Annotated in this window: 403 protein-coding genes, 4 tRNA genes and 5 pseudogenes (2 of these 412 cut by a window edge); 208 read left to right on the top strand and 204 right to left on the bottom strand. The window is 56.7% G+C overall.

Translation table 11 applies throughout. The annotated features are described in order from the left end of the window. The 4 genes in view from ACUZ9Q_RS04185 to ACUZ9Q_RS04170 are tightly spaced (at most 49 nt apart) and all read left to right on the top strand, a layout consistent with a single transcriptional unit that may run on beyond the window. A protein-coding gene (locus ACUZ9Q_RS04185; RefSeq protein WP_449247386.1) for a hypothetical protein crosses the window boundary here: on the top strand, positions 1 to 1,288 show its 3' portion. 1,706 nt of this gene lie to the left of the window's left edge; the window shows 1,288 of its 2,994 coding nt (coding positions 1,707-2,994); its start codon lies off the left edge, out of view; it ends in the stop codon at positions 1,286 to 1,288. Continuing rightward, positions 1,285 to 2,385: a hypothetical protein gene (locus ACUZ9Q_RS04180; protein WP_449247385.1), complete on the top strand. Its 1,101-nt coding sequence runs from the start codon at positions 1,285 to 1,287 to the stop codon at positions 2,383 to 2,385. The genes ACUZ9Q_RS04185 and ACUZ9Q_RS04180 overlap by 4 nt, the downstream gene beginning before the upstream one ends. A gap of 49 nt (positions 2,386 to 2,434) precedes the next feature. Then, positions 2,435 to 4,501: a DotA/TraY family protein gene (locus tag ACUZ9Q_RS04175; RefSeq protein WP_449247384.1), complete on the top strand. Its 2,067-nt coding sequence runs from the start codon at positions 2,435 to 2,437 to the stop codon at positions 4,499 to 4,501. 2 nt (positions 4,502 to 4,503) lie between these two features. Beyond that, positions 4,504 to 4,944, top strand: a complete 441-nt coding sequence (locus ACUZ9Q_RS04170; protein WP_449247383.1) for a hypothetical protein — start codon at positions 4,504 to 4,506, stop codon at positions 4,942 to 4,944. On the opposite strand, the gene ACUZ9Q_RS04165 is transcribed toward ACUZ9Q_RS04170, so the two are convergent. Both ACUZ9Q_RS04165 and ACUZ9Q_RS04160 read right to left on the bottom strand, forming a co-directional pair. Further along, positions 4,912 to 5,220 (bottom strand): hypothetical protein, encoded by a 309-nt coding sequence (locus ACUZ9Q_RS04165; protein ID WP_449247382.1) that lies wholly within the window; start codon positions 5,218 to 5,220, stop codon positions 4,912 to 4,914. The genes ACUZ9Q_RS04170 and ACUZ9Q_RS04165 overlap by 33 nt on opposite strands. Beyond that, entirely contained in the window at positions 5,210 to 5,986 is a 777-nt protein-coding gene (locus ACUZ9Q_RS04160) for a ParA family protein (RefSeq protein ID WP_449247381.1), read from the bottom strand. The genes ACUZ9Q_RS04165 and ACUZ9Q_RS04160 overlap by 11 nt, the downstream gene beginning before the upstream one ends. Positions 5,987 to 6,116: 130 nt before the next feature. Between ACUZ9Q_RS04160 and ACUZ9Q_RS04155 the strand changes: the two genes are divergently transcribed. The 16 genes from ACUZ9Q_RS04155 (at position 6,117) to ACUZ9Q_RS04080 (ending at position 24,162) form a co-directional block, all read left to right on the top strand. After that, positions 6,117 to 6,590, top strand: coding sequence for a DotD/TraH family lipoprotein (locus ACUZ9Q_RS04155; protein WP_449247380.1), 474 nt, complete (start codon positions 6,117 to 6,119; stop codon positions 6,588 to 6,590). After that, the gene (locus ACUZ9Q_RS04150) at positions 6,587 to 7,552 is read left to right on the top strand and encodes a type IV secretory system conjugative DNA transfer family protein (RefSeq protein WP_449247379.1); all 966 of its coding nucleotides are present in this window, start codon (positions 6,587 to 6,589) and stop codon (positions 7,550 to 7,552) included. The genes ACUZ9Q_RS04155 and ACUZ9Q_RS04150 overlap by 4 nt, the downstream gene beginning before the upstream one ends. 3 nt (positions 7,553 to 7,555) lie before the next feature. Continuing rightward, positions 7,556 to 8,710, top strand: coding sequence for a type IV pilus twitching motility protein PilT (locus ACUZ9Q_RS04145; RefSeq protein WP_449247378.1), 1,155 nt, complete (start codon positions 7,556 to 7,558; stop codon positions 8,708 to 8,710). Continuing rightward, positions 8,707 to 8,979, top strand: a complete 273-nt coding sequence (gene icmT, locus ACUZ9Q_RS04140; RefSeq protein ID WP_449247377.1) for an IcmT/TraK family protein — start codon at positions 8,707 to 8,709, stop codon at positions 8,977 to 8,979. The genes ACUZ9Q_RS04145 and icmT overlap by 4 nt, the downstream gene beginning before the upstream one ends. A gap of 58 nt (positions 8,980 to 9,037) precedes the next feature. Then, complete coding sequence (locus ACUZ9Q_RS04135) at positions 9,038 to 9,250, top strand: hypothetical protein (protein ID WP_449247376.1); 213 nt, start codon at positions 9,038 to 9,040, stop codon at positions 9,248 to 9,250. Then, positions 9,247 to 10,656 (top strand): zincin-like metallopeptidase domain-containing protein, encoded by a 1,410-nt coding sequence (locus tag ACUZ9Q_RS04130; RefSeq protein WP_449247375.1) that lies wholly within the window; start codon positions 9,247 to 9,249, stop codon positions 10,654 to 10,656. The genes ACUZ9Q_RS04135 and ACUZ9Q_RS04130 overlap by 4 nt, the downstream gene beginning before the upstream one ends. 2 nt (positions 10,657 to 10,658) lie before the next feature. Next, positions 10,659 to 12,668, top strand: coding sequence for a type I DNA topoisomerase (topA, locus tag ACUZ9Q_RS04125; RefSeq protein WP_449247374.1), 2,010 nt, complete (start codon positions 10,659 to 10,661; stop codon positions 12,666 to 12,668). Beyond that, positions 12,665 to 13,081, top strand: coding sequence for a hypothetical protein (locus ACUZ9Q_RS04120; RefSeq protein ID WP_449247373.1), 417 nt, complete (start codon positions 12,665 to 12,667; stop codon positions 13,079 to 13,081). Before topA ends, ACUZ9Q_RS04120 begins: the two co-directional genes overlap by 4 nt. 152 nt (positions 13,082 to 13,233) lie before the next feature. After that, positions 13,234 to 13,629 (top strand): lytic transglycosylase domain-containing protein, encoded by a 396-nt coding sequence (locus tag ACUZ9Q_RS04115; RefSeq protein ID WP_449247372.1) that lies wholly within the window; start codon positions 13,234 to 13,236, stop codon positions 13,627 to 13,629. Next, positions 13,626 to 14,921: a secretion/conjugation apparatus DotM-related subunit gene (locus tag ACUZ9Q_RS04110; protein ID WP_449247371.1), complete on the top strand. Its 1,296-nt coding sequence runs from the start codon at positions 13,626 to 13,628 to the stop codon at positions 14,919 to 14,921. The genes ACUZ9Q_RS04115 and ACUZ9Q_RS04110 overlap by 4 nt, the downstream gene beginning before the upstream one ends. A gap of 9 nt (positions 14,922 to 14,930) precedes the next feature. Further along, entirely contained in the window at positions 14,931 to 16,706 is a 1,776-nt protein-coding gene (locus ACUZ9Q_RS04105) for a type IV secretory system conjugative DNA transfer family protein (protein WP_449247370.1), read from the top strand. Then, positions 16,690 to 17,454 carry a DsbA family protein gene (locus ACUZ9Q_RS04100; protein ID WP_449247369.1) on the top strand — a complete coding sequence of 255 codons (765 nt, stop codon included), beginning with the start codon at positions 16,690 to 16,692 and terminating at the stop codon, positions 17,452 to 17,454. The genes ACUZ9Q_RS04105 and ACUZ9Q_RS04100 overlap by 17 nt, the downstream gene beginning before the upstream one ends. 85 nt (positions 17,455 to 17,539) lie before the next feature. After that, positions 17,540 to 17,737, top strand: a complete 198-nt coding sequence (locus ACUZ9Q_RS04095) for an AbrB/MazE/SpoVT family DNA-binding domain-containing protein (RefSeq protein ID WP_449247368.1) — start codon at positions 17,540 to 17,542, stop codon at positions 17,735 to 17,737. 129 nt (positions 17,738 to 17,866) lie between these two features. Further along, positions 17,867 to 18,187 (top strand): hypothetical protein, encoded by a 321-nt coding sequence (locus ACUZ9Q_RS04090; protein WP_449247367.1) that lies wholly within the window; start codon positions 17,867 to 17,869, stop codon positions 18,185 to 18,187. After that, positions 18,133 to 23,454, top strand: coding sequence for an SNF2-related protein (locus ACUZ9Q_RS04085; RefSeq protein ID WP_449247366.1), 5,322 nt, complete (start codon positions 18,133 to 18,135; stop codon positions 23,452 to 23,454). Before ACUZ9Q_RS04090 ends, ACUZ9Q_RS04085 begins: the two co-directional genes overlap by 55 nt. A 141-nt stretch (positions 23,455 to 23,595) precedes the next feature. Then, positions 23,596 to 24,162, top strand: coding sequence for a hypothetical protein (locus ACUZ9Q_RS04080; protein WP_449248149.1), 567 nt, complete (start codon positions 23,596 to 23,598; stop codon positions 24,160 to 24,162). Here the strand turns inward: ACUZ9Q_RS04080 and ACUZ9Q_RS04075 are convergent. From ACUZ9Q_RS04075 to ACUZ9Q_RS04050, 6 genes and pseudogenes are all read right to left on the bottom strand, one after another. Beyond that, positions 24,087 to 24,431: pseudogene (locus ACUZ9Q_RS04075) on the bottom strand (transposase family protein); the annotation flags it as partial. The gene ACUZ9Q_RS04080 and the pseudogene ACUZ9Q_RS04075 sit on opposite strands and share 76 nt — an antisense overlap. A 398-nt stretch (positions 24,432 to 24,829) precedes the next feature. Beyond that, the gene (locus ACUZ9Q_RS04070) at positions 24,830 to 25,144 is read right to left on the bottom strand and encodes a helix-turn-helix domain-containing protein (RefSeq protein WP_449247365.1); all 315 of its coding nucleotides are present in this window, start codon (positions 25,142 to 25,144) and stop codon (positions 24,830 to 24,832) included. Then, complete coding sequence (locus ACUZ9Q_RS04065; RefSeq protein ID WP_449247364.1) at positions 25,131 to 25,511, bottom strand: type II toxin-antitoxin system RelE/ParE family toxin; 381 nt, start codon at positions 25,509 to 25,511, stop codon at positions 25,131 to 25,133. Before ACUZ9Q_RS04065 ends, ACUZ9Q_RS04070 begins: the two co-directional genes overlap by 14 nt. 58 nt (positions 25,512 to 25,569) lie before the next feature. Then, positions 25,570 to 25,776 (bottom strand): hypothetical protein, encoded by a 207-nt coding sequence (locus tag ACUZ9Q_RS04060; RefSeq protein WP_449247363.1) that lies wholly within the window; start codon positions 25,774 to 25,776, stop codon positions 25,570 to 25,572. Positions 25,777 to 25,881: 105 nt separating this feature from the next. Continuing rightward, complete coding sequence (locus ACUZ9Q_RS04055; protein ID WP_449248129.1) at positions 25,882 to 28,119, bottom strand: DNA-primase RepB domain-containing protein; 2,238 nt, start codon at positions 28,117 to 28,119, stop codon at positions 25,882 to 25,884. Positions 28,120 to 28,145: 26 nt separating this feature from the next. Next, positions 28,146 to 28,478, bottom strand: coding sequence for a plasmid mobilization protein (locus ACUZ9Q_RS04050; protein WP_449247362.1), 333 nt, complete (start codon positions 28,476 to 28,478; stop codon positions 28,146 to 28,148). A 155-nt stretch (positions 28,479 to 28,633) separates the two neighbouring features. Here ACUZ9Q_RS04050 and ACUZ9Q_RS04045 point away from each other — a divergent pair, with 155 nt between their 5' ends. From ACUZ9Q_RS04045 to brxC, 7 genes are all read left to right on the top strand, one after another. Beyond that, positions 28,634 to 28,918 (top strand): hypothetical protein, encoded by a 285-nt coding sequence (locus ACUZ9Q_RS04045; RefSeq protein ID WP_449247361.1) that lies wholly within the window; start codon positions 28,634 to 28,636, stop codon positions 28,916 to 28,918. 175 nt (positions 28,919 to 29,093) lie between these two features. Beyond that, positions 29,094 to 29,297, top strand: a complete 204-nt coding sequence (locus tag ACUZ9Q_RS04040; RefSeq protein WP_449247360.1) for a helix-turn-helix domain-containing protein — start codon at positions 29,094 to 29,096, stop codon at positions 29,295 to 29,297. Further along, positions 29,284 to 29,610 carry a hypothetical protein gene (locus ACUZ9Q_RS04035; RefSeq protein WP_449247359.1) on the top strand — a complete coding sequence of 109 codons (327 nt, stop codon included), beginning with the start codon at positions 29,284 to 29,286 and terminating at the stop codon, positions 29,608 to 29,610. The genes ACUZ9Q_RS04040 and ACUZ9Q_RS04035 overlap by 14 nt, the downstream gene beginning before the upstream one ends. Then, positions 29,576 to 30,256 carry an IS1595 family transposase gene (locus ACUZ9Q_RS04030; RefSeq protein ID WP_449247358.1) on the top strand — a complete coding sequence of 227 codons (681 nt, stop codon included), beginning with the start codon at positions 29,576 to 29,578 and terminating at the stop codon, positions 30,254 to 30,256. The genes ACUZ9Q_RS04035 and ACUZ9Q_RS04030 overlap by 35 nt, the downstream gene beginning before the upstream one ends. Positions 30,257 to 30,365: 109 nt before the next feature. Then, complete coding sequence (locus tag ACUZ9Q_RS04025) at positions 30,366 to 30,815, top strand: hypothetical protein (protein ID WP_449247357.1); 450 nt, start codon at positions 30,366 to 30,368, stop codon at positions 30,813 to 30,815. Beyond that, the gene (locus tag ACUZ9Q_RS04020) at positions 30,802 to 31,353 is read left to right on the top strand and encodes a BREX protein BrxB domain-containing protein (protein WP_449247356.1); all 552 of its coding nucleotides are present in this window, start codon (positions 30,802 to 30,804) and stop codon (positions 31,351 to 31,353) included. Before ACUZ9Q_RS04025 ends, ACUZ9Q_RS04020 begins: the two co-directional genes overlap by 14 nt. A 14-nt stretch (positions 31,354 to 31,367) precedes the next feature. Next, on the top strand, positions 31,368 to 34,148 hold the full coding sequence (gene brxC, locus ACUZ9Q_RS04015; RefSeq protein ID WP_449247355.1) for a BREX system P-loop protein BrxC: 2,781 nt from the start codon (positions 31,368 to 31,370) through the stop codon (positions 34,146 to 34,148). Here the strand turns inward: brxC and ACUZ9Q_RS04010 are convergent. Beyond that, positions 34,145 to 35,272 (bottom strand): annotated as a pseudogene (locus ACUZ9Q_RS04010) (IS3 family transposase). The gene brxC and the pseudogene ACUZ9Q_RS04010 overlap by 4 nt on opposite strands. Before the next feature lie 114 nt (positions 35,273 to 35,386). Here ACUZ9Q_RS04010 and ACUZ9Q_RS04005 point away from each other — a divergent pair. From ACUZ9Q_RS04005 to ACUZ9Q_RS03985, 5 genes are all read left to right on the top strand, one after another. Continuing rightward, positions 35,387 to 37,168 carry an autotransporter outer membrane beta-barrel domain-containing protein gene (locus ACUZ9Q_RS04005; RefSeq protein ID WP_449247354.1) on the top strand — a complete coding sequence of 594 codons (1,782 nt, stop codon included), beginning with the start codon at positions 35,387 to 35,389 and terminating at the stop codon, positions 37,166 to 37,168. A 208-nt stretch (positions 37,169 to 37,376) separates the two neighbouring features. Further along, a complete protein-coding gene (locus ACUZ9Q_RS04000; RefSeq protein WP_227117789.1) occupies positions 37,377 to 38,042 on the top strand; it encodes a hypothetical protein in 666 nt (221 codons plus the stop codon). Between the two features lie 11 nt (positions 38,043 to 38,053). Then, complete coding sequence (locus ACUZ9Q_RS03995) at positions 38,054 to 39,712, top strand: hypothetical protein (protein ID WP_449247353.1); 1,659 nt, start codon at positions 38,054 to 38,056, stop codon at positions 39,710 to 39,712. 395 nt (positions 39,713 to 40,107) lie between these two features. Then, on the top strand, positions 40,108 to 40,383 hold the full coding sequence (locus ACUZ9Q_RS03990) for a type II toxin-antitoxin system Phd/YefM family antitoxin (protein ID WP_227117793.1): 276 nt from the start codon (positions 40,108 to 40,110) through the stop codon (positions 40,381 to 40,383). After that, positions 40,380 to 40,724 carry a type II toxin-antitoxin system RelE/ParE family toxin gene (locus ACUZ9Q_RS03985; RefSeq protein WP_227117795.1) on the top strand — a complete coding sequence of 115 codons (345 nt, stop codon included), beginning with the start codon at positions 40,380 to 40,382 and terminating at the stop codon, positions 40,722 to 40,724. Before ACUZ9Q_RS03990 ends, ACUZ9Q_RS03985 begins: the two co-directional genes overlap by 4 nt. A gap of 10 nt (positions 40,725 to 40,734) precedes the next feature. Here the strand turns inward: ACUZ9Q_RS03985 and ACUZ9Q_RS03980 are convergent, their stop codons facing one another. Next, on the bottom strand, positions 40,735 to 40,965 hold the full coding sequence (locus ACUZ9Q_RS03980; RefSeq protein ID WP_227117797.1) for a hypothetical protein: 231 nt from the start codon (positions 40,963 to 40,965) through the stop codon (positions 40,735 to 40,737). A 378-nt stretch (positions 40,966 to 41,343) separates the two neighbouring features. On the opposite strand from ACUZ9Q_RS03980, the gene ACUZ9Q_RS03975 reads away from it, so the two are divergent. Together ACUZ9Q_RS03975 and ACUZ9Q_RS03970 are read left to right on the top strand one after the other, a co-directional pair. Then, positions 41,344 to 42,531 (top strand): hypothetical protein, encoded by a 1,188-nt coding sequence (locus ACUZ9Q_RS03975; RefSeq protein WP_227117799.1) that lies wholly within the window; start codon positions 41,344 to 41,346, stop codon positions 42,529 to 42,531. A gap of 13 nt (positions 42,532 to 42,544) precedes the next feature. Further along, complete coding sequence (locus ACUZ9Q_RS03970) at positions 42,545 to 43,066, top strand: hypothetical protein (protein ID WP_449247352.1); 522 nt, start codon at positions 42,545 to 42,547, stop codon at positions 43,064 to 43,066. 16 nt (positions 43,067 to 43,082) lie between these two features. Here ACUZ9Q_RS03970 and ACUZ9Q_RS03965 read toward each other — a convergent pair. Beyond that, positions 43,083 to 44,211, bottom strand: a pseudogene (locus tag ACUZ9Q_RS03965) (IS3 family transposase). A 102-nt stretch (positions 44,212 to 44,313) separates the two neighbouring features. Here ACUZ9Q_RS03965 and ACUZ9Q_RS03960 point away from each other — a divergent pair. The 15 genes and pseudogenes from ACUZ9Q_RS03960 (at position 44,314) to ACUZ9Q_RS03890 (ending at position 58,615) form a co-directional block, all read left to right on the top strand. Beyond that, a complete protein-coding gene (locus ACUZ9Q_RS03960) occupies positions 44,314 to 45,504 on the top strand; it encodes an ATP-binding protein (RefSeq protein ID WP_449247351.1) in 1,191 nt (396 codons plus the stop codon). Continuing rightward, positions 45,497 to 47,056: an ATP-binding protein gene (locus ACUZ9Q_RS03955; protein WP_227117803.1), complete on the top strand. Its 1,560-nt coding sequence runs from the start codon at positions 45,497 to 45,499 to the stop codon at positions 47,054 to 47,056. The genes ACUZ9Q_RS03960 and ACUZ9Q_RS03955 overlap by 8 nt, the downstream gene beginning before the upstream one ends. Continuing rightward, a complete protein-coding gene (locus ACUZ9Q_RS03950; protein ID WP_227117806.1) occupies positions 47,053 to 48,954 on the top strand; it encodes a hypothetical protein in 1,902 nt (633 codons plus the stop codon). The genes ACUZ9Q_RS03955 and ACUZ9Q_RS03950 overlap by 4 nt, the downstream gene beginning before the upstream one ends. A gap of 339 nt (positions 48,955 to 49,293) precedes the next feature. After that, a complete protein-coding gene (locus ACUZ9Q_RS03945) occupies positions 49,294 to 49,995 on the top strand; it encodes an ERF family protein (protein WP_449247350.1) in 702 nt (233 codons plus the stop codon). Between the two features lie 68 nt (positions 49,996 to 50,063). Then, positions 50,064 to 51,227: a hypothetical protein gene (locus ACUZ9Q_RS03940; RefSeq protein ID WP_449247349.1), complete on the top strand. Its 1,164-nt coding sequence runs from the start codon at positions 50,064 to 50,066 to the stop codon at positions 51,225 to 51,227. Between the two features lie 15 nt (positions 51,228 to 51,242). Further along, on the top strand, positions 51,243 to 51,605 hold the full coding sequence (locus ACUZ9Q_RS03935; protein WP_449247348.1) for a hypothetical protein: 363 nt from the start codon (positions 51,243 to 51,245) through the stop codon (positions 51,603 to 51,605). 67 nt (positions 51,606 to 51,672) lie between these two features. Further along, on the top strand, positions 51,673 to 51,918 hold the full coding sequence (locus ACUZ9Q_RS03930) for a type II toxin-antitoxin system Phd/YefM family antitoxin (RefSeq protein ID WP_072311503.1): 246 nt from the start codon (positions 51,673 to 51,675) through the stop codon (positions 51,916 to 51,918). Beyond that, positions 51,908 to 52,204: a type II toxin-antitoxin system RelE family toxin gene (locus ACUZ9Q_RS03925; protein WP_072311502.1), complete on the top strand. Its 297-nt coding sequence runs from the start codon at positions 51,908 to 51,910 to the stop codon at positions 52,202 to 52,204. The genes ACUZ9Q_RS03930 and ACUZ9Q_RS03925 overlap by 11 nt, the downstream gene beginning before the upstream one ends. Positions 52,205 to 52,264: 60 nt before the next feature. Then, the gene (locus ACUZ9Q_RS03920; protein WP_227117812.1) at positions 52,265 to 52,465 is read left to right on the top strand and encodes a hypothetical protein; all 201 of its coding nucleotides are present in this window, start codon (positions 52,265 to 52,267) and stop codon (positions 52,463 to 52,465) included. A 99-nt stretch (positions 52,466 to 52,564) separates the two neighbouring features. Next, positions 52,565 to 53,554, top strand: a pseudogene (locus ACUZ9Q_RS03915) (AAA family ATPase); the annotation flags it as partial. A 354-nt stretch (positions 53,555 to 53,908) separates the two neighbouring features. Continuing rightward, positions 53,909 to 54,946: a DUF3150 domain-containing protein gene (locus ACUZ9Q_RS03910; RefSeq protein WP_449247347.1), complete on the top strand. Its 1,038-nt coding sequence runs from the start codon at positions 53,909 to 53,911 to the stop codon at positions 54,944 to 54,946. A 59-nt stretch (positions 54,947 to 55,005) separates the two neighbouring features. Beyond that, on the top strand, positions 55,006 to 55,242 hold the full coding sequence (locus ACUZ9Q_RS03905) for a hypothetical protein (protein WP_227117817.1): 237 nt from the start codon (positions 55,006 to 55,008) through the stop codon (positions 55,240 to 55,242). A gap of 130 nt (positions 55,243 to 55,372) precedes the next feature. Beyond that, entirely contained in the window at positions 55,373 to 56,968 is a 1,596-nt protein-coding gene (locus ACUZ9Q_RS03900) for a cobaltochelatase CobT-related protein (RefSeq protein ID WP_449247346.1), read from the top strand. A 252-nt stretch (positions 56,969 to 57,220) separates the two neighbouring features. Then, positions 57,221 to 57,373, top strand: coding sequence for a hypothetical protein (locus ACUZ9Q_RS03895; protein WP_227117820.1), 153 nt, complete (start codon positions 57,221 to 57,223; stop codon positions 57,371 to 57,373). 231 nt (positions 57,374 to 57,604) lie between these two features. Then, on the top strand, positions 57,605 to 58,615 hold the full coding sequence (locus tag ACUZ9Q_RS03890) for a WYL domain-containing protein (RefSeq protein ID WP_227117822.1): 1,011 nt from the start codon (positions 57,605 to 57,607) through the stop codon (positions 58,613 to 58,615). On the opposite strand, the gene ACUZ9Q_RS03885 is transcribed toward ACUZ9Q_RS03890, so the two are convergent. The 4 genes from ACUZ9Q_RS03885 to ACUZ9Q_RS03870 form a co-directional block, all read right to left on the bottom strand. Next, positions 58,612 to 59,274, bottom strand: a complete 663-nt coding sequence (locus ACUZ9Q_RS03885; RefSeq protein WP_227117824.1) for a hypothetical protein — start codon at positions 59,272 to 59,274, stop codon at positions 58,612 to 58,614. The two genes, ACUZ9Q_RS03890 and ACUZ9Q_RS03885, sit on opposite strands and share 4 nt — an antisense overlap. After that, positions 59,274 to 60,170 (bottom strand): PD-(D/E)XK nuclease family protein, encoded by an 897-nt coding sequence (locus ACUZ9Q_RS03880; protein ID WP_227117826.1) that lies wholly within the window; start codon positions 60,168 to 60,170, stop codon positions 59,274 to 59,276. Before ACUZ9Q_RS03880 ends, ACUZ9Q_RS03885 begins: the two co-directional genes overlap by 1 nt. A 124-nt stretch (positions 60,171 to 60,294) precedes the next feature. Continuing rightward, the gene (locus ACUZ9Q_RS03875; protein WP_227117828.1) at positions 60,295 to 60,819 is read right to left on the bottom strand and encodes a zinc ribbon domain-containing protein; all 525 of its coding nucleotides are present in this window, start codon (positions 60,817 to 60,819) and stop codon (positions 60,295 to 60,297) included. A 1,356-nt stretch (positions 60,820 to 62,175) separates the two neighbouring features. Continuing rightward, positions 62,176 to 63,081: a sulfurtransferase gene (locus ACUZ9Q_RS03870; RefSeq protein ID WP_308585165.1), complete on the bottom strand. Its 906-nt coding sequence runs from the start codon at positions 63,079 to 63,081 to the stop codon at positions 62,176 to 62,178. Between the two features lie 142 nt (positions 63,082 to 63,223). Between ACUZ9Q_RS03870 and ACUZ9Q_RS03865 the strand changes: the two genes are divergently transcribed. Then, a complete protein-coding gene (locus ACUZ9Q_RS03865) occupies positions 63,224 to 64,111 on the top strand; it encodes a LysR family transcriptional regulator (protein WP_192111275.1) in 888 nt (295 codons plus the stop codon). A 494-nt stretch (positions 64,112 to 64,605) separates the two neighbouring features. Here the strand turns inward: ACUZ9Q_RS03865 and ACUZ9Q_RS03860 are convergent, their stop codons facing one another. Beyond that, positions 64,606 to 65,010 carry a winged helix-turn-helix transcriptional regulator gene (locus ACUZ9Q_RS03860; protein ID WP_215647128.1) on the bottom strand — a complete coding sequence of 135 codons (405 nt, stop codon included), beginning with the start codon at positions 65,008 to 65,010 and terminating at the stop codon, positions 64,606 to 64,608. A gap of 371 nt (positions 65,011 to 65,381) precedes the next feature. On the opposite strand from ACUZ9Q_RS03860, the gene ACUZ9Q_RS03855 reads away from it, so the two are divergent. Further along, positions 65,382 to 66,329, top strand: coding sequence for an aromatic alcohol reductase (locus ACUZ9Q_RS03855; protein WP_449247345.1), 948 nt, complete (start codon positions 65,382 to 65,384; stop codon positions 66,327 to 66,329). Positions 66,330 to 67,619: 1,290 nt separating this feature from the next. Next, positions 67,620 to 68,498: a hypothetical protein gene (locus ACUZ9Q_RS03850; RefSeq protein ID WP_215647130.1), complete on the top strand. Its 879-nt coding sequence runs from the start codon at positions 67,620 to 67,622 to the stop codon at positions 68,496 to 68,498. A 37-nt stretch (positions 68,499 to 68,535) separates the two neighbouring features. On the opposite strand, the gene ACUZ9Q_RS03845 is transcribed toward ACUZ9Q_RS03850, so the two are convergent. From ACUZ9Q_RS03845 to ACUZ9Q_RS03825, 5 genes are all read right to left on the bottom strand, one after another. Next, a complete protein-coding gene (locus ACUZ9Q_RS03845; protein WP_215647131.1) occupies positions 68,536 to 69,411 on the bottom strand; it encodes a helix-turn-helix domain-containing protein in 876 nt (291 codons plus the stop codon). A gap of 874 nt (positions 69,412 to 70,285) precedes the next feature. Then, positions 70,286 to 77,887 (bottom strand): beta strand repeat-containing protein, encoded by a 7,602-nt coding sequence (locus ACUZ9Q_RS03840; RefSeq protein WP_449247344.1) that lies wholly within the window; start codon positions 77,885 to 77,887, stop codon positions 70,286 to 70,288. Between the two features lie 851 nt (positions 77,888 to 78,738). Next, positions 78,739 to 80,481: a HAMP domain-containing methyl-accepting chemotaxis protein gene (locus tag ACUZ9Q_RS03835; protein ID WP_192113598.1), complete on the bottom strand. Its 1,743-nt coding sequence runs from the start codon at positions 80,479 to 80,481 to the stop codon at positions 78,739 to 78,741. Between the two features lie 138 nt (positions 80,482 to 80,619). Next, the gene (locus ACUZ9Q_RS03830; RefSeq protein ID WP_225530073.1) at positions 80,620 to 81,690 is read right to left on the bottom strand and encodes an HD domain-containing phosphohydrolase; all 1,071 of its coding nucleotides are present in this window, start codon (positions 81,688 to 81,690) and stop codon (positions 80,620 to 80,622) included. A gap of 13 nt (positions 81,691 to 81,703) precedes the next feature. After that, positions 81,704 to 86,128: a response regulator gene (locus ACUZ9Q_RS03825; RefSeq protein ID WP_449247343.1), complete on the bottom strand. Its 4,425-nt coding sequence runs from the start codon at positions 86,126 to 86,128 to the stop codon at positions 81,704 to 81,706. Between the two features lie 349 nt (positions 86,129 to 86,477). On the opposite strand from ACUZ9Q_RS03825, the gene ACUZ9Q_RS03820 reads away from it, so the two are divergent. Together ACUZ9Q_RS03820 and ACUZ9Q_RS03815 are read left to right on the top strand one after the other, a co-directional pair. After that, positions 86,478 to 87,017: a V4R domain-containing protein gene (locus ACUZ9Q_RS03820; protein ID WP_192113600.1), complete on the top strand. Its 540-nt coding sequence runs from the start codon at positions 86,478 to 86,480 to the stop codon at positions 87,015 to 87,017. Beyond that, positions 87,017 to 88,039 carry a sensor domain-containing diguanylate cyclase gene (locus ACUZ9Q_RS03815; RefSeq protein WP_323390655.1) on the top strand — a complete coding sequence of 341 codons (1,023 nt, stop codon included), beginning with the start codon at positions 87,017 to 87,019 and terminating at the stop codon, positions 88,037 to 88,039. Before ACUZ9Q_RS03820 ends, ACUZ9Q_RS03815 begins: the two co-directional genes overlap by 1 nt. 774 nt (positions 88,040 to 88,813) lie before the next feature. On the opposite strand, the gene ACUZ9Q_RS03810 is transcribed toward ACUZ9Q_RS03815, so the two are convergent. The 44 genes from ACUZ9Q_RS03810 to rpsJ form a co-directional block, all read right to left on the bottom strand. Continuing rightward, positions 88,814 to 90,253, bottom strand: a complete 1,440-nt coding sequence (locus ACUZ9Q_RS03810) for a sigma-54 interaction domain-containing protein (RefSeq protein ID WP_449247342.1) — start codon at positions 90,251 to 90,253, stop codon at positions 88,814 to 88,816. A 102-nt stretch (positions 90,254 to 90,355) separates the two neighbouring features. Then, positions 90,356 to 91,129 (bottom strand): ABC transporter ATP-binding protein, encoded by a 774-nt coding sequence (locus tag ACUZ9Q_RS03805; protein WP_192113602.1) that lies wholly within the window; start codon positions 91,127 to 91,129, stop codon positions 90,356 to 90,358. 9 nt (positions 91,130 to 91,138) lie between these two features. Beyond that, entirely contained in the window at positions 91,139 to 91,909 is a 771-nt protein-coding gene (locus tag ACUZ9Q_RS03800) for an ABC transporter ATP-binding protein (protein ID WP_192113603.1), read from the bottom strand. Beyond that, positions 91,906 to 92,685, bottom strand: a complete 780-nt coding sequence (locus ACUZ9Q_RS03795) for an ABC transporter permease (protein ID WP_192113604.1) — start codon at positions 92,683 to 92,685, stop codon at positions 91,906 to 91,908. Before ACUZ9Q_RS03795 ends, ACUZ9Q_RS03800 begins: the two co-directional genes overlap by 4 nt. Next, complete coding sequence (locus tag ACUZ9Q_RS03790; protein WP_192113605.1) at positions 92,682 to 93,530, bottom strand: ABC transporter permease; 849 nt, start codon at positions 93,528 to 93,530, stop codon at positions 92,682 to 92,684. Before ACUZ9Q_RS03790 ends, ACUZ9Q_RS03795 begins: the two co-directional genes overlap by 4 nt. A gap of 92 nt (positions 93,531 to 93,622) precedes the next feature. Further along, positions 93,623 to 94,687, bottom strand: coding sequence for an ABC transporter substrate-binding protein (locus tag ACUZ9Q_RS03785; RefSeq protein WP_192113606.1), 1,065 nt, complete (start codon positions 94,685 to 94,687; stop codon positions 93,623 to 93,625). A gap of 57 nt (positions 94,688 to 94,744) precedes the next feature. Then, positions 94,745 to 95,512 (bottom strand): SDR family NAD(P)-dependent oxidoreductase, encoded by a 768-nt coding sequence (locus ACUZ9Q_RS03780; RefSeq protein WP_227118756.1) that lies wholly within the window; start codon positions 95,510 to 95,512, stop codon positions 94,745 to 94,747. Between the two features lie 1,220 nt (positions 95,513 to 96,732). Then, a complete protein-coding gene (locus ACUZ9Q_RS03775) occupies positions 96,733 to 97,293 on the bottom strand; it encodes a Fe-S-containing hydro-lyase (RefSeq protein WP_323390653.1) in 561 nt (186 codons plus the stop codon). Beyond that, positions 97,293 to 98,132: a fumarate hydratase gene (locus tag ACUZ9Q_RS03770; protein WP_192113609.1), complete on the bottom strand. Its 840-nt coding sequence runs from the start codon at positions 98,130 to 98,132 to the stop codon at positions 97,293 to 97,295. The genes ACUZ9Q_RS03775 and ACUZ9Q_RS03770 overlap by 1 nt, the downstream gene beginning before the upstream one ends. A 454-nt stretch (positions 98,133 to 98,586) precedes the next feature. Next, positions 98,587 to 100,008 (bottom strand): sigma-54-dependent transcriptional regulator, encoded by a 1,422-nt coding sequence (locus ACUZ9Q_RS03765; RefSeq protein ID WP_192113611.1) that lies wholly within the window; start codon positions 100,006 to 100,008, stop codon positions 98,587 to 98,589. Beyond that, entirely contained in the window at positions 100,005 to 101,744 is a 1,740-nt protein-coding gene (locus tag ACUZ9Q_RS03760) for a transporter substrate-binding domain-containing protein (RefSeq protein ID WP_215647138.1), read from the bottom strand. Before ACUZ9Q_RS03760 ends, ACUZ9Q_RS03765 begins: the two co-directional genes overlap by 4 nt. A 251-nt stretch (positions 101,745 to 101,995) precedes the next feature. Then, positions 101,996 to 102,778, bottom strand: a complete 783-nt coding sequence (locus ACUZ9Q_RS03755) for a fumarate reductase iron-sulfur subunit (RefSeq protein WP_215647139.1) — start codon at positions 102,776 to 102,778, stop codon at positions 101,996 to 101,998. Between the two features lie 2 nt (positions 102,779 to 102,780). Further along, a complete protein-coding gene (locus ACUZ9Q_RS03750) occupies positions 102,781 to 104,631 on the bottom strand; it encodes a fumarate reductase flavoprotein subunit (RefSeq protein WP_449247341.1) in 1,851 nt (616 codons plus the stop codon). 10 nt (positions 104,632 to 104,641) lie between these two features. Further along, a complete protein-coding gene (locus ACUZ9Q_RS03745) occupies positions 104,642 to 105,292 on the bottom strand; it encodes a succinate dehydrogenase/fumarate reductase cytochrome b subunit (protein ID WP_215647140.1) in 651 nt (216 codons plus the stop codon). A gap of 33 nt (positions 105,293 to 105,325) precedes the next feature. Next, on the bottom strand, positions 105,326 to 106,669 hold the full coding sequence (locus tag ACUZ9Q_RS03740) for an anaerobic C4-dicarboxylate transporter (protein ID WP_215647141.1): 1,344 nt from the start codon (positions 106,667 to 106,669) through the stop codon (positions 105,326 to 105,328). 958 nt (positions 106,670 to 107,627) lie between these two features. Next, a complete protein-coding gene (gene rplQ, locus ACUZ9Q_RS03735; RefSeq protein ID WP_192113617.1) occupies positions 107,628 to 108,083 on the bottom strand; it encodes a 50S ribosomal protein L17 in 456 nt (151 codons plus the stop codon). After that, complete coding sequence (locus tag ACUZ9Q_RS03730) at positions 108,073 to 109,116, bottom strand: DNA-directed RNA polymerase subunit alpha (RefSeq protein WP_022658172.1); 1,044 nt, start codon at positions 109,114 to 109,116, stop codon at positions 108,073 to 108,075. The genes rplQ and ACUZ9Q_RS03730 overlap by 11 nt, the downstream gene beginning before the upstream one ends. 12 nt (positions 109,117 to 109,128) lie before the next feature. Further along, positions 109,129 to 109,755: a 30S ribosomal protein S4 gene (gene rpsD, locus ACUZ9Q_RS03725; protein WP_022658171.1), complete on the bottom strand. Its 627-nt coding sequence runs from the start codon at positions 109,753 to 109,755 to the stop codon at positions 109,129 to 109,131. Between the two features lie 47 nt (positions 109,756 to 109,802). After that, positions 109,803 to 110,192: a 30S ribosomal protein S11 gene (gene rpsK / locus ACUZ9Q_RS03720; RefSeq protein WP_136399285.1), complete on the bottom strand. Its 390-nt coding sequence runs from the start codon at positions 110,190 to 110,192 to the stop codon at positions 109,803 to 109,805. A 123-nt stretch (positions 110,193 to 110,315) separates the two neighbouring features. Continuing rightward, on the bottom strand, positions 110,316 to 110,684 hold the full coding sequence (gene rpsM, locus ACUZ9Q_RS03715; protein ID WP_022658169.1) for a 30S ribosomal protein S13: 369 nt from the start codon (positions 110,682 to 110,684) through the stop codon (positions 110,316 to 110,318). Positions 110,685 to 110,699: 15 nt separating this feature from the next. Then, on the bottom strand, positions 110,700 to 110,813 hold the full coding sequence (gene rpmJ / locus ACUZ9Q_RS03710; RefSeq protein WP_005027799.1) for a 50S ribosomal protein L36: 114 nt from the start codon (positions 110,811 to 110,813) through the stop codon (positions 110,700 to 110,702). 137 nt (positions 110,814 to 110,950) lie between these two features. Continuing rightward, positions 110,951 to 111,745 carry a type I methionyl aminopeptidase gene (gene map / locus ACUZ9Q_RS03705; protein ID WP_192113618.1) on the bottom strand — a complete coding sequence of 265 codons (795 nt, stop codon included), beginning with the start codon at positions 111,743 to 111,745 and terminating at the stop codon, positions 110,951 to 110,953. A 61-nt stretch (positions 111,746 to 111,806) separates the two neighbouring features. Next, complete coding sequence (gene secY, locus ACUZ9Q_RS03700) at positions 111,807 to 113,120, bottom strand: preprotein translocase subunit SecY (RefSeq protein WP_192113619.1); 1,314 nt, start codon at positions 113,118 to 113,120, stop codon at positions 111,807 to 111,809. A gap of 121 nt (positions 113,121 to 113,241) precedes the next feature. Beyond that, positions 113,242 to 113,706, bottom strand: coding sequence for a 50S ribosomal protein L15 (rplO, locus tag ACUZ9Q_RS03695; protein ID WP_449247340.1), 465 nt, complete (start codon positions 113,704 to 113,706; stop codon positions 113,242 to 113,244). A 17-nt stretch (positions 113,707 to 113,723) separates the two neighbouring features. Further along, entirely contained in the window at positions 113,724 to 113,900 is a 177-nt protein-coding gene (gene rpmD, locus ACUZ9Q_RS03690; protein WP_022658164.1) for a 50S ribosomal protein L30, read from the bottom strand. Positions 113,901 to 113,902: 2 nt separating this feature from the next. After that, complete coding sequence (gene rpsE / locus ACUZ9Q_RS03685; RefSeq protein ID WP_022658163.1) at positions 113,903 to 114,415, bottom strand: 30S ribosomal protein S5; 513 nt, start codon at positions 114,413 to 114,415, stop codon at positions 113,903 to 113,905. Position 114,416: 1 nt separating this feature from the next. Then, entirely contained in the window at positions 114,417 to 114,776 is a 360-nt protein-coding gene (rplR, locus tag ACUZ9Q_RS03680; protein ID WP_192113620.1) for a 50S ribosomal protein L18, read from the bottom strand. An 11-nt stretch (positions 114,777 to 114,787) separates the two neighbouring features. After that, on the bottom strand, positions 114,788 to 115,327 hold the full coding sequence (gene rplF, locus ACUZ9Q_RS03675; RefSeq protein WP_022658161.1) for a 50S ribosomal protein L6: 540 nt from the start codon (positions 115,325 to 115,327) through the stop codon (positions 114,788 to 114,790). A gap of 10 nt (positions 115,328 to 115,337) precedes the next feature. Next, the gene (rpsH, locus tag ACUZ9Q_RS03670) at positions 115,338 to 115,718 is read right to left on the bottom strand and encodes a 30S ribosomal protein S8 (protein ID WP_022658160.1); all 381 of its coding nucleotides are present in this window, start codon (positions 115,716 to 115,718) and stop codon (positions 115,338 to 115,340) included. Between the two features lie 102 nt (positions 115,719 to 115,820). Continuing rightward, positions 115,821 to 116,006 carry a type Z 30S ribosomal protein S14 gene (locus tag ACUZ9Q_RS03665; RefSeq protein ID WP_012624307.1) on the bottom strand — a complete coding sequence of 62 codons (186 nt, stop codon included), beginning with the start codon at positions 116,004 to 116,006 and terminating at the stop codon, positions 115,821 to 115,823. A 10-nt stretch (positions 116,007 to 116,016) separates the two neighbouring features. Further along, the gene (rplE, locus tag ACUZ9Q_RS03660) at positions 116,017 to 116,556 is read right to left on the bottom strand and encodes a 50S ribosomal protein L5 (RefSeq protein ID WP_022658159.1); all 540 of its coding nucleotides are present in this window, start codon (positions 116,554 to 116,556) and stop codon (positions 116,017 to 116,019) included. A gap of 9 nt (positions 116,557 to 116,565) precedes the next feature. Beyond that, positions 116,566 to 116,898 carry a 50S ribosomal protein L24 gene (gene rplX, locus ACUZ9Q_RS03655; protein ID WP_022658158.1) on the bottom strand — a complete coding sequence of 111 codons (333 nt, stop codon included), beginning with the start codon at positions 116,896 to 116,898 and terminating at the stop codon, positions 116,566 to 116,568. A 9-nt stretch (positions 116,899 to 116,907) separates the two neighbouring features. Further along, complete coding sequence (gene rplN, locus ACUZ9Q_RS03650) at positions 116,908 to 117,276, bottom strand: 50S ribosomal protein L14 (RefSeq protein WP_022658157.1); 369 nt, start codon at positions 117,274 to 117,276, stop codon at positions 116,908 to 116,910. 9 nt (positions 117,277 to 117,285) lie between these two features. Further along, positions 117,286 to 117,549 carry a 30S ribosomal protein S17 gene (rpsQ, locus tag ACUZ9Q_RS03645; RefSeq protein ID WP_022658156.1) on the bottom strand — a complete coding sequence of 88 codons (264 nt, stop codon included), beginning with the start codon at positions 117,547 to 117,549 and terminating at the stop codon, positions 117,286 to 117,288. Positions 117,550 to 117,551: 2 nt separating this feature from the next. Next, complete coding sequence (gene rpmC / locus ACUZ9Q_RS03640) at positions 117,552 to 117,782, bottom strand: 50S ribosomal protein L29 (RefSeq protein ID WP_192113621.1); 231 nt, start codon at positions 117,780 to 117,782, stop codon at positions 117,552 to 117,554. Continuing rightward, on the bottom strand, positions 117,783 to 118,196 hold the full coding sequence (gene rplP, locus ACUZ9Q_RS03635; RefSeq protein WP_022658154.1) for a 50S ribosomal protein L16: 414 nt from the start codon (positions 118,194 to 118,196) through the stop codon (positions 117,783 to 117,785). Further along, on the bottom strand, positions 118,196 to 118,837 hold the full coding sequence (gene rpsC / locus ACUZ9Q_RS03630; protein WP_192113622.1) for a 30S ribosomal protein S3: 642 nt from the start codon (positions 118,835 to 118,837) through the stop codon (positions 118,196 to 118,198). Before rpsC ends, rplP begins: the two co-directional genes overlap by 1 nt. A 3-nt stretch (positions 118,838 to 118,840) precedes the next feature. Further along, positions 118,841 to 119,179 (bottom strand): 50S ribosomal protein L22, encoded by a 339-nt coding sequence (gene rplV / locus ACUZ9Q_RS03625; RefSeq protein ID WP_022658152.1) that lies wholly within the window; start codon positions 119,177 to 119,179, stop codon positions 118,841 to 118,843. Positions 119,180 to 119,188: 9 nt separating this feature from the next. Continuing rightward, positions 119,189 to 119,473 carry a 30S ribosomal protein S19 gene (gene rpsS / locus ACUZ9Q_RS03620; protein WP_022658151.1) on the bottom strand — a complete coding sequence of 95 codons (285 nt, stop codon included), beginning with the start codon at positions 119,471 to 119,473 and terminating at the stop codon, positions 119,189 to 119,191. 9 nt (positions 119,474 to 119,482) lie between these two features. Next, on the bottom strand, positions 119,483 to 120,331 hold the full coding sequence (gene rplB / locus ACUZ9Q_RS03615) for a 50S ribosomal protein L2 (RefSeq protein WP_192113623.1): 849 nt from the start codon (positions 120,329 to 120,331) through the stop codon (positions 119,483 to 119,485). Between the two features lie 2 nt (positions 120,332 to 120,333). Beyond that, positions 120,334 to 120,624, bottom strand: coding sequence for a 50S ribosomal protein L23 (rplW, locus tag ACUZ9Q_RS03610; protein WP_192113624.1), 291 nt, complete (start codon positions 120,622 to 120,624; stop codon positions 120,334 to 120,336). Between the two features lies 1 nt (position 120,625). Next, entirely contained in the window at positions 120,626 to 121,258 is a 633-nt protein-coding gene (rplD, locus tag ACUZ9Q_RS03605) for a 50S ribosomal protein L4 (RefSeq protein WP_192113625.1), read from the bottom strand. A gap of 11 nt (positions 121,259 to 121,269) precedes the next feature. Further along, a complete protein-coding gene (gene rplC / locus ACUZ9Q_RS03600; protein WP_192113626.1) occupies positions 121,270 to 121,899 on the bottom strand; it encodes a 50S ribosomal protein L3 in 630 nt (209 codons plus the stop codon). A gap of 12 nt (positions 121,900 to 121,911) precedes the next feature. Next, complete coding sequence (gene rpsJ, locus ACUZ9Q_RS03595) at positions 121,912 to 122,229, bottom strand: 30S ribosomal protein S10 (protein WP_022658146.1); 318 nt, start codon at positions 122,227 to 122,229, stop codon at positions 121,912 to 121,914. 766 nt (positions 122,230 to 122,995) lie between these two features. Here rpsJ and ACUZ9Q_RS03590 point away from each other — a divergent pair. Together ACUZ9Q_RS03590 and secA are read left to right on the top strand one after the other, a co-directional pair. Next, entirely contained in the window at positions 122,996 to 124,360 is a 1,365-nt protein-coding gene (locus tag ACUZ9Q_RS03590; protein WP_323390646.1) for a tetratricopeptide repeat protein, read from the top strand. 376 nt (positions 124,361 to 124,736) lie between these two features. Continuing rightward, entirely contained in the window at positions 124,737 to 127,316 is a 2,580-nt protein-coding gene (gene secA / locus ACUZ9Q_RS03585) for a preprotein translocase subunit SecA (RefSeq protein ID WP_192113627.1), read from the top strand. 140 nt (positions 127,317 to 127,456) lie between these two features. Here secA and ACUZ9Q_RS03580 read toward each other — a convergent pair whose 3' ends face one another. The 3 genes from ACUZ9Q_RS03580 to ACUZ9Q_RS03570 all read right to left on the bottom strand — a co-directional run bounded on the left by ACUZ9Q_RS03580 (position 127,457) and on the right by ACUZ9Q_RS03570 (position 130,294). Next, positions 127,457 to 127,780, bottom strand: a complete 324-nt coding sequence (locus ACUZ9Q_RS03580; RefSeq protein WP_192113628.1) for a DMT family transporter — start codon at positions 127,778 to 127,780, stop codon at positions 127,457 to 127,459. Positions 127,781 to 127,921: 141 nt separating this feature from the next. Beyond that, on the bottom strand, positions 127,922 to 129,331 hold the full coding sequence (locus ACUZ9Q_RS03575; RefSeq protein ID WP_225530076.1) for a GNAT family N-acetyltransferase: 1,410 nt from the start codon (positions 129,329 to 129,331) through the stop codon (positions 127,922 to 127,924). 102 nt (positions 129,332 to 129,433) lie between these two features. After that, entirely contained in the window at positions 129,434 to 130,294 is an 861-nt protein-coding gene (locus ACUZ9Q_RS03570; RefSeq protein ID WP_192113629.1) for a PHP domain-containing protein, read from the bottom strand. Positions 130,295 to 130,407: 113 nt separating this feature from the next. Between ACUZ9Q_RS03570 and ACUZ9Q_RS03565 the strand changes: the two genes are divergently transcribed. From ACUZ9Q_RS03565 to acs, 4 genes are all read left to right on the top strand, one after another. Continuing rightward, complete coding sequence (locus tag ACUZ9Q_RS03565) at positions 130,408 to 130,629, top strand: Trm112 family protein (RefSeq protein ID WP_022658140.1); 222 nt, start codon at positions 130,408 to 130,410, stop codon at positions 130,627 to 130,629. After that, positions 130,629 to 131,189, top strand: a complete 561-nt coding sequence (gene yfcE / locus ACUZ9Q_RS03560) for a phosphodiesterase (protein WP_449247339.1) — start codon at positions 130,629 to 130,631, stop codon at positions 131,187 to 131,189. Before ACUZ9Q_RS03565 ends, yfcE begins: the two co-directional genes overlap by 1 nt. 12 nt (positions 131,190 to 131,201) lie before the next feature. Beyond that, positions 131,202 to 131,975, top strand: a complete 774-nt coding sequence (locus ACUZ9Q_RS03555; protein WP_449247338.1) for a Maf family protein — start codon at positions 131,202 to 131,204, stop codon at positions 131,973 to 131,975. 565 nt (positions 131,976 to 132,540) lie between these two features. After that, positions 132,541 to 134,586, top strand: a complete 2,046-nt coding sequence (acs, locus tag ACUZ9Q_RS03550) for an acetate--CoA ligase (protein ID WP_449247337.1) — start codon at positions 132,541 to 132,543, stop codon at positions 134,584 to 134,586. Between the two features lie 288 nt (positions 134,587 to 134,874). On the opposite strand, the gene ACUZ9Q_RS03545 is transcribed toward acs, so the two are convergent. After that, positions 134,875 to 135,267 carry a hypothetical protein gene (locus ACUZ9Q_RS03545; protein WP_449247336.1) on the bottom strand — a complete coding sequence of 131 codons (393 nt, stop codon included), beginning with the start codon at positions 135,265 to 135,267 and terminating at the stop codon, positions 134,875 to 134,877. Beyond that, on the bottom strand, positions 135,267 to 135,797 hold the full coding sequence (locus ACUZ9Q_RS03540; RefSeq protein WP_227118746.1) for a hypothetical protein: 531 nt from the start codon (positions 135,795 to 135,797) through the stop codon (positions 135,267 to 135,269). Before ACUZ9Q_RS03540 ends, ACUZ9Q_RS03545 begins: the two co-directional genes overlap by 1 nt. Positions 135,798 to 135,999: 202 nt before the next feature. Between ACUZ9Q_RS03540 and ACUZ9Q_RS03535 the strand changes: the two genes are divergently transcribed. The 4 genes from ACUZ9Q_RS03535 (at position 136,000) to ACUZ9Q_RS03520 (ending at position 139,211) form a co-directional block, all read left to right on the top strand. After that, positions 136,000 to 136,248: a FeoA family protein gene (locus ACUZ9Q_RS03535; protein ID WP_022658134.1), complete on the top strand. Its 249-nt coding sequence runs from the start codon at positions 136,000 to 136,002 to the stop codon at positions 136,246 to 136,248. 158 nt (positions 136,249 to 136,406) lie between these two features. Then, positions 136,407 to 136,661: a hypothetical protein gene (locus ACUZ9Q_RS03530; protein ID WP_192113635.1), complete on the top strand. Its 255-nt coding sequence runs from the start codon at positions 136,407 to 136,409 to the stop codon at positions 136,659 to 136,661. Between the two features lie 149 nt (positions 136,662 to 136,810). Next, positions 136,811 to 138,946, top strand: a complete 2,136-nt coding sequence (locus tag ACUZ9Q_RS03525) for a heavy metal translocating P-type ATPase (RefSeq protein WP_215647148.1) — start codon at positions 136,811 to 136,813, stop codon at positions 138,944 to 138,946. Continuing rightward, complete coding sequence (locus ACUZ9Q_RS03520) at positions 138,924 to 139,211, top strand: HMA2 domain-containing protein (RefSeq protein ID WP_449247335.1); 288 nt, start codon at positions 138,924 to 138,926, stop codon at positions 139,209 to 139,211. The genes ACUZ9Q_RS03525 and ACUZ9Q_RS03520 overlap by 23 nt, the downstream gene beginning before the upstream one ends. A 77-nt stretch (positions 139,212 to 139,288) precedes the next feature. Here ACUZ9Q_RS03520 and ACUZ9Q_RS03515 read toward each other — a convergent pair whose 3' ends face one another. The 9 genes from ACUZ9Q_RS03515 to ACUZ9Q_RS03475 all read right to left on the bottom strand — a co-directional run bounded on the left by ACUZ9Q_RS03515 (position 139,289) and on the right by ACUZ9Q_RS03475 (position 153,304). Continuing rightward, the gene (locus tag ACUZ9Q_RS03515) at positions 139,289 to 140,464 is read right to left on the bottom strand and encodes an aminotransferase class I/II-fold pyridoxal phosphate-dependent enzyme (RefSeq protein ID WP_449247334.1); all 1,176 of its coding nucleotides are present in this window, start codon (positions 140,462 to 140,464) and stop codon (positions 139,289 to 139,291) included. An 81-nt stretch (positions 140,465 to 140,545) separates the two neighbouring features. Next, positions 140,546 to 142,171 carry a diguanylate cyclase gene (locus ACUZ9Q_RS03510; RefSeq protein ID WP_192113639.1) on the bottom strand — a complete coding sequence of 542 codons (1,626 nt, stop codon included), beginning with the start codon at positions 142,169 to 142,171 and terminating at the stop codon, positions 140,546 to 140,548. Positions 142,172 to 142,218: 47 nt separating this feature from the next. Continuing rightward, the gene (locus ACUZ9Q_RS03505) at positions 142,219 to 145,569 is read right to left on the bottom strand and encodes an efflux RND transporter permease subunit (protein WP_227118744.1); all 3,351 of its coding nucleotides are present in this window, start codon (positions 145,567 to 145,569) and stop codon (positions 142,219 to 142,221) included. Then, the gene (locus ACUZ9Q_RS03500) at positions 145,566 to 148,718 is read right to left on the bottom strand and encodes an MdtB/MuxB family multidrug efflux RND transporter permease subunit (protein WP_227118743.1); all 3,153 of its coding nucleotides are present in this window, start codon (positions 148,716 to 148,718) and stop codon (positions 145,566 to 145,568) included. Before ACUZ9Q_RS03500 ends, ACUZ9Q_RS03505 begins: the two co-directional genes overlap by 4 nt. 67 nt (positions 148,719 to 148,785) lie before the next feature. Beyond that, a complete protein-coding gene (locus ACUZ9Q_RS03495) occupies positions 148,786 to 150,012 on the bottom strand; it encodes an MdtA/MuxA family multidrug efflux RND transporter periplasmic adaptor subunit (protein WP_275161611.1) in 1,227 nt (408 codons plus the stop codon). Next, on the bottom strand, positions 150,012 to 151,595 hold the full coding sequence (locus ACUZ9Q_RS03490; protein ID WP_449247333.1) for a sensor histidine kinase: 1,584 nt from the start codon (positions 151,593 to 151,595) through the stop codon (positions 150,012 to 150,014). The genes ACUZ9Q_RS03495 and ACUZ9Q_RS03490 overlap by 1 nt, the downstream gene beginning before the upstream one ends. After that, positions 151,595 to 152,305, bottom strand: coding sequence for a response regulator transcription factor (locus ACUZ9Q_RS03485; protein ID WP_449247332.1), 711 nt, complete (start codon positions 152,303 to 152,305; stop codon positions 151,595 to 151,597). The genes ACUZ9Q_RS03490 and ACUZ9Q_RS03485 overlap by 1 nt, the downstream gene beginning before the upstream one ends. A gap of 2 nt (positions 152,306 to 152,307) precedes the next feature. Beyond that, entirely contained in the window at positions 152,308 to 152,757 is a 450-nt protein-coding gene (locus ACUZ9Q_RS03480; RefSeq protein ID WP_215647152.1) for a NirD/YgiW/YdeI family stress tolerance protein, read from the bottom strand. A 154-nt stretch (positions 152,758 to 152,911) separates the two neighbouring features. Further along, the gene (locus ACUZ9Q_RS03475) at positions 152,912 to 153,304 is read right to left on the bottom strand and encodes a NirD/YgiW/YdeI family stress tolerance protein (RefSeq protein ID WP_192113644.1); all 393 of its coding nucleotides are present in this window, start codon (positions 153,302 to 153,304) and stop codon (positions 152,912 to 152,914) included. Positions 153,305 to 153,510: 206 nt separating this feature from the next. On the opposite strand from ACUZ9Q_RS03475, the gene ACUZ9Q_RS03470 reads away from it, so the two are divergent. Continuing rightward, positions 153,511 to 153,756 carry a hypothetical protein gene (locus ACUZ9Q_RS03470; RefSeq protein WP_192113645.1) on the top strand — a complete coding sequence of 82 codons (246 nt, stop codon included), beginning with the start codon at positions 153,511 to 153,513 and terminating at the stop codon, positions 153,754 to 153,756. Between the two features lie 161 nt (positions 153,757 to 153,917). Here the strand turns inward: ACUZ9Q_RS03470 and ACUZ9Q_RS03465 are convergent, their stop codons facing one another. Next, a complete protein-coding gene (locus ACUZ9Q_RS03465; protein ID WP_192113646.1) occupies positions 153,918 to 154,592 on the bottom strand; it encodes a S24 family peptidase in 675 nt (224 codons plus the stop codon). 330 nt (positions 154,593 to 154,922) lie between these two features. Between ACUZ9Q_RS03465 and ACUZ9Q_RS03460 the strand changes: the two genes are divergently transcribed. The 22 genes from ACUZ9Q_RS03460 to clpB all read left to right on the top strand — a co-directional run bounded on the left by ACUZ9Q_RS03460 (position 154,923) and on the right by clpB (position 174,696). After that, the gene (locus ACUZ9Q_RS03460) at positions 154,923 to 155,177 is read left to right on the top strand and encodes a hypothetical protein (protein ID WP_215647153.1); all 255 of its coding nucleotides are present in this window, start codon (positions 154,923 to 154,925) and stop codon (positions 155,175 to 155,177) included. Beyond that, on the top strand, positions 155,167 to 155,799 hold the full coding sequence (locus ACUZ9Q_RS03455) for a Mor transcription activator family protein (RefSeq protein ID WP_449247331.1): 633 nt from the start codon (positions 155,167 to 155,169) through the stop codon (positions 155,797 to 155,799). Before ACUZ9Q_RS03460 ends, ACUZ9Q_RS03455 begins: the two co-directional genes overlap by 11 nt. Before the next feature lie 224 nt (positions 155,800 to 156,023). Further along, complete coding sequence (locus tag ACUZ9Q_RS03450; RefSeq protein WP_449247330.1) at positions 156,024 to 156,707, top strand: glycoside hydrolase family 108 protein; 684 nt, start codon at positions 156,024 to 156,026, stop codon at positions 156,705 to 156,707. 1 nt (position 156,708) lies between these two features. Continuing rightward, positions 156,709 to 157,020, top strand: coding sequence for a hypothetical protein (locus tag ACUZ9Q_RS03445; protein WP_192113650.1), 312 nt, complete (start codon positions 156,709 to 156,711; stop codon positions 157,018 to 157,020). Between the two features lie 82 nt (positions 157,021 to 157,102). Continuing rightward, complete coding sequence (locus tag ACUZ9Q_RS03440; protein ID WP_192113651.1) at positions 157,103 to 157,516, top strand: DUF2730 family protein; 414 nt, start codon at positions 157,103 to 157,105, stop codon at positions 157,514 to 157,516. Further along, complete coding sequence (locus ACUZ9Q_RS03435) at positions 157,516 to 157,872, top strand: hypothetical protein (protein ID WP_233483841.1); 357 nt, start codon at positions 157,516 to 157,518, stop codon at positions 157,870 to 157,872. The genes ACUZ9Q_RS03440 and ACUZ9Q_RS03435 overlap by 1 nt, the downstream gene beginning before the upstream one ends. 29 nt (positions 157,873 to 157,901) lie before the next feature. Beyond that, positions 157,902 to 159,278, top strand: a complete 1,377-nt coding sequence (locus ACUZ9Q_RS03430; RefSeq protein WP_449247329.1) for a terminase large subunit domain-containing protein — start codon at positions 157,902 to 157,904, stop codon at positions 159,276 to 159,278. Beyond that, positions 159,278 to 160,060 (top strand): GNAT family N-acetyltransferase, encoded by a 783-nt coding sequence (locus ACUZ9Q_RS03425; protein ID WP_192113654.1) that lies wholly within the window; start codon positions 159,278 to 159,280, stop codon positions 160,058 to 160,060. Before ACUZ9Q_RS03430 ends, ACUZ9Q_RS03425 begins: the two co-directional genes overlap by 1 nt. A 1-nt stretch (position 160,061) precedes the next feature. Further along, complete coding sequence (locus ACUZ9Q_RS03420; protein ID WP_323390635.1) at positions 160,062 to 161,912, top strand: portal protein; 1,851 nt, start codon at positions 160,062 to 160,064, stop codon at positions 161,910 to 161,912. Next, the gene (locus ACUZ9Q_RS03415; RefSeq protein WP_215647159.1) at positions 161,912 to 162,277 is read left to right on the top strand and encodes a hypothetical protein; all 366 of its coding nucleotides are present in this window, start codon (positions 161,912 to 161,914) and stop codon (positions 162,275 to 162,277) included. Before ACUZ9Q_RS03420 ends, ACUZ9Q_RS03415 begins: the two co-directional genes overlap by 1 nt. Further along, positions 162,258 to 162,812, top strand: a complete 555-nt coding sequence (locus ACUZ9Q_RS03410; protein WP_215647160.1) for a hypothetical protein — start codon at positions 162,258 to 162,260, stop codon at positions 162,810 to 162,812. Before ACUZ9Q_RS03415 ends, ACUZ9Q_RS03410 begins: the two co-directional genes overlap by 20 nt. Positions 162,813 to 162,883: 71 nt before the next feature. Then, on the top strand, positions 162,884 to 163,876 hold the full coding sequence (locus tag ACUZ9Q_RS03405; protein WP_215647161.1) for a major capsid protein: 993 nt from the start codon (positions 162,884 to 162,886) through the stop codon (positions 163,874 to 163,876). Between the two features lie 102 nt (positions 163,877 to 163,978). Further along, the gene (locus ACUZ9Q_RS03400) at positions 163,979 to 164,422 is read left to right on the top strand and encodes a hypothetical protein (RefSeq protein ID WP_215647162.1); all 444 of its coding nucleotides are present in this window, start codon (positions 163,979 to 163,981) and stop codon (positions 164,420 to 164,422) included. Positions 164,423 to 164,504: 82 nt separating this feature from the next. Next, positions 164,505 to 165,095 carry a hypothetical protein gene (locus ACUZ9Q_RS03395; protein ID WP_227118732.1) on the top strand — a complete coding sequence of 197 codons (591 nt, stop codon included), beginning with the start codon at positions 164,505 to 164,507 and terminating at the stop codon, positions 165,093 to 165,095. Between the two features lie 40 nt (positions 165,096 to 165,135). Then, on the top strand, positions 165,136 to 166,815 hold the full coding sequence (locus ACUZ9Q_RS03390; RefSeq protein ID WP_449247328.1) for a hypothetical protein: 1,680 nt from the start codon (positions 165,136 to 165,138) through the stop codon (positions 166,813 to 166,815). After that, positions 166,815 to 167,198, top strand: a complete 384-nt coding sequence (locus ACUZ9Q_RS03385) for a phage tail assembly chaperone (protein WP_215647165.1) — start codon at positions 166,815 to 166,817, stop codon at positions 167,196 to 167,198. The genes ACUZ9Q_RS03390 and ACUZ9Q_RS03385 overlap by 1 nt, the downstream gene beginning before the upstream one ends. After that, on the top strand, positions 167,189 to 169,231 hold the full coding sequence (locus ACUZ9Q_RS03380; protein WP_215647166.1) for a hypothetical protein: 2,043 nt from the start codon (positions 167,189 to 167,191) through the stop codon (positions 169,229 to 169,231). Before ACUZ9Q_RS03385 ends, ACUZ9Q_RS03380 begins: the two co-directional genes overlap by 10 nt. Before the next feature lie 20 nt (positions 169,232 to 169,251). Beyond that, the gene (locus ACUZ9Q_RS03375; protein ID WP_449247327.1) at positions 169,252 to 169,788 is read left to right on the top strand and encodes a GNAT family N-acetyltransferase; all 537 of its coding nucleotides are present in this window, start codon (positions 169,252 to 169,254) and stop codon (positions 169,786 to 169,788) included. After that, the gene (locus ACUZ9Q_RS03370; protein ID WP_297893083.1) at positions 169,788 to 170,363 is read left to right on the top strand and encodes a hypothetical protein; all 576 of its coding nucleotides are present in this window, start codon (positions 169,788 to 169,790) and stop codon (positions 170,361 to 170,363) included. Before ACUZ9Q_RS03375 ends, ACUZ9Q_RS03370 begins: the two co-directional genes overlap by 1 nt. Positions 170,364 to 170,585: 222 nt before the next feature. Then, positions 170,586 to 171,578, top strand: coding sequence for a DnaJ C-terminal domain-containing protein (locus ACUZ9Q_RS03365; RefSeq protein ID WP_449247326.1), 993 nt, complete (start codon positions 170,586 to 170,588; stop codon positions 171,576 to 171,578). A gap of 115 nt (positions 171,579 to 171,693) precedes the next feature. Further along, entirely contained in the window at positions 171,694 to 172,011 is a 318-nt protein-coding gene (locus ACUZ9Q_RS03360; protein WP_449247325.1) for a chaperone modulator CbpM, read from the top strand. A gap of 81 nt (positions 172,012 to 172,092) precedes the next feature. After that, on the top strand, positions 172,093 to 174,696 hold the full coding sequence (gene clpB / locus ACUZ9Q_RS03355; protein ID WP_192113667.1) for an ATP-dependent chaperone ClpB: 2,604 nt from the start codon (positions 172,093 to 172,095) through the stop codon (positions 174,694 to 174,696). 105 nt (positions 174,697 to 174,801) lie between these two features. Here the strand turns inward: clpB and ACUZ9Q_RS03350 are convergent, their stop codons facing one another. From ACUZ9Q_RS03350 to queF, 5 genes are all read right to left on the bottom strand, one after another. After that, positions 174,802 to 175,926 (bottom strand): glycerol dehydrogenase, encoded by a 1,125-nt coding sequence (locus tag ACUZ9Q_RS03350; RefSeq protein WP_449247324.1) that lies wholly within the window; start codon positions 175,924 to 175,926, stop codon positions 174,802 to 174,804. A gap of 57 nt (positions 175,927 to 175,983) precedes the next feature. Beyond that, complete coding sequence (ftsY, locus tag ACUZ9Q_RS03345; RefSeq protein WP_449247323.1) at positions 175,984 to 177,357, bottom strand: signal recognition particle-docking protein FtsY; 1,374 nt, start codon at positions 177,355 to 177,357, stop codon at positions 175,984 to 175,986. 9 nt (positions 177,358 to 177,366) lie between these two features. After that, on the bottom strand, positions 177,367 to 178,509 hold the full coding sequence (locus ACUZ9Q_RS03340) for a hypothetical protein (RefSeq protein WP_323390624.1): 1,143 nt from the start codon (positions 178,507 to 178,509) through the stop codon (positions 177,367 to 177,369). A gap of 40 nt (positions 178,510 to 178,549) precedes the next feature. Further along, positions 178,550 to 180,307, bottom strand: coding sequence for a lipid II flippase MurJ (locus ACUZ9Q_RS03335; RefSeq protein ID WP_449247322.1), 1,758 nt, complete (start codon positions 180,305 to 180,307; stop codon positions 178,550 to 178,552). Between the two features lie 170 nt (positions 180,308 to 180,477). Continuing rightward, positions 180,478 to 180,981 (bottom strand): preQ(1) synthase, encoded by a 504-nt coding sequence (gene queF, locus ACUZ9Q_RS03330; protein WP_192113672.1) that lies wholly within the window; start codon positions 180,979 to 180,981, stop codon positions 180,478 to 180,480. Between the two features lie 213 nt (positions 180,982 to 181,194). On the opposite strand from queF, the gene ACUZ9Q_RS03325 reads away from it, so the two are divergent. The 4 genes from ACUZ9Q_RS03325 (at position 181,195) to ACUZ9Q_RS03310 (ending at position 183,721) form a co-directional block, all read left to right on the top strand. Beyond that, positions 181,195 to 182,028, top strand: coding sequence for a MogA/MoaB family molybdenum cofactor biosynthesis protein (locus tag ACUZ9Q_RS03325; RefSeq protein WP_449247321.1), 834 nt, complete (start codon positions 181,195 to 181,197; stop codon positions 182,026 to 182,028). A gap of 9 nt (positions 182,029 to 182,037) precedes the next feature. Next, positions 182,038 to 182,931 carry a 4-hydroxybenzoate octaprenyltransferase gene (locus ACUZ9Q_RS03320; protein WP_449247320.1) on the top strand — a complete coding sequence of 298 codons (894 nt, stop codon included), beginning with the start codon at positions 182,038 to 182,040 and terminating at the stop codon, positions 182,929 to 182,931. A 10-nt stretch (positions 182,932 to 182,941) separates the two neighbouring features. Next, positions 182,942 to 183,535, top strand: coding sequence for a ribosome biogenesis factor YjgA (gene yjgA / locus ACUZ9Q_RS03315; RefSeq protein WP_449247319.1), 594 nt, complete (start codon positions 182,942 to 182,944; stop codon positions 183,533 to 183,535). A 110-nt stretch (positions 183,536 to 183,645) separates the two neighbouring features. Beyond that, a tRNA-Thr gene (locus tag ACUZ9Q_RS03310) sits at positions 183,646 to 183,721 on the top strand. Positions 183,722 to 183,841: 120 nt separating this feature from the next. Here the strand turns inward: ACUZ9Q_RS03310 and ACUZ9Q_RS03305 are convergent. Beyond that, a complete protein-coding gene (locus tag ACUZ9Q_RS03305; RefSeq protein WP_252209408.1) occupies positions 183,842 to 184,333 on the bottom strand; it encodes a hypothetical protein in 492 nt (163 codons plus the stop codon). 161 nt (positions 184,334 to 184,494) lie between these two features. Here ACUZ9Q_RS03305 and ACUZ9Q_RS03300 point away from each other — a divergent pair, with 161 nt between their 5' ends. After that, on the top strand, positions 184,495 to 185,238 hold the full coding sequence (locus tag ACUZ9Q_RS03300) for a potassium channel family protein (RefSeq protein WP_227118658.1): 744 nt from the start codon (positions 184,495 to 184,497) through the stop codon (positions 185,236 to 185,238). 94 nt (positions 185,239 to 185,332) lie between these two features. On the opposite strand, the gene ACUZ9Q_RS03295 is transcribed toward ACUZ9Q_RS03300, so the two are convergent. The 4 genes from ACUZ9Q_RS03295 to hlyD form a co-directional block, all read right to left on the bottom strand. Next, positions 185,333 to 186,490, bottom strand: coding sequence for an ABC transporter permease (locus ACUZ9Q_RS03295; protein WP_192113913.1), 1,158 nt, complete (start codon positions 186,488 to 186,490; stop codon positions 185,333 to 185,335). After that, positions 186,490 to 187,617 (bottom strand): ABC transporter permease, encoded by a 1,128-nt coding sequence (locus ACUZ9Q_RS03290; protein WP_449247318.1) that lies wholly within the window; start codon positions 187,615 to 187,617, stop codon positions 186,490 to 186,492. Before ACUZ9Q_RS03290 ends, ACUZ9Q_RS03295 begins: the two co-directional genes overlap by 1 nt. A 63-nt stretch (positions 187,618 to 187,680) precedes the next feature. Beyond that, complete coding sequence (locus ACUZ9Q_RS03285; protein ID WP_449247317.1) at positions 187,681 to 189,522, bottom strand: ATP-binding cassette domain-containing protein; 1,842 nt, start codon at positions 189,520 to 189,522, stop codon at positions 187,681 to 187,683. Then, positions 189,519 to 190,514, bottom strand: coding sequence for a secretion protein HlyD (hlyD, locus tag ACUZ9Q_RS03280; RefSeq protein ID WP_192113910.1), 996 nt, complete (start codon positions 190,512 to 190,514; stop codon positions 189,519 to 189,521). The genes ACUZ9Q_RS03285 and hlyD overlap by 4 nt, the downstream gene beginning before the upstream one ends. A gap of 220 nt (positions 190,515 to 190,734) precedes the next feature. On the opposite strand from hlyD, the gene ACUZ9Q_RS03275 reads away from it, so the two are divergent. Continuing rightward, entirely contained in the window at positions 190,735 to 192,192 is a 1,458-nt protein-coding gene (locus ACUZ9Q_RS03275) for a DUF1254 domain-containing protein (RefSeq protein ID WP_449247316.1), read from the top strand. Positions 192,193 to 192,214: 22 nt separating this feature from the next. After that, complete coding sequence (locus ACUZ9Q_RS03270; RefSeq protein ID WP_215647181.1) at positions 192,215 to 192,757, top strand: hypothetical protein; 543 nt, start codon at positions 192,215 to 192,217, stop codon at positions 192,755 to 192,757. A 34-nt stretch (positions 192,758 to 192,791) separates the two neighbouring features. Here ACUZ9Q_RS03270 and ACUZ9Q_RS03265 read toward each other — a convergent pair whose 3' ends face one another. Beyond that, positions 192,792 to 193,559 carry an SPOR domain-containing protein gene (locus ACUZ9Q_RS03265; protein ID WP_215647182.1) on the bottom strand — a complete coding sequence of 256 codons (768 nt, stop codon included), beginning with the start codon at positions 193,557 to 193,559 and terminating at the stop codon, positions 192,792 to 192,794. A 242-nt stretch (positions 193,560 to 193,801) separates the two neighbouring features. Here ACUZ9Q_RS03265 and ACUZ9Q_RS03260 point away from each other — a divergent pair, with 242 nt between their 5' ends. After that, positions 193,802 to 194,797, top strand: coding sequence for a peptidoglycan glycosyltransferase (locus ACUZ9Q_RS03260; RefSeq protein WP_215647183.1), 996 nt, complete (start codon positions 193,802 to 193,804; stop codon positions 194,795 to 194,797). 112 nt (positions 194,798 to 194,909) lie between these two features. On the opposite strand, the gene hypB is transcribed toward ACUZ9Q_RS03260, so the two are convergent. Together hypB and ACUZ9Q_RS03250 are read right to left on the bottom strand one after the other, a co-directional pair. Continuing rightward, on the bottom strand, positions 194,910 to 195,575 hold the full coding sequence (hypB, locus tag ACUZ9Q_RS03255) for a hydrogenase nickel incorporation protein HypB (protein ID WP_192113905.1): 666 nt from the start codon (positions 195,573 to 195,575) through the stop codon (positions 194,910 to 194,912). Between the two features lie 120 nt (positions 195,576 to 195,695). Beyond that, complete coding sequence (locus ACUZ9Q_RS03250; RefSeq protein WP_192113904.1) at positions 195,696 to 196,049, bottom strand: hydrogenase maturation nickel metallochaperone HypA/HybF; 354 nt, start codon at positions 196,047 to 196,049, stop codon at positions 195,696 to 195,698. Positions 196,050 to 196,118: 69 nt separating this feature from the next. Between ACUZ9Q_RS03250 and ACUZ9Q_RS03245 the strand changes: the two genes are divergently transcribed. Together ACUZ9Q_RS03245 and ACUZ9Q_RS03240 are read left to right on the top strand one after the other, a co-directional pair. After that, a complete protein-coding gene (locus tag ACUZ9Q_RS03245) occupies positions 196,119 to 197,102 on the top strand; it encodes a tetratricopeptide repeat protein (protein ID WP_297891646.1) in 984 nt (327 codons plus the stop codon). Between the two features lie 41 nt (positions 197,103 to 197,143). After that, a complete protein-coding gene (locus ACUZ9Q_RS03240; protein WP_227118651.1) occupies positions 197,144 to 197,884 on the top strand; it encodes an AMIN domain-containing protein in 741 nt (246 codons plus the stop codon). A gap of 147 nt (positions 197,885 to 198,031) precedes the next feature. On the opposite strand, the gene proC is transcribed toward ACUZ9Q_RS03240, so the two are convergent. The 5 genes from proC to ACUZ9Q_RS03215 all read right to left on the bottom strand — a co-directional run bounded on the left by proC (position 198,032) and on the right by ACUZ9Q_RS03215 (position 202,943). Next, positions 198,032 to 198,829, bottom strand: a complete 798-nt coding sequence (gene proC, locus ACUZ9Q_RS03235) for a pyrroline-5-carboxylate reductase (protein WP_227118650.1) — start codon at positions 198,827 to 198,829, stop codon at positions 198,032 to 198,034. A gap of 4 nt (positions 198,830 to 198,833) precedes the next feature. Next, on the bottom strand, positions 198,834 to 199,250 hold the full coding sequence (ndk, locus tag ACUZ9Q_RS03230) for a nucleoside-diphosphate kinase (protein ID WP_192112524.1): 417 nt from the start codon (positions 199,248 to 199,250) through the stop codon (positions 198,834 to 198,836). A 2-nt stretch (positions 199,251 to 199,252) separates the two neighbouring features. Then, positions 199,253 to 200,479 carry a divergent polysaccharide deacetylase family protein gene (locus ACUZ9Q_RS03225; RefSeq protein WP_449247315.1) on the bottom strand — a complete coding sequence of 409 codons (1,227 nt, stop codon included), beginning with the start codon at positions 200,477 to 200,479 and terminating at the stop codon, positions 199,253 to 199,255. 238 nt (positions 200,480 to 200,717) lie between these two features. After that, entirely contained in the window at positions 200,718 to 202,046 is a 1,329-nt protein-coding gene (locus ACUZ9Q_RS03220; protein ID WP_192112522.1) for a S41 family peptidase, read from the bottom strand. Between the two features lie 402 nt (positions 202,047 to 202,448). Then, positions 202,449 to 202,943, bottom strand: coding sequence for a rubrerythrin family protein (locus ACUZ9Q_RS03215; RefSeq protein WP_192112521.1), 495 nt, complete (start codon positions 202,941 to 202,943; stop codon positions 202,449 to 202,451). 165 nt (positions 202,944 to 203,108) lie between these two features. Here ACUZ9Q_RS03215 and ACUZ9Q_RS03210 point away from each other — a divergent pair, with 165 nt between their 5' ends. Further along, complete coding sequence (locus ACUZ9Q_RS03210; protein ID WP_192112520.1) at positions 203,109 to 203,657, top strand: cupin domain-containing protein; 549 nt, start codon at positions 203,109 to 203,111, stop codon at positions 203,655 to 203,657. After that, positions 203,654 to 204,292 (top strand): YigZ family protein, encoded by a 639-nt coding sequence (locus tag ACUZ9Q_RS03205; protein WP_449247314.1) that lies wholly within the window; start codon positions 203,654 to 203,656, stop codon positions 204,290 to 204,292. The genes ACUZ9Q_RS03210 and ACUZ9Q_RS03205 overlap by 4 nt, the downstream gene beginning before the upstream one ends. Before the next feature lie 163 nt (positions 204,293 to 204,455). On the opposite strand, the gene ACUZ9Q_RS03200 is transcribed toward ACUZ9Q_RS03205, so the two are convergent. From ACUZ9Q_RS03200 to ACUZ9Q_RS03180, 5 genes are all read right to left on the bottom strand, one after another. After that, the gene (locus tag ACUZ9Q_RS03200) at positions 204,456 to 205,082 is read right to left on the bottom strand and encodes a tetratricopeptide repeat protein (protein ID WP_192112518.1); all 627 of its coding nucleotides are present in this window, start codon (positions 205,080 to 205,082) and stop codon (positions 204,456 to 204,458) included. Continuing rightward, positions 205,079 to 205,471, bottom strand: coding sequence for a hypothetical protein (locus tag ACUZ9Q_RS03195; RefSeq protein WP_192112517.1), 393 nt, complete (start codon positions 205,469 to 205,471; stop codon positions 205,079 to 205,081). The genes ACUZ9Q_RS03200 and ACUZ9Q_RS03195 overlap by 4 nt, the downstream gene beginning before the upstream one ends. Positions 205,472 to 205,493: 22 nt before the next feature. Further along, on the bottom strand, positions 205,494 to 206,165 hold the full coding sequence (locus ACUZ9Q_RS03190) for a YkgJ family cysteine cluster protein (protein WP_192112516.1): 672 nt from the start codon (positions 206,163 to 206,165) through the stop codon (positions 205,494 to 205,496). Positions 206,166 to 206,466: 301 nt separating this feature from the next. Next, positions 206,467 to 206,655 (bottom strand): ferredoxin, encoded by a 189-nt coding sequence (locus tag ACUZ9Q_RS03185; RefSeq protein ID WP_022658065.1) that lies wholly within the window; start codon positions 206,653 to 206,655, stop codon positions 206,467 to 206,469. Positions 206,656 to 206,872: 217 nt separating this feature from the next. Continuing rightward, positions 206,873 to 208,312 (bottom strand): trypsin-like peptidase domain-containing protein, encoded by a 1,440-nt coding sequence (locus ACUZ9Q_RS03180; protein ID WP_227118646.1) that lies wholly within the window; start codon positions 208,310 to 208,312, stop codon positions 206,873 to 206,875. A gap of 130 nt (positions 208,313 to 208,442) precedes the next feature. Between ACUZ9Q_RS03180 and cobT the strand changes: the two genes are divergently transcribed. Next, a complete protein-coding gene (cobT, locus tag ACUZ9Q_RS03175; protein ID WP_449247313.1) occupies positions 208,443 to 209,549 on the top strand; it encodes a nicotinate-nucleotide--dimethylbenzimidazole phosphoribosyltransferase in 1,107 nt (368 codons plus the stop codon). Next, the gene (locus ACUZ9Q_RS03170) at positions 209,543 to 210,520 is read left to right on the top strand and encodes an ABC transporter ATP-binding protein (protein WP_192112514.1); all 978 of its coding nucleotides are present in this window, start codon (positions 209,543 to 209,545) and stop codon (positions 210,518 to 210,520) included. Before cobT ends, ACUZ9Q_RS03170 begins: the two co-directional genes overlap by 7 nt. A gap of 890 nt (positions 210,521 to 211,410) precedes the next feature. Here ACUZ9Q_RS03170 and speA read toward each other — a convergent pair. Beyond that, the gene (gene speA, locus ACUZ9Q_RS03165) at positions 211,411 to 213,327 is read right to left on the bottom strand and encodes a biosynthetic arginine decarboxylase (protein ID WP_215647192.1); all 1,917 of its coding nucleotides are present in this window, start codon (positions 213,325 to 213,327) and stop codon (positions 211,411 to 211,413) included. Between the two features lie 287 nt (positions 213,328 to 213,614). On the opposite strand from speA, the gene ACUZ9Q_RS03160 reads away from it, so the two are divergent. After that, positions 213,615 to 214,709, top strand: a complete 1,095-nt coding sequence (locus ACUZ9Q_RS03160; RefSeq protein ID WP_215647193.1) for an efflux RND transporter periplasmic adaptor subunit — start codon at positions 213,615 to 213,617, stop codon at positions 214,707 to 214,709. Between the two features lie 155 nt (positions 214,710 to 214,864). Then, positions 214,865 to 215,194 (top strand): hypothetical protein, encoded by a 330-nt coding sequence (locus ACUZ9Q_RS03155; protein WP_022658059.1) that lies wholly within the window; start codon positions 214,865 to 214,867, stop codon positions 215,192 to 215,194. Between the two features lie 160 nt (positions 215,195 to 215,354). Here ACUZ9Q_RS03155 and ACUZ9Q_RS03150 read toward each other — a convergent pair whose 3' ends face one another. The 5 genes from ACUZ9Q_RS03150 to ACUZ9Q_RS03130 all read right to left on the bottom strand — a co-directional run bounded on the left by ACUZ9Q_RS03150 (position 215,355) and on the right by ACUZ9Q_RS03130 (position 221,421). After that, positions 215,355 to 216,038, bottom strand: coding sequence for a TorD/DmsD family molecular chaperone (locus tag ACUZ9Q_RS03150; protein ID WP_227118640.1), 684 nt, complete (start codon positions 216,036 to 216,038; stop codon positions 215,355 to 215,357). A gap of 46 nt (positions 216,039 to 216,084) precedes the next feature. Further along, entirely contained in the window at positions 216,085 to 216,936 is an 852-nt protein-coding gene (locus ACUZ9Q_RS03145; RefSeq protein ID WP_192112511.1) for a dimethyl sulfoxide reductase anchor subunit family protein, read from the bottom strand. Position 216,937: 1 nt separating this feature from the next. Beyond that, a complete protein-coding gene (locus ACUZ9Q_RS03140) occupies positions 216,938 to 217,555 on the bottom strand; it encodes a DMSO/selenate family reductase complex B subunit (RefSeq protein ID WP_227118638.1) in 618 nt (205 codons plus the stop codon). 38 nt (positions 217,556 to 217,593) lie between these two features. Then, positions 217,594 to 220,050: a DMSO/selenate family reductase complex A subunit gene (locus tag ACUZ9Q_RS03135; RefSeq protein ID WP_449247311.1), complete on the bottom strand. Its 2,457-nt coding sequence runs from the start codon at positions 220,048 to 220,050 to the stop codon at positions 217,594 to 217,596. A 564-nt stretch (positions 220,051 to 220,614) separates the two neighbouring features. Then, a complete protein-coding gene (locus ACUZ9Q_RS03130; RefSeq protein ID WP_449247310.1) occupies positions 220,615 to 221,421 on the bottom strand; it encodes an exodeoxyribonuclease III in 807 nt (268 codons plus the stop codon). A gap of 164 nt (positions 221,422 to 221,585) precedes the next feature. Between ACUZ9Q_RS03130 and ACUZ9Q_RS03125 the strand changes: the two genes are divergently transcribed. Both ACUZ9Q_RS03125 and hflX read left to right on the top strand, forming a co-directional pair. Continuing rightward, positions 221,586 to 222,173 carry an IMP cyclohydrolase gene (locus ACUZ9Q_RS03125; protein ID WP_449247309.1) on the top strand — a complete coding sequence of 196 codons (588 nt, stop codon included), beginning with the start codon at positions 221,586 to 221,588 and terminating at the stop codon, positions 222,171 to 222,173. 131 nt (positions 222,174 to 222,304) lie between these two features. After that, positions 222,305 to 223,954 (top strand): GTPase HflX, encoded by a 1,650-nt coding sequence (gene hflX / locus ACUZ9Q_RS03120; protein ID WP_215648745.1) that lies wholly within the window; start codon positions 222,305 to 222,307, stop codon positions 223,952 to 223,954. 810 nt (positions 223,955 to 224,764) lie between these two features. Here hflX and ACUZ9Q_RS03115 read toward each other — a convergent pair. Next, positions 224,765 to 225,439, bottom strand: a complete 675-nt coding sequence (locus ACUZ9Q_RS03115) for a hypothetical protein (protein ID WP_215648743.1) — start codon at positions 225,437 to 225,439, stop codon at positions 224,765 to 224,767. A 198-nt stretch (positions 225,440 to 225,637) separates the two neighbouring features. On the opposite strand from ACUZ9Q_RS03115, the gene rfbF reads away from it, so the two are divergent. The 4 genes from rfbF (at position 225,638) to ACUZ9Q_RS03095 (ending at position 229,118) form a co-directional block, all read left to right on the top strand. Beyond that, the gene (gene rfbF, locus ACUZ9Q_RS03110) at positions 225,638 to 226,402 is read left to right on the top strand and encodes a glucose-1-phosphate cytidylyltransferase (protein ID WP_192112505.1); all 765 of its coding nucleotides are present in this window, start codon (positions 225,638 to 225,640) and stop codon (positions 226,400 to 226,402) included. Between the two features lie 124 nt (positions 226,403 to 226,526). Then, entirely contained in the window at positions 226,527 to 227,642 is a 1,116-nt protein-coding gene (gene rfbG, locus ACUZ9Q_RS03105; protein WP_227118590.1) for a CDP-glucose 4,6-dehydratase, read from the top strand. After that, the gene (locus ACUZ9Q_RS03100) at positions 227,642 to 228,139 is read left to right on the top strand and encodes a dTDP-4-dehydrorhamnose 3,5-epimerase family protein (RefSeq protein WP_227118589.1); all 498 of its coding nucleotides are present in this window, start codon (positions 227,642 to 227,644) and stop codon (positions 228,137 to 228,139) included. The genes rfbG and ACUZ9Q_RS03100 overlap by 1 nt, the downstream gene beginning before the upstream one ends. A gap of 1 nt (position 228,140) precedes the next feature. Beyond that, entirely contained in the window at positions 228,141 to 229,118 is a 978-nt protein-coding gene (locus ACUZ9Q_RS03095; protein ID WP_449247308.1) for a prenyltransferase, read from the top strand. A 155-nt stretch (positions 229,119 to 229,273) separates the two neighbouring features. On the opposite strand, the gene ACUZ9Q_RS03090 is transcribed toward ACUZ9Q_RS03095, so the two are convergent. From ACUZ9Q_RS03090 to ACUZ9Q_RS03035, 12 genes are all read right to left on the bottom strand, one after another. After that, positions 229,274 to 230,623, bottom strand: coding sequence for an alanine/glycine:cation symporter family protein (locus ACUZ9Q_RS03090; protein ID WP_291445764.1), 1,350 nt, complete (start codon positions 230,621 to 230,623; stop codon positions 229,274 to 229,276). A 440-nt stretch (positions 230,624 to 231,063) separates the two neighbouring features. After that, positions 231,064 to 231,981, bottom strand: a complete 918-nt coding sequence (locus tag ACUZ9Q_RS03085; protein ID WP_449247307.1) for a DMT family transporter — start codon at positions 231,979 to 231,981, stop codon at positions 231,064 to 231,066. 106 nt (positions 231,982 to 232,087) lie between these two features. Next, positions 232,088 to 232,909: a CatA-like O-acetyltransferase gene (locus tag ACUZ9Q_RS03080; RefSeq protein WP_449247306.1), complete on the bottom strand. Its 822-nt coding sequence runs from the start codon at positions 232,907 to 232,909 to the stop codon at positions 232,088 to 232,090. Between the two features lie 39 nt (positions 232,910 to 232,948). After that, positions 232,949 to 233,863 carry a D-alanine--D-alanine ligase family protein gene (locus ACUZ9Q_RS03075; RefSeq protein WP_449247305.1) on the bottom strand — a complete coding sequence of 305 codons (915 nt, stop codon included), beginning with the start codon at positions 233,861 to 233,863 and terminating at the stop codon, positions 232,949 to 232,951. Beyond that, positions 233,826 to 234,488, bottom strand: coding sequence for an HDIG domain-containing metalloprotein (locus tag ACUZ9Q_RS03070; protein ID WP_449247304.1), 663 nt, complete (start codon positions 234,486 to 234,488; stop codon positions 233,826 to 233,828). The genes ACUZ9Q_RS03075 and ACUZ9Q_RS03070 overlap by 38 nt, the downstream gene beginning before the upstream one ends. A 209-nt stretch (positions 234,489 to 234,697) precedes the next feature. After that, positions 234,698 to 236,107 (bottom strand): lytic murein transglycosylase, encoded by a 1,410-nt coding sequence (locus ACUZ9Q_RS03065; RefSeq protein ID WP_227118583.1) that lies wholly within the window; start codon positions 236,105 to 236,107, stop codon positions 234,698 to 234,700. 4 nt (positions 236,108 to 236,111) lie between these two features. Next, the gene (locus ACUZ9Q_RS03060) at positions 236,112 to 236,804 is read right to left on the bottom strand and encodes a LexA family transcriptional regulator (RefSeq protein WP_192112498.1); all 693 of its coding nucleotides are present in this window, start codon (positions 236,802 to 236,804) and stop codon (positions 236,112 to 236,114) included. Between the two features lie 33 nt (positions 236,805 to 236,837). Continuing rightward, a complete protein-coding gene (gene hflC / locus ACUZ9Q_RS03055) occupies positions 236,838 to 237,686 on the bottom strand; it encodes a protease modulator HflC (protein ID WP_192112497.1) in 849 nt (282 codons plus the stop codon). Continuing rightward, positions 237,686 to 238,846, bottom strand: a complete 1,161-nt coding sequence (gene hflK / locus ACUZ9Q_RS03050) for an FtsH protease activity modulator HflK (RefSeq protein WP_192112496.1) — start codon at positions 238,844 to 238,846, stop codon at positions 237,686 to 237,688. The genes hflC and hflK overlap by 1 nt, the downstream gene beginning before the upstream one ends. A 481-nt stretch (positions 238,847 to 239,327) precedes the next feature. Next, a complete protein-coding gene (locus tag ACUZ9Q_RS03045; RefSeq protein ID WP_192112495.1) occupies positions 239,328 to 239,585 on the bottom strand; it encodes a hypothetical protein in 258 nt (85 codons plus the stop codon). A gap of 72 nt (positions 239,586 to 239,657) precedes the next feature. Beyond that, entirely contained in the window at positions 239,658 to 240,236 is a 579-nt protein-coding gene (locus ACUZ9Q_RS03040; RefSeq protein ID WP_192112494.1) for a tetratricopeptide repeat protein, read from the bottom strand. Continuing rightward, complete coding sequence (locus ACUZ9Q_RS03035) at positions 240,236 to 241,258, bottom strand: glycosyltransferase family 2 protein (protein ID WP_449247303.1); 1,023 nt, start codon at positions 241,256 to 241,258, stop codon at positions 240,236 to 240,238. The genes ACUZ9Q_RS03040 and ACUZ9Q_RS03035 overlap by 1 nt, the downstream gene beginning before the upstream one ends. 178 nt (positions 241,259 to 241,436) lie before the next feature. Here ACUZ9Q_RS03035 and ACUZ9Q_RS03030 point away from each other — a divergent pair, with 178 nt between their 5' ends. The 5 genes from ACUZ9Q_RS03030 to ACUZ9Q_RS03010 all read left to right on the top strand — a co-directional run bounded on the left by ACUZ9Q_RS03030 (position 241,437) and on the right by ACUZ9Q_RS03010 (position 250,527). Then, the gene (locus tag ACUZ9Q_RS03030) at positions 241,437 to 242,519 is read left to right on the top strand and encodes a glycosyltransferase family protein (RefSeq protein WP_449247302.1); all 1,083 of its coding nucleotides are present in this window, start codon (positions 241,437 to 241,439) and stop codon (positions 242,517 to 242,519) included. A 262-nt stretch (positions 242,520 to 242,781) separates the two neighbouring features. After that, entirely contained in the window at positions 242,782 to 244,065 is a 1,284-nt protein-coding gene (locus ACUZ9Q_RS03025; protein ID WP_192112491.1) for a metallophosphoesterase family protein, read from the top strand. After that, positions 244,065 to 248,042 (top strand): AAA family ATPase, encoded by a 3,978-nt coding sequence (locus ACUZ9Q_RS03020; protein ID WP_449247301.1) that lies wholly within the window; start codon positions 244,065 to 244,067, stop codon positions 248,040 to 248,042. Before ACUZ9Q_RS03025 ends, ACUZ9Q_RS03020 begins: the two co-directional genes overlap by 1 nt. Positions 248,043 to 248,342: 300 nt before the next feature. After that, complete coding sequence (locus tag ACUZ9Q_RS03015) at positions 248,343 to 248,735, top strand: squalene cyclase (RefSeq protein ID WP_192112489.1); 393 nt, start codon at positions 248,343 to 248,345, stop codon at positions 248,733 to 248,735. A 169-nt stretch (positions 248,736 to 248,904) separates the two neighbouring features. After that, positions 248,905 to 250,527 carry an outer membrane homotrimeric porin gene (locus ACUZ9Q_RS03010; RefSeq protein ID WP_192112488.1) on the top strand — a complete coding sequence of 541 codons (1,623 nt, stop codon included), beginning with the start codon at positions 248,905 to 248,907 and terminating at the stop codon, positions 250,525 to 250,527. Between the two features lie 145 nt (positions 250,528 to 250,672). Here the strand turns inward: ACUZ9Q_RS03010 and ACUZ9Q_RS03005 are convergent, their stop codons facing one another. The 5 genes from ACUZ9Q_RS03005 to ACUZ9Q_RS02985 all read right to left on the bottom strand — a co-directional run bounded on the left by ACUZ9Q_RS03005 (position 250,673) and on the right by ACUZ9Q_RS02985 (position 259,081). Beyond that, positions 250,673 to 251,041, bottom strand: a complete 369-nt coding sequence (locus ACUZ9Q_RS03005; protein WP_449247300.1) for a thiosulfate sulfurtransferase GlpE — start codon at positions 251,039 to 251,041, stop codon at positions 250,673 to 250,675. Positions 251,042 to 251,096: 55 nt separating this feature from the next. Continuing rightward, complete coding sequence (gene chrA / locus ACUZ9Q_RS03000) at positions 251,097 to 252,386, bottom strand: chromate efflux transporter (RefSeq protein ID WP_449247299.1); 1,290 nt, start codon at positions 252,384 to 252,386, stop codon at positions 251,097 to 251,099. A 285-nt stretch (positions 252,387 to 252,671) separates the two neighbouring features. Then, entirely contained in the window at positions 252,672 to 254,441 is a 1,770-nt protein-coding gene (locus ACUZ9Q_RS02995) for a methyl-accepting chemotaxis protein (protein ID WP_449247298.1), read from the bottom strand. Between the two features lie 524 nt (positions 254,442 to 254,965). Next, the gene (locus ACUZ9Q_RS02990; RefSeq protein ID WP_192112485.1) at positions 254,966 to 257,131 is read right to left on the bottom strand and encodes a RelA/SpoT family protein; all 2,166 of its coding nucleotides are present in this window, start codon (positions 257,129 to 257,131) and stop codon (positions 254,966 to 254,968) included. Positions 257,132 to 257,365: 234 nt separating this feature from the next. Continuing rightward, on the bottom strand, positions 257,366 to 259,081 hold the full coding sequence (locus ACUZ9Q_RS02985) for a peptide-binding protein (RefSeq protein ID WP_227118577.1): 1,716 nt from the start codon (positions 259,079 to 259,081) through the stop codon (positions 257,366 to 257,368). Positions 259,082 to 259,233: 152 nt separating this feature from the next. Here ACUZ9Q_RS02985 and ACUZ9Q_RS02980 point away from each other — a divergent pair, with 152 nt between their 5' ends. Next, a complete protein-coding gene (locus ACUZ9Q_RS02980) occupies positions 259,234 to 262,497 on the top strand; it encodes a DEAD/DEAH box helicase (protein ID WP_296935164.1) in 3,264 nt (1,087 codons plus the stop codon). A 250-nt stretch (positions 262,498 to 262,747) separates the two neighbouring features. On the opposite strand, the gene ACUZ9Q_RS02975 is transcribed toward ACUZ9Q_RS02980, so the two are convergent. Further along, the gene (locus tag ACUZ9Q_RS02975) at positions 262,748 to 265,297 is read right to left on the bottom strand and encodes a tetratricopeptide repeat protein (protein ID WP_449247297.1); all 2,550 of its coding nucleotides are present in this window, start codon (positions 265,295 to 265,297) and stop codon (positions 262,748 to 262,750) included. A 337-nt stretch (positions 265,298 to 265,634) separates the two neighbouring features. Between ACUZ9Q_RS02975 and ACUZ9Q_RS02970 the strand changes: the two genes are divergently transcribed. The 4 genes from ACUZ9Q_RS02970 to ACUZ9Q_RS02955 all read left to right on the top strand — a co-directional run bounded on the left by ACUZ9Q_RS02970 (position 265,635) and on the right by ACUZ9Q_RS02955 (position 269,081). Beyond that, positions 265,635 to 266,261, top strand: coding sequence for an MBL fold metallo-hydrolase (locus ACUZ9Q_RS02970; protein WP_192112481.1), 627 nt, complete (start codon positions 265,635 to 265,637; stop codon positions 266,259 to 266,261). Continuing rightward, positions 266,258 to 266,944, top strand: coding sequence for a flavodoxin family protein (locus ACUZ9Q_RS02965; RefSeq protein WP_192112480.1), 687 nt, complete (start codon positions 266,258 to 266,260; stop codon positions 266,942 to 266,944). Before ACUZ9Q_RS02970 ends, ACUZ9Q_RS02965 begins: the two co-directional genes overlap by 4 nt. 488 nt (positions 266,945 to 267,432) lie before the next feature. Then, positions 267,433 to 267,813 carry a ComF family protein gene (locus tag ACUZ9Q_RS02960; protein WP_233483789.1) on the top strand — a complete coding sequence of 127 codons (381 nt, stop codon included), beginning with the start codon at positions 267,433 to 267,435 and terminating at the stop codon, positions 267,811 to 267,813. Between the two features lie 134 nt (positions 267,814 to 267,947). Next, complete coding sequence (locus tag ACUZ9Q_RS02955; protein ID WP_449247296.1) at positions 267,948 to 269,081, top strand: DUF4198 domain-containing protein; 1,134 nt, start codon at positions 267,948 to 267,950, stop codon at positions 269,079 to 269,081. Between the two features lie 976 nt (positions 269,082 to 270,057). Here the strand turns inward: ACUZ9Q_RS02955 and ACUZ9Q_RS02950 are convergent. Both ACUZ9Q_RS02950 and ACUZ9Q_RS02945 read right to left on the bottom strand, forming a co-directional pair. After that, positions 270,058 to 271,419: a sigma-54-dependent transcriptional regulator gene (locus ACUZ9Q_RS02950; protein WP_192112476.1), complete on the bottom strand. Its 1,362-nt coding sequence runs from the start codon at positions 271,417 to 271,419 to the stop codon at positions 270,058 to 270,060. A 72-nt stretch (positions 271,420 to 271,491) separates the two neighbouring features. Then, complete coding sequence (locus ACUZ9Q_RS02945) at positions 271,492 to 273,483, bottom strand: two-component system sensor histidine kinase NtrB (protein WP_449247295.1); 1,992 nt, start codon at positions 273,481 to 273,483, stop codon at positions 271,492 to 271,494. 429 nt (positions 273,484 to 273,912) lie between these two features. Between ACUZ9Q_RS02945 and ACUZ9Q_RS02940 the strand changes: the two genes are divergently transcribed. The 3 genes from ACUZ9Q_RS02940 (at position 273,913) to ACUZ9Q_RS02930 (ending at position 274,902) form a co-directional block, all read left to right on the top strand. Next, the gene (locus ACUZ9Q_RS02940; protein ID WP_159060426.1) at positions 273,913 to 274,008 is read left to right on the top strand and encodes an SHOCT domain-containing protein; all 96 of its coding nucleotides are present in this window, start codon (positions 273,913 to 273,915) and stop codon (positions 274,006 to 274,008) included. A 41-nt stretch (positions 274,009 to 274,049) separates the two neighbouring features. Then, a complete protein-coding gene (locus ACUZ9Q_RS02935) occupies positions 274,050 to 274,223 on the top strand; it encodes a hypothetical protein (protein ID WP_227119370.1) in 174 nt (57 codons plus the stop codon). A 73-nt stretch (positions 274,224 to 274,296) separates the two neighbouring features. Beyond that, positions 274,297 to 274,902, top strand: coding sequence for a periplasmic heavy metal sensor (locus ACUZ9Q_RS02930; RefSeq protein WP_449247294.1), 606 nt, complete (start codon positions 274,297 to 274,299; stop codon positions 274,900 to 274,902). Between the two features lie 223 nt (positions 274,903 to 275,125). On the opposite strand, the gene ACUZ9Q_RS02925 is transcribed toward ACUZ9Q_RS02930, so the two are convergent. After that, entirely contained in the window at positions 275,126 to 275,638 is a 513-nt protein-coding gene (locus tag ACUZ9Q_RS02925) for a hypothetical protein (protein ID WP_192112472.1), read from the bottom strand. A 298-nt stretch (positions 275,639 to 275,936) separates the two neighbouring features. Between ACUZ9Q_RS02925 and ACUZ9Q_RS02920 the strand changes: the two genes are divergently transcribed. The 4 genes from ACUZ9Q_RS02920 to ACUZ9Q_RS02905 all read left to right on the top strand — a co-directional run bounded on the left by ACUZ9Q_RS02920 (position 275,937) and on the right by ACUZ9Q_RS02905 (position 279,330). Next, entirely contained in the window at positions 275,937 to 276,389 is a 453-nt protein-coding gene (locus ACUZ9Q_RS02920; RefSeq protein WP_022658008.1) for a universal stress protein, read from the top strand. 213 nt (positions 276,390 to 276,602) lie between these two features. After that, positions 276,603 to 277,736, top strand: a complete 1,134-nt coding sequence (gene hisC / locus ACUZ9Q_RS02915) for a histidinol-phosphate transaminase (protein WP_449247293.1) — start codon at positions 276,603 to 276,605, stop codon at positions 277,734 to 277,736. Next, positions 277,733 to 278,428, top strand: coding sequence for a (d)CMP kinase (gene cmk, locus ACUZ9Q_RS02910; RefSeq protein ID WP_022658006.1), 696 nt, complete (start codon positions 277,733 to 277,735; stop codon positions 278,426 to 278,428). Before hisC ends, cmk begins: the two co-directional genes overlap by 4 nt. 338 nt (positions 278,429 to 278,766) lie before the next feature. After that, a complete protein-coding gene (locus ACUZ9Q_RS02905; RefSeq protein WP_192112470.1) occupies positions 278,767 to 279,330 on the top strand; it encodes a tetratricopeptide repeat protein in 564 nt (187 codons plus the stop codon). Positions 279,331 to 279,566: 236 nt separating this feature from the next. On the opposite strand, the gene ACUZ9Q_RS02900 is transcribed toward ACUZ9Q_RS02905, so the two are convergent. Continuing rightward, the gene (locus tag ACUZ9Q_RS02900; protein WP_192112469.1) at positions 279,567 to 280,358 is read right to left on the bottom strand and encodes a hypothetical protein; all 792 of its coding nucleotides are present in this window, start codon (positions 280,356 to 280,358) and stop codon (positions 279,567 to 279,569) included. A 264-nt stretch (positions 280,359 to 280,622) separates the two neighbouring features. On the opposite strand from ACUZ9Q_RS02900, the gene ACUZ9Q_RS02895 reads away from it, so the two are divergent. Further along, the gene (locus tag ACUZ9Q_RS02895) at positions 280,623 to 280,970 is read left to right on the top strand and encodes a DMT family protein (protein WP_022658003.1); all 348 of its coding nucleotides are present in this window, start codon (positions 280,623 to 280,625) and stop codon (positions 280,968 to 280,970) included. Then, positions 280,946 to 281,758: a sulfite exporter TauE/SafE family protein gene (locus ACUZ9Q_RS02890; protein ID WP_449247292.1), complete on the top strand. Its 813-nt coding sequence runs from the start codon at positions 280,946 to 280,948 to the stop codon at positions 281,756 to 281,758. Before ACUZ9Q_RS02895 ends, ACUZ9Q_RS02890 begins: the two co-directional genes overlap by 25 nt. 82 nt (positions 281,759 to 281,840) lie before the next feature. On the opposite strand, the gene ACUZ9Q_RS02885 is transcribed toward ACUZ9Q_RS02890, so the two are convergent. The 4 genes from ACUZ9Q_RS02885 to ACUZ9Q_RS02870 all read right to left on the bottom strand — a co-directional run bounded on the left by ACUZ9Q_RS02885 (position 281,841) and on the right by ACUZ9Q_RS02870 (position 287,235). Beyond that, the gene (locus ACUZ9Q_RS02885) at positions 281,841 to 283,931 is read right to left on the bottom strand and encodes a methyl-accepting chemotaxis protein (protein WP_449247291.1); all 2,091 of its coding nucleotides are present in this window, start codon (positions 283,929 to 283,931) and stop codon (positions 281,841 to 281,843) included. A gap of 351 nt (positions 283,932 to 284,282) precedes the next feature. Continuing rightward, on the bottom strand, positions 284,283 to 284,927 hold the full coding sequence (locus ACUZ9Q_RS02880; protein ID WP_215647284.1) for a DNA-3-methyladenine glycosylase family protein: 645 nt from the start codon (positions 284,925 to 284,927) through the stop codon (positions 284,283 to 284,285). A 184-nt stretch (positions 284,928 to 285,111) separates the two neighbouring features. After that, positions 285,112 to 286,497: a PFL family protein gene (locus tag ACUZ9Q_RS02875; RefSeq protein WP_192112466.1), complete on the bottom strand. Its 1,386-nt coding sequence runs from the start codon at positions 286,495 to 286,497 to the stop codon at positions 285,112 to 285,114. A 177-nt stretch (positions 286,498 to 286,674) separates the two neighbouring features. Beyond that, on the bottom strand, positions 286,675 to 287,235 hold the full coding sequence (locus ACUZ9Q_RS02870; protein ID WP_449247290.1) for a glycine cleavage system protein R: 561 nt from the start codon (positions 287,233 to 287,235) through the stop codon (positions 286,675 to 286,677). A 381-nt stretch (positions 287,236 to 287,616) separates the two neighbouring features. On the opposite strand from ACUZ9Q_RS02870, the gene lysS reads away from it, so the two are divergent. The 8 genes from lysS to fabZ all read left to right on the top strand — a co-directional run bounded on the left by lysS (position 287,617) and on the right by fabZ (position 300,612). Then, complete coding sequence (lysS, locus tag ACUZ9Q_RS02865) at positions 287,617 to 289,122, top strand: lysine--tRNA ligase (RefSeq protein WP_192112551.1); 1,506 nt, start codon at positions 287,617 to 287,619, stop codon at positions 289,120 to 289,122. Positions 289,123 to 289,412: 290 nt separating this feature from the next. Continuing rightward, positions 289,413 to 291,506, top strand: a complete 2,094-nt coding sequence (locus ACUZ9Q_RS02860) for a methyl-accepting chemotaxis protein (protein ID WP_192112464.1) — start codon at positions 289,413 to 289,415, stop codon at positions 291,504 to 291,506. A 432-nt stretch (positions 291,507 to 291,938) separates the two neighbouring features. Further along, positions 291,939 to 293,165: a lipoprotein-releasing ABC transporter permease subunit gene (locus tag ACUZ9Q_RS02855; RefSeq protein WP_192112550.1), complete on the top strand. Its 1,227-nt coding sequence runs from the start codon at positions 291,939 to 291,941 to the stop codon at positions 293,163 to 293,165. A gap of 2 nt (positions 293,166 to 293,167) precedes the next feature. Next, positions 293,168 to 293,854: an ABC transporter ATP-binding protein gene (locus tag ACUZ9Q_RS02850; protein WP_022657995.1), complete on the top strand. Its 687-nt coding sequence runs from the start codon at positions 293,168 to 293,170 to the stop codon at positions 293,852 to 293,854. Beyond that, complete coding sequence (bamA, locus tag ACUZ9Q_RS02845; protein ID WP_215647282.1) at positions 293,835 to 296,600, top strand: outer membrane protein assembly factor BamA; 2,766 nt, start codon at positions 293,835 to 293,837, stop codon at positions 296,598 to 296,600. Before ACUZ9Q_RS02850 ends, bamA begins: the two co-directional genes overlap by 20 nt. Positions 296,601 to 296,823: 223 nt before the next feature. Continuing rightward, a complete protein-coding gene (locus tag ACUZ9Q_RS02840) occupies positions 296,824 to 299,295 on the top strand; it encodes an N-acetylmuramoyl-L-alanine amidase (RefSeq protein WP_449247289.1) in 2,472 nt (823 codons plus the stop codon). A gap of 200 nt (positions 299,296 to 299,495) precedes the next feature. Next, positions 299,496 to 300,041, top strand: coding sequence for an OmpH family outer membrane protein (locus tag ACUZ9Q_RS02835; RefSeq protein WP_192112461.1), 546 nt, complete (start codon positions 299,496 to 299,498; stop codon positions 300,039 to 300,041). Between the two features lie 103 nt (positions 300,042 to 300,144). Then, positions 300,145 to 300,612 carry a 3-hydroxyacyl-ACP dehydratase FabZ gene (fabZ, locus tag ACUZ9Q_RS02830; RefSeq protein WP_192112460.1) on the top strand — a complete coding sequence of 156 codons (468 nt, stop codon included), beginning with the start codon at positions 300,145 to 300,147 and terminating at the stop codon, positions 300,610 to 300,612. A gap of 134 nt (positions 300,613 to 300,746) precedes the next feature. Here fabZ and ACUZ9Q_RS02825 read toward each other — a convergent pair whose 3' ends face one another. Both ACUZ9Q_RS02825 and wbaP read right to left on the bottom strand, forming a co-directional pair. Next, positions 300,747 to 301,886 carry a glycosyltransferase family 9 protein gene (locus ACUZ9Q_RS02825; protein WP_227119361.1) on the bottom strand — a complete coding sequence of 380 codons (1,140 nt, stop codon included), beginning with the start codon at positions 301,884 to 301,886 and terminating at the stop codon, positions 300,747 to 300,749. Continuing rightward, the gene (gene wbaP, locus ACUZ9Q_RS02820; RefSeq protein WP_449247288.1) at positions 301,886 to 303,358 is read right to left on the bottom strand and encodes an undecaprenyl-phosphate galactose phosphotransferase WbaP; all 1,473 of its coding nucleotides are present in this window, start codon (positions 303,356 to 303,358) and stop codon (positions 301,886 to 301,888) included. Before wbaP ends, ACUZ9Q_RS02825 begins: the two co-directional genes overlap by 1 nt. A gap of 379 nt (positions 303,359 to 303,737) precedes the next feature. On the opposite strand from wbaP, the gene ACUZ9Q_RS02815 reads away from it, so the two are divergent. The 4 genes from ACUZ9Q_RS02815 (at position 303,738) to ACUZ9Q_RS02800 (ending at position 306,689) form a co-directional block, all read left to right on the top strand. Further along, positions 303,738 to 304,481, top strand: a complete 744-nt coding sequence (locus ACUZ9Q_RS02815) for an ABC transporter substrate-binding protein (protein WP_192112458.1) — start codon at positions 303,738 to 303,740, stop codon at positions 304,479 to 304,481. Between the two features lie 85 nt (positions 304,482 to 304,566). After that, complete coding sequence (locus ACUZ9Q_RS02810; RefSeq protein ID WP_192112457.1) at positions 304,567 to 305,259, top strand: amino acid ABC transporter permease; 693 nt, start codon at positions 304,567 to 304,569, stop codon at positions 305,257 to 305,259. Positions 305,260 to 305,261: 2 nt separating this feature from the next. Then, entirely contained in the window at positions 305,262 to 306,020 is a 759-nt protein-coding gene (locus tag ACUZ9Q_RS02805) for an amino acid ABC transporter ATP-binding protein (RefSeq protein ID WP_227118569.1), read from the top strand. Beyond that, on the top strand, positions 306,021 to 306,689 hold the full coding sequence (locus ACUZ9Q_RS02800) for an amino acid ABC transporter permease (protein WP_192112456.1): 669 nt from the start codon (positions 306,021 to 306,023) through the stop codon (positions 306,687 to 306,689). Between the two features lie 106 nt (positions 306,690 to 306,795). On the opposite strand, the gene ACUZ9Q_RS02795 is transcribed toward ACUZ9Q_RS02800, so the two are convergent. Both ACUZ9Q_RS02795 and ACUZ9Q_RS02790 read right to left on the bottom strand, forming a co-directional pair. Next, positions 306,796 to 307,143, bottom strand: coding sequence for a DVU0772 family protein (locus ACUZ9Q_RS02795; protein WP_192112455.1), 348 nt, complete (start codon positions 307,141 to 307,143; stop codon positions 306,796 to 306,798). A gap of 74 nt (positions 307,144 to 307,217) precedes the next feature. Then, positions 307,218 to 309,941 carry a tetratricopeptide repeat protein gene (locus ACUZ9Q_RS02790; protein ID WP_297895271.1) on the bottom strand — a complete coding sequence of 908 codons (2,724 nt, stop codon included), beginning with the start codon at positions 309,939 to 309,941 and terminating at the stop codon, positions 307,218 to 307,220. An 85-nt stretch (positions 309,942 to 310,026) separates the two neighbouring features. On the opposite strand from ACUZ9Q_RS02790, the gene ACUZ9Q_RS02785 reads away from it, so the two are divergent. Then, positions 310,027 to 310,392, top strand: a complete 366-nt coding sequence (locus tag ACUZ9Q_RS02785; RefSeq protein WP_297147060.1) for a molybdenum cofactor biosynthesis protein MoaE — start codon at positions 310,027 to 310,029, stop codon at positions 310,390 to 310,392. A gap of 184 nt (positions 310,393 to 310,576) precedes the next feature. On the opposite strand, the gene secF is transcribed toward ACUZ9Q_RS02785, so the two are convergent. The 4 genes from secF to ACUZ9Q_RS02765 form a co-directional block, all read right to left on the bottom strand. Then, on the bottom strand, positions 310,577 to 311,680 hold the full coding sequence (secF, locus tag ACUZ9Q_RS02780; RefSeq protein WP_192112453.1) for a protein translocase subunit SecF: 1,104 nt from the start codon (positions 311,678 to 311,680) through the stop codon (positions 310,577 to 310,579). Positions 311,681 to 311,697: 17 nt separating this feature from the next. Then, complete coding sequence (gene secD, locus ACUZ9Q_RS02775) at positions 311,698 to 313,278, bottom strand: protein translocase subunit SecD (RefSeq protein WP_192112452.1); 1,581 nt, start codon at positions 313,276 to 313,278, stop codon at positions 311,698 to 311,700. Between the two features lie 225 nt (positions 313,279 to 313,503). Beyond that, positions 313,504 to 313,854, bottom strand: a complete 351-nt coding sequence (gene yajC / locus ACUZ9Q_RS02770; protein ID WP_225529899.1) for a preprotein translocase subunit YajC — start codon at positions 313,852 to 313,854, stop codon at positions 313,504 to 313,506. A gap of 106 nt (positions 313,855 to 313,960) precedes the next feature. Then, positions 313,961 to 314,746, bottom strand: a complete 786-nt coding sequence (locus tag ACUZ9Q_RS02765) for an alpha/beta hydrolase (protein WP_449247287.1) — start codon at positions 314,744 to 314,746, stop codon at positions 313,961 to 313,963. A 121-nt stretch (positions 314,747 to 314,867) separates the two neighbouring features. Between ACUZ9Q_RS02765 and ACUZ9Q_RS02760 the strand changes: the two genes are divergently transcribed. Beyond that, positions 314,868 to 316,187 carry an amidohydrolase family protein gene (locus ACUZ9Q_RS02760; protein ID WP_449247286.1) on the top strand — a complete coding sequence of 440 codons (1,320 nt, stop codon included), beginning with the start codon at positions 314,868 to 314,870 and terminating at the stop codon, positions 316,185 to 316,187. Positions 316,188 to 316,268: 81 nt separating this feature from the next. On the opposite strand, the gene ACUZ9Q_RS02755 is transcribed toward ACUZ9Q_RS02760, so the two are convergent. The 3 genes from ACUZ9Q_RS02755 to ACUZ9Q_RS02745 form a co-directional block, all read right to left on the bottom strand. After that, positions 316,269 to 318,239 (bottom strand): YjhG/YagF family D-xylonate dehydratase, encoded by a 1,971-nt coding sequence (locus tag ACUZ9Q_RS02755; RefSeq protein WP_192112449.1) that lies wholly within the window; start codon positions 318,237 to 318,239, stop codon positions 316,269 to 316,271. A gap of 150 nt (positions 318,240 to 318,389) precedes the next feature. Then, positions 318,390 to 319,268, bottom strand: a complete 879-nt coding sequence (locus tag ACUZ9Q_RS02750; protein WP_323389958.1) for a dihydrodipicolinate synthase family protein — start codon at positions 319,266 to 319,268, stop codon at positions 318,390 to 318,392. Between the two features lie 21 nt (positions 319,269 to 319,289). Beyond that, positions 319,290 to 320,624, bottom strand: coding sequence for a GntT/GntP/DsdX family permease (locus ACUZ9Q_RS02745; RefSeq protein WP_449247285.1), 1,335 nt, complete (start codon positions 320,622 to 320,624; stop codon positions 319,290 to 319,292). A gap of 148 nt (positions 320,625 to 320,772) precedes the next feature. Between ACUZ9Q_RS02745 and ACUZ9Q_RS02740 the strand changes: the two genes are divergently transcribed. Then, entirely contained in the window at positions 320,773 to 321,546 is a 774-nt protein-coding gene (locus tag ACUZ9Q_RS02740; protein ID WP_192112446.1) for an IclR family transcriptional regulator, read from the top strand. Positions 321,547 to 321,749: 203 nt separating this feature from the next. Here the strand turns inward: ACUZ9Q_RS02740 and ACUZ9Q_RS02735 are convergent, their stop codons facing one another. From ACUZ9Q_RS02735 to ACUZ9Q_RS02720, 4 genes are all read right to left on the bottom strand, one after another. After that, positions 321,750 to 322,088, bottom strand: a complete 339-nt coding sequence (locus tag ACUZ9Q_RS02735) for an Hpt domain-containing protein (protein WP_192112445.1) — start codon at positions 322,086 to 322,088, stop codon at positions 321,750 to 321,752. Between the two features lie 306 nt (positions 322,089 to 322,394). Beyond that, positions 322,395 to 323,639, bottom strand: a complete 1,245-nt coding sequence (locus tag ACUZ9Q_RS02730) for an amidohydrolase family protein (RefSeq protein ID WP_192112444.1) — start codon at positions 323,637 to 323,639, stop codon at positions 322,395 to 322,397. A gap of 13 nt (positions 323,640 to 323,652) precedes the next feature. Then, on the bottom strand, positions 323,653 to 324,519 hold the full coding sequence (locus ACUZ9Q_RS02725; RefSeq protein WP_227118565.1) for a YitT family protein: 867 nt from the start codon (positions 324,517 to 324,519) through the stop codon (positions 323,653 to 323,655). 9 nt (positions 324,520 to 324,528) lie between these two features. After that, the gene (locus tag ACUZ9Q_RS02720) at positions 324,529 to 325,326 is read right to left on the bottom strand and encodes a sulfite exporter TauE/SafE family protein (protein WP_192112442.1); all 798 of its coding nucleotides are present in this window, start codon (positions 325,324 to 325,326) and stop codon (positions 324,529 to 324,531) included. Positions 325,327 to 325,627: 301 nt separating this feature from the next. Between ACUZ9Q_RS02720 and ACUZ9Q_RS02715 the strand changes: the two genes are divergently transcribed. From ACUZ9Q_RS02715 to ACUZ9Q_RS02650, 14 genes are all read left to right on the top strand, one after another. Next, positions 325,628 to 326,584, top strand: a complete 957-nt coding sequence (locus ACUZ9Q_RS02715) for an aspartate carbamoyltransferase catalytic subunit (protein WP_022657966.1) — start codon at positions 325,628 to 325,630, stop codon at positions 326,582 to 326,584. Further along, positions 326,581 to 327,840 carry a dihydroorotase gene (locus ACUZ9Q_RS02710; protein WP_449247284.1) on the top strand — a complete coding sequence of 420 codons (1,260 nt, stop codon included), beginning with the start codon at positions 326,581 to 326,583 and terminating at the stop codon, positions 327,838 to 327,840. Before ACUZ9Q_RS02715 ends, ACUZ9Q_RS02710 begins: the two co-directional genes overlap by 4 nt. A gap of 30 nt (positions 327,841 to 327,870) precedes the next feature. Beyond that, positions 327,871 to 329,331 (top strand): NAD-dependent succinate-semialdehyde dehydrogenase, encoded by a 1,461-nt coding sequence (locus ACUZ9Q_RS02705; protein ID WP_215647270.1) that lies wholly within the window; start codon positions 327,871 to 327,873, stop codon positions 329,329 to 329,331. A gap of 20 nt (positions 329,332 to 329,351) precedes the next feature. Continuing rightward, on the top strand, positions 329,352 to 330,251 hold the full coding sequence (amrB, locus tag ACUZ9Q_RS02700; protein ID WP_449247283.1) for an AmmeMemoRadiSam system protein B: 900 nt from the start codon (positions 329,352 to 329,354) through the stop codon (positions 330,249 to 330,251). A gap of 285 nt (positions 330,252 to 330,536) precedes the next feature. After that, a complete protein-coding gene (locus ACUZ9Q_RS02695) occupies positions 330,537 to 330,863 on the top strand; it encodes a hypothetical protein (RefSeq protein ID WP_022657962.1) in 327 nt (108 codons plus the stop codon). After that, positions 330,856 to 331,650 (top strand): ABC transporter ATP-binding protein, encoded by a 795-nt coding sequence (locus ACUZ9Q_RS02690; protein ID WP_192112438.1) that lies wholly within the window; start codon positions 330,856 to 330,858, stop codon positions 331,648 to 331,650. The genes ACUZ9Q_RS02695 and ACUZ9Q_RS02690 overlap by 8 nt, the downstream gene beginning before the upstream one ends. Continuing rightward, positions 331,647 to 332,810: a SufB/SufD family protein gene (locus tag ACUZ9Q_RS02685; RefSeq protein ID WP_192112437.1), complete on the top strand. Its 1,164-nt coding sequence runs from the start codon at positions 331,647 to 331,649 to the stop codon at positions 332,808 to 332,810. Before ACUZ9Q_RS02690 ends, ACUZ9Q_RS02685 begins: the two co-directional genes overlap by 4 nt. 86 nt (positions 332,811 to 332,896) lie before the next feature. Continuing rightward, a tRNA-Ile gene (locus ACUZ9Q_RS02680) sits at positions 332,897 to 332,972 on the top strand. A gap of 437 nt (positions 332,973 to 333,409) precedes the next feature. After that, positions 333,410 to 334,339 carry a restriction endonuclease gene (locus ACUZ9Q_RS02675; RefSeq protein WP_449247282.1) on the top strand — a complete coding sequence of 310 codons (930 nt, stop codon included), beginning with the start codon at positions 333,410 to 333,412 and terminating at the stop codon, positions 334,337 to 334,339. Positions 334,340 to 334,416: 77 nt separating this feature from the next. Further along, positions 334,417 to 337,023, top strand: a complete 2,607-nt coding sequence (locus ACUZ9Q_RS02670) for a type I restriction-modification system subunit M (RefSeq protein ID WP_449247281.1) — start codon at positions 334,417 to 334,419, stop codon at positions 337,021 to 337,023. Beyond that, a complete protein-coding gene (locus ACUZ9Q_RS02665) occupies positions 337,016 to 338,248 on the top strand; it encodes a restriction endonuclease subunit S (protein ID WP_449247280.1) in 1,233 nt (410 codons plus the stop codon). Before ACUZ9Q_RS02670 ends, ACUZ9Q_RS02665 begins: the two co-directional genes overlap by 8 nt. Positions 338,249 to 338,259: 11 nt before the next feature. Continuing rightward, positions 338,260 to 341,388, top strand: a complete 3,129-nt coding sequence (locus ACUZ9Q_RS02660; protein ID WP_449247279.1) for a type I restriction endonuclease subunit R, EcoR124 family — start codon at positions 338,260 to 338,262, stop codon at positions 341,386 to 341,388. Positions 341,389 to 341,618: 230 nt separating this feature from the next. Then, positions 341,619 to 342,902, top strand: coding sequence for a molybdopterin molybdotransferase MoeA (locus ACUZ9Q_RS02655; protein ID WP_449247278.1), 1,284 nt, complete (start codon positions 341,619 to 341,621; stop codon positions 342,900 to 342,902). 38 nt (positions 342,903 to 342,940) lie between these two features. After that, positions 342,941 to 344,899: a molybdopterin biosynthesis protein gene (locus ACUZ9Q_RS02650; protein WP_449247277.1), complete on the top strand. Its 1,959-nt coding sequence runs from the start codon at positions 342,941 to 342,943 to the stop codon at positions 344,897 to 344,899. A gap of 16 nt (positions 344,900 to 344,915) precedes the next feature. Here ACUZ9Q_RS02650 and ACUZ9Q_RS02645 read toward each other — a convergent pair whose 3' ends face one another. The 9 genes from ACUZ9Q_RS02645 to sqr form a co-directional block, all read right to left on the bottom strand. Continuing rightward, positions 344,916 to 345,791 (bottom strand): HesA/MoeB/ThiF family protein, encoded by an 876-nt coding sequence (locus ACUZ9Q_RS02645; protein ID WP_449247276.1) that lies wholly within the window; start codon positions 345,789 to 345,791, stop codon positions 344,916 to 344,918. A gap of 11 nt (positions 345,792 to 345,802) precedes the next feature. Next, positions 345,803 to 346,042, bottom strand: a complete 240-nt coding sequence (locus ACUZ9Q_RS02640; protein ID WP_192112428.1) for a MoaD/ThiS family protein — start codon at positions 346,040 to 346,042, stop codon at positions 345,803 to 345,805. A 153-nt stretch (positions 346,043 to 346,195) separates the two neighbouring features. Continuing rightward, entirely contained in the window at positions 346,196 to 347,944 is a 1,749-nt protein-coding gene (locus ACUZ9Q_RS02635; protein WP_449247275.1) for an aldehyde ferredoxin oxidoreductase C-terminal domain-containing protein, read from the bottom strand. 206 nt (positions 347,945 to 348,150) lie between these two features. Further along, the gene (locus tag ACUZ9Q_RS02630) at positions 348,151 to 348,804 is read right to left on the bottom strand and encodes an ABC transporter ATP-binding protein (protein WP_449247274.1); all 654 of its coding nucleotides are present in this window, start codon (positions 348,802 to 348,804) and stop codon (positions 348,151 to 348,153) included. Then, positions 348,801 to 349,496, bottom strand: a complete 696-nt coding sequence (locus ACUZ9Q_RS02625; protein ID WP_192112425.1) for an ABC transporter permease — start codon at positions 349,494 to 349,496, stop codon at positions 348,801 to 348,803. Before ACUZ9Q_RS02625 ends, ACUZ9Q_RS02630 begins: the two co-directional genes overlap by 4 nt. 101 nt (positions 349,497 to 349,597) lie before the next feature. Further along, entirely contained in the window at positions 349,598 to 350,425 is an 828-nt protein-coding gene (locus tag ACUZ9Q_RS02620; RefSeq protein ID WP_227118553.1) for a substrate-binding domain-containing protein, read from the bottom strand. 168 nt (positions 350,426 to 350,593) lie between these two features. Further along, complete coding sequence (locus ACUZ9Q_RS02615; protein WP_449247273.1) at positions 350,594 to 351,601, bottom strand: TOBE domain-containing protein; 1,008 nt, start codon at positions 351,599 to 351,601, stop codon at positions 350,594 to 350,596. A gap of 228 nt (positions 351,602 to 351,829) precedes the next feature. Further along, a complete protein-coding gene (locus ACUZ9Q_RS02610; RefSeq protein ID WP_449247272.1) occupies positions 351,830 to 352,495 on the bottom strand; it encodes a DUF1641 domain-containing protein in 666 nt (221 codons plus the stop codon). 14 nt (positions 352,496 to 352,509) lie between these two features. Beyond that, the gene (gene sqr / locus ACUZ9Q_RS02605) at positions 352,510 to 353,751 is read right to left on the bottom strand and encodes a type III sulfide quinone reductase, selenoprotein subtype (protein WP_449247271.1); all 1,242 of its coding nucleotides are present in this window, start codon (positions 353,749 to 353,751) and stop codon (positions 352,510 to 352,512) included. Between the two features lie 354 nt (positions 353,752 to 354,105). Between sqr and ACUZ9Q_RS02600 the strand changes: the two genes are divergently transcribed. After that, entirely contained in the window at positions 354,106 to 354,579 is a 474-nt protein-coding gene (locus ACUZ9Q_RS02600) for an energy transducer TonB (RefSeq protein WP_449247270.1), read from the top strand. 177 nt (positions 354,580 to 354,756) lie between these two features. On the opposite strand, the gene arsB is transcribed toward ACUZ9Q_RS02600, so the two are convergent. The 3 genes from arsB to ACUZ9Q_RS02585 all read right to left on the bottom strand — a co-directional run bounded on the left by arsB (position 354,757) and on the right by ACUZ9Q_RS02585 (position 356,794). Further along, entirely contained in the window at positions 354,757 to 355,815 is a 1,059-nt protein-coding gene (gene arsB / locus ACUZ9Q_RS02595; RefSeq protein WP_449247269.1) for an ACR3 family arsenite efflux transporter, read from the bottom strand. A 12-nt stretch (positions 355,816 to 355,827) separates the two neighbouring features. Next, the gene (locus tag ACUZ9Q_RS02590; RefSeq protein ID WP_449247268.1) at positions 355,828 to 356,301 is read right to left on the bottom strand and encodes an arsenate reductase ArsC; all 474 of its coding nucleotides are present in this window, start codon (positions 356,299 to 356,301) and stop codon (positions 355,828 to 355,830) included. 103 nt (positions 356,302 to 356,404) lie between these two features. After that, positions 356,405 to 356,794, bottom strand: a complete 390-nt coding sequence (locus ACUZ9Q_RS02585; RefSeq protein WP_449247267.1) for an ArsR/SmtB family transcription factor — start codon at positions 356,792 to 356,794, stop codon at positions 356,405 to 356,407. A 168-nt stretch (positions 356,795 to 356,962) separates the two neighbouring features. Here ACUZ9Q_RS02585 and kdpA point away from each other — a divergent pair, with 168 nt between their 5' ends. From kdpA to ACUZ9Q_RS02560, 5 genes are read left to right on the top strand one after another with little or no spacing between them, the layout of a single operon-like run. Beyond that, on the top strand, positions 356,963 to 358,756 hold the full coding sequence (gene kdpA / locus ACUZ9Q_RS02580; RefSeq protein ID WP_449247266.1) for a potassium-transporting ATPase subunit KdpA: 1,794 nt from the start codon (positions 356,963 to 356,965) through the stop codon (positions 358,754 to 358,756). 30 nt (positions 358,757 to 358,786) lie between these two features. Continuing rightward, positions 358,787 to 360,865 carry a potassium-transporting ATPase subunit KdpB gene (kdpB, locus tag ACUZ9Q_RS02575; protein ID WP_449247265.1) on the top strand — a complete coding sequence of 693 codons (2,079 nt, stop codon included), beginning with the start codon at positions 358,787 to 358,789 and terminating at the stop codon, positions 360,863 to 360,865. A gap of 11 nt (positions 360,866 to 360,876) precedes the next feature. After that, complete coding sequence (locus ACUZ9Q_RS02570; RefSeq protein WP_449247264.1) at positions 360,877 to 361,512, top strand: potassium-transporting ATPase subunit C; 636 nt, start codon at positions 360,877 to 360,879, stop codon at positions 361,510 to 361,512. A gap of 32 nt (positions 361,513 to 361,544) precedes the next feature. Continuing rightward, on the top strand, positions 361,545 to 364,364 hold the full coding sequence (locus ACUZ9Q_RS02565; RefSeq protein WP_449247263.1) for an ATP-binding protein: 2,820 nt from the start codon (positions 361,545 to 361,547) through the stop codon (positions 364,362 to 364,364). A gap of 14 nt (positions 364,365 to 364,378) precedes the next feature. Then, positions 364,379 to 365,131, top strand: a complete 753-nt coding sequence (locus ACUZ9Q_RS02560) for a response regulator (protein WP_192112411.1) — start codon at positions 364,379 to 364,381, stop codon at positions 365,129 to 365,131. Between the two features lie 148 nt (positions 365,132 to 365,279). Here ACUZ9Q_RS02560 and ACUZ9Q_RS02555 read toward each other — a convergent pair whose 3' ends face one another. The 6 genes from ACUZ9Q_RS02555 to ACUZ9Q_RS02530 form a co-directional block, all read right to left on the bottom strand. Next, a complete protein-coding gene (locus tag ACUZ9Q_RS02555; RefSeq protein ID WP_192112410.1) occupies positions 365,280 to 365,546 on the bottom strand; it encodes an RNA recognition motif domain-containing protein in 267 nt (88 codons plus the stop codon). Positions 365,547 to 366,372: 826 nt separating this feature from the next. Next, positions 366,373 to 366,654, bottom strand: coding sequence for a hypothetical protein (locus tag ACUZ9Q_RS02550; protein WP_449247262.1), 282 nt, complete (start codon positions 366,652 to 366,654; stop codon positions 366,373 to 366,375). 117 nt (positions 366,655 to 366,771) lie between these two features. Continuing rightward, positions 366,772 to 367,002, bottom strand: coding sequence for a hypothetical protein (locus ACUZ9Q_RS02545; protein WP_192112409.1), 231 nt, complete (start codon positions 367,000 to 367,002; stop codon positions 366,772 to 366,774). A 73-nt stretch (positions 367,003 to 367,075) separates the two neighbouring features. Beyond that, positions 367,076 to 368,620: a fused MFS/spermidine synthase gene (locus tag ACUZ9Q_RS02540; protein WP_449247261.1), complete on the bottom strand. Its 1,545-nt coding sequence runs from the start codon at positions 368,618 to 368,620 to the stop codon at positions 367,076 to 367,078. Positions 368,621 to 368,693: 73 nt separating this feature from the next. Further along, entirely contained in the window at positions 368,694 to 369,215 is a 522-nt protein-coding gene (tadA, locus tag ACUZ9Q_RS02535) for a tRNA adenosine(34) deaminase TadA (RefSeq protein WP_428993647.1), read from the bottom strand. A 7-nt stretch (positions 369,216 to 369,222) separates the two neighbouring features. Beyond that, positions 369,223 to 369,888: an LOG family protein gene (locus ACUZ9Q_RS02530; protein WP_192112407.1), complete on the bottom strand. Its 666-nt coding sequence runs from the start codon at positions 369,886 to 369,888 to the stop codon at positions 369,223 to 369,225. Positions 369,889 to 370,140: 252 nt separating this feature from the next. Here ACUZ9Q_RS02530 and ACUZ9Q_RS02525 point away from each other — a divergent pair, with 252 nt between their 5' ends. The 17 genes from ACUZ9Q_RS02525 to ACUZ9Q_RS02445 all read left to right on the top strand — a co-directional run bounded on the left by ACUZ9Q_RS02525 (position 370,141) and on the right by ACUZ9Q_RS02445 (position 386,528). Then, positions 370,141 to 371,751: an MBL fold metallo-hydrolase RNA specificity domain-containing protein gene (locus ACUZ9Q_RS02525; RefSeq protein ID WP_192112406.1), complete on the top strand. Its 1,611-nt coding sequence runs from the start codon at positions 370,141 to 370,143 to the stop codon at positions 371,749 to 371,751. Positions 371,752 to 371,757: 6 nt separating this feature from the next. Continuing rightward, positions 371,758 to 372,309: a 16S rRNA (guanine(966)-N(2))-methyltransferase RsmD gene (rsmD, locus tag ACUZ9Q_RS02520; protein WP_449247260.1), complete on the top strand. Its 552-nt coding sequence runs from the start codon at positions 371,758 to 371,760 to the stop codon at positions 372,307 to 372,309. Further along, positions 372,288 to 372,845, top strand: a complete 558-nt coding sequence (coaD, locus tag ACUZ9Q_RS02515; RefSeq protein ID WP_371740836.1) for a pantetheine-phosphate adenylyltransferase — start codon at positions 372,288 to 372,290, stop codon at positions 372,843 to 372,845. The genes rsmD and coaD overlap by 22 nt, the downstream gene beginning before the upstream one ends. Positions 372,846 to 372,847: 2 nt before the next feature. Next, positions 372,848 to 373,801, top strand: a complete 954-nt coding sequence (gene miaA, locus ACUZ9Q_RS02510; RefSeq protein ID WP_449247259.1) for a tRNA (adenosine(37)-N6)-dimethylallyltransferase MiaA — start codon at positions 372,848 to 372,850, stop codon at positions 373,799 to 373,801. Positions 373,802 to 373,847: 46 nt separating this feature from the next. Further along, entirely contained in the window at positions 373,848 to 374,537 is a 690-nt protein-coding gene (locus tag ACUZ9Q_RS02505; protein WP_192112402.1) for a B3/B4 domain-containing protein, read from the top strand. 299 nt (positions 374,538 to 374,836) lie between these two features. Further along, a complete protein-coding gene (locus ACUZ9Q_RS02500) occupies positions 374,837 to 375,808 on the top strand; it encodes a nine-heme cytochrome c (RefSeq protein ID WP_209818767.1) in 972 nt (323 codons plus the stop codon). 26 nt (positions 375,809 to 375,834) lie between these two features. Further along, positions 375,835 to 376,947: a sulfate respiration complex iron-sulfur protein HmcB gene (gene hmcB / locus ACUZ9Q_RS02495; protein WP_215647247.1), complete on the top strand. Its 1,113-nt coding sequence runs from the start codon at positions 375,835 to 375,837 to the stop codon at positions 376,945 to 376,947. Beyond that, positions 376,948 to 378,162, top strand: coding sequence for a sulfate respiration complex protein HmcC (gene hmcC, locus ACUZ9Q_RS02490; protein ID WP_215647246.1), 1,215 nt, complete (start codon positions 376,948 to 376,950; stop codon positions 378,160 to 378,162). 23 nt (positions 378,163 to 378,185) lie between these two features. Continuing rightward, positions 378,186 to 378,335, top strand: coding sequence for a sulfate respiration complex protein HmcD (gene hmcD, locus ACUZ9Q_RS02485; protein ID WP_192112398.1), 150 nt, complete (start codon positions 378,186 to 378,188; stop codon positions 378,333 to 378,335). A gap of 456 nt (positions 378,336 to 378,791) precedes the next feature. Next, positions 378,792 to 379,205, top strand: coding sequence for a nucleoside diphosphate kinase regulator (rnk, locus tag ACUZ9Q_RS02480; protein ID WP_215647245.1), 414 nt, complete (start codon positions 378,792 to 378,794; stop codon positions 379,203 to 379,205). Between the two features lie 74 nt (positions 379,206 to 379,279). Then, positions 379,280 to 380,344 carry a lipid II:glycine glycyltransferase FemX gene (locus tag ACUZ9Q_RS02475; RefSeq protein ID WP_449247258.1) on the top strand — a complete coding sequence of 355 codons (1,065 nt, stop codon included), beginning with the start codon at positions 379,280 to 379,282 and terminating at the stop codon, positions 380,342 to 380,344. A gap of 253 nt (positions 380,345 to 380,597) precedes the next feature. Then, complete coding sequence (locus ACUZ9Q_RS02470) at positions 380,598 to 380,849, top strand: HypC/HybG/HupF family hydrogenase formation chaperone (protein ID WP_022657919.1); 252 nt, start codon at positions 380,598 to 380,600, stop codon at positions 380,847 to 380,849. Between the two features lie 355 nt (positions 380,850 to 381,204). Then, positions 381,205 to 384,021 carry an isoleucine--tRNA ligase gene (gene ileS / locus ACUZ9Q_RS02465; RefSeq protein ID WP_308583654.1) on the top strand — a complete coding sequence of 939 codons (2,817 nt, stop codon included), beginning with the start codon at positions 381,205 to 381,207 and terminating at the stop codon, positions 384,019 to 384,021. Between the two features lie 5 nt (positions 384,022 to 384,026). Next, positions 384,027 to 384,554, top strand: a complete 528-nt coding sequence (gene lspA, locus ACUZ9Q_RS02460; protein WP_192112394.1) for a signal peptidase II — start codon at positions 384,027 to 384,029, stop codon at positions 384,552 to 384,554. Further along, positions 384,551 to 384,757, top strand: a complete 207-nt coding sequence (locus ACUZ9Q_RS02455; protein ID WP_022657916.1) for a PLDc N-terminal domain-containing protein — start codon at positions 384,551 to 384,553, stop codon at positions 384,755 to 384,757. Before lspA ends, ACUZ9Q_RS02455 begins: the two co-directional genes overlap by 4 nt. Positions 384,758 to 384,768: 11 nt before the next feature. Continuing rightward, complete coding sequence (gene ybgF, locus ACUZ9Q_RS02450; protein WP_192112393.1) at positions 384,769 to 385,776, top strand: tol-pal system protein YbgF; 1,008 nt, start codon at positions 384,769 to 384,771, stop codon at positions 385,774 to 385,776. 122 nt (positions 385,777 to 385,898) lie between these two features. Then, a complete protein-coding gene (locus tag ACUZ9Q_RS02445) occupies positions 385,899 to 386,528 on the top strand; it encodes a protein phosphatase CheZ (protein ID WP_192112392.1) in 630 nt (209 codons plus the stop codon). A 293-nt stretch (positions 386,529 to 386,821) separates the two neighbouring features. Here the strand turns inward: ACUZ9Q_RS02445 and ACUZ9Q_RS02440 are convergent, their stop codons facing one another. From ACUZ9Q_RS02440 to mobA, 8 genes are all read right to left on the bottom strand, one after another. After that, entirely contained in the window at positions 386,822 to 387,253 is a 432-nt protein-coding gene (locus ACUZ9Q_RS02440; RefSeq protein ID WP_192112391.1) for a cytochrome c3 family protein, read from the bottom strand. A gap of 270 nt (positions 387,254 to 387,523) precedes the next feature. Next, positions 387,524 to 388,474, bottom strand: a complete 951-nt coding sequence (locus ACUZ9Q_RS02435; protein WP_449247257.1) for a formate dehydrogenase accessory protein FdhE — start codon at positions 388,472 to 388,474, stop codon at positions 387,524 to 387,526. Between the two features lie 405 nt (positions 388,475 to 388,879). Further along, complete coding sequence (locus ACUZ9Q_RS02430) at positions 388,880 to 389,539, bottom strand: 4Fe-4S dicluster domain-containing protein (RefSeq protein WP_192112389.1); 660 nt, start codon at positions 389,537 to 389,539, stop codon at positions 388,880 to 388,882. Positions 389,540 to 389,588: 49 nt separating this feature from the next. Beyond that, complete coding sequence (gene fdnG, locus ACUZ9Q_RS02425) at positions 389,589 to 392,627, bottom strand: formate dehydrogenase-N subunit alpha (RefSeq protein WP_215647241.1); 3,039 nt, start codon at positions 392,625 to 392,627, stop codon at positions 389,589 to 389,591. Positions 392,628 to 393,058: 431 nt separating this feature from the next. Further along, the gene (locus tag ACUZ9Q_RS02420) at positions 393,059 to 393,733 is read right to left on the bottom strand and encodes a nucleotidyltransferase domain-containing protein (protein WP_449247256.1); all 675 of its coding nucleotides are present in this window, start codon (positions 393,731 to 393,733) and stop codon (positions 393,059 to 393,061) included. Then, positions 393,720 to 394,370 (bottom strand): TetR/AcrR family transcriptional regulator, encoded by a 651-nt coding sequence (locus ACUZ9Q_RS02415; protein WP_449247255.1) that lies wholly within the window; start codon positions 394,368 to 394,370, stop codon positions 393,720 to 393,722. Before ACUZ9Q_RS02415 ends, ACUZ9Q_RS02420 begins: the two co-directional genes overlap by 14 nt. A 195-nt stretch (positions 394,371 to 394,565) precedes the next feature. Then, entirely contained in the window at positions 394,566 to 396,260 is a 1,695-nt protein-coding gene (locus ACUZ9Q_RS02410) for an FmdE family protein (protein WP_449247254.1), read from the bottom strand. Between the two features lie 186 nt (positions 396,261 to 396,446). Beyond that, entirely contained in the window at positions 396,447 to 397,070 is a 624-nt protein-coding gene (mobA, locus tag ACUZ9Q_RS02405) for a molybdenum cofactor guanylyltransferase (RefSeq protein WP_449247253.1), read from the bottom strand. Between the two features lie 171 nt (positions 397,071 to 397,241). Between mobA and ACUZ9Q_RS02400 the strand changes: the two genes are divergently transcribed. From ACUZ9Q_RS02400 to ACUZ9Q_RS02380, 5 genes are all read left to right on the top strand, one after another. Then, the gene (locus tag ACUZ9Q_RS02400; RefSeq protein ID WP_192112383.1) at positions 397,242 to 397,823 is read left to right on the top strand and encodes a transglutaminase domain-containing protein; all 582 of its coding nucleotides are present in this window, start codon (positions 397,242 to 397,244) and stop codon (positions 397,821 to 397,823) included. Between the two features lie 227 nt (positions 397,824 to 398,050). Then, complete coding sequence (locus ACUZ9Q_RS02395; RefSeq protein ID WP_027180666.1) at positions 398,051 to 398,539, top strand: CvpA family protein; 489 nt, start codon at positions 398,051 to 398,053, stop codon at positions 398,537 to 398,539. Between the two features lie 30 nt (positions 398,540 to 398,569). Then, positions 398,570 to 399,370, top strand: a complete 801-nt coding sequence (gene mazG, locus ACUZ9Q_RS02390) for a nucleoside triphosphate pyrophosphohydrolase (protein ID WP_192112382.1) — start codon at positions 398,570 to 398,572, stop codon at positions 399,368 to 399,370. A 50-nt stretch (positions 399,371 to 399,420) separates the two neighbouring features. Continuing rightward, the gene (locus ACUZ9Q_RS02385) at positions 399,421 to 401,541 is read left to right on the top strand and encodes a hypothetical protein (protein ID WP_449247251.1); all 2,121 of its coding nucleotides are present in this window, start codon (positions 399,421 to 399,423) and stop codon (positions 401,539 to 401,541) included. Beyond that, complete coding sequence (locus ACUZ9Q_RS02380) at positions 401,538 to 403,703, top strand: ArnT family glycosyltransferase (RefSeq protein WP_449247250.1); 2,166 nt, start codon at positions 401,538 to 401,540, stop codon at positions 403,701 to 403,703. The genes ACUZ9Q_RS02385 and ACUZ9Q_RS02380 overlap by 4 nt, the downstream gene beginning before the upstream one ends. Positions 403,704 to 403,978: 275 nt before the next feature. On the opposite strand, the gene ACUZ9Q_RS02375 is transcribed toward ACUZ9Q_RS02380, so the two are convergent. The 5 genes from ACUZ9Q_RS02375 to ACUZ9Q_RS02355 all read right to left on the bottom strand — a co-directional run bounded on the left by ACUZ9Q_RS02375 (position 403,979) and on the right by ACUZ9Q_RS02355 (position 409,741). Further along, the gene (locus tag ACUZ9Q_RS02375; RefSeq protein WP_449247249.1) at positions 403,979 to 404,506 is read right to left on the bottom strand and encodes a serine/threonine protein phosphatase; all 528 of its coding nucleotides are present in this window, start codon (positions 404,504 to 404,506) and stop codon (positions 403,979 to 403,981) included. Further along, positions 404,507 to 405,490 carry a class II fructose-bisphosphatase gene (gene glpX / locus ACUZ9Q_RS02370; protein ID WP_022657899.1) on the bottom strand — a complete coding sequence of 328 codons (984 nt, stop codon included), beginning with the start codon at positions 405,488 to 405,490 and terminating at the stop codon, positions 404,507 to 404,509. Between the two features lie 151 nt (positions 405,491 to 405,641). Continuing rightward, a complete protein-coding gene (locus ACUZ9Q_RS02365; RefSeq protein WP_215647235.1) occupies positions 405,642 to 407,321 on the bottom strand; it encodes an NAD+ synthase in 1,680 nt (559 codons plus the stop codon). Positions 407,322 to 407,339: 18 nt separating this feature from the next. Next, positions 407,340 to 409,214, bottom strand: a complete 1,875-nt coding sequence (locus ACUZ9Q_RS02360; protein ID WP_449247248.1) for a UbiD family decarboxylase — start codon at positions 409,212 to 409,214, stop codon at positions 407,340 to 407,342. Beyond that, complete coding sequence (locus tag ACUZ9Q_RS02355; protein WP_215647233.1) at positions 409,211 to 409,741, bottom strand: NUDIX domain-containing protein; 531 nt, start codon at positions 409,739 to 409,741, stop codon at positions 409,211 to 409,213. The genes ACUZ9Q_RS02360 and ACUZ9Q_RS02355 overlap by 4 nt, the downstream gene beginning before the upstream one ends. A gap of 156 nt (positions 409,742 to 409,897) precedes the next feature. On the opposite strand from ACUZ9Q_RS02355, the gene ACUZ9Q_RS02350 reads away from it, so the two are divergent. Next, a complete protein-coding gene (locus ACUZ9Q_RS02350) occupies positions 409,898 to 410,437 on the top strand; it encodes a MarR family winged helix-turn-helix transcriptional regulator (RefSeq protein ID WP_449247247.1) in 540 nt (179 codons plus the stop codon). Between the two features lie 75 nt (positions 410,438 to 410,512). Next, positions 410,513 to 411,160 (top strand): class I SAM-dependent methyltransferase, encoded by a 648-nt coding sequence (locus tag ACUZ9Q_RS02345; protein ID WP_449247246.1) that lies wholly within the window; start codon positions 410,513 to 410,515, stop codon positions 411,158 to 411,160. Positions 411,161 to 411,172: 12 nt separating this feature from the next. On the opposite strand, the gene ACUZ9Q_RS02340 is transcribed toward ACUZ9Q_RS02345, so the two are convergent. Beyond that, positions 411,173 to 411,925, bottom strand: coding sequence for an L-threonylcarbamoyladenylate synthase (locus ACUZ9Q_RS02340; RefSeq protein WP_449247245.1), 753 nt, complete (start codon positions 411,923 to 411,925; stop codon positions 411,173 to 411,175). Here ACUZ9Q_RS02340 and ACUZ9Q_RS02335 point away from each other — a divergent pair. Continuing rightward, positions 411,924 to 412,397 carry a 23S rRNA (pseudouridine(1915)-N(3))-methyltransferase RlmH gene (locus ACUZ9Q_RS02335; protein ID WP_192112374.1) on the top strand — a complete coding sequence of 158 codons (474 nt, stop codon included), beginning with the start codon at positions 411,924 to 411,926 and terminating at the stop codon, positions 412,395 to 412,397. The two genes, ACUZ9Q_RS02340 and ACUZ9Q_RS02335, sit on opposite strands and share 2 nt — an antisense overlap. Before the next feature lie 182 nt (positions 412,398 to 412,579). Here the strand turns inward: ACUZ9Q_RS02335 and ACUZ9Q_RS02330 are convergent, their stop codons facing one another. Together ACUZ9Q_RS02330 and ACUZ9Q_RS02325 are read right to left on the bottom strand one after the other, a co-directional pair. Continuing rightward, positions 412,580 to 415,069: an STT3 domain-containing protein gene (locus ACUZ9Q_RS02330; protein ID WP_449247244.1), complete on the bottom strand. Its 2,490-nt coding sequence runs from the start codon at positions 415,067 to 415,069 to the stop codon at positions 412,580 to 412,582. Positions 415,070 to 415,211: 142 nt separating this feature from the next. Continuing rightward, complete coding sequence (locus ACUZ9Q_RS02325; protein ID WP_371740871.1) at positions 415,212 to 415,907, bottom strand: 16S rRNA (guanine(527)-N(7))-methyltransferase RsmG; 696 nt, start codon at positions 415,905 to 415,907, stop codon at positions 415,212 to 415,214. A 205-nt stretch (positions 415,908 to 416,112) separates the two neighbouring features. On the opposite strand from ACUZ9Q_RS02325, the gene ACUZ9Q_RS02320 reads away from it, so the two are divergent. The 5 genes from ACUZ9Q_RS02320 to ruvC all read left to right on the top strand — a co-directional run bounded on the left by ACUZ9Q_RS02320 (position 416,113) and on the right by ruvC (position 421,354). Next, the gene (locus tag ACUZ9Q_RS02320) at positions 416,113 to 417,054 is read left to right on the top strand and encodes an ACP S-malonyltransferase (RefSeq protein WP_449247243.1); all 942 of its coding nucleotides are present in this window, start codon (positions 416,113 to 416,115) and stop codon (positions 417,052 to 417,054) included. 191 nt (positions 417,055 to 417,245) lie between these two features. After that, entirely contained in the window at positions 417,246 to 418,901 is a 1,656-nt protein-coding gene (gene argS, locus ACUZ9Q_RS02315; RefSeq protein WP_209818737.1) for an arginine--tRNA ligase, read from the top strand. A gap of 255 nt (positions 418,902 to 419,156) precedes the next feature. After that, positions 419,157 to 420,032 carry an SPOR domain-containing protein gene (locus ACUZ9Q_RS02310; protein ID WP_227118525.1) on the top strand — a complete coding sequence of 292 codons (876 nt, stop codon included), beginning with the start codon at positions 419,157 to 419,159 and terminating at the stop codon, positions 420,030 to 420,032. Positions 420,033 to 420,040: 8 nt separating this feature from the next. Continuing rightward, positions 420,041 to 420,844 (top strand): MlaE family ABC transporter permease, encoded by an 804-nt coding sequence (locus ACUZ9Q_RS02305; protein WP_192112369.1) that lies wholly within the window; start codon positions 420,041 to 420,043, stop codon positions 420,842 to 420,844. A gap of 6 nt (positions 420,845 to 420,850) precedes the next feature. After that, on the top strand, positions 420,851 to 421,354 hold the full coding sequence (gene ruvC, locus ACUZ9Q_RS02300; protein ID WP_022657884.1) for a crossover junction endodeoxyribonuclease RuvC: 504 nt from the start codon (positions 420,851 to 420,853) through the stop codon (positions 421,352 to 421,354). Positions 421,355 to 421,430: 76 nt separating this feature from the next. On the opposite strand, the gene ACUZ9Q_RS02295 is transcribed toward ruvC, so the two are convergent. Continuing rightward, positions 421,431 to 422,030 carry a flavodoxin family protein gene (locus ACUZ9Q_RS02295; RefSeq protein WP_192112368.1) on the bottom strand — a complete coding sequence of 200 codons (600 nt, stop codon included), beginning with the start codon at positions 422,028 to 422,030 and terminating at the stop codon, positions 421,431 to 421,433. A gap of 134 nt (positions 422,031 to 422,164) precedes the next feature. Between ACUZ9Q_RS02295 and ACUZ9Q_RS02290 the strand changes: the two genes are divergently transcribed. After that, positions 422,165 to 422,560, top strand: coding sequence for a winged helix-turn-helix transcriptional regulator (locus tag ACUZ9Q_RS02290; RefSeq protein WP_449247242.1), 396 nt, complete (start codon positions 422,165 to 422,167; stop codon positions 422,558 to 422,560). Positions 422,561 to 422,633: 73 nt separating this feature from the next. Here the strand turns inward: ACUZ9Q_RS02290 and ACUZ9Q_RS02285 are convergent, their stop codons facing one another. Then, positions 422,634 to 423,230, bottom strand: a complete 597-nt coding sequence (locus ACUZ9Q_RS02285; RefSeq protein WP_449247241.1) for a peptidylprolyl isomerase — start codon at positions 423,228 to 423,230, stop codon at positions 422,634 to 422,636. A gap of 349 nt (positions 423,231 to 423,579) precedes the next feature. Here ACUZ9Q_RS02285 and ACUZ9Q_RS02280 point away from each other — a divergent pair, with 349 nt between their 5' ends. The 3 genes from ACUZ9Q_RS02280 to murJ all read left to right on the top strand — a co-directional run bounded on the left by ACUZ9Q_RS02280 (position 423,580) and on the right by murJ (position 428,537). Beyond that, positions 423,580 to 424,284 carry a Bax inhibitor-1/YccA family protein gene (locus ACUZ9Q_RS02280; protein WP_215647224.1) on the top strand — a complete coding sequence of 235 codons (705 nt, stop codon included), beginning with the start codon at positions 423,580 to 423,582 and terminating at the stop codon, positions 424,282 to 424,284. A 90-nt stretch (positions 424,285 to 424,374) separates the two neighbouring features. Then, complete coding sequence (rnr, locus tag ACUZ9Q_RS02275; RefSeq protein WP_449247240.1) at positions 424,375 to 426,921, top strand: ribonuclease R; 2,547 nt, start codon at positions 424,375 to 424,377, stop codon at positions 426,919 to 426,921. Next, positions 426,921 to 428,537, top strand: coding sequence for a murein biosynthesis integral membrane protein MurJ (gene murJ, locus ACUZ9Q_RS02270; protein WP_449247239.1), 1,617 nt, complete (start codon positions 426,921 to 426,923; stop codon positions 428,535 to 428,537). Before rnr ends, murJ begins: the two co-directional genes overlap by 1 nt. 170 nt (positions 428,538 to 428,707) lie before the next feature. Here murJ and ACUZ9Q_RS02265 read toward each other — a convergent pair whose 3' ends face one another. The 5 genes from ACUZ9Q_RS02265 to ACUZ9Q_RS02245 form a co-directional block, all read right to left on the bottom strand. Further along, positions 428,708 to 429,505 carry a hypothetical protein gene (locus ACUZ9Q_RS02265; protein ID WP_449247238.1) on the bottom strand — a complete coding sequence of 266 codons (798 nt, stop codon included), beginning with the start codon at positions 429,503 to 429,505 and terminating at the stop codon, positions 428,708 to 428,710. 50 nt (positions 429,506 to 429,555) lie between these two features. After that, positions 429,556 to 430,062, bottom strand: a complete 507-nt coding sequence (locus ACUZ9Q_RS02260) for a metal-dependent hydrolase (protein WP_192112360.1) — start codon at positions 430,060 to 430,062, stop codon at positions 429,556 to 429,558. A gap of 201 nt (positions 430,063 to 430,263) precedes the next feature. Further along, on the bottom strand, positions 430,264 to 432,549 hold the full coding sequence (locus tag ACUZ9Q_RS02255; protein WP_192112359.1) for a vitamin B12-dependent ribonucleotide reductase: 2,286 nt from the start codon (positions 432,547 to 432,549) through the stop codon (positions 430,264 to 430,266). 518 nt (positions 432,550 to 433,067) lie between these two features. Next, on the bottom strand, positions 433,068 to 435,482 hold the full coding sequence (locus tag ACUZ9Q_RS02250) for a small ribosomal subunit Rsm22 family protein (RefSeq protein ID WP_449247237.1): 2,415 nt from the start codon (positions 435,480 to 435,482) through the stop codon (positions 433,068 to 433,070). Further along, positions 435,483 to 437,447 carry an ASKHA domain-containing protein gene (locus tag ACUZ9Q_RS02245; RefSeq protein ID WP_449247236.1) on the bottom strand — a complete coding sequence of 655 codons (1,965 nt, stop codon included), beginning with the start codon at positions 437,445 to 437,447 and terminating at the stop codon, positions 435,483 to 435,485. It lies immediately after the preceding gene. 71 nt (positions 437,448 to 437,518) lie between these two features. Between ACUZ9Q_RS02245 and fliM the strand changes: the two genes are divergently transcribed. Beyond that, on the top strand, positions 437,519 to 438,499 hold the full coding sequence (gene fliM / locus ACUZ9Q_RS02240) for a flagellar motor switch protein FliM (RefSeq protein ID WP_192112357.1): 981 nt from the start codon (positions 437,519 to 437,521) through the stop codon (positions 438,497 to 438,499). A 191-nt stretch (positions 438,500 to 438,690) separates the two neighbouring features. On the opposite strand, the gene gmhB is transcribed toward fliM, so the two are convergent. Then, positions 438,691 to 439,380 carry a D-glycero-beta-D-manno-heptose 1,7-bisphosphate 7-phosphatase gene (gmhB, locus tag ACUZ9Q_RS02235; protein WP_215647219.1) on the bottom strand — a complete coding sequence of 230 codons (690 nt, stop codon included), beginning with the start codon at positions 439,378 to 439,380 and terminating at the stop codon, positions 438,691 to 438,693. A gap of 212 nt (positions 439,381 to 439,592) precedes the next feature. Next, positions 439,593 to 439,994 (bottom strand): MucR family transcriptional regulator, encoded by a 402-nt coding sequence (locus ACUZ9Q_RS02230; protein ID WP_192112355.1) that lies wholly within the window; start codon positions 439,992 to 439,994, stop codon positions 439,593 to 439,595. 1,038 nt (positions 439,995 to 441,032) lie between these two features. On the opposite strand from ACUZ9Q_RS02230, the pseudogene ACUZ9Q_RS02225 reads away from it, so the two are divergent. Both ACUZ9Q_RS02225 and ACUZ9Q_RS02220 read left to right on the top strand, forming a co-directional pair. Next, positions 441,033 to 441,275, top strand: a pseudogene (locus tag ACUZ9Q_RS02225) (potassium channel family protein); the annotation flags it as partial. 51 nt (positions 441,276 to 441,326) lie between these two features. After that, positions 441,327 to 442,019: a potassium channel family protein gene (locus ACUZ9Q_RS02220; protein WP_227119490.1), complete on the top strand. Its 693-nt coding sequence runs from the start codon at positions 441,327 to 441,329 to the stop codon at positions 442,017 to 442,019. A 66-nt stretch (positions 442,020 to 442,085) separates the two neighbouring features. On the opposite strand, the gene ACUZ9Q_RS02215 is transcribed toward ACUZ9Q_RS02220, so the two are convergent. Then, positions 442,086 to 443,837 (bottom strand): methyl-accepting chemotaxis protein, encoded by a 1,752-nt coding sequence (locus ACUZ9Q_RS02215; protein WP_449248128.1) that lies wholly within the window; start codon positions 443,835 to 443,837, stop codon positions 442,086 to 442,088. 725 nt (positions 443,838 to 444,562) lie between these two features. Between ACUZ9Q_RS02215 and ACUZ9Q_RS02210 the strand changes: the two genes are divergently transcribed. The 3 genes from ACUZ9Q_RS02210 (at position 444,563) to ACUZ9Q_RS02200 (ending at position 447,680) form a co-directional block, all read left to right on the top strand. After that, entirely contained in the window at positions 444,563 to 445,177 is a 615-nt protein-coding gene (locus tag ACUZ9Q_RS02210; protein ID WP_215648788.1) for an RICIN domain-containing protein, read from the top strand. After that, positions 445,140 to 446,207, top strand: coding sequence for an SPL family radical SAM protein (locus ACUZ9Q_RS02205; RefSeq protein WP_227119488.1), 1,068 nt, complete (start codon positions 445,140 to 445,142; stop codon positions 446,205 to 446,207). Before ACUZ9Q_RS02210 ends, ACUZ9Q_RS02205 begins: the two co-directional genes overlap by 38 nt. 543 nt (positions 446,208 to 446,750) lie before the next feature. Beyond that, positions 446,751 to 447,680, top strand: coding sequence for a class I SAM-dependent methyltransferase (locus tag ACUZ9Q_RS02200; protein ID WP_449247235.1), 930 nt, complete (start codon positions 446,751 to 446,753; stop codon positions 447,678 to 447,680). A gap of 404 nt (positions 447,681 to 448,084) precedes the next feature. On the opposite strand, the gene ACUZ9Q_RS02195 is transcribed toward ACUZ9Q_RS02200, so the two are convergent. Beyond that, positions 448,085 to 448,161: transfer RNA gene (locus ACUZ9Q_RS02195), tRNA-Pro, on the bottom strand. Between the two features lie 36 nt (positions 448,162 to 448,197). Further along, positions 448,198 to 448,273: transfer RNA gene (locus tag ACUZ9Q_RS02190), tRNA-His, on the bottom strand. A 230-nt stretch (positions 448,274 to 448,503) separates the two neighbouring features. On the opposite strand from ACUZ9Q_RS02190, the gene murA reads away from it, so the two are divergent. Together murA and ACUZ9Q_RS02180 are read left to right on the top strand one after the other, a co-directional pair. Further along, positions 448,504 to 449,754, top strand: coding sequence for a UDP-N-acetylglucosamine 1-carboxyvinyltransferase (murA, locus tag ACUZ9Q_RS02185; RefSeq protein WP_192112350.1), 1,251 nt, complete (start codon positions 448,504 to 448,506; stop codon positions 449,752 to 449,754). Positions 449,755 to 449,862: 108 nt separating this feature from the next. Continuing rightward, positions 449,863 to 450,555 (top strand): BON domain-containing protein, encoded by a 693-nt coding sequence (locus ACUZ9Q_RS02180; protein WP_308583715.1) that lies wholly within the window; start codon positions 449,863 to 449,865, stop codon positions 450,553 to 450,555. Between the two features lie 146 nt (positions 450,556 to 450,701). Here ACUZ9Q_RS02180 and ACUZ9Q_RS02175 read toward each other — a convergent pair whose 3' ends face one another. The 3 genes from ACUZ9Q_RS02175 to ACUZ9Q_RS02165 all read right to left on the bottom strand — a co-directional run bounded on the left by ACUZ9Q_RS02175 (position 450,702) and on the right by ACUZ9Q_RS02165 (position 453,963). After that, positions 450,702 to 451,940: an HD domain-containing phosphohydrolase gene (locus ACUZ9Q_RS02175; protein ID WP_449247234.1), complete on the bottom strand. Its 1,239-nt coding sequence runs from the start codon at positions 451,938 to 451,940 to the stop codon at positions 450,702 to 450,704. A gap of 9 nt (positions 451,941 to 451,949) precedes the next feature. Beyond that, the gene (locus tag ACUZ9Q_RS02170) at positions 451,950 to 452,135 is read right to left on the bottom strand and encodes a hypothetical protein (protein ID WP_227119484.1); all 186 of its coding nucleotides are present in this window, start codon (positions 452,133 to 452,135) and stop codon (positions 451,950 to 451,952) included. A gap of 70 nt (positions 452,136 to 452,205) precedes the next feature. Then, positions 452,206 to 453,963, bottom strand: a complete 1,758-nt coding sequence (locus ACUZ9Q_RS02165) for a methyl-accepting chemotaxis protein (RefSeq protein ID WP_449247233.1) — start codon at positions 453,961 to 453,963, stop codon at positions 452,206 to 452,208. 492 nt (positions 453,964 to 454,455) lie between these two features. Here ACUZ9Q_RS02165 and ACUZ9Q_RS02160 point away from each other — a divergent pair, with 492 nt between their 5' ends. Continuing rightward, on the top strand, positions 454,456 to 455,352 hold the full coding sequence (locus ACUZ9Q_RS02160) for a LysR family transcriptional regulator (RefSeq protein ID WP_215648775.1): 897 nt from the start codon (positions 454,456 to 454,458) through the stop codon (positions 455,350 to 455,352). 234 nt (positions 455,353 to 455,586) lie between these two features. Beyond that, positions 455,587 to 455,916 (top strand): GNAT family N-acetyltransferase, encoded by a 330-nt coding sequence (locus ACUZ9Q_RS02155; RefSeq protein WP_449247232.1) that lies wholly within the window; start codon positions 455,587 to 455,589, stop codon positions 455,914 to 455,916. A gap of 14 nt (positions 455,917 to 455,930) precedes the next feature. Here ACUZ9Q_RS02155 and ACUZ9Q_RS02150 read toward each other — a convergent pair whose 3' ends face one another. Genes ACUZ9Q_RS02150 through ACUZ9Q_RS02135 form a run of 4 tightly spaced genes read right to left on the bottom strand, consistent with a single transcriptional unit; the run spans position 455,931 to position 458,816 of the window. Then, positions 455,931 to 456,443, bottom strand: a complete 513-nt coding sequence (locus ACUZ9Q_RS02150; protein WP_297144642.1) for a translation initiation factor 2 — start codon at positions 456,441 to 456,443, stop codon at positions 455,931 to 455,933. 59 nt (positions 456,444 to 456,502) lie between these two features. After that, complete coding sequence (locus tag ACUZ9Q_RS02145; RefSeq protein WP_192112342.1) at positions 456,503 to 457,006, bottom strand: cob(I)yrinic acid a,c-diamide adenosyltransferase; 504 nt, start codon at positions 457,004 to 457,006, stop codon at positions 456,503 to 456,505. Next, on the bottom strand, positions 457,006 to 458,010 hold the full coding sequence (gene amrS, locus ACUZ9Q_RS02140) for an AmmeMemoRadiSam system radical SAM enzyme (protein ID WP_215648768.1): 1,005 nt from the start codon (positions 458,008 to 458,010) through the stop codon (positions 457,006 to 457,008). The genes ACUZ9Q_RS02145 and amrS overlap by 1 nt, the downstream gene beginning before the upstream one ends. A gap of 2 nt (positions 458,011 to 458,012) precedes the next feature. After that, the gene (locus ACUZ9Q_RS02135) at positions 458,013 to 458,816 is read right to left on the bottom strand and encodes a hypothetical protein (protein WP_215648766.1); all 804 of its coding nucleotides are present in this window, start codon (positions 458,814 to 458,816) and stop codon (positions 458,013 to 458,015) included. A gap of 464 nt (positions 458,817 to 459,280) precedes the next feature. Between ACUZ9Q_RS02135 and purM the strand changes: the two genes are divergently transcribed. Further along, a protein-coding gene (gene purM / locus ACUZ9Q_RS02130) for a phosphoribosylformylglycinamidine cyclo-ligase (RefSeq protein ID WP_192112339.1) crosses the window boundary here: on the top strand, positions 459,281 to 459,572 show its start. Its footprint extends 767 nt past the window's final position; the window shows 292 of its 1,059 coding nt (coding positions 1-292); the start codon lies at positions 459,281 to 459,283; its stop codon lies beyond the right edge, outside the window.

Genomic DNA, 459,572 nt, shown 5'->3' with positions numbered 1-459,572 from the left:
GCTGGGCTGCCGCCAACCGCTGCCATCGCACATGGCCTTTCTGGTCAACCTGCTGACCCTGCTGTGTACCCCGCTGGAAAATACGCCACCGGACAAGGATGTGCCGGGGCTGGTACGCAGGGCCATTGAACTGGCCTATGAGGAGCTGTCGGACAAACATCAGCCAAGACTGTACCAGTCCAATGTGCTGCCGGAACTCCATGAATTGCTGATGCGCGAAAACATCGTGCTGAACGCCATGCCCTCCTGGTGGGAGGTGGTAGACGCTCTCTTTGAACGCGGTTTTGTGCATGAAGCCATTCAGGCACAACGCTATGCCGTACCGCTGCTGGGCGACCTCACCACACAGATCAACCAGAATCAGGGCATCCTCAATACCTATGAAGAAAAAACCCGGCGTGAGGCTTGGCGTTCGATTCTCGACGCCATCACCGCCTATGCCGTGCTGAAAGAACCCACGCGCTTTGATTTGGGTGACGCGCAGATCGTCAGCCTTGATCTGGATGAAGTGGCCACACGCGGCGGGCCTGCTGCGGAGCGGCAATCTGCCGTCATGTACATGCTGGCGCGGCATGTGCTGGGGGCGCGGTTCTTCCTTATGCCTGATGACGTGAAGCTCATGCCGGAACGCTATCAAGACTACCACGCCGAACGCATTGAAGCCATTCGGGAAGATCCAAAAAGGCTTTGCTACGACGAAGCACATCGCGTGACCAAAAACACCTCCGTCTCAGGCCAGCTTGAAGCGGATATGACCACAATGGCGCGGGAATCGCGCAAATGGAACCTTTCCATCGGTCTGTATACGCAGTCCATCGACGATATTCCGAAAATCATCATTGAACTGGCTACTACCATCGTCATTCTTGGAGCTGGAACGGATGACAGCATCAAGGACATGGCCGAACGCTTTGGCTTGAACGGTTCTTGCCGTCATGCGCTTGGGCACTTGGGCAAACCCGGCCCGGCTGGTGCCAATCTGGTAGCACTTTTTCGCACGGGTGCCGGTAAATCACAACTGGTGCTTAGCCTGACCATCGGCGGACAAGCCCTGTGGGCCTTCTCCACCACCACGGAAGACGTGGCTATCCGCAATCATCTCTACAAACGCATGGAACCTGCTGAAGCCTTGCGGCGTCTGGCGGCCCGTTTTCCGGGTGGCTCGGCAAAGTCCGAGGTGGAACGCCGCCGCCGTCAGGTCACTGACCAGTCCGGTGCCGACGATGCCGTGGTCAACGTGATTCAGGAAATAGTCCACGAAATCGCCAACTCTGTGAGGACATCATGAAAAAACTGCTCCTGACCTTATTGCTGTCTGCACTTCCTGCGCAGGCTTTGGCGGCAGGGTGCGACTGCGGTTCCATCAACGCCATGATCACAATGGCGAAGATGGAGACCATCCAGACGGTCAACCTGAACACTACAGCAGAAGCTACGGCCATTCGCTCGGAAATCCTCCTTGCGGCGCAAAGCATCATTGGCACCATCAAGACGGAAAGTGCCACCATTGTACGGGCAATCATCAGCTTAAAAGAAAGCAATGCCGCCATGATTAAGGGGCAGGCTACGGCGGGCGAAGCCACGCGTACTGAGGACTTGTATGGCAAGGCCGCGCAGCCCACTGGGCTGTGCGGGGCAACGTCCCTTGGTGCCGGAGTGCAGCTTGGTGCGCAGGCTTCCCGTCAGGTGCATCAGGCTATGCGTAGCAAACAGTTGGAGTATTCCAACAAGGCGGATGCACGGCCCGTGGAATACTTGGGGCGTGTGCTGGATGAAGGCCATCCCTCGGAACAAGAAATGGTGGATTCACTCTTTCCTCTGGAAAACACCATCACCGACGAACAGCTCTCGCAGGCCCACGAATCCATCAAAAGTCTGGCGAATCCCCGGCCTTTGCCCGTGGTCACGGAAGCCCAAAAAGAAACCCCCTCCGGCCAGACGTATACCGCTGCCCGCAAAATCCATGAAGGGCGGCTGGCTGTGGCTATGGATGTCCTCAATAGTCATGTGGCCACACACGCGCCCACGCTGCCCGATGACGTAACAGCCTGGGCGAAGAGCCAGTGGCAGGAAGCGGGCGGCAGCGGTACGCCTCCCGGCCTTGTAAATGGCAAAATTTCTGAGGCCGGGCTGTTCAAGCTGCTCAGTCAAATGCGCCTCGGCAATCCCAACTGGTTTAATCAGGTGACGACCGCCACGGAAGCTGGGCTGCTACGGGAAATGGTCATGATGCAGGCCATGCAGCTTGAACTCACCCGCAAGAACAACGAGCTGCTTGATCGCATGAGCTTCATCACCGCGCTGGACTATCTGACTCGCATGGACGGCACCACAGGCCGTGAACTCAATGATCTGTATGCCCGCATGGTTGGGGCACAACAATAGAAATATATAAAAATATATTTCTATCAAAAATATAACGCAAGGATACCCTATGGCCGCTTCACCCGACATCCCCGCAACCTCTGAAGTGTTGCTCAAAAGTGACGCCAGCAAACAGTTTTTGGACACCTTGCTGGGGCAAGGCTGGGACGCCTGGGGCCAGGGGCTTGGCGGTTCGCAAGCTGCGGAACTCATGCTGCAACTGTTCAGTGCTTTCAACATAGTGGCGTTGGCAACCATTTCGGCTCTGTTTATCTGGGTGCTGGCTATGGCTGTGGCAGGCACGGCCCACGAGGGAACGCCCTTTGGCAAACGCTACAGTTCGCTGTGGATGCCGCTGCGTTTTGTGGGGGCAATGGGGGCACTGGCTCCTATCTTCAAAGGGCTGAGTTTCTTTCAGGTAGCTATTCTGGCCTGCATCGGCTTTTCCATCAACTTGGGCAATTTCGTCTGGGAGTTGGGCACAGACTACTTTGTCGAGCACGGCGGGCAGATCACTATACAGGCTCCTGACCAGAATGTGACCCATTATGCCGCCATTGCCAATGGTTCGCTGGAATCCTTGACCTTGCAATACTACCTTAACGAGCGACGAGGCCTCGGCATTTCTCCTGGGGGAAAATGGAACTACAGCGGTAATTGGATTCGATCAGGCGGCGAATATCGTTTTTCGTTCAACGGTAATTCCGGCACCATCATGGTGGAATGCGTGGACGAGGGTGACGCACTGTGCCGGGGCAAGGTCAATGCCGTGGGCACGGCGGTGTCGTCGCTCTCTTCGGTGGCTAGCCAGCTTGCCAATCCTGATACTCCTGCTGACGCCATTGACCCGCTGGCTTTGCACTCGGCTGCCAACAGCATAAACGCGACCATCCTTTCTTCTCTGCAAAGCTATGCCAAGCAGGGCCAGCTCAAAAGCAAGCTGCATGACTTTCAGGACATTTCCAAACAGTACGGCTGGTTTATTACTGGTTCATCCTACTGGTCTATCGCCTGGATCAATCAGGAAGTGCGCGAAGCTATGTATTCCGGCATTTCGTATGCGCCGCGTGAATACACGGCATCCGAACTCTACGCCATGAACTTTGGCTTGCAGGACTATGAAGCGATCAAAGAACGGGTGGCCAATTACATTAAGACGGCCTATGCCACGCGGCGCGGCATTTCCGACACCACGGCGCACCCTGCGGTGACTGACGAAACGCGGGCACTCGGTGATGTGGGTAACTGGCTGCGTTCTACGTTGAACAGCCTGGTAAGTGCCAACATTCTGCCCATTGCAGTGGAAAAGCTCTCCAGCAAAGATCCCATTATGGCTGTCTCCAACGTGGGGGATTATCTCATCGGCACGGCCTGGGGCCTGGCTGCTGCGTTGGGTGTTCTTGATGTCACACACGCAATGGGCAAAGCCATTCCCTTCATTGGCAGTGCTATTCCCAATCTGGACAAATATATCGCCTTTGTCCTGTTTTCCGTCTTTCTGCCCCTGCTGCTCTACGGCCTAGCCCTGGCCTACTACCTTCCGGCCATTCCTTTTATTCGCTGGGTTTCCGCGCTCACCGGCTGGGTAATCCTCATTGTGGAATCGCTTGTGGCCGCTCCGCTGTGGCTGTGCGCCCATGCCCTGCCCGAAGGGGATGGGGCAGCCGGGCAGCACGGCAGGCGCGGCTATCTGCTCTTGCTCGGCATTGTTATACGCCCGCCGCTCATGGTGGCCGGGTTCTTCTGCGCGGTCATCCTCATGAATGTGCTGGGGCGACTCATCGGGGCCAGCTTTGAAATGTTCATTGCCGGAACCTCGCAAGCCAAGGTGATTGGTCTTACCGGCACCATATCCATGCTCGTGATTCTGGGCATCGTGGTGATTATGACGGCCAACAAGTTCTTCAGCCTCATTCACTACCTGCCGGAGCATGTGACCAACTGGATCGGCCAACAATTCCATTCTCTTGGGGAAAAGGAAGACCAAAGCGGCGTCAAAGGCGTGTTTGTGGGGTCTACCAATGCGGTTTCGGCAGGGGCTGAAGGCGCGAAGGGTCTGCGTAGCACCATCCGAGGCGGCAATGCCGGGGCGGCAGGCCCAAAAGACAACCTGTCTGAGCATAATTTCAGGAGTTAGCCATGCTTGAAAAAACAAAAGAAACTCTCAGGGCACGGATACAGCCCACAAGCACCCATTTGGCAGCATTGCGCGGAGATTTGCGGAACCGCCTGCAACACTTCAAGGCCAACCGCGCCCCAGAGGAACAAGACGCGATGGAAAAAGACTTTGCACGGGTGCTTCAGGCCTGGGGCATTGAAGACGCCACGCACATTCCCTATGTGCTGGCGGAACTGCGCTTGCGGCTTCCGATCTTTGCGCTGCCATTGCTGGGTTGTTCCGCTGCACTGATGGTGAGCCATAGCACAATCGTATGGCTCGCCGTGGTGCTGATAGTAGTGCCCTGTTGCCTTGGGCTGTGTACCACCTACTGGCGTCTATCCGTGCTTTCCCGCCGCCGCTTTCAGTCCTTCACTAGCTGGCTGTGCTCAGTTGTCGGCCTTGCCCAAAAAGGCGCGTAGGGAGGCTTCAATGACAGCGATTTCTTTCATGTCATTCTGTACGGCAAAGAGCTTCATGGCCTTGGCCAGGTCGCGGTCGATGAGAAAATATTTGCCCACGCGGTTTTCCTTGCCTTTGGGGGCATCATTGTTTTTGCCCGCTGCGGCGGGCGGGGGTGTGTCTGTCTTTAGTGTGGATTTCTGCTCAGACTTTGGCGCACCGAACACAGTGTCGAGCAAATCTTCCTGCGGTTCCACGGGGGCAGCTTGCCCCAATCCGCCTTTCTTACGCGCCATAACGGGCCTCCAGTCTGGTTACTATTTCTGCTCCAAGGGCGGCATAGTCTTGCGCCCCATACGACTTAGCATCATAGGCAAAGATGCTCTGGCCGTGGCTTGGGGCTTCGGCCAAGGTCACGTTGTCACGGATGACGCTCTGGGTGAGGTCAGTCGCGTGTTTTTCGGTGAGCACATCCAGCACGTCACGGCACAGCCGCTTTCTGCGGTCAACGAAAGTGGGGACGATGCCAAGCACCGCCAGATTAGGATTGAGGCGGCGGCGCACCCGCTCCAGGTCGTCTTGCATGAGGGCGAGGCCTTCCAGGGAATGGAACTCCGTCTGCACCGGAATGACCACGGCGTCTGCCGCCGCATAGGTGTTGATAGCCAGCAAGTCCAGCGAGGGCGGGCTGTCAATGATGATCACGTCAAAGGTGCCTTGCACCGCCTCCAACGCTTCTTTCAGCAAGAGTTCCTTACCGATCTCCTGAGCAAAAACCTCCGGCATAGCCGCAAGCTGACGGCTGGCTGGCGCAAGCAAGACACAGCCCGCCCCCTTTTCCACCGGCACGGCAATGTCCTGCCATGTGGCCTTGCTCCTGAGCACGTCCAGAACGCTTTTGCCGTCATGGGGCACTCCCCAGGCGCGGGTCAGATTGGCCTGAGCGTCCATATCCACGGCCAGCACTTTTTTGCCGTGGGCGGCAAGGGCTGCTGCCAGATTCTGCGCCGTGGTGGTTTTGCCCACGCCGCCCTTTTTGTTGGCGATAACGATGCTGCGCATGAAAAACCTCCTGATATGCAGGCTTATTCGATGTGGCATCATAGGAATATATGAAAATATTTTCAATAGCAAAATAGAAATATATAAAAATATATTTTTATACACCTGTAACCACAAAAGGAGTTTTCTCATGCTGCGAAGATGCGCATTTATCCTCTGTTGTTTTGTCCTGACGGGCTGTGCGGGAAAGAAGCCCACACAAGACCCCACAAATCCGGCTGACTTTGTGACCGTCACTCTCGGTGATGCGGCCCAGATTGCCCACGGCGAACTTGCCATGCTGGCAAAACTGCGCGGGCAGGGCTTACAGCCACTTTTGCCGCCCGCTGATCCCAGCCTCAGCCAGCCGGTGTCCATCTCGTGGACTGGCCCGGCTGAACGCGCTGTCAAAGAAATCTGCCTGCAACTTGGCTATCGCTATCAAGAAGCGGGCAAGCCCTCGGCGCAAATACTAACTGTGGTGGTGCGCGGCTTGAATCGTCCGGCCCATGTGCTGCTGGAAGACATTGCCTGGCAGGTGCAGCCGCAGGCTGTGCTGCGCGTTGACCCCATTGGCCGAGTCATAACCCTGGCCCGCACAGTCAGCACCGGGGGGCAATCATGAACCGTTCACTCTGTACGCTGGCAGTGCTCCTGATGTGTCTTGGCGGATGCGCCGTCAAAAATGATGTTCAGGAACCAGCGCCCCTGGTGCCCATGCCGCCGCTGACGAATGTGGCTGCAACCACTGAAAAACCTGCACCGCCAGTCGCTCCCGTGAAAAGTGAGGAGGGCCAGCCCCTCACAGTCCATCTGCCTGACGATGCTGCCGGCAGTCCTCGCCGTGGTGAACCGGAAGAGCTGGCCGCACTTCTTGAAATGAAGGGGGCAGCGAAGAACGAAACCGCCGTCAGCCTCATGCGGCCTGCGGCCATTAAGGAAGCGGCCCAACTTGTCACCTTCCAGACGGCGATGACGTATCGCTACAAGCAACTTGTGGCAGCCACCGAACTGCACAGTTCGATTATGGACACTGCCTTCAACTTTGGCCCACTCCTGATGACGCAGGGGGATGCCCTGATTTTGCCGCCTGTGCTCACGCGGGCCGGGGCTTCCATGCGCATTGAATCAGACGAGACCGCCACCGCCGCGCTTACCTCGTATGAGCTGCTTGCGCCTGCCCGTTATGTGGCTACCGCGCCTACCTGGCGCGAGTTCCTGATGACGGACGGCTTCCCTGAGCCAGAAAAGCCCAATCCCGCCGTCATGCCCAAGAACGATAAAGAGCGTCTCATCTGGCGGGCTGCTGTGCGCGAAGCCTGGGCACAGGGGCTGACGGAGGCGGATCACCTCTATGCCGATAACGTGTCCCGCATGGTGCGCACCTATCGCGGTGTCATGCTCTACCACTTGCTCACGGCGCAGCATCTCTTGAGCCGGGTCACCACGGCCTCCGCAGAGCTTGGCAGCAAGACCACGGACGGCGGCAATAAGCTGCACATAGGGCAGAAGGTCTACCGCATCACTGCGCCTTCAGCTTTTATCCCAGCACAAACTATTCCCGCACATACCGACAAGAGGAAGTGATCCGTGTTTGAAGCCGTTGAAATGTACCCGCGTGAACCGCGCATTCGCTGGGAGACGGACAATCTCAACGACATGCTGCTTTGGGCGACCGGCAGTGGCATGTCGGACATACAGCTTTGCTCCGGCCAGCCCGTGTGGGTGCGTAAAGACGGAGTATGGCAGCGTATCACCACGCGCCCCATCACCACGGACGAGCTGCTGGCCGGGCTGGAGCGGCTTACGCGCAATAATTCCGTGGCGGCCTACATCAAATCCAGCCAGGACGATTACGACTTCGCCCACCAGATAGAAGAAACAAGAGGGGTACGCCGCCGCTTTCGTGGCAATGCGGGCGCGGTGGCGGACGGATATTCCACCGGCGTCAAAATCGTTTTTCGCACCATTCCTTCCATGCCCCCTCAGCTGGAAGATTTGGGTGTTGAACAAAACATTCTGGATCACGCTACCCCGGAAAACGGCCTCGTGCTGGTCACGGGCGTCATGGGGTCAGGCAAGACCACGCTGCTTGCCGCCATTTTGCGGCACATCATTGAAAAAGGAGGCCGCAACGTGGCTACCTATGAATCCCCCATTGAATTTGACCTTTTAAGCATCCCCAACCAGGGCGGGCCAGTCTCGCAAAGCACTATTCCTGAGCATCTGCAATCCTTCATCCGGGCTGTGCGTAATTCTACCCGCACAGCACCCAACGTAGTGCTTATCGGTGAGAGCCGTGACGCAGAAACCCTACGCGGCATGATCGAAAGTGCGGAAACAGGCGTTGCCGCATATTCCACCGTGCATACCCGCTCTGTGCCCGAAACCCTTTCACGCATCATCAATGTGTTCCCTGTGGAAGAGCGCCTGCAAGTCACGGTGACGCTGCTCTCCAGCCTGCGGCTGGTGGTCAATCAACGCCTTGTGCCCATGCTCGGCGGTAAAGGGCGTGTTGCCCTGCGCGAGTTTTTGGCCTTTACGCCAGAAATTCGGGAAGTGCTTCTGGATACCCCGCAAGAGCGATTGATCCAGACATGCGAAACCCTGCTCATCAAATACGGCCAACGGATGCAGGACGCGGCTCAAGCGGCCTATGACGCTGGAAAAATTACCAAAGAAAACACTCAAGCAATCATGGCGGAGCGCAAAACATCACAGCCAATAACTAAGGAGGAACAATGATACAGGACGTACTCTGGCGGGATACCGCCATTACCCCAAAAATATTCATTCTGGATGCCCGTGCGGTGTTTCCGCTGGGCCTGTGGCTATTCCATTGGGCTTGGTGGACGGCTGCCGTTGCCGGGGTGGCCATTGTTGCCCTGTATCTGGTGCAACGCACGGGTATGACGCCGCTGGCCTGCTTTCGCGCTTTGCGTGTGGCCTTCATGGGCAGGCGGCGGGAGACCACGCAGAACGAGGTGCAATGGCGGCAACGCTGCCGCTGGTAGCGCATGAGTGCATAGTTTTCTATGCAATATATAAAAATATATTTCTATGGAGGTTTGCATGAATACCGAAAACCGCAACAGCTACGGCCTTTTTGATGCACCGGTACGCAGTCAGGAGAAAGAACATATCATGCTTTCGCCTGATGACATCGAGCGGCAGTTGGACGCCGGAGCTTTTGTCATGAGCCGTGAGGATGCCATCACGGCGGGCTTTCTTTCTCCCCATGAAGAACCGGATACCGTCATCGTGTCTGTGCAGGAGGCTGTATGAGTCAGGAACGATCTGCGGAAAAGAAAAACCGCTTCCAGATCAGCCGTGAGGTACAGGAAGAGTTCGTCAACTCTGTTGCCGAAAACATGCTGGCCCTCGCCGAAACGGCAGGCAAGTGGCAAAAGCCCTGGACGGCTGACAGCCCAATGGGAATGCCCTTTTGCGCCACCACGGGGCGCGAGTACGGCGGGGCAAACATGGTCAAGCTCATGCTGACCAGCATCGTCAACGGCTTTTCGGACGACAGGTGGATGACGTTCAAGCAATTCCAGCAGTTTCAGGGGGATCATCCTGCCCGCGACATGAAGATCAAAAAAGGAGCGAAGGGCGTCAAGCTCCTGCGGCCCGAAGAAATTGCCTTCATCGTGGGCGAGGACGGCAAGTGGCAATACCTCACCGACAAGCAGCTCAAAGAGTTTGCTACCCAAAAGGAACAAGGGTTGGAAATACCAGATGTGCAGCGCATGACGCTGTTTTATCCGTTCACAGTCTTTAATGCCGCCCAAATAGAGGGATTTCCGCAGAAAGAGCAGCAAGCCCACGCCATGACAACGGTTGAGCGCAACGATTTTGTGGAACGCTTCATCGCCTGCACAGGTATTCCGGTGGAACATCACGGCGGTGATGCCCTCTATGAACCCGCAGCCGACACAGTGAAGATGCCTTTCCCTGAGCGCTTCACCATACCCGAAGAATATTACGCCACCAAGCTGCATGAAACCTATCATGCCACCGGCCACGCTAAGCGGGAGAACCGCAAGGAAAAGCAGACCCACAACATCAAGAATTTCGCCTTTGAGGAAATGCGGGCGGAAATGTTCTCCATGCTGGCGGGGGCGCGGTTCGACCTGCCCATGCCTGCGAGCAATTCCGCCGCCTACATCAATCATTGGAACCAGAAGTTTTCCGGGGGAGACGCCAAGGCCGTGTTTCAGGCGGCGGCGGAAGCGGCCAAGGTGCTGACCATCATGCACCAGTTTGAAATGGGTGAGCAGCCGAGGGCGGCATGGTTCCCGCGCAGCGAAACCTGGCCCGCACTGATTGAAGAGCAAGCCCAGCGTGATGCCGTAACTGGGGCGCACATGGCCACGCCTGTAGAGGCTTTGGCGGAAGCTGCGGCAGCCAGAAGCACGGACGATCCCATGCCCAGACCCGCGCCGATGTCCTCTTCGGCATCAGCTCAGGCATTTCAGGATACGGACGCGGATGTGGTCAAGGCCCGCATTCTACTCCAAAACCCCGACTTTCTCAGCAAGGTGCTCAAACAGGACAGTGACGCTGCCCGCTCTCTGGCGGATGTGTGTGCCTCCTTTTCCAGCACTTTGAGCATGGAACTTGACGAAAAGAATCAGGCCGCTCTGGCTCCCACCGGGACGGAAGCACACGCAACACGCATGAGGATGTGACTATGAATCTGCTCATTTTGGAATCACCCGGCAAGGTCAAAAAAGTACAGTCCATTTTGGGAGTCGATTGGAAAGTGGCCGCGTCCGTTGGCCATGTGCGCGATTTGCCGGAGCGCGAGTTGGGCATTGCCCTGCCGGACTTCACCCCTGCGTATACTCCCACGGAGCGTGGCAAAGACGTGCTCAAAAGGCTGGCAGCTCTGGTCAAGGATGCGGGTGCGGTGTACCTCGCTACCGACCCTGACCGCGAAGGCGAGGCCATTGCCTGGCATGTTGCCGATGCCCTGCGCCTAAAAAATCCCAAGCGTGTCACCTACAGCGAAATCACGGCCTCAGCCATACAGGCGGCACTGAAAGCCCCACGCCCTCTGGACATGGCACTGGTAGCGGCACAGGAAGCCCGGCGCGTTCTCGACCGCTTCTGCGGGTATTTGGTCAGTGGGCCGCTTTCCCGTGCCGCTGGCACACGCCTGTCTGCCGGGCGGGTGCAAAGCCCGGCTGTGCGGCTGGTGGTAGAGCGCGAACGAGCTATCAAGGGCTTTGTGTCCGTGACCCACTACGGCGCGGAACTGGCGTTTGCCGGAGGCTGGAATGCCATTTGGCTTACCAAGCCCTGGTTGCAGGCTGGGCAAGAATATCTGCTGGATACTGCTTTGGCTGACCGTGTTGCGGCCTTGCCTGCTCTTACTGTGAAAGATTGCATGGAATCCGAAAGCCATACGGCCCCACCCGCGCCCTTCACCACATCGAGCTTGCAGCAGGCGGCTTCCAACGCCTTAAAGTTCACCCCCAAGCAGACCATGCAGTTTGCACAAGAACTCTATGAAAGCGGGCACATAACCTACATGCGCACGGATTCGCCCAATCTGTCGGCAGAAGCTGTGGCGGAGATTCGTGCTTTTTGCCAGGCACACGGCTGGCCCCTAGTGGACAAGCCCCGTATCTGGAAATCCAAGGAAGGCGCTCAGGAAGCACATGAAGCGGTTCGCCCGACCCACATCGGCGTTGAAGAAGCCGGAGATACCCCGGACGAACAGGCCCTGTACCGCCTCATCCGCCTGCGGACTCTGGCCTCGCAACTGGCGGATGCCGTGTATGACGTGCGCACTCTTCGTCTTGCTGCGGCCCTGGATGGCAAAGAAGCCGTCATTGAGGCCAGGGGTCGGGTATTGCGTGACCCCGGCTGGAAGGTCTTGCTCGCGACCGACGCGGCAACATTGGATGAACGGGACGATGAAGGTGACGAACCGGAAAACCCTGTGCCCATGTTGAGCCAGGGCACAAGCGTTTCTCCCGCCAGCGGCAGGGTGTTGACCAAAAAGACCAAACCGCCCACGCGCTTTTCGGAAGCGAGCCTGGTTCGTGAACTGGAAAACCGAGGCATAGGTCGCCCGGCAACCTTCGCGGCCATTGTGGATACCATTCTCAAGCGTGAATATGTCCGCGTCGAAAAAAGACAGCTCGTGCCCACGCCCGTGGGGGAACAGGTGGTGGACTTGCTCACTGGGGCATTCTCCTTTCTGGATTACGAGTTCACCAGAGTGATGGAGGACAATCTGGACGCCATTGCCGGAGGCGCGGCTTCCTACAGGGAAGTCATGGAAATGGCCTATGAGCAGCTTCAACAGGAAGTTGGCGACTTCACGGCCAAGTATCCCCAGCAGGAGCGCAAGGCCCCAGAAGTTACAGAATTTGTCTGCGATGCCTGCGGCAAGCCTCTTGTGCGCATGAAGGGACAGCGCCGCGACGGCTCCGGCGAATATGACTTCTTTTCATGTTCCGACCGTGCCTGCAACGCCAGCTACCCCAATGTGGACGGCAAACCCGGCGAAGCCCGCAAAAAGCCCGAACCCACCAAGTTCAAATGCACCTGCGGCAAGCCTTTGGTGCGCCGTGAGAGTGCCAAAGGCCCGTTCTTCGGCTGCTCCGGCTATCCCGTCTGCAAGAAGCTCTATCAGGTAGGGGAAGACGGCAGGCCCAACTTCGATGCCCCAAAAGGGGGTAAGAAATGAAAACTCTGCTGTTAACCCTCATGCTCATGTTTATAGCGGCTCCCTGCCTCGCATCCCCGTGCGACGATACCCAGAACGCGGCCACTGGTGCCATCAAGGAACGCAATGCCCGCGTAAAGGAAACCCATAACACCACAATGCCCGACCCTGAAGAAGATCGGGGGCCGCTTTCCAACTGCCTGGGCAGTATCGCCAGCATTGGAGACGCTTTTTCCCTTGGTGTGACTATTCCCAGTATGGATTCCATCATCAACGGCATGTGCCGTCAGGTGGATTCCATGATTCAGAGCAAGATGAACGAGGTTTTGAGCGAAGCCCGTTCCAGCGTGACTGCCATTGGCAAAAACAATCCCTTTCAGGTCTCCGGCAGCGGCAGCGATGTGGCTGGTTCGCTGATTCGCAAGCTGAAATGATAGCGAGCTATAAACATATGTTTCATAGAAAAATATATTTATATATCGCTATGTGGCTCTGCCTTCTGCCCGCTACGGCCCTTGCCGCCTCTTCCGTTAATCGGGACAGGATCGCGGTTCCACCCACCCGCGCTCTCTCCTGGGAGTGCGTGGTGGAAGCGGCTGATGTTTACAGTCTACCCCTGGCCGCGCTGGTGGGCATTTTGGCTACAGAAGGTGGCAAGACTGGCGAAGCCCTCAGCAATACCAACGGAACGTGGGATTTAGGCGGCTTCCAAGTGAACACCTGCCACGTCAACGAACTTCTGCGGGCGGGCTTTTCGCCTGAAGCGGTACTGAGTGACGGCTGCGTCAATGCCCATGCAGCGGCATGGATTCTGCGTAAGGAGTATGACCGTGCCCGCAATATTTGGGATGCCGTTGGCGCGTACCATTCCCGTACCCCGCACTTCCGTGACGCCTACCTGGGCCGGGTCAGAAAACACCTGGCCCGGATGGAGCGCACCGGGCTGGCTGACCTGTTGGCAAAAGCGGGAGGTGCCCGATGAAAAACCAACACGAAGACAGCGGCAACACCATGTTTTTGCTGGTCTGTCTGATGATCGCCATTCTGTTGTTGGTGCCTGCTTGGTATGTGGCACGGGCGGGGAAAATCAACGGTGGATTGCTGGAACTGGCAAAGGCGCAAATCGTGGCCTTCACGCCGTTTTCTGAAGAAGCAGACAAGGCTTGGGAATTGATTACGCAGGCTGACCCCGCCGCGCTCTCCTGGGATCAGGTCATGAACGTGGTGCGGTACAGCGGCAAATGGGTTCGGTGGCCCTATGCCCTGATACTGATGGCACTCGGCGGGATGTGTCTCTTCATGAGCAGAACGTCTGGGCTGATACGGCGTTTGAACATGGACAGTTTGCTCAGGCACAATGCCGAATCCTTTGCCTGCCTGCGGCCTGTGGTGGGGCGCGGCAATGCCCTGCTTTCGCCGGAATCGTATGACTCCGGCCCCTGGCGCATTGCCCGCAGCCCTGTGCAGTTCGCCCTGGAGCACGGGCTTTTGCTGAACAAGGACGGGCAACCCTTCAGTGTGGATGAAGCTCTGCGGCGAGGCCTCGCGCATGTCGAACTGCCAGCATACGGCAATGCCTATCTGGATGAGGCAAAGGCTGCTGCCGTGTTGCGCGAGCAACTTGGCGGGGCATTTTCCTGCATCCTAGGCCTTGCCGCCGAACGCAAGGCGCTGGCCTGCGCCTTTCTGGCTTACGCTGCGGGAAGGAAAAAAGACTGCCTGAATATTCTGGATACCGTGGCCACCTCCTATCGAGAAGTCGAAAAACCCATCTGCCCAGTGCTGGAAAAGCGCAGATTTCAGCATTCCCTGGATACAATCGCGCAAAAACACCAAGGGCTGTTGGTTGAGCCGCTTTTGATACGCCATGCGGCCTTTGAACTGCCTTGGTTTATGGCTTTGCTGACCCTGGCCCGGCGCAAGGGGGTGCTGGCCTCCTCACAGTTCCTCTGGCTGCGGCCTTTGGATCGCCCACTCTGGTACGCACTCAATCAATGCGGGGGCCGCGCTGCCTGGGCTGAAGGCTTTGCTGCCTGGGCGCATTATGCAGCGGAAGAGCGAGCTGGCAAAACGCTTTTTGAACCTCGCCTTGACCATGCGGTGTCACGTTTACGCGACAATTTGGCCGCACAGGGCTGGCTTTCAGATATGCCGCGCCTGTTCGAGTCGTCGGGCCTGAACCTGGACGACAGCATGACGTTTGCTCCGGCAGAAGTGCTTCTGGAAGAGTATGACGCCAATGAAGATGATTCTTTGAAAAATGAACTTTGCTGAGGTGTTGCCATGAGCGACCGAAAAATTCGCGGCCTGGAAGACAGAGAGGCACAAGAGCGCAAAGCTCTGCTGCGGGATGTACGCTCACCAGTGCATCAGTTGGTGGACGCTCTTAAAAACGGCACGGTGCAGACCAGCGGCACGTTCGGGGCGGGGGTGTGTCTGTTTGCCTTCCCCGTGGCGGCAACGCCACTCTTTGTGCTGGGCCTGTTCTTTTTTGTACTACGCTGTGTATGCGTGAGCAGTGAGCGACTTCCCTTCCGAATGCCTCTGGGCCTCTGCGGCAAGGACAAGGGCGACCCCCTGCCAGGCAGGCGCGGTTACGCTAAACCAGAAGGACTGTTCTTTTTGGGAAACGCCCTGAATGGCAAAGAATTGTGGCTGAAAGCCAAAGATATTCTGACCCACATGCTGCTTTTCGGCACCACCGGCTCCGGCAAGACGGAGACCTTGGTATCTCTTGCCTACAACTCCCTCGCCACTGGCAGCGGCCTTTTCTACATCGACCCCAAGGCTTCACCTAAGTTGGCCGTGCAGATTTGGCAGATGGCAAGGTTTTTAGGGCGCGATGACGATTTCCGCGTGCTCAACTACGGAACATCCGGCAAGGTGAAGGGCAAATCTCCGCGCCGCCTTTCCAATACCAACAATCCCTTTACCTTCGGCAGTGCCGAAGCCCTCACGCAGCTCTTGGTGTCGCTCATGCCCGCGTCTGATGGAGCCAACAGCATCTTTGCAGACAAGGCACAGGCTCTCATTTCCGGAGTCATGTACGCCCTGGTGGATTTACGAGACAAGGGCTTTCTGAAGCTCTCCACTAGCGTGATCCGTGATGCCTTGGCTTTGGAAAAATGTGTGGAGCTGGCCCTGCACCCGGAGTTGGATGAGGAATCCAGTGCCTCCATCAAGGCGGCTCTGGGCACCTCCGGCTGGATTGCCGAGCGGGAGTTGAAGGATCAGCCCCCGTCCTTTGCGGAGCAGTTCGGCTACGCACAATCCTACTTCGGCAAGGCACTGTCCAGCCTGACAGATACCTACAGCCACATCTACGGTGCGGAAGACGGCGAAGTGGATTTCGCTGACGCCATTCTTCAAAGGAGAATCCTCGTAGTATTGTTGCCCTCTCTGGAAAAAGCCCCTCAAGAGCTTGCGAGTCTCGGTAAGATCAGCTTGTCGGCCATACGCAATGCCTGTGCCGTGGGCCTCGGCGCACAGATTGAAGGCGATGCCGCCGACACACTGGAAGCCTTGCCCACGGACACCGTAGGTATTGGGCCGTACTTGTGCATTGTAGACGAATACGCAGCCATCGTAACGCCAGGCTTTGAGGTAGTGCTCACTCAAGGCCGTGGGCTTGGGATTGCCGCCATTGTGGCCAGTCAAGATTACGCGGGCATTCTGGAAGCGGATAAGAAAGGCGCACAGCAAATGGTAGCTAATACAAGTATTAAAGCCTTCATGAAGCTGCAAGATGCCGAAAAGACATGGGAACTTATACGCGGCCAGGCCGGGCAAAACACCGTGGTGCGCAGTTCCGGCTTTTCGGTCAATGACAAGTCTGGTTCCACCTACGCAGACACCATGAACACCACTGTAGAAAAAGAAGATCGCGTGGACTTGCGCGACCTTCAGGAACAAATCGAGGGCGAAGCCCATTTCATCTTTTCCGGCCAGATTGTCCGGGGAGATATGTTCTACGCCAATCCTTCACTCAAAATGGCACAGCTTCGTGTGCCGCAGTTGCTCCAGTTGGGGCAGGAGGTTTCGTATGCAGATGCAGCGTAATGCTATGATAGTGGCTCTGGCAATGTTGGCCATTCTGATGGCCAATGCCCCGGCCCATGCCGGAACACCCATGTCAGACAGGGTGTCTGTGGCAGCCAAAGTTCGGGCTGAAGTGAATAAAGACATGGCTCTGCCCTATAATCCCGTTGAAACTCTAGCCGACCGGCAATGTCTGGACGGGCGGCCTGTTAAAGACTTCCAGGGCGACCTGGTGGAGTATTGGGTTAACCTCGAATGTTCCTACTGTGGCGTCCGTGAACCGCTGCAAGCCCAGCGAGCCAACAGCGACATGTGCATTGTGGTGCGCCACATTCCGACCGATCAATACGGCGAATCCCTCAAAAAGGCCTTGAGCTACGAAGCCCTGAAACAATTCTCGGCCAACGCCGCCAATTTGTTTTGGGATAAGGTGCTGCCGCAAACATCGCTGGGCATTCCCACCCCCTATGAAGCCTCACTGCTGCTAGCCTTTCAGGAAGCGGCCATTCCCGCCGAAACCTTTGGTGAAGCTCTGAGCGGCAGCGCAACCACAATAGTCAATGGAGACATTCTGGCGGGGTACGGGCGCATCACCTCCACGCCGACCTACATCCTCGCCGGGATTCGCTTTCCGTCTTGTGATTTCACGGCCATGCAACTACGCGAAGCCCTCGCCATAGCCAAGCAGGCCCGTGCAGGTGATCACGCGGCGGTTGAGAGAGTCATCACCATCATCACCAACGGGCAGCTCAGCGAAAAAATGCTTTGAGTGGGTGGAGCGCCCTTGCTTTTCTACTTGCTTTTTTCTTGGTAAGGGATACAAGGAAAGTAAGGAAAGAGAAAAGGAGCACCACATGAAAATGGAAGTATCCACCATGACCTCCAAGGGGCAGATTACCATCCCTGTGGCGGTTCGTAAGAAACTAGATTTGCAACAGGGTGACAAGGTTGTCTTTATTGAAGACGACTCCCCAAACGGGGGCATCCGTATACTGAACGCGGCCACACTATCCTTTGGCAAAAATGGGGAGGCAGTGACCGTACCAAGGTAGGATTCATGGCACGGCCACGCAAACAGAAGTATGACCCCAGGCAGTTGAGCTTTACGTTTGACGTAACAGCAGATCAAATAGAACAACTTCGGCGCGAGAACGCCCAAGCCGATACCAAGGAGGAATATCATGCTCGACAGACCAACCAATCCACTGGACATCGCCCGCACAGTGCTGCACCCACAGACCATCCGCGAAGTGCAGAGCGCGGCGTTCACCAACTCCGCTTATTTGATTTTGGACAGGTGGGCACTGAACCAGCCCGACGACCTGCGCCGTCTGGAAGCGAGGGGGGAAATCTCTTTCATGGTGACGCTGGATCAGCAGGCCACGAGGGAAGCGAACGTGCTGAACTCGGATTCAGCCTGGGAAGCGAGTCGCCAGGGGATGAGCGATTGGGAGATTTTGCAGAACGCCGGGATAGATACGAGCCTGAAAATTACCATATAGGTTCGGACGACCGGCTCGGCCACGGCGGCGCAAAGACCAAGTTTGCAGACAATATTGCCGCTATTCGCCTGCTCAAGGATTTGCAAGAGCGTAAGGTGGAGGTAGCCGGGCCGGATGATAAAAAAGTGCTGGTGCGCTATGTGGGCTGGGGCGGTCTGCCCCAAGCCTTTGACGCCCGCAACGAAAAGTGGGCTGCGGAATATCAGGAATTGCAAAGCCTGCTTGCGCCAGACGAATACGCCAAAGCCCGACGTTCCACCCAGGACGCGCATTTTACCTCTGAAACCGTTATCAAGGGTATTTATCAGGGCCTCAATGTCATGGGCCTGCAAGGCAGCGGCCCGCTACGAGTGCTGGAGCCTTCGGCTGGCATCGGTAACTTCATGGGCCTGCTGCCACAAGGCTATGATGCTGACTTTCTGACTGTAGAGCTTGACCCGACCACAGCGGCCATTTCCAAGTATCTTTACCCGAAAGCTCGTCACCTCAACAACGGCTTTCAGAATGTAGAACTTCAAGGGGCAAGGTTTGACCTGGTTGTCGGCAACCCGCCTTTTGGCAAGCAGACCCTCTACGATCCCAACTTTCCAGAACTGCGCAATTTCTCCATTCATAACTACTTTTTGGCAAAGTCTCTGAGCCTGCTGCGCCCTGGCGGCATAGGGGCTTTTGTGGTCAGCCGCTTCTTTATGGATGCGGCAGACCCTGCTGCCCGTGAGCATATTGCAGAATATGCCGACCTTCTGGGGGCTGTGCGCCTGCCAGAAACGGCTTTTCGCCAGAACGCGCTAACCGATGTCACCACGGACATTCTCTTCTTCCGCAAGCATGACGGCCCACGCATCCGCAGTACCGATTGGACACAAACCGCCACTATAGAAGCCCTCGATACAAAGGAAGGCGGCACCCGGCCTGCGGTCATCAACAAGTATTTTGCCGAATTGCCCGGCCAGATCATCGGCAACATGGTGTATTCCGGCGGCATGTTTCAGGACGCGCTCAACTGTGTGGCTCCTTCTGATATTGACCTGGGCGCGGAAATATCCAAGCGGGTGCAAGTGTTGCCGCCCATGCAATATGTGCCCCGCACGGAAAGCGCAGAGGAAGCAACCAGCGAAAAGCGTAATGAAGGATTCATTGCGTCCGACTACTTCCAGTCCCTCAAAATGGGCGCGTTTTGTGTTGAACCGCAGAGCCGCAAAATCGTCTTCAAGACTGCTGGTGGCTTTGGTGACGCTTCATATACTGAGGTGCCGGTTAAAAGTGACTCGGCCCGGCAGCGCCTTGTGGCCATGATTCAAGTGCGGGACAGCTTGCGTGACCTCCTTAACCTGGAAAAAAATGACGCTGAAGAAAAAATGATTGAAGGCGCACGGCGGCAGCTCAATGTGCAGTATGACAATTTTGTGCGCCGCCACGGGCATCTCAATTCCCAAACCAACCGCTCCCTCATGCGCGAAGACCCAGAGCATTCGCTGCTGGAATCGCTGGAGCAGGAATACGACAAGGGCTTGTCCAAAGACCTGGCCAAGCGTCAAAGTAGCTCCGGCCAGTTGCGAGTGGCGCGTCCGGCATCTGCTCGCAAGGCAGCAATCTTTCGGCAGCGGGTGCTAAAACCCACGCAGATTGTGGATCGGGCCGATACGGCCAAGGACGCCCTGGTCATCAGCTTACGCGAAACAGGCAAGGTGGACTTTGCCCGCATGAATCAGCTTCTACACCGGTCAGCGGAGGTCATTCAGCAGGAATTACAGGATGAAGGCCTGATTTTCCGCAATCCGGCCAGTACAGAATGGGAGATTCGGGACAAGTACCTCACCGGCAATGTGCGCGAAAAGCTGCACAGGGCGCAAGCGGCTGCACAGGACAACCCGCAGTATCAGCCCAATGTAGAGGCTCTCACCGCCGCCATGCCTCCGGAGATCGAGGCCGTAGACATCGGTATCAAGTTCGGCTCCACCTGGGTGCCCGGCGAAGTGCTCTCCGATTTCATTGAAGAGCGTATTCATGGGGGGCGGGGCCATCAGAGCATCAACTATGTGCCCATTCTGGGCCGCTGGGAGGCTAAAGTCAGCGTCTATGATCAAGCCGCCAACACGGAAGTGTGGGGCATTCCCGAATATCCGGCCTCCAAAATTATTGAATCATTGCTCACCAATCGCCCCATCAAGGTGGAGAAAGAAAGCGGTCAGTACGACGATCAAGATCGTCCCATCATGGTGGTTGACCAAGAACTCACCGCCGCTGCCATGCAAAAGGCCGACGAGGTGCGCCAGGCCTTTCTGGATTGGGTGTGGACGGATGATGAACGCCGCACGAGCCTTGCCAGCTTGTACAATGAGCGGTTCAATACCCATGTGCCGCCACGCTATGATGGTTCCCATGTGCAGCTCATAGGAGCGTCTGCGGAGGTTGCCTTGCGGCCGCATCAGAAGGATGTGGTCTGGCGCAGCATTCAGGAAGGCACGGTACTTTTTGACCACGTTGTTGGCGCGGGTAAGACAATGGCCTGCATCGCCACCATCATGGAATCCAAGCGCATGGGTTTTACCAGCAAGCCTATGGTGGTAGTGCCCAATCACCTGCTCTACCAGTGGCGCGATGAATTTTACCGGCTTTACCCGGGGGCCAATATTCTGGTGGCCGACAAGACAGATTTTACCAAGCAGAATCGTGAACGATTATTCAGCCGGGTGGCCACCGGCGATTGGGACGCCGTTGTGGTCGCCCATTCCAGCTTTAAAAAAATTGAGACCCCCCGCGACATGCAGGAAGAAATTCTGCAAGAACAGATTGATGCGGTCATTGCCGCCATAGCGGAATCCAAAGAAAATAACGGCAGCCGGGCCACGGTCAAACAACTTGAAAAACAGCGCGAAAAAATGGAAACCCGCTATGAAAAGCTCATGGCCGGAACCGGGGCCAAGGATCGTTCGGTGGACTTTGGCGACCTGGGCGTGGACGCGCTTTTTGTGGACGAGAGCCACGAGTTCAAAAATCTCAGCTATACCACAACCATGAATGTGTCGGGTCTCGGCAATATCACGGGTTCCGCAAAAGCTCTTGATATGTTCATTAAGTGCCGGTATCTGCAAAAAAAGCACGAAGGCCGGGGCGTGTATTTCATGACCGGCACCCCCATTAGCAATACCATTGCCGAGGTCTACACCCTGCAACGCTATTTGCAGTCTGATGAGCTGAAAAGCAAGGGCATTGAGTATTTTGACGCATGGGCTTCCACCTTCGGGCAGATTACCAATGGCTGGGAATTGGACGCCACCGGCGTGAATTATCGCCTTAAATCGCGCTTTTCTAGCTTCCAGAACGTGCCGGAATTGCTTTCTATGTACCGCTCCTTTGCGGACGTGGTGACGAAAGGCGATTTGGACGAGCAGGCAAAACAGGCCGGGCTGCGGCCTTTGACGCCCCCTGTAACTGATGGCAAGCCTTTCAATCATGTGGTGGAGCGTTCAGAGGTGCAGGCCAGCTATATGACGGAAATCATCGACCGCATGGAGCACCTGCCCAAAGACCCGCGCATCGACAATCCCCTGAAAATCACCAATGACGCCCGAAAGGCTGGGCTGGATTATCGTCTTATTGACCCGGAGGCTGGGGACTATGACGGTTCCAAGGCCAATGCCGCCGTGGATCGCATCTATCAGATTTGGCAGGACACGGCGGCAGACAAGGGAACACAGCTCGTGTTCTGCGATTTGTCTACACCCAAGGGAGGCTCGGCAGCACCTGCCCCTGCGACTTCACACACTCAAAAGTTGGAATTTGTGGAAGAAGACTTTACCGCGCAGGTTGATGTGGAGTCAGGCACGAAGTCTGGTGTGGACTTTGGCACGGAGTCAGGCATGGAAGATGGCCTGACAGACGCAGAGCCAGGCGATTCGGTTGAACCGGGCGACGATGACGGCGAATCCACGTTAGTGGATACCGGTGAAGACACATCCGTGGCCGCAGACATGGACGCTTGCGTTGCCGCTGGCTCCCGCTTCTCTGTCTACGACGACATGCGGCGCAAACTCATAGAGCGTGGTATTCCCGCTGATGAGATTGCCTTCATCCACGATGCCAATACCGACATGCGCAAGGGCAAGCTCTTTTCCGACATGCAGGCTGGACGGGTGCGGGTTCTGCTGGGTTCCACGGCCAAAATGGGCGCAGGCATGAATGTGCAGAAACGCCTTGTGGCCGCGCATCACCTGGACGCGCCCTGGAGGCCCAGCGATCTGGAGCAGCGCAACGGGCGCATCATTCGCCAAGGCAATAGCCTGTATGAGCGCGACCCCGATAAATTTTCCGTAGGCATCTATTATTATGCTACAAAGCAAACATACGACAGCCGAATGTGGCAAGTAATAGAGCAAAAAGCCGCTGCCATTGAGCAATTCCGCAAGGGTGACTTGCTTCAGCGCAATATTGACGATGTGCAGTCCGAAGCCGCCAATGCGGCGGATATGAAGGCTGCGGCCTCTGGCAACCCGCTCATCCTTATGCAGGTGAAGCTGGCCAGTGACCTCCGCAAACTGGAAGCCTTGTATTCACAGCATCAACGGTCGCAACACCGCCTGCGGGATCGTCTGAAGTGGCTTGGAGCTGCCGAAGGTCGCCTTGCCAAGGCGCAAGCGGACTATACGGCCAACTGCGGCCTGCGTGACGGTAACACCCATACCTTCACCGAAAAGGGCAAGGAGCGCATCCGACTGGAGTGGTTCAAAGACGGTAAGCTGCTGACCGAAAAAAATAGTGAGCAGATCCAAAACATTCTGCGAGACGGAGTGAAGGACATTACGCGGGAAGCACGGGCAAAGCCCAACTTGGGCAAGTACCGGGGCTTTGAGGTGTCTATGTTGCGCTCGTCACTCGGTGCGGGCGGTGACGGCTTCCGCCTTGCTCTCAAGGGCATAGGCGAACAGGAATTTCAACCGGATAACTTGGTCTACGGCTTTGATGAAAAATTCAGCCTGTCTGGCATGTTCCAGCGGCTGGATAACTTCCTCGAAAAGGGCCTTGAACAAGCCTTCCAGACCTACCAGACCAATGTGCGCCAGGAAATAGCCGAAATGGATACGGTCAAGGCCGCTCTGGGGCAGGAGTTTCCGCAACAGGATGAACTGGCCCTGGTGCGCGAGAACCACGGTGCCGTCATGCGTGAGCTGAAGCGTATGCAGGACGAACCGGGCTATGTAAGTGAGTGGGAGCCGAAAAAAGAGATGTTCCATGCACCACTTCTATGCTATTGCAAAAACAACTGAAATTGGATAACTTTACCTACTTAGAAAAGATATATTAATAATAAACATTCATGAAGAATATGCTCATTTCCATCGTATTTAGATTTAAAAAATGAGAAGAAGCTAATTGCTTAGCAAGCTAAAATAATCAAAGGGGTATACATGGAAAAGCAAAACCTATTCTGGCCTATTTATAAGAATATCGAAAGAGAGACTTTAGCGATTGCTGATTATATACACTTTTCTGACGATCAAAGCAAAGTGTATTCTATTAGAATTGCTGATTTGATAATAAGATGTGCTGTTGAAATAGAATCTATATCGAAATTTTTATATACTTCAAATGGTGGCAATCAAAATGTAATAGATAGTAATGGCAACAGAAGAGAACTGTATTTTGATACAGACTGCATTGATTTTTTAAACAATCTTTGGAAATTAAGTGTTAAAGAAATACAAATTTGCGCAAAAAACTTTTACTTTACAAAAGAATCTAATTTGACACTTACACCATTACACAAAGCAAATAAAAGAGGTGACAGCGGGAGCAGTTGGAAAAAGGCATATCAAAGTATCAAGCATAATCGTGTAAAGTGTATCCGGGAGGCAACTATTAAAAATTTGCTTAATGCCCTTGGGGCTCTGCTTATACTCAACACGTCGATGATCAATCGCTCCATCAATATGGTGAAACGTGCCTTGGACTCGGCCCAAGGCACGTTGACCTGAAGGACGCCATGCTCGGGGCAGTCCACTCGGGGAATCCGAGCATGCAGGAACGTCTTGAACTGGCACGTGTCCAGATGGCGCCAGACACGAGGCTCGGCATGGTCGCGGCAAGCCAGCTCTCGACCACAAGTAGGGCAAAACCAGCGAACACCAGGACCATGCTCCACGCGGATGTCTACCCGACCTTCCGCCGTGTCCAGTTCAACAGCCTCAACAAACCAGGGCTCGGTCAGCCCGAGAATCCGAAAATATAGGTCCGTATCCTTCATTGGTGCCCTCCGGGAAGGACATTAGCAGATCAGCTACCCACGGAAAACCCGGAAGAGCCAAAAAATTATTCAAAATCCAGCTTACGCAGATGAAGTTGAAGCGTTTTTATCAAGTAATCCTCAGTATTTATATGTAAAAAGTGGAGAAGTGCGTTGGTCTGGCATGGAGCCAAAAAATCCACTGTTTATGCAAGAAATAATGCGCAATGGACAAGGTCACGGAAGCTCTCACCGGGCGTCTGAGATTGTAATAAACAAAGGACAAGCCGCGTATTCTGAATTTACTTCAAGCTTTTTTAAACTTTAAAGATTATAACTTTCCACTAACATTAATCTAAAAGATGATTCTTAATCTATTCTAAAATTAGCTATATATTTTGATGCTACGAGTTAAATGCTTACAACAATGCCTCCAGTCCCTTCCTGTCCAAAATCTCCAGTAGCTTGCATGAAGGCCCGCCGGGGTTCTTTGTTCCGGCTTCCCAGGCACGAACAGTGGCGGCGCTGGTATTGATGATGATGGCCAACGCAGCCTGGCTGACATTGAGGCGTGTGCGAAGAGCCTTTACGTTGTCCGCATTAAACTTGGGCACCTGGTTGGCTCGATAAAGTGCCTCAAATTCGCGCATACGCCGCTCGTCTATCAGGCCGCCAGAATGCAAGCCCTGCACGGTTTCGTGCAGCTCTTCAATTATACGGCTATGCTTTGTCATAATACACCTCCAAGAACTCCCCTTTGGCTATGGCTAGCTGCAATTCATCACTGGAATAGCCAAGAAAAATTTGGGCAACCTCTTGCAAATAGGCAAGCTCTGCCTGCGTGATGTTCTCTTTGTCATTCTTCTCAAAGCCGAACATAAAAAACCAGCGGTCTTGGCGATTCGTCGCAATCAGCGTCCGGGTGCTCCCGCTTTTTCCGCGCCCCGGCAATGCCACCCGTTTTTTGTAGACATTGCCGCCCAAGTCGGCATCCACAAGGCCACGCTCCATCTCGTCAATAGCCTTGAGCAGTACAGTGTCGGTCAAAAGCGTTTTACGTAACCAGCGGCAAAATGTGCGCGTTTTTAAAATACGCTTCATAGGGCATCCTTTCGCAAAGCTATACTACCTAGTGGCATAATGTCAACGGAATCATACCTTAGTCCACATTACAATCATTAGGGGAGATTGCTATATTTTCAAGAGCTTCTATACCCCGTTCAGTGAGAACAATATCTGGAATTCTGCCAAGCCCTATGTCTATGCGGCGAACGAAATTTTTACGAATAAGTGCATCTATTGTTCTTTTTTCATGCCCTCCACAGGAGGTTTGTCGATATTTGCGTACATTGTCTTTTGCAGCCATGTAGATTCTTATACATTGTAATGCCGCAATCATGGTTGGTGACAACTTCATAACTTCCCTCTCATGGTGTTGTTTTTTCACTAAAAAATTAGGATGTATGTGTTTTCAACTCATTCCCATACGAGTTGCGCCCTGCTTTTGCTCCATGTTCGCTCCCTCAATCTTCCGCCAGTGCTCCAGATACCGCTCGTTCTTTGCCAGCGCCACGTCTCCGGCCACGCTGAAAGCATAGGCAGCAGTGCGTTCGGCATAGCGTTGCCAGTCGCGGCCTTCGTTTTTCTCTCTGATGGTAGGGGCGCATTGGCGCACGGCTTCGGCCACGGCCTGCTGGCTGTGGCCGGTGGCCCGCAGACGCAAGGCAATCATGGCATCCACCCGTGACAAATCTTCCAGGGCAAGGTGCTGGCGGATATTCTCATAGTGCGCGTAGTAGGCAGCGACTGAATTGCCAGGATGAGCGTGTGTGGGCACGGGGCGCGGGCGTGTCTGTGGCTGCCGGGCCTTTTCTGCTGCGGCATATTCACGGTCTATCTGCCTGGCCAGTTCCAAAGCCTTGGAGCATTCGCGCTTTTCGGCCTTGAGCAGCTTCACCTTGGGAAAGGAGCCATCCTCGCGCCTGTGTTTGGGCTTTAAGTTGCCGAAGCCTGGTGCTCGGTGCGGATGGATGCAGCCGGAGAGCTTTGGATCGCCATACTGCTTGTTGAGGCGCTCCGTGATCCGGTTGCCTACATCCCGATTGTGCGGGCTTTGCAGCTTGGGAATGGTGAGCACACATTGATAATTGCCCGGTGAACTTTCCAGCACTACAGCGGGCCGGAAGCCTTCAGCATAGAGCTTTTCCAGGCTCTCCCGCGTCATATCGTCAATAAGGATGTGATGTCTGTTCTCGGAAAGCGGTGTGTAATAGATGTTTTCGCCGCGCTGCTGAAGCCGGAGCATTTCGGGCAGGTGTGCGGCCAACTCCTCTGGAGTGAAGCCTTGGGATGCTCCGTTCCTCTTGTCCAGAATGAAGACCTTTTTATCGCCATCCGGTTTCATGCGGATACAGGTCACACGGATGCGATCCGCATTCACAGCGGAAACATAGTGCTGGAGCTGTTCATGCACAGGTGTGGATGGAGCCGTGGTGGCCATATGCACGGGCAGCTCCGGGCGTTGGGATTGGATACGGAACCTGTGCCGCCAGCGGTCGGCCTGCGTGTGCAGACCACGCCCGCGCAGCCAGGTTTCAAAGTGGGGTTTACCTTTGCCGGGCTTCTGCCTGCGTCCTGTTTGCTGCCTAAACTGACGCAACTCATCACGCTGTCGCATTTTCAGACGGTGCCTTTCGGCGTTGAGCACGGGCAGCCCGCGTTTGCCAAGGCCGCTCAAAATCTGCTTCCGTTCGCTGCTGTGGCGGGATTTCATGGCATCAAGTTGTTGCTGTTTTTTTGCCTCGTTTTGGTCCAAAGCAGGCATAGAAATGTCTTTCTGATACTGCCGCCATTCTTCCAAATTTACCTCGCTTACTGGTTCGGGCTGCATTTTTTCCAGAGGCGGTGGGATTTCTGCTGGCATAAATTCCCCAAGCCTTTTGCACAATTTGCTCATGCCAAAATCACGATCTATGGACGAAACCTTAACTGCTTTTTCACCCACAAAAACGATGGCCCCGGAGCCTTTCTTTTCAAAACGCAGACCTTTTTCAGCAAGTTTCTGATGCAATTCCGGCCAGGAAGTTGCGTTTTTAATGATGTCATGCCCTCGTTCCTGGGCAATTCGTTGGGCGGATTTCTCGCCGGTGGCGTGTTCAACGGCCATTGCTTCCTGTCGGGGCTGAATTTTTTTTGGCCTTATGTTACGGGCAAGTTCGCCGCTTTCCAACACCGAGTAGCGGGAATTTGCTTCGCTTGCCCAGCCCTGCTTGTGTTCCACCAGAGCAACGATCTTATGGGCCTCTTCTTTGTCGAAACCCTTGTGCGGTTGCACCGCTTTTCCGGTCACGGGATGCATCCGATTGACCGCAATATGGACGTGATAATTTTCGGTATTGTAATGCAAACCATATACGGCCTGGTGCCCGACAAGGCCCATGCGCTCCAGAAAAATATCCACCAGCTCATCCACCTGAGCGCGAGTTGGTTGTTCATGCTCCTGCCACGAAAACACCCAATGACTCACTGGCATTTTGCTGTGGACGCTCTCTTGGGCCAGCGCAATCATTTCCACTTTCTGACCATTGTGCGTGGCGGCGAAAAAGTTTCTGCTCCCGGCGTGGGCGATTTTTTCCTGCGCATTGGTGTTGTGCGGATAGCGGATATAATCCACCAGGTCGCCAATTTGCCAGACCTTGGGCTTGTCCATGTCTGTGTACTTCACCTTCTTGACGATCACTGTTTTGCGCTCCCCAATCTTTCAATGGCGCGTCCCAAAATCCGCAGAGTTTCTTCTTGCTGCTCCAGATGTTCACGGCTGGCTCCGGCCTGCCGCAGTGTTTCAAAATGATGCTTGAGCAGGCCCCCGATACGGCGCAATTCACGGACTGTGGTCATGTCCGTTTGCGCGACTATGTGAGTGGGTGGCCTGCCGCCAAAGCCGCGACGCCGGAGGCATTCGGAAACCGAAAGCCCGGCCAAGCTGGCTTGTTCCTCAAGCTGTTTTGCTTCGCCTTCGGACACCCAGAGGGTGTATCGCTTATGGAATTTGCGCTTTGGCTTTGCCATGCCTTCTCCCTGCCTTTTGTCTTGAGAGCGTGAGAAGCCTGCGCCGAATGCGTTGCCTTTGGGAGTCCAGAGGGCGCAAGCCCTTTGGCAGGATAGTAGTTGGCGTCAGACAACTACCATCCTGCCACGAAGAACCCACAACAGGGAGTGGCGTAATGACAGGGATTGAATATTTGTGCTATGCTGTCGGGAAATTCCAAGAATGGAGGCAAACATCAATGGCAGTGAAGACCAGAATACCAATGGAAAAGATTATGGCGGTCAAAAAAAAGCTCCAGAAACTTCCTGCAAAAGAGACGGGTAAAACCCGCGAGGAAGCTCTGGAGATACTGGCCGGGGATTTTCAGGAGGCTTTGAAAAAGGGCTATTCCGTGAAGGAAATACGTGAAATTTTAGGCGAGGAAGGGGTGAGGCTGGCGCTGTCGAAAGTGGCAAAGTAGGCCTTTTAGAGCATTCCACCAACTTGGGCGTACACGGCTAGTATCTGTCATATCATGCTAAACACGGTTAAAATGGTATGGTGGTCTTGACTTTTTGCCTTGTCTTCAATAAAATTAGCGGAATACATTACAAACCACAGATGTCTACGAGTTAAGAAAGGGTGGAGTAAAAATCATGGAAGACAGATGGTTGTCTGTAGATGAAATCGGTGAATATTTAGGTGTTAAACGCGATACAATTTACAGATGGATCAGTGAAAAGAATATGCCTGCCCACAAAATAGGTCGTCTCTGGAAGTTCAAAAAAGGCGAAACCGATGAATGGGTGCGAACAGGTGGCGCAAACGATGCTAGTGCAGGACATGATGAAAAAAAATAACTATCTTTCCGCCTTGGGCTTCAATATGGGATTGGGGGGAGCCCATATTTCGCGCACGATGATGCTCGAAGAATTAAGCATCTTGCTTGCTCATACAAGTCGGATAGATGCAGAAAAAAAAGAATACCTCCACGCGATCATTGCTGAAAACTGCCTTGGAAAACGTTCGGCAAAAACCCGCACTCTCACTGGCAGATATCTTGTCGATTTGTACTCTCTTGACTATAAAAATAGGGCCATGACTAGGACAGAGGCCAATAAAAGGCTAATGTCTAGTTATGGCAATAAAAAACAAGTACATCATTCGTTCTAAAATTTCTGAGGCTAAATTCCGTCAACTTCTCAGGCTTTTTTGCGTTGATTTAAATGCTACTCAAATCGCCCAGGTAACAGATTTAAACAGGAATACCGTGAATAGATTATTACAGGGGATAAGAGAGAGAATTGCCTTTGCCTGTGAAGTAGAATCGCCTGTTTCCGGCGAGGTTGAGGTTGATGAAAGTTACTTTGGCGCTCGCCGAGTCCGAGGGCTCAGAGGTCGTGGCGCTAGAGGAAAAACAATAGTTTTTGGCCTCTTCAAAAGGCAAGGGAAGGTTTATACAGAGATTGTCCCTAATTGCTCCAAGGTCACTCTGCAAGGCATCATCCGTGGCCGCGTGGATCCCGAAAGTATTATTCATTCTGACGGTTGGAGAGGGTATAACGGTTTGGTAGATCTCGGTTACCAGAAACATTATCGAGTCCACCATGGTGACAATGAATTTGCCAATGAATATAGCCATATCAATGGCATAGAGAGTTTTTGGGCTTATGCCAAAACTCGTTTGGTACGCTTCCGGGGCATACAAAGACAGACTTTTTATTTTCATTTGAAAGAATGTGAGTTTCGGTTTAATCATAGAGGTGAGGATTTGTATAAAATCATCCTCAAAATGTGCAGAGAAAAACCTCTGTCCTAGTCATGACCCTAAAAATATTCTTTTTAGATCCCTGTTATATTTTTGGAATCGTGACACAGCTTCCAGACCATTACTGGCTTTGCTCTGTGCCTATGCTCGTGATCCTGTTTTGCGCGTTACCGCTCATCATATTTTGAATATTTCTGAAGGAACTGTGCTTGCTCGCGAATCACTAGAAGAGTTTATTGACGCACAAAAGCCAGGACGCTTTAGCAAGGCCACCTTGAAGTCCACAGCTCAGAACATCAATGCAACTTGGACTAAATCGGGGCACCTGAATGGCCGTGCCAAAAAGGTGCGGGGGCGGGCTACTCCAACTGCCGCAAGCGTTTCGTATGCCATGTTTCTTGGCTACCTTACTGGTCTTCGGGGGCAAACCCTTATCCAATCCGAATATGGCAAACTTCTTGATTGCCCGCCTGGTAAAATTATTGAGCTGGCTGAAGAAGCTTCGCGCAAGGGCTGGATCGATCTCAAACGGGTTGGTGAGATCATCGAAATCGGATTCCCCAAATTGATCAGCCAACATGAATTGGAGCTGCTCCATGAACAGGATTAAACGGCTGACACAATCCTACAGCAAATTTATCTCGATTCCGTGGCGAAACGATGCCGCCGCCGCACAGCGTGTGATTTTTTGTGTCTACAATGAAACTGAAGAACGCTGGCTTAGGGCCAAGATAGATGAATTTGAAATTGCCACCCGGCAGGCAGGTCATGAGTGGGGTATTTTTGACCTGACCGATACTTTTGCTGCCTGGTTGACTTCCCAGCGCTATGCCACCAGCTATTTTCAAAAGCCACACCTCTTACCGACTTTGTTACCCAAGTACCTCAGTTATATTGTTGCAGAATTTGATAGCTTCCTGCAAAAAAAAGCATTCGGCGCAGAATCTGTTATAGCACTGAAAGGTGTTGGTTCATTATTTGGATTTTTGAAAGTAAAAGATGTGGTAGATGCCTTGGCCCCATTGGTTTCAGGGCGTCTGCTGGTCTTCTTCCCCGGTAGTTTTGAAAACAACAACTACCGGCTGCTGGATGGCTATGACGGGTGGAATTATCTTGCGGTGCCCATAACTGCTGATAAGGAATTTTGAATAAAGGATAGCTGATGTACAATCACGACATTTACCAAAAAGACCCCGCCACCCGCAAGCTTGTTAATGAAGGTGTGGCCAGCGTTAATGATGAAACAACCAGTCATGCGCTTGCAGTGCTTCGTTATGAGCTGGAAACGTTTGTTTGCGATGGTCAGTATGAAAAAGGGATGTCGCATATCCTTGAAACCTATCTGAAAAATACCGACCAAGCGCAACAGCCCGGAGTATGGGTAAGCGGCTTTTTTGGGTCGGGTAAGTCCCACCTTGTAAAGATGCTTCGGGCTCTTTGGGTAGACACCACCTTTGCAGACGGGGCCACGGCTCGTGGCATTGCCAACCTGCCGCCGGGAATCAGCGATTTATTAAAAGAGCTTAGCACGCAAGCCAAACGGCATGGGGGCCTGCACGCCGCATCTGGAACCCTTGGTTCAGGAGCCAGCGGTAGTGTGCGGCTGGCACTTTTGCGTATCATTTTCAAATCTGCGGGGCTGCCAGAGCAATACTCTGTGGCGCGTTTTGTCATGTGGTTGCGTCAGGATGGTATTTATGAACAAGTGCGCAACCATGTAGAGCAAAATGGCTTTAACTGGCAAGAAGAGCTGGATAACTTCTATGTAGCAGAAGGACTTCACGCCGCTTTAATGCAGGCCAAGCCCAAACTTTTTGCTACGCCAGAATCTTGTGTGGAAACGCTGAACAACCTCTATCCCTATGTTCAGGATGTTTCGAGTGACGACATGCTCAAAGCAGTTCGCCAAGCCCTGACAAAGGATGGCAAATTTCCCTTGACCCTGATTGTGCTTGATGAAGTGCAACAGTTTATTGGGGGCAGTGCAGAACGCTCCATTGAAGTGCAGGAAATGGTTGAAGCCATTTGCCAGAATGTTGGTGGTAAAATTTTGTTTGTGGGCACGGGGCAAACAGCCCTTACCGGTGTTGCGCTTCTGGCTCGGTTACAGGGTCGTTTCACTGTACGAGTTGAGCTTTCAGACGCAGATGTGGATGCAGTTATCCGTCAGGTAATTCTGGCTAAGAAGCCAGAAGCCAAGCCGCAAATCGAACAGATTATGCAGACGAATCTGGGAGAAGTTTCACGGCATCTTGCAGGCACTACCATCGGGCACATGCAAGACGATATTCAGCACTTCTCACAAGACTATCCCATTTTGCCTGTGCGTCGCCGTTTTTGGGAAAACACACTTCGGGTTTTGGATCAGACTGGCACCGAAAGCCAGCTCCGCAACCAGCTCAGCATGATCCACAAGGTTATTCAAACCAACCTGAATGAACCCTTGGGGCATGTTGTCCCGGCTGACTATCTTTATTTTGACTCTGCCTACAAATTGCTCCAGTCGCGTATATTGCCTCGCAAAGTGCATGAAAAAACCATCACCTGGAGTAAAGGCACAGACGACGAAAAACTTATGGCCCGTGCCTGTGGCCTAGTTTTTTTGATCAACAAACTCGGCAGCCAGAACCAGGAGCTTGGCATTAAAGCCACCATTGATACCCTGGCCGACCTGTTGGTAGAAAATCTTTCGCAAGGCAGTGGCGCGTTGCGCAGCAAGCTGCAAAGCCTGTTGGCACACTGTGAACTGCTTATGCGTGTGGGCGATGAATATCGCATACAAACTGAAGAAAGCACGGCGTGGAACGACGAGTTTCTCAGCCAGCAAGCCGCGTTATCCAACGAAGCCCACCGAATTGACGCAGAACGTGAAGATCGTATCCGTAAAAAATTTGGCGATGTTGTGCGCAAGCTATCCTTGATGCACGGTAGTTCAAATGTTCCTCGCGACATTCACCCAGTCTTTGATACTCAGCTCCCAGCAGATGCCCATCAGCGTCTGTGTGTTTGGGTGCGTGATGGGTGGAGTACGGATGAAAACTCTGTGCGAGCAGATGCACGGCAGGCAGGCAATCAATCCCCCACAGTGTTTGTATTTATACCAAAACGCTCTGCTGATGACCTGCGCACCCATCTTATCAACTACAAAGCCGCCACAGCTACCCTAGACAAGCGCGGCGTACCAAACACCCCCGAAGGCACAGAAGCGCGGGCGGCAATGGAAACCACCAAGCAAGGCGGGGAAGGTAAAATTCGTGAATTGCTTGATGAGGCATTCTCTGGTGCTCGCATCTTTCAGGCGGGCGGTAATGAGATGCTGGGTAACGACCTTCAGGAAATGGTGTTGGAGGCTGCCAGCAATTCGCTCCAAAGGCTGTACCCGCAGTTTCAAATTGCTGACCACCCACAATGGGCAAAGGTATACGAAAAAGCCCAAAGGGGCGCACCCGATGCCCTGAAAATCGTGGGTGATGAAGGCGAACCGGCCAGAAATCCTGTATGCAAAGCTATTCTTGGCTTTCTTGCGGCAGGAAAAAAGGGTGTTGATATCCGTACCTGCTTTGAATCCTCGCCATACGGTTGGTCGCGTGATGCGGTGGATGGCGGCCTACAAGTGCTGCTGATTGCAGGGCTCATTCGGGCACAGGACGAGCGTGGGCAAACCCTTGACCCTAAAGAGCTGGAACGCAAGGCCGTGGGCAAGGCCTTCTTTAAGGTGGAGTCTGCCACTATTACCACAGCGCAGCGCATACAACTTCGCAAACTGTTCCAAAAGCTTGGCTTATCCGTGCCATCGGGAGCGAAAGAGTTGGAGGTGGATGCTGACGAAGAGCCGACTGCTGCCAAGGAGCAGAGGTTGATTCATCTGCCCGTTGAGGGAAGAGGTGGCCCCCTTGTTCGGACAGGAAACAGCGGTTCCTTAGCTTGTCTTTTTCCTCATTAGGCTGCCTTTACTAGTCCCTGATGGTAGCAGCGCTCTGGAGTTGTCCCGTCCAGGCTGCTGTGCGGACGAGTCTGATTGTAAAAGCTGATCCATCTGCCGATACCCTCGCGGGCTTCCGAGCCAGTTTCGTAAGCGTTCAGATACACATTTTCGTATTTGAGCGAGCGCCAGAGACGTTCAATAAACACGTTGTCCAGCCAACGGCCTCGGCCGTCCATGGAGATGCGGATTCCATTGTTCCGCAGGACGTTTGTAAAGGCAACGCTGGTAAACTGACTACCCTGATCCGTGTTGAAGATATCTGGTGTGCCGTATTTTTCCAAGGCTTCTTCCAGGGCCACAATGCAAAAATCCGCTTCCATAGTGTTTGAGAGCCGCCAGGACAATACTTTGCGGCTGTGCCAGTCCATGATGGCGACCAGGTATAGAAACCCCTTACGCATTGGAATGTACGTTATATCCGAGCACCAGACCTGGTTGCTCCGGGCTATGGTCAGGTCGCGCAACAGGTAGGGGTACCGTTTATGCTCCGGGTTCGGCACGCTGGTTTTCGGTTTCTGGTATATTGCCATGAACCCCATCAGCCGCATCAGGCGGCGGACGCGCTTTCTGCCGACGCAGTACCCCAGTGACACAAGATAGCGGCACATTTGCCGCACTCAAAAACGGCCATTCGGTGAAAGCCCGGTCGATTTCCTGCATCAATGTGCGGTTTATGGCCGATTCTCCGGCTTTTTCGTAATACAAGCTGGAACGAACGACTTTGAGCAGGCGACACTGCCGGACGACGCTGAGCTGCGCATGGCCCGGATTGACCATGCTTTGCCTGCGGGAGACGCTCACCGCTTCCCCCAGGCCTCGGCTAAAAAATCTCGTTCCACAGTAAGCTGACCGATTTTGGCATGAAGTACCTGGAGTTGTTTTTCCTTTCTGGCCTCTTCGGTCTTGATTTCACCGGCAAAGATGCCCGCGGCCGACTCCTTGAGCTGCTTCACCCATTTGTGGATGAGTGTCTGATGAACGCCGAATTCTGAACTGAGTTCAGCGATGGTCTTATCGCCGGAAAGAGCAGTCAGGGCCACTCGGGCCTTGAAAGCCGGGGCATGATTCTTTCGCTTGGACATGTGTGTTCTCCTCGTCTGGTTGAGTAGCTATCACACCTGTCCGATTTTTGGGGAGCACCTCTGCTCAACTTTGACCCGCCTTTCGCTGCCGCTGGTGACACTTCAAACGCTTCCATGGGTGGTTTGACCTTCACCGCCAATACCGTGGATGCCCTGATGACCGTGGGCCAGAACAGCATGGTTTCGCTGGGCAGCACAGATGCCGAATGGCTGCGCACAGAAGTGCTGCGTTACCAGAGTGACGGAAAGGGCCTGTGGGGGCAGGATATAACAGCGGCTCTCGCCCTGCGCACGCCGCAGACGCTGAGCACCACTGGTGGCATTAATGTGGATGGAACATGGGTCACGGGCGGCGCGGCCGCCACGGCCAACACCGCTCATTTTGCCGATAAATCTCTGCTTGTGGTGGACGCTACGGGCATCGGCAGTGGCGTGGCCCTTTCAGGTGAATCCGGGGGCACCAGCACCCTTACTGTGGATTCCGGAGCAAAACTGCACATCGTGGGCGGTCAGGACGGAGAAACGCTGAACGTCACTGGCGGCTTTGGCGCTTCCACAAAGGATGCTGCCAGCTGGACAGGCAGCAACCTGACCACAAGCACCGCTCTGCTTTCTGCCACCGGCGGCACGTTTGATACAGCCAATGGCGCATACAGCGTGAGCCTTAAGGCCAATGCGGCGTCTTCGTCCTTCCCCATGATGTCGAGCAGCATGGGGGCACTGGTAGATCGCATGGTGGTTCAGACCGGGGTAAATCCGAATTCGCCCAACGCAGGCGTGCGATTCGTATCCCGTGCCATGAGCGACAATTATATTGGCACGACAGACCGCAACAAAGCCGCCGCAACTGTTGAAGGTGCGGCCCAGATGGCTGCTGTAGGTGCCGTGCAGGGTAGCACTCTGAGTGCTGCGACAGCTGCTTCTGGTGCGGTGCTCAACCGCACATCAATGACGTTGCCGCGTACGGATATGAGCCAAGCCGTGGCCGTGCGCCAAGATACGGATGGCAGCCTTAGCCTCGATTCTGGCCTCAGTGCCGGGGACGGCCTTAAAAACGGCCTTGGGGTGTGGATCATGCCGCTCTACCAGTCCAACAATGTTTGGGGCATGCAGGCAGAGAACTTCAAGACTGGCTACAACAGCAACCTGGGCGGCATTGCCCTGGGTGCGGATTACACCATCAACGACATGTTCCGCTTCGGTGCCGCGTTCAACGTCGGTGCCGGGTATGCCAAATCCACCGGAGATTTCAACAGCACGGACAACCGCTTCAACTTCTGGGGCGTGAGCCTCTACGGTGGGTGGGTCTACAACAACTTCGGCCTCTCTGCCGATGTGGGCTATACTGGCAACTACAGCAAGGTGGAGCAGGATATGCCCGCCTCCATGCAGATGAGCGACCTCAAGGCCGACGTAACCAGCCATGCTTGGAATACGGGCCTCAAGGCGGAATACAAATTCAACGCCGGTGCGCTGGATATTATTCCGCGTGTGGGGGTGCGCTACCTCGGGCTTGTGACCGATGGTTATGACGTGAAGAGCGGCGGTACGGTCTTTGAGGTGGACGAGAGCACGCAGTCCATCTGGACATTCCCCGTGGGCGTGAGCTTTGCCAAAGCCTTTGAAACCGAGAGCGGCTGGCAATTCAAGCCACAGCTTGATCTGGGAGTTATTCCGGCGGCGGGAGACGTTAAGGCCAAGAGCAAGGCCCGCGCTCCCGGTGTGGACAGCCAGGCCGAAATGAAAATGCAGGTGGTGGACTACGCCACCTTTGACGGCGGCTTGGGCTTTGAGCTTGGCAAGGGCGACTTTACCCTTGGGCTGACCTACAACCTTCAGGCTTCGGAACACAGCACGGGGCACGGCGTGTTTGGCACGCTGCGGTATGAGTTTTAGATAGACGAACGTGGGCCGGGGAAATCCTTGGCCCACGTTATTTTAAAAACAATATTGCCAACCTAATGTTATTAATTTAGTTTTCTTGAAAAAAAATATTAACTGATTTTTTGTAAGGAGAGGCTGAATCTCTAGCAAGTCGGCCTATAAAAGTATTTTTTTATCTCATGGGCAGTTGCTCATAACTCTAAACACTGAGGAGACTACGGTGGGAGTTTTTAAAATTTTAGCATGTGCGGTAGTTGGTGTCGGCGCTGTTGCAGCTGCCCCGTTTACTGGTGGTGGTTCTGTTCTTGCTGGTGCGACATTGTTGGGGTCTTTGGCTGGTGCAGGGACCATTGCTGCAGCGGCGGGGGCAGCCGCTGTTGGCGCAACAGTTGGAGGCGCTCTCAGTGAAATGGATAACGAACAACAGAGAACTCATGCGAGCAATGCCTGGGAAGAAGGGTTTGAGGCTGGCAAAGCCCTGACCACAGTGGAATATAAAAAATTATTCACAGAATTTCAAAATAAACTATCCAGATATCATAATTTTGAACGACAGGTTGTCGGTTTGTATGCAGTTGGCATTGCCGCCGCTTATGCCGATAAAGATTTTTCAGAAGAAGAACGAAGGGATCTTGAAGAATTCGTATCAGGAGCAGCTTCAAAAGTATTACCGCAGCATATAAAAGGCACGCTTGAGGAATTGCGCAATAGACCTCCTTCATTGGAAGAGGCCATTGAAAAAGCAAAAAATTATGGATGTTGTGCAGAAGACATTACTGATGTCATTCTGTTAATTATCAATGCTGATGGTGTTGTGCTTCCCGAAGAAGTGCAATTCATGGAACGTTGGGAAGCGTTGAAGCCTTCCTACTCAACCGTTCAGTAGGGGAGGCGATAATGTCCAAGTTAGAACGCTTTCAACGGCGCAAGGATTTACTGCAACGAACGCGCGCTGAAGAAAGCCCCCTCAATAGTGTCGAGTCCTTGGAACCGCCTGCGGGAAGTTCAGTCTTAGATGAATTTGAAGCATCCCAGAAAGCTGAATGGGATGCTTTAGCAGCCCCTGTTGATGTAACCGTTGAACAAGTTGAGGGCATTTTATACCGTTTCAGTAAAGAATGGGAACAAACCAAATTCGACGATTGTTTTGATAACGTCCAAAAAAATATTCTTTCCAGCATTATCAATCCGTTGGGCTTGGGGAGTATTGTTGCAGCCTATGATAAAGTGGGAGGGAATGTAGATACTATCCACAATGTCCGCCAAGGTATTTATGCAACAAAGGAAGAGCAGGAAAAATACGACCAGAGGGGAAGCTATGATTCCTATAAATATCATAGTGACAAGCAATTTATTGATGTAAACAGAGAGCTTTCAGCTCAAAAAAAAGCTGGAAAGCTTGATGATGGATACAGAGGGGAACGATTTCAGTCAAACGCCAAAACAGATTTGGATCATGTCGTGTCCGCTAAAGAAGTACATGACGATGCGGGAAGGGTGCTGGCTGAAATGGACGGGACGTCTCTTGCCAATGACAAATCAAACCTAACAATGACATCACCGTCTGTTAATCGTTCCAAAAAAGATTCTTCGGTTGATGATTTCATCAACCGGAACGATCAAAAAGCAGAAAATCGTAAACTCCGCATACAGCAGCTGGAAGGCGAATCTGTCCTAAATGACAAGGAACGCAAAGAACTTCACAAGCTTAAACAGCTTGATGAAGTTAACGTTGATAAAATGCAAGAGGCTGATGCAACGTCGCGAAAAGCGATGGATAAAAAAATTAATACAGAATACTACACAAGTAGTAAATTTCTATGCAACACAGCCATTACTGGCGCTATTGAGTCTGGAAAAATGGGAATGCAGCAGGCTATGGGGTTGCTGTTTATAGATCTTTTTGAGGGCCTCTTTGCAGAAATAAAAGATGCATACGCTCACGGCATTCAAGCTGGCACTGACGCGGATTCCAATACCAAGGCGGTCTTGGTTCGTGGTGAAAGGATCACAAAAAAGATCATAGCGGATTGGCAGAACATTGTGACAGCCTTCAGGGATGGGGCTGTCAGTGGCTTTATCAGCAATTTGGCGACAACGTTAATCAATATCTTTGCGACAACAGGGAAGAATCTCGTTCGTATTATTCGAGAAGGCATGTTCTCCCTGTTCAAGGCAATTAAGCTGCTTGTTTTTCGCCCTGAAGGCATGAGCTTGCGTCAAGCTGCTGATGCGGCCCTCAAGGTACTCGCCGCAGGGGCGGTGTCGCTGGGGGGCATTACTCTTGACCTGTATCTTCAGGAAACCTTGGGGCCTGTCCTTGCCTCCATCCCCGTACTTGGGACGATTTCGTCAACGTTGATTACCATTCTAGCTGGCGGAGTAACAGGCATTGCCATGGCGCTTGCCATGTATTTCATCGATAAGATGGATGTCTTTGGCGTTAATGACCAGGAGCGCCATCGTTTTGTCTGCGAAAAATTGATTGCTCTGCAGGAAGAGGCAGACCAAGAAATCACAGCAATATCCGACGCAGCTTTCGCCCCACTCTACTGAAGCCATAGAGTGTTAAATTTAGCAATGTTGCCCGCTCGTTGACAAATTTTCCACAATAACTGTGGAATTACTGGACGATCCCATTTTTTCGAAGGGAAATATATGAGGTTGCCTAAAGCGGCGCAAACTCGAGATATGCCCCGAGTTTATGGATTATGGAGCCAGCAGCACAGGCAATAAGCGGGGCCGATTGCGCGCGGGGCATGGCGTGTACTGAGAGACTATGCAGAGAGGGCCGGGGATTTCCCCGGCCCTCTTTATTATGGCAGGCTATTTTCTGATAAATAAGAACAAGCTTTCACAGATTGGCAAGCACAATCCAGAGCACGATGCCGCGAAGCCAGCTTGACCCAAAGAACTATATTCGGTATTTATTTAGTCAAAGGAGCGTCAATATGCAACTCAGCACCGCAGTACGACCAATTAGTGAGGTCAAGGCACAGGCCGCAGAAATCATTCGCACTTTCAGTGAAGAAGCTGCGCCGCCCGTTGTGATCACCCAGAATGGCGAGGCCAAGGCCGTGCTCATGGGCATCCATGAATATGAGCGCATGCAGGAAACGCTTGCCATGCTCAAGGCTCTCAGCCTTTCCGGCAAGAGCTTTGAGGTGGGCAAGGGACGCCCCGCTCGGGAAGTTTTCGCAGGCCTGCGCACAAAGGGTAAACGATGACCCTTTCCGCTGGGACGCCATTTTTGCAAGTCTTGCTCTCTCCAGAGGCAGAACAAGACTTGCTGGAGATATACACCTATACAGCAGCCAATGCGGGGCAGGAGCAAGCGGATACGATCCTGGGCAAGTTAGAGCAGGCCATTCTCTCTCTGGAAAACCTGCCTCTGCGTGGCAATGTCCCCCCTGAGCTAGAAATAGTGGGCATCACCCGCTACCGTGAAATACATGTCCACCCATGGCGCATAATCTACGAGGCGCTTGAGGCCGTGGTGCATGTCCATTGGGTATTCGATTCTCGACGCGATGTGGCGGGGCAGTTTGCGCAAAAGATGTTGCGCTGACCGCTGCTAATTAATGTGCAGCACAAAACAACACGGTACTGCCCGCCCCCGTTTCACTGAAAATCCTCCGCACCGGACAGGAACCGCCGCGAAATGAGGGTTTTTCATAGTGAATGCGAACTGCTTCCTTGAAAATTTCAATATCGAGCGTTTCTTTGCAGAAAACGCCTTCCAATTGGTGGATTCGCTTTTTGAAGCCTTTACTTTGGGCTTCAATGGCGGATTTTCCGCCCTCACGCATCTGTTTTCTCACGGTAAAGCAGATTCGGAGATACACCCTACGTTCGCGTCACCAGGGAAACTGACTGATAGGGTCCATGCTACTTTTTCGCCAACTGACCAGCACTGACGGGCGTTATGCTTACTATCTTCACCGTTGGACTTGTTTTAGCACTAGTTCCAGACATAGTTCCAGCACCTCCTCAGTAGTTAGAGGAGGGTCCGGTCGAAATGGGGACTACTCCAGGGCTCTTTTGTTTAAAAAACTTTTTTCGATCAGAGCGGTGTTATTGGATAGACTTTCTCCTCAGGCACATCTTGCAAATTAAGGATTCAAAGGATAGTTTATATCCTACAACATCATGTAACAACTTAAAATTACTGAAAGGTTGTCAGTATTATGCAAAAGAACTCTGCCAAGCTGAAACCAATAGTTCGTTTTCTTGCAGACGAGACTAATGGCAGAGCATATTCATCTTATAAATATTGCCATGACAGCATAAGCATTCCACAGTTCGACTATGATGACGACCCCAGAGAGCTATCTGCAGATTTTTTTGCAGAGACAGACTACCGTTCAAATACACCAATAGAATTATCTAAACGACTTTTCCAACACTCGCCAATATTACGTTATTTTCTAGATGGTTCACGCAAAACATATAAAGTAGACGATATCGAATATGATGGTGTAGTCTATCCTATTGTTGCAGGACAAATATGTGTGGCTTGTTGTCAACGCGAATCCTTTTCGCAGTTCAAAAAGAAAGAGATTCTTTCAGCCCGCACATTAGTTATTCCATCTAAAGCCAATGCTGATGGCGATGGCGTTCCTTCTTTTTATAAATCCACCTGCAAATGTATAAATACCGCATGCGCTTTAAATGGGGCTAATAAATTTGGCATAGATATATCCTTATCAGAGGTGCTGCCTTACGAAACTGGCCGCAAAATGGCAGATAGCAAATACGAAAATCGTGCAATTGCGAGAATTCAAGATAAAATGATTGAAATGGAGAAGGAACTCGTTGCCGATCTGGCGCAAAAACGCCTCCTCTCCTCTGAGTCATACCTAGTTAAGGATGGCTCCCTTCAGTATAAAGTACCCAAAGGTAAAGACTCTCACATATCTGCTATTACACGCGATAACTACAGATTTGTAGTTGGAGCTTCAAAAATGTTTAATCCCGAGCTTCTTGCTGGACGAAAAAAAATATTAACTGCAAAAAACATTGCTGAGCTTCCAACATACTACAGGACACCAGCCTTTAGATATCACAATAGAGATTTCTCTGGTGATACTCAATATGCTATTTGGTATGTCCGCATCAGAGATATGAAATACTCCAATTCCCCTTTTGCTGGAGTACTGAAGCTCGAAAAGATATTGGTTACTGAAGATGAGCGCGAAAACGGTCTACCTACTGACGAAATCGATATGATTACTGCCAATATTATCAATGAAAGGAGTCCGGTCTGTTATGGCTCAGACGAGCGCTGGGCAAATCATCTATACCCAATCTATCTGACAGAATCTTTTTTAAAGAGTCAGTTTCTTGGCGATCATTTTTTTATAAGCCTCTTTTAATTGCGAGGTTACGATGCCTTCAAAGTTAATTGGTAAAATATCTGCAACGGAAAAAAACCCAACTACAATAGATTATTTTTTATTTTGGACGGATAAATCCTGCATTCTTAAAACATTTGACATTGTCAAAGTTGACCACCTTCACGGCTCTGTCACCTATGGTGTAATTGAAGAAATTTCTCATATGACAGATGCTCCTAGTGCGATGACAAGCTATATCTCAAGTGATTTTGGAGAAGTTTCACACCAAGGAAACATGCATCGTCTAGGGATGAATCTTGTCAAGGCTAAAGTCATCGGCAACACTATGGGGATATATAATCCAACACTTGACGGACATAGTGTATCACTCGCATCGAAAGATGAAATCATGGATGCACTTGGCCTTAACAACGTAAAAAACCCACTCCCCTGTGGCCTTATCGAAATGTATGATGGCGATGACAAAGTAATAATTCCTGTCGATATAAACGCACATTTCTTAATTGGGCCAGAGGTGGCCCCCTTGTTCGGACAGGAAACAGCGGTTCCTTAGCTTGTCTTTTTCCTCATTAGGCTGCCTTTACTAGTCCCTGATGGTAGCAGCGCTCTGGAGTTGTCCCGTCCAGGCTGCTGTGCGGACGAGTCTGATTGTAAAAGCTGATCCATCTGCCGATACCCTCGCGGGCTTCCGAGCCAGTTTCGTAAGCGTTCAGATACACATTTTCGTATTTGAGCGAGCGCCAGAGACGTTCAATAAACACGTTGTCCAGCCAACGGCCTCGGCCGTCCATGGAGATGCGGATTCCATTGTTCCGCAGGACGTTTGTAAAGGCAACGCTGGTAAACTGACTACCCTGATCCGTGTTGAAGATATCTGGTGTGCCGTATTTTTCCAAGGCTTCTTCCAGGGCCACAATGCAAAAATCCGCTTCCATAGTGTTTGAGAGCCGCCAGGACAATACTTTGCGGCTGTGCCAGTCCATGATGGCGACCAGGTATAGAAACCCCTTACGCATTGGAATGTACGTTATATCCGAGCACCAGACCTGGTTGCTCCGGGCTATGGTCAGGTCGCGCAACAGGTAGGGGTACCGTTTATGCTCCGGGTTCGGCACGCTGGTTTTCGGTTTCTGGTATATTGCCATGAACCCCATCAGCCGCATCAGGCGGCGGACGCGCTTTCTGCCGACGCAGTACCCCAGTGACACAAGATAGCGGCACATTTGCCGCACTCAAAAAACGGCCATTCGGTGAAAGCCCGGTCGATTTCCTGCATCAATGTGCGGTTTATGGCCGATTCTCCGGCTTTTTCGTAATACAAGCTGGAACGAACGACTTTGAGCAGGCGACACTGCCGGACGACGCTGAGCTGCGCATGGCCCGGATTGACCATGCTTTGCCTGCGGGAGACGCTCACCGCTTCCCCCAGGCCTCGGCTAAAAAATCTCGTTCCACAGTAAGCTGACCGATTTTGGCATGAAGTACCTGGAGTTGTTTTTCCTTTCTGGCCTCTTCGGTCTTGATTTCACCGGCAAAGATGCCCGCGGCCGACTCCTTGAGCTGCTTCACCCATTTGTGGATGAGTGTCTGATGAACGCCGAATTCTGAACTGAGTTCAGCGATGGTCTTATCGCCGGAAAGAGCAGTCAGGGCCACTCGGGCCTTGAAAGCCGGGGCATGATTCTTTCGCTTGGACATGTGTGTTCTCCTCGTCTGGTTGAGTAGCTATCACACCTGTCCGATTTTTGGGGAGCACCTCTGCCTGAAGGTGCTCACTTCAATATTTCGGGCATTTCTGGTTTGGCATCAAAGACATCATATGCAATGTTTTTAATTAAAGCGATTCAGGACTTTTATTATGAAAAAGAGGAAGAAACAATTGCTTTTGTGATGCTTAATGTTAAGGGCAGAGATTTACTTGCGATTGATGAACTAACAGAAAATCAAAATGAATTGGAAAAAGAAATTTTTCCTATGTATCAGATGTTTAATGAGGGAAAAGAACGCCTACAAAGAACGCCATTCAGAAATGTTAAGTATTTTTTTCCTTATGCAAAAGACATGGCCGCCGGAACTTATGCGCATAAGGAAGATGTAGAAAAAGCTTTGTCAGAAAAAAAAGCCAAATTTTACAAATATATTTGTGATGAAACAGAAGGTGGCGACCAGAACAAAATTGACCTCTTGTTTTCAAATATAGACGATCCCCAGGGAACAATGGATGCAATAATTACTTACATTGTGAACGGTGAAGGACAATTTACAGGTATTTCGGAATGGAACAAGCTTCTTGAATCGATGGGACATTATACAAAATCTGGCAGAAAAGATGATCAGTCTATCCCAGTTGCAAGCTGGCGAAAATTTTATCGTATATTTAAAAAAGTTTACGATAAAAACGCTGGTTTATTCGCAGCTCGCGTAGATTCAAAAAAATCCGAAACGCGCCTGTGTGAATCATTGATGAATATCCAGCCCAATGATTGCTTTGTCATTGACATCGCTAAACTTGATGAGGAGATGCAAGCTTTTGTTTTTGGTGATGTTATGCGCTCGATTTATGACCTTAAGTTGGGTGCTGCAGAAGGACTTGGACGAAAAGCGAAAGAAAAAATTCCATCGAAGATAATTATCTTTATCGATGAGCTAAACAAATATGCTTCGGATGACTCTCCCAAAAATTCACCAATCTTACGACAAATATTAGATATCACGGAACGAGGACGATCATTAGGCGTTGTTCTCTTTTCAGCAGAGCAATTTAGAAGCGATATTCATCGGCGTGTTAAAGGAAACTGCGCAACCCACGCATATGGCAGGACGAATGCCATCGAAACATCCAAGGCCGACTATCAATATATACCCAGTACGATCAAGTCCATGCTCACACGACTTAAGCAAGGGGAGTACGTCATCCAAAATCCAACCTTTAGGTCGTTGCTGAGTATCAAATTCCCTAAACCTATTTACAAGCAGTATAAACATGGCTAAGCAGCGTACGCCGGTCATTGGCAAAAATATTATTGAATCTCTCACTTTAGGGATGTATGAAAACCCTCTCTGTATTTATCGGGAATACATACAGAACGCAGCTGACGCTATTGATAAATTTAAGTCACTTGAAATCCCCCCTTCTGACGCTTCATTTTCAATAAGTATACACATTGATGACAAAAACAATGAGATCCTCATTGAAGATGATGGGATTGGCGTTCCTCAAGCCAATGTATATGAAACGCTTACTGATATCGCCGCGTCTACAAAAGAAGCAGGAAAAGACAAAGGTTTTCGCGGAATTGGGCGGCTTGCGGGTTTAGCATATTGTGAAAAGCTTATTTTTGAAACGAGTTATGCGGGCGAGCCTTTTCGAAGTGTTCTTGAATGGGATGCCAATAGAATGCGTGCCCTAATTGCTGATCGCAAGACACCAGAACATGCGGCCGAGGTAATCCAGAAAATTACGCATTTAAGCACTGAAAAAGAATCTGAAGCAGCTCATTACTTTAAAGTGCACCTTGTCAAGGCTACTGAAGAAAAGCTCTTAGATACAGATATAGTCAAGGAATATTTAAGTTTTGTAGCACCTGTTAGATATCGTTCTGGATTTAATTATCATTCAAAGATCAAGCAATATATGACCAACAATGGGCACACGATTGATGAATATGCAATGCTCATTGATGGGCAAATTGTAGAAAAAATATATCAAACATATCTTTACATCGAAAAAAATGGGAAAAAAGAGCGATACGATGATGTCAGGGACGTAGTTTTTATTTCTGACACAACCCCTGATGGCGATACTTTGTATTGGGGTTGGTATAGTCTCACAGCTTTAGAAAAGCAGATCCCTTCCTGTAATCCTGGTAGGGGAATTAGGTTGCGCAAAGAAAACATACAGATTGGTGATGAGCTTGCCTTGGCAAAACTGTTTAAGGAGCCACGAGGGACTAGGTATTTCTTGGGTGAAATTTTTGCTGTACACCCCGAGCTGATTCCCAACTCACAGAGAGATTACTTTAGTGTAAATGAAACCGTCGTATTATTCGAAGAATCGCTTAGAAAAAAATTCTCTGAATTGGACTCGTTGTACCACCTATCATCAACAACAAGAAATCACTATAAGAAAATCAACTCTCTTATCACAGCACAAACTGAATTTTCACAAAAGTCACAAGAAGGTTTTACAGGAAAGGATGAAGCCAAAAAGTTACAAGCAGACCTAGAAGCAAAAGCTAAAGAGGCCGAATCTGCAAAGAGTTCTTTGTCCGCTCTATACAGCAGACATCAGGATGATACAACAACGGCAAAGATGCTAAATATCATCAAAGAAAAATTGGAAGTCAAGAGCACGCCTTGCAAGTCTAAGGCAGTAGCGCCCCGTGCCGAAGAAAAAATAAAGCTCAAGGTTGACAAATATAGTCATCTAAAGAAACAAGAACGCAAGTTGGTTTCCACAATTTATGAGGTTATCAACAATGTTTTGCCTAAAGACCTAGCAGCCAATTTAATAGAAAAAATTGACGAGACACTTTCTAAATGATCAGAAATATTCTTTTAATTGAGCCAAATTACAAAAATAAATATCCGCCTCTTGGCTTAATGAAAATAGCTTCATATCACCGAATTTTGGGAGATAATGTCGTCTTTTTTAAAGGTGAATTAAAAGACTTATTCAAAATAAGCCTTACCTACTCCTGTATCCGGAAGCTTGCGAACATCTCGCAAGTTATCGATTGGGAAAGCTATTTTACAGTTCTCATGAGTTTCATTTCGACTGGTTGTGCAGACTCAAAAGTGAGCATTCTTGAACTCGACCCCAACAATAGAGTTCTTATTGATGTTACTATCTCTGCATATAGGAAGTCAGCAATATCCGGAAAAATAACTGAAGATTTTTATTGGGACAGAATATATATCTCTACATTATTTACTTTTTTTTGGAAAATAACGATCGAAACAATTAATTTTACTAAAAAACTGATACAAAATTCTACGGATATAAAGGTAGGCGGCGTTGCTGCTACAGTTTTGGCGGAAGATATTGAGTCGGAGACAGGCGTAAAACCCATCTGTGGGCTTCTGGATAAGCCTGGCGTCTTCGATGACAACAATATTATAATTGATACTCTCACTCCTGACTACTCAATTCTAGAAGAAATTGACTATAAATATCCAGCAGGAGATGCCTTCTTTTCATATACTACCCGAGGATGCATCCGTAACTGTTCTTTTTGTGCAGTAAAAAAGATAGAACCAAAATTCAATCCTTATGTCTCAATATCAAATAGCATTAAAGAAATTCGTGAGCGATATGGAGATAAACAACACCTTTTACTGTTGGATAATAATGTTTTAGCCTCTAACAATCTCAAGGATATCGTAGCAGAACTTGTTAGCCTTGGGTTTTACTCTGGAGCGACATATGTTGATGACAATAAACTTGAAATAGCAATCAAAAATATAAAGTCTGGGTTTAATAAAAAAGTATACATCAATACTTCTCTTGAAATATATAAAAAACTTCTTCATAAACTGACAGGCGAACAGCAAGACATAGTTTATGAAGCATTAAAGACTAACACATTACTGCAGAATGTTTTCCCATCCCAAGAGCAAATTCTAGCAGCTTACGAAATTATTGGACCCATATATGAAAAGAAGCGCTATAAAGGCAAAAGGGCTCGATATATAGATTTTAACCAAGGCCTTGATGCTCGACTAATGACGGATGAAAAGGTTGCATTGCTTGCACAACTTTCAATCAGACCCCTCAGGATTGCTTTTGACAGCATGGAATATGAAGAAATTTACACTAAAGCTGTAAGGCTTGCCGCAAAACATGGTCTGAAACATTTTTCAAACTACCTACTATACAATGAAAAAGATAAGCCGGTGGAGTTATACCAACGGCTGAAGATTAATGTTGACCTATGCTCAGAACTGGGGGTCAATATTTACTCTTTCCCTATGAAGTACCACCCTATTACAGGGAAAGATCGATTCAACCGTGACTATCTTGGTGAACATTGGAACCGGAAATACGTCAGGGCAATTCAAACTATTCTTAACGCCACAAAGGGTAAGATAGGCGTTGGGAAAAGTTTTTTTGAGAAAGCTTTTGGTAGCAATGAAGAAGAGTTCCACCGTTTGTTAATAATGCCTGAGCTCTACATTCTGTTACGATTTTTCTTTGAGAAGACCGGACTAACTCAAGAATGGGAAAATGACCTCAAGGCACTGAACAGCGAAGAGAAAGAACTGGTTCTCCAGAAGGTTTATACCAATCATATCAGCCCGTCTGACATTTTCACTCTACCATTGCCATTGAAAAAAGTGTTACGCCACTACACCTTAAACCGTGACCACGTCTTAATGGATAAGAATAAAAATTACTATTTACTGGAAGCGGCAAAGCGTATTTTGAATTTACAATTCTAATGGATTTTTCATTGAGGGCCGAACGCCTTATCTTTTTTGTTAATTAATGCTTAGAGCGCATTTTTTCTGGCATATTGCTCATGTTACACAATATTTTAATAACAAATTTCTATGTATCTCCCCCAATATGACTTTTGAAGTTAACTCTCCCAACACCTTCAGAGGATGAGTCAGCGTGGATTTATTTAACAGTCCAGGAGTATAAGAGAAATAGTGTTATTCATGAATATTTGAAAACATATAATTACTACAAGAACACTAAAACAACGTTTCAAATCAACCAGAAAGCCCTGCCAAGCACCATGCTTGGCAGGGCTTTCTCATTCTTGGAGGAATGTTATGGCTATATACCAATCCGACAATATCACGGAACTAGCCAAGGCCCTTCTTAACGTGCAGCGAACCGTGCAACCTGTTACAAAAGATGCTGAGAACCCCTTCACCAAGAGTTGGTACGCCAGCCTCAACAGTGTCATGGACGCCTGCCGCAACGCGCTCATCGAAAACGGCATCTGGCTGTGCCAGTACCCTGTGCCTGTGGAGCAGCCCAACTCCTTAGGACTGGTTACCAAGTTGACGCATGCAGAGTCTGGTCAGTGGCAAAGCTCCCTTGCGGTAGTTCCTTTGCCCAAGGCCGATCCCCAGGGCATGGGATCGGCAATGACATATGCCCGTCGCTACGCTCTAACCGCCATGTTGGGCATGGTAACTGAAGATGACGATGGTGAAGGTGCAAAAAATGGCAAAAAATCACCTGTGCGGCCTAAATTGCCCGTAATTCCCCCTGAATCGCAAAAAGCTCGTCAACGCGACCCATCCACTACAAACGAATCTTCAGCGCCCTCAAATCGACCGCCAGCAAGCCTTGAAAACCTTCCACCGCTGGAAGGCGTCACCTACCAGCAGGTTACTGCCCAGGACGGGCGTCCTTGCATCATTGCCACCGGCAACACGCAGACCAAAAAGGAATTGCTGACTGGCTCAGGCTTCCGCTGGAACCCGCAGAGAAAATTGTGGTGGAAGTATGTCGATGCCGCATAACAAAAATCAAAATACCGAGCGAAAGGGCCGCCTAATGGCGGCCCTTTCGCTTTTATGGAGACTACCCCATGGAACAGATGGACCGCACGGAGGGATTGAGGGCGTTAATCAGACAAGGTCTGCAAGCCGTTGCCCATAACGACACACTTGCACACCTAGGCGACCGCTCCAGATATGTGGGAATGAGCGACATTGGCCAGCACTGGGAATGCCCACGGGCGGCGTTGGCCAGAAAGGTGCGGCCCACCACAAACAGCCTGGAACGTCTGCTTACGCTGCAGCGCGGGCACTGGTTTGAATCCGGGGTTGGGCAGGCACTGGCATCGTTGGGTCTGCATATTTTGCCCCAGCTTGAGATTAACTGGCAGCATCAGGGCGTGCCCATCAAAGCTCATCTTGATTTTGTGCTGGTCTGGGGCGCGCCTGTTAACGCCATTCGCATTCTGGAAGTAAAAAGCACCGACAAGCTTCCCGGCACCCCGCACGATTCCCATCTGCTGCAACTGCACGGACAGATCGGCCTGCTAACAAAAGCATGGAGCAAGCCCATCTTCAGCCTCCGTGCTGAGGACGGCACGCTTCTGCATGACAAAATGACCTTCCCGCAACTTTGCCTTGCCCAACTTGGCCTTCATTTGCCCGCAACGGCTGCCGAGGCAAGCGTGGAAGCGTGGTTGCTCTGCCTTTCCATGAAAGAGGTTAAAGCATTCGGCCCCTACGGTTTCAATCAAGCCATGCTCGATACGGCCCTTGACCATGCGGCACAACTTTGGGGCGAACTAGCAGATTTCCGCGCCGGACACATAACCCTGGCACAGGTTGATTGCGCTCAGGGCTTTTACCCGTTGTGCTCGTACTGCGAACACAACGGTGACTGCCCCAAATTCCCGCAGTGCGTGCAAATGCCCCAATGGGAACCAGCTCTGGAAAAGCTGGCTGCCCTCAAGGAGCACCGCACCGCTTTAGATAGCGAAATCAGAGAGATGGAAACTGTGCTCAAACTTGTTCACCGCCAGGCTGGCACTCGGGACTGGGTAGACACGGGAAACTATCGCTTCCGCATGTCAGTGGCAGCTGGTCGCACCAATTTGGACAAGGATGCTCTGCGGGAGGAGTTGACCGAGATTTTTCATACGGGGCATCTGGGCGACATCGACGTGGATACCTTGCTGGCCCGCTGTGAGCGTACGGGCTCACCTTTCGAAAAATTGAGCATTTCGCCCATAAACTGAACTTCGGGAGATCTCATGGGATATTATTCTGACGTGGCCCTGTGCCTGACAAAAAATGGCATGGATCAGTTAAAAACAGCTCTTGCAGAGGCAGAAAAGCCCCCCCCCGACAACTTTGCAGCAATCAAAATGCTCATCGGTGGCGAACCCAACAAAATCGATGAAGGCTCAGGCTCAGTTGTCTTTCTGTGGGAAGGAGAAAAGTGGTACGATGAATTTGCTGAAATAGCCTTTGTTGGTGAGCTGATGGACAATTTGCCCCACGAAGAATTCCTGTTCATCCGTATTGGCGAAGATTATGACGACATTGAAGCTCGCGGTAGTTATCAGTGCAATCCGCATCGGGTGCGAATTGCCCGGGAAATTGCAGCGGACTAAGTTTCATTGACTGATGTCAAATTTGATGTCATAAAAGATATCGAATTTATCCAACTTGGAGGATTTCATGGATTCCATACTCTCCAATATCACCGTTAGCGTCACAGAACTCAAACGGAACTTTGCGAATGTCCTGGCAACTGCCAAGGATGCGCCGGTGGCAGTTTTGAACCATAACAAGCCAGAGGCCTACCTGTTGTCCGCAAAGCACTACGAAGAAATCCTCGGAATTCTTGAAGATCTTGAAGACAGAAAGATTGTTGAAAAACGCGAAGATGGCCCTTTTGTCAAGGTAACGCTTGATGAGCTATAGCCTGCAGTTTCATGAGCTAGCACTGAAAGAATGGAAAAGGCTTGATTCCAGCATCAGAGAACAGTTTAAAAAGAAACTGGCAGAACGGTTACAACAGCCGAGAGTTCCCTCATCTGCCCTGTCTGGCATGCGCGATTGCTACAAAATCAAATTGCGCTCCATTGGGTATCGCCTGGTGTACAAGGTGAATGATGACATTCTCTTTGTAACGGTCATCTCCATTGGCAAGCGTGAACGCCTTGAGGCATATCGACAAGCCCTACGACGTATGCCCTCTGAAGAATAGTGCCATAAGGAGAACACTGCTTCCTGATAGGCAAATTGTAAGCAGTGCAGCGGAGGCATTATGCCACTTCCCCTTGAAGAGCTGGTTGCAACTGCCATTGAAAATCAGCATGTTATTCTTGAATTTGAGCTTAAAAAAGGCATTCCGTTGAACTATCTGGATGAAAAAGGGCAATACACCCTGCGTTACCCTGATGGTCATACGGAAACCGTCCCGCTGCCTGAGACCGCAGAAGTTCACCTGCCAGTCAATTCCGTATAATTCACAAAAAAACATCCTAGCCAGACTGATACCATATTTCGAAGAGCCCGGTTCCCTTAAAAGGAGCCGGGCTTTTTCTGCATCTAAGGAGCAGCAATCATGAACACAAATTTGATCGAAGGACTTAGTAACCTTAAACCCACTGACCTTGATGCCGGGCAGGTTTTCAGCGGCAAACCATCCGGCACCACGGTAAAAGGATACGCCGTTCCTTCGGCCTACACCCCGGCCATTGACCACGACTATATTTTCCATGAGTCCAGCTGCGATGTTGTGGTTTGGTTTCTCAACCCACAGGAACCGTTGTACGTTTTCGGCCCCACAGGCTGCGGTAAAACGACAGGCATCAAGCAGCTGGCAGCCAGGCTTAACTATTCTGTCCTTGAGGTCACCGGACATGGGCGGCTGGAGTTTGCCGACCTGGTTGGTCACCTGACAGTAAAAAATGGCAGCATGACCTTTGAATACGGCCCGCTTGCACTTGCCATGCGCTACGGCGCACTTCTGCTGATCAATGAAATCGATCTGACCTCACCAGAAATCGCCGCAGGCTTGAACAGCGTGTTAGATGGCTCCCCCCTGTGCATAGCGGAAAACGGCGGCGAACTGATTGTGCCGCACCCCATGTTCCGTCTGGTTGCCACGGCCAATACCAATGGCGGTGGCGATGATACCGGCCTCTACCAGGGCACCCAGCGGCAGAACCTTGCATGGCTGGACCGCTTCACCATCTGCGAAGTGGGCTATCCCTCTGCCGACGTGGAAAAAAGCCTGCTTGCCCGGCGCTTCCCATCGCTGCCCGAATCGTTACGCGCCACCATGGTGGACTACGCCAATGAGGTTCGCAAACTGTTCATGGGCGAGGCTTCCACCAGCAATCTGACCAATACCATTGAAGTTACATTTTCCACACGCAGTTTGCTGCGCTGGGGAGATCTGACCGTACGCTTTCAGCCTCTGGCCCATCAGGGCGTACAGCCTGTCACCTACGCCCTCGACCGGGCTCTGGCCTTCCGTGCAAGCTGTGAAACCCGCGCCATGTTGCATGAACTGGCTCAGCGCCTGTTTCCACAACAGGTGGAACCAGGATCCCCCAAACCCGAGGCTTCTGAAGCCGTCCCCCTGCAAGGTGAGCAAGCCCTACGCTTCATGCGCGGGCATCTGCACCGCACACCCACGGTGGCCAAGCCCCGCGTTCATCTTCAGGTAGTCCACAACCTTTCTGGCAAAAAACAGGACGGCAAATACTGGATCGGCGAAGCCAGCCCTGTGGGGCTCACGCTGGAGTGGGGTAAACCGGACACTGTCGGGCAACAACACTTTATCTCCGCTGAAAATTGTGCTGGCAACAATTCCGTGCTGGAACTTGAAGCTCGCGCGACAAAAAAGATCACGCAAGGCTACGCTCTCAATCCTGCAAAAAGCTCTTTCTAGGAGAAAACCATGACAAAACTTGTTTCAGACATCCGTATTTTAGACAATTTATTGGCACTCAACCTTAACGTCAGCTTGTGGTCAGCCCGACGCAAAATGAGTCAGGAAGACCTGGGCGGCGCAGAGCTGCCCCCTGAAGATTTGGCATCGCTTGGTTCCAAACGCATTGCTGACCCGGAAAACCTCAAGGTGTTCGGCACACTCAAGGCTCGCGCCTTTAACTATCTTGACCGGCATGGGGTGCGGTTCATGTCCGGCTGGGCCATCCCCGAGGAAAAAGCCGGCGAAATCGTGCAGGAGCTGCTTAACATCCGCACCGAATTCGAAAAAGAAAAGGAGGCATTTCTGGCGGACTATGACCAAAATGTGCAGGCATGGATTGAGAAGCACCATCAGTGGGGCGAAATTATCCGTAACTCTCTTGTAGGGCCTGACTATGTTCGCGCCCGTATGGATTTCCGCTGGCAGCTGTACAAGGTGGCCCCGCTTGAACAGCACACAGACAACACCGCTGTGCTGGAAGCCGGGCTGGCGGAAGAGGTGCAGGGCCTCGGCGGCACCCTGTTTGATGAGGTGGCCAAGTCTGCTGACGATATATGGCGCAGGGTTTATCATGGCAAAACGGAGGTAACCCACAAGGCGCTTTCACCGCTGCGCACCCTGCATGCCAAGCTCACGGGCTTGTCTTTCGTAGAGCCACATGTGGCCCCGGTGGCTGACATCGTGCAGGCTGCACTGCTGCGCATGCCCAAGAAGGGCAACATCACCGGCACAGATCTGCTGCTGTTGCAAGGGCTGGTCTGCCTGCTCAAGGACAGTACGGCTCTTGTGGGCCACGCCCAAAAAGTTGTTGAAGGCTACGGCCCGGCCTTTGTGCTGGATGCCCTGCTGACTGGTCCGGGCGTTATCCACGAGCCGGACGGCCCTGCTGTACTGATGGATGGCACCATGAATGGGAATATGGACGATGAGCCCATCCTGCCTGAGATTCCCGTGGCAGATAGCGCTTTGCCGCATCCTGCCATACCCAGCCTGGGTCTGTGGTAATATCAAAAATTCATTGAATAAGGCTAACGCTATGGCTAGCCTCAAGGAAAGGGAGCCCCATGCAACAAGTATCAACCAGACGGACAAGGTTCGCCAGCCAGATGGATGCGGACCTCTATGAATGCCTCAAAACAATCGCTCGACAGGAAGGCCGTCCAATTGGGGCAGTCCTAGAAGATGCTGCACGTGCATTCATTGAAAATCGCAAGGAAATAGTTGTACAGAGGAATGTACTTGAAGCCCTTGATAACAGCATGCTTGAACACGATACGCTATATAAAAAGTTGGCAAAATGAATCCAGCTTACCTCCCGCCCGCAGGGCGACATACTACGCTGGCAAACGATCCGCCATGCTTTGTAGCGTTGCCTGACAAACCCGAACAGTAGCCCGGCAGAAATGTCGGGCTTTCTTATTGTGGGGTACCATGATTCGAACAAAAGATGTTCTCAACTGCCTGCCCCTTTTGGCATCCATTCTGGGTGACCGCTATGGCGTGCAGGTGCGTATTGGCGGCAAGGAAGCCTGTACCAACGGTAAGGTTATCCACTTGCCATCATTGCCCATTGATTGTGAGCCGGAATTATTGGCGCTGGCCAAAGGGTTCACAGACCATGAGGCTGCCCATATACGACACACTGATTTTAGCGTGCTGAAAGCTGCAAACCTTAATCCTGTGACCTTCAATCTGTTCAACTGCCTTGAGGACTGGCGTGTTGAAAAGAAGCTGTCGGGCATTTTCCCCGGCTGCCGGAGGAACCTGAACTGGCTGATACGACGATTCTTTGTAGAACAAGCACAGCCAAGGGCCGGGGACGATTCCCCGGCCCTTGCTGTTTTGGACTATGTGCTGTTGACGGTGCGAGCCTGGGATGTGGATGAGGTGACCCCGACACGCCAAAACGCGGCAAGCATCATTGAGCAGCACTTCCCCGGATTAAAAGAGGCCCTGGATGCCACATTGGTCAAGGTCTACATCCATTGCCCGGATACAAAGGCAACGGTTGAATACGCAAGGCAGATCGCCCTGTGCATCCGGCAGTGGGAGCCATCACAACAACTACGCAATCCCCACGAAAACACTACGCAAATTGAGCACCAGGGGCATCCCGCCCTTTCGCCTGAAGCAGGAGCCCCCTTGCGGGCTTTGAGCGCGTTACCACTCAAGGCGCTCTTTCATGCTGAGGCCCAGGATCTCCCCCAGAACCTAGGGGAAATCATGGCGATTGAGCTTACCAGTTGCAGCACAGAATCCGCTGGTGACGCGCTGACCATCGCTGTGGCAGGCACCCGACAAGCAGCCCCCTTGTCAGCAGAGCAGAAGCTGCAAGCGCTTCAGGCCAGCATTGCCCTGCGCACTCGCCTTCAGGGCTTTCTGCAAGCGCAAACGCAAAGGCGATGCGGTATTGGGCGCAGAGGCACACTGCACGCCAATTCGCTATACCGTCTGCAGGTTGGCAATGCTCGTGTTTTCCAAAAAGAGTCGGTGCAACTGGGCCTCAATACGGCTGTCCATATCCTGCTGGACGTAAGCGGCAGCATGGCTGGCGCACCAATTAACCTTGCCAAACGAGCCTGCTTTGCCGTGTCAACGGCACTGAGTCGTATCCGTGGCGTGAACCCGGCGGTTACGGCCTTCCCTGCTGCCACGGCGACCAATTCCGTATTCCCCATCATGCGACATGGGCAGGCGGTGCCAGACCAGTTTGATATTCTAGCTTCTGGCGGGACACCCTTGCCTGGGGCTTTGTGGTGGGTGCTGCAAACCATGCTGCCTCTCAAAGAACAACGCAAGATGATCTTGGTTATCACTGACGGCATGCCGGACAACCCGCTGGCCGCAAACAATGCCATAGGGGTGGCCCAAAAGCTCGGCTTTGAAGTTTATGGCCTTGGCATTCGGGATGAACACATCACGCATCTGCTGCCACACACAAGCCGGGTGGTCAACGACTTGCCGGATCTGGTGCCTGCCATGTTTGCCCTGCTGCAGGTTGCCTTGCTCAAAGGTGGTGCAGCATGATGGTGCCCCTAGATTTTAGACCTTGGTACCGAACGGGGTTATTCCGTTTCTTTACGCCTAACAAAAAGCGGCGCATCCCGCGCTGCTAAAAACAATGGAGGTCATATGAATCCACTGGCTTGGATACCAGTAGCCATCGCCGTATTGCAGGTTATCAAGGACAACTGGGACGACTAGCCCTATAAGGCTGGCATGCAGAAGGCGGGTAATTCCCGCCTTCCGCAATTTTATAAGAATAGAAGGAGCAAGAACATGAGCAAAACGTGGATATTTATCGGCGGTATGGTGGCGGGAATTGCAGGGGTATTTGCTGCGGCTTTTGCGGCCACAGAGCTAGAGGCCAAAGGCAAAACTACATTTGTGAGCAACGACAAGTTGGCTTTGCCGGAAGGGAACAAAACTTAATTCACCTACCATATTGATGGGGCAGGCAGGTATTCCAAAATCGCCTGCTCCATCTAGGTGTAAATCAAGACCATGGCTTTGCCCACCCAGCGCAACGAGAAAGAGTACTACCAATCACCTTGATTCCTCCCTGGTTGATCATGGGTGCACCATAGATTAACTTTATTGCATAATTTGCAATAAATCGGCTGCAAAGTTTATTCTGAACACCGTAAGCAGCAAGGGAAAGCCATGCCCTCTAAGACAAATGACCGAACATCTGCGGAAAAAATGCTTGATTTGTATTCATTGCTTGCACTTTCTTCGCGAGAATGGTCATTGACGGAACTTGCTAATCACTTGCGGTGCTCCAAGTCGACCACCCTTCGACTTCTGACTAAGATTGAGCGTTTTGAAGGGATCCGTCTTATAAGCCGCTCCCGCAGCACTGCTGGCAGGCCAGAACGATGCTACATATTTGAAAGAATACTGCGCGATGGAGAAAAATCCCAGTACAATGTAAGTGCAGAAGAAATGCGACTCCTACACCTGTGCCGCGATATTGCACTGCCCTTGCTACCTGAGAATGTACAGAAAACGATGGATGCGACCCTACGACGCACTTCTGTGCTCGTGCCATCTGAGGATACCTGGCAGGAGCCGCAATATCCGCAACTGCGTATGGCCATGCTGGGTACTATTGATTACGACCCATTCCAGATTATTTTGCAAACACTGCTAAAGGCAATAAGCAAAAAACAAATTTGCCAAATAGCCTATAAGGCACAAGACAAGCCTTCACGTATTCATGAAATGGCAGTTGTGGGTCTTTATGGCAGTCGACAGGCTTTGTATGCAAAAGGATGGAGCGTACAGGACAAAGGCAAGGCAGAGCCATTGCATCCACTTTTTTTGGCTGTGCATCGGATGGAAGAAATCCTCCTAACACGTCGAACGCACCAAATACCGTTAACCCACGATGATACGCAGCACTTTGGGCTTATCGAAGACACCCCTTTTACTGTAAAGGTATTCTTTGCCCGTGAACTGGAAACATATATTCGTGAGCGCCGCTTCAGCACAGAGCAGCTGATTGAGAAGATAGAAGACGGCATCGAGCTTACCTTCACGGCGCGCAGCGACATGGAGGTGATGGCCTGGATATTGGGCTTCGGGAGCAAGGCCAGAACAATAGAGCCCGCATGGCTGGTGCAGCGCATGCGGGCGGAACTGGCTATGATGGCTGGTCTTTATAACGATTAAGATTTGTCTCTATGGCTTTCAAGATACTCTCTGATAGCCTGCACAGCCTGACCAGCCTTTTCTACAAGCACGGAAATATCTAGGGGGTCTTTCCCTCCCAAGGAGGGGCATAATGTTTTGTCCAGAGAATACTCAGTCTTGTCTGCGTCGTTTTGAACCCAGAATTCATCCAATTTTAAATCCTCGACCCCTTCTAGCCCACCCCCTTCGACAACGTTGTATAAGTAAACACAAATGCAAATTTTGAAAACACCATCAATATTAGCAAGATAGCAGCCTACACATAATTGCACATTTCCAAAGGTATTTGAAGTAAAGTACCAATACAAAGCGTGATATTTGCTACCCCAAACGGAATCAGGATTGAAGAGTTCTCCCACTCCTTCAAGGCCTAAATCTTTAACTTTTTGTGGGGAAAAGGCCCCTTCCAATGCTGGCAACCATACCTTCTGAAAAACATCGCCCATGAATTGGAACAAATCCATTTTACAAAATGTAACATTCCGTTTTGCCTGATAGAATTGCAACACTTCAGCAAATTCAAACGGTGGAGGAGGAACACTGCTTTTGTCAAACTCCAGAAGCCTGGTTCGATTGTTGTCAGAAAAAAAGAATCGCACGCTCCCAGGAATTTCAATTATTTTCTCGACGGCACACATTAGACGCCTCCATACACTTTATTAAATATACTGCACCGTACTGATGCGCCCGCGCTATCAGGAATATTTGTGACATGCTCTTTTTGCAAATGCTCTTCCCACCGCCGCAGCAAATCTTGCCAATACACGACACGCCAAGCGTTGCAGTCCCGTGTAAAACAACTTTTTTTTCTGACCTCACGTTCACTAGATGCGTGCTGTATGACAAAAAAGTAGCCAATGGCACTAGAGAAATCGTCACCGTTTCTCTTGTCGGGATGAATTCTTTTTCTTAGGCGAATTTTGGCTTGCTCCTCATACACATCAAATGGGTTCTCGGCGCTAGCTCCAAATTTTACTTCTAACACTACTACTCTTGCAGCGCCGCCCTTTCCCCATTCAAAAAGAATATCAATTCTTTTTTTGCCTTTCGCCAAATCTTCTGCCCTTACTGCAACATCATCATGTTTGGGCAAAAATCTTTCCACGTTCTCTACGTCGTTCAAAGAGCCGCTTGACTCACAGAGTGCACGCAAAAATGCACGAATGCTCAATCTGTCATCTTGCAATGTCGCTACAATCAACTTTGTAATATCAGCTTCTCGCAACGGCCTATGCCAAAAAATTGGTGGATTGCGCAGGGCATGTCCGGGCCAATCTTGTCCCCAGATAAAATTTAGATCACTGCTGTTCAAGCTTGCACCATGGCCATACGAATCAAAACAGCTTTCTTTGCATATAAGGCTCGTAATATTACGAGTTTCTTCTACAAAAGCTGCAGCAAATGGCCCATCAATGAAACTCAGAAGAGATTTATCATAGAAAAAATTCCTGGGTTCTAGCTGCAAACCACCTATAACATGCTGTATTTGATCTTTTAGTGCATTACAATAAGATTGCTCAGTATAATTTCGCATTACATACTCCAGCACAACTCGACTCTATAAAAGTCAGGTATTAACTAGCTGAAACTATCACGCTATTAGCCTCAATAGGCTTTCTTGACTAGACCCTATCTTGCTATTGAAATCAGCTCTGAATTCATCTGGGGATTACATGAACCTGCACCACTGTGCGTGATTTTGTGTCGTAGAGGCAGGAATATTCCATGGGAACCATAACGCCAAAAGCATTTTTGAACAATAAGGCCTTTATATTCGTGCTGCCTTTCAGCAACACGGTGTTTTCATCATTCGCCATATGTTCGGCGTATGGGAAACGAGGGATAAATTCCAACGCTAGGGTCTCCCATTCAAAGCCATAGATAGCTTGGCCTTCAATTGCGCTCGAACATTTTGGCACGGCATCCCGTCGCAAAGAAATTGCCTGATCCTGAGCGGTCGGCTCCTGAAAATAGCTCCAACCCATCCCCAGAATAAATATGGCCAACAGAGCCCAGCGATTTCTCTTTGCTTCATGCCGTGCTTTTTCGGCTTCGACACGCTGGCTTTCCCGAACCTGTGTGCGGAGTGCATCATCAATGGGCAGCCCGCAATGTGGGCAATTATAAGCTTCAATTGCTATTTTTTTATGGCACGCCGGACATGCCATGAGATTCTGTTGCATTTTTTGCTCCCAACGTAAAAGTAAAGTTTTCTCCTGTCGTTGGGATTAATGTAGCGGTAGTTTGTTGCAAAAGATGAAATTAATAATCAACTTTTGATCTCGCCGTGCCACACGGCTTGCCTACGCGAATCTCACCTAAGTGGGGTCAAACCATGGGGTCAAAGTGCGGGGGCATAGACAAAAATCTCAAAAAATTTTATCAACAATATCAGGTTGTTTTGGACTCGATGGTGTCGCGGTGCCTATTCTCCCCTTCGGCACCATAAGAAGATAAGGGATTACAACAGCTTGTTGTAATCCCTTTTTCGTTTTCCCACGGCTTGAAATGTGCCTTTCCGGCCTTTTGCCCCCCCAAATCAGACCTCCCTCCAAAGAGGGTCACAAATGGGGTCACAAACGAGTCAATTTACGGCGCAGTCATCTTTCGTCCATCCTCTCCGTTCCGGCAAGCTCCCAGCTTTGTTTACCTAACGAATGGAATTTTCTACTTTCTCTACAGATTCCCTGGTTGGCTGATTGCCCACATGGGGCGCACAAAAATTCGCGTCAGCCTGCGCTGGCCGTCGGCCACAAGCCCTGCTGCTACTCCAACAGGCACTGGATGGGGCTCTCAATGAACCCCCAAAAGCCTGGTGACGCCGAATGAAATTCGCAGGCGTTTGAATGGCTACCTCCGATTCATGCTGGACAAGGACGCGGCATCTGTCACTCGCGAAGAGATACGTAACGTTCGCGACACCCTACGCAAATTGCCGCCATCAAGAAAGAAAAGCCCAAGTTCCGCGACAAAAGCATTGCAGAACTTCTTGCAATGCCCCACGCTCAAACCATTTCCGTAAGACTGTAAACGCAATTGTTCAAGCCATCTTAGGCATGTATGAATGGGCGATTCGTGAGCAGGTGTTGGGGATCCCCCCTGCAAAAGGGTGGTACCGATCCGACCTTGCTGGGCATAATCTTTCGTTAGGCGGGCTAACCTTGGCAAGCGCCAAAGGGACAGAATCGGAATCCCAACGGAAAGCTCTAATTGAAAATGGTATAATGCCCTGCAATTGCTCTAGTCTCGTGAGTTTATCCGTTCATTGCACAATTGGGAGTGCCCGGTTTAGTGGCGGGCAGACTGATAAGAGCACACGGACAAAATTTCCACCCTGCAACAAAATTAGAGTTGGTGAGCTGACGGGTTTGAGATTGCCTGCGACAACGGTGCGCGGGTACGCGTCATTTTTTGCCCTGTATAGTCGATAACTCCTACCAATTTTGACTAATTGGTTAATCTGGGCTGCAAGGTCCGATATCTACTTGGAGGCAAATCTACCAGATGGCGTTTTTTCTTCAAACCGCCACAGCCCACTGTTACCTCTCAACTTTCCCTGTCTCAAGAGGCAACTTCGGGTCTGCGGCCCATTCGAACAATGACGCGTCGTAAACAGTTATATTATCAGCACCCAGCAGGTGTAATGCAAAGGCAACGCTACAGGCGGCCAGCCCTCCTCCACAATATGAAATAGTAGGCCTAAACACGCTCAACCCCGCCTCCGAGAATATTTTCCTGAGGGCCACTGCGGGCAGAAAAGCCATGGTCTTTGAATCCACCAACGCTTTTGCGGGAACATTAATGCTGCCAGGAATATGCCCTGGTCTCGCATACCTTTGCAACGATCCGTCAAATATCTCCGGGGCCAACGCGTCGATAAGCAGGGCCCGGTTGGTTTGCAAGTTTTTCAGTACCGCCTGTTTGTCAACAAAAACTGTAGGAGCCGGTTGCAGGGGGAATTCGGCCTTACACCAACCGGGCTGCTCCCGTGTGACCCGGCGGTGCTCCATGCTCCATTTCCGCCAACCACCGTTAAGAACCACGGCGTCGTTAAAGCCGTTGGCATGGAGCATCCACCACAGTCTGGCGGCACAAATGTTGTCCGTGTCATCGTAAAGAACGGCTGTTGTTCCACGGCCCAATCCCAATCCCCCCATCACCTGAGAAAACCGTTCTGGCGTTGGCATCATCAGGGGCAGGTCACTATCCGGATCCGAGAGGTCCTCCAGCAAATCCACGTAGGCGCTTCCAGGAATATGCCCGTTCCGCCAGTTGTTTATTCCTGTTCCCGGATCAGCGTGGAAGTATGCGCTGCAATCGAAAATTCTTAACGTCGGATTATCAATGTTCGCTTCAAGCCAGTCTGTTTCGACAAGGCTGCCCGATCTGGGATAGCCACCGACGTTTGAGCTGCCAACCGTTATTTGCGAGCACATTTTATGCATCGCTTGCCTCACATGTGGCTGATTGTTTATTACCCGGCCATTTCACTAGCCGAACTGATTAATTAAATGTATTTCACATCTATGAAATCGTTTCCAATGATAATTTTCTATTACAACAATCGGCCTGAATGAAGAGTATAAAATGGAACTGCGCGACTTGCGAACATTCGTCACCCTAGCGTCACTGCTCAATTTCAACCAAACAGGAAAGGTCCTGAATGCAGCGCAATCCACTGTATCCATGCGTATTAAGGCGCTTGAAGACGAACTTGATGTTCGCCTGTTCGAGCGGCTGGGGCGCAAGGTTGTTTTGACGGAATCTGGACTCAAGCTGTTACAGTACGCCAGAAAAATGCTCGAAATAGAGGAGGAAGCCAGGGCTTCTGTCAGTGACAATGCCGCATCCGGCAACGTGACCATAAAGGTTCCGGAATCTCTGGAATGTCACCGGATGCCCGGCGTTCTGCTTGCGTTTCGGCGCAAGATCCCAACAGGCAGAGTTCGCATTCTTCCTTGTATCGCGGGTAACGTGGCCGAAGATTTGCGCCGGGGGGTGACGGATTTGGCCTTTGTGTTTGCCTACGAGCCGTCTGCACGGGATATTAATGCGGCATTTTTGGGCACGGATGAGCTGGTGGCCGTGGCTGCACCGGAGCACCCGTTGGCGGGCATGAAGATGGTAGGACCGGCTGACATCCTGAAGCATAGCCTCCTGCTGGCGGCTTCGGATTGCAGCTATCGCCGAACATTTGAAATTTTTTTGTCGGAAACAGCCAACCTGCCCCAACCCTCAGTGGAATGTGACTGCGTCGCCGCAGCCATCAGTATGGTTCGCGCTGGCCTTGGCTTGACCATACTTCCGGAAATGGCTGTGCGTGACCAAATCGCAGCGGGTGCGTTGCACCGGCTGCCGTTGATTGGCGGACCTTTTGAAACTGGCGTATTTATGCTGTGGCACAAAGATAAATGGCTTTCCCCATGCTTGCGGGATTTTATGGCCGTGTGCCGCGAACACCTGATGCGGGAGTAGATCAAGTCCCTGTAGAATCCATTTGGTCGGCTGCACGGGGAGGCAAACGGTACTGCCGCTGGGGGAGCATTAAAAAGCATAGGATTCCACGGCATCAAAAATTTTCAGCCACGGTGGGCGTGGAAGGCACCGACAAGTTGGTGCCTTATCTGAACAATGAAGCTGCAAACACTTCAGGCAAGTACCGCCCTGCGCACACGCCTTCAGGCTTTTTTGCAGGCGCAAATCCAAAGGGGTTGAAGCATCGGGTGCCGGAGGCCCCTGCCTAATAGCTCGCAACACCGTCCGCAGATTCGCAATTTTCACTTCTTTCAGAAAGAATCTGAGCCACAAGGGGCTAACACAGATGTCCATATCCTCCTGGATGCAAGCAGCAGGCAGGAGTGCGATTCAACTTGCCAACCGGGCCTGTTTTGCTGTGGTAACCGCTTAGTTTTGTTAATATCACCATCTTCTTAATGGAACCGTCTGGCATCTGGTTTTGAAGGAAACCATCAACCTCGCTGGCTTTCATATCGGGATCTTGCCTCGCGAAAACGGTCAGATGATGTAATAATCCAGTGCCATACCGGCATTATCTGAATAAGCATTTCTTTGCCCAGGCTTGTAATTTCGTAAACAACTCGGAGCGGCTTCTCATGGTAATCGTGACGGGCGATAAGGCCGTCCCGCTCCAGTTGACGTAGCGTGCGCGTCAACATTCTCTGTGTGATTTCGCCAAAATGGCGACGGATTTCTCCATGCCGCAGGGGGCCAGAGGTTCCCAAGATGTGCACCACCCCCAATGACCATCGGTTCCCCGCGTGTGTAAGTATTTCTCGTTTCAGACCATCATCGTCATTGGTTAGCCCTTCACACAACTCTTTTGAAAGTTTCAACATAGCGTCCCAGTCTTCCACTTTGCCTCCTGTAGTAATCCTGCCCTGTTCGCCAAAAACCATTTTCAGGTGCGCATCCTCTTCCACCTGCCGCAGACGCTTTCCGTCAGTGATATCCGCCTCGCAAAATTTGCTGCGCCATTTGTAAAGGTCCTACCCGAGATAGCGTTTGGCGACACAGGTCAACAACGCGAACTTCGGCCTTATCTGCCGCAGCATTCCAATAATCTGTTCATCGGCAAATCTACTTTTCTTCATTCTTGTACTCCTATACTGGGAACACTAACTTTTCAATGCCATATTTTTCAGAGATGTCACAGTATCATTCGTGTGCCTAGTTGAGTTTTCATTTTTTTCTATGTTAACCTAAAGCAAAATTAAAGGAGATATATATGATGTTGTTAACAGAACAACCCACAAATACAGTCCTCGTGCTTGGTGCAGGACAACTTGGAATGCCAGTATTGCGCGCTATGAGTAAAAAAACTCACAAAAATCCATCGACAAAAATCAGCGTATTACTCAAAGAGGAAGCCAGTCACGCAGTTTCTGGTTCACGAAAAGCGAGGCTTGATGAACTCAGAGCGTTAGGAATATCTGTGGTAGAAGGGGATCTGCAAAGACAAAGCATTGATGAATTGAGCACCATTTTTCGACAGTTTGGCGCGGTAATCAACTGTAGTGGCTTTGTTGGTGGACCAGGAACGCAGATCAAAATTACCACGGCTGTGCTCAATGCAGGTGTAACTCGCTATTTTCCATGGCAATTTGGTGTGGACTACGACATAGTGGGGAAAGGAAGCGGGCAAGAGGTATGGGACGAACAACTTGAGGTGCGTCATCTTTTACGTGGGCAAAGCGAGACCGATTGGACCATTGTCTCCACTGGCATTTTTACTAGCTACCTCTTTGAACCAAGTTTTGGTGTGGTCGATGAAAAGAAACATACTGTATATGGCCTAGGCGACTGGCAACACTCTATAACGCTAACAACCCCCGAAGATATTGGCATGTTAACGGCTGAAATATTCTTTTATCAGCCTGAGATTCGCAATAAAATTGTTTATATTGCTGGAGATACTTTAAAATACAGTGAAATTGCAGAACTAATGGAGAGTCGATGGGGGGATATAACTGAGAGAAAATTACTGACCAAGGAAATGCTGGTCGAGGATGTGCGCAATTCCCCAAATGACACAGCAGCGAAATATCGACTCGCCTTCGCACGTCCTGACGGCGTGGCATGGAGTATGGCAAATACTTTTAATTTTCAGCAGGGGATTAAGACCACAACAGCCGTGCAGTGGCTTGCAATCCATGACAACATTTACAGCGACTGACGCGAAAGGCCAAGAGTGAAACCCGCGTTTCCAGCATAGCTAGCTAGGCCTAAATGAAAATACAGGTGGTAGACTATGCAACGTTGGGCGGAGACTTGGACGTTGAGCTTGGCAAGGAAACCTTTGCTTGGACTCGGCTATGGCCGCAAGCTTTAGAGCACCGCACTGACCCAAGTTTCTGATCCGGTGTGGTATGAGCCATAGTGATAGTTTTGCTAAAGCCTGCAAAGGCTATTGGGGATGAATGAAGAATTGCAATGTGTCCGGCCTCATTTTGCGGATGTTTTTTCATGCAAGCCATTGCTACATGGTTCATAAACGGGGTTACAAGCCTTCGAGGACAAATAAATTTCAATAATTTCAAATTATTGAAATTCAACATATCAAATGGTGCCGAGGTCCCCTCTTGGCGCTATCTTGAACTCCAGGAGAGTTCGAAGAAGCCCGCTAAGCTAACAGCTTGGCGGGCTTTCTGTTTTTCTAAGCATACAGCCAAGCCTAGCTACGCATGGCTCCCCAGCATTGGGGCCAGCTCTGGAGATACGAAGACTAAAGAGACAGTTGGGAGCTATTTCAATGTCCTCAGAACGTAACACATTGCTGGACGCGTGTTTTCCAACATTTTCGTCTTCCACATCGCACCATAGCAAAGGCAACAGGACCGTGAAGGATTTTTTTGAAGGACCGCAAGTGCCGGAGCCGATTTTCCGGCTCTTGCGGCTTTGGACTATGCGTTACAATAGCCAGCATCAGAGTGATTCACGTCACCCGGCATACTGCGCTGTTCGAGAACGTCACACATCTAAACATATCCACAACTCACACTCCGGCCCAGGCTTTCCGCAATATCCAAGCAATCTACTCAATTTTATTTTTGGTGCTCGCATATACCTGGAGCAGGTATTTTTTGACAGCACAATACGTTTATGGATCGAGTTATTGTAAATTTGATTCACACAGTGTTGTTAAAAATACAATTCAATATCTTCTTCACATGGCATCATAAATTACGAGATATAGCAATTTAGCTTATTAAATATATCTAGCATTAATAAAATATGCTCCTAACATAATTTATCCATATTATATCATAGTACTAAGCTTATAATTAAATTTTAGTATATAATATAATCTTGCATATTAATTAATTGTCATACGAATATTAATCACAAGAGTATTTATAAATAAAATTTCACCAGAAAAATACAAAATAAAAATTTCTTAACACAAAAATGAACACGGCCAATCACTTAAAATTCCACAACAATACATAACAGTCAAAGGAAATTAATGATAATATCAGCAGAACACAGTGGATTCACTGCACAATCAAAGAACTCCAACATCTTTTACACAGCCCAGGACATTAAAACTATTGTAAAGGTCACATGCAGTATCAAACTGCATGGAGCCATCAGAGATGTCTTGTGCCACGGGTACCTTAGCGAGACAATCGGACGAGAAGCAAAACTGAAGGTTGTTGACCAAACAATCATTGAAAGGCCCTGCAAAATTTATCCTAATGAATTTGAATACTTTTTCTGCCTTAATAAAAACTATCCGCAGAGAATGCGACTGGGCTATATGGGATGCGGTAAAATACTTGGCGTAAAAAAGAATGCGGATCATAGCATACAGGCCCTGCTCTTGCGATTTGCTGCTCAAAATGTTGTTCGCCGCATGCGGAGAGACCGAAGAATTGACTGGTATCCCGAATATTCCAAGGCGTCCGGGGTGATGCGTATTGACCAGATTCCTGCAACCAGGCACGACTTAAGGGAGTTGATTCAAAACCATTACCATCTCGCAGCCCTCAGATCGCAAATAATAAACATTTCTGCGGCTGGCGCGTGCGCCTTATTGCCAGATGCCCCGGAACTGAAGAGCCTGTCTGCTGATCACGGGTTGATGCTTTACATAATTTCTGATGGAATCAACCTGGCCGATGCCACCTATGTCTTTTTATGCAAAAAAATTGGCATAACAAGCAGTGATGCAGTCGATACCTTAAAATTGAGAATGCAGTTTACCCACGAGCTGAATTTGAGAAACAGTAATTCCAGCTTAAGCTGGAGTGAAATAGCTAATACAGGCTCATCACGCTTAAACAGATTTATTCAGGATATCTGCTGCGACGAAAAAGAAAGCAGTTATCCTGAGCAAATCTGATACGATACGGAGACATTACCGACAATTGGATACCACGCTACTCCTTGTTAAACTGTTGTGGAGATACTCCATGACATCGCTTAAACACATGGCAAAAGTGGGCAAGATCAGAAAATCCGCAAATTGCGCTTATTTCCGTAATTGTATGTTTTGAATTACGCAACAAATCTTCTGCTCTTGCTATCCGCCTCTGAATGATAAATTTGTGCGGCGTCATTCCCACAGTATTTTTAAATTTTGTCGAAAATGCGGTTCTATTCTGGCGCGCTACCTGAGCGAGATCTTCAACAGTAAGCTTTTCCGAAATATTCTCGTCAATATATTCGCATACGCGCTGCAACTGCGGCTTGCTCATCCTCGCCCCATAGAAGCAGCTTTTTATATCATACATATCACATATATACCGTAATGCTCCCTGCATTGTTTCATCAAGACGCAAACTTTGCATATCCGGAGCAAATAACGGCATCAAAATGCTTTTTGCTACAGCTGAAAACTGCTGATTATGTATACCGTGAATAGGGTACACTTTGCTTGCATCAATCTTGCATCCCATTTCTTCTGCAAATTCGTTCAAAAAGCTGGGGTCAAAAAACACATGTATGGACATGCAATCCTCAAGATAGGATGCCTTGAGCGCTCGTCCTTGCGGATTTATTGATGCATTGAAGGCCGCTATTTTCATTTTTTCCAGATGCCAGTTTTCCACCTTCCGATCTATCTTGGTATCCAGAAGTGCAATGGAGAACCAAAGCTTGTCCACGGGAGGTTGCACGATAACACTCCCCGCCTTTTCAAGTGACAAAACAATACTGCCAAAATGCGCTTCAATTTGCTTTATTGTTGTCACGCCTTCATGGCTTTTCCAGTTTTTGAAAAATGAATTTATTTTGTTCATTGCTTCGTGTTCCATAAGAGATTTCAAACAGTAAAGTATACCCATGCATTAGCCTGCATAACACAGTCTGAATAATTTTATTAAAGCTCGCTTCCGGCTTTTTTATAAATTAACTGTGCAATCAGCATCATTTTTCATCAAATACCTGCACATCAAGCTCATATTTCCATTTTATCAAATGCATACACCACTCACGCTAGTGACGCAGCCACAAGCATGCTTAGTTTTTTCCACTTGGCGATATCTGCGCACACCAGATGATGCGCGCTTGTTTTTTCCATCACCATAACAACTACAACTATTAAGTTATAAACCAGAAAGACACTCAAGCAATTGCACTACAACACAAATGAAATAAAAATTATCATACTTGTCAAATAAAAAATATTAATATTACATAATAATTGAATAAATTTTATTTCACAAAAAAAATTTAAAATATTTAATACATTATTATATTAAAAAATTATTAACATAATTTACGATATGAATTCGAATATCAAAGTTTACACAGTTCAAATACAGCACAAAACAACAACACTTATGCCATCAATTAAAATGACAAAAGATGCATTTGATGACAATATATCAAGATGAATGCGAAAAAAGAGATTTAATTCAGAATGGCAGGTGAGTTAATCCTGTGACAGAATATTTGCCGCAGCAGTGATGACAACAATGATTATGTCCCATCAATCAAGGACATGCCTAGAACCATTGTTTATCATCCAATCATACAGCTTTCTATCAACGCTGCATCATGATTATAAAATCAATTCAAAGGAAGCGGCATAAGCACATAAGGCGGAACGCCTTCTTCCGGAACGGAACCCACAGGCTGACGGCCAATCAGTAAAGTCAGCTGTCAGCCTGTGGGCGGGTCACTTCTCTAGCAACCTTCAATTTGGCGCATGGCCGTATTTACTGATTCTTGCGCTTGTGCAAAGTGTTCAGCAGAGTCAGGCGCGTTCGCCCACGCGGAAGCACTCGCCTCGCCATCCACGCCATGTACGTCGCCTCCACCGGCAATGTGCATACCGGTGGAATTTTCATTCATCACAGCAGGCATGTCCGTCAGGCTTGCGACAAACCCTCCTGAGACAGATTCCCCATACTGATGTGCGTCACCACTAACGCCGCTACTCAGAGACCCCTCTGCAAACAGGCCGTCAAGCGACTCATCGCCCAGGGTGAGCACCAGGTCAGCATGAATTTCGCCTTGTTGCCCGGCAGTTGCGCCAGCAACAGGTCCATCTGCGTTTTGGTTCAGGCTATCCCCATGAAACAGCAGACCAACATTTTCACTGCCGTAAAACGAGTTGTCGCTCAGCAAATCATCCAGAACTGGCGAGTCCTCATGCCCATTCTCCGTGGACGGCGTGACACTATCGGTATTTTCAGCCAGATGCGTATCCAACTGAGGATGCGCACCAGTGTTCAGTTGGCCGCCCTGACTTTGAAGGACATCGTGAGTCGCTCCATCTTCAGCATGATCAACAACGCCGGTTACATAGTGTTCCGTTGCCGGATGCGTATCCTCGGCAGTGTATCCCTGAGCAGATGTACCCTGCGCGCCAGTGCTGTCATCGTGATGGGATAATTCTGCCCCGCCGGAACCAATGGCAGCGTCGCTGCCCGCTTCATCCAGAGCATGATCGCCGGCAGTATTCGGTGCCTCAGCCCCCTGAACCGTTCCCAAACCTGCCGCATGCGCGGCCTGTCCATCATCGGATGCACCAGAATGAATGCCGTCTGTACCGCTATGTTCAGCAACATCCGCCGCCGCAAACATCATGGGAGCGGCGGTAGCCGCAGGATCGTGCAGATGGCCGTAGAGACCGTCCGGCACGATGGAAACACCGTTGTCGTGCAAAACGTACAGAAGGTCGTTAAAAGTTGTCAGAAAATCTGCGGGCAGATTCGCTGCATCCAGACCGTCAAAGCTGATACTGGTCAGCCCGCCAGCAATAAGATTGTCGGACGTAATGCCATTGAGCCACTGGCCGTAACGTTCTGCGAAGCTTTCCGTGCTGGAGGCCTGAAGTATGAGCGTGTACGTGCCGTCGGTAGCAATGACGTTCAGGCTGCCGGATTCAACCGCGCCGTTAAGCGTAACCGTATTGCTGCCGCCGCCCACATTGATCTGGTTGCCGCTGCCCTTGATGGCTCCATTAATGGTTACATGGTCGTTACCTGCCCCAGTGGTAATGATGTTCCTGCCGCCGTTAGAGGTCTGCATTGCGATGCCACCGTTCAGGGTGATGCTGTCGCCATCGCCCCCAGCCTGCGAATGCCCGGTGATGTAGTTTACGGCACCGCCACCCTGCGCCCACATGGCAATAGCCTTCTGAGCCGAAGCGGCCGTGGCAGTGATGGTCACGGTCAGCGGTGCGTCAGCAGCGGAGGCAATGCTGTTGCTGCCGGAATTGAGGGCATGCATGCCATGTGCATCGCCAGAGCCAGTATTGCTGGCGGAAACAGCCACTGTGCCGCCGTTGGTCGTAATGCTGTTGGCGCCGAAATTTTCGGCAAACATGCCATTGCTGAGGCCATTGGCGGAACTGGAGGCATCTACAGATACAGAGCCGCTGTCCGTAGCGATGCTATTCTTGCTGCCGGACGAAAAAGCCCACATCCCGTAGCTTCTGCTGGCGCTGTCCGATGAAACAGCCACATCGCCGCTGACCGTTTCAATGCTGTTACCACCAGCATAATTGGCAAACATGCCATAGCCATCGCCAGTACCTGCATTGCCTGTGCCGGAAATCGCCACAGATCCAGTTTCAGTGGAGATATTATTCTTGCCGGAGCTTACGGCAGCCATGCCGAATGCGTAACTGCTGCCGGTTCCTGAGACTGAAGCAATCACAGAGCCACTCTGGGTTGTGACGTTGTTGGTGCTGCCAGACCCGCTGGCAAGCATGCCGAAACCGTCATTGTCGCCAGTGCCGGATCCCGTAATCGTCACGTCACCAGACCTGGCTGTGACGCTGTTGCTGCCGGAAGTTGTTGCATGTATTCCCCCAGAAATGAACGTAGCGCCGCTTTGGGTGGCAATACTATTTATTCCTGAATCAGTGGCAAGCATGCCCTTACTGTCTTCTGAGCCGGAACCGTCAGCAAAAAGGAAGACATCACCGCTGTTTGTGGTAATTCTATTGGCACTTCCTGCGGAATCGGCCCACATTCCAGTGGACGTTGTGGGACTTCCGCTCTCAACCATTACAGCACCGCTATCTGTTTCTATGCTGTTGGTGCCCGCATTTTGGGCAACCATGCCATAACTTTCTCCACTCTCGGCAATTCCGTAAACCACTGCGGAGCCAGAATCTGTAGAGATACGATTACTTCCAGAAGCAAACGCAGCCATGCCATACGCAGAACCGCTGTCGGCAGCATTGCCGTATGCGACTACGGAGCCGCTCTGGGTAACAATACTATTGCTGCTGTCCGCACCGCTGGCAAACATGCCATAGCTGTCCTTATCTCCAGCGCCGGAGCCAGTAACCGTCACGTCGCCAGACCTGGCTGTAACGCTATTGCTGCCAGCATTCTGGGCAAACATGCCCGCACCTGTGCCGTTTGTGCCCGTGCCCTGAATGGATATATTCCCAGCTTCGGTCTCTACGCTGTTCTTGCCGCCTGTGGCATTAGAAAACAGCCCATAACCGGCGGCTCCGCTCCCCGACACATCAATATCGCCATTTTTTGTGGCAATAGAGTTGCTGCCAGCGCCATTGACGGACATGCCGTAGCTGTTGGACGTAGTGCCTGAACTCTTGGCCGACACATCCACATCACCATCGCCAGTGGTGATGGTATTGGCGCCAGTTGAAGCTGTGTACATGCCGTAGCTACTACGGGAGGCCGTTGACGACACGTTCACATCCCCGCCTTCCGTTGTGACGGTGTTCTGCCCGTTAAAGGTCGTGGACATGCCATAGCTGCTGCCGGAAGTTGACTTTCCTGAAATGTTCACTTCACCGCTCGCTGTAACCACCGAATTGGCACCGGACAAAGCATCCATACCGCGACCAACACCGGAGGCAGAACTGCCGGTCACAGTCACATCGCCGCCTTCAGTCTTAACGGCATTTCTGCCACCAGAGGTATACATGCCAGACCCGGCAGAAGTAGTGGATTTGGCGAGTACATTTACGTCACCGCTGGTTGTACTAATGGAATTATTGCCATCACTATATGCTGCCATAGCGAAGCCAGTACCGGCGACTCCCGAGCCTGATACGCTCACATCCCCGCCAGCGGTGGTAACAGAGTTAACAGCGCCATTGTTGCTGGCATACATGCCGTAACCGTAGCCTGTAGTGCTATTGCCCGTCACATTTACTGTTCCGCCTTCTGTGGAAATAACATTATTCCCGGCAGCGTTCGCATTCATACCGAACCCGCTGCTGCTATTGTTGGTGTTGGCCGTTCCCATCACGGTAATATTGCCGTTTTCCGTGGTGATGACGTTGCTGCCGGGTGTTGCTGTAATGGCATTGTTATTGGGTTCGCCAGCACTCATCATACCAACGGCGTTGCTGGTGCCAGTGCCCGAAACAGTGACATTACCATTTGCAGTGGTAACGCTGTTGGTTCCGTACTTGTTATACATGCCTATCGGGCCAGAAACTTGCACATCGCCATCTTCAGTGGAAATGGAATTACTGCCGCCACTGGCATGCATGGCAGTGCTTGTCCCAGAAACAGTCACGCGCCCATCTGCTGTGGTGATGGAATTTTCGCCAACGGTCGCATGCATTCCGTAGCCGGTGGAGCCCGAACCCGACACCTCTACATTTCCGCTTTCTGTGATAATGGAATTATGACCGGAATTGCTTGCAGACATTCCATAACCAAGGCTGCCGCTGCTCACACCCGACACGGTTACGTTGCCATCATCGGTGGTTATGGAATTACGACCAGAGGTGGCGTACATGCCGTAGGCATTACCGCTGCCAGAGGGGCCGTTTCCTGCACCCGACACCCTGACATCGCCATCTTCTGTTGTAATGGAGTTGCTGCCGGAACTGGCCGCATTCATGCCGTAGCCGATGGTTCCAGAACCTGTAACCTCAATATTGCCGCTTTCGCTGGCAATGGTGTTACTGGCAACAGTGCCAGAATCATAAGCCCACATACCTGCACCGCTGCCCTTTGTAGAGGCGGCAGCCACCGCCACATCACCACTGGCCGTGGTAATGGAGTTGCGACCGGAGGAGGCCCCCATGCCATAACTGGAGCTGCCTGGGGAGTTGGTGGTAGAGGTGGCGGTCACCGTTACATCGCCACTTTCGGTAGTGATGCTGTTGCTCCCGGAAGAGACAGCAGACATGGCATAGCTGTTATTTGAGGTGGAGGTACCCGACACGGATATATGGCCATCTGCTGTGGAGATGGTATTGCTGCCGGAAAGGGTGGCATACAGCCCGTAGCCATTGCTGGCGCCAGAGACTCCAGACACGTTCACATCACCGCCGGAAAGGTTGTTCACACCGCCAGATTGGGCAGACAGGTATCCGTTCACAGCGATCTTTCCGTTTGATCCGGCATCAATGCTGTTATTGCTCCCGCTATTCACAGCCCATAAGGCCGCGCTGCGATTACCGGTAACAGTAATGTCGCCGCCGCGGACAGTGTTACTGCCGCCGCTATTGGCATTAAGGCCTTCGTAGTAGGCCTCGATGACAACCTTTCCGTCAGGTCCAGCATCAACATTATTTGTGCTTCCGCTGCCATTGGCAAAGACAGCAGGGCTGCTGGTACCGCTGGTAATGGCAATATCGCCGCCGCTGACATTGTTTACGCCTTGCTGGGCGGCTCCCAGCCCTCCCCATCCACCATTGATTACAATCTTGCCGTCAGAATCCGCAGTAATCGTATTGGCGCTATTATTGCCCGTAGCAAAGACGGCAGCCCGCGAGTTCGAGTTTTCAGTGCTGGTAATGGTAATATCGCCGCCGTTCACAGCATTTTTACCTTCCGCTCCAGCATAAAGGCCATAACGGGCACCATTTATTGTAACTTTACCCTCAGCGCCAGCATCAATTTCATTTACGCTTTGGCTCCCAGCGATGACGGCATAGTTTAAGCCAGTTATGGAAATATCACCACCCGTGACGCTGTTCGCACCGCCTCTCTCGGCAAAAAGCCCGGAACCGCCAGCGGAAATCTCCACCTTACCATCTGTACCCGCAGAAATTTCGTTAGTACTGCCAGCGTCAGCTGCGTAAACACCATACTTTGACGATGCAGTGATAGAAACATCATTACCCGTAAGGCTGTTCTTGCCGCCGTTTTCAGCACTGATGCCCGTGGTTTCGGCAGTGACAGAAAGCGTACCGCTGGTAGTGATCGTGTTCTTGCCGTTTTCAGAGGCGAGGACGCCAGCATCGTAGGCACTAGTGCTGGAGATGGAAACATCGCCGCCGTTTACGTTAATAGCATTTTCGCCAAAACCGGCATTCACACCTGCATAGTTACTGTTGATGTGAAGCGAGCCATTGTTTATGGCAAGCTCGTTCTTGCTGTCATAGAAGGCGGTCATTCCAGTTCCGCCAGAGTTTATGACAACAGAGCCATTATCAACGGCTACTTTGTTGGTGCCGCCGAAATGAGCAATGATTCCATCCCATCCCCATCCTGAATTCACATTGACATCGCCATTTGTCACAGAAACGGTGTTTACGCCGTTTTCGTATGAATGGATGCCGCGACCAAGCGCGTTGATATTCAGGCTTCCGTTTGTCACGTTAACATTTGCGGCGCTGGCGGTGCTGGTAGTGATGCCCCAGGTATCAGTATCAATATTTATGGATCCGTTGTTGGTGGAGATATTGTTGGTGCCGTTATCATATGCGGCAATCCCTGCCCAGGCCGACTTGATGTTGATATCACCGTCAGTCGTCGAAACCGTGCTGGTGCTGTTTGCATTCGAACGGATGCCTTCTTCCCCGGAAGTAATATTGACGCTTCCGCCGGTTGCCGAAACGGTATTGCTGCTGTCGTTTTCGGCATAAAGCGCGGTGCCGTCCGCATCAACGAGCACATCCCCACCCTTGACAGCAACGGTGTTGGAGCCGCCATCGGTTGCACGAATGCCCGTACCGCTGGCATCAACGCTCAGTTCGCGGCCCAGGATGGTGTTTTCGCCGCCGACGGCGTCTATGCCATGGCCAGAAGCGTTGTGGATATGAACCTGCCCCTTGCCCATGCTGATGAAGTTCTCAGCGTTGTCGCCCTGCACGGATACGCCGCCCTGCACCTTGAGGATGCCATCCGTAGAGGTAACCTGCGTGGTGGAGCCTGACACCGTATTCACGACACCGGCGTTGAGATTGATGGTATTGTAGTCGTCAGCCATCAGGGAAGGATCGGCGGAGCCGCTGGCGTGGATTGAGCTGCCGCCAAGCACTGTATCGTTCAGGACGATTTCATCGTCCTTGGCTGATGAAATTATCGAATAGGCACCGCCCCCATTTTGCCCCTGATGAAACTCGCCAATATTATCGCCTGCAATGTTGCCGCCATATTCGCTGTCGTGGGCGGCAGAATCGAAGGTCTGATCCTTGGTGGCTATCAGCTCGACATTGTAGTCAAACGTATTGCCCGTGCCCCGGTCGAGCACCGTGATCTGGATAAAATCCACAAGCGGCTTGCCGTTCACGCCCATACGCTGCATTTCAGCAATGCCCTCGGGAGTCAGACGAAATTCAAGCCGCCCGGTGCTGTAGTCAAAAGCCACGTCCACCCAGGCATCCTGCCAGCCATCTGGCAAGGTTGCAGTCACGCTGAAACGCGCCCAGGGGGCTGCACCGGTAAAATCCAGATCGCTGGCGGAAACAGCGGAAGGCGTGCCGTTATTCTCGGCAAAAAACACGTTGGTGCTCACATACTCGCCGCTCTGACCGTTGCCGTACAATACGGCACGCACAAAGGGGCCAGAAGGAAAGGTGGGGCCTTCGGGGCCGGGGGGAATTGAGGGGCCTTGGCTGCCGGGATTGTCAGAACCAACGCCAGCAGCGCCGCCCAATTCTGCCCCGCCGGCAACGGCAAGGGTAGGATCCAGAGTTGCCAGCTCTGCCGGCGCCGAAACGTTCAGCGTCGGAGTTTCAGCGCCATCGAGATGCCCCAGACCAGACGCTAGGGATGAATCCGAATGCTCGTTGTATCTTGCCCCTCTTTCCGCAGCTTGCGCGGCAGGCCCTGCGGCTGGGGCGAGGTCAGGCCCGAAAACACTGAAGAATTCCGAGCCAGGCAAAATCTTTCCATCGACAGCAAACTCCGGCAGGTTGGTCTTGTCGTACTGGGCGTAGAAGCCTTCAATAGCGATACTGCCACCGTCGACAAAGCTGAAAACAAGGTTATCGCCACTGCGCTCAAGGGTTGCCTGATCGGTCTGAAAATCCAGATGTATTGTGGCCTGTGGTTCTGCAGGAATAGAGATACGCTGACTGGGGCCAGGGGTGGTGAGAGTAATGGTGGACATGGTTAATCCCCTTTTTAAAAGCAAAATATTTTAGATAGATACAGCATGTGAAAAGCACATTGACTGCATCGCGTATTATCTTTTGAGAAAAGGCTGGAGAATGTACCAGCGTTCAGGGGTGCTTGTTCCCGCGTGTTGGGAACAAGGAATCCTGAGTTTGTCGCGGCGGCATCGCTGCACACACCGGACAAAGATGGAAGGGCAAGGGAAACCTCAAGGTTTCCGCTGAAAATCAGGTGAATTGCGAACATTGCCACCTGATTCAGCAACGCTGCCAATTAATAGTTAGCTATCATTATCAATAAGGTCAAGATCAGCTAACCTCTGGGAGCCACATCAGCTATACCGCATTATATCGGGTAAAATTATAATAACCGATAAAAAAATCTGTATAACTAATTCCTCTCAGATCAGACAGTTATGTTGCCCCTATATAATCAAGTCACAAAAAATATTGATTGTATAATCAACATGAATCATAAGAAACATTTTTTACAAGAACTAAAAATATCAGGCAGTTGAAGCACTGTGAAAAAAGTTGAAAAAAAATTTCCAGCAGCCACCTCTCAACAGAGGCAGACAAAACAAAAATACAGTCATTACTCTTTGCAGGGAACCAGCCGTACACTGGCAGAATTACAAATATTGTCAGCAGACTATTCAGCCTTCCTCACCTCGCCCTGCAGCAGGAACAGACAGAAAAGCGGCGGCCACCGTAGAGGTTAAGCCGCCGCCATATGCCTGCACATGGCTTTGACAGAAATTGCCAGAAGGCGCGCGAAAGGGAGACGAAGCCTTATTTACCGGGGCAAGGTCAATGTGCCATGGGCAAATCTGACAAGATAGAACTGTTAGGCATTTTTAAGGTCGGTAATAATGGCGGCCAGCCGTTGAGCCTGTGCTGCCAGGTCGGAAACAGCCTTGCTCGCCTCGCTCATGGCCAAGGCGGTTTCGCGAGAAATGGAGTTGACATGATCGACCGACTGGGCAATTTCCTCGGCCGAAGCTGATTGTTCTTCGCTTGCCGTGGCAATACCCTGCACCTGATCGGCGGTCTGTTCTGCGAGCCCGAGAATCACCTTCAGAGCTTCCCCGCTTTTTAACGATAACTCTGTTGCAAGATTAACCTTATTAACTGCAGCATCCATGCGGTGCACGCCATCCTGCGAACTTTCCTGGATGGCATGAATGGCTTTACCCACATCGAGTGTCGAAGCCATGGTTTTCTCGGCAAGTTTGCGCACCTCGTCAGCCACCACGGCAAATCCGCGACCAGCATCGCCTGCGCGCGCAGCCTCAATGGCGGCATTGAGTGCCAGCAAATTGGTTTGATCAGCGATGTCCGAAATAACGGTCATAATCTCGTTGATGGCCTGGGCATGCCCGGAAAGAACATCCATACTGACCTTGAGAGCAGCAGCATCGTTTTGCACATCAGCAATCGCACTCTGGCATTGCGATGTCACATTATCTCCGGAACGGGCTTTTTCCTGCATTTCTGCAGACAATTGCGCGCCATAGGAAGCATTCCTCGCCACCTCAAGCACTGCAGAATTCATCTCGCCCACAGCGGTTGCAGTGTCTGCTATACGCTCTGCCTGCTGTTCTGCACCCCGGGAAGATTCTTCAATTTGCGCAGAAAGCTGCTCTGAGGCAGAAGCAATGACGTGCACCACGTTTTCCAGCTGGTTTGCCGCGTCAAGCAGGCCTTCCTTACGCGCGGTCTCTGCACGGTGTTGGGCCTCCACGGCTTCGCCCTGAGCAATACGGGCGCTTTCCGCCGCCTCACGCGCCCTTACCGATTCTTCCTGAGCGTGCTCAATATTCACCTTCAGAGCGTTCACCATGGCAATAATGGAATCGTACACGCCGAGCTTTGGGCAGCCGTCATCAACATTATAATCGCCTTCAACAACTCGGTGCGCAATGGCGTTCAGTTCACTGGGATCCTTGCCAAGCTGCTTGTGGGTGCCGCGAACGATAAACACAACAGCACCAATACCAATCAACAATGCCGCTACAAGCAATGAGCTGACCAGAAGTCTGGCCCTTTCATAAAGTTCGTCACAAGCTTTGCTGGCTGCGTCGGCTCCTGCAGTATTAATATTTACAAGTTCCATAAGAGATGCATTGCTCTGCTCAAAAAGCATTCTGGATTTTGTCCTGAACATATCGATCGCAGCTTCCAGTTTATTGTCATTTGAAAGCTGGATTATTTGAGCGCTTACCTGAATGTATTGTGCCCATTGCTTCGAAAATGTGTCAAAGGCCTGCTCTTCTTTTGGCGAAGATATCAGCTTAACATAACCAGCCTTTGATTTATCAAGTGCGGCTAAAGCATTTTCCATTCGATTTTTATAAACAGAGTTCTCTTCCTCTGTCTTGGCATATACGAACAAGGCCTCTGCAAGCCTGTATTCTGACGTCAACAGAGTTGAATTCATCACGCTGCGTGTGGAGCGCAACCAGTTTTCACTTATATCAGTTGACCCCTTGTTGATGTTTGCCATCTCAATCAGGCTGAAAACCCCAACTAATGTTGCAAGCAGCAAAAGGAATCCAGACATGAGTGTAAGCTTGACACTAAGCTTCATATTACCTCCAATCATACAGATTTTGTAAGTATTGGTAAGATTATTGTGTTTCAACAATATCTTTTGCAGACAATCGATATAAAATATCAACTCAATTACACAGCAATATACTGTATAATTAAGTTTTAAAAAATTATATCAATTTTTATAATCTGCATATTCTATAGAAATTTTTTCTATTTGCGATTCAATCGCCAGAAATGCTTTCACAAATCTTGGATCAAACTGCTTTCCGCTTTCACCAACAATAATGCTAACCGCTTCTTCATGGGTAAATGGCGGTTTATATATGCGTTGACAAACCAGCGCGTCATAAACATCTGCAATAGCTACAAGACGCCCTGAAACGGGTATCTGTGCACCATGCAGGCCACTCGGATAGCCTGTTCCATCCCACCTTTCATGATGTGTCAGTGCAATTTCTCCAGCAAGACGCAGAAAAGAATTTTCTCCAAGCTTTCTCTGCGCTCCCAACATTGCCTTATATCCTATAATGCAGTGTTCCTTCATCTTGGAGAACTCTTCTTTGCTAAGCTTTCCTTCTTTATTCAATATTGCGTCAGGAACACCAACTTTACCTATATCATGCAATACTGCTGAGTGATACAACATATCAATGTCTTCATCATCCAGAAACAGTTCAAGATCAGGGAGTTGTCTTGCCGCATGCGCCAGAGCACATACGTACTCCTGAGTACGCTTGATGTGGCAGCCAGTTTCTGGATCACGCGTTTCTGCTAGATCTGCCAGCATTTCAATTGTTGCCTGTTGGGTAAGCACAAGCTCCCTGGTACGCTCCCGCACCATTGCCTCCAACAGATCGCGGTGACGTTTCAATTCCAGCTGATTGCGCACCCGCGCCTTGACCAGTGAGGGGTTGACGGGCTTGGTGATATAGTCCACAGCGCCAAGTTCAAGACCTTTTGTTTCATCGCCGATTTCACCAAGGGCGGTAACAAAAACAACAGGAATACCTCGGGTAGCAGCATTGCCTTTGAGTTTGGAGCATACTTCGTAGCCACTGATGTCGGGCATCATGACGTCCAACAGAATAATATCAGGAAAAGGAGCTGCGACAGCCATGTTAAGAGCCCGCGTTCCATTGGTGGCCGTCACCACTACATATTGATCTTTCAGTGCTTCCATAATTACGTAGAGGTTGCTGACATCGTCATCAACAACGAGCACTTTGGGACGTTCAATATTCAAGACATGCCTCCTTCTATCTCACCTTCAGCGCCACAAGCAGGCTTTCAATAGCTCGTGATGCCTCTTCAATGTCACAATTACCCATAGCCTTCTGGAGGCGGGCAAGGTCATCCTCCAATACGGAGGGCATTTCCACTTCATCTAGCTCCTTGACCTTGCCTATGGCCTGGGCAACGTCGCATTCAAGCAATCTGCCGATCTCGGCAAGCAGACTGCTCAGGGAAGAAGAATCCAAGACATGACTTATATTGTCTGAATGGCTGTCAGCATCTTCAAAAAGTCTGATCGAAGTCAGCACTTTCTCCAGAGAGCAAAAAAACTGTTCAAACAAATCTTCTGTGGCGGTTTCTTTCTTGATGCTCATTTCAAGCTTTCCAGCGGCAACGCTAAGATCCCTTGCCCCTATATTGCCCGCAACGCCTTTAAGAGAATGTGCGATTGCGGCCACCTCGGGCATGCTTCCTTGATCACGCGCGGCGCGCACAAGCGCAGCGGTATCGGCGTAGTCCACGGCAAATTTTGCTAACAGTTCCTTGTAGAGCGCAAGGTTGCCGCCCATGCGCAACACACCTTGCGTGACAGAAAGACCGGGTAAGGCCACAACAGGCAAAGGAGAGTCAGAGATTTCACCAGGCCCCCCTGGCTGCGGAAAGGTTTTGCCCTTGCCCTGTTTTATCCAGCGCACAAGGGTAGCCAACAGCTTGTCTGGCCTGATCGGCTTGCTCAGATGATCGTTCATCCCGGCATTGAGGCTTCTTTCTCTGTCGCCAGCCATTGCGTTGGCGGTCATGGCAATAATGGGAAGCTCTGCAACTCCTGGTTTTTCCAGTTCGCGTATTCGCCTGGCCGTACTTAAACCATCAAGTCCGGACATCTGAATATCCATAAGCACAGCATCAAAATCGTTATTCTTCACTGCCTCAATAGCTTCAAACCCGTTGTTGGCAACCTGGACAATAAGCCCGGCCTGCCCCAGGATCTCCATCGCAACCTTTTGATTGATCACGTTATCTTCAACTAAAAGGATTCTGGCGTCATAAATTTTAGTCGGTCTCTTCAGCCTTTTTCCGCGGCTGCCCGTATCGCCCCTTCTACTGGCGCCCCTCTTGCCCAACGCCTCCATCACGGTGTCAAACAGAGTTGACGAGTTCACCGGCTTGGCAAGAACCGTGTTTACCCCAACATTTTTACCCTCCAGGGCAATTGCTTCACTGCTGGGGCCTGTGACCAAAAGCGCGATGAAAAGATCACGTGGGGCTTCCTGCCTGATCCGTTGGGCAACGGCGACGCATTCCTTGTCTGACCTTTTTGAATCCAACAGAATAAAGGAAAAAGGATCTTCGCTGCCAGCATTGCCCAGAGCGTCCAGGGCTTCGGCGCCATTGGTTACCGTAACGACTCGGCAGAAAAAAGATTCCAGAGTTGAGGTCAGTGTGCGCTTTGCCTCGCTGTTTCCGGACACAACAAGGCAACGTAAACTCTGCAATTCCTGCATCAGGGCATCATCAATGAGACACGCCTCCTGTTCACCCAATCCAACCCACGCGGTGAACCAGAAGGAACTGCCTTGGCCCGGCACACTGTTAACGCCAACTTCGCCGCCCATCAGTTCAGCCAAGCGCTTGCAAATCGCCAGGCCGAGCCCTGTTCCGCCATAATTGCGCGAAATTGAACCGTCAGCTTGCGTAAAAGCACTGAACAAATCACCGCTCTGCGACTCATCCAGGCCAATACCGGTATCTGTCACTGCAAAATGAAGCAGCATGCGGTCAATGCAACGCTCAACCGCCTTCACAGAAAGAAGGATGTGCCCCTTTTCCGTAAATTTTATGGCATTGGAAGCATAATTTATAAGGACTTGTGAAAGACGCAGTGGGTCTCCCAGCAAGTTATGAGGAATTGTTGCATCTATGTCGAAAATGATTTCAAGATCGCGCTCATCTGCTTTAACAGAAATAACACTGTATATTCTGTCGATAAGCTCAGTCAGGTTAAAACTGACTTCATCAATAACCATCTTCCCGGCTTCAATTTTTGAAAAATCCAGGATATCATCAATGATGCGCAAAAGGATATTACCAGAAATCTGGATATTCTTGACGTGTTCTCGCTGCTTGTCTGTGAGTTCAGAATGCAGGGTGAGGTAGGCGAGACCCAAAATGGCATGTATGGGTGTTCTTATTTCATGACTCATTCTAGCCAGGAATTCGCTTTTTGCCTTGTTTGCTTCCTCTGCAACAAATTTTGCATGCTCAAGATAACGGGCCGCAGCATGTTGCTCCGTGATATCCAAGGATAAAGAAACAACTCCAGTTATGCGATTGCGGCCATCCCTCAATGGAATTTCCGTTGTCCGCAGCAGGTGCTCGGTGCCATCGGCAAAAATATGAGTGCTATCAAAAGTCTGAGCCGTCCCGGATTCTCCCTCCTGGAGATCCTTCTCCATACTTTTACTGACGATCTCGTCGGGAAACACTTCCGCCTGCGTCTTACCCAGGATATTTTCTGTTTTTAGGGCGTACACGTTTTCAAAAAAACGATTGCCCATGAGGTAACGCCCCTCGGCATCTTTGAGGGTTACCAGACAGGGCAAATTATCCATAATGTCGCGCAACCGGCGCTCTTGTTCGGCAAGAGCAAGTGCTGCACGACGTTTTTCTGAAACGTCCTCAATGTATCCCGTAAGTTGAACAATCCCATCAGGCAATCGCTTATAGTGGCAGCTAAGATTCAGGTAGCAATCACATTCTCCTGAAATAACACGCAATTGCACCTCTGTCTGTTCATGATCCTGACCGCCAAACATGCGTGCCAGCACTTTATTGACACCACTCCTTGCCTTCGCCGCATCTTGCGGATCGATATTGCGCCACAAAGAGTCAGGGCTATCAATTATATCATTGACACTAATTCCAAGCAGTTCACTCATCCGCTGGCTGGTAAACGTAAACAACCGGCTCCCATCCTCAAAAAAACACAGCTGAAAAACCCCTACAGAAAGGGATTCAGCCATATCTACCAATTGAGTTTGAGACCGCTTTACACTCTTTAGAGCTGCCAGAATGTCGTTTTTGTGCGCCATAAGTTGCGCCTGGGACACAACCAGGGAATTTGCCTGGGCACACGTCTTATCAAGCAGTTCTTTTACCTGAAGACTGCTGGATAAAATCTCCAGATTTTGCCCCACAACCGGGAGCAACTCTTCCATAAAAAAAGCGACAGGTTCGCCTTGCGGCTTTGACAGAACAAGTTCAAGTACAGCAAGTTTTTTATCTTGCCTGATTACTGGCAATAAAAACCACCTGCCGCCAACCACGTTGCGCATTCCCATGGGTGCGGCAATCTGCATATCCTCTTCATCATCGCTGAAAATAAATTTTGCATCGGAGAAATTCGATGGATAGGAATCTGAATAATTCCAATCGCAAAATGCAACACCATTTATATTTGCAAATTTTTCCTGTGATTTATCTGCAAAATAAAGGTCGCAGTGCGTAATGCCGCACCGCCCACGCAACCTAGAAAGCAAGGCAAAAGAAAATTCCGAGAAGGTTGTTGCAGCCAGTAGGCCTTCGGCAATATTCCCAACTTCAGTTTTGACACGCAAAAACTTGCTGTGCTCAGCCGCACAGATCCTCAGCTTGTCCAGATTATTGGCAAGCTGCCCTATCTCATTATTCCAGCTTTTATAGGGTATTTCCTGCTCATACCGCCCACAAGTTACGTCTTCAATTGCTCTGCTTAAACCGCGTAATGGCCGAACCACGCTGACTTTGAATATTGCCAACACAATACACAGCGACATGACCACAGCTATTGCGACTACCAGCGCAAACATGGAAATGGCTTTCCGGGTGTTTGCCATGACGTTGTTCCGCTCCCGTATCAATCCATTGCGCATTGATTCTGCAAGACAAGAGGTTTCGTGCCGGAGCGTGTTCAGCAGAGGCAAAACGTTATCATGCATATAATCAAGGACATACGTTCGAGTATGGACCTTCGCCACCTCTCGAACTTTATCAAGCTCAACTATCAGTTCTTCAAATTGTCGCTTCAGCGCATCAAGACTATTGGCATGCTCTGGTGATTTATTTTTGGCTACCCCAATAAGCGAAAAGTAGGCATTAATATTTTTTTCAAGATCCGCTCTAATCCACACATGCTTTTCTTCAAAATCCTGAAGAGCAAGATCATACACTTGCTGATATGCAGAAAAATTTTCTTTATTTGAGTTTATCACTGCAATAACAGCTTTAATTTTTTTATCTAAAATATCTGCATATAAAGAATCGACGCTTTCACTTCCCCTAGCTGCAAGCGCAAAAATAGTTATCAGCGCTAAGCCGGTGGGAATAAGCGAAATAACCAGCTTGGTGCGGATGGAGAGATTTGCAAACCAGCTTACGCTTTTTAAATATACAGAATAAAGAGGCGTCATCTATAGCATCCAGCACGCAGCTTACTTCTATCATTATAAACAAATATGCATTCACATTTTTACGCACAAACTATGAATACCAGCCAGTAGCAATTTTACAGCAAGATAATATATTGAATTGTAAAAATTGAATTTTAAGATTTCACACGATTTTACATTGACCACTGCCGCATTTCTCATATCATGCAAAAAATCATTAAAATTTTAACCGGAACATCATGGGTCGTTACCCACAAAAAATTACAGCACGATACATGTATTAATGGATAATTTTCAACTTTAAATGACACGATTATCCTGCATGTAATTCCAAAAGTTGAATAAAATTACAGCAAAACGAGAGAAACTCATGAGTACAGAACGGAAGTATATTTTTTCATGGAGCACTATTGGTGATAACATGGCAGTTGCACGTCCAAGCCTTGGTGCATATACCCGCATTGAAGTGTACAGACTTCTGCAATATACTTTGAGAGATATTCTTGAAGATGACTTTGGACATGCAAAAACGGACGAAATTTTCCGTAGAGCCGGTGCACTTGCAGGCAAAGAATTTTATAAAAAATACATTACTGAAGTTAGTGACATTTCCGGTTTGGTGAAAATCATAGAAGACAAGTTCATGGAACTGGGAATAGGCATCTTTCGCGTAGAGAGCATTGATCTCGACACGCTAAGCTTCACCCTGAATGTTGAAGAAGACCTTGACTGCTCTGGCCTGCCTGACAGCAACGACCAAATTTGCGTTTATGATGAAGGTTTTATCCAGGGCATCCTCGAATCCTACACGGGGACAAAATTCAAGGTCCGTGAGATTGACTGTTGGTGCACGGGCGCCCGCACCTGCCGTTTCAACGCCAATGCTATAGATCAAGCGCACGGTGATTAATGAAAATGGATCTCTTTGTTGATTGCGACAAACAGAAAAACGTGGTGCATAACGTTCTGCACCATGTTGAGAAATTGCTTGATGCTGCAACCCCGCCGGACATTCCTTCTGCATTTACAAAGAATGAAGACTTTGTTCGACTGCATGAAAAAATTATATTGTTGCGCGACATTATTACATCTTTTGCCTCCGGCGACCTTTCCCCCCAGATCACAATGAGCGGAGTTGTCGCAGGCTCATGCAAGGCCTTGCAAGCAAACCTGCGGCATATGACATGGAAAGTGCAGCAGGTCGAAAATGGAGACTATTCGCAGCGCATGGACTTTATGGGAGACTTTTCGTCCTCATTCAACAGCATGGTAGTGCAGCTTGCCAGCACGATAGAAGCGTTGCAGCAAAAAGAAGCCTCCCTTCAGGAAGAAGCCAGGCAACGCAATGAGGCCATGAGGCAGCTGGAACAAAGTGAAGCCAAATTTAAATATATGGCGCAGCATGATCCGCTGACTGGAGTGTTTAATCGCAGGTTTTTCTTCTTCTCTGCAATGGAGCAAATGGAACGGTGCTTTGCAATGCGAAGAAACTGCTGCTACTGCCTCCTTGATGTAGATCACTTCAAAAAATTTAATGATACATACGGCCATGTTGAAGGCGATTGGGCATTGAAGCACATTGTGGAACATGCACAGAAAAGCCTGCGCCGGGCTGACATCATGGGGCGTTATGGCGGTGAGGAGTTTATCTTTTTCTTTTCTGATGCCGATTTCGATCAGGGGCTTGCGGCGGCGGAGAGAATTCGTTTAGCAGTGGAAAATACACCCTGCCAGCTACAAGATGGCAGGAAAATTCCGTTGACTGTGAGCATGGGCGTTGCAGGCCTGCTGGCAAAAAACGCAGCAGATCAAAACAGCAACACCCTGCAACAATGGGCTATTAAACAGGCTGATAACGCCTTGTATAAGGCAAAAAACTGTGGAAGAAACAGAGTCTGCGTTTCTGAACCATCTGTTGAAATTGGAGAATAGTTTGCACTAAAGCAAATTTTTTCTTGTGACAGTTCAACGCGAGTACCACTGTATTTTCACATAGGGGCAGATACCGTGGGGGTCACAAGAGGTGTCACAAGCCTTCGCAGACAAAAAAATAAATTGCTATGATTTAAGTTCACTGAAAATCCATATATCAAATGGCATATATCATCTCCTCCTGCTCCTTCTTGAACTCCAAGAGAGTTCAAAGAAGCCCGCTAAGCTAACAGCTTGGCGGGCTTTCTGCTTTTGGAAGCATCCAACCATGTCAGGTACGCCTTTTGACATACCCCATCACTCTTTTTTTTTTGGGGGGGGGTGGGGGAATAATTGGCTCATAGACAGGGACACTTTATTAACTACACATAAAAACACACAAAATACCAGAATGTCATTACAAGAGCCATCGGCTGCAGCGCTTGTTTTGCAGCTCTTTCGCAGGCATGCGAAACGATATTGCCGCTACGGCAGAGCATGCAATGCTGTAGATGTATAACCTGTTCGCCGAAAAACCTCCTACGTGCCGGTTATTACTACCATCTGAAAATGCATCCCTGCCAGAAAAGCCGCCTTGTCTCTACGCAAAACAAGACTCCCTAATCTGAAAAATGCATAGATCATATCCAGAAGTTAATAATTTAATACGCACCACGGAAACATAATTTCATTTTACTGCTCAATATTGCATGCAGTACTATGCGTCGCTCCTTGTATACCGTATCTAAAAGGCATTCACGATCATGGTGGTGGGGATGTTCATACTTCTGTAGATCAATGCTCGCCACCATTATGGCAATTTTTTCGCGATAATCCGTCATCCTGCCTGGCAGCTTCCATGCCCTTGACCTTCCTGAAAAGAGTGCTGCGGTCCAATTGCAAATGGCGAGAAAGCTCACGTAGGGATCCATAACGTTTCAATCCCTGTTCAATGACAGCATTTTCCACATCGCGCATAATGCTTTTGAGTGATCGGCCTTCCATTTTGGGATACCAGCTGTTTTCACCTGTTGCCACCTGACCAGGTTCCGGGCTGATTCCAGCAAGGTCAGCAGCGTCAATGACACCCCTTTTGCAGATCACAACCAGCCCCTGCACAAGATTTTCAAGCTCACGCACATTACCGGGCCAGTGGTGCTCTTGGAGTATCTTTTCTGCTGACTCTGAAAACCACGCATTTTTGCGGTATTTTCTGGAATAGTAGGCCAGAAACCCCTGTGCCAAGGGCAGAATTTCGGCCTTGCGCTCCCTTAGCGGCGGCACGGTAATGACCGCAACCTTGAGCCTGTAGTACAAGTCGGCCCGAAACAGGCCCCGGTCAACCTCGCGCTCCAGATCCTTGTTTGAGGCTGCCACAATACGCACGTCTACAGCTTTGGAGGCTGTAGCACCGACCCGCTGAATTTCCTTGTCCTGAATCAGACGCAGCAGGCGGGACTGCATGGGCAGGGGCAGCTCCCCCACTTCATCCAAAAACAGCGTGCCCCCAGAGGCCACCTCCACCAGCCCGGCCTTACCGCTACGGCTCGCGCCGGAAAAACTGCCAGGCATATAACCAAACAGCTCTGATTCTATAAGATTTTCTGGGATACTGCCGCAATCAACCTTGATAAACGACGCATCGGCCCTCTGACTTTGCTGGTGGATATGCCGGGCCACCATGTCTTTGCCAACGCCAGTTTCGCCCTGAAGCAGAACCGTTGCATCAGTTGCCGCAATGCCAGCCACATCGGCATACAAACGCTGCATGACAGGACTTTTTACAACACGTGGATACTGACTGCCGGAGATTCCCTCATGGCTCATGGATTGAAACGTTTCCAGCAGTTCCTTTTGTGATGCTATTTCCTCTCGCATTTCAGCCAGAGCCGTAACATCGCGTATAACAGTAACAACGTAGATGACGTTGCCTTTTTCATCTTTGACTGGGTGGCCGTCCAGTAGCAGAGTGCGCCCATTATAAAGGTTTTGCACACTTGAAAACGGCCTGCCAGACTCCACAATGCGCGGGTTGAGCACCACATCAAAGACACCGTTTTGCACCATGTCCTGAATATGTTTACCGATCATTATTTTCTTTGGAATTCCAGTTAGTTCTGAATGGCGGGCATTAACCAGAACCACCTGCCCTTCGTGATCGGTAACGCATATGGCGTCTCGAAACGTATCGCACAGTTGTTCCATATACTCGGCAAGCACTGTTGTTTTTTGCATGTGCGCTCCCCAGTATGCTGCACGTTTTGAGAGTTCAACTGCCCGTCATGCCCATGTTTCGGCCTGCCACAAGTAGCCGGGCACAAGAGTGTCCAGTGAGGGTCACCACCATTTGATTCTTTCTGTTACATAGTCGCGGATGGCAACAAACTTTGGATCATCAAACTGGCGTGGGCGGGGCAGATCCACAATAACCTCTTCCTTGATGGTGGAGGGCTTTGGAGAAAGGATCAGGATACGCTCTGCGAGGTACACGGCTTCTTCAATGTTGTGGGTAATAAAAGCAACGGTGCTTCCAAGTTCCTTCCAGATGCGCATAAGCTCGTCTTCAAGGTAATAGCGCAGTTTTACGTCAAGCTGCCCATAGGGTTCGTCCATGAGCAGCAGGTCTGGATTGATGGCGAAGTTTCTGGCTATGACCACCCGCTGCTCCATGCTGGCCGAAAGCTGCTGGGGAAAGTAGGTGCGGTATTTCATGAGCCCAACCACATCAAGCATGCGCTCAACGCGTTTTTCAATTTCATCTTCAGGCAACCGCTTGATGCGCAGCCCAAAGCGAATGTTGTCTTCTACCGTAAGCCAGGGAATGGCAGACACTTCCTGAAAAACAAAGGCAATATTGTGTTTCCTGGGGTCAGCGGATTCCCCGTCGACGTTTATGGAACCGTGCGTTATGGGAATAAAACGTGAAAGACAATTCAGAAACGTTGTCTTGCCGCAACCTGTCGGCCCCACAATGCACAGCATTTCACCCTTATAGATATCAAAGTTGATATCATTGAGCACCAGCAGGTCGTCATATTGCTTGGTCAGATTGGACACCGAAACCTTTACTTCCCGGTTTGCGGCGTAGGCGGCTTTGTCTCCAAATAACATACTGATCTCCTACAGCACCAAATCGGTGTCTTCTGAAATCTGTTTGCGCAGGGCGAGAAACGAGGGATGCGTGTACTCACGGGGTGACGGAATATCTATGTTGTACTCTGTTTTTACCTTGCCCGGCATAGCAGACATGACGACAACCCTGTCGCCAAGGTAGATGGCTTCTTCAATATTATTTGTGACAAAGCAGACCGTGCGTTTTTCCTTTTCCCATATGCTGCGCAATTCCTGCTCCATTGCGTAACGTGTTTGGGCATCCAGCGCCCCAAAGGGTTCGTCCATAAGCAGTATATCCGGGTCATTGGCATAGGCACGGGCAATACCCACACGCTGCTTCATGCCGCCAGAAAGCTGCGCCGGGTAGGCTTTTTCAAAACCTGCAAGGCCCACGAGTTCGATATACTTGTGCGCAATTTTAAGCCGTTCTTTTAAGGAAACACCGCGTACAGCAAGGCCAAAGGCCACGTTGTGTTCTACTGTTTTCCACGGGAAGAGCGCGTAACGCTGAAATACCATGCCCCGGTCAGTACCAGGCCCTGAAATGGGCACATCATTGATGCAGATTGAGCCCGCAGTAGGTTCCAGAAGACCTGCTACGCAGTTGAGCAACACGGTTTTGCCGCTTTGCCCCGGCCCAAGAATGACCATAAACTCGTTTTCGTATACCTTTAACGAAACCTTGTTCAGCACATGCAAAAGCTGTTTCTGACCCGGCACATAAAATGTCTTGGAAACGTCATTGCAAGCAATTTTGACCTTTTTATCAGTATTCATACCATTTCCCTCCTCCAGGGGCAGAGCACACGTTCAACCCAGCGCAAAGCCGCCGCAAGAAGAGAGCCCACCACACCGATGAGTATCATTCCCACAAGAATCATGGAGGACTTGTTAAGATCCATACCCTGAATGATGATAAAGCCGACACCCTCACGCGCCCCAACCATCTCTGCCGCGAGCACGCACATCCAGGCCATAGACAGGGAATTTTGCACACCCGCAAATATGGACGGCATGCAGGCAGGCACAGCCACGTTGAAGAACTGCTGTGACCGACTGGCACCAAACGAGCGCGCCGCGTCAATAAGCAGTGGGTCTACATAGCGCATGCCGGTATATGAGTTGAGAATCATGATAACAAAGGCGCCTACAAAGCAGATGAAAACCTTTGAACCTTCCGCAACGCCAAGCCAAAGAATGGCAATGGGTATCCATGCAATGGGGGGGATGGGGCGCAGCAGCTCAAAAATGGGAGACACAATTTTTTCGCAAACCCTGCTCCACCCCATCAGCAGGCCCAGCGGCAACCCCATGAGCACTGCAAGGCCAAAGGCTATCAATACCCGTTGCAGGCTGTAGCCCACATGCCCGGCAAGGCTGGTGCCGCCAACAGGCACATGACAAAGCCGGATAAATTCATGCCACACCATGGCTGGCGAGGGCAAAAACTCCGGATTGACCTTGAGTGACACAATCCCCCACAGCACCACAAAAGCACCGATGGATGCCATAGGCGCAAGCCAGGCGGAATTGGCTTTGATAAAACCATTCATGAGAGCCTCCTTGACGAGGCAAAGCGTGCTTCTATCCTTGTGAGGATCCAGGACATCAGCGCACCCAGAAGGCCGATGGTCAGCATGCCGACAATGATGACGTCGGGCCGGGCAAGGCGTCTGCCCTGCTGAATCATGAAACCCAAGCCGACTGAAGCCGCCAACAATTCTGCGGCCACAAGCGTTGTCCACGCCGCATTGAGGGATAGCTTCATGCCCGTAAAAATCATGGGGATGGCCGAGGGTACGCCTATTTTGCGGAATGTTTCAAAATTGGAAGCACCATAAATTTCCGCCACACGGATAAGCACGGGATTGGTAAGACGTATCCCGGTGTAGGAATTGATTACGCAGGGCACAAAGGCCGCCAGAAAAATAATAAAAGCCTTTGCCGGCATGCCAATTCCCAGCCACAGAATGGCAATGGGAATCCAGGCAATGGGCGGAATGGGTCTGATTGCATCAAATATTGGTCGCACAAGCATGTTGACCTTGGGGTACCAGCCCATAAAAAGCCCTAGCGGAACCCCTACAAGCACGGCAACCACAAAACCAGTGAGCGCCAACAGCAGACTGGCTGCGGCGTGCTGCTGTAGCAGGCCTCCGTCAGGATTAACCTGGGTGAATTTGTCAAAAAAGACGGTGATGACTTCTGATGGCGGTACAAGTTGGTAGGGACCTATAATCTCATACTGACAGATTAGTTCCCACGCCAGAATAAAAACCGCAAAGCTCACCATTGATATCCAGTTTTCTTTGGCCGCGGTTGCAAAGTAGTTGGCCTTCTGTATTTCCAGGCTCAACTCTTGGCTTCCATCGTTTTTCTGTTCACGGATAGATGTCATTGTTACTCCTCGATTTCCGGGGCCGCAGACTCGCGTCTGGCAGCCCCGGAAAGGCGCATGAGGCGATTATCAATACAGCAGATGTCCCAATGTTATTTGGAAGTTTCTGCGGCAAGCTTTTTCATGAAACTGGGATCAATGAAGAAGTTGGCCTTGACGTAGCGGTCAAATTCTTTCTTGGTGATGCGGCCCTGGTCGAACATAAAGTTGGCAACGCCGCTCATCCATGTGGCCAGCTTGGCCGGGTCTTCAAGGGCGTTGACCTGTTCGCTCACGCTATAGAGCGGGCGGTACTTGAATTCCATACGCACCTGTTCTTCGGTGAGCTCAAGACCGCAGTAACCGTTAAAGTATTCAAGCAAGGGCTTCACATACTGTTCGGGATTGGCCTTCATGCCTTCAATGATACGCATATAGATGCCAAGCCAGGCAACCACCAGATCCGGGTGCTTTTCCGCAAAGTCCTTACGCGCGCCAATGCCACCGGCAATGCGAACCTTGGCCGCCATGCCCGATGAAACCTTGGTCCAGCCCTTGGCTTCTGCCACATAGCTGAGCGGGGCCCACAACTGAAGGATATCGCCCTGACCAGCACTGAAGGCAGTCATGGCCTGGCCCTGTTCCATGTGCACGATGGCCACGTCGCTGTCGTTAAGGCCCAGGGCCTTAAGCGTGGCGGTCAGGGCGTAGTGGCCGGTGGAAACGGTGGTTGCCAGAATTTTCTTGCCCTTCCAGTCTTCTGTATTGCCTATGATTTCCGGGAAACCGGGCAGCGCAGCCTTGTGCTTGAGCAGGGGCGAATCGGGCCGCACCCACAAATCGTTTGTGGCGCCTTCTTCGTTGGATACGCCAATGAGTTTGTAGCCATAGCGCATGCTGGCCATCATGGTGGGCACTGTGCCCATGGTTCCGATATCCCACTGGTCAGCGGCCAAGGCTTCTGTCTGAGGTGCGCCAGAAGCAAAAAGCATAAACTTTACGGTAAAGGGGGCGTCCTTGAGCCAGCCCTGTTTTTCGGCATACCACATGGGGAAACCATGCAGGCAAGGTTGGGCGCTGGTACGAACCACGGGTTTTTCTTCGGCAACAGCGGCCTCAGGCAACAATCCTCCGGCCAGACCTGCCAGCAACAGTAAGGCAGCACAAAAATTTTTCATCTACGAACTCCTTTTTCTCAGACACAAAAGGCCAATCATATTTGCAACCAAGCCCTCTCAACGGGCGCTGAAACCACCATCAACCATAATTACCTGGCCGGTTATGTATTCGGAGGCATCGCTGGCCAGAAACACGGTACAGCCGTAGATATCCTCGAGCCTGCCGTTGCGCCCCAAGCATGTCTGAGAGGCGTTCTTTTCGGCCAGATCAGGATTGTCAAAAACCGGGCGCGTCAGTTCTGTAGGGAAAAAACCGGGGCCAATGGCATTGCAGGTTATGCCGTAGGGCGACCATTCTCTGGCAATGGCGCGGGTGAGCTGAATAAGACCCCCTTTGCCAGCCCCGTAGGGGGCACTGTCTGCAAAAGCGCGGAAAGACTGAAGGGATGCGACATTGATTATACGGCCCCATCCCCGGAGGGACATCTGGGGAGCCAGAACCTGAGAAAGAAAAAATGGTGCGGATAGATGAAGGTTGAGCTGCGCGCTCCACGATTCGGGCGTTACCTGACCGAAAGGTTGGCGAAGGTTTATGCCAGCAGCATTGACCAGAATATCAACAGGGCCAAACTGGCTTACAATTGCCCTGCCGCACTCAAGCGCGAGTTCTGGATCAGAAAGATCGGCAGAATAAGTCTGCACGCGGACACCCTCTGAATGCAGATCCTCGGCAGCACTTTGCAGGGCATCGGGCCGCCTTGCCAGAAGGATGAGTTTTGCTCCAGCAAGCCCAAGGGCACGGGCCATTGCCAGACCCAACCCCGAATTTCCACCAGTAACAAGTGCCGTTTTGCCCGAAAGGTCAAACAAACCTGCAAGCTGCATAGAATCTCCAGTAAAAACGGTGGCAAAAAGTGCAATACGTATATTGGAGTACCTAAAATCAGGCCGTACTTTTGAAACAGCAAAAAACAGGCCATTTGTGATTTTTTTTACAAAAAAGCGAAATTTTTGTTTTAAATTAGGGTATGATAAAAAAAATATAATTAATTTTAGCATGTTATATAAAAATTTAATATTGTGCTTATTTTAACAAATAACTAAGCCGACCCAAAATACTAAGTACAACTTTCTTTCTAGCCTACATCCAAACTTAGCTTCTCAAATATCCCATTTATAAACAGGATATTATAATATTTTAGTAATGGTTTCTCTTTGCAAGTTTACACAACACAATTAGAATGTTGCAAAAAAAACAACGCAGGCGCATAATATACTTATTGTTTTATTATAGTGTATTAGCATAAATATGCCCACAAGCTTTGTGCAAAATTACACAAAAAGCAGGCATCGCATTGCAAAAAAACATCACATAATAGCCTCTACGATTTCATAAAAAAAATGATCAGTTATTTGGTGCAACAATCTCCAGCCAACAGTGTTCACATACGCACAGCCTGTGCCAAATGCCGGATGCGCCCGGCACTGCTCACACCTCAGAGACGGTGGTATAAAAATAAAGCAGGTTTAATCTGGCAGATTAGGGGGATATTGCGGCAAGCTGAGGATGCGGGGGGAGATATCGAGTTGCACTGTCAGGAGGGAATTTTGGATGTGACTTTTTACAAATAGCTCAACAAATTCATGGGGGGGGGCAAGGCATATGAATCTCACCTACGTGGGATCCAACCCATGGAGGCAAAACGGGAGTTTGCCCCGCGTGTTTTTGAACCAGCTACGCGGCAGTAACTTTGAGGTGGAGTAGTTTTTATGCCACGCGGACACCTCCCGCCTACGCGGCGGCTCGCGGCGCACTGCCCGGCGTAAAGCGCTACCTCGTGCTTTTGCTACTCAGCGCAAAGGAATCCATTTCCCCTTTTTGCATGCCCAACATGTGCCGCGGGCGCAATTGCCAAACACCGACGGAATTATCGAATATTATACAAATTTTTGTGATGCCTATAGACCATGCTGGACATCTGACATTTCAGGGTGGTTCAAGGTTTGCTATGGGGCTTTGGATGGAGCAGGAGCGGCATCGATGACCGACCCACCGATGCCGCAAAATATACATTCGGGGATATTGCAGCCTTGGTGCAACGCCTCTACGCTTGTCCCAGCGCCTCTTCCAGTTTCGGAACCGCGTACTGATCGCCGCCGCGACAGTCATTTATGACAATGACCGGGAAATTCTCCACCACAAGTTCTCGGATGGCTTCAGGCCCCAGATCATCATAGGCGATAACCCTGGCTTCCTTGATGCGCACACTCAACAGCGCGCCAGCCCCGCCCGTTGCACCCAGATACACGGCCTTGTGCTCGACCATGGACTTTTTCACGTCGACCGAGCGCATACCCTTGCCTATCATTCCCTTGAGGCCTTGTTCCATCAGACGCGGCGCATAGGAATCCATACGGTAGCTGGTGGTTGGCCCGGCTGCGCCGATGGCATAGCCGGGGATGGCCGGAGACGGCCCAACATAATAGATAACTGCACCCTTGGGATCAAAAGGCAAGGGTTGCCCCGCGTCCAAGGCATCCACAAGACGCTTGTGCGCGGCATCGCGTCCCGTATAGATAACACCTGTCAAATACACCGTATCACCAATACGCAGTTGCTCCACAGCTTCATCAGAAAGCGGGGTGGTCAAATAATGTTCAGACATTAGAGCGTAACCTCCTTGTGACGAGAGCTGTGGCACTGAATGTTTACGGCAAGAGGCAGGCTGGCCAGGTGACAGGGAACGACAGATATTTTTACCCCAAGGCAAGTGGTATCGCCGCCAAGCCCCATGGGGCCAATGCCCAGGCGGTTTATGGATTGCAGCAAATCGGCTTCCATCCCGGCGACCTTGGGATCAGGGTGAACATCATCCACTTCTCGCATGAGAGCTCTTTTGGCGTTGATGGCGGCCAGCTCAAAGTTTCCACCAATGCCCACGCCCACCAGAATAGGCGGACATGGGTTGGAACCAGATTCCGCAACGCGCCGGATGACAAATTCGCGTATACCTTTCCACCCTTGCGCCGGAGCCAGCATGGTGACGCGCGACATATTCTCGGAACCGCCCCCCTTGGCCATCATGGTAATCTTGATTTTGTCACCGGGAACAATGTCAAAATGGATAATAGCGGGAGAATTGTCGCCCACGTTCTGACGGGTAAAGGGGTCGCACGTGGATTTGCGCAAAAAGCCATCCTTGTAGCCCTTCACCATGCCCGCGTTGATTGCTTCGCGCAGGGTGCCGCCCTCCACGCGCACATCCTCCCCTGCTTCAACAAAAAACACGCCAAGGCCGCAGTCTTGGCAGAGGGGCAAACCTGTTTTGGAGGAAAGGGCCGCATTGTCCACCAACTGCGCCAGAATTCCCCTGGCGGATTCCAGTGATTCGCCCTTTTCGGCCGTTGCCAGTGCTTCCAGAACGTCATCTGGCAAATAGCGACCAGCCGCCATACACATGGAAGCCACTGTATCCACTATCGTTTGTCTTGGTATGGTTCGCATACTGTTTTCGCGCTCCGTTAAGGTTGCAAAAGGTTATCAGCAAAAGGTAGCTGCAAGCATACTTAAAATCACATTGGGGAAATCATGTGTCCTGCTGAACTCGCCGAAGCTCTTTATTTCGAGCGTTGTTTTTGCTGCTCATCCATACTGTGCAGCAGCCCAATCATGTACGGCGAATGACGCAAAGGCCCCAGCATTACCGCTCTTTGCAGAGTGGGTTTATAATGTGGAAAAGCATGTTTGATGCCATCTCTCATTTTTTTCATAACCCCCTTAAGTATAATATTTTTTCAAATATCTCGCCCCGATAAAGAAATCTCCGCCATAACAAAAGTTATGGCGGAGATGGAATATCAAGAGAGAAATCGCAGCCTTTCTTGCTTGTGTCTTTTATAACAAACGGTATTGGAGCATTCTAAAAGTTATACGCCACGCCCCCAAAAACTGCGAATTGTTAGTTCTGGTCAGCAACTTCTCGGGATGATTTGAGCCTTTTGGAAAGCGCAGGCTGAGAAATGCCCAACAATCGTGCGGCCATGGTCTGATTTCCCCCTGCCCTGAGCATAGCCTCGGAAATCAGCAGTTTGTCCGCTTCGGCAAGGCTGGGCAAATGCTCGCACACAGCAAAGGGATTGCCTGTGGCCTCAAGGGATGTCAGGTGTGAAGCGTTGCATCCCACAATGGCCTGAATGCCCATAGTAGACAATTCAGGGCCGTTACTGAGGCTCACAGCATCATAAATCATGGCCCGCAGCTCGCGTACGTTTCCGGGGAAGGCATAAACCGACAGATATTCTTCCAGACCAGAAGGAATGGCAGGCGCAGTTTTGCCCATGGTACTGGCAGCTTCGGCAAGAAAATGCCGCATCAAAAGGCCGATGTCTTCAGCGCGTTCACGCAGTGGCGGGATATGCACATGGTGGGTGCGCAGGCGAAAGTACAGATCACGCCGAAAACGTCCCTCTGCCTCGTCTACAGCCAGATCACGATGCGTGGCCACAATGATGCGGGCGTGCAGACGTTTAGGCTGGTCTGCGCCCAAGGGATAATATTCGCCTTCCTGAAGCAACCGCAGAAGCTTGACCTGCGAGGACAGGGAAAGGTCGCCGATTTCGTCAAGAAAAAGCGTCCCCCCGGCGGCCTCTTCTATCATGCCCTTACGCGGTGTAGCAGCTCCGGTGTATGCGCCGCGCACATGTCCAAAAAGCGTATCGGCAAAAACGGCATCATCAAGCCCGGCAACATTCACAGCCACCAATGGGCCGTCACGCCCACTGATCGCATGGGCTGCCGCAACCAGATTTTCCTTCCCCACGCCGGACTCACCGGTCACAAGCAGAGGCTGGGGGCTTTTGGCAACAGCCTCAATGTAGGCAAAAACGCCATGCATAGTCCATGAACGGGTGATAATGGAAGCAAAGGCTTCAGGGTGCTGTGCCCCTCCCGCTACAAGCCTGTTTTTTACTTCAAGATTTTCCCTGCGCAGTTCCAGCATCCGTATGGCGCGCTGCACCCCGCCCACAATGCGGTCTTCCTCATCAGTCTTGATGTAATAGTCAAAAGCGCCCAGCTTCATACAGCGCACGGCAGTATCCAGCTGGCTGACCCCGCTGATGATGATACAGGCCGTTTCAGGAAACTGCTCGGCAATTGAGGCCAAAATCTCCTCGCCGGAAATATGGGGCATGGTCAGGTCAAGAATCACAAGGCCTATATTGCCCTTGCTCAACAGCGGCAAAGCCTTGCGGCTGTCCTCACACAAAAAGACATTTGTGATACCTGCCGATGACTCCAGCGTGAGCGAAAGGGCCCGCAGCCAGGCGGGCTCGTCATCCACTATGAGAATACCGAAATCTGGATTGAGGGCGGGGTTCATTGGTCGCAGTTCTCCTTGGCCACAGGGATTGTCAGTGTGGCTTTTGTCCAGCACCCTGGGCATGATTCAAAAGTCAGCGTACCACCGTGCTCTTTCAGAATGCCCGCGGAGACGGACAGCCCCAGCCCTGTGCCCCCTGTTTCACGCTTGGTGGTAAAAAAGGGGTCAGTCAGATGCTGCAACTGCTCGGGATTGATGCCCGTCCCCTCATCCCGCACACACAAATCAACAACTGCCTTTTCCGGGTCGTAATGTGTGGTTATGACAATCGCTCGAGACTTGTCCGGCAAAGCCTGACAGGCATTGAGCACCAGATTGACCACAACCTGTTCGATGCGTTGGGAGCTGCCCCACACAAAGGGCAAATCGTCCTCGTAGTTGGCGGAAAAATGGTCGGTGTGCTTGCGGATGGTGGATTCAACAAGGCGCACGGCCTTGCGCGAGGCATCGTTTATGTCGATGAGGGACTTTCCCACGCCCTCTTCACGTCGTGCAAAATCCTTAAGATCATTAACAATACGCTTTATCCGCAACGCGCCTTCCTGCATTTCGTCGAGCATCATGGGCAGTTCGCTACGCATGCGTTCATAGGAAATGCCGCCCAGTGTAAACAATCCTTCGCGCTCACGCAGTTCATCAAGCATGCGCGTCACATCGGCCAACACTCTGCGAAGAATTGGAATATTAAGAAGAATCAGGCCATTGGGATTGTTAATCTCATGGGCAACACCAGACACAAGTATGCCCAATGCCGCCATTTTATCGGCCTGCACCAGCTGGCGCTGGTTGCGCGAAAGTTCATCAAGCGCCATGCTCAGCGAGCGGGTGCGTTGCGCCACCTGCTTGCGCAGAATATGCGTCCACAGCACTACGCCGCCAAGCACTATCAGCAGGGGCACAATAATCGCCCCGGCGTACAGGGCCACGGTTTCCCACCGAACTTTCCCGGTTTCCAGCACGCCCAGCCATTTGTCGTGGATAGCCTGATAGCGCCCGGTTTCCCGCAGGATGGCCAATCCTTCGCTCAGCCGGGACATGAGCATTTCATTGCCCTTGAGCGCCGCGTACCCATAGCGCACCGAGGCCACAGAACTGACCACAACGTAAAGATTGTGCAGTTTGTTCTCCCGGATAATGTAGTTGCCTGGCAAAACAGCCACCACGGCATATTCGCCCTGGCCTGAGGCCAACAGGCGCAGCCCGTCGGCAGGGGTGTCGGTAAGAATCAGATCCTGTGCAAACCCTTTGGAGGCCAGCACTTCATTCATGTAGCCAGCTCGATGGACTATAACTTTTTTCCCCTCAAGCTCATCAAGTGAAGAAACAGGAGGAGTATCCCTGCGTGCAAAAATGGCATGATTGACAATGGTATGCGGTACGAAATCCAAATACCTGGAACGATCTTCGGAAGAGGTCATCCCCTGAAGCATGTCCAGATCTCCCCGTTTGAGAGCTGCCAGTTCAGAAGACCAGCCGCCAAGGCGGAACTCAACCTGCATACCCATTGTTTCTGCGACAGCACGGGTCAGATCAACATTGAATCCGGCAGGCTTGCCGCTTTTGTCGAGGAATTCATAAGGCGGGTAGTCACGGTCACCGCCAACAAGCAAGGAGCGCAGAACCCCAGGGGGCTCTGCGGATGTATCATTTTCACTATATTCCACTGCTGCGGAGGAGGAAACGGCAGTAGAAAGAAGCAGGAGCGCCAGAAGCATGCGTACCAATAGTGTAACCATGGTTATTCCTGCCGTGTTTTTTCTAAAGCGTCAACTCATTAACATATATTTTATGTTATATGCATGGCACAGACTACAGATCGCTACATGCGCGCAGTGTGGAACTACGCGTATAGCCGCTGGAAAAAGCTATTTTGCAGAAGGGGGCAGTATGGCTTGCCCCCTTCTGCAAGGGCTACAACAAAACAGGCAATAGTTTTGTTCTTGGCCTCCAATGGTGCATTTCAACAGTTTTCATAACCAATACAATTTCAGCAACTGCTACTTTCTTTGCAGCCTAGAAACTTTTTGCGGATTGCGCTGGGCAAGATGCCGCGTACGGATTCCAGCGTGGCCATGCGCCGCATGATGCCCAGCTGATCCTGAAGCGGTATTCTCTTGGGGCAGACATCTTCGCAGGCCAGCAGGCCCATGCAACCAAAAACGCCGGAATCGTCTCCGATCAGTTCATAAAAGCTATCGCTTGTGCGTTCATCACGAGGGTCTATATAAAACCGCGCCAGACGGTTGATACTTGTAGCCCCGATGAAGTCGTTGCGCATAAGGGCCGTACCGCACGCCGCCACGCAGCAGCCGCACTCAACGCAGCGGTCAAGTTCAAAGATTTCGTTGGCAAGCGTGTTGGTCATGCGCTCTTCCGGGGCATGGGGTTCAAAGGGTTTGCTGGTATGAACCCATGACTCGATCTTCTGCCCTACCTGTCTGAACCATGTGCCCGTGTCCACAGAAAGGTCCCCCAGCAGTTTGAACACCGGCAGAGGATGCAGGCTGATGTGATCGGGCAGGTCGGAAGTGCGCGTGTGGCAGGCAAGACCGGGGCGGCCATTAATGACCATGGCGCATGAACCGCAGATGCCCGCGCGGCAGCAGAAATCAAACTGGAGCGTAGCGTCCATGGTTTCGCGGATCTGCGAAAGCACCAGAAAGAGCGTCATGCTCGCGGTTTCTTCCATCTCAAAGTGCTGCATGCGCGGTTTTGATTCCGGGTCAGAGGGATTATGCCGGAATATCTCCAGATGAAGAGTGCGTGCCATGCCTATGCTCCTTGCTTCTTGATCATGCCGGGAGAAATCTCGGCGGCAATGATTTTGCCACCGCCGTAGCCTCGTTCACCCGGGGGAATTTCATACCACGGAGTTGCCGGCTCGTAGCTGAGTGTCGGCAAGCTATCACCTTCTTTCCAGTGCGCCAGAGTGCGGTTGAGCCACTGCTGGTCATTGCGCTCGGGAAAGTCTTCACGCGTGTGCGCTCCACGGCTTTCGGTGCGCATGAGCGCTCCATAGGCAGTGCACAGTGCAAGCTTGATCATGCCGGGCATGCGCAGGGCAGTGGAAATTTCAGGACTGAACGCGCTGCCGGATGTGCCGCTGAGCCCGATATTTTTACAGCGCTCAAGCAGATCCTGAAGTTTTTCCACGCCTTCTTCCAGGTCCTGGCTGTTACGGAAAATGCCCACATGCTCCATCATGACGTCCTGCATGGCGTTGCGCAGCGTAAAGCAGTTTTCACTTCCGCCACGGCACAAGGCCGCTATGCGGCTTTTGACCAGGTTTTCCGCATCACGCATGGCGGCTGTGGAAAACACAGAGTCGTGCCCCTGAAGAAATTCCACAATTTTGGCACCCACTACACGGCCAGCGACAATTGTCTCGGACAAGGAGTTGCCCCCCAGGCGGTTAAAACCGTGCATGTCCCAGCAGGCGGCCTCGCCTGCGGCATACAGGCCTTTCAGACCGTAGGCCGCACCGTCCTTGTCGGTGCGTACGCCGCCCATGCTGTAGTGTTGGGTCGGGCGCACGGGAATGGGCTGGTGAATGGGATCAACGCCAAGAAAATTTGTGGCTATTTCATATACTTCACGCAGATTAGTGGTGATGTGCTTTTCACCCAGATGGCGGATATCCAGCCACAGGTGGTCGCCATACGGGCTTTTTACGCCAAACCCCTTGCGCATGTGCTCGGTCATGCGCCGGGAAACCACATCGCGGGAGGCCAGCTCTGCTTTTTCCGGTTCGTAGTCGGGCATGAAACGATAGCCGTTGACGTCAAGCAGGGTTCCGCCGTCACCCCGGCAGCCTTCGGTAACAAGGATGTCGGTGGGCACTGTACCCGTGGGGTGAAACTGCACGGCCTCCATGTTGCCCATGGGTACCAGGCCGGTTTCCAGAGCGGCTATCTGCCCTCCACCATCACAAATGACGGCGTTGGTTGTGGCGCGATAAATGCGCCCGTAACCGCCTGTGGCAATAAGCGTTGCGCGCGCCAGATAGGCCACCAGTTCGCCAGTGCGCAAACAGCGTGCAACACAGCCCTGGCAGGTCTGCCCGTCATGAATGAGCGCTTCGGCCTGCATGCGGTCGTGCACGTCCACACCCAGTTGCAGCAGGCGGTTATCCAGGGTGAAGAGCACGGAATGTCCTGTGCCGTCCGCTGTATAGCAGGTGCGCCATTTGGCTGTTCCGCCAAAGGCGCGGGCGTGAATGAGGCCAGCGTTTTCGGCTTTTTCCTTTGCCTGAAAGGGCTTGCCTCCCTTAAAGTAGGTATGTTCGCCAGGTTCCACGCGGTTCCAGGGCACGCCAAGATAGGCCATCTCGCGCATGGCTATGGGCGCAGTGTCTGCAAAAATGCGGGCCACTTCCTGGTCGCAGCCCCAGTCGGAACCTTTAACGGTATCCATAAAATGCACGTCGGGGCTGTCGCCTTCGCCCATGATGGAGTTGCCGAGGGCCGCCTGCATCCCCCCCTGCGCCGCCGATGAATGCGAACGGCGTGGAGGAACAAGAGACAGGCAGATAACGTCAAACCCGGCCTGGGCCGCTTCCACGGCAACGCGCTCGCCGGCGAGTCCGGCGCCTATGCAGAGCAGATCAGTCTGAAAAACTCGCACGTAAGTCCTCCTATCCGGCCAGCAGCCAGAGGCGCAGCAGGGTCATAAGGCCAATGGCCACAAAACCGCCCATCATCATATACTCGCCACGCTGCCAGCGGGAGCGCGTGCTTCTTGTTATAAAACCGTACTTCACGCCAAGGCGGTAAAAACCGATGCCCACATGCAGCTCGGCCAGAGGCAGCAGCACCAGATAAAACGGCAGCCAGCCGCCGCGCACCCGTGCTGCGCTCGTGGCCGCGTCAATGGGCAAATGGGTGAGGATGGTGTACATGTGGATGCTGCCCATAATCAGAATGACCAGAGCAGTCGCAACCTGCACAATCCACATCCAGGTATCCTTGTGCCGCAGGCGCACTGCATGGTTCCAGAAAAGGCCCCATTCCCCGGCTGCAAAAGGCATCTTGCGAGCGGCGATTAGAAAATGCGCCACCATGAGCACGAAGATGATTGGCCCGCCGATCTGGGCCATGTAGGTGGTTTCAAGAAACCAGCCAAGAGCATTCATGGCAGAAGGGCTAATGATAACACTGCCCACCATGAGCAGATGCGCCCAAAGAAAGGCGATGAGCAGCACGCCTGATATCGCCTGGAAAAAATCCAGCCGCGATTCAGATCTGATGTGCGGGGATTCCCCGGCATTGTACAAAACCTGACTCATAATTTCTCCCGATATCCCTGTCGTGCATGCTGGTTACAGGAAAGTCATGACCAGGGCGTAGCTTACAAGCGTGCCCACGGTAATGCCGATGGCACCAGGGATAATGAAACTGTGATTGATGATGAACTTGCCGATGCACGTGGTGCCCGATCTGTCAAAATTGATGCAGGCCAGATCGCTGGGATAGGTGGGCAGGATAAAGTAGCCGTAGCACATGGGCATGAAGGCCAGAAGCAGCTTGGGCTCAAGACCGAGACTGAGGCCAAGGGGAACAACCGCCGCCAGTGCGGCCGCCTGGCTGTTCACAAGCTTGGAGACAAACACAAGCACCAGAGCGTACGTCCAGGGATAAGCTGTCACCACGCTTGCCAGTTCCCCCTTGATGAAACCAAGGTGAGCATGGAAAAAGCTGTCAGTCATCCAGGCCACGCCAAAAACGGAAAAGATGGCGACCATCCCAGCCTTGAAGACGGCGCTACTTGATATGGCCTGCTGCTTGACCTTGCAGAACATAAGGATGCACGCGCCAGCAATGAGCATGATCATCTGAATGACAATGTTCATGGAAAGAGGTGCGAGCTTGTTCGGTGGGCCGAAAGAGGGGCGCAGCTCTGCAAAAGCGCCCAGCACCACCACTGCGGCTATTGCGGCAAAAAAGAACCACACGGCGCGGAAGGCTTCCGGGGGAAACACCTTGTCCATCAATGTGCTGCCACCGCCGTATATGTATGCCTTGGTTTCCGGGTCGGCCAGGCGCTTCTGAAATTCCGGATCCTTGTCCAGGTCTTTGCCACGGTGCATGGACCACAAACCAGCGCACAATACGCCCACGAAGGTGGAGGGAATGGAAATGGCCAACAAAGTGACAATGCTTATGGCAGTTCCCACACCGTGGGCCTGCCCGAGCATGGAAACCATCGAAACAACGGCAACAGAAACGGGTGATGCACAGATGCCTATCTGCGCTGAAACAGAAGCGACAGCCATAGGCCTTTCAGGACGAATGCCCTTGTTGATGGCGATGTCATAGATAATGGGGAACATGGTGTACGCCACGTGGCCGGTACCGCACAGCAGCGTAAGAAACCATGTGGTGATGGGAGCCAGCAGGGTGATGTGTTCCGGGTGTTTGCGAAGCAGGCGTTCCGCCACACGCATGAGCACATCGAGCCCACCAGCCGTTTGCAGCGTGGCCGCGCAACCTATAACGGCCAGAATCGTAAGAATGACATCGACGGGCGGCTTGCCCGGCTGCACGTTGAAAACAAAACAGAGAATGAACAAACCAATGCCGCTGATGAGGCCCAGCCCCATGCCGCCGTATCGTGTACCCAACAGCAGACAGGCCAGAATGACACAAAGTTGCAGTGTCAGCATGAAATCTCCCATTTTCGTTATTTTGTTTCATGATATGACCGCTCAGCCACACATGGCTGAACTGCACGATAGTGCTTTGGAACTACCGCCTTACATGCAGCGCGTGACAGATAACGGGGGAGAAAGCAGGTTTGATGCCAGAGTGAATACCTCTATGTAATAATTTGATATATATAATTTTTTTATTTTTATCATCACGCAATAAAAAATCCTCCATAACAAAAGTTATGGAGGATTTGGAATAAATTGGGCTGATCCCGTGATTTCAGGAGATTGTGCCTTTTATAACAAGACGCATTCAACAATTAAAAAAGTTATAACTATGTATAATTAGTAAGTTATAAAAAAATTTGAGGAATAACTACACCGCTTTGAACTGCGTGAATCAGAGAGCGTTTTTTTGGAAGCTTACGCTTTGATATTTGGGATGAGCATAAAACTGTCTGGGACTGAACGCCACTAGATGATATCCCACTACCAATGCTGCCTGCATCATCTTGAACTTCAGGAAAGTTCACGGAAGTCAGCTAACTAACAGCTTTTTGGGAAGGCCTGCTTTAGCACCCAGGCTCGGGACTACCGTCAAAAGATCCGGTCAATCTAAGATCATTGCCCAACAAATGGGCAGCCTCGAATCAAACACAAGAGATCAATTGGGACACTCGCAGGGGCCAAGGAATAGATTTCTTAGAAAATTACTCAACAGCGAAGGAGGAAGAATAGGGCAGAGTTTTGTGCGCCGTAATCTGTAAAAGGATGGGGGAGCTGGGAGCTGGCCTGTTGTTTGAAGAATCAGTTTTTGAAAAATCGGTTTTGGATCGGGGCCGGTGTGTGCATCTGTGTGCGCATGGGATGCCGCACCGGAGCAGACGGCTTTCTGCCAGGAATGATTGCAAAGCAAAACGACAAAGGGGCGCATAGCGCCCCTTTGTCAGTATTCATCAAACCAGCAAAGCTCTTACGCTTCGGCGGTTTCTTCAGCCTTGGGCTTGCGGGTACGCTTGGGCTTGGCAGGCGCTTCTTCAGCGGCGGCTTCCGTAGCGGGAGCAGCTTCAAGAGCGCGAGAAAGCTCAATAATGGCCATGGGGGCGTTGTCGCCCTTACGGGGCATGGCCAGCTTAAGGATACGGGTGTAACCGCCGGGAACACCGGCGAAAACAGGGCCGATCTCGTCAAAAAGGCGCTTAACCAGAGCGTGATCGTTCAACACACGGTATGCCTGGCGGCGGGCGTGCAGGTCGTTGCGCTTGGCAAGGGTGATCAGGGGTTCCACCACCCGGCGCAGCTCCTTGGCCTTAATTTCCGTGGTGCGGATTTTGCCGTGGATCAGCAGGGCCTTAGCGAGATTTTGCAACAGGGCCTTACGGTGCGCAGGCGTACGCGAGAGTTTCCTGCCGGAATTGCTATGCCTCATTTTGCTGCTTCCTTTTCCATTCCTGATATTTCTTGTCGAAGGAATCGACCTTCATGCCGAAGTCAAGGCCCATGTCCAAAAGAACACCCTTGATTTCATCCAACGACTTGCGACCAAAATTCTTGGTCTTGAGCATCTCGCCTTCCGAACGCTGCACCAGTTCGCCCACAAGGGCAATGTTGGCGCCGCGCAGGCAGTTTGTAGCGCGCACCGACAATTCAAGATCGTCAATGCTCTTGTACAGATGCTCATTGATTTCGCCGCTCTCGCCGCTGCCGTGCCGCATGTCGCCAGACACGCGTTCATCAAAGTTGATGAACACAGAAATCTGGTCCTTGATGATCTTGGCACTGTAGGCAATGGCATCCTCGGGTGTGAGGGAGCCGTCGGTCCATACTTCCAGCAACAGGCGGTCATAGTTGGTCATCTGGCCAACACGAGCCTGTTCCACGGTGTAGGCCACCTTGCGCACAGGGGAGAAACTGGAATCCAGCTTGATAACGCCGATTTCCTCGTTCAGTCCCTCGTGCATGTCCGCAGGCACATAGCCCTTGCCCATGCGAGCCTCAAATTCCATTTCAAGCACGACATCCTCGGTGAGGGTGGCGATGTGCTGATCAGGATTGAGCACTTCAACATGCTGGTTGCCCATGATGTGCCCGGCGGTCACCGGACCCTTCTGGTCAACGCGCAGGGTAATGCGCTGTGGTTCATCGGTGTCCATGCGCAGGCGAACCTGCTTGATGTTCAGAATGACATCAGTGATGTCTTCAAGAACACCGTGCACAGTGGTGAATTCATGCTGCACGCCGATGATTTTCACCGACACAAAGGCCGCACCCTGAAGGGACGACAAAAGAACCCGGCGCATTGCATTGCCGATGGTGGTGCCGTAGCCCCGTTCCAACGGTTCGCAAATGAATTTGCCATGCGTGATGCTGGCGGTTTCTTCTTCGCGCATGATCTGATCGGGCTTTACAAGCTCTGACCAGTTGCGTGCATTTATAAGGCGTTCGCCCTGTTTTATAAGCATGCGAACCCCCGCTTATTTCGAGTAAAGTTCGACAATCAGCTGCTCGTTGACGGGGAACTGGATATCGTCACGCTGCGGCAGCGCCTTGACAGAGCCTTTGAAAGCTGCGCCGTCGGCCTCAAGCCAGGCGGGGCAACCACGACGCGCAATGACTTCCTGAGCTTCTGCAAGCACGGGAATCTTGCGGTTCTTTTCGGGCACTTCAATGCTGTCACCCACGCGAACCTGCAAGGAAGGAATGTTCACCTTGCGGCCGTTAAGGGTGAAAATGCCGTGCCGCACGAGCTGACGAGCCTGGTTGCGCGAGTTGGCAAACCCAAGGCGGTACACCACGTTGTCGAGGCGGCGTTCAAGAATAACGAGCAGGTTGGTACCAGTAACGCCCTTCTGCATTTCGGCCTTCTCGAAGTAGCCATGGAACTGGCGTTCGAGAATGCCGTAAGCGCGGCGGGTCTTCTGCTTCTCACGCAGCTGCACTGCGTATTCGCTGACCTTCTTGCGCGCACGGCCATGCTGACCGGGGGCATAAGGACGACGGTCGTATGCACACTTGTCAGTGAAGCAACGGTCGCCCTTCAGAAAAAGCTTGCAGCCTTCGCGACGGCACATGCGGCACTTGGCTTCAGTATATTTAGCCATCTATCTTTACCTCTTACGGTTTAGGCGCGGTTTACGCTAGGCGCAAACTAGACGCGGCGGCGCTTGGGCGGCCGGCAGCCATTGTGCGGAATGGGCGTAACGTCGCGGATGAACGCCACCTTGAAGCCGATAGCCGAAATAGCGCGCATGGCGGCTTCACGACCGGAACCGGGGCCTTTCACATAGATGCCCACGGTACGCATGCCGTTGTCCTGAGCCTTGCGGGCAGCCGTTTCAGCGGCAACCTGCGCAGCAAAGGGGGTGGACTTACGCGAACCCTTAAAGCCGCTCTGGCCAGAGGAGGCCCAGGAGACAGCATTGCCGCGCGTATCCGTAAAAGTAATGATGGTGTTGTTGAACGAAGCCTGGATGTGGGCGATGCCCACCGGCACGTTCTTCTTTTCCTTTTTCTTGACCACTTTCTTGGGTCTGGCCATAACTAACCTCAAATTGGAAGCTTGTCAGATTCTTTTCCGCCAATGGCGGAAAAATCCGTTCGTCCTCACGGCAGCACTATTGCTGCATCCGCTTTACAAACTGCGACAAGCGCAGCCGCACCGCTACTTCTTCTTGCCTACGGCGCCGCGGCGGGGTCCCTTACGGGTGCGGGCATTGGTATGGGTGCGCTGACCATGCACGGGCAAACCGCGACGGTGACGCAGACCACGGAAACAACCAATGTCCATAAGGCGCTTAATGTTGCTGGAGATTTCGCGACGCAGGTCGCCTTCCACCTTGTAGTTCTGTTCGAGTTCCTTACGGATCTCGTTAACTTCGTCAGCGGAGAGGTCGTCAATGCTACGCTCCCAGTTAACGCCGGTGGTATCCAGAATTTTCATGGCCGTGGTACGGCCAATGCCATAAATGTAGGTGAGCGCAATGTCCACCCGTTTGCCGCGAGGCAAATCAACACCTGCTATTCTCGCCACAATTAGTCTCCTGCCCTAGCCCTGGCGCTGCTTGTGCCGGGGGTTTTCGCAGATAACTCGAAGCACTCCCTTGCGCCGGATAACCTTACACTTGGGGCATATTTTCTTGACGGAAGGTCTTACTTTCATACCTCATCTCCAATAAGAAACCATTGCATTGACCAAATAAAGATCCGGCTTGCGGCTTCGCCACGATAGAACAACAGGCCGCAGTCCTCAAAATTAAGGACGGGAACGGAAATCTTTATCCAGCTTTAACGCTGATGTCAACCTTCAATTGTGTGCCGGTTCAAACCACGGTCCGAAATGCTGAGAATCTGGGGGCCATTTGGGGTTATGGCAACACTGTGTTCAAAGTGAGCGGCCCACAAACCGTCGCGAGTCACGGCGGTCCACTGGTCGTCCAGAATGTCCACTTCGTAGGTGCCAACAGTTACCATGGGTTCGATGGCAATGACCATGCCGTTTTGCAAGGTCAACCCACGCATGCCAGGCCTGAAGTTCGGAACTTCGGGTTTTTCATGCATTTTCGCGCCCACGCCATGCCCAACAAAACGTCGCACAACGTTGAAACCGGCGGCCTCAACATAATCCTGAACAGCCGCGCCGATGTCATAGACATCATTGCCAGCCCGGGCCTGTTCAATGCCAACGTACAGGCTTTCTTCCGTTATCCGCATGAGTTTGCGTGCTTCATCGCTGACCTTGCCAACCGGAAAGGTACGAGCGGCATCGCCCACAAAACCTTCATACACAACACCCATGTCGATGCTGACGATATCGCCTTCCTTAAGCAGCCGCGCAGAAGGAAAACCATGCACCACCTGCTCGTTGACCGAGCAGCACAGGGCGAAAGGATAACCGCAGTAGCCCAGAAACGCCGGCTTTACCTTATAGTCGGAGCACATGTCGCGCGCCAACTCTTCAAGACGCATGGTAGGCAGGCCCGGCTCCACCACATCGCCCACGGCATCCAGTATGTTGGCCACCATGCGGTTTGCTTCCCGCAGGCAGGCCACTTCCCTTTCATTCTTGATGAATGCGCCGTGATACTTTTTCATTATACAATCACCATCCGCGCTTGCGAAAGCGAAGGGCAAGCCAGAGGCCTGCCCCGACTTTCTAGAGCCTGCCGCTCTTCCGCGCCTTGGCCATGAGGCCCTGATACTGGCTGGAAATCATGTGTGATTCCACCTGATTCATGAAGTCCATGGCCACGCCCACAAGGATCAGCAAGCTCGTGCCGCCAAAATAGAAAGGCACGTTGAAGTTGCTGATGAGCAGCATGGGCAGCAGGCAGACTATTGAAATATAGGTGGCCCCCGAAAGGGTCAGCCGCGAAAGCACCGTGTCCACGTATTCCTGGGTCTTTTCACCAGGACGAATCCCGGGGATGAAACCGCCGTTCTTCTTAAGATTCTCAGCCATATCCTTGGGATCAAAAATGATGGCCGTGTAAAAATAGCAGAAGAAGAACATCAAGGCCACATACAGGACGTTGTAAGCAACGCCGTGCGGCGAGAAGAAATCGGCTGCCTGCTTTACATAATGGTTGGTCGAAAACTGACCAATAGTAGCAGGGAACAGCAAAAGCGATGATGCGAAAATAGGCGGAATAACGCCCGCCGTGTTCAGACGCAAAGGCAGGTGCGAGTTCTGACCACCGTACATTTTACGTCCAACCTGACGCTTGGCGTAACTGATGGGGATTCTTCTCTGCGAACGTTCAACGAACACAATGGCTACCGTAACCGCGGCCATCAGGACCACGATAACAATCGCCATGAAAATGCTCATGTCGCCAGCCTGTATAAGAGCCACAGACTGGATGATGCCGCGGGGAATGCCCACCACAATACCGCAGAAAATGATCAGCGAGATACCGTTGCCGATACCACGCTCAGTGATCTGCTCGCCAAGCCACATGACCAGCACGGAACCAGCCGTAAAGGTCGCCATGGTCACAAGACGGAAATGCCAGCCGGGTGCCAGAACCACGGGCGCGCCAGCGGGGCTGGTCATATTTTCCAGACCAACGGCAATGCCGAGGCCCTGCACCAGGGTGATAAGCACTGTGAGGTAACGGGTGTACTGCGTAATTTTACGCCGCCCCGCCTGCCCTTCTTCCTTGGCCATGCGCTTGATGTCGGGGCTGACCACCTGCAAAAGCTGGATGATAATGCTTGCCGAAATGTAAGGCATGACGCCCAGAGCGAACACCGAGACGTTGGACAGGCCGCCGCCGGAAAACATGTCGAACAGGCTGAAAAGCGTGCCGGACATGCTTTGAAAAAACGACGCCAGCGCAGAAGCGTCAACGCCCGGAATGGGCACATGAACGCCAATGCGGTAGCAGCACAAAATCAGGAAGGTCCAGCCGATGCGTTTGGTCAGCGAAGCCTGGCCCGCCATATTGTTTGCCGATCCTACTGCCATGAAACACTCGTTGCGTTTGTGCGCCTGTGGCGCAGTATGTGCGCAACGTCATTGCCCGCCGTGAGGCGGGCAATGACGCCAGTGAAAGCCGTGAGGCCGCGCTTGCGCGCGGCCACCTGAATTATTCAGCGGCAGAAACCGCTTCCAGCTCAGTGACGTTGCCGCCAGCCTGGCGGATCTTTTCCGCAGCAGCCTGGCTGAACTTGTGAGCCTCCACCGACAGAGCGCCTGAGACTTCGCCGCGCGAAAGAATTTTCACGGGCGCGCCCATGCGGACAATACCGCGAGCGTACATGTCGTCAAGGGTGATGGTGGTTTTGCCCGAAAAGGCCGACACGAGCGCATCAAGATTGACGATGTCGTAGGTGACCTTAAAGGGGGCGTTTTTAAAACCGTGCTTGGGCAAACGGCGTTGCAGGGGCATCTGGCCGCCTTCAAAACCAGGGCGGACACCGCCACCGGCGCGAGCGTTCTGCCCTTTGTGGCCCTTGCCCGCAGTGCAGCCCAGACCGGAGCCAGAGCCACGGCCCACGCGACGGCGGGTCTTACGCTCTTCCGGAAAAGGAAACAGATTGTGCAGTTGCATGGTATATCCTTTGGCCGTTACTCAACAACGGCAACCATATGCGGAACTTTGGCGATAATGCCCCGGATAGCCGGGGTATCCTTGAACGTCTTGACCATCTCGCGGCGCTTGAGGCCAAGGGAGTCCAGCAGCTTGCGCTGCGCAGGCGTGGAGCCGATGCGCGAACGCACGAGTTTTACCTTGATTTCTGCCATGGTTACTTCCTCGGGGCTTCCAGCTTCTTGCCGCGCAGAGCCGAAACATCTTCGGCGCTGCGCAGGGAAACGAGGCCCTGCATGGTGGCACGAAGCACGTTGTGCGGATTGTTGGTACCAATAGCCTTAGCGAGGACGTCGCGGATGCCTACGGCTTCCATGACGGCGCGCACGGCACCGCCGGCAATGATGCCGGTACCTTCAGAGGCGGGCTTCAGCATGACGCGACCGGCGCCGAAACGACCGAGCACTTCATAAGGAAGGGTGCCTTCAACAAGGGCAACCTGGACGCGGTTCTTGCGAGCGCGTTCAGTGGCTTTGCGCAGTGCTTCAGGCACTTCCTGGGCCTTGCCCAGACCGAAGCCCACGCCGCCCTTGCCATCGCCCACAACAACGAGGGCGCTGAAGCTGAAACGGCGACCGCCCTTGACGACCTTGGCCACGCGGTTGAGGGAAACGATCTTTTCGATTTCGCCCAACTCGTTCTGCTGAGTTTCAGTATTTTCCTGACGCATATTAGAACTCCAAGCCGCCTTCGCGGGCGCCGTCGGCTACGGCCTTGACGCGACCGTGATAAATGTACCCGTTGCGATCGAATACCACCTGATTGATATTCTTCTCCTTGGCCATCCGGGCAATTTCCTTGCCCACCATTTCGGCGCCGCTCTTGTTGCAGTGCATGCCGGCTTCGGTCTTGGAAAGCGTAAGGGTAGAGGCGGCAGCCAGGGTCACGCCGTCCAGATCGTTGATGATCTGGGCGTAGATGTGCAGGTTGGACCTGAACACAACCAGACGCGGGCGCTCGAAGGTGCCGTTGACTTTCTTGCGGATACGGATCTTGCGGCGCTGCCGGGATTCGTTCTTGCTGTATTTCATGACGCGCCCCCCTACTTCTTGCCGCCGGACTTACCAACCTTGCGGCGGATAGTCTCGGTAACGTACTTGATGCCCTTGCCCTTGTAGGGTTCAGGCTTACGAATGCGGCGAATCTTGGCGGCCATTTCGCCCACAAGTTCCTTGTCGATGCCGGAGAGGGTCAGAACCTGACCTTCAACCACGGCCTTGATGCCGTCGGGCAGTTCAACGAGCACAGGGTGGGAATAGCCCACAGAAAGCTCGATAATGTTGCCCTTGACCGCCACGCGGTAACCGACGCCGATAACTTCCAGGCCCTTGGAGAAGCCCTTGGTAACGCCTTCAATGCAGTTGGCAAGAAGGGTGCGGCGCAGGCCGTGCTGCGAACGGCTCTGGCGGGTATCTTCTATACGGCCAAGGGTCACATGACCATCGGCCTGCTCGTAAGTGAGCAGAGAGCAGACAGGGGTGCTCAGCGAGCCCTTGGGCCCTTTAACTTCCACAACATCCGTTCCGATCTTGACTTCAACGCCATTGGGAACGGCAACGGGCAGTCTACCTATTCTCGACATGGTGCACCGCCTACCAGATTTCGCACAGAAGTTCGCCGCCCACCTTCTTCTCATGGGCGGTCATGCCGTCCAGCACGCCGCTGGACGTGGACAAAATGCAGATGCCGAGGCCGTTCTGCACCCTGGGGATGTTATGCGCGCCAACATAAACCCGGCGACCGGGCGTGCTCACACGCTTCAGCCCGCTGATGACGGGCTTTCCCTTCTGGTACTTAAGGGTAATAACAATGTTTTTTTCGGCCACGGCCACGTCTTCGACGTAACCTTCCTGCTTGAGGATGGCGGCTAAAGATTCCTTCATCTTCGAGCTCGGCACATTTACTTCCTTGTGCAGGGCCAAATGCGCGTTGCGGATGCGGGTGAGCATATCCGCAATGGGATCTGTCAACATCGAATGCTCCTGAGAGTTTGGGGGCGGGGTTGACGGCACTATGCCGCCACTTCCCGCTGGCGCGCGAGGCGCGCCTCCCGGGCGTTTGCACGCCCGGAAATCTTACCAGCTCGACTTGCGCACGCCGGGCAGTTCACCACGAAGGGCCATGTTGCGGAAGCAGATACGGCAGATGCCGAACTGGCGCAGGAAAGCCCTGGGGCGACCGCAAAGCGGGCAGCGATTGTAGGCGCGGGCGCTGAACTTAGGCTTGCGCTTGGCCTTTACTTCCAGAGAAGTACGGGACATGGCTTAACTCCTACTTGCGGAACGGCATGCCAAGCTGGTCGAGAAGGAACTTGCCTTCTTTGTCCGTGGCCGCCGTGGTGACGATGGTGATGTTCATGCCCTTGGGGTTTTCAACACGGTCAGCTTCCAGTTCAGGGAAGATGGTGTGTTCTTTGATGCCCAGGGTGAAATTGCCGCGTCCATCGAAACCGCGGTCAGGGATACCACGGAAGTCACGCACTCGGGGCAGGGCAAAGTTCATGAGCTTGTCCAGAAAGTCCCACATGCGTTCCTTGCGCAGGGTGACGCGCACACCAATGGGCATGCCTTCGCGCAGCTTAAATGCGGCGATGGACTTTTTAGCCCGGGTAACCACAGCCTTCTGGCCAGCAATCGCGGTAAGTTCCGCCATGGCTTCTTCCATCAGCTTGTTGTTCGAGCTAGCGGCGCCAAGGCCGATGTTCAGAGAGATCTTTTCGATACCGGGCAGTTGCATCGAAGAGGAGTAACTGAACTCCTTCTGCAGTACCGGAACCACCTTCTCTCTATATATCTTTTCAAGGCGTGTCATCGTATCACCTTATTCCATTACTTCGTTGCACTTTTTGCAGAAGCGCACTTTCTTTTCCTTGCCCTCGGACTCGATGGTCTTGTAACCCACTCGAGTGGCCTTGCCGCAGGCAGAGCAGACAACCATAAGGTTGGACACGTGGATAGGCATTTCCTTTTCCACGATACCGCCAGGCTGCTGGGCATAGGGGTTGGGGCGCATGTGGCGCTTGACCATGTTGGTCTTTTCCACAAGCACGCGATCCTTCTTGCGCAGGATCTTCAGCACCTTGCCGATTTTGCCCGCGTCCTTGCCGGCGATTACCATCACCTTGTCGTCCTTGCGGATGCGATACATTTTCATGACGGTCTCCTACAGCACTTCCGGGGCCAGCGAAATAATTTTCATAAAGTTCTGGGCGCGCAGCTCACGGGCCACGGGGCCAAAGATACGCGTACCCACCGGCTCACCCTGGTTGGAGAGCAGCACAGCGGCGTTGCCGTCGAACTTGATGTAGCTGCCGTCCATGCGACGCACTTCTTTAGCGGTACGCACGATAACAGCCTTCATAACATCGCCCTTCTTAACCTTGCTGTGGGGCATTGCTTCCTTAACGGAAACCACGATAATGTCGCCCACCGAGGCGTAGCGGCGGTGTGAACCGCCCAGCACCTTGATGCAGGCAACCTTTTTGGCGCCGGAATTATCGGCCACCTGAAGCGTCGATTCTACCTGGATCATGGCACTACCCTACACGGCTTTTTCAATGATGGAGACCAGATGCCAGCGCTTGTTGCGCGAAAGCGGACGGAACTCCACAATTTTAACCTTGTCGCCCATACCGCATTCGTTCATGGGATCATGAGCCGTGAACTTCTTGCGGCGCCTCACATACTTCTTAAGCAGAGGATGCTTGACCAGGGTCTCGACGCGCACGACAATGGTTTTGTCGTTCTTGTCGCTCACCACAATGCCGGTCAGCATTCTGCCCTTGCGATCTTCCAGAGCTTGCATGTTCAGGCCCTCTGTTCCTTTTCGTTCAATACGGTCTCGATGCGCGCCACCTGCTTGCGCATGACTTTCAGTTCGGAAGTCTTTTCAAGCTGCGCAGCGGCATGCTTGAAGCGGGCGTTCATCAGTTCCTGGCGCTGCTCGGTAAGAGCCGTGCGCAGCTGTTCCACGCTCATGGAGCGAAGATCCTGCGCGGCGGGCCGGGCGGCGGTTTCGGTCTTTTTCTTGGCAGCCATTTAGATGCCCTCCCTCACCACAATGATGGTCTTAACGGGCAGCTTGTGAGCGGCGCGGGTCAGCGCCTCACGCGCGAGGTCAAGGCTCACGCCCTTGATTTCATACAGCACGCGGCCGGGCTTGACCGGAGCGCACCAACCCACGGGTGCGCCCTTACCGGAACCCTGACGGGTTTCCAGAGGCTTGGCCGTTACGGGGCGGTCGGGGAACACACGGATCCACACTTTGCCGCCACGCTTGATGTGACGCATCATGGCGATACGAGCAGCTTCAATCTGCTGGCTGGAAAGCTGGCCATGCTGCACGGTTTTAAGGCCGATATCACCAAACGCAATGGTGGCGCCGCGGGTGGCCAGGCCACGCAGGCGGCCTTTCTGCCACTTGCGGAATTTAACTCTTTTGGGCGCAAGCATTACTGATCAACCTCTTTGTCAAGGATTTCACCCTTATAGATCCACACCTTGACACCAATGATGCCGTAGGTGGTGTGCGCTTCGGCAAAACCGTAGTCAATGTCGGCACGCAGGGTCTGCAAGGGCACTCGGCCATCGCGGTACCATTCGGTACGGGCGATTTCTGCACCGGCCAGACGTCCGGCGCAGGTTACCTTGATGCCTTCGCCGCCAAACTTGCGGGCCATGGACACGGTACGCTTCATGGCGCGCCGGAAGGCCACGCGGCGCTCGAGCTGCTGGGCGATGTTCTCGGCCACCAGCTGGGCGTCCACTTCGGGGCGACGGATTTCGTTCACTTCAAGAGAGAACTCGCGGCCGAACTTCTGACGAAGATCGTTGCGAAGCTTTTCGATTTCCACACCCTTGCGGCCGATAACAATACCGGGGCGAGCGGTGGAAAGGATAAGCCGTACCTTGCCGCCGGCACGTTCGATCTCGATCTTGGAAACCCCGGCATGAAACAGGAGCTTCTTCACGAACGCGCGGATTTTGCTGTCTTCATAGACAAAGGCAGGGTATTCCTTCTTGCTGAACCAGCGGGACTGCCAATTCTTGTTGTACCCAAGCCGGAACCCGAACGGATGTACTTTCTGACCCATAGCCTATTCCTGCCCTTCTGCGAGTATAACGGTGATGTGGCTGGTGCGCTTGTGAATCTTGGTCGCCCGGCCTTGGGCCCGGGGCATAAAGCGCTTCCAGGTGGGGCCTTCGTTCACCACGATTTCCTTCACCACCATGGCATCCACATCAACGCCGCCCAGCTGCGAGGCATTGGCCAACGCGCTCTTGAGCACGCCGAAAAGCACGCCAGCGGGCTTGTTGGGCGTGAAGCGCAGAAGGTTCATAGCCTCCTCCACTCCAAGACCCTGCACGTTCTTGGCCACAAGACGGGTCTTGCGCGGCGAAACGCGCTGGAATTTTGCAATAGCTTTAGATTCCATATGCCTACCCTACTTCTTGCCGGCCTTGGCCTTTTTGTCGGCGGCATGCCCATGGAAGGTACGAGTGGGCGAGAATTCACCCAGCTTGTGACCAACCATGTTTTCGGTAACGAACACCGGCACGAACTTCTTGCCATTGTGCACCGCAAAGGTCAGTCCCACCATTTCGGGCAGGATGGTCGAGCGGCGCGACCAGGTCTTGACTACACGGCGGTCGCTGTTGGCCACGGTGCTGTCGACCTTTTTCATCAGATGGCCGTCAACAAACGGCCCTTTTTTCAACGATCTCGGCATGAGCTACTCCTACTTCTGGCCGCGGCGTTTGATGATCAGCCGGGAAGAGGCCTTCTTCTTGTCGCGGGTCTTGTAACCCTTGGCAGGCATACCCCAAGGCGACACAGGATGACGGCCACCAGAGCTTCTGCCTTCGCCACCGCCCAGGGGGTGGTCGATGGGGTTCATGGCAACGCCGCGAACCTTGGGACGACGACCCAGCCAGCGGTTGCGGCCAGCTTTGCCCAGAGAGATGGTTTCGTGATGCACGTTGCCCACCTGACCCACGGTAGCCACGCAGGTAGCAAGCACCTTGCGCACTTCGCCCGAGGGCAAACGCAGCAGGGCGTAGTTGCCTTCTTTGGCGACCAGCTGGGCGTAGGTACCGGCGGCGCGGCACATCTGACCGCCCTTTCCGGGGTAAAGCTCAATGTTGTGCACAACGGTACCCACAGGGATGCGGGCCATCTGCAAAGCATTGCCAGGTTTGATGTCGGCCACGACGCCATTGCGTTCGTTGATGCCGGACATGATCTTGTCACCCTGCTTCAAGCCAACCGGAGCGAGGATGTAGCGCTTTTCGCCGTCCGAATAGTGCAGCAGCGCGATACGGGCGGTACGGTTGGGATCGTATTCAATATGCGCAACAGTGGCTTCAACGCCGGTCTTGTCGCGCTTGAAATCGATGATGCGGTACAGACGCTTGACACCACCACCGCGACGGCGGCTGGTGACTCGACCCAGATTGTTGCGACCGGCCTTTTTGGTGAGGCCTTCAGTGAGCGACTTCTCAGGGCGCGTCCGGGTGATTTCCTCAAAGTCGGAAACCGTCTGGAAGCGACGCCCCGCGGAGGTCGGTTTCAGCTTGCGGACAGCCATGATTACACTCCCTCGAAGAACTCAATTTTATCGCCCTGGCGCAGCGTAACATACGCTTTCTTCCAGCCGGGCTTACGGCCAACAACGCGACCCTGGCGCTCCCTGTTCATGGGGGCGCGGCGCACTACGTTGACGGCTTCCACTTTAACATCAAAAGCCTTTTCCACGGCCTGCTTGATTTCAAGCTTGTTGGCCAGGGTGTGGACCATAAAGGCCACCTGCTGGGCTTCGTCCTTGATCAAGGTCGTCTTTTCGGTCAGCAGGGGCTTGAGCAGAACAGAAGTGGTTTCCATCTTACGCCCCCTTCTTTGCGAAACGCGCCTGAACAGGTTCGATGGCGCCTTCAAGCAGAACGAGCTGCTTGTGCTTGAGGATTTCAAGCACGCTCAGGCGATCGACAGTGGTCATGGTGAGGCCCGGAATGTTGCGAGCGGAACGGGTCAGCGCGCTGTCTTCGGCGGGAGCCACGATGAGAGCCTTGGAAAGGCCCAGCGTGTCGGCAACCTTGGCGAAATGCTTGGTCTTGGCTTCGGGCAGTTCAATACCCTTGACCACCATCAGGGTCGCGGCAGCCAGGCGGCTCGACAGGGCCATCTTCATGGCCAGGGCGCGCACCTTGCTGTTAACCTTGAAGCTGTAATCGCGGGGGCTGGGTCCGAAGATGATGGCGCCACCGCGCCAAATGGGCGAACGGTTGGAGCCGGAACGGGCGCGGCCCGTACCCTTCTGCTTCCAGGGCTTAGCACCGCCGCCGGAAACCAGCGCACGGGTCTTTACCATATGCGTGCCGGCGCGTTTGGCCGCCATCTGGGCGCGCGCCACGAGATTGAGGATTTCGGGCCTCACCTCGATTTCGAACACGTCGGAAGCCAGCGTAATTTCGCCGCTTTCCTGCTTGTTCTGGTCATATACTTTCACGGTAGCCATTGCTGCTTCCTCTACTGCTTGCGGATCAGCACCAGCCCGTTCTTGGGGCCGGGCACGGAACCTTTGACCAGAATGACGTTGTCCTCAGGACGCACATCAACGATGGTCAGGCCCATTTCCGTAACGGTTTCATTGCCCCAATGGCCCGCCATTTTCCGACCCTTAAAAACGTGGCCAGGAAAGGTGTTGTTACCAATGGAACCATTGTTGCGGTGCACCTTTTCGCAGCCGTGGGTATCTTTGGAACCGGCAAAATTCCAGCGGCGCATACGCCCCTGGTAGCCTTTACCCATGCTTGTGCCGGTCACCTTGACCGTATCGCCTGCGGCGAAAATTTCAACGGTCAGTTCCTGACCCAGCTCCTGCTCCGGCGCACCCGCAAGGCGGATTTCGCGCAGATGGCGGAAAAGACCCTTGCCAGCCTTGGCAAAGTGTCCCTGCATAGCCTTGGTGCTGTGCTTTTCCTTAGCGGGGGTCAGCGCGATCTGAACGGCGTTGTAGCCGTCCGTCTCCGCAGTTTTGACCTGGGTGACGGGGCACGGACCGGCCTCAATCACCGTGACGGGCACGGCAGCGCCAGCGCCGTCAAATATGCGGGTCATACCAAGTTTGCGACCCAAAATTCCCATTTTCTCAGCCATGACTGCCTCTCGCTAGAGCTTGATTTCCACGTCCACACCGGCGGGCAACGAAAGCTTGCCCAGCGCGTCGACGGTCTGCTGCGTGGGTTCCAGGATATCCATGAGCCGCTTGTGAATGCGCATTTCAAACTGCTCACGGGACTTTTTGTCCACATGCACGGAACGCTGCACGGTGTACTTGTGAATGTTGGTGGGCAGGGGAATTGGTCCCGCCACACCGGCACCGGTATTGCGCGCCGTATCCACGATTTCCGCAACGGCTTTATCCAGAATGCGGTAATCGTAGGCTTTGAGCTTGATCCGAATGCGATCGCTGCTAACTGTCGTCATTGTGCCTACTCCGTTTGCAAAAACATCCCGCGCGGCCTTTTGGGCTACGAGCGCGGGCTCCTTCACAGCATACGCGGGCCATGAAGCATGGCCCGAAGGGCCGACCTCACCCTGGCAAGGAACGGAAAACGGAGCAACGTAAGGGGTTGCGCTAATGCGCGCATCACGCCTGAAATTTCAGGAAGAATTCGGAAGATTGGACGCCTGAACGCGCCTGCATCATCCGCGTGATGCTCCCCAGCGTCGCCCAGGCTAAGCCGCTCATAGAAAGAGCAGCTAAGCGGTCCCGCAGGGTCACCAAATGGGGGCTATCCCCCTACCTTACAGCCCCGGGTCACGCGCGGCCTGGGGGCTGCGGTGGGATCCGTCTTTGGGCTGGAACGGCTCGACATTGTCCGGCATTCGGTAACGCCTGCACATGTCAAAACCCTCTGCAACCAGATACTGTGGTCGCTTTGGGGTGCATCAGAATGGGCTCAACCCACCCTTCCCTGCCGTCCAGGGACGCCGATAAAAATCGCTTCTTATCGCGCGGAGATTTTTTCTATCCAAGTTCCCCTTGAACGTCAAGCCATTTTTGCATTATTTTTATCACGTCATCCAGGTTTTTTGCCGCGCCAATCTTACTCCTTGACGCTTACCCCTGCAAAAAATTAAAAGAGCGCACCCTTCCGGCAATTTGCCAAGATGACTCCCTTTTGTCGCACAGTCTTCACTATTTTGCGCTAACTTGTCATCTTAGCTGTCAATATTTTCAGGAGATCCCATGTCCATGATTGAAGCCTCCAACAGGGCAAAACTCAATTCATACCAAGACACTGTCATTAATTACATTACTAAAGAGAATGGGCATATCCTGGCAGTGAGCGATGACCAAGCCTTTTGTACGCAGTTGCGCCTTACCCTTGCCAAAGAGATGGGCCTTACGGCTCAGAGCATTTTTACCGCCATTGCGGACCCCCGCATGATGCTTCGCGAGCTGCGAGACATTCTGGCCCGGCACCCTGCCCCTCTTATCTTCATGGAGCGCAGTATAGGCGGACAAGATCTGAGCTTCCTAGTTGGCCAGATCAAGCAGGCCTTTACCGCGCTTAAGATTATTGTGCTTACGGGCGATGTGCAGCGCGACCGCCTCATGCTGCTTCACGAAGTCGGGGCGGACAACTTTATTGCCAAGCCTGTTTCTGCCAATACGCTTATTGAAAAAATGGCTTTTACCCTCAGGCCGCAAAGCAAGCTGGGGCAGGTCATTGACGTGGCGAAGAAACTGTTGGCGCAAAAAAAATACGACATGGCACTGACAGCCTGCCAGAAGGTTTTGCAACTCAAGCCGGGCAGCGCTGCGGCGTTTCTGCTTATGGGCGATATTTTCCGCGCCACCCAGCAATACGACAAAGCCCGGATTGCCTACGAATCCGCCGCAAAATCTGCCGATCTCTACCTCGCTCCGCTTCAGCGCCTTGCAGAAATGTACGCGGAAATAGGGGATGTGCCCCAGCAGGTGCGTTACCTCGAAAAACTGGATTCGATCTCGCCCCTCAACGTGAACCGCAAAGTGAGCCTTGGCGAGGCCCACCTGGCAAACGGCGATGTGGAAAAGGCCGAGGCCTTTTTTGAAAAAGCTGTGGTGCAGATGAACCGGGAAGCTGCCGATGGCCTCAGCGCGCTTTCAAGCCGTATTGCCGGCATTTATGGCGAGCGCGACCCGGAAAAGGCAGAAAAATTTCTGCGCAACAGTCTTGAAGCCAAGGGCAAGCGCCTTGGCCGGGAAGATTTGGCCCTGTTCAACCAGCTTGGCATCAGCCTGCGCAGGCAGGGCCGCTGGCAGGACGCCATCACTGAATACAAGCGCGCCATCAAAATCGCCCCTGACGATCCAACGCTCTATTATAATGTAGGCATGGCCTTTGCCGAAGGCGCGGATTTTATCCAGGCCAAGGCAAATCTGGTAAGAGCTCTGGATCTGGACCCGGAAATGGTCAAGAGCAGCGCTTCCATCGCCTGTAACTTTGGAGCGGTCTTTCTTCAGTCAGGCGACCGTGACAGGTCGGTACAGTTTTTTCAGTTGGCCCTTGCCCTCAAGCCCGGCATGCAACTTGCCCTTCAAGGCTTGGAGCGTGCAAAAAAGTGATTCTGCGAGGTTGTCTGCTGGCACGGGTATAGGCGCACTTGCACCTCCCCACCTGTTCTTTGACCAATAATATTTTTGGAGCGTCACATTGCCAACCTCAATGTTATGTCTTATTTTTAAGGGATGCCGTGTATTGTCCCCTTTGGGTAAGACACTGCGCATTCAGCACATTCCGCAGCGCACCCAACATTGGTGTTTGCGCTGCGCAAGCGACTGCCCATTGTGCTAGACAGATCAGACCGAAAATGTTTGTCTGCACAGCGCGGATACTGAAAAATCCTCGCCACGGTTGCTTTCCCATTACGGACGAGACAGTAGATATACTTAGTCGGTAAGCGAGCATTTCAAAGTGAAAATGCTCTAGTAAGGAGACTTCATGTTTGGTTTTCTTTTCAAAAAAATCTTCGGCAGCACCAACGACCGCTACTTGCGCAAGCTCCGCCCCATGGTGCAGCGCATCAATGCGTTCGAGCCTGAAATGCAGCAACTGGCCGATGCCGATTTTCCTGTACGCATAGCGCAATACCGTCAGGAAGTGCAGGACGGCACCAGAACTCTGGAAGCTCTGCTGCCCGAAGTTTTTGCTCTGGTGCGCGAGGCCTCAAGCCGCAGACTGGGTATGCGTCACTATGACGTGCAGCTCATCGGCGGCATGGTGCTGCACAAGGGCAAGATTGCCGAAATGAAGACCGGTGAAGGCAAAACCCTTGTAGCTACCCTGCCCGTGGTGCTCAACGCCCTGTCAGGCAAGGGCGTGCATGTGGTCACGGTCAACGACTACCTCGCCAAGCGCGACTCGGCCTGGATGGGCCAGTTGTATGAATTCCTCGGCCTGAGCACGGGCGTTATTGTGCATGGCCTTGATGACGAAGAGCGCAAAGCCGAATACGCCAAGGATATCACCTATGGCACCAATAATGAATTCGGCTTTGACTATCTGCGCGACAACATGAAGTTCTACGCCAACCAGCTGGTGCAACGCGGGCACAATTTTGCCATTGTGGACGAAGTGGACTCCATCCTCATCGACGAAGCCAGAACGCCGCTCATCATTTCCGGCGCATCTGATGAATCGGTGGGCATGTACCGCACTGTGGACGACATTGTCCGTCAGCTCACCCCTGAGCACTACACGGTTGACGAAAAGGCCCGCACCGCCATGCTCACCGATGAAGGCGTAGCCCGGTGCGAAGAGCTGCTCAAGCTGGACAACCTTTTTGATCCCGCAAACATTACGGCCCAGCACCATGTGATGCAGTCGCTCAAGGCGCATCAGATTTTCAAGCGCGATGTGGATTATATTGTTCAAGAAGATCAGGTTATTATTGTTGACGAATTCACTGGCCGCCTTATGGCTGGCCGCCGCTATTCGGATGGCCTGCATCAGGCTCTGGAAGCCAAGGAACACGTCACCATTGCCGCTGAAAACCAGACGCTTGCCTCCATCACCTTCCAGAACTACTTCCGCCTGTACGACAAACTTTCGGGCATGACGGGTACTGCGGATACCGAAGCTGTGGAATTCCATCAGATCTACAGCCTCGAGGTTATCTCCATTCCGCCCAACAGGCCCATGGTTCGCAAGGATTATCCTGACCTTATCTACCGGTCGCGGCAGGAAAAGTTTGACGCCATTGTTGAAGCCATTGCCGAATTGCACAAAAAAGAGCAGCCAGTGCTTGTGGGCACAATTTCCATTGAAACGTCCGAAATGCTTTCGCATCGACTGAGCAAGCTCGGTATCCCGCACAGCGTGCTCAATGCCAAGCAGCATGAAAAAGAAGCCGAAATCGTGGCGCTGGCAGGCCAGAAAGGCCGCGTCACCATTGCCACCAATATGGCTGGCCGCGGCACGGACATCATGCTGGGCGAAGGCGTTGTGGATCTGGGCGGCCTGCACATTCTCGGCACAGAACGCCACGAAAGCCGCCGCATCGACAACCAGCTGCGTGGCCGCTCGGGCCGTCAGGGCGACCCCGGCTCTTCGCGCTTCTACCTTTCGCTGGAAGACGACCTCATGCGTCTCTTTGGCTCCGACCGCATCAAGGGCCTCATGGAAAAACTGGGACTGCGCGATGGCGAAGCCATTGAGAACGCCATGGTTACCCGCGCTGTGGAAGGCGCTCAAAAGCGTGTGGAAGCCCACCACTTTGAAATACGCAAAACACTGCTCGATTATGACAACGTCATGAACCAGCAGCGCGAAGTTATCTACACCCTGCGCCGCGAGCTCATGGTTGAAGAAGACCTTGAGCCTGTTTTGCAGGAATTCATGAGCGATGTGCTGGACGACGTATACAGCCCGCTGGCATCCCTGCCTGTGGACAGCCAGGACGAAGCCCGCGCCGCAGCTCTGGCGCGTCTGCGCGAGGTTTTCAACCTTGACAGGGTGCTTGAAGAAGGCGCGCGCCTGCCCGAGCGCGAAGAAACCGAGGTTATGGCACAGGGCATTCTTGACAAGCTCAAGGCAGAAACCGGCCCCACCTATGCCGACATCCTTCGTTACTTCCTGCTGGAAGAGCTTGACCGCTGCTGGAAAGAACATTTGCGCAACATGGACGCCCTGCGCGACGGCATAGGTCTGCGCGGCTACGGTCAGCGCGATCCCAAGCTGGAGTACAAGCGCGAAGGCTTTGAAATGTTCCAGGCCATGCTGTTCCAGATTCGAGAGAGCGTGTTCCGCGCCCTTACGCGTATCCGGGTGCAGATTGAGCCTATCGCCGCCGAGCCGGAACAGCAGGAGGTGGAAGCGCCGATCGAAGAGCCGCAGCATTCTCCCGTGTCGCGGGAATACCGTCATAAGGAAAGCAGCTCGCAGCTTTCTTACTCCAGCGGCGGCAGCATTTCGGAAGACCCCAAGAAGCCCGCCAAAGCCGCGCCGCGTATTGGCCGCAACGACCTTTGCCCCTGCGGCAGCGGCAAAAAGTACAAAAAGTGCTGCGGGCAGGATAAATAACTATTTATATTGCGCCACAAGCGCGATACCTAGAAATACAAAAGGCGGGGACAACCCCGCCTTTTTATGTTCCATGCTCTGTGCGTATGCTGCAACTATACTCGCGCGCGCCGATCACGCGGCGCGGCAGACAAGACGTCCTATGCCTGGGATGAAAAAAACTTTGTCCCGACGCTGCCAATGATAATCAGGGCAATGAAAAACAGCTGGGGCAGCGAAACCTTGTCGCCGAAAAAAAGCGCCCCGCCCAGGACCACGCCCACCGTGCCAGCACCTGTCCAGAGGGCATAGGTCATACCCGCCGGGAGCCCGCGCATGGCCAGCGCCAGCAGGCCCATATTCACAAAGCTCAGCGCAATGGGCACTGCCGCAGCCTGCCAGTTGCCCAACGAAGAAGCCCACTTGAGGCTGAGCGCCCACAAAATCTCGGTAACCACTGCCAAACTCAATGCAAACCATGCCATATCCAATACTCCTTTGCGTGGGCTCGGATAAAAAGGCACGGCCTGCGGAAACCCAAAAGAACAGAACAATGCATCCACGGAACGGCGTACAACTGCCATCTGCCCACAGATGTGTCAACCCGCGAAGCCTGATCCCGAAAATCAGAAATAATCCGAAAAATACGGCTTGTCCGGCGGGATCAGCGTCTCCAGCGTTTTCAGCAGATGATAGTCCATGTCGATGCGGTCATTATTGTACAGATAGGTGGGGCGCTTGTAGCCCATGAGCATGGTCGTGAGCGTTTTGATATCCAGCGAAAGGCGATGCCCTGTGCTCCAGGTGCTTACCTTTTCGCAAAACGTGCGCCCATCACGCCAGCTTACATGGAATATCCCGTTGTTCCACGGGGCCATGACATCGCTCACTTCCAGTTCAAGCGTCAATTTGGGGTCTTCAAACTGGAAGGAATACTGTTCGATAAAGCGCTGTACATCCACAATGCGGGCCATGGCGTAGGGCTGAATGCTCTCGTCAATTTCGCTGTCTTCAAACTGGAAGGCAATGGGTTCGCCAGTGTAGTTGGCGCCTTCCACCTTGGTGATCATGGAAAAATGGGCGCTGATGTAGTTCCAGATGCCGTATTTGGCCTCCTGGTTCAGGTAGACCATTTCCTTGATGCTGAAAACTTCGTTCTCAATGTAGTAGATAACATAGCCCAGGGGCTTGCCGTCGGCGCTGTAGTACACCGCCGCCATGACGTCGTCCGAATCCCAGCGCCAGTATTCCTCCCACTCCAGCTTGCCGCGAATAAGCGCGCCGTGTTCCTGAAGGGCAAAATACTTGTAAACGCGGTGCAGGTCTTCGCACTCGATGTCCACGCGCTCGATCTGCCCGTCCACCGGGTGGCGCTTGGGAAGCTGGGTGTCCTTGATGGCAAAGGTCATCTTGTCCGAAACAATTTCCCAACCGTGCTTGCGGTACAGGGGGATGGAATAGGGGCAGAGATAGGAAACTATCTGCTGCTGCGAGCGCATGTATTCAAGGCTTTTGCCGATGAGCGAATGGATCAGCCCCCGCCCCGTGTATTCGGGATACGTTGCCACGCCGGTGATGCCGCCCATTTTGCAGATTTCGCCCTGGATATTCACTTCCATCGGGTAGATGACGATCTGCGAGGCAAGGTGCCCCTTGTAGAACCAGCCCATGACGTGCGATGCCTCAAATATGGGCATCTTGGACTGCTTCATCTCCATGTCAGACCAGCCGATGCGGGCCATTTCAGATGTGCTGACCTGAAAAGCGTAGCGCAGCAGGGCCTCAAACTCCTCAAAATCTTCTTCGCCAAGCTGGCGCAATTCAAAGGCTTCTGTGCCTACGTCCTTGCCCGAAGGGGCTTCTCTGTGGGGGGCGGCAGTGCCCTGCGCGGCTGACCCGCGCTCGGGTCGGGCAACGGGAACAAGCGGCGCGCCATCGCGTTCGTCAGGGGGAACCCCTGCGCCACGAAAAGGATGCGGCTCAAGCCGTGGCCCCTCAAGAGGGGGAAGATGTTGCTGTTTATGAAGAATACGCATGCAATGCCTTCCAGATAAGTGTGGAAAACCGCTGTACATCGGGTGACCCGATTGCGCAAGAGGTTTGACTTGGCCGCCGCAAACGGGCGGTTGGGGGGCTGATCAGATATGGAGGCCGGCAGCGTCGCGGCGTTCTTTCAAGCCTTCAAGCACAGCCGAGCTGACGCGCAAGCCCCCGTAGCCCTGTCCCAGACGGATAGTGGGCTTGTTTGATCCGTGATAGTCCGATCCGCCGGAAACGCCAAGGTCAAAACGCTTGGCCAGGGCCAGGCAGGTGCGTATATCGGCCTCGGAATGCTCGCTGTGGTAGGCCTCAATGGCGCTGAGCCCGTATTCCTTGAGGCGGGCCACCATGGAATCCAGCCACCCGGCGGGGGCCTTCCAGAGCAGCGGATGCGCCAGGCATACCGTCGCCCCCATGGAGGCCAGCAACCGGACGCTTTCATCAGGCTCCAGCACGGTTTTGGGTAAATATGCCTTGCCCCGGCTGCCCAGAAATTCCTTGAAAACCTGCCGGGGATCCTTGGCGAATCCCTTGCGAAGCATCACAGCCGCGATGTGCGGTCGCCCCACGCTTTCGCCCCTGGCCGCCGCCAGCACTTCTTCCATGCTGATGTCGTAGCCGAGATCCTGCAACTTTTTTACTATGCCTACATTGCGCTCTGCCCGCATTTCGCGCAGCCAGCGCAGTTTTTCCAGCAAAGGCTGGGGATTTTCCGGTAGCCACAAGCCAAGAATGTGCAGTTCGCCCAGTTCCGTGCCTGTCGAAATTTCGCAGCCGCGCACAACCTCAATACCAAGCTCGCGCCCGGTCCGCTGCCCCTCATCAAGGCCAGACAGGGTATCGTGGTCAGTAATTGCCACTGCGGCAAGGCCTGCGGCATGGGCCTTGCCCACAAGCTGGGCCGGTGTGTCCGTACCGTCAGAAGCGGTGGAATGCGTGTGCAGATCGATAAACTTCATACTATCTTTCATGGGATAATTATTATACCGCAAAATGACAATATGGGGCAAGCCTTGAACTGGAAGACGCTTGGAGATAGACTACCCCCTCACGATTAACAGAAGGATTCTTTATGCCTATGGAAACCCGCGAGTTACTGCAAATTCTGGCTTGCCCCAAATGCCTGGGCAACCTTGTGGCGCTGGAAGACAACGGTTCAGTCGCCGCCTTTGCCTGCAAGGCCTGCGGCGTGGTCTATCCAGTGCGCGACAATATTCCCATCATGCTTGTGGAAGAAGCGATTCCCCTTGAAGACTGGAACAGGGAACACCCTGCTGCCAAGGAATGCGCCTGATGCGTCTGCTTGTTGCCTCCGACCTGCACGGGTCTGTTGAAAGTCTGCTTTTTTTGCTGGAAAAAGCGCGTGAGCTTACCCCTGACGCACTGGTGCTGCTCGGCGATCTGGTTTACCACGGCCCGCGCAACCCCCTGCCGCAGGGCTACGACACCCGCTCTGTACTGCAAACCATGCCCGATCTTTCGGCCTTGCCCTGCCCGGTGATGGCAGTGCGCGGCAACTGCGATGCCGAGGTTGATCTGTGCCTTTTGCCCTTTGCAGTCACAGAATCCACCTGGATTGAAGCAGACGGGCTGAGCATTTTTGCCAGCCACGGGCACCACCTTCCAGAGCGCCCGCCGTGCCCCGGCATCAAGGCCGGAACGGTGCTCTTGCGCGGGCATACCCATGTGCCGCGCGGCGAAACCATTGATGGCCTGCACTTCTGGAACCCCGGCTCCCTTTCCCTGCCCAAGAGCGGCTCGCCCCGCACCTACGGCCTTATAGAAAACGGCGTCTTTTGCGTGCTGGACATGCAGGGCGGCGAAATCTTGCGCCACGCCCTCGCACCGCGCTAATCAGGTTTTACCATGTCCTACAATCTTGCCCCGTGCCCGGCCCCTGCCGATACGTCCGCGCAGCTGCGCCCGCTGTTCCGCATGGCCTCAGGCCTTGAATTGCTGCTGGCTTCGGCCTCGCCCCGCAGACGGCAGTTTTTGAACGAATGGGGGGTCCCCTTCCGTCTGGCCCTCACCAATGCTGATGAACCACGCCCGGAACAGGGGGAATCCCCGGAGGCGTATACCCGCCGCGCGGCCGCTGCCAAGGCGCTGGCATCAGGCCATGCAGTTCGCCAGCAAGGCGCAGCCAACCATGAATTGCAGCCCGTGATTCTGGCCGCAGATACCGTTGTGGCCGTGGACGGCGATATTCTTGGCAAGCCGGAAAACCCGGCTCACGCCTTGCGCATGCTGGAGCGCCTCAACGGTCGCGGGCATGAAGTTATCAGCGCCGTGTGCCTGCTCCTGCCTGCCGATGCAGCCATTGGCTCTGTGCAAGCAGCCGCCGCATCTGCTGGCACCAATACTGGCCCCAATGTAGACGAATGCTGTATCGATTCGTACCGCATGCTGTCATTCAGCGACACCAGCCGTGTTATCTTCCACCACTGGCCTCAGCCTGTGCTGCAAGCCTATCTGGACACTGGCGAGCCGCACGACAAAGCGGGCGCATATGCCATCCAGGGGCAGGGAGCCGTGCTGGTTGAGCGCGTTGACGGCTCATGGAGCACCGTCGTGGGCCTGCCCGTCACCCAGCTTGCCCAGGTCATGCTGGACAGGGGCCTCATGCTGCCCTGCGCCTGACAGATACTCCCTTTTCGCCATGACACAGCTGCCCTCCGGGCTGTGTCATGACTGCTTTCCCTTCCCCAACGGCCCACAATCAGTCGTCCTTGCGCCACGAAAGCATGGAAATATGCGCCCATGCTTCTGCTATCCCTGTCCTGCCCTGCCAAGAGATTCTCTGCTGCCCCGCTGCCCTCGTCGTGGCCATGTCCCTTTTTTTCCACTGCGCGCCGGATTACCGCAAACGCCTAGCGATGGTTTCTGTGCCTCAGCCAAGCCGTTTTGGCAGGCAGGAGCGCTTTTTTTGCCCTTTCCAAGATGGTACTGAAAGAATCAAAAAAAAATGAAAAAAAGTTTGCCGCTAATTGTGAATTATTTCTTCAATTGGTATGGCGTTCCAATCCGCATGGACTGGTATCCTAGGTTGCCATTTATGCCACTTTGTGAAACTATGTACAGGCATGACTGAAAGATCAATCAATTCCGGGCTCTTGACGCCTCTCTAAAATATTTTTAGTGCTGTACCATGGAATTATTTCACCTCTAGAAATTCTATGCAACACACAGGAGGGAGGATTTAATCATGTCCCAGGAAAGGATCACAACGCTGTTAAATGAGAACCGCAGCTATCTTCCACCTGAGCACGGCAAAACTTCTGCATGGGTATGTGGGCCAGAAGAATATGACGCTCTCTGCAGCCGCGCACTGGAAGACCCCAACGACTTTTGGGGTGCGCGAGCATCGCAGTTGATCCATTGGTTCAAACGCTGGGACAAAGTGCTGGAAGCAGATGAGGTAAACCATAAATACAGATGGTTTACAGGCGGCAAACTTAATGCCTCCTTTAACTGTATCGACAGGCATCTCATCTCTGGGCGGCGCAACAAGGCCGCGCTTATCTGGCAGGGCGAGAAGGAAACAGACGTTCGCTGCTACACCTACCAGATGCTCTATACCGAGGTGTGCCGCGTTGCGCATGCTTTGAGTTCGCTGCGCATCCGCAAGGGCGATCATGTGGCTTTGTACATGCCCATGATCCCGGAACTTTTTATCGCCATGCTGGCCTGCGCCCGCATTGGCGCCATCCACACGGCCATCTTTTCCGGCTATGCGGAGGGCGGCGTGCGCAGCCGTATTCAGGGTTGCAAGGCGCGCGTTGTCATCACGGCGGACGCAGCGGTGCGCGGCGGCAAGTTCAAGCCCCTCAAGGCCAATCTTGACCCCATCCTTGAAAAGTGCCCCTCGGTGGCGCACGTGGTTGTGGTCAAGCATGCCGGCATTGACGGCGTGAACATGCAGCGCAACCGCGATGTGTGGTGGCATGACCTGATCGATGACTTTACCCTTAACCCGGACTTTCCCTGCGAGCCCATGGATGCCAACGATACGCTCTTTCTGCTGCACACAAGCGGCAGTACGGGCAAGCCCACGGGCGTCATGCATTCCACTGGCGGCTACCTCACATACGCGGCGCACTCCACGCAGTGGTGCTTCGACATGCGCGACGACGATGTGTACTGGTGCACGGCGGATGCAGGCTGGATCACAGGTCACACCTATGGCGTGTACGGCCCGCTTTCGCTTGGGGCCACCACGCTCATGTTTGAAGGCGTGCCCACATGGCCATACCCTGACCGCTACTGGCGCATTGTGGAGAACTTCCGGGTCAACATCTTCTATACCGCGCCCACGGTCATCCGCTCGCTCATGCGTATGAACGAGGCCTGGACAGAACGCTATGACCTCCGCAGCCTGCGCATTCTTGGCAGCGTGGGCGAACCCATCAACCCCGAGGCGTGGCATTGGTACCACAAGAACATCGGCGGCGGCGAGCTGCCCATCGTGGACACATGGTGGCAGACCGAAACCGGCGGCGCCATGATTGCCCCCATGCCCTATGCCACCAAGCTCAAACCGGGTTCGGCCTCCAAGCCCCTGCCCGGCATTGACGCTGCCGTTATTGGCACGGCCTCGCGTGACGGCGACGAAGCCGAAGCGGGCAGCAAGGCCGGGCATCTGGTCATCCGACGCCCCTGGCCCGGCATGATGCAGGGCGTATATAATGATGAAGAAAAGTACCAGTCCTACTTCTCACGCTTCGGCTGTTATTCGTCAGGCGATGCGGCAGAAGTTGATCAGGACGGCTACTTCTGGATTCTGGGACGCGTGGACGACTCCATCAACGTGTCGGGGCATCGGCTCTCCACGGCAGAAATTGAAGCCGTGCTGGCGGCCTGCCCCGAAGTTGGCGAAGCCGCCGTGGTGCCCATGCCCCACGCCCTCAAGGGCGAAGGCATCTACGCCTATGTGGTCACGCGGGATGAAGTGCCGTGGAGCGCGCAACTGCGCGTAAAACTGCGCGATGCCGTGCGCCGCGACATCGGCGCGCTTGCCAGCCCGGAATTCATCCAGTTTGTGGACGCCATGCCCAAGACCACCTCGGGCAAGATCATCCGCCGCATGCTGCGCAAGATCGCTGGCGACAGCTATGAAGACATCGGCGACACCACTTCGCTGGCAGAACCGGAAGTCATCGGCAAAATAATTGAAGGACACCGCAACCTTGTTGCAGGCAGGCACGAAACGGAAAGCGCCCCCGAAGGCGCTGCCGAGACCGCGCAGGTCTGATACTTCAGGTGCAGGGCTGCCCGGAGCGGCTTTGCACTCTAACCGGGGCGCACCCTCAACGTCCCGGCAAAACAGCACACCCCCGCAGATTGTGCCATCGCGGGGGTGTGCTGCTGTCTGATGTACAGCAAAGCCAGACTGGTAAAATGAGCATGGCCGCATGATCACGCAGGGTATTGAGGTATGTTCCGGGGCTGGCCTGCAAAAAAATTATCTGCGCGCCATATTACCGCCAGACCAGTGCCCGTGGCTGACTGCGGATTTACAGATTTCCCTGAGAGGCTCTGATTACTTTGCTGGTTGTTCCCGCCGGGAGTCGCCTTTCTGCCGGTCATGCGGGGCAGTATCTGCCGCCTGCACCGATTCATTTTGCGCCGATTCGTTCTGCACAGGTTCATCGGGCGATTGCGCCTCATCCGTCTTATCTGTTCCAGCCACAGCGCTCCAGCGCCCCAGCGTGTCGCGCATCCACGCCCACACAGCCCGGCTTTCTTCAGGCATGCACATGGAGGCAAGGCACAAGGCAATTACCAAAAGAGCAAGAGCCGCCAGCACCAGAGCCAGGGCCTGCGCCGCAAGGGCAAAGGCTGCCACAGCTACAAATATCGTCAGCAGCCACTTGCCTGTAAATGCGGCGCAGCGCGTACAGGCAGCGCGTACACTGTCAAGGGAAGCTTTCATTAAACAGCCTTGCGCCGAACCCACACGTGGCGGCTGGCCATCAAAGCCCAGGCAAGGCCCGCCAGCAGATGCAGCGGCTTGGGTCCGGACAGGCCGGAAGCAAGGCACACCCCTGCCACGCCCAGCATGGCCCGAACTTCGAGTTTTCGCTGCGAAATGCCCAGGATATTTCTTTTGTCGCCCCTGCTGCCCGAGGAAAATCCCCTGGTTGCAGCGCTGCTGTCACCGCGCTGGCTGCGCCACTGCTCACCCCGACGGGCGCGTGCCTCGGCGCGCAGCTCAGCAGCCACCTCAGCCTGAGGACGGGCCAGAACCGGCACGCTCTGCTCTAGCCGCTGGCACAGGCTGGCAACGTCCACACCCGGTTTGAGAATCAGCAGCATGGATTCAGAGCCGGGGCGCACCTCAAGCACGTCCTTCTCTTTGCCAAGCGTTTTCTGCACAGCGCTGCGCACGGCAACCTCACCCAGAGCAGGATGGCGCAAACGCGCCCGGCCTTCCATACTATGTGCTACATATTGAGGAAACATGGCCTCTCCTTGTTCCAGGGCTAAAGCCCTGATCTGCTATCAAATTTGAAAACGACTTTCTTTTCTCTTGACACAGAACCGTAATGAAGGCAAGGTTGATCCGTGGATTACAGCAAGGGTTACACACCCGGCCTGCTCATCCAGAACGGTTAAAAGCCATTGAACAAATTTGCCACCAGCATCAAACATAGAGAGTGCACGCATGAGCCAGATTGTCAATCTGCGTCAGATGCAAGTAGGACAGCAGGGAAAGATTGCAGCCGTTGAAGCCCTTGGCGAAATGAACCGCCGCATCCGCGACATGGGTCTTATCCCCGGCACCACGGTATCCATTGTAGGCCGCGCGCCTCTTAAGGATCCTGTCGCCTTGCGCCTTTCAGGCGTAACCATCTCCTTGCGCAACAGCGAAGCCGACTTCATCAAAGTTGACCTTTCCGGCGCGTCCAGCTAGCTTTTATCTAAGCATCCTACCCTGAAAATTTGCCAGTTTTACCGTCCGGTCGCAAGTGAGCGACCGGACGGAGGCTGGACTATTATCTCGATTCGGCCATCTGCCGCATGCTGGAATCGCTGACCGAATCTGGACACACACGAGCAAGGAGAAGGAAAATGAACGAAGGCATGAAGTGCGGTTTGTGGTTTTTGGGCGGCGTTGCCCTTGGCGTGCTCGGCGCGGTGGCCGTAAGCAAGGGCAAGCTGGATTTCAAGCCCCTGGCCACTGACCTTTTGAGCCGCGGCATGGACGTAAAAGACGCCCTGCTGAGCAAGGTCGAAGCCATCAAGGAAGATGTGGAAGACCTCACCGCCGAGGCACGCCTTGCTGCGGAAAAACGCAAGACCACCAAGGATGCCGCCGAGGCCTAATCCCGCAGTTGTTTGCACCGCCTTTTCCGGTGCTGAAGCTGCCAGTGCCGCCCGAACATTCGGGCGGCACGCAAACTCTCCATCCTCCGCGCATGCAGAGGATCGTTCAGGACAGTGCGGCTCAGGCCGCCTCGCTTCAAGGAGCGCGCATGCGTTTTTTTATTGTTCATGAATTGCGTGGCATCACGACGCCAGAATCCGGCAGAATGCGCGTGCGCGCATCAAGCTGCCTTGGCGAGGGGCGCATTGAGGCGTTGGCGGGAGCACTGACCTCGCTTGAGGGCATCACCGAAGTACGGGCCAACGCCCTGATCGGCAGCCTGCTGATTTTTTATGACAACGAAGAAACGCGCGTTACCGCTCTCACCCTACTGGTGGGCGCGGCCGATGCTGGCGGTCAGTTTGATATCCAGGGGCAGCACTACGAGAGTGCTCTTTCGCCCGGTCAGGGGTTTATGCCTCTGGTGCGCTATGTTTTTGTGCGCCCCTTTTTGCCGCTGGCACTGCGCGTATTCAACAGCGTTATGGGCGCGCTGCCCTTTTTGTTCAAAGGTCTGGGCGCGCTTTTGCGCGGCACCCTGAGCGTTGACGTTCTGGACGCTGCCGCCATTGGCGCGTCGCTCATCATGGGGGACTTCCGCACGGTCAGCATGCTTACCCTGCTGCTGGGACTGGGCGAAACCCTTGAAGACTGGACAAGACGCCGCTCCATGGCTTCGCTGACCGAAAGCCTTGCCCTGAATGTGGAAAACGTCTGGCTGCTGGTAGACGGCACAGAAGTTTCCGTTCCCCTGGCGCAGGTGCGCGAGGGCGACCTTGTGGTTGTGCATGCTGGCGGCTCCATCCCGGTGGACGGCGAGGTTGCCGAAGGCTGCGGCCTTGTGAACCAGTCGTCCATGACTGGTGAACCCCTTGGCGTGCGCCGCACTGAGGGTGCTTCTGTATACGCCGGCACAGCCCTTGAAGAAGGGCGGCTTGTGATCCGCGCCCGCCATGTGGGCGATGGCACACGCCTGCGGCAGGTTGTAAAATTTATTGAAGAATCCGAATCGCTCAAGGCGGGCGTGCAGGGCAAATTTGAACGGCTGGCTGATCTGGCCGTGCCCTTTACCTTTGGCCTTGCCGGGCTGGTGTGGCTGATCACCCGCGATTTCCGCCGCGCATCTTCCGTGCTGCTGGTGGATTACTCGTGCGCCCTCAAGCTCGCCACGCCGCTGGCGGTGCTGGCCTCCATGCGCGAAGGCGCGCGCCACGGCATTGCCATCAAGGGCGGCCGTTACCTTGAGGCCCTGAGCGAAGCTGATACGCTGGTCTTTGATAAAACTGGCACCCTCACCCAGGCCAGCCCCAAGGTTGTGGAGGTCATCCCGGCCCCTGGCTTTGAGCGTGACGAAGTGCTGCGCATCATGGCCTGCCTTGAAGAACATTTTCCCCACCCTGTGGCCCGCGCCGTTGTGCGCAAGGCTGAGGAAGAAGGCCTGCAACACGCAGAGGAACACGCCCACGTGGAATACGTGGTGGCGCACGGCGTTGCCTCCACCCTGCACGGTAAAAAAATGCGGGTGGGAAGCCGCCACTACATTGAGCACGACGAAGGCGTTGACCTTTCGCCCCTTGCTGAAGCTATCGGCCAGCAGACCGAGCTTGGCCGTTCCCTGCTGTTCATGAGCGAGGACGGGCAGGCCGCCGGGCTGGTGTCCATTGAAGATCCCCTGCGGCCCGAGGCGGCACGTGTGGTTGAAGCCATGCGCGGCCTTGGCATGCGCCGGGTGCTCATGCTGACGGGCGATGACGAGCGCACGGCCAGAGCCGTAGCTGCACAGGTGGGCATTACGGAATTTCGGGCTCAGGTGCTGCCCACGGACAAAGCCCGCATTGTGCAGGAACTGGCGGCAGAAGGCTGCAAGGTGCTTATGGTGGGCGACGGCATCAACGATGCCCCTGCCCTGTCAGCGGCGCATGTGGGCGTTGCCATGAGCGACGGCACAGATCTGGCCCGCGAAGTTGCCAACGTGCTGCTGACCCATCCCAGCCTTGAGGGGCTGATCAGCGCCCGCCTGCTGGGCAACCACACCCTGCGCCGCATTCACGGGAATTTTGTGGCCACAATGACCCTTAACAGCCTGTTCCTGATGGGAGGCCTGTTCATGGTGCTTGGGCCGGGAGTTTCCGCCCTGCTGCACAACCTGACCACCCTTGGCGTTGCCCTTAACGCCATGCGCCCCCACCTGCCGAAAAGTCTGCCCGGCGAGGAGTTCCATTATGAACGCCATCCATCTGCTTAGGTATGTGCGCAGTTTTGTAGACGGCAGGGTGCGCATACGCCACCCCGCCCTGCGGCACGAAAGCGTGCTGCGGCTGGCCCGCGAAAAAATGAGCGCCATCAACGGTGTTCATGCTGTGGAGGGCAACAGCGTCAGCGGCTCCATACTGATTACGTATGACAGCGCGGCAATCCCCCGCGAAAAGCTTTTTGCCATTGGCGAAGCCTGGGCGCGGTATCTTGATGCCGTCAACGCAGGCAAAGACAGCGCCATTCCTCAATTCTGAAAACAAACCCCGCAAGGCTTAGCCTTGCGGGGTTTGCTGCACATGGTGGGGCGAGCCCCAAACATTTTAAGCCATTTTTACGCAAGTCCCTTTTTCACCAGCCATTCTTCAAACCGGGCGAGGTGGGCCGCAAAACTTTTACGGCCATAACCCATGCGGAAATACGGTTCCTTGATGCCGTATACTGAACCCGGCAACAACAAAACCCCTGCTTCATGAGCCAGCCTTTCGCAAAAATCCGCCACAGGCTCGCTGAGCCGTATGCGAGGAAAGCCAATGGGGCCAGCCTGAGGGCGGTTATAGGTAAAGAGGTGGGCATGGCGGGCAAAAAAAGCGTCTGCCGTCTTGAGGTTCTCGCTGATAATGCCCCGGTTTTTTGCCAGCAGATGCTCCCCATGCCGCAGAGCCACAAGGGCCAGTGCCTCTGAAGGCGTTGCCCCGCAAATGCTCAGATAGTTTTTGTAGCGCGCCACGTCTTCCATCAACGCGGTGTCCCGGCAGGCCAGCCACCCCACGCGCAAACCCGGCAGGCCATAGGCCTTGCTGAGCACGCCGAGCGAAATACCCTTTTCATACGCATCTGCAATCCAGGGCGCATTGTCTCCTGCCCGCTGCGCACCTGCAGTGGCCCCTGACTTTGCACTTTCCGGGTTCCAGCCCAATCCCCGGTAGACTTCATCGCAGAAAATCCAGGCTCCACGCTGGCGGGCCAGCTCGCACAACCTGCCGGTCTGTTCCCGATTCAGGGTAAAACCCGTGGGATTGTTCGGCGTATTGAGCACAATGGCCTTGGTGTCGGGCCGCAGCAGTGCGGCCAGTTCGTCCATATCACCCAGCCAGCCCTGCTCCGTCTGTCGCAGATGCCAGAAGTCCACTTGGCAGCCCATGCTTCGGGCCACCTCATACAAGGACTGATAGGCCGGGAACATACACACCACGTGGTCGCCCGGCTCAAGCAGGGAATTCATGCAGGCAAAAATGCCCTCCTGCGCGCCGGTAAACAGCACCACATTTTCTTCGGGCATGTTTGCGTACAGGCCCGCCACCGCGCGGCGAAGATCGGGCCTGCCGTTGTTTTCGCCATAGCCGAGGCTGGTATTCAAAAAATCCTGCCGGGCTGAGGCCGCATCCGGCTCCAACCCCAGCAGGGCATCTATACTCAAGGCCTCGCAGTCTGACTGCGCCAGAAGATATGGCGTGGAAAATTCGTATTTGCCAAAAAATACTTCAAGCTCAAATGCTGGAATACGCATGGTCTGCACCCGAATCCGGCCCGTACCCGGCCCGTGTCTGCCCTGTGACAGGGGGCGTTTCCACAGGGAACGCCCTGCCCGCTACTCAAGGCTGGTTGTGTAAAAACAGTAACCTCTCTTGCCAAGGCGCTTTGCCGTGTACATGGCCAGATCGCCCCGCCGCACCAGATCTTCGCGCGAAAGCCCCTGATCCTCAACCAGCGCAACGCCAATGCTGGCCGAAAGCCCCTGATATGCCTCGTGCGCGTCATACGCGTCAATCATGGCGGCCAGCAGATCGCTTGCGCAAGTGCGCAGGCTTTCTTCCGTACACCCTTCGGGCAGGTAAGCGGCAAACTCATCCCCGCCCAGGCGCGCGATCACAGCGCCCCGCAGGTGCTTGCGCAACAACTTGGCTGTCAGCATCAGGGCTTTGTCGCCGGTGTCGTGGCCGAACTTGTCGTTGACGTACTTGAAGTTGTCCAGATCCACATAGGCAAGCCCCGCGCCAAGAGGCAAGGCAACAGGTATCTGCCTGAAAAAATAATGGCGGTTGAAAAGACCCGTCAGTTCATCCGTATTGGCCCGCTCCTTGAGCCTCTTTTCAATCTGCCGCTGCCGGGTAACATCCCGATAGATGCAGATCATGCCGATCACATTGTTGAATATGTCGAGGATATTCTCCTCATACATATCAATAAAGCGCTCATGTCCGTCCACGGCTGACCGCATTTTGACGTGCTTTCCCTTACGGGCAAAGCCCAATCGCTCAATGGCCTTTTTGCGGAAAACCTCGCGCTTTTCGCCGATGATGTAATCCGTATCCGTGATGCCAAAGAGCTTTCTAAACCGGTCGTTAAAATTGACAATACGCCTGTCCGCGTCCAGAAGCATGACAGCATACGGGATACTTTGCAAAACAAGGTCAAGCTCCGCAGTCATGTTGGCAATATCGGTCACATCGCGGGCAATACCCACGGTTCCCATAACCCTGCCATCGGCATTGAACAGGGGGGCCTTGCGCGTCCTGAACTGGCGCATGCCCTGCGGAGCCTTGACCACTTCGTCAAACACCCCGACCTCGCGCGAGTTCATAACGATCTGATCCGTCTCAAGACAGACAAATTCGCCCTGCGCATATTCCTCCGGCTCAATATCCCATATAAAGTAATGCCCGCGCCCTTCAACAACCTCACGGCTCTTGCCCACAAGACGGCAAAAAGCTTCGTTCACCTTAACGTGCGCGCCCTTGGCATCCTTGAACCACACAAGGTCCGTGGTCAAATCAATGACCGTGTTCAGGTGCAGGTTTGTGAGGTCATGATCCCGGCGCTGGCGCACCGCATCCAGCAGGCGCGCCACGTGAAAGTCGTACAGGCTGGCGCTTGCGGGGCCAAGCCATACATCATCGAGCAGCGGCAGAGATTCTGCCTCCGGCTGGGCATCGCCCGCAAAGATGAAAAGGGCGTCAGGTCTGGCAGCGCGGCGCATGGCGGGCAGATGCCCAAGCCGGGACGCGTCCAGCAACACAATATCGGCCCCGGCGCATTGGGCCAGCGTGTCAGACTCGGGATTTTGCCCGGTACTGAATATGTGGGCAAAGCCGGGACGTGGCGCGGCAGCGCGCAACAAAGCCTCCAGCAAAGGATCGGAACTGAACAGCAGGATGTGCAGCGTGTGGTGGTACATGGCATTCCTCGCTGGATCATCAGGTGGGGGAATGACCATATCCTTTCCCAAATGCAGGCAAAGGACAATGGGGCTACGCAGAAAACTTACAGTTTAACTATGATTTCCTTACTCTGCCGCGCCACTGCCCGACGCCGTGTTTTGCGCCAGAGGTTGAAGCGGCGGCTCAGTCGATCAAGGCACAGATAGACCACCGGGGTCGTGTAGAGCGTCAGCAACTGGCTGACCAGCAGGCCGCCCACAATGGTGACGCCCAGAGGCTGACGGATTTCCGCGCCGTCGCCATGCCCAAGGGCCAGAGGCACAGCGCCAAGAATGGCCGCAGCCGTGGTCATCATAATGGGCCGGAAGCGCAGCATGCAGGCCTCAAAAATGGCTTTGTCCGGCGGCAGATTGCGCGTGCGCGAAGCCTCCAGAGCAAAGTCGATCATCATGATGGCGTTCTTTTTGACAATGCCGCAGAGCAGCAACACGCCGATAAGCGCAATAACGCTGAACTCCATGCCGCAGGCCATCAAGGCCAGCAAGGCCCCGCCGCCCGCCGAAGGCAGGGTTGAAAGAATGGTCAGCGGATGGATGAGGCTTTCGTAAAGCATACCCAGCACGATATACAGCGCGGCCAGAGCCGCCAGCACCAGCACAACCTGATTGCCCGCGGTATCGCTGAACATTTTTGCCGTGCCCTGAAAGCCGCTCACCACAGAAGACGGCATGGCAAGCTCCGCCTTGATGGCAGCCAGGGCCTCTTGCGCCTGAGAAAGCGACACGCCGGGCGCAAGGTTGAAAGAGATGGTCACTGCGGCAAACTGCCCCTGATGCGCCACAGAAAGGGGCGCAAAAGCGGGAACCACAGTGGCGACGCTGAGCAGCGGCACAAGACCGTTGGCGCCCGGCAGGCGCACCTTGCCAAGGGCATCGGCCCCGGCCAGCCAGTCCGGCCCGTATTCCAGCACCACATGATACTGGTTTTTATCCTGATAGATAGTCGATGCCTGACTTTGTCCAAAGGCATTGCCAAGGGCGGCGTCCACATCCTTCATGCTCAGGCCGTAGCGGGCCAGGGCGTCACGATCCACCTTGACCAGCGTTTCAAGGCCGCGCTCCTCAATATCGCTGTCCACATCCTTGAACAGGGGGTTGGCGGCCATAGCCCTTTGCAACTTGCGCCCCCATGAGCGCAGATCGTCCAGATTATCGGCCTGCAAGGTATACTGGTACTGCGAGCGCGAGCCGCGCCCGCCCATCATGATATCCTGAGCCGGTTGCAAAAAAATCTGCAAGCCCGGCTCCGCAGCCAGCTTGGCGCGCAGCCGCCCGATGACGCCCATGGCGTCTATCTTGCGCTCCGGCAAGGGCTTGAGGGCTATGAACACCCCACCGCCGCCGCGCCCGCCGTTGATATGGCCCGAAACGTGCTGCACGGCTGGATCGGCTTTGATAACGCCGATGAGCTTGCGCAGCTTTTCCTGCATGGCCTGGAACGAAGCGCTCTGGTCGGCACGTATGCCGCCCATGATGACGCCTGTATCCTGCTGCGGGAAAAATCCTTTTGGCACAACCACGTACATCCACACATTGGCAGCAATGACCACCAACAGCGAGCAGATGGTCAGGCGCGGGTGCCGCAGCACCACGGGCAGGGTTGCGGCATACCCCTGTTGCATGCCGGAGAGCATGCGCCCCCAGAAATCGCCCACGCGGGCAAGCAACCGCCTCCACCAGCCCACAACCCCGCCAGCGCCCATCCGGGCAGCCTGATCCGCTGCGGCCTCCTCATGGGCCTTGGAGCGCAGCAGGCGGGCGCTCATCATGGGCGTTGTGGTCAGCGAAACAACCATGGAAACCAGCACGGCAGTGGTGAGAACCACAGAAAATTCTCGGAACAGCCGTCCCACCAACCCACCCATGAACAGAATGGGCGTGAATACCGCCACCAGCGAAATGGAGATGGAAACGACGGTAAAACCCACCTCGCGAGCGCCGCGCAGGGCGGCGCGCAGGGGTGTTTCGCCCATTTCCAGCCGCCGCACGATATTTTCAAGCACCACGATGGCGTCGTCCACCACAAAGCCAGTGGAAACCGTCAGGGCCATGAGGGAAAGATTATCCAGACTATACCCGCACAAGTACATGACGCCAAAGGTCGCCAGCAAGGACACGGGAGCCGCCACCGCCGGAATGGCCGTGGCCCTGCCGTTGCGTAAAAACAGAAACGTCACCAGCACCACCAGGGCCATGGAAAGCGCCAGGCTTTTTTCCACTTCGCGCAGCGAGGCGCGGATGGTCAGCGAGCGGTCAAGCCTCTGCCCCAGATCAGCACTCTCCGGCAGCCATGAGCGCAACTGCGGCAGCATTTCTTTTACCTGATCAACTGTCTCAATAATGTTGGCCCCAGGCGAACGGAACACAATCAGCAGCACCGCCGGTTTGCCGTCAGATACTGCCATGGCGCGCACGTCTTCCGGCCCGTCCTTGACCTCGGCGACATCGGAAAGCCGTACGGTTTTATCCCCCCTGCGGGCAACAATGAGAGATTTGTAGTCTTCAGACTTGCGCAACTGGTCGCTGGCCCCGATCAGCCAGAACTGACCGCCGCTCTCCACCTGCCCCTTGGGCATGAAGGCGTTGGCAGCCGCCAGGGCGGTGCGCACATCGCTCATGGTCAGGCCAGCGCGGTTGAGCGCATCGGGAATCACGTCCACCCGCACGGCGGGCAGCGCGCCGCCGCCCACAATGACCTCGCCAACGCCCGGCAGTTGCGAAATTTTCTGCGCAAGCACGGTGGAGGCCGCATCGTACAACTGGGTACGGGTCAGCACGTCAGAGGTAATGGCCAGGATCATGATGGGCGCGCCCGCCGGATTCACCTTACGGTAGGTAGGGTTGGAGGGCATGGTAGGCAGATTGGAGCGGGCGGCGTTGATGGACGACTGCACGTCTCTGGCCGCGCCATCAATGTTTCTGTCAAGGTCGAACTGAAGGATGACTTCCGTATTGGACAATGTGCTACTGGAGGTCATTTCCGTGACCCCGGCAATGCGCCCAAGCGAACGTTCAAGGGGGGTGGCCACCGTGGCGGCCATGGTTTCCGGCCCTGCGCCGGGCAGCTTGGCGCGCACGATCACCACGGGAAAATCCACCTGCGGCAAGGGAGCCACGGGCAACAGGCCAAAAGCCACTATGCCCGCAAGGGCAATGGCAAATGTCAGCAAGGCTGTGGCTACAGGCCGCCGGATGAAAGGAGCGGAAAGATTGGCTGGCAGCGCCTCAGGGCCAAAACGGTGCCTGCGGCCCTGTTCCAGCAGGGCTTTGAGCCTGCTCGCACGGCCAGGGCGGGCATGTCCCTCCGGCCTGACCGGGGTGGCGGCATTGTCGGCCTGTTCAGCAGAACGGCCTTGCAGAGGCGGATTTTCCGCGTCTTGCCGGTCTGTACTCATGGCCGGGCCTCTTGCGGTGACTTGCTCCGGGCTCCGGTTCCTTCCTGCCCTGCCCCGCTGGCTGCCTTATGGCCCTTGAAGCGACGGCTCACGCGGTCAAACCACAGATAGATGACAGGCGTTGTGAACAGGGTGAGCGCCTGGCTGAAAATAAGCCCGCCCACCATGGTCACGCCCAGTGGCCGCCGCAGTTCCGCGCCCATGCCCCATCCGACCATGAGGGGCAGTGCGCCCAGCAGGGCCGCCATTGTGGTCATGAGGATGGGCCGCAGACGCAGCAGGCAGGCCTGACGAATGGCGGCAAGCGGCTCCTTGCCTTCGTTGCGTTCTGCATCCAGCGCAAAGTCGATCATCATGATGGCGTTTTTCTTGACGATGCCGATGAGCAGGATGATGCCGATGATGCCCACCACGCCAAGATCCATATCTGCCAGTATCAGGGCCAGCAGCGCCCCCACGCCCGCAGACGGCAGGGTGGAAAGAATGGTGACGGGGTGAACGTAACTTTCGTAGAGCACGCCCAGCACGATATACATGGTGATAATCGCGGCCAGAATAAGCCAGACCTGATTGTCCGTAGATGTGGTGAAGGCCTTGGCCGCGCCCTGCAACTGGGTGCGCAGGGCCGTGGGCAGCTCCAGTTCTTTTTCGGTTTCTTCCACAGCTTTGACCGCCGCGCCCAGCGAAGAGCCGCGCGCCACGTTGAAAGAAATGGTCGCCACAGGGAACTGCCCCTGACGCGCAATGGAGAGCCGCACAGGGCGCTCTTCAAGCGTTGCCAGGCTTGTGAGCGGCACAGGTTTGCCGTCGCCGCCCGTAACATAGATATTTTCAATGGACTGCGGCCCCAGGCGGAAACGTGGGGCGGTTTCAAGCACGACCTTGTACTGGTTGGTCTGCGTGAAAATGGTTGAAATCAGCCGCTGCCCAAGGGCGTCGTACAGGGCGTTGTCAATGGTCGACATGCTTATGCCAAGGCGGCCAGCGGCGTCACGGTTAATGTTCAGCCATGCCATGCGGCCCGGATTCTGGTAGTCGCTCGTGACCATTTCAAGCTCTGGCCGCTGGGAAAGAGCATTCACAATGCGCGGCAACCAGTGATCCAGCTGATCCCTGTCCAGCGCTTCTATTGAAAACTGGTACTGGGTGCGCGAAATGCGGTCTTCAATGGTCAGGTCCTGCACAGGCTGCAAATACAGGGTCATGCCGGGCAGGGCGGTGGATTTTTCCATAATGCGGCGCGCTATGGCTGGCGCGCGGGCATCGCGGTCTTCCAGCGGCTTCAGTTCCACCGAAAGGCGCGAGGTGCCCATGCTCTGGTTGACGCCGTCCACACCCACAAAAAACACCACGCTCTCCACCGCCGGGTCTTGCAGTATGAGGTCGGCCAGTTGGCGTTGCCGCCCTGCCATGGCCTCAAAGGACGTATCCTGCGGCGCTTCGGCCATCCCCTGAATGACGCCCGTATCCTGCACGGGGAAAAATCCTTTGGGTACGCCAATATACAGCAGAACCGTGAGTACCAGCGTACCCACTGCCACTGCCAGGGTCAGGCTCTGGTGTTGCAGTACCCAGTCGAGTTTTTCTTCATACCAGGCGAGCAGACGAGTAAAAAAGCTGCCGTCTCCTTGCTGCGAGTGGTTACCGTCATGTTGCTCGGGCCGCAGCATAACGGCGCAGAGCATGGGTGTGAGCGTGAGCGAAATAACCGCAGAAATAAGAATGGTCACGGCCAGGGTTACCGCAAATTCGCGGAACAGCCGCCCCACCACATCTCCCATGAACAACAGGGGAATAAGCACCGCCACCAGCGAAATTGTCAGCGAAATAATGGTAAAGCCTATCTGCCCTGCCCCGGTCAGAGCGGCCTGCACGGGTTTTTGCCCCTGCTCCAGATAGCGCGAGATATTTTCAATCACCACAATGGCGTCATCCACCACAAAGCCGGTGGCGATAACCAGAGCCATGAGCGTGAGGTTGTTTAGCGAGTACCCGGCAAGATGCATGACGCCAAGGGTGCCCACCAGCGAAAGAGGCACAGCCAGAGCAGGAATAATGGTGGCTCTGGCATTGCGCAAAAACAGCCAGATAACCCAGATCACCAGCGCCACAGCCAGCAGCAGTTCAAGCTGCACATCGTGTACTGTGGCGCGGATGGTTGTGGTGCGGTCCGTAACCACGCGCACGTCCACATTGCCGGGCAAGGTCTGTTTGAGAACGGGCAGAAGCCGCAAAACCCTGTCCGCAACGTCTATGACGTTGGCTCCTGGCTGACGCTGCACCGAGAGTACAATAGCAGGCCGAAAGCTCATGCCCTCCCCTGCCACATAGGCCGCGAGGCGGGCGTTCTCGGCACCCTCCACCACTTCGGCCACATCGCGCAGGCGCAGTGGGCCGCCGTCCTTGTAACCGATGATGGCTTCGGCATAGGCATCGGCAGAAGCAAGCTGATCGTTGGCATCAATGGTGCTGGCCCGTTCCGGGCCGTCAAAGCTGCCCTTGGCATTGTTGACGTTGGCCTTGGAAATGGCCGTGCGCACATCCGCCAGGGTAAGGCCCGCGTTGGCCAGCGCCTTGGGGTTCACCTGTACCCGCACAGCGGGGCGCTGCCCGCCAGAAAGAGTCACAAGGCCCACGCCGGGCAGTTGCGAAATTTTCTGAGCCATGCGTGTGTCTACCAGGTCTTCCAACCGGGTGAGGGGCATGGCGTCGCTGGTGACGGCAAGGGTGATAACCGGGGGATCAGCCGGATTGACCTTGTTGTAAATGGGCGGCGAAGGCAGATCGCTGGGCAGCAGGTTATTTGCGGCGTTGATAGCCGCCTGCACTTCCTGCTCGGCCACATCCAGGGGCAAGGTGAGGTCGAATTGCAGGGTCACCACCGAGGCGCCAGCGGAGGAAAGGGAACTCATCTGCACAAGGCCGGGCATGAGGCCAAACTGGCGCTCAAGGGGGGCCGTGATGACAGAGGCCATAACATCAGGCGATGCGCCGGGATAGAGCGTCTGGACCTGAATGGTGGGGTAATCTATCTGCGGCAGGGCCGCCACGGGCAAATAGCGGTAACCCAGCAGCCCTGAAAGAAACAGGGCCACCATGAGCAGCGAGGTGGCGATGGGCCGTAAAATGAATATGCGCGATAGGTTCATATGGAGGATGCTCCCCCTTGCGGGAAGGGGTGGAAGACACGGAGGGCACTCCGGCAAAGCCGGGATGCTATTCCGCAGGCTGTGCCTTGGGAGTTTCTGCGGTGGCCGTAATTTTCACTTCAATACCATCCCGCAGGCGGTCAAGACCGTCTACCACCACCTGTTCGCCCGGTTCAAGGCCCTTATCAATAACCGTCAGGGCGTCCGTGGCAATGCCGGGGGTTACAGGCCGCACCGTTACGGCATCCTGCCCCTTGCCATTCTTGGCCGCCACATAGACGTAAGCCCCGCGCGACCCCAGCTGCACCGCCGAGGTGGGTACTGTGACGGCATTTTTAATGACGCGCACCTGCAAACGGGCGTTAACGAACTGGTTGGGGTACAATGCCCCTTCAGTGTTGGGAAAACGCGCCTTGAGCTTTACCGTGCCGGTGGAAAGATCAATCTGGTTGTCCAGCGAAAGCAGCCCGCCCACATCAAGCAGATGTTTCTGCTCTCTATCCCAGGCCTGAACAGGCAAGGGGCGGCGGTCAACGTCATCTTCGTGAGCACGCAGAGCCTGCACGACCAGCGGCACCTGACTTTCCGGCAGGGTGAACACGACATCACAGGGGCTGACCTCGGTAATGCGTACAATGCCGGATGTGTCCGAGGCTTTTATCATGTTGCCTTCGTCCACATTGCGCAGGCCCAGGCGGCCCGATGTGGGGGCCGTGATGCGGCTGTAGCTCAACTGAAGGGCGGCGGAATCCACAGCGGCCTTGTCGGCCTCTACCGTGCCCTCATACTGGCGCACAAGGGCGCGCTGGGTTTCAAACTGCTGTGTCGCAATAAAATTGCCCTCCGCAAGCTTGGCATAGCGGGCCAGATCCTTGCGGGCATTGTCCAGCTGGGCCTGATCCTTGGCAAGAGTTCCGCGCGCCTGATCCAGCGTGGCCTGAAAAGGCCTGGGGTCGATCTCCGCCAGCAGGTCGCCAGCCTTGACCCGCTGGCCTTCCTTGAAATGCAGGCGTTGCAACTGGCCGTCCACACGGCTGGTCACAAGCACGTCACTGGAGGGCAGCACCGTGCCCAAGCCATTGAGAAAATGGGGAACATCCTGAGCAAGAGCGGCGGCAACCCGCACGGGCGGCGTATCCATACCCATGCCGCGGCGCGCCTGATTGCCGCTGAAAAATAAACGCCAGCACAGCAGCGCAACCAATGCCAGCAGCAACAGCAGCACCCATCGGCGTTTGCCTGAAAACAAACCGGAAGCAGAAACCATGCTCTGCCGAGATTGAAGACCGGGCATTATATGTCAACTCCATGAGATATCTGAGGAAAGATCACACGAAAGACAGCTTCGCCGTCTGCCGGATCTGAAACCATATCAAGCCGCCAGCCAAGCCTTTCGCAGGCTCTGAGCGCCAGCGAAAGACCAAGGCCACTGCCGCTGACTGCCTTTTGGGTACAGCGCACACCCCTGGCAAAAATATCAACACCGGGGGGGATACACCCGCGATTGCGAACAAGCAGTTCTCCCTGACAAAGGGAAACACTGGCGCGCCCATTTTCAGTATACTGGCAGGCATTGTCCAGCAGATTGTTGAACACGATCGCCGCCAGTTCCTTTTGCCCACGGGCCAGTACAGTGGGGGCGATATCAGCCTGCAAAGCTACAGGCTGGCGCTGTTCCGGGCCTCGCCCATGCGCTTTTTTGCCAGCGATGCGTGGCGCGGCCACCGTGGCAGTTTCAAGGGAGGGGGCATCACTACCTGAAAAAGACGGTTGAGACGGTGCATCAGCAAGGCCCGAGGCAAATTCAGAGGGCAAGTCAGAAATAATATCAAGAGCGGCATCGGGCAAGCTGTCAGAAGCAGAAGAGCAATGCAACAGGCCATCCCCTTCCATTTCCCGCACTATTCCCCACAGCAAAGCGCTGCAATCCAGCGTTTGAAATTCTATTTCTTCAGGGCGGCGGGCCAGCATCAGCAAGGTGCGCACGGTATTGGACATACGTGCCGTGGTGCGCAACAGCCGCTGCACCACAGGGGCGAGGCTTTCAGCCTGCGGCAACCTTTGCAGTTGCAGTTCAAGAATTTCAAGGCCGCCCTGCATGACGGTTAGCGGCGTACGCAGCTCGTGGCTCACATCACCTGTGAAGTTGCTTTCGCGCAGAACAAACCGTTGCAGGGCTTCTTCGCGCGCAGCAATGGCCCGCGCCAATACGCCCACCTCGTCATCAAGACCGGTCAGCGGAATAGGAGCCAAGCCGTCCGGCGTTTCCTGCGCATTGGCCTGCATGCGCTCCGGGGGTCGGCTTTCCACCGCAGTGGTGAGCCTGCTGAGAGGCCCGGTAAGGCGGCGGCTCAGCACAACCGCCAGCACCACAGCCAGCGCAAGACCGCTGACGGCGCAGAGCAGCAAAATACGGTTCAGACGCTGTTTCAGGGCCAGAAAGGCACCCGTTCCGCCAGTGAGCACATAGATGACGTCATCCCTGCGCTCAATAAGAATAAATTCTTCCATGTGGTTGATGAAGTGCAGGCCGTCTGGCATCTCCTGCCACTGCTGCGGAACCTGCTTGCCCACAAGAAAACGCCAGTGCATGACCACGGCAAGGTCTTCGCCATAATAGAGGTTGCCGCCGCCGTTGTCTTCGGCTTCCCAGGCGCGTTTTTCTGCCTCAATAAAGGCTTCCATCACTGGCCTTGCGTGCCAGCCCACAAGATAGGTTGCCAGCGAATCAAAGGAAAGCCGCCCCACTATGCCCAGGGCCGCGCTCATGATCAGGGCCAGAAACACAAAAGCCGCCAGCAGACGACGGCGGATGCTGGTTCTGCGGCGGGGTGCGGCTACGTGGCTGCCTGCGAGCGGGGGGTCTGGCCGGGGCATCAATCGTTGTCTCCGGGGTCGGTACTCAGACGATAGCCCACATGCGGCACGGTGTGCAGCAGGGACTCGGCAAAGGGTTTATCCAGTTCGCGCCGTAGCTCATGAATATGGGTGCGCAGGGCGCTGCCTTCCGGCGGGTCGTCCCCCCAGAGGGCGTGCTCCAGGTCTTCGCGCCGCACAAGGCCGGGCGCAACGCGCATCAGTTCATCAAGAATGCGAAAACCCGTGGGGCTCAGGCGCAGGCGGCGGCCCTGCCGCTCGGCCCAGTGCTCGCCCGAATTAAATGTCAGATCCGCATATGTCCACACAGCCCCGCCATCGGCGCTATTGCCGGAAGACATGCGCCCACGCCGCAGCAGGGCGCGTATGCGGGCCTCAAGTTCCTTAAGTGCAAAGGGTTTGACGAGGTAATCATCAGCCCCGGCTTCAAGCCCCTGTACCCGGTCTGCCACGGTATCCCTGGCTGTGAGCATGATGATGGGAGTGAGTTTGTGGTGTTTGTCGCGCAATTCGCGGCACAGGCTTATGCCGTCAATGCCGGGCAGCATTATGTCCAGCACGATGCAGTCAAAGTGCTGGTCAATCGCCATGACAAGGCCCGTTCTGCCGTTACGCGCGCAGTCAAGCTCATAGCCCAGCGGTTCCAGAAAGGCATAGAGGTTGGCGAGAATATCCTCGTTGTCCTCCACAAGCAAAAGAGCAACGGCCATTGTCAGCGCCTTGCGGGGCCAGTTTTTTGCGTCGGAGCCGCTGTTTCAGGCAGATCCTTTGGCGATATGGGGCCCATGACGGATATGGAATCCACTTCCACCTCGTTGGGGCGCTTGCGGTTCCAGTCCACATGTCCTTGCAGACGCACCTTGTCCTTGGGCGTGATCGTCAGTTGCTCGAAAACCTTGTTGTCGATTTCCACAACGACCTGACCACTGTGATCCTCAAACAGATAGCGGTGCTTGCGACGGGGCAGTTTTTCCACCAAATGCCCCTCAAGAACGCATGGCGCATCATCCTGCGCGCCCAGCACGTCAACGGCCCGCGTTACTGTGACAGCAACGCCAGGCCCTTCAAAACCCGCTGCGACCGGGGCTGATTCTATGGAAAGCACGAGACTGAACGCAAGGAGCAGAATAAAAAGATACGGGGCGGGGCGCACTGTTTGCATGCTGTTCTCCAGAAAGGCCGGGCTGCGCCGCCGGATGGATTAATGTACTGAGGGGAGTAAAGGCAGGCGTGGAATATATTTTAAAAGCAGTTCCCGATGCCCGCGCACTGTGGCGCAGCCTGCGGACATCGGGAAATTGCCGCAATTCCGCGGGCTACTGCTGCATTTCAGCCTTACGTACGGCCATCACGCTTTCCTTGCCAGCCTTGACCACCATGACGCCGGTCAGATGAACCTTGCTCTGCGCTTCAATGTGCGCGGCAGCGGCGGCCTTTTTGCCAAGGGCCACGGTCATGCGGCCAGTACCGTCTTCAAAGACGTAGCGGTTTTTCTTGCCCTGCACAGGTTCCACGATGGTGCCGGTAACGGACACAGGGGTTTTGTTGGCAGCGGCCAAAGCCTTGGCTACCGTATCGACCGGAGCGACTTTTGTCACGCTCTTGGCCTTGCGGGCAGAGTGAGGAGCAGCCGGGGCATCGGCGGTGTTGGCAGCAAAGGCCGGGGCGGCAAGCATGAGGGACATGATCATAACGAGCAGATAACGCATATTTCCTCCAGAAAGGTGCTTAAAAAATTTTGCAACGCGCCACATGTCGCGTGCGGACTTACATTGCAAATATTCACGTCAGCAAAACGTTAAGAATGCCCCAGCCTGTAAAAAAAATATTTCTCTGCTGCGTCTTTCACACTGGTGCTCTTTATTAACAGACGCAGTCCTTGTGATACCGGTTCAAAACTGGTATGGTTGCTTATATGAAAGAGCTTGATCCGCACACCATCCGCCCCTGCCTTGCATGCGGCGGCACCAATGTCCATCTGGAATCCATGCTTCCCCCTGGCCGCAGGCAGGAGGTATGGCGCGTTGTCTGTTCTTGCGGGCAAACCTCGCAGCAGTGGTCGGTGTCGCAAGGGGCGGCCATCCGCGCATGGAACCGCAACCTTGCCAGCGAACACGACATAGATAAAATCGCCGCCCCAGGCGTAGCTCTCAAGAACTGATAGCAGGCGGCCCCGTGGCTGCCCCGCCCCTATAAGGCACAGGCGTTTTTTGCCAGACCGCCTTGGTGGGGCAGATATCTGCCCCGCAGGGCTGATGCTGCACGCCAGCCGAGATCAAAGCCATGCGTGCGCCAGCTGTAGCCGCATGCGGGCTGATTGGCTCAGTCCAGCTCCCGCCCTACCCATACGGCCCTGCCGATGATACGTACCAGACCCCCCAGTTGCTCGCTAGTATCAGCCTCTATGGGGGCGAAATCCGGGTTGATGCTGGTCAGTATGAGCTTGCCCGGCATGGCATCCAGCACCTTGAGATAGACCATATCCTCCACGCCCACAGCGTATATGCGCCCCGGCACCGGCTCACGCTGGCTCTGGTCTATCAGCACCACGTCATTGTTCACAATACGGGGCTGCATACTGTCGCCAGAAACGCGCAGCAGCACCATCTGCGCAGGGTTACCCTTACGCCGCAAAAAATCCCACCTGAACGCATAGTGCCGCAGCACCTCGCCGCCAGCTTCAAAACTTCCTGTCCCGGCAGAGAGCCGGGCCTCGGCCATGGGAACCATCATCAGCCGCGCTTCAGGCGTGTGCACCATACCATTGCCGCAATCACCGCGCCCTGCCAACAGCCAATCCAGTGAACACTCAAGAGCATCGGCAAGCCGCACGGCATGGCTGCCCTTGGGCATCTGCCCGTTCTCATACTGCTGAATTGTCGTCAGGCTCAGACCCACCGTGTCTGCCAGTACCTGCTTGTGCAAACCCAAGTTTTCCCTGCGCTGACGCATACGCGCTCCAAAAGCTGATACCAGGGGCGCTTGTGTTTTCTTCATGTTTTTCCCTTGTTGTTTGCTGCCCTGAAGTGCCGGAGCCATAGATGGGCAACCAGCACAGACCATATTTTTTCATAAAAAAAACGAGCCGTTTGTACACATCTATATTTGTTTTTAGGTAATTTCAAGTTTTCCTTGAACTTCAAAGAAAACTTTTAAACCTATGATGCAAAGAGGTGCAATTTTCTGCATATTTTAAAATTTATGTAAATAAATTCATATTGTTAAAACTTTTCTTATAAATAAAACTTTTCCTTGACTATCCCCACAAATAGTGATTTTTCTATTTTACGGCCCAGTAAATTTAATTTCCTATTTTTGGAGCATAGCATGTCCGCATTTCCTGACGACATCCGTAACCTGAGCGCTGTGCTGGATTCCTTACATTCTGGCGAGCGCGCCATCCAGCAGCCCATACTGCGTCTCGTCATCGAACCCCTGCGTCTTCTGGCCTGCCAGATGGATCAGGAATTTTCCGCGCAGTTTTGCATCCGCTCACAAACATCACCCTCAACGCCAGAATCGCCCGCAACCGACATATCCGCGCGCGCCTGCCAAACTGTGGAGACGCGCCATGACCAATAGGCCCATTGACCCGACAAAACCCGACAACAGTCAACCAGAACTTGCCGAATCGTCGGCGAAAGCCTCTACCCCAGAGGGTGATCCGCGTATACGCCGCAAAAATAATCCCGCATGGGGCAATTCCTTGCGTATGGCCGAAACAGAAGAACAATGGCGCGAACTTATCAACCATTTGCCCGACAATGCGCGTCTGATATGGAGGGCCCTGAACGACATGAAACAATTCTGGGGGGTGTTGCACGCGTTTGGAGGGCAATGCATACGCGTACCGCGCAATGTGCCCAAGGACAGAACGCATCCGCTGCGCAAAACCCTTGGCCTGCGATGCCTGCGCAAACTCATGGCGACCTTTGGCGGCACAAGCCTTTATGTGCCCCGCTGCACGGCGCTTATGACCCGCCTCAGGCAGCATGAGATCGTCAAAGGTTTTTCACGCAGCACAGGGCGCGGTTCAAGCAGCACGGCTGCGGTGTCCAGCCTGGCCCGCCGCCACGGCATATCTGACCGCCGCGTATGGCAGATTCTGAAAAAAGAAAGTTCCGTCCCCTCACAGGCCAGGCTGCTGCTAATGCTTGGCGATTCCGCGCAAATTTCGGCCCAAAAGCACGATAATGCACTGTAAATTAAGCCAAAACCAGCATACTACCTGCCCTTAAAAAATTTAAGCCAGCGTTTATGCTGGCTTTTTTTGCCACCAACTCCTCATTTTCCTCCCAGATACTGCAAAAACAACGCATCCTGCGCCTTTGACGCTGCTGAATCCTTTCAGTCTTACGCGCGCCCGGTTTTTTGGCATGTTCTCCTCACGCCGCTGACTGCGGCCACACCATGCCAAGGAGTCTCATCATGCCCAATCTGTTTGATACTGCCCATGCCTTCACCGCCAGATGGGAAGGCGGCCTCACGGACCATCCCGCTGATCCGGGCGGTCTGACCAAGTACGGGGTTTCCCTGCGATGGGTGCAGGATCTTGCCCAGCAGGCCCGGCAGGAATGCCTGCGCCAGCACAAAAGCTGCGATGGCTGCTCTGCTGCTCGTACCCCCAATTGCACGTACAACGGACTTGATCTGGATATGGACGGCGATGTGGACGCTGACGATATCCGCGCCTGCACCCGGCAGCAGGCCGCCGCGCTTTTCAAAAAGCACTTCTGGGATGCCCTTGGCTGCGCCGCTCTGCCCCTGCCACTGGCCGTGGCCCTGTATGATGGCGCGGTCAACATGGGGCCAGCCAGATCCGTGCGCCAGTTGCAGCAGGGCATGAATTCCGTTGGAGAAGCCCAGCTCGACCACTACCGGCCCATTGCCGAGGACGGAATCTCCGGCCCGCGCACGGCAGAACTGGCCGAAGCCCTGGAATCGGCCAACCTCCAGTGGTTTGCCGCCCGGCAGATACTGCGCCTTCGCGATGCCTTTTACCGTGATCTGGCTGCCCGCCGCCCGTCCCTCAAAGTGTTTCTTGAAGGCTGGCGCAACAGGGTAAAGGCCCTGGCCCAGTATCTTGCGGAACTTGAGCGGGAGGCAAACTGACATGTGGGCACTGCTAGGGAATCTGCTGGGCGGCATCACCGGCGCTGTGGGCAAAATTCTGCCCGACCGCAACCGGCAGAACGATGCGCAAAGCCGCATCAATGAGGCTGAGGTGGGCGGCGCGCCCGCAAGCATGTTGCGGCTGTGGCGCTCCTTCCTCGGTTGGATGCTCTCCCTGTTGTTCTGCTGGGAGGTTGCGGGGAGGCTCATCATTATTCCCCTGCTTTTTCCGGGCTGGAGCGACCACCTGCCGCCCTCGGCCCTGAACCAGATCATGACCCTGCTGCTGGGCATGCTGGGGCTGGGATTTTAGGCCAGTCAATAGTTGCAGCGATCTGGCAACACACTGGGCCAATTTATTTTTGAACAGGCCAACAGGTCTGAAGGATGCTGTGATGATGGACATTTTTTCTTCCACGGGGGCAAGCCTGCTTGTTCTGCTTGTGCAGGGGCTGTTTGCCTGGGCCTTGTGGAGCCTGCGCCGGGCCTTTGTGCGGCAGGAGGACTACCTGCTGCACGTACAGCGCGATACCCGGCGGGAGGTCGCAACCACCCGCAGGCTCAGCGCCATAGAGGAAAACCTGCGGCTCGCCCCCGATACCGCAGACTTAGCAGGCCTGCACAACGAACTGGCGGCCCTGCGCGGTGAAATTCAGGCGCTCAATGTACGCATTTCTGGTCTGGACAGGTTGCTTGAGCGGCTTGAGCACAGCTTTGAGCGTCAGGAAGACCGCCTTCGCCTTGTGCCTCAGGGTGGTGCGGCCTTCGCGTGCCGCACAGGCGCCGATACTGCGGGGGGCTGCAACTGATGCCCCCTGCAAAACGCAAAAGTGCTTGCCGCAACTCCCCCTTGCTCGACAGCCTGGAGCAGCGGCTCGACCTGCTCACCCGCACCCTCAGCGCAGCTGATATTGCGGAGAAAAGTATCGATATTGTCAAAGAAATAAAGGAACTGCACGCAATCCTGCGCTCCCTGCGCGATGAAGCCTCGCCCGATGCCCCCCCCAGAATGGTGGTTGTGTGGGGCGGCCCCCCAAGCGCGGCATCCGGCAGGCTGCCCGCAAATCTATCCGAAGCATCGCCCCGGACATCATCCAAGGCGTCATGTGCATCCGGCAAACCGTCCATGCAAAAAATTCTGCCGCAATACGGCTCAAGCAACTAACGTTTCCCTGAAAAACAAGGATATTTTTCATGTCCCAGTCGGTACCCCACGTCATCCCCTACTGCCCTCGCCCTTTGCAGTGGCGCTTTCACGAGGAGCGCACCCGCTTTTGCGTGCTGCTCTGCCACAGGCGCTTCGGCAAAACGGTGGCGGCGGTCAATGATCTGGTGCGTCAGGCACTGCGCGTGGGCAAAGACGACTGGCGGGCAGCCTATGCCGCGCCCTTTCTGGGGCAGGCCAAGGCGGTCGCCTGGGACTACTGCAAACAGTTTGCCGGGGCCGTGCCCGGCACGCGATTTCTGGAAAGCGAGCTTGTCTGCGTGCTGCCCACCGGGGGCCGCATCCGTCTGCTGGGAACGGAAAACGCGCAAGCCCTGCGCGGCCTGTATCTGGATGATCTGGTGCTGGACGAACCGGCAGACATGCCCCGCGAGGTATGGACGCAGGTGCTGCGCCCCATGCTGGCCGACCGTCAGGGACGCGCGCTTTTCTGCGGCACGCCTCAAGGCACGGACAACCTGCTCTATGACGTATGGCAGCAGGCAGGCGCGGACGAAGAAGGCATCTGGTCGCGCTTCCGCTTTCCCGCTTCAGAAACCGGCTACCTGCCGCAGCAGGAGTTGGCAGCGGCGCGCCGGGGCATGGACGAGGCCGAGTATCTTCAGGAATTTGAATGCTCTTTTGCAGCGGCGGTGCGCGGTGCTTACTACGCGCCCCTGCTGGATACAGCAGAACGCGAGGGGCGCATCCGCCCCTTGCCCCACGCGCCGGAGCTTCCCGTGCATACAGCCTGGGATCTGGGCATGGATGACGCCACGGCCATCTGGTTTTTTCAGGTGGAGCCATCAGGCTGCTGGCGCATCCTCGACTATTACGAAGCTTCCGGCGAGGGGCTGGCGCACTATGCGCAGGTGCTGGCCGCCAAGGCCCGCCCTGCCGAAACGGCGGAATCAACGGCCCCCAATCTCCCAGATGGAACCATTGCCGGACGTGGATTTGTTTATGGTAGCCACATCGCCCCGCATGACATCCGTGTGCGCGAACTGGGCACCGGGCTGAGCCGCTGGGAAAGCGCCGCCCAACTGGGCATACGTTTTACCCTGGCCCCGGCTCTTTCGCTGGCTGACGGCATAGACGCCCTGCGCCGCCAGTTACCGCGCTTCTGGTTTGACGCGGCAGCCTGCGCCCAGGGTGTAAAGGCCCTGCGGGCCTACAGACGACGCTGGAAGGCTGGCTCCGCACAAGGCTCGCAGGCCCCGCAGGCAGGATCCGGCCCCTTGCACGACTGGGCAAGCCACGCGGCAGACGCCCTGCGCTACGCCGTCACGGGCTTTCGCCCGCAGCAGGAAACAGCCTCTGGCGCGCGCCGCGCCCGCACTGACTACGACTTTTTTGGAGGCCACTGATGCGCTTTACCTACGCCCCCATTGTGGATCAACACGCCCGCGACGCCGTTTTTGAACGCATGGAAGCCGAAGGCCTGACAGCCAGCGCCATGAGTTCCCTGCATAAGCCCACGCTGGCCCAGTGGCAATCAATCACCGCGCCGGACAGGGGCGTCTTGCTGGGCTGTTACGGCCCGCCGCCGGAGTCCGCCTCTGTTTGCCTGTCCAGCCCGGCCCCATTGCTGGCCTGCGCCATGTTCAGTCCCCGCAGGGGGCGGGTGTGGGAGTTTGATTTCACCACCTTTCGTCAATGGACGCGGCTGGCGGTGTCCATGGCGCACGGGGGCTTGAACTGGGCTTTTGCAAACCTCGACTGCTCCGCAGTTATGGGGATTTGCCCAACCCCCAACCGCCATGCATGGAGGCTGGCCGAAGCCTGCGGATTCCGTGTGCTTGGACGCTTGCCCGGCGCATGCCTGCATACCCGCAAAAAGACATGGGTGGACGGCGTACTGGTGCTCTGCGCACCGCAGGACTTGTTGGCAATCATACAGCAGCAACCAACAGCAACCATTCAACATGAGGAGAACGTCATGGGATTTGGAGGAGGCGGCACGCCTGATGTACCCGCAGTTGCGCCCGTTCCCAAGCAGGAAGTGGAAAAACCCGTAACCGAGGCCGCCACCGCAGCGCGCCAGAACCAGAAAGACAAAGCCGCCAAGGCGGCAGGCATCAACGGTTCAGTGTACACCAGCCCGCTCAACCGCGTCGATGCAACGCGCAAAACCCTGCTGGGGCAGTAGCGTGACCGCACACATCCAGAACAGCGTTGCGCCTGCAGGGCAGCCCGCCCCCCAGAATACCATGCAGAGCCATGCGCAATATGCTGTGGACGTACAGGCCCTTTCCCGGCGGCATGATGCCCTGTTGCGGCGTCGTGCCCCCTGGGACGCGGCATGGCAAAGCCTGGCTGATCATTTTTTGCCCACGCGCTGCCGCCTGAATCCGCAGGTAGACGCGGCGGAAGAAGGCCCCATGCTCAACCGGGGGCTTGTGGACGCCACCGGCATTCTGGCCATGCGTACGCTGGCGGCTGGCCTTCAGGGCGGGCTCACCAGTCCGGCAAGGCCCTGGTTCCGGCTGAGCCTTGACGATGCCGATCTGGCCCGCAGCCGCCCCGGTCAGGCATGGCTGGACGAAGTGGCCAACCGGATGCGCACCGTGTTCCAGCGGTCAAACTTCTACAATGCAATGCACACCATGTATGGCGAACTGGGCACTTTTGGCACGGCCTTTGTGTTTGAGCTTGCTGATCCACAGCACGGGTTCCGTTTTATCCCCCTTTGCGCGGGGGAATATGCGCTGGACTGCGATGCAACGCGACGGGTGGACACGGTGTTCCGCCGCAGCGCCATGACCCTGCGCCAGATCGTTCAGGCTTTCGGCCCTTCGGCCCTGCCCGAAACCCTGCGCGAGGCGGCGCGCCGCAATCCCGAGGAGCGGCGCAACGTCATTCAGGCTGTGTACCCGCGTGAAAACACGCAGCACGGGCTGGTAGACGCAAGCCGCATGCCAATTGCTTCCGTCTACTGGCTGGAAGGGCGCGACGGCAACCGCCATGCACTCAAGGTTTCGGGCTTTCGTTCCTTCCCGGGCTTTGGCCCGCGCTGGGATGTGGCGGGCAACGATGTGTACGGGCGCTCGCCCGCCATGGACGCCCTGCCCGACTGCCGCATGCTGCAACAGATGGGCGTCACCACGCTCAAGGCCATCCACAAGGCGGTTGACCCGCCCATGAGCGTGGCTGCGGGCCTGCGCTCCGTTGGGCTTGATCTCACCCCCGGCGGCGTCAACTACGTGGACAGCGCGCCGGGTCAAAGCCCACAGGCGGCAACGCCCCTGTTGCAGATAAACCCCGACCTCGCCACGGCGCGCAAGGCTATGGAGTCGGTTCAGGATCAAATACGCAAAGGACTCTACAACGATCTGTTCAAGCTCATCCTTGATGGCCGCAGCGGCGTGACAGCCAGCGAAATCGCGGCGCGGGAGGAGGAAAAACTGGTGCTTGTTGGCCCTGTGCTGGAGCGCCTGCACGATGAACTGTTCATTCCGCTCATGGATCGCACCTTCGAGTGCATGCGCGAGCTGGACATGCTGCCCCCCTGCCCGCCCGAGCTGGCTGGCCGCCGCCTACGCGTGGAGTTTGTCTCCCTGCTGGCGCAAGCCCAGAAGCTGGTGGGCATCAATGCGGCAGACCAGTACATGGCCCTGACCCTCAAGGCTTCCAGCGCGTGGCCCGAAGCCCTGGACACCCTCAATGTGGATCACCTGCTGGATAATTATGCGGAAAGTCTGGGCCTGCCCGTGAGCCTCACGCGCTCGCCGGAGGAACGCCAGCAGTTGCGGGCCGCCAGAGCAGACGCCGCCCAGACGCAGGCAATAACAGATGCCCTTGGCAAGGGGGTGGATATGGTGCGCCAGCTCTCGCAAAGCCCGCTTTCCGGCCCGGACGGCAAACAGGGCAGCGTGCTGGACGGCATCACGAGGCTGCTGCGCAAAGCCCTGCCGGGCGGTTTGGCCCGCGCGGAACAGGCAACAGGACAGGCGGAGCAACGTGACGAACCCAAGGGCGCAAAGCCGGAGGAATATCGTTGATGGATGTTTTTGCCCCATACGAACAGGCGGAGCAGCAGGACCAAACAAAACAAAAGGCGCAGCAGCATACCGCCAACCGCGCCCAGACGTTTGATGCGGCCATGCGGGCCGCAGTGGACGGACTGATGGCCCAGCCTCAGGGTCGCGTATTGCTGCGCTGGCTGCTGCATCTGTGCCGCAACTTCAGTGCCGAGGATGTGGGCAATGCGCCCGAATCCTGCCAAAGCTCTCGCCTTTTTTATGCCGAGGGGCAACGCATGATCGGCATGCGCCTTATGCGCCTCATGCAACAGGCAAACCCCGGGCATTTGCCCAAGCTGCTGCAAACCAAGGAGAACGACGCTCATGATCTCGACACCTTCTGAGGCTTCCTCCACTGCCGAAAACGCCTTTTCCTCCGCGACCGGTTTTTCCGGCGCAGACCAGAGCAACGGAGGAACCGACAGTGGCGCCCCTGCCGCCGCAGCGCCACAGGCTGCCACTGGCGCAGAAAATCCCGCCCAGGCAAATGAACAGGCCAAGTCACAGGCCCATCCGCAGGCTGACCCCTTCGCCCAGCGCCTGCGCGAGCATGAGGCAGGCCAACGCCTCCAGTGGCAGGAGCAGGTCAACAAATGGCGCAAGGAGGCCACGGAAGACCCGCAGATCGGCGGCACAAACCTGCCCGCCACGGTTGCCCGCGCCCAGCTTGCCCTTGACCGGTTTGATGAGAGCAAGCGCATCGGCCAACTGCTGGAACAGACCGGCTACGGCAACAACCCTGATGTGCTGCGCTTTTTTAACCGACTTGCGGACGCCCTCATGGAGGACGGGCTGGTGCAGGGACAGGCGGGGGGCTCCATGCCGCCGCTTGAAGAGCGCATGTACGCGGGCTGGAGTTCGCGCAGCGGAAGCATCTGATTTACGCCCCTGCAAGTAGCATGGCCCAGCAACAAAACTTCTTGAGCAACCTGCAAACAGACGAGGGTATTATGGCTAATTCCATGGGTTTGGTGGTGTCCCTGGCCGAGATGGAACAGTTCTACCGTGGCGACAAGGCCGGGCAGATCATTGAACTGATGAACAAAACCAACGACATCATGGACGATGTGCTCTGGATGGAATCCAACCAGAGCGACGGCCACCTCACCCGCATCCGTACCGGGCTGCCCGAAGTTTACTGGCGCAGGCTGTATCAGGGCACGCCGCCCTCCAAGTCGCAGTGGAGTCAGGTCAAGGAAGGCTGCGGTATCCTTGAAGCCATCATGGAACTGGACGTGGAAGAACTGCGCCTCTACGGCAGCCGTGACAAGGCCTTTCGCATGAGCGAAGGCGTGGCCTTTGCCGAGGCCATGCGCCAGAAAGTGGCCACCACACTCTTTTACGGCAACAGCAATCTGAACCCCGACGAGTTCAACGGCCTTGCCATGCGCTACCCCGCGCTGGACGCCAAAAACGTGCTCGATGCGGGCGGGCGCGACGAGGGCGGCTGCACCTCCCTGTGGCTTGTTTCGTGGGGCGCGCAGTCCGTGCACGGCGTCTACCCCAAGGAGAGCAACGGCGGCCTCTCGCATGAAGACCTCAAAACTTACATGGCTCAGGACCCGGACGGCCGTAAATATCAGGTGGTGGGCGACAAATACAACTGGCGTTGCGGCCTTGCCGTGCGCGACTGGCGCGGCATCGTTCGCATCGCCAACCTGCCCGTGGCCTCGCTTGGCAAGCGCAAGGGGCAGAGCGGCTTTGTGGATATGCAGAAGCTGACCATCGAGGCCAAGAACCTTATGCCCCAGCACCTGCGCCAGAAGGCCGTGTGGTACGCCAATGCCGACGTGCTCACCGCCCTTGAGTTGCAGAATTCCGATGCGGGCAACGTGCAGTTGCAGTACGGCGAGTTCTTTGACTCCAAGGCCGTGCCGGTGCTGCATGGTCGCCCTGTGCGCCAGTGTGATGCCGTGCTCTCCAGCGAAGGAGTGGTGGCCTAAGGCACAATCCTTTGTAACGTGTGGAAGCCCTTGCCGGGGCTTCCACGCCGCAACCCGCCTGTTTTTTCGCTGTTCTTCCAATATTCTGCCAAAGGAGTTTTCATGGCTATTATCGACCGCAACTCCGTTTTTTTTGAAGGCCCCCTTACTGCCAACGCCACGGGACAACCGGTGCCCCTTACCGGCCTGAAGCTTCCGGGACGCATGGAGCCCATGCCCTTGCGGCTTTCTGTTACCGAGGCCTTTGCCCCGGATGAAACGCAGAGCCTCACCATCTGCATGGAGGAGGCGGACCGCGCCGACGGCCCATGGGCTGCCGTTCCCGGTGCTTCGGTAACGGTGCCCAACCCTGTGGAAGCTCCCGGCCTCGGGCTTGGCGCGCGCCCTTACCTGCGATTTTTGCCCCAGGGCGTGCGCAAGAGCTGGCTGCGTCTGGCCTTCGCCGTCACACCCGTTGACGGCAAAACCGTGAGCAAAGGATGCATCTTTGCCGCCCTCACGCGGGAGGAAGACCTGCCCTACGAACCTGCCATCATGGCTGGTTAAAACTCAGCCCGTCAGTCTACAGCCTCCGGCCCCCTGCGGGGCAGGCCGGAGGCTTTTTCTCCACTTCATCACAGGAACTGCCATGACCATCAGCCAGATAAGCGTGTGGAACCGCGCGCTGGGCTTTCTGGGGACGCGCAGTGTTGCCTCGGAGCAGGAAAATACGCCAGAGGCCCTGCAATGCCGCCTGTATTGGGATTCCGCCCGGCGGCAGGTGCTGCGCGATTTTCCCTGGAGCTTTGCCCAGCGCAGGACATGGATGGCCCTTGTGCCGCTGCCCGAAGGCTACGCGCCGGAATTCCGTTTTGCCTACGCACTGCCCGATGACTGCCTCAAGGTGCACGAGGTGCGCCACGAAGGCATTACGGCCCGCCCCTTCTGCCTTGCGCAGAACGCGGCGGGCGATGGCTCGCTGCTGCTCACCGATGCGGCGCGCGCCCTTGCCCTGTACACGGAAGATGTGCGCAACAGCCGCCTTTTTGATGACCTCTTTGCGCACATGCTGGCCCGCAAGCTGGCCGCCCTCATAGCCGCCCCCTTGCTTAAGGGCAGCAGCCAGAAGGCAACCGAGCTGGAGCAGCTCTATGCCGCCAGCCTGCCCCCGGCCCGTAGCGCCGCCGCGTCCGAACGCAGCGACCGTCCGGTTGAAGACCCTTGGCTTGCCGTGCGCTGAGTGCACCCGCAATCACTGTCAAACCAGCAAGGAGCGAGGCATGACCCTGCCCTACAGCCCCAGCCGCGCCGTGTATGAAGGCAATGGCGCAGCAACGGCCTTTCCCTTTGCCTTCAAGGTCTGGAGCACAGACCAGCTTAATATCAGCATCACATCACCCAAGGGAGAGACCTCTCCTGCTCAGGGCTGGACAGCCAGTATCGGCGAGAGCGGCGGCACTGTAACCTATCTGCACGATGGAGCGCCCCTGCCCGCAGGCTGGCGGCTTGCCATAGTGCGCAACATGCCCTTTGCGCAGGGCATAGACCTCATATCCGCCTCGCGCTTTGATCCGCAGGTCATAGAAGACGGTCTGGATCAGGCCACCGCGGAACTTCAACAACTGAACGAAAAACTCGCGCGCGCCGTCATCATGCCCGCCACCAGCGACAAGTCGCCGGAAGAAGTGGTTGCTTCCATCTATGCCAGCCGTGATGCAGCAGCTCAAAACGCCACCGCCGCCGCGCATTCTGCCGCTGCTGCAGCGGCCAGCGCAGCCACAGCAGCACAAACGGTGGCTGAAGCGGCAGAAGCAAGCGTAAGCGCCGCCACTGCGCAGGCAGATATAGCAGCGGCAAGCGCCCAGACTGCCCAAACTGCCGCCCACGCGGCGCAGCAGGCCGTGCCGGACAATTTGCTCAGCCGTATGGCCGATGCGGAAGCAAAAAACTCCCAGCAGGATGCGCGCCTGACCACAGCGGAGCTTGGCATTACAGCCATAGGCACGACTCTGATCGGTAGCGTTATGAGCGTGATGGCGGCAGACGGCTACGTTCCCAACGGCACTGTTCCGGCTGACGCTGCGGAATACACGCGTGAACAATTCAGGGAGTTTTACGACACGTATCTTGTGGGCGGCAAACTGCTCACCTGCACCTATGCCGCCTTTGCCGCCCAGGTGGCCCTGACAGGCAACTGCGTCAAATTCGCATTGGACACCACATCCCAGAAGTTCAAGGTTCCGCTGCTGAAAAACGGCGATTCCATCACGCATGCCGCAAGCGCCTCGGAGCTGGGCAAAAGTTATAAGGCCGGACTGCCGAACATTACAGGCACAACTGGTGGGTACACGTCAATTCTTGGTGGGATTTCAGAAGGGTCTACTGGTGCGTTGGTAAGAACAACCGCAGCGCGCGGCGTTGCAGTCGGTACAGGTGGGATTGGCTGCACAGAACTCCAGTTCAATGCCGCTGCGTCCAACCCTATCTATGGCAACTCCACCACTGTCACCGATGAGCAGGTACGCTTGCGGCATTTTGCGGTTCTGGCATCCGCGCAGAACAGCGCCAGCGTGTTCGACTGGTCAAATTACATGGCAGGACTGGCGGGCAAGGCAAATCTGGATATGGATAACCTGACGGCAGCAGGCTCCGCCAAGGTGGCGAACTACGCCATGCCCGGTCAAAGGGTAGTGGCGGTGGCCGTTCCCGCGTCTACGGCTTATACGGCCCCTGCTCCTGCCCCTGGCTGGTTCAAGTTTGTCGGTGCTTCTTCAGCAATAAATCAATACCTACGCTTGTCCACAAACAACTTTGTTTTGGATGAACTTAGTTGGTCTTCTGCCGCGGGACAAGTACTAAGCCTAATAATCCCAGCGCGCAAAGGCGACGCAGTTCGCGTGGAATATACGGCCCCCACGAATTTATATCTGAGCTTTGTTTTTGCAGAAGGAGGCAACTGATGTCTTGCCATGTGCTGCTCAATGCCGCTGGTGAAATTGACATGTGGGACGCGCAACCATTCCCCGGCAGTGTCGAGGTTGATTATGAGGTAGTGCGCGGCTGGGACGGCAGGCCATACAAGGCCGGGGAGGAACCGTTACGGCCTGCGGAAGCCATCTTTGAAGTTCTGCGCGCCTCCCGTGACGTGCGACTTGCAGCTACGGACAAGTATGTGCTGGCCGACTACCCCATCAGCGAGGGATATCTGGCACAGGTCAAGGCGTACAGGGCCGCCCTGCGCGCCCTGCCCGAACAGCACGGTGCGCCGTGGGATGGCGGCGGAGAAGCTACCCCCTGGCCGGATACTCCTGACATTTTGCAGACGGAACAGTCATGCGCATAGCCCTGCAAAACTTTACCGGCGGCGAGATATCGCCCACGCTCTCGGCCCGGTATGACCTTTCCCGTTACCGCAACTGCGTTGCCTGCATGGAAAACATGCTCCCCGGCCTGCACGGGGATGTGGCCCGGCGGCCCGGTACCCGCTTTCTGGCTGAGCTTGGGGCGTATTCCGTGTTGCTCCCCTTCACCTTCAGCGCGCATCCGAGCCAGAATTTCCTTCTGGTTTTTGGCGAGAAAACCCTGCGCGTTGCTACAGTTGCCGGATTCACCACGGCACCTGTCATGGCGACCCCCTATGCGGCGGAAGATCTGCTTTCGCTCTGCCACGCGCAGGTGGGCGATGTGGTCTATCTGGCCCACCAGAAATATCCGCTGCACAAAATAGTGCGGCGCGACGCACCGGGTGGAAACTATACCTGGAGCCTGGAACAGGTAAAACTGAACACATCCCTGCCCGCCCCCGCCGCGCCCACGCTGGCCTTTACTGGCAGCGGCGGTTCCTACACCCTGCGGTACAAGGTGGCTGCGGTGGATGCCAACGGCAGGCAGTCCCTCGCCTCGCCTGCCGGGGAGTGCACAGGGGCGCGACACCCCTCCGACTGGGTGGTGGGCAACAGCACAACCATAAGCTGGCCTGCCGTTCAGGGCGCTGCTGAGTACAATGTTTACCGCGAGGAAGCGGGCTACTTCGGCTTTATCGGCGTTGCCTCCGGCACCAGCTTCAGCGACCAGAACTACAAGGCCGACACCACAGACACTCCTCGCGAAGACTGGAATCCTTTTGTCGACAACAACAATCCCGGCGTGGTGGCCTTTCACCAGCAGCGCATGGTGCTTGCGGCCACCCCCGGCACGCCGCAGGCATTTTACATGTCGCGCACGGGCGATTTTGAATCCTTCCGCAAGTCGCGTCCCTTGCAGGATGATGATCCGGTGGAATACCTCATCGCCTCCGGCTCCATAGACTCCGTAACCTGGGTTGCCAGCTTCGGCGATCTTCTGGTGGGCACCTCCGGCAGCGAATACAAGGCCAGCGGCGGCGATGGATCGGCCATCACGCCCCAGAAGGTCAGCATCACCGCCCAGTCGTACTGGGGCAGCGCGGGGCTTGCGCCCATCATCATCGGCAACTCGGTGCTGCATGTGCAGCGCCACGGCTCGCGTGTGCGCGATCTTTTCTATTCGCTGGAAAAAGACGGCTATTCGGGCAACGACCTTTCCATTCTTGCGCCGCACCTGTTTGAGGGGCACACCATCAAACAGTGGGCCTATCAGCAGACCCCCGGCTCAACCATCTGGTGCGTGCGCGATGATGGCCTGCTGCTGGGTTTTACCTACATGAAGGAGCACGACATCTGGGGCTGGTCGCGCCATGTGACAGACGGCGAGGTTATTTCTGCCGCAACAGTGGCTGATCAGGACGGCGACGCGCTGGCTCTTGTGGTGCGCCGCACCATTGCGGGCCGGACGCGCTATTTTCTCGAACGGCTGGCCCCGGTCTGGGCGGATAGCCAGCCCATTGCCGAAGCCTGTTTTGTGGATTGCGGCCTTGGCATCCGCACGGATACGCCAACTTCGACCGTGGAAGGGCTGGGCCATCTGGAAGGCTGCGCGCTTTCCGTACTGGCGGATGGCAGCCCTGTGGAGGGCTGCGTGGTGCGTGGTGGACGCATAGAGCTGCCCTACGCGGCCTCTGTGGTGCAGGCAGGCCTGCCGTATGCATCCGTGCTCTCCCCCCTGCCGGTGGAAGGAGACTTCAATTCCGGCACAACACTGGCGCAAGGGCGGGCCTACGGTTCCTGCTCGCTCCGCCTGTACCGCAGCGTAGGCGGGCAATACGGCCCCAGCCGCAACGAACTTTACGACCTGCCCTTTATGCCGGAACACTGGGGCGAGGCCGTGCAGCCCTTTTCTGGCGATATCACGTGCGCTCCCAGCGGCGGTTGGGACAACCAGACGAGCATCTGGCTGGTGCAGCAGAGGCCCCTGCCCTTCCGCGTTCTTGCTCTCACGCTGGACATAACCTTTGCCTGATGCGGCAGGAGGAGCAATCCATGCTGACCTTAACAACAGAAACATTTTCTCAGGTATCCGCAGAAGCGGAACAACTCGCCGCCGCCCACTGGGATGAGGTGGAAGCCGCCCTGCACGGCGCACAGCGTTACCGCCTTGACCATGAGCGCTATGCCAGTCTTGAACGGCTGGGCATGCTGCACATCAGCGCCGCGCGCGGACTGCCCGAGGCCGACCAAGGCGCAGCCTCCGCTACCTCCAGCGCTCCACTGGCGGGCTACGCCGCCTTTACCCTGGTGGCCTGCCCGCACTGCCCGCAAACCCTGCTGGCGGCTCTGGATGGGCTGTATCTTGCCCCCTGGGCGCGCGGCGGCCTGTTTGCCCTGCGCCTGCTGCGCCATGCGGAGGCGGCCCTTGCGGCGCGCGGCGTGAGCCTTGTGCAGTACAGCTCGCCAGCGTCCCGCCCCTGCCATGCCCTCTACCGCCGCCTTGGGGCGCGGCCCACGGAAACTATCTGGCACAAAACCCTGCCGCCAGCGCCAGCCAGGGCAGCAGGAACAATAGAGGAGGACAGCTAATGGCCATAGCAACCAGCACCGCTGCCATGATCAGCGCCGCCGTGGCCCTTGCCGGGGCAGCAGCCGGAACCGTGAGCGCCGTGCAGCAGGCAGAAACCCGCCGACAGCAGACGGAATACCAGTCAGACCTTGCGGCCCGCAACGCCCAGCAGGCGGAACTGAGCGCACAGGCGGCAGACGAGGCCGCCCGGCAGGAACGCCGCGCAGGCTACGAAGCGGCGCAGGCCAAACGGCAGGAGGCGGCCCGCATCATCGGTGCGCAACGCGCTCAGGCCGGGGCATCAGGAGCACAGACCGATGCAGGCTCCACGCTGGATAAAACCCTGGACACCGCAGAAAGAGGCGAACTGGACGCCCTCTCTGCCGAGCAGCAGGGGCAAAGCAGAGCACACGCGCAAGACATGCGGGCCTGGAGCCTGCGCGACCAGGCGGCGGAATCTGCATCCAACGCCGACTTTGCTGGCTCGCGCGCCGAAACGGACTATCTGGGCCTGAGCAGCACCCTGCTCAACGGAGCCTCCCGCGTGGGCCGCAACTTTTACACCATCGGCTCACGCGGCCCGCTGCTGCCGTAGGGCCTCCCTGTCACTGCCATGCCTTTACCCCCCTGCCGTCCCAGTTCGGGCGGCCGGGGGCTTTTGCTGTTATTTATGGAAAGCCCCGCGTAATGCCAGACAAAAACACGGCATTTGCCTATTGACGATGCGCGGCCCGATATTACTTTTTATGGGCAGGCGTGGCGAACAGGTGTATTCTGGACGCACGTCAAGGAAACGACCCGACGGGGAGCACGCATCATGGCAGTATCGTACAAGGATTATTACAAACTTCTGGGAGTAGAGCGCGCAGCGTCAGCCGAGGAGGTCTCCAAGGCTTACAAAAAGCTGGCCCGCAAATACCACCCCGACCTCAATCCCGGCGACAAGCAGGCAGAGGAGAAGTTTAAGGAAATCAACGAAGCCTATGAAGTGCTCAAAGACCCGGAAAAGCGCAAACTGTACGACCAGCTTGGCCCCAACTGGCAGCACGGCCAGCAGTTTCAGGGCGAACCGGGCTTTGAGAATGTGCATTTCACGTTCAACGGCAAAAATTTTGACGGTTCGGGCTTTTCAGACTTTTTTGAAACCCTGTTTGGCGGCGGTGGCCAGTTTGGCGGCGGCGCTCAGTTCGGCGGCCCCTTTGGCGGCCAGATGGGCGGACAAGGTGGCGGACGCGGGGCCAATTTCGGCCCTGATCCCTTTGGTGGATTTTCGTCCCGTCAGCGGCGTGGCCGCGATGTAGAAGCAGAGCTGGCCCTGAGCCTTGAAGAAGTGCTGCGCGGCGGCCCGCGCTCCGTGTCCATCAACATGCCCGCAGGTTCAAAGACTCTTGAGGTCAACGTGCCCGCAGGCATCCGCGAAGGGGCAAAACTGCGCCTCGCCGGGCAGGGCGACCCTGCGCCGGGCGGCACGCCGGGCGACCTTTTTTTGCGGGTGCGCTATCTGCCCCACCATGTTTTCAAGGTGGACGGAGACAACCTGCAATGCGATCTGGCCCTGGCCCCGTGGGAAGCAGCTCTTGGCGCGCGGGTTGAAGTGCCCACCCTTGAAGGCAGCGTAGAAATGCAGATTCCCGCAGGCTCCAGCTCCGGGCGCAAGTTCCGCCTGCGCGGCAAGGGCCTGGGCGCTGGCGACAAGCGGGGAGACCTGCTGGCAAAGATCATGATTCGGGTTCCCGCCCAGATCACGGATGAAGAGCGCGACCTGTGGAGCAAGCTGGCCGAGATATCAACATTCAAGGCCCGCTCGTAGGGAACAATCAGGCAGCCGCCAGCGGGCACCCCCGGCGGCTGCGCAGGGTTTGCATGCATATTCCAGCGGCGCCGCCGCAGGCGGCAACCGATACGGTTACTGGTGGAGGACACAAATGAGCATGACCCCGAAAAAACCTTCACTGCCCGTGCCTTCAACGGTCATGGTCTGGCAGGAATTCATTGAAGCCACAGGCATTGCGCCGGAGCGGCTTCAGGAACTGGTGGGCCTTGGCTGGATTGAAGCCCGCACCAGCGCGGCGCAGGATTTCCTTTTTCGCGATGTAGACATCTACCGTGTACGCAAGCTTGAGCGCATCTGTTGCGACTTTGAGCTGCCCGTGCTCGGCGGCACTATTATTGTGGATCTTCTGGAGCGCATAGATTCTCTGGAACGCAGGGTGCAACGCCTGCAGCATTTTGAAGACGAATAGCCGGTTTGAGCGCATGCAGCCTCCCGGCCAGAAATAACAAAATTTTGCCCGCCGCAGCGCGGGCGCGTGTGGAGGAAGCTTATGGACATCAACAAATTTACGGATAAAGCCCGCGAGGCTGTGGGTCAGGCCCAGAGCATTGCCGCAGGCATGGGCCATCAGGAGACGGATGCCGAGCATCTGGCCCTGGCCCTTGTGCAGCAGGAAAACGGCATCGTGCCGCGCATTCTGGAACAGATGGGCGTGCAGCCCAAGGCCCTCAGCGTTGCCATCGAGGGCGCGCTGCGCAAGCGGCCGTCTGTTTCCGGCGGCGGCATGGACCCCAACAAGATCATGATTACCCAACGGCTGGCTAAAATTCTGGGCGATGCGCAGAACGAAGCCAACCGCATGAAGGACGAATACGTAAGCGTTGACCACCTGTTTGCCGCGCTTACCGATGTTGCGCCCTCCTCGCCGCTTGGCGAAGTTTTCAAGGAATACAAGATCGCCCGCGCCCGTTTTGTGGCAGCCATGGAAGAGCTGCGCGGCGGCGCGCGCGTGACCAGCGCCACCCCCGAAGACACCTTTGAAGCGCTGACCAAGTATGCCCGCGATCTCGTGGAAGCAGCCCGTCAGGGTAAAATGGACCCGGTCATTGGCCGCGATTCCGAAATCCGCCGCGTTATCCGCATTCTCTCGCGCCGCACCAAGAATAACCCGGTGCTCATAGGCGAGGCGGGCGTGGGCAAAACCGCCATCGTGGAAGGTCTGGCCTTCCGCATCGTCAAGGGCGACGTGCCGGAGGGCCTCAAGGGCCGCAAGCTCTTTGCCCTTGATATGGGCGCGCTCATCGCTGGCGCAAAATACCGCGGGGAATTTGAAGAACGCCTCAAGGCCGTGCTCAACGAAGTGGAAAAGAGCGAGGGGCAGATCATTCTGTTCATCGACGAACTGCACACCATCGTGGGCGCAGGCAAAACAGAAGGCGCAATGGACGCGGGCAACCTGCTCAAGCCCATGCTGGCGCGCGGCGAGCTGCACTGCATCGGCGCAACCACTGTGGACGAGTACCGCAAATATATTGAGAAAGACCCGGCCCTGGAACGCCGCTTCCAGCCCGTCATGGTTGAAGAACCCACGGTGGAAGACGCCATTTCCATCCTGCGCGGGCTGAAAGAACGTTTCGAGGTGCACCACGGCGTGCGCATCAGCGACTCGGCCATTGTTGAAGCGGTGGTGCTTTCGCACCGCTACATCACCGACCGTCAGCTGCCGGACAAGGCCATTGACCTCATTGACGAGGCCGCGGCCATGATCCGCACAGAGATCGACTCGCTGCCCGCTGATCTGGACGAAGTGAACCGCAAAGTCATGCAGCTCGAAATCGAGCGTGAAGCCCTGCGCCGCGAAACAGACGCCGCCTCGCGCGAGCGCCTTGAAAAGCTTGAAAACGAACTGGCAGACCTGCGCGCCCAGCAGGCCAACATGCGCAAACAGTGGGAGAGCGAAAAAGGCTCCATCGACCACGTGCGTGAAATCAAGGAGCAGATCGAGCAGACCAAGCTTGCCATTGAGCAGGCCGAGCGCGCCTACGACCTCAACAAGGCCGCCGAGCTCAAGTACTCCAAACTGCTTGAGTTGGAAAAGAAGCTGGCCGCAGCATCCGGCGCTGGTTCGGAACACGAAGGCCCGCGTTTGCTCAAGGAAGAAGTGCGCCCCGACGATGTGGCCGAGATTGTGGGCAAGTGGACGGGCATTCCGGTAACGCGCCTGCTTGAATCCGAACGCGAAAAACTGCTGCGCCTGGGCGACCAGCTGCACGAGCGCGTGGTGGGTCAGGACGAGGCCGTTACAGCCGTAGCAGATGCCGTGCTACGCGCCCGCGCGGGGCTTTCCGACCCGGCGCGGCCCACAGGTTCGTTCATCTTCCTTGGCCCCACGGGCGTAGGCAAGACCGAGCTTTCCAAGGCTTTGGCCGAGGCGCTCTTTGATACGGAAGACAACATGGTGCGGCTCGACATGAGCGAATACATGGAGAAGCACTCCGTGTCGCGGCTCATCGGCGCGCCTCCAGGATACGTGGGCTATGACGAAGGCGGTCAGCTTACCGAAGCCGTGCGCCGCAAGCCCTACTCCGTCATCCTGTTTGACGAGATTGAAAAGGCGCATCCCGATGTGTTCAACACCCTGCTGCAACTGCTGGATGATGGACGCCTAACGGACAGCCAGGGACGCACGGTGGACTTTCGCAACTGCATAGTCATCATGACCTCCAACATCGGCTCCATGCACCTGCTGGACGGCATCTCTGCCGACGGCTCGCTGAAGGAAGGCGCGAGGGAAAGGGTCATGGAGGATTTGCGGGCGCACTTCCGCCCCGAGTTCCTCAACCGTGTGGACGAAACCGTGGTCTTTCTGCCCCTGCGGCGCGACCAGATTGCCCGCATTGTGGATCTTCAGGTCAACCGGCTGCGCAAGCGGCTTGAAGACCGCAAGATCAGGCTTGAGCTTACTGATGCGGCCCGCAAGTTTATTGGCGATGCAGGTTATGACCCTGTGTACGGCGCGCGGCCCCTCAAGCGCTATGTGCAGCAGGCTGTGGAAACCCCGCTCGCCAAGGAGCTGGTGGGCGGCAAAATCCGCGACGGCCAGTGCGTCACTGTGGACGCCACGGACGACAAGCTGACCTTCCGGGCCGAGTAAACGGCGCAAGGCTGACACCCAACCCAGATACAAGGGGGATTCCGAACAGGAATCCCCCTTTTTTTGAGCACACTATCGTCTTGCAGGCTTGATCCGCAAATGCGTTCAGCTTCTGAATGCGTTGCCCAGAGCATCCGCCGCCATAATGGCCGCGGCTACGTTCTCTTCCGTAATGGGAAAGGGCATGGCGTGGATGGATTCTTCGGGCAGGCAGGCCTTGCGGGCCACCTTGCGCAGGGCTTCCGGGCTGATGTCCGTAATGCCGATGTCGCACAGGCACACGGGCAGGCCCACCGAGGTGCAAAAGCCCAGCACTTCGTCCAGTTCTTCCGTGGGGGCGTTTTCCAGCACCAGTTGCACCAGCGTGCCAAAGGCGACCTTTTCGCCGTGCAGATAGGTATGGGTTTCTTCCAGTGCGGTCAGACCATCGTGGACGGCATGAGCTGCCGCTAGGCCGCCGCTCTCAAAGCCCAGACCGGAAAGCAGGGAGTTGGCTTCAATGATGTTTTCCAGCGCAGGCGTCGCCATCTTGGCCTGACAGGCCAGCACGGCCTTGTAGCCGTCTTCCAGCAGGGTGCGGTAGCAGGTGGCGGCAAGGGTTTGCGCGGCAAGGGTGCCTCTGGCCGGGGGGCAGTCGCCCGTGCGCGCGCCGCAGGGCAGCCCCGCGTTGACGGGAGCGCACGAACGCACGTTGGCCCGCGCCTCAAAATAGGTGGAAAGGGCATCGCCCATGCCCGATACCAGATAGCGCACCGGCGAGGCGGCAATGATGGAAACGTCCATCAGCACCACATCGGGATTGCGGGGAAAGTAGGCGTAGTCTTCCATTTCGCCGTCTGGCGTGTAGATCACCGCGGAGTGGCTCGTGGGCGCGTCCGTTGCCGCTGTGGTGGGCACCACAATGACTCCCTGCCCCGCCGCCACGCAGCGCGCCGTATCCAGCGCCTTGCCGCCGCCAAGCCCCACGGTGCAGTTGCAGGAATGCTGGCGCGCCAGCTCGCCAAGGCGGGCGATTTCAACGCGCGAGCATTCGCCCTGAAATTCCGTTTCCACAAAGGTCACGCCAAACTTGGCCGCTGTGGCATCCAGCGTCTGGCGCACCCTGTTCACGCTGCTTTCCGTGGCTACCAGCAAGGCCTTTGTGCCATACTGCCGCACAAAATACCCAAGGTTGAGCAGTTCGTTCTCGCCCTGCACATACTTGGACGGACAGATAAACGCTCTTCTCATGGCATGCTCCGCTTCCGGCAATCGGGCCGGCATTGCAGGTTTGAATCCTGACCGGGCCTACGCGTCTTCCTTCACGCCCAGCAGGGCGCGGGCATAATCCTCGCCACTGAAGGGGCGCAGGTCTTCCATTTTTTCGCCAAGGCCCACATAGGTGATGGGCAGGTGGTGCTGCATGGCAACGGCAATGGCTACGCCGCCCTTGGCCGTGCCATCGAGCTTGGTGATGATGAGTTCATCAATGCCCGCAGCTTCCTTGAACAGTTTGGTTTGCGAAAGGGCGTTCTGCCCGGTGGTGGCGTCAATCACCAGAATGGTGCGGTGCGGCGCGCCCGCATGTTTTTTGCCTAACACCTGACGGATCTTGCTCAGCTCCTCCATCAGGTTGACCTTGGTCTGCAAGCGGCCAGCCGTATCCACATAGAGCACGTCCACACCTTCCTGAAGCGCGCGATCCATAGCCTCGTAGGCCACGGCGGCAGGGTCGGAACCGGCGGTGCGCGCATGGAACAGCGCGCCCACGCGCCCAGCCCAAACCTGCAACTGCTCGATGGCGGCAGCTCGGAAGGTATCTGCCGCAGCAATCATGACCTTTTTGCCCTGCATGCGGTCGCGGTGGGCCAGCTTGGCAATGGTGGTGGTTTTGCCCACGCCGTTGACGCCGATCATCAGCACAACTTCGGGCTGGTTAACGGCTGCAATGCGGCGCGGCGCGCGAAATATCTCTTCCACTTCGGCCATGAGCAACTGGCGCACCTTGGTGGATTCCGTAACTTTTTCCTTGCGGGCGCGCTCTTTCAGACGCTCCACCAGTTCAATGGAGGGTTCGTAGCCAAGATCGGCCATGATAAAAAGTTCTTCCAGCTCTTCCCAGAAGGCGTCGTCCAGTTCGCCATGCCCGGCAAAGAGAGCGTCCAGCCCCTTGGAAAACTGCTCGCGGGTGCGCGAAAGGCCCTGACTGATCTTAAGAAACAGGCGGTTGCGCTCGTCCTCTTCGTCTTCCATATCAAGGGCGAGAGCCAGACGGTACTGTAATTCAGAGCGGAATTCCTCCACCTGCCGATAATCCATGCGGGTGAGCCATTCCTGAAAATCGCGCACAAAGTTCTGCGCTTCGGCCTCCGGGGCATCAAGGGCGCGCAGCAAGAAGAACAGACGCTGCCACAGCAGGTCGCCCGCTTCATCCACGCCCTCAAGCACAATGCCAAGCCATACGGAAAGCCGTGGCTCAGCCTCGCGCAGGCGCAGGGTAAGAGCCTCATCAGCGGCAGATGCCGCAAAAGGCCGGGCAGCGGATTCTGCCGCTGGTTTCGCAGCAGGTTCTGCAAGGGATTCAGGTGCGGCTGCGTCAATTTCTGCGGGCACTTCCTGCGCCGCATTGGCCGCATCTTCCGCGCCGCCGAACATCTTTTTTATGGCAGAGAAAAAACCCATATGATCTCCTTATCTTCCGCCCTCTTGCACCGAGGGCTTGCTTTCCTTGCGGGCCGTTTGCCCTTCCAGCGCGCCCAGTACTTCGCGCAGCGCCAGCACGCATTCTTCCACGGCCTGAGCCGCAGAGGCTGCGTCCGAATCATTTACGGCCCACTGCATCGCGTGCGCGGCAGAGGCCAGCCGCTCCGCGCCCACGCAGGGCGCCGCTTTTTCAAGAATCCGCCCAAGGCGGCACAGGTTGTCCGCGTCTTCCAGCGTGTAGAGGCGCAGCAGCAGATCAGGGGCAGGGGCAAACGTTCTGCCGAACATGCCAGCCGTAACGCGCCAGGCTTCCGGGCGGCGCAACAAAAAAGCCCGCCCAAGCTCGGCGCTCACAACTGCCCCGGCTGCGATATCTTCGCTCAGGGGCGCGACGCTCCCGCCCTGCGCTTCGGCGGCTGGCTGCGGTGAGGGCGCATGACCGGGGGTGGCGCTGTCGCAAGCGGAGCCTGATTCAAAAATATCTGCAAGGCCGGGTTCCATTGATGCCGCAGGGGTGGAATCAGCAGCAGGTTCGCCGGACGCCGCAGTGCCGCGCGGCGCAGTACGCTCCAGCAACAAGGCTTTCAGGCGCGCCAGATCGCCCCAGTGCCAGAGCAGGGCCAGCAAGACCAGGGTTGAAAACAGGGCGGAAAGACAAAAGCGCGCCACTTCCCGCCGGGCCTTCTGGGCCAGATCTTCATCAGTGATGCGGGGCGAAAGGTACACTTCCACCGACCCCACGGGGCGGCCTTCCATCTTGAGCGGATTCATGCCCTGCACGCTGTTTTCCGCAATTTCATCGTCCCAGGGAATGGGTTCCCACTGGTAGTTGCGCCGCTGCCCTTCCAGCATGCCACGCGGCGTCTGCACCTTGATGGCGTAAATGGATTCATCGGTCATGGCCGCCATAACGATTGTGCGGGCGGTCAGTTCGTCCAGCTCCCAGGCTGGCAGGGAAAGCAGGGCCGCCAGTTGCGCTGCGGTACGTCCGGCCTCGCTGCCAAGGCGGTTTTCCGCCTCCTGCCTGTCCTCGTTGACGTTCCAGACGCCAAGCAGCAGGAACAGCAGCAATGCCGCCACCCAAACAGCCAGGGCAAGCCTGCGGCGCAGAACGTGTGAGATATTGGGCATATGCTTTGCCGCGAGAAACACGCTCCCGCGCTCCTTACTGTTAGTGTGGCCTGCCATGCAGACGGTGCGCCAGTGCGCGGGCAGCCGCAAGGGCGTCAGCATCGCGCAGAACAAACAGACAAAAAGCCCAGGCCGTTGCGCCGCCAATGATGGCAAGGGCAAGCCCCAGCCATATGCCGCGCCCGTCCAACTGATTCAGCAATTGCCATGCGGCAAGGGCCGTGGCCGCAGCAGCGGCGCATTGCCGCAGCACCGCCCCCGCCGGGGGCAGGCAAACGCTGGCAGATGCCGCGCCAGCGGAACTTTTTTTCAACGCCCTGCCCAGAATGCACAGCAACAGGCCGCATTGCAGCCACAGGCCAAGGCTCACGGCCAGTGCTGGAGCCATGACGCCAAGACTGCCCGAAAGACTATGGACCAGTGCGCCCCCGACCGCAAGCGTAGCAACCACGGCCCATACGGCGCTGACTGCCGTACGCCGCACCTCGCCCAGCGCGTTGCAGGCTGCCAGCAGGGAACGGTTGACGGCAAAGGCCGGCAGCCCCGGCAAATAGGCCCACAGGGCAAGGCCAGTTTCGTAGGCGGCATTGTCGCCAAAGGCTCCGTGCCGCAGCAGGCCTTCCACCAAGCGCGGCCCCACGGCCCACAATCCTGCGGCGGCGGGCAGGCTCAACAGCAGGGTCAAACGCAGGGCCGTGCGCAACTGATCTGCAAAGAGCGAAAATTCTCTGGCAGCGGCAAGGCGGCTCAAAGTGGGCAGGCTGGCCATGCCCAGACACACGCCCACCAGTCCAAGGGGCAGTTCAAGCAGCCGTTCGGCATAATAAAGGGCAGCCACCTGCCCCCGGCCAAGGCTGGACGCCAGAGACATGGCGGCCAGCATGGCAAGCTGCGGTGCGGATGCCCCAAGCAGGCCCGCGGGCAGACGGCCAATGCAGTTCCAGGCGAGGGATGCCGCGCGGCAGTGCAGCGTGGATGCATCCCTGCTCTCGCTGCCCGGCGCTGCACCCGGCCCATCGGCAGGCCCGGCATTATGCAACGGCAACAAACGCCGCACGGCCAGCCACTGCGCCAGCCACTGTGCGACTCCACCGCAAAGCATGCCCACGGCCAGAGCCGGAGCCGCAGGCAGCAGGCCCAGGGCAGCCGCCCCTGCAAAACACAGAATGACAATATTGAACAGGGCAGGAGAAACAGCGGGCAGCCAGAACACGCCAAGGCTGTGCAAAAGAGCCATGCCCAGAGCCGCCATACCAGCCGCCAGCGTATAGGGCAGGCAGATACGCAGCAGGTATATGGCCTCCTGCCGTTCCGGCCCACAAAAACCGGGAGCCAGAATATCCGTAAGCCACGGGGTGGCCACCAGCCCAAGCACTGTGAGCAGGGTCAGCACAAGGCCAAGCCTCACAGCCAGGGCGCGGGCCAGCAGGCGCATGCTGCGGCTGCGCTCCGCCGCCACGGCATGACCGGGTGATGCGCCCATACGCTCCAGATGCACAAGGCTTGCCGTCAGCGTCATGGAAAGCGAGCCTTCGCCCAGCATGCGGCGCAGCACATGGGGCAGCCGCATGGCAGCCACCAGCGCATCGGCGGCAGCGCCGCCGCCCACAAGCCAGGCCATGCTCATATCGCGCAAAAGGCCGAGCACACGCGAAACAAGGGCAAAGCCGCCCAAAAGAGCCGCCGTGCGCGCGATGCCGCCAGAATACCCGGGGCCGTGCTCGGCAGGGCCGGAAGCGCAAGATGAGGGGGATTCACCACCTTCGCCGTGCGCGCAGCCGCTTTCAGAAGCGATCATTATTCCTCGTTTCAGCCATGCAAAAAAATCAGGGCAGCGCACCGCTGGGCAGTTCTGGGGCGCGCCGGTCAAAACACGTGAACAGCAAACTGCCTGCACCAAAAATTTTCTACTCCCGGCGGCTTTGCCTTGCTCACAAAACAAAGCCGCCGGGAACAAACAAGCCGCAACTACGGGCGGTGCGGATCGGGTTCGGACTTCCACGCGGCCACGGCTTCGCGCACAAGGCGGTTCTGCTCTTCGGGCATGGTGTCCTTGAAAGTTTCGGCAAACACATGGATACGCGTGCCGCCGCGCGGCGCAAACAGGCCCTTGACCCGGCACCAGCAGGGATTGAGCAGGGTGCGCAGGTCTTCCAGCACGTTGTTGGTGATGGTTTCCATAAACGACTGGTGATTGCGGAAGGCGAACATATAGAGCTTGAAGCTCTTGGATTCCACGCACAGCTCATCAGGAATGTACTCCACCGTGATGGTGCCGCAGTCGGGCTGGCCGGTCACCGGGCAGAGCGAGGTAAATTCGGGAAAGCTGATGCTGATCACATAGGGGCGCTGGGGAAAGCAGTTGGGAAAGGCCTCCAGCAGGGCTACGCTGGGGCCGCCCTCCGGGGACTGAAGGCGGCCTGTGCCAAGAACCTTCAGGTCCTGGGTCTGATCCTGGCTGCGGGTACTCATGGGGATACTCCTTAAAATACACGGGAATGACGCTGCCGTGCAGCGTTGGGGGGCCGCCTAAGCGGCGGACGCGGCATGCGCGGGCGAAAGGCCTCACTGGCTGCGCAAACGCAGGCGCGTATCGGACTTGTAACCCATTGCGCTTGCGGCTACAATAATCTATTGCCCACTCCAATCCGATACCATCCATCGGCCAGTTCCCCGGAGCAACGTATGAATATCCTGCTGCACGTACACGCCTGCAAGCGGGGCCAATGTCTGCCCCTGCTGCCTGTTGCCGCCACGGATACCGATTTTTGCCGCAGTCACGGCCTCATGACACCCGAGCCGTGGGCAATGCCCCACCTGCGGGTGGGCACATGCTTTTGCGGGGCCTGCGGCACAGCCCTGCTCAAGGTTACGGGGCGCGCCTGGATGCCCCTGCCGCCCAACACGGCAAACCCCGGCGGCAATGGTGAGGAACCGTGGCAGGCAAGCCACGCGGTGGAGTGCCTGCTGTTGACCGCCCTGACTGATCTGCCCGAAGGCCCGCTGGAAGTAACCGCCAGAAAAACCGGCTACAGCCTTGCATGGATAACCCTGTCGGACAAAGGCGCGCGCGGCCAGCGGCTGGATTTGAGCGGCCCCGCCATTGCTGAAATGGTCGGCTCCGCCATGCCGCTGAGCCACAGCCAGGGATTTTTGCTGCCGGATGAAGCCGCGCAACTGCGCGCCCTGCTGACGGAGCTTGCCCTGAGCCAGGGTTTTGACCTTATATGCACCACCGGCGGCACCGGGCTTTCGGCGCGCGATATTACGCCGCAAACCACTGCCGCCCTGCTCGATACGCCCTTGCCGGGCTTTACTCAGGCCATGCTGGCCGCCAGCCTTGCCAAAACGCCCCACGCGGTTATTTCGCGCGCGGCGGCGGGCGCGCTGGGGCAAAGCATCATCATCAACCTGCCGGGCAGCCGCAAGGCCGTTGTGGAAAACCTTGCCGCCGTACTGCCCGCCCTGCCCCACGCCCTTGCCAAATTGCAGGGCGACCCCGCCGACTGCGGCGGTTAAGGAGAACACATGGGCTTTTTTCCGCATTCCGGCATGAGGCTTTCCACGCCTTTTGGCCAGTTTGGCGACATTTGCCGGATGATCAAGATTGAGCATTCCATTTTTGCGCTGCCCTACGCCTGGGCAGGGGCGGTATTGGCCGCACGCGGCCTGCCCTCTGCGCGCAGCCTGATTTTTCTGACCATCGGCATGATCGCGGCGCGCTCATTCGCCATGGCCTTCAACCGGCTGGCAGATCTGCCCTTTGACCGCGACAACCCGCGCACGCAGGGCCGCCCCCTGGTCACGGGCGTCATCAGCAAGGGCCAGACATGGGCCTTCTGCGCGCTCATGGCAGTTATCTTTATTGCCTCCTGCGCAGCGCTGAACACTGTCTGCCTGTGGCTTTCCGTGCCTGCGCTGCTGTTTGCGGCCATCTACAGCATGCTCAAGCGCTTTACGGCCCTGTGCCACTTCTGGCTGGGCGCGACCCTGGGTCTTGCCCCGCTTGCTGGCTGGCTCTCGGTCAATCCCGCAAACCTTGGCCTTGCGCCTGTGCTGCTGTTCTGGGCCGTCACTTTCTGGGTAGCGGCATTTGACATCTATTATGCGTTTCAGGACATGGATTTTGACGTGGCCTTTGAGCTGCATTCCGTGCCTGCTTCTTTCGGGCCGGATACAGCCCTGACGCTGGCCGCGTTTTCGCACGCCATGACGTCCATCTTTCTGCTGCTGGCGGGCTTTGCCGCCGGGCTTTCCTGGCCCTGGTACGTGGTGTGGTTCGGCATCAGCGTCATGCTGCTTGTGGAGCACAGGCTCATGAAGCCGCAGGATCTGCGCCATGTGAACACGGCCTTTTTTACCATCAACGGCATCATTTCGCCGGTCGTACTGGCTGGCGTGTTGCTGGGCATCTATATCTGACGGAGAGGCAATGCCGCGCAAAAAACAGTACCAATGGAAATCCAGCGAGGAGGCGGAAGGCTTTGACTTGCCGCCCAGCCGCTCTGAAAAAAAACGCCAGAGCCTTGCCCTGCAAAACATGGGCGAAGAACTGACGCGCCTTGGCCCGCAGGAAGTCAAAAACCTTGACCTGCCCGCAGACCTCAGGGAAGCGCTGCAATTATACGCCCGCATAGGCGACCACGAAGGCCGCCGCCGCCAGATGCAGTTTATTGGCCGCGTCATGCGCGAGATTGACCCCGCGCCCATCCGCGCCATGCTGGATGCCCGCCGCGAGGTTTCCGCAGCCGCCACAGCCGCCCTGCATCAGGCGGAGCAGTGGCGCGACCGTCTGCTGACCGCTGACCAGGGCGAACTTGCGGGTCTGGTGGAAACCCTGCTGACCGCAAGGGCACTGCCGGAGCACGACGCAGAAGAAGCGCAGGCATCGGGCAAGGGAGCTCTGCCAGGTCAGGATGAACTCCTGACCATGACCCTCGCCGCCCGCAAGGAAGCTGCGGAGAACACCTCCCCGCAGGCCCGGCGCGCGCTTTTCCGCGCCATCCACGGAATGCTGAAAGCGTAATCCCGGTGATTTTACCTCCCAACCCTGTGCTTTTTCATAAAAATAAAAAAATTGCGCAGGAATACTTGACGATCACCTACGGTTAGGATAGAAGCTTTCTTCGTTGCTACGCCCTTGTAGCTCAGTCGGTAGAGTGCATCCTTGGTAAGGATGAGGTCAGCAGTTCAATCCTGCTCAAGGGCTCCACAAAACATCAAAGGACTTACGGAGTAATCCGCAAGTCCTTTTTTTGTATCCCCGCCTGACTGGGATTTAAGATAAAAAAAGCCGCCCATACGGACGGCCCGAAATCATAAAAATTGCACATCAGGGAAGCTGCGGCGGTTGCGGCATCAAGGCCCGGTATGGGCCGCGCATGCTGTACACAAAGTTTGCCATGCGCGCATCGCCGCTGATCACAAGCATGAGCAAAAGTTTGGACTGCGCATCCTCACGCACAATGCCGTAGCCCTTCACGCCCTTTTGCTCAAAGGTAAATTCCCACTGGCCATTGCTGCGAAGAACAGGCGTCGAGCCCTGCAAGCGTTTGGCATTGCCCCTGGCGGCCTGCTCGGCCTCGCCAGAGTTGGCAGGCCCCACAATGATGAGCGCAGAACTTTTGTGCTCCTTCTGCCCCATCACGACCTGCACGGCTTCCTGCACCTTGGTGGGGCCGTTCACCACTACCCAGTCCGCAGGCAGATCAAGGCTGTAATATTTCGTTGTCAGGGGCGCGGCCTGCGCCTGCGCTGCAAGCAGAACCGTCAGCACAATCAGGGGCAAGCCCCGCATAACAAGCCGGATAAAATTCTGGGGCATGGCAATCTCCGTTACATTCCAGGATGCCGGAGTGTACGGCTCTCCTTCCCGCCTGTCCACACGCCATGCTGCGGATACCTGGCGGATATCTGCGCGATAGGAGCGCGCGCCCTCTTGCCGGGGAAGATTCATACCTGTAGTATGCGCGCGATGAGGATAGTATGCTGAAACTACGAGCCATGCGCGCCCGACTTTATGGAATCCGCTTTGAGTTGCTCATGCTCTCGCTGTGGTGCGTGTTTATCCTGAACATCCTGTTTCCGGACAACATCTACCGTGGCATTGCGCAGGCAATCTATCTGCCAATCCAGCTGCTTGCGGCCCTTGTGCTTTTTGAATTCAGGCCGCGCATTATGCGCCTTGCTCTGTTTTTCGGCGCGCTGCTCATTGTGGGCCGCGCCCTGGATCTGTTCTTTATCGATAGCCTGAAAGAAGAAACCCTGATGCTCTATCTGTGTTTTTTCGGCAGCATAATGTTTGAAGTCTTCCGGCAAATATCCCATGCGCAGATGGTTACTACCAAGATTGTGTATGCTGCGGTGTGCGGTTTGCTGCTCATTGGCTATTGCGGCTATTTCGTGTTCCTGACCATTGAATTCCACCAGCCGGGTTCTTTTTCCGGGCTGGGGCCGGGCGATCAGGCCATTAACGATCTGTTTTATTTCAGCTACGTGACCATCCTCACCATCGGCTACGGCGACATAACGCCAAAAACCTGGATTGCCAAAAATGCCACAGTGCTTGTGGGATTTACAGGCTACCTCTATTCCATTGTGGTTATTGCCCTTATCGTGGGCAGGGCCCACCGCACGCCCCGTAACGCCGTTGCCCCCACAAAAAAGCCTGCCCCGCTGCCTGCGCGCTCTCCGCAATCATCTTCCGCCAAGAAACCGCCGGAAGCCTGACCCTTCGCCTGATTCCGCAACAGCTTCACGCCAGAGGCCATCAGCACAGGGCCAGCCTGATTCGTACCCCTATGAGGGGCATCAGGCCGCCCGCTCAGGCCTTGCGCTTGAACATCCACACGGCAACGCCCACCGCCACCGCGCTGATGCAGGCAATCTTGCCAAGGCTCACCGCTGCCGCAGCCACGGTAATATCCTTGAGAAAAACACCCTGCACAATGGTGGTAAAATGCCGCATGGGGTTCAACTGGCTGGCGTATTGCAAAAATGGCGGCATGTTGATGACGGGCGTGACCGCGCCGGAAATAAGAATGCACGGCACCCCAACGGTAAAGGCCCCCAGAAACGCCTGCTGCTGCGTGGCCGAAAGCGACGAGACCATCAGCCCCACACCGCCCGAAGCCATGGCAAAAACCAGCATGGCCACATAGAGCAGCACCAGCGAACCGGTAAACGGCACCCCGAAACCAAATACGGATATAAGCAGAAAAATTGTGCCGTGCACCAGCCCCACCAGACAGCCCGGCACCAGCTTGGCAAGGGCGATCTCCGTAGGCGTGGCCGGGGAAACCAGCAACTGGTCAAAGGTGCCCACCTCTCGCTCCCGCGCCACGGAAAGCCCCGTCACCACCAGCCCCAGCATAAAGCCCAGCATGCCTATAAGGTTGGGCAAAAAGAACCACTGAAATTCCAGATTGGGGTTGAACCAGCAGCGTACGCGCACGTCCAGCTTGGGTGCGCCGCCTGCGTCAGTTGCAGCGCCGAGCGCCATTTTCCCCCGTGGCGTGGATTCCCCAATGCCGCGCACAATGGTTTCAAGATAGTAGGAGGCAATCTGCGCCGCATTGGAGCGCCTGCCGTCAAGTATCACCTGCATCTGCGCTGGCGCACCCGCATCGACCCTGCGGGAAAATTCATCATCAAACACCATGACAAACAGGGCCTTTTGCCGCTCGATGGTCGGGCGGATATCCGCCTCGCCATCCAGAAATGTCACGCTGCGGAAGGTGTGCGACCCCTGTAGCCTGCGCACGATCTCACGGCTCCAGTTGCCGCTGTCCTGATTAAGCACGGCCACGTCCACGTTACGCACTTCCATGGTGGCCGCCCAGCCAAACACCACAATCTGCATGAGCGGCGGCACGATAATGAGCATGCGCGAAACCTTGTTGCACAGCAGCACCAGCAGTTCCTTGCGCACAATGATCGCCATACGCCGCAGGTTCAGACGGGGCAGCGTTATTCTTGCCATCACGCATCCAGCCTTTTGACAAGATTGCGGTACACCAGCCCCAGCAATACCGAGGCCAGCAGCCCCATGAACAGCAGGCTGGGGCCAAACACGCCCCACACGTCCCCGGTCAGAAAGATGGTACGCAAACAGGTATTGAAGTAGCTGGCGGGCAAAAGCCGCGTCAGGGCCTGAAGCACGGGCGGCATGCTGTTGATGTCAAATACGAAGCCCGAGAGAAGCAATGCGGGCAAAAAGCCGGAGAACAATCCCGCTTCAGCAGCCACCAGTTGCCCCCGCAGGGTTACGGAAATCAGCAGCCCCTGCCCCAGCGCGCTCAGCATGAATACGGACGACAATAACACAAGCACCCACAGGGAGCCGCGAAAGGGCACGGCAAAAAGCGTCACCGCCGCCACCGCGCACAGGGCCATGCTGAACATGCCCATGCAGAAATACGGAATCAGCTTGCCCAGCAGCAGTTGCATGCGGCTCACAGGCGTGGCGAACATGGCCTCCATGGTGCCGCGCTCCCACTCGCGCGCAAATACCAGGGAGGTCAGCAGTGTGCCGATAAGGGTCATGATGACCGTGATGGCCCCCGGCACAAGAAACTGCACGCTCTTGGCGGCAGGATTGTACCAGAAGCGCGGCTGAATATTGATGGGCAGCGCTGCTGCAACGCCATCAGGTAAGGCCGTGCGCTGCCAGGACACAATCAGCCCCTGGCTGTAATTCTGGATGTATTGGGCGGTATTGGGCTCTGACCCGTCCACAAGCACCTGTACGGCCCCGGCGCTGCCCCGCTCAAGCTGCTCGTCAAAATCCTGCTGGATCACCAGTATGCCCTGCACCACAGAATCGCGCATCATGCGCCCGGCATCGGCCATATTGCCCACTGGCCGCGTGGCAAACCACGGGGAATGGGCAAAATCCGCCGCAAGGCTCAGCGAATGCCGCCCCCCGCTCTGATTCAGTACGCCCAGCCGCAGCACGCCCGCATCCAGCGTGATGCCGTAGCCAAAGAGCAGCAGAAAAATGAACGGCAAAACCCCGGCCACAAGATAGGACGAAGGATCGCGCACGATCTGCTGAAATTCCTTGCCCACAAGGGCAAATAACTGTCGTAACCAGATGTTGCGTAGCATAGGGCCTGATTCTTGGTTGTATCTCCCGGCAGCAGCGGTTTGCAAAAAAATCGCGCAAGGCGGCTACTGCGGATGCTCCCTGTCGTATTTTTCAATGCTGGCGATAAAGGCTTCTTCCAGCGTGGGGTCTTCCACCTCGGTACAGGATGCCTTGAGTTCGTCCGGCGTTCCCATGCTGATCATTGCTCCGCGATAGATCAGCGCGATGCGGTCGCAGTATTCGGCTTCTTCCATGAAGTGGGTCGTCACCAGCACGGCGGCCCCGGCTGTGGTCATGGCGGAAATGTGCTTCCAGAAATCCCTACGGGTGCGCGCGTCCACGCCAGAGGTCGGCTCGTCAAGAAACAGCACGGGCGGCTCATGCAGGGTAGCGCACAGTAGAGCCAGCCGCTGCTTTTGCCCCAGCGGCAATGAGCCTGTGCGGCTGCGCAGATAGGGCTGCAATTCCAGCGCCTCGGCCAGTTCGGGCAAAAGGGCGTTGCGCCGCTCCCTGGACAGGCCGTACAGCTCGGCAAAAATGGTGATGTTTTCACGCACGGGAATATCCGGGTACAGAGAGAACTTCTGCGCCATGTAGCCCAGACGCGAGCGGGCCTCGCTGCCCGCGCTCAGCAGGTCTACCCCATCTACGGCGCAACTGCCGGATGTGGGACGCGAAAGCCCGCAGAGCATGCGGAAGGTGGTGGACTTGCCCGCCCCATTGGGCCCGAGCAGACCAAAAATCTCGCCGGGGCGCACATCAAAGGAAATATCGCGTGCGGCCACAAATGCGCCAAAGCGTTTGGTGAGGTTGCGGGCCGAGATGGAAAAAGTCGGGCCTGAATCAGCGGGAGCAGCAGGCAAAACCACATTTTGCGAAGCAGCAGCCGAGGACGCAAGACCAATACGACCATCATCACTGCCCTGAATGCCGGAGTGGTTGCCGCCGTTGTGGGCCACGTGCAGCTTGCCGTAGGGCGAAGGGCTCTGGTTGATGCCGCCCACGGCGCTCATGTAGGCGTCTTCCAGCCGTGGGGGCACGGCCTCGCCGCCACGGGCCAACACCTCGCGCCGCAGATCGTCAGGGGCATTTGCCGCCAGCACCAGCCGGATGCGGCTGCCCTGGATAAGGGCATCTTCAATGCCGGGGCGCATGGTCCAGAGGGCCAGCTCCTTTTTATGCATCCCCACATCGGCCCGCAGCAGAAAAACCCGCCCTTCAGCCCGAGCGGTGAGTTCCTCCGGCGGCCCGGCAAACAGTACGCGTCCGCTGTCCAGCATAATCACGCCGGGGCAGCGCTCGGCCTCGTCCAGATAGGCGGTGGACCACACAACCGTCATGCCGTCCTGACTCAGATCCTGCACCATGCGCCAGAGTTCGCGGCGCGATTGCGGGTCAACGCCCACGCCGGGTTCGTCAAGCAGCAGCAGGCGTGGCGAACCCAGCAAGGCGCAGGCAATGCCCAGTTTCTGCTTCATGCCGCCAGACAATCTGCCCGCAAGACGCTCGGTAAAAGGGGCCAGGCTGGTGAATCCCAGCAGTTTTTCAAACACGCGGTCGCGCTCCGCCCCTTCAAGCCCGCGCAGACTGGCATGCAGCCGCATGTTGGCCATGACGGAAATATCCTCATACAGGCCAAAGCGCTGCGGCATGTAGCCAATGCTGTTGGGCTGGCTGCGCATAAGCTCTGCCGGGCTTTGCCCAAAGAGGTTTGCGCGCCCCTCGCTTGGCGGCATAAGACCCGCCATAATGCGCATGAGCGTGGTTTTGCCCGCCGCGTCAGGCCCCACCAGCCCGGTGATGCGCCCGGCGGGGATGACCGCGTTCACGCCGTCCAGAGCGGTGACGGCCTCGCGCCCCTTGCCGAAGCGCATGACCAGCCCCTCCAGACAGACGGCCTGGGCATCGGGGGCGCGGCCGCTCATGGCGCGGGCGTATCCTGCAAAATGATGGTCACGGGCATGCCCTGCCGCATGACGTTTTCCGGATCCTGCGCCTGCACGCGCAGCCGATAGACCAGAGCCGTGCGCACCTCGCGCGTTTCAACGGTCTTGGGGGTAAATTCCGCCGTGGGCGAAATAAAGCCCACCGTGCCGGAAAAGCTTTTGCCCGGCGCCGCGTCCACCAGAATCTTCACAGGCATGCCGGGTTTGACGCGCCCCAGATTGGGTTCGTCCACATAGGCCCGCAGCCACAGGGGGTCGGTAAGGGTGAGGGTGTACACGGTCTGCCCGGCCTGCACTATGGCCCCGGCCTCGCGGGCGCGGGTGAGTACAATGCCCTTTTGCGGAGCGGCAAGCACGGCATCGCGCAACTGGATTTCCGCATGATTGAGGGCTGCGGCGGCAGCGGCCACAGCCGCTTTTTGCGCCAGCACTTCCTCTTCCCGGTAGCCGGAAAGCAGCATGTCCAGCTGGTCCTGATTGGAACGCAGCTTGGCGCTGGCCTCGCTGTACTGGGCGCGGGCGTTGTCCAGGTCTTTTTGCGAAATGGCGTTGGAAACGCGCATGGCCGCCACGCGGTTCAGGTTGATCTGCGCGTTTTCAGCCAGGGCGGCAGAGCCGCTCACCGCAGCGCGGGCCTGAGCAATTTCTTCCACGCGGTAGCCGCGCTCAAGACGCAACAGGGAGGCCTGCTGCCTTTCAAGTTCTGCGGCGGCCTGATCGCGCTGCTGAGTCAGCAGATCATCGTCAATCCGGGCCAGAGCCTGACCGGGGGCAACGGCATCGCCTTCGTCAACAAGCACACTTGCAATGCGCCCGTTAACGCGAAAGCTCAGGTCAACCTGCCGTATGTCCACATTGCCGTACAACACAAGCTGATCGCCATCATGCCGCAGCCACTGCCACAACAGAAAAACAGCCAGCAGCACAACCAAAGCCGCGCCAAGGCCCAAAACCTTACGGGGGACAGCCATATTCCTCCCTGCTCGCAATCGCCGCAAGCGGTTGCCGCGCCAGACAGTTTTATGCCGGGGCCATGCGCCCCGCTGTCACCCAGAATAGCCAGTGGAGGGGGCCTTGTCCATGCTGCGCAGCACATGCAATAGAATAGTTGATTTCAGCGGGTTTGTGGTGCAAGCAAAAAGAGCGGAACTGCAATGCAGCGCTCAGACCTTTAACTATACCGGGGACATCATGACAAACCATTCGCCTGTTTTCAGCATCGCCAGGGTTATGAGGGTTACAGCGATGCTTGCACTCACCTTGATCCTGTACGCCCCGGTCAGCCCCGCCGCGCAACAGCCGAAAAAATTTCCCGATGCCGCTACGGTAGAAAGCATCGCTGCGCAAGGTTTTGTTTACGGCCTGCCCATAGTGATGCACTACGCCGTTACCTATGAATACTCCGTTGACACCAAATCCCCGCAGTACAAAGCGCCCTTCAACGCCCTGCGCAATGGGGCGCGGGTGTTCACCTACAAGGATACCGTGGTCATCACGCCCAACAGCGACACGCCCTACTCCTTTGCCTGCCTTGATCTGCGGGCCGAACCAGTGGTCATTACCGTGCCGAAGGATACGGACGGGCGGTATTTCAGCGTGCAGCTTGTAGACGCCAATACTTTCAACTTTGGCTACATCGGCAGCAGAACAACGGGCAACGGCGGGGGCAGCTATCTTGTCGCAGGGCCGGAATGGAAGGGCACAGCGCCTGCGGGCATGCGCGTGTTCCGCTCCAACGCGCAGTTTGCCATGGCACTGTTCCGCACCCAGTTGTTCAGCCCCGCAGATATTGAAAATGTGCTGAAATTCCAGACAGGCTACGCCGTAAAACCCCTCTCGGCCTTTTTGGGGCAGACGCCGCCCCCGGCGCTTCCCATGCCGCCCTTCCCCAACATCGGGCAGGATTTTGTAAAGCCGGAATTTTTTGATTATCTGGCCTTTGCGCTGCAATTTGCGCCAGCCGGGCCGGAAGAAGTCTCCATCCGCGCCCAGCTTGCCAGTATTGGCGTGGTTGCAGGCAAACCCTTTGCATTTGATGCCCTGCCCAAGGATACACAGGCAGCAGTGCTGCGCGGTCTGCAAAAAGGCGCTGGCATGGTCGATGCCTCCGTCACAAGGCCGGGGCTTCGCGTGAACGGCTGGAAGATGAGTTTTCCCTTTGGCAACAGGGAGTTCTTTAACGGGGACTGGCTGTTGCGGGCAGCCGGGGCCAAGGCGGGCATTTACGGCAATGATGCCGAAGAAGCAGTATATCCCATGACCAAAACCCTGGCAGACGGCAGCCCGCTGGATGGCAGCAAGCACAAGTACCGCATGACCATTCCCGCCGGGCAGTACCCTCCGGCCAAGGCTTTCTGGTCTGTGACCATGTATGACGGCAATACCCAGTTGCTCATAAAAAATCCTATTGACCGCTACCTGATCAATTCGCCCATGCTGCCGGACATGAAAAAGAATCCCGATGGCTCGCTTACCATCCTGATCCAGCGCGATACCCCTGGCAAAGAGCACGAGAGTAACTGGCTGCCCGCGCCGGACGGCCCGATTTTTCTTGTAATGCGCCTGTACTGGCCTGAAACCGAAGGGCTCTCCGTGCTGCCGCTGGGCAAAGGAACCTGGCAGCCCCCCAAGGTGGAATTAAACGACTGAGCACGAAGCGCAAAAGGATCATATGACGTTTCATTTCACAGCGCGCCCTGCAATCTGGGCGGTCATGCATGCTGCCATCTGGCTGGCCCTGATGGCAGCAGCGCAGACCGCAAGGGCCGAGAACTACGGCTGGTTTTCACTGGAAGCGCCCCAGGGCTGGCAGGCCGAAGCCCCGTCAACCCTGGCGGGAGCCTGGGTACTTGCGCTCACCGGGCCGGAAGAAGCCGTCCACGTGCGCATCATGGTGGGCAAAACCGCAGGGCCGCCGGATGCGGCGGACGTGGCAGGATTGCTGCGCGCCGCCGCCGGGGTGCGGGAGCCTGTGCGCAGGGCTGATGCCCAGTATGTTTTCAGAGGAAAAGACGCAATGGGAGTGGACACGGCCTGCATTGTGGGCGCGGATCCGCAGGCGGGCATATACATGGCCGTGCTGTGCAGTGGAGAAGTTGACTGCGCAGAAGACCTGCTGGCCGCGCTGCGCGGAGGATCAAACCCCGCCATGCTGCCCCTGCGGCATGCCGTACGCGGCAGTATTGAACCCCGTTTTCTGCCCGCTGCACAATAAACGGCAACGGACAGGCGGGGGAAAAGACAGAAGATTACTGTTGCAGAACTGGCTTGCGGCTGCGCTGAATGGGCTTGCCCAGTCCCATGCCTTCTGTGGAACGCAGCACCTCTGCGGCCCTGGCCTCATCGCCGCGCAACAGCACCAGCACCACATAGAGTTTGCCCGAGCGCTCCATCTTTGTACGCATTCCCCTGCCCTCCAGACGCTGACGCAAAGAGTCCACAGCGTCCGCATCCTTGAATGCCCCCACCTGAAACACATAATCGTACATTCCAGATGTCTGCGGCCTTGCAATGCCGCCCGGGGCCGCCTGCTGCCCTGCCGCGCCGCCCTGTGCGCCCCCTTGCGGTGCTGGCGCAACCCCGGCCTGAGCCACGCCGGCAGGTTTGGGCTGCACCGGCGTCATGGGCGGCAAGGGTTTGAGCGGGGCATCGCCCGTGGCGGCATCGTTGCGCAGCACTCTGGCAAAACGCAATTCCTCGGCGGCCAGCACTTTTTGCTTGGGTTCGCTTGCTCCATCATCTGCGCCGGAGCCTTGATCGCCGCCCACGGCATGCGAATCATCGTCCGGCGTGGTTGCGGATGAAGGGGCGCTTGCCCCAGACGTGCCCGACCTGACCGCAATGGGTTGCGGGTGCGCCTTCCAGTAGGCCCTGCCGCTCATAACCCCGCCAAGGTATGCCAGCACCACTGCCGCCACCACCAGAAAGCCCACCGCCAGCAAGGATGAAGGGCGCAGGCACAGGCATTTTTTATCATTTGCCTGGTCCGATGAAGGCTGACGGGTAGCAGGAGGCATGGAATCTCCGGATGTTGGGGTTTGCTGCGATAATCATGCGCAGAGAGGGACAGAAAGAACGTTGGCGCGGGCAACCATATCAATGCATGGCGCTGGCGTAAAGTACGCCAGTAATCCGCACGACAGATCACCGCAAACATTGATCTATATAGCCTTTTGCAACCAGAGCTGCCGTGGCCGCTTGCGGGCCTGCCCTGCGCTCTGCTATCATGCTGACACAAGTTGCAAACATGGAGTACGCCATGATCAAGGATGTATGGTTTCTTCGCATATACGCGGCCATCTGTCTTGTGCTGGCCGGAGCGATCGTTGCTGGCGCGGCCTCTGCCGCCCATATAGCAAAACCCGGCCCTGAACCGCAAATCCTCACCATCGTTAACGCCACAGGCGAGGATATTCTGAGCATGGGCTTTCAGACCGGCCGCAGTATGCATTTTGTGCGGTTCGACATGCCCCCCGCTGGTCGGGACGACATTGAAAACCCCGGCTCGGTCGCCAACCTGCGTGTGGACACAGGCCTTGCCCTGTGGATTTTCAAGGATGTGCCGCTGGCCAAGGCGCAAAGCGTGACCCTGCGCATGGGCGAAAAGCCATTGCTGGAACTCGCTTTTTCCAAGGGCGAGCAGCAACGCCTGACGGGCGAAGTGCAAAGCCTGCTGCCGGGGCCGGATGCCGGGCCGGTCTGCGCGCTTGACCGTTTTCGCCCCGGCATGCCCATGAAGGATGTTTGCACCCTGCTGAGCGCCACGCCGCAACGTGACGATAACGATGCAGTGCTTGCCAGCCTTGGCTTTGCGGGCATGGTCTGGGCCGCGCGGCTTGAGCCTGCCCAGCGCGGGGAAAAGCCTTCAAGCAAGACGCCCCTTGTGCTTGACCACATGGAACTGCGCCGCAAGCTGGACCAGGAAACCCTGGACAAACTGCTGAACGCCCTTTACGAGCAAAAATACAGCCCGTGGCAGGCCGAATTGCCGGGGCTGGATATCAACTTTACCCAAATGCCGTCCATGGATCTGAACAAGCAGAAGGACATGCTGCGGCAGGTGCTTGAGTACTTCATGTCTGCCAGCAAGGGCGAAGCAACCATCATGCTCGCGCCTACAGAAATGCTGCCCAAGCTTGCGGATGCCGATGCCCCGAGCAGCGATGTGCAGCTATTCACCATCACCCTGCGCCCGGCTTCAAAAAATCTTGTGGTGGATGTTGCCGCCTATCAGGAAAACGAAGAATCAAGATAAATTATCGGTATAATATTCCAGAGCCTGTCCGCTGGACGGCCTGAACGTAAGAAGGCATCCTCAGCCAAAAGCCGGGGATGCCTTTTTGAATTTTCGATCAGGCCGGGGCTGTTTAAAGCCTGCCTTCCTTCTTGGCGGCGCGCATGCTCCGCAGCCAGTTGTACCAGCCTTCAAGGCCGTCACCTTTGCGGCAGGAAACCTCAAAGATATCCAGATCCTTATTGAGCTTTGTGGCAAAATTGCGGGCGCGCGCAAGGTCAAAATCCACGTAGGGCAGCAGGTCGACCTTGTTGAGCACCATTGCCTTGGCAAGGTTGAACAGCAGGGGGTACTTTTCCGGCTTGTCGTCACCTTCAGCAACGCTCAACAGGGCGACCTTGGCGTCTTCGCCGCAGTCAAATTCCACTGGGCACACCAGGTTGCCCACGTTTTCAATAAAAAGAATATCCACGCCGGTGAGGTCAAGGCTTTCCAGCGAGGTAAGGATCATGTTGCTGTCGAGGTGGCAGCCGCCGTCTGTATTGATCTGCACGGCCTGCGCGCCTGTGGCGGCAACGCGGCGGGCATCGTTATCTGTCTGTAGGTCGCCTTCCACCACCGCCATGCGGAATTCTCCGGCCAGATCACTCAGGGTGCGTTCCAGCAGGGTGGTTTTGCCCGCGCCGGGCGAGCTGATGAGATTCAGCGACAATATTCCCTTTTCTGTAAGCAGCCGACGCACGTTATCGGCCATTTTTTCGTTGGCTTCCAATACATTGCGAACCACAGGAATTTGCATTCAATTCTCCTTGCTTGCCGCCGGTGCGGCGTGGTCATGAGCCAGAAAGATAAGACAAAGGCGAAGACGGCAGTGAAAGGAGCAAACCAGCCCCCCTGAAGAATCAGAGGGGCAAAGGGGTTAGCTGGCTTCCAGACGGTTGAGATACAGTTCCCTGCCCTGCTCAACCACATGCCCGAACTGCTCGCCGCAATTGGGGCACGGCAGCCAGAGTGCATCCTGCCCCTCCCCGCCAAAAACTTTACCGCAGGCGGAGCAGCGCAGCCGTAGCGGAAGCTCGGTAAGCTCCAGGCGCGCGCCTTCGTGCGGGGTACCCTGCACCATGACTTCAAAACAGAATTGCAGCGACTCGGGCACAACACCTGAAAGCGAGCCGTACGTGACGTTCACAACTTCCAGACGAGTGCAGCCCTGACGGGCTATTTCATCCTCAGCCATCTGCAACAGGCTTTGTGCTATGGACATTTCGTGCATGGGGTCATGCTAGCCCAAACACCCGGCCCCGTAAAGGCCAGAAGCGAATCTTGCTATTCGGCGCAAATAATGTACATTTTGTTCATGCGTCGCTCAAAATTTTCTGGCGTCTTCTCATTCTCTGCCGACTGGACAGAGAGCCGCAGCAAAACGCACTACTTCGTCTGGGAGCTTCCAGACGGAGCCTTTGCGGTGCAGGAACTCAACGCCGCGTTCCAGCCTGTGGCAGAGGTGGAGCGCATAAACGCAAAAACCTTTTCCCAGTCATTCAAGGCAGAGCACAATATTTTGGCTATGCCTGTGATCACGCCGGATCTCAGCCATTTTGAATCCGCCCCGCCCGCACCAGCGCCCCAACACCCGGATGCTGCGGCAGAACAGCCTGCCCGCAAAGCGAGCGCACCCAAGGCCAAAACAGGGAGCGCGCCGCTCCAGACGCTTTCAAAGGCCAAGCTGCCAGATTCCGTGGAAGTGGCCCCCGAGCAGCCCGATATGGGGCTTATTCCCTTTCCTTCCCGCACCGCCACCGGCGTTACCGCTGTTCGCTATGATGAAGGCCCCACGCCTGCTGCCGCTACCACAGCCGCTGCCGCGCCCAAGAGGGCCTACGACCTTGAAGCCGCCCGCAAGGCCAAGGTTGTGGAGTCAAAGCTGCGGGAGACTTTTCGCCAGACATTGCTGCGCCTCAAACGCCCGCGCGAGCGCAAGGCAGCACTGCTTGCCCTTGAGCAACTGGCGCAGACCAAGGACGGCATCATACCCGCCCACAAGCATATGTTCCGTGATTTTGGCGTACGTCTGCGCCAGAATTCCCAGCCCGACCTCGCCCTGCTTTTTTCACGCAAGGCAGTGGAACTGGCCCCCGAGGACGATCACGCCCACTTCAACCTGGCGCGCATTCTCTGTTCGCTTGGCCTGTATGACGAAGCCGCCACCCACATCGGCACGGCTTTGAGCATGTCCAGCGGAGAGCCTCTCTACTTCAAGCTGTTGGAACACATCCGCGAACTCAAACGGACGCGCGGCGCAGGCAAGCCCACGCCCCAGCGCTGAGCCGCTGTTCCAACCCAAGTCATTGGCAGGAGCCTTTTGGCATGAACAAAGTAATTCTCGGTCTTCTAGTGGCAGTGTGCGTTCTGGGCATGGCGCTTATCATGCTCAATGAACGTATGCGCAAGCCTGAACCAGCAAACCCCGCAGGCATTATCGCGCCTGTCACCTCCCCGGATGCGGCCCCGCCCGCCGATGCTGGCAACCAGTCCGCCACATCTCCTTCCCTGCATCTGCCCCCGCAGACCCAGAGCGGCATTCCTGATCTCAACGCCAGCGGCGAAGCCCCGGCCCGTGCGCCCATCCCCAGCCTTAAGCCGGAGGAAAAGAGCGCCCCGACAAGCAATGTAGCCGCGGCCGAACCTCAGCCAGCCGTTGCCAAGCCCGTAGTGCAGCCCAAACCTGCGACCCCGGTCACAGAAAAAACAGCGCCAGCGGCAGAACCCGCCAAGGAGAAAGCCGCCAAGGCCGCGCCGCAGCACAAGAACATCACCAAGTTTGTGGTTCTTGCACGCGATAAGGGCGCAACAGTGCGCCTCGTGGGTGCTGCGCCCATTGTCTACAAAAACATGCAACTCAGCGGCCCTGAACGTCTGGTTATTGATCTGGACGGCAAGTGGCAGGTCAAGGCGCCCGGCGTGCCCAAGAACCCTGCGGTGACCAACGTGCGCATTGGCAAGGGCGACGACAAAACGCGCATTGTCATTGACCTGACGGGCAAGATTCAGCCCAAGTTCACGCTTTCAAAGGATGGGCACACTCTGGACATCCGCCTGGATCACTAGGGCATGACAGGGCGGCCCACGCCGCCCCGGCATCATCAGTATCTCCCAGATAGAGAAACCGGCTGTTGTTAACAACAGCCGGTTTTTATTTTCATGCCCTGTCAGGCGCAATGGTAAGCATCGGGCCAACAGCAGCGGGTGCAGGCCTCAGCTTTCCATTTCCTTGCCGCGCGCGTTGGCGGCCAGCACGGATTCCACCAGCAAGCCTGCAAGGCCTGCGCGGTCAAGCACGTTCACGCCCGCTATAGTCACCCCGCCGGGCGAGCAGACATCGTCACGCAACTGCATGATCGGCGAGGTGCTCTGCTCGGCCATTTTGGCGCATCCGCCAAAAAGGGCAGTAACCATCTCGCGCGATTCTTTATGCTGAAAACCGAGGGTAACGCCAGCCTGAACCAGCCCCTGCATCATGGCAAACACGTAGGCAGGCCCTGCCCCGATAAGAGCTGTGAACGCCGTGAACTTGCTTTCCGGCAGTTCCACGCACACGCCCAACGCGCCGAACAAAGCCTGAATGTCGGCCTTGCTGGTATCGGACAGGTCAGGATCGTCAAAGCAGAGGGCGAACACGCCCATGCCCACAAGGGCCGGGGTGTTGGGCATGCAGCGCACCACAGGACAACGCCCTTCAACTGCCGCAGTGAGGCGCTGAAGGCTCACGCCAGCAGCTACGGAAACCAGGGTTTTCCCGGCTGTCAGCTCTGGGCGCATCTGCGCAAGCACCTCTGCCGCCTGATAGGGTTTAACGCCCAGCACCAGCACGTCGGCGGCCTGCGCCACGGCCTGGGGACTTTCCATCACGCGCACGCCAAGCTCTTCAAGCGGGCGCATGCGTGAAGCGGTTCTGTTGAAACCGCACAGTTCGTAGCCGCCCTTGCGGGCAAGCCCGGCCATGATGGCCCCGCCCATGTTGCCGCATCCGACACAGCCGATTTTGAGCGCCATAATATTACTCCGTTATTTCCAGGCCGCTGAAGAAGTAGCCTATTTCAAAAGCCGCGGTTTCAGCGGCGTCCGAGCCGTGAACAGCATTGGCTTCCAGGCTTTGGCCATACTTGTGACGCAAGGTGCCGGGCTCTGCCTGAGCCGGATTGGTGGCCCCCATGAGGGCGCGCCAGCGGGGCACCGCGTCTTCGCCGCGCAATACAACGCAAACCACCGGGCCGGAAGACATGTAGTCGGTCAGGCTGTCAAAAAAGGGGCGCTCGCTGTGGACGGCATAAAAGCCCGCAGCCTGAGCCTTGGAAAGGCGCAAGCGCTTGAGAGCCACTATTTTGAGGCCGGAAGCTTCCATGGCAGCCAGAATTTCCCCGGTCAGATTGCGCGAAACTGCGTCAGGCTTGATAATGGCGAAAGTGGATTGCATGCTTACTCCTTTTCCATGTTGTCGTTAGCAGGATAAGAACGCGCCGCAACGGCGGCTCCGTCCTGGGCCAGTTTCCAGAGTACGCGCCGCAAGGGCACCACCGCCACGCCGTCCTTGTCCTGCCAGTCGCGCAGAGCGCGCAGGGTTTCAGGATAAGGATGGCCAATGGCCACAGCCATGCCTTGAGCGCGGGCGCGGGCTGCCGCCGCGTCCAGCGCAGACAGAATGGCCGCAGTGTCGCGGCGCGTATCCAGAAAAACATCGCGTGCAAGGCCGACCAGCCCCGCCTCTCTGGCTGCAAGTGCCAGCTGGGGGTCTGGGCGCGTCACACTGTCGAGCACGGCGAGCCCTCGCCCGCCAAGCATGCTGCACAATGTTCTGCACAGCGAAATATCACCAGTAAAAGCTGACCCCATGTGGTTGTTGAGGCCAATAACCGAGGGCAAAATCCGCAGATTTTCCTCAAGTACGGTCTGCACCTCCTGCGCGCTCATACTGGTGAGCAGCGCTCCGGGGCCAGGGTCCGGCCTGCCATGCAAGGCCCGAGGCAGGGCCTCCATGGGCTGGTGCAACAGGCAATCAAGCCGACGGGTTAACGCTATCCCGGCTGTTTCCTGCGCATGCGGCGACCTCGGCCAGATGGCCAGAGTCACCGGAAACGGCAACAAGGCAAGAGCTTCTGCGGATTCGAGCCTCTGGCCCATGTCATCAATGACAATAGCCAGGGCCTCTGGCGGCAGAGGTTGGGCCAAATCTGAAAGCTGCCCCTCCCGACCAGGAAAGCTAACAACATAGTATACCAGATGATTGAGTAGGACTTCAAGCGTTCCTTGCGGCGTCCAGCGCACCTCGGTGCGCACTCCTGCCCTTTCCAGAACCGGATTTTGATCGCGCAGCCCCTGAAGCAGAGCCAGCCCAAGGCGCAGGGGCGCGCAGGGGCCGCTGACGATGACCTGCCGCAGATCTGCCGTGCTGGCATATGTAGCGGCATATGCCGCCTGCTCTGCGGAAGCAGCGGGAATGTGAGGAATGGTTGCCCCGGAGGGCAATTGCGAAGTTTCGACAGGCAAATTTTCTTGCAAGGGAAGCTGCTGCCACTGCGCCTGAGGTAAGGCCAGCGGGAGTGTACGCGCAAGCAACGCGTCCACACTTTCCAGAGCCAGCGCCCTGTCAAAGCCCAACCCGCCGTCATGTGCGCCTGATGGTTTGTGGGCAACCGCAAAGGGCAAAGCCGCGCCCGAGGCAGCTGTCGGCTTCCGGGTCGGGGCTTCCAGTTGCCAATAAACCCAGCAGGATATGGCAAGGCTACATAAAAGCCACAGCAAGCCGCCCACGGCAAGCTGCGCAGACGCAGACAGCCCCCCGGCGAACCGCAAGGGCCCGGCCAGAAGGCTGTCTGATAACTTTGTGTCGCGCAAAGGCAACACCCTGTTTATTCCTGCCCGCCCGCTTTACGCGGTTACGGGGTTAATTCCTGATTTCCCGCATCTTGGGGAGGCTCTTGACCATTTGCAGGGCCATGCGCAACTGGTTGTCGCGCGCGAGCTGCTCGGCGGCATCTTCCTTGCTGTTTTTGGCCTTGGAAGATTTTTTGTCCTTGCCGTTTTCGATGTGACGGTTCAGATCCTGCTCGCGCACCATAAGGCGGGAGTTATCCTTGTCGTCCGTGCGGGGGGCTTCAAACGGCACTTCCACATCAGGCACAACGCCTTCGGCCTGAATGGAGCTGCCGTTGGGCGTGTAGTACAGGGCAACCGTAAGCTTGAGGCCGGAGCCGTCAGAAAGCGGGATAATGTTCTGCACGGATCCCTTGCCGAATGAACGCTCACCCACTGTGAGGGCGCGCTTCTGGTCGCGCAGGGCGCCAGCCACGATTTCAGAAGCGGAGGCGGAGCCGGCGTTGATCAGCACAACCATGGGGGCGTGGATATCATCGCCCTGCTTTTTGGCTTCGTACACGCGGTCAGTATTGTCGCGCCGTCCCTTGATGGAAACGATGACGCCCTTGTCGAGGAACGTGTCAGAAACGCTCACAGCCTGATCAAGCAGCCCGCCGGGGTTATTGCGCAGATCAAGCACGATACCCTTGATGCCGCCGGAATTCTTGGTTTCCTTTTCTGCCGCCTTAAGAGCGTCGCGCAGTTCTTCGGTGGTGCGCTCAGAAAAACGCGTGAGGCGAATCCAGTAATACCCGTCCTCGAGCTTCTTGGACTTCACGCTGATAAGCGGAATGGCGTCGCGCACAAGGCGGACAGTCTGCGGGGCCTTGGCATCGCTGTGCAGGATGGCAAGCTCCACCTCCGAGCCCTTGGGGCCACGGATGCGGGAAACAACTTCCTGCAACGAGAGTTCCTGCGCGGGCTGCCCGTTGATGGACAGAATAATGTCGCCAGATTTGAGCCCGGCCCGATAGGCGGGGGTGTCCTCAATGGGAGTCACCACCGTAACCTGACCGTTCTCCATGGAAATTTCTATGCCAATACCAAAGAACTCGCCGGAGGTGGTCTCCTGCATTTCTTTGTATTCTTCGGCGTTCATAAAGGTGGAGTGCGGGTCAAGGCCCTGAAGCATGCCTTTGACCGCGCCATTGATAAGGTCGCCCTGCGTCACATCACGCACGTAATAACGCTCCACCAGATCAAGAACCTGGCTGAAGCGCTTGAGCGCATCAAACTTACTGGGGGCTTCCTTGGACGTTTCCTTTTTTTCGGCGCACTGGGGAGCGCCCGGCAGGGCGACCACGCCGCCCACGGCAAGCAGAAGCACAAGAAGGCTAAGACGGACAAGAAGACGCATAACAACGATCTCCACGCGGACGTAATGAACGAACACAGCGCCACAAGCAAAAAGCCGCAACGCAGGGGGTGCTGCAACGCCAGCCAATGGAGGGGCCGCGCACCAGCCGGATAGTGCCCCTTTTCATGCTAAATTGCAAATCAAAAAGGCGCGTGTTGCGCCTTGCAGGCCATTCCGCCAAGGTGCGGACGCGCATCTTTCCGTATGCGCCGAAGTATTGCCCCACTCTCCATGCAACATGCGCCGGGGAAACTGCTGCATCAACATATCAGTTTCCTCCGGCGCATATCGAGCGCATCAAGACGTTCCAGGCTTTCAGACAGAACAGCTATTGCCTGTCTGGGGCAAGCCCGGTCATGCAGGTTTTATCCGCAATATGCCGCATGCGCCGCACAGGCCGAGCTAGTCTTCAACCTTGAAGAAAGCTGCCGCGCCGCCGCCGCACACAGGACACGCGTCACAGGGGCCTTCGTGGGTATAGCCGCAAACCTTGCACACGTAATAATCGGTGGCGGGCAGAGCGGCGGGATTTTCCAGAGCCTTTTGGTAAAGCTTGGCGTGGATTTCTTCCACCTGATTGGCAAAGTCAAAATACTTGGCAACGGCGCTCTGGCCTTCGGCCTGGGCCTGTTTGATCATGTCGGGGTACATGGTGGTGAATTCGTAGGTTTCACCTTCGATGGCCGACTTGAGGTTGGCCATGGTGTTGCCGATTTTGCCAGCATTCTTGAGGTGGGCATGAGCGTGAACGGTTTCAGCAGCCGCAGCAGCGCGGAACAGCTTGGCAACCTGATGCATGCCTTCCTTGTCGGCAGCGGCAGCAAAGGCAAGGTACTTGCGGTTGGCCTGGGATTCACCGGCAAAGGCCGCCATCAGATTTTCTTGTGTGGTGCTCATTGGTATTCTCCTCGATGAAGTTATTGTTTTTATCAGGAACAATTCCTGATTAAAGAATTCTCACTGCCTTGTAAAGCATTTTTTTACAAAAAATTATTTTTGCAGGCCCGCCCTTTAGCCCTTGATACCGTTGCGCAGAACGCTATGACAAGCTAAAAGGAACCTATGAACGCCCAAGAAATCATATCCCATTTCGGCATGCGGCCCCACCCCGAAGGGGGGTTCTATCACCGCACATACGAAGCTCCGCAAATTCTTACGGCGGATGAAATGCCCTGTGGTTTTATAGGGCCAAGACCCGTATCTACAGCCATCCTTTTTCTGCTTGAGCAGGGGCAATATTCACGTTTGCACCGCATCAGGCAGGATGAACTGTGGCATTTCCACGTTGGCGGCCCCTTGCGCCTGGCCTGTATTGATACACACGGGCAACCGCGCGAAGTGATCCTTGGCCCGAATATTATGGCGGGGCAACACGTGCAGTTTACCATTCCCGGCGGCTGCTGGTTTGGCGCAACGCCTGCGCCAGGCAGCGAGTTTGCGCTTGTGGGCTGCACGGTTTCACCGGGCTTTGATATGGAAGACCTGCGCCTGGGCCAGCCGGAAGAGCTGACCCTGCGCTACCCCAATGCAAAAGACTGCATACGCGAATTCTGCCCACCTCTGAACGACGCCCAGCGCGCCGCCTGTAGAAGATGCGGTGACGACGAATGACGCGCTATGCCGTGCCTGATGTTGCGCCGCAACACCCGCACTGCACAGAAATCGTTATCCGCCGCAGCCGCTTTCTGACCCAGTGCGCCCATACGCCGGATGCGGCAACAGCGCGGGCCTTTGTGGAACAGGTGCGGCGCAAGCACGCCGATGCAACGCACAACTGCTGGGCATATGCCGCTGGCGCGCCGGGGAATACGGCGCAGATCGGTTCGTCAGACGATGGAGAACCCCACGGCACTGCTGGCAGGCCCATGCTGCAAATTGTGCTGCACAGCGGCATTGGCGAATTGTGCGTGGTGGTGAGCCGCTGGTTTGGCGGCGTCAAGCTTGGCACAGGCGGCCTTGTGCGGGCCTATCAGGACAGTGTGCGCGAAAATCTGGCCGATCTGCCCGTGAGGCAGCGTGTGCCGGAAACCAGTTTGCAGCTTACCGTTGCCTACGCGCACCTTGATGCCCTGCGCCGCATGTTGCCAACGTACGAAGCCCGCCTTGAAAGTGAAGACTATCAGGGTGAGGCCAGATTGCAACTGCGTTTGCCCGCCGAACACGTGGAGGCCTTTCAGGTTGCGCTGGCAGGCGTAAGCAATGGCGCGGCCCTTTGCAGTGAGCTTGCGGACAGCGACACCGCCTGAGACAATATTTTTTTGTGCGTTTACAGCCTATCGGTATATGCCGGTGGGCTTTTTTGTTTTGAATTACTCATTTTGAACCTTACCCCCATCAGCCCCCAATAACAGTCAGGGCCGCCGGATTTCTCCAGCGGCCCTGACGGACATTCATCATACGGGGTGCGGCTTAGACGCCCTTGGCCTTAAGCTCTTCGAGGAAGCCTTCCGGCACTTCAAATCCCAGAGCCTGCGCCTTTTTGGCGGATTCTGCGGCGTCGGCGTACTGTTCCATTTCAAACTGCGCCAGCGCCAGATTGTTCCAGGCCGGGGCAAAACCGGGCTGCTGCTTGATCACTTCCTTGCAGGCTGTTTCGCAAGCCGCAAAGTCGCCCTTCATATAATAGGCGGTGGAAAGCGCATTTCTGGCCTGCACAAAGTTGGGATCCCACTTGAGGGCCTTGTTCAGGGCCGTGATGGCCTTATCGGGCTCGCCGCGTTGCAGGTGCACAAAAGCAATGTTGCCCCACGGCACGGGGAATTTGGCGCGGCAGTTGGCAGCTTCCTCATTGTAGCGCAGGCAGCCGTCAAGGTCGCCGCGTTCAAGGCAGATGCCGCCAAGCTGCACATAGGCTTCCGCCAGATGCGGCGAATTGCGCACAGCGTTCAGCAGGGCTTCTTCAGCAGCCACAAAGTCGCGCTTGGTCAGCAGGGCCAGACCAAGATTGTAGTAATGGGTAGCGCACTGCTCGTTCTGGGCTATTTCCGCCTTCAGATCGGCAATGTATTCATCCAGGTCATCGTAGCGAGCTTTCATGCTATGTGCCCCTCTTTTTTCAAAAGATCATAGTACCATCGGCAAAAATCAAAAATGCCCATGTACTTTTCGTCCTTATTGACCACGCCAAGGGCGCATTCTGTAGCGCCCTTGCTGTAGGCCTTGCCATACGGCCCTTTTTTGGCCGCGTCTTTCAGAAATTCGTTGACCAGCTGCTGTGTGGTGCGCTTGGACACATCTGTCCGCATATCAAGCGGCTCGTTGGGCTTCTGGAAAGGATCCCAGTTTTCATAGCCGATGCGGTCCACAAATTTGCGGCGGCGCGGATTCATGCGCTCATAAATTTCGCGCTTGAGACCTTCCTGCTCATCCGAAAGCTGCTGCGGCGTTCCATCGCGAAAGACGGTGGCGGGAATGCTGCCGTACATCTCAAACTCCTTTCACGCCCGATCAGGCCTCTTCTTTCTTGGCCGGGCCGATACCCAGATAGGCCTCATCGTAGCGGGTTAGCAGAGCCATGGACAAAGGCACATACACGTCATGCAGTTCTTTAAAGCGGCTCTGCACTGTTGTGGCCACATCCCTGCTCAGGTCTTCAAGCCTGTTCTGGATCTTGTCCATATGGATGGTGGGGTATGGCTTGCCCTTTTCAAAGGCGGAAAAGCCGCACACATGCCCTTGCCCGGCAATGGCCGTGGGCACGCCGTACACGCGGCAGGTAATGGGCCGGGCGTGGTACAGCAGGCATTCGTTATTATCGTCCAGCAGGGGGCAGCGCAGCTTGATCTGGGCCGCGCGCTCCATGATGGCCTCGGGGCTTTCGCCGTCTTTTTCCGCCCGGTACAGCTCGCGCTTGATGCGCGTGGCCTGGCGGTCCAGATCAGAAGCGCGCTCAAGAATGGCGGAGCGCTGCGGCCCGTAACCAAAGGCGGCCTCAAATGCCTTGTTGATGTACATGGCTTCAACAAGGGAAAGATCAAAAAGCGCGTGGCAACAATCGCTACAGCCTTCCTTGCAGACTACGCACTGGGGAAAGGCCCCGCGCACCCTGCCGAAAAGGTCGTCAACTTCGGCCCGCAACGTTTCATAGCGGGTAAAAATAGAGCTCAGATCAGGGATCATGGTTATCCTGCGGTAGTGCGGAAGACATGAGGGAGAACAGGCGATTTCACACAGAAATCGCCCTGGCGGCTGCTTGAGCAGACGTCCGCCACAAGAGGCGTGCGCGCGGTTTGTATGCGCTGATAAGCGCCTTAGCGGGCGTCTTGAAACTTTGAGAATGCACATTCTCAAAGTCAGGATGCTCTGGCGGCAAAGCGGCCTGTACCTTATGAAAATGCCGCCTGGCGCGTGCGCGCCGGGCGGCACAATGAAAACTCGGCAGAATCAGCAAGGGAATGCCGCTTGGGCACCCCTGCAATTCCTAGTTTTCTTCAACGGTGATAGCGCTGACTTCGCAAACTTCCACACAGGATTCGCAGCCAAGGCATTCTTCGGCGTTCACGGCTTCGGACTTGCCGTCCTTGATTTCGTAAACTTCAACGGGGCACACGTCCACGCATTCGCCACAGCCCACGCACTTGTCAACGTCAACATTAACATTATAACCCATGGTGTCCTCCAAATTTGCATTGACTTGCTTGATTTTTCAAGCGGCTAAATTCCGCTTGTGCAATGGATAGCTTTAGGCATCCACCCTGTCAAGTGTCGGCTGGAAAATAGCCAACCGGGCAACAACCACAGGAATATCAAGCCCCGCCCCAGCACAGGCGGAAAAGTTTTTTTAAAAATACTTTGCCTCAACAACTGGTTACAAAACGTCTATGGCCTTATGGCACAAGACGCGCGTAATAGCCCTTGCCGTTGCGCACAACCTGCAACAAAATCTGCCCGGACATGCGCTCTCTTCTGAAAGCCTGTAAAAAATCTTCCATAGTTCTGGTCTCGGCAGCGCCCACCGCCGTTATGTGGTCGCCCTGGCGCAAAAAAGATGCCGGGCCGTCTGCCCTGGCCTGACGCACCACCACGCCCTGCGCGGTTTGCGCTGCGCTGAATCCCCAGCGGCGCTCCAGCAGGGCACGGGCCTCCGCATCGCCAAAGGGTTCGGGGGTAGCCTCGATCTTCAACGCGCCGCCCTCGCGAAGCAGTTGCAGCCGCAAAGGGGTTCCGGCTGTCTGGTTGCGCAAAATATCCAGATAATCGCGCCTGTCGCGCACAGGTGAAGAATTTATGGTTTCAAGTATGTCGCCGGGCGCTATGCCCGCCTTGGCAGCGGGAGAACCGGGAAACACCGCCGTAACCAGAACGCCGCCAGCATCCTTGAGGCCCAGGGCCATGGCCGTGCGCCCGTCCACATCCTGCAAATCAAGCCCCAGCCAGAGCGGGGCCACGCGCCCTGCGCTCATGAGGTCGTGCATGACGCGACGGGCCTTGTTGATGGGGATGGCAAAGCCAATGCCCTCGGCGCGTGCATCCACGGCAGTATTGATGCCTATGAGCACCCCCTCGATGTTCAGCAGCGGGCCGCCGCTGTTGCCGGGGTTGATGGCCGCGTCAGTCTGCACAAGATCGGTGAACGCGCCGTCCTTGTTGCGGATAGTGCGCCCAAGCGCAGAAACAACGCCCGTGGTGACGGTATGGTTGAAACCAAAGGGATTGCCGATGGCGATGACGGTTTCGCCCGGCATGATGTCGCCAGAATCGCCAAGCTTTACGGCAGGCAGCTTTGACGCTCCCTTGATCTGGAGCACGGCAATGTCAAAATCCGGGTCAGCCCCTTTGACGGCGGCGGGAAATTCCCTGCCGTCCAGCAAGTGCACCATGACTTCATCCCCACCCGCGATAACATGCGCGTTGGTGAGCACAAGGCCTTTTTCTCCATCTACAATGACGCCAGAACCAAGGCTGACGCGCTTTTGCCGCACCTTGCGCCCGCCGGGCATATCAAAACCCGGCAAGCCGGGAAAGCCCGGGCCAAAAAACTGCTCAAGTGGCGAAAGCCGCTGCCCTTCGACTATATGGGTGCTCGTTATGTTCACAACCGCGGGGGCAACAGCCTGCACGGCGCGCACCACAGGGGTCATGCGGGGGCTGTCCGCCGCTACGGCCCCAGCCCGCGAAGGCGTACACAGCAGCAGAGCCGCCGCCAGCATCAAAAAAAACAGACGCAGGGCAAAACTTCCCTCAACTGCCGCCGCTTCTACCCGCCCAGGGCGCGAGCGCCCACGGCAAGGCAGATTTCTTTGTATATAGATGGGTCTGGCTTTCATATAAATTCCTTACCTCGTCGCTAACATAAGCACGTTGCCGCAATCGTAAAGTCCCCCAAATGGATTTACCCCGCGCGGCGGCGAGGCGTCCCGTCTTGCGCACGCCCCTTGTTAAGGATAAACAAACGGCATGAAAACCACTCAATCCGACCTGTTGGAACTGATTTTGCCCGGCCTGCGCATTGCGCCCCTGCTTCAGAAAGACCTGGACGATGCCCAGGCCCATCTGGACGACCTCACCAAACCGCAGGGCAGCCTTGGCCGCCTTGAAGACCTCGCCCAGAGGCTCTATGCCATGAGCGGCGGGCAAGCGCCCATCAGCGTCAGCCCGGCCATCATGCTTACGGTTGCGGGCGACCACGGCGTTGCCGATCAGGGCGTTTCGCCTTTTCCCAAGGCCGTGACGCGCCAGATGGTGCAAAACTTTTTTAACAACGGCGCGGGCGTCAATGTTTTATGCAAGACCTCGGGCATGGATCTGCGCGTAGTGGACGCAGGCTGCGACGGCGGCCCCTATGAACCGCACGCCATCCTCATTGAGCGCCGCCTGGGCGACGGCACCGCAGATATGAGCCAGGGCCCGGCCATGAGCCGCGAAACCTGCCTCAAGGGGCTGCGCATGGGCGTGGAACTGGCGCACCAGCTTGCGGATAATGGCTATCGCTGCCTCGGCGTGGGCGAAATGGGCATTGCCAACAGCACGGCAGGCACTGCCCTGTACTGCGCCTTGCTGCACTTTGACCCCGAGCAGATGACCGGCCCCGGCGCTGGCGCAGATCCCGACATGGTGCGCCACAAGACTGAAATCGTGCGCCGCGCGCTGGCAGCCAATGCTTCCATGCTGGAAGGCGACGACCCCATCAATATTCTGGCCGCCTTGGGCGGATTTGAAATTGTTCTCATGGCCGGGCTGATGCTTGGCGCTGCCTCGCGCCGCCTGCCCGTGCTGGTTGACGGCTTTATATGCAGCGCGGCCTATGTGGCGGCCCTGCACATCTGCCCCCAGCTTGCCGACTACGCAGTGCTTTCCCACGCCTCGGCAGAGCCGGGCCACGTGCGCGCCCTGTCCAAGCTGACCGGCGGCGAAGCCCGCAACAATCCCCTGCTGCACCTGAGCATGCGCCTTGGCGAAGGCACCGGCGGCGCTGTGGCCTATCACCTGCTGCGTTGCGCAGCCTCCGTGTACAACGACATGGCGACTTTCAGCTCCGCAGGCGTGGCGGGCAAAACATGCTGAACCAGCTTGCGCCGGAACAGTCTTCCGCATCCGCCCTGCTGCGGCTGGAGGATGTCTCACGGGTGTTTGACATCCGGCGGGGGCTGTTCGGCGAAAAGCGCTCTCTTGTTGCCGTAGACGGCGTGAGCCTGAGCCTCGCCAAGGGCGCGAGCCTTGGTCTGGTGGGCGAATCCGGCTGCGGCAAATCCACACTTGGGCGTCTGGCCTGCGGGTTGCTGGCCCCTTCTCAGGGGCAGGTGCTGCTTGATGGTCGCCCCCTGCCCTCTGCCGGGGCGGACAGCTGGGCAGCCGGACGCATCCAGATGATCTTTCAGGATCCTTTTTCGTCCCTCAATCCCCGGCTCACGGTTGGTAGTTCTGTAGCGGAGCCACTGGCGGCGCGCGGCGTCTCCCGCGAGGAACGTCACGCTCAGGCCGAAGCCATGCTGGCTACCGTGGGGCTTGAAGGCATGGGCCGCCGGTATCCGCACGAATTTTCCGGCGGGCAGCGGCAGCGCATTGCCGTGGCGCGGGCGCTCATCACCCGGCCAGATGTGGTTGTGTGCGACGAACCTGTTTCCGCGCTCGACGCCTCGGTGCAGGCGCAGGCGCTCAACCTGCTGCGCGAGGTGCAGGAACAGTTCGGGCCAGCCTATCTTTTCATTTCGCACGATCTGGCGGTTGTGGGCTTTTTGTGCCGCCGCATATTGGTCATGTATCTGGGCCAGATTGTGGAAGAAGGCCCCACCGATGCCATTTTTGACGGCGCGGCGCACCCCTATACGCAGGCCCTCATGGCGGCCATGCCTACCGGGAGCCGCCGGGGCGAACCCATTGCCGCTCTGGAAGGCGAACTGCCAAGCCCCTTGGCTCCGCCAGCAGGATGCCGCTTTCACCCGCGTTGCCCCAAGGCAAAAGACATTTGCCGTCAGGAAGCGCCGCAGTGGAAGGATATGGGTGATGGGTGGCGTGTGAGGTGTTGGGAGGCGTAGGTTTGAATTTGTGCGCCTGACCGGCGCGGGTTGATTAGCCTTGCTGCCCTGCGGGCACGGCGCTTTCGCCATCCGGCGAAGTTTGGGACGCCTGTGCGGCGCGCAGCAAGGCGGGGCCGGTTATGGGGCTGCGCCCCCTTCGCGGCCCCCCTTGCATCCCCCCCGAAGCACCCCCTAAGAAAGGTTTTCAACTTCCATAAATTGGCGAGGGCAACGCGTCTTATGCTGCGGGAGCTTCCCTCACTCGCTACGCTCGCTCAGGCGATCTCCCTCCGCGCCGCGTTAATGCCAAAGCCTGCTTTCGCCTTGGGTCAAACTCCGTTTCAGCCAATAGCCACGGTCAGAATTAGTCATTGAAAAACTACCCGTAACTGAAACCTGGCTGCGATTCTCACCACGCTCCCGCTCGCCCTGTTGTCAACCACACTTCACCCCTACCCAGCCGAAATCGCTACAACCTCACACTTGCGGCAGGAAACTAGTTCCGTGTCGAATCACAAGATAAGTCATTAGCACCAGAAGCAATATTTTCCCTATCCCTGACTCTCGCTGACCCTCTGAACAACAAAAATCTAACCCGATCCACGGGCTTTTATCTTTTCTCTAGCTGCCTTTATGCCTTTCCCCGCCCGCCATCAGGAGATGGTCGTTGCGTCGCCTTCCTTATACTCGCCGGAGCAAAGCGGAGGCGATGGCTGGTGTTGAGTGAATTTGCAAAATACGCATTTTTCTGGCCTGACAAGGAAAAATCCTGTTTTTGAGCGCAGCGTACTCATGTACGTGAGCATCAAAAACAGGATTTTAACGCAGTCAGGTCAAAAAAGTCGGGTTTGCGTAAATGCGCTCGACAGGCTCACCCCGCCGCCAAACTCTCCCTGCCCTTGCCTTTTTTACCGTTCAAAATAGGTGTACCCGCGCAAACCGTCCTCAAAAACCTGCATAATGGCAAACCGGTCGCTGGGCGAAATTCGCCCCTGCCGCACAGCCTGCTCCGCCGTACTGCGCAGATCTTCCAGAATACGGCGCGGCTCATATTCCACATAGCTCAGAATATCCGCCACAGAGTCACCCCTGATTTCGCGCACATACTCATAATTGCCGTCATCCCGCACCCTGATGGAAACAACGTTGGTGTCGCCCATAAGGTTATGCAGATCGCCCAGGGTTTCCTGATACGCACCCACCAGGAACACGCCAAGGTAGTATTCCTCGCCGTCACGCAGCGGATGCAGATCAAGGGTGGGCTTCATGCCCTGCGGGTCGATAAAATGGTCAATCCGGCCATCAGAATCGCAGGTAATATCAGAAATAATGCCCTGCCGTGCAGGAAATTCCTTGAGCCGGTGCACGGGCATCACCGGGAACAACTGGTCGATGGCCCAGGAGTCTGGCAAGGACTGGAACACGCTAAAGTTGCCATAATAAATATCGGCAAGGCTCACGTCGATGTCCGCAAGATCGCGAGGTATCGTCTTGAGCCGGGTTTTTTCCTGAGCAATGCGCATGATGATGGCCCAGAAAAACCGCTCGGCCAAGGTGCGCTGACGCAGATTCACCCGCCCGGTGGAGAAAAGCTGACGCATCTCGTCGCGGTAGTAAATGGCGTCGTTATAGCACTCCTGCAAATTGCGCAGGGTGATGTTGGCAAGGGTTTCGCGCAGGTTCAGCACCGGCTCCGGCGTGCCCTCGGGCAGGGTGTCGGGCAACTGCACTTCTTCCACCATGCTCACATCAAGCACGTTAAAGAGCAGCACGGAATAGTAGGCCACAGTGGCGCGGCCAGATTCCGTAATGATGTGCGGATGCGGGATTTTCTGCTCATCAAGAATGCTCATGATGGCTTCGACAATGTCGGCGCTGTATTCGTCGAGCGTATAGTTGCGCGACGAAACATAGTTGGTGTGCGAACCGTCATAGTCCACAGCCAGACCGCCGCCAAGGTCGAGGTAGCCCATGGGCGCGCCTTCCTGCACGAGGCCCACGTAAAGACGCGCGCCTTCCATGACTCCGGTACGGATGTCGCGAATATTGGAAACCTGCGACCCGAGGTGGTAGTGCAGCAGCTTGAAGCAGTCGAGCATGTCGTTGGCCTTGAGCGTGTCCACAACGTCCACGATCTGCGCGGGCGAAAGGCCAAAGGTGGAGCGTTCGCCGCCGGAATCCGTCCAGTGGCCGCTGGCCTTGACGGCCAGCTTGGCGCGTACGCCGATGTTTGGCCGCACGCCGAGAGCCTTGCTGCGCTCAAGCACAACTTCCAGCTCACTGGGCATTTCGAGAACAAAGAGCACGTTAAAGCCAAGGCGCAGAGCCTGAAGGCCAAGGTCGATAAATTCTTCGTCCTTGTAGCCGTTGCAAACAATGCAGGCCTCGCGGTCGCGCATGAGCGACACGGCGGCAATGAGTTCCGCCTTGGAGCCGACCTCCAGGCCGTGATGGTAGGTGGAGCCGAACTGGGCTATTTTTTCCACAACCTGCTGCTGCTGGTTGACCTTGATGGGGAAAACGCCACGGTACGAACCGGTATAATTCAGACTTTTGATAGCCTTGCGGAATGATTCGTGGATATTGGCAATGCGCGAATCCAGAATGTTCTCCACGCGCAACAGCACGGGCATATCATACCCGCGCTCTTTCAGCCCGGCGATAACTTCCGGTATCGAAACCTGCGGCCCCTTGGGCCCCTGCGGACAAATCACAACTTCGCCCGCATCCGACACGTCAAAATACCCGGCACCCCAATTACGGATGCCGTACAGTTCGATGGAATCCTCCACCCGCCACTGCTGCAATGCGCGGTTTTTTGCCAATTCCTGCTCCTGGAGCGCCGCAAGGCGCATATATAATGTTGATTCAGCTCCGAAAATGGGGCTGTAGGTTGCCGCCGTTCAAAAAACGACCGCAGATGGTTGCACGAAAAATGCGGCGTAATTATGCCGTGACCGTGCCGAATGTCAATCATCGCAAAAAAGGGCGGCAAGCGCAGATTGTTAGGTGCATGGCTAACTATCTTCTTGACGGCGGGTACTCCTTGCTTCATTTTTTCTCTTGCGCGCAACGGCCTGATGTCGGCTATTTCAATCTTCCGGGGAATACAATGAAACCAGCCCTGAATCCCCTGCCTCCTCTCCTGCTTTTTTTTCTGCTTGCCCTTGGGGCATGTTCGCAGGACGACAGCAAAAAAAACGCTGTACCGTCTGCCCCCGTGCGGGTTGAAGCCGTTACACGGGCTGATGTGCCGCGCCTGCTGCATGCTGTGGGCAATGTGCGGGCTTCTGCCTCTGTGGGCGTAAAGCCCCGCGTAACGGGCGAGATTCAGCAGGTTCACTTTACCGAAGGTCAGGATGTGCGCGAGGGCGACCCGCTTATCACCATTGACCCCCGCCCTTTTGAGGCGGCGCTGCGCGAAAAGAAGGGGCAACTTGCCAAATCCCAGGCGCAGCTTGCCAAAGCCCAGGACGACATGGGCCGTTACGGCAAACTGGTGGGCAGCGGCTACGTAAGCCGCGATGCCTATGAAAAAACCGTGACCGATGCGGCGGCCCTGCGTGCCACGGTGCAGTCTGACAAGGCAGCCGTGGAAAGCGCCGCCCTTGATCTCAGCTACTGCACGGTGGCGGCTCCCATCAGCGGACGCGTTGGCGCACTCAATGTGGACAAGGGCAACATGGTCAAATCGGCTGACGCCACGGTTATTGTCAGCATAGACACGCTTTCGCCCATTTATGTGGGCTTTTCTGTGCCAGAGGTGCATCTGCCTGTCATTATAGAACAGATGGCGCAAACAACGGTGCCGGTTTCCGCAACTCCTGCCGGGGGCGCGCCGGAAAAAGGCCTTCTCACCCTTGTGGACAATACGGTAGACACGCGCACCGGCACCATCCGGCTGCGCGCCACCTTTGAAAACAGCCAGCGCCGCCTGTGGCCGGGGCAGTTTGTGCAGGTGGAGCTGCCGCTGGGCATGGCCGCCGGGGCGCTGACCGTGCCCACACGTGCCGTGCAGTCTGGCCGGGAAGAATCATACGTGTATGTGGTGGATAAGGACAGCCGGGCCAGCTATCGCAAGGTGAGGCCGCTGTTTGAATACGCTGACCGCACGGTTGTGGACGGCGAGGTGGCCGAGGGCGACAAAATTGTGGTGGATGGTCAGGTGCGGCTGGCTCCGGGCCTGATGGTCAAGACCATGGACTGAAATTTTGCAGCAGCAAACCAGAGCCGCGCACAACGGCCTGATATTTGCATATTTTCGGGCAATACCAACAGGCGGTCAATTTTTCCACATGGCCGCCGCGCGCTCAAGCGCGAGTGCAATGACGCAGCACTGCGTCAAGCCTGAGGAGAAGCCCGATGGAACTGGAATTCCGTTTTCGCAATAATGATCTGGGGCCTGTTTTTCCTACCTTTCAGGAAAGGGTCAACTCCATGCTGCCCGTGAACAGGGCAGAAAGTACCCCAGCGGCCCCGGCAGCGCCCGCTGACGATGACGTCAGCACCTCTGCCGCGCCGGTTCTGGAACAGACTGTTCCCGGCACCCCGCACATGCTCAATTCTGACGAAATGCGTCAGGCCCTTGCCCAGGTGGAGCAGGAAGCCATGCAGCACAGTCAGGATCTTGTGCAGGTGCACAGCGGCCTGAACGAACAGCGCGTTGCGCGTTTGCTGGGCCTGCTGGACTAGACCGGAGCTGCCCTCGCCCTCGGCGGAGCAATTTCTAACGAGAATTGCTCAACCCTGTATTTCGCCTGATGGCAGATTGCTCAAACAAAAGCCGTTCCCGCCTTTTTCGGCAAGGAACGGCTTTTGTTGGTCAAAAACCTTTTGGCGTGCGCTGTACAGGCTATTCCTGAACGAGTGCCCGCACGTTTCCGAGCAGCAGGCAACAAAGAGCCGACATTTCGCGGTAAAACACAGTACTGGCGCATTCCGAAGTTTTTTTCAGGCAGTCTCCGGCCCAGGCCAGAATGTGCCCGTCCATAAAAGCCGCCAATGCCGCCTTCGGGGATTGCCCCTGGCTTGAGGCAACGGCCCCGCCCATGTTCTGCACAAGAAAAAGAATGAAGGCCAGTTCCAGCCCCAGATGGTCCTCGGGCTCGTGCCCGTCCCGTTCTGCGGCTAGGCCCCACTCCCTGTAGCAGTCGCGCACTTCCTGCGTTCTGCGGCCAAAAAGCAGGCGATCCTTCTCCCGCCACACGGATTCCCACGGCGCAGCGGCAGGCTGCGGCCCGGAAAACAGGGCCAGATGATCCATGTGCAGATCCAGATACAATGCGCGGCAGGAATCCTGCGCCGCCTCTGCCGGATAGGCTGCCGCAAGGGCGGCAGCGTGGCCCTTTGGATCAAGAACCCCATTCCACAGCTTTTCAGCCAGTTCTGAAGGCCTGAAACAGGCCCAAGCGCCAAATCCTTGCAAAAGCCCGCCGCCAATGACGCCGCGCAGCAGGTCTTCATCCGGCGAATTCTGGAAAATGCGGCTGCAGAACTGCAAGGCCACAACATATTGCGTCAACTTTTCCTGTTCCATATGTAATGATGCGGGGGCCAGACGGCCCCCGTAGAGTTTGCCGTGCCTACATGCCCAGGCGTGAATAGGAAAGATAGAACACAAGCCGCCCGAACACTTCGCCCAGAACAATCAGGAGAAATGCGGGAACCGTCAGAGCCGGGCGAAATCCTTTGCCCTGCATGCCACGGGCCGCAGCCAGTGCCAGCAGCACAACGCCCAGACCAGATGCCAGGGCGTGCAAGCCGTGCGACCATGCAATGCACGCCGGAGGCAGCAGACGGGAAACCGGATTGACGAAGGCAGACTGCTCGGGCATGGCCAGCGGCAGGCTCACGGCCATAAGCACAAGGCCCAGTACCGCCCACACAAGGCAGGGGCCCAGTGCGCGCACGGGCGCGCCTTCCTTGCGCAGGCTCAGCACCACACCATGCCAGGATCCCCCAAGCAGGCACATGGAAGCAAGAAAGGCCGTAAAAACGCTCCAGTTGCTCCAGCCGGGCATTGTGGACTGATTGTAAACGCAGCTCATGACGAACAGCAGCGCAATACCGCACAGGCCCGCCACGATCATGGCTTTTTTCTCGCCATCCACCGCATGCTTTTTGCGCCCAACCAGCACCAGCCACAACAGGGCAAGACCCATAAGGCCGATCATGAGGATTTCGCGGCTGAGCCACGACTGCGTCACGTGCAGCAGGGTAAAGGGCGCATGCAGGGGCGTACCCAGATGCACAAAACTGATGATCACGGCCACGGCAAACAGAAGCAGCGCCGCCACATTCTGCCGCCGCACACCTTCGCGCAGTGCGCGGTCGGCTTCGTTGCCAAGCACGCACTTGCCCACCAGCACCATGCCTACGGCCATCTGCACCAGCAAGGTAAAGAATACCAGCGGAAATTCCTGAAGATACTCCATGCTACATCTCCTCCGGATTACGGATGCTGCCCATGTTGCTGCCCACTGGCTGCGCATTGTGGGGCGGCGTAATCACAAGACAGGGGGAGGTCACGCTCTGTTCCGGCAGCGGAGCCACATGCACGGCATCGCCGAACTGCTTTTTCAGGTCTTCATATTCGCCAAAGTGGATGGCCCGCATGGGGCAGGCTTCCACGCACAGGGGTTTGAGACCGGCTGCCAGCCTGTCCTTGCAGAAATCGCACTTGGTCATTCTGCCCGACTGCTTGTTATACTGGGGGGCGGAATAAGGGCAGTTCCACTCGCAATAGCGGCACCCCACGCACTTGTCGGGGTCCACGCTCACAATGCCCTGCTCGTCCTTGTGCATGGCCGTGGTGGGGCAAACCTTCACGCACACGGGGTTCTGGCAGTGGTTGCAACTGACGGATGTATAGTAGGAAAACACATTCTGGTCATACGTGCCGTTGGCACGGCGCACCCACTTGCCGCCCGTGTACTCCGCCACGCGCCGCCACATGACGCCCTGGGGCAGGTCATGGCCGTCTATGCAGGCCACCATGCATGTTTTGCAGCCCGTACAGGCTGTCATATCTATATAAAAAGCCGGCTGTTTCACAATAAATCTCCTCAATGCAGACAGTTCCGCGCAACAGGCTAGATTTTAACCACATCCACAAGATTGGTGTGCTGCGGATTGCCCTTGGCCAAGGGGGTCATGTGCGTTTTTGTCAGGGTGTTGATGCACCCGCCCTGATCCACACCGTTTTTGTCCGGGGTGTACCATGCGCCCTGCGGCAGGCTGAGCACACCGGGCATGATGCGCGGCGTCACCTTGACCCGCACGACCACTGCTCCGCGATCGTTGAACACCTTGACCACGTCATCGTGCCTGATGCCGCGCTGCGCCGCATCGGCCTCGTTCATCCAGAGCTGCTGCGGGGCAACCTGCTCAAGCCAGGGGATGTTGGCATAGCTTGAATGCGCGCGCCCCTTGTAGTGGTGGCCGATAAGCTGGAAGGGATGCTTTTTCATTCCTTCGTAATCGCACGGGCCTTTCCATGTTTTTTCATGCACGGGTATGGCGTAAATAGCATCGCCCTCGGGCAGTTCCCAAGTCTGGTTCAAATCCCACAGGCGCTTGGAAAATATTTCGATCTTGCCCGAAGGCGTCTTGAGCGGATTGGCCGCCGGATCGTCGCGAAAAGCCTTGAAGGCAACCTTTTGCGGCATGGGGAACCACTTGAACAGGCCGATCTTTGAAGCTTCATCAAAGGATTCCGGCAGTTCCGGCTTTTTGGCGCGTGCCTGGGCGTACAGGTGCTTCACCCAGTCAAGCTGGCTGCGGCCCTCGGTATATTTTGCCGCCAGATCGGGCTGGCCCAGAAGCTTGCCGATTTTTTCGCTCAGGGCCGCGCAGATATCATACTGCGACCGGGTCTCGAACAGAGGTTCAATGGCCTTGCGGGCAATGAGCAGGGAGCTCTGATCCACCTGATAGCCCTGCTGGATGATGTCGTCCTGTTCCAGCGGCGTCACGGAAGGCAGGAGGATATCCGCAAATTTTGCCGAAGCCGTCATGCGGTTTTCCACCACCACAATGCACTCGCACTTGCTTTCATCTTCAAGAATCTTGCGGGTGCCGTTGATGTCCGAATGCTGGTTGATGAGGGCATTGCCAGAGCTGTTCCACAAAAACTTGATGCCGTGATCCAGCTTTTCCTTGTTGCGCAGGCCCATCTTTTTGGCCGTCACCTGGGTGTAGTCGTCAATGGCGTTGACCCAGGTGTAGAAAGAAATGCGCGTCTTGACCGGATTAGTGCCTTCGGGCATGCGCGGAAAACCAATCTGGCTCACGCTTTCCGCACTGCCGGAACCGCCCCCGGCAATGCCCACGTTGCCGGTAAGGATGGCAAGCATGGCAATGGAACGGGACATGGTGTCGCCGTTGGCGTGGCGCTGCGGCCCCCAACCCTGAATGACGCAGCAGGGCTTGGTGGAGCCGATCTCGCGGGCAAGGCGGATGATTTTTTCCGCCGGATACCCGGTGATGGTTTCCGCCCATTGCGGCGTTTTCACCGTTTTATCCGGGCCTTCGCCCATGATGTACGCGCGGTAGCTGTTGCCTGCGGGCACGCCCTCGGGCATGTGCTCCTCGTCAAAACCAAGGCAGTGGGTGTCCACAAACTGCTGGTCAACCAGCCCTTCGTTCATGAGCACATAGGCAATGGCCGCGATAAGCGCGCCGTCAGAACCGGGGCGGATGGGCACCCATTCGTCCCCCAGCTTGGCCATGGAATCCGAATACCGGGGATCAACCATGATGATGCGGGCATTGCCTTTTTTTCTGGCTTCAAACAGCTCATAAGAAAGGCCGCCGCCGCTCTGGCGGGTTTCAAGAATGTTGCAGCCAAACATGACAATGAGCTTTGAGTTAGCCATGTCATTGATGGTATTGCCCGCATTGATTCCGTAGAGATATGGAATGGCGGCTGAAATCTGGGCCGTGCTGTATGTGCCGTATTCGTCCAGATGCCCGCCAAGCATATTGGCAAGCCTGAAAAATTCGTTGCGGCGCGTCATGCCGCTGGACGTTGTGCCCGAGCCATACATGCGGTGGATGGACTCCGGCCCGTAGGTGTTCAGTACGCGTACCCATTCCTTGGCTACCGTGTCCAGCGCTTCGTCCCATGAAATGCGCTCAAATTTCCCCTCGCCGCGCTTGGCGCCGGGTACGCGCCGCATGGGGTACTTAATGCGGTCAGGGGAATAGGTGTATTTGCGCATGGAGCGCCCGCGCAGGCAGGCGCGGATGGCCCTGTTGTTGGGGCCGTCATCGGAATTGTCGGTTTCAACGCGCGTAACGCGTCCATCTTTGACAAAGGCGCGCAGCGTACACTGCGAACCGCAGTTCACCACGCAGCCGGAGTAAAAGCACTGCTCGCCCGCGCCATACGGCGGCTGGGTGGCTGCACGGGCCAGGCCAAGGGGCAAACCACCGCCCAATGGCAAAAGGGATGCGCCGCCAAGCGCGGTACACCACTTGAGAACCTCGCGCCGGGTCACTTCCCTGTGCGCGAGCAAAGGCGGGGTGGAGTCGGAATATTTTTTCATCACAATCCTCATTCTGCGCCGCAGACGCGGCAAGGTAACCTTTCCCCTCCGGGACAGGAGGGGGAAATCAGAGTAGGGGCAAACCCAAGAGCAGGTGAAGGCAGGGCTGAATCAAAAGGACATAGGCCACGTATTGGCACTCAGGAGTATCGGACAAAATCCACGAGGTGGGCGATGGTTCCTGGCGGGCGCGCTCCGGCTGACGGAGCGCCTCAAAAGTGGGGATCTGCTGTTCTTTGAACGTTATTCAGGCTATTGCGCGGTTGGAAACCGCAATATTCACGCTCATTGCCACAAGCGATACTGTTACGCCCCCTTTTGCAGGAAGGCAATACCGCAAGAATCAGCTTCAACTTCGGCGTGTTGGATGACTTTGCGTATCACGGAAAGATGCTGGATCAGCACGCCCAGCCATACATAAGCAGTTTATGATTGATGCTTGTGGTTGGCACATGATTTACCCAGCACAGGATTGCCGCGCATCAATGTGCTGGCATCAGGGGGAAAAAAGCCGGGCTGGAATCAAGCGATTCCAGCCCGGCTGCATAGACATGACTTGCGTACTTAGAATTCCAGGCACAACCCCACAGGGCAGTGGTCTGAACCAAACACGTCCGTTTCAATCCAGGCGTCGCGCACAGCAGGCACAAGCTCCTGCGATACAAAGAAATAGTCGATACGCCAGCCCACGTTCTTTTCCCGCGCGCGGCTCTTGTACGACCACCAGGAATAGCTGTCTGCCTTGTCGCCATGCACATGACGGAAGGTGTCCACATAGCCCATAGCCGTAAAGCGATCCAGAAAGGCGCGCTCTTCAGGCAAAAAGCCCGTGTATTTTTCGTTCTGTTTGGGACGCGCAAGGTCAATGGGCCTGTGCGCTATATTAAAATCCCCGCAAACCACAATGGGCTTGCTCTTGCGGCATTCTTCCGCATAGGCGAGAAAGGCGTCGAAAAAGCCCATTTTATAAGGCACACGCTTGAAACGGCCCGTGGGCTTGCCATTGTCGTCCAGTTCTTCCGCGCCGCCGTTGGGGAAATAGCCATTGAAAAAATGGAACTGTGGATACTCCAGATGCAGCAGACGTCCCTCGCCCTGAAATTCCGGCTGGGGCAGCTCCATGCTTACATTCAGCGAAGGTATCTTGCTGAACACCGCCACGCCCGAGTATCCCTTTTTAACCGTGCTCCACGACCAGTGCGATTCCCAGCCGTCAGGATCGCGCACGTCTTCACTCAACTGGTCGGGATGGGCCTTGGTTTCCTGCAAGGCCACAACCTGCGCTTCGGTGCGCGAAAACCATTCCCATTCGGGCTTGCCCGCCACGGCGCGCAGACCATTGACATTCCATGAAACAAGCTTGAGCTGCATACGTCCTCCTGCCGCAGCATAGCCTTGCCTTGTTTTGCGGGCAAGGGGCCTCAGGGAGGGCTTTGTCTGCAACGCATTGCCAGAACGGGCTTTTTGCAGTATCAAGAATGTGGGCGTATATACGCCGCCAAACCCTTTTCGGGACATTTTTCAAGGAGTCGCTTATGGATATTTTGCCAATTCGTCGCGCTATTCTGAGCGTTACGGACAAAAGCGGCCTTGTGGAGTTTGCCACGTTTCTTACCTCGCGGGGGGTGGAGCTTATCTCTACCGGCGGCACCCAGAAGGCCCTTGAGGCGGCCGGGCTGTCCGTCACCGCAGTAAGCACCGTCACAGGATTCCCCGAGATTTTGGGTGGCCGGGTCAAAACCCTGCACCCCAAGATTCATGCGGGCATTCTGGCCAACAAGGACGAGCCGCAGCACATGCAGACCCTGTCAGAAAAGGGCATTCGCCCCTTTGAGCTTGTCTGCGTCAACCTTTACGACTTTGCGGGCGCGGTGGAACGCCACCTCTCGCTTGAGCAGGCCGTGGAGGAAATTGACATCGGCGGCCCCTGCATGCTGCGCGCTGCGGCCAAGAACTTCCACAGCATCCTGGTGCTGCCCTCGCCGCAGTGGTACACCGCCGCCATGGAAGAAATGGAAAAAGATACCACAGTGGGCCTTGAGTTCCGGCAGGTTATGGCATCGCGTGCTTTTGAGGCAACCTCGCGCTACGATGCCCTGATCACCTCGTATCTGCGTCCCTAGGCTTGTACACAGCCCACTCACCGCATTTGTTCACGCACCCGCAGCCCTGCCCCTTTTGAGGTACAGTGGTTGCGGGTGCGGTTTAACATTTTTTCGTTCAGGAGCTTCCCATCCCAAAGCCAGAAGGTAACGTGCAAGGGCTCAAGCCGAGCCAGCTTGCAGCACTCACCCGCCTGTTCAACCGCCGTTTCCCGGCGGAAGAAGTCTACACCGTTGACCAGGCCCGGGAACTCTCCCTGCTTTCACGCGCCGTGGGGCGGCAACTGGGCCTGCTTATTGACCGCAAGGGCCGGGTGCAGATGGTTATTGTGGGCGAGGCGGGCAGCATCATGATTCCCGAACTGCCGCGCGGGCGCAGCGGGCAGGAACGCCTGCGCGGCCTGCGCCTGCTGCACACCCACCTTTCCCCCGGCGGCATCAGTCAGGAAGACCTGATGGACATGCTCTTTCTGCGGCTCGATGCCGTGGTGGCGCTCACCGTGAACCCGGTTGGCGAACCTGTGCAATGGCAGGCGGCCCATCTTTTGCCCAATCCTTCGGGCAGCCAGCCCTATCATCTTGATACGCCCCAGCCCTGGGATCGCACGGAATCGCAGTTTGTTGCCACCGCCGAAGCTCTGGAAGAAGAGCTTGCCCGCAAGGCAGAGGACGCCCGCGAAGCCGACGACACCCCCCGCGCCATGCTGGTTTCTGTAGGTACGCAGCCGCGCATCATTCAGGAACGCAATCTGGACGAACTGGCGGAACTGGCCCGCACCGCAGGCCTGACCGTTGCTGGGCGCATGGTGCAGCGCGTGGCGCAGATCAACCCCCGCCTCATCATGGGCAAGGGCAAGGTGGCAGAGCTTGAAGTGCTGGCCCTGCAAGGCCGCGCTGGCATGATGGTTTTTGACGGCGAGCTTTCGCCCGCACAGTTGCACAATCTGGCCGACATCACCGAGCGCAAGGTCATTGACCGCACCCAGCTTATTCTGGATATTTTTGCCCAGCATGCGGTGAGCCGCGCGGGCAAGCTCCAGGTGGAACTGGCCCAGTTGCGCTATACCCAGCCGCGCCTTGTGGGCAGAAACCGCGCCATGGACCGCCTCATGGGCGGCATTGGCGGGCGCGGCCCCGGCGAAACCAAGCTGGAGACCGACCGCCGCAAAATCCGCGAGCGCATGGCCCGCATCCGCAAAGAGCTTGACCAGTTGCGGCGGCAGCGCTCGTTCACCCGCGCCCGGCGCTCACGTCAGGGCATCCCGCTGGCGGCGCTTGTGGGCTACACCAATGCGGGCAAGTCCACCCTGCTCAACACGCTTACCCGCTCGGAAGTGCTGGCAGAGAACAAACTCTTCGCCACGCTTGACCCCACCACCCGACGGCTGCGCTTCCCTGCGGAAAAAGAAATCATCATGGCCGACACCGTGGGCTTTATCCGCAATTTGCCCAAGGAGCTGATGGACGCCTTTCGCGCAACCCTTGAGGAGCTGGAAGCGGCGGATCTTTTACTGCACGTTGCCGATGCTTCGCATCCTGACCTTTTGCAGCAGATAAGCGCTGTGGAAACCATCCTTGCCGAGATGGAACTGGATCGCATGCCGAGGCTGATGATTCTGAACAAGTGGGATCAGCTGGAAGCCCCGGCCCGCGCTGAACTGGCGGATGCCTTTCCCCATGCGTTGACGATTTCCGCCAAGAACGGCGAGGGCTGCAAGGCCTTGCTGGAAGAGCTGGAGCTTTTATTGCTGCGGCATCCTGCAAGTATGGTGGCGACTGATGCGCCGACAGTATTGAACTAGGGGGGAGCTGCCTGCGAGGCGGCGATTTCGCCTCCCCGGCGTGGGATGAGCCTTTAATCTTTACTGCCCTTCGGGCACTGGATTCCGCCCTCAGGCGGAGCTTGGGACGCCTGCGCGGCGCGCGGCAAGGTGGGGCCGGTTATGGGGCTACGCCCCCTTCGCGGCCCCCCTTGCATCCCCCCCGAAGCACCCCCTAAGAGGGCTTTCAACTTCCTTAGCGTGGCGAGGGCAACGCGGCCTAGCTGCGGGAGCTTCCCTCGCTCGCTGCTCTCGCTCAGGTGATCTCCCTCCGCGCCGCGTTTATGCCAGAAGGCGCTTCCGCTTTGAATGGTATTCCGCTTCAGCCAACATCCCTCAGTTCTTGGACTAACTAGAAAATACTTCGCTCTTTGCCCCGTGGTACTCTGCCTGCATAAAACTTAGACAAATCCAAATAGCAAACAAAGAGATCTGCAAAATCTTCGCGATACTTGCGGTGGTACCCGTTACCATTCAACCATGGTCAGACAGAAAATTTACTAGTCAGAAAAAAAGCCCTCCATCAGGAGATGGTCGTGGAGTTACCTTCCTTAAACTCGCCAGAGCGAAGCGAGGGCGATGGCTGGTGTTGGGCTAATTTGCAAAATACGCGTCTTGCGGTCTGAAAAGGAAGCGCCGGAATTTTGGCGCAGCGTACCCAAGTACGTGAGCATCAAAATCCCGGCGCTGACGCATTCAGGGTGCAAAAGTCGGGTTTGCGTAAATCAGCCTGACAGGCTCACCCCGCCGCCAAAACCCTCTTGCTTCACCCAATGCGCTCGCAAAATCACCCTAAATCTTCGTTACGCCATCCTTGTCAGCGCGATTCCCCGGCACAGGGGTTTTCTCCGGCGCTTCCTTGGGCGTGGGTGCAATCGGCGCAGGCTTTTCAGGAGCCGCCGGGGCCTTCTGCAAAGCATATTCCCTGGCAGTGCTTTCCATCACGGCCTGCCCAACCACCAGCCACTTCTCGCCCACCTTGCGCAGGGCAAGCCAACTGGTCATGCGGGCAGGCGTAGTCACCTGCGCCACCGCCGCGTCGGCCCCAAGCTCGGTAATCTTGGCGGCCTTCAGGCTCTCAGGCACCCACGGGCAGTCAGGGGTGTCAGCCTTGCCGCACTGTGCCACCAGCTCGCCCGTGCTCACACCGCGCATATACTGCTTCTGCAGGCGCGCCTGCATATCCACAACGCTGCCCAAAAGGTCTTCCATACCGCCCAGCCCGAGCAAACGCCCCATGGAATCCAGGGCGTTGAGCGCCTGATCTTCGCGCGTCATATTTTTTATCTGGTTGGTTGCAAAAGGCTTCATGTCAATTTGCGCCAGAAAGGCCGCGCCGTCATTTTTGTTCAGGGCGTCGGCCACGTCGTTCAGCGCCTTCTGAGGGCCGGAAGTAACGCAGGCCGCAACCAGCGCGCCCAATAGCAATACCAGCGGCAACAGCAAACCACGGCGAAACAACTTCATAACTACCTCTCTTGCGCACAAAAAAGTTTGGGTTTGAATGCGCTTTGCTTATTCTACGCCGTGCAGGCGCAAATGCAAAGTGCATCCCGGCGGCCCAAGCCCGCTTGCGGGGCTTTTTTTCCTCTCGCCCTTCTGCTACACATGGGCCACACGCCGCGAACGGAACAAGCCATGAAACGCGGCGGCAGGAGGCTTAGAATGAAAGTCATCATCATGTGCGGCGGCAAGGGTACTCGTCTGCGCGAAGAAACCTCGGTCAAACCCAAGCCCATGGTCGAGATCGGCGGACGGCCCGTGCTCTGGCACATCATGTCCATCTATGCGCGCTTTGGCTTCAAGGATTTTATCCTGCCCCTTGGTTACAAGGGCGAGGTCATCAAGCAGTATTTCCACGACTACAACATCCGCAATACGGATTTTACGGTTGACCTCAAGAGCGGCAACATTACCACCTACCCCAATCCCATTGAGGACTGGCGCGTGACCCTGTGCGACACCGGGCAGGAAACGCAAAAGGGTGGCCGCCTCAAGCGCGTTGCCAAGCACATTGACACCGACCGCTTTATGGTTACTTACGGCGACGGCGTTGCCGATATCGACCTGAACAAGCTCATCGAATTTCACAAGCAGTCGGGCAGCATCGGCACCTTTACGGGTGTGCGCATGCCCTCGCGCTTTGGTACGGTGCGCACCGATGCCGACGGCAAGATACTTTCGTGGGAAGAAAAGCCCGTGCTGGACGAATTTATCAACTGCGGATTTTTCGTATTCAAGCGCGAATTTCTTGACTACCTCACCGAGGATGAAGCCTGCGATCTGGAAAAAGAACCCTTGCAGCGGCTGGCGGCGGAGGGGCAGCTTTCCATGTATCCGCACCCCGGCCAGTGGCAGTGCATGGACACGCTGCGCGACTCCATCAAGCTCAACGAGATGTGGGACGCGGGCAAGGCCTTCTGGGTCTAAACGGCTCTCCGCAACACGTACTTACAGCTTCGGCTGCGGCCTACCCGTAGCCGAAGCCTGCTTCACAGGCTGCACATCCCCTTTCCGCGTCAGCCAACGCGCGAAAACCCAACGAGGAACCAACATGTTTGCCAACGCATATAAAGGACGCCGGGTCTTTGTAACCGGACACACGGGATTCAAAGGCTCATGGCTTGCGGCATGGCTGACCCAGATGGGCGCAGTGGTCGGCGGTTTTTCCGACTGCGTGCCCACCACTCCCTCGCACTACGCCGCCATGGATCTTTGCGCGCACCTCGAGGCTGACGTGCGCGGCGACATCCGCGACCGCGAAAGCATGATCAAGGCCATGCGCCAGTTCCGCCCCGATGTGGTCTTCCACCTTGCGGCGCAGGCGCTGGTGCGCAAGTCGTACGACGACCCGGCCCTGACCTTTGAAGCCAACATGATGGGCACCCTCAACGTGCTTGAGGCTGTGCGCGCCTGCCCCGATGTGCAGGCCGTCATCATGATTACTTCCGATAAATGCTACCGCAACGATGAATGGGTCTGGGGTTATCGCGAAACCGACCACCTCGGCGGGCACGACCCCTACTCCGCCTCCAAGGGCTGCGCGGAGATCATCGCCCACTCCTATTTTGAAAGCTTTTTCAAGGATGGCCCAGCCTGCGCCACAGTGCGCGCCGGCAATGTGATCGGCGGCGGCGACTGGGCGCAGGATCGCATTGTGCCCGACTGCGCCCGCGCATGGGCCGCCGGGCAGCCGGTGCAGATCCGCAGCCCATGGGCCACGCGCCCCTGGCAGCTCGTGCTGGAGCCTCTTTCCGGCTATCTGTGGCTTGGCGCGCGCCTGCTGCTGGGCCTCAACGAGCCTTTCAACCTGCGCGGGCAGGCCTACAACTTCGGCCCTGCGGCAGACGTCAACAATACCGTGGCCGAAGTGGTGGACGCTCTTGCCCTGCACTGGCCCGGCTTTACCAGCGAAATGGACAAGAACGGTCAGGCTGGCATGAAGGAATGCACCCTGCTCAAGCTCTGCTGCGATAAAGCACTGGCGCATCTGGGCTGGAAGGCCACCCTCACCTTTGAGGAAACCATCCGCTACACTGCCGAATGGTACCACTGCTTCTATCAGGGCCAGAACGGCAAGCAGCCCCAGAACATGCTCGACTTCACCCTTGGGCAGATCGCGGCCTACGTCAACGCCGCCGAACAACGCAATCAGGTGTGGGTAAAGTAATGAATACAGAGGAAATGACTGCGCAGGATGTTGGCATTGCAGGCGCACTGCTGCACCCCCTGAAGGTCATTCCGACAGAAGGCGGGCCGGTGCTGCACATGCTGCGCCCCGGTTCGCCCCTGTTGCCAGACTTCAGCAAGGGCTTTGGCGAGATCTATTTTTCAGAGGTGCTGCCCGGCCACGTCAAGGCCTGGAAGCGCCACACCCGCCAGACCCAACACTTTGCCGTGCCTTCCGGCCTGCTGAAAATCGTGATGTATGACGACAGGCCAGACTCAGAAACGCGCGGCGTTTTGTGCGAACTGGCTCTGGGCAGACCGGAACACTACGGCCTGCTGCGCATCCCCGTGAACGTGTGGTACGGCTTTACAGCTATGGGTGACGCCCCGGCGCTCATCTGCAACTGCGCCGACATCCCCCACGATCCCACCGAGGGGCAGCGACTGCCCGCCGATGACCCTTCCATCCCCTACACGTGGAGTGAAGGAGGCGTATAACATGCGCTGCGGCGATCTTTTGCGCGAGGCATGGGTTCCCCGCCCTGCCCTCGCGCCAAAGCTTACTTTCCGCCAACAGGCAAGGGCGTGGTGGCAGGCCTGCCGCCCGCCTTTTTTCATTACGGCGGCCATTCCGGTTACGCTGGCTCTGGCACTGGCCTTTCGCCTGCAAGGTGGCATCCGGCCCGGGCAGTGGGCAACCTACGCCCTGCTGCTGGCTGGCTGCTTTATGGGCCTGACCATTGCCAATCTGGCCAACGACCTCTTTGACCATATTCTCGGCGTGGACGGCGGCGACAACATCGGCGGCTCACGCGTTATCCAGTCCGGCCTTATCAGCCCGCGCCAACTGTCCATTGCTCTGCTTCTGCTCACCCCGGCAACGCTTGCCGTGGGAGGCCTGCACATTCTGGGGCTGGCCCCGGCCATGCGGCCTGCGCTCTGGGCATTGAGCGTATTCGCGGTGGGTTCTGCCGTTTTTTACGTGGCGCCGCCCATCCGCTACGGGCACCGCGCCCTTGGCGAAATTTTTGTGTGCCTGAACATGGGCTTTATCATGGTGAGCGCCAGCGCCACCCTGCTACTGGGCCGTTTTGAGCCTTGCAGCCTCGCGCTGGCATTGCCCGTGGGCCTGATGGTGGCGGGGGTGCTGTACTACCAGAGCCTGCCGGAAATCGAAACCGATCTGGTGGCGGGCAAGCATACCCTTGCCAATACTCTGGGCAAAGCCGGATCCTTCCTGCTGTTTCGCCTGTGGTGGCCGCTGGTGTGGCTGCTATTGTGCAATCTGTGGGCAGCGGGCCTTGCGGGCTGGCCGGTTGTACTGTGCCTGACGGGCCTGCCCTTTTATCTGGCCGCTTGCCGCCGCATCCACCTTGCCGGGGATGGCGACTGGCTGCCGCTGGACGCTCACGGACATCTGGTGCGCAAATGCTATCTCATCAGCGGGGCGGCACTGATACTGGGTGTGCTGCTGTAAAACGCTCACTGCTGCAATCAACTGAAAAAGGGCATTCCTGGTTGCCGGTCTGTACCAGCAATCGGGAATGCCCTCAAAAATGCATACAGACCTGTTCAAGCCGGAGATTTTCCGGCTTTTTTTACGCCTTCAGATCCCCTGCGAACAGCCTTGGCTCATTGAAAATACTTTTTTGTTTCCGCTATGACTATGGGGCTTAGCACCAACAGTGCCACAAGGTTGGGAAAGGCCATACAGGCATTAGTGATATCAGCCATATACCAGATAGGCCTGATGGACAGATACGGGGCAACAGCTACGCACAAAATATACAGTATTTTGTAGCTCATTACGTATTTTACCCCGTCCGTCAGATACACAACGCACCGTTCGCCGTAGTAGTTCCAGCCAATGATTGTTGTAAAAGAAAAGAATACCAGCCCGATGGAGACTACGTACATCCCCATGTCGCCAGACATGCCAGCATTGAATGCGGCGTTGGAAAGGATACCGCCGTCAAGCGTTGAACTGTCCAGCAAACCAGAGGTGATAATAACCAGCCCCGTCATGGTGCAGATGACAATAGTCGTGAAGAAAACGCCGGTCATGGCAATCAGGCCCTGCCGCACGCCGGAATCAGACTTGGCTGCGGCCACCACAATGGGGGCGCTGCCAAGCCCGGCTTCGTTGGTGTACACACCTCGGGCAATGCCGGTGCGCATGGCGGTCATTACAGAAACTATGACAGCACCGGTTGCGCCGCCAGCCACGGCAGTCGGCTCAAAAGCAGACTTCACAACCAGAACAAAAGCTCCGGGAAGCGCCGCCGACTGATTGAACAGCACATAGGCCGAAGCAGCAACGTAAAAGGCCGCCATCAGCGGCACAACGAACTCAGCCACGCTGGAAATGGACTTGATGCCACCAAGAACAACAGCTGCGGTGGCAATGGTCACAACTGCGCCCACCAGCGGGATCGGCACACTAAAGGCATTGCTGACCGATTCCGTGATCGCATTGACCTGCGGGAATGTGCCGCAGCCCATCAGGGCTGTGACTGCGCCAAAAAAAGCAAATAGTTTGGCAAGCCATTTCCATTTACTGCCCATGCCTTGCTCGATGTAGTACATGGGGCCGCCAGCCACTTCGCCATTCTCGTCTATGGAGCGGTATTTGATGGCCAGCACTCCTTCAGCGTACTTTGTGGCCATACCGAGGACAGCCGAAACCCACATCCAGAAGAGCGCGCCCGGCCCGCCCACACGCAGGGCGGTGGCCACACCAACGATACTGCCTGTTCCGATGGTTGCGGCCAGAGCAGTGCAGAGGGAAGCAAATGCGGAGACATCGCCCACACTGCCTTCCTCTTTTTCAAAAATATAGCGGATGGCTTTGGGGAGATGGATAAACTGAAGAAATCCCAACCGGAGAGTATAATAAAGCCCGGTAATCAGGAGAAGGATCATGGTTGGGGGGCCCCAGACAATTTCCTGAATCTGTTGCAATACGCCAATAAGACTTTCCATACACACTCTAATTTTCTTAAAATATTTAGTGAGTTGAAGAAAATTTGCAATAAGACGCCACATTCCGCGCACATGCCACCGCAAGGCATGTCCCGGCTATTATGAGCAGCATCTCACCACCATAGCAATGTATATCACCGCTATGAGAATAGGCCGGGCTGTTGTGATATGCGACTTTTTGTCATTCCGCAACTCCCGTTTTAATATACTGCGAGATCAATACTCAAACAGCCTGGCTTTATCCTGTAGGGTATTCACGCTTGACCAACTTGAATTCCGCCTCTTTTTTGGGAAAGTGCATACTGCGTCCGCAATTTTCCAGTAAGTTGCTTGAGCCAGTTGCAGCATACTGCAACGAAAAGCGGGGATACGGCGACCGTATCCCCACGCGTGAAAGCTACCAAACCTGTACGTCAACGAGGCGCAACAACGCGTTTCTGTCACTTGCCCAGCTGCTCCGCCTTTTTCATCAGGCTGAAATTGCGCATTTCAGAAATGCCCAATCCAACCAGCGTCAGGCCTGTTCCAAGCGCCGCCATCCAGGTAATCCGCTCATGCAGCACCAGAACAGCAGTAATCACCGTGACAACGGGAACAAGATATATGTACACGCAGCTTTTGACAGCACCAAGCCGCTGTATGGCAAACGTCCAGGCCACAAAACACAGGGCGGACGCCCCCAGCCCCAGAAACAGCAGGTTGAGGCTGTTAACCGGATTTTCCAGACGCTCCAGCCCCAGATGGAATTCCATAAACGGCAGGCAAGGCAGCATGAACAGCAGGCCGTAGAAAAAACAGCGTCTTGTGACCATCAGGCTGTTATAGCCAAAGGCCATGAGCTTGCGCGTCAAAATGGAATACCCGGCCCACGAAAGCCCGGCCAGCACGGCAAGCACATCCCCAAGAGGATTGAGACGCAGTTGCGTGCTGCCGCTAAAGCTGATGAGGCCAATGCCCAGCATGGCAGCCACAAAGCCCAAAAAGAAATTCAGCCCCGGACGCTCGGCCCGCAGCAGCCAGAAGGCCAGCAAACCCGCAAAAAATGGCGATATGGCCACAATCACGCCCACATTTGAGGCAAACGTGTAGGTAAGGGCAATATTCTCAAGCAGAAAATACAGTGTCACGCCACACAGCCCAGCCAAGGCGAACAACACCTCCTGCCGTTTGTCCGTAATGCGCAGCAAGCGCGGGCAGGCAAGCCACAAGGCCGCATAGCCCAGCAAAAAGCGGAAAAAAAGAATTTCCACAGGCGTAAAAGCGCGCAGCAGAACCTTTGTAGAAATAAATGTAGTGCCCCACACGATAATGCAGAACAGCGCCGCCATGTGACCTGTCAGAGTTTTGCTGTGCGTCATGAACCCAACCGGATAAAAAAAGTGGTTTATCACTGAGCCAGGGGCGGCTAGTGACAAAAATTCCGCAAAGGGGCTGGCCCAAAGGAGTAGTGGCAGTGCCAGCCGCTCAGCGCAGCCAGAGCTTGGCCACGTTTGCGAGGTGTTGCACGCGGCAGAACAGCCACGAGGTGTGAAACCCGTCAGCCACTGCATGGTGTACGCAGACAGACAGCGGCAGCAGCGTTCTGCCGCTCTGCTCATAGTGTTTGCCTGCGCGCAGCAGAGGAAAAAACATGCGGGATTCTGCGTACGTATCCTGTGCAAAAGAAGTAAATGAAAGCCAGGGCAACGAGGATATGGAACAAAAGTTGCCGGGCTTGTCCGGGCGTGCCGTTACCCCGGTTGCGCCGCCATAACGTGCCATGTCTTCCAGCACGCGGGAATAAAATGTGGAAAAATCCGCAGTCCATTCGCTCCATACATCAGAAAAGCTGCAATCGCTCTGATGAAACAGCGTATAAACCGGGTTACAGAACGTCCACCAGCCAAGATTGCCCTCCGCGTCCATCGACAGGCGAAAGGTACGGCTCACGTCCTTGCCCGGCCAGCCGCCTTCCGGCAATGGCAAGGACATCTGCACGCTGCTCCGGCTGTGTTCGTCCTTCGCCGCCGGTGTGTCGGAGCAGCTCTCTGCTGGGGTCGGCTCTCCGTTGACTGCGGCCATGAGCAGATAAAGCAGGCAGGGAAAAAACCTGCGCCCCTCGCGCGCCTGCATCAAGCCGGTTATGTCCACCTGCGCCGTAATGGAATAGCGGCACTTTATTTTATTGAAATAGTAGTCAAAGTACTGGCGTCTTGGCCATGTGCCCAAATCAATGGGCACAAAACGCGCATGTCGTTTATGCCGCTGGTCACCCAAACCGGCTGGATGGGACAACGCTTCAGACATTGAAACTCCCTTGCCCTTCGACATCGGCAATCCAGGCTGTCAGCCGCGAGCCTGCCCGGCCATGCCAAGCTCTATAAGGCGCTCAAGCAGCTGGCCAAAATCCATGCCCACAGTACGGGCCTCGCGCGGCACAAGGCTGGTGGCCGTCATGCCCGGCAGGGTGTTTACCTCAAGAATGGTCAGGCTGTCGTCCGGGCCAAGAATAAAATCGGCCCGGCTGTAGCCGCTCAGGCCAAGAGCCTTGTGCGCTGCAAGTGCAAGCTCCTGCACGCGGGAGGTCAGCGCTTCGCTGATGGGCGCGGGGCATATCTCGCGCGCCCCGTCCTTGGCGTACTTGCTTTCATAGTCAAAAAAATCGCCAGCCACAGGCTCAATAAGAATGGGCGGCAGGGCTTCCTCGCCCAGAATGCCGCAAGTTACTTCCCGCCCTGCGAGCACGGGTTCCATGATGACCTCGTCGCCAGCGGCAAAAATGGATGCCAGCACAGTGTCAAGCTCGGCCCGGTTGCTGGCGCGGCCCATGCGCAGCGAAGACCCGCCCGTATTGCTTTTGACAAAGAGCGGATAGGGCAAGCGAGGCTGCCAGCCAGCCTCGGGGGCGCAAGGCAAAAATTCCCAGTCTGCCGTGGGCAGGCCCGCCTGCCGGAATATCTGCTTGGCAGCACTCTTGTTGAGCGCCAGAAAAGACCCCGCAGGGCCGGAACCCTGGTATGGGCAGCCCACCCGCTCAAGCATGGCCTGCACAAGGCCGTCCTCGCCGGGTGCGCCGTGCAGGTTGATGAGGGCAAAATCGTGCGCTGCTGCTGTCTCAAGCAGGCAGTCGAAGCCCGAAAGCAGGTCAAAAAACGTTACCGAATGGCCGCGTTGCGCAAGCGCCTCCTGCATGGCGCGCGCCCCGTTGAGCGAAACTTCGCGCTCAGTGGACCACCCGCCCGCAATCAAAAGAATTTTCATGTAAGGCCCATCCCAGCTGCGCCTCAAGGGCGTTTTCAATATTTTTTCCCTGTCTGTAGGCAACGCCAATGCCCTCGCGCGCAGCCTCGGTACGGCCATAGCGCTCAAGCAGGTCTTCGTAGCGTTCTTCAAGCGTCACGCAGGCATCATGCCTGATGCGCTTGTCGGCATAGATCACAAAAAAAGGCAGTGAACAGATTCCCGGCCCCTGCGGCAAGGCCCACGGCCACCACACATGCATCATCACGCCCTGTGCAATGGCATAATTACCCGTTTCAGCCACAGTCCAGGCCGCGCCTACCTGCGCGTGGCTGCCGCCGTGCTTGACGCAGTAGGTCTTGGCAATATCGTGCAAAAGGCCGCCAGCGCGAACCTCGGGAACGCGCACGGCAAAGCCCCTGTCTGCCGCCCGCTGGGCCAGCATGGCTGCCACGTGCGCCACCAGCAGCGAGTGCCGCCGGATGTTCGGCAGCATGCCGTATTTGTCCCACAGGGCCAGGCATGCGGCTTCACTGGGTACGGGCCGCAGAGCGCCCGCGCTGCAAAGCGATGGCAAGGGAGGCAGGTCGGCCAGAGGCCGGTTGCTTTCTTTCAGAGGGGGCTGCGCGCCGGAATTGGTGTTCATCCTCAAAGTATGCCACCGCAATAAAGGGATGGCAAGATTGCCCTGCGTCGCATTCAATCGGCAGCAGAAGCAGCCCGGATTCCAGCCATACCTGTCCGGATCGGGCAACAGCCCGGTATTAATGTCTGACCGTGCGTGTTTTGCCACAGGCAAAAAAACATCCCGCTGACCAAAGGACAGCGGGATGATGTATCGATAAATTAAAACCGTCAGTTTGTGGGCTTAACCGGCTTGGGAGCTTTGCTCGCCGGTTTGGCCGCAGCAGGTTTGGCAGCCTTGGCCGGAGCGGCCTTGCCAGTTTTTGCCGGAGCAGGCTTGCCCGCAGTGGCAGGGGCGGGCTTGGCCGACGCCTCTGGCGAAGGCGCGCCGTTGATCATGTCTGACAGGGCCAAAATGGTGTTGGCGTAGATGGCGGCATGGTTGTAGGCCATAAGTATCTGATGCTGCCTTGCGCGCGGCAGACCGGGCTTCCAGCCATGTTTGGCGAGATAGTTGGAAAGACTTGCCACAGCATCGGGGATGGTGAACAGATCAACCTTGCCATCGCCGTCGCCGTCCGCGCCGTACGTGGCAATATTGGAGGGCATGAACTGGCACAGCCCCACAGCTCCGTAAATGGAACTCGGCAGATGGTGCGGATCAATATTGTCGCGCAACATGTGCTCCACCAGGGCCTTTACTTCCTTGTAGGCCCAATCCGCCCGTTTGGGCATGATTTCGGCAAACCAGTCGAGGTGCTCCTGATAGCCGGGCATGCGCGGCAGCCAGTCAGGGATATCAGAGGGCTGACGCGTTACCGACATACTGGCAAGCGTGTAAAAGGCGTTTTCCGGCACGTCGGCCAGCACCTTGCCAAGGCGGGTTTCCACAAACAGCAGGGATACAGCTATGGATGAAGGCACGCCAAAACGGGCCTCGGCCTGATCAAAGGCGCGCTTGTTCTGCGCCACAAACTGACGGCACAACTGCACATTGGCATCGGTCAGCACGCCCTTGTAATACAGGGCCGCAGGTGCGGTGGAAGGCGGCTTGGGGAAAAATTTGCGGTTATACAGCTCACGCATTTTTCTGCCCATGGGCGACTGCGTGGGCGTGGCGCTGAGTGTTGCCAGCAGGGCGTCCACCCTCGGGCCGGAAAGCCCGTCAGCTGCAAGCCGATCTGCCAGGGGCCGCCATGCGGGAGCGATGGCAGCGGAGCCTGCCGCTGGTTGCGGCTGGCTTTGCTGATATGACGGGGCATATGTTGGCGCTGGCGAGGGCGCATATGTTGGAGCTGGCGCGGCATAGCCTGGAGCCTGACTTTGCGGCTCGCCATAGCTTGGGGCCGCCGTAGTGCCCGCACCGTTGCTGCCGCCCGCATACCCGCCGGAATAATTAGGGGTCGCGTAGCCCTGCGCCGTGTTTGACGGAGCGGCAGGGGGTGCCCCAGCCGGGCTGTAGGAAGGCTGGCTTGCAGCAGGAGAGGACGGCAAATCATATGATGTAATACCGTCCCCACCGCGTGAGGCCGCTGTCTGTGCGCCGCTACAGGCGCACAGCAGCAGACAGCCCGCAAGACCACATACCGACCAGGCTCTTCGGCAAAACGAATGAACGGCAAAAGCCGGTTGCAGCATCATTTTTCTACACTTCCTGCAACACCCACGCCACGCGGCCAAGCATGCGCTTGGCAAGCAGGCCCGCAGCCAACTGGGTTTCGGGGAAGCTTGCAGCCTCGGAACGCAGCACGTAGCCATCCTGGGTGCTGTTCAAAAACACCCTGCGCAGCACGACGCCCTCATTGGGAGCAAAGATGGCATAGATGCGGCCAGACACCACATCCGTATCCATTGTATCCACACCCACATGCGCCCCTTCCGAGATAAGGGGGGCCATGTTGGCGCCGCGCACCCGCAGCACCTGCAGGCCGTCACGGGTGAGTGAAAGCGGCAGCGATATCTTGCCCGCCAGAGCCAGGGCAGGACGGGGGGCATCATCATTGTAGACGCACTTGGCGTCATACACGGAGTGGATGCCGCCACGGGCCATGGCGTCGCCATAGTGGGCAGCAGTCTCGGCAAGGGAGGCCGGTGCGTCTTCAGGCACATAACCCTGCTCGGTGCGCAAGTACATGGGGCCTACACCCTGCTTGAGCCAGTCAGGGTTCAGCCCAAACTTCTCGAAAAGCTTCATGAACCAGTCACCGGGCACGGAATTGCGCCGTTTCGCATCGGAAATACTGGACTGACGGATGTCCAGAACCTCGGCCAACTCAACCTGCGTGCGGCTGTTGGTGGCCAACTTGATGCGTTCATATATCTCTGCAAAACCGGGCATAACTCTTTGACTCCTGGCGTGGAAAACCACGCATCAATGTTGCTGATTAAGCAGCGGCGTTTCGTTGGAAAGCACCAGCTTGCTGTTCTCTTTTAGCGATTTACGCATGGCGTCAAGCCAGCGTTGATACGCATAGAACTGAGGGGCCTTGTTATAGGCCTGGGCGTAAACTGACGCCGCTTTGGCATCGCCCTGTCCTCGTTCAATCTGCGCGGCGCGCGCCGCCTCTGCCAGAATAACCGCGCGCTGGCGGTCGGCATCGGAACGGATACGCGTCGACTCCTCTTCACCTTCCGAACGGTACTGCTTTGCCTGCCGTTCACGTTCGGCCCGCATGCGTCCAAAAATCGCACGCTGGTTTTCAGGTGGCAGGTCTGTACGCTTGATGCGCACATCCAGCACCTCGACTCCGTAGCCATGCATGAGGTCGGAAACCTTGTTGGTCACTTCCTTCATGATGGCCGCCCTGTGGGAGGACACGACCTCTGTAAGGGTATACGCACCCACAAGTGCCCGCAGTTGTGAATAGACAACGTCGTCCAGCCGCGCCTGCGCTCCGGGAATGGAACGCATGGTGCGGTAAAACTGCAGGGGATCAATGATCTTCCAGCGCGCATAGTTATCAAGAACAATGGCCTTTTTATCTACGGTAAAGGCCTCTCGGGAGCGCGCTTCATAGTCCAGAACACGGGCATCGAAATAGACCACGTTCTGGATAAAAGGAATTTTAAAATGCAGGCCAGGCCCGTACACGCGCGAAAGCGGTTCGCCCAGCTGCAATACCAGAGCCTTCTGGGTCTGGTGAACGGTAAAGAATCCCTGGGTAACAACGATAAGCAGTACCAGAGCAACAAGAATCAGCACCAGAGGATTTTTACTCATTATTTCTTCTCCAGCGTCTTGGGCGAAGCAGGAGCGCCGAGACCAGGCAAGGTGAGATAGGGCAGCGCGCGGCCAGCAGCCGGATTGTCCATAAGCACCTTTTCGTTCGCGTTGGAAAGAATGTCTTCTACTGCTTCAAAATAGAGGCGCTGTTCCGTGACCTTGGGGGCCTTGTCGTGCTCTATGCGCAGGGCTTCAAAACGGGAGGCATCACCCTCGGCGTTACGCACGCGCGTTGCGCTATAGGCAGCGGCCTCGTTGCCCATGGCTGCAGCCTGGCCCCTGGCCTTGGGCAGCAGCTCGTTGCGGTAGGCCTCGGCCTCGTTAATGATGCGGCTTTTGTCCTCACGGGCGCTGGCCACATCTTTGAACGCGTCAATAACTTCGTGTGGGGGGTGCACATCCTGCAACTGCACGGCCAGCACCTGTATGCCCGCGCCGTAGCGGTCAAGAACGGTTTGCAACAACTGGGTGGCCTCGCTCTGAATTTTCAGCTTGCCATCGGTAATGGCAGAGTCGATCTGGCTGTTGCCGATGACCTCGCGCATGGCCGCCTCTGCGGCATTGCGCACCAACGCTGCGGGCGCGGTAACGTTAAAAAGGTAGTCCACAGGGTCGCTGATCTTGTATTGCACACTGAACTGCACGTTGACGATGTTTTCATCGCCAGTGAGCATGGAGGCTTCCTCCGGAATAGTGCGCAACTGCCCCTGCTGGAAGGTGGCCGCCTGCCCAACGGAGCGGAAGCCCACCTCGCTGCGCAAAACCTGCGTGACCTGCGGCTTGTATACTGATTCAATGGGAACAGGCCACGCGTAGTGCGGGCCGGGCCCTTCGGTGCGGTCATACTTGCCAAAACGCAGCACAACGCCCTGTTCATCGGGATTAACAATATAAATACCCGAGAGAAGCCACAGAACCACAATGGCAAAACCCACAAGGCCAGCCGCCCTTCCGTTGGGAAAGCGCATGCGGGCTATCTTGGAAAAAGGGTTTTCTCCACCGGGGCCCCGGCCGTTGTTAAAAGGGGTGCGCCTGGCACGAGGGGTTTCTTCTTCCTGCCCCATATCGTCAGAATCCACATCCTGAGGAGGTCGGGGCGGAGGGTTAGAACCCTGCTTCTGTCTTTTTTCCTGAAGTTTGTCCCAGTCCCAATTCATAACGCAAACATGTCCTTTAAAGAATGCGTGATGTTATTGCCGAACAAAAAGTATCGGTCAGTAACTCACTAATATTATGGAGAAATAAGGAAGTTAAACATGGCACTACAGTGACGAGAACAATAGGGCTTTTCATCCATTCTAATCGGGCATCTTGTACAATGTAGGCACATTCTGAAACAAAGTCAATATAACATGGCAAATTACTATGTTTTACAAGCAATACGGTAAAAATTACAGGTAATTGCAATCTGAAACAAAGGGAAGAACCGTTCCCGATTAGTGATCTTCAGATATGGATAGAAAGAACGGACCAGAAATACACTTCTGTATCTCCTTTTCAGAACTACGCGCGACACGTCAGCCCTCCAGCAGAATGACCGCTGAAAGAACAAGATCAAAAAAGGTGGTAAAGTATACACAAAAAAATGGCCGCCCGCTACTACTGAGAGGCAATCCAACTTTTCAAAATAAAAACAGCCTAGTAGGCCAGGGAAACAGCCGCGGATTTATCCGCGTTCACGCTGGGGCTGCGCAGGGCTGTTCCCGCAAGCGGCACAACCCGCACGGAATTGACCACATCCGCCCGCACATCAAAACCTGGGGTATAGGCAAACTGTCCGCTTTCACCCATGCTTTCGCCGCGCCAGAGGGTAACGGCAAAGAACAGTGCGCAGCCAAAGAGCGCCGCGCTCAATGCCATATAGGGAACTGACCTTACGTGATTGTGACCGTTCATGACGACTCCCTGCGGCAGCTTTTGCCGCCGCCAAGTTTTCGTCAGAACGTTGCAAAAAATACGCCGAAAGATTTACTGACGCAGGCGGGTGCACTCCTCCACAATGCGCGTCAGTTCCGCATCGTCCGGCAGTTCCTTGAGGCCGGCCCGCGCATGCCCGATGGCGCGCACATATTCGCCCGCATCCATCATGGCCCGGGCCATCATGCCAAAGATGGCCTTTTCGTCCTTGTAGTGTTTGAGGGCCTCGGCAAAACATGCATCAGCCTCTGAAGGCTTACCCTCTGCCAGAAACTTTTTGCCGTCGCTGAAGCCGTGGTCAAGGTTCAGCTTGCGCTGCAAGGCCGCCTGATATTCCTCTTCTTTTTCCTGCCCTTTCAGGGAGCGGTAAAGCTGCGAGAGAAGCTGGAGCAGATCTTTTTCCGCACCGGGAGTATAGACAAAGGCTGGCGCTCCGGCGGCTTTCAGCTCCGGATCAACAGCCAGATCCGCCACTGCGGCTCGAAAATCGCCGCGCAGATCAAGCGGAGCGCTCTGGCCGCCCAGCTCCTTGAGAGCCGAAATGGTTAGAAAGAGCGCCCGTTCCGTATCGCGGCGCGCGCAACAGGCCTTGGCGCGGCCCAGGTCTTCTCTGACTTTACGTGCGTTCATCACAGCCCCTTGTCAATTTTTGTTGCCTGCGCGTGTTTTTCAAGCACCTGCCGCATGGCGTCCGCCGTAGGCGCATCCAGCTTGTAGGACATGACATAATCCCGAAAACGGGCGTTCAGCCCTGCGGCCACCTGCGCAAGATCGCGCTGAAATTCCTTGTATTCCTTACGCTCGGTCAGCCGTACCCGGCCCTGCCCGTCCACATCGTCTACAGCATAGCGCTGTAGCGGCGCAAGAGAGCGCAGGCCGGAAAGGTAGAGAATTTTATTCATGAACAGCTTGCCCATGCACAGGTTATCCCTGACCACCAGCTCGCGGTGCAGTCTGCGCTTGTCTATACCGCGTGCGGCATAGGTTTCGCGCGCATCATCGTCTTCCCTGATATTTTCAAAATACTCGGGGCCAAGGTAATAGTACTGCGGCAGGCCCGCCGCCTGCATGCGCAGGCCGTAATCGCCATCCTCGCCGCCATAGAGGCCGTATTCCTCATTCCAGAAACCCAGTATTTCAGAAACAGTCTGCGGCACAAGCACGGCCTGACCGGGCAGGTTGCCCACGCACAACCCAAGCTCGCCGTGCGGGGTTTGCAGGCTGCCGGGAGTTTTTCGCAGCATTTCGCGGTTAAACGCGCCGCCAAGATTGGAGAGCGGCTGCCCGTGGCTCCACAGGGCCAGCAGGTCGCGTAGCCAGTGCTTGCGCACAATGGCGGTATCGTTATCCAGCTTCATGTACAGCGGCGCGGGCACAAGCTGCCAGCCCACATTGGCTGCGCAGGCCACGCCCATATTGCGCGGCAGCAAAAAAAGATGGTCGATCAAGCCCTCTGCCCGCAAGGCCAGCAGTTTTTTTACAAGCTCCGGCTCGCTGCCATTGTCCACAACCGTAATATGGAACGGCACCTCGCGCGAGGTGGCTGCCAGGGCGCGGATGGCGCGCTCCGTGGCCGCAGGCCTGTTAAAAACCGGGATGGTCACGTTGCAGAGCGGCCCCTGCGGGCTCGCCCCGGTGCTGGGCTCGTGCATGTATGCTCCGCTGGCGCTGCTGCGCCCCGCAATCAGATGTGACAGACAGCAATGAATGCGTGATGGTAGATAACAGGCCCCTGTGCGTCAAGACGAGTAATTGACGCTACTGCCGTGCATTGGTAGGCTTGCCGCCGCAAACCCGCCGCCTATTCTGTGGCAGGCATAAAGGAGAACCATGGCGCGCGTACTTTACGGCATTCACGGCACAGGCCACGGGCACGCCATGCGCGGCCTGACCATAGCCCGCCGCCTTTCACGGCACGAATTTCTTTTTGTGGCGGACGACGACGCCCCAAAAATTCTTGAGCCGGAATTTCCCGTGCGCCGACTGCCCAACCTGGGCACGGTGTTCAAGGACTACAAGGTGGACATGGCCGCCACCATCAGCCGGGCCCTGCCCCTGCTGTGGCACAGGCAGCGTTATATTGATCAGGTGTCGCGCCTCATTGATGAATTCCGGCCCGATGTCTGCATGACCGATCTGGAATATTTTGTGCCGCGCGCCGCCGAAAAGGCCGGGCTGCCCTGCCTGACCCTCGACCATCAACATATCATCACCTGCTGCCAGCACAACCTGCCGCCCAACATGTGGTGGGATACCTTTGTGCAGGGCCTCACCCCGCGTTATCTCTTCCGCCCCACGGCGGAAAACCTCATCATATCATTCTACTCGCCGCCTGTGCTGCCACAGTACAAGGCGCGCGTGGCCCCGCCCATTCTGCGCGACAGCGTGCTTGCGCTCAACCCGCGCGATGACGGCCATGTGCTCGTGTACCAGAGCAATTCCACCCACCGCAAACTGGTGGACTTTTTGCGCGCCGCCACGCGCAAGACCTGCTACGTCTTCGGATACGACCGTACCGAAGGGCAGGAGGACAACGTTATCTTCATGCGCAAGAGCGAAGAGGGCTTTCTGCGGCTGCTGGAGGGCTGCTCCTACGTTATCCAGGGCGGCGGACATACCCTCATGGGCGAGGCCCTGCACCTGGGCAAACCCATACTCACCCTGCCCCTCAAGGCCATGGTGGAACAACTCTTCAACGCGCTCTACATCGAGCGCCTGAACTACGGCATGCAGGCCGACATGCACACGCTGGAACCGGAACTGCTCCAGCGCTTTGAGGCAAACCTGCCTGCCTACAAGGCGGCCATAGCCGCAGGATGCTTTTGCGGCAATGAAACGGTTTTCGGCCTTGTGGATCACTTTATCCGCAACGGTTCCCTGCCTGTGCACGGCAACCCCGCAGTGCAGGAATAAAAACGGCAAGCCGCTTTTTTCAGCGCAACTCCAGGCCAGACCTCCGGTACAGCGGCGGTCTGGCTTTTTTCTGCCCCTCCTCCCCCTGCTCCATCTTTTTTCCATCCACCTGTACTTGCAGCATAAAATTTCTGACGCACTGTTGTAACTGCGCTGTCATGTCTGAAGCAATGGCGTAATTGGCCGTTGCGCTTGTCATTTATTTTGAAAAAGTCTAGATTTCAGCAATATTTCCCTACAAATCCATAAACGAGGCTTTTACATGGACGGCATCCGCTATATTCACGCCGCCGATCTGCATCTGGACACGCCATTTCAGGGGCTTTCCCGCACGGCGGCGCAGGGGGGGCATCTGGCACGTCTGCTGCAAGAGGCCACCTTCAAGGCCATGGACCGCCTCTTCCGGCTTTGTGAATCAGACAAGCCGGATTTTCTCATACTGGCTGGCGACGTGTATAATGAGGAAAACCACAGCGTCAAAGCACAGCTCAAGCTGTGCGACGGCTGCCGCCGCCTGCGTGATGCCGGAGTGCGCGTTTTTCTGGCGCACGGCAATCACGATCCCCTTTCCTCACGACTGGCGGCTGTGCAGTGGCCTGACAACGTCACTGTTTTCGGGCCGGATGCCGAAAGCCACACGGTTGAAAAAGACGGCAAGGTCGTGGCTGTGGTGCACGGCATCAGCCACGCCAGGATCAAGGAAGGCCGCAACCTGGCCCGCCTGTTCCGGCGCGACCAGAACCATGACTGCTTTCAGCTTGGCGTTCTGCACTGCACGGTCGAAGGGCAGAGCAAGGCCGACCGCTACGCCCCCTGCTCGCTGGACGATCTCAAAAATACAGGGCTTGACGCATGGGCGCTGGGCCATGTGCACGAGCGGGCCACACTTTGCGCCGCCCCTTTTATCGCCTACAGCGGCAACGCTCAGGGCCTGCACGTCAACGAGCCGGGGCCGCGCGGCTGCCTGCGGGTGACGGCAAGCCCCCAACCGGGCGGCGGCTTTGCCTGCAACGAGGATTTTGTGCGCCTGGGCCCCGTGCAGTGGGCCAGGGTGCAGGTTGAGCTTGATGATGTGACCCACCTCAACGAGGTGGAAAACAGAATGACCTGCGCGCTGGAAGAGGCCGCAGAAGCTACTGACCCCGGCTGCGAGGCCCTGATGGCCCGTGTGGTTTTGCGCGGGCGCACCCCGCTTGACGCCGCCCTGCGCGATGCCCCCAATCAGGAAGACCTTGCCGAACGGCTGGCGCACCTGCAAACAGGCACCCCCAGCGTGTGGATCAAGGACATGGTGGCGGAAACAAGCCCCGCCATAGACCGTGCCCAGTATCTGCAACGTGAAGACCTGCTTGGCGAAACCCTGCGGCTGGCCGAGCGCATGGCGCAAAGCAGCGACGCCCTGCACGATGTGGCAACCCCGGCGCTGAAGCAGGTCTATGACCACGGGCAGCTCCGCCATATTCTCACCCAACCCGATGATGCGCGTATGCGAGCCCTTCTGGAAGAGGCCGAACGCCTGTGCACGGATCTTCTGGAGGCACGCTGATGTATATCCAGTCCTTCCACATGGACGGCTTCGGTATTTTTTCTGATGTGAGCGTTGAAAATCTCTCGCCGGGGCTTTCCATTTTTCTGGGTGAAAACGAAGCGGGCAAATCCACCTGCCTGGAATTTCTGCGTACCATGCTCATCGGCTATCCCGACCCGCGCAACAAGGAATACAAGCGTATTCCCGGCCCCCTGCGCGGCGGGCAGCCCGGCGGCAGCATGGAACTGCGCTCGGACGACCGCGGCATTCTGCGCCTTACCCGGCGGCCCGGCAGCAACGGTGGCGTGCTCACCCTCACCGACCCGGAGGGCAAACCGCTGGAACCGGACATGCTGCGCCAGATGCTCTCCGGCGTGAGCCGCGATGTGTACCGCAACGTGTTCGGCTTCAGCCTCACTGAGCTTGAAGACCTCAACAGCCTCACTGACGAAGGCGTACGCAACGCCCTGTACGGCGCAAGCTTCGGGCCGGGGCTGCGTTCGCCCGGCGAGGCGCTCAAGCTGCTGGACAAGCAGGCCGATGAAATTTTCAAGAGCGGCGGCAGCAAGCCCGCCCTCAACGCCGCCCTGCGCCAGCTTGCCGAGCTGCGGCAACGCAAGGTTGAACTGGAGCAGGAATGCGCCGGGTACGACAGCATGGCAATGGACCTCGCCGCAAAGCGCGATGATCTGGCAAACCTGCGCCACCGCAAACTCCAGCTCGAAGAAGAACGCCGCATCCTTGAACGCCGCCTTGGCGTGTGGTTACAGTGGAACGAATGGCGCATGGCGGGCGCTCGCCTTGAGCGTCTTGACCCCATAAGCGCCACCTTTCCCGAAAACGGCAGGGAACGCCTTGCCCGCGCGCAGGAGGCCCGCGAGGGCTGCGAGCGGCAATGGGCCGCGCAGATGGAAAAACTCACCCGGCTGCGCCAGCGGCGTGACGAACTTGAGATCAATTATCCCCTGCTGGAGGCTCTGCCCGCCCTGCGCCGCATGGCCGAACGCAAAAGTGGCTTCCGGCAGGCATTGAGCGCCCTGCCAGCGCAGGAAGAAGCCCTGCTGCGCGCGCAGGAAGACCTCACCCGCGAACTCTCGCGCCTCGGGCCGGACTGGTCGTGCGACCGCATCCGGGCCACTGACCGCTCCCTCTTTGCCCGCGAGGACATTGAACGCCAGGGGCGGGAAATGCGCGCCGCAGCCTCGGCCCATCAGGCCGCCGTGGACAGCCTCACCCAGAGCAACCGCGAAGTAGAAAACGCAGAACGCGAGGTGGCCTCCAACACTGCCGCCCTTGATCTGCTGCCCGCCCCCCCCGCCGCGCTGGATGACGATGCCCGCGACAACCTGCGTCAGGCCCTTGCCCGGCAGGAAGAAGCCCGCCGCCAGCGCCCCCTGCGCCAACGTGCGGTGAACGAAGCAAAAACAACATTTTCCAGAGCTTTCAATCCGCTGCGGCTGGTGGTCAACGGCGCAAGTGACGGCGCTCAGGCAGAAACCCTGCTTGATTCTCTCCTTTCGCGGCAGGAAGAAGCCCTCGCCCTCGCCGCTGATGTGCAGGAAAAAATGCGTCAGGCGGACGATGCCGCGCAGGACGTGCGCCAGGCGGAGGAACAGGTTGCCGCAGTCAAGGGCCGCGTGGAAGCCCTGCGCGAAGAACAGCGCCACATAAACGGCCCCACCCGCGAAGATCTTGACGGGCAAACCCTTGCCCTGCGCAAGCTGCGCGCCCTTTCCGCCACCTTGGGCACGGAGCGCGAGCGGCTGGAAGAACTCAGCGCCCGCATCGGCAACGAGCCGCCCGTCACAAGGGTAAAAAACCTGCCGCTGCTGATTCTGGGCCTTGCTTTCTTTCTTGGCGGCGCGGGCATGCTGCTGGCCTACTGGCGCATGGGCATTACGAGCATTGAACTTTCGCCGGGCATTGAACTGCCTGTGAGCCTGTGGTCCGGCTATCTTCTGCTTCTCTGCGGCGTTGGCTTTATGGCTGGCGGCGTACCGCACACCGGGGCGGAGGCAAAACGCCGCCAGATGGAACATCTGCAACTTCAGGGTAGACGCGATTCGTGCGCGGCCCATGTGGCGGAACTGGACGAACAGGCCAGCCAGCTTTGCGCCGCCGCTGGCGTGCAGAGCATGGATCTGGTGACGCTTGAAGCAAGGGAAGTGCTGCTTGAGCACGAACGCGAGCAATGTTTTGAAGAAGAACGCGCCCGCAAGGACATGGACGAACTGAAACACGCCATGGACCTTGCCCGCACGGAAGTGAGCAAGCGGCAGGCCGTGCGCTCCGAGGTTGAAGGTATTGTGCAGCAAACCCGCCGCCGCTGGCACGAATTCATGCTGGCTCTGCATGTGGCCAATGTGCCCTCGCCCGAGGGTGCGGCTGCCTTTTTTGCCCGGGCCGAATCAGCCCGGCTCGCCTTTGGCGGCGTTGCCGCCGCCGATGCGGAACTGCAAACCCTGGATGACGACCTGCGTCAGACAGAGGCCCGCATGCGTCTGGTGCCTGCCGTGGCTGAACGCCTGCCCGCCAACGCGGATTCAGATTCACTGGCGGAGGCTGTGCGGCAGGTGCTGGAATCCTGCCGCGAAGCCGATGCCGCCCGCGAACTGCGCATCAAGGCCGAAGCCGCGCTGCAAAATTCGCAGAGCGAACTCAACCGCGCCCGCACCCGTCAGGCGGAAGCCAGCGCAGAACTGCGTCAGGCGCAGGAGCGGCTCAACGAAGCGCGCTCGCAATGGACAGCCTGCCTGCATGATCTTGGCCTCGGCACCGACCTTGACCCGGAAACAGTGCGGGAAGCCCTGAAATACATGGAAAACTGCCTCGCTGCCGAGGCTTCTGTGCAGCGCGCCCAGTCGCAGCTCAACCAGGGGCGCACAGAACTGGCTGCCCTGCGCGACCCGCTGCAAGCCCTGCTGGCGGAACTTGGCCTGCCGCCGCAGCAGGACGCGGACAACCGCCCAGACTGGCTGCTTAGCCTTGATGCCGCGCTGGAAGCGGCGGAAGCCATGTCGCAGGCGCAGAGCCGCCGCCGCAACCTTGATAATGAAGTGACGGAAATGGAGGACGAGGCCCGAGCTGCGGAAGCCGCCCTTGAAAGCGCCCGGAACGCGGAACGCTCCCTGCTTGCCATGGCGGGCGCGCACGATGCGGAAGAATTTTTGCGTCAGGCCGCGCTTCACGAAGAGCTGCGCGCACTCACCCTGCGCCGTCAGGATCTGGAAGATGCCCTGCGGCTGGCTGCGGACAAAACACCCATGAAGGACTTTCTCGATTCCTTCGAGCATGAGGATCAGGAAAGTCAGGAGCGCCGCAGCGCGACCATCAGCGAAGAACTGACAGGCATTCAGGAGCAGGAAGAAAATCTGGTCAAGCGCGTGGCGGAACTGCGCAGCAAGGTGGACGCCCTTTCGCGCACCGACGAGCTTTCGCAGCTATTGCAACAGGAGGCGGCCCTTGTGGAAGACATGGAGCGCATGGCCTTTGCCTGGAGCCGCGTGGCGCTTGCCCGCAGCATCCTTGAAACAGCCAAGCGCACCTTTGAGCTGGAGCGCCAGCCAGAGGTCATCCGCCTTGCCTCAAGCATCTTCACCCGCATCACAGGCCAGCGCTGGCGCGGCATCAACGCCTCGCTGGAAGACGCCAGCCTCGCCATCCTGCCCGCGCAGGGCGAACCCATAGCGCCGGAAAATCTGAGCCGTGGCGCGCGCGAGCAAGCCTATCTGGCCCTGCGGCTTGCCTACATAAAAAATCATGCCCTGCATGCCGCGCCCCTGCCGGTTATCATGGACGAAGTGCTGGTCAACTTTGACCCGCAAAGGGCTGAGCGCACGGCGCGCGCCTTTGTGGAGCTGACCGGCGGCAGCCAGGGCAAGGCCCATCAGCTGCTCTACTTTACCTGCCAGCCGCACATGGCGGGACTGCTGCGCAAGGCAGAACCCCAGGCCGCTCTGTTCCATGTGCAAGACGGCAGCATCAAGGCCGCATAAGCGCTAACAAATCCTCCTTCTGCACAGCGGGCGGGTGTTCCTTGGGAACATCCGCCCCTATTTATTGGCAAAACCATCAGTACTCTCCACACCATCCTTGTTTGCAGCCCTAAAATCGATTAGCAATCTTTCTTTTCCAATTGAGCATGTTAGCATAGAATACAATTTTTTGTACAATTTTTAATAATAAAATCAGTGTGATATAATTTGAATTTGAAAAGTAATTTCATTTTTATTGACACAAAGCTCTGCCTGTGACAGTGTACCGCCATGCACATTCAGCAAAGCGGAGATAAAAATATGGATCAGCAGCCGGTGTTTACCGACCATACGGGTTTAAGCCACCGTTTCAGCCACGACAACCTCCACATTTCTGTTTCTTCCCGCTTCGATCCTCCCCAGGCCTCTGCACTTATTGAGCTTCTTCAGTGCAACCAGGCAAACTGCAAACGCATTTTCATTGACGTACGGCACGTAGCCAACCCACATCCTTCCGCTGTTGACGCCCTCAAAACCTCGCTCCTGCTGGGCGGTCTCAGCACAGAACGTATCGTATTCAAGGGCAAGAGCGGCTTTGACATGGCCGTTACCGGCAATCGCGTTCTCATCGAGCAAAAGAAAAAGCACGTCTGCAAGGGCAACTGCGCCAACTGCAAGTGCGGCCACCACAAGAATCACCACGCGGAAAACTGATCGCCACCTCGCTTGCGGCAGAGGGAGGCGTATTAGGCCAAGGACATCGCCCGGAGGCTGCGCGCCAAGCGCCAGCCCGTCAGGGATGTCTTCTGAAAAAATAACGCGCGCGTTGCAAAAGCCTGTGGCGTCTGCGGCCGTTGCGCAAACCCTTTACGAGGAGAAAGGAATGAGTTCACGAGAAAGGAATGGTCTGAACCGCTTTAAAAAGGTGTGCATGGTCACACTGCTTGCAGCAGGCATGCTGATGGGCGTGGCCGGGGGGGCCAAGGCCATTGACTTCAAGGCCAAGGGCGAATGGCTGGTTGGTTTTGGCGTGGGCGAAGGCGTCCTTACCAAGAACACCAGAGATACTGACGGAGCCAAGTCCAAAACCAATACCGAAGACCAGTTTGGCGCTTCCCAGCGCATCCGCCTCCAGTTGGACGCCGTGGCCTCCGAGGCTCTGTCCGGCACGGTGTATTTTGAAATTGGCGACCAGCATTGGGGCAAATCGGGCGATGGCGCAGCTCTCGGCGCTGACGGGAACAACCAGGTCAAGGTTAAAAACGCCTACATCGACTGGCTGATCCCGCAGACTGACGCCCGCGTGCGCATGGGCCTCCAGGCCGCCGCCCTGCCCAACGTGGCTGGCGGCTCCGCCATTATGGACTGCGATGTTGCAGCCCTGACCGCCAACTACAAGTTCAACGAAAATGTGGGCCTCACCTTTATGTGGGCGCGCCCTGTCAACGACAACTTTAACGGCGCGTTTGTCGACGGCAATGGCAATTCCAGCACGGAAAAGACCAACTACCTCGACAACCTTGATCTGTTCATGCTCTCCATGCCCCTGAGTTTTGACGGTGTTGAAGTCACCCCCTGGGCCATGTACGGCATGCGCGGTAAAAACTCCCTGCGCGGCCTGGATGACGAAACCTACGGTTCGCCCTGGGAAACCAGCGACGGCAAACTTGGCCTCACCATTCCCGGCACCAACCCCGGCTTCAACTACGCCAACGGTCTGAATCCCCTCAATTCCTCCAGCACTAACAAGCAATACGGCTCCGTGTTCTGGGCGGGTCTGCCGGTAGCCATCACCATGTTCGACCCTCTGAACATCGAATTCGACATCAACTATGGCTATTCTGAAGCCATGGGCCGCTACGATGTGCTCAAGCGCGGCGTGGACAGCGTGCGCGCCAGCACCGAGCGTCAGGGCTGGCTGGCAAAAGCCCTTGTTGAATACAAGCTGGACTGGGGCGTTCCCGGCATCTTCGGCTGGTACGCCAGCGGTGACGACGGCAACGTGAAAAACGGCTCCGAGCGCATGCCCTCCATTGCTGGCGCGGGCAACTTCACCTCCTTTGTCGGCGACGGCAACCTTTCGTGGAGCCCGGTTGCCAATGGTTGCGACTGGAGCATGAGCTATGCCGGCACCTGGGGCATCGGCGCACAGCTGAAAGACATGAGCTTTATTGAAAACGTCTCCCACACATTCCGTCTGGCATACTGGGGCGGCACCAACGCTACCTCCATGGTCAAGTACATGAAGGATGCCTCCTCCTGGCAGGCTGGCTACGGCGGCGACGGCCCCTACCTGACCACCAACGACGGGCTGCTGGAATTCAACCTCGTCAACACATGGCAGGCCTACGAAAACCTGAGTGTGAATCTGGAACTCGGCTACGTTGCCAACATGATCGACAAGGACACATGGAAAAAGGCCAGTTACAACAACGGCGCTGGCAACGGCAGCTTTGACAAGCAGGACGCCTGGAAAGCCCAGGTTGTCTTCCAGTACAGCTTCTAAACCTCTCAGCCATTTGCAAGCGCCGTTCCCTTCCCGGCGCGCAGGCTTCGCCGCTTCCCTTCGAAGGGAAGCGGCGTTTCCATTGCGGCAGCACGATACAGTGCAATGCAAAGCCGCACATGGGCGCCTCCTATGCGGCGTTCAGCTACTTATGGGCTTCATCCCATGCGGCCAGCCCACCCTCCACATACTGCACGTCAAAACCTTTCTGCCCCAAAGCGGCCTGAACAGACTTGCTTACAGAGCCGCCCCGCACGCAATAGATGGCTACGGGCTTGTCCTTGGGCAACTGCGCCGCCCACTCGTCCACCTGCTCCGGGTCATGCCATGCAGCGCCGGGGATAGTGCGCGGGTCAGCCTCATAATCAGCCAGCCTGCGCACATCGCAAACAGTCGCGGTATTGGCGGCCAGCATATCCTGAAGTTCCTGCGGCGTAATGGTGGCGTTCATACCTTCCCCCACGTGTCTGACGTTAAGGATAAAAATCCTGTGCGGGCAAGACTGCATCGCCATGACTGCTCCCCATGCCAGTAATGAAACGAGCAACGCACAGCCAAAGTATCGTATATCAGAGCATCTGCCAGATCAGCCCGACAAGCCCGCTCAACCCTACCAGCGCGTGCATGGAGAGCTTGAAACGCACCAAGGCCACAAGCGACACCAGCGCAACGCCAACGGCAAACGCATCAAATCCCGTTGCCGGGAAAAAGGTGTTCCACGCAAAAAATACCCCGATTTTGAGGATAACGCCCACAACAGCAGCGGATATTCCCGTCAGCGCGGCATTGAGTTTTTTGTTGGCTGTAATGGCCTCGATGTAGGGCGCACCGGCAAATATAAACATAAAACTCGGCAAAAACGTGGTAAAGGTGGTGAGCAGCCCGCCCAGAATGCCTGCTGTCATAGGCGTCAGGCCTCCGGGCTGATTCCATGCGGCGATAAAACCCACAAACTGCGTTACCATGATCAACGGGCCGGGGGTTGTTTCCGCAAGGCCAAGACCCAGCAGCATCTCCGTTTCCGTAAGCCAGCCCAGATTGACCGCGTGCTCAACAATGTAGGCAATCACGGCATACGCGCCGCCAAAGGTCACAAAGGTGGCCTTGGTAAAGAATATGGGTATCTGGGAAAGTATATCGCCCATGCTCCGCCATGCAAAAACGGGCAGAATCACAGCCATCCAGATTACGGTGAATATCCCCACCACCTTGAAAAGATGGGACAAAGGCGGCAGATTGGTGAAAGATTCCAGCGCGTCAGTCAGGCATTCATTTGTTCCCGGCTTTTTCTGGCAAAAAATGTCTGGGCGCAGTTTGCCAAGGATGACCCCTGCCACACCTGCCAGCAAAACAATCACCGGAAAGGATACACCCAGAAACTGCCCAAGTACAAACGAGCCGCCAGCAAATGCGTACAGTGCTGGGTGCTTGAGTGATTTTTTTGAAAGCCGGATAAGCGCTTCAATCACAATGGCCACAACGGCGGCGGCGATTCCGTGAAAAATCCCGGCCACAAAGGGAACCTGCCCCTTGGCGGATGCCAGCCATGAAAGAAAGAGCATCAGAATCACCGAGGGGAACAAAAAGCACAGCCCGGCAATGGTTCCGCCCCAGTAGCCGTTGAGCCGCCAGCCTATGTATACAGCCAGTTGATGCGCTTCAGGCCCCGGCAAGAGCATGCAGAAATTGAGCGCCCGCAAAAACACTTTTTCGCTGATCCAGGCCCTGCCATCCACCAGATTTTTATGCATCATGGCGATCTGCCCGGCAGGCCCGCCAAAATTGATGAAGCCGAGCTTGAACCAGTAAAGGAATGCTTCCCGCAAAGTAACCTGAGGCGTTGTTTCCTTTTCGCTCATGGCTTTCCTTTTATTATCAGTTTGTTGCAAGTAAATTTTGCGGGCTAACCGCCATCGGGCAAATGCATGTCAGGTTTTTTAATACAGTACTATTCGCACTGTTGCAGATCAATCACGTGCGGACACCGTGTACAAAAATACCGGAACAGGCAGAAAAATAATAATAGCCACCAAAGGAAACCTTGAAAAATGTTTCGTCTGATAACCAGCAGAAGTTGATGCAAATACGACAAAAGGCCGTCCAACCGGGCGGCCTTTTACTGGTCTGGATTTATGGGATTGCGCCTAGCCCTGACGTTTCATCTCGCCAATCAGATGCTGAAGCGTTTGCGACTGCTGCGCCAGATCAGCTACTGCACTGGAAGCCTGCTCCATGGCCTGAGCTGTTTCAGAAGAAATTGTAGCCACCTGTTCCACAGAGCGGTTGATTTCTTCACTGGCGGCAGACTGCTGCTCGCTGGCAGTGGCAATGGATTGCACCTGATCGTTCACAAGCTGCACACACTCGAGAATATTTTTCAACGATTCACCCGACTGCACGGAGAGCTTTGTGGCAGCTTCAATGGATTCGCCAGTGAACTCCACGCTCTGAATGTTTTTCTTTGTGCCTTCCTGAATTTCCTTGATGGCCCGGCCCACTTCCTGCGTTGCCGTCATGGTTTTTTCTGCCAGCTTGCGCACTTCGTCCGCCACCACGGCAAAACCACGGCCAGCATCGCCCGCGCGCGCAGCCTCAATGGCGGCGTTAAGCGCAAGCAGGTTGGTCTGGTCGGCAATGTCGGCAATAACGCCCATTACCTGCCCGATGCTCTCAGCCTGTTTGCCAAGGGCATCCATATCCTGCTTGAGGGCCAGCGACTGCGTGTGCACGGTGCTTATGCCCTTTACGGCTTCATTGACTATCTGCGAGCCTTCAATGGCCTGCTTTCTGGCATTGTTTGAAACATCCGCAGCCTGCTGGGCGTTTCTGGCAACTTCCAGCACAGTGGCGTTCATTTCTTCCATGGCAGTTGCGGTTTCGCGCACACGAGCGGACTGTTCGTCCGCGCCACGGCTCGACTGCTCAACCTGGGCGGAAAGTTCCTCGGAAGCGGAAGTTACGATTTCTACCACTCCTTCAAGCTGGTGGGCAGCCTGAAGCATGCCCTCGGCCTTGGCGCGCTCGGCCTGACGGCGGGCTTCTTCCGCATCGGCAGTGGCCTTTTGGGCGCGCTCGGATTCTTCTTTGGCCTGCTGGCTCTTTTGATCAGCCTCCGCAATTTTGCCCTTCAGGGTAGCCACCATCTGCTTCATCGCGCCAAAAACGCCGATCTCAGGCCGTGCAGGATTAAACTTTGCCTCCAGATCCCCGCCCGCAATCTGCAAGGCAAGTTCTGAGAGCGAGGCAGGTTCGTCGCCAAGCTGGCGCAGCATGTTACGCGAAAGAAAATACCCCACGCCAAGGCCCACCAAAACTGACAGCAGCACACCAATAATGGTTATCATCCGTGCGCGTTCGTACTCCTGCATGCTTTTGGCGCTCAGTTCCTGCGCAAACTCCAGCTTTTTTTGACCTATGTCCTGCAAAAGATCAGCCAGCTTTTTCGCCAGCCCACGCCCGGTGGTGGACGAAATTTCCTGCGCCTTTTCATTCATGGCAGGATCGGTAGTGCTACCCAGTTCAACAACCTTGTTATGCACTGTACGCCATTCGCTGAGCAGGCCGTTCAGTTCGGCAAGCAGCTTGCGGGCGCTCTCGGTCATAAAATAGCGCGGCAGTTCATTGTGGTATTTATCCAGCACCACATATTCTTTTTGCAGATTATTCAGGGCAAAGCGGTTGCCCTCTTCCGTCGTACTGATGATAAGATTTTTTTCTTCCCGGATGATCCGCAATACTTCAATATTTATCATTCGGAGCAAATCCAGCCCCTTCATGTGCATGGAACTCAACTCTTCAACATCAGTCGCCAGATTGCTCAGGCGGCTGACGCCAAACATGCCAATAATGACCGTGAACAGGCACAGGAGCAGACTCAGACCTGCCATCTTCTGCATTGTCGTAATTTTTTGCATAGTTGTATCCTACCCATGCTTATATGAAGAGGTTACATATCTTGAATGCGCTTAGACTATATTTTATTAAACGTACAATACGCAAATTTATTTAGGGTATTTTTTGAATATTCAAAATTTACTTATTCCATAGTATACTAACAATGTATCTAATTTTTATTATAAAAATAATAATTATCACAATATTCGACAGTGTTTCTCAATAAAACTATTATATTTTTTTATTAAACAACAATATTAAGTTCAAATAAAATTAATAAATCATCTACAATACATGTGAATAAACAATATTTTTTTCAAGATGCAACATTATTATACAACTATTTCGTATTTGTGCAAATTATCACAAACTTAAACTTCTATATCAAACCTCTGTAACCCGCATGCGGCAGCTGGAACTGGGCACGTTGTCCGCATATACAGCCATTATCTGTAATAGAGCCGCCAATCAGCCCACCAGAGGCAAAGAAAAGCCGACTGCTCACAACAAGCAGTCGGCTTTTTACAGCGCGTTTAATTGCGGATTACGTGGCGTCAGCCTCAGTATCGCGCACCACTTCAAAAATGGGCGGCAATACGCGAATGGCCTCAATAAGCTGGTAGAGCTGGGTGGCATCGCGCACTTCAACGGTAATGCGCAGCTTGGCACGTCCATCCACCTGATTGTCCATGTTCAGGCCAATAATGTTGACGCCGTTGCGCGCCATGACCTCGGCAACCTTGGCCAGAACGCCCTGTTCGTTCTTGGCAATAATGAATATGCCTGCTGCGTAGGGCTTTTCTTCCATGCCGTCCCAATGCACGGAAATAAGACGCTCCGGCTCCATATTGGCAACATTGGGGCAGTCGGCACGGTGTACGCTGATACCAAGCCCACGGCTGATGTAGCCGATAATGGGATCGCCCGGCACCGGGTTGCAGCACTTGGCAAAGCGCATGAGCACGCCGTCCACGCCGGAAATGCCCACGCCCTCGCCCTTGCGGGAGGCAGCTTCCTTGCTTTCCTTTACGGTGGGAGTGGCGGGTTCCGCAGCAGTGGCGGCCTCGGGGTGCAGCACCGCATACAGTTTGTTGAGCACCTTGCGCGGTGTGGTGTGGGCATAGCCCACGGCGGCAACCAGATCATCCACGCTGTCAAAATTCATTTCCTGGGCCACAATGGCCAGATGCCCGTCCTTGGTGGCCTTGCCCACGTTCAGGCTGACCTTGCGGCCTTCTTTTTCCAGCAGTTCGCGACCAAGGGTCACGGCGTGGGTGCGTTCTTCCGTGCGCAGATAGTGCTGAATACGGCTGCGCGCCTTGGCTGTTTTGACAATCTTGAGCCAGTCGCGGTTGGGATTGCGCGCCGGGTCGGTGAGGATTTCCACCACGTCGCCGTTTTTCAGCTCCGTGCCAAGGGGCATGAGGCGGCCATTGATTTTTGCGCCGCTGCAATGCTGACCCACCTTGGTGTGGATCACAAAGGCAAAGTCCAGCGGTGTAGCGCCTTCGGGCAGTTCCTTAACATCGCCAGCCGGGGTGTAGATGTAGACCTCGTCCTTGAACAGATCCATTTTCAGCGAGTGCATGAACTCGCGGGAATCTGTTTCTTCACTCTGGCGCTCAAAAATTTCACGCAGCCATGCAAACTGCTCAAGGTCTTTACTGTTGACGCGGCCTTTTTCCTTGTACAGCCAGTGGGCGGCAACGCCGTGTTCGGCCTGCCTGTGCATCTCCTCGGTGCGTATCTGGATTTCAATACGCTCGCCTTCCGGCCCGATGACCGTGGTGTGCAGGCTCTGGTAGCCGTTGGTCTTGGGCATCGAAATGTAGTCTTTAAAACGCCCGTGCACGGGCCGCCACTGCGAGTGCACAAGCCCCAGCACGGCGTAACAGTCCTTGATATCCTGCACCAGCACGCGAAAGGCCATGATGTCGTGCATTTCGTCCAGTGTCATGGACTGGGCCTGCATCTTTTTATAGATGCTGTGCTTGTGCTTGATGCGCCCGTAAACCTGCCCGGTGATGCCGTTTGATTCCAGCAGATCCTGAATCAGGCCCACAACCTTGCCGATGATCTGCTTTTCCACAACCTGATGGTTGTCCAGCCAGTGATCGATCTGGTTGTAAATGTCGGGCCGCATGTATTTGAAGCTCAGGTCTTCCAGGTCGCGCTTCATCACGTACAAACCCAGGCGGTTGGCCAGGGGCGCGTAGATATCCATGGTTTCCTGGGCAATGCGCTTCTGTTTATGACTTTTCTGAAAGTCCAGCGTGCGCATATTGTGCAGGCGGTCAGCCAGTTTGACCATGAGAACCCGCATGTCGTGGCTCATGGCCAGGATCATCTTGCGGATATTCTCCGCCTGGGCTTCTTCCTTGTTCTCAAAGGTGATCTGGCTGATTTTGGTAACGCCATCGACGATATCGGCCACTTCTTCGCCAAAATTTTCGTCCAGCTCTTCAATGGTGGCCTTGGTGTCTTCTACTGTGTCGTGCAGCAGGCCAGCGGCAATGGTGGGTTCGTCAAAACCCATGCCCGCCAGAATGCTGGCAACTGCCAGAGGGTGGGAAAGGTACGGCTCGCCCGAAAGGCGGGTTTGCCCCGCATGGGCGGTGGCGGCAAACACATACGCCTTCTGGATCAGCTCCAGATCCGCGTTCGGGTTGCCAGCCGAAACCTTATCGAGAATTTCCTGAATACGAATCATGCGTAACGTCCACCCACAGCGTAAAAAAATATCTTCAACCAGTTCTGGAACTATGTTCCGACTAAAGCGGCCTTGTCAACGCCGAGGGCAGCCGAATTGCAGGCCAAAGCCCACAAACACAGCGGCCCCGGCTGGACAACCAGCCAGGGCCTGTTCAAATCCGCGTGGTCTGAATATGCGCCTGCAAGCCAGCAGGCAAGAGCAAAAAAGCTGCCCCGTTCCCGGTGCGAGCGCTTAGGGCTGCATCTGCGTATGCTGCAAGGCTTTGGGAATCCACCATTTTTCAAAATTATACATTATACCCGCCAGTGCGGGTTCTATGCCCTGAAACCGCCGCTGCACCACAGGCAGGGCATAGGGCACAAACAAAAAGCAGTAGGGCTGCTCCGCATCAAATATTTCCTGGATGCGATAGTACAGCTCTGCGCGCTTTTTCTGATCGGGCGTGGACTGCGCTTCTTCAAGCAGCTTGTCCACCTCGGGATTGCGGTAGTGGGTAAAATTCAGCCCGCCCTCAAAGGTCTGGGATGAATGCCATACAGAAAACAGGTCAGGATCCTGCGGTATTGTCCAGCCCAGCAGCACGGCGTCAAACCGCCCCTTGTTGACAAACTCGCGGATAAAGGCCGCCCACTCCACGGTGCGGATACGCACGTCAATGCCCACCTCGCGCAGTTGCGACTGCATGACGGTAGCCGCAAGAATGCGCTGCTCGTTGCCCTGATTGGTCAGGATGGTAAAGGCCAGCGGCTGGCCGTCGCGATCAAGCAGGCCATCGCCGTCATGATCGGCAAAGCCCGCCTCGGCCAGCAGGGCGCGCGCGGCGGCAATGTTTCTGGGCATGGGTTTAAGGCCAGGATGGTACGGCCACGAGCCGGGCTTGAACGGCCCAAAAGCCGGAACGCCCTGCCCCAGCAAAACGCCCTTGATGAGGCCCTCGCGGTCGATAGCCATGGAAATGGCCCGCCGCACCCGCACATCCTTGAAAAACGGATGCTCCAGGTTAAAGCCGAGGAAAATATACACCGAGGCGATGTAGCGGAATTTATGGAATCTGCTCTGCCATTCCGGGCCAGAGGTCTGCCTCAGGTATTGCAGGGGCGAAAGATCCATCACGTCCAGTCTGCCCGCCCGGGTTTCCATAAACATGGTAGCGTTGTCGGGAATGATCCTGTACACCACTTCGTCAATGCGCGGCTTGCCCGCAAAATAGGTGGGCGATGCCTCCAGCACTATGCGGCTCCCCGGCTCCCACGACTTGAGCCGATACGGCCCGGCCCCCATGGGCTTGCGCGCAAAAGGCGTGGAACGGATGTTCTGCCCTTCCAGAATATGTTTGGGCAAAATGGGGTTCATCCAGGTGGATACCGCCCGCGCAAAAAACTGGTCATAGCGCACTTCAAACGTATAGCGGTCAATGACCCGCAGATCCTTGATACGCAAAAAATCCTCGGCATAAGGGCTGCCGGTGGCAGGGTCTGCCGCCAGCTTGCAGGTAAAAGCCACATCTTCGGCGGTCAGCTCCTGCCCGTCCTCCCACAATATGCCCTTGCGCAGGGTAAAACGCATGCGTTTGCCGCCGTCTTCCATGCTCCACGATTCCGCAGCCCACGGCTCGGGCTGTAAATCCTTGTTATAACGCAGCGGCGCCGTGTAGATGAGGTCTGCAACCTCATGCGAGGCGGAGTCTGACGTGAGGTAGGGAATAAGATTCGAAGCCTCGCCAATGGTGCCAAAAAATATGCTGCCGCCCGAAGCCGGGGGGCCAGCCGGGCTGACGGCCGCACCCGAGGGGGCAAGGCCGGTTTCTTCCGGCAGATCACCCGCAGAATTGGCGCAAAAAGCTGATGATGCACAAATGCACAGTAAAGCACATGAAATTGTGACCCAACGAATCCACTTTTTCCCGTAAAATCGGGTGGCCCGTTGGGCTGATATTGATTCCAACATATTGATTGCGCGCTCAAAATTTATTTTTTTCATAAAAGTCACACTTCATATTGCTTTCGCCCCCCAACCTGTGCTATTTATCGCAAACGTCATAACATCGCTCCGTTTCTGGAATTTTCCAGAAATTTCAACGGAGTATTTTTGGGGAACCCATGAGTCGATCTGAACAGAGCGTCGTTCGCGAAATGTGCCAGACTTTCCTGCACGATAGTGTGCCGGAATACATCCGCGACGCCGCCTACTATATCCTGTCCGAAGGTGAGGTGCAAAAAATAAATATCCAGGAGGGCGAAACCTGGGACGTCCAAGGCGTCATCCAGGGCGAAGACCTGCAGGTCTTCACGCCGAGCCTGAGCCTCACCATTACGGATCGCAGCACCCGCCACCAGTGCAACTGCTCTGATGCGTTCTCAGGCATCTGCCGCCATGTGGCAGCACTTGCCTTGCGCCTTGTGGAAGAACTGCGCAAGGAACAGGGCGACCCGGAAGAAACCCCGCCTCCCAGCACCGACTGGAAGCAGAGCTTCCGCAACTTTTTTTCTACCGACATGGAACCGGAACCAGGCCGCCACTATCTCATATTCCGCTTTGAACCGGAACAGGGGCGTCTGCTGGTTTCCTTTTTCCGTGGGCGGCAGAACAAATCCGGGCTTTCCAGCGTGCACAACGAGGTAACGCTGGATCAGATCATCCAGAACCCCGACTGGTGCGAATTTTCACCCCAGTTGCCGCATGTGGCCCGCCAGATCGGTCAGCACCTCGACTATTACGGGCACCGGGTTGAAATCCCGCAGGGCCTTACTTCATGGTTTTTCTGGTCTGTGCGCAAGGAATATTATCTGCTGTGGAAGGACACTGACAAACCCTGCCGCATCGAGAGCACGCCTTTTGCGCTCAAGCTCAAGCCTATCCTGGACGATTCAGGCTTTCGCTTTGAAGTGCTGCTCAAGCGCGAGGGCCGCCCCCCGCTGCCCATCCGCGCAGGGCGCAGCAATCCCAGCGACCGCAACCCGACCGAGAGCACCGCGCCGGAAGACGCGCCCATCACCTTTCATGGGCAAATGCCCCTGTGGGTCTGCTACCAGCATAATTTCTACCCGGTGCAGACGGGCCTCTATCCCTCGCTGGTGCGCAACCTTATTTACGAACGCCCGGTTGTGCCGCACGAAGAAATTTCCGAATTTCTCGACCGAGTGTGGACGCGCCTGCCAGCCTCGGAACTCTACGAACCACAGCAGTTCCTCAAGCTCATGGAGCCGGTGTTCCAGCCTGCCACCTATAATCCCAAGCTCTTCCTTGATGAAGAAGGCAGCCTGCTGACGCTGGAAATCGACAACGTGTATGAAACGCGCCACGGCGAATTTACACTCAACGGGCCCAACCCCGACTTCCAGACCGGCAGCTACACCTACGAAGGGCAGACCTATCTGGTGCGCCGCCATCAGGACGAAGAAGCCCAGTTGATGAATGAACTGAGCGGTATGGACTTTCAGGCCCGCTCAAGCAAACTGTGGTTCCTTGAGCCGGAAGAAGCCATTGCCTTTCTGCTCGACTCCTACCCCAAGCTGATCGAAAACTACCGCGTCTACGGCGAAAAGGCCCTCTCGCGCTACAAGGTGCGCACGGCTTCTTCCAACATCACGGCGCAGGTGGTCAGCAACGAGAAGGAAAAATGGTTTTCGCTGGACATCAACGTGGAATACGAAGGCCAGAGCCTGCCCCTGGAAAAAATCTGGAAGGCCTGGACCCGAGGCAAGCGCTATGTGCAGTTGAAAGACGGCTCCTATACCAGCCTGCCCGAAGCGTGGCTTGAAAAGCTCTCCCACAAGCTCACGGCTCTGGGGCTCGACCCTTCAAAGCCCCCGCAGCAGAAATTCAAGCAGTTTGAAGCCCCTGTGCTCGACAGCCTGCTGGAAGACCTGCCCGGTGCAGCCACGGACTCCTTCTGGAACAACCTGCGCGAAAAAATCCGCTCGTTCCGCGAGGTGCGGCCCATCACGCCGCCCAAGGCGCTCAACGCCAACCTGCGCAGCTATCAGGTGCAGGGGCTTTCGTATCTCAACTTCCTTTCGGAATACGGGTTCGGCGGTATTCTTGCCGACGAAATGGGCCTTGGCAAAACCGTGCAGACCCTGGCCTTTATCCAGCACATGATTGATGTGCACCATGACGGGCCAAACCTTATTGTGGTGCCCACCTCGGTGCTGCCCAACTGGGAGCGCGAAGCGGAAAAGTTCGTTCCCGGCCTCAAGCGGCTGACCATCTATGGCACCCGCCGCGAAGGTATGTTCAAGCATATTTCCAGCTCGGATCTCATCATCACCACCTACGCGCTGTTGCGGCGCGATCTGGAGGAGATGGAAAAATACGAGTTCAACACCGTTATTCTTGACGAAGCCCAGAACATCAAGAACCCCAACACCATCACAGCCCGCGCCGTGCGCCGCATCAATGCCCGCATGCGCCTGTGCCTCTCGGGTACGCCCATCGAAAACAACCTTTTCGAGCTGTGGTCGTTGTTCGAGTTCCTCATGCCGGGCTTTCTGGGTTCGCAGCACGCCTTCCAGCGGGGCATCGTCAAGCCCATCAAGGACGGCGACGCTGAAACGCTGGACTATCTGCGCACCCGTGTACGTCCCTTCATTCTGCGCCGTACCAAGGCCGAAGTGGCCAAGGATCTGCCGCCCAAGGTGGAAAGCGTCACCTGCTGCGCGCTGGAAGAAGCGCAGGCCGAACTGTACGCAGCCCTGGCCCGCAAGCTGCGCGCCCAGGTGCTGGCCGATGTGGACGAAAAAGGCCTTGCCAAAAGCCAGATGTCCATTCTCGACGCCTTGCTCAAACTGCGCCAGATCTGCTGCCACCCGCGCCTGCTCAAGCTCGACATGCCCGGCTTCTCCAACAACCTGCCTTCTGGCAAGTTCGATGCCTTCAAGGACATGGTCATGGAAATTGTGGAAGGCGGCCACAAGGTGCTCGTCTTCTCGCAGTTTGTGCAGATGCTCCAGATCATCAAGCAGTGGCTGGAATTTTCACAGATTCCCTTCTGCTACCTCGATGGCGCGAGCAAAGACCGTTTCGATCAGGTAGACAAGTTCAACAATACGCCTGAAATCCCGATCTTCCTGATCTCGCTCAAGGCTGGCGGCACGGGCCTCAACCTGACCTCCGCCGACTACGTTATCCACTACGACCCGTGGTGGAACCCCGCCGTGGAAAGTCAGGCCACAGACCGTACCCACCGTATCGGTCAGACCCGTCAGGTCTTTTCCTACAAACTCATCTGCCAGAACACGGTGGAAGAGAAGATTCTCAAATTGCAGGAAGCCAAGCGCGGCGTGGCGGAAGCCATCATTCCCGGTCAGGACACCTGGAAGTCGCTCACGCGTGAAGATCTGGAAATGCTCTTTGACGTGTAGCTTCAAGCTTTGCCCAAATGACATAACAGCAAGGCCCTCTGGTGACAGGGGGCCTTGCTTGCGTTTCGGGCACTCTGCTTCGGGCATGAAAAAACCGCCCCAAAGGCGGTTTAAGAGCCAGAAAAAAGCCATGTGGAGCACGAACCGGGAGACAGTTTCAGCGGCAAGTTGCGTTGCCCTTTCCGCAAAATGCTCTCTGCAAACAGCGGGCTGTTCGCAACACACCCTGCGGTAACCTGCTTCTGAAAAGCTAGGAAAGCACAGCCTTGGCTTCAGCCACACGGGCTTCTTCTTCCCGCCCAAGCTTGCGCAGGGCGCGGGCAAGAGTTTCCCACGCTTCGGGCTTGTCGTGCAGGCCAGCGCTTTTGCGGGCCAGCAGTTCCGCCATGGCCGGATCTTCATTGCTGTCCAGATAGATATTTGCCAGCAGCAACATGGAGGCGGCATCCTGCGGATTGCGTACCAGAGCCTCGTGCAGCAGCTCACGCGCCTCGCCGCCCTTGCGCTGGCGCACAGCCACACGCGCAAGGTGCCTGCGGGCAAGGCTGGGCGCGCCGGGGCGCGCATCCTCAAGGGCTGCGGCTATCTCATAAAAACGCCGGGCCTCGGCCCTTCTGCCGCCCTGTTCGCACAGTTGCCCAAGACGGATGTGGGCAAACTGGTGCTCGGGCGAAACCTTGACGCACTGCCGATAATACCGGGCTGCTGCGCGCTTTTCGCCAAGCCCCTGGCAGACCGTGCCCAGATTGTAGTAAATCTGTTCGGCAAGGGCTTTATCCGGCCCGTGCCGCAGGGCCTCCGTAAAATGCCGCCGGGCTTCGTGCTGCCGCCCAAGGGCCGCCATGCATACGCCAAGGGAATTCCAGGCCATGGCATTGGCCTCGTCAGCCAGCAGCGCAAGTTTGTATTCTTCCACCGCGCCAAAAACATCGCCGAGGCTGTACCGCCTGTCGGCGCTAATGTTGAGCGCAAGCGAATTGCACACCCCCACCTTGGGGGCTGGCAACAGCAGGGCGTATTCCAGAGCCTTCAGGGCGCAGTCGGGCATTTCACCCCTTCGGAACTGAAGGAAGGGATAACCCGCAAGGCCCACAGAAGCCGAAATGCCACGGCTGCTCAGTTCACCACACACTCCCTCGTACAGAGACACAAGGGCTTGCGCTTCCACATCCGGATGGAAAAATATCAGACTGTTGCTGCCGTAGCGTCCAGCCATCGGCTGCGGCAGGTTCTGCGCCTTGCCAAGGGCATCACGCCACACGCTGAGGGCTGTTTCAATAATCCCCTGCCGGTTCGCGGCATCGTGCATGCCGTCCAGCGGAGCGGCATCCGGATGCGCGGCATCGCCCGCATCAGAATTGCCCGGTTCCAGCCGCAGCAGGCAAAGCGTAAACCGGTTGCGCCGTTCCGCCTCCACGGCAAAACGGTTCAAAAAATCACCGTGACCGCACAAACCGCCAGCACATTCTGCTGGCTGGGGCACGGCAGATGCGGAAGCACCGCACGCAGCAGCGGCGTGTTTGCCACCTTCGGCAGATTCTGCCCTCTGGTTTTGTTCCTGCACGGCCACCGCCGCATCTGGGATGGCAGGGCGCGCGGCGGAAAAATCCTGTTCGTCCAGATCCGGGCTCAAAACGGGCGTCTCACCCAGCAAAGTGAGCCTGTCCCCCACCTCGGGGCGGCAGGTAACGTCAACCAGATGCAGGGCCTCGGCAACGGAATCCGTATCCCGCGTGTGCAGCACCACCAGCTCGCCCTTGTAATGGGGCGAACCGCTTTCCGCCTGTCCCCACAGGGCAAAGCGCATGCCCTCGCGGGCCTTGGCCTGACGTCCGAGGCTAAGCCGCACGCGGCCCAGCGGCAGGGATTCCAGCACCATGCCCCCTTCTTGCAGTATGCGCGCAAAGGGCATAATGCGGCTTTCCACAGCCTGAGCGCCGTCAGCCTCCTGCCCGGCCACATCTGCGGCAAGGCGGGCGCGATCCATGCACAGGCGGGCCTGATCGTGCATCTCCAGGTGCATTTCTGTACCGCGCATATCCTGCGGATACAGCGCATGCCCGGCGCAGAGGCGCGGGTGCACGGGCTTTTTCAACAACGGATAGGGCATGCGCACCGCTTCCATACGCGTCAGTGCTGCACGGGCCAGCTTGTGACAGGCGCCGCGTCCGCTGGCGGGAAAGAGCAGGGCAATCTCCCAGCGGCCCACACGCGCTGCCAGAACATCCGATGGCAGGGCTTCGCGGCAGGCGTCTGCCAGAGCCTTGAGATATTTTTCTGCAAAAGCATGCCCGCCGCGCCGTACCACAGAATCCCCGTTACCAAGACGCAACAGCACAATCCCCATGCACAGCCAGTGCAGGGGCGCGGGGCCGCTTTCTTCCGCGCCCGGCTCTTCCAGGTAGGCCCGCAAGCGCTCTGCGGCATTTTCCATATGCGCAAACAGGGCCTCTTCTGTAGCAAGCCCGGTAACGGAATCCGTGCGCATGGCCTTGGCTCTGGCAAGATTCTCCAGGCAAAGGCCCGCTATGGCAGGCAGAAAAGGCAAAAGGGGCCGGGCCTCGCGCGCCTTGACGCCGTGCAGCATGGCAACGCCAAGCAGATGGTCGTCGCGCCGCAAGGGCAGCAGCAGCCTGCGCTCCCGCGACAGCAACTGCGGCTCTTCGGGCGCGCGGCTGGTGGGAAAATACAGGGCGTGCCCTGAAAAGGACAGGAATGAAGACAATTGTTCACACAACAGGCCTTCCATTTCCATGAGGTCTTCACGCGCGAGTTCGAGCTGCGGGCAGTTTTTTTGCATCTTCAAATTGTAGTGTGGCAAAGGCTGCTTGTCTAGAAAATTTCAAGACAGAGAGTCCCCATCTGTCAGACCATCACGGAAAGGCCTTGCCATTCCAGTTCCATGTCCGGAGCTGCCCGCTGAGGCTAACCTATGCCCGCAACTTGATTTTGCCCCATTGTGCGGCTAAATTTTAAGCGTATTGACTACCGTGGCGGGTAAAACTTTGCCGCTGCCGCGTTGTTAACGCGCCAGGCGCTTGCCTGTGAACACAATCCAAGATAGTATATCCAAAGTCGGTAATTTTGCGCGCAGCAAACCATTGCGCGCCTGATATCGACAAGCCAAAGGAACCTTTATGCCAGTTGCCACGTTTCCCCTCGGCCCTTTGCAGACCAACAGCTACCTTATCCACAGCGGCACTCAGGCCGTTGCGGTGGACGTGGGCGGCGACCCGGATCCCATGCTGGAGTATCTGGCTACGCACGGTCTGAAACTGGCTGCCATCTGCATTACCCATCGGCACTTCGACCACGTTTACGGCGTGGCGGCCCTGCAGAAGGCCACAGGAGCGCCTGTTTACATCAGTGCCGATGATGACTGCCTTGAAGGAACGGAATCCGCCCAAGGCGGCCTGTGGGGCTTTCCCACTGTGACTCCGTACCAGTCGCAACCCATAGCTCTGGGCAAGACTTCGTTCGGCGGCATGGAATGCGAGGTGCTTGCCACCCCTGGGCACACCCCGGGCGGAGTTTCGCTGTTTTTTCCTACTGAAAAACTTGTTTTTACAGGTGATGCACTTTTTTATCGCTCCATTGGCCGCACGGACTTTCCCGGCGGCGACCACAACGGCCTGCTGCGCTCGGTGACGGAAGTACTTTTCAAACTGCCGGAAGACACAGTGGTGTACCCTGGGCACGGCCCCTCCACCACCATTGGCGATGAAAAAAAGAGCAATCCTTTTTGCGGTGAATTTCAGCTATGAACAACGTGCTTGTGCTCCAGTGCAGTCCTCATGTGGGAGGCGTTTCTGATTCGGTGGCAAACCTTTTTACAAAGGGCATGGCCGAAGCCGGAATTGAAGCGCGCACTGTAGCCTTGCGCGACTATGCATATTCGCCCTGTACGGGGTGCGGCGGCTGCTCCAGGCCGCCGCACAAATGCATTCTGGCCAACCGGCCCCTCCCCGGCCAGAATGATGCCTGCGCCCAGATGGACCAGGCCGAAGAAATTTTTCAGATGATCAACGAAGCACAGCTGGTCATGATTTCTTCCCCCATTTATTTCTATTTTCTGCCCGCGCACTTCAAGGCGCTCATCGACAGAACCCAGCGTTTCTGGATGCTGCAGGGAGGTGAAGACCGCGTTCCCCTGCCGCTTTCCCGCGCAAAGCCCGTGCTTGTAGCCATGACCGCAGGGCGGCGGCGCGGCAATCTGCTGTTTTCAGGCTCTCTGCTTTCGCTCAAATACTTTCTGGCCCCCCTTGGGGCTGCCGTTCGGGAAACCCGACTGCTACGCGGGCTTGAATCAATCAAGGATCTGCACGAACGCCCTGCTGTAATGGCCGCCCTGCACGCCTGGGGGCACGACTGGGGCCACAGGCTCGCCACAAAAAATGCCAGCTATGAACTGACCCAGCCCCTGCCCGATGATGCGGACAAACCATAGACCACGCCATTTTGTACCCTATTGCTCACCCCATGCCAGATGACAAACCCCAGCCGCACCCACCGGCTCGTTGCGGCTGGCTGGGTTCTGCGCTGGCCCACATGCAAAACGCTTTGGGGCTGAACCAAGACCGCTGTTTGCACTGTCTGCGTCCCTTTTCCCCTGCGTTTGCGGCGCACGCCCATGCCACGACAGCGCCGGGATCCCTCCTTTGCCCCCAATGCAGGACTCAGCTTGTCCCATACGCCGGGCCCAGATGCCCGCGCTGCGGAATTCCGCCTTCTGATCCACAGGCTGGCAACAGCATCTGCGGCGCATGCCTTCAAAATCCCCCGCCGTGGAGCGGAGCTGCTTTCTACGGTCTCTATCAGGGAGCCCTGCGGCACACCCTGCTTCGGTTCAAGTTTGACGGGCATCTGTACCTTGCCCCCCTGCTGGGAAATTTTCTGCTTGAATCCGTAGCCTGCCTGCCCCGTCCGGATGTCATAGTGGCAGTGCCGCAGCATGCCGCCCATTTGCGCCGCCGAGGATACAATCAGGCCCACGAACTGGCGCGTGCCCTGCATGGCCTGTCAGGCCTGCCTTTGTCTTCAAGGCTGCTTTCCCGCCCTGTGCCCGGTCAGGAGCAGGCGCACCTTGGGGCAAAAGACCGGCGCAGCAACGTGCGTCACAGTTTTGCCGCCTCGCCCGAGGCCAGGGGGCTGCGCGTATGGATTGTGGATGACGTTATGACCACGGGCAGCACCATGAACGCCGCAGCCAGCGCCCTGCTCGCAAGTGGAGCCACGCGGGTGGATGCGGTCTTTGCGGCCAGAACGCCGCTCAACACAGCCGCCGAAGCCTCGGATATGCCAAGCCATGCGGGGTGAGTGTGCACGCAGCACATGACAAGCTCATGCTCTTGGGCTATACACAGGTCACATACACTAGCGCCCCGCCCTCTACGTGCGGAAACAGAGCCAATCCCTCTGCATATCGCAGGCTTGGGCGCACAGGAGATTTCATGCCCAGCGCACACCGTTCCTGTCATCTGGGGTTATTTGAACATAAAAGTGCAGTTGTCGCCGCGTGTTGGGCTGTTTTGTCCTTCCTTTTTTTTGCGCCATTCGCGCAGGCGCAGGTGACCCTGCTGGTGCCCAGCCAGCCCAGCATTGAAGCACCCACCCCCCGCCCCAAGCAGGACGCCCCCGCCAAACGCGAGGATAAAAAAGACGAAAAACGCCAGCAGGACGCCAAAACAGCATCCGGCAAGGCAGAACAACCCGCTGATGCCTCAGGCAAACAGCAGGAACAAGCCCCCGCTGCGCCCACGGCCGAAGGCAAACCCGCTTCTGAAGGCAAACCCGCGCCCAACGGCGAGGCCGCCCCGGCAGACGCCCCGGCCAAACCGGAACAGGCTGCCGCCGCACCAGCACCCGCTGACACGCAGATAGATGAAGAAGTAGACGTGCTTATCACCATGATGCGCCCCTTCCAGTACGAAGGGTTGGTCATGGACATGCCGCAGATGTTTGCGGTGCTGCGTTACGACAGCACCACACCGGTAAAAGACGGCGTGGCGCAGCCCGAACGGCGCGACCTGCTAGGCGACATGGAAGAAATCCGCTACCTGAACCAGAAGGCATGGGGGGCCAACGTTGCCCTGACCAAACCCGGCCTATACCAGTTCATCATTGAAGGCCGCCCCTGGTGGGATGCCGCGCACGGACGCTTTTTGCAGCATTACGTCAAAACAACCCTGCCTGTGTACGGCGTTGAACGCGGCTGGAGCCTGCCTGTGGGCCAGCGTTTTGAAATCGTACCGCTTTCCCGCCCATTTGGCCTTACTGCGCCTGCCATGTTTTCCGGCGTGGTGCTTATGGATGGCAAACCTCTTGCCGCCGCTTCTGTACGCATGGCGCGCATAAATACCGAAAAGCGCCCCGTGCCGACCTCATGGCATGAGGATATCGCCGCGCGCACCAACAACAAGGGGGAATTCTCCTTTGTGTTGAACCAGCCCGGCTGGTGGTGTTGTATGGCCAGCATTCCCGGCGATCCGCTCAAGGGGCCTGACGGACAGCCCAAGCCCCTGCAACTGGGGACGCTGTTCTGGTTGTATGTGGACAGTATTTCCAGCGAGGCGCGGAAGCGCTAGCTTGTTGAAAATTGGGAGCCCCCGGTTACGGTGAAGCGTGACCGGGGACTTTTGCGTTTCATGCCTGCGCGGAGCGTGGTCTCGCCTCCCTTGCGTGTTTTATGCCGCCCTTTGGGCTTGTTATTCCGCCCTCCGGCGGAGTTTGGGACGCCTGCGCGGCGTGCGATTTCGCCCAAGCTTCGCGAAGTGAATTCTTCTTGCTGCCCTTCGGGCACTGGATTCCACCCTCCGGCGGTGCTTGGGACGCCTGTGCGGCGCGCAGCAAGGCGGGGCCGGTTATGGGGCTACGCCCCCTTCTCGGCCCCCCTTGCATCCCCCCCGAAGCACCCCCAAGAGGGTTTTCAGGTTCCATAAAACGACGAGGGCAACGCGGCATCTGCTGCGGGAGCTTCCCTCACTCTCTGCGCTCGCTCGGGTGATCTCCCTCCGCGCCGCGTAAATGCCAGAGTCCGCTTTCACCTCGGCCAAAGTTCGCTTCAGCCAAACACCACAGGTTTAGTTGCTCGTTTAGGGCGTGACCTTGCACTCTTTCCCCGTAACTTCTGACTTTTCAACCACCACCAAGCCCGGACTACTCACGAAAGCAAACAAAAACTTGCACCACCTCGACAAGGTGAGTGCGATAAGGGCAAGTTCCGTTCAGACATGACCAGAAGGGAAATTTTCAAGTCAGATAAAAAAATTCACCATCAAAAGGTGGTCGTGGAGTCGCCTTCCTTATACTCGCCGGAGCAACGCGGAGGCGATGGTTGGTGTTGGGCGAATTTGCAAAATACGCGTTTTGCGGCCTGAAAAGGAAGCGCCGGAATTTTGAGCGCAGCGTACTCAAGTACGTGAGCATCAAAATCCCGGCGCTGACGCATTCAGGGCGCAAAAGTCGGGTTTGCGTAAATCAGCCTGACAGGCTCACCCACACCACAAAAACCTCTCCCCCAGCTTCTGCCTTTTCTTCCTCTGCCTCGTCACCGTTGCGGCGCTATTTCCCGTCCCCCAGCTTTGACAGCAACGTCTTGCGATTAATCCCCAAACGCCGCGCAGCCTCGCTCTTGTTGCCACCCACCTGCGCCAAAGTATCCATAACCGCCAGACGCTCAATCTCCTCAAGCGTCATATTGGCAAAATCCAGCCGCGACGCAGCCGGGGCCTCCGCCTCCTGCCCGCCAATGGTAGGGGGCAACTCGCGCTCACTGATATACTCGCCCACCAGCAGCACCACAGCCCGTTCCACGGCGTTTTCCAGTTCACGCACGTTGCCGGGCCAGTTGTGCTTCAGCAGGCGATCCATTGCGCCAGGCGTAAATCCCTTGACGGTCTTGCCATTGCGCTCGGCAAAAAGCTTCATAAAGTGCATGGCAAGCAGGGGGATGTCCTCACCGCGCTCGCGCAAAGGCGGCAACTGCAAGGCTACCACGTTAAGCCGGTAATACAGATCCTGCCGGAAGCGCCCTTCTTCCACCTCGCGTGCCAGATCCTTGTTGGTGGCCGCCAGAATGCGCACATCCACGCGCACGGTCTGATCGCCGCCCACGCGCTGCAACTCGCGCTCCTGAATGACGCGCAGCAGCTTTACCTGCATAGAAAGCGGAATTTCGCCAATCTCGTCCAGAAAAATCGTGCCCTTATCCGCTGCCAGAAACCGCCCCTCGCGGCGCTTTTCCGCCCCTGTGAACGCGCCTTTTTCGTGGCCGAAAAGCTCCGATTCAAGCAGGGTTTCCGTCAGGGCCGCGCAGTTCACGGCCACATAGGGGCCAGAGCGGCGGTTGCTGTTGGCGTGGATGAGCTTGGCCACCACTTCCTTGCCGGTGCCGGATTCGCCCGTCACAAGCACCGTGGCCTCAGAGGGAGCAATAGCCGAAACAAGATCCAGCACCTGCCGCATGGCCTGGCTCTGCCCTATGACGTTGCGGGCATCCAGACCTGCCGCCAGCTCGTGGCGCAGAGTCCGCACCTCATGCCGCAGGCTGGCATGATCCAGGGCGCGCTCAAGGGCAAGCTTGAGCGCGTCAAAGGCCAAAGGCTTGGTGAGGTAGTCGTATGCCCCGGCCTTGAGCGCCTCCACGGCGCTGGAAACATCCGAGTAGGCCGTCATGATCAGAATGGGAATGGCGGGATTGTAGGCCTTGACGGCCCGCGTGGCTTCTATGCCGCTCATGCCCCCCATGCGCACGTCCATGAGAATGAGGTCAAAAGGACGTTCACGGCACAGCTCCAGGGCTTCCTCGCCGCTGGAGGCCCCGGTGGGCGCGTAGCCCCACTCTTCAAGCAGGGCGCGCAGCATTTCGCGGTGATTGTGGTCGTCATCCACCACCAGCAGTTGCATGGCGGGATTTGCAGTCATAACACTATCCTTGAACTGATCGGTAGCGGTTTCGCCTGCGCTACGGGCAGGTCGCAACGGTGCGAAATGGCCTTAGTTTTTGTCGTTTACAGGCAGGGTGAGCGTAAATTCCGCCCCATGCCCCGGCGCGTTGCCAACGCTGACGCGCCCGCCGTGCCCCTCGGCAATCTGATAGACAATGGCAAGCCCGAGGCCGGTTCCCGATGATTTGGTGGTAAAATAGGGCGTAAAGATGGAGGCCTGAATCTCTGCCGGGATGCCCGGCCCCGTGTCGGCCACGGTGATGCTGAACATGCCATCGGGCAGCGCGCGCGTACTCACGCGCAGGGTGCCGCCGTGATCCATGGCCTGAACCGCGTTGAGAAAAAGATTCAGCAGAGCCTGAGTGAGCCGCTCCGTGCTGATGCGCACCAGCGGGAAGCCCGGTTCCATTTCAAAAACCACGGTAATGTTCTTGGCCTTGAGGTCGGCCTCGGCAAGCCGCAGCGCCCGCCCGATGACCTCGCCCAAGTCAGCCTGCACTGTTTCAAACGAACCGGGGCGCGCAAACTCCAGCAGTTCGGAAACCACGCGGTCCAGGCGTTCCACTTCGTCAATCATGCGCTGGGCGGCTTCTTCCTCGCGACCCCCCAGGGGCATGCGCTTGGCAATGTACAGGGCAACGCCCTTGATGGTGCTCAGGGGGTTGCGGATTTCGTGCGCCACACCCGCCGCCAGATGCCCAAGGGCCGCCAGCCGGTCATTGCGCTGGGCGTCAGCCTGAAGGCGCTTCATTTCCGTAATGTCGCGCAACACAAATACGTTGCCCAAAAAAGCGCCGTCCTCATTGCGCATGGCCGCGCCGCCAAGGCTGACGGAGAGAGGTTTGATCCCCGGCACGGCGAGCGTTGTTTCCTGCTCCAGAATGCGCGCCCCTCCAGCCAACCTGGCCACCAAGGCTTCCCACTCCAGACCGGGCAGACTGCGCAGCCGCCGTGCCCGTGCAGTCCTGCCGGGCTTGCTGGCATCACCCTGCGAGGCCTCCGTGCCAGAAGGAAATATCTCTGAACGCTGTTTGCCGAACATGGTCAAAGCCGCATCGTTGATCATGGCAATGCGCCCGTCCGGGTCGCTGATCACAAGACCAAGGGGAAGGTTTGCCACGACTTCTGCGGCCATGACCTGCTGATCGCGCACAATACGCCGCCAGCGACGGTTGTTGTGCATCCAGAACAGGGACACAAAACCAGCCAGCCCCAAGGCGGCAGCCAGTGCGGCAGAAAGCAGGTTATTGCGCGCGTCCTGCGCCAGAGCATCCTCAAAGGGGCGCGCGTCAAAGCCCACCAGAGCCACGCCCACCACCTGCCGGGGGGCCTCAGGACCGGGACGGCCACCAAACCCTCCTCGTGCGGGAGGGGGCGGCGGCGGATTGTCAAACACATCATTGGGGTCAGGCCCGTCAATATCAGGGGAACGCCCCAGCATGCGGCCCATCATGCCCATGCCGTGGGAGCCGTGCCCGCCGCCCATATGCTGCTGCCCGCCCATGTGCTGTTGCCCATGTGAACGACTCAGGGGCGCAAACACACGAAAAACCTCAAAAACTTCTCTTCCATCCACATTGCGCACCCGCCACATGGGCCGGTCTGAAACATCTGCAAGGGGTGGGATATCCTGAGGCTGCACCAGCATGGGAGTGGGGGAAAATTCCGGTGCGACGTCATCCGGGACGCCGGGAATCGGCGAGCCGTCGCCGCTCTGGGCAAGTATGGCCCCGCTCATATCGGTAACAGCCATATAGAGAATGCCGGGTTGGCGGGCCGTTTCGCTGAGCAGCGGCCGCAGGCCCAGCACCGTGCCGGGGCTGAGGCGCAGGCCCGTGCGAGTTCCGGCTTCCAGCGCCCAGATGAGCGCCTCGGCCCTGTCCGTAAGGTTGTGCACCATAAAGGCCCGTTCGCGCTGGTTGCTGCGCACGGAAAGCCCCACCAGTGTCAGGCCGAGAATAAGGGCTGCCCCAAGCAGCATCCAGGGTGAAAGGCCCATACGCGACAAGCGCTGGGAGAGAGATGGGCGAAAACGGATCATGAGTGTTTCCTCAACGGCGCAGTATCATAAGTATGTATTTTTTACTCACCGCGCAAGCCCCCTGGTAAAAATTGGATAGCTGGCCAGCCAACTGAGTAAAAAATGGACAACATCAATCCAACCAGAGAAGCCTGGGGATTTATCAATTTAATTTAACATAACAAATTTATATGGTTACAAGATTTTACTCATCTTGGCACGGCCTTTGCCTATACAGCATCAAACGGCGCTGAAATACGCAGCACCAATCAGAATACAAATAACAAACTGACGGCGCAACGTCACATTGAGGATACTGATATGTATGGCTGCGATATAGGAAGCGTAATGGGATGGGGAAATGGCATGACGCACCTCATAATCATGATACTGATTATTTCCCTGGCGGTCGCTTTCATCAGCAGAATGTTCCCGTTACAGCGAAAAAACATGGATTATACAGATTCCATGGCGATTCTCAAAAGACGGCTGGCCTCTGGTGAAATCACTCTTGAAGAATACGAAAAACTGAAAAAATCCATCTGAGCGGACTTGCCCTGAGCAGGCCGAGATAAAGGAGAATATTCATGAACTCTATCAAACTTACCCTTGTTTTCGCTTCCCTGGCGCTGGTGCTGGCTTTTGCGGTAAACGCCTCTGCCGCCAACACGGCAGATAGCCAGATCAGCTCCTCATGGTGCGGCAACGGTCAATCCGGCTCGCACGGCCCCCACGGTCACGGTCATGGCTACGGGCGATAAGCTTTCCGTCAGCCAGATCAAATAATCACCTAACCAACACGCAACTACCATCAAACTAAAAGGAAATACTACAATGAAGACCTCCAAGATCGTTACCAGCGGCGCGGCCCTTACCCTTGCCATCTTCCTCGGCCTTTCGGGCGTTGCTTCCGCCCAGAACGGCGACGGCCGGGGTCCCGCAGGCATGGGTCCCGGCACAGGCATGGGCATGGGTATGGGCCCCGGCATGGGTTATGGCATGGGCCCTGGCATGGGATTGTCCAGCGAACAGATGGAAACCATGCAGCAGATCCACCAGAGCTTTGTTGAAAAAACACAGCCCACCATGCAGCAGCACTTTGCCAAGATGGCTGAACTGAACAACCTTGCCGCCGCTGGCGCCAAGCCCGACGACGCCCGCGTCAAGGCCGCCCAGAAGGATCTGCGCGAAATCGACGCCAAGCTGTACAGCGCCAAGGCCGAAATGCTCAAGCAGATGTCTGACAAGGGCATTCCCTTCATGGCTGGTCACGGCATGGGCCGGGGCATGGGGCACCGCATGGGCGGACACGGCATGGGACATGGCATGATGGGCAACGGCATGATGGGCCCCGGTAACTGCCCCGGCATGGCTGGCATGCCTGGCGCAACCAATGCCACTGGCAATGCCGTGCAGTCCGGCGCTACCGGCAACAAGTAACCTGCTACAAGCGCACCGCACAGCCCAGTCAAGGGCAACGAGCCTCCATAAAGCAAGCCTCCGGAACCTTATGATTCCGGAGGCTTGCGCATTTACGCAGCACCAAGGAGCACCCTGACCGCCATGCGCAAAAAAGCCGCCCGCTCATGGGAGCAGACGGCCTGATCACAAGCAAAAACCGCCATGAAACCCTGATTTCACGGCGGTTTTTCTGTCCGGGCGGCTATGCGGTATAGTCGCCCCTGTTGAACTTGATTTTTTCTGTCGTTGTCATCACGTCAAGCTCGTTGACCAGAGAATCAAGCCCAGCATTCTGGCCTCGTACAGAGGCCGTGCTGTTCTTGAGGGCGGAAACCTGCCCGTCTATCCCCTGCAACAGGGAATAGGCTTCGCGCAAGGAACCATTCTGGCCCGAAGAGCCCAGGGCGTTAACGTACGAATCCCACATGTCCAGCGTGCCGGAAGCCTGAGAGAAGGCGCTCTGGATAACGTCTTCGTCCACATCTACCGATTCGGACTGGGTGGAGCCAAGCAGCATCTGACTGATCATGGATGCTTGCGAGGTCTGCCCCGCCGCCGCTGTGGGGAACGCAGAAGATGCAACGGCATTTTCAAGGCCCATCTGTTCGCTCAAAGCCGCCTCAAAGCCGCCCTGCGCCGTCTGCGCTCGGGTTGCGCCCGGGGTCTGGCTCTGCTGGCGTAACAGCGCCTCAAGTTGATCGTTGGTAACTTTCATGTCGCCTCCAGGGTTGGCGTACTGCCGTTGCAGAAAAAATGCAAAAATCCTGCCACAAAGGCTTACTTCCATAACAGGCTGATTTTTCACAGGCTGGCAGAAGCAATGGGGAAAAAATTTCCCTGCCCCTTGGCGGCGTTAGGCGAAATGTCTTGTCTATTGTGCCGAAAAAAACTACCATTTATTACAGATGAAGGCAAAGGATAAAGGCTGCGACCCCAAACCAAACCCCTCTTGGTCGGCCATATTCAGCCAGCCCGTTAATCAATCTGCCTACCGGGGGGAACAGGAGTTTGCCATGAAGGATATCAAGAAGATTCTTTGCGCGGTAGACCTTTCCGAACACAGCAAGGAAGTTGCCGAATACGCGGTGCTCCTTGCCAAGGGGCTCAATGCGAGCGTGCTTGTTGTATACACTGCCCCCTCGCTGAGTCAGTACGTGGGCTTTCATGTGCCACCCAATACCATTGAGAATTTTGTCGGCGAAATTGTGACCGGCGCTGAAAAGTCCATGGAATCGTTTGTGGCCGAAAATTTCGTGGGTGTTGAAGCCAAGGGACAGGTGCTCATCGGCTATGCCGCCGAAGAAATCCTCAACCGCGCCCGTGAAGAAAAGGCCGACCTTATCGTTATGGGCACTCATGGCCGCAAGGGCATTGACCGCATTCTTTTCGGCTCCGTGGCGGAAAAGGTGGTCAAGAACGCCGACATGCCCGTGCTGACCGTGCGCCCCACGGAAGCAGGCGAATAACTCTGGCGGATCTGGCCCTTCCTGCAGGCACGCAGGCAGTTGCGCCAGTACCAGAGCCATAAAGAAAGACAAGCTTTCCAACTTTTTCAGCCAGCAAGCTGTCGCATTGCGATGGTTTGCTGGCTGAAACATACTGACAAGCGCCGCAAAACGCCTTGCGCCCATGCGCAGCCATGAATCTTCGCCCTTGAGGGCGATACCGGTGGAGTAACCATGTCCGAGATCAGTGTGCGCCAGGAAATTATGGCCCTCAAGGCCTATGTTCCCGGCCTTTCCATTGCCGAAATCCAGGATAAGTACAACCTGCCCCAGGTTATCAAGATGGCCAGCAACGAAAACCCGCTGGGCATGCCCCCTCTGGCCCGCGAAGCTGTGGAACGCCACGCGTCCGGGGCCTTCCGGTATCCGCAGGGCGGCAATCCGCGGCTGGCAAAGGCGCTGGGCCAGCGACACGGCGTTGACGAGCACCGCGTGGTTGTGGGCAATGGTTCGGACGAAATCATTGACCTGCTTATCCGTATTCTGGCGATACCCGGCGCGCACAACATTGTGTGCTTCAACCCCTGTTTCAGCATTTACCCCATTCAGGGGCGTATTTGCGGCGTAGAAATCCGGCGGCAGCCTCTTGAGGAAGACTTTTCCTTCAATTTTGCCGCCCTGCTGGAACTGGTGGACGCCAGCACGCGCATTGTTTTTGTGACCACGCCCGACAATCCCTCGGGCTTTTGCCCCCCGCGTGCTGCCGTGGAGGCCCTTGCGCGCGATCTGGCGCAGAAGGCCCCCGACTGCCTGCTGGTGGTGGACGAAGCCTACGTGGATTTTGCCGAGGATGAAAAAGCCGCATCCCTGCTGGCGAGCGGCATCATGCCCCATAACACGGCCTTCATGCGTACGTTTTCCAAAAGCTTCGGGCTTGCGGGCATGCGGGTGGGCTACGGTATTTTGCCTGACCATCTGGCGGATTTTGTCTGGCGCGCGCGCCTGCCCTTCTCTGTCAACATTCTGGCAGAAGAAGCGGCTCTGGCGGCACTGGCCGATGATACTTTTTACAACGCCACGCAGGGTGCCGTGCGCACAGGCCGTAAAGAACTGTTTACGGGCCTGACCGCTCTGGGCTGCAAGGTGTGGCCAAGCGAAGCGAACTTTTTGATGTTCGGCATGCCCGAGGGCGCGCCCACCGCTGCCGAATGCTTTGAAACCCTGCTCGCGCGCGGCATCATCATCCGCCCGCTCAAGAGCTACAGTTTGCCGGATCTGCTGCGCGTCAGCATTGGCAACCAGCAGGAAAACCTCGCATTCCTTTCCGCCATGGCAGATATTATTGCCCGCAAAGGGGAAAAGGCATGAGTGCGCGGCTTCCTGTGGTGACGCTTGACGGCCCGGCAGGTGTGGGCAAAACCACGCTGGCCCGGCGTGTGGCCGAAGGGCTTGGCCTTTCCTACCTTGATACCGGGGCCATGTTCCGCTGTATGGCACTCAAGCTGGGCGCCGGGGCGGAAACATTGCCGGAAGAAGAACTGCGCACCCGCTGCGCGGAGTGGACGTTCACCCTTTCGGGTCTTGGACAGCAGTCCACCCTGTTCTGCAACGGCGTGGCCGTGCGGGGCGAGGTACGCACCGAGGCCGTGGGCATGCTGGCGGCCCGCATAGCCACCGTGCCTGTGGTGCGTGAAATCCTGCGCGCCACCCAGCGCGCCATTGGCGAACAGTACCCGCTGGTGGCAGAAGGGCGCGACATGGGAACCGTGGTTTTTCCCGATGCGCGCTTCAAGTTTTTTCTGGATGCAGCGCCCGAGGTACGCGCCTCGCGCCGTCTGCACGACCTTGAATCCAGCGGGCAGAAGGCGGACCTCGCCACCCTGACCGAACAGATCCGCCAGCGCGACGCCCTTGACCGCAACCGTGCCGTGGCCCCACTGCGCCCCGCGCAGGATTCGCTGATTGTGGACACGTCCCACCTTGACATTGAAGGGGTGCTTGGCGTCATCCTGCACCACATCAACGTGCATGGCGGTACGCAGAGCCTTCGCTCCGCCTGACGCACATAGTATAATCCGCACACAAATTCGCACCCTTAAAGGCCGAACCGTTTCATGGTTCGGCCTTCTTTTGTTCCCCCTTGGCTGCCCGAAAAACACAGCGGCAAGAATTGCCCAACCAGGAAAATCCTGCCTGTGCGGCCCCCCTGAGCGCCAAGGCTTTGGCGCTTTAAGCGGTGCCAAGCCGCCCCCCTGGCGTATATTTTGCACAAACAGCAAATCACCACACTGTATTTATTGCACTCTTTTACTATTGGCACGTTCAGTGCATATAAAAAAGCAAGTCAGCGGCGCATAAAGCGCCCGACCACAAACCAGCCTCAGTTGGGGAGGATACCATGAGCAATCAACTGGATTACGAAATCAATAAGGAATTGGGCGAGTGCTACCTTTTCATGGGTGACTTTGACAAGGCCGAGGAATACTACCGCAAGGCCGCAGGCAGCAACTCCCAGAGCGCGGCCCCCTTCCTGGGGCTGGCCACCGTGGCCGTGCAGCGCTCTGATCTGGACAAGGCTCTGATTCTGTACCAGAAGGCCGCTTCTGTGGAAGAAACCGACAAGGCGCTGTGCGGCATTGGCCTTGTGTACATGGAAAAGGGCGACCACCAGCAGGCCTTTGACTACTTTGCAGCCGCCCTGAAGAAATCCAGGGAAAACATTGTGGCTCTCAACTGCCTGGTGCGCGAATCTTATCAGCTTGGCTGCGTTGAAAACGCGCTGCCCTACCTGGAAGACACCCTGAGCTCCGGCGTGGAAGCCGAAGCCGTTCGCGTCACTCTGGCTGGCTGCATGATCTACCTTGGCCGCGCCGAAGAAGCCCGGCAGCACCTTGAAGCGGTGTTGGGCGCCAACCCCACCAATATCAATGCCAAGGAACTTTTTGACACCATGGCTGCCTAGTCAGCCTGTACATACTCCCCTCCCCACATGATTTTCCGGCCCCTGGCGGGTGTCGGGGGCCGGAAAATCATTCCCTGAGGGAAGCCACGCGCCGCTGCCGCTATTGATCCGTTCTCCGGATCGGGCACGGCGGCACGGAGCGCCGGAAAAACCCCTGATGTACGTCAGGGGTTTTTGTGTTTGGGCGGCTCATTCCGCCCGCAAGTGGCTATATGGGCAGCGGAAGTTGCCGCTGTTCAGAGTTTGGCCCGAATTTCGTCGTAGCTTTCCCGCAGCTTCATAACCTGCGGGTCGTTAAGAACCTGTGCCCCGTCGCGCGCCACAGCGCACATGAACAGCAGGGCCTCCTCCGCATCAGACATACTGTTGCAGACAATATCGTAATATTCCGTCTTGTTGGACGGATCAATCTTTCTGGCGCTCTCCGCCGCCTGACGGAAAGTCTTGATAAACACCTCGCAGCGTTCGTGCCGAAACACTCTGCGGCCAAAAACCTGCAACAGGGGCGTTTCCGCCTGCACGCCCGCGAGCACGCCTTCCACCTCGCGCGCAAGGGCAGCCCCGGCCTCGGAGCTGCGGGCATTTAAAGCGGGTACATCGCACAGGCATTCACGCACAACCAGCCGCACGTCTGCTATGCTGAAACGGTGCTCGCGCGATTTTTTAAATTCGTCCATGAGCAGCAGAAACATGCGCTCACGGTGATAAAGTTGCGCAGCCTTTTTCTGCTTTTGCAGTTCCTTGCGCTGCTCGCGCATTTCATCGTTCTGCATTTTTATGGAAACAATGATGCCCGCAAACGCAAGCCCTGAAAACAGAGTGTTAAGCACCCCGAAGGAATCGCCAAATGTGCCGGACTTGCTGAAATCTTCCACTGACAAGTATAGACACAGGGCTGATGCGGCCCAGATGACGATCACAAGCAAGGCCGCTTTCCAGAACAGCGCCCATGTCACCCTGTCAGGAGAAGCCTCCGCGGCTGCGTGGGTGTGCGGGCCACCAGAAGCGGATGACATACCCGTATTCAAGAAGCTTCCGTTTTCAGCATCCTTAGCGCGCGGTGAGCGTGCCGCCATACAGTGTTCCTCCATTGCTTGCGCGGCGCAAAATCTGCCGCCTGGGCAGCATAACCTTTCAACGTTGCCCCCGCAAACAAGGCGTGCGGCAATGCCCCGGAGGCCCGTTGCAGGCTGTTGACGCGCCATGTTGCAGCAGATATGAGATTTGACGCTCTGTTCAACTTCTTCCGGCCTGCCAGGCATTTGTTCTTGCGACCGCCCGATGGATTTTCCATGCAGATACCAATTCCCGTCAGCACCGTGGGCCTGCTGTTTTGCTCCAATCTTTTCATGACGTTTGCCTGGTACGGACACCTGCGCTACAGGAGTACAGCCCTGCCGCTGGTTATCATCACGAGCTGGGCCATCGCTTTTTTTGAATATGTTTTGCAAGTGCCCGCCAACAGGATAGGCTACGGATATTTTTCGGCGGCAGAACTGAAAACCATTCAGGAAGTCATCTCCCTGACTGTTTTCATGGGCTTTTCCGCTTTTTGGCTGCACGAGCCTTTGCGTTGGAACCACCTTGTGGGTTTTGCGCTCATTGTGCTGGCAGCATGGATTATCTTCAAGGAATGGTAGACAACGTGTTGGATTTCAGCCTGGTTACATACACCGTTGGCATAGCCGCGGCATTCGGGGGCGGATTTATTGACTCCATCGCTGGCGGCGGCGGGCTTATTACCATGCCCGCCCTGCTGCTTTCCGGCGTACCGCCGCATCAGTCTTTGGGCGTCAACAAGGTCAGCGCCTGCCTTGGCACAACGGTTGCGCTTGGCAACTTTGCCCGCAGCAATCTGGTATTGTGGCGGGTGGCCCTGGCGGGCATCATTTTCTCGCTGGTTGGTTCGTGGGCAGGGTCACGGCTTGCCCTGCTGCTGGACGCGGCTGTTCTTGGCAAAGTGCTGGTGGCATTGCTGCCCATAGGCATGTGCGCAACCCTGCTGCCCAAGAAAGAACGCAAGCAGACGCCACTGCCGCACTCCGGCCCCCGCTTCTGGATTCCCGTGGCCTTTGTATGCCTTCTCATTGGCGGCTATGACGGATTTTTCGGCCCAGGCACCGGGAGTTTTCTTATCCTGGCCTTTCACTGGATTCTGCGCATGGGGTTGATGGAAGCCTCCGCAACCTCCAAGGTGCTCAACCTTGCCTCAAACTTTGCCGGAGCCGTGGTTTTCATCGTCAACGGCGTGGTGGTGTGGAGTCTGGCCCTGCCAATGGCCGCGGCCTGCTGCCTGGGCAACTGGATGGGAAGCCGCCTGGCTATTCGCGTAGGGCCTGCGGCTGTACGCCGCTTTTTGACCATTTCGCTCAGCCTCCTGCTGCTGACCCTTGTATGGCAGTATTTTCTGGCTCCGAGCACGCACTAGTAAACCAACAGATCTACAGTCCAACGCAAGCAGCCCCGGAATATCGCATTCCGGGGCTGCTTGCGTTGGACTGTGTGCAGAGCTAGCCGCGCTTCATCTCGCTGATAAGTTCACTCATGCGCTCGGCCTGGCGGGCAAGCTCGCTCACGGCCCGGGAAGCTTCGCCCATGGCCTGCGCGGTCTGGCTGGACATCTCGTTGACGCTGACAATGGACTGGTTGATCTCGTCGCTGGTGGCGGACTGCTGCTCGCTGGCCGTGGCAATGGCGCTCACCTGATCTGCCGATTCCTCGACCTTGGTCACAATTCCCTGCAAGGCTTCGCCAGACTGCTTTGCAAGCTCGGCGGCCTTTTCCACCTCTGCCAGAGCCTTGTCCATGGCGGCAACGCTCTGCCCTGCGCTGCCCTGAATGGCAGAAATGGCATTGCCCACATCATTGGTGGAGGCCATGGTTTTTTCTGCCAGCTTGCGCACTTCATCGGCCACCACGGCAAAACCGCGCCCGGCCTCGCCCGCGCGGGCGGCCTCAATGGCGGCATTGAGCGCCAGCAGATTGGTCTGGTCGGCGATGTCCGAGATCACGTTCATAATCTGGGTGATTGCCTGGGCATGCTGGTTCAGCGTGGTCATGTCGCCCTTGAGCGCCAGCGAAACCTTGTGCACCTGCCCTATGCTCTGCAAGGCGTTTTCCACAATATTCGCACCGCTTTCGGCATTGGCCCGCGTTTCCGCAGACACAGCCGAAGCCGCGGAAGCATTACGGGCAACTTCCTGCACGGTTGCGTTCATTTCATTCATGGCCGTGGCGGCCTCGGCCAGGCGCTGTGCGGATTCTACGGCGCTCTTGTCCGACTGCTCGATCTGTGCGGAAAGCTCTGTGGAAGCGGCGGAAATAACGCTCACCACTTCTTCCAGTTGCCCCGCTGCCGTCAGCATGCCCTCACGCTTAGCGCTCTCGGCCTGACGTGCAGCTTCTTCGGCTCTGGCTGTGGCTTTTTCCGCCTCTTCCGTAGCGTGCTGCGCGGCCTGTGTTTTGTGTTCACTTTCGCTCAAAAGGTGCCTGATGCTTTGCACCATGCGCCGCATGCCCGCCGCAAGCGTGCTGAATTCGTCACCGCGCTTTTCAGCAACGTCAAACAGGGCGCGTTCCTTGTCGTTGGTTTCAAGGCGACCACCGGCAACGGCTTCGGCCACGCTAGAAATGCCGCCCACCATACGCACAATGCCCCGGGCCGAGAAAAAGATCATGGTTCCGACTATCAGCGCACAGGCCAAAGTCAGCAGACTGGCGTTGGTCAGCAGGTCGCTGGTGGGTTTGAAGATTTCTCCACGGTCAAATTCCACGCACAAAATCCAGCCTTCGTGCGGCAGCGGCTTATAGTACAGCCCTTTTTCACCCTTGCCATTGTCAAAGCGGGTACGCCCTTCCTTTTGCTGCAACAGGGCCGCCACATGGGACACCTTGCTGTCATTGCGCCCGAGAACAGCTCCATCCGGGTTCAGAACCATACGCCCCTGAAGGTCGTAGGCATAGACCATGCCCTTCTGGCCGATCTTGATTTTATCAGTGGTATTTTTGCCCAGAATTTTATTGTCGATTGCCGCTGCCAGCACGGCCATGTTTTTGCCATCCAGCTTGAGCGGCATGGCAAGCACGGTGTACACCTCGCCAGTGGTGGCATCTACCATGCCAACAACACTGGGCTGGCCATTCTTGCTCTTTACAAAGTATTCCCTGTCAGAAAAATTGGCGCCGACGAACTTGTTCTTCCCCTGCTGCTTATCAACGCGGTACCCAAGCACGGTGCCGTCCATGGCAATGATTGCGGCGGAAGAAACCATGTCGTTATTGGTCACAAAAGAATCAAGAGCCTGGTCTGCCCGCGTAAACAGGGCCCCCTCGAAGGCATCCGATTTGTTGCGGGAGTGGGCTTCCACCTGATCCTTGATGCGCTGGTTCTCGGTCATGGTTTGCAGGCCCTGTTCTATCCCGGAAAACACCGCGTCAAGCCCTATGCTCTGGCACTCAAGCAGGGCATTCATATCTGTGGCAATCTGCTCTCGCAGGATTTCTTCTGACATCTTGTAGCAAACCCCTGCCACAAGCATCAGCCCCACTATTGCCGGAGTGAGGATGGAAATTCCCATTTTCGCAAGTAATCCGAGTTTCATCACTACCCCTTTTGCGTTGCGTCTACGCACTGAATGACCGAAAGGCTAATTACCATGTGAAAAATTAAACTACCCCTGAAATCCTGTAAGGCAGGTCTTTTCCAGTGTACTTATCGGACAAAACGTGACTTTCAATATATCAATTATACTTATTTTCACAAGAAATCTCTACGAGCGTGATAGGGATTTTTACGCTGCCATTTCGCGCTGATAACTATCAATCTCATTAGGACGGAGGAGGCGTGAATATCTAATACTCGATAGCAGCAACTACTTGCGATAAGCGAAGCATGGCAGAGCAACACTGAATTGCGGTGGGGGCCTACTGGCGGGATAATGGGATCAGCCTTATCAGCGCCTTGAAGCCGCCGGATCGGAAAGATCAGGCAAAGCCCCGCCCGCTATGGCCCACAGATACAGGCTTGCGGCCGAACCATAAGGACTGTAGCGCCGGCGATAGATTTCAAAGCGGTCGCGGCTGACTTCCCGGTGCCGATAGAGCATGCGCAAGCCCCGCAGAATGGCTAGGTCGCCAAAACTGAGAACATCAGGCCGCTGGAGTGAAAACAGCATGAGCATTTCCGCTGTCCACACGCCAACCCCGTCCAGCGCGCACAGGGTGGCGCAGAGGCTGGCATCGTCCATGAGCCTCAGGGCCTCCACATCCAGCTCTCCCAGCAGTACCTTGCGCGCGGCTGCCTTCATATACGCAACCTTGCGGAAGGAAAGCCCCACTCCCTGCAACGTGGCAGTTTCAGCGCCTTCTATGGTTTCAGGCGTCACTTCGCCAAGGGCAAGCACAAGCCGCGCCCACACGGTCTGCTGCGCCTTGGTGGCAATCTGCTGCCCGACTATGGAGTGCATGAGCGCGTCAAAGAGGTCTGGCCGCACCTCCCGCTGTATGGGGCCTATGCGTTCCATGGCTGAGGCCAGACGTTTGTCTTTGCGGGAGAGAAAGTCGATTTCTTTTTGGCCGTAGATAAAATACTGGGGCATTATTTTAGTCCTGCACAAAGGTTGCGGTGTCTGATAGTACAGCATGCCAGCCTCCTGGCGCAAATACAAAAATTCCTGAAGGAACCATGGCGGCAGGCGGCCATAAAAAACGGCGCGGAATCTCAAGGATGCCGCGCCGTGAAGGGATTATATCAGCTTTTAAAGCAGATAAAACTTAACCAGCCTAGTTTTTGAGGCTGTGAATCGGCGCAGGAATGCGACCGCCAAGCCCGATAAAGTCCGTGGCGTCGCCCTTGGGCACGGGGATAATGGCCGCCTTGCCGAGCAGGCCGCCAAAAGACACTTCTTCGCCAACGCCCTTGCCGGGCACGGGAATAAGGCGCACAGCCGTGGTCTTGGTGTTGATGACGCCGATGGCCATTTCGTCGGCAATGATGCCGGAAATGGTCGAAGCGGCCGTGTCGCCGGGGATGGCGATCATGTCCAGCCCCACAGAGCACACGCTGGTCATGGCTTCCAGCTTTTCAAGGCTGAGCAGGCCGGAGGTGGCCGCGGCCTCGATGCTGGAATCTTCCGACACGGGGATAAACGCGCCGGACAGACCGCCCACGGACGAAGAGGCGAACGCGCCGCCCTTTTTCACCGCATCGTTGAGCATGGCCAGCACGGCAGTGGTGCCGGGCGCGCCAATGCTCGAAAGGCCCATACTTTGGAAAATTTCGCCCACAGAGTCGCCCACCGCAGGCGTGGGAGCCAGGGAAAGGTCGGCCACGCCAAAGGGCAGGCCCAGACGGGTGGCCACTTCGGTACCGATCATTTCGCCCACGCGCGTCACCTTGTAGGCCGTGCGCTTGATGACTTCGGCCATGTCCAGCAGGGTAAGGCGGCCGCCCTTGCCGTTGTGCCCGGCTTCGCGGGCGCGATCCAGGGCTTTTTTGACCACGCCGGGGCCGGAAACACCCACGTTGATAACAACGTCAGGCTCGCCCACGCCAAGGTAAGCGCCAGCCATGAAGGGAACATCCTGCGGAATATTGGCAAAAACCACCAGCTTTGCGCAGCCGATGCCGCCGCGTTCGGCGGTGGCTTCGGCCACCTTGAGGATCTGTTGACCCATGAGGGCCACAGCATCCATATTGATGCCGCTGCGCGACGAAGCCACGTTGATGGATGAGCAGATGCGGTCGGTTTCGGCCAGTGCCTGGGGCAGCGCCTCAATCAGGGCGCGGTCGCCCTTGGCAAAGCCCTTTTCCACCAAAGCAGAAAAACCGCCCAGGAAATCAACGCCAGCTTCCTTGGCCGCCTCGTCAAGGGCCTTGCACACGCGCACCATGCCATCCGGGCCAAAGGGCGCGCCCACCACGGCAATGGGGCTCACGCTGATGCGTTTGTTCACCACGGGGATGCCGTATTTGTCGCCCACTTCGTTGCACACGCTCACGAGCTGCGAGGCGTAGCGGCGCAGCTTGGCCTTAACGTTGGCGGTAAAAAGATCAAGGTCGTGGCTGACGCAGTCAAACAGGCTCACGCCAAGGGTGACTGTGCGCACGTCAAGATGCTCGTTGCGGAGCATGTTCAGGGTGCTTATAACTTCGCGTTCTGAAAGCATGGAGGTCTTCCTGTATGTTCGGGCTGTCGGCCTGCCATATGGCGGCCCCGCCCGGAAGGCGGTTTTGCCCTGACGCGCAATACCGCGCGCTCAGGGGAATGTGCATCGTGTCTGAAACCGGGTCGCGCCCTGTTTCAGGCGCAGACCGGTGGTGCATGCGCCTCGGCAACGTGAGGCCTAAAAAGAATTCACCCGATGCACAGCCTCAAAAATATCCCTGTGCTGGGCGCTGACGCGCAGGTCGCGCTTCTGCCCTTCGCAGTCAAGCTCGCGGCGCAGGCGGCCCATGTCAACGCTGTCAGGCACCATGACCTCAAACACAAAAAGCGCATGGTTGTTGCCGCCCTCGCCCAGAATGGCCTTGAGACTCTCAATGTTCACGCCGTGCTGGGCAAACACGCGGCTCATGGCGGCGATAAGACCGGGCTTGTCCGGCCCGTCGGCAGTGACCACAAAGGGTTCGCAGTGCAGGTCTGTGCCCCACTGCCCCTTGATGGCGGGCCGCACGAGGACGGAAAGATCAACCTTGGCGGATTCCAGCCCGGCGCTCAGCTTGGCGCGCAGGGTTTCCGCGTTTTCTTCCGGCGCTGCAACAACAAAGATAGCAGCAAACTCGCCGGAGAGGACGGTCTGGGTCACTTCTTCGATGTTGCAGCCGCTGTCTTCGAGAATGCGGCTGACAGTGGCCACCACGCCGGGGCAGTCGCGCCCCAGAAAGGAGGCTGTAAATTTTTGCATGACGCTTTCCTTGAAAAAGCCGTCAGCTTGATTCTGACGGCGGTTGTATCGTGTAAAAGGGCTTTATATACGTAAACAGGTCAAAACTTCAAGGGGGCGCAAAGCCCCGACTGGCGCGGATATAAGCCGCTGCCTGCATTGATGTTTCCTGCTGCGCCAGAGTCGCATCAACAGCAGAAGCATCCAACAAAGCATTATGTTACAGCAAGTTGCAGACACATTCCTCACAATCTTGACGCCCAAGCGTGAATGGCATACCGTAACGCTCCTTTCAGGTATGGGCCACTCAGGAGTCGTTACGTGGATACTCGGGAAAAGAAAAACAGCAAGCCGGCTATCAAGCTGGGTACCAAGTCGCAGCATGCGGGATATTTTATGCCCATGCTGGAAAGTTTCGCCGCGCGCGAAGGCCTCAACGAAGTTGTCAAAAACAGAGTTGTCAAATCGTGCGACCTTTTGGATGCGGGCGTACCGCTTTTCCCCAACGACTTCCGCAAGGAACACGACGTTGCCTGGGTGCTGGACAAATTCGGCGCTCTTGAAGGCGAATCCCTGGACAGCCAGGAAGACGTGTTTGCCATTGCGGGCCGCATAGTTTCCCTGCGCTCGTTCGGCAAGGTGGCCTTCTTCCATATTATGGACCAGAGTGGCCGCATCCAGTGTTACGCCTCGCGCGAACACATGGATGAAGAGAACTACACAGTGGTCAAAAAGCTCGACGTGGGCGACATCGTGGGCGTTTCCGGCCACCTGTTCCGCACCAAGACGGGCGAACTCACCATTGCCTGCCGCAAAATCAAGCTCATCACGCGCTCCATGCGTCCCCTGCCGGAAAAATATCACGGCCTCACAGACATGGAAACGCGCTACCGCCAGCGTTACGTTGACCTTATCGTCACGCCGCGCGCGCGAGAGATTTTCTTCAAACGCAGCCTGATTGTGCGCGAATTCCGCCGCTTTATGGAAGACCACGGCTTTATGGAAGTGGAAACTCCCATGATGCAGCCGCTGGCTGGCGGCGCTGCGGCCAAGCCTTTCAAAACGCACCACAATGCCCTTGATCTGCCCCTGTTTTTGCGTATTGCGCCAGAACTCTACCTCAAACGGCTGCTGGTGGGCGGATTTGAAAAGGTCTTTGAGCTGAACCGCAACTTCCGCAACGAAGGCATAGACACGCGCCATAATCCGGAATTCACCATGTGCGAATTCTACTGGGCCTATGCCACGTTTGAAGACCTCATGGACTTTACGGAACAGCTTTTTGCCCATCTTGCCATGACGGCCTGCGGCACAACAGTTGTGCCCTATCAGGGCGAAATGATCGACCTCACGCCCGGCAAGTGGACGCGCCTCAGCTTCTACGATTCGCTCACCCAGGTCGGTGGGCATTCGCCGGAATTCTACAACGATTACGGCAAGGTCAAGGCCTACATCCGTTCACGCGGGGAAAAGGCCGCCGACAGCGAAAGCCTGCAAAAGCTGCATGCCAAACTTTTTGATCTTGATGTGGAAGGCAAGCTCATTCAGCCCCACTTCATCTATCATTACCCAACGGAAATCTCGCCGCTTTCACGCCGCAATGACGAGCATCCGGAACTGACGGACCGCTTTGAGCTGTTCATCACCGGGCGCGAGCTTTCCAACGCATTTTCCGAGCTCAATGATCCTGTGGATCAGCGCCTGCGCTTTGAAGATCAGGTGCGCGAACGCGAAGCGGGCGATGACGAGGCCCACAGCATGGATCAGGATTATCTGCGCGCCCTTGAATACGGCATGCCTCCGGCTGCAGGGCAGGGCGTGGGCATTGACCGCCTCGTGATGCTGCTTACCGACTGCGCCTCAATCCGCGAAGTTATTCTCTTCCCCTTGCTGCGCCCGGAAGTGTAGAACGATAGGGTGCCACTTTATTTGACCGTCTGTAAAAAGTATTGATACGATTGCTCAGCAAAGCGCCGCCTTATTGGCGGCGCTTTTTTGTTTTTCAGCAATTTTAACCATATACAGATTCGGTCCCCCATAAAAACTTGCCGGTCAAAAAACATTTTTGAATCAAAGGCATATACTATTGTCGCCTCTGGTCGATAATTATACTCATAAAAGTGTAAACCAAGTTCATTGGGCATGTTTTCGCGCAGGGCGCATACATTTATCGCATTGGCTTGGGCAAGGAGGTTCTTATGAAAATTGGGCTGCTGGGCAAGATGCTCCTGTCCATTCTTACTCCGGCAATTGCAGGGCTGCTGCTGGTTGCTGGTGTGAGCTATAAAATTTCTGAAAGCAACTTGCGCGAGCAGATTATCAACGATGCAAGAGCGCTGCTGCGCTGCCAAAGCATCGGCCTGCATGCCATGCTAACAGTGATGGAAGAGTCGCTCTCCATGGTTGCCGCCGATAACAGGATCATTTTATATCTTGATGCAGTCAACGATAAAATGCCTGAAGTCATGACGCGCACATTGTTCAACGATGCAGATGCTGCACTCAATACATTTGTGACGCTCAATTCCAACTTTGAATTTTGCGGTGTTGCCGGGAGGGACGGCATAGCCATTGCCCATCACCTGGCAGGCGAAAAACACCCCAGCAAATCCGTGGGTGTAAGTTTTACAGACCGCTCTTACTACCAGCGCGCCATGCAGGGCCAGAAGACCATTACTGGCGTGATCAGCAAAACCACAGGCAAGATTGCAACTATCATAGGCCTGCCCATCATGCGCAATGGCAAGCCCGAAGGTCTTGTGTGGGCGGGTATCGACAACGAAAATCTCGCCCAGACAACTACAAGCCAGATCGATTTCGGCACCAAGGGCGGCATCTATGCCTATGACACCAAAGGCATAATGATGCTGAACCGCGACCTCAAGGCTTTTGGGCGGGATGACAGCAAAAAACCCTATGTTGCGGAGATACTGAAAAACCCAGAGGGATTGGTACGATTTACGGGCGAAGACGGAGGCAATAAAACAGTCTTTTACAGGGCCATGCCCGGAATCGGCTGGATTCTTTGCCTGGAAGTGGACAGAGACGAAATTTACACACCCATGCGGATAATGCTGGGCAACTCCATGATGCTGACTTTTGCAAGCGCCCTTGTGGTCGGACTGATCATCTTCTTTGCGGCGCGGGCCATCGCGCGACTGCTCAGGAGCATTTCCGGTATTGCGGAATCCGTTGCAGAAGGACGCCTTGAAACAACCCCTGCAGAAAAAGCCATGCTCTTTGCCGCAGAAAAACGCCGTGATGAATTCAGCACGCTGGCATCTGGCATGGAACACATGGTCGGCAATATCAAAACGCTGTTGCAAGAAAGTGAACAAAAAGCCAGAGACGCCCAGCAGGCAACGGAAGAAGCCAGGCTTGCCACCGCACGTGCGGAGGAATCCGCCCAAAGGGCAGAAAATGCCAAGCGGGAAGGCATGCTCGCTGCAGCGGGGCAACTGGAAGAAGTGGTCGCCATCATTTCTGCTGCCTCAAGCCAGCTTTCCGGGCAGATTGAGCAGTCGGACCAGATAGCCGCGCAGTCGGCCCAGCGCCTCAGCGAGGCAGCAACTGCCATGAATCAGATGAATGTGACCGTGCAGGAAGTGGCCCGTAATGCTTCTTCGGCCTCGGCAGTCTCTGCCGAAACGCGCACCAATGCTGAAAGCGGCGCAAGCATTGTGGAAAGCGCCCTCCAAAGCATCGGGCAGGTGCAAAAGGTTTCGCTGGCGCTCAAGGACGATATGACCAAGCTGAACCAGCATGCCCAGGCAATTACCCAAATCATGAACGTGATCTCGGACATTGCCGACCAGACCAACCTGCTAGCCCTTAACGCAGCCATCGAAGCTGCCCGCGCGGGCGACGCCGGGCGCGGTTTTGCTGTGGTGGCCGATGAAGTGCGCAAGCTGGCGGAAAAAACCATGGCCTCCACCAATGACGTGGGCAATGCGATCTCTGCCATTCAGCAGAGCGCTTCGCAGAGCGTGGCCGCCATGGACAAGGCCCTGACGGAAGTAAATACGGCCACCGAATTTGCCAACCAGTCGGGTGCCGCCCTGCGGGATATTGTGAGCAATGTGGAAGCCACTGCCGATCAGGTAAGCGCCATTGCCACCGCAAGCGAGGAACAATCCGCCGCCAGCGAGGAAATCAACCAGTCCATCGTGCAGGTCAACGCCATGTCCGGGCAGACTTCGCAGGCGATGGGCCAGGCCACAAAGGCCGTGGCCGACCTTGCCCAGCAGGCGCGCAGGCTGAGCGAACTTATTGAGGCTATGAAACGGGGCTAACACTCGGAACAATAAAACTTGTGGATGATCAGCCTTGTCCCTGAGGACAATAACGAAAAGAGGCCCCCGGCCTGGTTTGTCAACCAGCCGGGGGCTTTTGCCTGGTAGTTATCCTGCTAATGGGGATATTTTCAAAATCAACACCAGACTGAAAAGAACTGGCAACAGGCAGAATGGTACAACGGAACCGTCTGTGTTCTAGCGGCAACGCCGGATACGCGCCAGTCTGGCACCTTCTCCCCTCCGAGGGGCTGCACCGGGTACCTGCCCTTGACAGTGCCCTGCTGCGGGAAGTTTGCTCCAGGTACAAACAGTTGCGCGCTGCCTGCCAGCGGCAATCCCTGACGCAATTGGCTTGCCTTGCGGCAACGCAATGCCCCAGGTCTAAAATAACTCTTGAATATCCGGGCAAGGTGGGACAATATGCCGCAAATGTCATTTGAACTATTCGTTGCCCTGCGCTACCTCTTTTCGAGGCGAAAGCAGACATTCATCTACATCATATCGATCATGTCCATTCTGGGCGTGGCTATCGGCGTTGGTGCGCTGGTGGTGGTGCTTGGCGTGTACAACGGCCTCACCACCGACATGCGGGACAAAATCCTCGGGGCCAATGCCCACGCCATTGTCATGTCCTATATCCCCTCGGCCTTTGAGAACCGCAGCGACCTTCTGGATCGGGTGCGTTCTGTCAAGGGCGTGACCGGGGCAACCCCCTTTATTTACACAGAAGTCATGCTTTCCGCTGGCGGCGGCGTCAAGGGCGTTGTCTTGCGGGGCATTGACCCGAAGTCGGCCCCTGCAGTGCTTTCCATGCTGCGCCAGATGCGCGTGGGTTCTGCCGCCGATCTTGAGCGCGAAGGCGCGCCAGGGCTTATTATTGGCGAGGAACTGGCCAAGCGCCTTGGGCTTGGCATGGGCAGCCGCGTGAATCTGCTTTCGCCCTCAGGGCAAAAGACCACCTCAGGCTACGCGCCGCGTGTGCGCCCCTTTGAAGTGGTAGGTATTTTCAAGACAGGCATGTTTGAATACGACTCGTCGCTGGGTTTTGTTACGCTCAACGCCGCGCGCGATGTGCTGGGCCTGCCGGAAAATTATCTTTCGGGCGTGGAACTGACCGTGGCCGATGTTTACAAGGCGGACAAGACCGCTGCCGAAGTTTCAACCGAGCTTGGCTCGCCCTTCTACGTGCGCTCTTGGATGGAAATGAACGCCAATCTTTTTGCAGCGCTCAAGCTGGAAAAAATCGGCATGTTCATTCTGCTGGCCATGGTGGTGCTTATCGGTTCTTTCTCTATTGTAACAACACTGGTCATGCTGGTTATGGAAAAAACGCGCGACATCGCCATTATGATGTCCATGGGCGCCACAAGCAGCATGATACGGCGTATTTTCATGTTTCAGGGAACAATCATCGGGGTTATCGGCACATTGCTTGGCTATGCGTTTGGCCTTTCGCTCGGCTGGCTGCTCAAGCGCTACCAGTTCATCAAACTGCCTGAAAACGTCTATACCCTCGATCATCTGCCCATTATCATCACCCTCTCCGATGTGCTCATCATTGGCGCAAGCGCCATGCTGCTGTGTTTTCTGGCCACCCTTTACCCGGCTCGGCAGGCATCGCGCCTGCAACCGGCAGAAGCCCTGCGCTACGAATAGCCATGTCAGCACTCTATACTTTTTCAAACGTGGGCAAAAAATTTGCCACACCCGGTGAAGAGACCGAGATTATCAAGGATATTAACCTGGTTGTGGAAGAAGGCGAGATGCTCGCCATAGTTGGACAGTCCGGTTCCGGAAAGAGTACCCTCTTGCATCTTATGGGTGCACTTGATACTCCAAGTACGGGCGAGATATGTTTTGAAGGGCGCAACATGGCGCTCATGAGCGCTGACCAGAAAGCTGCCTTTCGCAACAAGACTCTGGGCTTCGTTTTTCAATTTCATCATCTGCTGCCGGAATTTTCAGCCCTCGAAAACGTGGCAATGCCGGCAATTATTGGCGGTGCTAAACAAAGCGCCGTAATGAGCCGTGCGCGTGAAATGCTTGACCGCGTGGGGCTATCGGCGCGTATGGAAAGCAAGATCGCCACTCTCTCGGGCGGCGAACGCCAGCGGGTGGCCATTGCGCGCGCGGTTTTTATGCGACCGCGCGTTCTGTTGGCTGACGAGCCCACCGGCAATCTGGACGAAGTTACGGGAGCGCAGGTGGGCGCTCTCATGAACGAACTCAACCGTGAATTGGGCATGACCCTCGTTGTTGTAACGCACAACCGAGAGCTGGCCGCAGGCATGGGCAGAACCCTGGAACTGAAAGCGGGGACATTGTATGAAAAGATTTTTGAATAACGTACTGTGCAAAGCCCTGTGCCTTGCCGTGCTGGCCTGCGCCACCCTGGCGCTTCCGGGTGGAGCCGTAGCGGCAGAAGGGCCCCTTGTGCTTGTTCTGCCCTTTCAGGTGAACGCCGGGCCGGAAATGCCCAACGCCTCGCAGGATGTGCCTCAGGCGATTGCCGATCAGCTCAAGCAGAACGGCATGCGCACTGTTCCCATGGAAACCGCCCGCGTTTTGCAGCGCAACAGCGGTGAATCCATTGATCTTGCCACCGCCCGCGAACTTGGCCGCAAGGCCGGAGCGCGCATGGTCATTTACGGCAAGTTCAATCAGCTTGGTCAGGGCTTTTCCATGGACACGCGCATTGTGCCTGTCTATGAGGGCGAAGCCGTCCCCGCCGGATTTGAGCGTAACTCGCTGACCTCGCTGAACGAGTGCGCCGCTGTGCTGGCCAAACGCGCGGCAGAAATTTCCAATCCCGCCACCGCCGCCGAGGCCGCGCCCCAAAAGAGCGATGCGCCGGCGACCCTTGTTCCCATGAACGCCCCCACCTCTGCCCACGGCGGACTTGCCGATGTGCAGGTACGCGGCATGAAGGTGCTTGACCCCGATACAGTGCTCATGCGCCTCACCATCCGCAAGGGCGACAGCCCGGACGCCACAGCCATCAACGAAGAAGTAAAGCGCATATGGGATATGGGCTACTTCAGCGATGTGCAGGCCACGCTTGAAGGCAACGTGCTTGTGTTCACCGTGGTTGAAAAGCCGCGCATCGACAACATCGTTGTTGACGGTTCGGACAAGGTCAGCAAGGACGACGTGCTTGCGGCCATGGGCACCAAGAGCGGCAGTGTTCTGAACGAACAGGTGCTTTCGGACGACCTCCAGAAAATCAGCGAACTGTACCACAAGGAAGGCTTTTACCTTGCCAAGGTCACCTACCGTCTTGAAGACCGTCAGGGTGGGCGCGGCGCAGTGCTGGTGATCAGCGTTACCGAAGGCAACAAGCTTTATATCAGAGACGTCAAGATTGAAGGCCTCAACAAGCTCAATCGCGGCGATCTTGACAAATACATGGCCCTCAAGACACGCGGCATTTTCTCGTGGCTGACGGGTACCGGCGTGCTCAAGGACGAATACCTGGAGCGCGACACCAACGCCATTGCCGCCTTTGGCCTTAACGAAGGCTACGTAGATATTCAGGTGGCTGCGCCAACCGTTGAATACCGCGACGACGGCATCTACATCACATTCAACGTGCACGAAGGCCCCCGCTACACCGTGCGCGACGTGGTCTTTGCTGGCGATGTTATCGACAGCGAAGACAAGATGCTTGAAGTCGTGCAGATGGACGACTGGAAAAAATCCGACAAGTACTTCTCCCTCACGGTCATGCAGGAAGACTCCAAACGCCTGACCGACTACTATTCCGATTACGGTTATGCTTTCGCCGAAGTGGACACCAAGGTCGTCAAGGCCGATGACGGCAGCGATCAGGTGGACGTGGGCTATGTGATCAACAAAAAGCAGAAGGTCTTCATCCGCCGTCTGTCTGTCGAGGGCAATACCAAAACCCGCGATAACGTCATTCTGCGCGAAATGCGCCTGGGTGACGGCGACATGTACGAAGGCGCCAAGCTGCGCCGATCCAACGAGCGTCTGAACCGTCTGCACTTCTTCTCTGCTGTGGATATGGAACTGATCCCCACGGAGAACGAAGACGAAGTTGACCTCAAGGTCAAGGTCAAGGAAACCAATACCGGCGCCATCATGGGCGGCGTGGGCTACTCCAGCTACTACAGCGTGGGCGTCACCGCATCCGTCATGGAGCGCAACCTCTTTGGCCGCGGCTACTGGTTGCAGTTGCAGGGCTTCTTCTCCTGGCGTCGTACGTCGGGCGTGCTGTCCTTCACCAACCCGCGCCTGTACGATACCGATCTTTCTGTCGGCAACGACCTGTACTACACGCACGATTACTGGGACAACTTTACCAAGGACACCGTCGGCGACACCATTCGTCTGTCGTATCCCATTGGTGAATACACCAGCATAGGCGGCGGTTATCGTCTGGAACGCTATGTTCTTTACGATGTGGACGACGACGCCTCTCCCTACATTCGCGACTACAAGGGCACCAACTGGACAAGCGCCGTTTCTGGCCGCATCCTGCGCGACACTACGGACTCCAAGGAACGCCCCACCAAGGGTACCATTGCCCGCCTGTGGGCTGAATACGGCGGCGGCGGCCTCGGCGGCACAGACAACTTTATCAAGACTGTGGCCGACTGGCAGGGCTTCTGGTCCTTTAACCCGCAGAACACCATCCACTTGCGTGGTCGTTTGGGCGGCGTGTACCAGAATACCAACTCCAACGTCCCGGTGTTTGAACGCTTCTGGGTTGGCGGCATGGATACCATTCGCGGTTACTCCTTCTCCGACCTCTCGCCCCGCGACTACAAGTACAACGGCGACCAGATCGGCGGCGACCGCATGGGTGTTGCCAACGTTGAATACATCTGGACCTTCCAGAAAGACCTTGGCCTTGCTCTGGTTCCCTTCTTCGATGCCGGTTACAACATCGACAGCAAGACCATGGGCAACGACCTCAACAAATACATCGTCTGCTCCACGGGCCTTGAACTGCGCTGGCGTTCGCCCATGGGCGACCTTCGTATCGCCTACGGTATCCCGCTGGTTCAGGACTACGACAAGGAACGTGAATCCGGTCGCATAGAATTCAGCATGGGCCAGTTCTTCTAGCCCTCACTTCTGCCGCAGCAGCGGCAAAGATTCAGCGCGCCGGAGGCACAGTTTTCTGTGTATCCGGCGCGCTGCTTTTTTCCATGCCCACGCCAAGGCTTATCAGCCAGCAAAAGAGGGAGTTTTGCCATCTTTGCGCTGCTGGCATACAATATGCTAACAATAACGCAGGCAAAACTTTAAAAGTCAAATTACCGACACCATCATGGCAAAAGGAAAAACCGTGGCCGGAAAAAAAGCCCAGCCCAAGGCTTCCGAACCAACTGGCAGCAACCAGATGCGCAGACTTGTTCCGCCTCTGGCCTTTCTGGTTGCCCTGTGCCTGATGGTCGTCTGCTTTTACGACTCCGGCTATACTTCCTTGCCGCCAACTGGCAAGCGCTACGATCTTGCCAAGGCAAATATTGAAACCCTGCGGCAGGACGAAAAGCGTTCGGGTCAGCGTGAACCGTGGGAAAATCTGGCTGCGGAGTTCCGCGCCATCTATGATGCTGATCCTGGCTGGCCCAACCGCCCTGCGGCCCTGTTCCGCGCTGCGGAAAGCCTGGAGGAGCTGGCCCGACGCTCGTTCGCCAAGGCTGATGCCCGCAAGGCCATTGAGTGTTATGAAGCTGTCGCCCAGCGCCATGCCGACAGCCGGCTTGCCGATGACGCCCTTTTTCGTGCGGCCAAGCTGCACGCCGCGTGGCTTAAAGACGACAAGGGGGCACTGGCCCTGCTTGAGCGCATCAAAGCCCAGTACCCCAAGGGGGATATGATTCAGGAGGCGCTGGCCCTGGAAAAGACGCTTCAGGCCGCTGCCAACGGGCGCACCGCCCCAGAGGCGCGCCAGGTTTCCAGCACCGATGGCAAGGAACCAAAGGACGAGGCCGCCCCTGCAAAGGGAGCTTCTGCCCCCACGCCCAATACAGCCGCATCTTCCACTGCTGGCGGCGCTGATGCGGCAGGAGGCCAGATTGCCAAGGCTTCGGCCTTACAGCCCCTGCCACAAGCGGAACTTTTGCCCCGTTACCGCGAGGCCAAGACAAAAATGGATGCCCTGCGCGCCGACAAAGTCCGTTCATGCTGGCGTCAGCCTTGGGAAGAACTGACTGCTGAATTTCTGCGAATCTATACCAGCCGTAAAGACTGGGCCATTTCTCCCGGTGCGCTGTTCCGCGCTGCTGCCAGTCAGGAGGCCCTTTCAGACTGCTCGCATCTTGCAGATGAATACCGACAGGCGCGCGACCTCTATCTCAAGCTTGCGCAGGAATTTCCCAAAAGCGCCCTGGCTGACGACTCGCTGCTCCGCGCCGCGTCCATTGAGGCAGACCGCCTGAACCAGACCTCGGAAGCTCTGGAACTGCTTGACGCCATCATGGCCCTCTATTCCGGCGGCGATATGGTGGCGGAGGCGCAAACCCTGCGCACCCGCCTCACAGGCGCACCTGCAGCAACTGCCAGCAAGGCTGGCAATGCGCCGCAGGTTACCCGCCCGGTGGTTCAGTCCCTTTCGTGGAATTCGCTGAGCAAGAACAGCGTGGAGATTGTCCTTGAGCTGAGCGCCCCTGCCCGTTACACGGCAAAGTTGAACACAAGCAGCGCAAAAGGCAAAAACAGGGCTGAGCAGGCATCCCTGCATGTCGCTCTGGAAAATGCCTCTGTGGAAAAGGATATTCGCAAGGGTGTGAACATCCGGGGCAGCCTTTTCAAGGGTATGAGCGTCAGCGACAGCAAGGGCGGCGAAACCGTGCTCCAGTTCAATTTTCAGGATGCTCGCCGCTTTGATGCCCGTACAGAAACCAACCCCTGCCGCATTATCCTGCGGGTGGCGGGCGGCAGCACGCAGCTGCCGCCGGTCAGCAATGCAAAAGCCGGATTTGCCGATGCGCAACCCGCAGTGGAAAACTCGGCAACAGTGGCCGATGCCAGCGGCACCCAGCCCGCAACCCCGCCCTCGCCGCGCCTGGTGCGCGATATGGCCCGCCAGCTCGGCCTGACGGTACGCACGGTATTTATTGATGCCGGACACGGCGGGCGGGACCCCGGCACCAATCACAACGGAGTGCTGGAACGCATCGTATCCCTTGACGTGGCCCTGACCCTGGGCCGACTGCTTGAGGCCAATGGCCTGGAAGTCGTTTACAGCCGCACTGCCGACAAGCATATTTCGCTGCGTGAACGCACCACCATGGCCAACGCCGCCGGAGCGGATCTGTTTGTTTCCATCCACGTCAACGCCAATGATGATCCTTCGGTGCAGGGCTTTGAAACATACTACCTCGATATTGCCAGCAATCCTGAGGCGGCGCGCCTTGCCACCCTTGAAAATGCTGATGGCGACCACCGGCTCGGCGATATGCAGAAGATGCTCGCCGATGTCATGCTCAATGCAAGGGTGGACGAATCACGCCATCTGGCGCAAGATATTCAGCGGCTTTCACAGTTCCGTTTGAAGCGCCGACAGTATGATACAAAGGATAATGGCATCAAATCTGCGCCGTTTATTGTTCTGCTCGGCGCACAAATGCCCGCAGTACTTGTGGAAATTGGTTACTGCACCAACAGGGAAGAAGCAGCAAGGCTTCTTACGCCCAAATACCGCATGACCCTGGCCGAGGGGCTTGCCGAGGGCATTCTTGCTTACAAGGACAAGCTTCTTAAGCGCAGGACGGTCCAGAATTCCTTGACGCAAGAAGGCGCTGGTGCTATGTGAGGCGAGTAATTTCAACTACGTGTCCCCGGCCTGTATCATAGCAAATGACTGTTCCTTTGGGCGCGTCTGATAATTATAGCTGTTTTGCCAAATGTATTGAACAGTTGCAAACAGCAGTGGCATCTTCTCTTACGGCGCGCGGGTCATCCCAGTTCCGCAAGGACGACATAACAAATCAGCATTGGGGAAGGAGAACTTTCATGCGCAAGGTTTTGATGACGGCTGTTGCGGTTGGCTTGTTGCTTGCCGGGCAAGTCTATGCTGCAGACGGCGGCGCCGTACCCGCAGCCAAGATCGGTGTTGTTGACATGCAGACCGTGGCGACGCAGAGCGTCCCTGCCCAGGCCGCCAAAACAACAATGGAAAGCAAGTTCGGCACTGAACGTAACGAACTTGAAAAACAGGGCGAAGCGCTGAAGAAAAAGGCCGATGCTCTGAAAAACCCCAAGGCCAGCGAAGAAAAGAAGCTGGACTTCATCCGCTCCAAGCAGGATCTGGATCAGAAGACCCGTAACTTCCTGCGCAAGGTTGAACAGGAAGAAGTGAAGCTTCGCCAGGACATGGTTACCCTGGTTTTCAGCGCCACCTATGAAGTTGCCCGCGCCAAAGGCTTCAACTTTGTGGTGGACGTCACCGCCGGTGGCGTGCTGTACGCCGACCAGTCCATGGATCTGACCCAGGACGTGCTGGCCGAAGTGAACAAGATCTACAAAGAAAAAGCCAACGACAAGAGCGGCAAAAAATAAAGCCCTCAGCCGTTAATTCTCAGGCCTCTCAACCCGGATGGGGCGAGAGGCCTTTTTTCATGCCGCCAACAGGCGGATAAGAACAACTCATCAGGAGGCCCCCATGCAGGATACCGCCCCCCAGAATACGGGCATGGACATACAGCGCATTTTGCGCCTGCTGCCGCACCGCTACCCCTTTTTGCTGGTGGACAGGGTTGTGGAATGCGTAGCAGGCTCGCACATCCGGGCCTATAAAAATGTTACGTTCAACGAACCTTTCTTTCAGGGGCATTTTCCCGGTGCTCCCATCATGCCCGGCGTGCTCATTCTGGAAGCTCTGGCCCAGACAGGCGGCCTGCTGGCCGTTTCCGGCATGGACAGCCTGGACGACAAACTCTTTCTCTTCACCGGCCTTGATGGCGTAAAATTTCGCCGCCAGGTGGTTCCCGGCGACAGGCTTGACCTTGAATGCAGCAATCTGCGCATGAAACTCAAGCTCTGCAAAATGGAAGCCCGCGCCTTTGTGGACGGCAAGCTTGCCGCAGAGGCCCAGATTACCGCCGCCATCGGCGACAGGCCCAAGGGCTAGTTCCACAAAAGCTGGCCGCAATGTTTAAGGGGAAGGGATTAACAATCCCTTCCCCTTTCATTTTTCTGCCCTCCGGCGCAAGGCCATCTGCCCACAAGCAGACCGCACGACGGAATTTTTTACTGCTATTTGCCCTAAAAAAGCGAAAGGCTGTGCAGGGCATCCACCACATCTTCCACCGGCAGCGAATCAAGACAGGAAGTGTGAGGCCGTGGGTATTCAAAGCCCAGGTTGAGGTAGGCGTATGGCCCCTTGTGCGGCAAAAGTGCGCGCACATGACGCCCCACCGGCCCCCAGCGCAAGGGATTGGTCGGCCCATGCAGCCCCACTGTGGGTGCGCCCGCAAGCGCTGCCAGATGCATGGTGCCCGTGTTTACGGAGACTACAGCCGTGGCGCGGCTGAACAGCCAGGCAAGGCCTGCAAGCGATGTTCTGCCCGCAAGCGAAATCGCAGGACATTGGGGATGCGCCCGCAAAAAAGCGTCATTACGCGGGGCATCGGCTGGCCCACCGGTCAGGTAGACCTCAAAACCCTTGCTGCCCAGCAGTCTGGCCAGAGCATCCCAGCTGTCGGCAGGCCACTCCTTGAGCCAGGCATTGGAGCCTGAGGGCCACATGTGCAGAAAAACCCTCTGCGGCAAGGCATCGCCTATGTCGCCTGCTGGTTCCAGCCTGCCGCAAAGTTCAGCGGGCAGATCATCCGGCGGAGACTGCGGCAAAAGCAGGCGTGGCGCACCCTGAAGATCCGGGTACAGGGCGCGGCCCAGCTCCATGAAATTTTCCACCTCATGCCTGTCATTGCGATGAGGCACCTTGAAGCTATAGCCAAAGGCGCGGTGCTGCCCTTCCGTATCAAAGCCCACTGTGGTTCGGGCGTTGGAAAGATTGCTCAATATGGCCCCAAGCCGCGCCCACTGCGTGCTGTCAATGAGCACATCGAGACGTTGCTCGCGCAGCCATGCTACCATGGCAGAAACATCCGTCACCGCAAAAGACGCGCACTGGTCAATACCAGGGATCAGACTGACAGTGGCGGCATTGGCGCGGGACACGAGCAGGGCAATATGCACGTTGGGCAACCGCTCGCGCAGGGCGGTGATCAGCGCTGAAAGCAGCAGCAGATCGCCAATGGCTCCCAGACAGATAAAACCCACACGCTGCGGCGCTGCGGGCACAGATTTTTTGCCCAGGCGCGCAACCGCGCTGCATGCCGCCAGGGGTATGCCCGCATAACGATCAAGCAAACGGTTAAGCCTGTTGCCGCGTTCTCCCATCAGTATGCTCCATACCCGGTTATGACCACAGGAATCGTTTTGGCCAGGATCCACAAATCCATCCAGACAGACCAGTTGTTGATATAATAGTGGTCAAAGGCCACCCGTTCGGCATAGGTGGTATTGTTGCGGCCAGAAATCTGCCACAACCCGGTAATGCCGGGCCGCACCATGCAGTATTCTTCATACACCGGGCCGTACTTTTGAACTTCGTTCTGCACAATGGGGCGCGGCCCCACAAGGCTCATATCGCCGATAACCACGTTGAGCAGTTGCGGCAGTTCATCAAGGCTGACCTTGCGCAAAATGCGGCCCACGCGGGTTATGCGCGGATCATGCTTGAGCTTGTGGTCTTTTTCCCACTCCGCCCGCAATTCAGGATCGTGCTCCAGCACTTCCCTGAGCACCATATCGGCCTTGTCCACCATGGTGCGAAACTTGAAAATCCGTATCTCGCGCCCCCCGTGGCCAATACGTCGCTGGCGATAAAATACCGGGCCCTTGCTGTCTAGGCGAATAGCCAGAGCCAGCAGCAAGCCAAGAGGCAGCAGCACAACACCGCCAAGGGCGCAGAACAGCACATCCATAAATCTTTTGACCCGCAGGCGGCGCTTGTCGCGCAGGTTTTGGCGCACCTGCAAGCCCACGGCAGTGCCAAGGTCGCGCGGGGTCAGCCAGTGCGCGCGGAAGCCATCGTTGAAGGAAGGCACCACAAGAATGCGCTCAAAATAACGGCTGGCTTCGGTAATATAGTCCAGGCTCTGCCCCTGATCCGCCTTTTGCAGAATCATGGCCATCGCCTTGGGCTTGGCCTGCGCCGTTTCCGCAAAGAGTTTGCGCACGTCGTCCTCATTGGTGGGCAAAGAATATATGGCGACCGGGTGCAACCCGCGCTCTGGGCGACGCTTGAGGTACCGCCAGAAGTCACGCCCGGCGTTGCCGCTGTCAAAAATTATCAGCGGTCTGCCCCACCAGCGGCGACGCATAAACAGGCGGCGGCAATAGCTGCGCATGAGCGGCAGGGTAAAAACAGTAGCCAGCCAACTGCCCGCAATGACAATCCGGGAGTAGGTATCGCCTGCTTTTGAAAGGAAAAGCACTGCCAGAATGATGCCGTACATGAGGCTTGTGAGCTGGAACAAGGCCTTGAGTTCGCGGTGCGGAGGCAGACTTATGCTTTGATAAAGGCCAAGCCCGGCGGCCATTACCGGCCCCATGAGCAACAAGGGCAATGCCCCGCGGTACTGTGCAAAATCCACGTTGCCAAAAGCGGCGCGCACAAGAAAAACCACCAGGGCCGTGCCGAGGATGGTGAAAAGGTCAGCAAGACAAAGCAGGGTTTTTTGCGGGGAAAGCCCGCAAGCCAGAAGCGCCCTGACCCAGAGGGGATATTGTTTCATGAGGAGCGGCGCTGTGCCGATGGAACCGGCACCACGTTTGCGCACGGCAAGCCGCGCTGTTGCTGAAAACACAGATACTCAAACAATGTAATGTTATTCTCTTTCTTTACAAAGCACAATAATCCCCCCTTGCGATGCTGGCAGCCCCCGGCGGCCCTGTGACGCGGGCTGTCGCCCTTGCGGCTTACTCTTATTCACGAAATGCCCTCGCCTTCGGGTCGGCAAAGCCGACACCGGCTCGTACATTTCGGGCCGCCTCTGCCTCGGCGGCCCTGTGACGCGGGCTGTCGCCCTTGCGTCACAGCCCTCCTTCTGTTACAGAAAGACCTTGTTTTGCAGTGGCCGCGCGGCGTTGGTAATAAATCCCAACCGCGCAGGTATGCGCGCCAGCCGCCCCAGGCGGCAGTGTCGGCGCATGTCCGTTCTGTCCTTTCCGAGGGGGAAATTGAACATGAAGAAGCTTATCGTCTGCGCCCTGCTGGCCGCCGTGCTGGCCGCCGTGCCCGCATTTGCCAAAAAGGCCTATGTGAACGGCATTGACCCCGACTATCCGCCCTTTGCCTACATGGATGAAAAAACTGGCAAGCCCGCTGGTTTTGACGTGGATTCCATGAACTGGATAGCCAAGACCATGGGATTTGAAGTGGTTCACAAGCCCATGGCATGGGACGGCATCATCCCCGCCCTGCTCGCCAAGCAGATCGACATGGTTGACTCCGGCATGAGCATCACCCCTGAGCGCGCCAAGGTTGTGCAGTTCTCCAACCCCTACTGGACGGTTTCGCGCGTGTTTGTTGTGCCCGCCGATTCCAAGCTGACTCCTGCCGATATTCTGAGCAAAAAAATCCAGCTCGGCGTGCAGCGCGGCACCTCTGAAGCCAACGACATCAAAAAAGAGCAGGAAGAAAAGAAATATCCTTTTGAACTGCGCTTTTACGAATCTTCCCCCCTTGCGGTTGAAGACCTCCTCAATGGTCGCATCCAGGCTGCCCTGATGGACGAACTGCCCGCCAACAACGCCATTGAAAATGGCCGCGCCGTCAAGAAGGCCGGCACCCACGGCGAACCCGACAATTTCGGCGTTGCCATGCGCAAAGACGACAAGGAACTGCAGAAGCTGGTGAACGAAGGCTATAAGAAGCTTATGGCCGACCCCTACTGGAAAGAACTGCAGCAGAAATACCTGAGCAAATAACGGACGCGCAAGCGCCCACACGTCAAGCGCGAACCGCCTGCAACCCGGACGGTTCGCGCTTGTGCGGAAAAGGCACCCTCCATACATGAATTCACTGCTTGTGGTATACAACGCCCTGCCCTCCATTCTGTCCGGCAGTCTGGTTACGGTGGGCAACGTCACCCTGTCGCTGACAATGGGTCTGCTGCTTGGCGTGCCCATGGCCGTGGCCCAGGTTTATGGCGGCCCATGGCTTCGGCGGCTGGTGGCGTTGTATGTTTGGTTTTTCAGAGGTGTGCCCATTTTGGTGCTGCTGTTCCTCTGCTACGGCCTGTTCATCAGCATCGGTATTTCCATTGATCCCTTTTTCATCTGCTGTATCGTTCTTGGCAGCACCAGCACGGCCTACCAGTCGCAGATTTTCAGGGGCGCTATCGAAAGCTTGCCCCACGGGCAGCTCAATGCCGCGCGCGCCCTTGGCATGCGCGAAAGCACAGGCATCTGCTCCATTATTTTGCCTCAGGCCATGCGGCTCTCCATCCCTGGCTGGGCCAACGAATTTTCTATTCTCCTCAAAGATTCGGCCATCTGCTTTGTGCTCGGCACGCAAGACATCATGGCCCGCACCTCATTTGTTGCAGCCAGAACGCACGAGCATCTGGCCCTCTACGCCACAGCGGGCGTGTTGTATTTTGTGCTGACGCTGGTGGTGCTGAAACTGTTGCGTCTTCTGGAACAAAAAATCCATGTACCCGGCTATTCCTCAGGGATCGGCATGGAAGGCATGGGTATGGGATAAGCATGAGCGTGGATCAACAAGCGGTATTGCAGGTCAAAGGCATTTCCAAGATGTTGGGCGGCAAGCCCATTCTGGATAATTGCAGTCTCACGGTGAACCGGGGCGAACTCAAGGTGCTCATCGGGCCTTCCGGCGCGGGCAAAAGCACGTTTCTTCAAAGCATCAACTGCCTTATCCCCCCGGATTCCGGCGAGATTTATCTTGAAGGCCAGTTGCTCAACCGCGCGGACAAGGCCGCACTGTGCGCCTTTCGCGCCCAGGTTGGCATGATCTTTCAGGATTTTAACCTGTTTGATCATCTTACAGCCGAAGAAAACGTGGCCATAGCCCTGCGCAAGGTGCGCGGCATGTCTGCTGCCGATGCGCGCGCCCGCGCACAGGAGGAGCTGGCCCGCGTTGGCCTTGCCCGCCGCGCAAGCCTGTATCCGGCGCAGCTCTCTGGCGGCCAGAAGCAGCGCGTGGCCATGGCCCGCGCCCTCGCCATGGATCCCAAGGTTATTCTGCTTGATGAGCCGACCTCTGCCCTTGACCCAGAACTTGTGGGCGAAGTGCTTGCCGTTATTCGCGATCTCGCCAGCGGCGGCATGACCATGGTCATGGCAACGCACCAGATGGATTTTGCCCGTGCCCTTGCCACCGAAATCATTTTCATGGAACACGGCAAACTCATTGAACAGGGCTCGCCCGCCGTACTGCTGGCCGAAGGGTCAAACACGCGTACCCGCGATTTTTGCCAGCGTCTGCTGGAGATGGGGGCCTAAGTGCTGGACGCGGCCTTTTTCAGCAACGAACTGCTGCCAGCCCTGAACCGTGGGCTGCTGGTTTCGATTGCGCTCATTATTCCAGCCGGGAGCCTTGGCTTTGTGGGCGGCGTACTCCTGGGTTGCGCCCGCGCCTTTGGGCCGCGCTGGCTGCGCCGCCTCGGCAACGGTTATACCTCGCTGATACGCGGTGTACCCCTGGCCGTGCAACTGATGATGATCTATTACGCTCTGCCCAAGCTTGGCATTTTCTTTTCACCGTTTGGCGCGGCCCTGACCAGTTTTACACTCTGTACAGCCGCCTACCAGTCGGAATACGTGCGAGGAGCGCTGCTTTCCATCAGGCAGGGCCAGGTGCGAGCCGCACAGGCGCTTGGGTTCAGCCAGTGGCAGACGGTCTCGTGGATCATTATTCCTCAGGCGGCCAGACGCGCCCTGCCCGGCTGCGGCAATGAGATCATCTATCTTATCAAGTACAGTTCACTGGCCTATCTGGTCACGTGTCTTGAACTCATGGGCGAAGGCAAGGTTGTTGCCTCTGATACGTTTCGCTTTACCGAAGTCTTTATCGCGGTGGGGGCCTACTACCTGGCAATGGTCACCCTGGCAACGTTTCTGTTGCGTTGGCTTGAAGACAGATACCGCATCCCCGGCTTTGGAGCGCGCTAACGCCGCCTCTTTGACTTTTTCCATGTCACGAGAAAGGCCCGCTTGCGCGGGCCTTTTAACATTTCTTTGTATCGTTGGGCACTTCAGGGGCACCCTGGGCCGGGCATCAATCCTGCCCAAGCTCCTTTTTGAGCCAGGACTTCACTTCGGGCGTGGGTTCGCTTATGCCCCGCCATGAACCGTGAACCTTGCGGTAATCTTCCATCAGGCCCGAAGGCAGAGGAACGGTGATCAGATCGTCCGCCCTTTCAGAATTACGCCTCACAAGCCGTATAACTGGCGGCTCCTGCCAGCTGTCCACCACAAAGTAGTGGGACACATCTTCCTTGGAGCGAACCGGCGGGTATTCTGAATGCCAGTCGTTATTTCCCCATTCCAGATACATGGTTACTGCGTGTTCGGGGCTGAGGTTCCAGTCTATATTGTAAAGAGAAAAATCCTTCAGGGATGTCATGGCTTCCTCCTTGAGTGCTTAATTTATTAATAACAATTATCGATAAATTATGCAAGTGGCTGGCTCAGGTTTAGCTACTTCTTCCCCGATTGCTCCGCATCCTTCCTTTTCTGGGCGCGCTCAGCCTCAAGCCTGCGTTGCTGACGAACGCGCTCAAGCCGTGTTTGCTGCGCCTGCTCGCGCTGCTGCCGCGCTTCCTCAAGCAGGCGCTCACGTTTGCGATCAAAAACAAGTGTCGTACGCAGGGCCGCAGTCCCCAGAGAAACCATTGTCACGATGAGAATCAGGATCTTCTGGATCGACCACGGTTCGGAGCCAAGAATATCCCGTAACCAGCCCAGACGCAGCGTATCGCCCCAAAAATAGACCACCGGCACGGCAACGAAGCACAGCAGCAGCCCCAAGGCTTCCAGCCACATGAACGTTTTGAGCAGGGTAAGGCCAAAAAGAGTTCCATCGCGTACCATTCGCAAAAATTGCAGACGCTTGCGCAGACTGCGCAACAATTCAGCAAGGTGGGGAGTTTCACCCTGAGCGCGCTTGAACGCCTCGGCCTCCTTGAAGTTGCACGAAAATGCCCGGTTGATGATGCCCGCGCTCTCGTTAAATTCCTGACTGAACTCCCGCAAAGCCGCTGGAAAGGGGAACCAGGAGGCTTCATCCCGGATTTCCTGCAAAATATCAAGATAATACTTGTACCGGTTGCGAAGGTCTTCAACTTCGCGGGCTATGCAGTCTTCCATTTCCCTTTCAAGGTTGGGGCGCTCAGCCACGACCTTAAGGTAGGCAAGGTAGTTGTTGATGTTGGCCAGGGTTTCCAGTTCACGCACCTTTTCACCCAGTTGCAACTGAACAGGGTGTTCCGGCGCAAACCAGGCATTTATGCGGGCGCTGATCTCGTTGACGCGAACCCGGTCGGCATCTGCGCATTTTTTGGCCTCTGTCCACAGGTCATAAAGGGCTGAAAGAATCAGCAGGCGGCCGCGCTCAAGGGCCGGATCTATAAGAATCCTGTTGAAGTACGCGGGTTCCTCGCGGATGAGCGCTGTAAGCTGATCCAGCACAGGCTCGCAAAAACCCATTTTCACCTGACATACGATTTCGCGGTACTTGACCTCGCGCCACTGGGGCATGACGCGCCAAATTTGTGAATACTGTTCAATGGCCTGGGAAAACTGCCCCTGTTCTTCCGCCAGACGCGCAAGAAAAAATTCTGTCCAGGCCTGCAGGGCGGGCGATGGCGTAAGCACAGCAGCATTGCGGAAAGCCGTTTCCGCACGGGGATAATCGTTGCGCTCAATGTGCGCAAAAGCCTGCACCATGTGCAAACGCGGATCGCGCTGATGCCGCGAAATCGCCTGGCTTATCTTCTTTTCCATCTCCGACATTTCAGACGGAGATGTGGTTATGAGCTTGTCCAGCAGCTCCCAGGCGGGGCTGTCATCCTTGGCGGGCACGGCCTCGTTGGGCTCTGGCTCGCGCATGCGGTAAAGCCAGTGCCTCGGCACGTTGCGCAACTGGCAGGCAGAATTGATTTCAAGCACGGCGCGCAGCACCACAGCGGCATCGTCTTCGCCGCCAAGCACCGCCCCGTAGCCGCCTACCCCTTTTTCCGTCAGCGTCATTTCGATGCTGCGGAACCCTTCATTGATAGCTTCAAGATCCAGCTGCCCGAGGTTTTCCCACACTTCCTGGCTGTTGGAGGCTGCCCCAAAACGCGTGGGGCATTCTGAAGAATCGTGGCTGTGAATACCGCAATAGACGCAACCCGTGCCAGAAGGGCTGGGCGATGTAAGGCGGCTTGGCATCAGCAGCGTAATAGATCTGCCGCTGAGGCTGTTTTCGTCCAGCATCACGTTGCACCAGCTGTCCATAGCCATCTGCTCGCCGGTAAAGCGCAGATCGCGAACAGTAAACCCCTCGCCCAGCAGATAGGCATTACGATAGCTGAGGTAGGGAAAATCCGGCATGAGATTATCCCACTGCAAGCCTATTTTCTTGGGTAGATCAGCATTGAAATTCAGGTTGTTGCGGTCGGCAACCACGCTTACGCATGGCCAGTAGCCCGCAGCTTCGTTTTTTTCTTTGTCAAAGCTATGCAGATAGTCGCGCATGAAGGTGCGCAACATTTGCAGATTGTCTATGGCAATCATCATGAACGTATTGTCCACGATGGATTTGATCTTGTGCTTTTGCAGCAGGGCTTCAAGCCGCTTGAACATGGACGTCCAGCCGACCTGATAGGCCTTGTCGAGCGGGCTGCCCAAGGGGTGCAGCACGGCAAACCACGATTGAGTGGAGGCATAGGGCATGCGCACGTCAACCGTCATGGAGGCCCAGTCCACACCCGCCATGCCCTGCCGCCCGGAACGGCGCTCAAAGGTGATGCCGGGTAGTCCTTTTTTACCCTCGCGGCTCTTGGGATGTATCCAGATTTCAAGGGCATCGGTCACAACAATCTGCTGCGCCTGCAAGGCTCCGTCCAGCAGCAGGTTGACCTCGCGCTTGCGCCCGAACTGCAACCGGCCCGGGAACAGTTCAATAGCAACGGGCAGTTCGTTAAAGTTGCCCCACACCATCAGCCGGGCCAGAGCCAGGAAAACGTCGTCAGTAAAGAAGAACCAGATTGACTGCTCTGCTTCTTCTCCCACCAGCATGCCGCCATAATTCAGCAGCGTCTGGCCTACGGCGGGGGCGAGCCTGTCGTGCCAGCTCACCCACACCACATGGCCCATGGTGCTCATGCGCACATCAATATTGCCCGGCAGGCGTGAGAGTAACTGCGATAAATGCGCCATGAATAAAGTCCTTTATACAAAGGCTGCCATGTTGTAGCCTGAAATGAACGGCGTTGATCTAGCCAATAAAACCAAGGCGGTTTTTATGGACATTAACAAAACTCTTCAGGAACTCAAAGCCCGCCCCGGCTTCGCCGACCACGTGGGTATGATGCTGGTGCACAACGGTGTTGTGCGTGCATGGTCGCGTGGGGATCATGCCTCGGTTACAGCCGTGCAAGTTTCCCACGACACCGCAAAAATGGACGCCATCTGCCGCGAGATGGAAAAACAGCCGGGAATTTTTGCCATCGTTGCCCAAGCCGAGGAAGGCCTGCTCAAACCCGGTGACGACCTGCTCTTTCTTGTGGTGGCGGGCGACATACGCGAGCACGTTAAAGCCACTTTTGCAGAACTGCTTGACCGTATCAAGGCCGAGGCCGTCATCAAGCAGGAAATTCATGATGCCTGAACCTTATGCGTCTGTTTGCCTTATCGGCTGACTTGTAAAAAAGGCATGCCCACAGCATGCCTTTTTTCATAGCTGAGCGATAGCAACAGACCGTATGACTGAAAAACAAATCCCCGGTTGCCGAGGCAGCCGGGGATTTTCACTGATCTTTCAGGCAAAGCAGCTCTGCGCTTTGCAACAAAGGCTACACAACGCCGTGTTCGCCGGGGCGCTCGTATTTGGCACCTTCCTGAGCGCGCTGGGTATAAAACTCAGAGTCGCCCAGCGCCAAAAGAATGGCCGAAGAGACGTAAATAGATGAAGCAGTACCCACAAAAACGCCTATGAGCATGGTCAGGGCAAAATCATGGATCACGCCGCCGCCAAGCACAAAGAGTGAGAGTGTTGCCAGCAGCGTGGTGCCGCTTGTCAGGATTGTACGGGAGAGCGTCTGGTTGACGCTGCGATTGATGAGCGCAGACATTGTCAACTGGGGCGCAGCGCGAAGATTTTCGCGCAGGCGGTCATACACGATGATGGTATCGTTGAGCGAATAACCCACCAGAGTCAGCAAGGCCGCCATGACGTTGAGGTCAATTTCAACCCCCATAACGGACAATAGCCCAAGCGTGATGCTGACGTCGTGCAGCAGACCTACGATTGCCCCAAGCGCAAAGTTGAGCTTGAGGAAAAAGCAGACAACCAGCGTAATTGCAAGCGAAAGCAATACAAGCCAGCCCATGCCAAGCCCGGTGAGCCCGGCAAGGTACATTCCGCCCCAAAGAGCGCCAGCCATTATGGCTCCCGCCATCCAGCGCTGCTCAAAACGGCCAGAAATGTAGACCGCGATCAGCAAGACTGAATAATACAGTGCGGCAAGAGCCTTATTGGTCAAATCAGCACCGACCTTCGGGCCGACAACTTCAAGTCTTTGTATTTCAGCCTTGTTGTCAGGAAAAGCGCTTGCCAGCGTATCTATCAGGGCCGTGCGCAACTGGCTGGCATTGGCATTTTCTGACTGGGAAAAACGCAGCAGATAATCCCTGTCGCCATCGCCAAACCTCTGGGTGCTGATGCCGGGCAAGGCTGGTACATCCAGACTTTTCTTGAGGGCCTCATCCTTGACAGGATGTTCAAACTGAATCTGGGCGATCACGCCGCCGGCAAAATCGATACCCATTTTAAGGCCCTGCCCCATGAACATGGAAGCGAGGCCGACCAGAATCAGGAGTACTGAAATGCCATACGCCCAATAGCGTTTGCCAATGAAATCCAGATTGGTGTCGTGCTTGATAAATGCGAAACCCATAATTGCCTCCCGGCGCGCTATATGCTGATGCCCTTGGAGCCGCAGTGCCGCGCCCACTCCTCAAAAATGGCCCGCGATACAAAGATGGCCGTAAACATGGAGGCGATGATGCCCAGAGAGAGCGTCACCGCAAACCCCCTGATGGGGCCGGTGCCGAACTGGTACAGAATCACGGTAGCGATGATTGTTGTCAGGTTCGAGTCGGTAATGGAAATGGCAGCGCGGTCAAAGCCCGCGCGCACTGCGGCAAGCGGCGTGAGGCCCAGCCTTATTTCCTCGCGTATGCGCTCGTAAATGAGCACGTTGGCGTCAACCGCCATACCGATGGTCAACACAATACCGGCAATGCCCGGAAGGGTCAGGGTAGCGCCAAAAGCAGCCATGCCCGCCATGACAATAAGCATGGTGAAGCAGAGCATAACGTCGGCAATAAGACCGCTCAGGCCATAATAGACCGCCATGAACACCACAACGCACACCGCGCCGACCATCGCCGCGCGAACACCGCTGTCGATGGATTCCTGACCCAGCGAGGGGCCGACCGTGCGTTCTTCAAGCACAGAAACAGGGGCGGGCAGCGAACCTGCGCGCAGCACAATGGCAAGATCTTGGGCTTCGGCAGTGGAGAAGCTGCCAGAAATACTGGCTCTGCCCCCACCGATGCGCTCGCGGATGGAAGGCGCGGAATACACCTTGCCGTCAAGCACAATGGCCATGCGGCGGCCCACATTTTCTCCGGTGACGCGCTCAAAGATGCGCGCGCCGCGGGCATTGAAATTCAGGGTAACATATGCCTGGTTCACGTTGTCAAAGGCGGGCCGGGCGTCCGACACGTCTTCGCCCGTGAGCATGGCGTCTTTTTCAACAGCGATGAGGGTTTCCTTCTGCTGTTGGCCGGGATTCTTCTCCAGCATGGGCAGCGCGATCACGCCGGGGGGCAGCACGGCCTTGCCGGGGTCAACATCCTCGCGCACCAGGTGGAACTCAAGGTGAGCAGTCTGCCCGATAACCTGCACAGCGCGGCGCGGGTCAGAAATACCCGGCAACTGCACCTGAATACGATTGTCGGACTGTTTGCGGATATCGGGTTCGGCCACGCCGAACTGGTCAATGCGGTTGCGGATGGTGCGCAGGGCCTGGTCAAGCGAAAGGTCTTCAATGCGCTTGACTTCCGCCGGGGTGAAGTGGGCTACGTAGCGCAACTGCCCTGCTTCTCCAGCCTGGGGTTCGCCCACGCTCAACTGCGGAAACTGGCGGGCCAGCAGATCACGAAACTTGGGTTCATTTTCTGCGCGCGGCAGCACAAATTCAAGAGCGGTACCACCCACCACGCGGGGGCGCAGCACAACAATCTTTTCATCTTCGGCCACGCGGCGCAAATCCTGCCCGGTCAGGGCCAGTGAATTGCTCACGGCCTTGGCAACGTCAACGCCAAGCGTCAGATGGATGCCGCCCTTGAGGTCAAGGCCGAGATTGATTTTGCTCGACGGCAGAACGCGCTCAAGAGCTGTTCCCAGATAGGGAACGCTGGGGAGCGCGTAAACAAGGGACAACACAAAAACCATGATGGCTATGGACAAGCGCCAGAGCAGACCCATCGTTCACCTTCCACACAACAGATTAAGCTTTGCCGCAACCACGCGGCTATCCCTTGAGGGACAGCCGCAGGGCTACCGACAAAGCCGGAAACTCCGAAGACCCGAAAATCCGGGCACGTCAAGAGGCAAAAGCCCTTGAGCCGATCCGGCAACCGCCAGTCCAGCTCATGGGCCATGCACTTTGCCCGCCTGGCAGAGGCAGACACAAGCCGCCAAGGCGGCCTGCTACTTTTCTTCCTTGGTGTCCTTGCCGCCCTTGGCAGGAATAACGCCGCCGATGGAGCCGCGCGAAACGCGCAGCTTGGCTTCGCCGCTCTCAAGAAGCACCTGTTCATCGTCGATCTCAAGAATACGGCCAAGCAGACCGCTTGAGGTCATAACGTGGTCGCCGCGCTTGAGTTCGGCCAGCATCTGCTTGTGGACCTTGGCCCGCTTCTGCTGGGGACGGATAAGCAGGAACCAGAAAATGACGAACATGACGATGAGGGGCAGAAACTGCATCAGCATTTCCTGTCCGCTGGCGGGAGCCGCCCCGGCCTGGGGAGTGCCCATGGCATAAGCTAAGGATTCAAACAAAACGCACCTCCATAGGGTGTGGGTATAGCATTAAAAAAGTACCGCCCGGCATCGGCAGGGGCAAAACGTTGCCCGCGCCCGATTTTCGGGCAATGCCAGCCAATTTCTATATACGCTGCGGCGCAATCATGCAAGCCTTTCCCGCCGCCACTTCGCTGGCAAAGGCCACGGCAATGGCGGCCACGCGCTCGCGGCTTTCCATGTGCGTTGTTGGCAAATGCCCCCCGTGCGGGCTTGTTACCCGCAAAAGATGCAGCCTCACATCAGCCGCGCCGCACTGTTCAAGCAGAAAACTGGAATTGAAAGGCGGGCATACGCCATCACTATATAGCTGCACGGCGCACAGCGGCGCACATATCTTGCCAAGAGTGCCCCGCACCCTTTTTTGCGCCTGCATCAATTGCTGTAAGTGGCTGTATGAACACAGGGTTTCGTGCCCTTGCCAGGGGGCAACGGCCCTGCTTGCCGCAGACCGTGACGGCACCCGCCGCACGGGCTGCAAGCGGCTCCACAGGGGCAGCAGGGGCATACGCCAGTCGGCAAGAAAAAGGGGATGCAAGCGCCACAAGAAAAGCGGCGTTGCCAGCAGGAGCAGACCCGCCGGGGCCGGAAGCCGCCCCTCGGCGGCCTCTGCGGCAATGTCCAGCGCCAGAAGCCCGCCCAGTGAATAACCAGCCAGCAGTGCGGGGCCGCCCGAGCACTGGTCAAGGTAGGCTGCGCGGGCGCAGTCAAGCCACTGCGCGTAAGAGCTTGCCAGATATTCCTCTTCCGAAGCGGCATGCCCCGGAAGCACCGGGCACACGGCAACATGGCCCGCAGCTTCAAGGGCATCGGCCACAGGCCGAACCTCAAAGGGGCTCCCCGCGAGGCCGTGCAAGATCAGACAACGCATGCTACTCACGCCATTCCACCCGGTACGGCAAGAACTCTTGCCAAGCGCGAGCCAGGGCGCTACACCTGAAATCTCGCGTCATTAATGGAAATATCACACCAACCTGTCTGCGGAGAAACGCATGCGCCACTGCGACACATTGCTCCATGCCGCCTGCATCGTCACTCAGGACGAGCAGCGCCGCGTTATAGAAAAGGCCTCTCTGGCCATCGACAAGGGGCTGGTTGCCGCAGTCGGCCCCACCGCCGAAATTATTCAGAACTGGCAGTCCGGCAACACCCTGCACCTCGAAAACATGCTCGTTCTGCCGGGCCTCGTCAACGCCCACACCCATGCAGCCATGACCTTTCTGCGCGGCCTTGCCGACGACATGCCGCTCATGGACTGGCTGAACCAGAGTATTTTTCCCGTGGAGCAAAAGCTGACGCCGGAGATGGTGCGCCTCGGCAGCCTGCTTGGCTATGCGGAAATGCTGCGCACGGGCACCACCGCCTGCGTGGACATGTATCTTTTTGAAGAGTCGGTCTTTGAAGCCGCCGACACGGCAGGCCTGCGCTGTCTGGGCGGCGAGGCTGTTTTTGCCTTTCCTTCTGCGGCTTTTCCGGGGCCGGAGGCTGCGCTTGACGCCACCCGCGCACTGGCGGAAAAATATCGCAATCACGACCGCCTGCGCGTAGCCGTGAACCCGCACAGCGTCTACACCACCACGCCGGAGATTCTGACAGCCTGCCGCGACCTCGCGCAGGAGCTTGCCCTGCCCCTGCACATTCATCTGGCGGAAACCCCGTCAGAAACGCAGATATGCCTGTCTGCCCAAGGCAAAAGGCCAACGGAATACTGCCGCGGCCTCGGCCTGCTCGACGTGCCCTGCACCCTTGCCCATGTGGTTGATGTGACCTCGGCGGAGCTTGACCTGCTGGCCCGACAAAAGGCCGTGGTGGCCCACAATCCATCGTCCAACATGAAGCTGGCCTCGGGCGCCGCCCCGGTGGCGGCCATGCTGGCGCGCGGCATGCATGTGGGCCTTGGCACGGATGGCGCTGCCAGCAACAACAGACTGAACATGTTTTCAGAGATGGGCCGCTCCGCCCTGCTGCACAAGCTCACAGGGCTTGATCCCACCCTGCTGCCTGCGGCGCAAGTGCTGGATATGGCGACCCTCGGCGGCGCGGCGGCCATGCACGATGAACGTATAGGCTCGCTGGCCCCCGGCAAGGCAGCCGACTGCGTGGCCCTCGACCTCAGCGAACCGAACCTGCAACCCATGTATAATGAAGTGTCGCACCTTGTGTACGCGGCCACGGGCATGGAAACCCGCATGACCATGGTGGGCGGCGAGGTGCTGTATCAGGACGGACGCTTTACCCGATTTGATTACCCTGCCCTGTGCGAAGAAATGCGCAACGTGCGCCGCTTTGTGCTTGAGGCGTCTGGCGCATAACCGTTTTTCATTTGTCTATGTCAAAGGGCCGCCCCACTTACGGGACGGCCCTTTTTATTGCACTATCAGTCTATGGGGCTGTTACATGCCCAGGGCTTTTTTACCAGCCTCGAGCACTGTGACAATCTTGTCCACGTCATACACGCTGCCGCCCCAGGTGCCGCCGCTCACGGCCTGCAAGGCCGCCCACAGGCGGGTGTCGTCAGGCAGGGCGGGCGCGGGCTTGAGGCCGGGGTGGGTTTCACGCCCGGCAAGTACCTTGGCACCTTCTTCCGGCGTGAGGGGATGCTGCGGGTCAGTGCCGATAAAGTTGACGCGGCCTTCCAGCTTGTTGCAGTCCACGACCATTTCCACAATATCGCCGTCGCGCAGCTTGGAAACAGGGCCGCCCACCAGTGCTTCCGGCCCGATATGACCCACGCAGGCGCCGGTGGAAACGCCGGAGAAGCGCGCGTCCGTCAGCAGGCACACATATTTGCCATACGACAGATGCTTGAGCGCCGAGGTGAGCTGATAGGTTTCTTCCATACCGGTGCCGCAGGGGCCGCCGCCGATAACCACCAGCATGTCGCCCTTTTCGATCTTTCCGGCCTTGATGGCCTTGATGGCGTCAGGCTCGGCGGTGAAAACCTTGATGGCCGCCGTGTGGCGGTAAACGCCGTCAGCATCGATGACCGTGGGGTCAATGGCCGTGGACTTGATGACCGAACCCTCGGGCGCAATGTTGCCCACAGGGAAGGTAATGGTGGAGGTCAGGCCGCGTTCTTTGGCGCGGGCGGGAGACATGATCACATCGTCCGGCTCCACGTTGTCCAGCTCCTTGAGCATACGGCGGAAATGGGCACGGCGTTCGCTCTTTTCCCACCATTCAAGGTTTTCGCCCACGGTGTGACCGGTAACAGTGAGAGCATCCAGATGCAGCAGGCCGAGGTCGCGCAGGTGCAGCATGACTTCCGGCACGCCGCCAGCCATAAAGGCGCGGACAGTGGGATGATACACCGGGCCGTTGGGCAGCACGCTGACCAGACGGGGGGCCATGCTGTTCACACGCGCCCAGTCTTCCACCGTGGGGCGATGGCAACCGCCCGCATGAGCAATGGCGGGCAGATGCAGCAGCAGGTTGGTGGAACCGCCAAAGGCCGCATGCACCATCATGGCGTTTTCAATGGCCTTGTCGGTGATGATATCCTTGATGGTGATGCCTTTTTTCAGCAGGCCCATCACAGCCTTGGCCGACTGGCGGCCCACTTCCACCCACACGGGTTCGCCAGAGGGGGCAAGGGCCGTGTGCGGCAGGGCCAGACCAAGGCCTTCGGCCACAACCTGCGAGGTTCCGGCAGTGCCAAGGAACTGGCAGCCGCCACCAGCGGAACCGCAGGCGCGGCAGCCAAGGCGGGCTGCGTCCTCAAGGCTCAGTTCGTTGTTGGAATAACGCGCGCCGATGGTCTGCACCTTGCCGAGGTCTTCGCCGTCGGTGGGGGGCAGGGTCGAGCCGCCAAGCACCATCACGCAGGGCAGATCATGCATGGAGGCCAGAGCCATCATGGTTGCGGGCAGGCCCTTGTCGCAGCTGGCAACGCCGATAACAGCGCCAACTGTGGGCAGGGAACGGATCTGCCTGCGGAAGACCATGGCCGCATCGTTGCGGAAGGGAAGGGAGTCGTACATGCCTGTGGTGCCCTGGGTGCGTCCGTCGCAGGGGTCGGTCACATACGAGGCAAAAGGAACGCCCTTCTGCTGTTTGATCTCCTTGCTGGCGGCGGAAATCTGCAAGCCCAGTTCCCAGTGCCCCACGTGCAGGCCCAGGGCGTCGGGGGTGCCGTCATCGTTGCGCTTGCCGCCAAGGGTGCTGATGATCAACACGTTGGGGCCAAGAATATCTTCAGGCTTCCAGCCCATGCCAGCATCCAGCGTCATGCCGAAAATATCGCCGCAGGGCAGTTCGCGAAGCATGTCGCCAGTGAGCGGCAGCGAACCCTTGGGGCCGGAAGCGTGGGTCTTTACATTATACACATCATTCTGCGGATTGGCGTAAATATCTGCAATGGACATAGCATACTCTCTTTGTTGAGAAGTTGCCGGTTTCAGCGGGCGGCCAGAGGGAGGCCGCCCTTTGCATCCTTACAAGGCCCTGAAACCGTGACGGCGTCAGCGTAACCAACGCCGATTGCTCCATCTGGGGCATTTCACGCTTGAAATGCCCTAAAAGCCGCGCATGAATTCCCGCACGGCAAACATCTGGGCAGAGGTTGCCTCCTGATAGGGGGACGCAACCGTGGCTGAGGCAAAAATGCCCGCATCCACAAGCAGGCCCTTCATGGCCGCCATAAAAGGCGAAGAGAATCCGTACACGCCCACAATGCGGTTGAACAGCTGCTGATACTTCATGGTGCCGTCAAAATCACGGGCCTTCATGGCATCGCGCCAGGCCACGCACAGGTCGGGGCGCACGTTGGAAACAGCCGCAATGCAGCCATCGCCGCCAGCCAGAACGTTTGACGCAAAGTTATGGTCAAAGCCGCTCAACACTTCAAAGGAGGGGATGTTGCCCTTGACGGTCTGGATAAGCTCCACAGTGTGGGCCATGTCGGGAATGGTGTCCTTGATGCCCACAATATTGGGATAACGGCGGGCGAGTTCAAGCACCACGCTGGGCGAAATGGTGTATCCGGTGCGGTCGGGATAGTTGTAGATGTACACCTTGCCGCGCACCTGCTCCGCCACCGCGCCGAAGTAGCTCATCACGTCCGCATCCGTGAGGGCAAAATACCACGGCCCCACCACCATCACGCCGTCCGCGCCCTGCTCAAAGGCAAAGTTGGACAAGGCAACGCATTCCTCAACCCGCATGTCGCCAGTGCCGATCAGCACCTGCATGCGGCGGTCGATGTGCTTGATGGCCGCAGAAATCAGGTTCTTGCGTTCTTCAACAGAAAGATGCGGAAACTCACCGGAACTGCCAAATATGGCCACACCGTCAATACCGGCATTGATAAGAAAATCGTAGTGCTTGAGGCACGACTGCACGTCGATTTCTGTTTTGCTCTTCAGCGCGGTAAGTGTGGGCGTTATATATTTCATCATAATCTCCGTATAGCTCGGTTAGATAACAAACGATGCCAGGTAGCAGAATATCGCCGTGATGATCGACACAATGCAGCCAGACAAGGTGAAGGACAGGTACATGTCTTTGACCGACATGTTCAAAAATTCGCGGAAAAACCAGAAGCCGGAGTCCGTAACGTGCGACCAGCCGATGGCCCCAGCGCCGATGGAAATGCACATGAGCGCAGGGTCAACAGGATGCACGGCCAGCACAGGGCTGATAAAGCCAGCAGCCGTCATCATGGCGACGGTGGCGCTGCCCAGCGCAAAACGCATGATGGAAGCAATCAGCCAGGCCATGATGACCGGGTGCATGTTGAGCGTGACCAGCACGTCCTTAAGAACATTGCCCATGCCGGAATCCATGATGACCTTGTTGAAGCTGCCAGCAGCACCAATGACCAGCAAAATGGAAACCATGGGCAGGAGGGATTTGTCGCAGAAGCCGCTCAGCTCAATGGAGCTGAAGCCCCGCTTCACGCCAAGAAAGATCAGGGAGGCCACGGCGGAAACGAACAGGGCGATCACAGGATGGCCCAAAAATTCCACCAGGGGCATGTAGGGCGCATCCTTGCTGGAGGAAAATTCCACCACGGTCTTGCCGATCATGAGGATCAGCGGCAGCAGTGTCAGCAGCAGGGTTCCGCCAAAGTTGGGCAGGTCGCGGCCATCCTTGCTGATAACGGTGGTAACGGCCCCTTCAGGCAGCGGCACAATGATGTTTTTGCTAATGTACTTGGCAAAAATGGGGCCGCCGATGATGGCGCCGGGCACCACCAGAACGAGGCCGTAAAGGATCACCTTGCCCACATCGGCGTTCAGTTCCTTGGCAATGGCCATGGCTGCGGGATGCGGCGGCACAACGCAGTGCACAACCAGCAGGCCAGTGTAGAGAGAAAGAGCCACCAGCAGGATGGAAAGCTTGGATTCCTTGGAAATGGAGAAGGCCAGGGGCATCAACAGCACCATCCCCACCTGGGCAAACACGGGGATGCCGCAAATGTAGCCAATGATGAGCATGGCCCAGTAGGCCTTGGTCTGACCAAAAACGCCAATGAGCGATTTGGCGAGCCGCTGCGCGCCGCCCGAAACTTCGAGCATCTTGCCCATGAACGCGCCCAGCGCGAGGATGGGAGCCAGAAAGCCCAAGGTATTGCCCATACCTTTTTCAATGGACGAACCAATGGCCCCCAGAGGCATGCCGCTGGCAATCCCCAAAAATGCGCAGGCAGCTATAAGCGCCAAAAATGCATGAACCCTGTAACGCACGCACAGCACCACGATGCCGACGATTGTCACACCAAGAATAATCAGAGCACCCGTTGTTCCCATTTGATCACCCTCTTTTCAGGATTGCATCCCGTTGTTTGCATATACGAACTCAATACGTAAATACAAACTATACGGACAAACAATCTGCGTCAAGCATCCCCCGGACCTTTTCTTGAAAAAAATTGTTTTTCCGTGCAAAACAATGGGCATGCAAGATCAACAAAAACCGACCGTCCACATGCCGACCCAGCGGGTCATTTCACTCCTTGAAGCTCTGGCTGATACAGAACACGGCCTCACGCTTACCCAGCTTGCCCAGTGCATCGGCAGCAGCAAGGGCACTATTTCGCCCATTCTTGAGACCCTGCAACAGCATGATTTTGTTCGCAGAGACAAACTCTCTGGCCGGTATGAACTGGGCCGGGGCCTGTACCTGTTTTCAGAGGGATTCCGCACGCAGGATCCCCTGATGGCGCAGGCGCAGGCCTGCATGCGGCAGGTGGTGGACGCCTGCGCCGAAATCTGCCAGCTGGGCATTCTCTCTCATACCGAAGTGCTCTACATAGCCAAGGTGGATTCGCGCGAGCCTATCCAGATCATTTCCCGCGTGGGGTCGCGCATGCCAGCCCGCAAAACGGCTCTCGGCAAGGCGCTGCTCAGCCAGTGCAAAAGGGAGGAAGTGGTCGCCCTTTTTGCCGGGGAGCTCTGCACCGAGCCTTTTGACATGGACGCCTTTCTGGAAGAGCTGCAAAAGGTACGTCAGGGGGCCATTGCCAGAGATATTGGCGAAATCAACCCGCAGCTACATTGCTATGCAGTGCCCGTTACCTTTGCCGGGCGCGTGGACTGCGCCATGAGCGTCTCCCTGCCCGCCTTCCGCGACACGCCGGAGAAACACCAACAGGTTGAGAGCGAACTTCGCAAGGCTGTGGCAAAACTTGAACAGTTCATGGACGAAACGCACGAATGCTTCTGCCCCTAGGCCTGTGGGCAGACTGGCATTTAAATATTTTGCGGGGATGGGGCTTTTTGCATAAGGGCATCCAGCCTGCCCCGCTCTTATTACTTCAAAATATTGCAGGGATCACCGGCCAGAAACAGACCCGCGTTTGCCTGCCGCCCATAAAAAAAGCCCCTCTGCCGGACATCCCAGCGGAGGGGCTCAACTTTTTCAGCAAAGTCAGCCTACTGCGTCATAAAGGCGTGCATGGTCACAAGCGTGTCCATGTGCGCGGCAGAAAAATGGCTCATGGCGCGGTCGGTATCCGCCCCGGCCTTTACGGCCATCTCAAGCTCAAGCGCAGCGGCGGCCAGCGCCTTGGCCCCCAGGTTGGCGGCTGCTCCCTTGGTGCTGTGCACAAGGTTGCGGGCTTCTTCCATGTTGCCGCTCTTCAGGGCCTGAGCCACCTTTGACGGGGTGTCGCGCTCCGTTTCAATAAACTTGGCAAGCAGCTTGACGTACATGTCGCGCTTGTTGAGCACCCTGGCAATGGCTTCCTTCCAATCCAAAACTTCCTCGGTCATGTTGTCCTTCTTGGCGCAGGTTAAGAAAAAGCGGCAAGCCGCTTGCAGTAATAACGCGGTCGGCATCCCCAAACCCGGATAAGCCGCTAATACCCCCTGGCGGCGCACCCGGCAGGCTGGCGATACATGCCGTAACGGCGTCAGTCTGCTGGGCGAATACTGCCAGCAACAAATTACCCTGACAAGGACTTTATGCGCCAAACATAAAGACAGGTAATCCAGAACAATTTCAAGGTATTTGCAGCTTCCTTCAGGGGATTGAAAGCTGTTAGCGATCCTTTACGGACACTGCGGGTTCGTGACCAGCTAGTAGGTCAGGTTTTCTGGCAGTACACAAAAATCCGCAGGCCCGCCCTTTTCCAGCCGCCCTGCCCCGCAGCCCAGCAGATTCAGGGCGGCAGCGCCATTAACCGTCAGCATCCGCACCAGGGCTTCCGGCGGCACGTCCATTGTTTCGCGCAGCCACACCGCCTCCTTGCGCACGTCCAGATCGCGGTTGGAGGTCAGCCCGTCCGTGCCAAGGCACAGCAGCGCGCCGCTTTCCATAAGCTCGCGTACGGGTGGCACCCCAACTCCAAGATTGCGGTTCGAGCGCGGGCACAGGCACAGGGCCGCGCCGCTGGCTGCCAGCACTTCCACTTCCTGCGCGTCAAGCTGCACGCCGTGTACGGCCAGAGTACCGGGGCCGAGCAGGCCCAGCTTTACCGCATAGGCCAGCGGGCGCAAACCGGGCGCAGACCAGTCTGGCGGCAGCACAACCCCGGCGTACAGGTCGCGCAAAGGCCCGCTGCCCGATGTGAGCAATTGGGTTTCTTCGGGCGATTCCGCAAGGTGGAAGGAAAACACGCGCCCCATGCGGGAGCAGTCCTGCCGCGCGGCGCTGAGGATTTCCGGCCCTGTGGAATACAGGGCATGCCCGCCGGGAGCGCAACGGGCCATGAGAAAGGGATCATCAGCCAGAGCCTGGCGGCAACGCGGCGGCCACGGGCGTTCACCATCGGCAAAGGGCGCGCCAAAGCCAAACCATTCGCAAAAATGGCTTGCGGTCAGCCCCGCCTCATTGCAGGCCGCATCAGCCAGAACCGTGCCGCCGGGCAGGGAGCCAGTGATGTTGCCCACATACAGCGTGCCGTACAGGGCCAGTGCGGCGCAGGCGCTTTCCACGGCATCCGCCTGCGGGGCCGCGCCAAGAAGGGGAATGAGGCTTTGCAGCCAGGCGGTGAAGCCGCGCCCCCAGCGCGTTTTCTCCGCCAGATGCGAAAGTTCCAGATGCGTGTGCGCGTTGACGCAGGCAGGGGCGAGGCAGACCGCGCCCACATCGCGCACCAGCGTACCTGCGGGTAGTTTGGCCTGCGACCACGGCAAAACATCCTCCACCAGCCCGTCGCGCACCAGCAGCACGCCGTTGTCGATCTTTTTCAACGGGGCAAAGAGGCGGGCGGCCCGCGCAGGGCCTTCGCCGCCAAGGGTCAGAATGCTTTTGGCCCTGATGGCCAGCAAGGCCTCCGACGGCTCGTCAGATTCAGGAGATTCCGTGTTTTCCGGGTTCATGGGGCCTCCGCCGTCAACGGCTTCTGCGGGCAAACTGCCCACCGGACACATAGAATGTGTTTTCCACAATGAACAGGGCGCGCGGGTCAATGCTGAACACCAGATTCTCCAGCCGCTTGAGCGCCACATTGTTGGTGACGGTGAGCAGAATTTCGCGGTCCGAGCCGGAGTAGGCCCCCTTGCCGCGCACAAGCGTAGCGCCAAAGCGCTCTGTCACCAGGATGGCCTCGCTGATTTCTTCACCGTGGTCAGAAATGATCATAACGAGCTTGCGCCGGTTGAACAGGCCCAGCACATACTCCAGCGTACTGGCCGAAATGAACATCATCAGCATGGAAGCAACAATAAGATCCAGCGCCATGTGCGAGGCCGCCGTAAGAAACAGCAGGGAGTTGAACAGAAAATTGAATTGCCCGATGGGCACGTTCCAGCGTTCCTTGAGCAGCACGGCAACCACATCCGTACCGCCGCTGCTGCCAAGGGTGCGCAGCATGATGCCGCAGGCTGCGCCGTGCAGCACCCCGCCCACCACTGTGGCGTACACTTCGTTGGTAATAGGAATTTCGAACGCTATGAAAAAACTGAACAATGTGGTGCAAAGGGTACCGTAGGCCGTGTAGAGCAAAAATCGTTTGCCCACGCAAAACCAGCCCAAAGCATACACAGGCACGCACAACATGGAATACCAGACCAGCGGCGTGAGCGTGCCTGTCCAGTAATTGACCAGCAGGCCCACGCCCATGACCCCCCCGGAAAGGAAGCCATGGGGCGCGGCCACGCTCTGAATGCATATGGCCATAAGAACCGACCCCAGCGTAAGCCAGAGCAGGTTCCAGACCACCGATTCGGCCAGAGCCTTGTTGTACGACTGAAGCTTCATGGGTCTACGTTACACCAGGCCCCAGATCATCTTCAAGGCCACAAGGATCAAAAAACAGGCAAAACCTTTCTTGAGCTTATCGGCAGGCAATGCATGCGAAAGCTTTGCGCCAAGTGGGGCGGTCATAAAGCTGGCTGTGGCAATGCCCAGCAGCGCCCACAGGTTCACAAAGCCAAGCGACATGGCGGGCAGATCGGGTCTGCCCCAGCCGCCCACAATAAAGCCCAGCGTACCCGCCACGGCAATGGGAAAACCAATGGCGGCGGAGGTGCCCACAGCATGGTGCAGCGGCACGTTGCAAAAAGTCATGAACGGCACGGAAAGCGTACCGCCGCCGATACCCACAAAGCTCGACACAAGGCCTATGACGCCGCCCACGCCGGCGGTTCCCATCTTGCCGGGCAGATCGCGGCTGGCCGGGGGCCGGTAGTTGGAGAGCATCTGCGCCGACACAAAGAGAATAAAGCAGATAAAAAATATCTTCAGGAACATTGTGGGCATATGGGTGGCAATAAGGCCGCCGAAGAACGTGCCCACAAGAATGCCGGGGGTAATGGCCTTGAAAATATCCCAGTGCACGGCACCACGGGCATTATGCGCCCGCGCGCTGGAGATGGAAGTGATCATGATGCTGGCAAGCGATGTGCCGAGCGCCATCTGCTGCACATACTGGGCGGGAACTCCCACGGTGGGGAAAATGGCAACCATCAGGGGCACCAGAACAATACCGCCGCCAACACCCAGAAGCCCGGCCAGAACACCGGCCACAGCCCCGCACAAGACGTAGGCCACAAGAGACACAAGCATGTGGTTCTCCTCGCTGAAGATACTTACAGCCGCGCCGCAAAACGTCTGCATCGGTGCGCGGTACGCCCTACAACTAGACAATGCCCCTGCAAGCGTCAACCGACTTTTTGCTTTACAAAGCGCCCAAGCGCGCCTACATTTGCTACTTATGAAGACCAACGCCCGTTTGCGCAATTTCCTATGGCAGGGCAAGCACAGCGCCCCCGGCCTTCCTGATTTTTTTCGCATTTGCAGGCGTTTTTCGTATTCCCCCGTTGTATAGCAACGGGGATTTTTTTTGACCTTTTTACCACGCAACGTCATGAATACCGACAATCGCTACCACTGGCCCCACAAAGACCTGCTGGACGTCACCCAACTGAGCGCGGAAGACACCATGCACCTGCTGGACCTGGCCGCCAGCTTTCAGGAAATCAACAGCCGTCCGGTCAAGAAGGTGCCGACCCTCAAGGGCAAGACCGTTGTGCTGTTTTTCGTGGAAAACAGCACCCGCACCAAGACGTCCTTTGACGTGGCGGGCAAACGCCTTTCCGCCGACACCTATTCCCTTGCAAAATCAGGCTCAAGCCTGAACAAGGGCGAAAGCCTCAAGGATACGGGCCTCACCCTTCAGGCCATGGGGCCGGATGTCATTGTCATCCGCCACCCAAGCAGCGGCGCGGCGCGCTTTCTTGCAGAGCTGCTGCCCTGCGGCATCGTCAACGGCGGCGATGGCTGGCATGCCCACCCCACCCAAGCCCTGCTCGACTGCTACAGCCTGCGGCAGGCGTGGCAAAACCGTTTTGCCGGGCGCACCCTGCTGATTCTGGGCGATATTGCCCACAGCCGCGTGGCCCGTTCAAACATGCACCTGCTCACCATGCTGGGCGTCAAGGTGCGTCTGTGCGCCCCGCGCACCCTGCTGCCCGCCGGGGTGGATCACTGGCCCGTGGAAATCTATACGGAGCTGGACAAAGCCGTGCGCGATGTGGACGCCGTCATGTGTTTGCGCCTGCAACTTGAACGCCAGCAGGCGGGCCTGTTGCCCGACCTTGCGGAATATTCCCGACGTTTCTGCCTTGGCTCCAGCCAGCTGGCCCTTGCCGCGCCCGAGGCCAAGGTTTTGCATCCCGGCCCCATGAACCGTGGGCTTGAAATTTCCAATGACATAGCAGACGCCCCCGCGAGCCTGGTGCTGAATCAGGTGGCCGCAGGCGTCGCCACGCGCATGGCAGTGCTCTATCTGCTGGCCACGCGCAACGATGGAGTACGCGCATGAGCCTCTTGATAAAGAACGCACGCCACCTTGAAGCCCCGGTAGACCTGCTGGTGCGGCATGGCAAGATTGTCACCATGACCCCGGCAGACCACCATACCTACGACAGCCGCGAAGTTTTTGACGCCAAAGGCCTCGTGCTCATGCCCAGTTGCATCGACGCCCACGTTCACCTGCGCGAACCGGGCTTTGAATACAAGGAAGACATCGCCTCCGGCCTCGAGGCCGCAGCGCGTGGCGGCTTTGGCGCGGTGATGTGCATGGCCAACACCAAGCCCGTCAACGACACGGCCAGCATTACGCGCGCCATGCTCGACAGCGCCCGCAAAAGCCACCCCAATGGCCCGCGCCTCCACCCCATTGCCGCCGCCACCGTGGGCCTCAAGGGCGAGGAAATGGCCCCCCTCGCGGAACTCAAGGAAGCGGGCTGCGTGGCTATTTCCAACGATGGCCGCCCGCTGGAAAACGCGGAGCTTGTGCGGCGCATCATGGAATACGGCGCGGACCTCGATCTGGTGCTCATAGACCACTGCGAAGACCCGCATCTGGCTAAGGGCTGGCGCATGCACGAAGGCGTGACCAGCGGCCTGCTGGGCGTCAAAGGACAGCCCGCCGCTGGCGAGGCCAATCAGGCCATGCGCGACATCATGCTGGCCGAATACCTCGGCGTACCCGTGCATATCGCCCATGTTTCCGCAGCGCTGACCGTTGACTGCATCGCCTGGGGCAAGGCGCGCGGCGTCAAGGTGACTGCCGAAACCTGCCCTCACTATCTGCTGCTGGATGAAACCGCCCTTGAGGGCTACAACACCCAGGCCAAGGTCAGCCCCCCCCTGCGCACCGCCGCAGACCGCGAGGCCTTGCGCCGCGCCGTGAAAAACGGCACCATCGACATACTCGCCACAGACCACGCCCCCCACGCCGCCCACGAAAAAGAAGGCACACTGGACGATGCCATGTGCGGCTTTACCGGGCTTGATCTGGCTGTCAGCCTCACCTGGGGGCTGGTGGCCGAAGGCGTGCTGACAGAGGCCGATGTGCACCGGCTGTGGAGCCGCCGCCCGGCAGAAATTTTCAACCTGCCCTGCAACGGCTTTACCCCCGGCGATCCAGCAGATTTCTTCCTGCTTGACCCGGACGAAACATGGGTTCCCGGGCCGGAAAACCTCTACTCCAAAAGCTGCAATACGCCATTTCTGGGTCAGGCCCTGCGCGGCAGGGTCAAGCACCACTGGATAGACGGCATGCAGCTGTTCTGATGCCCTGCGGGGATCATTACAGGGGGTTTTATGTACCGCATTCTGCACGATCAGGAGCTGTTCCGCAGCCAGTGCCTCATCAATGGGCACTGGCGCGATGCGGCCGACAAAAGCGTTATTGAAGTCATTAATCCTGCCAACGGCAAGCAGTTGGGCACCGTGCCCAACTGCGGCGAGGCCGAAACCCGCGAGGCCATTGAGGCCGCGCAGGCGGCCTTTGCTGTCTGGAGCGCAAGAACGCCCCTGGAACGGGGCGCTCTGCTCCACGCCTGGGAACGCGCCATTGCCGAGAACATTGAAGACCTGGCACGTCTGCTCACCCTTGAAGAAGGCAAGCCTCTGGCCGAGGCCAGAGCAGAGATCCTTCAGGGTGCATCGTACTTTCCCTGGTTTGCGGAAGAAGCCCGCCGCTTCAGCGGCGAGGTCACGCCCGTATACCGTCACGGGGTGCAGGCCCTCACCCGTCATGCCCCTGTAGGCGTGGCGGCGGCCATCACGCCGTGGAACTTCCCCATGTCCATGATCCCGCGCAAGGTGGCCCCTGCGCTGGCGGCGGGCTGCACCATGGTGGTCAAACCCGCCAGCGCCACGCCTTACAGCGCGCTGGCAATGGCGGAACTGGCCGTGCGGGTGGGCATCCCCGCCGGGGTTTTCAACGTTGTTACGGGCAGCGCGCGGCGCATCGGCAACGAGATCACCGCCAACCCGCTGGTGCGCAAGCTCAGCTTTACCGGCTCAACTACGGTGGGGCTGCAACTGGCAACCCAGTGCGGGCCTACCCTCAAGCGCATTTCCATGGAGCTTGGCGGCAACGCGCCCTTTATTGTGTTTGACGATGCGGATATGGACAAGGCCGTGACAATGGCCATGGCCTGCAAGTTCCGCAATGCTGGGCAAACCTGCATCTGCGCCAACCGTTTTCTGGTGCAGAGCGGCGTGGTGGAGACCTTCGCCACCAATCTGCTCGACCACATAAGCGACATGCGCGTGGGCGACGGCCTCAAGCCGGAGACAGACATGGGGCCGCTTATCAATGCCGATGCCGTTGCCCACACTGATGCTCTGGTCAAGGACGCCGTGGAAAAAGGCGCGCAACTGCTGTTCGGCGGCAAACCGCACAGCCTTGGCGGGAATTTTTACGAACCTACCCTGTTGTTGGGCCTGACCCCGCAGATGCGTATTTTCCGCGAGGAGATCTTCGGCCCGGTGGCTGCCCTCATGACTTTTGACGATGAGGAAGAAGCCATTTCCCTTGCCAATGATACGGAATTCGGCCTGGCCTCATATGTCTGCACGCGCGACATGCCGCGCATCTGGCGGCTGTTCAACAAATTGCAGTACGGCATGGCCGGCTTCAACGATGCGGGGCTTGCTGCCGCCGAAACACCCTTTGGCGGTGTGAAATTCAGCGGCATTGGTCGGGAAGGCAGCCGCGAAGGCCTTCAGGAATACATGGAAACCCACTATGCCCTGCTGGGCGGGCTGAACTGACGCGCCAGCGAGGAGTACTCATGCCCGAACGTGAACCTGTCGCAGCCGGGCGTTTTTATCCCGCTTCGCCCGGTGAGCTGCAAAAGGAAATCAGGTCATACCTCACGGCTGGAAAGGCCTTGTCGGCAACAGCGCCCATTGACGCCAAGCGCAAGGACTCTGCAAGTCTGCGCGGCCTTATGCTTCCCCATGCTGGCTACGTTTACTGCGGCAAGGTGCTTGGGGCCGCGCTCATGAGCCCCTGGAACAAAACAACAGCCGGAGCCAGCCTGCCGGAGCGGCTCGTGATGCTCTGCCCCAACCACACGGACAGAGGCGCGCCCCTTGGCGTGTGGCCGGATGGCATGTGGCATACTCCGCTGGGCGGTGTTGACGTGGATGCGGAGCTGGCCGCCAGCCTGTGCGGCAAGGGCGGTTTTGCGCCTGACCTGCACTCGCACCTTGGCGAACATTCCATAGAAGTTCTGCTGCCTTTTCTGCAATGCGTGCCGCCGCAAGGGTTGCCCGGCGCGACCCGCCGCATCACCCCTGTGTGCGTGGGCACCATGCAGCACAAAATCTTGCAGGATGCGGGGCTTGCGCTGGCGGAGGTCATCCGCCAGTACGAAAACAGGGGCGAACGGATCGGCATCATCGTCAGCTCCGACATGAACCATTACGAAGATCAGGAAACCACCATGCGCAAGGACGCCTTCGCCCTTTCGCAGGCGCTGGCCTGCGACCCGGAAGGTCTGCTCACCATGGTGCAGCGTGAAAAAATCACCATGTGCGGGGCGGCCCCCATGGCCCTGGCCCTGTTTGCCGCCCGCGCTCTGGGCGAACCTTGGGCGGAACTGTGCCTTTATGACACTTCGGCCACGGCATCGGGCGATACACGCAAGGTGGTAGGCTATGCCGCTCTGCGCTTCGGCCTTGCCTGAAACCTCATGACGCTCCGGCAGCGATAATTCTTGCCCTTCGGTCAATCTGCTGCGCTGCAGCGGGGAACAAAACCCTGCTGCAGCGCAATGTTGCGTGATCTGCTTTGCGCATTTTTTACCATATCTGACATATGCCACATATCCGGCAAAGGCGCGCCAACTCACGAACAGCGCCGTTGTACCGCGTCGCGCTCCAATAAAGACAGGCATCTGAATGCGCCGCATCTCTGGACAGGGGATGGCAAGTTTGCCACTATGCGGCATCACAAAACCAAGGGGATTACCATGGAAGTGTGCATCGCTTATCTGCGTGGAAAACCGATCATGCTGGAGCTGCGGGACGGCATCGCCTATCTCGACAACGAGCCCCAGCCCATCAAATATCTCGATGAAGCAAAACTTCAGGAATTCAGCGATTCCATCCGGGCCATTCCGTATTCCGCTGATCCTGGTTATGAAGCGCTGGTCAATTCCAAACGCGCGAATTTTATTGTCAGCCTGATTGGCAGCGCTGTGGGCGAGGAATGCGTTTCCAGGCTGACCCATATTCTGGATCACGTGCATTACGATGTGCTGGAGTATCTGGGCGAAACCGGAGAAGAAGATGCTTGAAATCCGTGACCTGCATGTTTCGGTCAAGGGCACTCCTGTGCTCAAGGGCATTGATCTGCACATCCGCCCCGGCGAAACATTTATTCTTTTTGGCCCCAACGGCTCCGGCAAAACCACCCTGCTCATGACCCTCATGGGCTTTGCGGGGTATGAGGTCACGCAGGGCCAGATCATCTACAAGGGCACAGACATCACCCACGCGCCCATGTACGAGCGTGCGCGCCTCGGCATCGGCATGTCGTTTCAGCGGCCCCCTACCATCCACGGCCTGCCCACGGGCAAGCTGGTGGAACTGTGCGGGCGCGGGCGCAAGATGGATATAGAAGACATGGCCCGCAAGGTGCATTTTGACCATTTTCTCAAGCGCGATGTGAACGCGGGCTTTTCCGGCGGCGAAATCAAGCGCTCCGAACTGCTGCAACTCATGGCCCAGAAGCCCGATCTGCTGCTCTTTGACGAGCCGGAATCCGGCGTTGACCTTGAAAACATGGCGCTTGTGGGCAAAACCGTGCGCTACCTGCTTGATGGCACGCCTGACCGATGTTGCGCCACGCTGCGGCAGCGAGAAAAGGTGCGCTCCACCAGCGGTCTTATCATCACCCACACCGGTCACATCCTCGAATACGTCAATGCCCACCGGGGGCAGGTCATGTATCAGGGCAAGCTGTGCTGCGAGGCGCGGCCCCGCGAAATTCTGGATCACATCGCTACCCACGGCTATCAGGAATGTCTGCGCTGCCTCACCGGCGACATGCTTGGCAAAATTGCGGAGGCGCCCCTTAAATGAGTTCTGTCAATCTTTCCCGCTTTCAGTTCAGCGGCGGCGAAAACGCCGCGCCCATTGAAAACCTCGCCGCCCTGCCCCGCGAGGATCAGGAACGTCTTGTGCTGGCTGGCATCGATGTGAACGACAGCACCGCCAGCGGCGCGTTCATGCAGCTCAACCACGCTGGCGTGCACTGCGAAACGCGCCATGAAGGCCTCGACCTCATGGACATCCGCACGGCGCTGAAAAAGTTCGACGGCCTGCCCCAGTATTACTGGAAGCTGCTGAATCCTGAAAAGGACGAGTTCACGCGCATGGCGCAGGAGCACTGCAACGGCGGCTACTTTGTGCGGGCGCGCAAGGGCGTCAAAATCGCCCAGCCCGTGCAGTCCTGCATGTTCATCAAGGGGCACGGCGCGGGCCAGAGCATCCACAATATCGTGATTGTCGAAGAAGGCGCGGAACTGCACATTCTTGGCGGCTGCGCCACAGCGCACGATGCCAACGATGCCGCCCATCTGGGCGTGACCGAATATTATGTGGAAAAAGGCGGCAAGCTGACCTTTACCATGATTCACAACTGGGGCAGCAGCACGACTGTGCGCCCCCGCTCCGCCGGGATTGTGGAAGCCGGGGGCGAGTTTCAGAACAACTACATTCTGCTCAAGCCCGTGGGCGACCTGCAAATGTACCCCACCATGACCCTGGCTGGATCCGGAGCCGTGGCCCGCTTCAATTCCGTTGTGGTGGCCCCCACCGGCTCCCATGTGGACTGTGGCAACCGCATTGACCTTGCGGCCCCCGATACGCGCGGCGAAATCATCTCGCGCGTTGTCACCACGGGCGGCACGGTCATCAACCGCGGCTTTATCGGCGCTTCCGCCGCTCCCGCCAAGGGGCACCTCGAATGCAAGGGGCTGATTCTTGGCGGCGGGCGCATGCATGCCATCCCCGAACTGGACAGCAACCAGGACGGCGTGGAGCTTTCGCACGAGGCAGCGGTGGGCAAAATCGCGCAGGAGGAAATTGAATACCTCATGGCGCGCGGTCTGGACGAAGACGAAGCCGCCGCCACCATTGTGCGGGGCTTTTTGAACGTGGACATCATGGGCCTGCCCGCCCCGCTGAAAAAGGCCATGGACGAGCAGATTTCCTTGCTGGAAGCGGGCAACGCCATGTAGCAAGGGCAGCTTTTGCGGCCCGCCCAACGCTGCCCGATACGCGCACTTGACCGAAGCCAGCCTTGCAGCTATATTTCCCTTCCTTGGGGCCTATAGCTCAGTTGGTAGAGCCTCCGGCTCATAACCGGCCCGTCCCAGGTTCAAGTCCTGGTGGGCCCACCAAGAACTGTTCAGACAAAGTCCGCCGAAGTTGCACAACTTCGGCGGACTTTGCGTTTTACGATCCAAAATGGTTCTTTTCATTTCGCGTGGGTTCGTTGGCAGCAGTAGATTTATTAGGGCAACATTTAGGGGGAACTAGCCCACAGCGGAAACTGTTACCCCAAGCCCATTTCTGACACCATCCTGCAAAGGCCCGCCCACGCCCCCTGCTGCTAACTCGCAGTAATTCTAAGATTTGAACTTTTGCGCCCAATACCGTACAAAACCAATATTTCCTATTGAGAAAACCCCTGAAATTCATAGAGCGCATCCCAGGGAACTACCGTGACAGCCCTGCAAAGATTTCTTTGACGCGGCCTTGCGGGATGCGCATGGTGACATAGAATATCCCGTCTGACTGGCATGGTTTGAAGTCCAACAAAAAATGAGTACTCGTCATGGCAATTCCTGATTTCCAAAGTTTCATGCTGCCTGTATTGCGTCTGGCTGCCAACGGCTCGTTGAGAACAGCGGAAGCCATCGCTCAAGTTTCTGACGCATTCAACCTGTCCGTTGCAGACAGGCAGGAAATGCTGGCTAGCGGGAGGCAGACCAGAGTTGCAAACAGAATTTACTGGGCTTTCGTCCACCTCACCAAGGCGGGGCTGTTACGGCGTGAGGCACGCGGTATTTATGACATCACAGCGGAGGGGCAACAGGCCCTGCAGGAAGACCCTCAGCGTATTGATATTAACTTTTTGATGGCCCGCTCTGAAAACTATCGCCAGTTCCGCAGCGCCTCCAATGCTCCGGCAACGGACAATGAGACCAGCGGGCAACAGCCTCCCTCCACTTCCGAAGAGGAAACCCCCGAAGAACGTGTTGAAGCCGCATTTGCAGAGCTTAACGGCGCGCTGCGATCTGACCTTCAGGAACGCCTGCAAGCAATGCACGATGCAGACTTTGAACGGCTGATCGTCAAGCTGATGCTTGGCTTGGGGTATGGCGCGGGCGGCCTTGGCAAAAGGACAGGTGGAACAGGAGACGGGGCCATAGACGGCATCATTACAGAAGATGTGCTTGGTTTGGATGTAATCTTCCTGCAAGCCAAACGCCATGGTCAGGACTTTCCCGTCGGCCCGGATAAAATCCGCGAATTCGCAGGAGCAATGGACGCCCACGGCATCACCAAGGGCGTATTTGTTACTACAAGCCGCTATACAAAAGCGGCCCGTGAATACTCTGAACGCAGCCACAAGCGCCTGCGCCTTATTGATGGACACGAGCTGGCAGGCCTTATGGTGCAGCACGGTATCGGGGTTAGAAGTTACAGAACGCTGGAACTGAAAAGACTCGACGTTGATTTTTTTGAGGAGCTTGGAGAGTAAAATCAGAACTGGCTAATATTTGTTGAACAACGCTCAACTGAAATTCATTATACTCTGATGGTTAATCTGGTGATACCGTGAACAAGCAGCAATTAGCGTCAAAAATTTGGGAATCCGCAAACAAAATGCGTTCCAAAATTGAGGCGAATGAATACAAAGACTATATTCTTGGATTCATCTTCTACAAATATCTTTCAGATACTGAAGTCAAATACGTCCGCAACACCCTGAAGGGCACCACTGAAGACATCAAGGCCCTGTCGGAAGACGACGCCGTTACCGTCAAGACCATCCAGCAGAACCTAGGCTACTTCATCGCCTACGAAAACCTGTTCTCCACCTGGCTTGAAATGGGCAGGGACTTTGACGTGTCCAACGTCCGCGATGCGCTCTCCGCCTTCAGCCGTCTCATTAACCCCACGCACAAAAAAGTTTTTGACCGCATTCTTGATACACTGCAAACCGGGCTTTCCAAACTTGGCGACAGCTCCGGCACGCAAACAAAGTCCATCAGCAATCTCATTCAGCTGATTGACGTCATTCCCATGGACGGCAGGCAGGACTACGACGTTTTGGGGTTCATTTACGAATACCTCATCAGCATGTTTGCCGCCAATGCCGGCAAAAAGGCGGGCGAGTTCTACACGCCGCACGAGGTTTCGCTGCTCATGTCCGAAATCGTCGCCGACCATTTGAAAGACCGCAAGGAAATCAAAATTTACGACCCCACCAGCGGCTCCGGCTCACTGCTGATCAACATTGGCAAATCAGTGGCCAAGCACATCGCCAGCGAAAACAACATCAAATACTACGCGCAAGAGCTGAAAGAAAATACCTACAACCTCACGCGCATGAACCTTGTAATGCGCGGCATTCTGCCAGACAACATCGTCACAAGAAACGGCGACACCCTTGAAGACGACTGGCCGTATTTTGACGACAGCGACCCCACAGGCTCGTACAACCCGCTGTATGTGGATGCGGTGGTATCCAACCCCCCGTACTCTCAGGCGTGGGAACCCACCCACAAGGATGCGGACGCCCGTTTTGCGGCCTTTGGGCTGGCACCCAAAACCAAGGCCGACTTTGCCTTTCTGCTCCACGACCTGTTTCACCTGAAGCCAGACGGCATAATGACCATCGTGCTGCCGCACGGGGTGCTGTTTCGTGGCGGCGAGGAAGGCACGATCCGCAAAAACCTTATTGAGCAAAACCATATCGACACCATTATCGGCCTGCCCGCCAACATCTTTTTCGGCACAGGCATACCGACAATCATCATGGTTTTGAAAAAGAAGCGCGCAAGCACAGACGTGCTTGTCCTCGACGCATCCAAAGGCTTTGCCAAGGTCGGCAAAAACAACGTGCTGCGCGCCTCAGACATCAAAAAAATTGCAGATACCGTAACCCAGCGCATAAACGTGGACAAGTTTTCCCGCGTGGTCAGTCAGCAAGAAATTCGCGACAACGAATACAATCTCAATATTCCCCGCTATGTAGATTCCTCAGACAGTGCCGAAACGTGGGACATTTACGCCTCCATGTTCGGCGGCATACCCATGAACGAGATCGCGGCGCTGGATGCGTACTGGCAGACCTTTGGCGGCCTGAAGGAAACCCTGTTTGCCCACAACGGCACACCCTACGCAACACTTGCGGTGGAGGACGTGGCAACTGCCATACGTGGCAATGCCGCCGTACTCGCCTGGCAGCAAAAATACGCTGCGGCCTTTGCAGACTTTGCCGCGCACCTCAAGGCCGAACTTATCGACAACTGGGCAACGCTCAACATCGGCAAACAGGAATCTGCCATTGCGGATGCAATATTCCAGCGGCTTGAGCAGATCGCCCTTGTGGACAGGTACAGTGCCTACCAGGCCCTTGACGACGAGTGGACAAAAATCGCCGTGGATCTGGAAATTCTGCAAACCGAGGGCTTCGACGCTGCAAAAAAGGTCGATCCCAACATTGTGCTGAAGAAAAAGGACGGCAAGGACACTGAAGTACAGGAAGGCTGGGTCGGGCACGTCATTCCTTTTGAACTGGTGCAGCTTACCTTGCTGCGCACGCAGCACGATGCCCTGACGCGGAAAGAAGAAGACCTTGCGGAAATTCAGTCCACCTACGACGAAATTCTTGATTCCCTGGCGGAGGAAGACAAGGAAAGCAGCGTTGTCAACGAGGCCAAGGACGCCTTTGTCGTTGCAGAGGTAGGCAAACAGATCAAACAGCTGTTTGGCACCCTTGCAAAGGCCAAAACCGCCGTGCGGGCCTATGATGAAGATTCACTGGAGCGCAAGCTCGTGCAGGTTCAGGAACTGGTAGACAAGGAAAAAAGCCTGAAAAAACAGATCAAGGCCGACGCGGACGCACTGCACCTTGCCACCAAGGCCGCCATTGAGGGCCTGACGGACGCACAGGTTATAGCCCTGCTGGAAGCCAAGTGGATTCAGCCGCTGATTGCCGCGCTGCAAAGTATACCGGGCAGCATTATTACCGACCTTGTTTCCCGGGTGCGGGCATTGGCAGAAAAATACGCCACCACCTATGCGGAACTGGCCGGGCAGATCGCAGAAACAAAATCGTCGCTTGCTACCTTGATCGATAATCTGACAGGCAACGAATACGACATGAAGGGGCTTGGCGAGTTTCAGGCGCTTTTGAAGGGTGAGGGATATGAATAGCCCCGCCATCCGTTTCGCCGGATTTACTGAGGATTGGGAACAGAGGAAGCTCTATGAAATTTCCGATAAGGTCACGGAAAAGAATGTGAACCGTGCTTATACTGAAACGCTGACCAACTCTGCGGAGTTCGGAATTATAAGCCAGCGCGATTTTTTCGACAAGAATATTGCCAACAATGACAATATCGACGGCTACTATATCGTCCGACACAATGACTTCGTTTACAATCCGCGCATATCAACATTCGCTCCTGTTGGCCCGATAAAGCGCAACAAGCTGGGCAGAAGCGGGATAATGTCGCCGCTTTACTATGTTTTTCGAACACACGATATCGACCAAACTTACCTTGAACACTTCTTCGCCACGGCGGGCTGGCACAAGTTCATGGCGTTCAATGGGGATTCTGGCGCACGTTCTGACCGATTCTCAATTAAAAATTCGGTGTTCCGTGAGATGCCTTTGCCGTATCCATCAATCGCTGAACAAAAAAAAATCGGCAAACAGTGCGATACGCTTGACCGCCTTATCGCCCTTCATCAGTGTGAGCATGATAAAACGGTCAACATCAAGAAAGCCTTGCTTGAAAAGATGTTTCCGAAGGATAGCGAGGACAAGCCCGAAATCCGCTTCGCCGGTTTTACTGGCGCTTGGGAACAGCGGAAGTTGGGGAAGTTGGTAGTGATTTCGTCTGCGTCACGAGTTCACAAACATGAATGGAAGACGTCGGGTGTGCCGTTTTTTCGGTCGAGTGATGTGGTTTCTGCGTTCAAGGGCGTTGACAATGAAAAGGCCTTTATCTCACAAAACCTATTTGAGGAATTAGCAAAGAGGTCTGGAAAGGTTCAGGAAGGCGATGTCCTTATTACTGGGGGAGGGTCTATCGGAATCCCTTATAAAGTGCCTAGCAACGCGCCGCTGTACTTCAAAGACGCAGATCTGTTATGGTTAAAACAGTCTGGAAAGATTGACGGAGATTTTATTTACACATTTTTCACTGCACCTATTTTTAAAGCTTATGTGCAGAGCATAAGTCACATTGGAACAATCGCGCATTATACAATTGAACAAGTAAAGGAAACGCCTATTTTGCTTCCATCAATTGTGGAACAAGCTAAAATTGGTGCGTTTTTCACCAACCTCGACCGCCTCATCACCCTGCATCAGCGCGAATTGACCAAGCTCCAAAACATCAAGAAAGCCCTGCTTGAAAAAATGTTCGTATAGGGGACTGCACAATGGCGTTCAACAAAGAATCCGAATTTGAAGAAGCCCTCATCAACGTGCTCACCACGCAATACGGATGGGAAGCGGCGGTCATCAAAAACCCCACAGAGCAGCAGCTTATCGAAAACTGGGCTGGCATTCTCTTTAACAACAATCGCAGTGTCGACCGCCTCAACAACCAGCCGCTCACACAGGGCGAGATGCAGCAGATTATCGAGCAGATACATACCCTCAATACTCCGCTCAAGCTCAACGGCTTTATTAACGGCAAGACCGTATCAATCATACGCGACAACCCCAATGACGAAGCTCATTTTGGCACGGAAGTATCGCTCAAAATCTATGACAGGCAAGAGATAGCCGCAGGCCAGAGCCGCTACCAGATTGTGCAGCAGCCTAAGTTTCCCACGCGCGGCATTTTAAACGATCGGCGGGGCGACATCATGCTGCTCATCAACGGCATGCCGCTCATCCATCTAGAGCTGAAAAAAAGCGGCGTTTCCGTTATGCAGGCCGCCAACCAGATTGAAAAATACTCCCGCGAGGGTGTTTTTAGCGGGCTGTTTTCGCTGGTGCAGATATTTGTGGCAATGGAGCCTGCGGAGGCCCTGTACTTTGCCAACCCCGGCATGAATGGCAAGTTTAACCCCGATTTCTATTTCCACTGGGCAAATACGAACAACGAGCCGATCAACAACTGGAAGGAAGTGGCCGAAAAGCTGCTCTCCATACCAATGGCGCATCAGCTTATCGGCTTTTACACCGTGCCGGACGACTCGGACGGCATCCTCAAGGTCATGCGCAGCTACCAGTACTACGCTGCAAGCGCCATCTCTGACCGCGTAGCAAAAACGAAGTGGGGAGAGAAAAATCAGCGCGGCGGCTACATCTGGCACACCACCGGCTCCGGCAAAACCATGACGAGCTTCAAGTCTGCCCAGCTCATTGCCAACTCCAAGGATGCCGACAAGGTTATCTTTCTTATTGACCGCATCGAGCTTGGCACGCAGTCGCTTCAAGATTACCAGGCCTTTGCCGATGACAACGACGAGGTGCAGGCAACAGAGAGCACGTATGAACTTGTCGCCAAATTGAAAAGCAATGCCTCAACCGATACGCTCATCGTCACCTCCATACAAAAGATGAGCAACATCAAGCAAGAAAGCGGCATGAACGCCGCAGACATACGGCAGATGGCCGACAAGCGTATTGTCTTCATCGTGGATGAGGCGCACCGCTCCACCTTTGGCGACATGCTGCATGATGTGAAGCAGAACTTTCCCAACGCAATATTTTTTGGCTTTACCGGCACGCCCATTCACATCGAAAACCAGATCAAGGGCTGCACAACTGCCGATGTTTTTGGCAACGAACTGCACAGATACAGTATTGCCGACGGCATACGCGATGAAAACGTGCTCGGCTTTGACCCCTATAAGGTGCTCACCTACAAGGACAAGGACGTGCGCAAGGCTGTTGCGCTCGACAAGGCAAAGGCCGCAACCGAGGAAGAAGCCATTGCCGACCCGCACAAGAGCAAAATCTACTACAGATTCATGAATGACGTTCCCATGGCCGGACACTTTGGCAAGACCGGCAAATATGTGAAGGGCATTGAAGACTACCTGCCCCAGAGCCAATACACGCGTAACGAGCACACAGAACAGGTTGTCGCGGATATTCTTGAAAACTGGGTGATGCTCTCCCACGCGGGCAAATTCCACGCGCTGTTTGCCACAAGCAGCATACCAGAGGCCATTGCCTATTACCGTCTTTTCAAAAAGAAAAAGCCGGAGCTGAAAATCACGGCCCTCTTTGACCCGAACATCGACAACGGCGACGGGGCGACAACAGCGTTCAAGGAAGCCGGACTGGAAGAAATCATCACCGACTACAACGCTCGCTATAACCAGACCTTTAATCTTGGCACTCACGGCAGCTTTAAAAAGGACATGGCGGCGCGCCTTGCCCATAAGGCACCCCACCAGCGCATAAAGGCAGATGAGCAGATTGACCTGCTTATTGTTGTCGATCAGATGCTCACGGGCTTTGATTCCAAGTGGATAAACACACTCTATCTGGACAAAAAGCTGGAATACCAGAACATCATTCAGGCATTCTCGCGCACCAACCGCCTGTTTGGGCATGAAAAACCGTTTGGCACAATTCGTTACTACCGCAAGCCGCACACCATGGAGCAGAATATTGCTCAGGCCGTTAAACTCTATTCTGGCGACAAGCCTATTGGCCTGTTTGTGCAGAAGCTTCAGACAAACCTTGAAACAATGAACAACCTGTTTGAACGCATCAGGCAGGTTTTTGTTGATGCGGGAGTGCCGGACTTTACAAAAAACCCGGCAGACAAAAGTGCTTGCGGCAAGTTCGCCGCGCTCTTCAAGGAGTTCAATGCGGTTCTTGAAGCCGCCAGAATTCAGGGTTTTACCTGGAGCAAGCGGGAGTACACCTTTCAGAGCAAACCGGGTGCGAAAAAGATCGTCATCAAAACCGTTTTTGACAAGAACGACTATCTCGTGCTTGCCCTGCGCTACAAGGAACTGTGGGGCAGCGACGGCGGCAGCGGTGGCGGCGGCGAAGAGGAAGCCCCTTATGATCTGGACGGGCACCTGACCGAAATTGATACCGGAAAAATTGACGCCGACTACATGAACTCGCGTTTCGCCAAGTACCTTAAGGCGCTGCAAGCAAAAGAAGAAGTTGAGCAGGTCAAAAGCGACCTGCACAAAACCTTTGCCACGCTGACCCAGGAAGAACAGAAGTACGCGGGGTTATTCCTGCGCGACATAGAGCGCGGCGACGTTATTGTGGAAGACGGCAAAACCCTGCGCGATTATATTACAGAGTATCAGACGCGGGCAAAAGCTGACCAGATTCACCATGTAGCGGTTGCGCTTGGCCTGGACGAGGCAAAGCTCAGGGACATGATGGGCCTGAAGCTGACAGAAGCAAATATTAACGAATACGGCCGCTTTGATGCGCTGAAAACAACGGTTGATATGGAAAAAACTCGCGCTTTTTTTGCTGATCAGCAAGGGGTAGCCGTTAGCCTGTTTAAGGCACTCAGCCTGCTTGATGGTTTTTTGCGCAAATTCCTGCTCGAAGGCGGCTTTGATATAGAGTAGCGCGGTCGTTTTCTCGAAAAGGTCATAAAGCGTGGGGACTTGCCCCCGCTAAAAAACTTCCCAGCCTCGCAAGCGAGAGACACCAATCAATCACGGAATGATTGATGACCATTCACAGCCAGCTTTTGGGCTTTTGCCGTCCCTTGTGCAAATCGTATTGCCCTTTACCCCCGTTTGCGCCAATATTACCATAGATTTCATACCGTCGCGCACATGAACCGGAGGGCCGGGTGAAGCCTTTTTTGACCTTGCAATCAGTTGAATCGGTGCTTGAGCATATTCGGGCCTTTCCTCTTTTGGGTGAAGAGCGCGTCCAGTTGGACGATGCCCTTGGTCGCAGCCTTGCCCAATGCTTTTCGGCAACAGAAGATCTGCCCGGATTTGACCGCTCCACCGTTGACGGTTTTGCCTGCCGTGCCCGTGATGTTTTTGGCGCGCAGGAGGGCAACCCCGCTCTGGTGGAATGCGTGGCCGACTGCCGCATGGGCGAGGTGCCAAGCATCACCATTGAAGAGGGACAGGCCGCGCGCATTCTCACCGGGGGCATGCTGCCGCAGGGCGCGGATTGCGTGGTGATGGTTGAATACTCCCGCCCGGCGGGAGGCAACCTCATTGAGATTACCCGCAGTCAGGCCCCGGGCGACAATGTTATTTTTCGCGATGATGACGCAACCGCGGGCTCCTTGCTGCTGCAAGCCGGGCACCGCCTGCGCCCTCAGGACATCGGCCTGCTGGCGGCATTTGGAGTGGTGGAGGTGGAGGTACGCCGCAAACCGCTGGTTGCCGTACTCTCTACGGGCGACGAGGTTGTTCCCAGTTCCGCGACTCCACCGCCGGGCAAAATCCGCGACATCAACGCCCACAGCATTGCAGCCCTCTGCCGCGAGGCTGGCGCGCAGGCCGTGAGAGCCGGGATTGTCAACGATGACGCCGCCAAGCTCAAAGCAGCAGTAACCCAGCTCGCAGAAACACATGACGTGGTGGTGGTTTCCGGCGGTTCCTCAGCAGGCATGCGCGACCACACCGTGGAAATTTTTGAGTCTCTTCCCCAGGCCCAGCTGCTGGTGCACGGGGTCGCCATCAGCCCCGGCAAGCCCTTTATTCTGGCCAGGGCCGTAGTCAACGGGCGCACAGTCTGCCTTGTGGGCCTGCCCGGTCACGTCACCAGCGCGCTTGTCTGCGCCCGCGTATTTCTTGCCCCCTTGCTGGAGCACCTTCAAGGGCGTGCCAGTTCCGCAAAACAGCCGCAGGTTCCCGCTGTACTTACACGTTCTGTGGCTTCCGCACAGGGCAGGCGCGACTATCTGCGCGTGAAACTGCGCCCACTGCCCAGCCAGCCCCCCACGCGGGCGCTGTCAGACAAAACCCTGCAACCGCTGTACGAGGCGGAACCCATCATGGGCGCATCGGGCCTTATTTCTGGCATTGCTGCGGCAGACGGGCTCATGGTCTGCCCTGAAAACCGGGAAGGCTATGATGCGGGCGATACCATAATGGTGGAACTTTTTCGCTAGACCAGCACGCGTCTGGCACTATTGCTGGGAGAATTATCTTGAAGCGCAACACCTATCTGACCCTGCTGCCCCCGGAAGAAGCCCGTGCCAACTGGTTTTCATGCCTTGACGCCAAGGCCTTCGCCCTTGGCGAAGAACGCATCCCTCTGGCGCAGGCCCTGCGCCGCGTACTCAGCAGGCCCGTGGCGGCCCTGCGCTCATCCCCAGCCTTTCACGGCGCGGCAATGGACGGCATCGCCGTACATGCGGAGGACACCTTCACCGCCTCCGCCCGCACACCCTTGCGGCTCAAACTCGGCAAGCAGGCCCACTGGATCAACACCGGGCACCCTTTGCCGCAGGGCTGCAATGCCGTCGTCATGATGGAGAACATCAATACCGAGACCGAAAAGGATTCTCAGGACGAGTCGCAGTGGGCCGTTATAGAAAAAGCCGCCTTTCCCTGGCAGCACGTGCGCAAAATGGGTGAAGACATGGTGGCTACAGAGATCATCCTGCCGCCCGGCACGTGCATTGGCCCCTACGACCTTGGCGCGCTGGCGGCAGGCGGCGCGCTTGAAGTGCCAGTATTCCGCCGCCCCCGCGTTTCCATCATCCCCAGCGGGTCGGAAATTGTGCCGCTTGTGGACGCGCGGGAGGAAGACCTGCGCGCAGGCCGTGTGCTGCCCGAATTCAATTCACTGATTTTTTCGGCCATGATTACGGAGGCCGGGGGCGAAGCCGCCACCCTGCCTGTTGTTCCTGACGACCCAGAGGCCATACGGGCCGCCATTGCCAGCGCCATTGCAACTGCCGACATGGTCATTCTCAATGCCGGGTCTTCGGCTGGCAGCCACGACTTTACAGCCCATGTGCTCGGGCAGATGGGCACTGTGGTGACGCACGGCATTTCAGTCATGCCGGGCAAACCCACGGTGCTGGCGGTGGTCAACGGCAAGCCAGTGGTGGGTGTACCGGGGTATCCGGTTTCTGCGGGCATATCCATGGAAGAATTTGTTCTGCCCCTGCTGGCCCTGTGGCAAAAGCGTGCCATGAGCGAGCGGCAAAAGATCACGGCAGTACCCTGCAATCCCCTGCCCTCGCGCCCCGGCATGGAAGAACGGCTGCGGGTCAAACTGGGCTGCGTGGGTGATACTGTTGTGGCCGTGCCACTGCCGCGCGGAGCAGGCACCATAACCAGCCTCAGCCGGGCAGATGGCATCATCCGCATTCCGCGCGACAGCGAAGGCTGCAATGCCGGGGAGCCCGTTACTGTCGAGCTGCTGCGCCCCGCCACGGCCCTCGCGGGCGCACTGCTTGCCATTGGCAGTCACGACAACACGCTTGACCTGCTGGACAGCATGCTGCGCAAGGCGCATCCGCAGTACCGGCTCACCTCGGCCCATGTGGGCTCGCTGGGCGGCATCATGGCGCTCAAGCGCGGGCAATGCCATCTGGCGGGCAGCCATCTGCTCGACCCGGCAAGCGGCGTTTACAACCGCAAGGCCATTGAAGATAATCTGGAAGAACCCACCGTGCTGCTGCGTCTGGTGGACAGGGAACAGGGCATTCTGACCGCGCCCGGCAACCCCCTTGGCATCAGCAGCATTGAAGACCTCGCCAAGCCGGGGGTGCGCTTCATCAACCGCCAGCGCGGCAGCGGAACCCGCGTACTGCTCGATTACCGCCTGAGTTGCCTTGGCATCGCGCCCACAAGCATCAACGGCTACCGCGACGAGGAATACACCCACATGAACGTTGCGGCGGCTGTGCTTTCCGGCCGGGTGGATGCCGGCCTTGCCGTGCGGGCGGCAGCCAACGCCTTGGGCCTGCCATTCACGCCCATCGGTGTTGAGGAATACGATCTGGTCATTCCACGGCGCTTTTTTGATGGGGATGCGGTTCAGGCCCTGCTGGATGTTATCCGCAGCGAGGCATTCCGCCAGACCGTGGAGGGCATGGGCGGTTACGGCACGGAAAAAACCGGGCAGGTAATCTGGGAATACGCCGGGAAATAGGGAGTGGGATGAACGGCTAGACCTTGCCTGCCCAGTCAAAACGCTCCATTTCCGGCACGGAGAGGTCAAGGTGGAACAGCGCGCTGCTGGCTGTGCGGCTCAAAATGGCCCGCAGAGCCAGCTTGGCCATGAGGCAGGCAACCGAAGCCGGGGCCAGCGCCCCAACGCCTTCGCGCCTTGCATGCTCAAGCTCGCTGTTGCTCTGCCCCTGCGGGTAAAGCTCCTCAAGCCGCGCCTGCGGGCCTGCGTTGGCGTAGCAAAAGCCTTCGTCGCGCAATACGGAACCGTGAACAAAGGGCACGCCAGCAGCGAGTGCTGCCCGTTCCAGAGCGGTTTTGGCGCTGATGTTGTCCAGGCAGTCCAGGGCCACGTCCATACCAGCCACAAGATCAGGCAGATTGCCCTCATCGGCCACTAATCCAAGAGCTTCTGTCTCCACGTGGCTGGCAATATCCGCCAGCGCATCACGCACTACGCAAACCTTGCGCTGCCCCAGCACACGCTCGGAGCAGAACCGCTGGCGGTTGAGATTGCTCTCGTCAAACACATCGTTATCCACCAGCCGGATGATCCCCACACCGGAGCGGGCCAACAGTTCGGCCACATGCCCCCCCAGACCGCCGCAGCCCAGCACAAGCGCACGGCTTTGCAGCAGCCGCGTCATTTCTTCCGCTGTGACCAGCCCGAAATTCCGGCGAAAGCGCTCCGGCCAGATGTTCTGCCCCAACAGGTAAATCATGGCAGCACGTAGCGTCAGAGCCTGGGACGCAGCCCAGAGGCGCAATCCCTCAAGGCTCACGAACAGGGTTTCCTGCGTGTCGCCAGCAGGTTTTGTGGGGTATTTTGCCCGGATATAAGGGCTGAAGAACTGATGCAGATCAGATATTGTCATGGCCAACGTGCCTAGCCTCCTCCGACAGCCGGAAAATAGGCAATACGGTCTCCGTCGCGCATGGGATCGCTCACCTTCTGCTGGCGTCCGTTGACCATGACAATTTTTATGTCTTGCGGCGGCAAACCCAGATGTTGCGCCAACTGGGCCACGGTGCTTCCTTCCGGCATTTCCACCTGCAAGCCTGTTTCCGGCACGTAGCCCGGCACATAGTCACGCAGGGTGGTGCTCAGCTTAACGGTCAGTTTCATGGACGCTCCTTGACCTCATGAGGTCTTGTCCAGTTATGCCCGCCCTGTCCGAAAACAGTCAAGCCAGCCGGGGCGCACGCCATGGCGCCGCCGTAAAACAAAATCTCTGGCCCCGCTCCGAACCAGCCGGAGCGGAGACCAATAAGGGCAACCCTACTTCTTTTCCTCAATCCAGTTGAAGACCGTCTTGAGTTCTTCGTGGGTGATATCGAAAGTGGTGTTGTGCGGGGGCAGCTTTTCGTCTGTGAAGAAATCGGGCAGCACGTCCGCAGCCTGGGTAATGCCAGCGCGGCGGTTGAAGTCGATTTCCGTGGAAAGAATACGCTGGCCCAGCGTCACAACGTCGTCGCCGGTGAGCTTCCAGCCAAACTTGGCATTGAGCATGTCCACAATGGCGGGCAGGGCGTCCGGCACGTCAAGGATGGCAAATGCCGTGAACAGGCACAGACCCACGGAATCCACAGAGGCGGTAGCCACCTGGAGATTGCGTGAAAGCTCGATCTGACCGTCCTTCTTGAGGGGGTCAACCGTGCCGCCGCTGTTAAGGATGTTGGCCGTCACCGCGTAACCGGCGGTGTGGTCCGCGCCCATGGGCGAGGTGGCGTAGGTAACGCCCTGACCCTTGACCGCACGGGGGTCATAGGCAGGCAGGCTTTGGCCCTTGACCGCAGGCACTCGCCGCACGCCAAATACCCGGCCCGTGGTGGCCGCGCCGCAACCAACAATACGGCCAAGCGGAGAGCCATCGCTGATGCCGTTCATGACATCAAGCACAGCCTTGGTATCCCCGTAGGGGATAGCTCCGCCAGCCATGGCAACGCCCACGGCAACGCCCACGTCGATGGTGTCAACGCCGATATCATCGCACATGTAGTCGTACTTGGAGATGGCGTCGAGATCGCCAATGCCTGAGTGGGGGCCGAAGCACCACAGGGTTTCGTATTCGGGCCACTTGCTCTGGAACTTGCCCTTTTTGTCGGGCAAAATGCCGCTGCAACGGATCATGCAGCCGCTCATGCAGCCGTGGGCCACCTTTCCCTCGCCGCCGCGTTCCTTGGTGAGCTGATTCAAAAGCTCGCCCGAAACAGCCTCATGCTTGTCAAACTGTCCAACCGTAAAGTTGGCGGTGGGCAGGCCGCCCGCCTCGTGCAGGATGTTGACGAGCACGGCGGTGCCGTATTCGGCAAGCCCCTTGCTGGTGATGGGGTGTTCGGAAAGCGCAGTGGCAAAGCGCTTGGAAGCCTCGCGGAAAGCCTTTTCGTCAGCCAGAGGCTGGCTCTTGCCGCCCTCGGGATTCACAATGATGGCCTTGAGGCCCTTGGAACCCATTACCGCGCCGACGCCGCCGCGCCCGGCATGGCGCATGGGGCGCAGTTCGCGGTCGGTGCAGGCAATGGAAGCCGCAGTGAGCTTGAATTCGCCAGCGCGGCCAATGGTGATGTAGCTGCAATCCTTGCCGTACTTTTCCATCAGCTTGGCCACGGCATCAAAGTTGTTCATTCCGGCCACTTCGGCGGGAATCAGCTTGGCGTGGTCCTTGCTCACTTCGAGCTGCCACCATTCGCCTTCCTTGGCCATGTCTTCCACAATAACAGCCAGGATGCCCAAACGGGCCAGGTGACCGCCGGGCTGACCGCCCGCGTTGGATTCCTTGATGCCTTCGGTCAGCGGGCTTTTGCAGCCCACGGAAATACGGTTGGCGTTGGGGCTGTTGGTGGCGCCCAGCAGGCCGGGAGCAAAAACAAGCTTGTTGTGGGGGCCAATGGGCGTACAGGTGGGCGGCACCTCACGCGCAACGATGGTAGATGTCAACGCACGGCCGCCAAGGCCAGCGTATTCTTGAGGGATTTCTTCAAAAACACAGGTCTTGGTTGCCATATTGACGCGCAAAAAACGGAACATGGAGCCTCCTTAAACAAGGCGCATTTACGCCCGTTTGTGTTTATCCTTCGATACCATTGTGAGAAAAAAAAGTGCAAGCGGGTAAAAAAAATGTCTCGCTTTTCTCCTGTTAGGGGAAAAGTTGGGGAGGAAAAGGGAGTTTTTGTGCAATAGGGAGGAAAAGGAGAATTTGCTGTAAGCGGAAACCGGGATAATGCAGGCAGGATCTATAATGACGAAATGCGGGCGTCCATGTCCCACGCGGTGCCAAGCTTGATTTCACGGGCATCAATGGCACGCAGCAAGGCAGGATCGTGTGTGGCGCAGACAACAGTCATGCCTTCTGCCGTGCTGTTCCTAACTGCCAGGGCAATAGCCCGTGCACTTGCGGCATCCACATTGGCTGTTGGCTCGTCAAGCAGCAGCACCCTCGGCCGCAGGGCCAGGCGCGATGCCAGGGCAACCCGCTGGCGCTCACCGCCAGAAAGTTCGCGCGGGCCGCGATCCGCAAAATTCCAGGGATCGTCAAAACCTGCGGCCTGCATGCAGCATTCAAATGTCTGCCGTAGATCTGCCCCTTGATGGCGGAGTTTCAACCCAAGCACCACGTTATTGAAAACGCTCATGTGCAGCAGATAGGGATCCTGCAAAAGCAGGGTTGCCTCCTTGCGGCCCTCCGCCCCACCGGCATAGCGCAGCTCGCCAGCAGCCGGGCGCTCCAGAAAGGCCAGCAGTCGCAACAGGGTCGATTTGCCGCAGCCATTGGGGCCAGTGAGGAATACGGCCTCGCCCTCTTCAATAGCAAGGTGCTGCACACTGAGCGCCTCTCGCCCATTATAGCGCTGCACAAGATTGCGGGCTTCATACAAATTGGCGCTCATGCCCGCCCCCTGCGCCGAAAAAATGCAAGCGCCAGATTGACCACAAAGGCCATGAGCAACAGCACAAGGCCAAGGGCAATACCCTGGGCAAAATCGCCCTTGCTGGTTTCAAGGGCAATGGCCGTTGTCATGGTGCGGGTGGCGTAACGAATGTTGCCTCCAAGCATCATGGCCACGCCCACCTCTGTAATGACGCGGCCAAAGGCCGTAACGCACACCATGCCCACGGCGTAACGGCACTCCCACAGCGCGTACATAGCAAGCTGCCTGCTGTTGGCCCCCAGTGTAAGCAGGGTTTCGCGGCAACGGGGATCAAGGTCTTCAAGCGCCTGCGCTGTCCACGAAACCACTATCGGCAGGGCCAGCACCGCCTGCCCGATGGCCATACCCGGCAGGGTAAACAGCAGGCCATATTCGCCCAGTGGGCCGCGCGCGGTAATAAAGGCGTAGACCAACAGGCCGATCAGCACTGTGGGAAAAGCCAGCAAGGTATCTGAAATCAGCCGCAGCGCCCTTTTACCGGGAAAGGAGCAATGCCCAAGCAGAAAACCCAGCGGGACCCCCAGCAGCAGAGCTGCCGCCATGGCATAGCAGGTTGAAGCAATGGTTGCGTAAATGGCCGAAAGCGTGGCCGCATCCATATGCGTGAGCAGATACAAGGCACTGCTGAAGCCGTTGATAAGATAATCCATTGCTGCCGCTCGTTGCTGGTCAAAACAGCATTCGCCCGAAGCCGGGGCACACCACCGGCCCCGGGCGAATGCGCGTTACGTGCCTGCACTACCGGGGTGCGCTACTTGTTGGCATTGGGGAAGAAAAGCTGTTTCCCCTTGAGCATGTACCCGGCGATCTTCTGCTGGGTGGCCGGAGCAACCCACCAGTCTTCAAACTTCCTGGCCAGATCGGTCTTGACCTTGGGGCACTGGGCGGGATTGACCGTGATGACGCTGTACTGGTTGAACAGGGCCTTGTCGCCTTCAACCACGATAGCCAGCGGGTTTTTGTCGCCCATCTTGTCGGCAAAGGTGATCCAGGTTCCACGGTCGGTGAGGGCGTAGGCCTGCTTTTCGGCAGCCATGTTCAGGGTGGAAATCATGCCCTGCCCCGCAGAAAAATACTTGGGATCCTTGTCGGGCACGATGTTGCTCTGCTGCCACAGCTTCTGCTCCGCCTTGTGCGTGCCGGACTGGTCGCCACGGCTCACAAAGCCCGCCCTGGTATCCAGAATACGCTTGAGCGCCTCGGCAGTGGTCTGCCCCTTCACGCCAGCGGGGTCTGCCACAGGGCCAACGATCACAAAGTCATTGTACATGACCTGACGGCGGTCCACGCCATGCCCGGCCTTAACGAATTCAAGCTCAGCCGAAGGCGCATGCACCAGCAGCACGTCGGCATCGCAATTTTTGGCGATTTCAAGGGCTTTGCCGGTGCCCACGGCAACCCACTTCAGCTCAATGCCGGTTTCCTGCTTGAAGACAGGCTCCAGATATTCGAGCAGGCCGGAATCCTGCGTGCTGGTGGTGGTTGCCATCATGAGAGTATCGGCGGCCAGAACTGGCACGGCGCAGGCCATGTAGCCCGCGGCGCAGGCCAGGAGCAGAAAACGGGGTAAACGGAACATGGATCAGACTCCTTTTGAAGAGGTAATCTTGAAAGACCAACTCTGTTCAGCGCGACGTTAATCACGCTATCATGAAAAAGCGGGACATAAAAGATTGCAAAAGAAGGCCAAAACAGGGCGGCAACAAATCGGCTCCATGCGGGCCGCAGCCGATATCAAAAACAAAAACTACTCGGCCACCAGCCGAACGGCGCTGGAGGCAAAATGGGCATACACCTTTTTGCCGTCACGCAGATGCATGTTGTCCAGCGTGCAGGTGTCTACCGTTGCCCGCAGGGTTGTGCCGTCTGGCAAGCCAACGCAGACAAAGGTTTCCACCATGTCCGAGTGCAGGCTGTCCACCACGCCCTTGACGCAGTTGGCAAGACTCATGGACGATTTTTCAAGGCTCAGGACTATACGCTCCGGGTCTACCCGCACGCTCAGCACCTGATTTTCGTGCACTTCATGCAGGGCGGCTTCTTCCGGTGTGCAGGCCGCCGCGAGCCTGAAATCTGAAAAAGTGGTTATCTCCACATATACCTTGCGCATGCCGGTAAATATGCGGGTAACAATGCCCCAAAAAAGATTGGTTCCGTCATCGGCCTCGCCGCCGTGGCAGGCGCTTGCCGAGGTGTCTTTTCCTTGAGCCTGCGTGGTCAGCAGTTTGCGCACCTCGCCGTCAGAAAAGTTCAGAAAGGCCAGCAGTTGGTCAGCGTCCTGTTGCCCCAAAAACTTGAGCACCAGCGGCATGGGCACATGCAGTTCCAGCAGTTCAAGCCCGCGCGAATAACGTATGGCGCGAGGCCCCACGCAGGCAGAAGGCAGGTCCATCAAGCTGCCCACGGCGTAAAATTTCTTGCGCAGAAAGCTCTGGTCAAACTGCAAAAAATCTGGCTCCGCCGCCTGCGGCAGGCCAAGAATGCGCCGGATATTGCGCATGGCGCTCACAGGCAGCAAGATTTCGCGCGCGTTGGAGCCAGAAACGCGCAGCATGCCTGTGACGGTATCGATGGATGAACGAGGCTCCAGCGCCAGCACTTCGCCCAGCCGCAAGCCGCCGTAGCGCATCAGTAAAAAAATCAGGTGCAGACGCGCACGCATGTTTTTTTGCGTGCGGGTTGAGGCCTCGGCCTCCCACTGTTCCCAGCACAGGGTCAGGCCTTCGAGTTGTTGGCGGGTCAGATGATTACGCATAATTTTCTTGGGCGAGAATAGCAGGTTGCACAGCCGCTGTCAGCTATGCCTTTTTTGACCTCCGATACTGCTTCTTGATGAATCTCGGATCGCGTAGCGCATAACTTGGCTTTCAAGTGGTGGCACACCAAGAACCTTCACGCAACAGTCCGCCGAAGCTGCACAACTTCGGCGGACTTTGCATTTATAAACGGGCGGTTCGGGGAACCCGTTCAGACAACCTCTCGGTTATCTGGACGCGCTCTGGCCAGTGAACTTTCCAGCTACTTTTATCAGTTCGGCAAGCAGGCCCAGAGTCTGTTTGCCTTCTGCGCTGCCAAGCGCCCCAATAAGGCCAAAAACGCCCGTGGGCTTCACGTTGGCCGTGTCGATCTCGCCCAGCATGTCGATCAGATTCGTGACCTTGGCTTGCAGGTCGGGGTCGGCAAGGCGCTGCAACTGGCTTATCAAAAAGGCCAGGCCTTCGCCTGTTTTGGCAATGTCTTCCGGGCTCATGGAGCCAAGCAGGTTGCCGCCGGCGTTTTTGAATGCAGACATCTTTTCAAACACGCCATCCTTTTCCCACTCGCCCATCTTTTCGATGATGTGCGGAAAAGTCGGCGCAAACGCGGGGTGCAGGATCTTCCACAGGTCGGTGGCGTTCTCGAGCTGGTCGAGCAGCCACGTAAGCCGGGGAACAGTCAGCAAGCCCTTTCGGGCCAGATCCAGAATGTCGTCAAGCGTTACCCTGCCGTTGAGGGTTTCCATCTCTTCAACAATAAGGCGAAAGGCATGGTTTCCAATGGGCGTCAGCTCGCTCAGCAGCATGTTGCTGCTTTCCTTGCTCGCTTGAAGGTCGCTGAGCCTGCCTTCAATGGCTTCCAGCCGCTCAAGAATTTTATCTTCAGGTGTCATATGATCCCTCCGGTCTACTTGCTTCTCAGCAAGGAGGTATCTTTCCCTGCAAGATACATATTGGGTTCAAAGGGGAGCTCATGGCCTTTCAGCATGAGGTTGTAGTACACCCACTTGAACATGAGCTTACCCCAATAGTTGATGTGGCTTTCGCCCAGCAGCTCAAAGGGGCCAACGCCAGGCAGCGGGAACATGCCCGGCAAGGGTTCCACAGCGTAGCTGAAGTCGATCAGCGAGGCCTTTTCAAAACCTGTGACGATAAAGCAGTTGGTGTGGCCGTCAAACCTGTAATAGTTGTCGGTTCCTTCAATGTCGGCCATCAGGTTCTGGGCGATCACGTCTGCTTCAAAGTGGGCCACAGACCCGGCTTTTGACGCGGGGACGTTTGTTGCGTCGCCGATGATGTACATGTTCTCGAACTTCTTGGACTTCAGCAGTTCCTTGTCCGTATCAATAAAGCCGGTCACGTCGGAGACTTCAGATTCGATAAGGAATTCCTGCCCAAGGTTCGGGGGAATGCTCACCAGCAGGTCGTAGGGGATTTCATCGCCAGTGACGGAAGAGATCACGGCGCGGTCGGCTTCTACGCTGTCCACAGTCCAGTTGGTTGTGACCTTGATGCCTTTCTGCTCGCACAGCGCGCCAAGAATGTTGTTTGCCACAGGCTTGGTGAAGGCACCCGTAAGCGGCGTGACAAGCTCAATCTCCACATCTTTGCGCACGCCCATTTTTTGCAGGTACCAGTCGGCCATGTACACAAATTCCAGAGGCGCGACCGGGCACTTGATGGGAGTTTCGCAAATGTGGAGGACAAGCCGCCCCTTCTTGAAGTGCTTCAGCTTGTCGCCAAGCGCCGCAGCGCCGTCATGGGTGTAGAAATTGTGGATCTTGCCGCCCCAGTCGTCCAGAAGGCCGGGCACTTCATCGGGAGCGATTCTTGCGCCAGAGGCAACAACAATCCAGTCATAGGTGTGGGTGCTGTTTTTGCATTCAACCTTTCGCTGGATAGGATCAACAGCGGTGATCGTATCAATCACAAAGTTAACTCCGCGGCTGATAAAATCCTTTTTGGGACGGACGCAACCCTGCGGCGTATCAACTCCAAACGGAATCAGGAGCCAGCCGGGCTGATAGTGATGGACGGGATCCCGGTCAATCAGCGTTATTTCCCATTCTCTTTCACTCAAGAGCTTTCTCATTTTCGTGGCGATCATGGTTCCGCCAGCGCCAGCACCAATAATAAGCAATTTTTTCATGCAATTAACCCCAAATAAAGTATATAGCAGTGCGCCATAAAAAGGTTTCCCTACTACAACCAGCCACAATCATTGCGCGCCGATATCATAGTAAGATGGTATTATTTGCTTACTACCACAGCTAATTTTCAACTGCACTATTTATGTCAATAAAAATGGACATATATCATTTAATACCTACTAACTAAGTATTTTATTGCGCGCATATGCATACCTGCCTGCGACCTGTGGCAGGGACTATTTTTCTGGAAAACTAGTAGGATGCATGAAACTCCCAACAAGCGTGGCTATTGCTGAGGGCTATCGAAAAATGAGAGGCAGGCGTAGGCTGATAAAGAAGGATGTGTGTGTTCCTTGGCAAATAATCATTTTATAACCCTGGTTTATGGAAAAATTCAAATGCATGCACATAATAACAAACTCTTATTCCTTATTTCCTTAACTCTACTGCTCATATGTTCCTGCACAATTGATTCAACTTCCCCTTCAGAACCTGCGAAAAAAGAGGCCAATTCTATTGCAGCAACCAGAAAAATGTCGCCAACTGAAATTTATATTCATAATTTTATGGAGACTGTGCGCCAGTATTGGGCATTTTCATCACCACTGGATGAATCTATGGCTTGCACAATAGATGTGGATGTCTCGCCAGACGGAGAAATTGTAGCATACAAGCTTATAAAAAGCTCCGGAAACAAGTATTTTGATAACTCCGCCCTGAACGCCTTAGTGCGAACCCAGAGAAGCGGCGTACGGCTCCCGCCGCCAGAGCCTCTCCCCAAGGGTCTGACCATTATTTTCAACCTGCCTAAAAGCAGCAGGCGGTGAAGCAGCAGGCGGTGAAGCAGCAGGGCAAAGAGCGCAGTGTTAAAACACCGAAAAGCAAAAAATACATCAAATTTGCCATTACTCAGGTAACACAAAGAAGGCCGCCTTTTGGGCGGCCTTCTTCAATTATGGGCATGTTTTTCAGCCAGATCAGTAGAAATTCCCGTGCAAGGCCGCTCAGGCCGCTTCCCGCCCGACAAAATACTTGCGGCGAATATACAGGGCCACATTCACTAGGGCGATCAGCACCGGCACTTCCACCAGGGGGCCGATAACCGCCACAAAGGCCTCGCCGGAATTGAGACCGAACACGGCAATGGCTACGGCAATGGCAAGCTCAAAGTTGTTGGACGCAGCGGTGAACGACAACGTTGCTGATTGCTCGTAGTTCGCCCCTGCCCGCCATGAGAGGTAAAATGAAAGCAGGAACATGATAAGAAAATACACCAAGAGAGGGATAGCAACCTTCACCACATCCATGGGCAACTGCACAATGTACTCGCCCTTGAGGGAGAACATCACAACAATGGTGAACAGCAGCGCCCACAACGTCCAGGGGCTGATGCGGGGAATAAAAACATTCTCGTACCAGTCCAGCCCCTTGACCTTGAGTCCGTAGAAGCGGGAAACAACGCCCCCGATAAAGGGGATGCCAAGGTAGATGAACACGCTTTCGGCAATCTGCCCCATGCTCACGTCCACCACCGCGCCCGAAAGACCAAGCCAGCCGGGCAGCACGGTGATGAACACATAGGCGTAGACGGAAAAAAACAGCACCTGAAATATGGCATTAAAGGCCACAAGCCCCGCGCAATATTCCCTGTCGCCACCGGCAAGGTCGTTCCACACAATGACCATGGCAATGCACCGGGCAAGGCCGATCAGTATGAGTCCCACCATGTAGCTGTTGTTGCCGGAAAGAAAGGCTATCGCCAGCAAGAACATAAGAATCGGGCCGATCACCCAGTTTTGCACCAGCGAAAGCAGCAAAACCTTTTTATCGCGAAACACCCGGCCAAGCTGCTCGTATTTCACTTTCGCCAGCGGCGGGTACATCATCAGGATAAGACCGATGGCAATGGGAATATTGGTGGTGCCCACCTGAAAAAAGTTGATGACGTTCTTTACACCCGGCGTAGCCCAGCCAAGCCCCACGCCCGCAAACATGGCGAGAAAAATCCACAGGGTCAGGAACCTGTCGAGAAATGAAAGTCGCTGCAAAGTTGACTGACTCATAATTTCTGCCCCTTAGTGCGCGGCTATGCCGTCAAGAGTGTTCTGCAAGGTGCCTGCATCCATTGCTGGGTTGGCCTCCAGCTTCTGCGCCAGGGCTGTTACGCGCCTGCGCAGAACCTTCAGCGTTTCGGCAAAGGCAGCCCTGATTGTGGCCTCATCCCCCAGCACCTTGGCAGGGTCAGGCATACCCCAGTGGCTGCGCACTACAGACCCAAAATACACCGGGCAGGCTTCACCCGCCGCATCGGCGCACAGGGTTATGACCACCGAGGGTTTTTCCGGCAAATCATCCCATGATTTGCTTGCAAGGCCTTCGGTGGAAATTCCGGCCTCGGCCAGAGCCTCAAGAGCGCGGGGGTGCACATAGCCCGCAGGCTTGCTGCCCGCACTCCGCGCTGTAACCCCAACCGGGGCCATTGACCGGAAAAGCGCCTCGGCAATGATCGAACGGCAGGAATTGCCCGTGCACAAAAAAAGGATGTTCATAGTTGCCTCTGGTATGGGGTTCAAAGAAGAGGTTCAAAACGCCGCCGTCAGCACTGAAGTTGCATTCATGCCGCCCCCTCATTTAGGGGCACCTTTTCCAGGGTCACTCAAGGCTGCCCTCTGGATCAGGGGCATTGCCCCCGCAACAGTCGGGCAGAAACACCGCGTCCACGCCACTCTCACGGCGATACGCCCTGCACTGTTCGGGATGGCCAGAGCAGCACTCGGCGGTCAGATAGGATATTGTTTCAAGCATCAAGGGGATGTTTGCCCGGTAGCGCGTGTTGCGCCCCTCGCGCTCCATACTGGCAAGCCCGCTGTGGACAAGGGTTTTCAGATGAAAAGAAAGGTTGGTCTTGGGGATATCCGCCAGGCGTGAAAGCTCCCCCGCCACCAGACCGTCAGGGGCATGCTTGACAAGCAGGCGAAAAATGCAAAGGCGCGCCTCGGACGTAAGGGCTTCAAACACCTGGGTAGCTTTTTTTGTTTCCATTGGACAATCATTCAACACCAATTGAACAATGTCAAGCGTGCTGACAACGAAAACAACCATCAGCCTTAATACAAATTTTATACACCCGCCCCAAGTTTAACACCCATTTTATGCGCTTTTTCATACCGTGTTCCCGTGGGCAAGGTTCAATCCCCACAGGAGGACGTTATGGAAAACATGATCGGGCAATGCCTGCTGTACATCACACTGCTCGCCCTGCTGGCGTGGCCGCTGGGCATATACATGGGCAAGGTTATGGACGGCGAACCGTTCTGGCTGCAAAAGGTGCTGGCCCCATGCGAGCGCGGCCTGTACCGCGTCATGGGCATCAACCCGGCGGAACAGATGGGCTGGAAGCGTTACCTCGGCTGCGTGCTTGCTTTCAGTGCCGTGAGCATTGCGGCACTTATGCTGCTGCTCATGGCGCAGGGCAGCCTGCCCCTGAATCCGCAGGGCATCGCGGGTACAAGCTGGGATCTGGCTCTGAACACGGCGGTGAGTTTTGTCACCAATACCAACTGGCAGGCCTATTCGGGCGAAAGCGCCATGGGCTATCTGGCCCAGATGGCAGGGCTTACGGTGCAGAACTTTGTTTCCGCGGCTGTGGGCATTGCGGTGCTGTTCGCCTTAATCCGGGGGCTGCGCGCGCGAAAAACAGAAACATCCGGCGGGGCAGATGCTTCCGCCACGCCAGCCGTTTCAGGTCTTGGCAACTTCTGGGCAGACGCCACCCGCGCCACTCTGTATATTCTTGTGCCGCTCTCCCTGGTGCTTTCCCTGCTGCTCATCTGGCAGGGCGTGCCGCAGAATTTTTCACCATACAAAACCGTAGCCCTGCTTGAACCGCTTACAACCGAAGACGGGGCAATCATTACGGAGCAGATGGTTCCCATGGGGCCGCAGGCCTCGCAGGTTGCGCCCAAGCAGCTTGGCACCAATGGCGGCGGCTACAACGGCGTCAATTCCGCCCACCCGCACGAAAACCCCACACCCCTTGCAAATATGCTGGAAATGCTGGCCCTGCTGCTCATTCCCGCAGGGCTGTGCTTCACCTTTGGCAGGCAGATCAAGGACATGCGTCAGGGCGTAGCCATATTCATCACCATGACCCTGCTGCTGACCGCCGCCATCGGCTTCACTGCCTGGGCAGAGCAGAGCGCCACCCCGCAACTGGCCCAGACCGGGCAGACATATCTTGCGGCCCGCAGCGGCCTGCTGGCTCAGGCCGGGGGCAATATGGAAGGCAAGGAAGCGCGCTTCGGCATAACCAATAGTGCCATCTGGGCAGCCGCCACAACCGCCGCTTCCAATGGTTCGGTCAACGCCATGCACGACAGCCTCACGCCGTTGGGCGGGCTGGTCCCCATGGTGCTCATGCAGTTGGGCGAAGTTGTTTTTGGCGGCGTAGGCAGTGGCCTGTACGGCATGCTGGCCTTTGTGCTGCTGACCGTCTTCATGGCTGGCCTGATGGTGGGCCGCACCCCCGAATATCTGGGCAAAAAGGTGGACCCCTTTGAAATGAAGATGGCCGTTGTGGTCTGCCTGACCACGCCGGTAGCAATCCTGATCGGGGCAGGTCTGATGAGCCTTGTTCCGCAGGTTGTGGAAAGCCTGAACAACGCCCTGCCCCACGGCTTCAGCGAGCTGCTCTATGCCGCCACCTCCGCCGGGGCAAACAACGGTTCCGCCTTTGCCGGGCTGAATGCCAACACGCCTTTTCTGAATGTGCTGCTAAGCGCGCTCATGCTTGCCGGGCGCTTTGTGCCCGTGGCAGCCATCCTTGCCGCCGCTGAGAGCATGGCGGGCAAAAAGACCGTGGCTGCAAGTTCCGGCACGCTCTCCACCAGCAACGGCATGTTTGTTTTTCTGCTCATATTTGTGGTGCTGCTGGTGGGCGCTCTGAGTTTCTTCCCCGCTCTGGCTCTTGGCCCCGTGGCCGAACATCTGCAAATGGCGCGTTAATTAGCGCGCTCAATAATAAAGGATACAGCCATGTCAGCCAAAACTGCACATGCCCCGCGCAACACCCGGATGCTCCGGCGGGCCCTTGGCGACTCGTTCATCAAGCTGGCCCCGCACATTCAGGTGCGCAATTTTGTCATGTTCACCGTATACCTTTCCGCCATCATGACCACGGCCCTTGCTCTGGCAGGGGCGTGGGGATTGATGCCCGCCCTTGCAAACCAAAGTGCTTTTGCCTGGGCGATCGCCGCCATACTCTGGTTCACGGTGCTCTTTGCCAACTTTGCGGAAGCCATTGCCGAAGGCCGGGGCAAGGCGCAGGCCGACAGCCTGCGCAAATCGCGCAAGAGTGTTGACGCCCGCAAGCTGCCGGACCCTGCGCAGCACGATGCCTTTGTGATGACCTCCTCCACCGAGCTGAAACCCGGCGACCACGTGCTTGTGCTGGCAGGCGAGATGATCCCTGCCGACGGCGATGTGGTAGAAGGGGCCGCTTCTGTGGATGAAAGCGCCATCACGGGCGAATCCGCCCCGGTCATCCGGGAGAGCGGCGGCGACCGCAGCGCCGTCACCGGCGGCACCACGGTGCTTTCCGACTGGCTGGTGCTGCGCGTTACCAGCGAGGTTGGACGCAGCTTTCTGGACAAAATGATCGCCATGGTCGAAGGGGCCGCCCGCCAGAAAACCCCCAACGAAATAGCCCTGAATATCCTGCTGGTGGCGCTTACGGTCATTTTTCTGCTGGTCACGGGCACACTGTGGTGCTTTGCCCGCTTTGCGGCAGATCAGAACCATGCGGCAAACCCGGCGGACGTTACCTCGCTGGTGGCGCTCTTTGTCTGCCTGGCCCCAACCACCATCGGCGCGCTGCTTTCGTCCATAGGCATTGCAGGCATGAGCCGCCTCAATCAGGCCAACGTACTTGCCATGAGTGGACGCGCCATTGAAGCTGCTGGCGATGTGGATGTGCTCCTGCTCGACAAGACAGGCACCATAACCCTTGGCAACCGGCTGGCCGTCAGCTTTATACCTGTGGACGGGCACGCCGGGCAGGAACTGGCGGAGGCCGCCCGCCTTGCCTCGCTTGCGGACGAAACCCCCGAGGGCCGCAGCATTGTGCAACTGGCAAACAGCCTGTTCCCGCAGGGCGACGCAACACTCCCTGAAACGAATACACTCTTTGTTCCCTTTTCCGCGCATACCCGCATGAGCGGTGTTGACGCGTCGGGCTCCTCCATACGTAAAGGCGCGGCAGACGCCGTGCGGGCTTTTGCGGAGCAGCTTGGCGGACATTTGAGCACCCAGTGCGATGAAGTGGTGCAAAGCATTGCCCGCCAGGGCGGCACGCCCCTTGTGGTTGCCCGCGATGCCGCAGTGCTTGGCGTGATCCACCTCAAGGACGTCATCAAGGACGGCGTGCGCGAAAAATTTGGCGAACTGCGCCGCATGGGCATCAGGACAGTCATGATCACGGGCGACAATCCGCTTACTGCCGCCGCCATTGCCGCCGAGGCCGGGGTGGACGACTTTCTGGCCGAGGCCACGCCGGAGACCAAGCTGAACCTTATCAGGGACTATCAGGCCAAGGGGCATCTGGTAGCCATGACGGGCGACGGCACCAACGATGCCCCGGCTCTGGCGCAGGCGGATGTGGCGGTTGCCATGAACACGGGCACGCAGGCCGCCAAGGAAGCGGGCAACATGGTTGATCTGGATTCTTCGCCCACCAAGCTGCTGGATATCGTGCGCATCGGCAAGCAGTTGCTCATGACGCGCGGCAGCCTCACCACATTTTCCCTTGCCAATGATGCGGCAAAATACTTTGCCATCATCCCGGCCCTGTTCATGGGCCTGTACCCCGGCCTTGCCGCACTCAACATCATGGGCCTGCACAGCCCGCAGAGCGCCATACTGGCGGCCACCATATACAATGCCCTCATCATTGTGGCCCTCATTCCACTGGCTTTGCGCGGCGTGCCCTACCGGGAGGAAAACTCCGAACTGCTATTGCGCCGCAACCTCTTTATCTACGGCCTTGGCGGGCTCGCGGCCCCCTTTGTCGCCATCAAACTTATTGACCTCTGCCTGGTCGGCCTTGGGCTGGCCTGAGGAGAAGCATCATGTCCATCACAATATTGCTGCGCCGTTCTCTGGTTTTTCTGTGCATCATGACGGCCCTCACCTGCGTCTATACCGGCGCGCTCACCCTGACGGGCAAGGCGCTGTTTCCCTTTCAGGCCGAAGGCAGTATCATTACCGCCAAGGGCAGGCAGTACAGCACATTGCTAGGGCAGCCCTTCACAGCCGCCAACCACCTGTGGGGGCGCCCCGTGAGTGCAGACACCGCCACCTATACCGACAACGGCAGGCCACTGCTCTACGCCGGGCCAAGCAACAAAAGCCCTGCCACAGCCGCATACGCTACAACGTTGCAGGAGCGCGCGGCACGCATCCGGCTGGCGCATCCGGAAAAATCCGGCCAGCCCATTCCAGTGGATCTGCTGACGGAATCAGGCAGCGGGCTTGATCCGCATATTTCGCCAGCCGCCGCAGAATTTCAGGTGGAGCGGCTGGCCCGTGCCACAGGTTTTACGGCTGCGGAAGTGCGCCGCACCATCGCCATGTATACGCAAGGCCGCACCCTGGGGCTGCTGGGCGAGGCGCGGGTCAACGTGCTTGAAGTCAATCTGGCGCTGGAAGGCCTGCTGCCCAACGGGCACGGGGTTTCAGGGGCCTCGGACGCGGCTCCCCGCTGAATGCCGCGCGGCATACGAACCTGAGAACAACCATGACAGACAGCTACAAACGTCCATCCCCCGATGCCCTGCTTGCCCAGTTGCAACAGGCGGCTCCGGGCGGCAAGCCCCTTGCTGGCGAGGCGGGTGCGCCGTCACGCCCATCGCCCAGAGGCTTGCTCAAAATATTTTTTGGCTATGCGGCTGGCGTGGGCAAGACATATTCCATGCTGCGAGCGGCCCACGCCGCTCAGGAGCAGGGGCACAGCATTGTTGTGGGCTATGTGGAGCCGCACCCAAGGCCGGAAACAGCGGCCCTGCTGCCAGGTCTTGAGGCCGTGCCGCCCCTGCGGATCGAGCACAGGGGCATCACGCTCAACGAACTTGATGTGGATGCCGTGCTGGCCCGCAAGCCGGAAATCGCCCTTGTGGACGAGCTTGCCCACTCCAACACGCAGGGCTGCCGCAACCTCAAGCGCTTTCAGGATGTGGAGGAACTGCTCCAGGCGGGCATATCCGTATGGACCACGGTTAACGTGCAGCATCTGGAAAGCCTCAACGATGTGGTTGCCGCCATGACCGGAGTAGTGGTGCGCGAGCGCATACCCGACAGCGTGTTTGACGGGGCCGATCAGGTGGAACTGGTTGATCTGGAGCCAGACGAGCTTGTATCCCGCCTGCGCGAAGGCAAGATATACGCCGAGGCTCAGGCGCAGCGGGCGCTGGGGCACTTTTTTCTGCCCGCGAATCTCATCGCTTTGCGGGAGATTGCCCTGCGCCGCATGGCCGACCGCGTCAACCGGCGGGCATCCGCCACTGCCGGAGGGCAGGAAGCAGGGCGGCAGATCAAGGAGCACATTCTCATCTGCCTTTCAGGCGCGCCCAGCAATGCAAGGGTTATCCGCACCGCCGCGCGCATGGTGGAGGCCTTTCGGGCTGATTTCACCGCCCTTTTTGTGCAAAACACCGCACCGCGCCGCAGTGACGGCAAAAGCCGCGACACCCTGCGCGACAACCTGAAGCTGGCGGAAGATCTGGGTGCGGTTATCGTGACCCTGCACGGCGAGGATGTTCCCGCCCAGATAGCGGAATACGCGCGCATGAGCGGGGTGAGCAAGATTGTGGTGGGCCGCTCCCCGGCTGGCGGATGGCTGTTCCGCAAGAGCAAAACGCTGGTGGAACGCCTTGCCGAACTTGCGCCGGAAATGGAAACCTACATCATCCCCGATGCCGTGCCCGTGGGCAGAGCGCCCGGACATACCGGGCCGTTGTTTGCGGCGCTCAGAGCCTTACGGGGCACAGCCCCCCGCTCCTGGCGGCAATGGTGCGCCACAACTGCGATCATGGCCGTATGCAGCGTCGCAGGTTTGCTCATGTTCTCGCTGGGCATGCCCAATGGCGGCATTGCGGGTCTGTACATGCTGGGAGTGTTGGGCGTTTCCATCCTCACCACCGGGCCATGGTACGGCGTGGCGGCCTCTGTAGCCGGGGTGGGCCTTTTCGATTTTCTGTTTGTTGAGCCTCGTTTCAGCTTTACCGTTTACGATACAGAGTATGTGGGGCTTTTTTGCGCGATGCTGCTGGTTTCCGCCGCCACCAGCGCCATCACGGGGCGGGCTCGCATGCAGGCGCGGCAAAGCGCGGTGCGGGCGCTGCATACGGAGCTGCTGCTGGGCAACAGCCGCCGCCTGCAAAAAGCCAAGGACGAACCAGCCATTCTGCTGGAAACTGCCCGCCAGCTCGGCACCCTGCTGGGGTGTGAAACAACGCTCTATTCCGTGCGGCAAGGCCTGCTTGAAACCCGACCCGTTTTTCCCTACCGGGCTGACAAAATGCAGGGGTCGGGCAGCCCACGAGCTGCCTCCCGGCACAGCAAAAGCACGCCAAAGGATGAACTGGGCGTTGCGCAATGGGTTGCCAAGAATAACCGCCCTGCTGGCGCGGGAACAGATTCCCTGCCCGGATCGCGGCACAGCTTTATCCCCATCAGCAGTCAGTCTGCCGTGCTCGCCGTGGCCGAACTGCACGTTCTGCCGGGTCGCACGACTCCGCTTGCCGATGCCAACAGCAAAAACCTTGTTCTGGCCCTGGCAGGGGAATGCGCGCTGGCTCTGGAGAAGGAACGGCTCACGCAGGCCAACGCCAGCATTGCCGTACGTGCACAGCAGGAAAAACTGCGCGCCGATGTACTGCGCTCCATCTCGCACGATCTGCGCACGCCGCTCACCGGCATCTGCGGCAATGCCGCCATCCTCGCCGGGCAGGGCGGCTCCGGCTCGCCGGAACGCAATGCGGCCCTTGCTTCCGCCATTGAGGAAGAAGCCCGCTACCTTGTGGGCATGGTGGAAAACCTGCTGGCCCTCACCCGTCTTGAGCAGCAGGATTTTACCCTTCGCCTTGAACCGGAACTGCTTGAAGATGTTATTGCCGAAGCCGTGCAGATCACCAGCCGCCGTGCAGCGCACCACGATCTGCGCGCGGAAATGCCCGAAAGCCTGCTCATGGCCCGCATGGACGCACGGCTCATGGTGCAGGTGCTGGTCAACCTGCTGGACAACGCCGTCAAACATACGCCAGAGGGAACAGCCATTCGCATACGCGCGAGGGCTGACGGCCCGTGGGTCAGGCTGGAAGTTGCCGACAATGGCCCTGGAATTTCAAAAGCGGAACAGAGCCGCATTTTTGACATGTTCCACTCCGCAGCCATAAAAAATGGCGATGGCCGCAGAGGCATGGGGCTTGGGCTGGCCTTGTGCCGCAGCATTGTGCAGGCCCACGGCGGAAGCATAGAGGTATTTGACAACACGCCGCATGGCGCGGTTTTTTCCATGACCTTGCCGCGCGAGACGGAAGAGTTCACCCTCCCGGCCTGACAGAAGGAGTATCCATGCCGCTAAATTCGCCAGCAGCGCCCCCCGCTGAGCAGAACGCCAACGGCGTCCCCGAGCGTATTCTTGTGGTGGAAGACGACAAGGTCATCCGCGCGCTTGTGACCACCACGCTTGAGAGCCACGGCATATCCTTCCTGACCGCCGCCACCGGGCGCGAGGCCCTTGCAGAGGCTTCGCGGGCAAATCCCGACGTCATACTGCTTGATCTGGGCCTGCCGGATATGGACGGAGTGGAGATCATCCGGGCGGTGCGCCAGTGGTCCATGCTGCCCATCATTGTGCTGAGCGCCCGAACCGAAGATGACGACAAGGTGGCCGCGCTGGATGCAGGCGCGGACGACTACCTTACCAAACCTTTCAGCGTTGATGAATTGCTGGCCCGGCTGCGTGCCGCCCTGCGGCGCGTTCGTTATGAACGCGGGCACATGGGCCGCAACGAAAGCAGCTTTGAAAATGGCGATCTGCGTATTGATTTTGCCGCAGGCTGCGTGAGCGTTGCCGGGCAACAGGTGCATCTTGCGCCCATGGAATACAAGTTGCTGTGCCTGCTGGCAAACAATGTGGGCAAGGTGCTTACGCACAAAACAATCCTGCAGGCCGTTTGGGGCAGTGCCCTGCCGCAGTCGCTTCCTTCATTGCGCGTGTTCATGGCAACACTGCGCAAAAAACTGGAGGCCGCCTCGCCGCAATGTGATTGCATCCGCACCCATGTGGGCATCGGCTACCGCATGAGCCGATATGAAGGCTGACTCGGGGGCTGCTGTTCCTTTGGCATTGCCCATGCCGTCCTTTTCCCTGCGCAACAGCCGGGCACACAGCTCTGTTCGTTAACACTGCTTGAGACAAAAGAAGGCCGCGATTTCTCGCGGCCTTCCATATCAAGCGAATTTGGTCGACTTACCAGCGACGGGGGGCGGGCTTTTTGGGCTCAGCCTTGTTGATGCGAAGGGCGCGGCCGTCAAATTCCTTGCCGTCAAGAGCGGCAATGGCGTTGATGGCATCGGCGTCTTCCATTTCCACAAAGCCAAAGCCACGGGCGCGGCCGGTTTCGCGGTCGGAAACGAGCTTCACGGAAAGAACTTCGCCGTAGGGGCTGAACAGGGATTCAACGCCTTCCTGAGTGGCGGACCAGGGCAGATTGCCGACGTAGATAGAAGTAGCCATAAGGACTCCAGAGATTACGGGAGGTAGACTTTCCGCTTGGAGCCTTACCCATGTAAAGCCTCTGCAAAAAAATTTACTATACCCAATCAGTGATTGCCCGAACATAGTTTGGGGCATTTTCAATGTCAATAGATATTATTTTTTTCAAGCAAAAAACTGGGCCTGCCCGCTGGCGGCACCGCATTTCCCTACCTGCTCACAGTGTTTTTTGCCAAACTTCAGCTTTCTCAATTTTGTTTGGCACGAAATGCGGGTATACTATATTTTTTGGATAAGGAATACCCGCTAAAATTCGGTACCGCTATGCCCATACAGCAATCCGATTTTTTCAACGAAGCTTGGCAGGGAGTTTTTGCAGTGTATTGCCTGCCCGCCAACCGACATGCTTCTGCAACAGCAGACTGCCGATAATCCTTAACGCAAAGCTAACGCCCCCCCCGATATGTTTCAACATACATAATGGTAGCGGAAAGGCCGCAACTACGCCGCAACCATTGTCTCCGCAGCCACAGCTGCGTATACGCCGATGCTGCCACATGGGCGTATCCCCTTCCCTCCTCCTGCGCGAAGCGCCCTGATAAACCAGGGCGCTTCCTGCGCATGGCAGTACAAAAGCCCCCAAATAGGCTTTTGTACTGCCAACCTCAGCCCTGCTCCACAAAAAAAGCCGACACTCGGGAGAGAGTCGGCCTTTGCCAGATGGCATAGCTGGATAAATACACTGCAAGCGGCGGTGTAAAAGGTTCACGCCCAGACGTGCGCTTTCCCCGGTCTAACGCGGAGTGTATTTGTAAAAGCTGTAACTGAGCGCTCTGCCGTGGTTTTTCTAATTGATCCAGGAACTCAGGGCGTCAACAATCTTGCGGGCCTGATCCGCGCTGAAAATGTTGAATTTGGACTGCTGGCGGTATTCGCCCCCCGCCTTTTTGTAGCGGCGGATAACGTACATGTCCGGGCCAAAACAGTCTTTTTCCGGCTGCCACTGCTGGTAGCGAAAAAGAATGGTAGTCCACGCGCCCTTGCTCAGCACAACCTTGTCCAGTTCGTTAACGATCACCTGACCGTTTTCCTCAAACTGCACTGTGAGATCATCAATTGTTTCGTTCAAAAAAAGCCCCCAAAGTAGGCATAATTAACGTAGTAACGGCAAGCAAAGGCCAAACGTTACCTTCCGGGCCTTGCGGCCATCCGGCACCGACGGGCAACAGCGCTTTTGACAGAAAACTTACCCGGCGTGTTCGACCAGTATCCCTTTGACGTTTTCCGGCAGTTCCGGCTTCTTCAACACCATTTCGGCGGGGCCGGGGCCATAATTTTTGGCCATCTCGCCAGCAGAAGCGGAAAGAGCCATCAGTTCTTCCGCCGTGGTCAGAGAACTGCCGCTTACATACTTTCTCCCAACGATATCCAGCACGAGGTCATTGGGATTGACGGGTTTGACAACACTATTGTCCATATGCGCCTCCCTCACGTTAGGGCATCAGAATAGCTTTTTCCTCCGCCCTCTGCAAGCGTTGCCGCCTGTATGCCTACTGACGCAACAAAACCAGCGTGTAGCGTTCCACCGGGGCAAAATCATCCGTAAGCGCCGGGGTGGCAAAAGGGTCTGCACCCGTGTACCTGCTTGCCAGCATGTCGGCAAGGCGCAAACCGCCTGAAGGAGCATTTTCTGTGCCTGCCGCCGCTAGGGATGGCAGCGCGCCCGCGGTGCTGTCGGGCCGCTGCTCGGGAAAAGCGGCAAGCATAAGGTTTTGCAGTTTGTCGGGTGGTTCGCCGCCAGCGCAATACACCTGCACCTCGGCAAAAGACTGCCGCAACGCGTTGAAAATCCCCTGAAACAGGCGGCCATCCGGCCCTTCCACCGCGGAAATAACGTTCATGAGTACAACCCCGCCAGGAGCCACCGCCCGCCGCAGAGCGGCGGCAGCCTCGCGCGTTCCCATCTGGAAAGGCACTGCGTAGTGCGAGTTAAAAACATCCACAAACACCAGATCATACTGATCGCGCTGACGGTTCAGAAAAGCCCTGGCATCCTCGTGGCGCACACTCAGGCGGGGATCGTCGCGCAGCGAAAACCAGCGCCGGGCTGTTTCCGTCATGGCCGGGTCAAGCTCCACAACTGTCACGCGCGCGGTCTCGGGCTTTGCCAGAGGGGAATTATCGGCCAGCAACCATTTGGGAACAGAATATCCGCCGCCGCCAAGCATGAGCACCCGGCTCGCATGGGGCGTAAAATGCGGCCCCAGCGCGTAAAACTGGGTGTACCGGAAATACAGTTCATTGGGGGCATCAAGATACATGCCCGACTGGCTGTAACCGGGGTCAGTAGCCATAAGGCGCACGGGCCTGCCATTCTGCGCCCAGTCTACGCCTTCAAAAATGCGGATGCTGTTATAGGGGCTTTCCACGAGATGGCTCATGGCCCTGCCATCCTGCCAGCGGCCATAGCTTGCCGCCACCACAGCCATAAGCCCGCATACAGCCAGCAGCACGGCGCGCAACCGTACCCGCCCCCCGCCGTTGCACAGCGAAAGCCCCAGCATGGCCGCAGCCACACCCCACAAGATGCTCGTGCTGCCCAAAAAGGATATGAGAATAAAGCCGCCCAGAAAGGTTCCTACAATACTGCCAGCAGTGGAAAGGGCGTAAAGCCTGCCCACGGTTGCACCTGAGGAATCCACGCTCTCGATGCGCAGGCGTATGGCATAAGGCGTCACCATGCCGAAAAAAAAGGCGGGCAGGGCAAAAATGCACACCGCCGCCAGAACCGCCGCCGCATACAGGTTGCCCACGGCAGCCGTCACCCATTGGCCGATGGCCTCATGGCACAAAGCCGTCAGCCCGCTGCCAAGGCCTGCCCCGGCCAGAGCCAGGGCCAGCCCGCGCCGGGAAAGGGTTTTGTCGGCCAGCCGCCCACCTGCCCATGCACCCACGGCAAGGCAGGCCAGCACCACGCCTATAAGGCTTGTCCACACTACGGCAGATGTTCCCACATGCGGGGCCAATACCCGCGCGCCGACCATTTCAAGCACCATGACCAGCGCGCCGCTCATAAAAACTGTCAGTTCGAGCATACTGCTCCTGTGGCAGGTTGTGCGGCGGATGCAGGATTCAGACCCCGCCGCTGCTTTATTTCGACATGCCAGCCTACTCGCGCCGCTGGCCAAAAAAGTCGTGCAGCAAGGAGGCGCATTCCTCAGAAAGCACGCCGCCCATGTGCCATACCCGGTGATTGGCGCACTGGGCGTCAAAATATTCGGCGCGGGAAACAACCGCCCCGGCCAGGGGGTCGGCTGCGCCGTACACAAGCCCCGCAATGCGCGCATGGATTATGGCGGCGGCGCACATGGCGCAGGGTTCAAGCGTCACCACCAGCACGCACTGGTTGAGCCTGTAGTTGCCAAGCGCAGCCCCGGCGGCCCGTAGCGCCAGCACCTCGGCATGGGCGGTGGGATCATTGGCGCCGATGGGCGCATTGCCGCAACAGGCAAGAATGCGCCCATCCGGAGCCACCACCAGCGCGCCCACGGGCACCTCGCCCGCAGCGCCGCTGGCGCGGGCCTTTTCCAGAGCAAGCCGCATCAGCCCCTGCCAGGTATGGCCCGGCGGGGGCGGAGTTAACGGCCCGGCAGGAGAAAAGGCCCGCGCGTCAGAGCTATCCGTATTCATACGGCGACTAAATAATTACCCTGCACAATTGGGCAACCACTTCTTCGGGCGTGTCGCAAACCGTAATGAGTTTGTTGATTTCACCTTCTTTGATGAAGCCCCGCGCAGCCATGGTCTTGCGCATCCATTCCAGCAGGCCGCTCCAGTAGCTTGAATCGTACAGAATAATGGGAAAGGGCCGTGTGCGACCGGTCTGGGCCAGCACAAAGGCCTCGGAAAGCTCATCAATGGTCCCCATACCGCCGGGCATAACCACGTAGGCCATGGCATATTTGACAAACATGAACTTGCGGATGAAAAAGTAGCGGAAATTACAGCGTGTTTTTACATACTGGTTGCAACCCTGTTCATGCGGCAACTGGATGTGCAGGCCAACGGAAACTCCGCCTGCCTTGCACGCGCCCTTGTTGGCGGCTTCCATAATACCGGGGCCGCCGCCGCTGATGATGCCAAATCCAGCTTCTACGAGCAGGCGCGAAATTTTTTCAGCATCTTTATATTCCTGCGAATCCGGCTTGCACCGCGCAGTGCCAAAAAGGGATATGCATTTGACCTTGAGCGCGTTGAGCGTATCAAGCGCCTCCACCATTTCCGCCATGATGCGGAAGGTGCGCCAGGATTCTGTGGTGACGGAAGTGAGATCGTCAATCATGTTCTGTTGCAGTTCAGGCATGAATGCTCCTTGTTCCTCTTGAAGTATGGGGGGAGGCCTGCACGCAAAAGACGCCGTACGGGCCCATAACTTTCAGTATATGTGGGCCTTCGGCCAAAGGCAATGCGGGAACATTGCCGACTGGGCCCTTGCTTGACGCTGGGGCGCGCTTGCGGCTATGGAAAAAAGTCTCCTTGCGTCTTTTCCGCCTTGTATCGCGGTCAGCAAGGGGCTTGCGGCCTCTCAAGCCGCCAACCCTCAGTGGAGGAACAAATGAAAGTACAATTTCTGGGTGCGGCGCAAACCGTGACCGGTTCATGTTATATGGTTGAGGCGGCTGGCAAGCGCTTTTGCATTGATTGCGGCATGCATCAGGGCAACAAGGCCATTGAAGCCCGCAACCGCGAAGCGGAACTCTATCAGCCTACCGCCATTGACTTTATTCTTGTTACCCACGCCCACATTGACCACTCCGGCCTGCTGCCCAAGATGGTCAAGGAGGGCTTTGCCGGTCCCATTTTCTGCACCAAGGCCACCAGCGAACTGCTGGACCTCATGTTGCAGGACAGCGCCCACATCCAGGAAATGGAAGCCCTGTGGGAAGCGCGCAAATACCAGCGGCGCGGGCTTAAAAATCCCCCCACGGCCCTGTACAATGTTGAGGACGCCCAAAAAACGGTTACCCTTTTTCAAACTGTTGATTACCACAAGGTGTTTGAACCTGCTCCGGGCATTCGCGTAACCTACTATGATGCTGGCCATATTCTTGGTTCCGGCTCCTTGCGCCTTGAGGCCGATGAAGACGGCAAAACCACCAGCCTCATATTTTCGGGCGACATTGGCCGCCCGCAGTCGCTCATTGTGCGCAGCCCAGAAACCCCGCCCAAGGCCGACTACGTATTCATGGAATCCACCTACGGCGACCGTGACCACAAGGACGAAAGCCTCAGCGTGGACGAACTGGGCGAAGCCATTGCCTACAGCTACGGCAAGGGCGAGAAGGTAATTATTCCGGCATTTGCCGTGGAGCGCACGCAGGAAGTGCTCTATTGCCTGCACATGCTCGCCAAGCAGAACAAACTGCCGGCGGATATGCCCGTATTTGTGGACAGCCCACTGGCCATCCGCGCCACGGAAGTTTTTGAGCGCAACCGTGAGCTTTTTGACGATGAAGCGCTTAAAATGCTCAACGGCGGCGATGATCCCTTCTCGCTGCCCAACCTGCGCTACACGCTTTCTGCTGCCGAATCGCAGGCCATCAATGACTACAAGGGCCCTGCCATTGTCATTTCGGCCAGCGGCATGTGCAACGCGGGCCGTGTGCGCCACCACCTGCGCCACAATATCTGGAAACCCGGCGCAAGCATTGTTTTTGTGGGTTATCAGGGCGTGGGCACGCCGGGCCGCAAGCTGGTGGAAAAAGCCAAAAAAATCACTTTGTTTGGCGAAGATGTTGAAGTTGCCGCCCGTATTTTCACCATCAACGGTTTTTCCGGCCACGCAGGGCAAAGCCAGCTCCTTGAGTGGCTCAAACCGCTGACCGGCAACGGCGCGCAGGTGGTGCTGACCCACGGCGAAACAAAAGCCCAGAACGTGTTTGCCGAGCTTATTGAGCAAAAATTCGCCAAGCGCCCCCTTATTGCCACCTATCTTGAAGAAATGGTGCTTGAAGGGCCGCAGCTCACCGAAACCGTGCAGCACGAGACCCAGGCCCATCCCCGCGTCAACTGGGTGTTCCTCACGGACGAAGTGGAGCGCAAGTGGGGCATGTTCAAAGACAAGATGGCCGATGTTGAAGACCGCCCGTGGGTGGAACAAACCGAGCTGCAGGAGGCCATGGAAAAGATGGATTACGCCCTCACCCGCCTGCTCTCGCGCATGTAGGCCGTCATGCGGATTATTTCGGGGCGTCTTGGCGGACGCAACCTTAAGACTGTCGAAGGCGAGGGCTACCGCCCCGCCATGGGCAAAACGCGCGAGGCGCTTTTTTCCATGCTCGCCGCGCGCGGTATGGACTGGTACAGCGCAAGGGTGCTCGACCTCTTTGCGGGCAGCGGCAGCCTGGCCTTTGAGGCCATCAGCCGGGGGGCGGAGCACGCCCTGCTGGTAGAGATGGCCCCTCAGGCCGTGCGCTGCCTCAAGGCCAACGTCGCCGCCCTTGGAGTGGATGATGAGGCCCGCATTGTGAGCGACGATGTGCTGCGTGTGCTCAAAACTCCCCCGGCGGAACCGTATTCGCTTATTTTTATGGATCCGCCCTACCGCAAAAATCTTGCCGACCCGGCGCTCAGGCTGCTGGCCACGCGCCGCTGGCTCGCACCGGGGGCATTTGTAACGGCTGAAATTGAAAAAGACGCACGGGTAAACCTGCCCGCAGAATGGACTCTTGAGGCCGAACGCCTCTTCGGTCAGACACGCATATGCATCTGGACACTGCCATGAGAATAGCACTCTACCCCGGCACTTTCGATCCGCTGACCAACGGGCACCTGAGCCTTATCCGGCGCGGCTGCGAAGTCTTTGACCAAATTGTTGTGGCCGTGGCGGACAACACGCCCAAATTCCCCCTGTTCAGCCATGAAGAAAGGGTGGAAATGGCCCGGGAGGCACTCAAGGATGAACCGCGCGCCGTGGTGGAGCCTTTCTCGGGCCTCACCGTGGAATACGCGGCCCAGCGCGGGGCCTGCGCCCTGCTGCGCGGGTTGCGCGCCGCCTCGGACTTTGAGTACGAATTCCAGCTGGCGCTCATGAACCGCCGCCTGCAACGCCACATCCAGACGGTCTTTTTGATGACCGACTACCAGTGGCTGTTCATCAGCTCCACCATCGTCAAGGCTGCCGCCAGCCACGGCGCGGACATCAAGGGTCTTGTGCCTGAAAACGTACGCGCGGCCCTGATGGATAAATACCACAAGGGCGAAGTGCGCCAGGGTACGCCCTGCCTTGCTCCGCCTTTTGGCGGCTTCCGCGTCAAGTGATCATGATTGAAACGACTTCCGCGCCGCTGCCGGTTATCTGCCTGGCCGGGCCCACCGGCTCGGGCAAAACGGCGGCGGCGCTCGCTCTGGCCGCTGCCCTTGACGGCGAAGTGGTCAACGCTGATTCGCGTCAGGTCTATGCCGATTTCCCCTTGATTACGGCCCAGCCCTCGGCGGAAGAACGCGCCTGCTGTCCGCACCACCTGTACGGTTTTTTGGCTACGGAAAACAAGATCAGCGCTGGCCGCTGGGCGGAAGCAGCCGTGGACAAGGTGCGCGACATCCTTGCACGGGGCAAAACGCCCCTGCTGGTGGGCGGCACCGGGCTGTACTTTCAGGCTTTACTGCGGGGCATGGCGGAAATTCCGCCCGTTGACCCGCAACTCACCACAGCAATCACCGCCCGTGTGGATGAGCAAGGCGCGCCCGCCCTGCATGCAGAACTGGCGCAAATCGACTCCGCCTATGCCGCCAAAATCCACCCCAATGACAGGCAGCGCATCATCCGCGCGCTGGAAGTCTGTCAAAGCACAGGACGATCCTTTACGTGGTGGCACAGCAATTCCATGAGTACGCCGCTCTGCGTCGGCCCCCTGCTGACGCTGGACGCGCCCCTGGCGTGGCTTGAGCCACGGCTGGCCCGCCGGCTTGACCTCATGCTTGCGGGCGGCGCGCTTGACGAGGCCCGCGCGGCCATGCGCCATTGCGCCGATCCCGCAGCGCCGGGCTGGTCGGGCATCGGCTGCGCCGAAGCGCTGGCGCACCTGCAGGGGCGTCTTTCTCTTGAAGACTGCCGTTCCCTCTGGCTGCGCAACACGCGGGCCTACGCCAAGCGGCAACTTACGTGGTTTCGCGCCCGTCCCGAGGCCCAATGGCTGCCGCCGGATGATCCCGCCGCAGTTGTGGAGGCCGCCTGCCGCTTTTGGCAGAAGGCGCGCAGCAGCTACAATTCTTAAGTGATGTTTTGCTGTTTCAGACCATTACAAGGGAGTACCCGCCGCTATGCTCATGCCCGCCATTTCCATTGATCCGGAACTCCGCTCAATCTGGCCGGATACGGCCCTTGGCTGTGTTTTCTGGTCCGCCCCGGTTCAGGCCGAGGATCCCAGGCTGTGGCAGTTCTTCAACCAGAATGTACTGCCCGGTTTGCGGCAGCGCCTTGAAAACACGGAACTTGCCGACATGCCGCAGATAGGCCCCTCGCGTCAGGCATTCAAGGCTTTTGGGCGCGATCCGGGCCGGGTACGCATTTCCTCCGAGGCGCTCTACCGCCGCGTGCGGCAGGGCAAGGATCTGTACCGCATAAACTCCGCAGTGGATGCCAACAACCTGGTTTCGCTTGAAACGGGCTTTTCGCTTGGCACCTACGATCTTGCCCGCCTGAGCGGCAACATTGTGCTGCGCGCGGGGCGAAAAGGCGAAGCCTATGCGGGCATTGGCAAGGACGAGCTCGACCTCTGCCGCATGCCCCTTCTGGCGGATGATCAGGGCGCGTTCGGCTGCCCTTGCAGTGATTCCCGCCGGGCCATGATTGCCGAGGACGGGCCGGACACGTCTTCGCCCCGGCGGCTGCTCACGGTTATTTACGGCTTTTCCGGCACCGGGTATGTCTCTGATGCGCTGAACATTGCGCAGAAACATCTTGAAGTGTTTGCGGGCGCACAGATATTCGCCTCTTCTGTGCTCTGCTGAACGCCCTTATTCGGCCAAAATCACACGATACGCATGTTTTTCGCAAACATTCTGTGTTTTCCGTAGGTTGCGTGAACAATCAATAAAGCGCTCTTTTTAGCGAAAAATATCCCAAGCGCCCTGTTCCCAAGGCATAAGAAGCAATTACAACAACGGCCCCTCCTTGACGTGTCTTGCAGGCTGGGATACCGTTTCAATATCTGCGTGTTCGCCCCCGTAGGGATCGGGGGTACGGAGGAACCCGCTGCAATGTATGCGGCGGGCGTTGGGGTAATGTCTGATTGCAAAAGGACAAGCACATGAGGAACGGCACATCACTGCTTTTGCTGGCGGCTCTGGCCCTGGCGGGCGCGGCGTGTCTGACGGCGCTCGGAGCTGGATCGGCCACGGCCGCAGCTTTGGAGCCGACAGACAGCGGCGCGCCGTCGGCCATTGTCATGTTTCCGGTAAGCGCCAAGCCCAATCCCAAGGGCGCGGCCATGAAACCCGCTGTTTTCAATCATCTCGCTCATGAGAAAAAGATTGCCAACTGCGAAACATGCCACCACACCGGCGATCCTGTGGCCTGTAGCACCTGCCACACTACGGAAGGCAAGGCGGAAGGCAATTTCGTGACGCTTGACCGCGCCATGCATGCCACCAATATCGCCAAACGCGCCAAGGGCAACACCCCTGTGAGCTGCGTGAGCTGTCATGAACAGCAAACCAAAGAACGGCGCGAATGCGCGGGCTGTCACGCCATTGTGACGCCCAAGCGCGACCAGGCATGGTGCGCCACCTGCCACAATGTTACGTCTTCCATGACGCCGGAGCAGATGCAGCAGGGCATCAAGGGCAAGCTGCCCCCCGACCAGAACGAAGCCCTGGCCGCTGAAACCGTGCTGAACCACAAGCCCGTGCAGCCCCTTACCGCCATGCAGGGTCCCTACAAGGTGAGCATTGATGCGCTGGCCGACAAGTACGAGCCCAGCAACTTCACGCACCGCCGCCATATGGCCTCCCTTATGGAACGCATCAAGGGCGACAAGCTGGCCGAAGCTTTCCACAACAAGCCCGAGACTCTGTGCGCCACGTGCCACCACAGAAGCCCGCTTTCGGCTACGCCTCCCAAGTGCGGCAGTTGTCACACCAAGGAAATCGACCCCGCCAATCCCAACCGTCCCAACCTCAAGGCTGCCTATCACCTCCAGTGCATGGGTTGCCACCAGGGTATGAACGTGGGTCGTCCTAAGAACACCGACTGCACCACTTGTCATAAGGCCCGCCCGTAGGGCGCCAACTGCACGGAGAAACGCATATGAATCGCAGAAAATTCCTGGCCATCATGGGAAGCGCGGGCGTGATTTCGGCATTGGGCACTGCCAAGGTGGCCAATGCCGGGGTACACACCTTCCCCTACTATGCAGACAGCTACGGCGTGCTGCATGACACCACGCGCTGCATCGGTTGCCGCCGTTGCGAAGAAGCCTGCAACGCGGTGAACCACCTGCCCAAGCCCAAAAAACCCTTCACCGACCTTTCGGTGACTGCCACCAAGCGCCGCACTTCGGCCTATGAGTGGACAGTGGTTAACAAGTACAACGTCAACGGCAAGGACGTGTTCCGCAAGTTGCAGTGCTTCCACTGCAACGACCCGGCCTGCGCCTCTGCCTGTTTTGCCAAATGCTTCCAGAAGCAGCCTGACGGCAGCGTGACCTACGAAGGTTCGCAGTGCGTGGGCTGCCGGTACTGCATGGTTGCCTGCCCCTTCTATGTGCCGGGCTTCCAGTACGATGAGGCGTTCGATCCCTTGGTGCAGAAGTGCACCTTCTGCGAACCCCGCCTCAAGGAAGGCAAGCTGCCCGGTTGCGTGGAAGCCTGCCCCATGGACGCCCTGACCTTTGGCCGCCGCAGCGACCTGATCAGGATTGCCCGCTCGCGCATCACTGAAAATCCCGGCAAGTACGTAAACTACGTTTACGGCGAACACGATGCCGGCGGTACCGCATGGATGGTGCTTTCCCCTGCCGTGGCTGCTCCTGCCGCCGCCAAGGACGCCAAAGCCCATGATGCCCACGCCGACACCAGCGAACTCAAGCAGCTTGGGCTCGACAAGCACCTGGGTACACAGCCCATGGGCGAGTTGACCTACGGCGCGCTGGGTACCGTGCCCATGATCGTGGCCTTCTGGCCTGTGCTGTTTGGCGGTGCTTACGCCATGACCAAACGCCGCGAAGCTCTCTTCAAGGCGGAAAAGGACGCACACGTTAAGGAGACCAAGGACGATCTGGCCGCTGCCGTTGACGCAGCCGTGCGCAAGATTGAGGAAACCCAGGGTCCGGGCGCTGCCGACACAGCCCGCCGCGCAATGACCGATGCCTTGAAGGCTCGGGAAGCGGAGTGCTGCAAGGAGCACGGGGAGGATAAGTAAATGGCACACCACAGCATAGTTATTCCCACCAGGGACAAGCTGTTCAATATCAGCGAATTCCTGACGCCCACCCCCGGCAACATCATTTCCGCCATCATTCTGGCGGTGGGCCTTGTCATCACCGTTATCCGCTTTACCGTGGGCATCGGTTCCGTCACCAACCTCAGCGATGTGCAGCCCTGGGGCATGTGGATCGGCTTTGACCTTCTGTGCGGCGTGTGCCTTGCAGCGGGCGGCTACTTTACCACTGTCGCCTGCTACATCATGGGCATGAAGCACTTCCACTCGGCGGTGCGTCCGGCCATCACCACAGCCTTTTTGGGCTACGCCTTCGTGGTTATCGCCCTGCTGTACGATCTGGGCCATCCGCTGCGTCTGCCCTTCATGTTCTTCTTCCCCGGCACCACCTCCGTTCTGTTTGAAGTGGGCCTGTGCGTGGCAACCTACGTTTCCGTGCTGCTCATCGAATTCTCGGTGGCCCCGCTGGAATGGATGTCCTGCCGCTACCCCTGGCTCATCAAGGTTCGCAAGATCGTGGTCAAGTGCACCATTCCGCTGACCATCTTCGGCGTGACCCTGTCCACCCTGCACCAGTCCTCGCTGGGTTCGCTCTACCTGATCTCCCCCGGCAAGGTCTTCCCCCTGTGGTACTCGCCCTTCATGCCCATGTTCTTCTTTGTGAGTTCCATGGCCGCTGGCGCGTCCATGGTTATCTTTGAAGGCATGCTGGCCCACCGTGGCGTGCACCACTACATGGACAAAACCCACCTGCGCGAAGCTGACGACGTGACCTTCAGCTTTGCCCGCGCGGCTTCGTTCATTCTCTTCGCCTACTTCATGCTCAAGCTTATCGACATGCTTGTGCAGGCCAACTTCCCCTACCTCTTCACGGGTTACGGGGTCTGGTGGCTGGTGGAAATGCTGGGCTTTGTGCTGATGCCCGCCCTGATCTACGCCAAGGGCGCGCGTGACCGCAATCTGACCCTGTGCCGCATTGGCGCGACCAACACGGTGCTGGGCATCGTGCTGAACCGCTTCAACGTTTCCATGATCGCCTTCAACTACAACTTGCCGTCGGCGGAACGCTACTTCCCCAGCATCTGGGAAATCTGCATCTCCATGTTTGTGGTGACCATGATCGTCACGGTCTACCGCTTTATCGTTTACAACATGCCGGTGCTGTACGAACACCCAGACTTCAAGGGCGAGCACTAAGCCGCGCGTAGGAGGAGAATCCCATGGAATTCAATACTTTCTATCAGTATTTTCTCTTCACGAAGAGCTGGGCTTATGTGATGATGTTCGTGGTACTGCCCGTTTACGTGCTGTACTGGAACTTCGTCCTGTTCCCCGACAAGAAAGAACGTAACAACAACTCCAAGCACTAGCCTGCTCGGGGTACGGAATCACAAGGGCGGAGCCGCAAGGTTCCGCCCTTGTTTTTTGCTCTGCGGGGTGTGTTAGCCGCAGGCCAGAAAAATCATACACATTATATTAATTGATAATTTCACACCTAAAACGAAGTTTTGCTTTTGTGCTTGCACATACGCAGCCCACCTGTTAAGGTGAACTGATACAAATTTGGCAATTGTTGCGGCAAGCTTTCCGTATAAAGGAAAGCTGTCCTTTTTTCTGCATCCATACATTTTTTTTGATCAGGACAATACAATGCGTTTCTGCGTTTCTTTTGCAAAAAACATTTCCTGCGAAGTGACAAAGCTTCGCAGCTTTTTTGCAACCTGATAACGCCCGCATAACTACGATTCACAAAAAAGAGGGCGTACCGGTTACGCCCTTTTTTTTATGCAACGTGCGCTGCTTTGCGCAGCACACTGGAGGAAAACATGCAAGAATATCCAAATATTACAATCACAACCAAGGATGCCGCGAGACTGGAAACCCTGCTGGAAACCCTGTCCGCCGACGGATTCCCCGGGCGCAAGGCGCTGGAAGAAGAACTCTACCGCGCAAACGTTGTGGCCCCCGAAGAAGTGCCGCCCTCCGTGGTGACCATGAACTCCACCGTGCGTTTCGCCATGCTGCCCTCTGGCACCGAGCGCCGCCTGAAGCTTGTGTACCCCGGCAAATCAGACGCCAGCGAGGATTCCATTTCCATTCTGGCGCCTGTGGGCAGCGCGCTGCTGGGGCTTGCCGAGGGCGATGACATCCACTGGCCCAACCCCAACGGCGGAACCCTGCACCTTGTGGTGCATGAAGTGGAAGACCAGCCGGAACGTGCCGGGCACTACGACCTGTAAGCTCATTCCAACATCCGCTGCCGATCTCATCGGGAACGGAAGAACCTTATTCCCCACCTATGCGAGGAGGTATCATGGTGGACGTGATCGCCAAGGCGACTAACGAACTGAATCCGACAGACATACTGTTTCAGACTCCCTACTGGGCTCAGGTCAAATCGCATATGGGCATGGCCCCCCTGGCTTTTGACATTCACTCTACAGAAACCTGGGGCGACGTGCTGGTGCTGATAAAAGACCATTGCGGGCACAAGATGGCTCTTGTGCCGCAGGGGCCAGAGTATGCGCCTTCAGAGGATTCATACGGGCAGTATCTGGAAGACCTTTCCGTTGCCCTGGCAGACCGGCTTGAGCCGGATGTGGCCTTTATCCGTTACGACCTGCCGTGGAAGTCCCTGTACGCGGACGAAATGCAGGAGCAGGGCTGGTGCGCCTTTCCCGAAGCGCGCATACGCGAAATGCGCATGAACATGGGCACCAGATTCTGGAACTTCAAGAAAGCCTCCGCAGATATGACCGTGGCAAGCTCGCTGGTGGTGGATCTTGGCGGCAGCGAAGACGACATCCTTGGCAGAATGAAACCCAAAACCCGCTACAATATCGGTCTGGCCCGACGCAAGGGCGTGACTGTGGAAAAAGCGGACAGCAGCAACCTTGCTGATTTTTATGACCTGTACGAACAGACGGCCAGAAGAAACGGCTTTGCCCCTTGCAGCAGCAAGCAGTTCTCGGCCATGTTCCGCTGCAATTTCGGCGCAAAGGATGAAGCAGATATTGTATTTTTGCTGGCCCGGCATGGGGGCGATATCCTTTCCGGCGCTATAATCGGCATTTCAGGGCAACACGCCAACTTTCTGTACGGGGCATCGGGCAATATCAAGCGCAACTATATGGCATCCAGCCTCATGCACTGGACAAGTATGCGCATTGCGCGGCAACTGGGCTGCCGCAGTTACGAAATGGGCGCTGTTTCGCCCACGCCTGACGCCACGCACCCCTTCAACGGTTTGCACCGCTTCAAGGTCGGCTTTGGCGGCCGCATTGAACTGCGGAGCGGCTCGTGGGACTATCCCCTGAATCAGGGGGCATACCGCGCCATACAGAATGCCGAGGTCATGTACAGAGAACTTGGAGCATGAAGGGAACGGTGCCGTGCATCACGGTCATAAGGCCCACGCCATACACTGACGGCATTGGCAGGGGCAGCGCAACGGGCAATAGCAATAGATGCTGAACAGCTCCGAATTGTTCTGTCCGTTGCGTCCCATGCCGCCACCTGGTCAAGGTACCTTGCGTGAAGCTTGCCGCGCTGATAAGCTGAAAATCTGCGGAACAGTCGCGGCCTTGCAGCCGGGCATTCAGTGATTATCTGCCTTCCAAGAGGTACCAAATATGTGTCTTGCCATACCAGCCAGAATTGAAGAACTTCAGGGAGAGGGCATGGCCCGCGTGCGCGTGGGCGAAAGCTCCACCTTTCTCACCGCCTCCATCATGCTGCTGCCCGAGGAACCCAAGGTCGGCGATTATGTGATTGTACACGCCGGTTTTGCCCTGCACACCATGACGCCGCAAGAAGCTGAAGACAGCCTCTCGGCCCTGCGTGAGCTGGCCCAGGCAATGGATGGCGCTCCGGCAAACTTCTGAGGCCCGTTCCGCATGATTGTGCGGTAATTGCGGCGGAACACGTTGAAAATCCCGGGCGTTTCACTCCTGCGCGCAACGCGTCTGAAACGCCCTTTTTGTTGGTGCTCCAAGATTAAGGGCCAGCCTTTTTGTCCATGAGAAGGCGCTTTATGTGAGGCGGGTTGCCATGCAGATGCACACCATCAGTGCGGTCTGCCAAACATTTTCATGCTCAGCCTGCGTACATGCAGGCACGCCAGCAGGCACGCAGTGTCCTGCTCTTCTTGACTTTGCCCCGCTCTTTGCCCACAGTAGAGCGATTTTTTCACAGTACCATATTGCCAAGTCCTTGAGTTGAACTGTGCCGGGAGCCAGCATGAGCGATTATAAGAAAACATTGAACCTGCCTCAGACCGCCTTTCCCATGAAAGCCAACCTGGCCCAGCGTGAGCCGGAAACCCTGAAAAAATGGGATGCCATTAACAGCTACGAAGCAATGGTTGAAGCTTCCGGCAGCAAGGGAACCTACGTGCTGCACGATGGCCCTCCCTATGCCAACGGCCACATTCACATGGGTACGGCCCTGAACAAGATTCTCAAGGACATTATTGTTAAATCGCGCAACATGGCTGGTTTTGCCTCGCGCTATGTGCCGGGTTGGGACTGTCACGGTCTGCCCATTGAACACAAGGTTGAGCAGGAGCTGAAAGAAAAGAAAAAGACCCTGCCCGCCCATGTGGTGCGCAAGCTCTGCCGAGACTACGCTTCCAAGTGGATTGACGTGCAGCGCAAGGAATTTCGTCGTCTCGGCGTGCTCGGCAACTGGGAAGATCCCTACATGAGCATGCGCCCCACCTATGAGGCCGCCACCGCTCGCGAGCTTGCCAACTTTGTGGAAACGGGCGGAGTCATGCGCTCCAAAAAGCCCATCTATTGGTGCTGCTCCTGCCACACGGCCCTTGCAGAGGCAGAGGTGGAGTACTACGACCACACGTCCCCTTCCATCTTTGTGCGCTTTCCCTTGCAGGACGATGGCCTGAAAAAGGTTTTCTCCGCTGCGGATCCCGCCCATGCCTTTGTGGTCATCTGGACCACCACCCCCTGGACGCTGCCGGACAACATGGCCGTGTGCCTGCACCCCGAATTCACCTATGTGCTGGTGGAAGTGGACGGAGCGCAGTACGTGCTGGCCGAGGAACTGCTCGCCTCCTGCGCGGAGCAGTTCGGCTGGAGCGAACCCAAAATTCTTGGCCGCGCCACCGGCGAACAGCTTGAAGGCCTCAAGGCCCGCCACCCCTTTTACGACCGCGTGTCGCCCATCATCCTGGGCCAGCACGTCACCCTTGAAGCTGGCACGGGCTGCGTACACACCGCCCCCGGTCATGGCCGCGAAGACTACGAAGTTGGCCTCAAATACGGCCTCGAAATCTATTCACCCATGGATGATGCCGGGCGCTTTTTGCCCACGGTGCAATTTTTTGCCGGGTTGAATGTTTTTGAAGCCAACCCCAAGGTCATTGAAAAGCTTGAAGAAGTCGGCGCATTACTGCGTCAGGCCAAGATCAAGCACTCCTATCCGCACTGCTGGCGCTGCAAGCAGCCGGTTATTTTCCGCGCTACCACCCAGTGGTTCATCAGCATGGAAAAGAACGACCTTCGCGGCCGCGCGCTCAAGGCCATTGACGAGCAGGTGCGCTGGATCCCCGCCTGGGGCCGCGAACGCATCCACAACATGATCGAATTCCGGCCTGACTGGTGCATCTCGCGCCAGCGCCAGTGGGGTGTGCCCATCATGGCCCTGCTCTGCGAAGACTGCGGAGAAGCCTGGAACGACCCAAACTGGATGCGCGACCTCTGCGACCGCTTTGCCAAGCACCCCACCGGCTGCGACTACTGGTACGAGGCCGAACTTTCGGAAATCGTGCCGGAAGGCCTTGCCTGCCCGCACTGCGGCGGCAACCACTGGAAACGCGAAACCGACATCCTTGACGTGTGGTTCGACTCCGGCACCAGCTTTGCCGCCGTGCTCGAGCAGCGCCCCGAGCTTGCCTACCCCGCCGATCTGTACCTTGAAGGTTCGGATCAGCACCGCGGCTGGTTCCACAGCTCACTGCTGGTCAGCGAAGGCACGCGCCAGCGCGCGCCCTACAAGGCTGTGCTCACGCACGGCTATGTGGTGGACGGCGAAGGCCGCAAGATGTCCAAGTCCATTGGCAACGTCATCGCGCCGCAAGAACTCATTGAAAAATTCGGCGCTGAAATCGTGCGCCTGTGGGTTTCTTCCGTGGAATACCGCGAAGACATCCGCATTTCCGACGAAATTCTTGGCCGCCTTGTGGATGCCTACCGCCGCATCCGCAACACCTGCCGCTTCATCCTTGGCAACCTTGAAGGCCTCGGCAAGGATGATCTGCTGCCCCTGAACGAGTTGATGCCGCTTGACCGCTTTGCCATTGACGCCGCGGCCCGGGTGCACGACCGAGTGCAGCAGGCCTACATGGATTTTGACTTCCACAAGGTCTATCACACCCTGCACAACTACTGCGTGACCGACCTTTCATCCATGTATCTGGACGTGCTGAAAGACCGCCTCTACGCCTCCGGCCCCGCCAGCGCGGAACGCCGCTCGGCACAGACCGCCCTGTGGCATATCCTTGGCCTGTTGCTGCGCGACATGGCCCCGGTGCTCTCCTTCACCGCAGAAGAAATCTTTGCGCATCTGCCCGAAGGCCTGCGCGGCGCGGAACCCACGGTATTTGCCCTTCAGCCCATTGAATCTGCCCCCCTTCTGCTTGACGAAGGCACGCGCGACGACTGGAACATGCTCGCCGCCGTGCGCGGGGCCGTGACCAAGGCTATTGAACCCATGCGGCGCGATGGCGTTATCGGCCATTCGCTCGACACCCGCGTGACCCTCTTTGTGGCAGACGAACTGCGCCAGCGCCTTGAAGGCCTGAACACTGACCTGCGCGCATTCTGCATTGTTTCGCAAATAGCCATGCAGCCCCTTGAAAGCGCACCACAAGGCGCGTACTGCGATGAAGAAATCGCCGGGCTTGCCATCGGCGTGGAAAAGGCTCACGGCGAAAAATGCGAACGCTGCTGGATTTACAGCACGGAACTTGGCACCGACGCAGGCCATCCCACGCTCTGCCCCCGCTGCACCGCCGTTATCAAGGCCATGGAAGCGTAACAGGAATGCCAAGGCGTTATCGCATACTCGGCATAGCGGCCATTGTAGCCCTTGTTCTCGATCAGGTGAGCAAGTGGGCTGTCATGCAGTTCATACCCGAGCACAGGCCCATCACGGTCATTGCCGGGCTGTTTGATCTGGTCAACATCCGCAATCGCGGCGCGGCCTTTGGCTTTTTAAACCGGTCAGACATTGAGTGGCAGTTCTGGCTTTTTCTCGCTGCCACGGTTGTGGCTGTGTGGGCCATTGTCATGCTGGTGCGCAGTTCGGATGAAGACCCCTGGCTGTTCACGGCTCTTGGGCTTGTGATGGGCGGCGCGCTTGGCAATCTGGTTGACCGCGTGCGCTTTCGCGCCGTGGTGGACTTTCTGGATGTCTATTGGGGCGACTGGCACTGGCCTGCCTTTAACGTGGCTGATTCGGCCATATTTGTTGGTGCGGTGCTGGCCTGCCTGATTCTCTGGCGCAAGCCCCAGGCGGCCGCCAGCGACAAAGGCGGCAAACCAACCCCCGGCAAGGGAGGAACCGCATGATTTTTCATTGGTGGCATGTGCTTGTGGTAATGTTCCCCATGATCCCGACACTGTGGAGCATTCTGCACATATGGGGACACGAGTTTGAAACCCCGCAACAGCGCGCCCTGTGGCTTGTGCTGGTAGTTTTTCTGCCATGTGTGGGGGGAATCATCTATATTTTCACCGGACGAAAAAAAGTTCTGGGAAAAGTGCAAAATTGAAAGAGGGTACTATGCGCACACTCCGTACTATGTACATCCTGACTCTGGCTTGCGCGGCGCTGCCTTTGAGCGGCTGCATGGGCGGCAGCACCAGCAGCGGCAGCGGCAGCATTTCACTGGAACAGCAGGTGCAGCAGCAAGACGTGCAGTTGCGCCAGTTGCAGCCTGCTCAGGCTGACGCCTGGAACCAGATTCAAACCCTGCGGCAGGAAGTCAACGCCCTCAAGGGCCAGATTGACGATCTGCAAAATGCTGGCGGCGCCAAAGCCCTGGTGGGCCGTGTAAGAGCGCACGATGAAGCTTTGCGTCAGGTGGAGCGCAGCATGGCGCTGAACCTGAACCTTGGCGATCCCATGACCAGCGGCGGCGGTTCTGCCCCCTTTGCCCAGGCGGCTCCTCAGGCTGCTCCTCAAGCGGCACCCCAGGCTGCTCCTGCTTTCAGTCAGCCCGGCTATGGCCAGCCTTCCTACGGGCAGGCAGCGGCAGGCGGCATGGCGGCTGGTTCCGTAGGCTACGCCGCGGCTTCCGCCGCTGGCGATCAGGGCGCGGCAGCAGCACAGCCCCAGCCCGTCATCAACCCCAGCTCCAGCACATGGGGCCAGCCCAGCCCCCAGCCCGAACCGCAGGTTCAGGCTCCCAAAAAGGATATTTCGCTGGCGCTTTTTGACGCTGGCGTTAACGCCTACAATTCCCGCAAGTACGATGAGGCGCAGCGTTCTTTCAATGACTTTCTGAAAAATTACAAAGACCACAGCCAGGCGCCTGAGGCCCAGTATTATCTGGCCGAGTGCTACTTCCAGCGCAACCAGTTTGCCGATGCAGCCCTGGCATACGATGCTGTCATCAAAAAGTATCCTTCTTCTTCCAGCGCGCCCGGCGCGTACCTCAAGCAGGGCATCAGCTTCAGCAAGCTCAATCAGTCTGCGGCAGCCAAGGCCCGCCTGGAAGAGCTGATCAAGAAATATCCCAACTCGCCAGAAGCTGCGCGGGCCAAGACGTTTCTGAAGACCAACAAGTAAGTATCCAGGCTCCGCCGCGCCCTCGCGCGGCGGAGTTTTTTACTGCATTTTACCTTTGACCATACACCCTCAAAGGTTCAAAACGCACAAATTAAACCGCGCCGCGCGCAAAGGGGACGGGCATGAGCGACGAAAAGCCCGAAGCCGCAGTTTACAAGCAGATCAGCACGGAAATGCGCCAGGGTCTGAGAGACATTTTTGAGCGCATATCCACTGCCTCCAAAGGCCAGCCCCTGCCCCCCCCAAATCCGGATGCGCTATTTCTGGAAGCATCAAGCCAACTGGATGAAGTACTGAAAGATACGGAAAGCGCCACCATGACCATCATGGAAATCGTGGAGCGGCATCTGGATCTTCAGGAACAGAACGCGGCGCATCTGGCAGGGCTACGTAACGGCGGTGCGGATGCGGCCCCCATTACCGAGCTGGAAGCAAACAACCAACGCCTTGGCGATGACCTCACTTCCGTGCTGACCGCCCTGAGCTTTCAGGACATTACAGGTCAGCGCATCAAAAAGGTCGTGTCTGCCCTGAACCAGATTGAGGCAATGGTGGTGGAACTCTATGTTTCCTCGGGCCTTATTCTGGACGGGGCGGAAAAAGACCCCACCAAGAACGTTCAGGAATTGCAGAACGAGGCACGTCAGGCGGTCAAGGAATTCAATCAGGGCCGTAGCGAACTCAAAGGGCCGGACAAAACCGCAGCTTCTCAGGGCGCCATTGACGACATGCTTTCCCAGTTGGGCCTCTAGACGGTTACCTTGCTAAAGCCTTTTCAGCTACTGAATGAGGGCGTTGCAAAACGCCCTTTTTTGCGTCCAACGCCGCGTTGCAGCCTTTTGCTGTTTCTTCAGGCGCATAGGGTTCAGCCGTAAGTGAACACACTTAACGCATAGCATCGCTGACGAAGGTTCATCTGGGAGAGAAGGCTTGCCGGGCTGGTCTGCGACTGCTCAGCCACACCCTGAATGGGTTTGTTTTGCAACGCATAAAGGCCCCTTGCGGGGCCTTTATGCAGTACAGAAATACCGTGGCGGGAGTGAGCTTACTTCTGCTTGGCGGCTTCGCGGGCGCTGGCGGCCATATGGCAGGGACGGCAGCCCTTGAACTTGGCGCCGTACTTGGCGGGATTTTCCTGAGCCTTCTGCGAGTGGCAGCCGTAGCAGGAGCGGTCGCCATTCTTGGAGTGGAAGGCCATGAACATGCTCATGGGGTCACGTTCGCGCGCACCAGGGGTGGCGTGACATTCGGTACAGGCTACGTAACGGCTGTCGCTGCCCACTTCGTGGTGGCAGTGCATGCAGTTGATGCCTTTGTGCGCCGTATGGGGGAACATGACGCTCATACGCGGGGATGTTCCACCAGGAATTTCAATGGGCTTTTTAATGACCTGCGACATTTCCTTGATATCACGCGCCTGCGCTTCGCCAACCCACACGAGGCTTAACGCAAGCAGCAACAAGGTCACATATTTCATCAGCTATTCCTCCTACTGGGTTCGTAAAGCGCAGGAGCAGGCCCCGGCGCACCACAGGCGGCTGAAAACCGCCATCAACACCACTCTCCGCAGCGGTTGTTCTACCCTAATAATGCCTGCTTGTGCAATAATTAAAGACTGCTACATCAGGAGCATTTAAACGGTTCAACAAACCGACTCAGCAATCCGCTGGCAGCCAGACTGCCAGCAATAAATTTTGCAGTAAAGGCAGTTGCAAAAAACGCCTTTGGCGCTTGCCGCAAGCTGCCGCTAAAACATGTTCCAGAATGACGGCCTGACTGGTTTCAGCTTTTTACGTGCGGCCACCATATCCAGGTGCATCATGCCAAGCGCCAGCGCATCCAGATTGGGAACAAACTCGCGTTCGCGCAGATCCACCGCCGGGCAGTAAGATTTGCACTTGGTGCACCAATCCAGCCGCTCACCGTGAGCAGTGCCGCTTTCGCGCAGCAGTTCCATAACCCCGCTGCCTTCCTCGCCGCATGCAGGGCATGCGCCACGCCGGAATTTCCAGTCCGCTCCGCACACGCCGCAGTGCAGATGTTTTTTACCGCCGCCGCCCGCAAGAAAAGCGTTTTTTTCATCAATGCTGGGTTTATCCATCCAGCCAATGGTGGGCAGCGCGCCGCACACAGGGCAATATCCCTGTCGCCATACATCGCCGACTTCCCAGGGGGTATCGCCTTCAGCGGCCACGGCCTGTGCGGTCATGCCACGCAAGATCGGCGCAACGATGAACCCCGTCACAAAGTCCAGCACCAGAGGGTCAAGGCCAATTTTTTCTGCCAGAGCCGCCAGGGCATCCCTGTCGCCTGAGGCAGCAGCGCAAACCAGCTCTTCCGCTCGCTGGGCTTCAGCTCCGTCAGATTTCAGAAAAAAATCCGTAAGCCTGGCCTTGTGGGGAACCACAGCGTCCATGCGGCACAACATGGGCAGCAGCTTTTCTGCGCTAATGCGCACTGCTGGGGCCACGCCTGAAAAGGAAGCCCCGGCAAGCATCGAAACACCCTGCTCCATCCGCTGCGGCTGGGCCTGCGGCAGTGACACTCCCTCTTTTTTCAGGCATTCGGCCACAGCACCGCCAAGCTCTTCCTGGGCGGTGAGCAGCGGTTCAAACGACCGAAGCACAGGGGCCAGCACCGGACGCCAGGTGATAACTTCTTCAAGGGTTTGGGCAACGGTTTGCCTTTTATCAGCCATTGATACTCCGTATGCCGGGGGTACCCCCGGCTGCTTTCCCAAACTATGCAACACTGAGGATGTCTGCTCTCAATGTTATCAGAATGCTCATTCCGGCATTTCGCAACGCAGATGCAAGCAGGGCTGCATTTCCGCATGCCGATCAGGCAGCGGGCTGGCAGACCATTATGCAGCCTTGGCAAACACCTGCACTTGGAGCCGCACGCGCATTTCAAGGCGAGCCTGCGTCAACCGGTTGAGGCAAAAAGCCAGGGGCCGCTTCAGCAAAGTTCGCGCCGCAACAGGGCAAACGTGTTTGCTGGTATTGTACCCTGATGGTGAACCAAAGCGAAGGATTTGCCAAGCCCCCGCAGTGCTTTTCTACCCCCGCAGCCGAACGACTGCGGGGGTAGAGGGGATAAGGCCTTACATGAAGGCCGCGTATTCGTAGTAGTGTTCTTTTTCTTCCGCCAGCAGGTAGATGACGCTCACATCCTGTACATCTGCCAGAAAAGCCTTGGGGAAGGTCTTTTTGACAATCTCAAGCCGCTTTTGGGCCATGGGCAGGATTTCTTCCCTTTCGCCAAAAGCCATGGTGCCCGTGGGGCACGTTTTGACGCAAATGGGCAGCATTCCCGCGGTAACGCGGTCAATGCACATGTCGCACTTGGTCAGGCATTTGGTCTTGGGGTCAAGCCGGGGGATGTTGTAGGGGCAGGCGTCAATAACGGCCTGCGCATCCTCGGGGCTCAGCTTGGCGCTTTTGTCCGTGGCTATCACCATACCCGTTTTGGGATCCTTGATGATGGCCCCGGGCACGGCCATGTCGGCCACTTCCTTGCAAATGGGCGTGATGCAGTGGCGGCACTGGTCGGGAAAGAAGTTCCACACAACGGTGCCGTCAGGCTTCATACGCTCGCGAAAACGAACAATCTTGAGGTTGTTGGGGTTCAGATCCGGCGGATTCTGATGAGTGCCGCGCTGCTTGGTCTCATTGGCAGGCAGGTCATGCCATTCCTTACAGGCCAACTGGCAGCCCCGGCATGCCGTGCATCGAGTGGTGTCGATCAAAAAAGTCTTCGGCATAGCAATGCTCCTTGGCGGGCGCGCTCCATCAAGGAGCGCGCCCGGCTCGTTAGCCTATTTCGGTCAGCTTGTCGGCCTTACGCAGATTGACGCAGCAGGCCTTGGATTCAGGAATGGTGGTGTTGGGGTCAAACGCACTAACAGTCAGCCTGTTGGTGGAATCGCCGCATTTGGGCGTTGTCCAGCCAAAGGCAAAGGGCATACCCACAAGGTGGATCGTTCTGCCCATAACCGTAAAGGGACGAATGCGCACCGTCACCATGGCGATGGCCTCGCAGGTACCGCGAATGCTCTCAAGAAGGACGCCATCGCCGTTCTTGATGCCTTTTTCCTTGGCCAGCTCTGGGCTCATTTCCACATAGAGCTGAGGCTCGGTTTCGAGCAGGTTGGGCACATTGCGCGTTTCGCCGCCGCCGCACCAGTGTTCGGTGAGGCTGTAGGTGGTCAGCACATAGGGGTAGTTGGGGTCAGCGGGCGCGGCGATCTTGTCCATATCGGAGGTATGGAACTTGTACACCGGGCTGCTCAACTGCCTTGAGAACGGATGGCTGGCCAGAGGCGTTTCCGCGGGTTCGTAGTGTTCGGGGAAGGGACCGTCGGCGGGGCCGGGGCCGAAGAACTGGGAGTGACCGTCCTTCACCATGATGAAGGGCAGCTTGCCGCCCTCATTGGCCATGGGCGGCCAGGGGCCGTCGGGCACGTCGCCCACCCACTTGGCACCGTCCCATTCAATAACGGCCTTCTTGGGATTGAACGGCTTGCCGTTCACATCCACAGAAGCGCGGTTATACAGAATGCGACGGTTCACCGGCCAGCACCACGACCAGTTGGGGAACAGACCAATGTTGGCCTGCATGGGCGTCTGGCTGGTATTACGGCGTTTGGACTTGTTGCCTTCTTCTTCTGTCCAGCTGCCTGTGTAGATCCAGTTGAGCGACGAGGTCGTACCGTCGTCCTTAAGCGCCGCAAAAGCAGGCACGAGCTGGCCGCGTTTGTACTGCTTGTCGCCCACCTTGGCATCAGCCCAGAAGAAACCGTTGATGCGGCGCGCCCAGTCAGAAGCGTCGTACTTGTCCGGCCAGTTCATCTTGAGGATGGGCTCGGGCAAGACGCCGCCTTCGGTCTTGTAGAGATCGCGTATCTGGTTGAACAGGGGCACAACAATGTCTGCAAAGTTGCGTGCTTCGCCGCCGGGCTTAACGCCCTGATCGAACCACTGCAACCAGCGGCCGCTGTTGCTGATGGTGCCTTCCTTTTCGATGCGGTGAGCCGAGGGCAAAAGGAACACTTCGGTCTTGCAGGCCTTGGGGTCCACACCGGGGCGCTTCCAGTTGTCCGTGGTTTCCGAATTGTGCAGCTCAGAACACACGAGCCAGTCCAGCTTGTCCAGAGCGGCCCGCATCTTGTTGGTGTTGGGGAAGCTGTTCATGGGGTTCACGCCAAAAATGAAACCACCCCGCATCTTGCCCTGATAGAGTTTATCCATGGCAAACATGTACGAGCAGTCTTCATTCGGCTCCAGCTTGGCCAGCAGGTCATAGCAGAAGTCGTTTTCAGGCGTGGCTTCATCGCCAAACCAGCCCTTGAGCAGGCTGGCGATATACTTGGGCCTGTTGCTCCACCAGTTGGCGCTGTTGGGCAGCTTGGTGACAGGGGTGTTGGCCTTGTTGTAGTCGGCCAGGGTCTGCCACGGGGCGCGAGGGGTTCCGTGGTAGCCGGGCAGGTTGTTGTACAGCAGGGCATGGTCCGTGGAACCCTGCACATTGGGTTCGCCGCGCAGGGCGTTAATGCCGCCGCCAGCCACGCCGATATTGCCCAGCAGGAGCTGGATCAGCGAGGAAAGACGGATGTTCTGCACGCCCACGGTGTGCTGTGTCCAGCCCAGAGCGTACATGATGGTGCCAGCCTTGTCGGGGCCGCCAGTGGCGCAGAAGGCCTTGTAGACCTTGAGCAGATTTTCCTGCGAAACGCCCGTAACGTCAGAAACGTTTTTAAGCGTGTAGCGGGAATAGTGCTGGCGCATCATGTTGATGACGCAGCGCTCGTTCTGGAAGGTGGGATCGACCACAGGCTTGCCGTCAGGCCCCATTTCCAGCACCCACGTCTTTTTGTCGTATGTGCGCGTGGCAGGATCATAGCCGCTGAAAAGGCCGTCGTTGAAAGCGTAATCCTTGCCCACCACAAAGGCGGCGTTGGTGTACTTTTCAACGTAGTCCTTGAAGTACAGCTTGTTTTCCAGAATGTAGTTGAGCATACCACCCAGGAAGGGAATATCCGTACCCGAGCGCAGAGGCACGTGGAAGTCGCAACGGGCGGACGTGCGCGAGAACTTGGGGTCAACGTGCATAAGCACGGCCCCGTTGTCCTTGGCCCGCATGACCCACTTAAAGGCGACAGGATGATGTTCAGCGGCATTGCTGCCGATAATAAGCACTGCATCGCTATTCTTGATATCGATCCAGTGGTTCGTCATTGCACCGCGTCCGAACGACTCTGCCAGAGCCGCAACAGTGGGGCTGTGTCAGACCCGTGCCTGGTGGTCCATATGGACAACACCCAGGCCGCGTATTGCTTGGTGAATGACGGCGCATTCTTCGTTGGAGGCGTGCGAGGTTCCCATCCAGAAGATGGAATCAAGACGGTTGACCGTCTGCCCCTTGGCATTCTTGAGGATAAAATCCTTGTCGCGGGTGTCTTTAACCCGGCGGGCGATCTGGGCCAGGGTCCAGTCCCAGTCTTTTTCCACCCAGTGATCGCTGTTGGGCGCGCGGTAAAGCGGCTTTTTCAGGCGGTGGTCATTGGTGTACATGCTGAAGAGCGCCGCGCCCTTGGCGCAGAGCGCGCCTTCGTTAACGGGAAAGTCCGGGTCGCCCTCTGTGGAAACGAGCTTGCCGTCACGCACATAAGCTATGACCTGACAGCAGACCGAACAGAAGGGGCAGACGCTGATGACTTCCTTGGCGCCTTCTATCTTGAGTTTTACGGCGTAAGCCTGGGCCTCGCCCAGGTCGAAGCCCAGCTGCCCCAATGTGAGGCAGAGAACTCCTGCACCGACGCCCTTGAGGAAGCTCCTCCGGGTGCTTTTCATGATGACACTCCTTTTTTAGGCCAATCACGCAACGCAAGGTCAGAACTCCTGCGTTGAACAAGACGCCTCTGAACTGCGTCAACTAACAAGATGGAGATTTGTTTTCACCATAGTTGAAAAAACGTGATATCGCAAGATACTTACATTTTTTTAAAGGGAACCGACCTTATTTGTGAGTATTTTCCCAATGATAGAATTTTGCATGCCATTTCACAGTGATGGAACACTATAATTGATAGAATTGTACACACAAACAGCACAAATTGGTTGATATATTTCCCCTGACTCTTGCTGAAATAATTATACTTTTTTCTTGAAAAATTACGATTTCTCCAGTCACCAGATAGCCTATTGCATAAAAAAACCACCTGCATCAGCCAGGTGGTTTACAAAAAACCGTCATAAAAAAACGCGCCAATTCAGGCAGGAACTCAAAGGCTGCGCCCCTGCAAAACATCTTTGCACCAGCGCAGCAGCGTGTCGTAGCACTGCCTTTCGGTGTGGGCAGCAAGCCAGAGGGGGAGGTCAAGCCCAGCCGCAATGATATCTTTCTCCGAGCCTTCGAGGCCCGTCAGCAGTTCTTTTTTGTTGCGGCAGAACACGCCAGAGGCCAGGTAGCGCCGCACCAGCATGACAAAAAAAGCTGCTTTATAGGCATCTTTCAAAACAAGGGTTCTGGTCTCCGCATCCGCATACAAATACGTGTGCGTAAGAAGGTGAACAAGCCCGGCTGCGCCGATTTTTGCGCTGTCCTCGACGTCTTCATCCGTAATGACGGGGAGGAAATCCTCCAGCTTGCCAAACCAGTCTTCTGTGTCCTTCTGGAATGCAAAAAGTTCATGACGCGGCCAATGGAATATATCCCCAGCACCGCCAATAAATCCGCAGGCTTTTTGCCCCTCCGGCATGGCGCGGACAATGGCCCGGTAAACATCAATATCCTCCAGGGCCACAACATCCAGCAGCACAACCACATCAATATCGCTGGCTTCAGTGGCTTCGCCCCGGCGGTAGCTGCCCTGCAGCCCAAGATATCGCAGGCGCGCACCAAAGGTCTGCTGCAATTGCGGCAAGAGGTCTGCCATCCATGTTTCAGCATTGATCACAGCAGCCTCCATCCCCTTCATACCGTTTATAAAGATAGCTGAACCGGCCTTCTTCCACGCCAAGGACTTTTTCCGCCATCCAGGCAAGAGCCCTGGCCTTTTGCAGTCGCTCGGCGCTACTCCACGCAAATGCCGAGCCGTGCAGAATAAATTCTGACGCGGCAAGCAAAATCTCCATGCATTCCTTGGGGTATGCAGTGTTGAACGTGCCCTCGCGCATTCCCTGCCGGACAACACCCTCCAAAATTGGCGAAAGCCGCAAGACAATGGATGCCATTGTGCGCTGGTGCATATCCGCATTGCCCACGGCACTGGCTTCTTTTTCCAGGCGGTCACCGCGCTCGTTGTCTCGCCCCGCATCTGTGAGAATGCTAAACATTTTTTCGTGAGCCGATATCTTCGGATCGTCCGCAACAGCCTGCGCCACCGCCATTTCCGCATCAATGTATCGCTCGATTACGGCGTCCATAAGCGCTTCTTTTGAGGCAAAGTAATGATAAAACGTGCCCTTGGCGATATTCAGGGCTTCAAGAATATCGCTGATGGCAGTGCTGGCGTAGCCCTTTGCTGCAAACAGGTTTTCGGCAGCGTCGATGATTTCAGTTCTACGCTCGCCATGTTCTTTGATGATGCGCATATACTCCCTCTCTTCATCAATAGACCGACGGTCGGTCTATTAAGTAGCCGTCAATTTCAGCTTCGTCAACAAACTTGGGCATGGCTCCACGCTCTCTGCATGTGCAGCCGATGGCGACACATAAAAAGGAGGCCCCGAAAAAAAATTCGGAGCCTCCGCAAAAAAGGCATGTCCGCCTTTGCACAAGACGCAGTATTATTTGCCGAACCAGCACTTGGGATAGGTGCAGGTGTGGCATGCCAGGCAGTAGCCGCCCTCGCCCATGCGGGCCGCCTCGGCGCGGGTCAGGCCTCGGCCGGCCAGCATGCGCGGCAGCACCAGATCAAGGAAGGTTGTTTTAAAATACAGGGCGCAGGCGGGCACGCCCAGCACCTGCATATCCCCCTGCGGGCCGGGGATGCGGCCCATAAGGCTCATGGTGCCGGGCAGGATGGGCACGCCGTGCAGCACATCTGTCAGCCCAGCTTCTACAAGGGCCTGACGGGTCACGTCGTCCGGGTCAACCGAAAGGCCGCCCGTGGTGATCAGCAGGTCGGCCCCGGCCTCGCGCATGGCGGCCACGGAGGCCTGCATCATGGCTTTGTCGTCCGGTACGATGTCGGTACGCACCACGGTGCAGTCCAACATGCTGACCTTGGCGGTGATGACAGGGATGAACTTGTCTTCAATAATTCCCTGAAAAACTTCGGTTCCGGTCACAAGAATGCCCACGCGGGCTTTGCGCAGGGGCAACACGCGGAACAGAGGCCCGCCTTCCAGCGCTTCCAGCGCCTGACCAAGCCGCTCGCGCGTAATGTGGAGCGGGATGGCGCGGGTGCCGCAAAGCGGGCCGCCCTGCTTGACCAGGGTTCCATCCTGACGAGAAGCCACCATGACCTCGGGCACCAGATTAAACCGCGTCATGCGCTCCACATCCACGCAGAAAAGTCCGTTACAGGCAGCCTTGAAATCTATCTTGCCTTCATGGGGCGGCAGTTCGTAGGTAACGCCTTCGCCAGCCATGCGGCGCGCAAAGATTTCCGCCACTTCATTTTCGTGTACAAGAGCACGGGGATCCTCGGGCGATAGCTGCGCGCTGGCCGGGGCATCATCTGTAATGGCCACATGGAAGCGGCCCATCTGCTGCAATCGGCAGATATCGCCCACAGAAATGCGCTGCCCGGCCTTGAATTCCGGCCCCTTGAACTGACCGGGGTCAATGCGGGTCATGTCGTGCGCCACGGTTTTGCCCACGGCTTCTTCCACAGGCACAACACGAACGCCCGTTGCGGCCTTGTGGTGCTCTGCGGCAAGGGCCTGACAGTCTTCCTTAAGCTCGCGCCGCGCCAGCACATAGGGGGCCTCGCCCTGGCAGCCACGGCACACGGGGCCGTCTTCCACCGGGTAGGCCTCGCCGCACACGGGGCAGCACAGAATGCGCGTCATGTGCTTGTGGCCCATAAACCGCCGCTTGACCGTGATGGGCTCCACCTTGCAGATGCTGTCGCCCGCGGCTTCAATTTCTGATTCCAGCAGATCGATATCCTGATCTTTTTTGGCCTTTTCCTTAAAGAACCAGGCCCTGAGTTCGGGATAGGCAGCCATCTTTACAGGATCCAGGCTCACGCGCACGCCCTCGCCAGTGTGCTTGTCAAACAGCGACACCGCGTAGCGGCCCAGATTGTGAATCTTCATCCAGTTGTTGCCGATGCTGCACAGGGTGAGCAACTGCACCGCATCAGGCAGGCACTTGCCCGATTCCACCACGGCTTCAAACAGTGTGCCCTCGGGCAGATGGCGTTTGGCAAGCTCCACCATATAGCCGCCCACAAGCAGGCCCGGTGCGGCATAACCGTGAAAATTCTCGGCAAGGCGATGAAATTCCTTAAACGTGTAAGCCCCAATATCCATGTTTGCTCCAAATCACCGCAGCGGGCTGAATAAAGCCATGTGCTGCGGCAGTGTTTTCACGCGCGTTTTCTCCGCTCGCCCGGGCAGACGCGCAGCCGCGCCGGGTAGCAAATATTGGTTGGCGGCAACTCAGATTCCGCCGGATAATCACGATTACTTAGATGACCGTGAACTGGTAAAGAGAGACTAATGGGAAGCGTCCAGAATATCCAGCGCCCTTTGCAGGTCATCGGGGTGGTTCAAATTGAAAAACGGGCGGGCTTCTTCCGGGCCATAGGGCAAACGGCACTGCCGCTCGAGCGGCACGACCCTGTTGAGCCTGCCGCCGTGGAAGGCCAGCGAATCTTCAAACCAGTGAAGCGCTGCTGTTTCGTATACGGCGGAAAGAGCCTCGGGTCTGCCGCTGGCCGCATCAATGTAAAGCGTGGCAAGGGTATCAGCCGGGGCTGCATCGCGGGCGGCAAGCAGTTTGCACAAGGTGGGCGCATCCATAAAGGGCATGTCGCAGGAAAGCGCCAGCACGGCAGAAAATCCCTGCGCCTGCGCCGTGCGCAGGGCCGCGACCACCCCCGCTACTGGGCCGCAGTCATTTTTTCCATCAAAAATACACTCGTACCCGGCTCGGGGAAGCCCCGGCCTGCACGACACCCAGCACTGCGGCAGCAAGGAGGCAAGCAGAGCGTGCGTACGGGCCAGCAGATCGGGGCTGTCCGAGCCATAGACCCGCAGCAGCGCCTTGTCGCGGCCCATGCGCGAGGAAAGCCCCCCCGCCAGCACAACGCCTGCCACGCGGCCCCGCAATGTATCCATCATGCCTCCTGCCCGGCCGATTGTTCCGCCCTATGATGCTGCACGTTTGTGTTCTGCGCGCAAAGGGCAATGCGCTGCGGGGCTGAACGCTTTGGTTTTTTTGCACCCCGCAGGCCCTTGTGATAGGGTTTGGCGATGATGCACCAACAGCCCCCCGCACCGCAAGCCTGCATGAGCGAGTCGGAAATCATTGATTTCCGCTCTGCACCAGTGCAACGCAAGGCCGCCAGCCTTGCCGCGCACTGCGCATCTGAATTGGAACTCATTGAAAAAACTTTTGTATTTGTGCGCGACAGCATTGCTCACTCGGTGGATTGCGGCGGCACTGCTGTTACGTGCAGCGCATCGGAAGTTCTGCATGTGGGGCAGGGGCTGTGTTATGCCAAGGCGCATCTTCTGGCGGCATTGCTGCGCGCCAACGGTATTGCCGCAGGATTCTGCTACCAGTTGCTGGGATTTGAAGACGAGCACGATCCCCACCGGGTGCTGCACGGCCTCAATGCCGTATGGATCAGCGAGCGGCAGGTCTGGCTGCGGTTGGACGCGAGGGGCAACAAGCCCGGCGTTGACGCGCAGTTTTTGCCGGACGGCCCCGAGCAACTGGCCTTTACCGTGCATCCCCAGTGCGGCGAGGTGGACTACCCTCATGTTTTTGCAGAGCCGGATCCCGGCGTGGTTCTGGCCCTGCGCAGCCACAGCAGTATTGCCCAACTGCTGCCCCGTCTGCCGCAACAGCTTGCCTTCCCTGTTTGACGCTCCGCCGCCCCGCACATACTGCGCCCCCTGCTTGCAGCGTCCCGGTCATTCATGTTCCATACCGCAACTAGACCAGCAGCTTGCGGGCAATCAGCCCCCGAGGCACATTGTGCCGCAGGTCAGCATCTGCTATGCTCTGCCCCGCCGCAGGTCAAAGGCCTCGGCGCGAAAGCCTTCCCGGCAACGGCCCGCCATGCGGGCAATACAGCCGCAACGGAGAACGCATGGGTCAGGATATTTTCGACCTCATCATAGTGCTTGTTCTGGTATTTTTTGGCACACGGGGCTTTATCCACGGTTTTGTGGGCGAAGTTGCCGGACTTATTTCACTGCTGGGCGGCTTCTGGGCCGCGCACCATTACCATCCGCTGCTTGCGCCGCGCCTTACGCTCATCACTGATCCCTCATGGCGCATCATTGCGGCATACGTGCTCATTTTTCTGGGGGTCATCATTTCGGTGGCCATTATTGCGCGCATCCTGCAAAAAATACTTTCCTTCTCCTTTGTGTCATGGGCAGACAAACTGGCTGGCGGCATGCTCGGTCTTGCCAAGGGCGTCCTGCTCTGCTCGCTGGCCCTGCTGTTTCTGCAAAAATTTTTCGCGGGCGCGCCCTTTATGCAGCATTCGCGCGCACTGCCCTACTTCAACGCGCTCATGACCCAGGTACACGGCTGGCTGCCGCCTGACCTCACCGCCCGCCTGGGCATTTAACTGCCAGAATTACCAAGGAATTACGCCATCATGGAAAAGACCGCCCTCGAAGAACTGCAACTCATCATAGACAAACTCACCGCTCCCGATGGCTGCCCCTGGGACAAGGAGCAGACCCCAGAGAGCCTTGCCGAATACGTTATTGAAGAAAGCCATGAGCTTGTGAGCGCCATCCGCTCCGGCAACGTGGCCGACATCCGCGAAGAACTGGGCGATGTGGCCTTTTTGCTGCTCTTTGTGGCGCGCCTGTATGAAAAACAGGGGCAGTTCAACCTTGACGATGCCCTCAACAACAACAGGGCCAAGATGATCCGCCGCCACCCCCACGTGTTCAGCAATACGGTTTTTGACAGCCTTGAAGAACAGCTCAAAGCCTGGGAAAAAATCAAGCGCGCCGAGCATACTGATGATGAAGGCAAGCCCAAGGGCCTGTTTGACAGCCTGCCCGAGAGCCTGCCTCCGCTTGCCAAGGCCTACCGCATCAATTCCAAGGCTGCCCGCGTGGGCTTTACCTGGCAGGAAGATGAAGAGGTGGAACAGCAGGTGGAAGCCGAATGGCTGGAATGGCTGGACGCCTCCGCTGGCGGCGATCAGGATGCCCAGAAGCACGAACTGGGCGATTTGCTGTTCAGTATTGCAGAGCTTGGCCGCCGCAAGGGCATCAAGGCCAGCGAAGCGCTGGACTACGCCAACCGCCGCTTCCTCAAACGCTTTGCCCGCATGGAAGAAATCGCCCGCGAGAAGAATCTTGATTTTTCGGCCCTGACCCTTGATGAAAAGGATGAGCTGTGGAACACGGCCAAGGCCGAGGAAACCGCGGCAAAGGCCTGATGGTCGCAACAATGCGTGCCCAGCCATTGCGAAAAATCCTGAGGCGGCCCATGCCGCTGACCGCCGGGCTTGCGGCCCGATTGCCCCTGCTGGCCGTGCTTGTGGCGGCTCTGGTGGTCGGCCTGTGCCTCGCGGCCTGCACAAAGCACAGCGGCACGGCAACGTCCCTACGCCGCGAGCAACCAACAGGAAGCGCATCCCTGCTGCCGCGCGCCGATCCGGGGTATCTGCAATGGCTTGAACGCCAGTCCATGCTCGGCTCCACCCAGGAACTGACAGGGCAGGTTTCCGGCACGGATCTTATCTGGCGCAACAGCGCCTCAGCGCGGCGTGTGCCCCTGCTGCTTACCGCTGCGCCCAACTGGTTTGACGTGAACCCGCACAGCCTTGGCGCGGGGCAACCAGCCCTGCGGGCGCTGGCCCAACCCGGCGTGGACGCCTTTTGGGCGCAGGCAGGCTTTGGCGGGCTTTTTCTGGCGCCTTTGGGTGAAAAGGGCGACATCTGGAGCGCCCACGCTGCTTCCGCACTGCCTGACGCAGCCTCCGAGGCGGGCGACAACGTCACCGCCCTGCGGCCAGACCCATCATTGGGCACTGGCGAGGATTTTTCGCGGCTGACCGCAAAACTTGATCAGGCGCAGATGCAGATGGGCGGCGAACTCCCCCCCGCGGCAACGGGGCTGGGGCCGGATTTTATTCTTCAGGCGCGCCGGGCCTCGCGCTTTGACGGCCTGTATGCCATGATGTCTGTGCCGCAGAAAGACTGGGATGTTTTGCCAGCAACCGCTGGCGAATGGGACTGCCTGCCCCTGCGCCAGACCGCTGTGGCGGAATTGCGCAAACGGGGTGTTGTTCCTGATCAGTTGCGGCGCGACACCCTTGACTGGGCAACGCCCGGCGGATGGGCCGTCACCGGCGAAGTGCGCGGCGCGGATGGCCAGGTGCGGCGCTGGGTCTACCGCTACAGCGGTAACGCCCTGCGGCCCGTGCTCCTGTGGCAGGATCCTTCCGGTCAGGCCCGACGGGTATTTTCCGCATCTGTTATCCAGCACACGGGCTTGCAGCAGCAAACGCTTGCGGGCATCAGGCTGGAGGCCCTCATGGGTCTTGACGCTCAGGTGGAAGGCCAGAGCGGGGGCAGAACAGACCCTTCGGCTCTGGTCCCGGGGCTTGAAGCCCTGGAATCCCTGGCGGGCGAGGTGCACCGCTACGGAGGATGGGCCGTGCAGGACGATGTGCTGCCCCCATCGCTGACCAAGGCGGTGCTTGCCACAGCCGTAGATTTCAGCCGGGACAGCATTACCCCGGCAGCAGCCGCATATGCCTTGCTGAGCGGCGATGCCGCGCCCTTGGGCGCACTGCTCAAGGCCTCGCTCGCGGCGGGCGTTGACCACAGCCGCCTTGCACGTGGACTGCGTGACAGGCAATATGTTGACTGGCGTCCCCTGCTGGATCTGCCAGACGGCCAGGCTCTTGTGCGCCGCGCGCAATCCCTTGCCAAGGGAGCGCCAGAGGCCTCGGGCCTGCCCGTCACCCAGGCGGAACTTGCCGCTCGTGCCCTTGGGCTTGACGTTGCAAGCGCCGTGCGCCCCGACCACGCGCAGGCCATGGAATCCGCCTGCCTGCTCCTGCTGGGCTGGCGCATTGGCTTGCCCGGTCTGACATTTTTAAGCCCGCAGGATATTACGGGTGCGCTGGGGCTGCCGCAGGGTTCGGGCAAAGGCGCGTCCAGCGCTGGCAGCGTACCCCTGTGGGGGGCCACAAACCTGCCCGGCGGGCAAAGCCCCGCCCCATTGGCCTTTGGCCCGCTGGACATGCAGTGGAGCCGGGAAACAAGTTTTGCCAGACAGATTGCCCGCCTGTTGCAGGCCAGACGCGCCACCGGGCTTGCCTCTGGCCGCCTTGTGCAGGTGGTAAACGGCCCCTCAGGCTGCGTGGCGACCCTGAGTTCCCTGCCGGGCGGCGGCTACTGGCTGCTGGCGGCCAATTTTTCTGACCGGAAACAACACCTTGCCTGCCCTCTGCCCGCTGGTGCGCAAGGCCCCGCGCGTGATGTGCTGAGCGGCCAGAGCCTGCCCACGGGGCGCGCCGTAGAAATTGACCTCGAGGCCCGCCAGGCGCGACATATCCTGCTTGGCGAGCCGAAAACGCATGAAGGAGCGATGCCATGACCCAGAACAGCGCCCAGAATCCCGAAGACCAGGCTGCCTGTCAGTCTGGGGGCCAGCAGACCAGCGCGGAAGGGGCACACGCCCAGTCCGGGCAGCAAGCTGCCAAGGCAGTTTCCCAGCCATCTGCACCGGCTCCCGAACCTTCGGGCGCGGCACAGGCCGCTACGAGCGCCGCAGCCGACGCACCACAGGCCGAGGGCTCAGCCCCCAAGGCTTCCCGTCCGGTGACGATCTCGGCCAAGGGATTCAGGGGAATGTTCGGCAACTCCGGCAAAGAAGGCAAACCCGCAGCCTCAGCAAAGCCAGCAGAATCCGCTCCCCAGTCAGCTGCTCCCGGCTTTGCCGACAAGATTTTTGACGCAGCCAGCATTGTTGGGCCGCTTGCGCTCTTGCTCATCATGCTGGCCCAGGCATGGCCCGCCCTTATGGGGCACAGCCTGTACTGCCCGCGTGAAGCCGCAGGCATTCTGGCTTTTACCCAAACCGCGCAGATCGGCATGTGGCTTGCCCCGGCTGGCGACGGTCTTTCGCAATGGCCCGTATTTTTCTGGTTTTTGCGCGGCATTGAAGCCCTGCTCACCAAGGCCGCGCCGCAGTTTGCCCATCTGCTCTTTCCCCTGGCCGCGATGGCCGGAACCCTGCTCTGTCTTGTGGCCGTGTGGGTTCTGGGCCGCGTTGCCGGGCTGGATCGCCGGGCCGCGCTGGCTGGCGGCATGCTGCTGCTCTGCGCGCCCATCTTTGCGCCGCTCTCCACCTTTACAGGGCCGGAAGCTCTGGCAGCAGCAGTGACCCTGCTTTCCCTCGCCTGCCTTTGCCACGGCTGGCAACAGCCGGGCACGACCATCTCCCTGCCTCTGGGTTTTGCATTGGCGGCATTGGCTGGCCTGACAGGCGGCCTTTTCTATCTGTTGCTGCCAGTGCTTGCCAGCCTGGCCTTTCTGCTCTGGCGTTGCGGATTTCGCCGCGCCCAAAAGGCGGACGGCCTCGTGGGTTTTGTACTCATGCTGGGCATCATTGGCTGTTGGCTTGCTGTTGTCATGCTCTGGCATCAGCCGGAAGGATACCTCAAGAACCTCGGCACCCAGCTTGTGACCTGGCCCATCACCAAGGCCACATGGTGGAAACCCCTTGCCTTTGCGGCTCTGGGCCTGCTGCCCTGGCTGGCTGTCATCTGCGGTGTTTCCTGGGCGCGCGTGCTGCGCACAGCCCCTGCTGATCTGGCCGCCTCCCGCAAAGAAAAAGCCGGAATGGCCTTTTTGTGGATAGCCCTTGTGTTCGCCTGTCTGCTGAGTATTTTTGCTGCCGACATGGTGGGCGCTGCCGTATGCACGGCCAGCCTGGCGGCCCTCCTGCTGGGCAAGGCGCTGCTGCGCCTGCCCCCTGCCGGAGCCAAACTGTTCTACATCATCGCGACCCTGTGCCTGCTGCACGCCAGCATGGCGCTGGTGGCAGCCGGTTTTGGCTACACGCTTGACTGGCTTGGCAAGTTTTTCCACTTTACGCTTACCGAAAGCCAGCGCACCGCCGTGCTTGGACTCAAGGCCCTGCCCGTGCTTGGCGGCATTGGCATTGTGGCGGCAGTACTGCTTGCCCGTCTTGTGCGCCGTGGCGCGCATGGCGGCACCAGCGGCTCGCTCGTGATGTGCGCGGTCATTGCGGTTATTCTGGCCCAGCCCGCATCGCTCATGCTCATGCCGCAGCTGGAAAAAACTCCCGAGGCTCAGGTAAAGAGCCTGAGCGCCATCCTGACGCCCGCTCCTGCCGCCCCGGCGGTTCTGATTCCTGAGGCGACTCCGGCCCCCGCGTCTGAAGCCCCCGCAGCAGCGCCTGCCGATACTCCCAAACTTGAACCCGCCGCCCCGGCAACCGCGCCTGAAACCGCACCCGCTGCTCCGGCTGAAAAACCCGCTCCAGTGCAGGAACCTGCAGCCCCCGCCGCTACACAGCCCGCGGAAGCGTCTGCTCCCCAAACTGCGGCACCTGCGGCCCCAACAACTCCGGCTGAAGCTCCGACAGCAGCGCCTGCGCCGACGCCTGCCGACGCAGCCAAGGAACTCGCCAAGGAAGTTGTCAAGGAAGCCGCCCCCGCTGCACCTTCAGAGCAGGCCCCTGCGGCGCAACCAGAGCAACCCAAGGAAACGCCTAAGACTCCTGCAAACTAGCTTCAAATACATCAGCCCGGTGCAGACCGCGCTCACAATACCAAGGCCCCTCTCACGAGGGGCCTTTTCTATGGCATTGAGATTCAGAACGCTCCCTGCGGGGAGGCCACACACCAGCGGCCGTCTTATGGTGCAGAACATTTGGGCATGGCCTTTGGCTTGCAGACTATGAGCGCTGCTGACCAACACCCGCAAATAAAAAAAGGCCCCGGAATCAACCGGAGCCTTTCATCAATCTTTTTTGCGCCCGTACTGCGGGCATGGCGCTGAATACCCTATTTGTTTATGGGCGGCACATCGCCACCAGCTTTAAGCATGGTGCCAAGGTGACGCCGGGCAAGGGCAAGCTCGCCTTCTGAAACTTCGGGCATATCCTTGGAGCGCGCGCCGCTCATGTCGTTGCCTTCTTCCACAATGGAAAGAGCGGCTGCCATGCGGCCCATGACGCAGAAAAAGCGCACCGGGTTCCAGTTATGCGCCTGCACCCAGGCAGCGGCATTGGGCGAATAGAGAAAATCCGCCTTGTTGTTGCGCATGATGGGGTGGGCTTCTTCATTATTGCCCTTGGCCCAGGCCCGGAACTGCGGCAGAAGTTCAAGAAAGTCCAGCAGTTCCTTGTCCGTCACCGGAGGCTGTTTTTCATACACATTAACGTTCGCGCTGGAGCCTGGGGCAGGCTGCTCTGCCTTTTTCTTGGCAGCAGGAGCCTGTGCGGCCTCGGCCATGCCGGGGGCAACAACCACCAGCGGCAGGGCCAGCACCAATGCCGCAAAAACACCGCAGAGAGATGAAATTTTATTCATTCAATACCGAACCGCGCTGAATTTCGAGAGTCTGTCCATATTATGGTAAGACTCCACATATCGCAGGGTGCCGGTTTTGCCGCGCAAAACCAGCGAGTGGGTAACGGCGTACTTGGCACTGTAGCGCACGCCCCTCAAAAAATCACCGCCGGAAATACCCGTGGCGGCAAAGAAACAGTCATCGCTGCGCACCAGATCATGCACCGTGAGCACTTCGCGCACGTCGATGCCCGCTTCGGTGATAGCTTCTTTTTCCACATACGACTGGGGATCCAGACGGGCCAGAATCTGCCCGCCCATGCCCTTGATGGCGCAGGCAGACAACACGCCCTCGGGGGTGCCGCCCGTACCCATCATGATATCAACCTCGGAACGGGGATCAACAGCCATGAGCGCGCCAGCCACGTCGCCGTCGGTCTGCAGCTGAATGCGCGCGCCTGCCTGGCGGATTTCCGTAATAAGCTTTTCGTGCCGGGGCTTGTCGAGCACAAAGACCACAAGGTCCTGCACGCTCTTGCCCATGGCCTTGGCCACGTTGGCAAGATTGACCTTTACCGGCGCATCGAGGTCAACCACATCGCGGGCCTCGCGCGGCACCACCAGCTTCTGCATGTAATAGCTGGGGCCGGGGTTGAACATGCTGCCGCTCTGCGCAACACCCACAACCGAGATGGCGTTGGGGCGGCCATAAGCCAGCAGATTGGTGCCTTCCACAGGGTCAACGGCCACGTCAAGGCTGGGGCCGCAGCCCTTGCCGACCTTTTCGCCGTTAAAGAGCATGGGGGCATTGTCTTTTTCGCCTTCGCCGATAATGACCTTGCCATCGATGCTGAGGGTGGCGAAGCTGACGCGCATGGCGTCAACGGCGGCGCCGTCACCGGCCTCCTTGTCTCCCCGACCGAGCCAGCGGGCCGATGCAAGGGCCGCAGCCTCGGTAATGCGAACAATGTCCAGAGCCAGATTTTTCTCCGGTGCTTCCGCCATGATATCCTCCACTCAGATCAGCGTTGTGCAACACACTGCTCTTACCCCAGTGCGTTGCGGGCTTCAAGGAAAAACCCCCGCCCTTCGGGGCGGGCCATACGGCAACTCTTTTGCCGCACAGCCCTTTTCCATACTTCTTTTTTTATACAGCCTATTTATCGGGCAGGCTGAAACGTCCGGCAACAGGCGTCTGCCAGCCGCCGCCAAAGGGCATGCGGCTCATGTAAAGCGACAACGGCTCCTGACGGCGCTTGAATTCAGCCCTGAACAGCTTGTCGCGCACTTCCATGCGCGCCGCCGAAAGCGGGCCGGATTCCGCCTCCGCAGGCTGCAACAGGTCTTCAAGAATCGGATCCAGATCCTCATAGGGCAACAGGCTGTCCGAATCTTTCTGACCGGGGCGCAGCTCCGCAGAAGGAGCCTTGGTGAAAATTTCATCAGGGATGATCTCTGCCCCGCGATGGGCGTTGTACCAGCGGCCAACAGCATACACCTGAGTTTTTGTCAGGTCACCGATAACGGCCAGCGCGCCCACGGAATCGCCGTACAGGGTGCAGTAGCCCATGGCCCCCTCGCTCTTGTTGCCCGTGTTGAGCACAAGGGCATTGGCCCTGTTGGCCAGCGAGGTGATGAGCGTGCCGCGTATGCGGGCCTGCACGTTTTCAAAGGTCACGTCGCCGGGCTTTTCTTCAAAAAGGTCAAGGCCGGGCTTGAGCGCGGTGGCAAAAGCATCCATAAGCGGGCCAATGGGCAGGGTCACGGTGGTGATGCCCAGATTCTCCGCCAGCTTGGCGGCATCCGTCAGGGAGCCATCACTGCTGTGGGGCGAGGGCAAAAGCACACCGGTGACATTTTGCGCACCAAGGGCCTCCACCGCCACGCTGCACACCAGGGCGGAATCCATGCCGCCGGAAATGGCTACGATACCCTTCTCCACCCCGCACTTGCGCACAAAGTCCCGAGTGCCGAGCACAAGAGCGCGCCAGTAATCTTCCTCAACGCAGGCGGCCAGCGGTTCCGGGGTTTTTACTGCACCCTGTCCGCGCGCGGTGTCCACCACGAGCACGTCTTCCGCAAAGGCCTTGCCCCGGGCAAGCAGTTGCCCGGTGGGATCAAAAACCAGACTCTGCCCGTTGTACACGCGGCTGTCGTTGCCGCCCACCATGTTCACCGAAAACATATGCACATGATGCCGCGCCGCCACGTGCGAAAGCAGGTGTTCGTCCGTTTCCTGCGCGCCCACGCTGAAGGGCGCCGCCGCCATGTGCACAAGAGCGTCCACGCCGCGCTGCACCAGTTCCATCAACGGATTATGACCGCTGGCGTAGCGGGTTTTCCAGAACGAAGCGTCTTCGCTCTGGGCATCCTCGCAGAGCACAACGCCGATGCGCCAGCCGCCCATGGTGACGATGCCGCACGAAATGCCGCGATCAAAATAGCGTGCGTCCTCATCTGTGGATTCGGCCACGCTGTTCTGACCCTGATTCTGATACACCTTGCGCGAAACAACCTGCCAGCCGCCCTTTTCAACCAGCACTGCCGCGTTGGAAAGCAGGCCCGAGGCATACACGCTGGGCACAGGCGCGCCCACCAGCACAGAAGGGCCGTCCTTGAGTTCGGCGGCCATGATATCCAGAGCCTTGAGGCAACCCGCCGCAAAACCCTGAGCGCAGAGATAGTGGCCGGGGGCCACGCCGCAAAGCGCCAGCTCCGGCGTAACGCACAGGTTTGCTCCTGCTGCGCCAGCCTGACGGGCGGTGCTGATGATACGTTCCAGATTTCCGGCCACGTCGCCGGTAACGGTATTGCACTGCAATAGGGCGATTTTCATGCCGATGCCTCCCCCAGGTTACAAGTAGTTATGTAAGGGGCCGCCCGGCGCTGCCAGGGCTTCCACCTTGCGTATGACTGCCGGTTCCTCTTCCAGTGGGGGGGCATGGAAGGGCTTCAGGCGTGCGTCGATGACCAGCGGCGATTCGCACGACCAGTGCCTGGCCCGTGTGGCGGCTTGAGCGCCATACACGTCTGTGGCCGGGTCTGACCGGGTAAAGGCCACCCACAAAAAATTATCCAGATTCGCGGCGCAAAAGTCCGCATCGTCCGCCACTATCGCAAGCGGGAAGGCCTCGCGGCCCGGCCACTGGGCCAGAGCCTGCGCAAGCGCTTCCATCTGCGGGTCGGGCTGGCTGCGATCAAGGGCATGCCTCGGCCCGCCAATGGCAACAAGGCCGGGGCCGCACACGCGCACCGGGCCAAAGCCATCCGGCAGAGGCGGCAGATCAGCGGCGAGGCCGGAAAGTTCGCACCCAAGCTCGCGCCGCTTTTTGCCAGCAGAGGCCCACACAAGCTTGGAGCCTTCGTTAAGCGCGCTGCCCGTGTAGTCCAGCGTATCATTGGTGCTGCGGGTGATGAAGTGCAGATCGCGCGAAAAATCAACCCGCTCCAGCAAATGCCGCAAAAAGGCGGGCACATCGCGGGCTGTAAGGCCCGGCGCGTCTTCATGCGCCACAAGAAAAACATACTTTGCCAGGGCCGTCTGGGTGGTCCCGAGCAGATGCAGGCCCGCAGTGATCAGCTCGCGCGGGCGGCGCTCTTCCTCATAGGGCGTATAGCGTTCACTGCCCACGGCCAGCAGCAGCGGATGCACCCCGGCTGCGTCCACGGCATGCACGTCGCACACGCCCTGAAAAACCTGCGGCACCAGCGGCCCTGTGAGTTCATGGATAAAGTCGCCAAAGACCGTATCCTCCTGCGGCGGGCGGCCCACGGCGGTAAAGGGCCAGATGGCCCCTTTGCGGTGGTGGACGGCATCCACCTTGAGCACCGGGAAATCATGCGCAAGGCTGTAATAACCCACATGGTCGCCAAAAGGCCCTTCAGGTTTGCACTGGGGCAGCACGTGCCCGCTGATGCAAAAATCCGCCTGCGCAAGCACTGGCAGGGGCAAGCCCGGCACAGCGGCCATCTCTGTGCGTCTGCCGCCGAGCAATCCGGCAAAGCGCAATTCAGAAAGCCCTTCGGGCAGGGGCATGACAGCAGCCACGGTGAGGCTGGGCGGCCCGCCCACATAAATATGCACGGGCAGAGGTTTGCCCATTTCCAGCGCGCGGGCGTGGTGCGCCCCTATGCCCCGGTGAATCTGATAATGCAGGCCTACTTCATCCGCCGCATACTCGTTGCCGCCAAGCTGCACCCGGTACATGCCGAGGTTGGAGGCATCCGCACCGGGTTTGGCGGGGTCTTCACTGTACACCAGGGGCAGAGTAATGAAAGGGCCGCCGTCCATGGGCCAACAGACAAGCTGGGGCAGGTCGGCCAGTTTGCACTGGCATTCCAGCACAGGGGCCACTGCCGCCGCCTGATCTGCGCGCACCCGGCTCACACTCGGCAGCATGTTCAGCAGACCGGGCACAGCCCTGAGCGACTTCAAGGGGTGTTTCATAGCTGCGGCCGGGTCGGCCTTGGCGGTCAGCACAGCCTCCACAGCAGGCAGGCTGCGGCGAAAAATAAAATGCAGACGCTCACGCGTGCCAAAAAGGTTGGAGAGCATGGGAAAGGGCGTGCCCTTGACCCGCGTAAACAGCAGGGCCGGGGCCTTGGCGCGGAAGGCACGGCGCTGGATGGCGGCCAGTTCCAGATGCGGATCGACTTCGGCCTCAATGCGCACCAGATGCCCATTAGCCTCAAGGTCGGCCACGCATTCCTGGAGATTGCGATAACTCATGAATGCGTCCCTTCCCCGCAGGTTCCGGTTGCTCCGGCAACCGCGTCAAATGATGGCTGTATGCCGGCAAGCGAACGCTTGCCAGCGAGCATGGCCCTGAAATCTGCCAGGATCTGCGCATGGTCAAACACCAGCGGCTGCGGCAGGGCATCCAGAGGATAATACGCCGCATGGGCCGCATCGTCCCCGGCGCACAAGGCTTCGGGATTGCGCGGTCTGCCTGTAAAAGCAACGGTCAGCGTGTGCTGGCGGGGGTCGCGGTCAGGCCTGGAATACACGCCCAAAAGCCCGGTCAGCTCCACATCCAGCCCGGTTTCTTCACGCATTTCGCGCACTGCAGCGGTTTCCGCGCATTCGCCCTCTTCAATAAAACCGCCGGGCAGGGCAAAGCCCACGGGTTCGTTGGCGCGGCTGATGATGACCACCCCGCGGTCAGGCGAATAGATAACCACATCCGCCGTGGGCGTGGGATTTTTGTAGCTGGAATAAGGCTCGCCGCAATGCGGGCAGACAACCTGGCGTTTCATGCGTTCTCCGTATGGTTCGCGCCATTGCGCGCAACTGCCGCATACTAAGCCAGCATGCTCCGCGCCGCAAGCGCGGGAAACAAATGCCGCAGCGCAGCTATTTGCCGCCTTCGCGCGGCGATTGACAAAAAAGTATGGATGCCATACTAAAACGCCATGAAAAATGACTGCCATAAAAAAACCGCCGTTGAACTGCGCATCCAGAAATCCATGATCAAAACCATGGGGCATGCTGCCGCCCACTCTACGCGCAGCGCGCCAGTCAGCATCTCGCTGCTGGGCATAGTGACCCGGTTTTATGAGCTTGAGCGCCAGTGCAGCAAATTCAGTACAGATGTGGACATCCGTCTGGCGGAAATCCACACAATCATGGCCATCCACAACAATGAAGGCATCCATGTGGGTGGATTGGCCGAGCAACTGGGCGTCACCAAGGGCAGCGTTTCTGAGCTGTTGCGCAGGCTGGAGCGCAAGGGCCTGGCCTACAAGGCCAAGGACCCGCTGAAAATGACCCGTCTGAATGTGTTTTTGACGGAAAAGGGCAAGGCAGCGCATAAGCAGCACATGGATTTTCATTCTCAGCTTGATTGCATGGTGGACGATGCCATGGGAACACGCAAACAGGATGAAGTTGCTGATATTGCTGATTTTCTTGAAAAACTCCTTGTGAGGCTTAACACGGTGGAGGTCAAATAGGCTTTTCTGGTCATTAATGTTTGGCATCCATACGTTACCCAGACAGACCGAACTTCGGTCACCATGCGAGGTATTATGAACACTGACAAGGGTACTGCTTTTAATGGTCTTGTTTCTGGACAGAGCTACGATATTTTTGCCCGACTGTTCGGGCTGAACGCGTCTTTTTATAAGGCGGCGGTCAAGGATTTGGCGCTTGGCCCGGAAATGTCGGCTCTGGATCTTGGCTGCGGCACAGGTTCCCTGACTTTTGCGCTTGCCGCGCAATCCTCGCCCCAATGCCGCATACATGGCCTTGACCTTGCCGAAAACCAGATCGCCCGCGCACAATACCGCCAGAAAGAATATCCCAACAACCTTCACTTCAGCGTAGCGTCCATGGACGAAGCGTGCTTTCCTGACGGCACGTTCAATATCATCATGACCGCCATGGCGCTGCATGAGGCAAATCCCCAAACGCGGCGCACCGCCATTGCCAATGCCGCGCGAATGCTTGCCCCTGATGGCATTCTTCTGCTGGTGGATATTGCCCGCCCACAGCTGCGGGGCCTGGGCCTCTTGCTCTATCCCTTTGTCATGACTTCGCCAAAACATAAGGACGGCCTGACTGAAGCTTATGCTGAAATCTGCGCCGCGCACGGCCTGTCCCTGCGTGAAGACGGATATTTAAATTCTCTTGTGCGCAGGCAGGTTTTTGTAAAAAACGCGGCCTTCGCCGCGTAGCCTGACAGGAGGTCACTCCAGAGCAAACCCCGCAGCTTCAAGGGCTGCGGCACTCACAGCACCGGCCCGCACTATCCGCAGCCGCACTGCCCCGCCATCCTCGCCGCTCAGCGGCTCCACCACGGTTGACGGCAAGCCGCCAGCGGGCAGCGGCCCACCAAGAGCCAATGGCAGGAAAAGTTCTGTTTTTGCATCCTGCGCCGCGCACCCAGCAGGGCACGTCATGCCCTGCGCCATGCTGCGCAATGCTTCCAGCAGGGCCGGATCAAGCTTGTCTGGAGAGCATACGGGCGCACCGCCGCTGAGGTTGGCGCTGCTTGCCGTAAGCGCGCCGCCAGCCTGCTCCGCCAGTTGCGCAGCCAGTGGATGCGGCGTCACGCGCACCGCCGCAAGCCCCTGACCGTTGACCAATGCGGGGGGCAGGCAGGAGCGCGCGGGCAGCAAAACCGTGAGCGGGCCGGGCCAGAAGGCCAAAAGCCCCTTGGGCATGGCGGCAAGTTCCGCCACCGCGTCCACCTGCGCCGCATGCGCCGCCAGCAGGGGCAAGGGTTTGTGGACGGGCCGCTGCTTCAACTGATACACCCTTGCCACGGCTTCCGCATTGGCGGCAAGGCAGCCCAGCCCGTAAAACGTCTCCGTTGGAAACACGAGCACGCCGCCGTTACGCAAAAAACGCGCCGCAGCCGCAAGCTCCATCCCGGCATCCGGGCTGGAGCAGCGTTCAGACGCGCTATCCGCCATATTTAACGAAACATGAGAAGACATGACTGGCAAACCCTTGAAATACATAAGTGTGGGCAAACTGAAAACGCCGTTCTGGAAGGATGCCGCAGCCCACTACACCACACGCATCACCCGTTGGCGCAAGCTGGACATAACCGAAGTACGCGACGGCGATTCCGCCCTGCCGCCGGATCAGCGCAACGCCCTTGAAGGACGCCGCATCATTGAGGCCCTCGACCCGCAGGACATAGCGCTCGTTCTTGACGAACGCGGCCAGCACCTTACCTCGCCCCAACTGGCAGACATGCTGCGCCAGATGGACCACGACGCCAAGGGCAGAGCCTGCTTTATCGTGGGCGGCGCATGGGGGCTGGATGAAGCCGTGCGCCAGCGCGCCAGCCGCTGCATCAGCCTTTCGCACATGACCCTGCCGCACGAGCTGGCCCGCGTGGTGCTGCTTGAGCAGCTTTACCGGGCGGAATGCATCCTGCGCAAGGTTCCGTACCACCACTAGAGGTCTGTCTCTAACTGCTTCTTTTGTCCAACTGGCTGCGTCAAAAGGTTATTTTTACTCCAGTCATGTACCGTAAGAGTACACTTCTTTCGCAAAAAAAACCTTTTTCCTTGCCCTTGGCGCAAAATCATCCAGTTAGACTGCCCTTGATTGCACATGCGGCGGGCCGCAAGCGCAACCGCCTACAGAACCTCGTAAATCCTGGCGAACACGTTGTCGTACACCAGCTTGAAATAGGGCGAAACGCGGGGATCCTGCGGGTCGCCCACCAAAAGCTGCACCATCAGCGAATTGTACAGGCCCGCATCCATGGCAAGCTTTTCGTCCGTTACGCGGTTGAAAAGAAAGTTGATGTTGCGGCGCTTGGAAAGAAATTCGTGCTGTTCTTCGGGCGTTGCCGAGGGGTGCGCGTCAAACCAGTCCTGAATATAGTTGCGGCGCGTCACGCCGGTCTCTTCAAACACGCTGATGGATGATGCATAGATGGCGCTGCTGTTGCCCTCAAGCCGCACCTCGCCCGAATCAAGCTTGTAGGCAAGGGCCTGCGGCACGATGGAAAGCGCCCCGCCTTCGCCCGCACGGGTAACAAAATTCCAGTTGCCGAAATTGCTTATCCAGAAGCCAAGCCGCAGCATTTCAAAGCTCACTACCACATAGAGCCGCCCCTTGTTCTCAATGAGCGGGGTTTCGGGCGAGCGCAGCCTGTCCATGAGGGCCTGCGCGCCTTCACCATCAAGACCTTCAAACACGTTGCCCGGCTCGTTGCCGCACTGGGCCGTATAGCGGATGATCTGGCGCGCAAAGCGTGGGTTGTCTGTGGCAAAAACCGCTGCGGGCAGATAGAGGGACGGCCCTGCATGCTGCGCCCCATCAGCAATGGTCTGCCGCTGGGCAAAGTGGTTGGCGGCATAGCCCCAATCCCACCACAGCCAGAGCATGGCGTCGGGCGGGGTCATGGCCTTGGCGCGCGATAGCGCTTCTGCATGCCGCCGGTTGATGATTGGCCCCTGCGACATGGCGGGGATCATATCGGCAAAGGGCGCTACCAGCAGGGCCAGCAACACGCCGCTGGTCAGAATGCCCGCCACTGCGCCGCGCAGATCCACACGCAACAGCCTTTGCAACAGCCAGTAAAAGGGCAAGGTCAGGCCAATGGCCATGATGGGCGCGCCAAACATAACCATGCGGCCTCCCATCTTGACGCTCAGGATGCCCAGCCCTGCCAGCGGCAGCAAAAAGAGCGCGCCCGGACGGCGTATGGCCACCAGGGCAAAACCCAGCAGGCCAAGCACCGCAGCTTCCATCCATGGATGAAAGTAGGGGAAAATCTCGATGATGCCCAGATCCTGCACTTCAATGATGGACTGCGCGACCGAGGGATATTCCAGCGAAAGCCCGCCGCCAGTGCTTTTCACATCGCCCGTGTGTTTCACATAGGCATTGATGTGGTTCACAATGGACGTAAGAATTTCGCCCTGAAGCATCAAAAAGCCAACGCCCGCCAGCAGAAGGGCCAGCAACCATGGGCGGCACAGCAGGCGGCGCAGGCGGTAGCCTGTCTTCGTGCCCGCAGCCAGCAGCAACAAGCTGAAACTGAAGCCCCACGGCCCTGCCAGCGTAGGCAGAGCGTAGGCCATGCTGCCCAGAAGCAGCAGGGCGCGCCGCCCGCGAGGGGCCATCACCAAGCTCATAAAGGCCAGCAAGGCCACATTGTAACGGATCAGATACGGAAAAACAGAATGCCATTCCTGCGTCCACCACGAAATGACGCCGGAACAGCCAAGCAGCACAACCCACTGCCAGCGCAGGGGATTGCCCATGTGCTCAGCCTGTTTGAGGCGCGGCGTCCAGTGGCCCACGGGCTGATTGCGGGAAAAAAGGCGGCGCAGGCTCACCACGCCGGAAGTCATGGAAAGACGGCGCAGCACCATGCCTGGCAGCAGCATATAGCGCATGGCCCAACTGGCCGGGGCAAGGGTCATGAGCAGGGGGAAGAACAGGGTTACGAGGTCGGTGTCGTAAAATCCCAGCAGGGTGCGTGCCAGAAAGCCCGGCGCAATGGACGTGAGTATGCCTGCGGCAACGCCAGCTTCAATGCTGCCCAGCGCCCACACCCAGGCAAAGGCGATAACCGCCACAAAGCTCGCCAGCAAGGCAGGGAACCAGAAGGCCACGGCTGCGGGGGAAGTGCCCACGAGGTCGGACATGGCCTTGAGCATCACAGCCATGGGGTGCCCCACGGCAAGGCCGAAATCTTCCGCGCCGGCCACCCATGTGTAGGCATCGTGCGTGGCCAGCAACCACTCGTTGCCAAGGCGGTATTCCGGATTTTGCCAGCAGGGCCATTCCAGCATGCGCAGGGCAAAGGCAAGGGCAAGCGTCACCAGCCCCCAGAACAGCCCCCGCGCCCAATAACGCGCAGAAGGCAGCGAACGTTTGCCGTTGTGCAACCTTGCGCCGCCAGTGGGCAACAGCGCTCCGCCGTGAACGGCATGTGAGGCGGCGTGCTGCTCCGCACAGGCTGGTTCCGCAGCAGGCAGCGTTTCCGATTCGGGTTGCGGCTGCCCGGTGCGCCGGGTTTCGTCTGCATCGTTTCCGGCAGGCGCGGCGCTGGCAGAGGCATGGGCTGCGGGGTGCATGGCGTTCTCCGTAAGAATCATGGTCCTGTTCATACAGGCATGCAGATGGCGACAAAAAACTGTGCGGCGGTTTCTGGACAATTAACGCGCAGAACAACCCCCTGCGCGGTTCGCCACAGAGCTTTCGGCAGGATTTGCGGGCAAACCCTTGTCAGAACATTCAGGTATACGTGCTCTAGCCAGCCTGATGCGTTGCGGCATCATAGGTCAGCCGCTCGTCCCCGGCGCTGGGAGCAAGCGCCCAGAACCATCGCCCGTGCCCGCCAACAACATAGGAGTGCTGCTCCACAAGACGCCAGGGCGCTGGCAATTCGCTGGGGGCTGGCTCAAGCGCCAGCACGACCAGCACGCCGTTATCGTGCAGCCTGGGGCTGGCGAGGTCAAGCAGTTGCCGCCAGGGCATGAAGGCGCGGCTCAGAATGCAGTCCGCCTTGTAATACTGCCCCTGAAAAAAATGCTCCACCGGCCCTCTGAATACATGGGTGGAGGGCAACTGAAGGCGGGAAAGTACACTGGAGATGAACAGAGCGCGCTTTTCGCGCACTTCTATCATATAATATGCGCCGCGCGTCCAGGCCATACGCAGGGGAATGCCCGGCAGGCCTGCGCCCGCGCCAAGATCCCAGCACAGGGGAGCTTCGGGCAAATTGAGCTTGTCCAGAAAACCGGCCAGATGAAAACTGTCCATCGCCAGCCGGGTAAGCATATCCTGCCAGGTGTGCGGGCCGACCAGGTTCATGGCCTTGTTCCACTGGCAGAGCATTTCAAGATATTCCGCCAGCGGCTCCAGGGCCGATTGCGGCACTTCCGCGCCCGAGGCCGCCGCCAGACGCGCCAATTCCTTTCTGTCAACCGATTGTCGCTGCATGATCCTTTCCTGCGCTTGTTCGCCCGTTGCGGGCCTTTCCGGCGTTTCTGCCGGGTTCACTGTCATATCCCCGCAGACCGGGACTTGCAAGCCCTGCGCCGATAACGTAAAAAAGAGGGCTTGCGCGCAATGCGCAGCCTAAACGAACCCAAGGCCGCAAGGCCACGCCAATGCGCGCATGTGCGCGCCACTGGAGGATAAACCCCGCATGACACAAGCCGTTTTGCTCTTTCCCGGCCAAGGCTCGCAAGAGTCTGGCATGGGCCGCGATCTGGCCGAGGCTTCTTCTGACGCCATGAACCTCTGGAAGCAGGCCGAACGCATCAGTGGTCTGTCCCTGCGCGAAATTTACTGGGAAGGCGATGATGCCGCCATGAGCGACACCCGCGCCCTCCAGCCCGCCCTCACCGTGGTGAACCTGAACCTCTGGAGCGCAGTTGCCGCGCGCGCCAACGTGTGCGGCGCAGCCGGGCACAGCCTTGGCGAGTTCAGCGCCATGGCCGCCGCTGGCGTGCTTTCTGCCGAGAGCGCCCTTGAGCTTACTGCCCTGCGTGGCCGCCTCATGGCCGAGGCCGATCCCGACGGCAAGGGCGGCATGGCCGCTCTGCTCAAGCTGGATCAGTCCGCCATTGAAGAAATTGTGGCCGAAACCGTTGCCCAGTGCGGTGAGCTTTTGCTGGTGGCCAACTACAATACGCCCGGCCAGCTTGTTATCAGCGGGGCCAAGGCCGCCGTGGCCCTGGCCTGCCAGAAGGCCAAGGAGCGCAAGGGCCGTGGCCTTGAACTCAAGGTAAGCGGCGCATTCCACAGCCCCATGATGGCTGAGGCCAACAAGGAGCTTGCCCCCCTGCTGCGCAAGGCCGTGTGGAGCAAGCCCAAATTCCCCGTATACTGCAATGCCCACGGCAAGGCCGTGACAGATGGCGAAAGCGCCCGCGAAAGCCTGCTTGTGCAGATGACATCCTCCGTGCAGTGGATAGAAACGGTGCGCAACCAGTATGCCGACGGCGCGCGCCGCTGGCTGGAGCTTGGTCCCAAGGCCGTGCTCGGCAAGATGGTGGCCCCCTGCCTCGCGGGAACCGCCAAGGCGGAAGACCTTGCCATTGAGCTCGTTAACAACGCCGAAACAGCGGCGGCCTTTGCAGGATAGATTTTTGCGGAGAAAGGCCTTTCATGCGAAAGACCTTCCCCGCCTTGCCTGAAACTTTTTTTCATGCGCCTCCGTGCGGAATTGCCGCAACAGACCTGCGCATGAACCTGAAACGGGGTTCCCGGCGGCAGTGCCCCGGGCCGCCCGAGGCGTTAAGCCGCAACCGTTGCACAAGAAAGGACACCAGCACTATGCGCGCCATTGACACCCTGCGCACGGCCCTCAAGGCCATCATTGAAGAAGAAGGCCTTGCCTGGCCCGTCAAAACCGTTATTGAACCGCCCCGCGACCCCAAGCATGGCGATCTTTCCGTCAACTCCGCCATGCTGCTTGCCAAGGAAGCCAAGGCCAACCCCCGCGAGCTGGCGCAAAAGTTCGCCCAGAAGCTTGTGGAGCGCTGCCCCGAGGTGTCCCATGCCGAAGCCGCCGGCCCCGGATTCTGCAACGTGACCTTCACGCAGGATTTCTGGCGCGCCACCGTGGCCGACATTGAAGCTGCGGGCAAGGAGTACGGCAAGAGCACGGGCGGCGCAGGCAAAAAGGTGCTGCTGGAATATGTTTCCGCCAACCCCACTGGTCCCCTGCATGTGGGGCATGGGCGCGGCGCTGCCGTGGGCGACAGTCTTGCCCGCCTGCTGCGCGTGGCTGGCTATGACGTAAACACCGAGTATTACATCAACGATGCCGGTCGTCAGATGCGCCTGCTGGGCCTTTCTGTATGGCTGCGCGCCAAGGAACTGGCCGGAAAGCCCGTCACCTGGCCCGAAGACTACTACAAGGGCGACTATATCATCGACATCGCCCGCGAAATGCTGGATGCCAACCCCGCCCTCGTGGAACTGCCCGACGCCGAAGGCCAGGACGTGTGCTACGACAAGGCCATGAACGACATCCTGAACGGCATCAAGGACGACCTCAACGAATTCCGCGTGGAGCACCAGCGCTGGTTCTCTGAAAAAACCCTTGTGGAAGGCGGGGCCGTTGCCGCTGCTTTTGACGCGCTTGATTCCGCCGGGTATACGTATGAAAAAGACAATGCCTACTGGTTTGCCACCGAAAATCTGGGCGACGACAAAAACCGCGTGCTGCGCAAGTCGGACGGCAGCCTGACCTACTTTGCCTCCGACATCGCCTACCATCACGACAAATTCCAGCGCGGCTACGACTGGCTCATTGATATCTGGGGCGCGGATCATCACGGCTACATCCCCCGCATGCGCGCGGCCATCACGGCCATGGGCAAAACGCAGGACAGCTTTGACGTGGTGCTTATCCAGCTGGTGAACCTGCTGCGCGAGGGCCAGCCTGTAAGCATGTCCACCCGCGCGGGCACGTTTGAAACCCTGGCTGATGTCATCAAGGAAGTGGGCGTTGACGCAGCGCGCTTCATGTTTCTTTCGCGCAAGAGCGACAGCCCGCTGGACTTTGACCTTGAACTCGCCAAGCAGCGCAGCCTCGACAACCCGGTGTACTACGTGCAGTACGCCCACGCGCGCATCTGCGCCGTGCTGCGCCGGGCTGAGGAACGCGGCTTTGTGCTGCCCGCCAAGGCGGATGCAGACCTGCTGCACGGGCTGGATACGCCCGAAGATATGGCCCTGCTGCGCAAGGCCGCCACGTTTGAAGACATGCTGGCCTCCGCCGCCAAATCGCTTGGCGTGCATCACGTGAGCACCTACCTCACGGAACTGGCCGGGCAGCTGCACAGCTACTACGCCAGGCATCAGGTGCTGCTGGCCGATGACGCGCCCCGCACCCTGGCCCGCCTTGCCCTCCTGCGCTCCATCGGTCAGGTGCTGCGCAACGGTCTGGACGTGCTTGGCGTGAGCGCCCCGGAAAGTATGTAGATTTTGAACTGTTCTCAAACGGAAACAGCGCCGGTTCGATCCTGCCAAATGACTCCTGCTGGGGCACTTCCGCAGAATCATCTCCGCTGTTTCATAAACGTCGAATATTCGGCGTGCGACAAATCTGCTCTGTGCCTGTAGCCGTTAAGGCGCGTTTTGAACGAGGCCTTGCGTGTGCTCTGCCTGTCCCGGACAGGATGCGCCTTAACGGTTAAACCAGGCCCCCACAGATTACCGCACGACGGAGGATAATGAATGGCCGCCCCCTTACGCAAACCCCGCAAATCCGTCGTTTCCCAGCCTTCGGGCGAAAAGCGCCGTTTTGTTATCCGCCTTTCGGGGCCAATGCTTGCCCTGCTGGGCGCAATCCTTGTGGTGGCAGTGGGCTGGTCATTTTTTATGGGATTCATGGTTGGGCGCGGGCAAAATCCTGAAACGCGCGTGGAGCAAATGACCAGCATGATTTCCAAGGACGCGCCCAAGGCCAAGCCTGCCCCAGAGGCCCCCGCGCCTGACGCGGCAGCTCCGGCGGCACAAGCGGAAACCGCCGATGCCCAGAATCCGGCCCCCGGCGCTGAGGAAAATCAGGCAATGCCCGCAGGCGCGCCCCAACCCGGCAAACCGGGGCAGGATCAAAAGGGGCAGAAAGCAGCCGCGCAGGCTCCCCAGGGCAAACAGGGCCAGCAATCCCCGCAGGGGGCCTATCCCTTTGCGCAACCTTCGGGCAACAGTCTGGCGGCCTGGGGCATCAAGCCCGGCGCCAACCAGAATGCGCAGGGACAGGGCGCTCAAGCCAGCGCGCAAACAGGCGCTCAGGCCAACGCCCAAAACGGGGTGCAGGCAGCAAAACCCGCACCCGCCAAGACGGGCCCTCAGTTTGATTATGTATATCAGGTGGCTGCATTCAAATCTGACGAAGACGCGGACAAGCTGCGCACCCGCCTGGAAGGCAAGGGCCTGCGCACCCGCACCCAGAAAAACGGCAAGCTCGTGCTGGTTATGGTCAGCATTCGCGGCACGGAAGACGATGCCTTCAACCTGCGTGAAGACCTGCGCCACATGAAGCTGGGCGTACCCATTCAGATTTCGCAAAAACCTGTTTCAAGCAAACCGCAAAAATCAGGGCGGTGAGGCAAACCATGACCGCAACCGAAACTTTCGGCGATTTTCTGCGCAAGATAGGCCGCCCCTGCCTGAACGGCATAGACGCTCTTGGCAACACGGCACTGTTCATGCTTGAAGGTCTGGCCCAGATATTCGCCAGCCCCAAGATTTTTCCGCGCACCATGCAGCAGCTCTTTGTCATCGGCTCCAAGTCGCTGTTTCTTATCATGCTGATCGGCGTGTTCTGCGGCATGGTGCTGGGGCTTCAGGGCTACTACACTCTGGTGAAGTTCGGCTCGGTGGGCATGCTCGGCTCTGCCGTGTCGCTCACCCTGATCCGCGAGCTTGGGCCGGTGCTCACGGCCATCATGCTCACGGGCCGGGCCGGGTCTTCCATGACGGCAGAAATCGGCGTCATGCGCATTACCGACCAGATTGACGCCCTGGACGTCATGGATATCAATTCCATGGGCTATCTGGTCAGCCCGCGCCTGCTGGCATCGCTCATCGCCTTTCCGCTGCTGACGGCGGTATTTGACGTTATCGGCATCATCGGCGGCTATCTCACGGGCGTGCTCATGCTGGGCATCAACGAGGGCGCGTATTTTTACCGCATCACAAGCTCGGTGACGGCAACGGATGTGAACGGCGGTTTCATCAAGGCCGTGCTCTTTGGCCTGCTTGTGACCACCATTTGCTGCCGCCAGGGCTATTACACCAACAAGAGGCGCGACAGCGTTGGCCCGGAGGCCGTGGGCAACGCCACCACCTCCGCCGTGGTTATTTCCTGCGTGCTGATTCTCGCGGCTGACTACATTGTTACCTCATTCTTGCTGTAACAGACCATGCAGTCTGTAACAGTCATCGGCATCGACCCCGGCTCCCAACGCACGGGCTGGGGCGTGGTGCGCGAGGTTTCGGGCGTGCTGCAACTGGTGGACTGCGGCGTTGTGCGCACGGCATCGGCAGGAAAGGAATTTTCTGACCGCCTCGCCCGCATCTACCATGAACTTTCGGGAGTTTTGGCCCGCCTCAAGCCGGAAGAAGCCGCCATCGAGCAGGTCTTTACCGCCAAGAACGCGGCTTCGGCCCTCAAGCTTGGTCAGGCGAGGGGCGTTGCCGTGGCCGCCTGCGCGGCGCACGGCCTCACCATCAGCGATTATGAACCGACCCTTGTCAAAAAATCCCTTGTGGGAACGGGCCGGGCAGAGAAGGAGCAGGTGGCCTTTATGGTGCAACGCCTGCTCAACGTCAAAAACGCCAACTGGGCGCTGGATACCTCCGACGCGCTGGCAGTGGCCGTATGCCACCTGACCGTGCGCCGCTTTGCGGCCCTGGCGGGCAAGTAGCGTCCGCCAGAGTCCGTATTCAACTGCTTTCCCTGCCCGCCTGATTTTTCTACGCCCACGCGCTTGGGCTTGCCGTTTACGCGGCGGGATATTCCGCCATATGCGGGATTACTGCCTTGCCCAGCCAGTCAATGGCCCTGCCCAGATGCCGCATATTTTCCAGCGCAAAAGCGTCCTTTGCCGCTTCCCCCTCCGCATGGCCGAAGCCCATGTTCCAGTATGTTGAACCGGGAACCAGCATCTTGGACATCAGGAACATGTGGTTGATGCTGTCATAGGCATGGGTTGCCCCGGCCCGCCCGGCAGCCACCACTGCCGCGCCAATCTTGCCCTGAAATAACCCGCCGTTCACATAGGCCACAAATCCGGCCCTATCCACCAGCGCTTTCAGCTCCGCAGACATGTCCGTGAAATAACAGGGCGTACCCAGGATCATGGCGTCCGCCGCCAACATTTTTTGCAGCAGTTCGTTGAGCATGTCGTTGTCAAAAACGCAGCGCCCGTTTTTCAGCTCCGCACATTTTTCGCAACCGCGGCAGCCCTGAATCTTCTTGCCGCCCAACTGCACAGTTTCCACTTCCCAACCAGCCTCGCTTAGAGGCGCAAGCGCTTCATGCAGCAAAAGAGCCGTATTGCCGTTTTTTCTGGGGCTTCCGTTTATGGCCAGTACTTTCATGATGTTTCTCCTCAGTGCCAGATTTGCCTCCATACTATGCCTAATCTGCAAAAGTTGAAGTACTGACAAAAAATTCATATAATGATGTCAATAACAGGTACTGACAAATAGTATAGCTTTAAACAGGAAAGCGTATGGACACTCCCGACATTTGCCCGCCCGTACAGGGCAATTACCGTTGCCATTTTGAACTGACCTTGCAGCTCATTGGGGGCAAGTGGAAATTACTGGTTATTTATTTTCTTTCATTGCAGGAAGTTATCCGTTTCAGCCAGTTGCGGCGATCCCTGCCGGAAATCAGCGAGCGTATGCTGGTACGCCAGTTGCGCGAACTGGAAGAAGACGGTCTTGTGCACCGCAAGGTCTACGGCACGGTGCCGCCGCGTGTGGATTATTCGCTCACGCCACTGGGCGTCTCGCTTGTGCCCATCATGGAATCGCTGAAAGCCTGGGGCAACATGTATGAAAAAAGCCGCAGCCAGACTGAGCCTGACCACGGCGACGCCAAGAGCGCTGGCTCCGGGCTATAAAAAAACGGAGGGCTCAACGAACCCTCCGTCTGCACACGGGCGGCAGCGCCGCCGCATGATCATTTTTTGCGCTTTATTCCACGATAACGGCCTTCTTGATAATCACGCTTTCCATAGGCACGTCGTCGTAGTAGCCCTTTTTGCCGGTCTGCACGGCGGCGATCTTGTCTACCACTTCCTGCCCCTTGATGACCTTGCCAAATACGGCATAGCCCCAGCCCTGCGGCGTCTGGCTCTTGAAGTCGAGGAAGTCGTTATCCTTGGTGTTGATAAAGAACTGCGAAGATGCCGAATGCGGTTCGCTGGTGCGGGCCATGGCGATTGTGTACTTTTTGTTCTTGAGGCCGTTGTCCGCTTCGTTGCGGATGGAGGCGCGGGCGGACTTCTGTTTCAGGTCGGGTGTGAAGCCGCCGCCCTGGATCATGAAGTTCTTGATAACGCGGTGAAACACCGTGCCGTCATAAAAACCGGATTTGACGTACTGCACAAAGTTGGCCGTGCTGATGGGCGCTTTGCGGGCATCAAGGCGCACCACGATGTCGCCGAGGCTGGTTTCAAGCTTCACAGTCGGATCAGGGTCAGCAGCCTGGGCCTGCCCTGCCAGAGCAAGCATGGCACCGAAGCAAAGAGTCAGCGTAACAGCACGAAAAAAAACACGAATTGATTTCATGGATTACTCCTCGCAATATGATGTGCCGGGTCTGCCCCGGCAGGCCGCAAGGTAGCACGCTGCCGTACACGCAGCAAGGGCGGTTGACTAGGCGACATAAGACAGGGCTGCATCAGGCCGGAATGGCCGGGCCAGACTACACAGGGCAGACGGCAACCGCCCCCCTTTCCAGCGCCACATGGCGCAGCCGCCAGCGCCGAACTTTCCCCTTCCGGCCCTTGCTAAATGCCGCTGCCGTTATTATACTTGTAGGCAGAAGACAATCTTCAAGCCCGCCCGACGGCACTGCGGCACGGAGCCGTAGCCGCCGAACGGACTGAGCGCCTTCAACTGCTTTTCGGAGGATATAATGTCATACAGCCGCAGTGTTGCTCAAAGCTCCGCTACCAGCGTTGCTTCCCTTTACATGCGTCAGGTTTATCAGTGGATGACGGCCGGTCTGGCGGTAACCACAGTTGTAGCCTACGCAGTTGCCAGTTCGCCTGCCGTGCAGGCGGCCATTTTTGGCAACACCATTGTGCTTGTTCTCATGCTGGTGGCCCAGTTCGGTCTTGTTATCGCCCTTTCGGCGGCGGTTCACAAAATGTCCGGCGGCACGGCCACGGGTCTGTTCCTGTTGTATTCCGCCGTCACGGGCGCAACGCTTTCGTCCATCTTTGTGGTCTACCCCATTGCGTCCATCGCCAACGCGTTTCTGGTAACCACCGGCACCTTCCTTGCCATGTCGGTCTACGGCACTGTCACCAAACGCGACCTCACGTCCATGGGCAGCTTTTTGTTCATGGGCCTCATAGGCATTATCATTGCCTCGCTGGTGAACATTTTCCTCAAGAGCAGCATGATGGACTTTATCATCAGTTGCCTTGGCGTGCTTATCTTCACCGGCCTGACCGCCTATGACACGCAGAAGCTGCGCCGGTTTGGCGAAAACGCCCCCATGGAAGACGGCACCGCCGTGCGCCGTGGCGCTATCCTTGGCGCGCTGACGCTTTACCTCGACTTCATCAACCTTTTCCTCATGATGCTGCGCCTGTTCGGCGGCAACCGCGAGTGATGCGGCACTGCGCCAACGCAGCCTGAAATTTGAGCGATCGGGGGCGAAAGGCCAAGCCTTTTGCCCCCTTCTTTCGCACTACGGAACTCTATGAAAAAGAAAAAATCCCAACGCGGAGCGCCCGGCGCTTCCGCCCATACCCCCGGCTTTCCCTCACGCGAGGAACTGCTGGAGGCCTTTTCCGCCCAGTCGCGCCCCATGCGCGTGGACGGCCTTTTACGTGTGCTGGGCCTTGCCCGCCGCGCCAAGGGCGACCTTGAAGCCGCGCTGACAACGCTGGCCGAGCAGGGCCGCCTGTTGCGCTTGCGCGGCGGCCTGTGGGCGCGCCCCGAAGCCCTCAAGCACATTACGGGCCGTTTCAGTTCGCTGCGCGACGGCGGGGGCTTTGTTACGCCCATGCGCCCGGTTGCCGAGAGCGAAAACAACCGAGACAGCCAGCTGGAATTTACCGGCGCGCGCGATGTGTATATCCCCGCTGCGCTGACCGGCGAAGCCTGGCATCAGGATATCGTGCGCGTGGCTCTCTCCCCCGGCGCATCGCGCGGCCCATCCCCAGAAGGTCGCATTGTTGAAGTTGTGGAGCGCGGCCTCAAGGAAATCCCCGCCCATGCCGCCCACCGCACAGGGCATACACTTTTTTGCCGTCCGGCGGATGCGCGCCTCTCCGTAAATTTCAGCGTGGAGCTGGCTGCTGGCGAAACGCCCCCCGAGCCGGGCACTCTGGTATTGCTGGCCCCGGTGCAACGCCTGGCCTCCGACCTGTGGACAGCCCGCATTGTGGGCGACTACGGGCGGGAGGACGATGTGGCAGTGCAGGAGGAACTGGTCAAGCTCAACCACGAGGTTCCGCGCGACTTCCCTGCCGGGGTGCTGGCTGAAGCCCAGCACCTGCCCAGCGGCCCCACGCCTGAAGACATGCATGACCGCGAAGACGTGCGCGCCCTGCCGCTTGTGACCATTGACGGCGCGGACGCCCGCGATTTTGACGATGCCGTGGAGGTAGAAGACCGCCCCGGCGGCGGCTGGCTGCTGCGCGTGGCCATTGCCGATGTGAGCCACTACGTGCGCCCGCGCGGCAACGGCAGCACTGGCGCGCTGGATGCGGAGGCTCTCTCGCGCGGCAACTCCTGGTATTTCCCCAAGTCCGTGGAACCCATGCTGCCCGAGGCCCTTTCCAACGGCCTGTGCAGCCTGCGCCCGGATGAAGACCGCCTCGCCATGCTGGCGGAAATTCCATTTTCCCCGCAGGGCAAACCCGGCAAACCGCGCTTTGCGCAGGTGGTTATGCGTTCTGCGGCGCGGCTGACCTACGATCAGGTCAAGGCCTGCATGCTCGACAACGATGCTGCAGCCCTTGCCGCCCTGCGCCAAAACCCGCGCGGTGAAGAAGTCATCAGCATGCTGCAAAGGGCCTTTGCCCTGTATGCGGCCCTGCGCGATGCCCGCCGCCAGCGAGGCAGCCTTGATTTTGACCTGCCCGAGGCAGACAGCCGCCTGGACGAAGCCGGGCGCGTGGTCTGGATCGGACACCGTCAGCGGCACGATGCCCACCGCCTCATTGAGGAATTCATGATCGCGGCCAATGAGGCCGTAGCGCGCCACCTGCGTGATGTGGGCATGCCCTTTCTCTACCGCGTGCACCCCCTGCCCGACCCGGAACGGCTGGAAAGCCTTTTTGACACCCTCGCAGGCGTGGGTATGGAAGACCTGCCGCCCCGCCCGGACGCCGCAGCCATGCAGGGCATTCTTGCCCGCGTGCAGGGTACTGATCAAGAATTTCTGGTCAACCGCCTCTGCCTGCGGGCCATGCCGCAGGCGCGCTATCAGCCTTTTAACGAAGGGCATTTTGGCCTTGCTTCGCAGGCCTACTGCCACTTTACCTCGCCCATCCGCCGCTATGCCGACCTGCTGACCCACCGGGCGCTCAAAACTGCGCTGGGCATCGGCGTGGGTGCGTTGGCCGCAGGGCAGAAGCTGCTGCGCATCAGCGACCAGATCAACAGGCGTGAACGCGCGGCCATGGCCTGCGAACGCGAAATGGACCGCCGCATGGGCTGCCTTGCCCTGCTGCCCCGCGTGGGCGAGCACTTCAAGGGCATGGTGGCAGGAGTCACGGATTTTGGCATTTTTGTGGAACTGGCCGACATGCCAGTGGAGGGCATGATCCGCATTGATGACCTCGGGGATGACTGGTACGACTTTGACCCCCGCACCATGAGCCTTGTGGGCCAACGCTCCGGCGTCATGTGGCGCATGGGCCAGAGCCTTGAGGTCGCGCTGGCGGAAGTGAATCTGGGTCGGCTTGAAATCCGGCTCATGCCGCTGGAACTGCCCAAGGCCGCGCAGGGCAACTGGCGCGGCAGAGGCAAAACATCCCGCAAGCCAGCTCACAAAGGCGGCGCAAAACCGGGACGCACAAGCCGCCCCGGAGGTTCGCGCTCCGGCTGGAAGATCACCTCTCCCGGCGACGAGTCCAGCAAGAGCGGGGGCAAGGGTGGAGCAAAGGGCAAGGCCCGCCGCAGCGAGGGGGGGGCAAAGCGAGGCCCCAAGGCTGGAGGCCAGGGCAAGGGCGGTAGCGGCGGTTCTGGCGCGCGCGGGCGCAGCGCGGGCAACGGCAGCAAAAAGCGGGGCCGCTGATGGCCTTGCTTTCCGCACAGCAGCGTATGGGCGCAGCCGCGCTCATACTGGCGGCCAGCACTGTTCTTTCGCGCCTCATGGGCCTTGCGCGCGACAAGATCATTTCTTGGCAGTTCGGCGCAGGCGGCGAATCCGATATGTACTTCGCCGCCTTTGTGGTGCCGGACATCATCAATTATCTGCTGGCTGGCGGCTTTATGTCCATCACCATCATCCCCCTGCTGACCCGCAGGTTTCAGGAGGATGAGGCGGATGCATGGCGCTTTTTTTCCTGCGTTTTCTGCTGGATGGCGGCTGCCTCCACCCTGCTGACTCTTGGCGGCATGGCCCTTGCACCCTGGCTGGCGCAGGTGGTGGCCCCCGGCTTCAGGCCGGAGCAGTGGGCGCGGCTGGCCTTTTTTATGCGCATCATCCTGCCCGCACAGATTTTCTTTTTGTGCGGGGCATGCGTCACGGCCCTGCTGTTCATGCGGCGTCAGTTCCGCGTTCCGGCGCTGGCCCCGCTGATCTATAACGGGGCCATCATTGCCGTGGGTCTGCTGCTGCCCTGGCTGGCAACCACGCAGACTGCGCAGGCCGCTCTGCCTGCAGGCCTGCTGGCCCACATGGACGGCATGACCGGCTATTGCGTGGGCGTGACCCTTGGCGCGGCCCTTGGCACCTTTGTGCTGCCCCTGCGGGTGGCGGCCCAGCAGGGTCTGCGCATGCGCATGGAATGGCGGCACCCCCTCATGGGCAAATTCCTGCTCACGGCCCTGCCCCTCATGCTGGGGCAGACCATCATGATGCTGGATGAGCAGTTTTTGCGGGTCTTCGGCAGTCTGGCGGGCGATGGCGCGGTGAGCCTGCTCAACTACGCGCGGCGCATAACCCAGGTTCCTGTGGGGCTGGTAGGTCAGGCCGCCGCCGTGGCGTCCTATCCCTTTTTGGTGGCGCTGCTGGCGCAGGGCGACACCGAGCGCTTCAACTCCACATTGCGCACGGCCCTGCGGGCCAGCGTTGCCCTCATCATTCCTTGCGCGTTCTGCATGGCGGCCACAAGCTGGCCCATCTTGGGCGTCATTTTTCAGGGCGGGCGCTTCAGCCTCGCAGACACGCTGGCTACCCTGCCGCTCACGCGCATCATGCTGGCCGCCACGCCCTTCTGGATTATCTACATGGTGCTGGTGCGCGCCTACTACGCCCACGGCGACACCATTACCCCGGCTGTGACCGGCAGCATCATGACGGCGCTGTGCATACCCATGTATTACTGGTGGGCTGTTCCCAACGGGGCGTGGGCCATCGCTACTCTTTCGGGCCTGAGCGTTAGCCTGTACGTGCTCTGGCTGGTGGGCATATGGATTCGCCGCCACGGCAGCGGGGCCTTTACGGGTCTGACCGGGCTGGCAGCACGGGTGATCTTTTGCAGCTTGCCCGCCACGGCGGCGGGCTGGTGGGTCTCCGAGGTGTGCCTGCGCTCGTTTACGCTATCCCCCATCCTCAAAGCCTGCGTGGTGCTGATGCTGGGCAGTTGCGCCTTTGCGGCCCTGTTTCTGCCCCTTGCATGGCAGACCGCGCCCGAGGCTTTGGAGCCAGTACTGCAAAGGCTTCGCCGCAAGCGCGGCACAGCCTGATTCTGCGGGATAAACCAAGCTTGAAATGTTCGGGGGAGGGCCACCACCCCCCTGAAACATTTATTGGCTGCGCAAGCTTTCTCGCGCAACTGTCCGGGGCCAGAGCGCGGCATCCTCTGTCGCAGTAAAAGTTTCTTCCATCATCACATCAGATCAGGCTGCCCACAGGGTTATGATTCTGCCTCTGTGCCTGCGGCATGTCTTTGCTGCAACCTTTGCTCCAGCAGGGAAACCACCGTACTGGCCAGCAGGGCGGCAGCCGATGCAAGCCCGTAGCACAGCCACAGGGAAAGATGCTCAACCCCTGTCATCACCACCACTGCAAAGGCTATGCAGCCAAACCAGCCAGCCATGATGCCGCGAAAGATGCTCACTACCGCAGGCGCACCATGAGTGGCGTGGGCAAAGGGCACAATGGAGCAGACCATGACCGGAAAAAACATGAGCACCCCGCTCCAGCCAGGGCCAAGCCAGTGGGCGGCCTCTGTCACGGCAAAGACCAGCCCAGCCCCGCAGGCCATCTGTATGGGAACGCGCACACCTGCGGACAGCGTATGACCTTGCTTGCACCGGGCCAAAACCCTTGGCAGGCAGGCGAGCACCAGCACCGGAGAAAATGAGGAAAGCACCACTGCCCACAAGTGCGTGAACGGCAGGTGCAGCACAGCCCAGCCCCCGCCAAAAAATCCGCACAGGGCCGCAGGCAGGGCCACAAACCAGGGCATGCCCCAGGCGGCAAGCCAGGGATAGATGAGCGCTGTTGCCGTGCAGGCCAGCACGCCAAGCAGCGTGTTGAATGAGGCTGCGGCAGAAAAAGCCGCGCCCTGCTCCAGCGTGAGGAAAAAGGAAACAGGGGCGGAAATGAGCGGCAAGCCAGCAATGACGCCGCCCACAAACGAGCCCCAGCGGCGGGCCACCAGCAGGCACATGAGGATAAGCAGTGGCGTAAGAAAAATTTTGACCAGCATCTATGCCGCCCTGTGTATGCAAAAAGTCAGCGCCGGGGGGATCCGCCGGATCAGAACCAGCTTCCGTGGCCCAGTTTGCGGGTCAAACGCAGCAGGTCTTCGTGAAAAAACAGCCACGTTGCGCCCGCCACACAGGCCAGAAAACAGTATTCACCAAGGCTGCCTGTGGAGCACAGCTTGAGCGACAGCTTGTTCTGGCGCGAAAAGGGCGTCAGCGGCACCCCTGAAGGGGTCAGCATATCCAGCAGCACATGGCTCAGCCCGCCAAAACCCAGGCCGAGCAGGGCATCCCTGCCCAAGGAACCAAGGCTGGCAGGCGACAGGGCAAAAGCCGCTACGCAAACCGCCAGCCACCAGCCAAACCAGTGGGTTGTGCCCCGGTGGATGGCGTTGAACACTTTTTGGCGGCCCCTGCGGGTGGGGGCGAGGCCCGCAATGCGCTGATCGAGTACATCGGGCAGCACCGCGCCAGCGCAAGCCGCCGCCACGCCCTCCCAGGGAAGATGCAGCGCCAACGCCGCCGCCACAGCCGTGGCCTGATGCGTAATCCATTTCATGGTGTAAACCGCTTATGAAATAACAGTGCGGGGAAGTGCCTCTTGTACAAAAGAGCGCCCTCCCCCGCAAGGATATTACTGATCTGTTTGCTGCTTGCCCCGAGCCATCGGGCACAGTCGCGCGGATTTTTATAAAACCGCTCTGCCCCGCCTGGGCCAGGAGACCCAGCAAAATATCTTACCGTCAGTCAGTCCCAATCATTACCCGCAACGCGAAAAACCGCAGCCGGGGCAGATGAGGCAGCCTTCCTGAAAAACCAGCGGCTCGCCGCATTCGGGGCAGTTCTGGGCTTGCAGATCGTTGACGTCGCCGATGTGTTCGTCCTTGAGATAGCGCTTTTCCAGCACCCAGGCGATGGCATCGGGGATGGAAAGCAACAGCCCCTTGCCGCGAAACACGGGGTGCTCGCCGCCGATACCCTTGATCTGGGCCACAACATCGCGCACATGCACGCCGGAGCGCAAGGCCAGCGACACCAGGCGGCCAATGGCCTCGGCCTTGGCCGTGATGGAGCGGCCAGACTTGCCGATGGTGGCAAAAACCTCAAAGGGCTGGCCGTCAACCTCATTAACGGTGAGGTACATCACGCCAAGCCCGGTGGGGACCTTCTGCGTGAAGCCCCACACAATGTCGGGGCGCTTGCGCACGCCAGCCCCGACCTGAGCAGCAGACAGGCCAGACTGCACAGGCTCAGCGCCGCTTTCGCCGTCCATTTTCTTTTGGCCTTCGCCCGTGGCCAGCACCTGAATGCTCTTGCAGCCGTCACGGTACACAGTCACGCCCTTGCAGCCTTCCTGATAGGCCAGCCAGTAAATATCAAAAATATCCTGTTCCGTTGCGCTGTTGGTCAGGTTCACGGTTTTGGACACGGCATTGTCGGTATGGCGCTGGAAGGCCGCCTGCATGCGCAAATGCCACACAGGGGCGATATCCATAGCCGTAACAAAGACCTTGCGCAGCTTGGCGGGCAGGTAATCCATTTCCTGAATGGAACCCTTGGCAACCACCGCATCCATGAGTTCGTGGCTGAACAGTCCGGCATCGGCAAGGGCCGCCTCAAAATGGGGGTTCACCTCCACAAGGCGCTCGCCGTCAAGAATATTACGGGTAAAGCACAGGGCAAACAGCGGCTCCACGCCGGAGGAGCAACCCGCGATGATGGAAAGCGTCCCCGTGGGCGCAATGGTGGTTACCGTGGCGTTGCGGTAGGGGCCAAGCTTCTTTTTGGCGTACACGGACGTGGCGTAGGCAGGGAAAGCGCCGCGTTCCACAGCCAACTGGGCCGAGGCCTTGTGCCCTTCCTCCTGAATAAAGGCCATGATGCGCTCGCCAAGCTCAAGGCCCTGCTGCGAATCATACGCCATTTCAAGCTGATAGAGCAGGTCGGCAAATCCCATGACGCCAAGGCCGATCTTGCGGTTCTTGCGCACGGTTTCAGTGATGCTGTCCAGCGGAAAACGCGAGGCATCAATGACGTTGTCAAGAAAGCGCACAGACAGGTGCACCACGCGCTTGAGTTCGGCCCAGTCAATGCCGTCGCGCGCCGGGTCAGCCGCATCGTTGTGACCGGGAACGTAAAAACACGAAAGGTTGATGGAACCCAGATTGCAAGCCTCGTAGGGCAGCAGGGGCTGTTCGCCGCAGGGATTGGTGGATTCTATCTCGCCCTGGTCAGGCGTGGGATTGTCGCGGTTGATGCGGTCAAGAAACACAATGCCCGGATCGCCGGACTGCCATGCCTTCTTGACCAGCAGTTCAAAAATCTCACGCGCGCGCAGGCGGTTGATAACTTCGCCGGAATTGGGAGCCACAAGGTCGTAATGCTCGTCGTTTTCAACAGCGCGCATGAAGACTTCTGTCAGGCCCACGGAAAGATTGAAGTTATTGAACTCGCCCTCTTTTTCCTTGGCGCGGATAAATTCAAGGATGTCAGGGTGATCCACGCGCAGAATGCCCATATTGGCCCCGCGCCTCGTACCGCCCTGCTTCACCTGCTCTGTGGCGGTGTTGAAGATGCGCAGAAAGGATACCGGGCCGGAGGCAACGCCCCCGGTGGAACCCACGCGGCTATCCTTGGGGCGCAGGCGCGAAAAGGAAAATCCTGTGCCGCCGCCAGACTTGTGGATCATGGCCGCGTATTTGACCGCATCAAAAATTTCTTCAATGGAGTCGCCCACCGGCAGCACAAAGCAGGCCGATAGCTGCCCCAGATCTGTGCCCGCGTTCATGAGCGTGGGCGAATTGGGCAAAAACTTCCAGCTGGTCATGAGATCATAAAAATCGCGCGCCAGCACGTCGCCCTTGCAGGTGGACTGGTTGTACTTGGCTTCCTCGGCGGCAATGCAAGATGCCACCCGCCAGAAAAGATCACGCGGGGTTTCCACCTGCTTGCCGCTCAGATCCTTGCGCAGATAGCGCTTTTGCAGAACAACTTCCGTATTGGGTTTCAACTGTGGCTGCGGCAAATTCTTGGGCATTGTGAGCATGAAAAAACAGCCTCGTATTTAAGGTATGCAGCCGCCGGGGCGGCTCCGAAGTTTCCGTATGACTAACCGCAAAACAGAAGCCGCAGCGTGGCGGCTCAGATACGGCGTTTGATAATAAGTGCTGAGTATACACGGAACCCATGCAAATAAAAGCCCCTGAAAACCCGCATACTACCATTAACATACTAAATTATTTGTATAAATTATCAATAAAAATAACCAATAGCAACAAAAAACTTTAGAATCCTCCGCCTCCGCGCCCCTTTTTTAGCCAGTGGCGCGGATATGCGGGGCAAGTTTTTTTGAACAAAAATTGTGCGGGTAACCCAGCCGAAGGAGGTGGGAAATGCCCCGAGGTATCGCAGGGAGCCATGAACATTCTGAACTGAAAATTCTGCAAGGGGGAGCAGCTATGGTGCGTCATGCACTGGAAAGGGGGGCACAAGCCCCCCTGAAGTTCGCTGATAAAAGACCCCGTGCGCAAAAGGCGCAATCATCGGTACTGATGTCCTGCGTGCCTAGCGTTTATTGCGTCGCGGGCCAGTGGGCTTGCCAGAACGCTTGTCAGAACGCTTGTCAGAAGAGCCTCCACGGCCCTTTCTGTCCTGTCCGCCCGGTCTGTCATGACGGTTGTTGCGGTCTTGACGGTCTTGGCGGTTGGGGCGATCAGGCCTGTCCGAGCCTTCAGACCGATCTGAACGGTTTGAACGGTCTGGCTGACCCTGCCGATCCTGGCGGCCTTTCCAGTCCGGACGGTCGTCACGGCCACGGCGGTCATCCCTGCCTGACCGATCATCACGCTGAGGGCGGTCATTGCCTTGCGGCCGGGGCGGACGCCCTCCCTGCCCTCTGCGGTCGTCCCCCTGGCTGCGGTCGCCCTGCGGGGCGCGGGACGGACGGTCTGGATAGCCCTTTCCTGCGGGTCTATTGCCTTCGCGGGTGCCATCACGGGTTCCATCCCTGCCGCCTTCTCTGTTGTCCCTGTTGTATGGCACGGGCCTGCGCCCTTGTTCATCAGCACCGGGGCGGCGCTCAGGCCGGGGGGTTCCCCCCTGTTGCGCCGGAGGGCTCACCTGCAAAGCGCCACTTTTGCGGTCGCGTGGCGCGCCAGCAGCAATGGAAACAGTCAGTTCATCGCCAGAGGCCAGACACTCGGCATTTTCCAGCAGCAGTATCCCCTTGCCAGAGCAGGCGTAGCGAGCCCTGCCCGCCAGACCCGGCACCAAAAAGGGGGCAGAAAGCACCCTGACGGGCAGGGAACCGGACGTTTGCGCTTCTGCCTCGGGCATGGCGGCAAGCAAGAGGGGCGAGAGGCTCAGGCCGCTTTTGCCAAGGCCCGAAGCCTGCGACAGGTCTTCAAGCCACAGCGGCGCGCCTTCGCTGCCAAAGGTAAAGTGGCACCATGTGCGCCCGCCCTGGCCGCGCAGCAATGGGCAATCAGCCTGATGCGTACAGGGCGCAAGGGCCGTCAGCCCGCCGTCAACGGCAAGCTGGCGCAAACGCATGATGGTGGAGCCGCCAAGGCGCGTACCGGGCTCCACAAACAGCAGGGAAGGCCCAACAGGGGCAGGGCTGCCCGCAGTCGCCTCGCCGCGCGAGTCCGCATGGTCAAAGAGCGGCGACAGGGATTCAAGGAAGCTGTCGAGCCGATCCTCGCGGCAGCCTTCGGGCTTTTCGCCATCAGCCTCTCCCGCAGCGGGATTGCCGTCAATATCCATGCCCTCGGCATCCAGCGAATCAAATTCGTCCTCGTCTTCTATGGCGCTTGCGCCGCGTGAACGCTTTTTGCCAAAACGCAGTTCGTTGAGCACGTTGGCGGCGCTGACCAGCCACGGACGCGCCCGGCCGCCAGAAAGCAGAGGGGCGGCCTGCCGCACGACCTGATCAAGAGGCGCACGGGCCACGCGCACAGGCCATACGGGCTGGCCCGTCAGCTCGCCCAGGACCTCCATAAGGGTTTTGCCCAGTTCAAGCGGCTGGGACGAGGTGTCCATCGCCAGCACCCGCACTGGGGCACTGCGCCATTCAGGCCTTGCCAGCCAGAGGGCCAGCGGCAGGGTCAGCGGGCCTGAGCCCACGTCCACCAGCAGGGCCTCGCCACCCTGCGGAGCCACCGCGCGGGGGTCGGCCAGGGGCAGGCTTGCCAGCAGGCGCGTGAGGCGCACGAGATTCCAGGGAAGAAAATAATACAGATAGGCGCTGATGGAGGCCGGGGAACTCCAGTACGGGCGTGCCAGCCCGGCGCGTTCTGTAGTCAGAAGGCGCGAAAGTTGGGCCACGTCATCGGGCAACGAACGCTTGTGCGCCGTATTGAGCGGCCATACCTTGGTCAGGGCTTCGGGCAGCATATCCAGAATGCGCTGGGTTTCAGCCGAAAGCGGCGGGAACAGCGCTCTGGCGGCAGGCCAGGCCCCCGATTCAAAAGAACGCGCTGCGGGGCGCTGATTCTGGCGCTCGAAGTTGCGCTGCCCAGGAGCGAAGTCCCTGTCCCCCTCGCGCTTCTCTGGCCGGAATGCAGGCCTGCCGTAGCGATCCCTGGGTGCGTTGGGCGAGCGTCCATCCTGACGGCGGTCATCACGCCGATCAGCGGGGCGGTCAGTGGGACGGCGGTCGTCACGGCGATTATCGCGGTGGTCTTCTCGCCGCCCATCACGCCGTGCATCACGACGCTCATCCTGTCCCCTTGAGGGGCGGCTGCCGGGCCGACTATTGGGGCGACTGCCGGGCTTGTCGTCCCGGCGGTTATCCCGGCGGTCGTCCTGACGGCCAGAGTTGCGGTCATCGCGTCCTGCAAATCTGCCGTCCGCGCTATCGCGCCGCACGGGCCTGTCGTCAGGTCTGCGCGGGGACTGGCGGCGGGGCTGGCTGGTGCCCTCGTCGGAACGGCGGCTACGCCGATCGGAATCGTTAAAAGAATCGTCTTTCGCGGACATTTATACTCCAAAGCGCATACGGCGCAGATAATCGGTGTGAAAATTCGGTTCGTCTACAAGGGGAAGCACCACGGCCTCGCGGCACATGCGGGCCAAAGGCGGAATTTTTTTGCTGTGCAGCGCAAGCAGCGCGGCTCCGTCTAGCGCCGTATTGCCCACGGCGCGAACACGCGGGGCAAGAACAGCGGGAACAAAGCCCAGAGTTTCAAGGTCGTCCGGCCTGACATATTCGCCCAGCGTACCAGCCAGGCACACTGCCGCAACATTGCTGGCAGGAATATCCGCCGCGCGCAGCAGCGCATCCAGCGCCAGAGCAAAGGCGGCCTTGACCTGCAACAGGGCCTCCACATCAGCGGCGGCAAGCCACAGGCCATGCGGCAGGCGCAGGCGCGCGCCTGACCGGAGCTGGCCGGATGATGGGGGTTCCCCCGCCAGGTTGGGCTGCTCCAGCCCGGCAGCCAGCTTGCGCGCCAGCGGCATGGCCGGATTTGCCACAAACTGCCCGTCATTGCGCAGAGCTCCTGCGCGCAGCAGCAAGGCCAGCAGGGACAGGTATCCTGTGGCGCTTATGCCGCGCGCTACAGCTCCCGCAGATCCAACTCCAGCGCCAGCCGCAGAACCTGCCGCAAGCCCTTCAGGGTTCTGCCCCGCGTTTGCGCTCTGGCAGGCAGGACAGGGGCAAACAGCGCCCTGCGCAGCATGGTGACGCGCCGCATCCGCTGCATTTTCTGCATCCGGGGACGCGCTTTCATAAAACTGCGCAGCAAGCCCCAGGGGCGTGAGCGTAAAGCCCGTTACCACACCGGGGCCAGCCAGCTGGCCGCATTCAGGCCCAATACCTTCCAGAGCCGGGCCAAGGGGTACGCTGGTCAGCCACAACTGTCCAGTCTCGGTTACCAGTGCAAGTTCGCCGTTGGTGCCAAGGTCGGCCAGTACAAAGGGGCGGGGAACATCCGCCTCCAGCAGGGCGGCCAGCCCCGCGCTCACGTCGCCGCCCACAAAGGGCGCAGGCAGCGGCGGTACATAGAGAGGTGGAAAATCCGGCAGGGCAACGGTTTCATCGCCGCTGTGCGTCAGCCTGTACGGCGCTGCGCACAGCCCCTCCACATCGCGATCAAGAAAAATATCCGTCATGGCCGTATTGGCAGCCAGACACAACCGCGTCACCCGCCCCGTGCCCGACTTCGCCAGCGAATCCATGATGCCCAGCAGTTGCCGCCGGGCAAGCCCGGCCAGCACGGCGCGCCCTTCTGCCACGCGCGCCACGGCAAGGCGCGACATGACATCCGCCCCGGCCCCGGCCTGCGGATTGAGCGTACGGCCTTCAGCCACTGCCCGGCCTTGCATATCAAGCGCCCGCCAACACAGGGATGTGGTGCCAAGATCAACTGCCAGAGCCAAATCCGGCGGCGTCATTGGGGGCAGAATCTGCCGCGCCGCGCCGCGACCGGACAAACGCCCTGTCTCTTGCGCTCTCGCTGGCAGAACAAGATTCTCCGGCGGCAACTCAAGATCAAGCGCGGCAGCGCCCGCCGCCGCAGTCGTGTCAGGGTCTGGCACCTGACGGCGACAGGCCAGACGCCAGCCAGCCTCCAGCTGCGAGGCGGAAAAAACGTCCACCTCCGCAGGCAGGCAGGGCGGCGCATGGCGCACAAAACGCACGCGGCAGCGCCCGCAACGCCCAAGCCCGCCGCACAGGGGCAAAGGGCGCACCAGCCCCGAAAGCCAGATGGCCTGCGAAAGGCTTTGCCCCGGCCTTGCGGCAATAGTCACTGATGGCGCGGCTGGAGCAGCGCCGCATGGGTCTGCATGGGCATGGTCACTGGCCGAAAAAAGACGTACAAACATGCGCCAAGAGTGCCTGACAGGCCCGGTAAAGGCAAGCGTGGCGCACTCCCCTGCCGTGCGGCAATTGCTCTGGCAAAAGGCGCTGTACGGCTTGTCAAACTGGCCTTTATCTTGCATATTCCATCTGCGTGGTCGTGTGCGGAAAAACACGCCGCAACACACATTTTCACGACTGTTCCGAGGCTGGTATGAATAAAGTTCTGGCGCAAGACGAAGTTGATGCCCTGCTGCGCGGGCTTTCCGGCGGGGAAATCGAAAACGAAGCGGAAACGCAGGAAGACGATTCCGGCATTGTGTCTTTTGACCTTGCCAATCAGGATCGCATCATCCGCGGGCGCATGCCCGTGCTTGAAATCGTTAACGACCGTTTTTCACGGCTTTGCACCAACGCCCTTTCAAACTCTGTGCGCAAGCGCGTGGAGCTGAACCCCATATCCATTGATATGACCAAGTTCGGCGAGTTCATGCGCTCGCTGCCGGTGCCAACCTCCATCAATATTTTCAAAATGGATCCCCTGCGCGGCAATGCCATCATGGTTGTTGATTCGCGTCTGGTATTTGCTCTGGTGGAAAACGTGTTTGGCGGCGCTGGCTCCCAGCCCAAGGTTGAAGGCCGCGAATTCACGCGCATTGAGCAGGCAGTGGTGGACAAGATTGTCAAAATCGCGCTGGAGAACATGGAAGAATCCTGGCGGCCAGTGCATGACGTAAAGCTTGAGCTGGTGCGCAGCGAAATCAATCCGCAGTTCGCCGCCATTGTGCCCCCCAGCGACGTTGTGGTGGTCATCACCTTTGAGGTCGAGCTGGATACGGCGCTCGGCTCCATGATTATTTGCCTGCCCTACGCCACCATTGAACCCATTCGTTCCAAACTGCATGCGAGCTTTCAGACCGAACGCCTCGAAGTTGACCACGCATGGGTGGCGCGCCTTAAAGAGCGCCTGCTGGAAACCCCGGTGGAGATGAAGGTGCATTTTGGCCGCACCACCATCACGGGCAACCAGTTGCTGCGCATGCAGGTGGGCGACATTATCGTGCTTGATACCGACCACGAAGACATGCTCAACTGCACGGTCGCCGGGGTGACCAAGTATCAGGGCCTGCCTGGCACCATCAAGGCCATGAAGGCCTTTCAGATCATCAAGGAAAACGAGCCGCAATACACCTGATGCGACCAGCAGCGCGGCAAAGGCGGGCACTCGGCAGCCGCCAGCACTGACGCCGCTCCCCCCACGTATTAAATTCACGCAAAGGCCCCTGCCTGAAAGAACTGCACCCAACGCAGATTCTGTCAGACAGGGGCCTTGTGCATCTACAGGCACGGCAGGGCTAAAATGCCAAGCCTGCCTGTACATAAAAATTATGCTTTGTCAGGCCCGTCCTCACAACCAGAACCGCCACAGCCGGGGAGGCCGGAACTGTCGGAGCTGTGCTTTCCCCCGCAGTGCGCGCCACAGCCGCCAGGCAGGCGGGAAAGCCTGTGCGCCCGCATCTCAGGCGCAAGAATGTGCACCCCGGCGGCGGCCAGATGCGGCACCACCTTTACGCCTTCCGGCACGGGTACGTTATCTTCGTACGCGCCCACCGGGGGGCGCAATAGCACGCAACTGCACCCGGCGGCCAGCCCGGCCTGCATATCGCGCACACGGTCGCCAATCATCCAGGAGCGCGCAAGATCAATATTCAGATCGGCAGCGGCTTGCAGAATGAGGCCCGGCTCTGGCTTGCGGCAGTTGCAAGGGCCAGTAACCTCCGGCAGGTGGGGGCAATAATACCACGCGTCGATAACGGCGTTGTGCGCCGCCAGATCTTCATTAACCCATGCTTCCAGAGCGTGCAGATCGTCCTCGCTGAACATGCCGCGCGCCAGCCCCGACTGATTGCTCACGACCACAAGCAGATACCCTACGGCATGAAAGCGCCTGAGGGTTTCAACCACGCCCGGCAGCCACTGCCAGTCTTCCTTGCGGTGAATATAGCCAGTATCGTGATTCAGGGTGCCGTCGCGGTCCAAAAAAATGGCGCGGCGCGGCGCTTCTGCTGTGCTCATGAAAGCCCTTGCCCTTTTCCGGGGTTACCCGGCAGTTTGGTGTGCTGCAATCCTTGGCAATTATGCGCCAAACCAAAAAAAAATGCAAAAACTGCCCGCAAAAACCTAACCGGTGTCCCAAACAGAAGCGGCCCACAAGTGGGCCGCTTCTTTCCCCTGCCCTATAAGGCGGGGAATGCAAAAACAAGGCTGCTGACAGACAGACCGCAGAATTACTTCTTGGCGGTCATTCTCCGTTCCCACAGCTTCATGTCGTTCATTTTTTTGCGGCGTTCACGCTGCAAAGCCTTGCAGGCAAGCGGGGTACCCTTTTTAAAGCCCCACTTTTCAAGGTATTCTTCTGTGGAGAGGCCGTGTGTAGCCAGGTGACGTTTAGTCAAAATCTTGAAGCTCTTACCACACTCAAGGCAGGTAACGCTCTTTTCCTTGATCGATTTTCTGGCTTCAAGAACAGCCCCATCAAAATCGGGTTCGCCAGTGGCTTCGCCCATGGCAACAGCCCTGATGCTGCCAGCAACCTTTTGGACAAAGGCCGTTATTTCTTCCGCGCTCATAACCCTGACGCCAGCCTGAGCCTTGGAAATTTCCAAAGCACCCTTCAAAAAATCGTCCATCTTCACTCCGCGATATATTAAGTTAAAAAACTTTTGAACTATAAGGATTCAGCACTAACACTATTTCGATAAAGCAATTTGTGTCAACCCAATAAACGAAAAATGACACCACAATCAAACCGGGGCGCTTGAAGCGTAAGGAGGGCAATATAAATAGCTTTTAGAGAATATGCCATCCATATTTAGGGGTGCGCTGGCGCTTCAACCGCAATTTATCGCACATTATTACTGTAAAAATAAAAAATAGCCCAAAATGGCTGCCATAATACAAATAAACTCCCAGCTTTTTACATTTCATGATAAGCATAGAAAGAAATAAATTACACAAAATTACATCAATGTGCATAGATATAATATAAAAACTAAAAATCATATCAAAAATCAGCCATTTAAGAGCTCGCTGCTCCCAACTGATATAATTCAATTTAATTTTTTTTAATAAAATAATTATCGTAAATAAATATAAAACAATTCAAAACAAAAATGTAACATGCAAAAATCGTATTTAATTATCTCTTTTATTCACAAACAAACAAGCATCAATGCCTTTAGATATTAAATCAAACTACTTCGCTATCTAATTCTACAGAGAACCGATTTGTCAAAAAAAATCACCCTCGAAAAAGTTTCAACAATCTTCTGGTTAACAGCCAAAAATATCAGCATATTAAATCTATTAGACAAAAATCATCATTCTTTTTCTTGCGTTATTAATCACTACAAAAGAGCTCATTGCAAAAAATTTTCCATCCGCAGACTAAGCGTTCCACACAACTTCCATAGACATGCTGCACGGAGCTTTTTCTGGACTTTTCATAAAAAGAAAAAATATTTCAAATATGCTCCATATTCTGTTGAATTCTGGAGGATTCGCTCGTAAATCACTTAGCACAACAAGCAAATCAAACATGCTTGCTGAAGGTGGCGTAAGTACACTTGCAACAGCAAGCTACACCGCAAGATGCGCTTGGCTGCTCACCAATGGAGCAATAATTGAAAAAAAAGCTCTACATAAAATTGTTGCGCATCAGACAGCGCATGGGCATATTCTGGCCGCTGATGATCAACGGCACAGTACTCTTTGTTATATTTATACTTGGCAGCCTTGGGTATAAATATGTTGAAGGTTGGTCGCTGTTTGACGGTTTTTACATGGTGCTTATCACCCTTTCAACAATCGGATTCGGCGAAATACACCCCCTGAGCGAGCAGGGAAAGCTGCTTACCAGTGCTGTTATTATTTCTGGCGTAGTATATTTTGCGCTTCTCATTGGTTATTTTGTGCAATTGGCTTCAGAAGGGCGCGTATTTCAAATGATGCGGAGGCGCAGAGTGGACAAGGCAATTGCGGCACTTTCCGGCCATTGCGTTTTGTGCGGTTTTGGCTTGGTGGGCCGGGTTGTGGCCGCTGAACTGGCCGCAGACGGCGTTGACGTGGTGGTGGTTGAAACCGATGACAAAAAGGCAGAAGAAATCGAGAGCGCGGGCTATTTTCTTGTGCTTGGCGATGCGACATCAGACAGCGTCATGATGCGTGTCGGGCTCGACAGGGCAAAGGCTCTTGTGGCTTCAATGTCCAACGACCCCGCCAACGTGTATGTGGTGCTCTCTGCCCGGGCCATGAACCCCGATCTCTACATTGTTTCACGCGCCAGCGACAATCGCCACATCAGCAAGCTCAAAACCGCAGGGGCCAACCGGGTCATACTGCCGCACATGATCGGCGGACAGTCCATCGCCCAAGCCATTCAGCGGCCCCTGGTGGAATCCTTCATGCACCGCAGCAACACCAACGATGAAGTGCTGCTCGATGAGTTTCTGGTTTCGGATACATCGCCTCTTGTGGGCAAAAGCCTGGCGGAAGCTGCCCTGACCAGATCGCATGATGTTATCATCCTCGCCATTAAAAGCCAGGATAGCCCCATTTTGCAAAAAACCAGGGCTGACACGGTAGTTCAGGCGGGTGATGTGCTGCTTGTGGCTGGATCAAAAATCCATCTGCAAGGCCTCAATGAAATGATGTAGCACCACACATCCCTTGCCGAGGCAGAAGACCGCGCAAGCTGAGCGGCCTTCTGCCAGAGTATCCCGCTAACCCTGATTTTTCATGTCGCGGATAAGCCCCTGAAGTACCTGAGATTGCTGTGCCAAATCCGCCACTGCCTTTGCCGCCTGCTCCATGGCCTGCGCTGTTTCTGACGAAATTGTGGCAACCTGCTCCACCGAATGATTGATCTCCTCGCTGGCTGCCGACTGTTGTTCGCTGGCCGTGGCTATGGACTGCACCTGATCGTTGACCAGGTGCACATTTTCCAGAATCTGCTTCAGCGATTCGCCGGAACGGATTGAAAGTTTTGTGGCTTCTTCGATGGATTCTGCAGACTTATCCACATTATCAATATTCTTTTTTGTGCCTTCCTGAATACCTCTGATGGCCTGCCCCACTTCTTGCGTTGCAGTCATGGTTTTTTCAGCAAGCTTGCGCACTTCATCGGCCACCACGGCAAATCCGCGCCCTGCATCACCGGCCCGTGCAGCTTCAATGGCGGCATTGAGCGCCAGGAGGTTTGTCTGGTCGGCAATATCGGCGATAACACTCATAATCTGGCCGATACCTTCTGCCTGCTGGCCCAGAGCGTTCATATCTTCCATGATGGACAGCGACTGTTCATGCACAGATTCTATGCCCTTGACGGCATCACTGACTATTTTTGCGCCTTCAAGCGCCTGCGTCTGCGCCTGACTGGAGACGTCCGCCGCCTGCTGCGCATTTTTTGCCACCTCAAGCACGGTGGCGTTCATTTCTTCCATAGCCGTAGCTGTTTCCCGCACACGGCTCGACTGTTCGTCCGCCCCACGGCTGGACTGCTCAATCTGGGCAGACAGCTCCTCCGATGCAGAGGTGACTATTTCAACAACGCCCTCGAGCTGCCGGGCCGCCTGCAGCATGCCCTCTGCCTTGGCTCGTTCCGCCTGCTTCCGTGCTGCTTCTGCCTCAAGGGTGGCCTGCTGGGCGCGTTCAGATTCTTCTCTGGCTTCCTGACTCTTTTGATCGGCCTCGGCTATTTTTCCCTTGAGGGCTGCAACCATTTGCTTCATGGCGCCAAAAACGCCAATTTCTTTCCGGCTGGGATTAAACTGCGCGTTCAGGTCGCCGCCAGCGATGCGCAGGGCAAGGTCAGCAAGCGATGCAGGTTCATCACCAAGCTGGTGGAGCATATTGCGGGCAAGCAGGTAGCCAAGGCCAAGGCCAAGCAGCAAGGACACCACAACCCCCGCCATGGTAATATTTCTGGCTAGTATAAAATCCGCCTTGCTTTGCTGGCTGACTTTCTGGGCATAAGCAATCTTTGTATTAACAACATCCTGAATCGTCGCTGCAAGATTGCGCGTTTTTTCTCTGCCTGTAGTCAAGGACATCTCTTGCGCCTTGGCTTTCATAGCCGGGTCTGTGGTTTTTCCCAACTCGACTGTCTTATTGTGAACGTCCCGCCACTCCTTGACCACGCCAGACATCTTTGAAAGGATCGCTTGCCCCTCTGCTGAAACAAAATATTTCTTTATTTCCCCAAGATAGTTATCAAGAACAGCGTATTCATCCGCAAGCGATTTGAGCTGTTTTTTGTTTTCTTCGTCCGTGGTGCTTATGATGAGGTTTTTTTCTTCACGGACAATACGCAGCACGCTGATGTTTATGGATCTCGCTATATCAAGCCCTCGCATATGAATTGAATACAGCTCATCAACATCATTAGATATATTGCTCAATTCCCTTACGCTAAATGCTCCTACGCCAACTGTAAATAATGAAAGCAACAAACTTAACCCAAACAGTTTTTGCATAGTTGAAATTTTAGACATGTTCGTTCCTTCCTTGTTGTGTGTGCATCATAAAGCGTGAACCAGTCACTCGCCCCCACAAAATCGGCATTATTATATATTCGGCAATCACAAATATACGCTTAGGGGAATTTTTTAAAAATGTACCTTATCTAAAAACATATTTTAAGTAGTTTTTAGATTTAAAATAGAAAATGATACAATTATAAAAAAGTTTTATTAATTATTCGTCTAAATTTTCAGCAATATAATCGATATGAAAGTATCGGCTATCCAAAAAAAATTTTCCCCACCAAGCCCTGCAGTCCCTTTTGCAAATACAACACTTGCGCATCTTCCATATTCAATTACACTTTACAACACAGCACCACACCAGACTCTCATGTTTACTATAAAAAATTTGACACGACATAGACTACTTGACGATAAAATTTACAAATATTTCTTCCACAACATCGTATAATAGAGAATAAATTATTTTTTTATCAGAACAAAATTGTTAATTAAGTTTGACAATGACATTACCAAAATGATTCGTACATGTGTCGTCACAGACAGTACTGCTTGGCAGTCAACTGTAACAAATATCTAGACCAGTTTATTAAAACTGAGCTAAATACCAAACAGATACCTGCAGCGCACGATACTGGATACGATCAGTTCCCTTGCCCCTCTTCCTGCCAGCAGGCAGCCACGTACAACGGCACTTTGCCCTGTGATGAGCCCCCATGAAGAACATCCAGAAAGTCATGAAAAAAATTTCAGGCATCGCCGCATGCTCTAGCCTGGCGATACTGCTGACCGCCTCCCTTATTCTTCCGCAGGTTGCCCTTGCCGCTGTAATTGCGGATGGCGACTACCTCATTCAGATGGCAGACAGCGATCTGGCAGTAGTTTCCAGCGGCATGACCGTGAGGGAGCGGGTTACACTCGGACAGAACGAGCAGGCGGGCATCTGGCGCTTTGAGCACCTCGCCAACGACAACTACAAAATTATTGCGCCCAAGCTGGCAATGGTTCTGGATTCATCTGAAAGCAAAAAATACAATGGAGTTCCCACCATCATATTTCCTTGGCATGGCGCCAAAAATCAGCGATGGAAGGTCATTGAAAAAGGGGAATTATACAAGCTTATCAATCAGGAAACAGGCCTCGCCCTTGACCTTAAAGGCAATGTGCAACGCGTGGGAACGGTTTTTCAGGGATACACGGAGAACGCATCACGCGGGCAGCTCTTCCGCCTGACGCCAATGGGCAGGCAAAGCCCGCCAACAAAGGCGCGCGACGGTCAAGAAAAGGAACCGCTTGTTAAATCATTCAGCAACGGGCCTGCGGGGCAGTAGATTAGCCCAGAGAACAAACTCTGCCGCCGCTTGCCTGCGCCAGCCTGCGAAGGAAACGCCCGACAGCGGGGATAGCTGGCGCACATGGCAAGAACGGCGCGACACGTCAAGTCAAGACAACAGCACCGCTGCACAATATTCAGGCGGGAACGAACAGATGCATTTTGTGAAGGCGAAGGGAATTTTATCCGCTAAAAATGGCATGAACATCTATCGCGGATGTTCGCATGGATGCATCTATTGCGACTCGCGCAGCGCTTGCTATGGCATGGAGCATGAATTTGAAGATATAGAAGTTAAAGAAAACGCCATAGAACTTCTTGAGAGCGCGCTTCAGCGCAAACGCAAAAAGTGCATGATTGGCACAGGTTCCATGACGGATCCCTATATCCCGGCTGAAATGGAAATCGGGAATGTGAGAAGGGCTTTGTCGCTGATACATGAGTACGGTTTTGGCTTTACCGTGATCACAAAGTCAGATCGAATATTGCGCGACCTCGATCTGCTGCAAAAAATTAATGAAAAGACCAAGTGCGTTGTTCAGATAACCTTGACCACACACGATGAAGAGTTGTGCAAAAAGCTGGAACCCAACGTAAGCACCACAAGGGAGCGCTTTAATGTGCTGCTTCGCTTACGCGATGCCGGGATCCCGACTGTGGTATGGCTTTGCCCCATTCTACCGTTCATCAATGATACAAAAGAGAATATTGCAGGGATCTTGGAGTATTGCGCCGAGGCAAGGGTGCGCGGCATCATCAACTTTGGCATGGGAATGACTCTTCGCCATGGAAACCGGCAATACTTCTATAGCCAGCTTGATCGTCATTTTCCCGGAATGAAGGAAAGATACATTCGCACCTACGGAACGCAATACATATTGAGTAGTCCGAACAACAAATACCTGATGGACTTTTTCCGGCACTACTGTTCGCAGCGTGGCATCATGCATGAGCCTGAGCAAATTTTTCAATACCTGAGTACGCTAGAAGAAAAGCAGGCCTCCAAGCAACTGAGCCTCTTCGGGTGATGTGCTGCATTCTGTGACTATGCAGAAATAAAAGCCATGATGCGTTTGCGTGTTCGCGTGCTGAAACTGGCAGAACAACAACGGAGTTTCGGTTCACCGCACCTGCATGAATTATTGCATCGCGAATTGTTCGTGCAGAACCACAAGCTGGCAGAGCAGATTACAACACCGAACGGGTGGACAGCAGTCTGGACACTGCATCCCCAACGAAGTACATAAGGACATCCACAATTTTGATGAAACCTATCCGAAGAAAGAAGAAAGCAAAAAGGCGCTGCAAAGCACAATCACCTCTATCTTAAGCTTGTCGCCAAACGGTTCAACATATCAGGATCACCCTTCGGGTGTGTTGGCTGAAATTCTTGCACAGGCAGAGCATAATAAACCGGCAATTTTCAGCCTGATGCAAAATGCATCAATCGGGGCTTGCCCCCCATAGCACCTGTGATTCCATTCGCCTGCGCTGCGGGCGTAAAAGATCACGACATCCTGCCACTAACAAGCACTGGAGTGCGGTACCCAGCACTAACGGAGCATCTGCACATGACCATGCCAACATCCCTGCCGCTTGATTGCGAAGAACTGCCAATTTACCCCATGCCCACTGCAAATCAATTGCGCATGGTGGAAGAAAGCGGCCTGTTTGACGAGACATGGTACCGCCGTTGCTACCTGATGGGCAGAACCGCCACCATGCCCCCGCTTGTGCATTATATGCAGTTTGGACCGCGCAAGGGCTATCAGCCAAACAGACACTTCATGCCGCTGAACTATCTGAGATTTCACCCGGAAGCACTGACGCAAAACATCAATCCGCTGCTGCACTATATACAAAACTTCAGACAGGTGACCGAACTGTCATCGCAAACAGATATTGATTTTCACCAGATTTACCATTGCGGCGGATTTGGTGGGAATGAAAGCTGCTCAGGCACAGGGTCATCACTACGGCAAACTGCAACATTGCGCACAGAGCTGCAAAAAATCTTTCTCAAATATACTATCAAAAGTGTTTTGGACGTTCCCTGTGGCGACTGCAATTGGATTTCTGCAATGGATTTTACAGGTATCACATATACCGGAGGAGATATCGTTGAGGATTTGATAGAGAACAATAAAATTAAATTGGGCAGAGGGTTTTCATTCCTGGTGCTTGATTTGTGCCGTGGGCCGCTGCCAGCAGCAGACATGCTGCTGACACGAGACTGCTTTGTGCATTTGAGCTTTGAGGAAATTTTTAAGGCTCTGGCCACCATAAAGAACAGTGACATCAACTATTTTGCCGCCACAACATTTACCAATTGCACAAAAAATTACGATCTGGACCAGATCACCCGCTGGCGCCCCTTGAACCTGTGCCTGCCGCCCTTCAACCTCCCCGCCCCTTCTGACCTGATCAACGAAAACTGTACGGAGAATGCCGGTCAGTACCAGGACAAATGTCTGGCAATATGGGAAGTGACGCAACTGTAGAATATACGGCGAGCTACTTGCGACAACTGCGTGCTGTGCCGCGGGCGCAGAACCATTCACATCCGGCACCCCAAAAGCCTGCCACGCTCAACAGCCCTGCATTATTTCACCGACACGCTAAACACGCCTTTGACTCAGTTTTACTATCACATTGAAATACTACAAAGTTAATATATTGCATTGATATTTTTGTCAGCGCATTCCACAAAAGTGTACATTTAAAAAAATAGCAATGAAGCAGATCATCCAATAGCCAGCCAATTACCAAATCACACGCTGATCGCCTACACTTTCTTAACGTTGCGCAACAATTGTGAAATTCTGTAAATCACACCTTTGCGATCCCATTCAACGCAAGAAAGGGATAGTTAAACTTTCGTCTAACTATCCCTTTCTTGGATAAATGGTCGGAGCGAAAGGATTCGAACCTTCGACCCCCTGCTCCCAAAGCAGGTGCGCTACCAGGCTGCGCCACGCTCCGAAAAAAAACCCGCGCCGTTGCGGCGCGGGAAAATTGTGGGGCGAAAGATGGGACTTGAACCCACGGCCACCTGGGCCACAACCAGGTGCTCTACCTACTGAGCTACTTCCGCCACGGGAAAATTCTTATAAGCAGGTTATTTTAGTTTGGCAAGCATTTTTTCCACATAGCTTCATCTGGATTTTATCTAGAAAAGTAACTACACTTGCATCCGCTGCTTGGCTTGGCGGCAAAATACCCGCCAGCCAGGCCATTTGCCCGCCTCGCAAGCCATGGATATCGCATCTGTGATTCAGGCGCTTCCGGCACGTCAGGCGTCAAACATTTTTTCGGGGACACTCCATGGACAAACTGGTTATTGAAGGCGGCGTTCCGCTTACTGGCGGCATTGAGGTCAGCGGCTCCAAAAATGCGGCCTTGCCCATTCTTTTTGCCTGCATTCTGCTGTCAGAGCCGGTCACCATCACCAATGTGCCCAACCTGCGCGATATACATACCACAATCAAGCTCCTGAACATGTTGGGCTGCACCTGCGAATACAACGATCATCGGGTACAGGTGCAGCCCGGCAATTTACTGCCGGAAGCTCCATATGACCTGGTGCGCACCATGCGCGCCTCTGTTCTATGCCTCGGCCCGTTGCTGGCCCGCATCGGTCAGGCGCGCGTCGCCCTGCCCGGCGGCTGCGCCATTGGCGCGCGCCCCGTAGACCAGCACCTCAAGGGTCTGGAGCAGATGGGCGCCAGCTTTCAGCTTGAGGAAGGTTATATCATTGGCCGCTGCCGCCAGCTCAAGGGCGCGCACATCTCTTTTGACATGCCCACCGTGGGCGGCACGGAAAACCTGCTCATGGCTGCGGCCCTTGCAGATGGCGAGACCGTGCTTGAAAACGCCGCCCGTGAGCCAGAAATTGTTGACCTCGCAAACTTTTTGCGGGCCTGCGGCGCAAAAATCGAAGGGCACGGCACATCCGTTATCCGCATTCAGGGCGTCACCTCCCTGCACGACGGGGAATACCCCGTTATGCCCGACCGCATCGAGGCAGGAACCTTCCTCGTGGCTGCGGGCATTACCGGCGGCGAACTGATGCTGCGCAACTGCCCTTTCAAAGACCTTGAAGCCGTCATTCTCAAGCTGCGCAGCATGGGCATGGAGATCACCAACACCCCCGAGGGCGTGCTGGCGCGTTGCGCTGGCCCCCTGCGCGGCACGGATGTGAAAACCCAGCCCTACCCCGGCTTTCCCACAGACATGCAGGCCCAGCTCATGGCGCTCATGTGCCTTGCCGAAGGGGCCAGCGTTGTGGAAGAAAGCATTTTTGAAAACCGCTTCATGCACGTGCTTGAGCTCATGCGCATGGGCGCGCAGATCAAGGTTTCCGGCCACACGGCAATGGTGCGCGGCGTGCAGAAGCTCACTGGCGCGCCAGTGATGGCCTCCGATCTCCGCGCCAGCGCATCCTTGGTTCTGGCAGGCCTGGCGGCCAAGGGCGTTACCGAAGTGCGACGCATCTACCACCTCGACCGCGGCTATGAGAGCATCGAGCACAAGCTGAACGCCGTTGGGGCGCGCATCCGCCGCGAGAAAGAATAAAAATCGTTCAGCTCCTTTTGCGGTTGCGCCATGCTGGCTGCCAGCAAAAACGAGCTGAACGTCTACGTTAAGACGCTTCGCCCGCAACGCGGGTTTCAGGAGGATTCCATGAAACGACTGGCGCTTCTACTGCTGCTGCTTTGCGTCACCTTGCTCAACGGTTGCGCATACACCGGCTATTCCATTTATGACGACCAGCGCCTGATGGGTACCATGTCGGACGACAAGGAACTCTCTGCCAAGATCAAGACTGCCCTGCTGGACGAAAGCTTCTCCGGCGGCTGGTCTGTTGCGGTATACAGTTTTTACGGCCATGTCTTCCTTGTGGGCGAAATACCCGACACCATGCAGGGCAAGGCTGTGACCATAGCCAACCGCTACAAACCCCGCTCGGTCACCACGCACTGGTTTACCCCCGCCACCAGCGACACCAGCAACTTTGTGCTGGCCACCAAGCTGCGCAAAGACCTTATTGCAACCAAGGGGCTTTCTTCCACCCGCATAGATACGGAAGTGAACTCCGGGCGCGTGGTTCTGCTTGGCGTGGTGAGGGATGATACGGAAAAGCAGCTCGCCATCCAGGCCGCACGCGGGGTTGGTGGCGTGACAGGCGTAACAAGCTACCTCATGTTTCCCCAAAAGGCGGGCCAGCTTGATAACATGCAGCCGGAGCATGCCACTGGAGTGAGCCCCATGGACGGCAGCATGGAACCCTCCGGCAGCCCAAGCAGCACGCCGGTTCCCAGCGGAGCAAACAACTCCGGTGGTTCGGGCGATGTGGAGTCGCGCGAGCTGCCCTAGACCCGGCGCAGGCCGCTGATAATTCCAGATCCCCGCAACTGGCAGCTACGCCTCCCCTCCAGCGCATTCCCCTTTGAAATAAAAAGCTTACCGGTGAAAAAGTTCGCCGGTAAGCTTTTTGCGTTTAGATCGCAGAAAAACCCGCCCTAAACGCGAGTCCATGCGCACAATTTGCGCATGGCAAGAAATTTTGCAGCCGCATCGCGCTGCGCTCTAAACCGCACCTGATTGATCTGCAAAGCATTTTTTACAACCAGCGCCACAATATCCGCATCAAGCTGCCTGTTCTCCGCCATGGCCGACATGCAGGCAACCACGCGGGTCAATTCCATGCCGCCCCGGTACGGGCGGCTCTCTGTCAAGGCGGTAAACACATCAGCCACAGCCATAACGCGCATTGGCAAGGTGAGCTTTGCTGCTCCCAGACCATACGGATACCCTTTTCCATCCAGCCTCTCGTGGTGCATTCCCGCCCAATCACAAACACAGTGAAAACCGGGGATTGAATCAAGAAGCTGTATCCCAATCTCGGCATGCTGCTTTATTTCATGCCGTTCTTGATCAGAAAGCGACCCAGGTTTCTCAAGAATATCCACAGGAACCGCCAACTTGCCTATGTCGTGCAAGAGCCCTGCAATGTAGATCGTCAGGTAATCTTCGCTTGATGCCAGACCAGTCAGCTTGAGTATTTCCTGCGCAGTGTGGGCAACGCCGTGTGAATGCGTTGCAGTGAACGGACTTTTTGAGTCAATAATCTGAGAAAACAGATCGCACAAAGTCAAAAGATTCTTGGTCGAAAGGGTGTCTTTGCAAAATTCATTGCTCAAATACGCATTCATCGCCCGGGATGATTGATATGCAGCAATAATGGTTTTGTTTTCTGCCAGTTTTGCAAAGGCATCACGCCAAATGGATGAGAAATTGTCCACTTTCTCAAGCATCGCCGATGCCAGATGGTGAAATTCCACCTCTGGATGGGCGAGCATTTCAGCATCAACCGCATCAGCAAAATAAATGCAGTTTGCCGCTATGGCGTTATCTTCCTGCGGGTTCAGTTCGTTCCACGGAGTCTTTCTGAGCAGAACCATATTGCAAACATCTTCAGGAAGTTTGGCTGTTCGGCAAAAAACCCAGCCAGCCACGCAATAATCTTCTTTTTCAAAAACAAAATTGGCCAGGCCATCCTTCAGCGGGATTGTCCCTATCTCATGCAGCATGCTGGCAATAAGCAGGTATTTTCTTTCCTGATGATCCAGGCCGCAATGCCCTGCTAACACCTGCGCCAGATAGGCCACACGTAGGTTGTGTTCTGTCAGCTTTTTGCAAACAAGCCCAAGCGCCCGCGAAAAACCAGAAAGCAAACTGTAAAGGCGAACTGACTCCATTGGCACCACTCAAGCTAGAGGAGAGAATTTCAGCAAGGTATTTCCGACGCTAACAATCGCGCCGCTTGCTTTTTTTGCAAAACGGGCAGGCAAAGCGGCATCTTTGAGGAGAGAACAAAACCAGCCTGAAGAAGACAAAAAGCTGGATTGATAAGCGAAGCAGTTTTCTGCTTTCAGATGGCGGAGGTGCACCATACGGCGGCGCACCTCCGCAGCAGGCAATGTTCAGCACTCTGGCAAATTGATCCCAATAATCCTTGCAGACCTAGCCGTTGCGCATCTCAGAAATAAGACTTGCAAGCTTGCCCGCCTGCACGGCCAGATCGCTTACGGCCTTGGCAGCTTCGGCCATTCCCTCGGCTGTCTGGCGCGACATTTCATTAACTTCAATGATTGTCTGATTGATTTCTTCGCTGGCGGCAGACTGTTGCTCGCTGGCAGTGGCAATGGCGTTGGCCTGATCGGCTGTAACATCTGCGGTGACAACAATTTCGCTCAGGGCCTGCCCGGAGAGGCTGGCGCTCTCCGTCGCAGTATTGACCTGCTCGACGGCATTATCCATCGAAACAAGGCTTTTCGTGGTACTTTCCTGGATGGAGCGTATCACCCGCCCAACATCTGTTGTTGAAGCCATGGTTTTTTCTGCAAGCTTGCGCACTTCGTCTGCCACCACGGCAAATCCGCGCCCTGCCTCGCCTGCCCGCGCCGCTTCTATGGCAGCATTGAGGGCCAGCAGATTGGTCTGATCGGCGATGTCGGAAATGACCGTCATGATCTGTGAAATATCCTGCGCATGCCCATTCAGTTGCGCCATGTCATCTTTCAGGTCCATTGAGAGGCGGTGCACAAGCTGGATACTTTCCAGCGAGTTGCCCACAATCGTGGCCCCGTGCTCGGCCTTTGCCTTGGTTTCTGCCGATGCGGATGACGCAGCGCCGGCATTCTTGGCAACTTCCTGCACGGTGGCGTTCATCTCGTTCATGGCTGTGGCTGCTTCACCCAGCCGTTGCGCAGTTTGCACTGCGCCCCTGTCGGCCTGTTCTATCTGGGCAGAAAGTTGCGTTGAGGCAGAGCTGACCGCATGGGCTACTTCTTCCAGTTGCGCTGCCGCCACAAGCATTGCGCTGGATTTTGACTGGGCAATCTTGCCGGATTCTTCTGCATTGCGCATGGCCTCTGTGGCCTTTGCAGCCTGATTCTGGGCGTTCAGCGATTCATTGTGCGCCTTCTCCATATGGGCTTTGAGCGATTCAACCATTGAAACAATTGAATCATAGACGCCAATTCTGGCACTGCCGTCAGCGATTTCATAATCCCCATCAACAACGCGGCGGGCCAGCGCATTCAACTGCCCCGGATCTTTGCCCAACTGCCGCATAACACTGCGCGTCAGCAGGTAGGTAATTATTATGCTGATGACGACTGCAATCAGGCTGAGCACCAAACCTGTATTTTTTGCCATTATGCCAAGCGCTATGGCATCAAGCATATTTTCCTTGCTGCTCCGGGTCGTCAGGTTGACAAGCTCCGCGTAGACAGGGGCAAGCTTACGAAACTGGGGGCCATATTCTGCGGAAAACAGGGCAGTTGCCTCATCAAATTTTCCTTCAGCAACAAGTTTTGTCGAATTTCTCCTTACAATTCCCATGTCTGCGGAAATATCGTCGATCTGCCGGATCAGTTTTTTTGCCTGCGCAGCAATGTCGCCATCAAACAACGCTGTATATTCAATATATCTTTTTTGATCTTCGGCGATTTTTTGTAAGGATTCTTTGATTGCTGAGTCATACCGCGCAGCGGCTGAGGCTTCGCGTGCAAGGAGCATTGTTGTTAGATTTGCTCTCACTGTCCAAAAGTTTAGATGCATATCACCAACAGCTATAACAGCAGGAATATATGCCTTATCAACATCATCGATACTTCCATTTAATTTTGAAGTACTGATTATTGATGATGTTGAAATCGCCAGAATCACAACAATCATGCCAGCAAATGACAAGATAAGTTTTGTGGACAACCGCATATTTTGATCCCCGCATCGCGTGCACGTTATTTTTACTGCCCAAAGGGGCATGACCTCACGTCAAAATCTCCAGTCTGCCTTTTTTATTGATGATAATGCTGCATATACATGGACAATAAGATGTATTTCAGCGATATCGACCCGAGCACTATATAAATATATGTACAGGCTCAGCTCACGCCACACCTCTTCATAATGCGCCATTGAATAACTTTTCCTACTTTAATGCACTATGTCATCAATACTGATAAGTAAAATAGTATTTTTGCATGCCGCATGCATACCGCAAATATATGAGTTTAACATTGATTCAACCATTTTCCTGACATATACTGTCATATAAAAAGGCTTATGCACTATGGAATATTGTGCGAAAAATTTCCTAATGCAAAAAAATCTGGATAAAACATTCTACGTTTCAATTTGATGCTTACTTATTGATAGCCACACTCTCAACTGCAAAGACAAGCGCTTGATGCACCAGGTACAACCATGGAAATAAGACATCTTAAGACATTAATGATGGTTGCATCTGCAAGGAGCATTTCAAAAGCATCACACTTATTACACCTGTCTCAGCCATCTGTGACAAGAATAGTGCAAGAAATAGAGACCATTGTAGGATCCCCACTGTTTTCAAGAACAAAAGATGGCATGATTCTCACAAATGATGGAAAAAAATTCTACAAACTCGCCACAAAAATCACCTCGTCGCTTCATAAAACTATATCTGATCTAAAAAATTCACATAAAAAATGCGTTATAAACATTGGATTTTGTCCAAGTATTATGATTTTTGACCTCATTGAACAATTGCGCTACGCAAATTTTAGCATGGATTACATCAGATTTCATGAATTCAATACAAAAAGACAGCTTATAGCGCTAAAGAACAATCAGATTGATATTTCAATCACACGGGGTGCGGACACAGCCCACAGTGAAGGCCTTGAGCAAATAACGCTGCATAAGGCGGAGCTGTTTGCGGTCATTCCGGCTGCGCATCGGCTTTCTGGAAAAAAGACGCTCAATCTGGACGAGATGAAAGACGACCAGTTTGTAACACTGTCTGAAAAGTTCTTTCCATTTTACAACAGCACCATGACTGCCATATGCAAAAATGCCGGGTTCATTCCGCGCATCGGTTTTAGTGCCAATGGATACGTCGCGGCACTGGCAACCATTGCAGCAGGATCATGTGTGGGGATTTTTCCACGCGGAATTGTCAATTCAATCATACCTGGCTATGTATATATCCCCATACGAGCCAGAGATAATTTCATTGATATAACCTGCTATTTGCGGAAGGGCGAAAACAGAAAAGAAGTCATCGACATTATATCAATAATTCGCAATCAATTCTGCAACTTTGGACTGTCAGATATATAACAAAATTATTATTTTCATATCTCTGAATCATCCACGCCAGATGGGCAAAATGGTGAATGCCGCCAGAATACGGCTTTTCCACCATCCACTCCCCATTAGCGGCAGCCTCACAAAAAAATGCTGCCCAGGATCAATCATGACCATCCGGCCAGCTACCACCACTGACATCGGCGACATTTTGCCATCCGCACCAGTGTGGGCGAAAATCACCTGTCGCTGGAGCAGGTTAGACATATGGGTATTACTGAAGAAAGCCTTGGCAGCATTATAAGTGAAAATGAATGCACGTGGATTGCCGAGGCGGAAGGCGTGAATATGGGCTTTGCCGTTGCGGATGCGGAAGACGGCAGCGTTTTTGCGCTTTTTGTGCGGCCGGAGTGGGAGAATAAAGGCGTGGGCAAGCAGTTGCTGGAGAAGCTGGAGGCCTTTTTGCCTGCCCGGCATGAAATGATGTGGCTCGAAACAGATGGAAGTAGCTGCGCCGCTGGATTTTATGCTCACCTGGGGTGGACACGCGCGGCAGAACTGGAAAACGGCGATGCCCGTTTTGAAAAAAGGCGTTAACTATCGGCTGAATATTATATTTTTTTATCAGCCCGCTCCAGCAGCTTCTCGCCCATGCGGCGCAAAACCGGGTTCGGCTCGACTTCAAAATCTTTCCAGTCGGCATCGGCGTAAGCCAGCAAGGCGGCCACAACGTCCAGCGCTTCTTCCGCGCTGTCAACCCATCCGCTGACAGCCCCGTGCAGCATCAGCCCCGGCCCTTCCAGCGGGCCGCGAATACCCAGCACAGGGACTCCAGCCCCTGCGGCCAGCCCCACCTCCACCCCGGCATCCTGCCCGGAAGCGCCGTAATAGATGACCATATCCGCCGTCAGGCAGGCATTGTGGCAAAAGGCGTACACCTCGCCGCCGTCACGGTCGGTATCCATCCAGATGCGGCGTTCGGCGGGGGTCAGCCCTGGCGGGGGCACGGCTTTGTCTGTCCAGTCCAGCATGCAACAGCCCATATTCCGCAGTTCGCGCCCCAAAAGGCGCACGCCGTGCTTGTGTTTGAAAGACCCGGCCACATAGATGGTCAATACAGACATATACCCGAATTCCTTTTACAAATACTGGCAAACACACCCTGAAGGGCAATCAGCTACGGCTAAAACTCTATGCCCGGCGCAGCCTTGACTCCTGTACGCCAGGGGTGCTTGATTTCGGTCATGGAGGTCACAAGGTCTGCAGCATCCACCAGCCACTCAGGTGCACTGCGGCCAGACAGCACCAGATGGCAATCCCTGGCGCGAGCCAGCGCCATGAGCTCTTCCAGCTCCTGCTGTTCAAGAATCCCGGCGCTCAGGGCATACAGGGCTTCATCCAGAACCAGCATGTCGGCCTGCTCAAGCTGCTCATGCGCCCAGCCGAGCACCCTCAGAGCGGCCTCACGGTGCGCGGGGCGCTCTGCATCGGTACGCAAAAAACCCAGCCCTCCGGCAAAAAAGCGCTCTCCCAGCAGTTTGGCAAGCATGGCCTGCTCGCCCGCCTGCCCATCGCGCTTCATAAACTGCCCAAAGGCTACAACCATATTCTGCCCCAGGGCACGCACGGTCTGCCCCACGCAGGCGCTGGTTTTTCCTTTGCCGTCACCTGTATACACAAGAATCATTATTTCCAGACTCCCGGGATCTGCACGCCGCACTTGGGGCACTTGCCTTCTGCGCCCCGCACCCGCGTGTCGTATCCGTTCCGTTCAATAACCAGCGCATTGCATTCTGGACAAAACGTATTGCTGCCCAGAGGGCTGCGCGTGTTCCCTATATAAACGTAATTCAGGCCAGCCTCGCGCCCGATGCGCCAACAGGCTTCAAGTGTTGCCAGCGGCGTGTCCGGATGGTCGATCATCAGGTGCGCGCCGTGAAACCCCGTCACATGCCATGGAGTATCCGGCCCCAGCTCGTCGCGAATAAAAGCCGCCAGCGCTTCCATCTCCGCCTGCCCGTCGTTGAGACCGGGGATGACAAGGGTTGTGACCTCAAGCCACCAGCCAAGCTTCTTGATGGCTTTCAGATTCTCCAGCACAGGCTGAAGATGCCCGCCGCAATATTTGCGGTAAAAGGCCTCGCTGAACGACTTCAGATCCACATTGGCGGCGCAGATGCACCGGCTGAGGGCCGTCAGGCAATCCTTGGACATATAGCCGTTGGTCACAAGCACGCTGCGTATACCCTTTTTGGCCGCCATACCCGCTGTCTCGTACAGCAGCTCAAAAAAGACCGTAGGCTCGTTGTAGGTAAAGGCCAGGGTCTGGGCGTGGTTGGCCAGAGCGTGAGCCAGCAGATCTTCTGGCGCAGCGCGCTTGCCGGGCACAATGCCGCTTTCCGGCACATGGGCTATGTTGTTGTTCTGGCAGAAATGGCAGGAAAAATTGCACCCGGCGCTGCCGACAGAAAAAATCTTGCTGCCGGGTAAAAAATGGTAAAGAGGTTTTTTTTCAATGGGATCCATAGCAGCAGCGGTAACAACCCTGCTGACCAGAGAAACCATTTCCCCCCGCATGTTGACGCGCACCCCGCAAATGCCCTTGGCCCCTTTGCGCAGGCGGCAACGGTGAGCGCACAGGCGGCACACAACAGTGCCGTCAGGCTGAGAATCCCAAAGCGCGGCAAGCATGCTCAACGCCTCTCCCTTCCATCACGGCCCCTGTCGGCGCCGCGCTGGTCATACTGTGAATCGCCCTGACTGCCGGGGCGCGGGTTATACCTGTCGTCTCCCCGCTGGTCATGGCTGTTGTCGCGGGGCCTGCCGGGGCCGCTGTAGCCACCATCGCGCGAATCATGCTGATCGCGGCGCGGGCCGTCGTAACGGCCATCGTGCGGCCTGTCATCATACCGTCGGTTATCATACTGTCGGTCGTCATAGCGCCGATCGTCATAACGCCTGTCATCATGCCGCCTGTCGTCATGGCGAGGCCTGTTATGGTCTGGCTGCGGCGCGGGCTGCCAGATAACCGAAGGCATGTTCTGCTGTCCCGGCCACACAGGGCCGCCGGGTTTGGGCATGGGCCCATACGGATTGGGCCCCCAGTGGTTGCCATCGGGGTAAATCTGCGGGGCCACAAAAAAAGTGCCGTAATTCTGCTGCTCCGGGGGAGCGGGCGGCACGACAGAGGTAATGATGTCGCCAGTCTGCGGATCCCGATACTGGGTCGCGATGCCCCTGTCGTTAAAATTTTCACCCTGGAGCTGCCCCGTGCCTGAAACAACGCTGCCGCCCTGTCCCTGCCAGCTTGGCGCGGGCGCAGGATAAGGCGCATAGCCAGGCCCATAACCTGGCGCATACTCGGGGGCAAAGCCGGGGGCAGGCGCTGGCGGCGGCACGGCCGCAGGATTTGGCACAGGAGCCGCAGAGGGTGCGGGAGCGGGGGCAGGAGCCTCCGCTGGCCCCGGCAGGGAACCAAAAGAGGAATAGGGAGCCATGCCCCCTGCACCGGGCCAGGGGGTCGGCTGCCCGGGGGCGGCAGACTGCAAAGCGGGTGACTGCCCAGCCGCTTGTTGGCCTGGCTGTTGGCCCACCGGTTGCCCAGGCTGCGGGTCAGGATGTTGCGGCGCAGCTGGTTTCTCTACAGATGGCTGGCCTGGCGCAGCAGGCGGCTCAGGCTGGACCGCCTGCACAGGGCCAAGCTTTACACCCGAGACAGGCGCGCGGTATTCCGCAGCGCCATCCGCAGCAAGGGACGCGCCGGAACAAACGAACGTCAGTACGGCGCAGAAAATATACAATCCGGCATATCTACGCATGGCACGCTCCTTACCCCTCCGGCTTTATTCTAGCAGTGGCGGGCGGGCCGGTCTATGAAAAAACACGCGGGCAGGGCCTCAAAAAGTCGCTTGGGGTTTGAAAGAACCTGTGGTATGTAGCGCAGATTCAAAGGAGGCAACGGATGTCCAGCGACCGCGCAAAAGCCTACACTCAGGCAGGCGTTGATATTGAGGCGGGAAACGCTCTTGTTTCACGCATCAAAGGCATGGTTCAGAGCACGCAGACCAGAGGCGTCATTTCCGATATTGGCGGCTTCGGCGGCCTGTTCCGGCCTGACCTCAACGGCATGACCGAACCTGTGCTTGTTTCTTCCACCGATGGTGTGGGAACCAAGCTCAAACTGGCTTTTGCCTGCAACAAGCACGATACTGTGGGCATCGACCTTGTGGCCATGAGTGTCAACGACATTCTGG

This window comes from Desulfovibrio desulfopostgatei (assembly GCF_053570645.1).
Note: the sequence above shows the minus strand (reverse complement) of the source record. Positions and strands in the feature narration are given on the sequence as shown.

Excerpts from the sequence above, each read along its gene's own strand:
- ACUZ9Q_RS04180 (WP_449247385.1), top strand. The coding sequence starts at position 1,285 with ATGAAAAAACTGCTCCTGACCTTATTGCTGTCTGCACTTCCTGCGCAG.
- ACUZ9Q_RS04175 (WP_449247384.1), top strand. The coding sequence starts at position 2,435 with ATGGCCGCTTCACCCGACATCCCCGCAACCTCTGAAGTGTTGCTCAAA.
- ACUZ9Q_RS04170 (WP_449247383.1), top strand. The coding sequence starts at position 4,504 with ATGCTTGAAAAAACAAAAGAAACTCTCAGGGCACGGATACAGCCCACA.
- ACUZ9Q_RS04165 (WP_449247382.1), bottom strand. The coding sequence starts at position 5,220 with ATGGCGCGTAAGAAAGGCGGATTGGGGCAAGCTGCCCCCGTGGAACCG.
- ACUZ9Q_RS04160 (WP_449247381.1), bottom strand. The coding sequence starts at position 5,986 with ATGCGCAGCATCGTTATCGCCAACAAAAAGGGCGGCGTGGGCAAAACC.
- ACUZ9Q_RS04155 (WP_449247380.1), top strand. The coding sequence starts at position 6,117 with ATGCTGCGAAGATGCGCATTTATCCTCTGTTGTTTTGTCCTGACGGGC.
- ACUZ9Q_RS04150 (WP_449247379.1), top strand. The coding sequence starts at position 6,587 with ATGAACCGTTCACTCTGTACGCTGGCAGTGCTCCTGATGTGTCTTGGC.
- icmT (WP_449247377.1), top strand. The coding sequence starts at position 8,707 with ATGATACAGGACGTACTCTGGCGGGATACCGCCATTACCCCAAAAATA.
- ACUZ9Q_RS04135 (WP_449247376.1), top strand. The coding sequence starts at position 9,038 with ATGAATACCGAAAACCGCAACAGCTACGGCCTTTTTGATGCACCGGTA.
- ACUZ9Q_RS04130 (WP_449247375.1), top strand. The coding sequence starts at position 9,247 with ATGAGTCAGGAACGATCTGCGGAAAAGAAAAACCGCTTCCAGATCAGC.
- topA (WP_449247374.1), top strand. The coding sequence starts at position 10,659 with ATGAATCTGCTCATTTTGGAATCACCCGGCAAGGTCAAAAAAGTACAG.
- ACUZ9Q_RS04120 (WP_449247373.1), top strand. The coding sequence starts at position 12,665 with ATGAAAACTCTGCTGTTAACCCTCATGCTCATGTTTATAGCGGCTCCC.
- ACUZ9Q_RS04110 (WP_449247371.1), top strand. The coding sequence starts at position 13,626 with ATGAAAAACCAACACGAAGACAGCGGCAACACCATGTTTTTGCTGGTC.
- ACUZ9Q_RS04105 (WP_449247370.1), top strand. The coding sequence starts at position 14,931 with ATGAGCGACCGAAAAATTCGCGGCCTGGAAGACAGAGAGGCACAAGAG.
- ACUZ9Q_RS04100 (WP_449247369.1), top strand. The coding sequence starts at position 16,690 with ATGCAGATGCAGCGTAATGCTATGATAGTGGCTCTGGCAATGTTGGCC.
- ACUZ9Q_RS04095 (WP_449247368.1), top strand. The coding sequence starts at position 17,540 with ATGAAAATGGAAGTATCCACCATGACCTCCAAGGGGCAGATTACCATC.
- ACUZ9Q_RS04090 (WP_449247367.1), top strand. The coding sequence starts at position 17,867 with ATGCTCGACAGACCAACCAATCCACTGGACATCGCCCGCACAGTGCTG.
- ACUZ9Q_RS04080 (WP_449248149.1), top strand. The coding sequence starts at position 23,596 with ATGGAAAAGCAAAACCTATTCTGGCCTATTTATAAGAATATCGAAAGA.
- ACUZ9Q_RS04070 (WP_449247365.1), bottom strand. The coding sequence starts at position 25,144 with ATGACAAAGCATAGCCGTATAATTGAAGAGCTGCACGAAACCGTGCAG.
- ACUZ9Q_RS04065 (WP_449247364.1), bottom strand. The coding sequence starts at position 25,511 with ATGAAGCGTATTTTAAAAACGCGCACATTTTGCCGCTGGTTACGTAAA.
- ACUZ9Q_RS04060 (WP_449247363.1), bottom strand. The coding sequence starts at position 25,776 with ATGGCTGCAAAAGACAATGTACGCAAATATCGACAAACCTCCTGTGGA.
- ACUZ9Q_RS04055 (WP_449248129.1), bottom strand. The coding sequence starts at position 28,119 with ATGGACAAGCCCAAGGTCTGGCAAATTGGCGACCTGGTGGATTATATC.
- ACUZ9Q_RS04050 (WP_449247362.1), bottom strand. The coding sequence starts at position 28,478 with ATGGCAAAGCCAAAGCGCAAATTCCATAAGCGATACACCCTCTGGGTG.
- ACUZ9Q_RS04045 (WP_449247361.1), top strand. The coding sequence starts at position 28,634 with ATGACAGGGATTGAATATTTGTGCTATGCTGTCGGGAAATTCCAAGAA.
- ACUZ9Q_RS04040 (WP_449247360.1), top strand. The coding sequence starts at position 29,094 with ATGGAAGACAGATGGTTGTCTGTAGATGAAATCGGTGAATATTTAGGT.
- ACUZ9Q_RS04035 (WP_449247359.1), top strand. The coding sequence starts at position 29,284 with ATGAAAAAAAATAACTATCTTTCCGCCTTGGGCTTCAATATGGGATTG.
- ACUZ9Q_RS04030 (WP_449247358.1), top strand. The coding sequence starts at position 29,576 with ATGGCAATAAAAAACAAGTACATCATTCGTTCTAAAATTTCTGAGGCT.
- ACUZ9Q_RS04020 (WP_449247356.1), top strand. The coding sequence starts at position 30,802 with ATGAACAGGATTAAACGGCTGACACAATCCTACAGCAAATTTATCTCG.
- brxC (WP_449247355.1), top strand. The coding sequence starts at position 31,368 with ATGTACAATCACGACATTTACCAAAAAGACCCCGCCACCCGCAAGCTT.
- ACUZ9Q_RS04005 (WP_449247354.1), top strand. The coding sequence starts at position 35,387 with ATGGGTGGTTTGACCTTCACCGCCAATACCGTGGATGCCCTGATGACC.
- ACUZ9Q_RS03995 (WP_449247353.1), top strand. The coding sequence starts at position 38,054 with ATGTCCAAGTTAGAACGCTTTCAACGGCGCAAGGATTTACTGCAACGA.
- ACUZ9Q_RS03990 (WP_227117793.1), top strand. The coding sequence starts at position 40,108 with ATGCAACTCAGCACCGCAGTACGACCAATTAGTGAGGTCAAGGCACAG.
- ACUZ9Q_RS03985 (WP_227117795.1), top strand. The coding sequence starts at position 40,380 with ATGACCCTTTCCGCTGGGACGCCATTTTTGCAAGTCTTGCTCTCTCCA.
- ACUZ9Q_RS03980 (WP_227117797.1), bottom strand. The coding sequence starts at position 40,965 with ATGCGTGAGGGCGGAAAATCCGCCATTGAAGCCCAAAGTAAAGGCTTC.
- ACUZ9Q_RS03975 (WP_227117799.1), top strand. The coding sequence starts at position 41,344 with ATGCAAAAGAACTCTGCCAAGCTGAAACCAATAGTTCGTTTTCTTGCA.
- ACUZ9Q_RS03970 (WP_449247352.1), top strand. The coding sequence starts at position 42,545 with ATGCCTTCAAAGTTAATTGGTAAAATATCTGCAACGGAAAAAAACCCA.
- ACUZ9Q_RS03955 (WP_227117803.1), top strand. The coding sequence starts at position 45,497 with ATGGCTAAGCAGCGTACGCCGGTCATTGGCAAAAATATTATTGAATCT.
- ACUZ9Q_RS03950 (WP_227117806.1), top strand. The coding sequence starts at position 47,053 with ATGATCAGAAATATTCTTTTAATTGAGCCAAATTACAAAAATAAATAT.
- ACUZ9Q_RS03945 (WP_449247350.1), top strand. The coding sequence starts at position 49,294 with ATGGCTATATACCAATCCGACAATATCACGGAACTAGCCAAGGCCCTT.
- ACUZ9Q_RS03940 (WP_449247349.1), top strand. The coding sequence starts at position 50,064 with ATGGAACAGATGGACCGCACGGAGGGATTGAGGGCGTTAATCAGACAA.
- ACUZ9Q_RS03935 (WP_449247348.1), top strand. The coding sequence starts at position 51,243 with ATGGGATATTATTCTGACGTGGCCCTGTGCCTGACAAAAAATGGCATG.
- ACUZ9Q_RS03930 (WP_072311503.1), top strand. The coding sequence starts at position 51,673 with ATGGATTCCATACTCTCCAATATCACCGTTAGCGTCACAGAACTCAAA.
- ACUZ9Q_RS03925 (WP_072311502.1), top strand. The coding sequence starts at position 51,908 with ATGAGCTATAGCCTGCAGTTTCATGAGCTAGCACTGAAAGAATGGAAA.
- ACUZ9Q_RS03920 (WP_227117812.1), top strand. The coding sequence starts at position 52,265 with ATGCCACTTCCCCTTGAAGAGCTGGTTGCAACTGCCATTGAAAATCAG.
- ACUZ9Q_RS03910 (WP_449247347.1), top strand. The coding sequence starts at position 53,909 with ATGACAAAACTTGTTTCAGACATCCGTATTTTAGACAATTTATTGGCA.
- ACUZ9Q_RS03905 (WP_227117817.1), top strand. The coding sequence starts at position 55,006 with ATGCAACAAGTATCAACCAGACGGACAAGGTTCGCCAGCCAGATGGAT.
- ACUZ9Q_RS03900 (WP_449247346.1), top strand. The coding sequence starts at position 55,373 with ATGATTCGAACAAAAGATGTTCTCAACTGCCTGCCCCTTTTGGCATCC.
- ACUZ9Q_RS03895 (WP_227117820.1), top strand. The coding sequence starts at position 57,221 with ATGAGCAAAACGTGGATATTTATCGGCGGTATGGTGGCGGGAATTGCA.
- ACUZ9Q_RS03890 (WP_227117822.1), top strand. The coding sequence starts at position 57,605 with ATGCCCTCTAAGACAAATGACCGAACATCTGCGGAAAAAATGCTTGAT.
- ACUZ9Q_RS03885 (WP_227117824.1), bottom strand. The coding sequence starts at position 59,274 with ATGTGTGCCGTCGAGAAAATAATTGAAATTCCTGGGAGCGTGCGATTC.
- ACUZ9Q_RS03880 (WP_227117826.1), bottom strand. The coding sequence starts at position 60,170 with ATGCGAAATTATACTGAGCAATCTTATTGTAATGCACTAAAAGATCAA.
- ACUZ9Q_RS03875 (WP_227117828.1), bottom strand. The coding sequence starts at position 60,819 with ATGCAACAGAATCTCATGGCATGTCCGGCGTGCCATAAAAAAATAGCA.
- ACUZ9Q_RS03870 (WP_308585165.1), bottom strand. The coding sequence starts at position 63,081 with ATGCATAAAATGTGCTCGCAAATAACGGTTGGCAGCTCAAACGTCGGT.
- ACUZ9Q_RS03865 (WP_192111275.1), top strand. The coding sequence starts at position 63,224 with ATGGAACTGCGCGACTTGCGAACATTCGTCACCCTAGCGTCACTGCTC.
- ACUZ9Q_RS03855 (WP_449247345.1), top strand. The coding sequence starts at position 65,382 with ATGATGTTGTTAACAGAACAACCCACAAATACAGTCCTCGTGCTTGGT.
- ACUZ9Q_RS03850 (WP_215647130.1), top strand. The coding sequence starts at position 67,620 with ATGATAATATCAGCAGAACACAGTGGATTCACTGCACAATCAAAGAAC.
- ACUZ9Q_RS03845 (WP_215647131.1), bottom strand. The coding sequence starts at position 69,411 with ATGGAACACGAAGCAATGAACAAAATAAATTCATTTTTCAAAAACTGG.
- ACUZ9Q_RS03840 (WP_449247344.1), bottom strand. The coding sequence starts at position 77,887 with ATGTCCACCATTACTCTCACCACCCCTGGCCCCAGTCAGCGTATCTCT.
- ACUZ9Q_RS03835 (WP_192113598.1), bottom strand. The coding sequence starts at position 80,481 with ATGAAGCTTAGTGTCAAGCTTACACTCATGTCTGGATTCCTTTTGCTG.
- ACUZ9Q_RS03825 (WP_449247343.1), bottom strand. The coding sequence starts at position 86,128 with ATGACGCCTCTTTATTCTGTATATTTAAAAAGCGTAAGCTGGTTTGCA.
- ACUZ9Q_RS03820 (WP_192113600.1), top strand. The coding sequence starts at position 86,478 with ATGAGTACAGAACGGAAGTATATTTTTTCATGGAGCACTATTGGTGAT.
- ACUZ9Q_RS03815 (WP_323390655.1), top strand. The coding sequence starts at position 87,017 with ATGAAAATGGATCTCTTTGTTGATTGCGACAAACAGAAAAACGTGGTG.
- ACUZ9Q_RS03810 (WP_449247342.1), bottom strand. The coding sequence starts at position 90,253 with ATGCAAAAAACAACAGTGCTTGCCGAGTATATGGAACAACTGTGCGAT.
- ACUZ9Q_RS03805 (WP_192113602.1), bottom strand. The coding sequence starts at position 91,129 with ATGTTATTTGGAGACAAAGCCGCCTACGCCGCAAACCGGGAAGTAAAG.
- ACUZ9Q_RS03800 (WP_192113603.1), bottom strand. The coding sequence starts at position 91,909 with ATGAATACTGATAAAAAGGTCAAAATTGCTTGCAATGACGTTTCCAAG.
- ACUZ9Q_RS03795 (WP_192113604.1), bottom strand. The coding sequence starts at position 92,685 with ATGAATGGTTTTATCAAAGCCAATTCCGCCTGGCTTGCGCCTATGGCA.
- ACUZ9Q_RS03790 (WP_192113605.1), bottom strand. The coding sequence starts at position 93,530 with ATGACATCTATCCGTGAACAGAAAAACGATGGAAGCCAAGAGTTGAGC.
- ACUZ9Q_RS03785 (WP_192113606.1), bottom strand. The coding sequence starts at position 94,687 with ATGAAAAATTTTTGTGCTGCCTTACTGTTGCTGGCAGGTCTGGCCGGA.
- ACUZ9Q_RS03780 (WP_227118756.1), bottom strand. The coding sequence starts at position 95,512 with ATGCAGCTTGCAGGTTTGTTTGACCTTTCGGGCAAAACGGCACTTGTT.
- ACUZ9Q_RS03775 (WP_323390653.1), bottom strand. The coding sequence starts at position 97,293 with ATGTCTGAACATTATTTGACCACCCCGCTTTCTGATGAAGCTGTGGAG.
- ACUZ9Q_RS03770 (WP_192113609.1), bottom strand. The coding sequence starts at position 98,132 with ATGCGAACCATACCAAGACAAACGATAGTGGATACAGTGGCTTCCATG.
- ACUZ9Q_RS03765 (WP_192113611.1), bottom strand. The coding sequence starts at position 100,008 with ATGAACCCCGCCCTCAATCCAGATTTCGGTATTCTCATAGTGGATGAC.
- ACUZ9Q_RS03760 (WP_215647138.1), bottom strand. The coding sequence starts at position 101,744 with ATGGTTACACTATTGGTACGCATGCTTCTGGCGCTCCTGCTTCTTTCT.
- ACUZ9Q_RS03755 (WP_215647139.1), bottom strand. The coding sequence starts at position 102,778 with ATGGCACGCACTCTTCATCTGGAGATATTCCGGCATAATCCCTCTGAC.
- ACUZ9Q_RS03745 (WP_215647140.1), bottom strand. The coding sequence starts at position 105,292 with ATGAGTCAGGTTTTGTACAATGCCGGGGAATCCCCGCACATCAGATCT.
- ACUZ9Q_RS03740 (WP_215647141.1), bottom strand. The coding sequence starts at position 106,669 with ATGCTGACACTGCAACTTTGTGTCATTCTGGCCTGTCTGCTGTTGGGT.
- rplQ (WP_192113617.1), bottom strand. The coding sequence starts at position 108,083 with ATGAGGCATAGCAATTCCGGCAGGAAACTCTCGCGTACGCCTGCGCAC.
- ACUZ9Q_RS03730 (WP_022658172.1), bottom strand. The coding sequence starts at position 109,116 with ATGCTTATAAAACAGGGCGAACGCCTTATAAATGCACGCAACTGGTCA.
- rpsD (WP_022658171.1), bottom strand. The coding sequence starts at position 109,755 with ATGGCTAAATATACTGAAGCCAAGTGCCGCATGTGCCGTCGCGAAGGC.
- rpsK (WP_136399285.1), bottom strand. The coding sequence starts at position 110,192 with ATGGCCAGACCCAAGAAAGTGGTCAAGAAAAAGGAAAAGAAGAACGTG.
- rpmJ (WP_005027799.1), bottom strand. The coding sequence starts at position 110,813 with ATGAAAGTAAGACCTTCCGTCAAGAAAATATGCCCCAAGTGTAAGGTT.
- map (WP_192113618.1), bottom strand. The coding sequence starts at position 111,745 with ATGAAAAAGTATCACGGCGCATTCATCAAGAATGAAAGGGAAGTGGCC.
- secY (WP_192113619.1), bottom strand. The coding sequence starts at position 113,120 with ATGGCAGTAGGATCGGCAAACAATATGGCGGGCCAGGCTTCGCTGACC.
- rplO (WP_449247340.1), bottom strand. The coding sequence starts at position 113,706 with ATGCAACTGCACAATCTGTTTCCTTTTCCGGAAGAGCGTAAGACCCGC.
- rpmD (WP_022658164.1), bottom strand. The coding sequence starts at position 113,900 with ATGGCAGAAATCAAGGTAAAACTCGTGCGTTCGCGCATCGGCTCCACG.
- rpsE (WP_022658163.1), bottom strand. The coding sequence starts at position 114,415 with ATGCGTCAGGAAAATACTGAAACTCAGCAGAACGAGTTGGGCGAAATC.
- rplR (WP_192113620.1), bottom strand. The coding sequence starts at position 114,776 with ATGAAATACAGCAAGAACGAATCCCGGCAGCGCCGCAAGATCCGTATC.
- rplF (WP_022658161.1), bottom strand. The coding sequence starts at position 115,327 with ATGTCGAGAATAGGTAGACTGCCCGTTGCCGTTCCCAATGGCGTTGAA.
- rpsH (WP_022658160.1), bottom strand. The coding sequence starts at position 115,718 with ATGTTGACAGATCCCATTGCGGATATGCTCACCCGCATCCGCAACGCG.
- ACUZ9Q_RS03665 (WP_012624307.1), bottom strand. The coding sequence starts at position 116,006 with ATGTCCCGTACTTCTCTGGAAGTAAAGGCCAAGCGCAAGCCTAAGTTC.
- rplE (WP_022658159.1), bottom strand. The coding sequence starts at position 116,556 with ATGACACGCCTTGAAAAGATATATAGAGAGAAGGTGGTTCCGGTACTG.
- rplX (WP_022658158.1), bottom strand. The coding sequence starts at position 116,898 with ATGAAAATGTATCGCATCCGCAAGGACGACAAGGTGATGGTAATCGCC.
- rplN (WP_022658157.1), bottom strand. The coding sequence starts at position 117,276 with ATGATCCAGGTAGAATCGACGCTTCAGGTGGCCGATAATTCCGGCGCC.
- rpsQ (WP_022658156.1), bottom strand. The coding sequence starts at position 117,549 with ATGCAAGCTCTGGAAGATCGCAAGGGCAGAATGCTGACCGGCATTGTG.
- rpmC (WP_192113621.1), bottom strand. The coding sequence starts at position 117,782 with ATGGCTGCCAAGAAAAAGACCGAAACCGCCGCCCGGCCCGCCGCGCAG.
- rplP (WP_022658154.1), bottom strand. The coding sequence starts at position 118,196 with ATGCTTGCGCCCAAAAGAGTTAAATTCCGCAAGTGGCAGAAAGGCCGC.
- rpsC (WP_192113622.1), bottom strand. The coding sequence starts at position 118,837 with ATGGGTCAGAAAGTACATCCGTTCGGGTTCCGGCTTGGGTACAACAAG.
- rplV (WP_022658152.1), bottom strand. The coding sequence starts at position 119,179 with ATGGAATCTAAAGCTATTGCAAAATTCCAGCGCGTTTCGCCGCGCAAG.
- rpsS (WP_022658151.1), bottom strand. The coding sequence starts at position 119,473 with ATGCCGAGATCGTTGAAAAAAGGGCCGTTTGTTGACGGCCATCTGATG.
- rplB (WP_192113623.1), bottom strand. The coding sequence starts at position 120,331 with ATGGCTGTCCGCAAGCTGAAACCGACCTCCGCGGGGCGTCGCTTCCAG.
- rplW (WP_192113624.1), bottom strand. The coding sequence starts at position 120,624 with ATGGAAACCACTTCTGTTCTGCTCAAGCCCCTGCTGACCGAAAAGACG.
- rplD (WP_192113625.1), bottom strand. The coding sequence starts at position 121,258 with ATGGCTACCGTGAAAGTATATGACCAGAACAAGCAGGAAAGCGGCGAA.
- rplC (WP_192113626.1), bottom strand. The coding sequence starts at position 121,899 with ATGGCTGAGAAAATGGGAATTTTGGGTCGCAAACTTGGTATGACCCGC.
- rpsJ (WP_022658146.1), bottom strand. The coding sequence starts at position 122,229 with ATGACGACAGTTAGCAGCGATCGCATTCGGATCAAGCTCAAAGCCTAC.
- ACUZ9Q_RS03590 (WP_323390646.1), top strand. The coding sequence starts at position 122,996 with ATGTCCATGATTGAAGCCTCCAACAGGGCAAAACTCAATTCATACCAA.
- secA (WP_192113627.1), top strand. The coding sequence starts at position 124,737 with ATGTTTGGTTTTCTTTTCAAAAAAATCTTCGGCAGCACCAACGACCGC.
- ACUZ9Q_RS03580 (WP_192113628.1), bottom strand. The coding sequence starts at position 127,780 with ATGGCATGGTTTGCATTGAGTTTGGCAGTGGTTACCGAGATTTTGTGG.
- ACUZ9Q_RS03575 (WP_225530076.1), bottom strand. The coding sequence starts at position 129,331 with ATGCGTATTCTTCATAAACAGCAACATCTTCCCCCTCTTGAGGGGCCA.
- ACUZ9Q_RS03570 (WP_192113629.1), bottom strand. The coding sequence starts at position 130,294 with ATGAAGTTTATCGATCTGCACACGCATTCCACCGCTTCTGACGGTACG.
- ACUZ9Q_RS03565 (WP_022658140.1), top strand. The coding sequence starts at position 130,408 with ATGCCTATGGAAACCCGCGAGTTACTGCAAATTCTGGCTTGCCCCAAA.
- yfcE (WP_449247339.1), top strand. The coding sequence starts at position 130,629 with ATGCGTCTGCTTGTTGCCTCCGACCTGCACGGGTCTGTTGAAAGTCTG.
- ACUZ9Q_RS03555 (WP_449247338.1), top strand. The coding sequence starts at position 131,202 with ATGTCCTACAATCTTGCCCCGTGCCCGGCCCCTGCCGATACGTCCGCG.
- acs (WP_449247337.1), top strand. The coding sequence starts at position 132,541 with ATGTCCCAGGAAAGGATCACAACGCTGTTAAATGAGAACCGCAGCTAT.
- ACUZ9Q_RS03545 (WP_449247336.1), bottom strand. The coding sequence starts at position 135,267 with ATGAAAGCTTCCCTTGACAGTGTACGCGCTGCCTGTACGCGCTGCGCC.
- ACUZ9Q_RS03540 (WP_227118746.1), bottom strand. The coding sequence starts at position 135,797 with ATGTTTCCTCAATATGTAGCACATAGTATGGAAGGCCGGGCGCGTTTG.
- ACUZ9Q_RS03535 (WP_022658134.1), top strand. The coding sequence starts at position 136,000 with ATGAGCCAGATTGTCAATCTGCGTCAGATGCAAGTAGGACAGCAGGGA.
- ACUZ9Q_RS03530 (WP_192113635.1), top strand. The coding sequence starts at position 136,407 with ATGAACGAAGGCATGAAGTGCGGTTTGTGGTTTTTGGGCGGCGTTGCC.
- ACUZ9Q_RS03525 (WP_215647148.1), top strand. The coding sequence starts at position 136,811 with ATGCGTTTTTTTATTGTTCATGAATTGCGTGGCATCACGACGCCAGAA.
- ACUZ9Q_RS03520 (WP_449247335.1), top strand. The coding sequence starts at position 138,924 with ATGAACGCCATCCATCTGCTTAGGTATGTGCGCAGTTTTGTAGACGGC.
- ACUZ9Q_RS03515 (WP_449247334.1), bottom strand. The coding sequence starts at position 140,464 with ATGCGTATTCCAGCATTTGAGCTTGAAGTATTTTTTGGCAAATACGAA.
- ACUZ9Q_RS03510 (WP_192113639.1), bottom strand. The coding sequence starts at position 142,171 with ATGGTCATTCCCCCACCTGATGATCCAGCGAGGAATGCCATGTACCAC.
- ACUZ9Q_RS03505 (WP_227118744.1), bottom strand. The coding sequence starts at position 145,569 with ATGAGTACAGACCGGCAAGACGCGGAAAATCCGCCTCTGCAAGGCCGT.
- ACUZ9Q_RS03500 (WP_227118743.1), bottom strand. The coding sequence starts at position 148,718 with ATGAACCTATCGCGCATATTCATTTTACGGCCCATCGCCACCTCGCTG.
- ACUZ9Q_RS03495 (WP_275161611.1), bottom strand. The coding sequence starts at position 150,012 with ATGCCCGGTCTTCAATCTCGGCAGAGCATGGTTTCTGCTTCCGGTTTG.
- ACUZ9Q_RS03490 (WP_449247333.1), bottom strand. The coding sequence starts at position 151,595 with ATGCCCCGGCCAGACCCCCCGCTCGCAGGCAGCCACGTAGCCGCACCC.
- ACUZ9Q_RS03485 (WP_449247332.1), bottom strand. The coding sequence starts at position 152,305 with ATGGCCGTTGCTCTTTTGCTTGTGGAGGACAACGAGGATATTCTCGCC.
- ACUZ9Q_RS03480 (WP_215647152.1), bottom strand. The coding sequence starts at position 152,757 with ATGCAAACAGTGCGCCCCGCCCCGTATCTTTTTATTCTGCTCCTTGCG.
- ACUZ9Q_RS03475 (WP_192113644.1), bottom strand. The coding sequence starts at position 153,304 with ATGCGTTATCTGCTCGTTATGATCATGTCCCTCATGCTTGCCGCCCCG.
- ACUZ9Q_RS03470 (WP_192113645.1), top strand. The coding sequence starts at position 153,511 with ATGAAAGAGCTTGATCCGCACACCATCCGCCCCTGCCTTGCATGCGGC.
- ACUZ9Q_RS03465 (WP_192113646.1), bottom strand. The coding sequence starts at position 154,592 with ATGAAGAAAACACAAGCGCCCCTGGTATCAGCTTTTGGAGCGCGTATG.
- ACUZ9Q_RS03460 (WP_215647153.1), top strand. The coding sequence starts at position 154,923 with ATGTCCGCATTTCCTGACGACATCCGTAACCTGAGCGCTGTGCTGGAT.
- ACUZ9Q_RS03455 (WP_449247331.1), top strand. The coding sequence starts at position 155,167 with ATGACCAATAGGCCCATTGACCCGACAAAACCCGACAACAGTCAACCA.
- ACUZ9Q_RS03450 (WP_449247330.1), top strand. The coding sequence starts at position 156,024 with ATGCCCAATCTGTTTGATACTGCCCATGCCTTCACCGCCAGATGGGAA.
- ACUZ9Q_RS03445 (WP_192113650.1), top strand. The coding sequence starts at position 156,709 with ATGTGGGCACTGCTAGGGAATCTGCTGGGCGGCATCACCGGCGCTGTG.
- ACUZ9Q_RS03440 (WP_192113651.1), top strand. The coding sequence starts at position 157,103 with ATGATGGACATTTTTTCTTCCACGGGGGCAAGCCTGCTTGTTCTGCTT.
- ACUZ9Q_RS03435 (WP_233483841.1), top strand. The coding sequence starts at position 157,516 with ATGCCCCCTGCAAAACGCAAAAGTGCTTGCCGCAACTCCCCCTTGCTC.
- ACUZ9Q_RS03430 (WP_449247329.1), top strand. The coding sequence starts at position 157,902 with ATGTCCCAGTCGGTACCCCACGTCATCCCCTACTGCCCTCGCCCTTTG.
- ACUZ9Q_RS03425 (WP_192113654.1), top strand. The coding sequence starts at position 159,278 with ATGCGCTTTACCTACGCCCCCATTGTGGATCAACACGCCCGCGACGCC.
- ACUZ9Q_RS03415 (WP_215647159.1), top strand. The coding sequence starts at position 161,912 with ATGGATGTTTTTGCCCCATACGAACAGGCGGAGCAGCAGGACCAAACA.
- ACUZ9Q_RS03410 (WP_215647160.1), top strand. The coding sequence starts at position 162,258 with ATGATCTCGACACCTTCTGAGGCTTCCTCCACTGCCGAAAACGCCTTT.
- ACUZ9Q_RS03405 (WP_215647161.1), top strand. The coding sequence starts at position 162,884 with ATGGCTAATTCCATGGGTTTGGTGGTGTCCCTGGCCGAGATGGAACAG.
- ACUZ9Q_RS03400 (WP_215647162.1), top strand. The coding sequence starts at position 163,979 with ATGGCTATTATCGACCGCAACTCCGTTTTTTTTGAAGGCCCCCTTACT.
- ACUZ9Q_RS03395 (WP_227118732.1), top strand. The coding sequence starts at position 164,505 with ATGACCATCAGCCAGATAAGCGTGTGGAACCGCGCGCTGGGCTTTCTG.
- ACUZ9Q_RS03390 (WP_449247328.1), top strand. The coding sequence starts at position 165,136 with ATGACCCTGCCCTACAGCCCCAGCCGCGCCGTGTATGAAGGCAATGGC.
- ACUZ9Q_RS03385 (WP_215647165.1), top strand. The coding sequence starts at position 166,815 with ATGTCTTGCCATGTGCTGCTCAATGCCGCTGGTGAAATTGACATGTGG.
- ACUZ9Q_RS03380 (WP_215647166.1), top strand. The coding sequence starts at position 167,189 with ATGCGCATAGCCCTGCAAAACTTTACCGGCGGCGAGATATCGCCCACG.
- ACUZ9Q_RS03375 (WP_449247327.1), top strand. The coding sequence starts at position 169,252 with ATGCTGACCTTAACAACAGAAACATTTTCTCAGGTATCCGCAGAAGCG.
- ACUZ9Q_RS03370 (WP_297893083.1), top strand. The coding sequence starts at position 169,788 with ATGGCCATAGCAACCAGCACCGCTGCCATGATCAGCGCCGCCGTGGCC.
- ACUZ9Q_RS03365 (WP_449247326.1), top strand. The coding sequence starts at position 170,586 with ATGGCAGTATCGTACAAGGATTATTACAAACTTCTGGGAGTAGAGCGC.
- ACUZ9Q_RS03360 (WP_449247325.1), top strand. The coding sequence starts at position 171,694 with ATGAGCATGACCCCGAAAAAACCTTCACTGCCCGTGCCTTCAACGGTC.
- clpB (WP_192113667.1), top strand. The coding sequence starts at position 172,093 with ATGGACATCAACAAATTTACGGATAAAGCCCGCGAGGCTGTGGGTCAG.
- ACUZ9Q_RS03350 (WP_449247324.1), bottom strand. The coding sequence starts at position 175,926 with ATGAGAAGAGCGTTTATCTGTCCGTCCAAGTATGTGCAGGGCGAGAAC.
- ftsY (WP_449247323.1), bottom strand. The coding sequence starts at position 177,357 with ATGGGTTTTTTCTCTGCCATAAAAAAGATGTTCGGCGGCGCGGAAGAT.
- ACUZ9Q_RS03340 (WP_323390624.1), bottom strand. The coding sequence starts at position 178,509 with ATGCCCAATATCTCACACGTTCTGCGCCGCAGGCTTGCCCTGGCTGTT.
- ACUZ9Q_RS03335 (WP_449247322.1), bottom strand. The coding sequence starts at position 180,307 with ATGATCGCTTCTGAAAGCGGCTGCGCGCACGGCGAAGGTGGTGAATCC.
- queF (WP_192113672.1), bottom strand. The coding sequence starts at position 180,981 with ATGAGTACCCGCAGCCAGGATCAGACCCAGGACCTGAAGGTTCTTGGC.
- ACUZ9Q_RS03325 (WP_449247321.1), top strand. The coding sequence starts at position 181,195 with ATGAATATCCTGCTGCACGTACACGCCTGCAAGCGGGGCCAATGTCTG.
- ACUZ9Q_RS03320 (WP_449247320.1), top strand. The coding sequence starts at position 182,038 with ATGGGCTTTTTTCCGCATTCCGGCATGAGGCTTTCCACGCCTTTTGGC.
- yjgA (WP_449247319.1), top strand. The coding sequence starts at position 182,942 with ATGCCGCGCAAAAAACAGTACCAATGGAAATCCAGCGAGGAGGCGGAA.
- ACUZ9Q_RS03305 (WP_252209408.1), bottom strand. The coding sequence starts at position 184,333 with ATGCCCCAGAATTTTATCCGGCTTGTTATGCGGGGCTTGCCCCTGATT.
- ACUZ9Q_RS03300 (WP_227118658.1), top strand. The coding sequence starts at position 184,495 with ATGCTGAAACTACGAGCCATGCGCGCCCGACTTTATGGAATCCGCTTT.
- ACUZ9Q_RS03295 (WP_192113913.1), bottom strand. The coding sequence starts at position 186,490 with ATGGCAAGAATAACGCTGCCCCGTCTGAACCTGCGGCGTATGGCGATC.
- ACUZ9Q_RS03290 (WP_449247318.1), bottom strand. The coding sequence starts at position 187,617 with ATGCTACGCAACATCTGGTTACGACAGTTATTTGCCCTTGTGGGCAAG.
- ACUZ9Q_RS03285 (WP_449247317.1), bottom strand. The coding sequence starts at position 189,522 with ATGAGCGGCCGCGCCCCCGATGCCCAGGCCGTCTGTCTGGAGGGGCTG.
- hlyD (WP_192113910.1), bottom strand. The coding sequence starts at position 190,514 with ATGGCTGTCCCCCGTAAGGTTTTGGGCCTTGGCGCGGCTTTGGTTGTG.
- ACUZ9Q_RS03275 (WP_449247316.1), top strand. The coding sequence starts at position 190,735 with ATGACAAACCATTCGCCTGTTTTCAGCATCGCCAGGGTTATGAGGGTT.
- ACUZ9Q_RS03270 (WP_215647181.1), top strand. The coding sequence starts at position 192,215 with ATGACGTTTCATTTCACAGCGCGCCCTGCAATCTGGGCGGTCATGCAT.
- ACUZ9Q_RS03265 (WP_215647182.1), bottom strand. The coding sequence starts at position 193,559 with ATGCCTCCTGCTACCCGTCAGCCTTCATCGGACCAGGCAAATGATAAA.
- ACUZ9Q_RS03260 (WP_215647183.1), top strand. The coding sequence starts at position 193,802 with ATGATCAAGGATGTATGGTTTCTTCGCATATACGCGGCCATCTGTCTT.
- hypB (WP_192113905.1), bottom strand. The coding sequence starts at position 195,575 with ATGCAAATTCCTGTGGTTCGCAATGTATTGGAAGCCAACGAAAAAATG.
- ACUZ9Q_RS03250 (WP_192113904.1), bottom strand. The coding sequence starts at position 196,049 with ATGCACGAAATGTCCATAGCACAAAGCCTGTTGCAGATGGCTGAGGAT.
- ACUZ9Q_RS03245 (WP_297891646.1), top strand. The coding sequence starts at position 196,119 with ATGTACATTTTGTTCATGCGTCGCTCAAAATTTTCTGGCGTCTTCTCA.
- ACUZ9Q_RS03240 (WP_227118651.1), top strand. The coding sequence starts at position 197,144 with ATGAACAAAGTAATTCTCGGTCTTCTAGTGGCAGTGTGCGTTCTGGGC.
- proC (WP_227118650.1), bottom strand. The coding sequence starts at position 198,829 with ATGGCGCTCAAAATCGGCTGTGTCGGATGCGGCAACATGGGCGGGGCC.
- ndk (WP_192112524.1), bottom strand. The coding sequence starts at position 199,250 with ATGCAATCCACTTTCGCCATTATCAAGCCTGACGCAGTTTCGCGCAAT.
- ACUZ9Q_RS03220 (WP_192112522.1), bottom strand. The coding sequence starts at position 202,046 with ATGCGTCTTCTTGTCCGTCTTAGCCTTCTTGTGCTTCTGCTTGCCGTG.
- ACUZ9Q_RS03215 (WP_192112521.1), bottom strand. The coding sequence starts at position 202,943 with ATGAGCACCACACAAGAAAATCTGATGGCGGCCTTTGCCGGTGAATCC.
- ACUZ9Q_RS03210 (WP_192112520.1), top strand. The coding sequence starts at position 203,109 with ATGAACGCCCAAGAAATCATATCCCATTTCGGCATGCGGCCCCACCCC.
- ACUZ9Q_RS03205 (WP_449247314.1), top strand. The coding sequence starts at position 203,654 with ATGACGCGCTATGCCGTGCCTGATGTTGCGCCGCAACACCCGCACTGC.
- ACUZ9Q_RS03200 (WP_192112518.1), bottom strand. The coding sequence starts at position 205,082 with ATGAAAGCTCGCTACGATGACCTGGATGAATACATTGCCGATCTGAAG.
- ACUZ9Q_RS03195 (WP_192112517.1), bottom strand. The coding sequence starts at position 205,471 with ATGTACGGCAGCATTCCCGCCACCGTCTTTCGCGATGGAACGCCGCAG.
- ACUZ9Q_RS03190 (WP_192112516.1), bottom strand. The coding sequence starts at position 206,165 with ATGATCCCTGATCTGAGCTCTATTTTTACCCGCTATGAAACGTTGCGG.
- ACUZ9Q_RS03185 (WP_022658065.1), bottom strand. The coding sequence starts at position 206,655 with ATGGGTTATAATGTTAATGTTGACGTTGACAAGTGCGTGGGCTGTGGC.
- ACUZ9Q_RS03180 (WP_227118646.1), bottom strand. The coding sequence starts at position 208,312 with ATGAAAGCCAGACCCATCTATATACAAAGAAATCTGCCTTGCCGTGGG.
- cobT (WP_449247313.1), top strand. The coding sequence starts at position 208,443 with ATGAAAACCACTCAATCCGACCTGTTGGAACTGATTTTGCCCGGCCTG.
- ACUZ9Q_RS03170 (WP_192112514.1), top strand. The coding sequence starts at position 209,543 with ATGCTGAACCAGCTTGCGCCGGAACAGTCTTCCGCATCCGCCCTGCTG.
- ACUZ9Q_RS03160 (WP_215647193.1), top strand. The coding sequence starts at position 213,615 with ATGAAACCAGCCCTGAATCCCCTGCCTCCTCTCCTGCTTTTTTTTCTG.
- ACUZ9Q_RS03155 (WP_022658059.1), top strand. The coding sequence starts at position 214,865 with ATGGAACTGGAATTCCGTTTTCGCAATAATGATCTGGGGCCTGTTTTT.
- ACUZ9Q_RS03150 (WP_227118640.1), bottom strand. The coding sequence starts at position 216,038 with ATGGAACAGGAAAAGTTGACGCAATATGTTGTGGCCTTGCAGTTCTGC.
- ACUZ9Q_RS03145 (WP_192112511.1), bottom strand. The coding sequence starts at position 216,936 with ATGGAGTATCTTCAGGAATTTCCGCTGGTATTCTTTACCTTGCTGGTG.
- ACUZ9Q_RS03135 (WP_449247311.1), bottom strand. The coding sequence starts at position 220,050 with ATGAAAAAATATTCCGACTCCACCCCGCCTTTGCTCGCGCACAGGGAA.
- ACUZ9Q_RS03130 (WP_449247310.1), bottom strand. The coding sequence starts at position 221,421 with ATGCAGCTCAAGCTTGTTTCATGGAATGTCAATGGTCTGCGCGCCGTG.
- ACUZ9Q_RS03125 (WP_449247309.1), top strand. The coding sequence starts at position 221,586 with ATGGATATTTTGCCAATTCGTCGCGCTATTCTGAGCGTTACGGACAAA.
- ACUZ9Q_RS03115 (WP_215648743.1), bottom strand. The coding sequence starts at position 225,439 with ATGAAGTTGTTTCGCCGTGGTTTGCTGTTGCCGCTGGTATTGCTATTG.
- rfbF (WP_192112505.1), top strand. The coding sequence starts at position 225,638 with ATGAAAGTCATCATCATGTGCGGCGGCAAGGGTACTCGTCTGCGCGAA.
- rfbG (WP_227118590.1), top strand. The coding sequence starts at position 226,527 with ATGTTTGCCAACGCATATAAAGGACGCCGGGTCTTTGTAACCGGACAC.
- ACUZ9Q_RS03100 (WP_227118589.1), top strand. The coding sequence starts at position 227,642 with ATGAATACAGAGGAAATGACTGCGCAGGATGTTGGCATTGCAGGCGCA.
- ACUZ9Q_RS03095 (WP_449247308.1), top strand. The coding sequence starts at position 228,141 with ATGCGCTGCGGCGATCTTTTGCGCGAGGCATGGGTTCCCCGCCCTGCC.
- ACUZ9Q_RS03090 (WP_291445764.1), bottom strand. The coding sequence starts at position 230,623 with ATGGAAAGTCTTATTGGCGTATTGCAACAGATTCAGGAAATTGTCTGG.
- ACUZ9Q_RS03085 (WP_449247307.1), bottom strand. The coding sequence starts at position 231,981 with ATGACGCACAGCAAAACTCTGACAGGTCACATGGCGGCGCTGTTCTGC.
- ACUZ9Q_RS03080 (WP_449247306.1), bottom strand. The coding sequence starts at position 232,909 with ATGTCTGAAGCGTTGTCCCATCCAGCCGGTTTGGGTGACCAGCGGCAT.
- ACUZ9Q_RS03075 (WP_449247305.1), bottom strand. The coding sequence starts at position 233,863 with ATGAAAATTCTTTTGATTGCGGGCGGGTGGTCCACTGAGCGCGAAGTT.
- ACUZ9Q_RS03070 (WP_449247304.1), bottom strand. The coding sequence starts at position 234,488 with ATGAACACCAATTCCGGCGCGCAGCCCCCTCTGAAAGAAAGCAACCGG.
- ACUZ9Q_RS03065 (WP_227118583.1), bottom strand. The coding sequence starts at position 236,107 with ATGATGCTGCAACCGGCTTTTGCCGTTCATTCGTTTTGCCGAAGAGCC.
- ACUZ9Q_RS03060 (WP_192112498.1), bottom strand. The coding sequence starts at position 236,804 with ATGCCCGGTTTTGCAGAGATATATGAACGCATCAAGTTGGCCACCAAC.
- hflC (WP_192112497.1), bottom strand. The coding sequence starts at position 237,686 with ATGAGTAAAAATCCTCTGGTGCTGATTCTTGTTGCTCTGGTACTGCTT.
- hflK (WP_192112496.1), bottom strand. The coding sequence starts at position 238,846 with ATGAATTGGGACTGGGACAAACTTCAGGAAAAAAGACAGAAGCAGGGT.
- ACUZ9Q_RS03045 (WP_192112495.1), bottom strand. The coding sequence starts at position 239,585 with ATGAACGGTCACAATCACGTAAGGTCAGTTCCCTATATGGCATTGAGC.
- ACUZ9Q_RS03040 (WP_192112494.1), bottom strand. The coding sequence starts at position 240,236 with ATGAACGCACGTAAAGTCAGAGAAGACCTGGGCCGCGCCAAGGCCTGT.
- ACUZ9Q_RS03035 (WP_449247303.1), bottom strand. The coding sequence starts at position 241,258 with ATGCACGAGCCCAGCACCGGGGCGAGCCCGCAGGGGCCGCTCTGCAAC.
- ACUZ9Q_RS03030 (WP_449247302.1), top strand. The coding sequence starts at position 241,437 with ATGGCGCGCGTACTTTACGGCATTCACGGCACAGGCCACGGGCACGCC.
- ACUZ9Q_RS03025 (WP_192112491.1), top strand. The coding sequence starts at position 242,782 with ATGGACGGCATCCGCTATATTCACGCCGCCGATCTGCATCTGGACACG.
- ACUZ9Q_RS03020 (WP_449247301.1), top strand. The coding sequence starts at position 244,065 with ATGTATATCCAGTCCTTCCACATGGACGGCTTCGGTATTTTTTCTGAT.
- ACUZ9Q_RS03015 (WP_192112489.1), top strand. The coding sequence starts at position 248,343 with ATGGATCAGCAGCCGGTGTTTACCGACCATACGGGTTTAAGCCACCGT.
- ACUZ9Q_RS03010 (WP_192112488.1), top strand. The coding sequence starts at position 248,905 with ATGAGTTCACGAGAAAGGAATGGTCTGAACCGCTTTAAAAAGGTGTGC.
- ACUZ9Q_RS03005 (WP_449247300.1), bottom strand. The coding sequence starts at position 251,041 with ATGGCGATGCAGTCTTGCCCGCACAGGATTTTTATCCTTAACGTCAGA.
- chrA (WP_449247299.1), bottom strand. The coding sequence starts at position 252,386 with ATGAGCGAAAAGGAAACAACGCCTCAGGTTACTTTGCGGGAAGCATTC.
- ACUZ9Q_RS02995 (WP_449247298.1), bottom strand. The coding sequence starts at position 254,441 with ATGCAAAAAATTACGACAATGCAGAAGATGGCAGGTCTGAGTCTGCTC.
- ACUZ9Q_RS02990 (WP_192112485.1), bottom strand. The coding sequence starts at position 257,131 with ATGATTCGTATTCAGGAAATTCTCGATAAGGTTTCGGCTGGCAACCCG.
- ACUZ9Q_RS02985 (WP_227118577.1), bottom strand. The coding sequence starts at position 259,081 with ATGTTGGAATCAATATCAGCCCAACGGGCCACCCGATTTTACGGGAAA.
- ACUZ9Q_RS02980 (WP_296935164.1), top strand. The coding sequence starts at position 259,234 with ATGAGTCGATCTGAACAGAGCGTCGTTCGCGAAATGTGCCAGACTTTC.
- ACUZ9Q_RS02975 (WP_449247297.1), bottom strand. The coding sequence starts at position 265,297 with ATGCAAAAAAACTGCCCGCAGCTCGAACTCGCGCGTGAAGACCTCATG.
- ACUZ9Q_RS02970 (WP_192112481.1), top strand. The coding sequence starts at position 265,635 with ATGCCAGTTGCCACGTTTCCCCTCGGCCCTTTGCAGACCAACAGCTAC.
- ACUZ9Q_RS02965 (WP_192112480.1), top strand. The coding sequence starts at position 266,258 with ATGAACAACGTGCTTGTGCTCCAGTGCAGTCCTCATGTGGGAGGCGTT.
- ACUZ9Q_RS02955 (WP_449247296.1), top strand. The coding sequence starts at position 267,948 with ATGCCCAGCGCACACCGTTCCTGTCATCTGGGGTTATTTGAACATAAA.
- ACUZ9Q_RS02950 (WP_192112476.1), bottom strand. The coding sequence starts at position 271,419 with ATGACTGCAAATCCCGCCATGCAACTGCTGGTGGTGGATGACGACCAC.
- ACUZ9Q_RS02945 (WP_449247295.1), bottom strand. The coding sequence starts at position 273,483 with ATGATCCGTTTTCGCCCATCTCTCTCCCAGCGCTTGTCGCGTATGGGC.
- ACUZ9Q_RS02940 (WP_159060426.1), top strand. The coding sequence starts at position 273,913 with ATGGATTATACAGATTCCATGGCGATTCTCAAAAGACGGCTGGCCTCT.
- ACUZ9Q_RS02935 (WP_227119370.1), top strand. The coding sequence starts at position 274,050 with ATGAACTCTATCAAACTTACCCTTGTTTTCGCTTCCCTGGCGCTGGTG.
- ACUZ9Q_RS02930 (WP_449247294.1), top strand. The coding sequence starts at position 274,297 with ATGAAGACCTCCAAGATCGTTACCAGCGGCGCGGCCCTTACCCTTGCC.
- ACUZ9Q_RS02925 (WP_192112472.1), bottom strand. The coding sequence starts at position 275,638 with ATGAAAGTTACCAACGATCAACTTGAGGCGCTGTTACGCCAGCAGAGC.
- ACUZ9Q_RS02920 (WP_022658008.1), top strand. The coding sequence starts at position 275,937 with ATGAAGGATATCAAGAAGATTCTTTGCGCGGTAGACCTTTCCGAACAC.
- hisC (WP_449247293.1), top strand. The coding sequence starts at position 276,603 with ATGTCCGAGATCAGTGTGCGCCAGGAAATTATGGCCCTCAAGGCCTAT.
- cmk (WP_022658006.1), top strand. The coding sequence starts at position 277,733 with ATGAGTGCGCGGCTTCCTGTGGTGACGCTTGACGGCCCGGCAGGTGTG.
- ACUZ9Q_RS02905 (WP_192112470.1), top strand. The coding sequence starts at position 278,767 with ATGAGCAATCAACTGGATTACGAAATCAATAAGGAATTGGGCGAGTGC.
- ACUZ9Q_RS02895 (WP_022658003.1), top strand. The coding sequence starts at position 280,623 with ATGCAGATACCAATTCCCGTCAGCACCGTGGGCCTGCTGTTTTGCTCC.
- ACUZ9Q_RS02890 (WP_449247292.1), top strand. The coding sequence starts at position 280,946 with ATGGATTATCTTCAAGGAATGGTAGACAACGTGTTGGATTTCAGCCTG.
- ACUZ9Q_RS02885 (WP_449247291.1), bottom strand. The coding sequence starts at position 283,931 with ATGAAACTCGGATTACTTGCGAAAATGGGAATTTCCATCCTCACTCCG.
- ACUZ9Q_RS02880 (WP_215647284.1), bottom strand. The coding sequence starts at position 284,927 with ATGCCCCAGTATTTTATCTACGGCCAAAAAGAAATCGACTTTCTCTCC.
- ACUZ9Q_RS02875 (WP_192112466.1), bottom strand. The coding sequence starts at position 286,497 with ATGCTTTCAGAACGCGAAGTTATAAGCACCCTGAACATGCTCCGCAAC.
- ACUZ9Q_RS02870 (WP_449247290.1), bottom strand. The coding sequence starts at position 287,235 with ATGCAAAAATTTACAGCCTCCTTTCTGGGGCGCGACTGCCCCGGCGTG.
- lysS (WP_192112551.1), top strand. The coding sequence starts at position 287,617 with ATGCTGGAAAGTTTCGCCGCGCGCGAAGGCCTCAACGAAGTTGTCAAA.
- ACUZ9Q_RS02860 (WP_192112464.1), top strand. The coding sequence starts at position 289,413 with ATGAAAATTGGGCTGCTGGGCAAGATGCTCCTGTCCATTCTTACTCCG.
- ACUZ9Q_RS02855 (WP_192112550.1), top strand. The coding sequence starts at position 291,939 with ATGTCATTTGAACTATTCGTTGCCCTGCGCTACCTCTTTTCGAGGCGA.
- ACUZ9Q_RS02850 (WP_022657995.1), top strand. The coding sequence starts at position 293,168 with ATGTCAGCACTCTATACTTTTTCAAACGTGGGCAAAAAATTTGCCACA.
- bamA (WP_215647282.1), top strand. The coding sequence starts at position 293,835 with ATGAAAAGATTTTTGAATAACGTACTGTGCAAAGCCCTGTGCCTTGCC.
- ACUZ9Q_RS02835 (WP_192112461.1), top strand. The coding sequence starts at position 299,496 with ATGCGCAAGGTTTTGATGACGGCTGTTGCGGTTGGCTTGTTGCTTGCC.
- fabZ (WP_192112460.1), top strand. The coding sequence starts at position 300,145 with ATGCAGGATACCGCCCCCCAGAATACGGGCATGGACATACAGCGCATT.
- ACUZ9Q_RS02825 (WP_227119361.1), bottom strand. The coding sequence starts at position 301,886 with ATGGGAGAACGCGGCAACAGGCTTAACCGTTTGCTTGATCGTTATGCG.
- ACUZ9Q_RS02815 (WP_192112458.1), top strand. The coding sequence starts at position 303,738 with ATGAAGAAGCTTATCGTCTGCGCCCTGCTGGCCGCCGTGCTGGCCGCC.
- ACUZ9Q_RS02810 (WP_192112457.1), top strand. The coding sequence starts at position 304,567 with ATGAATTCACTGCTTGTGGTATACAACGCCCTGCCCTCCATTCTGTCC.
- ACUZ9Q_RS02805 (WP_227118569.1), top strand. The coding sequence starts at position 305,262 with ATGAGCGTGGATCAACAAGCGGTATTGCAGGTCAAAGGCATTTCCAAG.
- ACUZ9Q_RS02795 (WP_192112455.1), bottom strand. The coding sequence starts at position 307,143 with ATGACATCCCTGAAGGATTTTTCTCTTTACAATATAGACTGGAACCTC.
- ACUZ9Q_RS02790 (WP_297895271.1), bottom strand. The coding sequence starts at position 309,941 with ATGGCGCATTTATCGCAGTTACTCTCACGCCTGCCGGGCAATATTGAT.
- ACUZ9Q_RS02785 (WP_297147060.1), top strand. The coding sequence starts at position 310,027 with ATGGACATTAACAAAACTCTTCAGGAACTCAAAGCCCGCCCCGGCTTC.
- secF (WP_192112453.1), bottom strand. The coding sequence starts at position 311,680 with ATGGGTTTCGCATTTATCAAGCACGACACCAATCTGGATTTCATTGGC.
- secD (WP_192112452.1), bottom strand. The coding sequence starts at position 313,278 with ATGGGTCTGCTCTGGCGCTTGTCCATAGCCATCATGGTTTTTGTGTTG.
- ACUZ9Q_RS02765 (WP_449247287.1), bottom strand. The coding sequence starts at position 314,746 with ATGCGTTGTCTGATCTTGCACGGCCTCGCGGGGAGCCCCTTTGAGGTT.
- ACUZ9Q_RS02760 (WP_449247286.1), top strand. The coding sequence starts at position 314,868 with ATGCGCCACTGCGACACATTGCTCCATGCCGCCTGCATCGTCACTCAG.
- ACUZ9Q_RS02755 (WP_192112449.1), bottom strand. The coding sequence starts at position 318,239 with ATGTCCATTGCAGATATTTACGCCAATCCGCAGAATGATGTGTATAAT.
- ACUZ9Q_RS02750 (WP_323389958.1), bottom strand. The coding sequence starts at position 319,268 with ATGAAATATATAACGCCCACACTTACCGCGCTGAAGAGCAAAACAGAA.
- ACUZ9Q_RS02745 (WP_449247285.1), bottom strand. The coding sequence starts at position 320,624 with ATGGGAACAACGGGTGCTCTGATTATTCTTGGTGTGACAATCGTCGGC.
- ACUZ9Q_RS02740 (WP_192112446.1), top strand. The coding sequence starts at position 320,773 with ATGCAAGATCAACAAAAACCGACCGTCCACATGCCGACCCAGCGGGTC.
- ACUZ9Q_RS02735 (WP_192112445.1), bottom strand. The coding sequence starts at position 322,088 with ATGACCGAGGAAGTTTTGGATTGGAAGGAAGCCATTGCCAGGGTGCTC.
- ACUZ9Q_RS02730 (WP_192112444.1), bottom strand. The coding sequence starts at position 323,639 with ATGAACCCGGAAAACACGGAATCTCCTGAATCTGACGAGCCGTCGGAG.
- ACUZ9Q_RS02725 (WP_227118565.1), bottom strand. The coding sequence starts at position 324,519 with ATGAAGCTTCAGTCGTACAACAAGGCTCTGGCCGAATCGGTGGTCTGG.
- ACUZ9Q_RS02720 (WP_192112442.1), bottom strand. The coding sequence starts at position 325,326 with ATGCTTGTGTCTCTTGTGGCCTACGTCTTGTGCGGGGCTGTGGCCGGT.
- ACUZ9Q_RS02715 (WP_022657966.1), top strand. The coding sequence starts at position 325,628 with ATGAATACCGACAATCGCTACCACTGGCCCCACAAAGACCTGCTGGAC.
- ACUZ9Q_RS02710 (WP_449247284.1), top strand. The coding sequence starts at position 326,581 with ATGAGCCTCTTGATAAAGAACGCACGCCACCTTGAAGCCCCGGTAGAC.
- ACUZ9Q_RS02705 (WP_215647270.1), top strand. The coding sequence starts at position 327,871 with ATGTACCGCATTCTGCACGATCAGGAGCTGTTCCGCAGCCAGTGCCTC.
- amrB (WP_449247283.1), top strand. The coding sequence starts at position 329,352 with ATGCCCGAACGTGAACCTGTCGCAGCCGGGCGTTTTTATCCCGCTTCG.
- ACUZ9Q_RS02695 (WP_022657962.1), top strand. The coding sequence starts at position 330,537 with ATGGAAGTGTGCATCGCTTATCTGCGTGGAAAACCGATCATGCTGGAG.
- ACUZ9Q_RS02690 (WP_192112438.1), top strand. The coding sequence starts at position 330,856 with ATGCTTGAAATCCGTGACCTGCATGTTTCGGTCAAGGGCACTCCTGTG.
- ACUZ9Q_RS02685 (WP_192112437.1), top strand. The coding sequence starts at position 331,647 with ATGAGTTCTGTCAATCTTTCCCGCTTTCAGTTCAGCGGCGGCGAAAAC.
- ACUZ9Q_RS02675 (WP_449247282.1), top strand. The coding sequence starts at position 333,410 with ATGGCAATTCCTGATTTCCAAAGTTTCATGCTGCCTGTATTGCGTCTG.
- ACUZ9Q_RS02665 (WP_449247280.1), top strand. The coding sequence starts at position 337,016 with ATGAATAGCCCCGCCATCCGTTTCGCCGGATTTACTGAGGATTGGGAA.
- ACUZ9Q_RS02660 (WP_449247279.1), top strand. The coding sequence starts at position 338,260 with ATGGCGTTCAACAAAGAATCCGAATTTGAAGAAGCCCTCATCAACGTG.
- ACUZ9Q_RS02645 (WP_449247276.1), bottom strand. The coding sequence starts at position 345,791 with ATGACAATATCTGATCTGCATCAGTTCTTCAGCCCTTATATCCGGGCA.
- ACUZ9Q_RS02640 (WP_192112428.1), bottom strand. The coding sequence starts at position 346,042 with ATGAAACTGACCGTTAAGCTGAGCACCACCCTGCGTGACTATGTGCCG.
- ACUZ9Q_RS02635 (WP_449247275.1), bottom strand. The coding sequence starts at position 347,944 with ATGTTCCGTTTTTTGCGCGTCAATATGGCAACCAAGACCTGTGTTTTT.
- ACUZ9Q_RS02630 (WP_449247274.1), bottom strand. The coding sequence starts at position 348,804 with ATGAGCGCCAATTTGTATGAAGCCCGCAATCTTGTGCAGCGCTATAAT.
- ACUZ9Q_RS02625 (WP_192112425.1), bottom strand. The coding sequence starts at position 349,496 with ATGGATTATCTTATCAACGGCTTCAGCAGTGCCTTGTATCTGCTCACG.
- ACUZ9Q_RS02620 (WP_227118553.1), bottom strand. The coding sequence starts at position 350,425 with ATGTTCCGTTTACCCCGTTTTCTGCTCCTGGCCTGCGCCGCGGGCTAC.
- ACUZ9Q_RS02615 (WP_449247273.1), bottom strand. The coding sequence starts at position 351,601 with ATGCGTAATCATCTGACCCGCCAACAACTCGAAGGCCTGACCCTGTGC.
- ACUZ9Q_RS02610 (WP_449247272.1), bottom strand. The coding sequence starts at position 352,495 with ATGACACCTGAAGATAAAATTCTTGAGCGGCTGGAAGCCATTGAAGGC.
- sqr (WP_449247271.1), bottom strand. The coding sequence starts at position 353,751 with ATGAAAAAATTGCTTATTATTGGTGCTGGCGCTGGCGGAACCATGATC.
- arsB (WP_449247269.1), bottom strand. The coding sequence starts at position 355,815 with ATGAGTCAGTCAACTTTGCAGCGACTTTCATTTCTCGACAGGTTCCTG.
- ACUZ9Q_RS02590 (WP_449247268.1), bottom strand. The coding sequence starts at position 356,301 with ATGAACATCCTTTTTTTGTGCACGGGCAATTCCTGCCGTTCGATCATT.
- ACUZ9Q_RS02585 (WP_449247267.1), bottom strand. The coding sequence starts at position 356,794 with ATGGAAACAAAAAAAGCTACCCAGGTGTTTGAAGCCCTTACGTCCGAG.
- kdpA (WP_449247266.1), top strand. The coding sequence starts at position 356,963 with ATGGAAAACATGATCGGGCAATGCCTGCTGTACATCACACTGCTCGCC.
- kdpB (WP_449247265.1), top strand. The coding sequence starts at position 358,787 with ATGTCAGCCAAAACTGCACATGCCCCGCGCAACACCCGGATGCTCCGG.
- ACUZ9Q_RS02570 (WP_449247264.1), top strand. The coding sequence starts at position 360,877 with ATGTCCATCACAATATTGCTGCGCCGTTCTCTGGTTTTTCTGTGCATC.
- ACUZ9Q_RS02565 (WP_449247263.1), top strand. The coding sequence starts at position 361,545 with ATGACAGACAGCTACAAACGTCCATCCCCCGATGCCCTGCTTGCCCAG.
- ACUZ9Q_RS02560 (WP_192112411.1), top strand. The coding sequence starts at position 364,379 with ATGCCGCTAAATTCGCCAGCAGCGCCCCCCGCTGAGCAGAACGCCAAC.
- ACUZ9Q_RS02555 (WP_192112410.1), bottom strand. The coding sequence starts at position 365,546 with ATGGCTACTTCTATCTACGTCGGCAATCTGCCCTGGTCCGCCACTCAG.
- ACUZ9Q_RS02545 (WP_192112409.1), bottom strand. The coding sequence starts at position 367,002 with ATGGACAATAGTGTTGTCAAACCCGTCAATCCCAATGACCTCGTGCTG.
- ACUZ9Q_RS02540 (WP_449247261.1), bottom strand. The coding sequence starts at position 368,620 with ATGCTCGAACTGACAGTTTTTATGAGCGGCGCGCTGGTCATGGTGCTT.
- tadA (WP_428993647.1), bottom strand. The coding sequence starts at position 369,215 with ATGAATACGGATAGCTCTGACGCGCGGGCCTTTTCTCCTGCCGGGCCG.
- ACUZ9Q_RS02530 (WP_192112407.1), bottom strand. The coding sequence starts at position 369,888 with ATGCCTGAACTGCAACAGAACATGATTGACGATCTCACTTCCGTCACC.
- ACUZ9Q_RS02525 (WP_192112406.1), top strand. The coding sequence starts at position 370,141 with ATGAAAGTACAATTTCTGGGTGCGGCGCAAACCGTGACCGGTTCATGT.
- rsmD (WP_449247260.1), top strand. The coding sequence starts at position 371,758 with ATGCGGATTATTTCGGGGCGTCTTGGCGGACGCAACCTTAAGACTGTC.
- coaD (WP_371740836.1), top strand. The coding sequence starts at position 372,288 with ATGCATCTGGACACTGCCATGAGAATAGCACTCTACCCCGGCACTTTC.
- miaA (WP_449247259.1), top strand. The coding sequence starts at position 372,848 with ATGATTGAAACGACTTCCGCGCCGCTGCCGGTTATCTGCCTGGCCGGG.
- ACUZ9Q_RS02505 (WP_192112402.1), top strand. The coding sequence starts at position 373,848 with ATGCTCATGCCCGCCATTTCCATTGATCCGGAACTCCGCTCAATCTGG.
- ACUZ9Q_RS02500 (WP_209818767.1), top strand. The coding sequence starts at position 374,837 with ATGAGGAACGGCACATCACTGCTTTTGCTGGCGGCTCTGGCCCTGGCG.
- hmcB (WP_215647247.1), top strand. The coding sequence starts at position 375,835 with ATGAATCGCAGAAAATTCCTGGCCATCATGGGAAGCGCGGGCGTGATT.
- hmcC (WP_215647246.1), top strand. The coding sequence starts at position 376,948 with ATGGCACACCACAGCATAGTTATTCCCACCAGGGACAAGCTGTTCAAT.
- hmcD (WP_192112398.1), top strand. The coding sequence starts at position 378,186 with ATGGAATTCAATACTTTCTATCAGTATTTTCTCTTCACGAAGAGCTGG.
- rnk (WP_215647245.1), top strand. The coding sequence starts at position 378,792 with ATGCAAGAATATCCAAATATTACAATCACAACCAAGGATGCCGCGAGA.
- ACUZ9Q_RS02475 (WP_449247258.1), top strand. The coding sequence starts at position 379,280 with ATGGTGGACGTGATCGCCAAGGCGACTAACGAACTGAATCCGACAGAC.
- ACUZ9Q_RS02470 (WP_022657919.1), top strand. The coding sequence starts at position 380,598 with ATGTGTCTTGCCATACCAGCCAGAATTGAAGAACTTCAGGGAGAGGGC.
- ileS (WP_308583654.1), top strand. The coding sequence starts at position 381,205 with ATGAGCGATTATAAGAAAACATTGAACCTGCCTCAGACCGCCTTTCCC.
- lspA (WP_192112394.1), top strand. The coding sequence starts at position 384,027 with ATGCCAAGGCGTTATCGCATACTCGGCATAGCGGCCATTGTAGCCCTT.
- ACUZ9Q_RS02455 (WP_022657916.1), top strand. The coding sequence starts at position 384,551 with ATGATTTTTCATTGGTGGCATGTGCTTGTGGTAATGTTCCCCATGATC.
- ybgF (WP_192112393.1), top strand. The coding sequence starts at position 384,769 with ATGCGCACACTCCGTACTATGTACATCCTGACTCTGGCTTGCGCGGCG.
- ACUZ9Q_RS02445 (WP_192112392.1), top strand. The coding sequence starts at position 385,899 with ATGAGCGACGAAAAGCCCGAAGCCGCAGTTTACAAGCAGATCAGCACG.
- ACUZ9Q_RS02440 (WP_192112391.1), bottom strand. The coding sequence starts at position 387,253 with ATGAAATATGTGACCTTGTTGCTGCTTGCGTTAAGCCTCGTGTGGGTT.
- ACUZ9Q_RS02435 (WP_449247257.1), bottom strand. The coding sequence starts at position 388,474 with ATGGCTGATAAAAGGCAAACCGTTGCCCAAACCCTTGAAGAAGTTATC.
- ACUZ9Q_RS02430 (WP_192112389.1), bottom strand. The coding sequence starts at position 389,539 with ATGCCGAAGACTTTTTTGATCGACACCACTCGATGCACGGCATGCCGG.
- ACUZ9Q_RS02415 (WP_449247255.1), bottom strand. The coding sequence starts at position 394,370 with ATGCGCATCATCAAAGAACATGGCGAGCGTAGAACTGAAATCATCGAC.
- ACUZ9Q_RS02410 (WP_449247254.1), bottom strand. The coding sequence starts at position 396,260 with ATGGATATTGGGGCTTACACGTTTAAGGAATTTCATCGCCTTGCCGAG.
- mobA (WP_449247253.1), bottom strand. The coding sequence starts at position 397,070 with ATGGATACATTGCGGGGCCGCGTGGCAGGCGTTGTGCTGGCGGGGGGG.
- ACUZ9Q_RS02400 (WP_192112383.1), top strand. The coding sequence starts at position 397,242 with ATGAGCGAGTCGGAAATCATTGATTTCCGCTCTGCACCAGTGCAACGC.
- ACUZ9Q_RS02395 (WP_027180666.1), top strand. The coding sequence starts at position 398,051 with ATGGGTCAGGATATTTTCGACCTCATCATAGTGCTTGTTCTGGTATTT.
- mazG (WP_192112382.1), top strand. The coding sequence starts at position 398,570 with ATGGAAAAGACCGCCCTCGAAGAACTGCAACTCATCATAGACAAACTC.
- ACUZ9Q_RS02385 (WP_449247251.1), top strand. The coding sequence starts at position 399,421 with ATGCCGCTGACCGCCGGGCTTGCGGCCCGATTGCCCCTGCTGGCCGTG.
- ACUZ9Q_RS02380 (WP_449247250.1), top strand. The coding sequence starts at position 401,538 with ATGACCCAGAACAGCGCCCAGAATCCCGAAGACCAGGCTGCCTGTCAG.
- ACUZ9Q_RS02375 (WP_449247249.1), bottom strand. The coding sequence starts at position 404,506 with ATGAATAAAATTTCATCTCTCTGCGGTGTTTTTGCGGCATTGGTGCTG.
- glpX (WP_022657899.1), bottom strand. The coding sequence starts at position 405,490 with ATGGCGGAAGCACCGGAGAAAAATCTGGCTCTGGACATTGTTCGCATT.
- ACUZ9Q_RS02365 (WP_215647235.1), bottom strand. The coding sequence starts at position 407,321 with ATGAAAATCGCCCTATTGCAGTGCAATACCGTTACCGGCGACGTGGCC.
- ACUZ9Q_RS02360 (WP_449247248.1), bottom strand. The coding sequence starts at position 409,214 with ATGAGTTATCGCAATCTCCAGGAATGCGTGGCCGACCTTGAGGCTAAT.
- ACUZ9Q_RS02355 (WP_215647233.1), bottom strand. The coding sequence starts at position 409,741 with ATGAAACGCCAGGTTGTCTGCCCGCATTGCGGCGAGCCTTATTCCAGC.
- ACUZ9Q_RS02350 (WP_449247247.1), top strand. The coding sequence starts at position 409,898 with ATGAAAAATGACTGCCATAAAAAAACCGCCGTTGAACTGCGCATCCAG.
- ACUZ9Q_RS02345 (WP_449247246.1), top strand. The coding sequence starts at position 410,513 with ATGAACACTGACAAGGGTACTGCTTTTAATGGTCTTGTTTCTGGACAG.
- ACUZ9Q_RS02335 (WP_192112374.1), top strand. The coding sequence starts at position 411,924 with ATGACTGGCAAACCCTTGAAATACATAAGTGTGGGCAAACTGAAAACG.
- ACUZ9Q_RS02340 (WP_449247245.1), bottom strand. The coding sequence starts at position 411,925 with ATGTCTTCTCATGTTTCGTTAAATATGGCGGATAGCGCGTCTGAACGC.
- ACUZ9Q_RS02330 (WP_449247244.1), bottom strand. The coding sequence starts at position 415,069 with ATGAACAGGACCATGATTCTTACGGAGAACGCCATGCACCCCGCAGCC.
- ACUZ9Q_RS02320 (WP_449247243.1), top strand. The coding sequence starts at position 416,113 with ATGACACAAGCCGTTTTGCTCTTTCCCGGCCAAGGCTCGCAAGAGTCT.
- argS (WP_209818737.1), top strand. The coding sequence starts at position 417,246 with ATGCGCGCCATTGACACCCTGCGCACGGCCCTCAAGGCCATCATTGAA.
- ACUZ9Q_RS02310 (WP_227118525.1), top strand. The coding sequence starts at position 419,157 with ATGGCCGCCCCCTTACGCAAACCCCGCAAATCCGTCGTTTCCCAGCCT.
- ACUZ9Q_RS02305 (WP_192112369.1), top strand. The coding sequence starts at position 420,041 with ATGACCGCAACCGAAACTTTCGGCGATTTTCTGCGCAAGATAGGCCGC.
- ruvC (WP_022657884.1), top strand. The coding sequence starts at position 420,851 with ATGCAGTCTGTAACAGTCATCGGCATCGACCCCGGCTCCCAACGCACG.
- ACUZ9Q_RS02295 (WP_192112368.1), bottom strand. The coding sequence starts at position 422,030 with ATGAAAGTACTGGCCATAAACGGAAGCCCCAGAAAAAACGGCAATACG.
- ACUZ9Q_RS02290 (WP_449247242.1), top strand. The coding sequence starts at position 422,165 with ATGGACACTCCCGACATTTGCCCGCCCGTACAGGGCAATTACCGTTGC.
- ACUZ9Q_RS02285 (WP_449247241.1), bottom strand. The coding sequence starts at position 423,230 with ATGAAATCAATTCGTGTTTTTTTTCGTGCTGTTACGCTGACTCTTTGC.
- ACUZ9Q_RS02280 (WP_215647224.1), top strand. The coding sequence starts at position 423,580 with ATGTCATACAGCCGCAGTGTTGCTCAAAGCTCCGCTACCAGCGTTGCT.
- rnr (WP_449247240.1), top strand. The coding sequence starts at position 424,375 with ATGAAAAAGAAAAAATCCCAACGCGGAGCGCCCGGCGCTTCCGCCCAT.
- murJ (WP_449247239.1), top strand. The coding sequence starts at position 426,921 with ATGGCCTTGCTTTCCGCACAGCAGCGTATGGGCGCAGCCGCGCTCATA.
- ACUZ9Q_RS02265 (WP_449247238.1), bottom strand. The coding sequence starts at position 429,505 with ATGCTGGTCAAAATTTTTCTTACGCCACTGCTTATCCTCATGTGCCTG.
- ACUZ9Q_RS02260 (WP_192112360.1), bottom strand. The coding sequence starts at position 430,062 with ATGAAATGGATTACGCATCAGGCCACGGCTGTGGCGGCGGCGTTGGCG.
- ACUZ9Q_RS02255 (WP_192112359.1), bottom strand. The coding sequence starts at position 432,549 with ATGCTCACAATGCCCAAGAATTTGCCGCAGCCACAGTTGAAACCCAAT.
- ACUZ9Q_RS02250 (WP_449247237.1), bottom strand. The coding sequence starts at position 435,482 with ATGTCCGCGAAAGACGATTCTTTTAACGATTCCGATCGGCGTAGCCGC.
- ACUZ9Q_RS02245 (WP_449247236.1), bottom strand. The coding sequence starts at position 437,447 with ATGCAAGATAAAGGCCAGTTTGACAAGCCGTACAGCGCCTTTTGCCAG.
- fliM (WP_192112357.1), top strand. The coding sequence starts at position 437,519 with ATGAATAAAGTTCTGGCGCAAGACGAAGTTGATGCCCTGCTGCGCGGG.
- gmhB (WP_215647219.1), bottom strand. The coding sequence starts at position 439,380 with ATGAGCACAGCAGAAGCGCCGCGCCGCGCCATTTTTTTGGACCGCGAC.
- ACUZ9Q_RS02230 (WP_192112355.1), bottom strand. The coding sequence starts at position 439,994 with ATGGACGATTTTTTGAAGGGTGCTTTGGAAATTTCCAAGGCTCAGGCT.
- ACUZ9Q_RS02215 (WP_449248128.1), bottom strand. The coding sequence starts at position 443,837 with ATGCAAAAACTGTTTGGGTTAAGTTTGTTGCTTTCATTATTTACAGTT.
- ACUZ9Q_RS02210 (WP_215648788.1), top strand. The coding sequence starts at position 444,563 with ATGAAGAACATCCAGAAAGTCATGAAAAAAATTTCAGGCATCGCCGCA.
- ACUZ9Q_RS02200 (WP_449247235.1), top strand. The coding sequence starts at position 446,751 with ATGACCATGCCAACATCCCTGCCGCTTGATTGCGAAGAACTGCCAATT.
- murA (WP_192112350.1), top strand. The coding sequence starts at position 448,504 with ATGGACAAACTGGTTATTGAAGGCGGCGTTCCGCTTACTGGCGGCATT.
- ACUZ9Q_RS02180 (WP_308583715.1), top strand. The coding sequence starts at position 449,863 with ATGAAACGACTGGCGCTTCTACTGCTGCTGCTTTGCGTCACCTTGCTC.
- ACUZ9Q_RS02175 (WP_449247234.1), bottom strand. The coding sequence starts at position 451,940 with ATGGAGTCAGTTCGCCTTTACAGTTTGCTTTCTGGTTTTTCGCGGGCG.
- ACUZ9Q_RS02170 (WP_227119484.1), bottom strand. The coding sequence starts at position 452,135 with ATGGTGCACCTCCGCCATCTGAAAGCAGAAAACTGCTTCGCTTATCAA.
- ACUZ9Q_RS02165 (WP_449247233.1), bottom strand. The coding sequence starts at position 453,963 with ATGCGGTTGTCCACAAAACTTATCTTGTCATTTGCTGGCATGATTGTT.
- ACUZ9Q_RS02160 (WP_215648775.1), top strand. The coding sequence starts at position 454,456 with ATGGAAATAAGACATCTTAAGACATTAATGATGGTTGCATCTGCAAGG.
- ACUZ9Q_RS02155 (WP_449247232.1), top strand. The coding sequence starts at position 455,587 with ATGGGTATTACTGAAGAAAGCCTTGGCAGCATTATAAGTGAAAATGAA.
- ACUZ9Q_RS02150 (WP_297144642.1), bottom strand. The coding sequence starts at position 456,443 with ATGTCTGTATTGACCATCTATGTGGCCGGGTCTTTCAAACACAAGCAC.
- ACUZ9Q_RS02145 (WP_192112342.1), bottom strand. The coding sequence starts at position 457,006 with ATGATTCTTGTGTATACAGGTGACGGCAAAGGAAAAACCAGCGCCTGC.
- amrS (WP_215648768.1), bottom strand. The coding sequence starts at position 458,010 with ATGCTTGCCGCGCTTTGGGATTCTCAGCCTGACGGCACTGTTGTGTGC.
- ACUZ9Q_RS02135 (WP_215648766.1), bottom strand. The coding sequence starts at position 458,816 with ATGGCTCCCTATTCCTCTTTTGGTTCCCTGCCGGGGCCAGCGGAGGCT.